351 protein-coding genes, 1 tRNA gene and 34 pseudogenes (1 of these 386 running past the window's edge) are annotated in these 461373 nt (G+C 59.0%); 185 read left to right on the top strand and 201 right to left on the bottom strand.

What is annotated here, in order from left to right:
• Positions 1-99: 99 nt before the first annotated feature.
• From ACA058_RS15560 to ACA058_RS15545, 4 genes are all read left to right on the top strand, one after another.
• The gene (locus ACA058_RS15560; RefSeq protein ID WP_497634778.1) at positions 100-2265 is read left to right on the top strand and encodes a methyl-accepting chemotaxis protein; all 2166 of its coding nucleotides are present in this window, start codon (positions 100-102) and stop codon (positions 2263-2265) included.
• A gap of 134 nt (positions 2266-2399) precedes the next feature.
• Positions 2400-3221, top strand: a complete 822-nt coding sequence (locus tag ACA058_RS15555; protein ID WP_497634777.1) for an ABC transporter substrate-binding protein — start codon at positions 2400-2402, stop codon at positions 3219-3221.
• The gene (locus tag ACA058_RS15550) at positions 3218-4063 is read left to right on the top strand and encodes an amino acid ABC transporter permease (protein ID WP_497634776.1); all 846 of its coding nucleotides are present in this window, start codon (positions 3218-3220) and stop codon (positions 4061-4063) included. Before ACA058_RS15555 ends, ACA058_RS15550 begins: the two co-directional genes overlap by 4 nt.
• A gap of 32 nt (positions 4064-4095) precedes the next feature.
• Positions 4096-5469 carry an LLM class flavin-dependent oxidoreductase gene (locus ACA058_RS15545; protein ID WP_497634775.1) on the top strand — a complete coding sequence of 458 codons (1374 nt, stop codon included), beginning with the start codon at positions 4096-4098 and terminating at the stop codon, positions 5467-5469.
• Between the two features lie 23 nt (positions 5470-5492).
• On the opposite strand, the gene ACA058_RS15540 is transcribed toward ACA058_RS15545, so the two are convergent.
• The 6 genes from ACA058_RS15540 to ACA058_RS15515 all read right to left on the bottom strand — a co-directional run bounded on the left by ACA058_RS15540 (position 5493) and on the right by ACA058_RS15515 (position 12061).
• Positions 5493-6281 (bottom strand): SDR family oxidoreductase, encoded by a 789-nt coding sequence (locus ACA058_RS15540; RefSeq protein ID WP_497634774.1) that lies wholly within the window; start codon positions 6279-6281, stop codon positions 5493-5495.
• A gap of 46 nt (positions 6282-6327) precedes the next feature.
• Positions 6328-7875, bottom strand: coding sequence for an amino acid ABC transporter permease/ATP-binding protein (locus ACA058_RS15535; protein WP_497634773.1), 1548 nt, complete (start codon positions 7873-7875; stop codon positions 6328-6330).
• A 61-nt stretch (positions 7876-7936) separates the two neighbouring features.
• Positions 7937-8731 carry an ABC transporter substrate-binding protein gene (locus ACA058_RS15530; protein ID WP_497634772.1) on the bottom strand — a complete coding sequence of 265 codons (795 nt, stop codon included), beginning with the start codon at positions 8729-8731 and terminating at the stop codon, positions 7937-7939.
• A gap of 48 nt (positions 8732-8779) precedes the next feature.
• The gene (locus tag ACA058_RS15525) at positions 8780-9850 is read right to left on the bottom strand and encodes an isopenicillin N synthase family dioxygenase (RefSeq protein WP_497634771.1); all 1071 of its coding nucleotides are present in this window, start codon (positions 9848-9850) and stop codon (positions 8780-8782) included.
• A 14-nt stretch (positions 9851-9864) separates the two neighbouring features.
• Positions 9865-10716: a sugar phosphate isomerase/epimerase family protein gene (locus ACA058_RS15520; protein ID WP_497634770.1), complete on the bottom strand. Its 852-nt coding sequence runs from the start codon at positions 10714-10716 to the stop codon at positions 9865-9867.
• A gap of 253 nt (positions 10717-10969) precedes the next feature.
• The gene (locus ACA058_RS15515; protein WP_497634769.1) at positions 10970-12061 is read right to left on the bottom strand and encodes a site-specific integrase; all 1092 of its coding nucleotides are present in this window, start codon (positions 12059-12061) and stop codon (positions 10970-10972) included.
• A 78-nt stretch (positions 12062-12139) separates the two neighbouring features.
• Here ACA058_RS15515 and ACA058_RS15510 point away from each other — a divergent pair, with 78 nt between their 5' ends.
• The 3 genes from ACA058_RS15510 to ACA058_RS15500 all read left to right on the top strand — a co-directional run bounded on the left by ACA058_RS15510 (position 12140) and on the right by ACA058_RS15500 (position 13887).
• Entirely contained in the window at positions 12140-13018 is an 879-nt protein-coding gene (locus tag ACA058_RS15510; RefSeq protein ID WP_497634768.1) for a DNA-binding protein, read from the top strand.
• A 321-nt stretch (positions 13019-13339) separates the two neighbouring features.
• Positions 13340-13612: a CopG family ribbon-helix-helix protein gene (locus ACA058_RS15505; protein ID WP_497634767.1), complete on the top strand. Its 273-nt coding sequence runs from the start codon at positions 13340-13342 to the stop codon at positions 13610-13612.
• Positions 13612-13887 carry a type II toxin-antitoxin system RelE/ParE family toxin gene (locus ACA058_RS15500; protein ID WP_497634766.1) on the top strand — a complete coding sequence of 92 codons (276 nt, stop codon included), beginning with the start codon at positions 13612-13614 and terminating at the stop codon, positions 13885-13887. The genes ACA058_RS15505 and ACA058_RS15500 overlap by 1 nt, the downstream gene beginning before the upstream one ends.
• Before the next feature lie 122 nt (positions 13888-14009).
• On the opposite strand, the gene ACA058_RS15495 is transcribed toward ACA058_RS15500, so the two are convergent.
• From ACA058_RS15495 to ACA058_RS15475, 5 genes are all read right to left on the bottom strand, one after another.
• The gene (locus tag ACA058_RS15495) at positions 14010-15482 is read right to left on the bottom strand and encodes a sensor histidine kinase (RefSeq protein WP_497634765.1); all 1473 of its coding nucleotides are present in this window, start codon (positions 15480-15482) and stop codon (positions 14010-14012) included.
• A 345-nt stretch (positions 15483-15827) separates the two neighbouring features.
• Positions 15828-18935, bottom strand: coding sequence for an Ig-like domain-containing protein (locus tag ACA058_RS15490; protein ID WP_497634764.1), 3108 nt, complete (start codon positions 18933-18935; stop codon positions 15828-15830).
• Positions 18936-19370: 435 nt separating this feature from the next.
• Positions 19371-20699, bottom strand: coding sequence for a TolC family outer membrane protein (locus ACA058_RS15485; protein WP_497634763.1), 1329 nt, complete (start codon positions 20697-20699; stop codon positions 19371-19373).
• Position 20700: 1 nt separating this feature from the next.
• Entirely contained in the window at positions 20701-22041 is a 1341-nt protein-coding gene (locus ACA058_RS15480) for an HlyD family type I secretion periplasmic adaptor subunit (protein WP_497634762.1), read from the bottom strand.
• Positions 22042-22047: 6 nt separating this feature from the next.
• Positions 22048-23784: a type I secretion system permease/ATPase gene (locus tag ACA058_RS15475; protein ID WP_497634761.1), complete on the bottom strand. Its 1737-nt coding sequence runs from the start codon at positions 23782-23784 to the stop codon at positions 22048-22050.
• A 678-nt stretch (positions 23785-24462) separates the two neighbouring features.
• Between ACA058_RS15475 and ACA058_RS15470 the strand changes: the two genes are divergently transcribed.
• Entirely contained in the window at positions 24463-36354 is an 11892-nt protein-coding gene (locus ACA058_RS15470) for a peroxidase family protein (RefSeq protein WP_497639838.1), read from the top strand.
• Between the two features lie 318 nt (positions 36355-36672).
• Here ACA058_RS15470 and ACA058_RS15465 read toward each other — a convergent pair whose 3' ends face one another.
• From ACA058_RS15465 to ACA058_RS15455, 3 genes and pseudogenes are all read right to left on the bottom strand, one after another.
• Positions 36673-37488, bottom strand: coding sequence for a DUF1206 domain-containing protein (locus ACA058_RS15465; RefSeq protein WP_497639837.1), 816 nt, complete (start codon positions 37486-37488; stop codon positions 36673-36675).
• Between the two features lie 104 nt (positions 37489-37592).
• A pseudogene (locus ACA058_RS15460) lies at positions 37593-37718 on the bottom strand (chromosome partitioning protein); the annotation flags it as partial.
• Positions 37719-37860: 142 nt separating this feature from the next.
• Positions 37861-38466 carry a class I SAM-dependent DNA methyltransferase gene (locus ACA058_RS15455; RefSeq protein WP_497639836.1) on the bottom strand — a complete coding sequence of 202 codons (606 nt, stop codon included), beginning with the start codon at positions 38464-38466 and terminating at the stop codon, positions 37861-37863.
• Between the two features lie 253 nt (positions 38467-38719).
• Between ACA058_RS15455 and ACA058_RS15450 the strand changes: the two genes are divergently transcribed.
• Complete coding sequence (locus tag ACA058_RS15450; protein ID WP_497639835.1) at positions 38720-39865, top strand: ATP-binding protein; 1146 nt, start codon at positions 38720-38722, stop codon at positions 39863-39865.
• Positions 39866-40249: 384 nt separating this feature from the next.
• On the opposite strand, the gene ACA058_RS15445 is transcribed toward ACA058_RS15450, so the two are convergent.
• From ACA058_RS15445 to ACA058_RS15435, 3 genes are all read right to left on the bottom strand, one after another.
• On the bottom strand, positions 40250-40867 hold the full coding sequence (locus tag ACA058_RS15445; RefSeq protein ID WP_497639834.1) for a dTMP kinase: 618 nt from the start codon (positions 40865-40867) through the stop codon (positions 40250-40252).
• Positions 40868-41091: 224 nt separating this feature from the next.
• Positions 41092-42311, bottom strand: a protein-coding gene (locus ACA058_RS15440) for an IS3 family transposase (RefSeq protein WP_497635861.1) whose coding sequence is annotated in 2 segments (ribosomal slippage) — positions 41092-41966 and positions 41966-42311 — 1221 coding nt in all. Because the reading frame shifts where the segments join, the coding sequence is not laid out codon by codon here.
• Positions 42312-42613: 302 nt separating this feature from the next.
• Positions 42614-43516, bottom strand: coding sequence for a LysR family transcriptional regulator (locus tag ACA058_RS15435; protein WP_497639833.1), 903 nt, complete (start codon positions 43514-43516; stop codon positions 42614-42616).
• Between the two features lie 166 nt (positions 43517-43682).
• Here ACA058_RS15435 and ACA058_RS15430 point away from each other — a divergent pair, with 166 nt between their 5' ends.
• The 5 genes from ACA058_RS15430 (at position 43683) to ACA058_RS15410 (ending at position 47145) form a co-directional block, all read left to right on the top strand.
• Entirely contained in the window at positions 43683-43880 is a 198-nt protein-coding gene (locus ACA058_RS15430; protein WP_497639832.1) for a tautomerase family protein, read from the top strand.
• An 84-nt stretch (positions 43881-43964) separates the two neighbouring features.
• A complete protein-coding gene (locus ACA058_RS15425) occupies positions 43965-44318 on the top strand; it encodes a putative quinol monooxygenase (protein WP_497639831.1) in 354 nt (117 codons plus the stop codon).
• A gap of 70 nt (positions 44319-44388) precedes the next feature.
• Positions 44389-45003 (top strand): nitroreductase family protein, encoded by a 615-nt coding sequence (locus ACA058_RS15420; protein ID WP_497639830.1) that lies wholly within the window; start codon positions 44389-44391, stop codon positions 45001-45003.
• Between the two features lie 90 nt (positions 45004-45093).
• Complete coding sequence (locus ACA058_RS15415) at positions 45094-46152, top strand: MFS transporter (protein ID WP_497639829.1); 1059 nt, start codon at positions 45094-45096, stop codon at positions 46150-46152.
• Between the two features lie 39 nt (positions 46153-46191).
• Positions 46192-47145, top strand: a complete 954-nt coding sequence (locus ACA058_RS15410) for an alpha/beta fold hydrolase (RefSeq protein ID WP_497639828.1) — start codon at positions 46192-46194, stop codon at positions 47143-47145.
• Between the two features lie 27 nt (positions 47146-47172).
• Here the strand turns inward: ACA058_RS15410 and ACA058_RS15405 are convergent, their stop codons facing one another.
• Positions 47173-48072, bottom strand: a complete 900-nt coding sequence (locus tag ACA058_RS15405; protein ID WP_497639827.1) for a LysR family transcriptional regulator — start codon at positions 48070-48072, stop codon at positions 47173-47175.
• 112 nt (positions 48073-48184) lie between these two features.
• Between ACA058_RS15405 and ACA058_RS15400 the strand changes: the two genes are divergently transcribed.
• Genes ACA058_RS15400 through ACA058_RS15390 form a run of 3 tightly spaced genes read left to right on the top strand, consistent with a single transcriptional unit; the run spans position 48185 to position 50109 of the window.
• A complete protein-coding gene (locus ACA058_RS15400; protein WP_497639826.1) occupies positions 48185-49027 on the top strand; it encodes a DODA-type extradiol aromatic ring-opening family dioxygenase in 843 nt (280 codons plus the stop codon).
• The gene (locus tag ACA058_RS15395) at positions 49020-49691 is read left to right on the top strand and encodes an alpha/beta hydrolase (protein ID WP_497639825.1); all 672 of its coding nucleotides are present in this window, start codon (positions 49020-49022) and stop codon (positions 49689-49691) included. Before ACA058_RS15400 ends, ACA058_RS15395 begins: the two co-directional genes overlap by 8 nt.
• 16 nt (positions 49692-49707) lie before the next feature.
• The gene (locus ACA058_RS15390; protein WP_497639824.1) at positions 49708-50109 is read left to right on the top strand and encodes a DoxX family protein; all 402 of its coding nucleotides are present in this window, start codon (positions 49708-49710) and stop codon (positions 50107-50109) included.
• Between the two features lie 77 nt (positions 50110-50186).
• On the opposite strand, the gene ACA058_RS15385 is transcribed toward ACA058_RS15390, so the two are convergent.
• Positions 50187-51068: a LysR family transcriptional regulator gene (locus tag ACA058_RS15385; RefSeq protein ID WP_497639823.1), complete on the bottom strand. Its 882-nt coding sequence runs from the start codon at positions 51066-51068 to the stop codon at positions 50187-50189.
• Between the two features lie 158 nt (positions 51069-51226).
• On the opposite strand from ACA058_RS15385, the gene ACA058_RS15380 reads away from it, so the two are divergent.
• From ACA058_RS15380 to ACA058_RS15365, 4 genes are read left to right on the top strand one after another with little or no spacing between them, the layout of a single operon-like run.
• Complete coding sequence (locus tag ACA058_RS15380) at positions 51227-52243, top strand: LLM class oxidoreductase (protein WP_497639822.1); 1017 nt, start codon at positions 51227-51229, stop codon at positions 52241-52243.
• Positions 52240-53040 carry a sugar phosphate isomerase/epimerase family protein gene (locus ACA058_RS15375; protein ID WP_497639821.1) on the top strand — a complete coding sequence of 267 codons (801 nt, stop codon included), beginning with the start codon at positions 52240-52242 and terminating at the stop codon, positions 53038-53040. The genes ACA058_RS15380 and ACA058_RS15375 overlap by 4 nt, the downstream gene beginning before the upstream one ends.
• 14 nt (positions 53041-53054) lie before the next feature.
• Positions 53055-53861: a sugar phosphate isomerase/epimerase family protein gene (locus ACA058_RS15370; RefSeq protein WP_497639820.1), complete on the top strand. Its 807-nt coding sequence runs from the start codon at positions 53055-53057 to the stop codon at positions 53859-53861.
• 44 nt (positions 53862-53905) lie between these two features.
• Complete coding sequence (locus ACA058_RS15365) at positions 53906-54889, top strand: LLM class flavin-dependent oxidoreductase (protein WP_497639819.1); 984 nt, start codon at positions 53906-53908, stop codon at positions 54887-54889.
• A gap of 68 nt (positions 54890-54957) precedes the next feature.
• Here ACA058_RS15365 and ACA058_RS15360 read toward each other — a convergent pair whose 3' ends face one another.
• From ACA058_RS15360 to ACA058_RS15340, 5 genes and pseudogenes are all read right to left on the bottom strand, one after another.
• Positions 54958-56409, bottom strand: a complete 1452-nt coding sequence (locus ACA058_RS15360; RefSeq protein ID WP_497639818.1) for an aldehyde dehydrogenase — start codon at positions 56407-56409, stop codon at positions 54958-54960.
• A gap of 26 nt (positions 56410-56435) precedes the next feature.
• Positions 56436-57581, bottom strand: a complete 1146-nt coding sequence (locus tag ACA058_RS15355; protein WP_497639817.1) for an NAD(P)-dependent alcohol dehydrogenase — start codon at positions 57579-57581, stop codon at positions 56436-56438.
• A 48-nt stretch (positions 57582-57629) separates the two neighbouring features.
• Positions 57630-58568 carry a catechol 1,2-dioxygenase gene (gene catA / locus ACA058_RS15350; RefSeq protein ID WP_497639816.1) on the bottom strand — a complete coding sequence of 313 codons (939 nt, stop codon included), beginning with the start codon at positions 58566-58568 and terminating at the stop codon, positions 57630-57632.
• An 80-nt stretch (positions 58569-58648) separates the two neighbouring features.
• Positions 58649-59932, bottom strand: coding sequence for a salicylate 1-monooxygenase (salA, locus tag ACA058_RS15345; protein ID WP_497639815.1), 1284 nt, complete (start codon positions 59930-59932; stop codon positions 58649-58651).
• Between the two features lie 176 nt (positions 59933-60108).
• Positions 60109-61449 (bottom strand): annotated as a pseudogene (locus tag ACA058_RS15340) (MFS transporter).
• 333 nt (positions 61450-61782) lie between these two features.
• Between ACA058_RS15340 and ACA058_RS15335 the strand changes: the two are divergent.
• Positions 61783-62685 (top strand): LysR family transcriptional regulator, encoded by a 903-nt coding sequence (locus ACA058_RS15335; protein WP_497639814.1) that lies wholly within the window; start codon positions 61783-61785, stop codon positions 62683-62685.
• An 89-nt stretch (positions 62686-62774) separates the two neighbouring features.
• Positions 62775-63062, top strand: coding sequence for an oxidoreductase (locus ACA058_RS15330; protein ID WP_497639813.1), 288 nt, complete (start codon positions 62775-62777; stop codon positions 63060-63062).
• A gap of 67 nt (positions 63063-63129) precedes the next feature.
• Here ACA058_RS15330 and istB read toward each other — a convergent pair whose 3' ends face one another.
• Together istB and istA are read right to left on the bottom strand one after the other, a co-directional pair.
• Entirely contained in the window at positions 63130-63885 is a 756-nt protein-coding gene (gene istB / locus ACA058_RS15325; RefSeq protein ID WP_024264899.1) for an IS21-like element ISPsy14 family helper ATPase IstB, read from the bottom strand.
• 20 nt (positions 63886-63905) lie between these two features.
• Positions 63906-65420, bottom strand: a complete 1515-nt coding sequence (istA, locus tag ACA058_RS15320; RefSeq protein ID WP_497637134.1) for an IS21 family transposase — start codon at positions 65418-65420, stop codon at positions 63906-63908.
• 94 nt (positions 65421-65514) lie between these two features.
• Between istA and ACA058_RS15315 the strand changes: the two genes are divergently transcribed.
• From ACA058_RS15315 to ACA058_RS15275, 9 genes are all read left to right on the top strand, one after another.
• The gene (locus ACA058_RS15315) at positions 65515-67296 is read left to right on the top strand and encodes an oxidoreductase (protein WP_497639812.1); all 1782 of its coding nucleotides are present in this window, start codon (positions 65515-65517) and stop codon (positions 67294-67296) included.
• Entirely contained in the window at positions 67293-67835 is a 543-nt protein-coding gene (locus ACA058_RS15310; RefSeq protein WP_497639811.1) for a VOC family protein, read from the top strand. Before ACA058_RS15315 ends, ACA058_RS15310 begins: the two co-directional genes overlap by 4 nt.
• A 157-nt stretch (positions 67836-67992) precedes the next feature.
• On the top strand, positions 67993-68919 hold the full coding sequence (locus tag ACA058_RS15305; RefSeq protein WP_497639810.1) for a helix-turn-helix domain-containing protein: 927 nt from the start codon (positions 67993-67995) through the stop codon (positions 68917-68919).
• A 40-nt stretch (positions 68920-68959) separates the two neighbouring features.
• Positions 68960-69883 (top strand): LysR family transcriptional regulator, encoded by a 924-nt coding sequence (locus tag ACA058_RS15300; RefSeq protein WP_497639809.1) that lies wholly within the window; start codon positions 68960-68962, stop codon positions 69881-69883.
• Positions 69884-70210: 327 nt separating this feature from the next.
• A complete protein-coding gene (locus ACA058_RS15295; protein ID WP_497639940.1) occupies positions 70211-71500 on the top strand; it encodes an MFS transporter in 1290 nt (429 codons plus the stop codon).
• Positions 71501-71504: 4 nt separating this feature from the next.
• Positions 71505-72677, top strand: a complete 1173-nt coding sequence (locus ACA058_RS15290) for a M20 aminoacylase family protein (RefSeq protein ID WP_497639808.1) — start codon at positions 71505-71507, stop codon at positions 72675-72677.
• Positions 72678-72890: 213 nt separating this feature from the next.
• Entirely contained in the window at positions 72891-74231 is a 1341-nt protein-coding gene (locus ACA058_RS15285; RefSeq protein WP_497639807.1) for an OprD family outer membrane porin, read from the top strand.
• Positions 74232-74542: 311 nt separating this feature from the next.
• A complete protein-coding gene (locus ACA058_RS15280; protein WP_497639806.1) occupies positions 74543-75334 on the top strand; it encodes a site-specific integrase in 792 nt (263 codons plus the stop codon).
• Positions 75335-75798: 464 nt separating this feature from the next.
• A protein-coding gene (locus ACA058_RS15275) for an IS3 family transposase (protein WP_497635861.1) occupies positions 75799-77018 on the top strand; the annotation gives its coding sequence in 2 pieces (ribosomal slippage) (positions 75799-76144 and positions 76144-77018; 1221 coding nt in all).
• On the opposite strand, the gene ACA058_RS15270 is transcribed toward ACA058_RS15275, so the two are convergent.
• Positions 77010-77549, bottom strand: a complete 540-nt coding sequence (locus ACA058_RS15270; protein ID WP_497639805.1) for a DUF4209 domain-containing protein — start codon at positions 77547-77549, stop codon at positions 77010-77012. The two genes, ACA058_RS15275 and ACA058_RS15270, sit on opposite strands and share 9 nt — an antisense overlap.
• Positions 77550-77797: 248 nt before the next feature.
• Here ACA058_RS15270 and ACA058_RS15265 point away from each other — a divergent pair, with 248 nt between their 5' ends.
• Positions 77798-78040 (top strand): AbrB/MazE/SpoVT family DNA-binding domain-containing protein, encoded by a 243-nt coding sequence (locus ACA058_RS15265; protein ID WP_497639804.1) that lies wholly within the window; start codon positions 77798-77800, stop codon positions 78038-78040.
• A gap of 127 nt (positions 78041-78167) precedes the next feature.
• Here ACA058_RS15265 and ACA058_RS15260 read toward each other — a convergent pair whose 3' ends face one another.
• Positions 78168-78443 (bottom strand): antitoxin Xre/MbcA/ParS toxin-binding domain-containing protein, encoded by a 276-nt coding sequence (locus ACA058_RS15260; RefSeq protein ID WP_497639939.1) that lies wholly within the window; start codon positions 78441-78443, stop codon positions 78168-78170.
• A gap of 199 nt (positions 78444-78642) precedes the next feature.
• On the opposite strand from ACA058_RS15260, the gene ACA058_RS15255 reads away from it, so the two are divergent.
• Positions 78643-79101 carry a hemerythrin domain-containing protein gene (locus ACA058_RS15255; protein WP_497639803.1) on the top strand — a complete coding sequence of 153 codons (459 nt, stop codon included), beginning with the start codon at positions 78643-78645 and terminating at the stop codon, positions 79099-79101.
• Positions 79102-79306: 205 nt separating this feature from the next.
• On the opposite strand, the gene ACA058_RS15250 is transcribed toward ACA058_RS15255, so the two are convergent.
• A complete protein-coding gene (locus ACA058_RS15250) occupies positions 79307-79495 on the bottom strand; it encodes a DUF1289 domain-containing protein (protein WP_497639938.1) in 189 nt (62 codons plus the stop codon).
• A gap of 101 nt (positions 79496-79596) precedes the next feature.
• On the opposite strand from ACA058_RS15250, the gene ACA058_RS15245 reads away from it, so the two are divergent.
• A protein-coding gene (locus tag ACA058_RS15245; RefSeq protein WP_497639802.1) for an IS3 family transposase occupies positions 79597-80759 on the top strand; the annotation gives its coding sequence in 2 pieces (ribosomal slippage) (positions 79597-79852 and positions 79852-80759; 1164 coding nt in all).
• Between the two features lie 331 nt (positions 80760-81090).
• Here ACA058_RS15245 and ACA058_RS15240 read toward each other — a convergent pair.
• The 4 genes and pseudogenes from ACA058_RS15240 to ACA058_RS15225 form a co-directional block, all read right to left on the bottom strand.
• Positions 81091-82218, bottom strand: coding sequence for a methyl-accepting chemotaxis protein (locus ACA058_RS15240; RefSeq protein WP_497639937.1), 1128 nt, complete (start codon positions 82216-82218; stop codon positions 81091-81093).
• 120 nt (positions 82219-82338) lie between these two features.
• Positions 82339-82668, bottom strand: a pseudogene (locus ACA058_RS15235) (PAS domain-containing protein); the annotation flags it as partial.
• A 46-nt stretch (positions 82669-82714) separates the two neighbouring features.
• The gene (locus ACA058_RS15230; protein ID WP_497639801.1) at positions 82715-84934 is read right to left on the bottom strand and encodes an EAL domain-containing protein; all 2220 of its coding nucleotides are present in this window, start codon (positions 84932-84934) and stop codon (positions 82715-82717) included.
• Between the two features lie 170 nt (positions 84935-85104).
• Entirely contained in the window at positions 85105-85416 is a 312-nt protein-coding gene (locus tag ACA058_RS15225) for a hypothetical protein (protein ID WP_497639800.1), read from the bottom strand.
• A 306-nt stretch (positions 85417-85722) separates the two neighbouring features.
• On the opposite strand from ACA058_RS15225, the gene ACA058_RS15220 reads away from it, so the two are divergent.
• From ACA058_RS15220 to ACA058_RS15205, 4 genes and pseudogenes are all read left to right on the top strand, one after another.
• A complete protein-coding gene (locus ACA058_RS15220; protein ID WP_497639799.1) occupies positions 85723-85968 on the top strand; it encodes a hypothetical protein in 246 nt (81 codons plus the stop codon).
• 332 nt (positions 85969-86300) lie between these two features.
• Complete coding sequence (locus tag ACA058_RS15215) at positions 86301-86462, top strand: hypothetical protein (RefSeq protein WP_497639798.1); 162 nt, start codon at positions 86301-86303, stop codon at positions 86460-86462.
• Positions 86450-86683: pseudogene (locus tag ACA058_RS15210) on the top strand (sunset domain-containing protein); the annotation flags it as partial. The gene ACA058_RS15215 and the pseudogene ACA058_RS15210, both read left to right, overlap by 13 nt.
• Positions 86684-86875: 192 nt before the next feature.
• On the top strand, positions 86876-87157 hold the full coding sequence (locus tag ACA058_RS15205; protein ID WP_497639797.1) for a hypothetical protein: 282 nt from the start codon (positions 86876-86878) through the stop codon (positions 87155-87157).
• 184 nt (positions 87158-87341) lie between these two features.
• Here ACA058_RS15205 and ACA058_RS15200 read toward each other — a convergent pair.
• The 9 genes and pseudogenes from ACA058_RS15200 to ACA058_RS15160 form a co-directional block, all read right to left on the bottom strand.
• Positions 87342-87536, bottom strand: a pseudogene (locus ACA058_RS15200) (diguanylate cyclase domain-containing protein); the annotation flags it as partial.
• 78 nt (positions 87537-87614) lie between these two features.
• Positions 87615-87803, bottom strand: a pseudogene (locus ACA058_RS15195) (antitoxin Xre-like helix-turn-helix domain-containing protein); the annotation flags it as partial.
• Between the two features lie 263 nt (positions 87804-88066).
• A complete protein-coding gene (locus ACA058_RS15190; RefSeq protein WP_497639796.1) occupies positions 88067-89368 on the bottom strand; it encodes an MSMEG_0569 family flavin-dependent oxidoreductase in 1302 nt (433 codons plus the stop codon).
• Between the two features lie 48 nt (positions 89369-89416).
• Entirely contained in the window at positions 89417-89752 is a 336-nt protein-coding gene (locus tag ACA058_RS15185; RefSeq protein WP_497639795.1) for an MSMEG_0570 family nitrogen starvation response protein, read from the bottom strand.
• A gap of 1 nt (position 89753) precedes the next feature.
• On the bottom strand, positions 89754-90785 hold the full coding sequence (locus tag ACA058_RS15180) for a sll0787 family AIR synthase-like protein (RefSeq protein ID WP_497639794.1): 1032 nt from the start codon (positions 90783-90785) through the stop codon (positions 89754-89756).
• On the bottom strand, positions 90778-91338 hold the full coding sequence (locus ACA058_RS15175) for an MSMEG_0567/Sll0786 family nitrogen starvation N-acetyltransferase (RefSeq protein ID WP_497639793.1): 561 nt from the start codon (positions 91336-91338) through the stop codon (positions 90778-90780). Before ACA058_RS15175 ends, ACA058_RS15180 begins: the two co-directional genes overlap by 8 nt.
• Positions 91339-91352: 14 nt before the next feature.
• The gene (locus ACA058_RS15170) at positions 91353-92435 is read right to left on the bottom strand and encodes an MSMEG_0568 family radical SAM protein (RefSeq protein WP_497639792.1); all 1083 of its coding nucleotides are present in this window, start codon (positions 92433-92435) and stop codon (positions 91353-91355) included.
• The gene (locus tag ACA058_RS15165) at positions 92422-93399 is read right to left on the bottom strand and encodes a Nit6803 family nitrilase (protein ID WP_497639791.1); all 978 of its coding nucleotides are present in this window, start codon (positions 93397-93399) and stop codon (positions 92422-92424) included. The genes ACA058_RS15170 and ACA058_RS15165 overlap by 14 nt, the downstream gene beginning before the upstream one ends.
• Positions 93400-93538: 139 nt before the next feature.
• On the bottom strand, positions 93539-94021 hold the full coding sequence (locus tag ACA058_RS15160; protein ID WP_075944565.1) for an MSMEG_0572/Sll0783 family nitrogen starvation response protein: 483 nt from the start codon (positions 94019-94021) through the stop codon (positions 93539-93541).
• A 242-nt stretch (positions 94022-94263) separates the two neighbouring features.
• Between ACA058_RS15160 and ACA058_RS15155 the strand changes: the two genes are divergently transcribed.
• Positions 94264-96156 (top strand): sigma 54-interacting transcriptional regulator, encoded by a 1893-nt coding sequence (locus tag ACA058_RS15155; RefSeq protein ID WP_497639790.1) that lies wholly within the window; start codon positions 94264-94266, stop codon positions 96154-96156.
• Positions 96157-96346: 190 nt separating this feature from the next.
• Here ACA058_RS15155 and ACA058_RS15150 read toward each other — a convergent pair whose 3' ends face one another.
• The 6 genes from ACA058_RS15150 to ACA058_RS15125 all read right to left on the bottom strand — a co-directional run bounded on the left by ACA058_RS15150 (position 96347) and on the right by ACA058_RS15125 (position 102044).
• Positions 96347-97231: a universal stress protein gene (locus ACA058_RS15150; protein ID WP_497639789.1), complete on the bottom strand. Its 885-nt coding sequence runs from the start codon at positions 97229-97231 to the stop codon at positions 96347-96349.
• 95 nt (positions 97232-97326) lie between these two features.
• On the bottom strand, positions 97327-98232 hold the full coding sequence (locus tag ACA058_RS15145) for a universal stress protein (RefSeq protein ID WP_497639788.1): 906 nt from the start codon (positions 98230-98232) through the stop codon (positions 97327-97329).
• A 144-nt stretch (positions 98233-98376) separates the two neighbouring features.
• Positions 98377-99300, bottom strand: coding sequence for a universal stress protein (locus ACA058_RS15140; RefSeq protein ID WP_497639787.1), 924 nt, complete (start codon positions 99298-99300; stop codon positions 98377-98379).
• 104 nt (positions 99301-99404) lie between these two features.
• Positions 99405-100592 (bottom strand): MgtC/SapB family protein, encoded by a 1188-nt coding sequence (locus ACA058_RS15135; protein WP_497639785.1) that lies wholly within the window; start codon positions 100590-100592, stop codon positions 99405-99407.
• A gap of 95 nt (positions 100593-100687) precedes the next feature.
• Positions 100688-100930: a hypothetical protein gene (locus ACA058_RS15130; protein ID WP_497639784.1), complete on the bottom strand. Its 243-nt coding sequence runs from the start codon at positions 100928-100930 to the stop codon at positions 100688-100690.
• A gap of 40 nt (positions 100931-100970) precedes the next feature.
• Entirely contained in the window at positions 100971-102044 is a 1074-nt protein-coding gene (locus tag ACA058_RS15125; protein ID WP_497639783.1) for an NAD(P)-dependent alcohol dehydrogenase, read from the bottom strand.
• Between the two features lie 275 nt (positions 102045-102319).
• Between ACA058_RS15125 and ACA058_RS15120 the strand changes: the two genes are divergently transcribed.
• Positions 102320-103240: a universal stress protein gene (locus tag ACA058_RS15120; protein ID WP_497639782.1), complete on the top strand. Its 921-nt coding sequence runs from the start codon at positions 102320-102322 to the stop codon at positions 103238-103240.
• 179 nt (positions 103241-103419) lie between these two features.
• Here ACA058_RS15120 and ACA058_RS15115 read toward each other — a convergent pair.
• Both ACA058_RS15115 and ACA058_RS15110 read right to left on the bottom strand, forming a co-directional pair.
• Positions 103420-104060 (bottom strand): annotated as a pseudogene (locus tag ACA058_RS15115) (dTMP kinase).
• A gap of 301 nt (positions 104061-104361) precedes the next feature.
• Positions 104362-104862: an Lrp/AsnC family transcriptional regulator gene (locus tag ACA058_RS15110; RefSeq protein WP_497639781.1), complete on the bottom strand. Its 501-nt coding sequence runs from the start codon at positions 104860-104862 to the stop codon at positions 104362-104364.
• 119 nt (positions 104863-104981) lie between these two features.
• Between ACA058_RS15110 and ACA058_RS15105 the strand changes: the two genes are divergently transcribed.
• From ACA058_RS15105 to ACA058_RS15095, 3 genes are all read left to right on the top strand, one after another.
• Positions 104982-106016: a histone deacetylase family protein gene (locus ACA058_RS15105; protein WP_497639780.1), complete on the top strand. Its 1035-nt coding sequence runs from the start codon at positions 104982-104984 to the stop codon at positions 106014-106016.
• A 50-nt stretch (positions 106017-106066) separates the two neighbouring features.
• Positions 106067-107122 carry an ornithine cyclodeaminase gene (ocd, locus tag ACA058_RS15100; protein WP_497639779.1) on the top strand — a complete coding sequence of 352 codons (1056 nt, stop codon included), beginning with the start codon at positions 106067-106069 and terminating at the stop codon, positions 107120-107122.
• 174 nt (positions 107123-107296) lie between these two features.
• The gene (locus ACA058_RS15095; RefSeq protein WP_497639778.1) at positions 107297-108712 is read left to right on the top strand and encodes an amino acid permease; all 1416 of its coding nucleotides are present in this window, start codon (positions 107297-107299) and stop codon (positions 108710-108712) included.
• Positions 108713-108882: 170 nt separating this feature from the next.
• On the opposite strand, the gene ACA058_RS15090 is transcribed toward ACA058_RS15095, so the two are convergent.
• Positions 108883-109956 carry an NAD(P)-dependent alcohol dehydrogenase gene (locus ACA058_RS15090; RefSeq protein ID WP_497639777.1) on the bottom strand — a complete coding sequence of 358 codons (1074 nt, stop codon included), beginning with the start codon at positions 109954-109956 and terminating at the stop codon, positions 108883-108885.
• A 172-nt stretch (positions 109957-110128) separates the two neighbouring features.
• Positions 110129-110350, bottom strand: a pseudogene (locus ACA058_RS15085) (hypothetical protein); the annotation flags it as partial.
• 191 nt (positions 110351-110541) lie between these two features.
• Here ACA058_RS15085 and ACA058_RS15080 point away from each other — a divergent pair.
• Both ACA058_RS15080 and ACA058_RS15075 read left to right on the top strand, forming a co-directional pair.
• Positions 110542-111072: pseudogene (locus ACA058_RS15080) on the top strand (NADP-dependent oxidoreductase); the annotation flags it as partial.
• Positions 111073-111309: 237 nt separating this feature from the next.
• Positions 111310-111927: a DJ-1/PfpI family protein gene (locus tag ACA058_RS15075; RefSeq protein ID WP_497639936.1), complete on the top strand. Its 618-nt coding sequence runs from the start codon at positions 111310-111312 to the stop codon at positions 111925-111927.
• 74 nt (positions 111928-112001) lie between these two features.
• Here the strand turns inward: ACA058_RS15075 and ACA058_RS15070 are convergent.
• Together ACA058_RS15070 and ACA058_RS15065 are read right to left on the bottom strand one after the other, a co-directional pair.
• A pseudogene (locus tag ACA058_RS15070) lies at positions 112002-112328 on the bottom strand (FAD-binding protein); the annotation flags it as partial.
• Positions 112329-112549: 221 nt separating this feature from the next.
• A complete protein-coding gene (locus ACA058_RS15065; protein ID WP_497639776.1) occupies positions 112550-113701 on the bottom strand; it encodes an iron-containing alcohol dehydrogenase in 1152 nt (383 codons plus the stop codon).
• 294 nt (positions 113702-113995) lie between these two features.
• Between ACA058_RS15065 and ACA058_RS15060 the strand changes: the two genes are divergently transcribed.
• Together ACA058_RS15060 and ACA058_RS15055 are read left to right on the top strand one after the other, a co-directional pair.
• Positions 113996-115555 (top strand): acetolactate synthase large subunit, encoded by a 1560-nt coding sequence (locus ACA058_RS15060; protein ID WP_497639775.1) that lies wholly within the window; start codon positions 113996-113998, stop codon positions 115553-115555.
• A 57-nt stretch (positions 115556-115612) separates the two neighbouring features.
• Complete coding sequence (locus ACA058_RS15055; RefSeq protein WP_497639774.1) at positions 115613-116941, top strand: MFS transporter; 1329 nt, start codon at positions 115613-115615, stop codon at positions 116939-116941.
• 105 nt (positions 116942-117046) lie between these two features.
• Here the strand turns inward: ACA058_RS15055 and ACA058_RS15050 are convergent, their stop codons facing one another.
• Positions 117047-118162: an alpha/beta hydrolase family protein gene (locus tag ACA058_RS15050; RefSeq protein WP_497639773.1), complete on the bottom strand. Its 1116-nt coding sequence runs from the start codon at positions 118160-118162 to the stop codon at positions 117047-117049.
• 305 nt (positions 118163-118467) lie between these two features.
• Between ACA058_RS15050 and ACA058_RS15045 the strand changes: the two genes are divergently transcribed.
• Complete coding sequence (locus tag ACA058_RS15045; protein ID WP_497639772.1) at positions 118468-119991, top strand: wax ester/triacylglycerol synthase family O-acyltransferase; 1524 nt, start codon at positions 118468-118470, stop codon at positions 119989-119991.
• A gap of 733 nt (positions 119992-120724) precedes the next feature.
• Here the strand turns inward: ACA058_RS15045 and ACA058_RS15040 are convergent.
• The 6 genes from ACA058_RS15040 to ACA058_RS15015 all read right to left on the bottom strand — a co-directional run bounded on the left by ACA058_RS15040 (position 120725) and on the right by ACA058_RS15015 (position 125940).
• Complete coding sequence (locus ACA058_RS15040; protein WP_497639771.1) at positions 120725-122296, bottom strand: class I adenylate-forming enzyme family protein; 1572 nt, start codon at positions 122294-122296, stop codon at positions 120725-120727.
• A complete protein-coding gene (locus ACA058_RS15035) occupies positions 122238-122894 on the bottom strand; it encodes a DUF2889 domain-containing protein (RefSeq protein ID WP_497639770.1) in 657 nt (218 codons plus the stop codon). Before ACA058_RS15035 ends, ACA058_RS15040 begins: the two co-directional genes overlap by 59 nt.
• Positions 122895-122942: 48 nt before the next feature.
• On the bottom strand, positions 122943-123770 hold the full coding sequence (locus ACA058_RS15030) for an SDR family NAD(P)-dependent oxidoreductase (protein WP_497639769.1): 828 nt from the start codon (positions 123768-123770) through the stop codon (positions 122943-122945).
• Between the two features lie 26 nt (positions 123771-123796).
• On the bottom strand, positions 123797-124216 hold the full coding sequence (locus ACA058_RS15025; protein ID WP_497639935.1) for a MaoC/PaaZ C-terminal domain-containing protein: 420 nt from the start codon (positions 124214-124216) through the stop codon (positions 123797-123799).
• A gap of 25 nt (positions 124217-124241) precedes the next feature.
• A complete protein-coding gene (locus ACA058_RS15020; protein WP_497639768.1) occupies positions 124242-124682 on the bottom strand; it encodes a MaoC family dehydratase N-terminal domain-containing protein in 441 nt (146 codons plus the stop codon).
• A 70-nt stretch (positions 124683-124752) separates the two neighbouring features.
• Positions 124753-125940 (bottom strand): lipid-transfer protein, encoded by a 1188-nt coding sequence (locus tag ACA058_RS15015; protein ID WP_497639767.1) that lies wholly within the window; start codon positions 125938-125940, stop codon positions 124753-124755.
• A 324-nt stretch (positions 125941-126264) separates the two neighbouring features.
• On the opposite strand from ACA058_RS15015, the pseudogene ACA058_RS15010 reads away from it, so the two are divergent.
• A pseudogene (locus ACA058_RS15010) lies at positions 126265-127989 on the top strand (DUF1302 domain-containing protein); the annotation flags it as partial.
• A 6-nt stretch (positions 127990-127995) separates the two neighbouring features.
• Here ACA058_RS15010 and ACA058_RS15005 read toward each other — a convergent pair.
• Together ACA058_RS15005 and ACA058_RS15000 are read right to left on the bottom strand one after the other, a co-directional pair.
• Positions 127996-128163, bottom strand: a pseudogene (locus ACA058_RS15005) (DUF1329 domain-containing protein); the annotation flags it as partial.
• Positions 128164-128214: 51 nt separating this feature from the next.
• Positions 128215-128733 (bottom strand): annotated as a pseudogene (locus ACA058_RS15000) (AraC family transcriptional regulator ligand-binding domain-containing protein); the annotation flags it as partial.
• Positions 128734-128953: 220 nt separating this feature from the next.
• Here ACA058_RS15000 and ACA058_RS14995 point away from each other — a divergent pair.
• The 5 genes from ACA058_RS14995 to ACA058_RS14975 all read left to right on the top strand — a co-directional run bounded on the left by ACA058_RS14995 (position 128954) and on the right by ACA058_RS14975 (position 136742).
• A complete protein-coding gene (locus ACA058_RS14995; protein WP_497639766.1) occupies positions 128954-130396 on the top strand; it encodes an arylsulfatase in 1443 nt (480 codons plus the stop codon).
• Between the two features lie 257 nt (positions 130397-130653).
• Positions 130654-132456, top strand: coding sequence for an acyl-CoA dehydrogenase (locus ACA058_RS14990; RefSeq protein WP_497639765.1), 1803 nt, complete (start codon positions 130654-130656; stop codon positions 132454-132456).
• 144 nt (positions 132457-132600) lie between these two features.
• A complete protein-coding gene (locus ACA058_RS14985) occupies positions 132601-134712 on the top strand; it encodes a 3-hydroxyacyl-CoA dehydrogenase NAD-binding domain-containing protein (RefSeq protein ID WP_497639764.1) in 2112 nt (703 codons plus the stop codon).
• A 69-nt stretch (positions 134713-134781) separates the two neighbouring features.
• Complete coding sequence (locus ACA058_RS14980; protein ID WP_497639763.1) at positions 134782-135966, top strand: acetyl-CoA C-acyltransferase; 1185 nt, start codon at positions 134782-134784, stop codon at positions 135964-135966.
• Complete coding sequence (locus tag ACA058_RS14975; RefSeq protein ID WP_497639762.1) at positions 135966-136742, top strand: SDR family NAD(P)-dependent oxidoreductase; 777 nt, start codon at positions 135966-135968, stop codon at positions 136740-136742. The genes ACA058_RS14980 and ACA058_RS14975 overlap by 1 nt, the downstream gene beginning before the upstream one ends.
• 268 nt (positions 136743-137010) lie before the next feature.
• On the opposite strand, the gene ACA058_RS14970 is transcribed toward ACA058_RS14975, so the two are convergent.
• Positions 137011-137874 (bottom strand): MBL fold metallo-hydrolase, encoded by an 864-nt coding sequence (locus tag ACA058_RS14970; RefSeq protein WP_497639761.1) that lies wholly within the window; start codon positions 137872-137874, stop codon positions 137011-137013.
• A 203-nt stretch (positions 137875-138077) separates the two neighbouring features.
• Between ACA058_RS14970 and ACA058_RS14965 the strand changes: the two are divergent.
• Positions 138078-138253 (top strand): annotated as a pseudogene (locus tag ACA058_RS14965) (inorganic phosphate transporter); the annotation flags it as partial.
• A 61-nt stretch (positions 138254-138314) separates the two neighbouring features.
• Here the strand turns inward: ACA058_RS14965 and ACA058_RS14960 are convergent.
• Entirely contained in the window at positions 138315-138779 is a 465-nt protein-coding gene (locus tag ACA058_RS14960; RefSeq protein ID WP_497639760.1) for an arsenate reductase ArsC, read from the bottom strand.
• A gap of 99 nt (positions 138780-138878) precedes the next feature.
• Positions 138879-139145: a ParA family protein gene (locus ACA058_RS14955; RefSeq protein ID WP_497639759.1), complete on the bottom strand. Its 267-nt coding sequence runs from the start codon at positions 139143-139145 to the stop codon at positions 138879-138881.
• Between the two features lie 143 nt (positions 139146-139288).
• Between ACA058_RS14955 and ACA058_RS14950 the strand changes: the two genes are divergently transcribed.
• A complete protein-coding gene (locus tag ACA058_RS14950; RefSeq protein WP_497639758.1) occupies positions 139289-141022 on the top strand; it encodes an AMP-binding protein in 1734 nt (577 codons plus the stop codon).
• A gap of 14 nt (positions 141023-141036) precedes the next feature.
• On the opposite strand, the gene ACA058_RS14945 is transcribed toward ACA058_RS14950, so the two are convergent.
• The 8 genes from ACA058_RS14945 to ACA058_RS14910 all read right to left on the bottom strand — a co-directional run bounded on the left by ACA058_RS14945 (position 141037) and on the right by ACA058_RS14910 (position 148624).
• A complete protein-coding gene (locus ACA058_RS14945; RefSeq protein ID WP_497639757.1) occupies positions 141037-141681 on the bottom strand; it encodes a Crp/Fnr family transcriptional regulator in 645 nt (214 codons plus the stop codon).
• A gap of 234 nt (positions 141682-141915) precedes the next feature.
• Positions 141916-142950 (bottom strand): branched-chain amino acid ABC transporter permease, encoded by a 1035-nt coding sequence (locus ACA058_RS14940; RefSeq protein ID WP_497639756.1) that lies wholly within the window; start codon positions 142948-142950, stop codon positions 141916-141918.
• Positions 142950-143813, bottom strand: coding sequence for a branched-chain amino acid ABC transporter permease (locus tag ACA058_RS14935; RefSeq protein ID WP_497639755.1), 864 nt, complete (start codon positions 143811-143813; stop codon positions 142950-142952). Before ACA058_RS14935 ends, ACA058_RS14940 begins: the two co-directional genes overlap by 1 nt.
• A 2-nt stretch (positions 143814-143815) precedes the next feature.
• Entirely contained in the window at positions 143816-144508 is a 693-nt protein-coding gene (locus ACA058_RS14930; protein WP_497639934.1) for an ABC transporter ATP-binding protein, read from the bottom strand.
• A gap of 21 nt (positions 144509-144529) precedes the next feature.
• Positions 144530-145255, bottom strand: a complete 726-nt coding sequence (locus ACA058_RS14925; protein ID WP_497639754.1) for an ABC transporter ATP-binding protein — start codon at positions 145253-145255, stop codon at positions 144530-144532.
• A gap of 25 nt (positions 145256-145280) precedes the next feature.
• The gene (locus ACA058_RS14920; protein ID WP_497639753.1) at positions 145281-146591 is read right to left on the bottom strand and encodes an ABC transporter substrate-binding protein; all 1311 of its coding nucleotides are present in this window, start codon (positions 146589-146591) and stop codon (positions 145281-145283) included.
• 105 nt (positions 146592-146696) lie between these two features.
• Complete coding sequence (locus ACA058_RS14915; protein WP_497639752.1) at positions 146697-148043, bottom strand: outer membrane beta-barrel protein; 1347 nt, start codon at positions 148041-148043, stop codon at positions 146697-146699.
• A gap of 332 nt (positions 148044-148375) precedes the next feature.
• Entirely contained in the window at positions 148376-148624 is a 249-nt protein-coding gene (locus ACA058_RS14910; RefSeq protein ID WP_497639751.1) for a twin-arginine translocation signal domain-containing protein, read from the bottom strand.
• A gap of 548 nt (positions 148625-149172) precedes the next feature.
• On the opposite strand from ACA058_RS14910, the gene ACA058_RS14905 reads away from it, so the two are divergent.
• The gene (locus tag ACA058_RS14905; RefSeq protein ID WP_497639750.1) at positions 149173-149577 is read left to right on the top strand and encodes a helix-turn-helix transcriptional regulator; all 405 of its coding nucleotides are present in this window, start codon (positions 149173-149175) and stop codon (positions 149575-149577) included.
• Between the two features lie 96 nt (positions 149578-149673).
• On the opposite strand, the gene ACA058_RS14900 is transcribed toward ACA058_RS14905, so the two are convergent.
• The 4 genes from ACA058_RS14900 to ACA058_RS14885 form a co-directional block, all read right to left on the bottom strand.
• Entirely contained in the window at positions 149674-150621 is a 948-nt protein-coding gene (locus ACA058_RS14900) for an AraC family transcriptional regulator (RefSeq protein ID WP_497639749.1), read from the bottom strand.
• Between the two features lie 134 nt (positions 150622-150755).
• Entirely contained in the window at positions 150756-151319 is a 564-nt protein-coding gene (locus ACA058_RS14895) for a cysteine hydrolase family protein (RefSeq protein WP_497639748.1), read from the bottom strand.
• A 220-nt stretch (positions 151320-151539) separates the two neighbouring features.
• Positions 151540-152160, bottom strand: a complete 621-nt coding sequence (locus tag ACA058_RS14890; protein WP_497639747.1) for a cysteine hydrolase family protein — start codon at positions 152158-152160, stop codon at positions 151540-151542.
• Positions 152161-152201: 41 nt separating this feature from the next.
• Entirely contained in the window at positions 152202-152942 is a 741-nt protein-coding gene (locus tag ACA058_RS14885; RefSeq protein WP_497639746.1) for a hypothetical protein, read from the bottom strand.
• Between the two features lie 497 nt (positions 152943-153439).
• Between ACA058_RS14885 and ACA058_RS14880 the strand changes: the two genes are divergently transcribed.
• On the top strand, positions 153440-154762 hold the full coding sequence (locus tag ACA058_RS14880) for a DUF1329 domain-containing protein (RefSeq protein ID WP_497639745.1): 1323 nt from the start codon (positions 153440-153442) through the stop codon (positions 154760-154762).
• Positions 154763-154807: 45 nt separating this feature from the next.
• Here ACA058_RS14880 and ACA058_RS14875 read toward each other — a convergent pair whose 3' ends face one another.
• Positions 154808-155437 carry a dihydrofolate reductase family protein gene (locus ACA058_RS14875; protein WP_497639744.1) on the bottom strand — a complete coding sequence of 210 codons (630 nt, stop codon included), beginning with the start codon at positions 155435-155437 and terminating at the stop codon, positions 154808-154810.
• Positions 155438-155635: 198 nt separating this feature from the next.
• Here ACA058_RS14875 and yghU point away from each other — a divergent pair.
• Together yghU and ACA058_RS14865 are read left to right on the top strand one after the other, a co-directional pair.
• Positions 155636-156477, top strand: a pseudogene (gene yghU, locus ACA058_RS14870) (glutathione-dependent disulfide-bond oxidoreductase).
• 192 nt (positions 156478-156669) lie between these two features.
• Positions 156670-157095 (top strand): potassium channel family protein, encoded by a 426-nt coding sequence (locus ACA058_RS14865; RefSeq protein ID WP_497639743.1) that lies wholly within the window; start codon positions 156670-156672, stop codon positions 157093-157095.
• 29 nt (positions 157096-157124) lie between these two features.
• Here the strand turns inward: ACA058_RS14865 and ACA058_RS14860 are convergent, their stop codons facing one another.
• From ACA058_RS14860 to ACA058_RS14850, 3 genes are read right to left on the bottom strand one after another with little or no spacing between them, the layout of a single operon-like run.
• Positions 157125-158885, bottom strand: a complete 1761-nt coding sequence (locus ACA058_RS14860; protein ID WP_497639742.1) for a SulP family inorganic anion transporter — start codon at positions 158883-158885, stop codon at positions 157125-157127.
• A gap of 48 nt (positions 158886-158933) precedes the next feature.
• The gene (gene ppk2 / locus ACA058_RS14855) at positions 158934-159755 is read right to left on the bottom strand and encodes a polyphosphate kinase 2 (RefSeq protein ID WP_497639741.1); all 822 of its coding nucleotides are present in this window, start codon (positions 159753-159755) and stop codon (positions 158934-158936) included.
• A 57-nt stretch (positions 159756-159812) separates the two neighbouring features.
• Complete coding sequence (locus tag ACA058_RS14850; RefSeq protein ID WP_497639933.1) at positions 159813-160475, bottom strand: hypothetical protein; 663 nt, start codon at positions 160473-160475, stop codon at positions 159813-159815.
• A 207-nt stretch (positions 160476-160682) separates the two neighbouring features.
• On the opposite strand from ACA058_RS14850, the gene ACA058_RS14845 reads away from it, so the two are divergent.
• On the top strand, positions 160683-161957 hold the full coding sequence (locus tag ACA058_RS14845; RefSeq protein ID WP_497639740.1) for a peptidase MATCAP family protein: 1275 nt from the start codon (positions 160683-160685) through the stop codon (positions 161955-161957).
• Between the two features lie 361 nt (positions 161958-162318).
• Here ACA058_RS14845 and ACA058_RS14840 read toward each other — a convergent pair whose 3' ends face one another.
• Together ACA058_RS14840 and ACA058_RS14835 are read right to left on the bottom strand one after the other, a co-directional pair.
• Positions 162319-164124 carry a sulfatase family protein gene (locus tag ACA058_RS14840; protein ID WP_497639739.1) on the bottom strand — a complete coding sequence of 602 codons (1806 nt, stop codon included), beginning with the start codon at positions 164122-164124 and terminating at the stop codon, positions 162319-162321.
• 271 nt (positions 164125-164395) lie between these two features.
• Positions 164396-164947, bottom strand: a pseudogene (locus ACA058_RS14835) (DUF3422 family protein); the annotation flags it as partial.
• Between the two features lie 359 nt (positions 164948-165306).
• On the opposite strand from ACA058_RS14835, the gene ACA058_RS14830 reads away from it, so the two are divergent.
• The 3 genes from ACA058_RS14830 to ACA058_RS14820 all read left to right on the top strand — a co-directional run bounded on the left by ACA058_RS14830 (position 165307) and on the right by ACA058_RS14820 (position 168191).
• Entirely contained in the window at positions 165307-166887 is a 1581-nt protein-coding gene (locus ACA058_RS14830; protein WP_497639738.1) for a sensor domain-containing diguanylate cyclase, read from the top strand.
• A gap of 143 nt (positions 166888-167030) precedes the next feature.
• Positions 167031-167474, top strand: coding sequence for a hypothetical protein (locus ACA058_RS14825; protein ID WP_497639737.1), 444 nt, complete (start codon positions 167031-167033; stop codon positions 167472-167474).
• Between the two features lie 132 nt (positions 167475-167606).
• Positions 167607-168191, top strand: coding sequence for a hypothetical protein (locus ACA058_RS14820; RefSeq protein ID WP_497639736.1), 585 nt, complete (start codon positions 167607-167609; stop codon positions 168189-168191).
• A gap of 58 nt (positions 168192-168249) precedes the next feature.
• On the opposite strand, the gene ACA058_RS14815 is transcribed toward ACA058_RS14820, so the two are convergent.
• Both ACA058_RS14815 and ACA058_RS14810 read right to left on the bottom strand, forming a co-directional pair.
• Positions 168250-169341 carry an AI-2E family transporter gene (locus ACA058_RS14815; RefSeq protein ID WP_497639735.1) on the bottom strand — a complete coding sequence of 364 codons (1092 nt, stop codon included), beginning with the start codon at positions 169339-169341 and terminating at the stop codon, positions 168250-168252.
• Positions 169342-169419: 78 nt separating this feature from the next.
• A pseudogene (locus ACA058_RS14810) lies at positions 169420-169791 on the bottom strand (response regulator transcription factor); the annotation flags it as partial.
• 1 nt (position 169792) lies between these two features.
• Between ACA058_RS14810 and ACA058_RS14805 the strand changes: the two are divergent.
• Positions 169793-170179, top strand: a pseudogene (locus ACA058_RS14805) (OprD family outer membrane porin); the annotation flags it as partial.
• Positions 170180-170324: 145 nt separating this feature from the next.
• Here ACA058_RS14805 and ACA058_RS14800 read toward each other — a convergent pair.
• A complete protein-coding gene (locus tag ACA058_RS14800) occupies positions 170325-171593 on the bottom strand; it encodes an IS110 family RNA-guided transposase (protein ID WP_497635127.1) in 1269 nt (422 codons plus the stop codon).
• 662 nt (positions 171594-172255) lie between these two features.
• Between ACA058_RS14800 and phaR the strand changes: the two genes are divergently transcribed.
• Positions 172256-172771: a polyhydroxyalkanoate synthesis repressor PhaR gene (phaR, locus tag ACA058_RS14795; protein WP_497639734.1), complete on the top strand. Its 516-nt coding sequence runs from the start codon at positions 172256-172258 to the stop codon at positions 172769-172771.
• Between the two features lie 35 nt (positions 172772-172806).
• On the opposite strand, the gene phaP is transcribed toward phaR, so the two are convergent.
• Positions 172807-173400, bottom strand: coding sequence for a TIGR01841 family phasin (gene phaP, locus ACA058_RS14790; protein WP_497639733.1), 594 nt, complete (start codon positions 173398-173400; stop codon positions 172807-172809).
• 140 nt (positions 173401-173540) lie between these two features.
• Positions 173541-174563, bottom strand: a complete 1023-nt coding sequence (locus ACA058_RS14785) for an AraC family transcriptional regulator (protein WP_497639732.1) — start codon at positions 174561-174563, stop codon at positions 173541-173543.
• Between the two features lie 341 nt (positions 174564-174904).
• Between ACA058_RS14785 and ACA058_RS14780 the strand changes: the two are divergent.
• Positions 174905-175683, top strand: a pseudogene (locus tag ACA058_RS14780) (alpha/beta fold hydrolase); the annotation flags it as partial.
• A gap of 179 nt (positions 175684-175862) precedes the next feature.
• Here the strand turns inward: ACA058_RS14780 and ACA058_RS14775 are convergent.
• The 7 genes from ACA058_RS14775 to fdnG all read right to left on the bottom strand — a co-directional run bounded on the left by ACA058_RS14775 (position 175863) and on the right by fdnG (position 184920).
• Positions 175863-175958: transfer RNA gene (locus tag ACA058_RS14775), tRNA-Sec, on the bottom strand.
• A gap of 6 nt (positions 175959-175964) precedes the next feature.
• Positions 175965-177872, bottom strand: coding sequence for a selenocysteine-specific translation elongation factor (selB, locus tag ACA058_RS14770; protein ID WP_497639731.1), 1908 nt, complete (start codon positions 177870-177872; stop codon positions 175965-175967).
• Between the two features lies 1 nt (position 177873).
• Positions 177874-179292: an L-seryl-tRNA(Sec) selenium transferase gene (gene selA / locus ACA058_RS14765; protein WP_497639730.1), complete on the bottom strand. Its 1419-nt coding sequence runs from the start codon at positions 179290-179292 to the stop codon at positions 177874-177876.
• Positions 179293-179337: 45 nt separating this feature from the next.
• Entirely contained in the window at positions 179338-180264 is a 927-nt protein-coding gene (gene fdhE / locus ACA058_RS14760) for a formate dehydrogenase accessory protein FdhE (protein WP_497639729.1), read from the bottom strand.
• Positions 180265-180268: 4 nt separating this feature from the next.
• Positions 180269-180922, bottom strand: a complete 654-nt coding sequence (locus ACA058_RS14755) for a formate dehydrogenase subunit gamma (protein WP_497639728.1) — start codon at positions 180920-180922, stop codon at positions 180269-180271.
• Positions 180919-181854 (bottom strand): formate dehydrogenase subunit beta, encoded by a 936-nt coding sequence (gene fdxH / locus ACA058_RS14750; RefSeq protein WP_497639727.1) that lies wholly within the window; start codon positions 181852-181854, stop codon positions 180919-180921. The genes ACA058_RS14755 and fdxH overlap by 4 nt, the downstream gene beginning before the upstream one ends.
• Positions 181855-184920: a formate dehydrogenase-N subunit alpha gene (gene fdnG, locus ACA058_RS14745; RefSeq protein ID WP_497639726.1), complete on the bottom strand. Its 3066-nt coding sequence runs from the start codon at positions 184918-184920 to the stop codon at positions 181855-181857.
• Positions 184921-185227: 307 nt separating this feature from the next.
• Between fdnG and ACA058_RS14740 the strand changes: the two genes are divergently transcribed.
• Positions 185228-186382 carry a MalY/PatB family protein gene (locus tag ACA058_RS14740; protein ID WP_497639725.1) on the top strand — a complete coding sequence of 385 codons (1155 nt, stop codon included), beginning with the start codon at positions 185228-185230 and terminating at the stop codon, positions 186380-186382.
• Positions 186383-186401: 19 nt separating this feature from the next.
• Here ACA058_RS14740 and ACA058_RS14735 read toward each other — a convergent pair.
• The 9 genes and pseudogenes from ACA058_RS14735 to ACA058_RS14695 form a co-directional block, all read right to left on the bottom strand.
• Positions 186402-186536: pseudogene (locus ACA058_RS14735) on the bottom strand (IS110 family transposase); the annotation flags it as partial.
• Positions 186537-186718: 182 nt separating this feature from the next.
• Positions 186719-187822 carry a DegT/DnrJ/EryC1/StrS family aminotransferase gene (locus tag ACA058_RS14730; RefSeq protein ID WP_497639724.1) on the bottom strand — a complete coding sequence of 368 codons (1104 nt, stop codon included), beginning with the start codon at positions 187820-187822 and terminating at the stop codon, positions 186719-186721.
• Positions 187806-189047, bottom strand: coding sequence for an MFS transporter (locus ACA058_RS14725; RefSeq protein WP_497639723.1), 1242 nt, complete (start codon positions 189045-189047; stop codon positions 187806-187808). Before ACA058_RS14725 ends, ACA058_RS14730 begins: the two co-directional genes overlap by 17 nt.
• Positions 189044-191308, bottom strand: a complete 2265-nt coding sequence (locus ACA058_RS14720; protein WP_497639722.1) for a glycosyl hydrolase family 65 domain-containing protein — start codon at positions 191306-191308, stop codon at positions 189044-189046. Before ACA058_RS14720 ends, ACA058_RS14725 begins: the two co-directional genes overlap by 4 nt.
• Positions 191302-192351 carry an NAD-dependent epimerase/dehydratase family protein gene (locus ACA058_RS14715; RefSeq protein WP_497639721.1) on the bottom strand — a complete coding sequence of 350 codons (1050 nt, stop codon included), beginning with the start codon at positions 192349-192351 and terminating at the stop codon, positions 191302-191304. The genes ACA058_RS14720 and ACA058_RS14715 overlap by 7 nt, the downstream gene beginning before the upstream one ends.
• 20 nt (positions 192352-192371) lie before the next feature.
• The gene (locus tag ACA058_RS14710; protein ID WP_497639720.1) at positions 192372-193022 is read right to left on the bottom strand and encodes an HAD family hydrolase; all 651 of its coding nucleotides are present in this window, start codon (positions 193020-193022) and stop codon (positions 192372-192374) included.
• Between the two features lie 3 nt (positions 193023-193025).
• Entirely contained in the window at positions 193026-193520 is a 495-nt protein-coding gene (locus ACA058_RS14705; protein ID WP_497639719.1) for an adenylyltransferase/cytidyltransferase family protein, read from the bottom strand.
• Between the two features lie 7 nt (positions 193521-193527).
• Complete coding sequence (locus ACA058_RS14700; RefSeq protein WP_497639718.1) at positions 193528-194031, bottom strand: GNAT family N-acetyltransferase; 504 nt, start codon at positions 194029-194031, stop codon at positions 193528-193530.
• Between the two features lie 35 nt (positions 194032-194066).
• Positions 194067-195335, bottom strand: coding sequence for an aspartate aminotransferase family protein (locus ACA058_RS14695; RefSeq protein WP_497639717.1), 1269 nt, complete (start codon positions 195333-195335; stop codon positions 194067-194069).
• A gap of 1280 nt (positions 195336-196615) precedes the next feature.
• Here ACA058_RS14695 and efeU point away from each other — a divergent pair.
• The 4 genes from efeU to efeO (ACA058_RS14675) all read left to right on the top strand — a co-directional run bounded on the left by efeU (position 196616) and on the right by efeO (ACA058_RS14675) (position 200917).
• Positions 196616-197461: an iron uptake transporter permease EfeU gene (gene efeU / locus ACA058_RS14690; protein ID WP_497639716.1), complete on the top strand. Its 846-nt coding sequence runs from the start codon at positions 196616-196618 to the stop codon at positions 197459-197461.
• 102 nt (positions 197462-197563) lie between these two features.
• Entirely contained in the window at positions 197564-198748 is a 1185-nt protein-coding gene (gene efeO, locus ACA058_RS14685; protein ID WP_497639715.1) for an iron uptake system protein EfeO, read from the top strand.
• Between the two features lie 18 nt (positions 198749-198766).
• Complete coding sequence (gene efeB, locus ACA058_RS14680) at positions 198767-200065, top strand: iron uptake transporter deferrochelatase/peroxidase subunit (protein WP_497639714.1); 1299 nt, start codon at positions 198767-198769, stop codon at positions 200063-200065.
• Between the two features lie 27 nt (positions 200066-200092).
• Positions 200093-200917: an iron uptake system protein EfeO gene (efeO, locus tag ACA058_RS14675; RefSeq protein ID WP_497639713.1), complete on the top strand. Its 825-nt coding sequence runs from the start codon at positions 200093-200095 to the stop codon at positions 200915-200917.
• 140 nt (positions 200918-201057) lie between these two features.
• On the opposite strand, the gene pssA is transcribed toward efeO (ACA058_RS14675), so the two are convergent.
• A complete protein-coding gene (gene pssA / locus ACA058_RS14670) occupies positions 201058-202401 on the bottom strand; it encodes a CDP-diacylglycerol--serine O-phosphatidyltransferase (protein WP_497639712.1) in 1344 nt (447 codons plus the stop codon).
• Between the two features lie 237 nt (positions 202402-202638).
• Between pssA and ACA058_RS14665 the strand changes: the two genes are divergently transcribed.
• Positions 202639-203202: a TetR/AcrR family transcriptional regulator gene (locus ACA058_RS14665; RefSeq protein WP_497639932.1), complete on the top strand. Its 564-nt coding sequence runs from the start codon at positions 202639-202641 to the stop codon at positions 203200-203202.
• A 56-nt stretch (positions 203203-203258) separates the two neighbouring features.
• Positions 203259-203735, top strand: coding sequence for a nuclear transport factor 2 family protein (locus ACA058_RS14660; protein ID WP_497639711.1), 477 nt, complete (start codon positions 203259-203261; stop codon positions 203733-203735).
• Between the two features lie 71 nt (positions 203736-203806).
• On the opposite strand, the pseudogene ACA058_RS14655 reads toward ACA058_RS14660, so the two are convergent.
• Positions 203807-204309, bottom strand: a pseudogene (locus ACA058_RS14655) (LLM class flavin-dependent oxidoreductase); the annotation flags it as partial.
• Positions 204310-204604: 295 nt separating this feature from the next.
• Between ACA058_RS14655 and ACA058_RS14650 the strand changes: the two are divergent.
• The gene (locus ACA058_RS14650) at positions 204605-205384 is read left to right on the top strand and encodes a TSUP family transporter (protein ID WP_497639710.1); all 780 of its coding nucleotides are present in this window, start codon (positions 204605-204607) and stop codon (positions 205382-205384) included.
• Here ACA058_RS14650 and nudC read toward each other — a convergent pair.
• Together nudC and ACA058_RS14640 are read right to left on the bottom strand one after the other, a co-directional pair.
• The gene (gene nudC / locus ACA058_RS14645; RefSeq protein ID WP_497639709.1) at positions 205352-206182 is read right to left on the bottom strand and encodes an NAD(+) diphosphatase; all 831 of its coding nucleotides are present in this window, start codon (positions 206180-206182) and stop codon (positions 205352-205354) included. The genes ACA058_RS14650 and nudC overlap by 33 nt on opposite strands.
• A gap of 7 nt (positions 206183-206189) precedes the next feature.
• Complete coding sequence (locus ACA058_RS14640) at positions 206190-207002, bottom strand: crotonase/enoyl-CoA hydratase family protein (RefSeq protein ID WP_497639708.1); 813 nt, start codon at positions 207000-207002, stop codon at positions 206190-206192.
• 556 nt (positions 207003-207558) lie between these two features.
• Between ACA058_RS14640 and glgA the strand changes: the two genes are divergently transcribed.
• The 8 genes from glgA to ACA058_RS14600 all read left to right on the top strand — a co-directional run bounded on the left by glgA (position 207559) and on the right by ACA058_RS14600 (position 221012).
• The gene (gene glgA, locus ACA058_RS14635) at positions 207559-209145 is read left to right on the top strand and encodes a glycogen synthase GlgA (RefSeq protein ID WP_497639707.1); all 1587 of its coding nucleotides are present in this window, start codon (positions 207559-207561) and stop codon (positions 209143-209145) included.
• Between the two features lie 12 nt (positions 209146-209157).
• Positions 209158-210954, top strand: coding sequence for a malto-oligosyltrehalose trehalohydrolase (treZ, locus tag ACA058_RS14630; protein ID WP_497639706.1), 1797 nt, complete (start codon positions 209158-209160; stop codon positions 210952-210954).
• Positions 210951-213029 (top strand): 4-alpha-glucanotransferase, encoded by a 2079-nt coding sequence (gene malQ, locus ACA058_RS14625; protein WP_497639705.1) that lies wholly within the window; start codon positions 210951-210953, stop codon positions 213027-213029. The genes treZ and malQ overlap by 4 nt, the downstream gene beginning before the upstream one ends.
• On the top strand, positions 213026-215800 hold the full coding sequence (locus ACA058_RS14620) for a malto-oligosyltrehalose synthase (protein WP_497639704.1): 2775 nt from the start codon (positions 213026-213028) through the stop codon (positions 215798-215800). Before malQ ends, ACA058_RS14620 begins: the two co-directional genes overlap by 4 nt.
• A 21-nt stretch (positions 215801-215821) precedes the next feature.
• Positions 215822-216145: a DUF2934 domain-containing protein gene (locus tag ACA058_RS14615; RefSeq protein WP_497639703.1), complete on the top strand. Its 324-nt coding sequence runs from the start codon at positions 215822-215824 to the stop codon at positions 216143-216145.
• A 116-nt stretch (positions 216146-216261) separates the two neighbouring features.
• Entirely contained in the window at positions 216262-218421 is a 2160-nt protein-coding gene (glgX, locus tag ACA058_RS14610; protein WP_497639702.1) for a glycogen debranching protein GlgX, read from the top strand.
• Between the two features lie 198 nt (positions 218422-218619).
• Complete coding sequence (locus ACA058_RS14605; RefSeq protein ID WP_497639701.1) at positions 218620-219378, top strand: PIG-L deacetylase family protein; 759 nt, start codon at positions 218620-218622, stop codon at positions 219376-219378.
• A 123-nt stretch (positions 219379-219501) separates the two neighbouring features.
• Positions 219502-221012 (top strand): IS3 family transposase gene (locus ACA058_RS14600; RefSeq protein ID WP_497639700.1). Its coding sequence is split into 2 segments (ribosomal slippage): positions 219502-219922 and positions 219922-221012, totalling 1512 coding nucleotides; the frame shifts between segments, so codons are not numbered across the junction.
• 451 nt (positions 221013-221463) lie between these two features.
• On the opposite strand, the gene ACA058_RS14595 is transcribed toward ACA058_RS14600, so the two are convergent.
• Positions 221464-222732, bottom strand: a complete 1269-nt coding sequence (locus ACA058_RS14595) for an IS110 family RNA-guided transposase (protein ID WP_497635127.1) — start codon at positions 222730-222732, stop codon at positions 221464-221466.
• Between the two features lie 531 nt (positions 222733-223263).
• On the opposite strand from ACA058_RS14595, the gene ACA058_RS14590 reads away from it, so the two are divergent.
• The 5 genes from ACA058_RS14590 to ACA058_RS14570 all read left to right on the top strand — a co-directional run bounded on the left by ACA058_RS14590 (position 223264) and on the right by ACA058_RS14570 (position 231149).
• Positions 223264-224289 carry an IS110 family RNA-guided transposase gene (locus ACA058_RS14590; protein ID WP_497634895.1) on the top strand — a complete coding sequence of 342 codons (1026 nt, stop codon included), beginning with the start codon at positions 223264-223266 and terminating at the stop codon, positions 224287-224289.
• A gap of 583 nt (positions 224290-224872) precedes the next feature.
• A protein-coding gene (locus ACA058_RS14585; RefSeq protein ID WP_497639699.1) for an IS3 family transposase occupies positions 224873-226092 on the top strand; the annotation gives its coding sequence in 2 pieces (ribosomal slippage) (positions 224873-225218 and positions 225218-226092; 1221 coding nt in all).
• Positions 226093-226157: 65 nt separating this feature from the next.
• The gene (locus ACA058_RS14580) at positions 226158-226922 is read left to right on the top strand and encodes an endonuclease/exonuclease/phosphatase family protein (protein WP_497639698.1); all 765 of its coding nucleotides are present in this window, start codon (positions 226158-226160) and stop codon (positions 226920-226922) included.
• Positions 226923-227151: 229 nt separating this feature from the next.
• On the top strand, positions 227152-229770 hold the full coding sequence (locus tag ACA058_RS14575) for an autotransporter family protein (RefSeq protein ID WP_497639697.1): 2619 nt from the start codon (positions 227152-227154) through the stop codon (positions 229768-229770).
• A gap of 311 nt (positions 229771-230081) precedes the next feature.
• Positions 230082-231149 carry an autotransporter domain-containing protein gene (locus ACA058_RS14570; protein WP_497639695.1) on the top strand — a complete coding sequence of 356 codons (1068 nt, stop codon included), beginning with the start codon at positions 230082-230084 and terminating at the stop codon, positions 231147-231149.
• A gap of 84 nt (positions 231150-231233) precedes the next feature.
• Here ACA058_RS14570 and glgB read toward each other — a convergent pair whose 3' ends face one another.
• From glgB to ACA058_RS14555, 3 genes are all read right to left on the bottom strand, one after another.
• Positions 231234-233468 carry a 1,4-alpha-glucan branching protein GlgB gene (glgB, locus tag ACA058_RS14565; protein WP_497639694.1) on the bottom strand — a complete coding sequence of 745 codons (2235 nt, stop codon included), beginning with the start codon at positions 233466-233468 and terminating at the stop codon, positions 231234-231236.
• A gap of 2 nt (positions 233469-233470) precedes the next feature.
• Positions 233471-236812 (bottom strand): maltose alpha-D-glucosyltransferase, encoded by a 3342-nt coding sequence (treS, locus tag ACA058_RS14560; RefSeq protein ID WP_497639693.1) that lies wholly within the window; start codon positions 236810-236812, stop codon positions 233471-233473.
• Between the two features lie 146 nt (positions 236813-236958).
• Entirely contained in the window at positions 236959-238953 is a 1995-nt protein-coding gene (locus ACA058_RS14555) for an alpha-1,4-glucan--maltose-1-phosphate maltosyltransferase (protein ID WP_497639692.1), read from the bottom strand.
• Between the two features lie 204 nt (positions 238954-239157).
• On the opposite strand from ACA058_RS14555, the gene ACA058_RS14550 reads away from it, so the two are divergent.
• Positions 239158-239325, top strand: coding sequence for a hypothetical protein (locus ACA058_RS14550; protein WP_162837839.1), 168 nt, complete (start codon positions 239158-239160; stop codon positions 239323-239325).
• 529 nt (positions 239326-239854) lie between these two features.
• Here the strand turns inward: ACA058_RS14550 and ACA058_RS14545 are convergent.
• Entirely contained in the window at positions 239855-240364 is a 510-nt protein-coding gene (locus tag ACA058_RS14545; protein WP_497639691.1) for an MgtC/SapB family protein, read from the bottom strand.
• Between the two features lie 135 nt (positions 240365-240499).
• Between ACA058_RS14545 and ACA058_RS14540 the strand changes: the two genes are divergently transcribed.
• From ACA058_RS14540 to mapR, 3 genes are all read left to right on the top strand, one after another.
• Positions 240500-240733, top strand: a complete 234-nt coding sequence (locus tag ACA058_RS14540) for a DUF3203 family protein (protein WP_497639689.1) — start codon at positions 240500-240502, stop codon at positions 240731-240733.
• 195 nt (positions 240734-240928) lie between these two features.
• The gene (ccoG, locus tag ACA058_RS14535; RefSeq protein ID WP_497639688.1) at positions 240929-242359 is read left to right on the top strand and encodes a cytochrome c oxidase accessory protein CcoG; all 1431 of its coding nucleotides are present in this window, start codon (positions 240929-240931) and stop codon (positions 242357-242359) included.
• Positions 242360-242491: 132 nt separating this feature from the next.
• The gene (mapR, locus tag ACA058_RS14530) at positions 242492-243901 is read left to right on the top strand and encodes a GntR family transcriptional regulator MpaR (protein ID WP_497639687.1); all 1410 of its coding nucleotides are present in this window, start codon (positions 242492-242494) and stop codon (positions 243899-243901) included.
• A gap of 123 nt (positions 243902-244024) precedes the next feature.
• Here mapR and ACA058_RS14525 read toward each other — a convergent pair whose 3' ends face one another.
• From ACA058_RS14525 to ACA058_RS14490, 8 genes are all read right to left on the bottom strand, one after another.
• Positions 244025-244771: an SDR family oxidoreductase gene (locus ACA058_RS14525; protein ID WP_497639686.1), complete on the bottom strand. Its 747-nt coding sequence runs from the start codon at positions 244769-244771 to the stop codon at positions 244025-244027.
• A gap of 91 nt (positions 244772-244862) precedes the next feature.
• On the bottom strand, positions 244863-246944 hold the full coding sequence (locus tag ACA058_RS14520) for a putative bifunctional diguanylate cyclase/phosphodiesterase (RefSeq protein WP_497639685.1): 2082 nt from the start codon (positions 246942-246944) through the stop codon (positions 244863-244865).
• A gap of 285 nt (positions 246945-247229) precedes the next feature.
• On the bottom strand, positions 247230-248711 hold the full coding sequence (locus tag ACA058_RS14515; RefSeq protein WP_497639684.1) for an efflux transporter outer membrane subunit: 1482 nt from the start codon (positions 248709-248711) through the stop codon (positions 247230-247232).
• Positions 248708-251815, bottom strand: a complete 3108-nt coding sequence (locus ACA058_RS14510) for an efflux RND transporter permease subunit (RefSeq protein ID WP_497639683.1) — start codon at positions 251813-251815, stop codon at positions 248708-248710. The genes ACA058_RS14515 and ACA058_RS14510 overlap by 4 nt, the downstream gene beginning before the upstream one ends.
• The gene (locus tag ACA058_RS14505; RefSeq protein ID WP_497639682.1) at positions 251812-254916 is read right to left on the bottom strand and encodes an MdtB/MuxB family multidrug efflux RND transporter permease subunit; all 3105 of its coding nucleotides are present in this window, start codon (positions 254914-254916) and stop codon (positions 251812-251814) included. Before ACA058_RS14505 ends, ACA058_RS14510 begins: the two co-directional genes overlap by 4 nt.
• Positions 254913-256229, bottom strand: coding sequence for an MdtA/MuxA family multidrug efflux RND transporter periplasmic adaptor subunit (locus tag ACA058_RS14500; protein WP_497639681.1), 1317 nt, complete (start codon positions 256227-256229; stop codon positions 254913-254915). Before ACA058_RS14500 ends, ACA058_RS14505 begins: the two co-directional genes overlap by 4 nt.
• Before the next feature lie 178 nt (positions 256230-256407).
• Entirely contained in the window at positions 256408-256908 is a 501-nt protein-coding gene (gene tpx, locus ACA058_RS14495) for a thiol peroxidase (RefSeq protein ID WP_056855499.1), read from the bottom strand.
• Positions 256909-257122: 214 nt separating this feature from the next.
• Positions 257123-258382, bottom strand: a complete 1260-nt coding sequence (locus ACA058_RS14490; RefSeq protein WP_497635083.1) for an IS256 family transposase — start codon at positions 258380-258382, stop codon at positions 257123-257125.
• Between the two features lie 236 nt (positions 258383-258618).
• Between ACA058_RS14490 and ACA058_RS14485 the strand changes: the two genes are divergently transcribed.
• From ACA058_RS14485 to ACA058_RS14430, 12 genes and pseudogenes are all read left to right on the top strand, one after another.
• Complete coding sequence (locus ACA058_RS14485; RefSeq protein ID WP_497639680.1) at positions 258619-259044, top strand: YciI family protein; 426 nt, start codon at positions 258619-258621, stop codon at positions 259042-259044.
• Between the two features lie 174 nt (positions 259045-259218).
• Positions 259219-260262 carry an RHS repeat-associated core domain-containing protein gene (locus ACA058_RS14480; protein ID WP_497639679.1) on the top strand — a complete coding sequence of 348 codons (1044 nt, stop codon included), beginning with the start codon at positions 259219-259221 and terminating at the stop codon, positions 260260-260262.
• Positions 260263-260639: 377 nt separating this feature from the next.
• A complete protein-coding gene (locus ACA058_RS14475) occupies positions 260640-260918 on the top strand; it encodes a DUF6124 family protein (protein WP_497639677.1) in 279 nt (92 codons plus the stop codon).
• A gap of 286 nt (positions 260919-261204) precedes the next feature.
• Positions 261205-261996, top strand: coding sequence for a hypothetical protein (locus ACA058_RS14470; RefSeq protein ID WP_497639676.1), 792 nt, complete (start codon positions 261205-261207; stop codon positions 261994-261996).
• 12 nt (positions 261997-262008) lie between these two features.
• Positions 262009-263460, top strand: a complete 1452-nt coding sequence (locus ACA058_RS14465) for a DUF1254 domain-containing protein (RefSeq protein ID WP_497639675.1) — start codon at positions 262009-262011, stop codon at positions 263458-263460.
• A gap of 3 nt (positions 263461-263463) precedes the next feature.
• Positions 263464-263574: pseudogene (locus tag ACA058_RS14460) on the top strand (DUF1214 domain-containing protein); the annotation flags it as partial.
• Between the two features lie 12 nt (positions 263575-263586).
• On the top strand, positions 263587-264534 hold the full coding sequence (locus ACA058_RS14455; protein ID WP_497639674.1) for a SphA family protein: 948 nt from the start codon (positions 263587-263589) through the stop codon (positions 264532-264534).
• Between the two features lie 8 nt (positions 264535-264542).
• Positions 264543-265523: an AAA family ATPase gene (locus ACA058_RS14450; RefSeq protein WP_497639673.1), complete on the top strand. Its 981-nt coding sequence runs from the start codon at positions 264543-264545 to the stop codon at positions 265521-265523.
• Entirely contained in the window at positions 265523-266467 is a 945-nt protein-coding gene (locus tag ACA058_RS14445) for a DUF58 domain-containing protein (RefSeq protein ID WP_497639672.1), read from the top strand. Before ACA058_RS14450 ends, ACA058_RS14445 begins: the two co-directional genes overlap by 1 nt.
• Positions 266464-267048: a DUF4381 domain-containing protein gene (locus ACA058_RS14440; protein ID WP_497639671.1), complete on the top strand. Its 585-nt coding sequence runs from the start codon at positions 266464-266466 to the stop codon at positions 267046-267048. The genes ACA058_RS14445 and ACA058_RS14440 overlap by 4 nt, the downstream gene beginning before the upstream one ends.
• Positions 267035-268027: pseudogene (locus tag ACA058_RS14435) on the top strand (vWA domain-containing protein). The gene ACA058_RS14440 and the pseudogene ACA058_RS14435 overlap by 14 nt, the downstream one beginning before the upstream one ends.
• A 1-nt stretch (position 268028) precedes the next feature.
• Positions 268029-269609, top strand: a complete 1581-nt coding sequence (locus ACA058_RS14430; RefSeq protein ID WP_497639670.1) for a VWA domain-containing protein — start codon at positions 268029-268031, stop codon at positions 269607-269609.
• Between the two features lie 163 nt (positions 269610-269772).
• Here ACA058_RS14430 and ltrA read toward each other — a convergent pair whose 3' ends face one another.
• Positions 269773-270999 (bottom strand): group II intron reverse transcriptase/maturase, encoded by a 1227-nt coding sequence (gene ltrA, locus ACA058_RS14425; protein WP_497639669.1) that lies wholly within the window; start codon positions 270997-270999, stop codon positions 269773-269775.
• Here ltrA and ACA058_RS14420 point away from each other — a divergent pair.
• The 6 genes from ACA058_RS14420 (at position 270989) to ACA058_RS14395 (ending at position 282251) form a co-directional block, all read left to right on the top strand.
• The gene (locus ACA058_RS14420; RefSeq protein WP_497635083.1) at positions 270989-272248 is read left to right on the top strand and encodes an IS256 family transposase; all 1260 of its coding nucleotides are present in this window, start codon (positions 270989-270991) and stop codon (positions 272246-272248) included. The genes ltrA and ACA058_RS14420 overlap by 11 nt on opposite strands.
• Before the next feature lie 658 nt (positions 272249-272906).
• A complete protein-coding gene (locus ACA058_RS14415; protein ID WP_497639931.1) occupies positions 272907-274277 on the top strand; it encodes a BatD family protein in 1371 nt (456 codons plus the stop codon).
• Entirely contained in the window at positions 274274-275302 is a 1029-nt protein-coding gene (locus ACA058_RS14410; RefSeq protein WP_497639668.1) for an HAD family hydrolase, read from the top strand. Before ACA058_RS14415 ends, ACA058_RS14410 begins: the two co-directional genes overlap by 4 nt.
• 69 nt (positions 275303-275371) lie before the next feature.
• Positions 275372-276958, top strand: coding sequence for an arylsulfatase (locus ACA058_RS14405; RefSeq protein WP_497639667.1), 1587 nt, complete (start codon positions 275372-275374; stop codon positions 276956-276958).
• 190 nt (positions 276959-277148) lie between these two features.
• Positions 277149-279662 (top strand): fused MFS/spermidine synthase, encoded by a 2514-nt coding sequence (locus tag ACA058_RS14400; protein ID WP_497639666.1) that lies wholly within the window; start codon positions 277149-277151, stop codon positions 279660-279662.
• 228 nt (positions 279663-279890) lie between these two features.
• Complete coding sequence (locus ACA058_RS14395; RefSeq protein ID WP_497639665.1) at positions 279891-282251, top strand: tetratricopeptide repeat protein; 2361 nt, start codon at positions 279891-279893, stop codon at positions 282249-282251.
• 115 nt (positions 282252-282366) lie between these two features.
• Here the strand turns inward: ACA058_RS14395 and ACA058_RS14390 are convergent.
• From ACA058_RS14390 to ACA058_RS14380, 3 genes and pseudogenes are all read right to left on the bottom strand, one after another.
• Positions 282367-282603: pseudogene (locus tag ACA058_RS14390) on the bottom strand (DUF934 domain-containing protein); the annotation flags it as partial.
• Positions 282601-283376, bottom strand: a pseudogene (gene nirA / locus ACA058_RS14385) (nitrite reductase NirA); the annotation flags it as partial. The pseudogenes ACA058_RS14390 and nirA, both read right to left, overlap by 3 nt.
• A 473-nt stretch (positions 283377-283849) precedes the next feature.
• On the bottom strand, positions 283850-284701 hold the full coding sequence (locus ACA058_RS14380; protein ID WP_497639664.1) for a hypothetical protein: 852 nt from the start codon (positions 284699-284701) through the stop codon (positions 283850-283852).
• A 310-nt stretch (positions 284702-285011) separates the two neighbouring features.
• Here ACA058_RS14380 and ACA058_RS14375 point away from each other — a divergent pair, with 310 nt between their 5' ends.
• Positions 285012-287546 carry a phosphatidylinositol-specific phospholipase C domain-containing protein gene (locus tag ACA058_RS14375; protein WP_497639663.1) on the top strand — a complete coding sequence of 845 codons (2535 nt, stop codon included), beginning with the start codon at positions 285012-285014 and terminating at the stop codon, positions 287544-287546.
• 117 nt (positions 287547-287663) lie between these two features.
• Here the strand turns inward: ACA058_RS14375 and ACA058_RS14370 are convergent, their stop codons facing one another.
• The 4 genes from ACA058_RS14370 to ACA058_RS14355 form a co-directional block, all read right to left on the bottom strand.
• Positions 287664-288158 carry a hypothetical protein gene (locus tag ACA058_RS14370; RefSeq protein ID WP_497639662.1) on the bottom strand — a complete coding sequence of 165 codons (495 nt, stop codon included), beginning with the start codon at positions 288156-288158 and terminating at the stop codon, positions 287664-287666.
• 145 nt (positions 288159-288303) lie between these two features.
• Positions 288304-288825 carry a GNAT family N-acetyltransferase gene (locus ACA058_RS14365; RefSeq protein ID WP_497639661.1) on the bottom strand — a complete coding sequence of 174 codons (522 nt, stop codon included), beginning with the start codon at positions 288823-288825 and terminating at the stop codon, positions 288304-288306.
• Between the two features lie 163 nt (positions 288826-288988).
• Complete coding sequence (locus ACA058_RS14360; protein ID WP_497639660.1) at positions 288989-289966, bottom strand: LysR substrate-binding domain-containing protein; 978 nt, start codon at positions 289964-289966, stop codon at positions 288989-288991.
• 73 nt (positions 289967-290039) lie between these two features.
• On the bottom strand, positions 290040-290480 hold the full coding sequence (locus ACA058_RS14355) for a carboxymuconolactone decarboxylase family protein (protein WP_497639659.1): 441 nt from the start codon (positions 290478-290480) through the stop codon (positions 290040-290042).
• Between the two features lie 205 nt (positions 290481-290685).
• On the opposite strand from ACA058_RS14355, the gene pdxR reads away from it, so the two are divergent.
• From pdxR to ACA058_RS14340, 3 genes are all read left to right on the top strand, one after another.
• Positions 290686-292119 (top strand): MocR-like pyridoxine biosynthesis transcription factor PdxR, encoded by a 1434-nt coding sequence (gene pdxR, locus ACA058_RS14350; protein WP_497639658.1) that lies wholly within the window; start codon positions 290686-290688, stop codon positions 292117-292119.
• Between the two features lie 123 nt (positions 292120-292242).
• Positions 292243-292536 carry an antibiotic biosynthesis monooxygenase family protein gene (locus ACA058_RS14345; protein ID WP_497639657.1) on the top strand — a complete coding sequence of 98 codons (294 nt, stop codon included), beginning with the start codon at positions 292243-292245 and terminating at the stop codon, positions 292534-292536.
• A 359-nt stretch (positions 292537-292895) separates the two neighbouring features.
• On the top strand, positions 292896-293606 hold the full coding sequence (locus ACA058_RS14340; protein WP_497639656.1) for an ATPase: 711 nt from the start codon (positions 292896-292898) through the stop codon (positions 293604-293606).
• Positions 293607-293775: 169 nt separating this feature from the next.
• Here the strand turns inward: ACA058_RS14340 and ACA058_RS14335 are convergent, their stop codons facing one another.
• A complete protein-coding gene (locus ACA058_RS14335; RefSeq protein ID WP_497639655.1) occupies positions 293776-298665 on the bottom strand; it encodes an NAD-glutamate dehydrogenase in 4890 nt (1629 codons plus the stop codon).
• Between the two features lie 517 nt (positions 298666-299182).
• On the opposite strand from ACA058_RS14335, the gene ACA058_RS14330 reads away from it, so the two are divergent.
• The 7 genes from ACA058_RS14330 to ACA058_RS14300 all read left to right on the top strand — a co-directional run bounded on the left by ACA058_RS14330 (position 299183) and on the right by ACA058_RS14300 (position 306684).
• Positions 299183-299536, top strand: coding sequence for a hypothetical protein (locus ACA058_RS14330; protein ID WP_497639654.1), 354 nt, complete (start codon positions 299183-299185; stop codon positions 299534-299536).
• A 296-nt stretch (positions 299537-299832) separates the two neighbouring features.
• Positions 299833-300792 carry an AAA family ATPase gene (locus ACA058_RS14325; RefSeq protein ID WP_008150800.1) on the top strand — a complete coding sequence of 320 codons (960 nt, stop codon included), beginning with the start codon at positions 299833-299835 and terminating at the stop codon, positions 300790-300792.
• Between the two features lie 5 nt (positions 300793-300797).
• A complete protein-coding gene (locus tag ACA058_RS14320; protein WP_497639653.1) occupies positions 300798-301742 on the top strand; it encodes a DUF58 domain-containing protein in 945 nt (314 codons plus the stop codon).
• A complete protein-coding gene (locus ACA058_RS14315; RefSeq protein WP_497639652.1) occupies positions 301739-302233 on the top strand; it encodes a DUF4381 domain-containing protein in 495 nt (164 codons plus the stop codon). Before ACA058_RS14320 ends, ACA058_RS14315 begins: the two co-directional genes overlap by 4 nt.
• Positions 302226-303305, top strand: coding sequence for a vWA domain-containing protein (locus ACA058_RS14310; RefSeq protein WP_497639651.1), 1080 nt, complete (start codon positions 302226-302228; stop codon positions 303303-303305). The genes ACA058_RS14315 and ACA058_RS14310 overlap by 8 nt, the downstream gene beginning before the upstream one ends.
• Positions 303302-305035 (top strand): VWA domain-containing protein, encoded by a 1734-nt coding sequence (locus ACA058_RS14305; protein ID WP_497639650.1) that lies wholly within the window; start codon positions 303302-303304, stop codon positions 305033-305035. Before ACA058_RS14310 ends, ACA058_RS14305 begins: the two co-directional genes overlap by 4 nt.
• Positions 305032-306684, top strand: coding sequence for a BatD family protein (locus tag ACA058_RS14300; protein ID WP_497639649.1), 1653 nt, complete (start codon positions 305032-305034; stop codon positions 306682-306684). Before ACA058_RS14305 ends, ACA058_RS14300 begins: the two co-directional genes overlap by 4 nt.
• 141 nt (positions 306685-306825) lie before the next feature.
• Here ACA058_RS14300 and ACA058_RS14295 read toward each other — a convergent pair whose 3' ends face one another.
• Positions 306826-308181, bottom strand: coding sequence for a lytic polysaccharide monooxygenase (locus tag ACA058_RS14295; protein ID WP_497639648.1), 1356 nt, complete (start codon positions 308179-308181; stop codon positions 306826-306828).
• Positions 308182-308515: 334 nt separating this feature from the next.
• On the opposite strand from ACA058_RS14295, the gene ACA058_RS14290 reads away from it, so the two are divergent.
• Genes ACA058_RS14290 through ACA058_RS14280 form a run of 3 tightly spaced genes read left to right on the top strand, consistent with a single transcriptional unit; the run spans position 308516 to position 313991 of the window.
• A complete protein-coding gene (locus ACA058_RS14290) occupies positions 308516-309760 on the top strand; it encodes an exonuclease SbcCD subunit D C-terminal domain-containing protein (protein ID WP_497639646.1) in 1245 nt (414 codons plus the stop codon).
• Positions 309757-313398, top strand: coding sequence for an AAA family ATPase (locus tag ACA058_RS14285; RefSeq protein ID WP_497639645.1), 3642 nt, complete (start codon positions 309757-309759; stop codon positions 313396-313398). The genes ACA058_RS14290 and ACA058_RS14285 overlap by 4 nt, the downstream gene beginning before the upstream one ends.
• Positions 313395-313991 carry a glutathione S-transferase gene (locus tag ACA058_RS14280; protein WP_497639644.1) on the top strand — a complete coding sequence of 199 codons (597 nt, stop codon included), beginning with the start codon at positions 313395-313397 and terminating at the stop codon, positions 313989-313991. Before ACA058_RS14285 ends, ACA058_RS14280 begins: the two co-directional genes overlap by 4 nt.
• Before the next feature lie 125 nt (positions 313992-314116).
• On the opposite strand, the gene ACA058_RS14275 is transcribed toward ACA058_RS14280, so the two are convergent.
• From ACA058_RS14275 to ACA058_RS14235, 9 genes are all read right to left on the bottom strand, one after another.
• Positions 314117-314374 carry a hypothetical protein gene (locus tag ACA058_RS14275; protein WP_497639643.1) on the bottom strand — a complete coding sequence of 86 codons (258 nt, stop codon included), beginning with the start codon at positions 314372-314374 and terminating at the stop codon, positions 314117-314119.
• On the bottom strand, positions 314371-314583 hold the full coding sequence (locus ACA058_RS14270) for a hypothetical protein (protein WP_497639642.1): 213 nt from the start codon (positions 314581-314583) through the stop codon (positions 314371-314373). The genes ACA058_RS14275 and ACA058_RS14270 overlap by 4 nt, the downstream gene beginning before the upstream one ends.
• A gap of 115 nt (positions 314584-314698) precedes the next feature.
• Entirely contained in the window at positions 314699-314824 is a 126-nt protein-coding gene (locus tag ACA058_RS14265; RefSeq protein WP_497639641.1) for a hypothetical protein, read from the bottom strand.
• 210 nt (positions 314825-315034) lie between these two features.
• Positions 315035-315214, bottom strand: coding sequence for a hypothetical protein (locus ACA058_RS14260; RefSeq protein WP_007941320.1), 180 nt, complete (start codon positions 315212-315214; stop codon positions 315035-315037).
• A 156-nt stretch (positions 315215-315370) separates the two neighbouring features.
• On the bottom strand, positions 315371-316540 hold the full coding sequence (locus tag ACA058_RS14255) for a lactonase family protein (protein WP_497639640.1): 1170 nt from the start codon (positions 316538-316540) through the stop codon (positions 315371-315373).
• Positions 316533-316871: a DUF5629 family protein gene (locus ACA058_RS14250; protein WP_497639639.1), complete on the bottom strand. Its 339-nt coding sequence runs from the start codon at positions 316869-316871 to the stop codon at positions 316533-316535. Before ACA058_RS14250 ends, ACA058_RS14255 begins: the two co-directional genes overlap by 8 nt.
• 124 nt (positions 316872-316995) lie before the next feature.
• A complete protein-coding gene (locus tag ACA058_RS14245) occupies positions 316996-318576 on the bottom strand; it encodes an aldehyde dehydrogenase (NADP(+)) (protein ID WP_497639638.1) in 1581 nt (526 codons plus the stop codon).
• Between the two features lie 10 nt (positions 318577-318586).
• Positions 318587-319579: an AraD1 family protein gene (araD1, locus tag ACA058_RS14240; protein ID WP_497639636.1), complete on the bottom strand. Its 993-nt coding sequence runs from the start codon at positions 319577-319579 to the stop codon at positions 318587-318589.
• A gap of 142 nt (positions 319580-319721) precedes the next feature.
• Positions 319722-321044 (bottom strand): MFS transporter, encoded by a 1323-nt coding sequence (locus tag ACA058_RS14235; protein ID WP_497639635.1) that lies wholly within the window; start codon positions 321042-321044, stop codon positions 319722-319724.
• Positions 321045-321237: 193 nt separating this feature from the next.
• On the opposite strand from ACA058_RS14235, the gene ACA058_RS14230 reads away from it, so the two are divergent.
• The 3 genes from ACA058_RS14230 (at position 321238) to ACA058_RS14220 (ending at position 328773) form a co-directional block, all read left to right on the top strand.
• Positions 321238-322974 (top strand): IlvD/Edd family dehydratase, encoded by a 1737-nt coding sequence (locus ACA058_RS14230; RefSeq protein ID WP_497639634.1) that lies wholly within the window; start codon positions 321238-321240, stop codon positions 322972-322974.
• A 205-nt stretch (positions 322975-323179) separates the two neighbouring features.
• A complete protein-coding gene (locus tag ACA058_RS14225) occupies positions 323180-323899 on the top strand; it encodes a FadR/GntR family transcriptional regulator (RefSeq protein ID WP_020799307.1) in 720 nt (239 codons plus the stop codon).
• Between the two features lie 176 nt (positions 323900-324075).
• Positions 324076-328773 (top strand): dermonecrotic toxin domain-containing protein, encoded by a 4698-nt coding sequence (locus ACA058_RS14220; RefSeq protein WP_497639633.1) that lies wholly within the window; start codon positions 324076-324078, stop codon positions 328771-328773.
• A 63-nt stretch (positions 328774-328836) separates the two neighbouring features.
• On the opposite strand, the gene ACA058_RS14215 is transcribed toward ACA058_RS14220, so the two are convergent.
• The 8 genes from ACA058_RS14215 to ACA058_RS14180 all read right to left on the bottom strand — a co-directional run bounded on the left by ACA058_RS14215 (position 328837) and on the right by ACA058_RS14180 (position 339923).
• Complete coding sequence (locus tag ACA058_RS14215) at positions 328837-331221, bottom strand: efflux RND transporter permease subunit (RefSeq protein WP_497639632.1); 2385 nt, start codon at positions 331219-331221, stop codon at positions 328837-328839.
• Positions 331222-331249: 28 nt separating this feature from the next.
• Positions 331250-332302, bottom strand: a complete 1053-nt coding sequence (locus ACA058_RS14210) for a WD40/YVTN/BNR-like repeat-containing protein (RefSeq protein ID WP_497639631.1) — start codon at positions 332300-332302, stop codon at positions 331250-331252.
• A 1103-nt stretch (positions 332303-333405) separates the two neighbouring features.
• Positions 333406-336063 carry an aminopeptidase N gene (pepN, locus tag ACA058_RS14205; RefSeq protein ID WP_497639630.1) on the bottom strand — a complete coding sequence of 886 codons (2658 nt, stop codon included), beginning with the start codon at positions 336061-336063 and terminating at the stop codon, positions 333406-333408.
• Between the two features lie 10 nt (positions 336064-336073).
• Positions 336074-336904: a DUF2797 domain-containing protein gene (locus tag ACA058_RS14200; protein WP_497639629.1), complete on the bottom strand. Its 831-nt coding sequence runs from the start codon at positions 336902-336904 to the stop codon at positions 336074-336076.
• Entirely contained in the window at positions 336901-337161 is a 261-nt protein-coding gene (locus ACA058_RS14195) for a YeaC family protein (protein WP_497639628.1), read from the bottom strand. Before ACA058_RS14195 ends, ACA058_RS14200 begins: the two co-directional genes overlap by 4 nt.
• A 34-nt stretch (positions 337162-337195) precedes the next feature.
• Positions 337196-338065, bottom strand: a complete 870-nt coding sequence (locus ACA058_RS14190; RefSeq protein ID WP_497639627.1) for a rhomboid family intramembrane serine protease — start codon at positions 338063-338065, stop codon at positions 337196-337198.
• The gene (locus tag ACA058_RS14185; protein ID WP_497639626.1) at positions 338062-339033 is read right to left on the bottom strand and encodes a metallophosphoesterase; all 972 of its coding nucleotides are present in this window, start codon (positions 339031-339033) and stop codon (positions 338062-338064) included. The genes ACA058_RS14190 and ACA058_RS14185 overlap by 4 nt, the downstream gene beginning before the upstream one ends.
• Positions 339033-339923 (bottom strand): NAD(+) kinase, encoded by an 891-nt coding sequence (locus ACA058_RS14180; protein WP_007944594.1) that lies wholly within the window; start codon positions 339921-339923, stop codon positions 339033-339035. The genes ACA058_RS14185 and ACA058_RS14180 overlap by 1 nt, the downstream gene beginning before the upstream one ends.
• Positions 339924-340038: 115 nt before the next feature.
• On the opposite strand from ACA058_RS14180, the gene ACA058_RS14175 reads away from it, so the two are divergent.
• Positions 340039-340992, top strand: a complete 954-nt coding sequence (locus tag ACA058_RS14175; protein ID WP_497639625.1) for a DUF1853 family protein — start codon at positions 340039-340041, stop codon at positions 340990-340992.
• Between the two features lie 183 nt (positions 340993-341175).
• Here the strand turns inward: ACA058_RS14175 and ACA058_RS14170 are convergent, their stop codons facing one another.
• Positions 341176-341736 carry an NADPH-dependent FMN reductase gene (locus ACA058_RS14170; protein WP_497639624.1) on the bottom strand — a complete coding sequence of 187 codons (561 nt, stop codon included), beginning with the start codon at positions 341734-341736 and terminating at the stop codon, positions 341176-341178.
• 182 nt (positions 341737-341918) lie between these two features.
• On the opposite strand from ACA058_RS14170, the gene ACA058_RS14165 reads away from it, so the two are divergent.
• Complete coding sequence (locus ACA058_RS14165; RefSeq protein ID WP_497639623.1) at positions 341919-342155, top strand: hypothetical protein; 237 nt, start codon at positions 341919-341921, stop codon at positions 342153-342155.
• Between the two features lie 88 nt (positions 342156-342243).
• On the top strand, positions 342244-343137 hold the full coding sequence (locus tag ACA058_RS14160; protein WP_497639622.1) for a LysR substrate-binding domain-containing protein: 894 nt from the start codon (positions 342244-342246) through the stop codon (positions 343135-343137).
• Here the strand turns inward: ACA058_RS14160 and ACA058_RS14155 are convergent.
• From ACA058_RS14155 to ACA058_RS14135, 5 genes are all read right to left on the bottom strand, one after another.
• Positions 343103-343717 carry a GNAT family N-acetyltransferase gene (locus tag ACA058_RS14155; protein ID WP_497639621.1) on the bottom strand — a complete coding sequence of 205 codons (615 nt, stop codon included), beginning with the start codon at positions 343715-343717 and terminating at the stop codon, positions 343103-343105. The genes ACA058_RS14160 and ACA058_RS14155 overlap by 35 nt on opposite strands.
• A 14-nt stretch (positions 343718-343731) precedes the next feature.
• Positions 343732-345987: an Orn/Lys/Arg family decarboxylase gene (locus ACA058_RS14150; protein ID WP_497639620.1), complete on the bottom strand. Its 2256-nt coding sequence runs from the start codon at positions 345985-345987 to the stop codon at positions 343732-343734.
• 230 nt (positions 345988-346217) lie between these two features.
• Entirely contained in the window at positions 346218-346976 is a 759-nt protein-coding gene (gene dnaQ / locus ACA058_RS14145) for a DNA polymerase III subunit epsilon (protein WP_497639619.1), read from the bottom strand.
• Between the two features lie 214 nt (positions 346977-347190).
• The gene (gene rnhA, locus ACA058_RS14140; protein ID WP_008062270.1) at positions 347191-347643 is read right to left on the bottom strand and encodes a ribonuclease HI; all 453 of its coding nucleotides are present in this window, start codon (positions 347641-347643) and stop codon (positions 347191-347193) included.
• An 89-nt stretch (positions 347644-347732) separates the two neighbouring features.
• Complete coding sequence (locus tag ACA058_RS14135) at positions 347733-348491, bottom strand: class I SAM-dependent methyltransferase (RefSeq protein ID WP_008062271.1); 759 nt, start codon at positions 348489-348491, stop codon at positions 347733-347735.
• Positions 348492-348556: 65 nt separating this feature from the next.
• Between ACA058_RS14135 and gloB the strand changes: the two genes are divergently transcribed.
• From gloB to fabI, 8 genes are all read left to right on the top strand, one after another.
• A complete protein-coding gene (gene gloB, locus ACA058_RS14130; RefSeq protein ID WP_497639618.1) occupies positions 348557-349324 on the top strand; it encodes a hydroxyacylglutathione hydrolase in 768 nt (255 codons plus the stop codon).
• Positions 349325-349423: 99 nt separating this feature from the next.
• Positions 349424-350866: a transglycosylase SLT domain-containing protein gene (locus tag ACA058_RS14125; RefSeq protein WP_497639617.1), complete on the top strand. Its 1443-nt coding sequence runs from the start codon at positions 349424-349426 to the stop codon at positions 350864-350866.
• 239 nt (positions 350867-351105) lie between these two features.
• Positions 351106-352920: an extracellular solute-binding protein gene (locus tag ACA058_RS14120; RefSeq protein WP_497639930.1), complete on the top strand. Its 1815-nt coding sequence runs from the start codon at positions 351106-351108 to the stop codon at positions 352918-352920.
• Entirely contained in the window at positions 352917-354758 is a 1842-nt protein-coding gene (locus tag ACA058_RS14115) for an extracellular solute-binding protein (RefSeq protein ID WP_497639616.1), read from the top strand. The genes ACA058_RS14120 and ACA058_RS14115 overlap by 4 nt, the downstream gene beginning before the upstream one ends.
• A 4-nt stretch (positions 354759-354762) precedes the next feature.
• Positions 354763-355836: a microcin C ABC transporter permease YejB gene (locus ACA058_RS14110; protein WP_034146535.1), complete on the top strand. Its 1074-nt coding sequence runs from the start codon at positions 354763-354765 to the stop codon at positions 355834-355836.
• A 1-nt stretch (position 355837) separates the two neighbouring features.
• Entirely contained in the window at positions 355838-356857 is a 1020-nt protein-coding gene (locus ACA058_RS14105; RefSeq protein ID WP_497639615.1) for an ABC transporter permease, read from the top strand.
• A 1-nt stretch (position 356858) separates the two neighbouring features.
• Positions 356859-358466, top strand: coding sequence for an ABC transporter ATP-binding protein (locus tag ACA058_RS14100; protein WP_497639614.1), 1608 nt, complete (start codon positions 356859-356861; stop codon positions 358464-358466).
• 23 nt (positions 358467-358489) lie between these two features.
• Positions 358490-359284 (top strand): enoyl-ACP reductase FabI, encoded by a 795-nt coding sequence (gene fabI, locus ACA058_RS14095; protein WP_034146538.1) that lies wholly within the window; start codon positions 358490-358492, stop codon positions 359282-359284.
• A 124-nt stretch (positions 359285-359408) separates the two neighbouring features.
• Here fabI and ACA058_RS14090 read toward each other — a convergent pair whose 3' ends face one another.
• The 6 genes and pseudogenes from ACA058_RS14090 to ACA058_RS14065 all read right to left on the bottom strand — a co-directional run bounded on the left by ACA058_RS14090 (position 359409) and on the right by ACA058_RS14065 (position 365739).
• A complete protein-coding gene (locus ACA058_RS14090; RefSeq protein WP_497639613.1) occupies positions 359409-359981 on the bottom strand; it encodes a GGDEF domain-containing protein in 573 nt (190 codons plus the stop codon).
• A gap of 59 nt (positions 359982-360040) precedes the next feature.
• The gene (locus tag ACA058_RS14085; RefSeq protein WP_497639612.1) at positions 360041-360637 is read right to left on the bottom strand and encodes a hypothetical protein; all 597 of its coding nucleotides are present in this window, start codon (positions 360635-360637) and stop codon (positions 360041-360043) included.
• Position 360638: 1 nt separating this feature from the next.
• Positions 360639-362807, bottom strand: a complete 2169-nt coding sequence (locus ACA058_RS14080) for a xanthine dehydrogenase family protein molybdopterin-binding subunit (protein ID WP_497639611.1) — start codon at positions 362805-362807, stop codon at positions 360639-360641.
• Between the two features lie 5 nt (positions 362808-362812).
• Positions 362813-363268, bottom strand: a complete 456-nt coding sequence (locus ACA058_RS14075; protein ID WP_497639610.1) for a (2Fe-2S)-binding protein — start codon at positions 363266-363268, stop codon at positions 362813-362815.
• Positions 363269-364337: 1069 nt separating this feature from the next.
• Positions 364338-365491 (bottom strand): annotated as a pseudogene (locus tag ACA058_RS14070) (NnrS family protein).
• Positions 365491-365739 (bottom strand): transmembrane sensor/regulator PpyR, encoded by a 249-nt coding sequence (locus ACA058_RS14065; RefSeq protein WP_497639609.1) that lies wholly within the window; start codon positions 365737-365739, stop codon positions 365491-365493. Before ACA058_RS14065 ends, ACA058_RS14070 begins: the two are co-directional and overlap by 1 nt.
• Before the next feature lie 265 nt (positions 365740-366004).
• Here ACA058_RS14065 and ACA058_RS14060 point away from each other — a divergent pair, with 265 nt between their 5' ends.
• The gene (locus ACA058_RS14060) at positions 366005-366508 is read left to right on the top strand and encodes a VOC family protein (RefSeq protein WP_497639608.1); all 504 of its coding nucleotides are present in this window, start codon (positions 366005-366007) and stop codon (positions 366506-366508) included.
• A gap of 33 nt (positions 366509-366541) precedes the next feature.
• Positions 366542-367375 (top strand): AraC family transcriptional regulator, encoded by an 834-nt coding sequence (locus ACA058_RS14055; protein ID WP_497639607.1) that lies wholly within the window; start codon positions 366542-366544, stop codon positions 367373-367375.
• 236 nt (positions 367376-367611) lie between these two features.
• Here ACA058_RS14055 and ACA058_RS14050 read toward each other — a convergent pair whose 3' ends face one another.
• Positions 367612-368199 carry a LysE family translocator gene (locus ACA058_RS14050; RefSeq protein WP_497639606.1) on the bottom strand — a complete coding sequence of 196 codons (588 nt, stop codon included), beginning with the start codon at positions 368197-368199 and terminating at the stop codon, positions 367612-367614.
• A gap of 89 nt (positions 368200-368288) precedes the next feature.
• Positions 368289-369620: an aminotransferase-like domain-containing protein gene (locus ACA058_RS14045; protein ID WP_497639605.1), complete on the bottom strand. Its 1332-nt coding sequence runs from the start codon at positions 369618-369620 to the stop codon at positions 368289-368291.
• A gap of 128 nt (positions 369621-369748) precedes the next feature.
• Here ACA058_RS14045 and ACA058_RS14040 point away from each other — a divergent pair.
• From ACA058_RS14040 to ACA058_RS14020, 5 genes and pseudogenes are all read left to right on the top strand, one after another.
• Positions 369749-370009 (top strand): annotated as a pseudogene (locus ACA058_RS14040) (EamA family transporter); the annotation flags it as partial.
• 90 nt (positions 370010-370099) lie between these two features.
• Positions 370100-370720, top strand: a complete 621-nt coding sequence (locus ACA058_RS14035) for a LysE family translocator (protein ID WP_497639604.1) — start codon at positions 370100-370102, stop codon at positions 370718-370720.
• A 122-nt stretch (positions 370721-370842) separates the two neighbouring features.
• Positions 370843-371925 (top strand): bifunctional transcriptional activator/DNA repair enzyme AdaA, encoded by a 1083-nt coding sequence (locus ACA058_RS14030; protein ID WP_497639603.1) that lies wholly within the window; start codon positions 370843-370845, stop codon positions 371923-371925.
• Positions 371926-371955: 30 nt separating this feature from the next.
• Positions 371956-372768 (top strand): isocitrate lyase/PEP mutase family protein, encoded by an 813-nt coding sequence (locus ACA058_RS14025; protein ID WP_497639602.1) that lies wholly within the window; start codon positions 371956-371958, stop codon positions 372766-372768.
• 4 nt (positions 372769-372772) lie between these two features.
• Positions 372773-373390, top strand: a complete 618-nt coding sequence (locus tag ACA058_RS14020) for a DNA-3-methyladenine glycosylase family protein (protein ID WP_497639601.1) — start codon at positions 372773-372775, stop codon at positions 373388-373390.
• A gap of 141 nt (positions 373391-373531) precedes the next feature.
• Here ACA058_RS14020 and ACA058_RS14015 read toward each other — a convergent pair whose 3' ends face one another.
• The 3 genes from ACA058_RS14015 to ACA058_RS14005 form a co-directional block, all read right to left on the bottom strand.
• The gene (locus ACA058_RS14015) at positions 373532-374629 is read right to left on the bottom strand and encodes an extracellular solute-binding protein (protein WP_497639600.1); all 1098 of its coding nucleotides are present in this window, start codon (positions 374627-374629) and stop codon (positions 373532-373534) included.
• A 2-nt stretch (positions 374630-374631) separates the two neighbouring features.
• On the bottom strand, positions 374632-375756 hold the full coding sequence (aguA, locus tag ACA058_RS14010; protein WP_497639599.1) for an agmatine deiminase: 1125 nt from the start codon (positions 375754-375756) through the stop codon (positions 374632-374634).
• A gap of 100 nt (positions 375757-375856) precedes the next feature.
• Positions 375857-376741, bottom strand: coding sequence for a LysR substrate-binding domain-containing protein (locus ACA058_RS14005; RefSeq protein ID WP_497639598.1), 885 nt, complete (start codon positions 376739-376741; stop codon positions 375857-375859).
• A gap of 207 nt (positions 376742-376948) precedes the next feature.
• Here ACA058_RS14005 and ACA058_RS14000 point away from each other — a divergent pair, with 207 nt between their 5' ends.
• The gene (locus ACA058_RS14000) at positions 376949-377437 is read left to right on the top strand and encodes a GFA family protein (protein ID WP_497639597.1); all 489 of its coding nucleotides are present in this window, start codon (positions 376949-376951) and stop codon (positions 377435-377437) included.
• Here ACA058_RS14000 and ACA058_RS13995 read toward each other — a convergent pair.
• Positions 377434-378048: a MiaE family protein gene (locus ACA058_RS13995; RefSeq protein ID WP_497639596.1), complete on the bottom strand. Its 615-nt coding sequence runs from the start codon at positions 378046-378048 to the stop codon at positions 377434-377436. The two genes, ACA058_RS14000 and ACA058_RS13995, sit on opposite strands and share 4 nt — an antisense overlap.
• Before the next feature lie 170 nt (positions 378049-378218).
• Here ACA058_RS13995 and uspL point away from each other — a divergent pair, with 170 nt between their 5' ends.
• Positions 378219-379082 carry a universal stress protein UspL gene (gene uspL, locus ACA058_RS13990; RefSeq protein WP_497639595.1) on the top strand — a complete coding sequence of 288 codons (864 nt, stop codon included), beginning with the start codon at positions 378219-378221 and terminating at the stop codon, positions 379080-379082.
• Positions 379083-379181: 99 nt separating this feature from the next.
• Here uspL and ACA058_RS13985 read toward each other — a convergent pair whose 3' ends face one another.
• Positions 379182-379652: a DUF1289 domain-containing protein gene (locus tag ACA058_RS13985; protein WP_497639594.1), complete on the bottom strand. Its 471-nt coding sequence runs from the start codon at positions 379650-379652 to the stop codon at positions 379182-379184.
• A gap of 407 nt (positions 379653-380059) precedes the next feature.
• On the opposite strand from ACA058_RS13985, the gene acnB reads away from it, so the two are divergent.
• The gene (gene acnB / locus ACA058_RS13980) at positions 380060-382660 is read left to right on the top strand and encodes a bifunctional aconitate hydratase 2/2-methylisocitrate dehydratase (RefSeq protein WP_497639929.1); all 2601 of its coding nucleotides are present in this window, start codon (positions 380060-380062) and stop codon (positions 382658-382660) included.
• 124 nt (positions 382661-382784) lie between these two features.
• Here the strand turns inward: acnB and ACA058_RS13975 are convergent, their stop codons facing one another.
• A complete protein-coding gene (locus ACA058_RS13975) occupies positions 382785-384437 on the bottom strand; it encodes a SulP family inorganic anion transporter (RefSeq protein WP_497639593.1) in 1653 nt (550 codons plus the stop codon).
• Positions 384438-384616: 179 nt separating this feature from the next.
• Complete coding sequence (locus ACA058_RS13970) at positions 384617-385897, bottom strand: serine/threonine transporter (RefSeq protein WP_497639592.1); 1281 nt, start codon at positions 385895-385897, stop codon at positions 384617-384619.
• A 333-nt stretch (positions 385898-386230) separates the two neighbouring features.
• Here ACA058_RS13970 and ACA058_RS13965 point away from each other — a divergent pair, with 333 nt between their 5' ends.
• The 5 genes from ACA058_RS13965 to ACA058_RS13945 all read left to right on the top strand — a co-directional run bounded on the left by ACA058_RS13965 (position 386231) and on the right by ACA058_RS13945 (position 390387).
• The gene (locus ACA058_RS13965; protein WP_497639591.1) at positions 386231-386614 is read left to right on the top strand and encodes a tautomerase family protein; all 384 of its coding nucleotides are present in this window, start codon (positions 386231-386233) and stop codon (positions 386612-386614) included.
• A gap of 29 nt (positions 386615-386643) precedes the next feature.
• Positions 386644-387240: a TetR/AcrR family transcriptional regulator gene (locus tag ACA058_RS13960; RefSeq protein WP_497639590.1), complete on the top strand. Its 597-nt coding sequence runs from the start codon at positions 386644-386646 to the stop codon at positions 387238-387240.
• 158 nt (positions 387241-387398) lie between these two features.
• On the top strand, positions 387399-388364 hold the full coding sequence (locus ACA058_RS13955; RefSeq protein WP_497639589.1) for a 2-hydroxyacid dehydrogenase: 966 nt from the start codon (positions 387399-387401) through the stop codon (positions 388362-388364).
• 143 nt (positions 388365-388507) lie between these two features.
• Positions 388508-389575: a phosphotransferase family protein gene (locus tag ACA058_RS13950; RefSeq protein ID WP_497639588.1), complete on the top strand. Its 1068-nt coding sequence runs from the start codon at positions 388508-388510 to the stop codon at positions 389573-389575.
• Positions 389576-389619: 44 nt separating this feature from the next.
• Positions 389620-390387 (top strand): SDR family oxidoreductase, encoded by a 768-nt coding sequence (locus ACA058_RS13945; RefSeq protein WP_103393686.1) that lies wholly within the window; start codon positions 389620-389622, stop codon positions 390385-390387.
• A gap of 235 nt (positions 390388-390622) precedes the next feature.
• Here the strand turns inward: ACA058_RS13945 and ACA058_RS13940 are convergent, their stop codons facing one another.
• The gene (locus ACA058_RS13940; RefSeq protein WP_497639587.1) at positions 390623-390982 is read right to left on the bottom strand and encodes a hypothetical protein; all 360 of its coding nucleotides are present in this window, start codon (positions 390980-390982) and stop codon (positions 390623-390625) included.
• A gap of 144 nt (positions 390983-391126) precedes the next feature.
• Here ACA058_RS13940 and ACA058_RS13935 point away from each other — a divergent pair.
• Positions 391127-392679 (top strand): IS3 family transposase gene (locus ACA058_RS13935; RefSeq protein ID WP_497635176.1). Its coding sequence is split into 2 segments (ribosomal slippage): positions 391127-391589 and positions 391589-392679, totalling 1554 coding nucleotides; the frame shifts between segments, so codons are not numbered across the junction.
• Here ACA058_RS13935 and ACA058_RS13930 read toward each other — a convergent pair.
• The 5 genes from ACA058_RS13930 to ACA058_RS13910 form a co-directional block, all read right to left on the bottom strand.
• Positions 392680-393654, bottom strand: a complete 975-nt coding sequence (locus ACA058_RS13930) for a hypothetical protein (RefSeq protein ID WP_497639586.1) — start codon at positions 393652-393654, stop codon at positions 392680-392682. It abuts the gene before it with no gap.
• A gap of 709 nt (positions 393655-394363) precedes the next feature.
• Positions 394364-394615 (bottom strand): DUF1652 domain-containing protein, encoded by a 252-nt coding sequence (locus ACA058_RS13925; RefSeq protein WP_497639585.1) that lies wholly within the window; start codon positions 394613-394615, stop codon positions 394364-394366.
• 181 nt (positions 394616-394796) lie between these two features.
• A complete protein-coding gene (locus ACA058_RS13920) occupies positions 394797-396293 on the bottom strand; it encodes a helix-turn-helix transcriptional regulator (RefSeq protein ID WP_497639584.1) in 1497 nt (498 codons plus the stop codon).
• Between the two features lie 118 nt (positions 396294-396411).
• Positions 396412-397683 carry a Zn-dependent hydrolase gene (locus ACA058_RS13915; RefSeq protein WP_497639583.1) on the bottom strand — a complete coding sequence of 424 codons (1272 nt, stop codon included), beginning with the start codon at positions 397681-397683 and terminating at the stop codon, positions 396412-396414.
• 142 nt (positions 397684-397825) lie between these two features.
• Positions 397826-399310 (bottom strand): NCS1 family nucleobase:cation symporter-1, encoded by a 1485-nt coding sequence (locus tag ACA058_RS13910; RefSeq protein ID WP_497639582.1) that lies wholly within the window; start codon positions 399308-399310, stop codon positions 397826-397828.
• Between the two features lie 541 nt (positions 399311-399851).
• On the opposite strand from ACA058_RS13910, the gene hydA reads away from it, so the two are divergent.
• The 4 genes from hydA to ACA058_RS13890 all read left to right on the top strand — a co-directional run bounded on the left by hydA (position 399852) and on the right by ACA058_RS13890 (position 405478).
• Complete coding sequence (gene hydA, locus ACA058_RS13905; protein WP_497639581.1) at positions 399852-401291, top strand: dihydropyrimidinase; 1440 nt, start codon at positions 399852-399854, stop codon at positions 401289-401291.
• A 182-nt stretch (positions 401292-401473) separates the two neighbouring features.
• On the top strand, positions 401474-402841 hold the full coding sequence (locus ACA058_RS13900) for an NAD(P)-dependent oxidoreductase (RefSeq protein WP_497639580.1): 1368 nt from the start codon (positions 401474-401476) through the stop codon (positions 402839-402841).
• Entirely contained in the window at positions 402842-404116 is a 1275-nt protein-coding gene (gene preA / locus ACA058_RS13895) for an NAD-dependent dihydropyrimidine dehydrogenase subunit PreA (protein ID WP_497639579.1), read from the top strand.
• Between the two features lie 264 nt (positions 404117-404380).
• Positions 404381-405478 (top strand): RHS repeat-associated core domain-containing protein, encoded by a 1098-nt coding sequence (locus ACA058_RS13890; protein ID WP_497639578.1) that lies wholly within the window; start codon positions 404381-404383, stop codon positions 405476-405478.
• Positions 405479-405529: 51 nt separating this feature from the next.
• Here ACA058_RS13890 and ACA058_RS13885 read toward each other — a convergent pair whose 3' ends face one another.
• A complete protein-coding gene (locus ACA058_RS13885; RefSeq protein WP_008059330.1) occupies positions 405530-406150 on the bottom strand; it encodes a TetR/AcrR family transcriptional regulator in 621 nt (206 codons plus the stop codon).
• A gap of 138 nt (positions 406151-406288) precedes the next feature.
• Here ACA058_RS13885 and copC point away from each other — a divergent pair, with 138 nt between their 5' ends.
• From copC to ACA058_RS13865, 4 genes and pseudogenes are all read left to right on the top strand, one after another.
• Complete coding sequence (gene copC, locus ACA058_RS13880) at positions 406289-406651, top strand: copper homeostasis periplasmic binding protein CopC (RefSeq protein ID WP_497639577.1); 363 nt, start codon at positions 406289-406291, stop codon at positions 406649-406651.
• A 3-nt stretch (positions 406652-406654) separates the two neighbouring features.
• A pseudogene (locus ACA058_RS13875) lies at positions 406655-406843 on the top strand (copper homeostasis membrane protein CopD); the annotation flags it as partial.
• Positions 406829-407005: pseudogene (locus ACA058_RS13870) on the top strand (TRAP transporter large permease subunit); the annotation flags it as partial. The pseudogenes ACA058_RS13875 and ACA058_RS13870, both read left to right, overlap by 15 nt.
• Positions 407006-407085: 80 nt before the next feature.
• Positions 407086-407949 (top strand): aldose 1-epimerase, encoded by an 864-nt coding sequence (locus tag ACA058_RS13865; protein WP_497639576.1) that lies wholly within the window; start codon positions 407086-407088, stop codon positions 407947-407949.
• Between the two features lie 100 nt (positions 407950-408049).
• On the opposite strand, the gene ACA058_RS13860 is transcribed toward ACA058_RS13865, so the two are convergent.
• Entirely contained in the window at positions 408050-408856 is an 807-nt protein-coding gene (locus ACA058_RS13860; RefSeq protein WP_497639928.1) for a sulfite exporter TauE/SafE family protein, read from the bottom strand.
• 151 nt (positions 408857-409007) lie between these two features.
• Between ACA058_RS13860 and ACA058_RS13855 the strand changes: the two genes are divergently transcribed.
• Positions 409008-409871, top strand: coding sequence for an MBL fold metallo-hydrolase (locus ACA058_RS13855; protein WP_497639575.1), 864 nt, complete (start codon positions 409008-409010; stop codon positions 409869-409871).
• Positions 409872-410001: 130 nt separating this feature from the next.
• Here ACA058_RS13855 and bkdR read toward each other — a convergent pair whose 3' ends face one another.
• A complete protein-coding gene (gene bkdR, locus ACA058_RS13850; protein WP_008059350.1) occupies positions 410002-410490 on the bottom strand; it encodes a Bkd operon transcriptional regulator BkdR in 489 nt (162 codons plus the stop codon).
• 185 nt (positions 410491-410675) lie between these two features.
• Here bkdR and ACA058_RS13845 point away from each other — a divergent pair, with 185 nt between their 5' ends.
• The 5 genes from ACA058_RS13845 to ACA058_RS13825 all read left to right on the top strand — a co-directional run bounded on the left by ACA058_RS13845 (position 410676) and on the right by ACA058_RS13825 (position 416892).
• Positions 410676-411911: a 3-methyl-2-oxobutanoate dehydrogenase (2-methylpropanoyl-transferring) subunit alpha gene (locus ACA058_RS13845; protein ID WP_497639574.1), complete on the top strand. Its 1236-nt coding sequence runs from the start codon at positions 410676-410678 to the stop codon at positions 411909-411911.
• Position 411912: 1 nt separating this feature from the next.
• Positions 411913-412971 carry an alpha-ketoacid dehydrogenase subunit beta gene (locus ACA058_RS13840; RefSeq protein WP_497639573.1) on the top strand — a complete coding sequence of 353 codons (1059 nt, stop codon included), beginning with the start codon at positions 411913-411915 and terminating at the stop codon, positions 412969-412971.
• Positions 412972-414255 carry a dihydrolipoamide acetyltransferase family protein gene (locus tag ACA058_RS13835; protein WP_497639572.1) on the top strand — a complete coding sequence of 428 codons (1284 nt, stop codon included), beginning with the start codon at positions 412972-412974 and terminating at the stop codon, positions 414253-414255.
• Positions 414256-414258: 3 nt separating this feature from the next.
• A complete protein-coding gene (gene lpdA / locus ACA058_RS13830; protein ID WP_497639571.1) occupies positions 414259-415641 on the top strand; it encodes a dihydrolipoyl dehydrogenase in 1383 nt (460 codons plus the stop codon).
• 231 nt (positions 415642-415872) lie between these two features.
• Entirely contained in the window at positions 415873-416892 is a 1020-nt protein-coding gene (locus ACA058_RS13825; protein ID WP_497639570.1) for a branched-chain amino acid aminotransferase, read from the top strand.
• A 90-nt stretch (positions 416893-416982) separates the two neighbouring features.
• Here the strand turns inward: ACA058_RS13825 and ACA058_RS13820 are convergent, their stop codons facing one another.
• Entirely contained in the window at positions 416983-417321 is a 339-nt protein-coding gene (locus tag ACA058_RS13820) for an FKBP-type peptidyl-prolyl cis-trans isomerase (protein ID WP_497639569.1), read from the bottom strand.
• A 144-nt stretch (positions 417322-417465) separates the two neighbouring features.
• Between ACA058_RS13820 and ACA058_RS13815 the strand changes: the two genes are divergently transcribed.
• The 4 genes from ACA058_RS13815 to ACA058_RS13800 all read left to right on the top strand — a co-directional run bounded on the left by ACA058_RS13815 (position 417466) and on the right by ACA058_RS13800 (position 421906).
• Complete coding sequence (locus ACA058_RS13815; RefSeq protein ID WP_497639568.1) at positions 417466-418521, top strand: M4 family metallopeptidase; 1056 nt, start codon at positions 417466-417468, stop codon at positions 418519-418521.
• Positions 418518-418841 (top strand): protealysin inhibitor emfourin, encoded by a 324-nt coding sequence (locus ACA058_RS13810; protein ID WP_497639567.1) that lies wholly within the window; start codon positions 418518-418520, stop codon positions 418839-418841. Before ACA058_RS13815 ends, ACA058_RS13810 begins: the two co-directional genes overlap by 4 nt.
• Positions 418842-418945: 104 nt before the next feature.
• Positions 418946-420754 (top strand): monovalent cation:proton antiporter-2 (CPA2) family protein, encoded by a 1809-nt coding sequence (locus tag ACA058_RS13805; RefSeq protein ID WP_497639566.1) that lies wholly within the window; start codon positions 418946-418948, stop codon positions 420752-420754.
• A gap of 51 nt (positions 420755-420805) precedes the next feature.
• The gene (locus ACA058_RS13800) at positions 420806-421906 is read left to right on the top strand and encodes a DNA alkylation repair protein (RefSeq protein ID WP_497639565.1); all 1101 of its coding nucleotides are present in this window, start codon (positions 420806-420808) and stop codon (positions 421904-421906) included.
• Positions 421907-422049: 143 nt separating this feature from the next.
• On the opposite strand, the gene ACA058_RS13795 is transcribed toward ACA058_RS13800, so the two are convergent.
• Positions 422050-422955 (bottom strand): LysR family transcriptional regulator, encoded by a 906-nt coding sequence (locus ACA058_RS13795; RefSeq protein WP_497639564.1) that lies wholly within the window; start codon positions 422953-422955, stop codon positions 422050-422052.
• Between the two features lie 121 nt (positions 422956-423076).
• On the opposite strand from ACA058_RS13795, the gene ACA058_RS13790 reads away from it, so the two are divergent.
• Both ACA058_RS13790 and ACA058_RS13785 read left to right on the top strand, forming a co-directional pair.
• The gene (locus ACA058_RS13790) at positions 423077-424771 is read left to right on the top strand and encodes a GMC family oxidoreductase (RefSeq protein ID WP_497639563.1); all 1695 of its coding nucleotides are present in this window, start codon (positions 423077-423079) and stop codon (positions 424769-424771) included.
• A gap of 175 nt (positions 424772-424946) precedes the next feature.
• Positions 424947-426569, top strand: a complete 1623-nt coding sequence (locus tag ACA058_RS13785; protein ID WP_497639562.1) for an MFS transporter — start codon at positions 424947-424949, stop codon at positions 426567-426569.
• A gap of 202 nt (positions 426570-426771) precedes the next feature.
• Here the strand turns inward: ACA058_RS13785 and ACA058_RS13780 are convergent, their stop codons facing one another.
• Positions 426772-428040: an IS110 family RNA-guided transposase gene (locus ACA058_RS13780; protein WP_497635127.1), complete on the bottom strand. Its 1269-nt coding sequence runs from the start codon at positions 428038-428040 to the stop codon at positions 426772-426774.
• A 551-nt stretch (positions 428041-428591) separates the two neighbouring features.
• Between ACA058_RS13780 and ACA058_RS13775 the strand changes: the two genes are divergently transcribed.
• Entirely contained in the window at positions 428592-429617 is a 1026-nt protein-coding gene (locus tag ACA058_RS13775; protein WP_497634895.1) for an IS110 family RNA-guided transposase, read from the top strand.
• Between the two features lie 398 nt (positions 429618-430015).
• Here the strand turns inward: ACA058_RS13775 and ACA058_RS13770 are convergent, their stop codons facing one another.
• A complete protein-coding gene (locus tag ACA058_RS13770) occupies positions 430016-430384 on the bottom strand; it encodes a DUF427 domain-containing protein (RefSeq protein WP_008059726.1) in 369 nt (122 codons plus the stop codon).
• A gap of 255 nt (positions 430385-430639) precedes the next feature.
• Here ACA058_RS13770 and ACA058_RS13765 point away from each other — a divergent pair, with 255 nt between their 5' ends.
• Positions 430640-432568 (top strand): DNA topoisomerase III, encoded by a 1929-nt coding sequence (locus ACA058_RS13765; RefSeq protein WP_497639561.1) that lies wholly within the window; start codon positions 430640-430642, stop codon positions 432566-432568.
• Between the two features lie 48 nt (positions 432569-432616).
• Here the strand turns inward: ACA058_RS13765 and rimI are convergent, their stop codons facing one another.
• A complete protein-coding gene (gene rimI / locus ACA058_RS13760) occupies positions 432617-433750 on the bottom strand; it encodes a ribosomal protein S18-alanine N-acetyltransferase (RefSeq protein ID WP_497639560.1) in 1134 nt (377 codons plus the stop codon).
• 92 nt (positions 433751-433842) lie between these two features.
• On the opposite strand from rimI, the gene ACA058_RS13755 reads away from it, so the two are divergent.
• Both ACA058_RS13755 and ACA058_RS13750 read left to right on the top strand, forming a co-directional pair.
• Positions 433843-435429: a RimK family ATP-grasp domain-containing protein gene (locus tag ACA058_RS13755; protein ID WP_497639559.1), complete on the top strand. Its 1587-nt coding sequence runs from the start codon at positions 433843-433845 to the stop codon at positions 435427-435429.
• A 66-nt stretch (positions 435430-435495) separates the two neighbouring features.
• The gene (locus ACA058_RS13750) at positions 435496-436446 is read left to right on the top strand and encodes a magnesium transporter CorA family protein (protein ID WP_497639558.1); all 951 of its coding nucleotides are present in this window, start codon (positions 435496-435498) and stop codon (positions 436444-436446) included.
• A 74-nt stretch (positions 436447-436520) separates the two neighbouring features.
• On the opposite strand, the gene ACA058_RS13745 is transcribed toward ACA058_RS13750, so the two are convergent.
• Positions 436521-438422 carry a potassium transporter Kup gene (locus ACA058_RS13745; protein ID WP_497639557.1) on the bottom strand — a complete coding sequence of 634 codons (1902 nt, stop codon included), beginning with the start codon at positions 438420-438422 and terminating at the stop codon, positions 436521-436523.
• A gap of 420 nt (positions 438423-438842) precedes the next feature.
• Here ACA058_RS13745 and ACA058_RS13740 point away from each other — a divergent pair, with 420 nt between their 5' ends.
• A complete protein-coding gene (locus tag ACA058_RS13740; protein WP_497639556.1) occupies positions 438843-439403 on the top strand; it encodes a lipid-binding SYLF domain-containing protein in 561 nt (186 codons plus the stop codon).
• Between the two features lie 175 nt (positions 439404-439578).
• Positions 439579-440064 carry an adenosine-specific kinase gene (locus ACA058_RS13735; RefSeq protein ID WP_497639555.1) on the top strand — a complete coding sequence of 162 codons (486 nt, stop codon included), beginning with the start codon at positions 439579-439581 and terminating at the stop codon, positions 440062-440064.
• Positions 440065-440141: 77 nt separating this feature from the next.
• On the opposite strand, the gene ACA058_RS13730 is transcribed toward ACA058_RS13735, so the two are convergent.
• The 3 genes and pseudogenes from ACA058_RS13730 to ACA058_RS13720 form a co-directional block, all read right to left on the bottom strand.
• A complete protein-coding gene (locus ACA058_RS13730) occupies positions 440142-441044 on the bottom strand; it encodes a universal stress protein (protein ID WP_497639554.1) in 903 nt (300 codons plus the stop codon).
• 275 nt (positions 441045-441319) lie between these two features.
• Positions 441320-442024, bottom strand: a complete 705-nt coding sequence (locus tag ACA058_RS13725; RefSeq protein ID WP_497639927.1) for a methyl-accepting chemotaxis protein — start codon at positions 442022-442024, stop codon at positions 441320-441322.
• 201 nt (positions 442025-442225) lie between these two features.
• Positions 442226-443107: pseudogene (locus ACA058_RS13720) on the bottom strand (methyl-accepting chemotaxis protein); the annotation flags it as partial.
• Between the two features lie 561 nt (positions 443108-443668).
• Here ACA058_RS13720 and ACA058_RS13715 point away from each other — a divergent pair.
• Complete coding sequence (locus ACA058_RS13715; protein WP_497639553.1) at positions 443669-445351, top strand: SulP family inorganic anion transporter; 1683 nt, start codon at positions 443669-443671, stop codon at positions 445349-445351.
• Positions 445352-445403: 52 nt separating this feature from the next.
• Here the strand turns inward: ACA058_RS13715 and ACA058_RS13710 are convergent, their stop codons facing one another.
• The 4 genes and pseudogenes from ACA058_RS13710 to ACA058_RS13695 form a co-directional block, all read right to left on the bottom strand.
• Entirely contained in the window at positions 445404-445844 is a 441-nt protein-coding gene (locus ACA058_RS13710) for a potassium channel family protein (protein WP_497639552.1), read from the bottom strand.
• A 354-nt stretch (positions 445845-446198) separates the two neighbouring features.
• Positions 446199-446561, bottom strand: a complete 363-nt coding sequence (locus tag ACA058_RS13705; protein WP_497639551.1) for a DUF5064 family protein — start codon at positions 446559-446561, stop codon at positions 446199-446201.
• A 66-nt stretch (positions 446562-446627) separates the two neighbouring features.
• Positions 446628-446777, bottom strand: a pseudogene (locus tag ACA058_RS13700) (carbamate kinase); the annotation flags it as partial.
• A 375-nt stretch (positions 446778-447152) separates the two neighbouring features.
• A complete protein-coding gene (locus ACA058_RS13695) occupies positions 447153-448583 on the bottom strand; it encodes an IS1182 family transposase (protein ID WP_497639107.1) in 1431 nt (476 codons plus the stop codon).
• Between the two features lie 360 nt (positions 448584-448943).
• Here ACA058_RS13695 and ACA058_RS13690 point away from each other — a divergent pair, with 360 nt between their 5' ends.
• Positions 448944-449924 carry an NAD-dependent epimerase/dehydratase family protein gene (locus ACA058_RS13690; protein ID WP_497639550.1) on the top strand — a complete coding sequence of 327 codons (981 nt, stop codon included), beginning with the start codon at positions 448944-448946 and terminating at the stop codon, positions 449922-449924.
• Here the strand turns inward: ACA058_RS13690 and ACA058_RS13685 are convergent.
• Both ACA058_RS13685 and ACA058_RS13680 read right to left on the bottom strand, forming a co-directional pair.
• A complete protein-coding gene (locus ACA058_RS13685; RefSeq protein WP_497639549.1) occupies positions 449890-450303 on the bottom strand; it encodes a MerR family transcriptional regulator in 414 nt (137 codons plus the stop codon). The genes ACA058_RS13690 and ACA058_RS13685 overlap by 35 nt on opposite strands.
• A gap of 282 nt (positions 450304-450585) precedes the next feature.
• Positions 450586-450903: a hypothetical protein gene (locus ACA058_RS13680; RefSeq protein ID WP_497639548.1), complete on the bottom strand. Its 318-nt coding sequence runs from the start codon at positions 450901-450903 to the stop codon at positions 450586-450588.
• A gap of 145 nt (positions 450904-451048) precedes the next feature.
• Here ACA058_RS13680 and ACA058_RS13675 point away from each other — a divergent pair.
• Positions 451049-452310, top strand: a pseudogene (locus ACA058_RS13675) (transposase); the annotation flags it as partial.
• A gap of 211 nt (positions 452311-452521) precedes the next feature.
• On the opposite strand, the pseudogene ACA058_RS13670 reads toward ACA058_RS13675, so the two are convergent.
• Together ACA058_RS13670 and ACA058_RS13665 are read right to left on the bottom strand one after the other, a co-directional pair.
• Positions 452522-452692: pseudogene (locus ACA058_RS13670) on the bottom strand (AraC family transcriptional regulator N-terminal domain-containing protein); the annotation flags it as partial.
• A gap of 668 nt (positions 452693-453360) precedes the next feature.
• A complete protein-coding gene (locus ACA058_RS13665) occupies positions 453361-453555 on the bottom strand; it encodes a hypothetical protein (RefSeq protein WP_497639547.1) in 195 nt (64 codons plus the stop codon).
• 86 nt (positions 453556-453641) lie between these two features.
• Between ACA058_RS13665 and ACA058_RS13660 the strand changes: the two are divergent.
• A pseudogene (locus tag ACA058_RS13660) lies at positions 453642-454114 on the top strand (DNA cytosine methyltransferase); the annotation flags it as partial.
• Between the two features lie 644 nt (positions 454115-454758).
• Here the strand turns inward: ACA058_RS13660 and ACA058_RS13655 are convergent.
• The 5 genes from ACA058_RS13655 to ACA058_RS13635 all read right to left on the bottom strand — a co-directional run.
• Positions 454759-455205 (bottom strand): hypothetical protein, encoded by a 447-nt coding sequence (locus ACA058_RS13655; protein WP_497639546.1) that lies wholly within the window; start codon positions 455203-455205, stop codon positions 454759-454761.
• A gap of 582 nt (positions 455206-455787) precedes the next feature.
• Positions 455788-456360 (bottom strand): hypothetical protein, encoded by a 573-nt coding sequence (locus ACA058_RS13650; RefSeq protein WP_497639545.1) that lies wholly within the window; start codon positions 456358-456360, stop codon positions 455788-455790.
• 390 nt (positions 456361-456750) lie between these two features.
• Positions 456751-457611 (bottom strand): 4Fe-4S dicluster domain-containing protein, encoded by an 861-nt coding sequence (locus ACA058_RS13645; protein ID WP_497639544.1) that lies wholly within the window; start codon positions 457609-457611, stop codon positions 456751-456753.
• Positions 457604-460603 carry a molybdopterin-dependent oxidoreductase gene (locus ACA058_RS13640; protein ID WP_497639543.1) on the bottom strand — a complete coding sequence of 1000 codons (3000 nt, stop codon included), beginning with the start codon at positions 460601-460603 and terminating at the stop codon, positions 457604-457606. The genes ACA058_RS13645 and ACA058_RS13640 overlap by 8 nt, the downstream gene beginning before the upstream one ends.
• Before the next feature lie 134 nt (positions 460604-460737).
• Positions 460738-461373: the 3' portion of a VOC family protein gene (locus ACA058_RS13635; protein ID WP_497639542.1), read on the bottom strand. Its footprint extends 279 nt past the window's final position; only the last 636 of its 915 coding nucleotides appear in the window; the start codon falls outside the window, past its right edge; it ends in the stop codon at positions 460738-460740.

Raw genomic sequence — 461373 nt, 5'->3', positions numbered from 1 at the left:
TTCCTTCTTACCTCTCCACAAGAATTGATTAGCGTGCTCACTAGTTGGCCTGGTATTTGCTATCCAATTGCCATCTGAATGTCGCAGTGGATGAAGTGAATGTCGCTATCAAGTAATTTCATGCCGTTGTCCGCCAGCGAAAAACGCTGGCTACCCTGGTTCGGCAAGACTGGAAAAATCAGGATGGGCTGGTCGTGCTGGCTCAATCAGTCGGCTTATCCGGTGCTCGAAAAAACCTTCGAAGCCATCGCTGAAACCCGGGCGCAGTTGCTTCAGAACTGGACGCGCGAGCAGTGGGAACACCTGGCGGAACTGGCGGAAAACCTGGGTCGTGATTTCGCCAACCTCGACAGCACTTCGTTGATGGACAAGCTCAGCCAGGCAGAAGATTTCTCGGAGTTGTTTGTCGTTGACGCCAGCGGCAGTGTCATCGTTTCGACCTGGAGTGGACGCGGCAAAACCCGGCTGGAGCAAACCCGCGCATTGGCAGAAGGATTGAAGGCGCCGTTTCTCCATGGCCCTTACAGCGATCCACTGACCTTGCAGATCGGGCCCTCGTCTTCGCGCTTCCACGACGAAGTCACGCTGATGTTCTATCAGCCCCTGAGGGTTGATGGAAAAGTCCTGGGCTGCCTCTGCGGTCGCGTGCCCAACGATGTATTGGGCGATCTCATCCAGCGTGAGGCCGGGCACATTTTTGCCGAGTCGGGTGACAACTATCTGTTCATGGCGCAATCACGTTTTGATCCCGCCATCGAGCCCGGAACCGCATTGTCACGTTCACGTTTCGAGGACGGCACGTTCACCCACGGTGAAAATCTGAAAAGTGGCGTACATACGCCTTGGAAGACCGTACAGATCCAGCGACACACCGAACTGGAGCTGCGCTTCACCGACCCGGCGACGCAACAACTGCACCCCGGCGTACGCGAGACCATCCGCGCCGGCTCCAACCTGTTCGTGACGTATCCCGGTTACTCGGACTACCGGCACATTCCAGTGGTGGGCAAGGGCGTTACCTTCCAATTGCCAGGTTCACCTGACCGCTGGGGCATGATGTGTGAGGCCGATCTGGAGGAAGTCTACCGCCGGCGTTCGCTCAGCCATGGGTTGATGAAACCTTACATCGCAACCATGACCGGACTGTTTGCCTGCAATTTCATGGTCCAGCATTACAGTGGCCTGGCCCAGGGCGTGATCGACAGCGTCGAGGTGGTAAGCATGTTATGCGCCACGCTCCTGTTCAGCCAGCTCGGGCCCAAACGTCTCGCAGCAAGGTTGAACGAGATGACGAGCGTGATCAGGACCATCGCCGAAGGCGAGGGCAACCTGCGTCAGCGCCTGGACATCAAGCGCATGGCCAACGATGAGACCGGCGACATGGGGCGCTGGATCAACAGTTTCATCGACCACCTGGACTCGGTTGTCGGGCAAGTGGTGAAGGCCAGCAGCAACGTCGGCACCACCAATCAAATGATGCTGGGCCGCAGCCAGGAGGCCAGTATCACTTCCACCGAGGTGGCCGAAGCGGTGCATCACATGATGATTATCGTCGAAGACCAACTGGGCGAGATCCAGCAGGCCTCTGCCAGTGCCGAACAAATGAAACAGGCGATGGATGAAGTGGTCACCCGCGCCCGTGAGCAATTTCTCGCCGTGCAGGAAGGGACGCAATCGATTCGGGATGTGGTCGAGCGTTCTACTTCGAGCGTGCAGTTGCTCGACAGCAGGATGACTCAGATCGGCAAGATCACCGGCCTGATCAGCGACATCACCAACCAGACCAATCTGCTGGCGCTCAACGCCGCTATCGAGGCCGCACGCGCGGGTGAACATGGGCGAGGCTTTGCGGTGGTCGCCGACGAGGTACGCAGTCTCGCCTCACGCACATCGCGCGCTGCCGACGACATTCGGCAGATGGTCGGAGGCTTGCAGAACGAAACGCAAAAAGCCGTCAGCTTCATGGAGGAGGGCGTCAAGGACGTCGATAACAGCCTGCGCCTGGCCGAAGATGCCTCTTCGGAAAACGTGCAGTTGCATCAAGCGGTAGAAAGCATGTTCGCGATCATTCAGCAGCTCAACAGGCGTAGCCTCGACTGCGGCAAGACGATCAAGAAGGTCGATCACTGCTCCACGGAAATGCGCCAGACCGTAGTAGTGCTGCAAAACAGTGCCGAAACAGTCAGGCTCAATGCCAATAAACTGCAGAAGCTGGTGGGGCAGTTCGAGGTGAGCAGCAACATCGAGCGAGTGGCGGTCGCTTGAGTCCGTAGGACAGTGCCTGCGGGAATGATTTGATATAGCTTGAAACGAGTTTGTTATTCCATAAAACAAGTACTAACGTATTTTATATTGCGTTTTAATCTAATCAGTTTTTGAATTGATTGGAGTATTTGCCTTTGAAAACCAGAGCATTTTTACCCCTTGGCCTGGCATTGCTGGCTACGTGCCCAGCAGCTTTTGCAGGTGCCACCCTTGATCGCGTGACGCAAAAAGGCGAGTTGACCGGCGTCCTGATGGAGAGCTATCCGCCGTTCTCTTTTCTCAACGAGCAAAACCAGCTGGACGGGTTTGACGTGGATGTGGCCAAGGCGGTTGCACAACGCCTTGGAGTGAAACTCAAGCTGGAAACACCGTCTTGGGATGTCATCGCTGCCGGTCGCTGGAGCGGACGCTATGACATCTGCGTGTGCTCGATGACCCCGAGCAAGGCCCGCGCCGAAGTGTTCGATTTCCCTGTCGAGTATTACCAGTCGCCTGCGGTGATCGTGGTGCACGCCAAGGACAACGACATCACGGCGGGCAAAGACTTGTCTGGCAAAAAAGTCGGTGTGATCAGCGCCTCGACTTATGAAGCCTACTTGAACAAGGATCTGGTGATCGAGGGCGCCGAGGACGAGCCTTTGAGTTTTCCTTTCGATAATGTCCAGGTGGCGCCATACGACAATGAAACCGTGGCCTTCCAGGACCTGGCACTGGGTACTGGCGTGCGCCTTGACGCCATGGTCACCAACCTCATCACGGCCCGCGAGCGTATTGCCCAGGATCCTCGCTTCAAGATTGCCGGCGACGCGCTGTATGCCGAACCGAATGTCGTGGCGATTGAAAAGGGCGATGCGCAATGGAATGCCAAGGTTACCGAGGTCATGACTCAACTGAAGACTGACGGTACGTTGAGCAAAATTTCGCAGAAGTGGATCGGTGCCGACATCAGCCAATGACAGCCCTGAACCCATACCCAGCCAAAGCGACGGTGGCAGCCAAAACCGAGAAGCGTCGTTTTCACCCGCTATTTGGATTTCGCACGCGCCTGTATCTGACCTGGGCGGCGCTGTTCGGATTGTGCGTCATGTTTTTCATGAGCTTCGATCTGAAGTTCTCGATCATTCTGGAGAAATGGCCAAATCTGGTCGGGCTGCACCTGGGGCCAAACGGTTTCCTGCAAGGTGCCGCGCTGACGTTGTTTCTATGCTTCTGTTCGATCTGGTTTTCATTGCTCTTGGGCTTTGTGACGGCGCTTGCGCGACTGTCACGCAGCGCAGTGGCTTTCGGTATTGCCAGTTTCTATGCGTCTTTTTTTCGCGGAACTCCGCTGCTGATCCAGATCCTGCTGATCTATCTGGGCATGCCGCAGCTGGGCGTTGTGCCTGGCGCCATCAGCGCCGGGATCATTGCGCTTTCGCTTAATTATGGGGCTTACCTTAGCGAGATTTTTCGTGCCGGGATCCTGGCTGTAGCACCCGGTCAACGCGAAGCGGCGATGGCATTGGGCCTCAGGCCGGCGGCGACATTTGTGCACATCATCTTGCCGCAAGCGATGCGCACGATCATTCCACCGACCACCAGTCAGTTCATTTCAATGCTCAAGGATTCATCGCTGATTTCGGTGATGGGCGTGTGGGAAGTCATGTTTCTGGCGCAGTCCTATGGGCGGTCTTCTTATCGCTACATCGAAATGCTCACCACCGCAGCCGTCATCTATTGGCTGTTGTCCATCGGACTTGAATTGATACAGCACCGCCTTGAGCGCCACTACGGCAAGGGTTTCAAGAATCAGCGCTGATTCGCCCCGTTACTCACTTTCTAGGAACCACGATGTCCGATCCAAAACCTCTTCTGTTTGCGCTCTATGAGCAAGCCAGCGTGGGCTGTGGCGGTGCGCCAAGCCTTTGGACGCACCCGGCTGACGAACGACTGTCGATCAATTCCCTGGGCTATTGGTCGAACCTGGCGCGCATTGCCGACCAGGCGCACCTCGACATGCTGTTTTTTGGTGATGTCCTGGGTTTCTACGACGTGTTTGGCGGCAACGCTGATGCGGCGATGAAATGGGCCGTGGAAGCACCGGCCAATGACCCGCTGATGATCATTCCTGCATTGGCGGCAGTCACGCAAAACCTGGCCTTTGGCGTCACGGTGACCACCAGCTACGAACATCCCTTTACCCATGCCCGACGCTTCAGCACGCTCGATCACCTCACCAATGGCCGAGTCGGCTGGAACATCGTCACTTCATACCTGTCCAGCGCCGCCCGCAACTTCGGCCTGGAGCAGATGATCAAGCACGATGATCGTTATGAGCGCGCCGAAGAGTTTCTTGATGTCGCCTACAAACTCTGGGAGGGCAGTTGGGCCGACGACGCCGTGGTCGCGGACAAGGCGCGCCAGCTCTATGCCCGGGGCGAGCGCGTGCGACCTATCAATCATGCGGGAGAGCATTACCGGGTGGCCGGGCCGCACCTGACCTCGCCATCGCCACAACGCACGCCTTTGTTGATTCAGGCGGGATGGTCGGGGCGCGGTCGGGAGTTCGCGGCCAAACACGCTGAGCTGATCTTCATTGCCAAGTCCAACCCGCAGGAAATTCGTCTGGGGCTGGAGGAAATCTGGGCCAAGGCCCAGGCCCGTGGTCGTCAGCGTGAGGATGTAAAGTCGCTGACGGTGCTGCGTATCGTCACTGCGAAAACAGAAATCGAAGCTCAGCGCAAATATGACGAACTGCAAAGCAACTATCACTTGCAGGCACAACTAGTCAGTTATGCGGGTGACACCGGCATCGATATCGGCCGCTACGCCGACAGTGAGGCACTTTCCACTCACACCGAGGGCATGACCTCCTACGTGATGCATCCCGATGGCAGTGGCAAACCCTTGACCGCAGGTGACGTCAAACAGCGTTTTGCCAAGGTTACCCGAGGCAGCGATCTTATCCTGGTGGGCACGCCACAACAGGTGGCCGAGCGCATCGAGGAGCATGCCCGAATCTCCGGCACCAGCGGCTACATGCTGAACCCGTTGATCAGCCCCGGCAGTCTTGAGGACTTCGTCGTACTGGTCATCCCCGAGCTGCAAAAGCGTGGGCTATACCGCACCCAGCCGCAAAGCGGTACCTTCCGTTCGCGGTTGCGCGCCGACGGTTCAAGTCATTTGCCAGCCTCGGCTTATGGGGCCTCGTTCCGTTTTGACTGAGCCTTCAATTGTGCCTTCCGTGTTTATTGGCTGGAGCGAATGGCCCCTCCATCAATCAACAGATTCTGTCCGGTCAGGTAGCCCGCATGACTGCTGCAGACGAAGGCGCAAAGCGCACCGAACTCTTCGGGTGAGCCGAAGCGTTTGGCAGGAATTTCGCTACGGCATTCGCCGAGGAATGCCTCACTGTCCTGCCCCAACTCTTCGGCAGCGGCGACCAGGTTGTCTCGCAGTCGATCGGTGTCGAATGAGCCCGGTTGCAGGTTGTTGATCGTCACATTGCGACTGGCAATGTTTTCTTGCCGGGCAAGCCCTGCGATAAACCCCGTCAGACCACTGCGGGCGCCATTTGACAGACCCAGGCTTTCGATAGGCGACTTCACGGCACTCGACGTGATGTTGATGATTCGGCCAAATCCGCGTGTCGCCATACCGTCTACCGTTACCTTGATCAACTCGATAGGGGTGAGCATGTTGGCATCCAGCGCCTTGAGCCAGGCGTCGCGGTTCCATTCGCGGAAATCCCCGGGAGGAGGGCCTCCAGCGTTGTTGATCAAAATATCGAAATGCTCATGGGCTGCGAGGGCTGCCGCACGCCCCTCAGGTGTTGAAATGTCTCCGGCGACGGCGATGACAGTCACTTCAGGATTTATCGCTCTGAGCTGACGGGCTGTTTCATTCAGCGTCTGTTCGCCTCGGGCAGTGATCACCACGTTCACGCCTTCGCTGACGAGTGCCTGTGCGCAGGCTTTTCCCAGACCTTTGCTGGCAGCGCACACCAGCGCCCAGCGTCCTGCTATTCCAAGATTCATGCGGGTTTTCCTGAAAGAAAAAAGCTCAAAGAAAATGGCTGCCTATTCATGCATGATTCACCGTTGCAGACAGGTGTGGCGATCGGGCAGCGATTCCCATAAAGCGCCGCACTCTCTCTCCTTCGGCATCGCACAGTATGGTTTCAGGTGCGGCATCGAGTTGAACATTGCCGTTCTCCATGAAGACCACCCTATCGGAGATCGACATGGCAAAGTCCATTTCGTGGGTCACGATCAGCATGGTCATGCCTTCCTTGGCCAGGTCGCGGATCACGTTCAGTACGTCATTGACCAGTTCCGGGTCGAGGGCCGAGGTCGGCTCGTCGAACAGCATGATCTGTGGCTCCATTGCCAGGGCCCGAGCGATCGCCACGCGCTGTTGCTGCCCGCCGGAAAGCTGGTGCGGGTACTTGTGGGCATGGGCCAGCAGGCCGACCTTGTCGAGTAGCGCATAAGCACGATGTTCACTCAGCTCGCCCGGCTGGCCGTGGTAACGCGGTGCCAGTGTGACGTTGTCGAGAATGGTGCGGTGCGGGAACAGGTTGAAGTTCTGGAACACCATGCCGATGTGTCGCACGCCTTTGCGCAGGCGGGCGCTGTTGGGTTTGTCCGACGCTTCGATGAATTTTTCGCCGAACAACAGAATGTCGCCGGTATCGATGCTTTCCAGGCCGTTGACGGTGCGGATCAGCGAAGTCTTGCCGGAGCCAGATGGCCCGATGATCGAGACCACCTGGCCGTACTCGACATTCAGGTCGATACCCAGCAGTACTTTGTGCGTGCCGTAGCTCTTCTGGATGTTCTTCAGTTGCAGGATGGGTGTCGCGTTGTTGCCGGCTGCTTTGCGCGCACTGTCGGGCAAGGCTTCGGCGCAGGCCTTGAACTTGGCCACGGCGGCGTCATCGAGGGTGTGCGGCTTGCGAAAGTTCAGGTCCAGGTAGCGCTCCAGACGCTGCAGGAAAAAGCCGAAGACGGTGACGATCAACACGTAGTAGACGCCTACCGCCGCGAGGGTTTCCATGACCAGGAAGTTGGTGGCATAGAGGCGTTGGCCGACCGTGAGGATTTCGGTCAGGGAGATGACCGAGACCAGCGACGTCAGCTTGACCACCGTGATGTATTCATTGATCAACGTAGGCAGCGAGATACGGAAAGCCTGGGGGATCACGATCAAGCGCTGCATACCGAGCAGGCCGACACCCAGCGCGCGCCCGGCTTCCTTTTGGCCTTTGGCCACGGAGATCAGTCCACCACGGTGGATTTCCGCCATGTACGCCGCTTCCGTGACCACCAGGGCGAACAAGCCGGAGTAGAAGGGGTTGGACAGGATCGGTCCGCTACCGGGAAACAATTGCGGCAAGTTGTAGACGAAGACCACCAGCACCAGCAACGGGATGCTGCGGAAGAACCAGATGTAGACCGCCGCAGGAATGCGCAGCAAAGGCGACTGGGACAGTTTGGCCGTGGCCAGGACAAAGCCCAGCAGCATACCGATGAACCAGGCCAGGGCACTGAGCTGGACCACGGTGACGCAAGCATTCCAGAAGTCTGGCAGGGAGAACAGGGAGAAGAAATACGACCAATCGAATTGCATGGGCACCTCGATCTGCCGCCCCCGTGCAGGGGAGGCAGATGCAGACTACAAGGACAGGTTCTTAGTTTGCGGTCGGTTCTTCCAGGCCATATTTCTTGAGAATAGCGGCGTACTCACCGCTCTTTTTGGCCTCTTCGAAGGCCTTTTGCACGGCCTGGAAAGTTTCGTCGTTACCTTTCTTGACGAAGATGCCCAGGGTTTGTTGATAAATCGGGTGCTCGGTGGTGATCACTACCCGGCCATTGGTCTTTTGGGCGATCATTTTTGCGGCGCCGGCGATTTCAACCTGGGCCTGGATGTTCCTGGACAACAGGGCCTGGGTCACTTCGGGCGCCGAGGGGTATTCGCTGACGGTGATGGCGCCTTTGTTGTTGGGCACGCAGTAGTCATCGGACAGCTTCCTGAATTCCTTGACCCAGGTAGTGCCCTGTTCCAGGCCCAGTTTCAACCCGCACAGATCTTCAGGCTTTTTCGCATTGATCTCGCTGCCCTTGGGCACCATGACCGCGGCACCGGTGTTGGCATAGGCGATGGTCTGGGCCTGAGTCTGGCGCTCCGGCGTGATGTACATGCCGGAAATGATCGCGTCGTACTTGCCGGAGTTCAAGCCAAGGATCAGGCTCGGGAACTTGGTGTCGACGAACTCCACCTTGGCATTCATGTGCTTGGCCAGTGCCGCTGCCAGTTCGGGATCCGAACCCACCACGTTTTTGTCCTTGTCATAGGACTCGAAAGGCGGGTAAGTGATTTCCATGCCGACCTTGAACGTGTCTGTCGCGGCCATGCTCACCGAGGCACCGAGCATGCCGGCTGCCAATACAGCCAGGCGCAACGGGGTTTTTTTATTGTTTATCATTTTTTTTACTGACTCCGGCGTAGGTAGGGGTGTAGCTGAAAACTTCAATCAGGACGGTTGAGCCTGATTTTTCAGATGTCCGAAACTGGCGGGCTTGCGTGCCTTGCCTGGCAGTTGAACTTCCCCGTTGGCCACCCTCTGGCGCAGATACTGATAGGTCTGCAGCGCCTGGCCATACATGTGTTCGCCGATCGTGATTTCTTCGTAGTCATTGCCTGCCTGGGCGAACCCGGGCAGCGGTTTGATCTGGGTGTGATAGTCGCAGGCATAAAACAGTGGGAAGGAATAACGCTCCTCCTTCACGCTGCGCACCCGGTGCGCAGTGGCAACGAATGCGCCTGCCGTCATCACTTCCAGCATGTCGCCGATGTTGACCACAAAGGCATCGGCAATCGGTGGTGCATCGATCCATTGTCCAAGGTTGTTCATCACCTCAAGGCCTGGTTTGTCGGCCAGGAGGATGGTGAAGCACTCGTAATCAGTATGGGCACCAAGACCCGGTGCGTCATGGGCGGCACCGTCGAAGGGGTAGTGGATCAGGCGCAGCTTTGACGGCGGACGGGTGACCAGGCTGTCGAAATAGTTTTCCTCAAGGCCAAGGGTCAGGGCAAAGCCGCCGAACAGGTGCCGGCCCAAAGCGAAGATCGCTTCATAGTAGGCCTGCACCGACGCCTTGAAACCTGCCAGCTGCGGCCAGTCGTTGGGCCCCAGCAGCGGGGTGTTGGCCAACACCAGCGGGTCATCGGCCGGGACTTCGAAGCCGACGTCGAAGGCCTCCTTGTGGTCCGGCTTGCCTTTGGAATAGACCTCTTCACCTTCGGGTACAAAGCCCTTGTGGGTTTGCGAGGTGCCGATGTAGTGCCGCATCTTGGTGTCGAAGGGCTGGTCGAAAAAATCCTTGGCCGCCTTGCGCAGGTTGGCGATCAGTTGCGGGTCGATACCGTGATCGGTGATATAGAGGAATCCGACTTCGCTGGCGGCGCGCCCCAACTGTTCGGCCACGGCCAGGCGGTGTTCCAGTTCAAAGCTGAAAAGACCGGCGATGTTGACCACCGGGATGCTATTGAAGTTGGCTTTGTGTGTGTCAGTGCTGGCGCTGTTGTTTTTATTGTCAGGCATGACGCATCGGCTCCCTAAGGATTGCTTGAGTGGTGGAAACGCTCGAAGTGTTCGCGCTCGGTCTGGCCCATCCACACGTTCAATGACCACAGGTCGGCCACCGGGACATTGGTGAAGGGCAAATGATGCAGGTAGCCGTCGGCGCCGAATTCCGGGGTCAGGGTGCTGACCTGGTAACCGCGGGCTTGCTGCGAGCGCCAGATGCTTTCCCAGTGCTGCTGATGGAAGGCCAGTTCTTTTGCATATTCGGGAGCCGCCGGGTGGGGAACTTGCGGGCCCTGGTCATAGCCGACCCGGGCCTGGATATGGTGAACCCGCTCGATGAAGGCGCTCAGGTCATCGGCCGGGTCATTCAACAGACGCTCGCAAGTCACTACCCAATGGCTGATGTCACTGGTGAACAACAGGTCGGGCAGTTGCCGGATCAATTCCAGGGTCAGCCAGGGGTTGAACAGCGACCGCGAGCGGTGGGTTTCGAAACTGCAGACCTGACCATGCTTGCGCGCCAGTTCAATTGCCTGACCGAAGAACTCCACTTGTTGCGGCATGGACCAGCGATCATTGCCCGCCAGCACGTTGACAAAGCGTGGGCCGAGCTCGGCGGCCCAGGCAAGTTTCCGGTCGAGGTCATTGAGATGAACGGCAGGGGACGCCGACTGGTCCGGCAGCACATCGTACGCGGTGAAGACTGTGCTGATATAACCCAGGCGATTGGCCTGGAGAAAGGCGGCGAACTCAGCCCTTTCACGGGCGTCCAGCGGTAGACGCGCTTCCATTCCATCAAAGCCTGCGTGCAGAAGCTCTTCAAGCGCCTGGGCCTTGCTGGCGGTGTATCCCCACAGCGTGCGGAAAATTTCCAGCTTCATCGGTGATCCTCGGCTAGTTCGCTGTGGAGCCGATGTTAGGCATAGCCGGCGGCGTGGAAGAATCGGAAAATTCAAATCAATACTTCAGACTTTTATAAACGAATAGCTAGCTACTTATCGTGCTTTCCAAGCGGGGTTTTAGGGGCAAATAGGCGTCTATGTTGGGCATTAGCGAGAGGTGCCACTGTTACGGCATCATTTTGAAGAGTCCCAAGCTACTCTGGACGCTGATGGCCTGTTTTTGGCCCGGCGTTCACGACTCGCCATCCCCGAGCAGTGACGTGGCTCGGCTGCTCAACAGCGAACCCGCCTGGAAGTAACCCATCACGGTGGTCACGCTGCGGTGTTCGGTCATGGCCATGACTTCGCCGAGCGGCACTCCCTGACGCCCGGCTTCAGTGACAAAACCTGAGCGTAAACTGTGCGCAGCCCAATCCCCATCCAGTCCGGCCAATTGTGCTCGGCGCTGGACAATGCGTGCCACCTGATCAGCCGATAAGCCTGCAGTCCCGACCTTGCCGCCTTTATACATCCGCCGAAACAACGGGCCCGACTCTGCCGGCGCAGCCTTCAGCCAAGCTGTCAGCGCCTGCGCCGCGGGGCCGCGCAGTGGTTTCTCACGGCGCACGCCGCCGGTGTCGGTCTTGGTCGCGCCCAGGGCATACAGCCAGGTGTCGGCATCCAGTTGGCGCACATCGCCCACTTGCAGGCCCACCACTTCCGAGCGGCGCCGTCCGCCACCGCTCCAGGCGAGCAGGAGCAGGGCGCGGTCGCGAACGCCGCGCGCGCCATCGGTGCACGTGGCGAGCAGTGCCTGCAACGGTTCCAGCACGATCGCGTTTTTCTTGCGCACCGAGATGCCCTGGCGTGACTGGGCCTTGCGCGCCTCGCGCAACAGGGTCTTCAACGCCGACGCTTCGGTCGGACTGTCCCAACCATTGATCCGGTGCCATTTGCCCAGTACAGCCAGGCGGTGACTGACCGTGTTGTACGCCAAGGCTCCGGGTTTGCTTTTGATCCGCGCCTTGACCAATACGGCGTCGATGCTGGGCGGTAACAAGTGCGCCCAGCCGCCGTCTGCCAGCGGACGGGCCAGATGATCGAGTATGAATTGAATCGCCACCGCCGGCGGCATCGTGGCATCGCCGAGCGCCTGGCCGTAACGCAACTGCAGCCAGGCCGACCAGTAGGTCAGGGCGCTGCGGTAGCTGCGTACTGTATTCGCCGCGGTGCCGGCAGCGAGAAAGGCCGCCGCCGCTTCCTGCGCGTTGATCGCGAGGGAGTGCGGGTTTAGCGGGGTTTCGTCCACCAAAGGTAATTGATCTGTAATATTTAATACGTTCAACGTATGATAATTCCAATATTCAAAATATAACGTCGGATAATCTTTCATTATCAGACCTAATATACCCGGAGGTGAGCCATGGCAGTAGGAGTACCGGAAAACGAGGTGTTTGCCGCTGCGGATGCGGTTTTGGCCCGTGGTGAGCGGCCAACAGTGGAACGTGTGCGCCTGGAGCTCGGTCGGGGCAGTCCGGCACGGGTTGGCGGCTTGCTCGATCAATGGTGGTCGCGTCTGGCTGAGCGCTTGAATGGCGAAACACGTCTGCCGGCACTGCCGGGCGAGGTGTCGCAGGCTTTTGTCGCGGTGTGGCAGCAGGCCATCTATCTCGCACAGGGCGTCGCCGAACAGACCTTGGCGGAACAGCGTGAGGTGCTGGCTACCGAGCGCGATCGAATGGCGGAGGTCGAAGACCAAGCGCGTCAGGACCTGGCAAAGGGCCGCCAACAGGTGGCAGAAGCCGCGGCCGGCCGTCAGGCTGTCGAGTTGCGTTTAACTGATCTGGAATTGCTGTTATCCCAGCGCCAGATGCAGATCGAGGATTTGCAGCATCAGCGTGATGTCTTGATGCGCGAGCGCGCTGAGGCCCAGCAGCAAAATCTGACGTTACAGGAAGGCCTGCAAGAGCTGCGGCTCAAGGCCGAGCAGGAGCGCGTCGCGCAGGAGAGCTACGTTCGCGGAGTCGAAGATCGTGCGCATCGAGAGGTGGACCGCGCGCGGGAGGAGGGCAAGGCAATGTCGACCCAGCTCAAAGAGGCCGGTCGGCACGTCGAGCAGTTGCAACGGCGGCAGGAGTCGATCCAGATCGAGCTCAGTCAAACCCAGCAACGTGCCGCGGCGCAGCAGGCCCGTGCTGAAACGCTGGAGCAACAATTGACGCAGGTGCGAAAGGTTCCAGCCGTCAAGCGTAAGCCGCGGAGTCGCAAACCCACGGCGTCGAAGAGCGTCCCCTCATTATGATGTCGGTGTCAGCAGTGAATGTCGCGCGAAGGGCATCACGCTACCAAGGGTATGTCGCCCCGTGAGCGCGGACATGCTTGTGGCCCAGATTGACAGCGGCACTTGACCCCGGTTTGTTATTCATTATGATTAGCTATGGTTCATATTGCAGCATAGTGGCGCAGAGCGAATCACCAAGGACAGACCAATGAACCACTCCAGCTCATTGATTCTCCAGGATGCCGACCAGCGCAGTTCGGCGTGGAAGTGTGCTACCAACTAAAAGAGGGAAGCGCGGCCAACCCTTTTCAAGAAGATATAACGATCAGGAACCACCCCATCATGGCAACCACCGCAAAAACCCGATCTGTCACGGCTCATGTCCCTGAGCAACTGGCCCAAAAGGTCGATTTGATGGCAGAACGTCTGGAACGCTCCAAAAACTGGATCGTCAAGCAGGCTCTGTCCGCCTGGATAGAACAGGAAGAAGAGCGTAGTCGCCTGACTCGCGAAGCCCTGGCCGATGTTGACGCCGGTCGCGTGATTGACCACCAGGCTGTCCAGGCCTGGGCTGATAGCCTCAGCACCGATACTCCGTTGCCGGTGCCGCGCTGATGGAGTTGAAGTGGACAAGCAAGGCACTTTCCGACATTACCCGGTTGTACGAGTTTCTGGCGACGGTGAATCAGCCTGCCGCTGCACAAACAGTGCAGCAACTCACGGCTGCACCGATCACACTGCTGACCAACCCGCGCATTGGCGAACGCCTGGAAGAGTTCGAGCCAAGGGATGTGCGCCGAATTCAGATTGGCCATTACGAGATGCGTTACGAGATAGTGGATTCCACGATCTACCTGCTGCGCCTGTGGCACACCCGTGAAGATCGATAGGGCTGGATAACACATCAACCTGGCAGGCCTACAACAGGTCGAAAAACCTTAACGTACGATTTTCCAAAATCTGTAGGCTCCCCTCATATGGCCTCCACGGATCTGCGAGAGCTGCGCGAAGGCTAGCGCAACCCACTGGCTCTTCTTTCCACGACTCTGAAACTCAAGTGCATTGATGTTCCCTGGTCTTCGTGGTGGGTCAGAACGGCTTCTCCACCAAAACTTTCCATGATCTGTTTCACCATGATCAGTCCTATACCCAGCTTGCCTTGCTTGGTGGTGTAGAAGGTCTTGAACGCCATCATTTCCTGTTGTCGTGACGTCCCTTGCGCGGTGTCAGCAATGATCAGATGCAGCCATTGATGACTGTCATCCACACTCGCCTGGATGGTTAGCTTCCCGCCGCCCGGCATTGCCTCGATGGCATTGGCGATGACGCTATTAAGAATTTGCGACAGCAAAAGTGGATTACTGATGATCCGAGGGGTGGGCTCATTGTTGAACTCGACCTGGATTTTTGATTGAGCCAGTTGCGCGCTGAAACCGGCCAACGTGGCCTGTACCAGAATCATCGGTTCCACCATTTGCGCTTCTCCATGGATCGGTCGCAAGCACAGCAACAATTCATGCACCCACTGCGACATCCGATCCACTTGGCTGACAATATCGTCGATATTCTTCTTGGCGGGTTGGCCGTCCATTTCGTTTGCCAATTCAGCGCTGGAGCGGATGCAGGCCAAGGGATTACGCAGACTATGAGAGACTGCCGTGGACATCTCGACCAGGCCAACGTAGGTCTTGTTGGCGACGAGCTGGGCCTCCTGTGATGCCAGCTGAATCGATGCTCGTCGAACAATCCAATACAGCCCGAAGTAAAGGAGCAGCCCACCCACTGCGGTAGACAACCAGATTATCCAATGGCCGCGATTGAGGCGTTCGATCAGATCGGCGGGCTCCTTGTAAATCTCCACCACCGCCAGAGTATTCCCCAGATCATCTACCAGGGGGATGTAGCTTTCGATGAAGAACATTTTGGGGGCGAACAAAAATTGCTGTTCGGGCCGGCGTTCATCAGCATTGCTGTATTTGGTGGAAACCCGGTCTTTCGAGCTGAATGCCGCTTCAAGCGCCTTATCGTTGAGAAAGCGTTGTCCAATAAGCTGCGCATTGGTCGACCACATCACTGTCCGAAGAGGGGAGTAGATGCTGATCAGGAGTGAGTCCGGGAGGTGCGAAAGGTGGTCGAGGAACTCGGAGCGGGCACGGTGCCTGTTCTGCGCCATTTCTTGCGACAGCATTCCATATTGGGTGGCTGCCAAGACGTCGCCCATCCGCATCCCGTCCAAACCGTGGTGGCGTATCTCACCCTTGGCGATGGTCTGGATAAATTGTGCTGATAACAGGGCGTCGCGCTCCAGGCTCTCGATGACCAGGAAACGGGTCGACACTGACCCCAACCCGACAGCTATCACGCTGATCAGTATGAAGCTGACGATCGAAAACCACCGCAGGAGGTCAGACGGTTTTGTCGGCGCAATTGGGTCGGCTACTCCCCCTGGAGGTAGGGGGCTGAAAGAAGATGAAGTTAGTTGCATGGGGAGTGTCCTATGCATGCTGCTTATGCAGTTCTAGCTACTCGAACCACTCAATGAATCCTGGATGATTACCGAGCATTCTCTGTGCCAAGAATTCAAGACGTACATAACGTTATTCAGGCAGTCAGTAATCGTACTGTTTAGTGCTTGAGACGGAGAAAAATTGAATTTTTCCGGCATTCGTCAGCGCGGAAGAACACGCATGCCTGGGGAAATACCGCCAACACTGGGGACAATTCCCATGTGATGGGGAAGGCAATGGCGTCATGGAGGGTTAGCTAATTCTACATTGCAAAGGATGACCACCGTCGGGCTCGGGCCGACGGTGGTCGTTACTGACATTTGTCAGCGGGTTGCTGGTTTCGATACTGCCACGGACACCGTCGCTGCTGGCGACTCCGCGCCCTTGGTATCGCGGGCTTGATAGGTAAAGGTCGCGGTGAACGGCGCGGCGACTGTGGTCGGTGGTGTGTAGCTCACACGTAAGCCGTCAGTGCTGACCGTGCCCTTGCCGGAGTCCGGTTGCGCAAGACCTGCAACTTTAAGCGGCACATGACCGTCCGGGTCGGTGTCGTTGGCCAACACGTTGATGGTCACCGGCTGGCCGTTGTTGCTGATGGCGCTGTCGGGTTTGGCGATCGGTTTTTTATTCTCGATTACATCGTCGCCATCTTTAGCGCCAGTGCGGAAGGTCGGCAGCGCCGCAGAGTTCACGTAGGTAACGCCGTCCCAGCCGGGCAGGGGTGTTGGCATCAACTGGAACTGGCCGGGCTTCTCAATGTCCCAGCGCAGCAACATTGATGTGTCCTCGTGCTGGGTGTTGTGGCAGTGCTCCAGGTAGGTCCCGGCGAATTCGCGGAAGCGGATGGCTATTTCCACGTCCACCGAACTGTCGATGCCTTCACCGATGCGATAGACGTCCTTGCGCGCCCACTTTTCCCATTCCGGCGGTGCCTTGCCGTCGCGGTTGAGGACAATGCCTTCTTCGAAATGTACGTGCACCGGGTGGTGCCAGCCGTTGCCGCCGTTCTTGATTTTCCACACTTCCAGGGTACCGTCGCCGCTGTAGCCGCCATCGGTCGGGCCGTTGGCCAGTTGCGGGGCGGCGCTGAGCCGGCGCGGGTCCATGCTGTAGCCGAAGCCGCCGTCAGTCTTGATGGTCCACGGTTCTTCGTCGGTGCCGTCGGAACGGCCGAAAATGAACTCGCGATGCCGCGCCAGTTTAAGTTTGGCCTGGACCGCTGGATCATCACGGTTGAGGGTCAGCGGGATCATGGTTTTACCGGCCGCCTTGCCCGGTTTGGCGGGTTCATAGTCGGCCGGGTTCATGCTCACGTCCTGGCCGGAATAAGGCTGCACGATCATTTGCATGAACTTGCCCACCACCGGGTCGCCATTGTCCCATTCCAACCCTTTGCTGCCCAGCTTGAGCACCGCCTTGTACTTCCCGGACAGTACATCGGCCAGGCTCAGCGGTGTATTCTCCGGACCCTTGCCGTTCTGGTGCTCCATCAGGTTGACGAAGTACAGCTTGTCGCCCGTCTTGATCCCGTTTTTTGCGAAGTTGACGATGATGTCGAAACGCTCGGCGATGCCCTGGGTGGGCAGGATGGCGTTGTGGTCCTGTGTATCGCCGTCGCCATCGAGGTCCATGCTGCCGTCGAACGGTACGGCGTGCTCCATGAGGTTGCCGTCGTTGCCGATCAGGTGGAACGGCACGCGGGTATAAGACAGGCGGGAACCGGAAGGCCCTGGGAATTCACCACCGGTGCCGGCGATTTCACGCACCAGCGCGATCCTGAAGTAGCGCGACACCGAGCCATTGAGAATGCGGAAACGATAACTGCGCGCCCGCACTTTCAGGCGCGGTTGGTACTGCCAGTTGACCAGGATCTGATCGCCGAGGAAGCCATCGGTGTTGAACGGGTTGAACCACAGCTGACCGTTCTTGTCCCAGGCCTTGTCGGCCAGCATCAGGTTGACGTCATAGTCGCGGTTGCCCCAGGGCAGCGCCGAACCGCTCGGCAGGCGCAGGTTGACGCCGTCTTGCAGCGCTTCGTTGCCACGGTCCAGGGCGCTGTAGTAGTTCATCATCACCGCGTTGCCCTTGTAGACGTTCTGTGCGGTGAAATCGAGCATGTGGTCGTGGAACCAGTGGGTGCTCATGGTTTCGCGCCAGTCGCCACGGATTTTGATGGTGCCGTTGTTGCAGGTCTTCAGCCCCGGGCTGGCGTCGTTGACGAACAGCGTCTCGCCGGGGGCGCAAGGGAACGCCGCGCGCGGATCTTCAGCCTTGGTGTTGATGGTGTCGTAACCGGCCAGTTGCATTGGCCAGCGATAGTCGTAGTACTGCCCCGGAAAGAAAAACGCATTGGTATAGCCGTCGCTTTCGGCCGGGGTGTGACCGTTGTGTTCATGGGTACTGAGGGTGTGCAGGCCGAAACCCATATTGGCCGCCGGGTCGATCGGCAGGGCGTTGTAGTGACGCATCAGCACCGGTTGGCCGTAACGCACCATCAGCAGCTTTGTCGGAAAGGTGCCGTCGAAGGTCCATAGCGCCTTGTGGTTCTGAATCGGCATGTTGGGGTGAAAACGGATGTCGATGCCTTTGGTCGTGCCCGTCGTGGCCGGGATGTCCGAGGTCTGGTAGTAGAGCCCGCCAGGCCCGAACTCACCGACGGCGTAGTTGTGCAACTGTCGGCGGTCACGCATGCCGCCGTTGAGTCTGGCGCCGGCTTGCGCGGTTTTGAAGGCGACCTGCGGGTAGAACTCGTTCCAGCGTTGATGCGACCAACCCTTTCCTGGCGGACGACCCTCAGCCGGCGAACCTACCGGATGGCGGTTGAGGAAGGCTTCGATCTGCGATTTCCAAGGGTTGCGATCCAGCACGTTGGAGTACTGCGACGGAAACGGGTAAAGCCCGGGCTGGCGCATAAAGGCTTCCAGTGCCGCCTTCGACGGGCCGCTGCGAGCGATGCTGTCCGGGTCCTGCTGCGGCGCCGGGCCGGCAAGGGGCACAGGGAATGTCAGCGGCGGTGCCGGAAGGGTCGGGTCGAGTTTTTCCGTACCGAATTCTTCGAGCAACAGCAATTGCTGGGTGAAGGGCTGGGCTCCGAACAACGGACTGGGTTTGCCGTTAGTGGGGATTTTGAATGATGTCTGCAGACTTGGCGGTAACACGTTGTCGGCGCGTGGGGTGTTGCGGTCGCCATACACGCCGTTGGGCAGGGCAATCGCGCCCTGGTTGGCCGCCGGCATTGTTTTGATGGCTTGCAGTGCGGCCGCCGGGTCGGCCGCAGGATTGGTATACGCCGAGGGGTCCGTCGGCGGCGGCTGGCTGACATCGTCGAGCGGCGCGGCATTGGCGGTGGTCAGGGTGAGGAGCATTGCACAGGGCAGGCTGGACCTGCGCAACAAGTCGATGGAATGGCATGGTGGTGTGTCGCGTTTCATTTTTCACCCCTCGCGTGATGCCCCGCCGTCTCCAAGTCCGGGACGATAGTTGTGCGGGTAGTAGGGGTGGAGCAACTAACGAGCCACTACAGCAGGGCGAAGTAAAAGTTCAAATTAATTAACAAGTTGTTAAGAGTGTTGAAAATGGCAGAAACGGTAGTGGGGGATATTCCTCTAATTCGGTGAAAAATTCCCCGCGGAGTGGGTGTAGTTCCTCAGTTATGGTGATAGTAGTAGCCCTGTTTCAACAACCGTTTTTGCTAGGCCCTCCGTCCCATAAGGAGAGGGCCTTATTGAGGCGGCGAATGGAAAAATTGAATCGAGCATCAATCATTAGCTGGTCGCAAGCCGGATTTTGGTAAATATGAATAGAAGTTGCCCCGGTGTGGCGCGCCGGTCAGCCATCATGTGGCTCGACCGGCCGGCAGGAGCAAGTTAGTTGGCTACCAGCAGCTCCGGGCCGAGGTAGTTGTTGATCTGGTCGATATCGTCGTCACCCAGACTACCCACCGAAGAGGCCAGGCGCAGGCGCGACATCAAATAGCGCAACTTGGCCTCGAACAGATCGTGGCGCGCAACGAAGAGTAGCTCTTCGGCGTTGAGGACGTCCGAGTTTGTGCTGGTGCCCCCCTCTTTGAAGCCCTTGCGTGTCGAACTCAGTGAGCGCTCGTTGGACGCTACTGCCTTCTCCAGCGCGCGAACACGTTTGGCGCCACTCTGTACACCGTTATATTCACGGGTGGTTCCGGAGATGACCTCCTGGCGTGTGGCGTCGAGTTCGTCCTGGGCCTTGTAGCTATTGGCGCTGGCCTGGCGTGTCAGCGCGCTGACGCCTCCACCGCTGAACAGCGGGACATTGACTTCCAGCCCGATAGAGCTGTAGCGGTTGCGTTGATTCAACTCGGAGATTGACTGGCTATCGCCCGCCGTGTAGCCGGCGACAAAATCCAGAGTTGGCCAGTGGCCAGCCCTGGCGCGCTTCACTTCTTCTTCGGCGAGGTTGCTGCTATGACGGCGCGCAAGGATCAGCGGGCTATCGGCCTGGGCTTTGACCAGCCAGTCCTGCAAGTTGCTCGGTAGCAGCGGTGGTGTATCGAAGCCCGGCTGCAAGGTGGTCAGTGATTCGGGAGGTTCACCAATATATTCCTCCAGCTTGCGGCGCGCGTTGACCAAGTTGTCCTGCGCCTCGATCAGTTCGGCCTCGGCGAGGTCGCGGCGAGCGACCGACTCGTCGATGTCGGTGACGGTGCCGGCCCCCAGCTCCATGCGCCGTTTCGCCGAGGCGAGTTGCTCATCGAAGGCGCTCAGCTTGGACTTGGCCAGGATGATGGTTTCGCTTGCCAGGAGCACGTCGAAATAGCTTTCGGCCAGGCGCACCGCGGCGTCCTGACTCTTGGCATCGAACACCGCGACGCTGTAGTCGGCACGCTGCTTACCCTGGCGGTACTCGGCCATCTTCTGTTTGTTGAACAGTGGCTGGCGCAGGCGCACGTTAGCGCCCTTGGAGTCGTAGTCGAGATCCCTGTCGATGCTGTTCTGACGTTGGGTGCCATTGACCTTGTTGTCGTAGGCCGAGGCATTGATCTGCGGTAGCAGGCCGGCCATGCCGATGGCGCGGTTTTCCTCGCCGGCCGCTTTTTCATGCACGGCGGCGCGGTAAACAGGACCTTGGTACTGCAACAGATCCCAGGCTTGTTTGAGGTCCATGGCGCTGGCCGGCAGAGACAGCCCCAGCAGGCAGAAGAATATGCAATGACGGTCCATTTCATTGTTCCTTGAAGGAGCTGTCCACACGCTCGAGCATCGGTTTGAGTAGATAGCTCATCAAGTTGCGCTCGCCGGTCTTGATGGTGACGCTGGCGGGCATACCGGGGCGAATGTGATTGCTGCCAAGCAGGCTCATGCCATCGGGCGTGACTTCCACCTGAGCCAGATAGAACGGTTGCTTGCTTTCCTCGTCGAGCAGACGGTCGGCGGAGATAGTCTTCACGCGGCCGGGAATGTTTGGCGTCTGGGCATGGTTGAAGGCCGGGAAGGCAATGTCCACGGGCAGGCCGGGGACCATCTTGTCGATGGCTTGCACGGGAATCATCGCGTCGACCTGCAGCGGTTCGTTGACCGGAACGATTTCCATGATCTTGAAGCCGGGCTGAATGATTCCCCCGACTGTGGCAATGCTCAGGGACTGGACCATGCCATCGATGGGCGACCGAATCACCGTGTGGGTCACTTCATAGTCCAGCGCGCGCAAGCGGTCGGCCAGGGTGGTGTTTTCCTTGGCGGTGTCAGTCAGCTGCGATTCGACTTCCTTCAAGTAATCGTGCTGGCGCTGCAGGATGCGCAACTTGATTTCGGTGGCCTGGCTACGCACACGAGCGATATTGTTGAGGTTCTCGGCCTGGCCGGCAGAAAGGTCGGCATTGCTGCGTTCCAGCTCAAGCAAGCGGTTGCGCGGCACATAGCCTTCGGCCGCCAGAACGCGGGTGCCTTGCAGTTCCTGGTTGAGGAAGTTGATTTGCGAGGCGCGGGCGCTTAAGACCTGCTGCAGGCCCTTGAGCTGCACCGTCGACGCCGCCAGGTTTTCCTGCAGGATGCTGATTTCACCCGCGAGACCGGCGCGCCGGGTGTCCAGCAGGCGCTGTTGCAGGTCCATGGCGGCCACCAGGCGGGGGTCATTCCCGAAGCGCTTGAGCAACTCGGGATCGAAGCTCACCACATCGCGGGCGTCACGTTCCGCTTCCAGGCGGTTTTCCACAGTCTTGCTGACGATGTATTGGGCGCCAACCGCACCCTGTTCGGCAGCGGCACGCAACGAGTCGAGGCGGACCACCTCCTGGCCTTTTGTCACCACATCGCCTTCGCGAACGAGAATGGCCTCCACGGTACCGCCGCTGAGATGCTGCACGGCTTTGCGATTGCTGGTGACTTTGACCGTGCCTGTCGCTACCACGCCGGCATCCAGCGGTGCCAGCCAGGACCACAGGAGGAAGCCGCCGAAGCCGGCGAGCACCAGCCACACGCCCCAACGCGCGGGTTTACCGACGTCCAGGTCTATTACGCTCCTGGGATCGGCTTGAATCATCTCGGTGTGTTGGCTCATTTGCATGATCGGTCACTCCCGTGCTTTGACGGAGGCCAGCGGGGTCGGCGCGCCTGCAGGCATCACACTGGCCTTGCGCAGCGCTGCGAATACTTCATCGCGCGTGCCGAGCATCTGCACGCCGCCGTCACGCAGCATCAGCACCTTGTCGACGGCGCAGAGTACGTTGGGACGGTGGGAAATCAGAATGACGGTGGCACCGCGGCCCTTGAGTTCGGCCAGGGCATCGACCAGGGCCTTTTCGCCGACGTCGTCGAGGTTGGCGTTCGGCTCATCCAGCACGATCAGATTGGGCTCGCCATACAGCGCGCGGGCCAAGGCAATGCGTTGCTTCTGACCACCAGACAGCGGGCTGCCATCGGTGCCCAGGCGAGTGTCGTAACCCTGCGCAAAACGCAGGATCATCTCGTGCACGCCAGTGATCTTGGCGGCGCGAATGACCGCGTCGCTGTCCACTTCGCCAAAGCGCGCAATGTTGTCGGCGATGCTGCCCTCGAACAGCTCCACGTCCTGTGGCAGGTAGCCGAGCCAGGGGCCAAGTTCGCCCTTGTTCCAAGTGAATATGTCCGCGCCGTCCAGGCGCACCTTGCCGGCCTGCGCCGGCCAGACGCCAACCAGCAGGCGGGCGAGGGTGGATTTGCCCGAGGCGGACGGGCCGATAACGCCAAGGCTTTCGCCGGGGACAAGACTGAAGCTCACCCCGCGCAGAATCGTGTTGTTGGTACCGGGGGCACCGGCATACACATTCTCCACCGCCAGCATGCCCAGCGGCCGCTGCAGTGACATGCTCGGTGGCCGGCGCGGATAGTCGTTCAGCATCTCGTTCAACCGGCCCCAGGCCGAACGGCAGCCAATCAGCTGCTTCCACGACGCGATGACCTGTTCCACCGGAGCCAGCGCGCGGCCAGTGAGGATCGAGCAGGCAATCATCATCCCCGGGGTGATCTTGCCTTCGATCGCCAGCAGCGCGCCGGCGCCGAGGATCAGCGACTGCAAAGTGATACGCACGAAGCGTCCGGTGCTGCTGATGATGGCGGCGCGGTCGGAGGCCAGGGTCTGCATTTCCAGTATGCGCAAATGGCTTTGGTACCAGCGCTTGCTGATTGACGGCAGCATGCCCATGGCCTCGATGACCTCGGCGTTGCGCAGGTTATTGTTGGCGTAAGTGGCGGAGGAGAGGGCGGCCTGATTGGCTTCGGCCAGCGGCTTCTGCGTTGCCTTTTCGGTGAGATAAGCCAGGCCCACCAGGATCAGCGAACCGATCAGCGTGAGTAGTCCCAGCAGCGGGTGGATCAGATAGGCGACCAGCAGGTAGATCGGCGTCCACGGCGCGTCGAAGAAAGCGAACAGGGAATTGCCGGTGAGGAACTGACGAACCTGCGCGAGATCTTGCAGGGCCTGGGCCGGATTGCCTCCGGCGCGGCTCAGGTTGCGCTCGAAGGCGGCGGTGAAGATGCGCCGGTTGAGGTCCATATCGAGGCAGTTGCCGACCCGGATCAGTACGCGGGTGCGGACCATTTCCAGCGTGGACATCAGCAAGAACAGCCCTATCACCAGCAAGGTCAGCATCGTCAATGTTGTGACGTTGCGACTGACCAAGGCCCGATCATAGACCTGCAGCATGTACACCGCTGGCGTCAACATCATGACGTTGATAACGCCACTGAACGCTGCCAGCGAGTAAAAACTGCGGCGCAGGCGAAAGATCGTGTCGGCCAGTTCTGAGCGGGTGCTCGACTGCTTTTGCATTTGATCCTCCCTCACCGAAAAGCCGGTTGCCCTTGCGGCGCACCAGCTGCCAGTAAATGTAATTGACTATCAAGTAGATGTAGTTCCCCAAGTAACTTGTCGACGCAAGCTGTAGTTCTCTCGGCGATTCACATGCAGCAGCGTAGGTGGCGTTTGTTTCTCTAGCGATACAGTTTTAAATAACATTTCGCTCTATTAGTGCTTAACATTGCCTATATATCGTTCAAGAACAGCTAGTTGGCAGGTCAAATGCCGGTCGTCTGTTTTTGCGGCGTAATATTGACAGTTTTTTGCTATGGAACTTTAGTCATGTTGGGAGATCGCCCGGCCGAAGCCAGCCAACACTTTGGCAATGCAAGGCACGGTGATTGTCCTGAAGGAGCAAACATGTCGATCATTTCGTTCTTTTGCACGGAGCTGTTCAGGAAGTTCGCTTCGACTTCCCGATTCCATGGCCCACCCCCGGCTCGGGATCGCTCTGCCTAATCGCTCAGCGAGCAATTCATTGCGCGAATTCCAGGCGCGCATTTTCGGGCGCCGGGTGACGGCTTTGCCTAACCCACGCCTGCTCTCGCCATACAACTGAACCAATGAACTACGCAAGCCAGCACCTGACTGGGCGTGGGAGGATTCTTTCGTCCCGTGCCTTTCCCCCAGAGAGATCGAGGACAATAGAAAATGGCCAATTTCAACAAGTCGGACCTGGAATTCATACTCAAGCAAATCTTCATCGCAGAAGCGCATGCCAATGGCGCCAGCCTCAGTGATTTGCTACCTAACAGTCAGGTGCCATTCGGTCTGCGAACCGTCGATGGCAGCTACAACAACCTTGTCGCCGGGCAAAGCGAGTTTGGCGCCGCGGACAATTCCTTCCTGCGCCTGCTCGATGCCCAGTATCGAGCGGCATACGCCGGGGCAGGGACGGTGGTCGACTCGCAGCCACGGACCATCAGTAACCTGATCGTCGACCAGACCGCCAATAACCCGGCCGCGGTTGCGGCGAACGGCGGGGCCACCCCGGTGATCAGTCCCGGGCTGGATGGCGTGTTCGGCACGGCAGACGACAAGGAAGTGTTTTTCATCCCCAACCAGTCGCCGGACGTCGGTCTGACCGCCAGCTTCAACTCGTGGATGACCTTCTTCGGCCAGTTCTTCGACCACGGCCTCGACCTGGTCACCAAGAGCAGTACCGACTTCGTGTTTATTCCGCTGCAGCCGGACGATCCATTGTACGTACTGGACAGCCCGACCAACTTCATGGTGCTGTCACGTGCAGTGAGTACCGCTGGCGCGGACGGAATAGTCGGCACTGCCGATGATGGCCAGACCAACACCACCTCGCCGTTCGTAGACCAGAGCCAAACCTACAGCTCGCACCCCTCGCATCAGGTGTTCCTGCGCGAGTACGCCCTCAACGCGGCAGGCGACCCTGTGGCAACGGGGCGCCTGATTACCAACCGCGATCTCGGCGCCGATGGCAAGTTCGGCACGTCCGATGATGGCGACGGCACAAATGGCGGCATGGCGACCTGGGCAGTGGTCAAGGCCCAGGCCCGTGACATTCTCGGCATCAACCTGACCGATGCCGATGTGCACAGCGTGCCGCTGCTGGCAACCGATGCGTATGGCAACTTCATCCGGGGGCCGAGCGGCATGCCGCAGGTGGTGATGCGCTTCAGTAACGGTGTCGACGGTATCGGCGGGACGGCCGATGACGTCACGCAACTGGTCGAAGGCAACCGGGGTGCTCCGATCAGCTTGGCCAACGCCGTGAGCGCCGGGCATGGCTTCCTCGACGACATCGCCCACAATGCCGCGCCGGTCGTCGTCGGCGGGGTTCTGCAGGCAGATGCCGATACCGCTACCGGCAATGCGCAGGACGTTGGCGCGGGCGGCAACAACCTGACCTATGACAACGAACTGCTCGACGCCCACTACATTGCCGGCGACGGCCGGGTGAACGAGAACATCGGCCTGACCTCCGTGCACCACGTGTTCCACTCCGAGCACAACCGCCTGGTCCAGCAAACCAAGGACACCCTCCTTGCCGCTGGCGACCTGGCCTTCCTCAATGAGTGGCTGCTGGACGACGTGACAGCGATACCGACTACACCTGCCGGGATCGCGGCGTTGGTGTGGGACGGCGAACGCTTGTTCCAGGCCGCCAAGTTCGGCACCGAGATGCAGTACCAGCACCTGGTGTTCGAGGAGTTCGGGCGGACCATTCAACCGCAGATCGACGAATTCCTTGCACCCAACGGGTATGACACCTCGATCAACCCGGCAATCCTCGCCGAGTTCGCCCACGTGGTGTACCGCTTCGGTCACTCGATGCTGACCGAAACCGTCGATCGCTTCGACCCCGAGTTCAATCCGCTCCTCACTGACCCGAACAACCCGGACTCGCAACTCGGGCTGATCGCGGCCTTCCTCAACCCGCTGGCGTTCGCCGGCAGCGGGGCGACTTCGGACGAAGCGGCAGGGGCGATCATTCGTGGTGTGACCCGCCAGGTCGGCAACGAGATCGACGAGTTCGTCACCGAAGCGTTGCGCAACAATCTGCTCGGTCTGCCGCTCGATTTGCCGGCCCTGAACCTGGCGCGCGGTCGCGAAACTGGCATCCCCACGTTGAATGAAGCGCGCCGTGAGTTCTACACATCAACCGGCGACAGCCAGCTCAAGCCCTACATCAGTTGGGCCGACTTCGCCGATCACCTCAAGCACCCCGAGTCGTTGATCAACTTCATCGCGGCCTATGGCACGCATGAATCAATTACGTCGGTGACCACGCTGGCAGAGAAACGCGCTGCAGCCTTGTCGCTGGTATTCGGTGGTACGGGTTCGCCGGATGACCGCCTGGACTTCCTCAATAGCACCGGCGCCTATGCCAACCTGACGCTGGCCGGCAAGGATGGGCGGCTGGGGACTGCCGACGACCTGACGGGTGTTACGGTCACAGGCCTCGACGACATAGACTTCTGGGTCGGTGGCCTCGCCGAGCAGAAGATGCCCTTCGGCGGCATGCTCGGCTCGACGTTCAACTTCGTGTTTGAAACCCAGATGGAGGCGTTGCAGAACGGCGACCGCTTCTACTATCTGTCGCGCGTCGCGGGCCTGAACTTCGGCGCCGAGTTGGAGAACAACTCATTTGCCAAGCTGATCATGCTCAACACCGATGTCACTCACCTGTCGAACACCGTGTTCCTGACGCCGACGTTCACCCTCGAAGTGACCAAGGCCAATCAGTTCACCAACCTTGGCGTGGATGGCAAAGCCGATCCAACGGGCGGCATCATGATCAACGGCGTGGAAATCGTGCCGCTGGTGATCCGCAACAACCCCGACACCGTAGACCTGGACAGTAACTATCTGCAGTACACCGGTGAAGACCATGTCGTCCTTGGCGGCACCGCCGGCAATGACATCATCATCTCGGGTGACGGCGATGACACCCTCTACGGCGACGGCGGCAACGACCGCCTCGAAGGCGGCGCCGGCAACGATGCGGTGCTGGGCGGCGCGGGCGATGACATCATCACCGACTCCTTCGGCGACAACCGTCTGGAAGGTAATGCCGGTAACGACGTGATCATCGCCGGTAGCATGCTGGCTGGCGGCAACCTGATCCTGGGGGGCGATGGCCAGGACTTCATTGTCACTACTGAAGACATCAGCACCACCTTCGGCGGCCAGGGTGACGATTTCATCCTCGGCGCCAAGACCAACCTGCCAGCTATCGGCAACGAAGGCGATGACTGGATCGAGAAAGGCACCCAGGACGGCGCGCCTGGCGATAACAACTCGCCGTTGCTCAATGACGATGTGATCGGCAACGACATCTTTGTCGGTGGTGGTGGCTTCGACGAAATGATCGGCGAGGGTGGCGATGACATCTTTGTCGGCAGCGATGCCCAGGACAATATGGACGGCATGTCCGGTTTCGACTGGGTAACCCACAAAAATGACCGGGTCGGCGTGACCGTTGACCTGACCATGGCTGCGCTGGCGCAGCCACACGGCAACGGACCCAACCAGAACAACGGGCCGTTCAATCCGGTCGGCGCCTCGCCGGCCTCGATCCTCGACCGTTTTGCCGAGGTCGAAGGCTTGTCCGGTTCGCAATTCGGCGATGTGCTCAAGGGCGATAATATTGATGCGGTCACTATCGTCGACCACGGTGGCACCACGGGCAGTGCGCTGACCAATGTGGCGTTGATCCGCGGACTGGAGCAGTTTCTGGCCGATGCCGGTTTGCCCACTACCGGCTTTGCCACGGGCAACATCATCCTGGGCGGCAATGGCAGCGACCTGATCGAGGGTCGCGGTGGCGATGATCTGATCGATGGCGACAAATGGCTCAACGTCAGGATTGCGGTGTATGACGCCGGTGACGTCAATCATACCGGCCCCGAGATCGCCACCTTCGACAGCATGGTCGATATGATCCCGTTCATGCTCGACGGCACCTATAACCCGGGTCAGCTCAAGGCCGTGCGGGAAATCCTGCCCGGCACCTCTACGGGCGGGGCGGCCTTCGACACCGCCATTTTCTCCGGGCTCCAGTCCGAGTATGTGGTGACGCTTGACACCCGTGGCACGGCCAGTGTGGCGGATGATGTCTGGACGGTGACCGATACCGAAGTGGGTCGCGACGGCACCGATACCTTGCTGCATATCGAACGCCTGCAGTTCGCCGATTCCCAGCGAGTGCTGGTGCAGGGGCTGAATGCCCAACCGCTGGGCAGACCGACCCTCACCGATGGCAACGGCGGCGCGATAACGGTGGGCGACACGCTGAGTGTCAGCATGGCCGGGGTGCGCGATGCCAACAACGTCGCGGTGGGCAATCTCCAGGGTTTTATCACTAACGCCTCGGTGTCCTACTACTGGCAGTTCGAGTCAGACCCAGGTAGCGGTGTTTTCGAGGACATCATCCTGTTGCCGGCCGGCGACCTGGCGTTCCAGAGTGCCGATGGCACCGCCTTCAAGGTTTCGCCTGACCTCGCCGGGTTGTCGTTGCGTGTCAAGGCGATCTACCAGGATGCTCATGGCACGACTGAGGTGCTGTTCTCGCAGCCGACTGCCGCGGTGGTTCCCGGCGCGCCGGTTGTGCCAACCACACCGGCACCTGTCGTCGATGCCACGGCCGGTGGCGAAGGCCTTCACATGGTCCGCTCCGACCTCAACTTCATCCTTGATCAGATCAAGATTGCCGAGGCTGACGCGTCCGGTCAGGACATCCTTTCGCTAATCCCGAATATCCGCGCGCCGTTGGGCCTGCGTACGGTCGACGGGTCGAACAACAACCTGATGAACCTCAACGGCATCAACAACACTCAATATGGTGCTGCCGATAACGTCTTTCCGCGGGTGACCGATCCGGTCTTCAATCCGGCGGAAGGTGTTCCTGCCGGTTTCTTCGGCCCCGGCTCGCCGGCTATTCCGGGATCGTCGTATCAGCAAACCAGCGGCTTTGTGTTTGACTCGCAGCCGCGCACCATCAGTAATCTGATCGTCGACCAGACGTCGAACAACCCGGCGGCCTATGCCACGGCTTACGACCCGGGGGCGGACGGTGTGCTCAACTTCGGCGCGGAGGATAACGACGACGTGCTCAAGGATGGCGTACGGATCGTCGCCAGCCCCGGCATGGATGGTCAGTTCGGTACGGGCGACGACCACGATGTGTACCTGTTCGAGAACACCACCGCGGATGCGGGGTTGTCCGCGCCGTTCAACGCCTGGATGACCTTCTTCGGGCAGTTCTTCGATCATGGTCTCGACCTGCTCACCAAAGGCGGTTCGGGCACCATCTTCATCCCGCTGCAACCGGATGATCCGCTGTATGTGCCAGGCGGCAACACCAACTTCATGGTGCTGACCCGCGCGACCAACCAGCCAGGGGCGGATGGCGTTCTCGGCACGGCCGACGACGTCCGTGAGCACACAAATACCACCTCGCCGTTCGTGGACCAGAACCAGACCTATAGCTCGCACCCCTCGCACCAGGTTTTCCTGCGCGGTTATGAGCTTACCGACAACGGCCCCATAGCGACCGGCAGGCTGATCACTAACCGTGACCTGGGGGGGGATGGCAAGTTTGGCACCACAGACGACACCGAAATCGGTGGCATGGCCACCTGGAAGGTGGTCAAGGCGCAGGCCAACGACATCCTGGGTATTCGTCTAACCGATGCCGACGTCAATAGCGGCCCGCTGTTGGCGACCGACGCCTATGGCAATTTCATCAAGGGCCCGAACGGCTTCCCGATGGTCGTGATGAAGGGGGCTGACGGTCTGGGCGGCACGGCTGATGACGTTCTGGTCGAAGGCAATCCGCTTGATCCGGTCGACCTGACCAACGCTGTGCGCACCGGTCACCAGTTCCTCGCCGACATTGCCCACAATGCAGTGCCGGTGTTCAGCGGTGGCGTGCTCGTTCCTGATACGGATGCCCTGACTGGCAATTCAGTGCCGGTCAATCCGCAAACCGGGGCCAACCGGGCCTACGACAACGAGTTGCTGGATGCGCACTACATCGCCGGCGACGGCCGGGTCAACGAGAACATCGGCCTGACCGCGGTGCATGCGATCTTCCACGCCGAGCACAATCGGCTGGTCGCGCAGACCATGGACACGGTGCTCGATGCGGCTGACGTGGCCTTTCTCAACGAGTGGCTGCTCACTCCGGTGAGCGCGTTGCCAGCCAACCAGGCTGAGATCGATGCGCTGGTGTGGAATGGCGAGCGCTTGTTCCAGGCTGCCAAGTTCGGCACCGAGATGCAGTATCAGCACCTGGTGTTCGAGGAGTTTGCGCGGACCATCCAGCCCAACATCGACCTGTTCTTCGCACCGACCCAAGTCTATGACGTCGACCTCGATGCCTCGATCGTCGCCGAGTTCGCCCACACCGTGTACCGGTTTGGCCACTCGATGCTGACCGAGACTGTCGATCGCTATGACGTCAATTTCAACGTGGTTGGCGATCCGAACAGCGCTGATCCCGATCAGCAACTCGGTTTGATCGCGGCGTTCCTGAACCCGATGGCGTACGCCGCCAGTGGCGTGACGCCTGAGGATGCGACCGCTGCGATCATTCGCGGGGTGACTCGGCAAGCCGGTAACGAAATCGACGAGTTCGTTACCGAGGCGCTGCGCAATAACCTGCTCGGCCTGCCGCTCGACCTGCCGGCGATCAACATCGCCCGTGGCCGCGACGTGGGGATTCCCTCACTCAACGCGATCCGCCGCGACATCTACAGTCAGACCGGCGATACCCAACTCAAGCCGTACACCAGCTGGGTCGACCTGGTGCAGCACCTCAAACATCCGGAGTCGTTGATCAACTTCATCGCGGCCTATGGCACGCATAGCACGATTACCTCAGCAACCACTTTAGAAGCCAAGCGCGCCGCGGCGATGTTACTCGTATTTGGCGATGGTGGTGTTAACGAGCCCGCCGACCGTCTGGCCTTCCTCAACGGCACCGGCACGTGGGCCAACGTGACGCGGGCCGGCAAGGATGGGGAACTGGGGACTGCCGACGATCTAAGAGGCGTGACTATCACGGGCGTCGATGCCATCGACCTGTGGATCGGCGGCCTGGCCGAAGAGAAAACCCCGTTCGGCGGCATGCTCGGCTCGACCTTCAATTTCGTGTTCGAGAACCAGTTGGAAAAACTGCAGGACGGCGACCGCTTCTATTACCTGGAGCGTACCGCTGGCCTGTCGATGAATGCGGAACTTGAAAGCAACTCGTTCGCCAAGCTGATCATGGCCAACACCTCGGCCACGCACTTGCCAGGCCTGGTGTTTTCGGACCCGGGGTTCTATCTGGAAGTGGACAACTCCAAGCAGTACAACGATGGCCTGGGCAACGCCGATCCGCTTGACGACAACAATCACCAGGTGGTGTTCCGCGACAACCCGCTGACGGCGGGGCCGGACAGCAACTACATCCGGTACTCGGGTGAAGAGCACATCGTGCTGGGCGGTACCAACAGTGCAGACATCCTCATAGCGAGTGAAGGCGATGACACCGTATGGGGTGACGGCGGCAACGACCGCATCGAAGGCGGTGACGGCAACGACCAACTGCGTGGTGGCGCCGGCGACGACATCATCACTGACGCCGGCGGCGACGATAACATCCAGGGTGGCGACGGCAACGACGTGCTGCACGGTGGCAACGGCGTCAACCTGATCATTGGCGGGTTCGGCAATGACTTCATCGTGACCGGTGAGGATGCTTCCGAAGCCATTGGTGGCCAGGGCAACGACTTCATCCTGGGCAGCAAAGCCAACGAACAGGACATGGGTAACGAAGGCGACGACTGGATCGAGAAGGGCACCTCCGACGGTGCGCCTGGAGATAACTTCGACCCGCTGGGCAACGACCCGATCATCGGCAACGATGTGTTCATTGGTGGTGGCGAGAACGACAAGTTCAACGGTGAAGGCGGCGACGACATCATGGTCGGCAGTCTCGGCTTCGGTGATCGCTATATCGGCGGCTCCGGCTATGACTGGGCGACCTTCAAGGGGCTCGCCCAGGGCGTGAGCATCGATATGAGCGACCGCTTTTTCGATGTACCGCTGGTACCGGGTTCGGGGGCCTCGGCGCTGGTGCGTTTCGACATCATGGAAGGTCTGTCGGGTTCATCGCACGGTGACTTCCTGCGCGGCGATAACGAAGATGCAACATCGCTACCCGGTGCGGGGGCAACCGGCAGTGTGCTGACCAACATCAACCTGATCGACGGCCTGGCGGATGTGCTGCCGTCCGGAGCGACGTTCTTCGACGGCGGCAACATCATCCTCGGAGGCAGCGGCAGCGACCTGATTGAAGGTCGCGGTGGTGACGACATCATCGATGGTGACAAGTGGCTGAACGTACGCATCAGCGTACGGGCGAATGCTGATGGCACTGGCCCGGAAATCGCCACGTTCGACAACATGGAGTCGATGGTGCCGTTCATGCTGAACGGTACTTACAACCCGGGTCAGTTGATCATCAAGCGGGAGATTCTGACCGGCAATGACAGCTTCGACACCGCGTTGTTCTCCGGTAATTCGACGGAATACATCATCGCTGTCGAGGGCAATACTGTCATCGTGACCGACCTGGTGGCGGGGCGTGATGGCGTCGATCGCCTGACAGGCATCGAGCGTCTGCAGTTCTCTGACCTGGCGCAGTCTTCCAATGTTGGCACCGCCTTGAACGAGGGTCCATCGGGTCATCTGGCGATCCTCGATGATACTACCGGTCTGCGTGACGATACGCCCGTGGCCGGCCAGTTGCTGCGCGTCAGCGGTCGGTCGGTACACGATGCGGACAACGTAAGTGGGGTCAATCCGACCGGCGCGGTAACCGGTGCAGTGGCTTACTACTGGCAGGTGGAAAACATTCCTGGCACAGGCATCTATGAAGACATCACCGTTGTCGCCGCCGGCGAAGCTTCGCGGGCGACCGGCACCACCTACCGGGTGGCGGACGATGTAGCGGGCCTGAACATCCGCGTCCGGGCTGTGTATCAGGATGCCAAGGGTACGCTGGAGATCGTCGACTCGGCGGGGAACAGCGCACCGACCGTAGGGCCGACCGTTATCGGGATTTTGGCGCAGAACCAGGTGTTGACCGCTGACCCGTCGAGCATCATCGATGCTGATGGTCTCAGCAATCCGCAGTTCACCTATCAGTGGCAGGCGACCAACGGGGTCAGCTTCGTCAACATCGCCGGAGCCACCGGGAGCACGTTTACGCTGACTCAGGATCAGGTCGGCGATCAGGTGCGCGTGGTGGTCAGTTACGTGGATGGCTTCGGCGTGGCCGAGAGCGTGGCGTCCGACCCTTCGGACCCGGTGGCCAACGTTAACGATGCACCGACAGGCGCGTTGCTGATCAGCGATACGACACCGGAACAAGGGCAGGTGCTGAGCGCGCTCACGGCCGGGATTGCCGATGTGGATGGGCTGGGCTCCTTCAGCTACCAATGGCAGCAAGGTACCGGCGCTTCCTTTACCGACATCAACGGCGCGACCGCTGCGACTTTCACCCCTGGTGGGGCGCAGGGCAATCTGCAACTGCGGGTGATTGTGCGCTACACCGATGGCTTCGGCACGCTGGAGTCGGTGACCTCTGCGGCGACGGCGGCGGTACCGCCTGGCGTGGTGCTTACGGGGGACGCTGCGGCGAACATCCTCACGGGCGGCACGGGTGACGATGTGCTGAATGGCCTGGGCGGGAACGATACACTCAATGGCCTGGGCGGTGCTGACCTGTTGTTGGGCGGCACTGGCAATGACATTCTCAACGGCGGAGCCGACAACGACGTCCTCAATGGCGAGGACGGCAACGACACCCTCAACGGTGGATCCGGCGCGGATGTCATGAATGGCGGTGCCGGCAACGACACCTTTGTGGTCGACAACGTCGGTGACACCGTCATCGAGGCGGTGGGTGGCGGTACCGATCTGGTGCAAACCACTCTGGCCAGCTACGTGCTCGGTGCCAACGTGGAGAACCTGACCTATACCGGTGCCGCTAACTTCACCGGTACCGGTAATGCCCTGGCCAACACCCTCACCGGCGGAGTCGGTAACGACGTCCTCAATGGCGGGGACGGCAACGACATCCTCAACGGTGGGCTCGGCGCGGATGCCATGAATGGCGGTGCCGGCAACGACACCTTTGTGGTCGACAACGTCGGTGACACCGCCACGGAGGCGGTGGGTGGTGGTACCGATCTGGTGCAAACCACTCTGACCAGCTACGTGCTGGGTGCCAACGTCGAGAACCTGACCTATACCGGTGCCGGTAACTTCACCGGTACCGGTAATGCGCTGGACAACACCATCACCGGCGGGGTCGGCAACGACGTCCTCAGTGGCGGTGCCGGCAACGACACCCTCAACGGCGGGCTCGGCGCGGATGCCATGAATGGCGGTGCCGGCAACGACACCTTTGTGGTCGACAACGTCGGTGACACCGTCACCGAGGCGGTGGGTGGTGGTACCGACCTGGTGCAAACCAGTCTGGCGAACTACCTGCTCGCTGCCAACGTCGAGAACCTGACCTATACCGGTGCCGGTAATTTCACCGGTACCGGTAATGCGTTGGCCAACACTATCACCGGCGGGGGCGGTAACGACGTCCTCAATGGCGGTGCGGGTGCTGACCAGTTGGTGGGGGGAGCCGGCAACGACACCTACGTCGTCGATGCAGTCGCGGACGTGGTGGTCGAGGGGGCGGGTGGCGGTACGGATACCGTACAGACGTCGCTGGCCAGCTACACCCTGGGTGCCAACGTCGAGAACCTGACCTATCTCGGCGCCGTTAACTTCACCGGTACCGGTAATACCCTGGCCAACACCATCACCGGCGGGGTCGGTAGCGACGTTCTCAATGGCGGGGACGGCAATGACACCCTCAACGGTGGGCTCGGCGCGGATGCCATGAATGGCGGTGCCGGCAACGACACCTTTGTGGTCGACAACGTCGGTGACACTGTCACCGAGGCGCTGGGTGGTGGTACCGATCTGGTGCAGACCAGTCTGGCCAGCTACCTGCTCGGAGCCAACGTCGAGAACCTGACCTATACCGGTGCCGGTAACTTCACCGGTACCGGTAATGCGCTGGCCAACACCATCACCGGCGGGGGCGGTAATGACGTCCTCAATGGCGGCGCGGGTGCTGACCGGTTGGTGGGTGGAGCCGGCAACGACACCTACGTCGTCGATGTTGCCGCGGACGTGGTGGTCGAGGTGGCAGGTGGCGGTACGGATACCGTACAGACGGCGCTGGCCAGCTACACGCTGGATGCTAATGTCGAGAATCTGACCTACACCGGAGTTGGCAACTTCGTTGGCAACGGCAACGGGTCGAACAACGTCATCACCGCAGGGGCAGGTAATGACACCCTCAGTGGTGAGAGCGGCGATGACATCCTCACCGGCAACGGCGGTAACGACACGCTCAATGGCGACCTCGGTAACGACCAACTGTTGGGTGGGATTGGCACGGATACCCTGAACGGCGGCACTGGCGATGACAGCCTCGATGGCGGTGACGGGGGCGATGTAATGAATGGTGAAGCAGGCAACGATTCGCTGCTGGGCGGGCTGGGTAATGACAGCCTCGATGGCGGTACCGGCAACGATTTGCTGCAGGGTGGCGATGGCAACGACACGTTGCTCGGTGGTATCGGTAACGACACTTTGTTGGGTGGCATCGGCAATGACTTTATCGATGGCGGTACTGGCAACGACACGGTCACAGGCGGTGCCGGCAACGACATGATGGTTGCCAGTATTGGCAACGATGTCTTCCTGTTCGCAGCGGGCTTTGGGACCGATCAGATCATCAGCTTCGATGCCAACGCGGCGGGAGGCCAGGATCGGCTCGATATTTCCGCGTTCAACATCACTGCTGCAACCTTTGCCGGCAGCGTCACTGTCGCCGATGTCGGTGCGGATACCTTGGTCAGCTTCGGAGGAGCTGACACCATCCGCCTGGTAGGTGTGGCCGACGCAACAACCGTGACTGCCACAGACTTCATTCTGGCTACTTGAGGTCCTGATCGGTATTGTCGCAGGGAGCATGGACAGAGGAGGGGAGGACAATGGATGTCCTCCCTTTTTTTATAAGCCTGGCCGTTGGTTCGGACTTGGTTTTCGGCTTGCGTGCCGTAATCCATGGCCCGCCGTGGGGAGGTTCCTTTCAGCTGTAATTGGTTATGAACTCACACTGCGTGATGGGCCATATTGGCCGGCAAAGTGATGGCAATAATGATTCAGATAAGGAGCTTGCTGACATGGCCCATTCTCTATTCTGACGTTAGTGGGGCTCGCTATTTTCGACCAGCCTTGGCGGTGACTCGTATTACGCGACTATGATCTCGGTAACCCAGGCACATCCATGTTTATTTTGCGCCAAGCGGCTTCGGAAAAGCTGTAAGCCGAAAAGGCGATCAGCCCCAAAGCCATCACGATCAAAATCAAACCTCCAACTGGTAGATTTTGGAGAGCATCAAGGGCCTCCTTCATGCCCGGTGGATCAACTGCATGATAACGGGAGCCGCTGATCGCCAGCAGCAGCGCTATCTCGATAAACACCACTCCTCGGGCTATGAGCCCGAAACGTGCCACCGGACGTACGTAGCGAATCACGTCCTCATCAGCCTCAAAATACTTCTCGAACGACGCCTTCCATCCCTTGATGATGTGTGCAACACCAACGCCTAATGGGACGAGCGCCATGAGGTAGACCAACACGTTTGAGTGATCCCAAGACAAAAGATGTGCAAGCAAATCCTTTGTGTCCCCACCTCCGGAAATGCCGGAGCTCCTGATACCGCTAATGAGTAGGCCCAATGCAAAAAACGCTAGAGCGCCGTTGACCAAACCTCCCGCGAACAAACCTGCACGAATCACCAACCCCTTGAGTTTCGTACCGTGATGATCGACGTCGCGAATTGCTTGCAAGATTCGCCACCCTGCGAAGGCGAGTAGTCCCGCCACGACTAGCCCAACCAGGACATAACCGAATGGCTGGCTTAACAACGCCTCCAGGCTCTTGTGACTGTCCTTGGGTTTTGTAGCGTCTTGCGCCGCTAGCAGAGCAAAGATACCTATGATCAGATAAAGAACGCCACGAGCGGCATATCCGCCTCGAGCGAGCACGACAAGGGTGTGTTGCGCGGACATTGGATTTATTCCCAAGATTCATACAGGAGCAGACCTATGGATTCGGGAGGGGTTCGATAAAGGTCGAAGTCTTCAGTAACTCAGAATGGTCACTCAGGCGTCTTTCGTGTAAAGCAGTTGGCAGAAACCATCATTTCAACAGTTTCAATCTGGCGTATTAGCTCCATCAGTCGAAGGTCACGAAATACATCCTGCGATACCAACCGTACCTTGAGCATCTCAGGCCTTTCAAAGCAGCGCGTAGCAATCGCCGTAGAGAAGGCAGGGGATTGGGACTGCCATTTTTGTGCTCGGTTTGATAGCTCAACTAAATAGCCGTTTAGTTGAGCTATAAGAATTATCTATATAAGTGCGCAGGGCAGCGTGACGTTTCTATCCGAAAACAGCCAGCCAAATCGTGTGTCCACCACAATCCGGATCCTCCGTTGTTTGCTCAACGACACTGAAACCATGGAATTTGAGCAACGTGGCATATTCATCGTGGTCCAGGCTGGCGTGATACAGCGTTTCACCCTCGAAGGTGCCCAACGCAATGCCATGGGCCGTTCCACTGGTAAACATCAATGCAGCACCAGGTTGGGCATGGGCCTGGAAAATCGGGAACATCCGACGCTGATCCTCAGGCGTCAGGTGAAAGAAACTGTCCCACGCCAAAATGCCAGCGTAACGCTGATCAAGCGACAACTGGCGCATATCGGCAACACGCCAATCGTGCTGCGGATAACGTTGCTGACACAAGCTGATCATCGCCATGGACGAATCAATCCCACACACAGTATGTCCCGCGTCGATCAAGTAACCGGCCATGGGGTCGGCGCAACCACAGCCGATATCGAGGACATGACCATCGGCAACAGGCATGGCCTGACGAAAACGATCCAGCCATGATTGCTCGACCAGGCGCCGCGAGCGAAGTCGATCCCATGCTTGAGCGTGGCGCTCGTAGAGGTCGATGATCTGGTGGGCTGCTTCATGCATGGGAGATGATCCAGGGTAATGTGGTCGGGGGATGTTGCGGTAATGCTGAAACTGTTTTTGTTGTACTACTTAATTATTCATATGCCAGCTTGAGTGGAACGATCAGGGCTGGATCATCAAGAACAGGGTGGGACAACCTTTATTTATCGCTGACAAATGGGCGAAGTGGACGTCGTCATCGCTTCCATTTTTAGCAATTATGCGCAATTATGCGTATATTCCTAATTTATGAATTCCGGCATAAAGACCCATAATGACCCCAGAAACCAAGGACACGCTGCTCTTCCCTCGCACCCACCTTGCCGAAGGAATCCTGGCCACGTTCGAGTCGCGTCTGCAGAATGCTGCGACTATATTCGCACCTCGGCGCAAGGGCAAAACCACTTTCCTCATTAACGACCTGATACCGATTGCCAAGGCGCACGGCTTTATCGTTGCCACGGCAGACCTGTGGTTTGACAAGGCGCACCCTGAGCGGGTGATTGCTGGTGCGTTGTATGAAGCCATTCACGGTGCCGGGTTCTTGCGACGCAACTGGCTGAAGCTTATGCGACCGGGGTCTCTCGTCCAGTCCGTGGAGGCAGGTGCCGGTGCCGACGGCGTGACAGTGAAGGCCGAGTTGGCGAAGGAGGGAGGTTTGAATTTGATCGAGCTGTTTGAGCGGTTCCGGATACTCGGTAATGGAAAGGCGCTGCTGATCATCGACGAGGTGCAGCACCTGGCGAGCAAGAAGGAATTCGAGGATCTGACCGCTACGCTCCGTTCGTTACTTCAGCAGGCGCACGGTGAGGTGTTTGCTGTGTTCACCGGGTCCTCTCAGGACGGTTTACATCGCATGTTTCGCCGCACCAAAGCACCGTTCTACCAGTTCAGTCACGAGATCCAATTTCCTAACCTTGGCTTGGAGTTTGTGCAGCATCTGGGCCAGCGGTTCCTGGAAATCACCGGAAGGGAGTGGGACGTCAATTCTGCTTTCGAGCGTTTTGCTGCCCGGGGGTACATGCCAAAGTACATTCGCGACGTGTTCCTGCTGTGCCTCACAGAGGGACTTAGCGTGCGAGATGCAGACCATCGTGCTTGGGGCACAATGACGGACGAAGGCAACTTCGAGAATCTGATCTTGGAGATGTCTCCTCTGGATTTCACTGTCCTTGTCGGGCTTGTGAGGGGCATCTCGGTATTCTCTGCCGAGGGCCGAGAGTGGATCGGCAGCGAGATGCCCGGTGGCAATGTACCCAGCGCCGCGACCGTTCAGACTGCATTGAAGCGCCTGCAACGCCGCGACCTGGTTGGGAACCTTGGGCATGGTGAGTGGGCGATTGAGGACATCGCCATGGAAAGTTACTTGCGTCGGAATTTCGTTGAGATTGACCCTCAACTCGGCACCGATGGCAATTGATTGGCCATCGGCCCGCCGGTCATAGGTGTCGCCAGCGGCTGCCTCCATTATCTGGTAGTAGCGCCCGATAGAGGCACTTGCCGCGGTTAGATCGTTAAGGCCACATTTGAGCCTCTCACGTACCTACATGTCTGAGGATGCAGGGAGTACCGCATCCGAGAGTGACAACTCGTAGCCGAAATGACATTGCTGTTCGGAATTTCCGGTGTCGCTCGGAACCAGAGCCCCTCAGGCCCGTATAGGACGGTTCGCATAATGTATATTATGTTAAATCACGTATTGCTCTATAGCTGCGCATGGGCCCTGTCCGTTTCCCTAGCGTGGGCTTTCCTCTTGGTATACATCTCAAGCAATCGACATCAAGACCGGCGCAACGAACTTCACCTACTGGCATCGAAGGACTCTATAGATCTCAGAAATCACCTGCATCGTTGCGTCTTCGATCGTTCCTTCATTACGGCATAAAGCCCAGCCGTGATCTGCAATCGCTCGCTCGAACGCCTTGGTACAAGCGACATGTTCTTCCAGCTTATGGATCACAGTACTGCTCAGCCCACGCCGTCGTGCGGCTGCCCTCGCCCATGAAATATCAGGAGCGGTGACAACCCCGACATGCAGGTCTGGCACTCGGACGTTTCGATCAATGTTCAACTGTAGAATCTCTGCAAACGGGACTATCCGGCGGAACGCGGCATCAGACGGGTACCAGCGATCGATCAAGATGATGCTGCCTGGTGGCTGCTTAGCCAGCACGTGCCGGGAAATCCAGGTACGGCTTTCAGCAAGGCGCTCACAAACCCTCAACTCCAAATCCCGTGTGGGATTTCTGACGAGTTTGTTAACGAGGGCCATTGTTTCACCCCTATAGGGATCGCTTTTACTCTCGCAAAGTCGGATCACCTTTTTGTTGTCTGCCCTCAGTACTTTCGTAACGGCCTCCAACAGTGTGGTTTTGCCGGTTCCCTTGGGCCCATCTAGAGAAACAAACAGCGGACGATTCATTCTTCAAACAACGATTGATATACGGTTTTTTTTTGCCCGGTTCGTTCGCTGGAACCGCTTGGCGCGACTACGCGAATCGAGTGGAGGGCCCTTATGAGCAGACATAGATGAACACTCTAACCTGGTTTCTGGTTAACGGGTCTCAAAATCCAGGGTTACAGCCGCTTATGAACATCGGTCATCGCCCTGGACTTGCCCCTACAAAACCGGACACCAACTCCCTGTTAAATTGATGCTGCCGCCAATCGCCTGAACTCCCTCGGTGAGCGATAGTTCAAGGCGCTGTGCGGATGCTGCTCGTTGTAGTGTTCGAAGGCAATGGCCAGGTTACGCAGCGCGGTTTCTCGATCCGGCTTGGGCATGTGCGCCACGTAGTCACGCTTGATCGTCTTCACGAAGCTCTCGGCCATACCGTTGCTCTGCGGGCTGCGCACTGGCGTGGTCACCGGTTGCAAGCCGATCTGCCGTGCAAACAGGCGCGTCTGTTCGGCGGTGTAGGCCGAGCCGTTGTCGCTTAGCCATTGCACCGGCGTGGCGGGCAGTTGATCACCGAAGCGCTTCTCCACGCTTTCCAGCATTAAGTCGCGGATATCATCGCCGCTGTACCCGGTCGGGCTCGCGACCCAGCCGATGGCCTCGCGGTCACAGCAGTCCAAGGCAAAGGTCACGCTCAGTTTGGCGCCGTCCTCGCAGCGGAACTCAAAGCCGTCCGAGCACCAACGTGTATCGCTGGTTTGCACCGCAATACGGCCTTCGTGCCGCCGCGGCACGCCGGGCTGTTTGAGTCGACGCTCCAGCAGCAAGTTGTGATCACGCATGACCCGGTAAACCCGCTTCACGTTGATCGCCGGCAGCGACTGGGTTTCACGTTCCCGACGCAGTAATCCCCAGACACGACGGTAGCCATAGCTGGGCAGTTCGCTGACCTGTTGCTGGATTTCAACCACCAGATCAGCGTCATCCACAGGTCTGCTTCGCCGTATTTTGGGCGATGCCGATTGTTTGATTCGAACCGTTAGTTGCGAGCGCGCCACACCGAGACATTCGCTGACCAGCTTCACTGGTCGTCCCCCGGCAACAAGGGTGAGTGCGCAATCCATTTTCGCGACCGGGCGATCTCCACGGCCTCTTTGAGGATTTCTGCTTCCATCGTTTTCTTGCCCAGCATCCGTTGCAGTTCACGGATCTGCTTGAGCGCATCGCTCAGCTCGGAGGCAGGCACCACGGCTTCGCCAGCACTGACCGCCGACAGGCTGCCGTCCTGGTAAAGCTTGCGCCACTGGAACAGCTGGTTGGCATTGATGCCGTTGCGCCGAGCCACCACCGAAACGCTTTGCCCTGGCTCAAGACTCTCGCGAACCATGGCCAGTTTTTGCTCTGGGCTCCAGCGGCGCCGCCGCTCCTGGCCCAAAAGCTCCCCACTCTTATCATTGCTGTTAGTCATAAACATAACCGTTTGCCTATCCCTTATCGTAAGGGGGAAACGGTGTCCTGTCTTTCATGGGGCTCGTTCACGCCCATAAGTTAAATCATGTACATGGAATCCTTACACACTCACTGCATGATCCTTGCGACGCCGCCCCTGTTGATCATCCGCGTGTGGCATGGCAGCCCGCGGGTGTTGCGCGCGAGCCTGTCTACCCGCGTCACTGTCACCAAATCACCGGCGCGAAGGTGATCGAGCAGCCTGAGTGAGGCCTACAATACGAACGCCCGGCGCTCTGCACCTCAACTTGTCAGTCTTGATCAATGCCAATGCGCACATAGCTTGACCAACTCATCGACCACATACCTGACTTTCGGCCGCAGATGAGACACCTTTGGCCACACGGCATGCACATCGACAGCTTCGGGTTCATACACTTGCAGAACCTCCACCAGCCTGCCCGCCTGGATATCGTCCTGGAACAGGCTGCGTGGCATCTGGCACAGACCGGCGCCGGCGACCGCCGCGAGAATCATGGCTTCCCCGTCGCCAATCTGATGGGTAGAGGGTGGTGCGTAACGTACGGTCTGCCCCACCTGCATGACCCGCCACGACAGCGGCTGGCCGCGTCGATGCCCGACAATGCAACGGTGCTGGCTCAGGTCTTCCAGAGTCTGTGGGACGCCAAAGCGCGTCAGATAGTCAGGGGCGGCACAAATGGCCCAGCGTTGTCGGGTAAGCCGCCGCGCCACCAGACCGCTAGTGTCTTGCAGTTCTCCAAAGCGAACCAGCAAATCGATGCCCTCCTCGAAGGGATCAACCAAGTGGTCGGAGAACGTCAGGTTCAGTTGCAAAGCCGGGTACTTGTTGGCGATCTCGAACAACAATGGGGCCACGACCCGACGCCCGAATGCCACTGGAATGTCGACTCGCAAGCGTCCGGAGGGCTCACCACCACCGGGACCCAACCCGCTCTCTGCGGCCCCAATTTCTTCAAGGGCGGTAGAACACGCCACGAAATACGCCTCACCATCCGCGGTCAGGGAAATGCGCCGCGTCGTGCGATGAAACAACTGTGTGCCCAAGCGTTCTTCCAGGCGCGCAATGGCTTTTCCGACGGCGGATTTTGACACCCCGAGGCGCTCGGCAGCCTGGGTGAAGCTGATCGAACGCGCCGCCACGACGAAGGTGATGACGCCTTGAAACGATTCGATAGGTACCATGCCGATTCGCCAATTGTAGAGTTTTGATCTACCCAGATTATAGTTTTAGGTCGTTTATCGCCAGAAGACTCAACAGTAAGATGGGCTCCCGCAATGCAACGGTGCAGATTGTGATCGCACGTCGCGCACCTCCTCCCGATCATCAATGCCCAAAAAGGACATCATCATGCCCGTCGTACGTGTGAGCTGGTTCGAAGGTAAAGAACATGCGCAAAAAGCCGCTGTTGCCGCCGACATCACCGAAAGTATCGTTAAACACACCGGTACGGATGCCAATTACATCTACGTCATTTTCGAGGAGGTGGCGGCTTCGGATTGGGCTGGCGCCGGCAAGCTGTTCGGGGATGCACCCGAGAAGTCCTGACCCCATCAGTATCGAATGCATCGGCTTTGCCAGCGATGCATCCTCTACCGGCTTTTCAGGAAGCCTCTGACGTGAGGGCTACTCATGCACCCATATATCTCCTGCTTGTTCTCCCTCGCTGTAAAACCCGAGGCGTTTGGAGAGTTCAAGGCGCTGATCTCGAACATCGTGGCAGCCACGCGCACCGAGCCCGGCACGCTGGTTTACGAATACAGCGTCAACGAGGACAACAGCACCGTTCACATCCTTGAACGCTATGACGCCGATGCCATCGTCAGTCACGTAGACACCACCTTCGCACCGTTCGGCAAACGTTTCCTCGAGCTGTGCACCGTTACCAGTCTGGTGGTCTACGGCACCCCGGATGTAGAAGTCCGCAAACGCCTGGACCCGTTCGACGCGGTCTACATGACCCCTTTCGACGGCTTCAGTCGCTAAGTTCATTGATTGCGCAGGCCAACCACAACACCGGTTCTGCGCGCTTCCCCTTTCCCGCACAGAGATCACCATGTCTAGTATTACTGAAGTTATTAAGTCCCGAATTTCCGCTAACAGTTACGACACTGAACGTGAGTTGACGGATCAACAGGTTACCGACCTGATCGATCTGGCTACGCACGCTCCCTCCGCCTTCAACCTGCAAAACTGGAAGTTCCTGGCCGTTCGCAGCAGCGAAGCAAAGGCGCGGTTGCTGCCACTGGCCTACGGCCAACAGAAAGTCATGGATGCCGCCGTGACCTTTATTGTCTGTGGCACCCTCAATCCCCATGAATCCCTGCCTTCTGCCCTGAAGCCGACACTGGATGCCGGCATCATTGACCAGGCGATCTACGACATGTGGCTGGGCGCCGCCCAAGGCATGTACCAGCAAAACCCGCAGTTGCAACGCGACGAGGCGATTCGTTCAGGCTCACTGGCCGCCATGACCCTGATGCTCGCCGCCAAAGGGCAAGGCCTTGTTTCGACACCCATGATCGGGTTCGACCCGTCGGCGGTGGCGCAAGCGTTCGGTTTGGCCGCAGAGGAGATCCCGGTGATGTTGATCACCGTTGGCTACCCTGGCTCGGCCAACTGGCCGCAAAAGCCTCGTAAAGCTGTCAACGACGTTTTGCAGTTCGTGTAAGCAGTGCTGCCAGCGATAGTCAGGCACTACCTGGCTTCGCTGGCCGTTGCTGATCGACTCGCGACCACAACTTGCCTGGACCGTAAACCAGTGACCGCTGAATCCATCTCACCCGCTTCGTTACGCGCGATTTTGACCGCCGCCTGCTTGGGGTTTCTTGTCGTTCAACTTGACGTCAGCGTCGTTAACGTCGGCCTGGGCGCCCTCAAGAGCGCGTTCGGCACCGACCTCACAGGCCTGCAGTGGGTCATAAACAGCTACGCGCTGCCTTTTTCTGCCTTGCTTATCCTGGGTGGGGCATGGGGCGACAAATGGGGGGCAAAAGCCGTGTTTGCAGCCGGCTTCGCTCTCTTTACGCTCTCCTCCATTGGCTGTGGTCTCGCCGCCAGCATGAGCACGCTAATCACCATGCGTATCGTGCAGGGGATCGGCGCGGCTTTTCTGATACCTACATCACTTACCCTGATTCGTGTGTCATTTCATGACCCCGATGCACGTCGCGCTGCTGTTGCGCTCTGGGGCGCCTGTGGGGGCATCGCCTTGGCCGCCGGCCCCGTGATCGGTGGACTGATGATCGAGTACTTCGGTTGGCGAAGCGTATTTCTGCTGAATATTCCGATCGGCCTGTTGGCTGTCGGGCTGATCCTGCGTTACGCCCCCGCCTCCCCTCGGGTCGATAAGCACGTCGATATTCCAGGGCAGATCCTTTCAACGATGCTCTCATCAAAGTTCGCCCGGCGGTTCAGTGCCACTCGTATTATCACGGCGGGTTTCACGGTTCAGATCGTCGGATTCATCGCGCTCTTGCAAACCACTTCCAATAGTTCGCTCTGGTTGCTCAATGGTGCGTTGATGCTGGTGGGAATTGGCAGCGCCATGTCCGTACCGTTCATTACCAACTCGATGCTGTCCTCGGTCACACAGCATGACGCGGGCATCGCCTCCGGTCTTATGGCCTCTGCCCGGCAATTGGGTGGCGTGATAGGTGTTGCTTTCTTCGGCACGATGATTGCCCATGCGGATAAAGCCGTTTTTTCTGCCGGGTTATCTAACGCGATGCTGTTTTCAGCGTTGGTCCTGGCAATCTGCATCGCCGTAAACCTGTACGTAAACGCCGGTATGGATGAGAGTCGCACCCATGCGCCCTGAACCAACTGAGCCATTTCTTCAACTGGATGGGATTGCACTGTGAAATACCCACTGAACAATCAATCGCTGCTCTCGTTGCTCGGCGAAGACTTTCACTTCCCCCATGAAATCCCTGGTCAACCGGTTCGGGTTTCTGACTTTGAAGGCCTGAAGCTCAACAGCTTTGTCACCAGCGACGGGGTCAACCTCGCCTATTGGGAAGCAGGTACGGGCACGCCGTTGATTTTCATCCCGGGCTGGTCAGCCAACGGCGCGTTGTATTTCCATTTCATACACATCCTCAGCCAGCATTATCACGTGTACGTGCTGGATGTCAGAAACCAGGGGCTCTCGGAAAAGGTGGCCTTTGGCAACCGGATTTCCCGATATGCCATGGACGTGAAACAGTTTGCAGAACACCTGGGCGTGTCCCAGGCCAATTACTGCGGTTGGTCGATGGGCGCGTCGATCCTGTGGGCCTATATCGACCTGTTCGGTACACAAGGCATGCGCACGCTGAGCATCATTGACCAGGCACCCTCGGTTTATTGTCATGCGGACTGGACCGAACAGGAGCGACTGCAAGCCGGGGCGTTCACCACCTCGCCAGAGCTTATGATTGCGTCCTACGCCAGGGGGGCGCCCACCAACCAACTGATCAGCGCGACTCGGGTGCTGGAACGGGCCATGGCCCTGGACTCACCCTGGTTTCACAACGCAATCAGCCTGGCTCAGGCCGTTGTAGAGGACGACATGGCGTTTATGGCGCGCGTGCTGTTCGATCACGTCACCAACGATTGGCGGGATGTCATCCAGACGAAGATTGATGTTCCAACCGCCATTTTCACCGGCGAGTACAGCGACTGGCTGGACAGCCAACGCTGGATGCATTCGGTCATCGCGGAATCTGCACTGCATGTGTACACAAAGCCCGAACAGGGCGACCACTTCCTGGCATTGAAGAACCCGGAAAAGTTCGCGATCGACCTGCGCGGCTTTCTGGATCAGTGCTGAGTCAGTGCCTGTCCGGAGAAATCCTCTCTACTGCTCCCATTGAGGATGGGCAAATCGCTCAGCGAGAAAATTGATCAGCACCCGGACCTTGGTCGCCAAGTGCTTGCGGGTGGGATAGACCACGTAGATACCCAGTTCGACGGATTGGTACTCAGGCAGGATCTCAACCAGGTCCCCCGTCCGTAAATCCTCGGCCACCATGAAGCTGGGTTGCAAGGCAATGCCGCCCCCCGCCAGGGCGATACTGCGACAGGTATCGCCATTGTTGCAGCGAACAATCGAACGGGTGCGCACACTTTCACTGCCCTCAGGGCCCATGAACTGCCAGTCATTGCCGCTGGCGAAGTTGGTATATGCAAGCACTCCGTGCTCTGCCAGGTCAGCCAAGGTGCGCACTTGGGGGTGGCTTGCCAGATAATCGGGTGAAGCACACAGGCACATCCGCGTGCCCGCCAGTCTGCGCCCTATCAGTGAAGAGCTTTCCATGCGAGCAATACGTACAGCGGCATCGAAGCCCTCCTCCACCAGATCCACCAGTCGGTCGTTCAAACTGATGTCCAACTCGATGTTGGGGTAGGCCTTCATGAAGTCACCCCATAGCGGCGCCAGGTGCTGCACACCGAAACTGACCGGTGCATTCACCCTCAAAACGCCACTGGGTTCCGGAGCGGTGGACGATACGGCCTCTTCGGCCTGATCCATGAGCGCCAGGACTTCACGCGCCTGGTGGTAAAACTGTCGCCCCTCCTCCGTCAACGAAAGCCTTCGGGTCGTGCGCTGCAGAAGCCGCGCACCCAGGCGCTCTTCAAGGCCGCTCACGTAGCGCGAAATGGCCGCCTTCGACATTCCCAGGGGTTCGGCCGCTCCGACAAAGCTGCCTTTGTCGACCACGGTGCAGAAGACCTGCATCTCCAACGCTCTGTCCATCATTGTCTCGATAAGTGGAACGGTTAGTCACATTTGGCCTTATTTATCTCACCAGCTCAATCTATAAACTGAGCCCACGAAACGCACATCAAACCAGTGAGGAGCATTCACTTTGAACACGTCGTTCCCCCTGTTGTTTGTGTCCCATGGTGCTCCGATGTTTGCAATCGAGCCTGGACTGGCGGGTCAACGTCTCGCTGAAGTCGGTCGCGAACTGCCGCGACCTGAAGCCATCGTCATCCTCTCCCCGCACTGGATGACCCGCGGCGAAATCAGCGTTACGGCGAGCACCGCCCCCGAAACCATTCACGATTTCGGGGGATTTCCAGACGCTTTGTACCAGTTGCGCTACCCGGCACCGGGCGCTCCGGCCCTCGCCGCTCATATCGTGGGTCTGCTGCAAAATGCGGGATGGAAGTCCCGGCTTGACGCCCGTCGAGGTCTGGACCACGGCGCCTGGGTGCCTTTGCTGTATCTGGCCCCTGAAGCCGACATACCCGTCGTTCAGGTATCGATGCCTGCCGGCCTCGACACCTACCAGGCCTGGAAATTGGGCAAAGCCCTCACGCCACTGCGCGATATGAACGTGTTGATCGTGGCTTCGGGAAGCCTGACCCATAACTTGTATGAGTTTCGGGGGGCGGCCAGCCATGGGGCTGACTACGTCAAAGCGTTTGCTGCCTGGACAGCCAAAAACCTGCAGGCAGGGAACACCGATTTACTTCTGAACTATATGCAGCACGCACCTTCTGCCAAACGTGCCCACCCGACTGACGAGCATTTTCTACCGTTGCTCATCGCCCTTGGCGCGGCCGGCGAACACTATGAAACGCGTGTCCTGGAAGGCGGCGTGAGCTACGGGGTTCTGGCGATGGACAGCTACCTGTTTTCCTCCAAGCACAAGGATGGATCTGAATCCATTCAACTCAGTCAAGGCGTAACAGACCATGGGTGACATGACATTTTCTGAAGCGGCCCGCGAGCCGCAAACGGGCCTGTTTTTCCGCAAAGGGTGCAGCACTTCGGCGCCCAAGGGCCGCCTGCTTTTACTGCATGGTGTCGGTTCAAACGAAGCGAATCTCGCCTCATTGGCCGCATCACTGCCCGAAGAACTGGAAGTGATTCTGCTGCGCGGTCCACTGCAGGTTGGCCCACAAGGCTACGCCTGGTATCAGGTGAACTTCACCAGCAACGGCCCTTCGTTCAATCAGGAGCAAGCTGAGTCCAGCCGGCACCTGCTGCAGCGTTTCATCGAAGCGCTGCCCAAGCTGCCGACCGTGATCGCCGGCTTCAGCCAGGGCGGCATCATGAGTGCAAGCCTTGGCGTTACCGAGCCCGAGCTGATTGCCGGTTTCGCCATTTTGAGCGGCCGAATGCTGCGTGAACTTGATCCTCGAATCGCTTCCACCGACCGGCTCAACTCCGTCCGCGCGTTCATCGCCCATGGTCATCAGGACAACATCCTGCCAGTGGCTTGGGCAAAAGAAGCGGACGCCCGGCTGGATCGAATCGGCGTCGTCCACGAAACGCACCTCTACGACATGGCCCACGAGATCGTCGCTGAAGAACTGGCGGATTTCTCGTTATGGCTGACCCACACGCTGTCACTCTCCAGGTAAACAAAGGAACTGCACCATGATCGATTCACGCACCGCGCCGTACGCCGCACTCGTTATGCGCCTGGCCCTCGGCATCATGTTCATTGCTCACGGCCTGACCAAAGTGGTTGTGTTCACCCCCGCAGGCACCGCAGGTTTTTTTGAATCCATTGGTTTCCCCGGCTTCCTGGCGTACCCGGTCATGGCCTTTGAAGTCATCGGCGGTTTGATGCTGGTGCTAGGTGTCTACGCACGCTGGGTGGCCGCTCTGGCGGTGGTTCAACTGTTCGTGGCCGCGACCGTCCATTTCGGCAATGGCTGGAGCTTCACCAACGCTAATGGCGGCTGGGAATATCCTGTCTACCTGGCGGCGACAGCACTGGTCGTCGCGTTGCTGGGGGATGGCGCCATGGCGACAAAAGCCTCCAGCAAAGCGTAAGTGACTGCTGGCTCAACATCTGCCGACGCCCTGCCCCCAGCGCGTCGGCAGTTTGCGTTTGGCTCAACCGCAGGGAATCAAGTCAGCCGCGATGTCATGAAGCTGACGAAGGCCTTTATCTTGGGCAATGGCTGGCGACTGGCTGGCCAGAGAATGGCAAAGGTGCGGTGGTCGCGAACGTAGCGATCCAGCACCGGCACCAATCGTCCGTCAGCGATGGCGTCCTCGACAAAAAAATCAGGCAGGCAAGCGATCCCCTGACCCGCCTCAGCCATCGCCAGCAACGGTTCAATCGCGTTGGCAGTCGCCGACTGTCCCGGTTCAACACTGGCCTGCCCCTTTTTGACCACCAAGGGCCAGGCGTCGAGTTTACCGCTGGTGGGGAATCGGTAACGCAGGCAGGCATGGCCGGATAGTTCCGATGGCCGTGAAGGCACGCCCCGTAGTGCCAGATAGTCTGGCGACGCCACCAGGCGATGACTGTAGCCGTTGAGCTTGCGCATCATTAGCCGCGAGTCTTCAACCTCACCGATACGCATCACGGCATCAAAACCCTCCTCGATGACGTTGACCAACCGATCACTGAACTCCAGCTCCAACTCCACTTCGGGATAGGCCTGCTGAAACGCAATCAAGTGCGGCATCAACCTCATCCCCAGCTGTGGCAAACCGAGGCGCAACTTCCCCTGGGGTTTACCGGCCGCCTGGGTGAGCTCGCGCTTGGCAACCTCGTACTCGGCAAAAATTCGATGGCAACGTTCCAGGAACAGGCTGCCCTCGGACGTCAGGGTGATGGCGCGCGTGGAGCGGTGAAACAGCCTGACTCCCAGCTCTTCCTCCAGCCGGGCAACCGCCTTGCCAACGGCCGATGAAGACACCCCGGTCCTGCGTCCGGCTTCGGTAAAGCTGCGCGTTTGCGCTGCATGAACGAACGCGTTGAGCGCTCCAAAATGATCCATGGCCACCTCAGTCTATTTGAGCCTTTTATTCGTAAATGATCGGAATTTCATCCTGTTTTTCTTTCCAATCATACAACTTATAGTCACCGCCATTGTGACTTCTCCCCGCTCTATCGCACCGCGAAGTTACCTTCATCCGACTAGACGAGAGACCTCGAATGACTTCGATGCCTTGCCCCTATGGACTTGCGCCAGAGCTCAGGCAACACCCCGGCTTCGCGCGCGTTTTCCAACCAGGCCATTTGACCTTCGGTTTTATTGCGCCGCTGGAAAGCTATCCCGATAGTCCGGGCCCGACCCTGCAGGATCACGCGCGATTAGCTCAAAAGGTTGACGAAGCGGGGTTTTCCGCCATCTGGCTACGGGACGTGCCCTTTTACGATCCGAACTTCGGTGACGTGGGTCAGATCCTTGATCCGCTGGTCTATGCTGGCTTCCTCGCCGCCGTGACCACGCAGATAGCCATCGGTACTGCCGGCATTGTCCTGCCCCTGCGCGATCCGTTGATCGTGGCCAAGCAGGCCGCGAGCATCGATCAGTTGCTTGGGGGACGATTCATTCTGGGCCTGGCCACAGGCGATCGGCCCGTGGAATACCCCGCCTTCGGACTCGACTTCAGTAACCGCGCCGAGCGTTTCCGTGACGCGTTGGCAATCATTCGCGCCGCCTCGGAAACACACTGGGCCGTGCACCCTTCGCGATTTTATGGCCAGTTGAATGGTGAGATTGACCTCGTTCCCAAACCAGTGGGCTCACGTATGCCAACCATTATCGTTGGCCAGGCGGGTCAGTCGCTGGAGTGGGTTGGTGAGAACAGTGACGGCATCCTTTCCTACATTTCCAATCCTGTCCTGATTCCCCAGATCATCGAACGGTGGCGTGCAGCCTGTGGCGACAACGTCTACAAGCCCTATGGCTACGGCACTCTGTTCGACCTCGACCGAGATCCAAACCATCCTCTGCAGGCTGGGCGCGTGCTGCGTGCCGGGCGGAACGCGCTGATCGAACACTGGAAACGTCAACAGGATCAGGGCGTCGGTCACGTTGCCCTGCACTTCAAACCTCAGCGACGCCACGCCTCGGAAGTCATCGACGAACTGGGCGAATACCTCTTGCCGCACTTTCCAAGTGCGTCCTTACCCGCCAACCCACTGACAGTGCAGACCCACTCATGAATCGTCCTTTGCATCATATGGATTTCATTTTCCAGACGGCCCTGGGGACCTATCCCCTGGCGGCGCAGTGCGAGATGCTCGCCGAACTCGGCTATCAGGGGCTGACGATGTCTGCCTGGAGCAAGGACCTGAAGTCGATCCCTCAGGTCAAACCCACCTGGGGCCTGGACGTCGGTGCGGTCTACCTGATCTATCGCAGGGGCCTGGAATCCTTTGTGACCAACCTGTTCGAGACCATCGAAGGCTGCACCACCATCGAACTGGCCCTGCATTCCGGCGACGAAGTCACGAACTTTGACCGCCAGATGCTCGAGCGCCTGCTGCCGATCTGCGAGCGCCGAGGCCTTGAGATCAGCCTGTACCCGCACGCCCGCTACGGTATGCAGACGACCACCGAGGCAGTGGCCCTTTGCAGGGAGTTCAACCATCCGCGCCTCAACATCGTGTTCAACGGCTATCACTGGTACGCGACTGAAGAGCAGGCCCTGGAGCAGCGCCTTGATGCGATGTGGCCTTGGCTGAAACAGGTGAACATTGCCGGCACTCGGCGCTCCCCGCTCGGCTGGGGCGGCCTGGCGACCATCGAACCGCTCGATGAGGGGGAAATGGACAACTTCGTGTTGTTGGGCGCGCTCGAACGGCGTGGCTTTGACGGACGGTTTGGCGTGCTCGGTTGGGAAAGCATGGGCGGCGATGTCTACGGCAACCTGCGCCGCTCGGTCACCGCCTTCCGGTCCATGGAACAACGGTTGGCTGCCCACCCTGAGTGGTCTGTCCTGACCGATTCGCCTCATTGAGCCAGGAGATCATCATGGCTCATCGCATTCATGCACTCGATTCCTTCTTCTACTCGTCGATGGGCGTATACGCCTTTCAGACACAGTGTGAAATGTTGGCCGAGATCGGCTACGACGGCATTACTGTAGCTGCCTGGGGTGGCACACCACTGACTGACCTTAGCCTGCTGCCCAGCGTCCGGGAAAACCATGGCCTGTACATCGAGGGCCTTTACCTGGTGCTTCATGAGGGGCGCAACGACGCCCTGATAAGGCGCATCGTCGAAACCGTCGAGGGTGTAGAGCTGATCGAACTGGCGATACAGACCTCCGTCAATGGCGCCCAAGCCATTCTGCGGTTCATCGAGTCGCTGCTGCCCATTGCCGAACGGCGCGGACTACGGATCGCCTTGTACCCGCATCTTCATCATGTCACCCAGACCACCGAGCAAGTCGTGCAGATTTGCGAGCTCTTCGCTCACCCACGCCTGGGGGCCTCGTTCAATGGCTATCACTGGTACGCCAGCCAGGAAGGCGAACTGGAAAAGCGTCTTGGCGCGATGAAACCCTGGCTGATGCAAGTGGTGACCTCTGGCAGTGCACTTTCGCAGCTGGGCTGGGGCGGCGTGGCAACCATGGAGCCGGTCGACCGCGGTGAGATGGACAACTTCGCCTTGATCGCCGCGCTGAATCGCATCGGTTATACCGGCAGCCTTGGCGTGCTCGGCTGGGATTACGGGGGGGACATTTACCTCAAGCTCCAGCGCTGCCTGGCAACGCTACGGGAAATCGATCAACGCCTGGAACGTCATCCGTCCTGGTCGAATTTCCCGCTGAAGTAGCGGATGGCCGCGTCACAGAACTCAACTCAAAAACGGAACATGCAATGACAGCCCTTTCTGTGCTTGACCTCATGATGATCGGCGAAGGCAAAACCTTTGCCAACACGCTGGATGACGCCGTCTCCCTGGCGCGACACGTGGAAGCCCATGGCTACAAACGCTACTGGATCGCCGAGCACCACGACCTGCCGGGGATTGCCTCTTCGGCGACCACCGTGCTCATCCAGCATCTCGCTGCGGCCACCCGCACCCTGCGAGTCGGTTCTGGTGGAATCATGCTGCCCAACCACTCCCCTCTGATCGTGGCGGAGCAGTTCGGGACACTGGATACCTTGTTTCCAGGCCGTATCGATTTAGGCATTGGCCGGGCGCCCGGATCAGCAGGACTGGCTATTCGCGCCATGCGCGGTGACGCCTCCGAGCGCGACTTCGCGCAAGACATCGAGCAATTGACGGACTACCTGGCGGACAACGGAAACCAGCTGGTTCGTGCAATACCCGAGACGCATGACGTGCCGCTATGGCTGCTGGGTTCGAGCCTCAATAGCGCTGATCTCGCGGCAACAATGGGGCTTCCTTACGCATTCGCTTCACATTTCGCGCCTCGATTCCTGATGCAAGCCATCACGCACTACCGCACTTCGTTCCGGCCGTCGGCCTTGCTGGACCGCCCCTATGTCATCGCTGGCGCCAATGTCTTCGCGGCCCCGTCGCGCGCCGAAGCCGATTACCTGGCGAGTTCGCACCGCCATTGGGTAGCCAATTTGTACGCGGGCAAAGCAGGTGCGCTGCCGCGCCCGCAAGAGGGTTTCATGGAAAGGCTTGCCGACGTGGATCGCCACAATCTGGCTCAAGCCATGTCTTGCACTGCAGTAGGCGACAAAGATGATGTTGGAAGTTGGCTGCGCCAGTTCATCGCGACCACCGAGGCGGACGAGGTCATAATCGATGCAAGAATTTACGACCCCGACGCGCGCTGCCGCTCCTATCAACTGGCTGCCGAATCCATCGCCGACCTGCTTGACTGAGGACCCTAGTCATCTGTTGCGTGTGTGACCCACAGAAAAAACCGGCGCGTTACGCGCCGGTTTCAAACCTAGAATGGATAAGGCTGGTTGGAGGGTTCAACCGTGACCCACTTGACCTCGGTAAACTCCTCGATGACGGCACTGCCATCGAAGCGGCCGTAACCGCTCTTCTTCATTCCACCGTACGGAGCCTGCGGTTCGTTTTGCACGGTGGCGCCATTGATGTGCACGCAGCCGGCATCCAGTCGGCCGGCCAACTCCAATGCCCGTGTGACATCGCGACTGAATATTGAGGACGAAAGACCGTAGGCGGTGTCGTTGGCCACCTGCAGCGCCTGCTCGGCGCCTTTCACCCGGACGATCGTTGTCACCGGGCCAAAGGTCTCTTCGTCGTAGATCGACATCTCACGGGTCACCCGATCGACCAGTGTAGGGCCCATCAAGGCATTTTCCGCCATGCCGCCAGCCACGATGTCAGCACCCTTGCCAATGGCGTCGTCGAGTAAATGGTTGATCCGTTGGACCGAGCCTTGGCCGATCATCGGGCCAATCACGCAGCTTGGAGTCGTAGATGGCACGCCCGTTTCCAGCGACCGTACACGTTCTGCGAAACGGGAAACGAATTGGTCGGCAACCGCTTCATCGACCACGAAACGCTCGGTCGACATGCAGATTTGTCCCTGATAAAGGAATGCTCCGAAAACGGCGGCGTTGACTGCCCCGTCGATATCCGCGTCATCCAGAACGATGAAAGGGGCTTTGCCACCCAGCTCCAGGAGGCAGCGTTTGAGATGACTGGCACAGGTCTGGGCAATCATGCGGCCGACCTTGGTTGAGCCGGTGAAATTCACTCGACGCACAACGTCATGCGCTACCAACGCTTCAGTCACGGCAGAGGCGTCCTCGGGAGCGCTGATTAGAAAGTTCAACACCCCCGCCGGCAGACCGGCATCGTAAAACGCTTCGGCCAGCAACGCGTGCGTTCGTGGGCTGCTTTCCGAACCCTTGAAAATCACCGTGTTGCCACACGCCAGTGGGTAGGCAATAGCGCGTGCGCCAAGGATGACCGGACCATTCCAGGGCACGATGCTCAGTACCGCGCCCACCGGTTGGCGCAACGTCATCGACAGTGCGCCTGGCTTGTCGGTAGGAATGGTTTCGCCTTTGATTTGTGTGGTCAGGGCCGCGGCTTCACGCAGCAGGTTGGCCGATGCGCCCACGTTGAATTGTGCCCACAGTTGCGAAGCGCCGATCTCTTCGGCCATGACCGAGCAGAACTGGGCCATTTTCGATTCCAGGGCATCGGCAGCCGCCAGCAGAATGCGCCGGCGCTCGGTAGGGCCGGTTCTGGACCACGTCCGAAAAGCGCGCTGGGAAGATTCGGCGGCACGGATGGCGTCCTCGACGCTGCAGGCTGCACCTACGCTCACGGTTGAGGCGCTGAGCGGATCGACACGCTGGAAGGTCTTGCCATTGGAGGCGTCGAGTTTTTGATTGTCTATTACGAGTTGAACGGTCATTGCGGGTTCCTTTGGAATCGAAATAGTCAGACCGAAGCAGGGGCTGGCATGCGAAGAATCGGTTTGATGGTGACACCGCGCTCGCTATCGGCCATCGCCTGGTTAACCTCTTCGAACTCGTAAAACTTGCAAATCTTGTCGAAGGGGAATCGGCCCTGCAGATAGAGATCAACCAGCTTCGGAATAAAGGCATTGGCAACGACATCGCCCTGGACGATGCCCATGATCCGTTTGCCGGGAATCATCACGTCATTGATATTGAAGGCCACCTCGGTGCCGACTTTGGTTGCGCCAACGATGCCACAGGTGCCAAGCGTGGTGAGTGCGTCGATCGCCTGGCGTAGAACCTCGGAACGACCGGAGCACTCAAGGCTGTAGTTGACCCCACCCTGGGTGATAGCCTGAATACGTTGAACCGGTTCTTCTTCGCGGCTGTTGATGACATGGGTGGCCCCCAGTTCGCGCGCCAGTTCCAGCCGACTCGGTGTGACGTCCACAGCAATGATGGTCGTAGCGCCTGCGACCTTTGCAGCCATTACCGCAGCCAGGCCGACCGCGCCCGCGCCAAAGGCGGCGAAGCTTGATCCGGCCTCAACCTTGAGTGCATTGAGAACCGATCCCGCGCCAGTCTGGATGCCGCAACCCAGAGGCCCCAACAGTTCCAGAGGCGCCTGCTTGGCGACTTTGACCACGTTGCGCTCATTGGCGATCGTGTAAGTGGAAAATGAGGATTGGCCGAAGAAATGGTCATGGATGGCGTGGTCGTTGCCACAAGCGCAAGCAGAGGTACTGCCATCGAGTCGGCCGCCACCGAAGTTCAGCGGGTGCATGTGCGTACAGTGGGCCGGGTGGCCCGTTTCGCAAGGCAGGCAAAGGCCGCATGACATGTACGTCATCACCACGTGATCGCCCGGTTGTACCGTGGTGACTGCAGAACCGACCGCATCCACGACACCCGCACCTTCATGGCCGAGGATGATCGGCAGTGGTGTAGGAAACAGCTGGTCTCGCACCACCATGTCCGTGTGGCAGACGCCTGTGGCGACCACACGGACGCGCACTTCGGTAGGTCGAGGAGCCTCGAGCAGGGCATCCTCAATCTGTAATGGGGCTCCGGAGGTGCGCAGCACTGCGGCGCGGATGTTCAGCGATTGTGCATCGGTCCGGGACATCGTTGTCTCCTTGAAGTGGTTCGTCAAAGCCGAGAAAACATCGGTTTGTCAGGCAGACTGCAACGCTCGCGGGCGTTGGCTGCGATGGGTTGCTTCTTCGCTCGCGGCCGGACGCAGGCTGAAATTGAACGTCATCTCGGCAAAGCGCCCTGCCACGCCCATGGATGCGGCCCGTGCCTCGTCATCGACGAAACTGACTTCGCCAATCAGTCCATCGCGTGTCGCGTAGGCGAAGTCGTCCCACAGGTACTTGTCATTCGACAGGTTGATCTGCGTGGTCAGATGTTCATGCCCCGGGGCAGAAATGAAGAAGTGGATATGCGCTGGTCGCTGCCCGTGACGGCCCAACTGATCGAGGCATTCCTGAGTAGGGCCGGTTGGATCGCAACCGTACCCTGAAGGCACGATGCTGCGAGCCCGATAGCAACCATTGGCGTCCGTGAGAATCCGGCGACGCAAGTTGTATTCCGACTGGCTCTTGTCGAAGTATGAGTAGTTGCCTTGGGTATTGGCTTGCCACAAGTCCACGGTGGCTCCGGCGATTGGCTGACCGTTCAAGTCGGTTACGCGTCCCTCCAGGAACATCACCGTTGCGATACCGTCCTCGCTCCCGTCGTCCATGCGAGTCTGGTACTCGCTCAGCGGAGCCCCTGCTACATACAGCGGGCCTTCAATCGTCCGTGGCGTGCCGCCGGTCCGGCCCGCTTCGGCGTCTCTGGCATCCGCCAGCAAATCAAGGAAATGTTCGATACCGAGTCCGGCGACCAGCAGACCTGCTTCGTTTCTGGCACCCAAACGGTTGACGTAGTCCACCGCACCCCAGAATTCATCGTCACTGATCTGCAAATCCTCGATCACTCGGGCGACTTCCTGCAGCAAACGTAAAACGATCTGCTTGCGGCGTGGATCGCCTTCGCTGTTGTCCAGTCCCGAGGCTTCTCGGAAGAATTGCTGCAATTGCGGCAGTTGAGAAATTTTTACTGTCATCTTGACTCACCTGATCTTATTGGTATTGCCGAACGAAGAGAGCCGCTGGATGCTCCCTTCGTGCTTGTCGGTTCAAATCATTAGGCGAGTGCGCGCCAACCCAACTGGGCGCGAGCCTCTTGAAGGTCGGACTGCATATCGTGATTCCACAACCAGTCGAACCGCTCTGCGAGGGTCTTGCCCAGCAGTTTTTCGTCACCGGCTACAGCTGGATCACGCATTTCATACAGCTCCCCGGCTTCCCAGGAAGTACGCTGCACACGGCAGGCACGTGGACGACGGATGGCGTCGTAAGCCGCAAGCACCGCTTGTGGCTGGCTGTCCAGAACCTGCGGATCGGCCAGCAGTCGCGCCAGGAGCCAGGCGTCTTCCAACCCCTGGCCCGCGCCAGCGCCCTGGTGCGGCAACATGGCGTGCGCGGCATCGCCGATCAGCCCCACGCGGCCGTGCACGTAGCCTGGCAACTCATCGAGCTCATGCAGCGCCCAAAGAGTGGGTGCCGGAATGCATTCGAGCAGCACCCGAGCAGCGTCTCCCCAATGATTGAAGGCAGAGAGCATTTCTTCCTGGCTGGCATTGCGTACCCACGGAGCATCGCTTGGCCAGGTTGGATCAGGGCGACTGCGATCGGAAATAAAGGCCACTACGTTGATGAGGCGGCCTTGTTTGACCGGGAATGTAAGGATATGTGCATCAAGCCCCAGGTACATCTGCGGGACATCGATCAAGTGCTCATCGACACCCCGAGCCCGGTACGCCGCACGCAACTGTTCGCTGTCGATCATCCCGCGGTAGGCGCAGGTACCACTGAAACGTGGCGCCACCAGGGGTTGGCCAAGACCGTTGAGAACATGATCACGAATTGAAGACTTGATACCGTCCGCGGCGATCAACAGGTCGCAGCGATGCTCAGTGCCATCGGTGAACAGTACACGAGCCTGTTCGGCATCCTGCTCCACGCTGAGGGCGCGCTTGCCAAACTGGGCGATCCCTTCGGGCAACTGGCTGGCAAGGGCGTCGAGGAAGTCGGCACGGTGAACAGAAGACTGCCCTACCCCTTCAGCCAGGCTGGCGCCCAGATAACCGGCATCTTCACCCCGGCGCCATTCGAACCAGATGTCCTGCCAGGGATCCTGGGTCTGGTCGGCAATCTTGCGGTAGGGTTCGGCAATACCCAGGCCCGCGATGGCACGGACAGCGTTGGCGCCGAACGAGACACCCGCTCCGACCTCGCCAAAGGCAGGAGCCGCTTCGAACAACTGCACGTTCAGGTGGGAATGACGGCACAGGTCCAGGGCCAGGGCCACGCCGGCAATACCGCCGCCAACAATGCCGATTTGCAGTTTGGATTGAGAAGTACGCATAGCAAGTTACCCGTGAGGCTGATTGTTATTGGTGTAACCAAATCATCGCCAACCGAGCGCTATTGATAAATACCGCAACTCCCATACACACCATCATGGGTGTGAATATTACTCTCGCGCACGAGCAACCATTGGCCAGACGAGCCCCTCCGTGGGCTCGCCTGTTTCGGCCATCGTTACTGCGACACGGTTTGACTGGATGAAGCAGCCTGACGGCTTGAAGCGTTCTGAATGAGAAAGACCAGAATAGCGATGGCCCCTATCAGTCCTGGTACTGCGAAGATGAGAAAGCTCGCCTGCAGCGGCAGCGATGAAGCGTGCAGTGCGCCGCCCAGCAAAGGGCCGATGATGGCTCCGGTGCGGCCGATGCCCATCGCCCAACCAAGCCCTGTGGACCGTATGTGCGCGGGGTAATACTGCACCGTGCAGGCATTGGCCAGGATCTGCGTGCCAATGGTGCACGCCCCTGCGATGGCAATGAGCAAATAAAGTACCGGCAACGGCGCTTTGAGCGCCAATAGGCTCAGGGCTAATGCTCCACAACTGAAAAACGCGAACAAGACCTTGGCGATACCAATACGGTCCCCCAGCCAGCCACCGGCTACTGCGCCAATAATCGCGCCGAGGTTTAGCGCCAGCAGAAACGCCAGGCTGGAGTTCAATCCATAGCCTGCGGCAGTCATGAGTTTTGGCAGCCAGGAGCTCAGCGCGTAAACCATCAGCAAACAACAGAAAAACGCCAGCCACAGCATGAAGGTGTTCACCTTGCGCCCGTCCTAGAACAGCTGTGCAATTGACACTGTCGTGCCTTTGGCGACCATCTGGTTCAACTGGTCATTTGCAGTGGGCACGTAAGATGGCTCGGCTTGTGCCAATAGATTTTGAGCCTTCACGGACTGCCCGGTGCGCAGCAGAAAATCCATCGATTCCGGCAATTGACGTATTAAAAAAGGCAAGGCCAACAGAGGAATCAGCGCTACATAGAACACGGCTTGCCATCCCCATTGCGGGATCAGCACCATGCCCAGGGTCGCCGAAAGCATTCCGCCTAACGAGTAACCGCTGAACATGATCGCGACCAAGGTGCTGCGAGATTTCTTCGGCGCGTACTCGTTCATCAACGCCACAACATTGGGCATCACCCCGCCGATCCCAAGACCGGCGATGAACCGGCACAACGCAAACGCCTCGGGGCTTTGTGCCAGGCCGTTGATCGCAGTGACCCCACTGAAGATCGCGACACACATCATGATGGTTTTGCGTCGACCTATACGATCCGACAATGAACCGAAAAACAACGCCCCCAGCATCATGCCCACCAGCGCGCAACTGCCCAGCGCACCAGCTTGCAGCGAACTGAGGCCCCACTCGGACATCAATGAGGGCAGCACGACCCCATAGATGACCAGATCATAACCGTCGAAAATAATGATGAGCGCGCACCAGAACAGCACGCGCGCATGGAAGGTATTGAAACGTGCCCCGTCAATCAGGGCTGACACATCTATCGTACGCATGGCATCGCTCTTTTTGTCATTGTTATAGAGCCGGAGGATCTAGCGCCTCCGGAAATTGCGAGCTGCCCAATGGACGCGGAGCGTTTAGAACCGGGCATGGATTCGATCATGGGCAAACCAACAACCGGGATAAATGCAGCCAGGCGAATACACATTATTTCGAGCGTGAATAAAGCTCGAGTCTGAGCAAAAGCCCCGAATATCTCTCAATGGACGCGATGGTAGGCGCTTGTTAGGCTTGGGACCCTTGCAGCGGCGAATTTAGAGCGGTTCAGACCCAATAACGGGCAAAGATCTATCGCCCTCATGAGCACGCAATCTGCACGAGGCGTTATGGAATTACGTGAGCTTGACCTCAATCTTCTTCTGGTATTCAACCAACTGCTGATTGACCGCCGGGTATCGACCGCGGCGGATAATCTCGATCTGACCCAGCCCGCTGTCAGCAACGCATTGAAACGCCTGCGTGTCGCCTTGAACGACGAACTTTTCGTGCGCACTTATCAGGGAATGGAGCCCACGCCTTATGCCCGGCAGTTGTCCGAACCAGTCGCACTGGCCATTCAGACCTTACGCGATGCACTGAGCCGACAGGACACGTTCGACCCGCTCAACAGCAATCGCAGATTTACCATGGCAATGACCGATATTGGTGAAATCTACTTCATGCCGCGGCTGATGGACGCGCTGGCTGAACGCGCTCCGGGGTGCTCGATCAGCACACTGCGCAACACTTCCGATACCCTGGCCGAAGGTTTGCAGAACGGTGCGATCGACCTCGCCGTTGGTTTACTACCACACCTGCAAGCCGGATTTTTTCAGCAACGCCTGTTTCACCATCGCTATGTTTGCATGTGCCGTAAGGACCACCCCGCTACCAGGGAACCGTTAACGCTTGAGCGTTTTTGCAGTTATGAGCACGTTCGCGTCGTAGCGGCGAACACGGGGCACGGCGAAGTCGATACGTTTCTGGCGCGGGCAGGTATAGAGCGAAACATACGTCTTGAGGTCCCCCATTTCGTTGCAGTTGGCCACATCCTTCAACGCACCAACTTAGTGGCAACAGTGCCTGAGCGATTCGCCAGCAGTTGCGAACAACCCTTTGGCCTCGCGGTTCTACCGACGCCTGTAGAGCTGCCGAACATCGAAATCAACCTGTTCTGGCACGCACGCTATAATAAAGACCCCGCCAATCGTTGGCTTCGCCAGCTGATGTTTGAGTTGTTTTCGGATTAAGCCACCTGAGCGAATACCGCTTCGACGCCAAAGCAGGATTCTTCAACGCCTCGACATGAATGTTCAATACTCATGCCGGCGCTCATTCCATGCTTGAACCTCAAAACAAAAAAAATAATGAGGAGATGGCAATGGCACACCCAGACATCCGTAACCTTGTGATTTCAGACGGCCCTGCCGCGGCGCTCTACCAGCCCGGGCGGATCGGCACCTTGCAGTTGCGCAACCGCTTCGTGCAAGCACCGATCTTCACTCAGTTCGCCAGCACCTTCGGTGAGGTTGACGATAAGCTCATCGAATACCATCGGGCCCGCGCCCGAGGAGGCGTTGGTCTCATCATTGCGGATTCCACGCCATCCGGCCACCCAGCCCACTAACATCCGGCCACCTGTTCCACGATCATCCGGCCGGGCAGTCGGAGCGCAGCGACGCAGGTTTGCATTGTTAGTCTGAAGTCTCTGTCGCCGTCAATTTCGTTGCGCGTCTGCGCATCGATTCGCCCTTCAGTTCGATCCGATAAGCGTTGTGCACCAGCCGGTCGAGGATCGCATCGCCCAAGGTCGGATCGCCGATCAGCGCGTGCCATTTGTCCACTGGCATCTGGCTGGTCACTAGCGTCGAGCGGTTACCGTAGCGGTCGTCCAGCAGTTCAAGCATGTCGCGCCGTTGCGCAGCGGTAAACGGCGCCAGGCCCCAGTCGTCCAGGATCAGCAAGTCAGTCTTGGCATAACCCGCCATCAGTTTCGCGAAGCGGCCGTCGCCGTGGGCCAGGCCTAGTTCTTCCATCAAGCGCGGCAAGCGCAGATAACGCACGCTGTAACCGTCGCGGCAGGCCTTATGAGCCAGCGCGCAGGCGAGCCAGGTTTTGCCTACGCCAGTTGGGCCGCCGATGATCAGGTTCAGACCATCGCGCAGCCACTGGCCGCTGCCCAGTTGCAGGATCAAGGCCTTGTCCAAGCCACGCGGACTGCGATAGTCAATGTCTTCCAGGCAGGCGTTATGGCGCAGTCGGGCCGCCTTGAGGCGAGTAGTCAGGCGGGCGTCTTCGCGCTCGGTCAGCTCGCGATCGACCATCAGACCGAGGCGTTCGTCGAAGCTGAGATCGTTGATGTCAGGCGTTGCGTGTTGTTCGCCAAGGGCCTTGATCATGCCGTGCAGGCGCAGGGTTTGCAGCTTGTCGAGTGTCGGGTTGGGCAGCATTTTGGTGCTCCTTTTTCAGGTCAGTGGTAGTAGCCAGGGCCGCGCAGGTTGATGTGTTCTTCAGGCAGTAACGGCAGGTTTTGCTGGGCCAGCGGCAGCCGTTCCAGCCCTTGGCGCAGGATCGATTCCAGGCTTTTGTAGCTGCACGCGCCCAGTGCCAGTGCTCGCTGGCAAGCGGCTTCCAGCCGCTCTTCGCCGTGCTGTTTGCTCAGGCGCAGGATCCCCAGGCAGGCGCGGAAGCCGTGCTGCGGATGGATCCGGCGTTCGAGGATGTAGGCGATGACACCAGCGGTGTTCGGCCCGGTCTGCTCAGCCCAGTGGATCAGTCGCTGCGGCGTCCATTCGGCATGTTCGCGGTGACTTTTGGGCATGTGCTCGGTTTGGGTGGTGTGGCGGCCTTTGTGCGGTGAGCGCAGATGGCTGGCTACCCGCTGGTTGGCGTGGAAGCACTCGACAGTCCTAGCGGTTAGCCGCACTTCGAGTTGGTGCTTCACCAGCTGGTATGGCACCGAGTAGTAATGACCATCGACCTCGACGTGGTAGTCGATGTGCACCCGCACCTTTTTCCATTCGGCGTAGACATACGGATGTTCTGGTAGCGGTTGCAGTGCGGGTTGGTCGATGGTCTCGAAGGCTGAGCGCCGTGAGCCGGGCAGCTTCTTGAAGGGCTTCTGATTGAGGCGATCGAGCAGCAGCGCGATGGCTGTGTTGAGTTCGCCCAAGGAGAAGAACTGGCGGTTGCGCAGCACCGCCAGGATCCAGCGCTCGACTACCTGTACGCCGACTTCAACCTTGGCTTTGTCCTTGGGTTTACGCGAGCGCGCGGGCAGCACAGCTACGCCGTAATGCTCGGCGAGATCGCGGTAACTGGGGTTGATATCCGGCTCATAGCGATGCGCCTTGGTGACGCCGCTGCGCAGATTGTCCGGTACCAGGATCTGCGATGTACCGCCGAGAAAGGCGAAGCAGCGCACGTGCGAGCCCAGCCAGTCGGGCAGTTTCTGCGACCAGGTGGCCTCGGCGAAGGTGTAGCTGGACGCGCCGAGGACGGCGACGAAGATCTGCGTTTGGCGGATCTCGCCGGTTCGCCGATCAATGACTGGCACGGTCTGGCCGGCGTAGTCGACAAACAGCTTTTCGCCGGCGCGATGTTCCTGGCGCATGACCACATCGATCTTCGCGGCCCAGAGGCGGTAGTGCTCGCAGAACCAGCTGTACTGGAAGCCTTGCGGGTGGGTGAGCCGATACTCTTGCCAAAGCAGGGCCAGGGTGACGCCGGGGCGACGTAACTCGGCATGGACATGAGCCCAGTCCGGCATCGGGCGTTGGTCGCTGGGAACATCGGGCGGAGGCGGAAAAAGGCGCCGTTGCAACTCAACGTCGCTCAAAGCACACGGCCAAATCAGCCCGCTGGCAGCAAAGCGATTGAGGTACTCACCGATGGTCGCGCGACCCACTTGCAAGCTGACAGCGATCTGGCGAGCAGACAGGCCGACCTCGAATTTGAGACGTAGCACTTCCTTAATTTTACGCATGGATAACCGCTCCACGACGACCTCTCTGCTTCGATAAAAGAGGTCGATGGTAGTGAATTAATCCTGCGTTGCTGCCTGCCTTATGAGTGGCCGGATGGCCGTGGAATGGGTGGCCGGATCATCGTGGAATCAGTGGCCGGATGTTCATGGAATAGATGGCCGGATGCCCGTGGAATCCGCACTCATCATCACCGAAAACACTTCTATTGATTGGGAAGTCGGGCGCACCGCGGGTCACCCGATGCGAATTGACCACGACAGATTTATTGGCGCACTCAGCAATCTGGTCGACGCGGTCCACGGTGAAGGCGCGAAGATAGCGGTGCAACTGCACCACACCGGGCGCCAGAACTCCCAGAGCAATACGGAGCGTAACGAACCGCCGCTGGCGCCGACAGCCGGCATCACCAGCGCGTTCGGCACCCCACCGCGGGCAATTGAAGAACATGAAATTCCAGGGCTGATCGACAAGTATGTCCAGGGTGCCCGGCGCGCGGTGGCCGCTGGCTTTGATGCCGTTGAGCTGCACGGTGCACATGGTTACTTACTCGGCCAGTTTCTCTCGCCTTACACAAACAAGCGCACTGACCGCTGGGGCGGATCCCTCGAAAACCGTGCTCGTTTCGCGCTCGAAGTCGTGCGTGGGATCCGCGAGCAGGTCGGTGCGGATTTCCCGATTCTGTATCGGCTCAGCGTGATGGAGCCTTACGAGGGCGGTCTCTCACTGGACGATGGCCTGGCCTTTTGCGAAATGCTCGAGCCTTACGTTGACGCTCTGGATGTCAGTGCCGGGAACTACGACACTGCGATGACGTTGCTGCCCATGGTCCCGCCAGGATCATTAGTGAATTATGCCAAGCTCGTGAAAAAGCGTGTCTCGATCCCGGTGATCGGTGTCGGTCGTCTCACCTGGCTGTTCGATGAGATGGCGCAAGCAGTGTCTGACGGCGAACTCGACTTTGTGGCCTTGGGTCGATCGGGTCTGGCGGACCCCGAAACAGTCAACAAGACACGGCGCGGGCAACCGCAAAGCGTCCGCCGCTGCCTGGCGGTCAACGAGTGCATCTCACGGTGGATGTTCAACGGCAAAGGCACCCAGTGCGTAATCAATCCGACCCTCGGACAGGAACGTCGCGCGAGTGACGCTCGCCGGCCTGCTTCCACACAGCAGCGCGTATTGATCGTCGGCGGCGGACCGGCCGGGTGTGAAGCCGCGATACTGGCTGCCGAGCGCGGACATAGCGTGCGGTTGGTCGAGAGAGCGGATCGCATCGGCGGCCAGCTCCATGCGTGGGCAGCCGCGAGCCCGTTTCGCATGGAGGTCAAGAACATGATCCAGTTTTACGAGAGCGAACTCGAACGCCTGGGCGTCGACGTGCAACTCAATACCGATGCGGCTGAATTGGACTTGACCCCGTGGGACACCGTACTGCTTGCGACAGGTACCGTTGCGCAGGATCGGGGCCCGGATGTTGCCGACATGCTGGCAAGCGCGGATTTGCCCGTGGCTGATGAGGTCACCGTATTTGGTGAAACCGAGACTGCAATGTTCGCTGCCCTGTGGCTGGCGGAGCAAGGCAAAAAGGTCAGCCTTGTTTCACCCGCGGAGAGCGTGGGTATCGATACCAATGATATGCAGCGCGAGCATCTTGCCGGCCTTCTCAAGAATCTGGACGTAACGATCAACACAGCAGCAAAGGTACCTGATGATGGATACGTGGTAATGGCGACTGCCCGCGCGCCTTCAACGGTTCTGGAAGAGTCCGTCGATGACATTCGCGTCCACAGCATCGGAACAAGGTCGCGTGGTGGGCGGATGTATGAGGCGACCCAATCCGGTTTCTGGGCGGCGGCGAAAATAGGAGAGTTGTCATGAATGTTCGTGCAATCGAACACGTAGGCATTACCGTTCCCGATATGGAAGCGGCAACCCGATTCTTCGTCGATGCCTTTGGTGCCGAGAAGCTTTACGACATGCTCGACGCGCCCTTGGGAGGGCCTGAGGTAGAAGCGGGACTCGGCATTCCACCCGGTGCTGTGATTACCTCAATCCGAATGCTTCGTCTGGGCAATGGCCCCAACCTGGAGCTGTTTTCTTACACTGGCGTCCAGCAGTTGCAGCCCGTCGTACCGAGCGACTTTGGTATCCAGCACATCTGCATCTACGTTGACGATATCGATGCCGCCGCCAATCGCCTCGAGAAAGCCGGTGGCATTCTGCTCAGCCGCCCCGGCGACCTCCCGGGCGGTGACGAAGGACCAGGTAATCGCTACGTTTACACCCGCACGCCTTGGGGAAGCACTATTGAATTAGTGACTTACCCCTCGGCGCAGGCCTACGAGCGTCACACTCACCTGCGCCGCTGGAGACCGGGTTTGACCGAGCCGAGCGGTCACGAAACCCAGGTGAAGTAGGAAAAGGCTTGCCAGACGATCGGGTGCAAATCCCCCGATCGATGGCAGGCCTGTTATGCGTACAAACCTGAAGGATGTGATAGTTTTTGAATGTCACAAAAACTGCCAAGTGCTGATAAAAAACTCCACTGCCAATACCAATAAAAAGGGAGTTGAGATGAGTGCCATCCTTTTAACGCCAGAAAAAATGCTGGACGTAATCCCTGGTGAAGTCACGATCAAGGGTACCGTCGAGACTGCACCCGATAACGGCATGTCGATTCGGGGCTACCGCTTTGACAAAACCGAAGTCCGCATCCCGTGTATGCGCGACTACGAGTTGGTGAGATGGAAATCAGGGACATCCAATCTGGGTTTCCATGATGGCAAGCATTGGCAAAAATGGTCGGTTGGTGATAACGACGTGACCATTTTGACCCGAGGCGAATCATCCAGGTGGTACTGGATGAATGAAATCGAGGTCAGTCATATCTACATTTCGCAAGCGATGATGGCCAAAGTCGCCAATGAAGTCTTTCAACAGGATGTTGACCGTGTTTTTGTCGACCATTGCCCCATCGTTAACGACGCGACGCTCTCCAGGCTCATGGCTGCCTATGAAATCGAATGCCTGAGCGGTGAACCGGGCAGCAGCATCTTCGCCCAGACGCTGGAAATACAGATGTGCATTCATCTGCTGCGCCAGTATGTGCGGTGTGACCTCAGAGACAACGATCAAGCGTCTCGCCTGACAAACCTCAAACGCGACCAGCTTCAGCAATACATCGACTCACACCTGTCCTGCTCGATTACCGTCAAAGACATGGCTGCCATCGTTGATCTGAGCCCGTCGTACTTTGTACGGGTGTTCGGGGCTGTGTACGGGGTCTCGCCCCATCAGTACGTTCAGTCGCGCCGCTTAAAAAAAGCTGAGCGGATCCTGTCTACGGTGCGTGATGTTCCGTTGAAAGCGGTCGCCATGGACTGCGGGTTCTCGGACCAGAGCCACATGACCCGACTGTTCCAGGAAAAACTGTCCATGACACCCAAGCAGTATCGCGAGAAAAACGTTTCCAGGCTTTTTTGCTCCTCGGCCTTGCAGTAACGTGCAGCACCTTCGTCGCACTGCAAGGACCTGTCCGTAAGTGAAACTCCATCAAATCAAGGCACTGGTAGCTATCCACCAAACCGGAAGCATCAGTGAAGCCTCCCAAGTACTGCATGTCACTCAGCCAGCCATCAGCCGATCAATCAAGGACCTGGAGAGCGAACTGGGCCTGGCTCTGCTGCAGCGCTCTCACAGGGGAATGTCGCTCACCGATGAAGGCCGCCGCATCATTCGACATGCACAGTTGACCGTCGAGAGCATGCGACGCCTGCAACTGGAGGCGGAAAACATCAGGGATATGCAGGTCGGAGAGGTCACCGTCGGTGTCACTTCCCTGACATCTGTGCTCAAGGGGCTGGGAGAATGCATCGCTGGGTACCAAACGAAGAATCCGCGCGTTCGCATCCGCCTGGTTGACCTTCGTCCCAACCAGATGCTGCAGCGCCTGCGGGACGGTACGCTGGATTTCGCTATTACCTCGCAGCAGCATACGCAGAGACTTAACCTGGATTGGGAAGCTTTGAGCCGCATCCAGGGGGTGGTGGTCTGTCGAAAAAACAATCCTCTGCGCCACTCGCGCTCACTGCGTCAGTTGCAGTTTGCAAACTGGATCAGCCTCGATGCCATCGACGATCACTCGTCTCAGTTCTATCAAATGTTCGAAGACAACGAGATCCCTCCACCGCAGCGGATCACCGAGTGTTCATCGGTATTGCTGGCGCTTGATCTATTGCACCACGCCGATGCATTCATGACGCTCAGCGAAGCCGGAATGGAAAATACGCTACCCAAGGGGCTCAATGAAGACCTGATACAGGTCAAGATCGAAGAAATCATCCCTGAGTACCCCATCTATCTGGTGTGTATTGATCGCAACGCTCTGACAACGACGGCTCGCGACCTTTACTACGCGATCAAGGGCGTGATCTCAGTGATTCATTCGATGGACTCTTCGCGCTAACGCGGACGACAAACTTAAGAAATACACAACGATATGCCCAATGGTTAAGTTTGGCTCGTTTCCAGGGGCCAGCGACCATAGCCTCGCGATTATTGGTCTGAAACCATGCAGCTGCCCGCTCCGCAGCCTGCGGCGACGACCGAGTCTCTGTCATCAAACAGGTCGTGTGATCGATAATCGGGCAATATCGCACCGAATTGACACCCCGTTGAGCTTGGGCGGCCAAGCATCATAACTAACGGTTAATCATCGAAGAAAAGCGCAAGTGCGCAGTGGCAGTGTTTGCCGGATATTCGGGCAACAACAAAACTGTCACAGGAAAAATCGATGACTACTCTGCAAGCGCCCCCTCTCCCCTGCACCGCTGCTCCACCCGTGAACGGTTCCAGGAAAGCCACAGTTGCTTGCGCTCTAGGCAATGCCCTGGAGATGTATGACTTCACGATTTACAGTTTCTTCGCGGTCGTGATCGCAAAGAATTTCTTTCCTGCACAGTCGGCAACGGCATCGCTACTGATGTCTTTAGCCACCTTCGGCGTGGGTTTCCTCATGCGCCCGGTGGGTGCTGTGGTGATTGGGCGCTTCGCCGATCGCCGTGGCCGCAAAGCGGCGTTGAGCCTCACAATCAGCCTGATGACAGTCGGCACTGCGATGATTGCCTTCGCGCCGTCGTATCAGGACATTGGCTTGTTCGGCACGTTGATGCTGGTGGCTGGCCGCCTCATGCAGGGCTTTTCTGCGGGAGGTGAAGTCGGGACCGCGTCGGTGTATCTGATGGAGTCCAGTGCTACGGCAAACCGCTGTCGTAACGTCAGTTGGCAGGCAGCCAGCCAAGGCTACGCGGCCATGGTCGGTGCCGGACTTGGTTTACTGCTAAACAACACGTTGAGTGCCGAGGACCTTGAAAACTGGGGCTGGCGCATCCCCTTTTTACTGGGGCTGCTGATCGGACCGCTAGGTTGGTACATCCGTCGCTTCCTGCCTGAAACCCACGAGGCCCAACCGACCAAACGCGACGGTCGGCTGCGCGATCACATCGACCTGCGCCACACCCTGCTGGCGATCGGCCTGATGGCCAGCGCTACCATTGGCATATACCTGTTCATTTTCTACATGCCCGCCTACCTGACGGTCACCCTGGGCTACCCGCAACGTAGTGCCTTGGTTATCGCCTGTGTAGCAAGTGCCTGCCTGGCTGTCATCACGCCACTGGCCGGGCGCTTTGCCGATCGCCATGGCCTGCGCAAGAAGCTGCTGGTCTGGACGATAACCCTGCCCGTGCTACTGGCGTGGCCAGCCTTCTACTTGCTCAGCTTGAGCACCAATTTGTTTGTGGCGATGTTCGTTATCGCGATTCTGGTGCTGCCTGGCTGCATCGGTTCGGGGGCCTTCTTCGCCTTGATCATGGAAGCCTTTCCGAGAAATCGCCGCGCGCTGGGCACCGCCGTGAGCTACAGCTTCGGCGTCACCTTGTTCGGCGGTTTCTCCCCGTTGATCGCTACGTGGCTCACGGCGGCCCTGGATACCCCCCAGGCGCCAGCTCTGTACCTGCTCGCCGGCGGCGCCATCAGTTTGGCTTGCCTGGCTGTATTCCCCGAAAATCCTGGTCGGGAGTGACCTGATGAATGCATTGACTCAAACCGTGGGCGAACTAGACCTGGATGCTTTTATCCAGCTGCGCCGGGAAATCCACCAGAACCCTGAACTGGGCGCGCATACCCCGCTGACCGCCGAGTTGGTGGCCAGCAAGCTCGAAAGCTGGGGCTACGAAGTCCATCGCGGTATCGGCGGACATGGCGTGGTCGGCGTACTGCGTCGAGGCAGCGGCACTCGCCGCTTGGGCCTGCGTGCCGACATGGATGCCCTGCCAATGCAGGAGAAAAACCGCTTCGACCACGCCAGCCGGATCGAGGGCCGCATGCACGCCTGCGGCCACGACGGCCACACTGCCATCCTGCTGGCAGCCGCGTGGCGAATCGCTCAGTCGTCCGACTTCAATGGCACGCTTAACCTGATTTTCCAACCTGACGAGGAAGGTCTGAGCGGCGCCAAGGCCATGATGGACGACGGTCTTTTCAAACGTTTTCCTTGTGACGCGATCTTTGCCTTGCACAACTTGCCGGGAATACCGCTGGGCACCGCTGTGGTCCAGGCCGGTCCGACCATGGCCTCTTCGGAATGCGTGCGTGTGTTGATCAAAGGTCGCGGCGGTCATGGCGCAATGCCCGAACGCGCTGTCGATCCGATACCGGTGCTGGCCAGCATTATCAACGCGATCCAGACAGTGAAGTCGCGCAATCTCTGCGTTGATGAACACGCAGTGATCAGCATCGGTATGGTCGAAGCTGGCAGTGTCTACAACATCATTCCCGACACGGCATCGATGTTGATCAGCGTGCGTACTGACACAGCGCAGACCGAAGGCAAAATCAATCAGCGCCTGGCGGAAATCGTCCAGGGCCATGAATACACATTCGGCGTCAAAATCGAGCTTGAAACCACGCAACTGGCGCCAGCATTAGTCAATACGGCGTGGGAAACAGAGATGCTTCGTCAGAGCCTGACGCCGCTGTTCAAGCCGGGCCAATTGTTGCCGAACGCGGCGAAGATCATGGCGACAGAAGATTTCGCCTGGATGCTGACCGAAGTGCCCGGCTGCTACTTCTTTCTGGGTAACGGGGAAGGCGAGTTTCATGGCTGCTCAGTGCATAACCCCCACTACGACTTCAATGACGAGCTGATTGGCATCGGCTCCGACTGCTGGCTGAAACTTGTGAAGGATTATCTCAACTGAGGTCGCAGGCTTGGGTTCACATCTTCATCGATGTTTGATGACTTCAGAGTGTTCGAGGCGCTGAACCGGCACCCCAATATCTGAACGACCACCATCAGGCCCCTGCGGCCTGATGGGCAAGTCGGGCCAAGCCCTGCCCGCGCAAAAACTCCATAACGATGACTCGGCGACTTACTTTCTTATCTGCCCTAAAAACAACAACAGGCAAAGTCTATGTACCGCACAGGTAATTTGGCGTTATTCACCGTCGGCTCGCTGGCGGCCGCAGTTTGTACTTCCCAGGTCCATGCCCAGGAACAAGGTTTTCTGCAAGACAGTTCACTGACGCTCAATACCCGTCAGTGGTACTCACACGAGTTCGGCCACAAGGCCACTTATTTCAAACTGCAAACGCCCGACGGGGTCCGCAAGCTGCGTGACCGTACCGCCTGGCTGGAAGGCATCAGGCTCGACTTCGTTTCCGGTTTTACTGGAGGACCGGTAAAGTTTGGGTTGGATCTTTCGACCTTCTCGGCAGTGGCGCTGGAACGCAGCCGAAAAGCGGCGGCAGGCGGCAGTAATCGACTGTTGGTGACCCAGGACGGCGATGTGGTCGATGACTGGAGCAAACTCGGTATCGCGGCGCTGAAGTTCAAAGTTGCCAACACACTGCTCAAGGTTGGTAGGCAGCAAGTCAGGACACCGATGATGTCCTACACCGACACCCGTACATTGCCTTCAACGTTCAATGGTGTGTCTCTGGAAAGTCATGACGTCGAAGGTTTAACGACCAAGTCTGGCTACTTCGACAAGGGCTCGCCGCGTACCGGGGCCGGAAGCCAGGATTTGAGTCCCACTTACGGTTCGCCCCTGGTCACCAGTGACTTCAACGCTTACGCCGGCGCCGACTATGTGTCGAGCGCTGGCTGGCGCAGCAGCGTTTATGTCTCTCGCTTCGACGATATCTGGGATCGCGAGTATTTAGGCCTGGGCAAGAAAACCAGCTGGGGACCGGTTAACGTCGATGTGCAACTGGATGCCTATAACACCCGGTCAAGTGGTCGCGAAATTGCCGGCAAAATCGACCAGCAGGCCTACGGCCTGAGTATCACGCCCCAATGGCGCAACCACTCGCTGAAGATCGGCCTGCAGCAAATCAAGGGTGACGAATATTTCGATTATCCCGCCGAGTCCAACGCCATCAGCCTGCCCAATACCATGATGTCCTTTTATAACGGCCCCAATGAACGCTCGATCGGGGTGATCTACAGCAACGATCTGGTCGCTTACAGCCTACCTGGTCTGAAGACTACGCTCTGGTACATCAAGGGCATGGGCATCGACGGCAGCCATTACGACGGTGGCCCGAACGGCATCTACAACTCGGTACTCAAGCAGCGGGGGGAAAGCCACTATGAAGTGGGCGCCAATGCCAGCTACACAGTGCAATCGGGCACCTTCAGGAACATCAGCCTGATCACCAGTTATTCCTCGCACCGTGCCAGTGAATATCAACTGGAAGGCAATGTTGATGAGTTCAGATTGATCGTCAACGTGCCGGTCAAGTTGTTCTAGGCTAACAGGCGGCCTGTTGGCCCGATGAAACGGTGAAATGACCGCAAGGTGCACAACCGGCCCCGCGGCGCATTCACTTGGCGGTTTATTCGACGTATTCGAACTCGGCCTTTCGCCTTTGTCGGGACAATGGGCCTGGTCGTTTGCCTGGATGTCTCGATACACCTCCAACAGCACGCCTGCTATGGCCTCAATTGGTTCCTAATCCAAAATGGAAGCGTTTTACTCAGCGCGCGCCTAAACAAAACCGGACGCTGGTTGAAGATGCTGATGAGAGTCGGTCGGCGGACTATCATTCATCGAAAGGTAGCATGAGCAATGTATTCAAGGTCGCTAATGGATTTTACGAGTATTTATTCGAAGAAGAACTCGCCAGCTCCAACCCATTTCGTAAGGTCACAAAAAAAGGACAGTACAATTCATCCCAACAGGAGTCCAACTCTTCCCGCGCGCTAACACCCTTGCAATGGGATTACGTGATTGATACGGCGGAAGCAATGGCTGCGGCTGAGCCTGTAAAATACGAACGCACTCTATTCATACTCCTCACGATGTTCAGCATGTACCTACGTATATCGGACTTAGTTGGGCGTTCCAATTGGCAGCCCACGATGGGTTACTTTCGCCTGGATGCCGATGGAAACTGGTGGTTCCACGTGGTGGGCAAAGGAAACAAGTCCGGCAAGATTGCAGTACGGGATGAGTACGTGGAGAAGTACTTAAAGAGCTATCGCACGTTCACTGGGTTGAGCCCATTGCCGAGCTACCAGGAGAAGACGCCGCTTCTGAAAACGATGAGTGGCCGCGCAGGCCTCTCTGACCGGCAAGTACGCGCCCTCCTCCAAGCTGTGTTCGACAACGCGCTGGTACGCATGCGCGATGAAGGACGCGAGCCCTACGAAATGGATAGCCTGCGGGTGGCATCGTCTCATTGGCTTCGCCATACCTCGGCGACGTTCGACGCGCCGTTCAGAAACGCCGAGGATCTCCAGTACGACCTGCGCCACTCGAACCTGGCAACGACTCAGAACACCTATTATCACTCGCATGATCAAGAGTGGGCACTGTCCGTGAAGCGATTGGGGACGCGGGATAGAGGTTAATGTTTACGGCGGTTAAATCGAAGGAGTACAAATGTACTCCTTCGTCTCATTCACCGTCACTCAACGGCTGAAGCTTCGGTCAGTGAAAAGGCATCTCGACGGCGATACAACTACCACTGGAGGAGGCGCTACAGGCCCTAACGCCACCACCCGCAGCTCCGAGCCCTGCTTTCGAGCTTGAGTCAGGGCGGTCGGCTGGTCTGCAAGGCCTGGTGAGTGGGCTGATTGCGCGAACAATAGGTCAAGGATATCGCCTGCTGGCCATGCCCTCAACGCACTGCATGCCTGTTAAGAGGCACCTGGCCCCAGTTCGACAGTTGCTGCAACGTCACCATCTGCAGTGCCCGCCTGTGCCTCAGCCGCGGCTTTACGGTGTTGTGCCGACTGCGCCCAGTGAACGAGCCCCATGAAAGACAGGACACCGTTTCCCCCTTACGATAAGGGATAGGCAAACGGTTATGTTTATGACTAACAGCAATGATAAGAGTGGGGAGCTTTTGGGCCAGGAGCGGCGGCGCCGCTGGAGCCCAGAGCAAAAACTGGCCATGGTTCGCGAGAGTCTTGAGCCAGGGCAAAGCGTTTCGGTGGTGGCTCGGCGCAACGGCATCAATGCCAACCAGCTGTTCCAGTGGCGCAAGCTTTACCAGGACGGCAGCCTGTCGGCGGTCAGTGCTGGCGAAGCCGTGGTGCCTGCCTCCGAGCTGAGCGATGCGCTCAAGCAGATCCGTGAACTGCAACGGATGCTGGGCAAGAAAACGATGGAAGCAGAAATCCTCAAAGAGGCCGTGGAGATCGCCCGGTCGCGAAAATGGATTGCGCACTCACCCTTGTTGCCGGGGGACGACCAGTGAAGCTGGTCAGCGAATGTCTCGGTGTGGCGCGCTCGCAACTAACGGTTCGAATCAAACAATCGGCATCGCCCAAAATACGGCGAAGCAGACCTGTGGATGACGCTGATCTGGTGGTTGAAATCCAGCAACAGGTCAGCGAACTGCCCAGCTATGGCTACCGTCGTGTCTGGGGATTACTGCGTCGGGAACGTGAAACCCAGTCGCTGCCGGCGATCAACGTGAAGCGGGTTTACCGGGTCATGCGTGATCACAACTTGCTGCTGGAGCGTCGACTCAAACAGCCCGGCGTGCCGCGGCGGCACGAAGGCCGTATTGCGGTGCAAACCAGCGATACACGTTGGTGCTCGGACGGCTTTGAGTTCCGCTGCGAGGACGGCGCCAAACTGAGCGTGACCTTTGCCTTGGACTGCTGTGACCGCGAGGCCATCGGCTGGGTCGCGAGCCCGACCGGGTACAGCGGCGATGATATCCGCGACTTAATGCTGGAAAGCGTGGAGAAGCGCTTCGGTGATCAACTGCCCGCCACGCCGGTGCAATGGCTAAGCGACAACGGCTCGGCCTACACCGCCGAACAGACGCGCCTGTTTGCACGGCAGATCGGCTTGCAACCGGTGACCACGCCAGTGCGCAGCCCGCAGAGCAACGGTATGGCCGAGAGCTTCGTGAAGACGATCAAGCGTGACTACGTGGCGCACATGCCCAAGCCGGATCGAGAAACCGCGCTGCGTAACCTGGCCATTGCCTTCGAACACTACAACGAGCAGCATCCGCACAGCGCCTTGAACTATCGCTCACCGAGGGAGTTCAGGCGATTGGCGGCAGCATCAATTTAACAGGGAGTTGGTGTCCGGTTTTGTAGGGGCAAGTCCACCCAGTACACCATCGCTACCCACTTGAACATGACACCAAGCGTAAACGGCATCCGCCGAGTAGAAATCGTTGTCGTCCATCAGGCCATGAGCGAATGCGTTGCGCAGGTTGGGCCCAAATGCGCTGCAGAACAGCGCTTTCATCTCGAACACGATATCGGCACCAAACACCGCATCAACTCCCTCGACGTCCAGGAGTGTGCTCAGCCCGTTTTCGTTCTCGATACCCTCCAGGTCGGTATTTGATGTTTTCAGCCCTGCACCCTTCAGGTGGAATCGGACGATGTTCTCAAGCTGTGGGATGAGGAAATGCACCGCCATGCCGAAATCACCCATGATCCCCCAATACAGCCCCTTACCGACCATGAGTGCTCGTTCTGGTGGCACCAAGGCCGATGCCTTGGCGAGCTCGACCAGATCCTGTTCCTTGTAGCAGTGCTCCCGTTGCAAAATGCTCAGTGCCGGCAGGACTCTTGTGACACAGCGAATCCTCATAGGTGGCGACCGGGAACGGCTCACGCGCTCGAGGCGTGATCATAGCCGCTATCCCTTACCGCGGCGCATTGTGTACCGCCTGATACCACGGCATAGCCAATGAGCTCTGGCAGCGCGACGGAGCTGATCCTGTCGACCTATTGAGTGCCTCGGAGCGAGAACAGCGCTCGAAGAGCTCCTCGCCGCACTCTAAGCCTGTACGCAAAAGCACGTTACCATTGCTGATTCAAAAGCAACGGAGACCACACGTGAGTAAGCCACCTATGAAAATCATCATCGAAGAATGGGACGGCGACGGCGCAATTCGAATTCCCGATGAGGCTCTGCAGGAGCTCGAGCTTGATGTCGGCGACTCGCTGTATTTGATAGAGGAGTTTGTCGGCAATACGCGCTGCCTAGTCCTATCAAAAAAGCCTCAGATCGTGGATCGCATAGACGAACGCACTGAAGCCTGGGATAGCGGACAACATCGCAACGCCTGGGAGAAATGAGGCCGCCGCGATTCGCTTGCGACATTCGCCTAAGGCATGAGCAGGCTGGGTCGAGCCGGGCTTAAGCCAGAAGGAGCGATACGCAAGGTAGCTTTAGCTTCGCAGCCCACAAGTTTCCTATCGAATCTCACACGAGAACTCCTCTCTCGAGCCGGCCGATAAGGTCGAGCACAGCGTTCGTCTCCACCCTCGTCCTCATCATATCCAGTGGACGAATCCCATCAAGCCCTCGATTTGATGAGTTCATCCATCTGACTGCAGCGGCTACATCGTTTTCGAATAGATAAAGGGCATTCTCAAAGACGGCTACCAATGCAACCAAACGGTCGCTTTCTACAGTGTTGAACCGCCTTGCTTTCGCTCTGCGCGACAACGTTGTGGGCGACACACAAATAGCCTTCACTTGATATTTTTTCTTCAAGGGCGGCAAATTCTCGGGGGTGAGCTCTGTGCTCGCCTATACTAAAAATGTAAATCATGCTGGTGAGCTCGCTTGGCAAAGCATTGATAAATATGAAAATTTAAAGGTTTGGGTTGCCTTGGAGGTTGTTGGTTAACCAATATTTCTCTGTGATGGTTTGGTGTCGTGACGAGGTTTTGATATGAACGTCTTGTTGAAAGAGCTTCAGGCCTATCATCATGAGGTGGCTATAAAAATCACTCAGATCAAAGAGTTGCTGAGGAAGATGAGGCATGAATCCGATGGTGCTGATGACTGCAAGCAGTTGTTCAAGATGCTGGAAGCCATGCATGGTGATGCAGAACGACACCACCATGAAAATGAAGAGCTTATTCGGCTGGCTTTGCTAGCGACTGAGGCACCGATCCACCAACGGGTCAAGGATATCGAGCGAGATCATCAAGCATTTGGGCGCATTGCTGGACAGTTGAAGATGTTGGAGGACACAACTCAGGAAACGAGAGTAATTGCTGACACTATCGATGACTTCATCAAAAAATATTTCGATCATATGGACTCGGAGGAAAATATTTTCTTTCCGGTGGCTGATAAGTGGCTGTCAGACGAGCAGTGGCAGGAAATAAAGCGTCAATGGCATTAATTGGAGCTCACCGTACACATTCAAAATTTAGCTACTACTTAGTCCGCGACCTAACAAAGTTATTATGTGGGTACCAAGTACCCCCCCCCAACTTCATTGACCCACCGGCGTGTCCGTATATCGACTGTTCTTCGTTGTAAGTCCCTTCGCGTTGACTCCTGTATTGACGACATAAAGTTCCAAGACTGTTTACGAACAGCCACATTTAGCACCACATTGCGTTTCGCTCGGCACACGCGTCATTAAGAGAGCTCGCACGCTGCATGGCGGCCATCTTTTCCGGGCGCCTCATGCGCTTCCATTTTTTGATGTCTTCCTTGGTGCGGCCGCTCAGGCATAGTTCGCTATTCAGTTGGCAAACGGAAATACAGGGGTTTTCGATATCCTTGGCCAGACTTCAACTCCCAGCAATGTTGGCGCCAACGCCGAATTGTAGTGGTCTAATGAAACCGGACACCCATTTAGGCGAGAATGCTCGCCAGATCGAGGTGTCAGATGACCAAACAACGCCGTTCCTTTTCTGCTGAATTCAAACGCGAGGCTGCCGACCTCGTGCTCAAGCAAAACTATAGCTACATCGAAGCTAGCCGTTCACTCGGCGTCGGCGAGTCGGCCCTGCGCCGCTGGGTCGATCAGGTTCAGCAGGAGCGCCAAGGCGTCACTCCGCAGAGCAAAGCGCTGACCCCAGAACAGCAGAAAATCCAGGAGCTGGAAGCCCGGATCGCCCGCCTTGAACGGGAAAAATCGATATTAAAAAAGGCTACCGCGCTCTTGATGTCGGAAGATCACGAGCGTACGCGCTGATCAATCAGCTGAGCGTCCATGAGCCGATTGATTGGCTGTGCAAGGTGTTTGAAGTCCCCCGTTCGTGCTACTACGCCCAGCGCCATAGGCGCCGAACGCCGGATGTCGAACGGCTTCGGTTGAGCAGCCGGGTGAGCGAGCTGTTCTCGCAAAGTCGCAGTGCTGCGGGCAGCCGCAGCATCCTGTCACTGATGCGTGACGACGGTGAGCAGCTCGGTCGATTCAAAGTGCGCAGCCTGATGCGCGAGCTTGATCTCGTCAGTAAACAACCCGGATCACATGCCTATAAACGAGCGACGGTTGAACGGTTGGATATCCCCAACATCTTGAATCGGGAGTTCGATGTTCCGGCACCCAACCAGGTGTGGTGCGGTGACATCACCTACATCTGGGCCCAGGGGAAATGGCATTACTTGGCTGTCGTGCTGGATCTTTGCACGCGCCGGGTGGTGGGCTGGGCGTTGTCGGAAAAGCCGGACTCCGATCTGGTTATTAAGGCGCTGGATATGGCTTACGAGCAACGAGGAAGACCTCAGGGACTGCTGTTTCACTCGGATCAAGGGTCGCAGTATGCGAGTCGTTTATTTCGCCAGCGGCTGTGGCGTTATCGCATGCGCCAAAGCATGAGTCGCCGGGGGAATTGCTGGGACAACGCGCCAATGGAGCGCGTGTTCCGCAGCTTGAAAACGGAATGGATACCGACCACGGGTTACAGAACGACTCAAGAGGCTCAGCGCGATATCAGCCACTTCTTGATGCATCGGTACAACTGGGTTCGACCCCATCAATTCAACGATGGGCTGGCGCCAGCTCGGGCCGAAGAAAAACTTAACGTCGTGTCCGGGATTAGTTGACCACTACAGATTGACCTACGTGCCGACGCAAGACTGACCCAACTCCAATCGGCAGAAATCCAGCTCAGGAAATGGTTCGCTAGGTATCGGACTGGGTCAGTGGCATCTCGGTGACTGGATCAATTCGGTGTCGGCGCCGACAAGCTGTTCTCATGAAGGAACGACCAGTTGGCATCACTGGCTTTTTGTCCGCTGCCACAGATCGTAAAGCGCAGATAGACACCGCTCAGATGCCGGTGGCGGGAAAACATCGACACTTGGCTATCCAGTCCTATGTAGTGGTCTTTGCGGTGGGTGGTTATCAGCCAACTCTGACCCGTCATTCATTACGTTAACGTCCCCAGAACTGCGCCGCCAGCAGTTGAAGGCGCTCGGCCAGTTTGGCGACATGGGCAGCAGTCGTGCGGCTCTGGCTACTGGCAAGCACGTTACTTTGGGTGGCTTGGCTGATACCTTTCAGGTTGCACTGGATACTGTCACCCACCGCGCTCTGCTCTTCCACGGCGGCGGCTATTTGCACACTCATGTCGCTGATTTCACCGACTCGTTGAGTGATTCCATCCAGCGCCCGGGCGGCAAACAGCGCCTGCTCAACACTGGATTCGGCCTTGCTGTGGCTGCGCTGCATCGCGACTACGGCGTCACCAGTCGAGCGCCGTAAAGTATCGATGGTTCCCTGAATTTCTGCGGTGGATTGCTGGGTGCGCGAAGCCAGCCCGCGCACCTCGTCGGCGACCACGGCGAAACCGCGCCCAGCCTCGCCGGCGCGAGCGGCCTCGATAGCGGCGTTGAGGGCGAGCAGGTTTGTCTGTTCAGCGATGCTTTGGATTACCTCGAGTACGCGGTTGATTTCTTGGCTATGTTGTTCCAATTGGTAAATCGCCGCGCCGGTCTGTTGCACCTCGATGGCGAGGCTGTCGATGTGCTGGCGGGTTTGCTCGACCAGTTGTCGACCTCGGTCGGTTTCTTGATTGGCCAAGCTCGCGGCGCTGGCGGTGAGCTGAGCGTTGCGCGCCACTTCCTGCACACTGCTGGCCATCTGGGTTATGGCGCTGGCCACCTGGGCAGTTTCCCCTTGCTGTTGTAGGGTAGCGCAGTTGTTGTTGTCCACTGCGGCGACGAGCTCTTCGGCTTCTTTGTTCAACTGACGGGCCGAGTCGGCAATGCGGCCGACGACGGCCCGCGTCTCAGCTTCGAGCATTTGCAGGGTGAAATCGATCTGTCCAAATTGGTCGCGGCGGCCGCTGTATAACATTTGGCTTAGCGGGTTATCGGCGATATTTTTAGCCTTTCGGGCAAGGGCGTCGAGGGGGCGCAGGCTGGAGAACAGCAGGCCGCCGAGCAAAAGGCTGAATAGCGACGCAGCGATGGCCGCATGGTTCCAAGAGAGGGCGCCCACCAAGCCTAAGGCGGTAAAGCCGAGTAGGTTCAGTCCAGTGCTAGCAAGTACTAAGCGCATGCCGACGGACAGTCGTGACGGACGCAGGCAGTGTGTTTTTTTACCGCTGCGCAACTGTGCATAGAGAAGTTCGGCGGCGTCTACAAGTGCTTTCGGTGGGCGCGTGCGAACCGATTGGTATTCCATTATTTCACCATTGCGCTGCATGGGCGTGGCGTAGGCGCTAACCCAGTAGTGGTCACCATTCTTACAGCGATTTTTTACAAGGCCCATCCACGAGCGTCCGGCCTTGAGGGTCTGCCACAGGTGTGCGAAGGCTTCTGGCGGCATATCCGGGTGACGCACGATATTGTGATTGACCCCAAGCAACTCGGCCTCACTGAAACCGCTGATGTTGATGAAATCCGGATTGACGTATGTGATGGCGCCCTTGGGATTGGTTGTTGAAAGAATGTTCGCATTGACGCTGAACTCGACAGCACGACCACTGACCGGAAGATTGATTTTCATTGTTTGCCTCCTGAGCTGATGGATAACCGCTGGGTGCCTACCGTGCTTACAGCAATGGACACCCAAGCCCCTCGAAACAGTCTTCTCCGCTGAACAACCGTTGCATCTGCGCAGCAGGTCTTGGTCGGCTAAACCAGTAGCCTTGGGCGTAGTGGCAGCCTTCACTGACCACAAAGTTGAGTTGTGCTGGGCTCTCGATGCCCTCGGCCACGACTTCTAGGCCAAGACTACGGCCGAGGCCGATGATCGCCTGGCTGATCGCGCTCTGTTTGTTGTCGTACGGGATGCCGCCGATGAAACTTTTATCCAGCTTGAGGATGTGCAATGGAAAGCGTGTGAGATAACCAAGCGAGGAGTAACCGGTACCAAAATCGTCCAGCGCCAACAAAACGCCAAGGCTGGCTAATTCGTTCAGACAGGCCAATGTGTCCAGGTCGTGATGCATCAGTTGGCTTTCAGTAATTTCCAGGATCAGGCTGGCAGGCGGTAGGCCGCTTTCTTGCAGGATGTCTATAAGACGGAGGGTGAAGTCGGCCTGCTGCAACTGGAGGCTGGAGATGTTCACCGAACAGCGCAGATGGTCATGTCCGGCCAGCTGCCAGAGGCGGGTCTGCTGGCAGGCTTGGCGCAATACCCATTCGCCGACGCGGATGATTTCCCCCGACTCTTCCAGCGCCGGGATGAACTCCAGTGGTGAGATCAAGCGTTCACCATGGCGCCACCGTAACAGCGCTTCGACCCCAGACATTAGGGGCGCCCCCTGGTCAAGACGATAGATCGGTTGGTAATGCAGTTCGAATTCATTGTGTTGCAGCGCCTGGCCCAGAGCGGACTCCAGTTCCAGATGGTGCTGTGCGGTGTCTTGCAACGCTTCGCTGTAGTGGGCGAACCGCGCCTTGCCGGCAGACTTGGCTCTGTAGAGGGCAAGGTCGGCGGCCTGCAAGACATCCAGCGCTTTACCGTTATCATGCAATGGGGCGATGCCGATGCTGGCACTGACCACCAGGGTACGACCGTCCATGTGCAGCGGTTGATGCAGGTTGTCGAGAATGCGTTGGGATATTTGCTCGGCGTCGCGGTCGCAGGTGAGATCATGAAGCAATACGATGAATTCATCTCCACCGAAGCGGAATAACTGATCGCTGGGGCGCAGAGCGCCTCTCAAGCGCTGTGCCACTTCTACCAGCACGCGATCACCGACGTTGTGACCGAGGCTATCGTTGATCAACTTGAAGCGGTCGAGGTCGATGAACAGCAGCGCCTCGTGAGCACCTCCCTTGCGCTGTTTCATGAAGGTTTTCTGCATTTGCTCATCAAGGCGCATACGGTTGGCCAGGCCGGTCAGCGGGTCATGGTGAGCGGCATGTTTGAGGCGCTGCTCGGCATCCTTGCGTGCACTGATATCGGACTGTGAGCCAGCCATGCGTAGCTGGCCTGGTGTCGTGACTTCCGCTACCCCTCGCACCAGTACCCAAATATAGCCACCGTTGTTTTGGCGAATGCGATACTCGTGGTGAACAGAAGATGTCTGCCCTTGTATATGGGCATCGATGGCCTGGCGAAAATCCGGTAGGTCGTCCGGATGCACGCGACCGAACCAACTGGCGCTGCTATCGCCGATGCTATCGCGGCTGAGGCAGAGCATGCTGGCCCAGCGCTCTGAAACGTACAGTCGATCCTGATCGACATGCCAATCCCAGATTCCGTCGTTGGCACCGCGTAGCGCACGGGCGAAGCGAGCCTCACTATCCTCCAGAGCCTTGTGCTGGGCCGCACTGTAGGTATCGATGGCCAAGGTCATGTCGAAGAACACCGCCTTCAACAGACTTGAATAGAGAGTGGCGTTTTGGCTTTCGCCGAACACGCTTTTAAGCATGTCGTCGAGGTAGAGACGGTAGCTGCCGAGATACCACTTCAACTCCAGGCCGACTTGTTGGTGAATCACACCGATGCGCAGGCGGCCGTTGACGTAGGTATCATTGTAGGGGCCGCCCCACAAACACTGGTAATACTCGGCCTGGCTGTGCTTCAAACGGGCGGTGACCTCCGGCGCACGAAGTAAGGCAGATGGCGTGGAGAATTTCGCCAAGTGACGGTACAAATGATCGACAAAAGCCTGCTGAGCTGGGGCCATGTGCTGAGCTGCTGCACCGAGTCGTTTGGCATCTTCGGCACTCCAGTCGAGAAAGCGAAAGCGTTCGACAATTTCCTCCTCATCGAGACGAATACGCCTGAGCAACTCCTCCAGATCTTTTTTCACCTTCATTCGCACACCTCGGTGTTTGTAAAGATTCCTTTCTGCTGACAAAAAAAAACGCCGTGACAACGAGTTCTGGTCAAGAACTGATGTCACGACGCTTCGTCTTTCAGGCCAATTATCCTGCTCGGCAAAGCCGGTTCCCGCGTTGGGCGGAACCTAATGATGGCATTTCTACATCATTTCGGATTGTCTGACAATCTATCCAGCAACGTTACTAATCGCCGCCGTAGCAGCCCCAGTTCGCGAGATTTGAAGGCGTGTCGAGTCTGCTCCAAAACCTCGGTAGCATCCAACAACGCAGCATGTACCAGCCCAGCCGACCCCAATTGTGCTTCACCGAGCCAGCGGCAAATCGGCACGGCACTACAATTACTCGGAGCGCTCAGCACCTCGCAATCTGGTGCTATATGAACCAACAATTGGCGCAATTGATCGGCTAGTTCTAGGTCGTTGCAAATAATTCGGGTTGTCTGGTTGGACTTGGTCATCAAACTGCATCCCCACAAGGTTGATGTACTGTTTACAACACCGTCCGTGGCGTTTTATTGATGCAAATCAATGTTGAAACCGATCCTATGGATACGTGTTGTTGATCGCTCGTTATCATGTCCCAGCGCCGAGTCGCCTTGGTCGACTGATACCCGATGCCTTGGCGGCCCGGGGTTGTTTTTCTATGTGCTGGTCTCCAAATTGTCGATCACTTGCCGTTGTATCGGCAGTCCGAGATTTACGCCCGTGAGGGCGCGGATCTGGAGCGCTAAACCCTGGCCGACTGGGTTCGCCAGAGCAGTCAATTGCTCAGACCGCTGATCAGCACCCTTGATCGCCATGTCATGAGCGGCCATAAAATTCATGCTGACTACACGCCAATTGGCGTGCTCACATCGGGCCACGATAAAACCAAACCGCTCGCTTGTGGACGTACGTGCTTGACGAACGGCCAGCGGGTTACGGATCGCAGGGAGCAACAAGCACGGCGAGTGATCTGTTGCTTTTATGGTGCGCCGACAGCCATTTTGAAAAGACCATGTCCCAGTTAAGGATTGAAACGTGCAGGTCAGCCAGGTGATGCCCGGGACGCGATAATGCGCAGGGTGAGTAGGGCCGCGCAGGTTAGTGGTGCAGAGCAAGTTCTGAAAATCAACTGCGGAATTGCTGCGCCGCGTAACCCATCGCTATCAAAGCTGCGTGCAACACGACAGTGAGTCAAATCCTTTGAAAATTTCCGAGAACCTATGGCATCACTCTTGCCTTCTGAAAAATCACATCAGCAGGATTCGCTCCTGCAAGGCAAAGGCGCCTGAACCCGCTGCGGATATTTTGCAGAGGCTTCAGGCGTTTTTTTTGGCTTCCGCATTGGAGATTCAGACACATGAAGTGGCTCACCTACCCTGCGTTCTTGTTGCTGCGTGAACTGGGCATTATCGGCATGATCCGCACGCTGTTAGCGATTAGCCTAGCAGGCGGCGTCCTGGCCGCTGCGACGCTGCCAACCGGGCCACTGTGGGCGGTGTTGGCCTACCTGATGGGGTAGTTAGCGCCCTCCCTGCTAATCCCCCGAAGGCCGGAGTCCAGCCAACCTTGGCGAGTGCGACCGGAGTAGGTTCGATCATTGGCAACCGAAAGAGCCAGGTCTATCACCTTTCGATGGGGTGCCCTGGGTATGGTCAGGTGTCTGAAAAAAATCAGATCTCCTTCACGTCAGAATCTGAGGCCCAGGCAGCGGGATATCGAAAGGCAGGCAACTGCAAATAGTTGCTGCTTGTTGAAAGTCGGCCTTGCGAAACCGAGCCGGCCCCCAACATTAGACTGAGACATGCGTCCTGTTTTTGCTATTTTCATACTTGATAACTTCATTCACCGCAGGCGGTTGCAGCTAAGGCTTGGACGCCCCCCTCTTTCACAATCCAATGAGCCAACCGCTGACTGCCAACCAGGAGTAACAAATTGCTGACCCGTCCCGACAAAAACGCGCTACGTGCGATGCTGGAATCGCAAGTCCAACAAAAACTACAGCACGACCCAAACGCTGTAACGACTTATGCAGCCAAGCCTGTACCAGAGCGCAAACCGTACACCAGCAAACCCACGGTTCAAGACAAGGCCTTTCACAAAGAGCTCGAACAGATGCGTGCCGATGCTGAAGCTGGAGTGTTACATACGCCTAAGCGCGAGTCTGAGGACGGAAACGCTCCTAGCCTTAGACTTGATGATTACCCGGGCCTGTAAAAAGTGCTGCTGAGAATCTACCGGCGGGAACAGCTTGCCGGCTGATGGAGTGTCGGCCACATTCACCACATCAGCCATCACTGCACACCACAGCTTAGTTATGGCTGCCATGCGGAATGAACGCGAATCAAATCGCCATATCCTGTGGGGCTATGTGATTGCAGCTAGAGCCCGAACGCAAGTTTCAGTTCACTCGGTTGCGCCCGCTGCGCTTGGCTAGATAGAGCGCATCATCGGCACGAGTCAGAAGGCTTTCCACATCGTCACCCGCTTTGGTGAGGGCGACACCAAAGGACGCGGTTACAGTGTCTAGCACCTCATCCGTGCCACGAACCTTGATCCGCAAAGCGGCGATCGTGCGTTCAGCCCAAGTGCGGGCGACCTCATCCACGTTCTCGCATGCCGAGATCATTCTCGAACAGTGAATAGGCTGCATCCAGGACGCCAACAAGCTGACCAAACGATCACTTTCCATGGTGTTTAATCGCCCCGCTGCTGCCCTTCTGGAAAGTGTCGACGGTGAAATGCACAAGGATTGGCGAAGGCGGCTCTCTGGGATATCCAGAATGACTGCCAGCCGTTTATAGAATGCGATAGGCAACCCTTGGAGAACCCACTGTTGCAGCTGCGCACCGCGTGGAAGCATGCCCATCATTGCCCACACGTTGTCGGGAACGATACTGACTGGGTCGTACTCCTTGATGGAAAGACTCATGAGCAGAACGTACCTCTGGGAAATGGAATAGAGGGTGCCGGCCGATTTTGTTCACGGTGAACGACACAGCCCCGCAGCGTTGTGGAAAAGAGCTCACTAGACATCACCTTTCAGGCTGAGCGCTCAGCCGAGACAGGACAGACAAATACCTGCTTTGCGAACAGTCTGTCCTGCTCATCAGTTTTCGCGGGGTATCACCTCGATACAACGCGCCTAGCTTTGATCGAGCGCTCAATATTCAAGGCACTGATGTGATCCACCAGGAACTGCGCATCCTTTGCAACGCCGGAAAAACGACCGGAACCCCAAGTGTATAACCAAGGCAATCCAAGGAAATACAAACCAGGTTGCGTTGTAATTCCTCGTTGATGCCCCGGGTGTCCGCGACCATTGAAGACAGGGGCTTCTACCCAAGTAAAGTCGGGGCTGAATCCGATGCACCAGATGATGCTGGTGATGCCTTCGGCATCAAGATCCAGTTCGCTGCGCTCTGATTCTGGTACCCAGGTTGGCTCGTAAGGCTCGCCGACTGGAGCATCAATCCCCTGTTGCTCAATGTACTTGTCGATAGACGCGTTGATCCGGTTGTAGACCGCATCCGCATTGTCGAGGCTCTCTCTCAGGTTGTGGGCGAACTGCAGGCGATTGCCCTGCATGCCATCGAGTCGACCAAGCAACTCCATGCCATCGCGAGCAAAGTTACGAAGATCAATGTCACGCCCGCCATCACGCCCCGTGACGTAGTGGTTGGTGTTATCGCGCACGCCTTCACGCAATGGATGAGTGTCGACGCCGATCTCGTAGTACCCCATCTCGGCTAGCCAATCGACCACGTCCTTGCCACGATAAAATCGTGCACAACGCGGTGCATCACCGACCGCCAAATAGACCTTACGACCGGCCAGATGCAAGTCTTCGGCGATTTGTGCTCCAGACTGCCCGGAGCCGACCACCAACACATTGCCAGCGGGCAAAGCTTGTGGATTGCGATATTGCTCGGAGTGAAGCTGATGAATACCCGCCGGCAAGCGTTCGGCCAGACGCGGAATGATTGGCGTATGATAACCACCCGACGCGACAATCACCTGATCGGCACTGAACTCGCCTTGTGAGGTGTGCACTTCGAAACCACCTGCGGTACGTGGAACCACGCGCTGCACAGTAACGCCCTCGCGTGCTGGAGCATTTACCGATTGGACGAAGCCGGCCAGATACTGATTGATCTCGTCCTTTTTCATAAAGCCATGTGGATCACTGCCCTTGAACTCTTCGCTGTAGGTGTAACCCGGCAGTGCACATTGCCAATTGGGCGTCACCAGGCTGAAGGCATCCCAGCGCTGATTGCGCCAAGTGTGGGTTAGGCTGTGCTTTTCCAGTACCAGGTGATCGATACCCTGCTGTTGCAGGTAGTAGCTGGCGGATAACCCGGTCTGCCCGCCGCCTACGACGATCACGCTGTGGTGTGGAGGTTTGATGGAAGTGGGGTGACTGCTCATGGGAACTCCGGTACTGGATGGCATAAGGGTTAAGTGAAAGGCGAATGGTCAGAAGGAACTCCAGCCTGCGCGGTTTACCTGGCCAGCGCCTTCGGTGCGCATACTGATAATGTCCACTTGCCCGGCAGTGTCAGGCGGTGCTTCGAGATAACTGGCTTGGCCCTTGAGCGAGCTCAAGGTGTCCATGGCAGAACTGCAGTAAAAACCCTTGACCTGCTTGACTCGCTCCGAGGCGTTATTCAATGCGTCCTCGATGCGCTGTAGAAAGTCCGGCAACGAGTAACAGGCCCCCTCCTCCAGGTATTGGTAAATCACGGTCGAAGGCGAATAGCCGGTCGCTTCCTTGCCATTGGGCCAGCGAATTTTGAAATTGACGGCGGGCATGTCAGTGCTCCTGTTGATGACGGTGTAAAGGGCTCAGGTCGAGATCGGGATAGCTGAAACCGGTGAATGCCTGATCGCGTAGGCTCCAAAAATCGCAGCGCTGTGTATCGAGCGCTATGTTCAGTACACCGCTGTCATTGACGTGACCAATGCGCTCGCAACGCACGCCTTCGAAGGCGAAGGCAGACTGCACGTGAGACCAGTCACGCTCATCGAGGGTCAGCAAAAAGCCGTAGCTGGGAAAGACCTGCAACCAACGCGCGAGGTCTGTATCCGGCGGACATGGCAACGTGCTCAAATCGATGGTTGCGCCGCAGCCGGTGGTCTCCAGCAACATCAGTAAGCTACCCAGCACTCCGGCATTGCTGATGTCTTTAGCCGTCAGAAGCAGCTCGGCTTCGGCCAAGCGCGGCAACACGTCGAGCTTGCTACGTAACCGCTCAGCCGGCACGCCTTCGAAAGCCTTCCAATAGGTGCTGTCGGCGTGCCAACAACCTTCAAGATCTACCGCCATGGCGATGACCTGTCCGGGAGCAACATGTAGTGTCGACAACAGTTTCTGTGCAACTCCGGTAATCGCCACCGCCAGCGCTGTCGGATGTCCTGGCGCCAAGCTGGTGTGCCCACCGGCTAGCAATAATCCGTAGGCTTCGCAGGCCGCACGAATTCCCGCTAACAGAGGCTGTGCGGCGGTGCAGTCGTGATGCCAGTAAGCGTTGACTATCGCAGTAGCCCGCCCGCCCATCGCCGTGATATCGCTGACATTGGCCATGACGGCTGACCATCCGGCAAACCAAGGTTCCGACTCAACGAACGCCGGCAACATCCCTTCGATGGCCAGCAACTGGAAATGATCGCCGCAGGCAATCGCTGCGGTGTCGTCGCCAGCCAAGGCGTAAAGCTGTGCGCGAGTCAGGGGTTGCTGTGCACGGCCAATGACCGTTGCCGGTTGCTGGATCGCCTGTTTCGAGCGCATCGCCGGGGTGGTGCGCAAGGTGTCGAGCAACGCCGACAAATCAAGTTCTTCAGCCATGACGTGGCACCTTCACCGTACGCAGCGAGACCTGACGCGGCATCAAGGGATAGCTCGATAAGTCCGCTTGCATCAGGCAATGGGGCTGGCCAAGCAGCTGCATATGCTCAAGGGTTCGCCAGCGCAGGCTATGGAAGTAGGTTTCGTTTTGCGCCTGCACCGTAGCGCGAAACATTTCGCAGCCTAGATCCTTGGCCCGGGATACAGCTTCGTTGACCAGCGCCTTACCAATCATGCTGTGACGCCGATACGCCGGAGCCACACACAAGCGCCCGCCAAACCACTGGCCCGGCTCGGGTTGATAGATACGCACGGCGCCCACCACCTGATCGGCGATCCCGCAATTTCCGGCAAGCGCGACAATCGCTACGGCCTGGAAATCATGGCTGTCCTTGTCCTGTGCCAGCAGTTGTTGCTCGTCAGAAAACACCGCACGTCGCAGGGCGAAGTACGCCTGTTTCTCCCAGTTTTCGCTGGTGGGCTTGACCAGTAACTCACCCGCGCGAAACGGTTCAAAGGTGCTGTCGACCAAAGCAAAGGCGAGATTGGGCATGGAAGTACTCCGGCTTATTCGTAGCTTTTCAGGGCCGAGCACGCACCGCATTTGGCGCAACCGGCGTTGATCTGATCCGAGTGCAAACCGTGACGACGCAGGCTTGTACCGATCTGCGGATAAAGTCGGGCCATCATTGCGCTGTCGGGCTTCGGGTGATGGGCCAGTGGGGTGCCGTCGATGGGTACAAACGGCACTACGAAGGGGTACACACCGAGTGCGCACAGGCGTTCGCTCATCTCGCTGATCGCAGCTTCGCTGTCCCCCAGGCCAGCGAGAATGTAGGTGCTGACCTGGCCCCGGCCGAAGACCTCCACCGCCGCACTGAAGGCTTCGAAGTAGCGACTAAGGGGGACTTCGGCCTTACCGGGCATGATCCGTAGGCGCACTTCATCAGTGACCGCCTCCAAGTGCATCCCCAGTGATACCACGCCGCTGTCGGCCAGACGCTGGAACCAGCGATCGTCGTCCGGCGGCTCGCACTGGGCCTGAACCGGGAGATTGACGGCGGTCGTTACCGCTGCGGCAGACTCGCACAATATCGCTGCACCACGATCCGGGGTCTGCGGCGTGCCGGTGGTCATCACCATGTGTTTGACGCCATCGAGCTCGACTGCCGCTTTTGCTACTTCAGCCAATTGCTGGGGACGTTTGCGGGCAATGGTTTTGCCGGCCGCAAGCGACTGTCCTATGGCGCAAAATTGGCAGGACGTTGAGCGATCATTGAAGCGAATGCAGTGCTGCAACACTGTGGTCGCAAGGACATCGCGACTGTGCAGCGTGGCGATTTTCCAGTAAGGAATGCCGTCGGCCGTACTCAGACCATAGAACCTCGGAACACCTGGCATCTGCACCTGGCCGACCTGCAAGCCTTCACGAAAAATCAAAGCCTGGCTGCCATCGGCGTTTGGTTGCGCCTGATAGGGCGAATATTGCGAGGCCTGATTGAGGATCGGCACCATCATGGTTCGATTGCCGAAGCTCAGTGCCTTGTGGTCTGACGGCCCCGCTCCACCTTGACGAGACAAACCGTTCTGCGCCGCCGGCCATCGCACGCCATGGCATTGCAGCTCGGCCAGCAGCTCATTGGTTTGCATGATCGAGCTCCTCGGCAACTGCCGGTGCGAGATGCGCACTACGGTCATGTACATGCGCGGTGGGCGTGCGGTCGATCAGCAGACTGAGCAGTTCCGGACGGCTGTAATGCCCGACCGAATCCATCATGCGTTTACGCTTATCAATCAGTGCCAGATCGAGATCGGCAATCACCACCCCCTCGCCTGTGCGCAGCGGCTCACCGATTAATTTGCCTTCCGGAGAAACGATCGCGGTAAAACAACCACCGGAGATTGGGCCCAGCCCACAACCGGTCTCCTGCATGATCTGCCCCTGCTGATCCGCATCCAGCCAAGCGGTAGCGTTGACCACGAAACAGCCCGACTCCAAGGCGTGATGACGTATAGTGACTTCAATCTGTTCGGCAAAAATGTCGCCCACCAACGACCCTGGAAACATCGCGGCATGTATCTGCTCGCCGTCTGCCATCAAGGCGTAGCGAGCCAGCGGGTTGTAATGCTCCCAGCAAGCAAGTGAACCGATGCGACCCACGGCGCTGTTGATGGCGCGCAGACCCGAACCGTCGCCTTGCCCCCAGACCATGCGCTCGTGGTAGGTCGGGGTAATTTTGCGGCGGTGCTGAATCAAACTGCCGTCGGAATCGAACAGCAATTGGGCGTTGTAGATGGTGCCGCCATCGCGCTCATTGACGCCGATGGAGACCACCATGCCAGCTTGCTTGCAGGCCTCGCCAATTGCATGCGTGGCGGCGGATGGCACCGTGACGGATTGATCCAGTAACTTGAGGTGTTGTGCGCCCATGGCAAATGCCGGTTGCACGAACGAAAAATAGGGGTAATAAGGCACCACCGTTTCCGGGAATACTGCGAACTGCACGCCTTGTCGACCGAGGGCAATGATCTGTTGGCAGACTTTGTCTACGGTGCATTCGCGGCTGTAAAGCACCGGGCTGATCTGTACGGCGGCTGCGCAAATGATGGCCATGATGAGTCCTTGTTGTGGGGTGATTTGAAGAAACAAACCTGTGGGAGCCGGCTTGCCGGCGATGGGGGTTGGCCAGGTGAATTACTGTTGACCGATCCGTTACCATCGCCGGGCAGGCAGGCTCCCTACGGGATATAAATCAGGCAGTCCAGGTATCAATGATCATTGCGCCTTCGCGGCGCATTAGTAGGCGCAAGTCCATCACGTCGAGCGGATTGATTGGGCGGATACCTTCAATCAGGGCTTTTTCGGTTTGGCCGTACAACGCTTGCAAGGCGAAACGACAGGCGTAGACCTCACCACCCTCTTCCATGAACTGCATAAGCTGCTTGTTCACGGCCAGGTGACCAGGGAACGCTTCGGCTCCCAGCGTCGGGAACCCGCGCTGCACACCCAGTTGCACGCCTGGCCCGTATAGCAGGATTTTGGTTTCAAACCCTTTGCGCAGCAGTCGTTTGGCCTGAAGCATGTTGACCAATCCAATTGAGCCCTCAAAGGCGATGGTGTGAAAGGTGATCAGGACTTTCTCGCCGGGCTCGGCCTTGATGTCTTCGAAGACTTTCTCTTCGTAATTGACCAGGAAGTCGCCGTCTTTGTAATGGGGGATGTCCACGGTTGGCATAGTGTCGCTCTCCAGTTTCTTCGTGCTTGAACGCCAGCCGTTGTTGGCTGCCGGGTTGCAGGAGATAGAGCGAACGTCGTGCCAGAAAACAAACAATAATTTTTCTGCCTGGCAAGTGCCTGATTACATTGAAGATGCTGATCTGATCCGGCTTTTTATAATGGATCTGATGCTATCGGCCAATTACGTACTCCCGTAGAAATACGAATATTCGTAGAACCAAACCACGAGATTTCGTAGCCATGACTAAATCAGACTCCCTCAATGGCTGGGCCGACCTGGCTTATTCGTCCCGGCACATGGTGTTCGAACATTGCGCGGAAGCCATTGCACTGCTCAATCCGTTTGCCGATCGGCTGGGCGACCTCAACATTGCCACCTGCAAATTGCTCGGCTACCCCCGCCAGGAGTTGCTGGAATTGCCGGTGAGCAAGTTGTTTGGCCATCAGCTCGCGGATCTGATTGTGTTTACCCAGGCCGTGATGGATAAGGGTCGTGGCTGGAGCGATGAGTTGAGCTGCAACTGCAAGAGCGGCGAGCGCATCGAGCTGGAAATCTCTGCCACCACCTTGCAGATTAAGGGCGAGCAACAGCTCATTCTGGTGATGCGGGAGCTCAGTCACGAGAAGTACCAGCGTGACCAGGCACACACCGAACGCACGATGCGCGGTGGGCTGATCGAGTGGCGCAATATCCTCAATCTTTTTGAGGAAACCGAACGCGATAACAAGCTACTGCTGAGTTCCGTGGGCGACGGTATCTACAGCATCAACAGCGAAGGGCTGGCTACATTCGTCAATCCGGCCGGGGCACGCATGCTGGGGTGGGAAGCCCAGGACATGATTGGCAAAAACATTCACCGCATTCACCACCACACCCACGCGGACGGCAGTCACTACCCAGTCGAAGAATGCCCGATTTACAAAGCCGTGCGCGATGGCGTAGTCCACGAGGGACGTCAGGAAATGTTCTGGCGCCGTGACGGCAGTTCCTTTCCAGTGGAATTTACTAGCACTCCTGTGATTTCCGATGGTCGCATCGTCGGCGCCGTTGTGGTTTTTCGCGACATCACCGATCGACGCACCACTGAAAATCAGCTACAAAGCGCCCTTGAAGAACTCAAGATGCTCAAAGATCGGCTCGAAGAACAAAATGCGTACCTGCAGGAAGAAATTCATATTGAACACAACTTTCGTGAAATCGTTGGCCAGAGTGAGCCGATCAAAAAAATCATCAAGCAAATCGACGTTGTTGCCCCCACTGATGCCAGCGTGCTGATCAATGGTGAGTCTGGTACTGGCAAAGAACTGATTGCCCGCGCCATCCACCAGGCCAGCCGTCGCAATGCCAACCCGTTGATCCGGGTTAATTGCGCAGCAATCCCTGCGGAATTGTTCGAGAGTGAGTTCTTCGGACATATTCGTGGCGCCTTTACCGGTGCAGTTCGGGATCGCGCCGGTCGTTTTGAACTGGCCGACGGCGGCACCCTGTTCCTCGACGAAATCGGCGAAATCCCCTTGGAATTGCAGAGCAAACTGCTTCGGGTTTTGCAGGAAGGCCAGTTCGAGCGAATCGGGGAAGAACGCACCCGGAAGGTCGATGTACGGATCATCGCCGCGACGAATCGCGATCTGCGTCAGGAGGTCGCCGCAAAGCATTTCCGTGAGGATCTGTACTTCCGACTCAACGTTTTTCCTATCAAGTCTCCTGCGCTATGTGAACGCCCGATTGATATTGCACCTCTAGCCGCTCACTTTCTCAAGCAAATCGGCAAACGTCTGAACATGCCGGGAAGGCGCCTACGCAACAGAGATATCGAGCGATTGCAACGCTATTCGTGGCCGGGCAATATTCGCGAACTGCAAAATGTCATCGAGCGCGCGTTGATCACGTCGATTGGAGCGGATTTAAACCTGGATTTACCGGATGAGTCGGGCGAGCAGAATTGCCCTTCTCCCGACATTGCTGGCCAGACCATATTTACTGATGCACAAATGCGCGAACTAGAGCGCAGCAATATGCAAGCCGCACTGGCCCTGGCAAAAGGCAAGCTTTTCGGTAAAGGAGGCGCCGCTGAAATCCTGGGAATCAAACCTACGACACTTGCCTCCCGACTCAAGCGATTGGATCTCTAAGAAGAGAACAACATTGACTCACCCGCCAGGGAGCGCATCTGCCGAAGTCATCTTGTCCGGTAGCAGTTACTGATTTAACTGGCGCACTGCCCTGCCATGTTGGTAGTTCAATGTCCCGCGTTCTTGCCCTGCACAGGCAACCTCAAGTACTTGACAGGCCTGTTGAAGCATCTGGCCCGGCACATTCGATCTATACCGCCAGAACGCAGCATGGCACCTGATAAAGAATGTGCTCGGTCGTGCTGCCCAGAAGCTTGTCCACCCCATGGCACTGTACTCTGCCCATCACGATCACATCCACGTTGTGCTCATTGGCAAACTCACTCAACGCCGTGACCGGATTTCCCTCAACGAAATGTCGATGGTCCGAGGGCACCCCGAATCGATCTGCCAACCCAAGGAAAGACGTTTCCAGGTCCCGGCGGAGCGCTTTGGTCAGGTCAGCGAGCGTCAGGCCACCCATGTCGGCAAGAAAAGCGGCCGAGATATCGCAGGCGTACAGCAAATGCAGCTCGGCATTGCACTGCATGGCAAGACTGCAAGCCTGCTTGATAATTCGCTCATTCAGCTCGCTGTTGGCTGACTCGATATCCGACACTTCGACTGCCGCTACAACCTTGCGGGGTAAAACGAATCCGCTCCCGCCCACCAGGTAAACTGGTACCGGGCAGTGACGTAGCAAGTGCCAGTCCAACGGGGTGAAGAAGGCCCGTTTCAGCGCGGACTCATGCTGAACCTCCTTGATCAACAAGTCGGGCTGCATGTCTGTGACGTGATCAATGATGTCTTGCTTCAGGTCCTCAGCCCAAGCCACCTCGGTGGTGACCTCGATCCCTCGACCTCGCAAATTCCCGGCCTGAGCCTTGAGCCAGTCGCGATGGTCCTGCAAGTAGCGCTCCCGAGCCAGTTCTCGATCGCCTTCTTCAAGCAGCGATAACCATTTGAACGAGGGGATCAGCGCCGCTATATGCAAACTCGCGCCGCTTGCCTTGGCCAGCGCTGCCGCATGATTCATGGCCGGGGAATGGCGCAAGGCCGGGTTGATGATCAGTAACAGACTTTGATACTGGCTCATGATAAATCTCCAGTGGGTTGGATATTCGATGCAAGCCGCCGCTGTAGACGTCCGCTATTTGCCACCAATGTCCATTGCCTTCCTCGGCCTGGAGGTCATGCCCGCGACCTGACTGCCAGAAGACTGCCTGGCACTGAGTACAGCGCTCGCTCCGTGTTGCTACCGATCAGCCGATCGACCCCCGCCCGGTGCACGGTGCCCATCACCACGACATCGGCCAGGTATTGCTCGACAAACTCACTGATTACCGGCACTGGCAATCCCATGACGAAATGCCGGCGCTCCGGTGGTACGCCGTAGCGCTCTGCCAGTGTGATGAACGCCTGGTGCAAGGATTGACGCAGCTCCTCTATGAAGTCTACACCCCACCCGCCCCCGGCCAATGGTGCATCGCCGTTGAATGCGGGTGATAAATCATAGGCGTATAGCAGGTGTAACGGCGCATCGCATTGCAGGGCCAGGGCGTTGGCGGTCTGGATGATGGTGTCGTTCAAACCGCTGATCTGTGTTGAGGGATCGAACGGATCCACTGCCGCCACGATTCGGTGCGGCAAGCTGTAACGCGCGTGGTTGACCAGATGCACGGGGATCGGGCATTCACGCAACAGGTGACAGTCAAGCGGGGTAATGAACACTCGCTTGAGCACAGGTTCAAGGGTTACGTCCTTGATCAACAGGTCGGGCTTCAAATCTTCGACCGTCTTCAGAATGTCCAGCAGCGGATGGGTGGTAAAGACGACTTTGACCGTCACTTCCAGCCCCAGCTCGCTGAGCCGATCGAACTCTTCGGCCTCCCAGCGACGGTAGCGATGCAAATAGCGCTGATGCTCCGCATCGTCGAGTTTTTCTTGCCATAAATGAACCACAGGCGCCGGTTCGACATAGGCCCTCACATCCAGGACAGCCCCGGCTGCCTTGGCCAATGCGGCGGCACGCAGTTGGGCAGGAGACTGATGCAGGGTTTGGTCAGCGATCAGCAGAAAACGTTGATATTGACCCATCACACACCTCCGTTCGACTCCGGCCATCGAGTGCCGGCATGTTTCAAGACTGCGCTCGTTCACTCTGCGCAGTTTGATTTACATCAATCACACGCAAACCAATGCCGCCGGCACAGCTGTCTGATCCAGATCCGATTCAAGCCCTCAGGATTGCAGCATTCTTCCGGGCTTTATCGCCAGCAAACTGCACGGCGCCCGATGCAGGAGTTGCTCGGCCGTGGTTCCCAGTAACTTGCTCATGCCCTTGTGCTGCACCGTGCCCATGACAATGATATCGGTGTGATGCTCGCCGACATAATCACAAATACCAGGCACGGGTGAACCCTCTATGTAGTGACGACGCTCTGGTGGTACGCCGTGGCGTTCAGCGATGGCGGCAAATGCCTCATGCTGGGCCGATCCCAACATTTCATAGATCCCGGTGGCCAGCGGCAATGCGCCAAAGCCCATGTCCTGGACGTATACCGCTGTCCAGTCATAGACATGCAGCAGCTCGAGACTGGCATCACAGACGGTGGCCAGTTTCGCCGCGGCGTCGATGATCTGGTCGTTGAACACGCGGTCCTGATCTTCATCGCGCAACACATCGATGATGGCCAGTACGTTGCGTGGCCGGGCATTCAGCGGCGTAGTCACCAGGTGCACCGGCACGGGACAATCGCGCAGCAGCTGCCAATCCAGCGGTGTGAAAAACACGCGCTTGAACGCCGGTTCTTCCTGGGCGTCCTTGATGATCAGTGCCAGCTCAATCTCATTGATGAAGTGAAGGATCTCCTCGTACGGATGCTGCACCCACACGACCTCGGTGGTGACCTCTACGCCATGCTTGCTCATCAAGTCGGCCTGATCCGCGAGCCATTGCCGATGGGTTTGCAGATAGCCGTCCCGGGCCAGGCTGAATTGTTGCGCAGCGAACAGCCCCGCCACCGCCAAGGCCTGTGAATAGTCGAACGCGACAATGTGCAACGGCAAATGCATCGCCAGCGCCAATGCCGCGGCACGGTCGAATGCCGGGGTTCGGGTCATGGCTGAGGGAGCGATCAAGAGTAACCGTTGAGTCTGCGACATGGGGCACCTCGGCGCGCGGCCATTTCAATTCAGTGGTAGAGCCACAGATTGATTGCTCCCTGTTCCCACCACTTGATTTTTGTCAATTACGTACGCGTTGTTCGTCAGTGCAGCCCCATGCCCGCCCACATCGCCAGGGTCAGCAAAACCTGGCCCGGGATCACGTAGGCGGCGAACCGCCGCCCGCCGCTGATCCACGCCACCACGCATTTACTGATGGAGTTGCTGCTGATCGCGATAAGCACAGGTCCGACAATGGCATCGAAAGGCAACTGACCGGACTTGGCCAGGGTGGCAATCGACGCCGTTGAAGCGTGCGCATCGGCAAAACCACTGAGCGTGGCTGTCAGCATCACCCCCACCTGGCCGAAATGACTGAGCATCACAGACGAAACAAAGGTGATGCCGGTCATGGTCAATGTGACGATCAAGGCCAGTTTGAGGTTGAACGCACCGCCGACCTTGATCGGCTGGTTGGCCCCGCTCGCCGGCCCGACGAACATCAGGCACAAGCCATATAACGCTGCCGCGACAGCGCCAGCTGTCAGGGGCCCCCACATGTGACGTAGCAAACCGGTATCGACCGCCCCCAGGATCAGGCCGACCTGAGTGACGGTAGCCATATTGGAAAGAACCGCGGCCGCGGCAATGACCTTCATTTTCTCGGGCTGCCGGGCGACGAGGTGGCCCATGGCGGCAATCGTCACGGTGCTGGAGGCAAACCCGGAGGCAATGGCGCTTATCGCATAACCGTACCGGGTGCCCAGGGTCCGAACTGCAATATGCCCAATGGCCCCCACCGCCATCAGCAGTACCGTCAGGCTGCAAATAGTGCGCAGATTGATCGCAGCGTAAGGGCCGATAAAGCGGTCCGGCGCCAAGGGCAGCACGACCAGCGCAGCAGTCAGCAGGATCAGTCCGTCACCCAACTCCGCTTCGGTCAATTGACTATGGGCAAAGTAATGCAGCTTCTTTCGATAGGCCAGCAGCCCTACTATCACCACGCCTATGGCAATCGCGAGCTCGGGGCTCGTGCCACAAAACGCCCCCAGTACCAACACCGCAAACAACGCCACCTCGCTGGTCACACCGGGGTCGTCGCTCAGGCTTCGCCAATATGCAACGGTGACGAGCACGCCCAGTGCGATGGCAATGATGCCTACCAGCAGGCTGCCACCGACCTGCATCGTCACATATCCCAACAACGCGGTAATCGCGTAGGTCCGTAAACCGGCACAAGCGCGGGTCTCCCCCTGCCCCTTGTGCCGTTCGCGTTCAAGACCGATGAGCATGCCAATCCCCAGCGCCGCAGCTGCACCTGCCAGCCGATGGTTTCGTTCATTGGGTTGTCATCTGCTTGAGTTGCGCCTCGCTCCGGCCCACATCGTTACTCCACGAGGTCGGCGCAGATCTGTTTGCCATTGGGGTAAGCAGTATGTCGGTAAGGTATCCATCTTGTGTCGTCTGCCGGGCCTGCGCTACCTGGCCAGACATGTGGCGCTTCGATACGTGCCTTGAGTTGGCCAACGAAGGCCTCAGCTTCTCCCAGACTGTTGAAGTTCACTTTCAAGGCGTCCATGCACACGACCCAGCAATGGCTTGCCGGTTTCTCCGTGATATCAATGTTCATAGAGTCCTCCTTACTGCTTCGAGAATCAGCGCGCACCGCCTCACGGCGTAATAGCGACCTTCATCACACCGTCTCGTTGGTGAGCAAACAATTCATAGGCCGCTTCAATATCATCGAGTTTGAAACGGTGGGTTACCAGCGGCGACAGGTCCACGCCTCCGCTCTGCACCACCGCCATCAAGCGCCTCATGCGCTCCTTGCCGCCCGGGCACAGGGTGGTGACAATGCTGTAGTCCCCCAACCCTGCAGCAAAGGCATCAAGGGGAATGCGCAGATCGCTGGAGTAGACGCCGAGGCTCGATAGTCGCCCCCCCGGACGCAGTACGCGCAGGGCGGATTCGAAAGTGCCTTGGGTGCCCAGTGCCTCGATGGACACATCGACACCACGGCCATCGGTCAGCGCCATGATCTGCTCGACCACGTTGCCGTCCTTGAAGTTGACGACATGGGTCGCGCCCAATTGTCGAGCAACGCTCATCCGCTCGGCAACGGCATCCACGCCAATGATCGTTGTCGCACCTTTGAGCCGTGCACCCGCCACCGCGCAGAGGCCGATGGGACCCAGGGCAAACACGGCAACGGTATCGCCGATATGCACCTCGCCGCGCTCTGCCCCGGAAAACCCGGTGGACATGATGTCCGGGCACATCAATACCTGCTCGTCACTGAGCCCGTCAGGAATCGGGCACAAATTGGCAAGGGCGTCCGGTACCAGCACGTACTCGGCCTGGCAGCCGTCAATGGTGTTGCCGAACTTCCAGCCGCCGGTAGCGCGAAAGCCATGGCGGGTGTCTGGTCCATCCTGGGAACCACAGCCACATAAACAAGCGTAACTTTGCCCGCTGGGCGTGATGGCACCGGCAATCACCCGCTGCCCCTCGACAAAACCACGCACCTGCGACCCCAGTCGCTCAATGACGCCCACTGGCTCGTGGCCCACGGTCAGCCCTCTGGCTACCGGATACTCACCGCGCAGGATGTGCACGTCGGTACCGCAGATGGTCGTGGTGGTGATACGGATCAATGCATCCAGCGGTCCGACTTCAGGCACGGGCTTGTCTTCCAACACGATCCGATTCTTTTCAACGAAAACAGCCGCTCTCATGGTTGCCATGGTGCTCCCTCATTTACCGTACGTAAGCCAACGTTCAGCACGAGCCCACAGACTGCGCCGGTGAGACGGACGAAAGATTGATCATGGTCAACAATTTCGTCACTGGCCGACGCACGGACAACCGCATGTCGGGCAACATCATCCTTCCCTCCTCCATTTGACAAAGATCAAACCCGTTGCCCCGGACAGGGGCAGGCTAAATACAAGGTTTCAGTGCCCAATCACGCCGCAACCATTGGGGCAAACCGTTGCGCGACACCTACCGGAGATTTGTCATGTCGGATCAATCACGTTTCATGCTGGTCGTCTCGCCGCTCATGCAAAACAGCCCTGCCTTCGACCGGGCCGCCGCACTGGCCAAGGCTTCGGATGCAGCGCTGCACATCGTCGCGTTCGACTATCTTGAAGGCCTGGCGACTGCCGCAATGGTCAACGAACAGGCGCTGGAACAGATGCGCCTGGGCTATGTCGAGCGCCATCGCCAATGGCTCGAAGACCAGGCCCGCCCCATGCGCAAGATCGGTGTGCACGTCACCACTGAAGTGGTCTGGGTGGAAAGGCCCTTGGAGGAAATCCTCATTCACCTCAGGGAACAGCCGATGACCGTGTTGATCAAGGCGCTGGAGCACGAATCCCGGCTGTCACGCCTGATGTTTACCCCACTGGATATCCACTTGCTGCGTGAATGCCCGGTGCCGCTGCATTTTGTCAGCCATATGCACCACGCATTGCCGCGCAGGATCGTCGCCGCTATCGACCCTTTTCATCGTGATGGCCAATACGAAGGCTTCAACGACAGGATTTTGCGCGAGGCAGCAAAACTGGCCACCACCTGCAACGCCGAGCTCGATGTGATCTACGCCCATGATCTTTCATCCATCAGCGCAGACGAGTTCGGTTTCAGCAATGGCTCGGCGTTTTTCTCCTCTGGTAAAGCCAAGACCCTGTTCGACGCGCAGGCGGACGCATTCCGGGATCTTTCTGAACGCAATGCAATCCCGCCGGAGCGCCAGCACATGATCATGGGCAATCCGGTCAAGGTGCTTTCCAGCTATGCGGGGGCTTATGACACTGATGTCATCGTCATGGGGCGCGTCGGTCACCGCGCCATGGAGCGGTTAGTCGGTAGCACCGTGGAACATCTGCTGTACAAACTGCCATGCAGCGTGTGGGTGGTTTCGCCAGAAGACATTTGAACGATGGATACTCGCCTGTCAAAAGAAATAGGAGGACACCTCCTCTGGTTTCGGGCCGGGTAAAGGCGTGATGAGCGGTATGAAAGTGCCCTTGCGGTTTCATCGGTATAGCAGTTCACAATCGCGAGGGCGGCCAAAACCGCGCCTATCCGATACGGAGCAATTCATTGATTTTTTTCTTAACCCGCCATTCCGACCGGGTCGGATGAGCATCGAAGGACTCTATAGATCTCAGAAATCACCTGCATCGTTGCGTCTTCGATCGTTCCTTCATTTCGGCATAAAACCCAGCCGTGATCTGCAATGCGCGCTCGAACGCCTTGGTACAAGCGACATGTTCTTCCAGCTTATGGATCACAGTGCTGCTCAGCCAGCGCCGTCGTGCCGCTGCCCTCGCTCATGAAACATCAGGGGCGGTGACAACCCCGACATGCAGGTCTGGCACTCGGACGTTTCGATCAATGTTCAACTGTAGAATCTCTGCAAACGGGAGTATCCGGCGGAACGCGGCATCAGACGGGTACCAGCGATCGATCAAGATGATGCTGCCTGGTGGCTGTTTAGCCAGCACGTGCTGGGAAATCCAGGTACGGCTTTCAGCAAGGCGCTCACAAACCCTCAACTCCAAATCCCGTGTGGGATTTCTGACGAGTTTGTTAACGAGGGCCATTGTTTCACCCCTATAGGGATCGCTTTTACTCTCGCAAAGTCGGATCACTTTGTTGTTGTCTGCCCTCAGTACTTTCGTAACGGCCTCCAACAGTGTGGTTTTGCCGGTTCCCTTGGGCCCATCTAGAGAAACAAACAGCGGACGATTCATTCTTCAAACAACGATTGATATACGGTTTTTTTTGCCCGGTTCGTTCGCTGAAACCGCTTGGCGCGACTACGCGAATCGAGTGGAGGGCCCTTATGAGCAGACATAGATGAACACTCTAACCTGGTTCCTGGCTAACGGGTCTCAAAATCCAGGGTTAGAGCCGCTTATAAACATCGGTCATCGCCCATATGTTAAATCATGTATCTGGAATCCCACACCGTCACCGCATGGATGGGATCAATAGAATTGCGCAAGTACAATTTTGCCTAAGCCCTGAAAAGTCGTCCTGCCCCCTGTCCTCTCATTCCTTGCTCAACTTGGGTATCGCAATTCGGCTACTGGTCTTGACCTCGCGTAAAGCCAGACTGGACTGAATGGACGCGATACCCACCTGACGCCTCAGCACCTGTTCGATAAAGTCACTGTAGCTATCAAGATCCTCTGCCAACACTTGCAGCACGTAATCGGAATCACCGGTGATCTTGTAACAGGACAACACTTCGGGCAATTGCGCGATCACTGCTTCGAAAGCGTCCGGAGCATGATCGGCGTGGGTTGAAAAGCGGATGTGCACGAACGCCATGATATCCAGCCCCAACATGCGTCGATCGAGGTTGGCCTGATAGCCCTTGATTACACCCGCTTCCTCCATTCTTTTACGCCGTCGCCAGCAAGGCGTCAGGCTTAACGACAGGCGCTCACTGAGCTCGGCGTTGGAAATACTCGCATCGTCCTGCAGCAACGCAAGAATAGCCAGGTCGGTTTCGTCGAGACTGATGCGTTTGGATAATTTTTTCTGCATTACGCAATTCCTGAGTAAAAACGCCCGAAGAATCTAGCAAGCCGCAAACAGAAAGCAAAGAAATAGCATCCCGACCAGAACAGAATATTTGCACTGGCTCACATTAACGGATGCGCAGAATGTTTACAGTCTTCAGTGATTCCCATCGATTGCACCACGGTACAGAATTGAAAGACGGCGTGCTCAAGCCCTCGTTCGAACAACCCAGCCGGGCCGATACCGTCCATAACCGCGTCAAGCAAGTAGGCCTTGGCCAGGTCGTCGAACCTCGCGCGTTTGACCGCTCTTGTTACGTCAACGCGCACAGTGAGCGCTATGTCAGCTTTCTGGAAAGTGCATGGTCGCAATGGTGCGCAACCGGACGTACCCACGATGCCCTGCCACTGGTATGGCCAGTGCGCGATCTGGCCAACGAGCAGGTGCCAACGTTCATCGATGGCAAGCTCGGTTTCTTCGCCATGGACGCCGGCTCCCCGATTACCGCGACCACATGGCAAGCCGTAAAGACTAGCGCAGACATAGCCCTCACCGGCCTGGCGCTGATCGATGAAGGTCATGACAGTGCATTTGCCCTGTGCCGTCCGCCCGGCCATCACGCAGCACGAGAATACATGGGCGGCTATTGCTATCTCAACAACGCCGCCATTGCCGCTCAACAGGCCATTACCCGAGGCGCCAAACGTGTCGCGGTACTGGACGTCGACTTCCATCATGGCAACGGCACCCAAAACATCTTCTACGGGCGCAGTGACGTCATGTTTGTCTCGCTGCACGGCGAACCCACGGTGTCTTATCCGTACTACTCAGGCTTCAGTCACGAAGTCGGCGCCGGCTACGGCGAAGGTTACAACCTCAACTACCCATTGCCCAAAAACACTACCTGGGAAAGCTACCGCAACGCCCTGCTCCATGCCTGCAAAAAACTTGAGCAATTCGCCCCTGAAGTGCTGGTTATTTCACTCGGCGTGGACACGTTCAAGGACGACCCCATCAGCCACTTCCTGCTGGAAAGCGAAGATTTCATCGGCATCGGCGAGCTGATAGCGGGTGTGGGCTGTCCCACCCTGTTCGTGATGGAAGGCGGCTATATGGTCGATGAAATCGGAATCAATGCAGTCAACGTGCTGCATGGTTTCGAGAGCAAACGCGCCTGAGCCATCCCCTGCCCCACAACGTTGTTACTACTGAACCGGAGAATAAAAACATGACTCTTTTTATAGACGTCGATCATGCCGCACGCTTGTTCGCCAAGGTGGGAATCCGCCGGGCAATTCGCGAAATGGCAGATTACATCGAAGCCGACTATTCGCGTTGGGCGCAGTTTGATAAGTCGCCGCGCACCGCAAATCATTCGAACGACGGTGTGATCGAGTTGATGCCGACCGATGATGGCCAACAGTATTCTTTCAAATACGTGAATGGCCACCCGGACAATGGTCAAAGGAACTTGCTGACAGTCATGGCTTTCGGTGTTCTGGCCGATGTCCACAGCGGCTATCCAACGCTGCTCAGTGAACTGACGCTGACCACAGCCGTGCGCACCGCCGCGACCTCTGCCTTGGTCGCGAAATCCCTGGCGCGCCCAGATGCAAACGTCATGGCAATCATCGGCAATGGCGCCCAGAGCGAATTTCAGGCCCTCGCCTTCCATGAAATGCTGTCCATCAAGGAACTACGCATTTTTGATATCGATCGTGACGCCTCGCTTAAGTTAAAACACAACCTGTCCGCATTCCCGGATATTGAGGTGATCCTGGCCAGCTCGGTACAGGAAGCGGTCAAGGGCGCGCACATCGTCACCACAGTCACCGCAGACAAAGCCTATGCAACGATTCTGACGCCCGAAATGATCGAACCCGGCATGCATATCAATGCCGTCGGCGGTGACTGTCCGGGGAAAACCGAGCTCCACGCGCAGATTCTGCGCAATGCCCGAGTCATCGTTGAATTTGAACCTCAGACCCGAATTGAAGGCGATATTCAACAACTGGAGGCCGACTTTCCTGTCGTCGAGTTCTTCCGGATTGTTCTGGGCGAAGTACCGGGGCGCGAGAACGACGCACAGGTCACCGTTTTCGATTCGGTTGGCTTTGCCCTCGAAGACTTTTCGTCATTGCGCTACGTGCACGACCTGGCGCGCGAGCATGCCATCGGTGAGCGCATCCACCTGGTGCCGACGCCGGCCAACATAAAAAACCTCTACCAACTGCTCGAACAGCCGCTGGCCATCGCTCCCTCGCGCCTGCGCACAGTCTGCTGATAGCCCAAAGGTGATGCCCCAGAGCATGGAGCCAAGGGGCCCCGCACCTTGCTCGCAGACGAGAAACCCTGCCACCTGCAAACAAGCAACGTCAGTAGCCGTGACGTCTCTAACAAGAACCTAGACATCCACTTTCTGCCAAAACTCAAAAACATAAAATCAAGAGGTTTTGTAATGAAAACGACTCCGTCCGGGCTGCCTGAACAGCCCGCGCTGCAGCGCACCCTCAGCAATCGTCACATTCAGTTAATGGCCATGGGAGGAGCCATCGGAACGGGCCTGTTCATGGGCTCCGGGAAGATCATCGCCCTCTCCGGCACGTCGATCATCCTCATCTACATGATCATCGGCCTGTTCGTCTACTTCGTCATGCGCGCCATGGGCGAACTGTTGCTCTCCAACTTGAACTTCAAAAGCTTCGCCGATTTTGCCGGTGCCTACCTTGGCCCGCGAGCGGCATTTTTTCTCGGCTGGTCGTACTGGCTAAGCTGGAGTGTCGCGGTTGTCGGCGATGCAGTAGTAGTCGGTGGGTTCTTTCAATACTGGTTCCCTGATTTGCCCGCCTGGATACCGGCCATCGGCATGCTAATGACGCTGTTCGCCTTGAACGTACTGACTGTCAGGCTTTTCGGTGAGGTGGAGTTCTGGTTCGCGATCATCAAGATCATTGCCGTCGTCACTTTGATTGGCGTCAGCATGGTGCTGATTGCCAGCTCGTTTGTATCGCCCAATGGCGTCACCGCATCCCTGAACCACTTGCTGGATAAACAGGCAGCGTTCCCCAACGGCCTTTTCGGTTTCTTTGCCGGTTTCCAGATGGCAATTTTCTCCTTCGCGGGCACCGAGTTGATCGGCACCGCCGCCGCCGAAACCCGTTCCCCCGAGAAGACCCTGCCTAAAGCCATCAACTCGATTCCGCTAAGAATCATCCTGTTTTATGTACTGGCACTGGCCTGCATTATTGCAGTGACTTCCTGGCAACAGGTTTCACCCAACAAGAGCCCATTCGTCGAACTGTTCCTGGTCGCAGGGTTTCCCGCAGCAGCAGGTATCGTCAACTTTGTGGTGCTGACGTCTGCCGCCTCATCGGCCAACAGTGGCGTATTTTCATCCAGCCGCATGCTGTTTGGACTGGCCAGTCACGACAATGCACCAAGGATTTTCCAGCGCTTGTCGGGCAATAGCGTACCTCTGCTAAGTTTGGCATTCACCACGCTGTTGATGCTGGTGGGGATACTGTTGCTGTTCATCGTTCCGGAAGTCATGACAGCGTTCACCATCGTCTCCACCGTGTCCGCGATCCTGGTGATTTTCACTTGGTCGACCATTCTGGCTTCTTACATCGCGTACCGCAAAACGCGACCCGACTTACACGCGAAATCTCGTTACAAGATGCCTGGAGGCCTACCGATGGCGTGGCTCTCTCTGGCATTCCTTGCCTTCGTGCTATCGTTACTTGCCCTTCGGCCAGATACCCGGCTTGCGCTTTGCGTGATGCCCGCATGGTTCATCTGGCTGGCGATCGCCTACCAACTCTCGCATTTCAGGAAGAGGAACTTGGTTAACCTTACAGCGAGATCCAATAACTGAAATCTGCGCCGTTCGCTTCAGGGCATGGTCAACGTACTCTGTCAAAGATCCTGCTTTATTTACAAACTGATAGTGCTGATAGCGACCGACCGGCCACTATCAGCCCTGGAAGTCACGCCGCTGTCCAGGCACCCGGCATCCATTGCCTGACGGGCAAGACGCAGCAGCTTTCAAGGCGTTATCGCAACCTTCATCACTCCATCGCGTTGGTGAGAAAAAAGCTCATACGCCGCTTCGATGTCATCCAGCTTGTAGCGATGAGTCACCAGCGGCGACAAGTCGACCCCGCCACTTTCCACCACCGCCATCAAGCGCCGCATGCGTTCTTTGCCTCCGGGGCACAATGTCGTGATGATGCTGTAGTCCCCCAGACCGGCAGCGAAAGCGTCGAGTGGAATTCGCAGGTCACTGGAGTAAACCCCCAGGCTGGAAAGCCGACCACCCGGACGCAAAATCCGTAGTGCCGATTCAAACGTTCCCTGGGTGCCCAAAGCTTCGATGGACACATCGACACCACGCCCATCGGTCAGGGCCATGATCTGTTCAACCACGTCACCGTCCTTGAAATTGACCACATGGGTAGCGCCCAGTTGTTTGGCGACGCTCATGCGTTCGGCGACTGCATCGACGCCGATAATCATGGTGGCGCCTTTAAGGCGTGCACCGGCCACCGCGCACAGCCCGATTGGCCCCAGGGCGAACACCGCGACGGTATCGCCGATTTCCACCCCGCCTCGCTCGGCTCCGGAAAATCCGGTGGACATGATGTCCGGGCACATCAGCACTTGTTCGTCAGAAAGACCGTCCGGTATCGGACATAGATTAGCCGACGCATCCGGCACCAATACGTATTCAGCCTGGCAACCATCAATGATATTGCCGAACTTCCAGCCACCGGTGGCCCGAAAGCCGTGCCGGGTATCCGTGCCATCCTGTGAACCACAGCCGCACAGGCAGGCGTAACTCTGTCCACTGGGGGTAATCGCGCCGGCGATCACCCGCTGGCCTTCGACAAAACCGCGCACCTGCGAACCGATCCGCTCGATGATGCCGACCGGTTCATGACCGACTGTCAGGCCCTTGGCTACAGGGTATTCGCCACGCAGGATATGCACGTCGGTACCACAGATCGTGGTGGTCGTGATGCGAACCAGAGCATCAAGCGGCCCGACTTCGGGGATAGGTTTGTCGTCGAGCACTATCCGGTTTTTTTCGACGAATATTGCGGCTTTCATGGTGGCCATGGTGATCCCTCCTGATCAGTGCTGCGATTGAGTTCAGCACGAAAACCGGACTCTGCCGGATTGCCTGATCAAAGGCGGCGGCGCTGCAGCAAACGCTCAAGCGCTTCAAACTCGGTCGGTTTCATGATCCTGTCTCCATTGATGAAAGCTGATACCAGGAACGAGCCATCACCTAATTGCCCGCAACCATGTAGGTGTTCCCCTGCCGTTCGCTAATTGGCGACAACGCCAATGACGCTTTTATCTCTGCGTGGCAGACCTCGAGTATTTCATCAGCGAGGGATGAATCATCTGGGCAGGCGCGCGACAACATGACCGCACCGATTGCATGCGCCAGCATGTCGATCATTTTTGCTCGCACGCCTTCCTGCGGCGCGTCTTGACCTGCCTTGTACAGCCGAACGCTATCAGGTCGAGGCGTGATCATCGTGTCACAGGCGCTGGCGGGCAGTTCTCGATGTATAAGCGCCTGTAATACACAGTCTCACCTGGATGCCCAACGACGTGTTCCGCTCGTTGTACCGGGGCACGCAACGATATGCGCATCCCGCCATTCCCATTTGTAGCTATGAGAGCTGAATCATCATGAAGGCATTTTTTATCGATCGCTACGGCAAGAATAATGGACGTATTGGCGAGTTGCCCGACCCTGAAGTCGGTATTCACGACGTTCTGGTTCAAGTGCATGCCACCAGCGTCAACGTACTGGATTCGAAAATCAGTAAAGGCGAATTCAAACTGATCTTGCCGTATTCATTTCCCTTGGTATTGGGCAATGACCTGGCCGGCGTCGTGGTGCGTGTGGGCTCTGGTGTGCGGCAATTCAAGCCAGGTGACGAAGTCTATGCGCGCCCTCCCGAGGAGCGCATGGGTACCTTCGCCGAGCTTATCGCGGTGAAGGAAAATGCTCTCGCACTGAAACCCGAAAATATCAGCATGGACGAAGCCGCCTCCCTTCCTTTGGTAGCTCTGACGGCCTGGCAGGTGCTGGTGGAAACAGCCAGATTGAAGAAAGGGCAGAAGGTCTTTATCCACGCCGGTTCCGGTGGCGTCGGCACCATCGCCATCCAGCTTACCAAGTATCTGGGCGCCTTTGTTGCGACAACCACCAGTACAAACACGAACGAGGAAGAGCCAAAGGTAAGGTAATCATTAAGCTCATATGACTCCATAACCGGCCAGGTTACTTTTTAAACCTTGTATCTGGCATTTCTTACGGAATGTATCCATTACAATTTTTTGATTGTCATGATCTTCAGCCATAGCATGGATTTGCGCCATCGGTTTGGGGAGCGCCATCGACTTCACATGGATCTGCCTGATGCCTGGTCCATCCAAGAGGAAGAAGCCATCATGCACATCGCAATCTTGACCTTTGAAGGCTACAACGAACTCGACTCGCTGATTGCCCTGGGCATTTTGAATCGAATCAAGAAGCCAGACTGGCGTGTCTCAATTGCCAGCCCAACTGACAGAGTTCGCTCCATGAACGGGGTTGTCATCGAATCCCACGTGTCCCTGCGAGAAGCGAGTGAGGCTGACGCCGTCATCGTTGGCAGTGGCAGGCAAACCCGGGAGGTGGTCGCCGATCCTGCGCTCATGGCGCAGTTGCAGCTTGATCCTGGCCGGCAACTCCTGGGTGCCCAATGCTCCGGGACTTTGATCCTGGCAAAACTCGGGTTGCTCAAAGACGTCCCCGCTTGCACCGATTTGACGACGAAACCCTGGGTTCAGGAAGCAGGGATCGACGTCCTCAATCAGGCTTTTTTTGCCAATGGCAACATCGCTACCGCGGGTGGCTGTCTCGCATCCCAATACTTGGCCACCTGGATTATCGCAAGGCTGGAAGGCATCGATGCCGCGCAAAGCGCGCTCCACTACGTCGCGCCGGTCGGCGAGAAAGAAGACTACGTTTCCCGCGCCATGCGCAATATCACCCCTTATTTGCCATCTGAAAAAATCGCCGTCTAACCCAGATGTATCAAAGGAAAATTCGGCGGACAAAGCCCGCTCGGTGAGCGGGCTTCAATTTACGTCGTGGAAAATCAAGCCAGTCGCTCAAACTCCGGCACGGCTTCGAACAAATCCGCCACCAGTCCATAATCCGCGACCTGGAAGATCGGCGCTTCTTCGTCCTTGTTGATCGCCACGATCACTTTGGAATCCTTCATCCCGGCCAGGTGCTGGATCGCGCCGGAGATACCGACGGCAATGTACAGCTGCGGCGCCACGATCTTGCCGGTCTGCCCCACTTGCATGTCGTTGGCGACAAAACCTGCATCGACCGCCGCGCGCGAAGCGCCGACACCCGCGCCGAGTTTGTCGGCCAGGGCGTACAGGTGCTTGAAGTTGTTACCGTGCTGCCGGCTCCTGCGCAAAACACCTTGCCTTCAACCTGCAAAACCACGACCCGGCACTGGAACAGTTCTTCGAGGTATTGCGGGGTATCGGCCACACGGCAACGAAGTCATGGCAACAGGTGGTCGATCTCGGCCTGCCCGGTGCCCTGATGGGCAGCGGTGACCGATGGCACGGGGCATGTGGCCAGGCCTGGCCTCAGGAACATGCCAGTTGCCATCCAGTACATTGCTGCTCATAGCACCTCCCGGTAAATAGCCTGAACGTCAGCCAGACGTACCGTGCGCGGGTTGTTGCCAAGCAGGCGCGATTGCTTCATCGCATCCTCTGCCAAGGTCTGGATATCGGCCTCGCCGATACCCACGTCGCGCAAACGGGTTGGCAATTTCAGCTCACCGGCCAGGGCGCCCAGATGATCGGCCAGGGCGCGTGCTCGCTGCTGTTCGCTTCCAGTGACGTTCGGCAGCACGATCCCGGCCAACTGTGCGTAGAGCGGCGCCGCCACCTCCAGGTTGAAGCGCATCACCGGTCCCAGCACCAAAGCGTTGGACACTCCGTGCGGCACATGGAAACGCGCGCCGATCGGGTAGGCCAGTGCGTGCACCGCAGCCACCGGCGAATTGGCAAAGGCCATCCCGGCCAGGCACGCACCCAGCAACATGTTTTCCCGGGCCGCCAGGTCAGCACCATCGCGGCAGGCTTGATAAAGACTGCCGCAGAGCAGGCGCAATGCATCCCGGGCGAGGCAGTCGGAGATTGGATTTTTCAGGTGGCGACTGGTGTAGGCCTCAACCGCATGGACCATGGCATCAATACCGGTCGCGGCAGTGATATGCGCTGGCAATCCCAGCGTCAGCTCGGCATCCAGCACCGCCAGATCTGGCAGCAGGGTTGGCGAGATAACGACGTTCTTCTCACCGGCACCGGTGGTGACCACCGAGACTGCGGTCACCTCGGAGCCGGTGCCAGCGGTGGTCGGCACCAGGATTAGCGGCAGGCGTGCGCCCTTGCTCTGGTTAATACCATAGATCTGCGCCAGTTCTTCGCCGCCGCGCAACAGTAGCGCAGCCAGCTTGGCGGCATCCAGCGAACTGCCGCCGCCGAGACCGATCACGCAATCCGCACCACAGGCCCTGCCCGCTGCAACCGCAGCAAGGATCACCGATTCCGGCGGGTCGGCCAGTACCTCGGCAAATACCCGGAACGGGACGCCCGCTGCGGTAAAACCGGCCAGCACCGGATCGAGCAGCCCGGCTGCCATGACGCCCGCGTCGGTCACCAGCAGCACGGAGCTGGCGCCCAGGTTCAGCACCTGCGTGGCAAGACGGCTGGCGGCACCGCGCTCAATGATGATCGAGCGGGTGGTATTGAATGCCATCGATAGCATCGGAAGGGATCTCCAAGTGGTGGTTTTGACGACCTCCGCTTGTCTGGCATGAGGCTCCAGGCCAATACCGTAGAGGCCCGCTTTCACGCCCCACCCCCTCCTTCCGAGTGGGTGCCACGTTATCCGGAGGCGTCGCCGATCTTCTTCCAACCACAAACAAATATTTATTTATTTTCAGTTGGTTAGACTCCAAAAATCCGCTGCTCGATTCCGGAAGGAGCGCGCCCGTCCGATCCCTATACTCGCCGTGCGAACAACCTCGCCTACAACAACAAGTCCAAGAGGAAAAACACGATGAGCATCGGTTCCGCGCCAATCAATGGTGCTGAAAGCCTGGTACGCACGCTACTGGAATGTGGAGTGGATACTTGCTTCGCCAATCCCGGGACCAGCGAAATGCACTTTGTTGCCGCGCTCGACCGCGTTCCCGGCATGCGCTGCGTGCTGGGCCTGTTCGAAGGCGTCGTAACCGGAGCGGCGGATGGCTATGCGCGCATCGCCGGCAAGCCTGCGGCCACGCTGCTGCACTGCGGCCCCGGCCTGGCGAACGGCCTGGCCAATCTACACAACGCGCGACGAGCGAACTCGCCGGTCATCAACATCATCGGCGACCACGCCACCCACCACCGCCAGTACGACACGCCACTGACCGCCGACGTCGAAGGTTGGGCACGTCCCGTGTCGGTCTGGACGCGAACCGCCACCGAGGCGGGCGCAGTCGGTGCCGCCGCAGCGGCGGCAATCCAGGCAGCCTGTACCGCACCGGGCGGCGTCGCCAGCCTGATCCTGCCCTCTGATGTGAGCTGGGACGCAGGAGGCCAGGTCGTCGCGGCATTGCCGGCGATACCCGCGCCACGCGTATCCCCTGATGTGCTGCTGAATGTCGCCCGCACCTTGCGTGGCGGCCGGCCTTGCCTGTTGCTGCTGGCCGGTCGCGCCCTGGCAGAGGATGCACTGGCTGATGCCCACCGGATCGCAGCGGCGACGGGCGCGCAGTTGCTGTGTTCCGTGCAAAACGCGCGCATACCCCGTGGGCGCGGTCGCTTCGAGATCGAGCGTATACCCTACTTCGGTGACGCCGCCCGCGCCCGGCTTGCCGGCATTGCCAACATCATCCTGGTCGGAGCCCCGGCGCCCGCGAACTTTTTCGCCTATCCGGGCAAGCCATCGCGGCCCTATCCAGACGATGCCACGGTCCACGTGCTGGCGCGTCCGGAGGAAGACCTGGCTGACGTCCTGCGGCGCCTGGCCGAAGAACTGCAAGCGGCGCCGCTTGCACTTCCCGAGGCAGCGCCTGAAGTCCTGCTCGGAAGCGGCCCGCTGGGTTCGGCAGCCGTCGCCCGGTCGCTGAGTGTCCTGCTGCCGGAACATGCCATCGTGGTCGACGAGGCCGCCACCTTCGGTCATGCGTTCTACCCCGGTACCCGGCATGCCGCACCGCATGACTGGCTGCAGAACACCGGCGGCGCCATCGGTCACGGCCTTCCGATGGCCCTCGGTGCCGCGGTCGCCGCTCCCGAGCGACGGGTGATTGCCCTGCAGGCCGACGGTTCCGGCATGTATACGCCGCAGGCACTGTGGACCATGGCCCGCGAGCGACTCGACGTCACCGTGGTCATCCTCGCCAATCGCAAGTACGCCATTCTCCAGCTCGAGCTGGCCAGCGTCGGCGCCACGGCCGGTGCCACCGCCATGAGCATGCTCGATCTCGGCAATCCGGATCTCGACTGGGTGCAGATCGCTACGGGCATGGGTGTAGAAGCAGCAAGGGCCGACAACATGGAGCGTTTCAACGAACTGTTCGCCATGGCCAACCGCCGACCGGGGCCGTTCTTGATCGAGCTCGTAGTGTGAAGAAAAACAGTCACTCTCCCAATAACAACAAGCGGACCACCCGCGTCGGAGCGACACATGAATGACACCCTTTCACAATATCCGGACACCGCCATTGCGCACCCTGTCACGAGACGCGTCTACGCCAAGGTGCTGTGGCGGTTGATGCCCTTTCTGATGCTGGCCTTCATCGTCAATGCCATCGACCGGATAAACCTGTCTTTCGCCAAGCTGCGCATGGCCGAGGACGTTTTGCTGAGCGACGCCGCCTACGGTATCGGCGCAGGGATCTTCTACCTCGGCTATATCCTCTTCGAGATCCCCAGCAACCTGTACATGCAACGAGTCGGCGCTCGCCGCACACTGACCCGCATCATGCTGCTGTGGGGCATGGTCACCGTGGCGACGGCCTTCGTCACCACGGCCAATCAACTGATCGCCGCACGATTCCTGCTGGGCGTGGCGGAGGCCGGGTTCTTCCCCGGGATAATCCTGTACATGACTTACTGGTTGCCGGCGTCCCTGCGCGGGCGGGTCACTGCGGGGTTGTTGATGTCGGGAATGGTCGCCGGGATCATCTGCGGACCGCTGTCTGGCGTGATCATGGCCCACCTGGATGGCTGGCTGGGCTTCAAGGACTGGCAAGTGCTGTTCATTCTGACCGGCGCACCCACCATTCTTCTGGGCATCTTCGGCTGGTTTTGGCTGACTGACCGTCCCGAGCAGTCCAGCTGGCTGACCGATGAAGAAAAGCGCCAAATCACCCAGGAAATTTCCAGTGAGCCGGGCATCGTAAGCAGTCACTTCGGCGGCGTGTTGCGCGACCCTCGAATGTACATCGCGGGACTTGTGTACTTCTGCATCTACAGCGGTTCAAACACCGTGACCTACTGGATTCCGACGCTGATCCGTGGCTTCGGCCTGGAGGACCTGAAACTGATCGGCATGCTGGCCGCCCTGCCCTTTATCGTCGCCCTGTGTGCCATGTACCTGCTGGGGCGCAGTTCCGACCGGCATATGGAACGCCGCTGGCATTTGGGGCTGACCATGCTGGTGGGTGCGAGCAGCTTTGCCCTGCTCGGCCTGGTGCACGGCAATGTGGTGCTGTCGATCTTTCTCATGAGCCTGGGCTCCGCGGCTGCGCTGTCGGCCATCCCGCTGTTCTGGACGATCCCGCCAGCCCTGCTGAATAAGGCGGGTGCGGCAGGTGGCATTGCGATCATCAGCAGCCTGGGCAACTTTGCCGGCGTGCTGAGCCAGGCCGCTGTCGGGGCGATCAAGTCCGCCACCGGCAGTCTTTACCTGGCGTTCGATGTGATGGCAGTGGTGATGGTGCTTGGGGCGGTGGTTTTGGTGGTAGGGATTCCGGCTCACTGCCTTATGGATCGGCGAGATTCGGGGGCATAACCCGATACCCTGTAGGAGCGAGCCTGCTCGCGATGAATTTGAAGACGCCGCGTTCATTCAGGAATCCCGCGTTTTTGTTAACGTCCATCGCGAGCATGCTCGCTCCTACAAGGAGCCAGAATATCGATCCATCAATTGGCCCATGCGTGCCAGATAATCACCCCGGCCCAGGTGCAGGATGTGGTTCCCCGGAAACCAGTGCAGCTCACTGCCCGGCCAGTGCTGGTGCAGCAGCCGCAGGTGTCGTGGCATGGTGACCCGGTCTCCCGCGCCGCCGATGATCAGCATGCGCTCGCCGTCCAGGCACGGGGCGTAGGTCAGCGGGTTGTGCACGGCTAACAATCCGCGCATTTCGGCCACGCCAATGCCCTGGCTGCGCATCAGCCGGGAAAGCAGCAACCCCGTGGGCTGCCACTCAAGGAACACATCGACCGGGCTGACCGCGGGCACGATCGGCACGCACCAGGCCAGGCGCTCGTCAACGGCCGCCAGCAGCGCCGCGGTGTATCCGCCGAGGGAAATGCCCGTCACACCGATCTGCCGGGCACCGCGCCCCTGTAGATAATTGATGAACACCCGCAGGTCGTGGATCGCATGAAGCGGCGCCTCGTTAAAGGCCACTAGCCCACTGCCGAACAGTCCCTGACCGCTGAACCAGTTGCCAGGTTCGGCGCGCAGGCCGTGGTGCGGATAGGTGAATAGCAGGATGTCGTAGCCGCGCCGATAGAAACCGGCCAGCGACAGGGCGTGGGCATTGAGCCAGTGCGGGTCGGCGGCGAAACCATGGATGACGATCAGCGTCGGTCGCGGCCGGTCGCCATGGCACCAGTACTGGGCATGGGCGTACGCGTTGCGCTGCATGGCCTCGAACTGCGCACGGGCGAACGGATTGAGCGGTTTGAACGGGCTTGCGAAACGCAACTGCAGACGGCGGATATCCTTACCGGGCAACTCGCGCTCCGAAATCACGATGTCGTTCGGCGGTGGCAAGAATACTCGCGATGCGTCTGCGGCGCGCGCCAGCGGTTCGTAGAAGCGCAGTGCCTCGAACTCGCGCTGCAGACGGCCAGGCTTGGATAGCGTCGCCAGAGCGCTCGCCGCTACCGTAGCCGACAGGGAGGTACGCATTACCCGCTCGATCGCGGCGGTGCCATGGATCTTCAGGCGGTGTCGGGCATCCAGTTCGGTGCCATCGGCCTGGCGCCAGAAGTCTTCGGACAAACGCTCCCACCAGGGACTGCGTCCTGCGTCACTCGCGCACTGCTCTTCACTCAACACGAAAAACCCTCTGTGGCCAAGAATCCTGTGCGCACTCCGGCGGCGCGCACAGGACCCTCCGATAGCTTCCAGAATAAAGACCGCGCCGGCCGCGCACGCCCCCCCATTTGCAGGGGGACGGGTCATCGGTATATCGACGAATCTGCCACACATCGACCTTCGTCGCATAGACGGGGCCCGGACGAGCTTATTGATCAGCTCTCGGGATTCAGCCAGTTCACATCCACCACCTAGCGAGAGCCTCAACGATGAGCAAACTGAGCGGGCAAGATGCCCTGTTCCTGAAAGTCGATCGTCCGCATGCCGCGTCGCACTGCACCATGATCTACATCTATGATCAGTCTACAGTAGAGGGGCAACGCCTCGGTTTTCGGGAGATCGTTAACCATATCTCCGAGCGCCTCGACGTCTCGCCAGTGTTCAAGCGCAAGATCGTCCAGGTTCCCTTCGGTCTTGGCTATCCCTATTGGGTGGAAGACGACCTGTTCGACATCGACTTCCACGTTCGCCATTTCGCGCTGCCCAAACCGGGCGACTGGCGCCAGTTCTGCATCATGGTGTCGCGCATCCATGCCCGCTCGGTGGATCTTTCCCGGGCGCCCTGGGAGATGTACGTGATCGAGGGCCTGGACAATATCGAGGGCATCCCCAAGGGCAGCTTCGCCATCCTCACCAAGTCACACCATGCCGCGATGGATGGCGCCGCCGCAGCAGAGCTGACCTGGGCTTTGCACGATCTGGCCGGCGCGCAGGGCAAGCCCTTTGCAGTGGTTGATAAAAAGCCCGCGGCGGCGAGTTTGCCGCGCCGATGGGGCCCGCTGGACACGGTCAGCCGCATGCTGACCGACAACATCACGGCCTCCGCCCGCATGGCCATGCCGCTGGCCCGCGTGCTGCCCAAACTCACTGTGGCCAGCCTGCGCAAAGTGGCTCGTTCCGTACTGAGTTCCGAAGGTGGCGCACCGCGCACCCGTTTCAACAGCAACGTCACATCCGGTCGGGTCTGGGATTCGGTCACCCTCGATCTGGGCGTAGTGAAACAGATCAAGAACCTGGTGCCCGGGGCGACGGTCAACGATGCGGTACTGGCCATGGTCGGCGGGGCGATGCGTCGCTACCTGATTGCGAAAGATGAACTGCCGGAGAAGTCGTTGGTGACCCTGGCACCGGTCAACACCCGCCAGGGCAATGAATCCGTCGCCGCCGGCAACACCGTGTCGATGCTCACCTTCCCCCTGCGCACGGACATTGAGGATCCGGTCGCCCGCCTGGAGGCGTTGCAGACGGCTACCTCGCAATCCAAGGCGATCCAGAACGCGGTCGGCGCGAACGACCTGACCAATCTGCAGAAATTCGCGCCCCCCGCCACCCTGGGGCTCGCCGGCCGCCTCGCGACGCTGATGGGCATGGGCGGCAAGGGCCCGGTGGTGCTGCACAATTGCATGGTGACCAACGTCCCTGGCCCTAATGTGCCGCTCTACATGCTCGGCGCCAAGCTGGTGTACTGGTGCGGTGTTGGTCCGCTGGTCGACGGCCTGTCGTTGATCTGGAACCCCACCAGCTATTGCGGAAAAATGTTCATCTCACTGACCAGTTCACCGAACGTCGTTCCCGACCCAGACTTCCTCGCGCAGTGCTTGAAGGATTCCTACGAGGAAATGAAGGCAGTGGCGATCCAGGCAACCAAGGCCGAGCCAGCCAAGGCTGCGAAAGACAGGCGCGTAGCCCGAAAACCTGCCGCGCAGAAGGTCGATAACAAGCAAGCGCTCTAGAAGCAGCTGTAAGGTTTGATCGTTCCCACGCATGTGGGAACAAAGCTTGCTCGCGAGGCGTCAGGTCACTCACCTTTCTGTCGAATGTGCCACCGCAATCGCGAGCAGGCTCACTCCTACAGTGATTCTGCGTTGCAGCACAAATCGAGTGAACAACCTTGACCCTGTGGGAGCGGGCTTGCTTGCGATCGCGTCAGGTCAGTCAGCCCGATGCCGGATGTGCCAACGCCATCGCGGGCAAGCCCGGCTCCCACAGGAATTTTCGGTGAATACGAAAATGGCGTTCGCTCAGAATTACTGTAGGAGCAAAGCTTGCTCGCGAAGGGGCCGTGTCAGTCGACATCAATGGTGGATGCCATACCGCCTTCGCGAGCAAGCCCGCTCCCACTTAGATCGCAGACAGGCATCGTAACCAGGTCGGCTACCAGGCCGCCTCGCTTTTGTTCTGCTTTTGATCTTCTTGCCCCATCGGAAGGCCGAGTGGAGGTTCTGCGCAGTGGGCAACCCGGCATGGATGCCGGGTTAGCCGCGCACGACCATGGATGGCCGATCGCGGCGGGCCCTGTAGGAGGGAGCATGCTCGCGAAAAACCTGAGAGCACCGCGGGGTGTCAGGCTCCCCGCGTCATCGTTGACCTCCATCGCGAGCATGCTCGCTCCTACAGGCTTTTCCAAGTAACTCGCTGTAAGAGCGAAACCGTCAGCAGCCGTTACCGCAGCAATGGATATGTACATCAGGAAATCAGCCGCCCCTGGCCCTTCCAGTACTTGTCACGCACCTGCCGGCGCAGCACCTTGCCGACCGGGCTGATCGGCAGCTCGCTGACCAGCACCAGCGACTTGGGCGCCTTGAAACGTCCCAGCCGTTCCTTGACGTGCTCGATCAGCTCCTCCAGCGATGGTTGCGTGCCAACCCTCGCCACCACCTCGGCATGCACCGCCTCGCCCCATTGCGCGTGGGGGATACCGACCACAGCCGACAGCGCCACGTCCGGATGGGCATTGAGCGCCGCCTCCACCTCGACCGCATAGACATTGAAGCCACCGGTGATAATCATGTCTTTCTTGCGATCGACGATGAACAAATACCCCAGCTCGTCGATGTAACCCAGGTCACCCGACTTCCAGAAGCCATCGGCGAACTCGGCCGCGGTCGCTTCGGGATTGCCATGGTAGCCGCCGATGGTGGCCCGACTGCGCAGCCACACCTCGCCAGTGCCACCGGCGGCGACTTCTTCGCCGCGCTCGTCGACGATCATCAGCTCGACACCTGGCGCCACCCGGCCCGCCGAAGCGAGTCGGCCATCCTCGCTGGCCAGGAGGTGGTCGACCTTGCCCAGCGTGGCCACCGGCTGCAGGCACTCGGTGGCACCGTAGATCTGCAGGAAGATGTTGCCAAAGCGTCGTTGCAGCTGCGAGAGCCTGCTCGGGCTCATCGGTGCCGCGCCGTAGTAGACAGTTTGCAGACTGGACAAGTCATGATCGCTGGCTGCCGGAAGATCAAGCAGACGATACAACAGGGTCGGCACCAGCGAACCGACCGTGACCCGTTCGGCCTCGATGTTGCGGCACCATTGGGCGAGATCCGGCGCGTTCTGGGTGAGTGTGCAACCGCCACGGAACAACGTTGCCAACAGGCTCAATCCTGAACCATGGCTGATCGGCGCCATGTGCAACAAGCGGGTGCCTGCATCGAATGCCTGCTCGCTCTCGGCATAAAAGGCGTCACGGCAGGCCAGCCAGTTGTCCATGGTGTACTGCGCGCACTTGCTCTTGCCGGTGGTGCCGCCGGTGAAGCGGTAGACCAGGATGTCCTCGCGCGGATCACTCTGCGCGCCGGGATCGTGGTCGCCGATGCCCTCCAGCAATTCATCGAAACCGTACAGCCCTTCGCGAGTGACGGCCGGCGGGTCCATGCAGACCACAGTGATGCCGGCGGCGTGCAGCCAGTCGAAGTAACGATCAAGCAGCAGGTTCTCCAGGAACACAACCTTGGGTCGCAGCAGCTCGACCTGGGCCATGTGCTCGACCTGCGAGTCACGGAAGTTGGTGTAAGCCACGGCCGCCTCGCCCTTGAGCGCGGTCCAGGTGTGCAGCAGCGACAGGTTGTCGTTTTCCAGGATGCACAGGTAGACGTCACCGCGCCTCAGCTGTAGCCGCTCGCGCATCATGTTGACGATCCGGTTGGTCAGCTGGTGCAGCCCGGCGAAGCTATAGCGACGTTGGCGCTCGATGTTGACCAGTGCCTCATGATCGCCGTAACGAATGGCGAGCTGGGCGAACGTACGTGCGAAGTTCATCTTCATTGGAGGCCTCATTCTTGTTGTGGGCCGAAGCGTCATCGCCAGGCCTCCACTCATTGACGCGGCGTGCGGCATCGCCATCGGGGTGGTAGGCATGGCAGGTGCCGATCACCCAGTGATCCGGCATCTTGAAATCCGGATCAACAGCGGCGCGCTGGCGCAGGCGTTTTTGCATCACGGGGGCCAAGGTCTGGATGGCAGTGGTTGCCATCGGGCCAAGCATTTCGGTGAGATGGGTACAGCCCTTCAATCCGCCGACGCGCTCGGCTACCCGCTGCTTGAAGCCGGCGCCGATGCGCAGCCCCACCAACGCCGCGTAGGCTCGGTTGACATGGCTGCACACGGGCGTAGGCGCCTGCTCGGAAATGGCTTTGAGCTGGCGGATTTCCATGTTCTGGTCGATGGTCATGGTGATGCGCATGTAATGCAGCACACCATCGGAGGGAATCGTTGCGTAAGCGAACTCGGTGTCGACGCCCTTGGTATCGAGCAGGCATCCTTCGATATCGAAAAGGCCGTCATCGCGCTCATAACCGGTGCAGACCACCTTGCGGGTGTGCAGCAGGCGTCGTTTGGGGTTACCGGAAATTGGCACTGTCATGGCCATGCACTCCAGGATGGCGGAGCGCCGAAACGCCCCGCCCGGTTCTCAGACGTTGCCCAGACCACCGCCGCAGACCAGCACCTGGCCGCTGACGTAATCCGACTCCGGGATGCAGAACAGATACACGGCGCCGGCAGCCTCTTCGGTATTGCCCGGACGACCCAGCGGAATCATGCTCTTGGACTGCTCGACAATGGCAGGACTGATGCCCACCTTGATCTCGCGACCTTCGATGTTGATGAAGCGCGGATCGCCTTCCACCGGCTGCGTCTGACGGGTCTCGATATGACCGAAGGCAACGGCGTTGACGTTGACCTTCATGCGTCCCCACTCCTTGGCCAGGCACTTGGTCATGCCCAGCACGCCGGCCTTGGCCGTGGAGTAGTTGACCTGACCCGGGTTGCCGCCAGCGGACGTCGACGCGATGTTGACCACCTTGCGATTGACCACGCGACCTTCGGCGGCCTCTTTCTTGGCCATGGCGCTGATGATCGGCTGGGCAGCGCGCAGGATGCGGAACGGCGCGGTGATGTGGCAGTCGATGATCGCGTACCACTGCTCATCGCTCATCTTCTGGATCACGTTGTCCCAGGTGTAGCCGGCGTTGTTGACGATGATGTCGATAGCGCCGTAGTTGTCGACCGCGGTCTTGACGAAGCGATCAGCGAAATCGGCCGCCGTGACGCTGCCGACACAAGCGACGGCTTCACCGCCAAGGGCACGGATTTCAGCAACCACTTCTTCAGCAGGGCCAGCGTCCAGGTCATTGACCACGACGCGCGCGCCGTCACCGGCCAGTTTCAGGGCGACACTGCGCCCGATGCCACGACCGGAACCGGTGACCAGAGCGACTTTGCCTTCGAGTTTTTTCATGGGGATATTCCTTGTTCTTGTTGGATTCAGGTGAGTGCCACGGTGGCTTCGCCGACCAGTTTCTCGTCGCCGTATTGATTGACGCAGCGAATCGCCAGGCGCACGCGTCGTTCGCCATCGACCTCGATCAGGTCAATGACCTTGCCGTGGCAGGTGGGGATGTGACCGAGTTGGGTGATGCCGGTGAATCGCACCGCCAGGCTGCGGATCTGCTGCTGCGGTACCCAGGCGGTGAGCAAGCGGCCGAGGTAGGCCACCGAGAGCATGCCGTGAGCGAAGACATCGGGCTGGCGGGACTTACGGGCGAAGTCCAGGTCGATGTGCACCTGGTTGTGATCACCCGAGGCCCCCGCATATAACGCCAGCGTCGTGCGATTGATGGCAGGTAGAATCAGCGGTGGCAGCTCGAAGCCGATCTGCACGTCTCGCAACTGAGAGGGGTTCATGGGGGATTGATTCATGACGGGCTCCTCAGCGCTGTACGAGTGATGAGCGGATATCAGCGATGTGCTGACCTTCCTGGTTGGTGACGCGGGTCTGTTGCACCACGAAGGTCAGAGCCCCGCCTTTCTTCTCGTAGACATCCACCACCCGGGTATCGAAGGTGAGCACGTCGCCGGCATAGGCCAGGCCGTGATAGTCGAAACCCTGCTCGGCATGCAGGATGCGCCCCAGGTCGAAGCCGAAAATGTCCTGGACGATATGGTCGCTGTCACGCCCTTCGGCTTCCAGGCACATCAGGAAACTGGGCGGTACCGGCAATGACCGGTGCCCCGCTTGCCTGGCAGCATTTTCATCGGTGTACACCGGGTCGGTTTCGCCGATGGCCTTGGCGAAAAAGCGCAGGCGGCCCTTTTCAACTTCGCAAGTGGTCACGCCCAATGAGCGGCCGATCAGACTCTTGTCTGGCATGTCAGGCAGTCCTGTCAGTCAGTCGTGTCAGTCAAAGAAAGGGCGCGCCCGCCATGGGCGCGCCGTGTCATCAGTTGCGACCGAAGAGGGTCACGATCCCGGCGCCGCCCAGGCCCAGGTTGTGCTGCAAGGCATGCTGGATATTTTCCACCTGGCGCTTGTCGGCGGTGCCGCGCAGCTGATGGGTCAGCTCGTAGCATTGGGCCAGACCGGTGGCGCCCAGTGGGTGACCTTTGGACAGCAGGCCGCCGGACGGGTTGATCACCACTTGACCGCCGTAAGTGTTGTCGCCATCCATCACGAATTTTTCGGCGCCGCCTTCCGGACAGAAACCCAGGCCTTCGTAGGTCAGCAGTTCGTTATGGGCGAAGCAGTCGTGCAGCTCGCAGATGCGGATGTCTTCGGGACCGACGCCGGCTTTTTCGTACACTTCTGTCGAAGCCTGACGGGTCATGCCAACGCCGACGATGCTGATCAGCGACCGTGGCTCGAAGGCTTCCGGCTGGTCGGTCACCAGGGACTGGGCCAGGATGCAGACATCGGTACGCAGGCCGTGTTGCTTGGCGAAGCGTTCGGAAACCAGGATGGTTGCAGCACCGCCGCAGGTCGGCGGGCACGCCATCAGGCGGGTCATGACGCCGGGGAAAATCACCTGGTCGGCCATGACTTCTTCGGTAGTCAGCACCTTCTTGAACACCGACAACGGGTTGTTGGCGCCATGGCGGCTGGCCTTGGCGCGAATGGCGGCGAAGGTTTCCATCTTCGTGCCGTATTTCTCCATGTGCTCTTTACCCGCGCCGCCGAAGAATTTCAGGGCGTCCGGCATTTCACGGCCTTCAGGGAAGATCGCGTCGGCCACTTCATGGCCCTTGCCGTAGGTGATCGGGCGATCAAGCCAATGGGCTTTCAGGGCACCGGGTTGCATCTGCTCGAAGCCGAAAGCCAGGGCGCAATCCACGGCGCCGCTTTCCACCGCCTGGCGTGCCAGGTAGAGCGCGGAAGAACCACTGCCGCAGTTGTTGTTGACGTTGATCACCGGAATCCCGGTCAGCCCCACTTCATAAAGCGCCGACTGGCCGCTGGTGGAGTCGCCATACACATAACCGGCGTACGCCTGCTGCACCTTGCGGTAGTCCAGGCCGGCATCCTGCAGTGCCTGGCGAATGGCTTGTGCACCCATTTCGATATAGGTACCGCTCTGGCCGGGCTTGGCAAACGGGATCATGCCGACGCCGGCAACAATTACTTTCTGGGACATCACTTTCTCCAAGGTCAGTTATCAAGGCCTGTGCTGCACGCTCCAGCCAGGGGCGAGCGCAGCAAACCGTCGAACGATGGTCACGTACACCGCACGCCCTCATACCCCCTCCGGTGGAGGGGGCTTAACGGCCATGCACAAGGCAATCGGGGGGCGCGACAAATGGAGGGGGATCCCCCCCCACTGGAGGGGGAGGCGCGAAAGGCGCTGGCGTTAGCGTTACGTGGCGGTACACCAGAACAACAAGATCAGAGGGGTAACCAACACGTGACTTTCGCAAGACATAAGAGCTCCCGACGCCAGTGGTCCACCACCACTTTACCCATCGAATTGCGCCCTCACCTGCTGGCCTTGGCCGTGGGCATTGGGTCGTGCGCCAGTGCCAACGCCGTCGACTTCCAGATCGGCGAAATCGAAGGTCAGTTCGATTCGTCCCTTTCCGTCGGTTCCAGCTGGGCCGTACGCGGGCCGGATCCAAAATTCATCAACGCCGCCAACACCCTTGGCCTGCGTGGTGAATCGGCCACTCGCACGGCGGATGACAACCGGCAGAACTTCAAGAAGGGCGAAACCTTCTCGAAGATCTTCAAGGGCGTGCATGACCTTGAACTGAAGTACGGCGACAGCGGCGTCTTCGTGCGCGGCAAGTATTGGTATGACTTCGAACTGAAGGACGAACACCGTCTGTTCTACGACATCGACGACAGTGGTCGTGAGGATCTGGCCAAGTCTTCCGGCGCCGAATTCCTCGACGCCTTCGTCTATCACAACTACAACCTGGGTGAGCTGCCGGGCAACGTGCGCCTGGGTAAACAGGTGGTGAGCTGGGGCGAGAGCACCTTCATCGGCAACTCGATCAACAGCATCAACCCGGTCGACGTCGCCGCACTGCGTCGCCCCGGCGCCGAAGTGAAGGAAGGCCTGATCCCGGTCAACATGCTTTACGTGTCCCAGGGCCTGGCGGAGAACCTCACCGTCGAGGGCTTCTATCAGCTCCAATGGGCCAATTCGGTGGTCGATAACTGCGGCACCTTCTTCGGTTCCGATCCCCTGCCCCAAGGCTGCAACGATCGCCTGGTGTTCGCCGGCCCCGACCTCGCCCCAGGCGAAGCCAGAAACACCGCGACCGCCGCGCAGATTCTTAGCGGGCGCGTGGTAGACGACGTCTACATGCCGCGCGTCAAGGACAACGATCCGCGCGATAGTGGCCAATACGGCATCGCCTTGCGCTGGTTCGCCCCCGACCTGCACGACACCGAGTTCGGCTTCTATGCCATGAACTACCACAGCCGCAACCCTTACCTGAGCTTCAAGCAAACCACCGTCGCGCCGATCACGGCTGCCCAGGTGGGCGCCCTGCCCCCCGCTGCACGGGCACTTGGCGTGGCCCAGAACCAGTTCGACCGGGTACGTGCCGCGCGGTACTTCGTCGATTATCCAGAGGACATCCGTCTTTACGGGCTGAGCTTCCAGACCACGCTGGGCGAGACCTCTGTCGGTGGCGAGCTGAGCTACCGCCCCAACATGCCGCTGCAAATCAACACCGCCGACCTGAACCTGGCAGCGATTCAATCCACCGATACCAACTTCAGTACCCAGACCTCACCGGTCTTTACCTCCGGCGAAACCGCGCAATCCCTGGGCGGTGACCTGCCTGGCTACAAACGGATGCCGGTGATGCAGGCGCAGGTGACGGCCACGCAGTTCTTCGATCAGGTCCTGGGCGCCAGCCGCCTGACCCTGGTAGGCGAAGTCGGATACAACCGCATCAATGGTCTGGGCTCGGCGGATGGCACCGATATCCGTTTCGGCCGTAGCCCGGTGTTCGGCGCCGGTGAATTCCCCGGTACCCAGAATGCGAGCGTCTGCGCCACCGCGACCAACCCGCAAAAGGAGTGCAACAGCCACGGCTTCTACACCACCGATTCCTGGGGTTATCGGATGCGCGCCAAGCTGGACTACACCAACGTCATCGCCGGCATCAACCTCTCGCCGAACCTGGCCTGGTCCCATGACGTGGACGGATGGGGCCCGAACTTCGAGGAAGGTGTATTGCGGGAAGCTGTTCTGGTCATGAGTCTCGACAATGGTGTAGTCACCATTGACCTGCGGTACTGCCTGCACCGACCAGCGCTCGACGTTCTCACCGCGGAAACGGGTCACGTAGTTCCAGTAAACCTCGACGCCATTCTTGGGGATCGGGAAGGCGTAGTAACGCGAGTTTGGTTGATCAAAGCGTACCGGACACTCGAACGCCTGCCGATGCAACGTGATGTCTGCCGGTTGCGAATGGACAAAGTCGACCCGCACCGGCGAAAACCGCCCCACCGTGTACGCTCTCAATCGGGTGAACAGCACGGCCAGTGCGTATTCGGCATCCTGGCGGCGCTCGGTAATGCTGGGATCGGTCACGCGATAGCACATCTCCAGCAGATTGCCGCGCAACTGCCAGGTCAGCTCATTGGCCTGGGCGTGAACCACCATATAGCGACTGCCGAAATCCAGCATCGCGCGCACGGTCGGAGCGCTGCGTGCGGCATGCCCGAATCCCCCCAGCAGGCTATTTCCAGGTGTCCCTTCGAACAGGCCAAGCCCCAGGCGCAAGCCGAGATCGGGATCCGATTGCGCCGCAGTGATCTCCAGCAAAGCGTTGTACTGACTCAGCGGAATCACCGCGTCGGGACGCTCGAGCACTTCAGAAGACAGCCCTGCCAAACCCAGATACGGCCGGAACAAGTCGGCGTGATGCGGCAGCAAGGCTTCGGCGTAAACGGTGTAGTTCAAGCGGGACATCTTCGCTGCGCTCCTGGGGTTGCTCATCCACACCTGCATGGCCGGATGTGGGTCGTCAGCGACAATGCCATGATACGGCACAGATTGCACTGGCCTCGCAGCGCGTCCGGGCTCTGCCTCAAATGGCACACAAAGGCAAAACATTGGCACAGACAGGCAAGCGCAAAAAAGATGCAGGCATGACTGTGCTGCATATTTCTGCCGTCGCATTGGAGCTCCGATGAAAACCCGATTGCCCTGCCTGTTGTTGAGCCTGTTGCTAAGCCTCCCCTGCCTGGCCCAGCCCGCAAAACCCAACATCGTCCTGATCCTGATCGACAACCTCGGCTACGGGGAACTGGGCTCCTATGGCGGTGGGATTTTGCGCGGCGCCGAGACGCCACGCATCGATCAACTCGCCGCCGAGGGTGTGCGCCTGACCAACTTCAACGTCGAGCCCCAGTGCACGCCGTCACGTTCGGCGTTGATGACCGGCCGCTTTCCGATTCGCTCGGGGACTTCACGAGTAGCGAGTGGCGGCGCAGCGGATGGCCTGACGCTGTGGGAGGTCACACTGGCCGAATTGCTTTCCGGGCGCGGCTACGCCACCGGCATCTGGGGCAAGTGGCACTTGGGCAGCAGCGATGCGCGCCTGCCCACGCAACAGGGCTTCGATGAGTTCTATGGCGTGCCACGCACCTACGACGAAGCCATGTGGAGTCATGCCGACGACACCAATAGTCTGTGGCCGGCAATGGGCAGCAAGCAAGGCTGGGACGAGAACCTGGTACCGGCTCAATCCATCTACGAAGTCCGCCGGGATGAAGCACCGCGCAAGGTCAAGAAACTCGACCTCGCCAGTCGTCGCACGCTGGACGAGGAAATTGCCGATCGGGCAACGACATTTATCAAGCGCAATGCCGAAGCTGGCAAACCGTTCTTCGCCTTCGTCTCATTCTCTCTGATGCACATGCCCACCCAACCGAACCCGGCCTTCGCCGGCAAAACCGGGAATGGGTCCTGGGCAGACGCGCTGGCAGAGATGGATTTTCGCACGGGACAGCTTCTCGATGCCCTGAAGCAGGCTGGCGTCGCCGACAACACCTTGGTGATTTTCGCCAGTGACAACGGCGGCGAAGCTGTCCTGCCGTGGGTTGGCGCCAATGGCCCTTGGCGCGGCACCTACTTCACTGCCATGGAAGCGTCGCTGCGAGCGCCTTTCATCCTGCGCTGGCCGGGTCAGACGCCGTCCGGAAAAGTCAGCAACGAGATCGTCCATATCGTCGACCTGTACACCACGCTCGCCCACGTCGGCGGCGCGCAAATACCCACGGATCGTGCGGTAGATGGCGTGGATCAATCGGCCTTTCTCACCGGCAAACAGCAAAACTCGAATCGCGAAGGCTTCCCGGCCTACGTCACCGACCGGCTGTCGGCAGTCAAATGGCGCAACTGGAAGCTGCATTTCTTTCTACAGGACAGCATGTTCGATCCTGCTCTGCCGCTCTCGGCTCCGCGCTTGTACAACCTGCTGACCGACCTGCGCGAGGAGCAGAACGTGATCATCGAGAATTCCTGGGCGCTGCATCCGATGATGCGCATCGTGAGCGACTTCAAGGCCAGCCTCAAACAGTACCCGCCCATTGAGCCAGGTACGCCTGACCCGTACACCCCGCCAAAGTAATCATCACTGCGCCATCGATTGCCGGCTTGCCGGCGATGGCGTTGGTTCAGTCGATGCACCTGTCGACAGATCCACCGCCATCGCTGGCAAGTCGGGTCGCCGCATCGCAGGTTCTACAGGGCCCTTGCGCAGCATGTGCTCCGGCCTCCCCCAAAGGAGGGGGTAAATGCCCGGAGCACCTCTCTATCGTGGTCGCTTGTAACGGGCCACGAATCCTCCCATGGCCCCCCACTCGACACTGTCTGACGAGAGATGCCATGACTGACCTGCTGCTCAACGAGCGCGAATTGCGCTTCCAGCTTTACGAGCTGCTCGAGACCGAGGCGTTGCTGCAACGCCCGCGCTACGCCGAACATGATCGCGGCGTGTTCGACGCCTCTCTCACCACCGCCCGCCAGATCGCCGCTGAGCTGTTCGCCCCGCACAACCACAAGGGCGATGCCAACGAGCCGACCTTCGATGGCGAGCGCATTCACATGATTCCCGAGACCAAGGCCGCGTGGGATGCCTTTGCCCAGGCCGGCTTCCTGGCTGCGCACCACGATTTTGCCGATGGCGGCCTGCAACTGCCGGAAGTGGTGCTGCGCGCCTGCATGGCTTATTTCAATGCGGCCAACATCTCCACGGTTGCCTATTCCTTCTTGAGCATCGGCGCGACCAATCTGCTGAAGGCCTTTGCCAGTCCGGCGCTGCGCGAGTGTTTCCTGGCGCCCATGCTCGATGGTCGCTTCAGCGGCACCATGGCCCTCACTGAACCCGGCCAGGGTTCCGCGCTGGGCGACCTGCGCACCCTGGCACGCCCAGCCGAAAACGGCACTTACCGAATCTTCGGCCAGAAGATGTTCATCTCCGGTGGCGACCACGAACTGACCGATAACATCGTGCACATGGTGTTGGCGCGGATCGAAGGGGCGCCGGCCGGTACCAAGGGCATTTCGCTGTTTCTGGTGCCCAAGTTCCTGGTGAATGCCGATGGCAGCGTCGGTGCGCGCAACGACGTGGCCCTCGCCGGCCTGCTGCACAAGATGGGCAATCGCAACACCACATCCACCGTGCTCAGTTTCGGCGAACACGACGGTGCCGTGGGTTATCTGATCGGCGGGGCCCATCAGGGGCTGAGCTACATGTTCAAGATGATGAACGAGGCCCGTATCGGCGTCGGTCTGGGGGCCGCCAGTCTCGCCTATCAAAGCTACATTCACGCCCTGGACTACGCGCGTCAGCGTCCGCAGGGGCGCCTTCCCGGGCACAAGAATCCGGCAGCGCCCCAGGTGCGTATCGTCGAACATGCCGATGTGCGCAGGATGCTGCTGCAACAGAAGGTCTATGCCGAGGGCAGTCTGGCGCTGTGTCTGTACGCCAGCAGCCTCGTGGAAGATGCTCACACCGCCGCCACTTCGCTTGCGCGCAGCAACGCCGCCGAACTGCTCGACGTGCTGACGCCGGTGGTCAAGACCTGGCCTTCGCGCTACGGCCTGCTTGCGTCCGAGATTGGCGTTCAGGTCCTTGGCGGCGCCGGCTATACCCGCGAATACCCGCTGGAACAGTACTACCGCGACAACCGCCTGAACCCGATCCATGAAGGCACCGAAGGTATCCAGGCGATTGACCTGTTGGGTCGCAAACTGGGGCCGCGCGGGGGTGACGGTTATCGACTGTTCACCGCCGAAGTGCTTGCCACCCTGCTTGACGCCAACAGCGACGCGCACTGCGCGCCGCTCGCGGCACGGCTGGCCGAGGCATTGAGCATCCTCGAGCAAGTCACCGCCAGCCTGCAAGCACAAGTGGCGGCCGATGCCAATCTGGGCATGGCCAATGCCACGCCCTATCTGGATCTGTTTGGACGCGTGGTGGTCGGCTGGATCTGGTTGCGTCAGGCGTTGCTGGCCAGCCGGGCCCTGGGTTCGGGCGCCAGCGGAAGCGATACCGATTTCTATCAAGGCAAGTTGCAAGCCGCGCACTACTTCATGACCTGGGAACTGGCATCGCTGGAATCCCAGGGGCGTCTGCTCACCGATGCCAACCATGTCGCCTACTACATGCAGGACAGCTGGTTCTAACGCCCCCCCTGTAGGAGCGAGCATGCTCGCGATGGTCTTCAGGACGCCGCGTTCACCCAGGAACCCCGCGTTTTCGTTGACGACCATCGCGAGCATGCTCGCTCCTACAGAGGCCGTGATAACAATAAACTTCAGGAAAGCATCATGAACACACTGGTCACCTACCACGTCGAAGACAATCTCGCACTGATCGGCCTGGCATCAAAGCCCGTCAACGCCCTCGGGCAACCCTTGCGCGCGGCCATTCTCGAAGCCTGTGTCCGCGCCGCCAGCGATCCGTCGGTATCGGCGATCATTCTGCACGGAGAAAACGGCTTGTTCTGCGCCGGTGCCGATATCAGCGAATTCGGCCTCGACGCCTCCTTTGCGGCCCCCTCTTTGCCCGACCTGCTGATGCGCCTGACCGAGATCGACAAGCCACTGATTGCCAGCATCGACCGTTTCGCCCTCGGTGGCGGACTGGAACTGGTGCTGGCCTGCGGTTACCGCATCAGCGCTGCCAACAGCCGTCTCGGCCTGCCGGAAATCAACCTGGGCCTGTTGCCCGGTGCGGGCGGGACCCAGCGTTTGCCCCGACTGATCGGGGCCGAACCGGCACTCGACATGATGATGTCCGGCCAGCCTGTCAGCGCCGGCCGTGCCCTTGATCTCGGTTTGATCGACCGCTTGCTCGGCGAAGGTGACTGCCTACTCGATGGCGCACGCACCTTCGCCCGTGAACTGATCCGCGAAGGCGCACAGGCGCGCCCAGCAGAACGTCACGCCAATCCGGCCGCCGCCCTGCCCGATGACTATTTCACTCGCTATCGCGCCAGCCACGAACCGCGCTGGAAAAACCGCCTGGCACCTCGACTGGTGCTGGCGGCGGTCGAATCGGCCTGCGTGCTGCCGCTGTACGCCGGACTGCAGCGCGAACTCGCCCTGTTCAAGGAAGCCGAAGCCTCGGCGCAATCCCAGGCCCTGCGTCATGTGTTTTTTGCCGAACGTGAGGCCGGCAAAGTGGCCGGTGTCAGCGCCGCCACAGCTCTGCGTCCGATCGCGAGGGTTGCGGTGATCGGCGCGGGCACCATGGGCGGTGGCATCGCCATGAACTTCGCCAACGTGGGCATTGCGGTCACGCTGCTGGAACTCAAGCCCGACGCGCTTGAGCGTGGGCTGGGGCAAATCCGCAACAGCTACGAGATCAGTCTGCAGCGCGGCAAGTTGAGCCAGGGCGAACTCGACCAGCGCATGGCCTTGCTGACCGGCACCCTCGACTATGCCGACATTGCCCAGTGCGACCTGGTGATCGAGGCGGTGTTTGAAAGCCTGCCGATCAAACAGCAGGTATTCCGCACCCTGGATGAGGTGTGCAAGCCAGGCGCCATTCTGGCTAGCAACACCTCCTCGCTCGATGTCGATCAGATCGCGGCGGTCACGCGTCGCCCGCAAGATGTCATCGGCCTGCACTTTTTCAGTCCGGCCAATGTGATGCGTTTGCTCGAAGTGGTTCGCGGCAAACTCACCGCGCCCGAGGTGCTGGCGACGACGCTGAAACTGGGCAAGACGATTGGAAAAATTCCGGTGGTGTCTGGCGTGTGCTTCGGCTTCATCGGCAATCGCATGCTCGAACCCTACTCCCGCGAGGCCCATCGCCTGGTATTGGAGGGCGCTGCTCCAGCGCAGATCGACCAGGTGCTGACTGACCTGGGCCTGGCCATGGGGGTGATGGCGATGCACGACCTGGCCGGGATCGACGTCAGCTTCCTGGTGCGCGAATCCCGTCGTGAAGCGATTGCCCATGATCCGAGCTATTGCCGGATCGCCGATGAGCTCAACGCCCTCGGTCGCTTCGGCCAGAAGACCAAGCGTGGCGCGTACATCTACGAGGGCCGCGAGCGCAAGGAAGACTTCGAGGTCATCACGCTGGCAGAACGCATCGCCGGTGAACTGGACATCCCGCGCCGGCCGATCACCACCGAGGAAATTCATGATCGCTGCCTGTTCATGCTGATCAATGAAGGCATCCAGTTGCTCGACGAAGGCATCGCCGAACGCGCGGGCGATATCGACCTGGTCTGGATCAACGGCTACGGCTTCCCGGCCTGGCTCGGCGGGCCGATGCACTATGCCGAGCAGATCGGCCTGGACAATGTGCTGGCCGGCATTCGCCATTATCGCAAGGCCCTCGGCGAGTACGGCGAGATGTGGTTCCACCCTGCCCCGTTGCTGGAGCGACTGGTCGCTGCCGGCAAGACCCGCATCGAACGAATCTGAATCTGACCTGACCTGACCTGACCGGCCTCATTAGTGGGGCCGAGTTTCCCATCGAACAGGAACAATGCAATGAAAGAAGCCGTAATCCTCTCCACCGCCCGCACGCCGATCGGCAAGGCGTTTCGCGGTGCCTTCAACGTCACCACTTCCCCGACCATGGCCAGTTTCGCGATTCGCGCCGCCGTCGAGCGCGCCGGTATCGAGGCCGGTGAAATCGAAGACCTGGTGATGGGCACCGGCATGCCCGCCGGCACTGCCGGATGGAACCTGGGGCGCATGAGCGCGTTGGCCGCGGGCCTGCCGCTGAGCGTCAGCGGCCAGACGTTAGACCGCCAGTGCGCTTCGGGCCTGATGGCTATCGCCACTGCTGCCAAACAGATCATGGTCGACGGCATGCAGGTGACCGTCGGCGCGGGCCAGGAACACATCAGCCTGGTGCAAAACCGTCATATGGAATGGGTCGGTAGCCAGCACGACGAAAGCGTCCTGCGCAACGTGCCCCGCGCCTACATGCCAATGCTGCAAACCGCCGAACTGGTCGCCAAGCGCTACGGGATCAGCCGCGAAGCGCAAGACCTCTACAGCCTGCAATCGCAACAGCGCACGGCCGCTGCGCAACGTGCAGGTTTGTTCAGCCACGAAATCGTGCCAGTCACGGTCACCAAACAGGTGGTGGACAAGGCCAGCGGTGTGGTCAGCCATGAACAGGTCAGCCTGAGTCTCGATGAAGGCAACCGCCCACAGACGATCCTTGAAGACCTGAGCAAACTCAAACCGGTGATCGAAGGTGGCTGTATCACCGCCGGCAACGCCAGCCAATTGTCCGATGGCGCCAGTGCCTGCGTGTTGATGGACGCGCGCCTGGCCGAACAGCGCAACCTGCAACCGCTGGGTTTGTATCGGGGCATCGCAGTGGCGGGTCTGGCGCCGGAAGAAATGGGCATTGGCCCGGTGCTGGCGGTGCCGAAACTGCTGAAGCAGCATGGGCTGAAAGTCGATGACATCGGGCTCTGGGAGCTCAACGAAGCCTTTGCCTGCCAGGTGATTTACTGCCGCGACAAACTGGGTATCGATAACGACAGGCTCAATGTCAACGGCGGCGCGATTTCCATCGGCCACCCGTATGGCATGAGCGGTTCGCGCATGGTCGGTCATGCCTTGCTGGAGGGTAAACGCCGTGGGGTTAAATACGTGGTAGTGACCATGTGCGTCGGTGGTGGCATGGGTGCAGCCGGCTTGTTCGAGGTGTTGTGATGGACGTTTTCAATAGTTTTTCTTTGGTGGGCAAGACGGTGTTGATCACCGGCGCGTCCAGCGGTATCGGTGCTCATCTGGCGCGCGTGGCCAGCGCTGCGGGTGCGCGCGTGGTGCTGGGCGCGCGGCGTGTCGAGCGCTTGCAGCAGCTCGCTAACGATATTCGCGAGGCCGGTGGCGAAGCGCTTGCCGTGGCTTTGGACGTTACGGATCGGGACAGTGTCGAAACCGCGTTTGATGCGGCCGAGGCTGCTTTCGGTGTGGTGAACGTGGTGCTTAACAATGCCGGTATCGGCAATGGCCAGCGAGTCTTGGAGATAAGCGAGGCCGATTGGCGCGCGATGCTGTCGACCAACCTCGATGGCGTATGGCGCGTTGCCCAGTGTGCGGCGCAACGTCTCGCAAAGGCGCAGCGGCCCGGCAGCATCGTCAACATCGCCTCGATGCTCGGCTTGCGCGTGGGTACCGGCTACAGCCACTACTGCGCGGCGAAGGCCGGCGTGGTGCAACTGAGTAAATCGCTGGCCCTGGAGCTGGCGCGCTACCAGATCCGCGTCAATGCGATTGCGCCGGGTTACTTCAAGACTGAAATGAACGACGCCTATTTCGACAGCGACAAAGGCCAGTCCTACATACGCGACACCGTACCCATGCGGCGACTGGGAAGCCTGCAGGAACTGGAAGGCCCGTTCCTGCTCCTGGCAAGCGAGGCCGGTGCCTTCATGACCGGTGCGGTGCTGGCTGTCGACGGTGGCCATCTGGTCGGCAGTTTGTAGGAGCGAGCTTGCTCGCGAAAAACTTCAGAACAACGAGGTGATTCAGGCTGCCCGCGTCATCGTTGACCACCATCGCGAGCAGGCTCGCTCCTACAAGGGATCTCTGGCGGCCGCAGATCTGGCGTTCGCTGAAGATCAAAACTGTAGGAGCGAGCTTGCTCGCGAAAAACTTGAGATCACCGATGGCATTCAGGCTGCCTGCGTCATCGTTGACCGCCATCGTCGGAACGCCGCCCGGAGCAAGCTCGCTCCTACAGGGGAGAACCGATCAAAACTCGAAACGGCTCAACGCTGCGTGCTGATCATACGGCTGGTAACGCGAATGCCGATCACGCGTGATCTTGATCATCGCGATCTCGGGATCACTGGAGAACACCAGACGACCACCACTGGCCACCAGGTGGTCCAGTAGCCGTTCTTTCTCGCCAACCAGACCTTCCGGATTGCGATCGTTGGCCGTCGTCACATCCAGGCGCAACCAGTGAGTACCGGGAATCAGGTCGCCGGCAAACACTACTGGCCCGCCCGGCATGGTGATTTCCGGGATCAATTGCCCGGGGGTGTAACCATCGCTGTAGTGGAACTGCCAGCCGTCGCCCAGCTTGTTGCATCGAGCACCATCGACCAGCACCAGGCGACTACTGCCTTCTAGCCTGCGCACGATCTGCCGGACGAACAAAGCGCGATCATGGGGATGGTTGTGAAGAGCACGGGACCAGTGGCGCTCGCCGGTAATGTAATGCGCAGCAGGAAACAGCAAGCGCGGTGTATTGCCGTCATCGATCGCTGCACTCAGTTCTGGAGACAGTTGCGCATGCAAGTGAGTCAGCACCACCGCGCTAATGTCGCCTTCAGCGAGACCCTGTTGCGCCAGGCTGTCCAGCAATCCCGATGGTTGTTTCTGGCAGCTACAGGTCCGTCGCAGCGGCGCAAGCAAGGCGCTGGCACCCGCCAGGACCAGGATATTTGTTCCCCCTTGCTGCACCAACAGGCCTCGCGAGGCAAGGTCCACCAGGTTGTCCTGGTCAGGTTTGATCCAGTCAGCCCACAACTGCCGCGGCGTATTGCCGAACATCACTCCACCATCAAGCTTGCGACTACTACCGGCCAGAGTGGATAAACAACGGTTCACAACAGACACCTCTTAGAATTCGCCCCACCTTTGCAGAACGTGCGGGTTTTATGAGGTCTGCAGGTTAATCCTCCTTCACGTCCTCGCCCCCCACCCGAGTGGAGTGGGTCGAGAGCGTTCCACGCTGAAACGTAATCACTCCAACAGACTAATTCTTCGACTCTACGGAGGGTGGTGTCCAGGAACCGTCCACGACTGCCGTCTATAGCCTGATGCAGGACATGCACGAAATTGCCACCGTGGTCACCACCTGGACACCGTTTCTTCTGCTGTGCGTGGCGCGGCTGATTGCATCGGGCTTTGAGTTCGGTTGCCGCCGAACTTCGCGCTAGCCTGGTCGGTTTTCTTCAACTTCCTATGGGGTGCTGCTGCCGTTGGGCGGAAGCTTAAATTTAAGGCTCATTAACACGAGACATTACGCTGAATACGTAAAGTGGAAGTCAAATCGGCTCATCACTTTCCGCAGAGGAGTGTGCTGAGAGCTTTGAGCCGCCCTTCCTGGTCTTCACCATTACGAACATCTTGATGCGGTCATGAATTTCCTGGAGTGCGTGACGAAAAGGCTCATGCCGCTCACTGGCCGTTGGGTCTTCAAAATTCCACACGATCATCTCGCCGGAGGTCGGCATTCGCAATGCTTCCTCGGAAGACTTGTCACACAGCGTGATGACGTAGTGAAACTCCTGCCCTTCAAACTCATCGATCGATTTGCTACGCAGACCTTTGGTCTCTATGCCTATGTGTTCGAGAGACTCCAGGGTTCGAGGATCAACCAGACCTGGCTCGACGCCTGCACTGAAAGCTTCGAAGTCTGATGAGTCGGAATGGCGAAGCAGCGCTTCGGCCAACACGGAACGGACATCATTTTTGGCGCAGACAAACAGAACCCGTAATTTGTCAGCCATTCCTCTCCTCCCCGCTCGAACAGTGATCAGAGAAACCGTCATTGTTCAGTTAAGCAGCGTTTTTGATCGCCCGACTTCGAGTCGATGGAATGTACTATTTCAAAATTTTTCAGCGCCCGCACCATCCGTGGGCATTGCGGTAGCGGCAGGCAGGTCAGATTGAGCAGAGCTGATCCAGTTTGCTTCCTCCAATACATTCAAGAGATCAACGAACTGGCCTGTCTCGCAATCAAATGGAATCAACACCGAATCGGCCGCGATGAGCGCACTAAACGCATAGAAATTCATAGCGGGTGGCGTATCGATGTAAACGCGGTCGTAGTCTTGGGCAACCTCGTCCAGTAGCCGGCGCAATTTGTTGATCATGAATTTCGCTTCCAGCACCAGAGGATATTCACGAGGTTTGGTACTTCCTTTCAACTCGCTGAGGTTCTCTTAACAATTGTTAATGCCCTCCCCCACACGACCTGCCCAAAATCCGCAAAAACTACAATGAGCAGGAGTCCACCATGTCCAAGCCTCCCATTAGTGCAAAAACCGTATACGAACTCCTCCAGATTTCGGCCAAGACTCATCCTGACAAGCTCGCATTGAGCTACATCAACAGCCTGACACCGCTTGATACGCAGCACTTCAGTTACACCGATCTTTTGTGCAACGTGAACCGTGCGGCACGACTGATCCTGGATCTCGCGGGCCGCCGCAAGCCTGTGGTTTCTCTGCTACTGGCAAACATTCCGCAGAGCCAGTACCTGCTCTGGGCCGCCGCCAGCGTTGGCATCGCCAACCCGCTCAACCCGCTGCTCAACGAGGATGCCCTGTACAACCTGATGCTAGAGGCGAAAACCGACTTGATCTTCGTGCTCGGCCCACTACCAGGCACTGATCTTTGGCAAAAGGCCCTCAGCGTAGCCCAGCGTTTGCCCCACAAGCCCAAGTGCGTATCCGTGATGGCGAAGGCTGGAGAGTACTGGTTTGATGAGTTACTCACGCTGTACCACGACTCGGAACTGGAGACCCCGTTGTTGCCGCGAGCCGATGACATCGCCGCTTACTTCCATACTGGCGGCACTACAGGGGTGCCTAAACTGGCCTGCCACACTCATGCCAATCAAGTTGCGGCAGCCCTCGCCTACGTGCGTTGCATGGCAACCAGCGCCAACGATGTTGCGCTTAATGGTCTGCCGATCTTCCACGTCGCCGGGGCCTTGGTAAACAGTTTGGGAGGATTCGCCAGTGGTTTGCAGATGTTGCTGCCAACGCTCGCAGGCTTCCGTAATCCCGAAGTGATCCGTCTGCACTGGCAATTGGTCGAGGCGTTTGGTATTACCATCAGCGGCGGTATCCCGACCTCGGTTGCGGCGATGCTTGAAGTGCCCCTTGATGGCCATGACATCAGCTCGCTGCGCTTTATGCTCTCTGGCGGCGCACCGGTGCCCGCAGCGCTTTGCGAACAAGTTCGTACGGTTACCGGGCTTAATCTGTACCAGGCCTACGGCATGACCGAATGCGCTGGCATCATTGCCCTGCCGAATCTTGAGCGACCTTCGATTCCAGGTAGTGCGGGACATGTCAGTGGTGAGGTGCAAGTGCGGATTGCCAATAGCGGTGAGATCTGCGTTCAAGGCCCGACGGTTTTCCCGGGTTACCTGGGACAGACTCCTGCCCCTTTTGAAGACGGCTGGCTACGCACTGGCGACTTGGGGCATATGGACGAGCTGGGCAACTTGTTCATCACCGGCCGCGCCAAGGATCTGATTATCCGCAGCGGCCACAATATCGACCCCGCTTTGATCGAGAGCTGCCTGGAGTCTCACCCAGCGGTGTCGCTAGCTGCAGCGGTAGGCATGCCCGATGAGTATGCTGGCGAGCTGCCAGTGGCTTTCGTGCAGTTGCATCATGGAAGCCATGTCAGCATTGACGATCTGCAGCTCCACGCCATCACGCACATCGCTGAGCGCCCTGCCTGCCCGAAGCGGATTTTCCTGGTTGAAGCCCTCCCAGTCACAGCAGTCGGAAAAATCTTCAAGCAACGCCTGCGGGAGCTCGCGGCGTCCTACGCCTTTAGCGAACGCATTGCGCCGCGTTGCGCAAAGCTCGTCGTCGAGGTAAACCATCAGGCCGATGGCAGTTTGCTCGTCAATCTCGACGCAGTGCCACTCGAACATATGAAGTGGTGCGCCGTACAAGCCGAGCGGCTGGACTTGCGCGTTCAGATGCCGAAGGGCGAAACCTGTGATTGATTATGACTACTGAATCAAGCGCCGAGCTTGGACTTGATCCGCGAAAATGACACCGGATCCATGCTCAGATAACTGGCCAGCTGGTACTGCGGTACCCGCTGCAGTAACCAAGCTTCGTGCTCTAGCAACCAGCGATAGCGCTCCTCACTGTTGCAGGTAAGGAGCAGCGCCTCACGGGATTCGTTGCGTAGCATGATTTCCCTGGTGGCCTTGTCGACAAACCCCTGCAACTGCGGGAAATGCTCACGCAGGCGGATTAGCGTATGCAGCGGCACAGCCACCAGCCAGCTGTGCTCCAGCGCCTCAATAGTGTAGGTGCAGGGTTGTTGCTTCAAGTAGGCGCTAAGCGAACCAATCACCTCTCCTTCATGGAAGAAAGCCTTATTGCGTTGCTTACCTTCTGGTGACGAATAGTAATAGCGGATCAGGCCGCAAAGGATTACAAAAAAGTGCGTAGGGGATTGGCCTGCGCGGATGATCGGCTGATCGCGAGTAAAGTACCGGAGTTCAAACACCTCCAGGAGATGCCCCCAGAGCTGCGGATCATTCACACCATACCGGTTGAAGACTGCCCTGAGCAGATCCAGTGCGTTTACATCTAGCGAGCTTTTCACAGTTAGCTTCACGCTCCCGGAGAGGTCATGGATTAAACCGCACATGTGAGATTCATTCTACGAGCCGAGTTACGGTTTCGACCAGCTTGTGACCTTCGTGTATCCCGTATCCTGTATCCCTTTCGCCAAACTCAATCATTAGTGTTTTCCCCGCCTTCGGAGGACACGGATACTCACCAACTACCGTCATTAGGATGCGCAACCGGGCCGCCTGACGTTCTTATAGGAATAGCGAGGTTAGCCTGTCGGCACCTCGCACTCCATATCCCTGACAACGTGCTACTTGCGGCTCTGGAGAGACAGCTGTCGTTGCATGGGGAAAACCTGCCAGCCCAGGCGTTCACTAATCAGGCCCCACACCCCTTGCGGAGCCTTGAGCATCATCACTACCGCGACCAAGCCCAGAATGATCATGTACACGGCGCCGAATTGGGCCAGGCATCCGCGCAACGCAAAATAGATCAGCGTGCCGATCAAAGGCCCCTCCAGGGTGCCGATGCCGCCGATGATAACAATGAAAATCACCACCGCCGTCCAGTCCTGCAGGTTGAATGCTGCATCCGGGGAAATCCTCAGCTTTTGTAGGAAGATCAGAGCCCCGACAACCCCGGTGCAACCGGCCGCCAGCACGTACACCATCAGCTTGGTTCGGAAGGTATTGACCCCCAGGCTGCCGGATGCAGCCTCCGAATCGCGGATCGAGGCCAAGGCCAGCCCCTGTCGCGACCGCAGCAAAAAGAACACCACTGCCATGGCACCGATAGCGATAGCCAGAGCGGTGAAGTAGATCAGCATCTCGCGCCCGTCCCGATCGTTGCCGATCTGTCGCACAATCGCTGCCGGCAGACTTTGCCCTGAACCTCCACCGAGACTGCTCATCTGCGCCAGTCCCAGGCGAAAGACTTCGGCCACGACCCAGGTGCCGATTGCAAAGTAGGCACCGCGCAGTCGAAACACGATCAACGCGGTGGGAATCGCCAGCAGTGCGACCAGCACGCCCGAGAGCAACACCGCGAACAAGGGCGGCACCCCCAGTTGCGTGGACAGCATGAACAATAGATAGCCGCCCAGGCCGACAAACGCTTGCTGCCCGACAGAGACCATGCCGGCGTAACCCGCCAACAGGTTCCACATTTGCGCCAGGGCCAGGTAATAGGCGAATTCCACCACCAGTCGCAGGCTTGCACGATCGGCCCAAAAAGGCGCGCTAATCAGTACCAGCACGCAGAGCCCCAGCAATGACAGCCCGACCTTGCTGCTGGTGGTCGTGCGTTGTACGCGCCAGGTAAGCGCAGGATTATTCAGGGCATTCATCAGTCGACACTCCGGGGAAACAGGCCACGCGGTCGCACGACCAGAATCAGCAGAAACACAAGGTGACCGGCAAGAATTTGCCAGCCGGGATCGATTTTTGCGCCCACCGCCTGGGCGATGCCGAGAATCACCCCGCCAGCGAGGGTGCCCCACAGGCTGCCGAGACCGCCGATGATCACCGCTTCAAACCCATACAACAGACGCGCCGGTCCCACGGTAGGGTCGAAGCTGGTACGAATCGCCAGAAACACCCCGGCGATCGACACCACTGCCATCGCCAGCGCCATGGCCAGACCGAAAATATGCGCGTTGTTGACGCCCATCAACCGTGCGGTCTGCTGGTCATCGGAGGTGGCTCGAAACGCCCGCCCCAATGCGGATTTGTAGAACAACAATTGCAGGCCACCGATAATCAGCAATGCGCTACCAAACACCATCAACGGCATGACGCCCACGCTCAGGCTACCGAAACCGACACTCGCGACTTCCAAATCACCCTGGGACAGCTTCTGACTGTCGGCGCTGAAGAACTCAAGCAGCACGTTCTGCACGATGATCGACAGGCCGAAGGTCACCAGCAACGGCGGCAGAATGTCCTGGCCGAGCGTTCGATTGAGCAGGCAGCGCTGCAGCAGGTAGCCAAAGCAGAACATCACCGGCACAACAATCATCAGGCTTGCCAGCGGACTGAAACCCAGGTGATTGACCACCACCAGCGCCAAGTACGATGCCAGCACGATGAAATCGCCATGGGCGATATTGACCAGGCGCATGATGCCGAACATCAGTGACAACCCCACCGCGAACATCGCGTAGAGTCCACCGAGCAACATGCCCTGAAGAAGCGTATTGAGCCATTCCATAACTAAACCCCGAAGTACGCGGCCTTGATTTGCGCTTTGTCGACGTCTCCAGGGCGGCCGGTCAGGGACACGCGCCCTTCCTGCAAGCAATAGAAACGGTCGCAGACACTTAGCGCCTGATTGATGTCCTGTTCGACGAGAATCACCGTGGTGCCGTCGGCCTTGATCGAGGGCAGCGCCGCGTAGATGTCCTTGATCGTTGTTGGTGCCAGGCCCAGGCTGATCTCGTCGCACAACAGCAAGTGCGGGTTGGCCATCAAGCCCCGGCCAATCGCAACCATTTGCTGCTGGCCGCCGGACAGCGCGGTTCCGGGACGCTTGCGCATTTTTTCCAGCACTGGAAACAGCTGATAGATCCGCGCCAAAGTCCAGGGGCCGGGCCGTTTGCTGTAGGCGCCAATCAGCAGATTTTCTTCGACCGTCAGCGACGCAAACAGCCTTCTGCCCTCCGGCACCAGAGCGATGCCACGCTCGATCACCTGGTTGGCCGCCAGGTCACCGATCGTCTGGCCCCTGAACGTGATGGCCCCCGGTCGGTTTTTGATCTGCCCCGCCAGCGAGCGCAGGAAAGTGGATTTTCCCGCGCCGTTGGAACCGATGATCGCCACCGTTTCACCCTGATCCAGTGTCAGGCTGATGTCGAAAAGTGCTTGAAAGTCGCCGTAGCCGGCGCAGAGTTTGTCGATGGACAGCAGGTTTGAATGCGTCGACATGGTTCAGCTCCCGATGCCCATGTAAATGTCCTGGACTCGCGGGTCGGCCATGACGCTGCGCGGCTCACCTTCGGCCAGTTTGGCGCCGAAGTTGATCACCGTCAGGCGACTGACCACCGCCAGCAAGGCGTGCACGATGTGTTCGATCCAAATGATGGCGACGCCGGCCTTGTGGATGCCCTGAATGGTTTCTACCAATGCCAGGCATTCCGGCTCGGTCAGCCCCCCGGCGATTTCATCGAGCAACAACAATCGAGGCTGGGTCGACAAGGCCCGGGCCATTTCCAGACGCTTGCGGTCGAGCAGGGTCAGCGAGCCGGCCAGGACGTTGGCCTTGCGCATCAAGCCCGTCAGTTCCAGCGTCTGCGCGCACCATTGGTTGGCTTCCTGGCCGCGCAACCGTGCGCCGAAGGTCGCGCCGACCAGCAAGTTCTCGAACACCGTCATTTTCACGAACGGATGCGGGATTTGATGGGAGCGACCAATGCCTTGTTGGCACCGCTTGAACACTGGCTCGCGAGTAACATTGCGTCCTTCGAAATAGATGGTGCCGCTGTCGGCCGCTACACCACCGGCAATCAGGTTGAACAGCGTGCTTTTACCCGCGCCGTTGGGGCCGATGATGCCCAAGGCTTCGCCCGGCTGCAGGGTCAGACTCATTGCGTCCGTGACCTTAACCGAGCCATAGCTTTTGTACACATCGTTCATTTGCAGAAGTGGCTGTTGCATGGTGCACCCGTGTCGGTTCGCGCTATCAATACCCAATGGCCTGCATTTCACCGCCCAGTGGAATAGTCGGAGCGTTGGCATTGTTGGTCACGACCAGGTCATATTTATTGTCATCGCCGAGGCGCCATTGGCCGCTGACCAAGGGCGTCTTAGCGACGTTTTTCACCGGCCCGCCGTTCCAGTTGATCGGCCCGACCACGGTGTTGAGGTTGGTCTTGAGCAATGCATCGCGCACAGCCTGAGAGTTACCGACTTCTTCTGTGCGCTGGAGGATATCCACCGCCAGTTCGAACAGGGCGTGCACAAAACCCAGCGGTTGCGTCCACTGCTTACCGGTGGCCTGAGTGAACCCCTGGGCGAGTTGCCCGGCGCTGGCGCCGGTCAATGACGAACTGAATGGGTGGGTGGGGCTCCACCAGATTTCGGTCGACAAGTTATTGCCGGCCTTGCCCAATGCTTCGACCGCCGTGGGAAACAGCAACGCCTTACCCACCGACACCGCTTTGGGCTTGAAGCCCTGCTGGCGAGCCTGAGTCCAGAACGTGGTCAGATCCGGAGGAATGACGACGCCTGTGACGATTTCGACATCAGCCTTTTTGAACGCAGCGATCTGTGCAGAGAAGTCATCGGTCAGGCTCTGAAACCGACCGGGGTCGACCAATTGGAAACCCTTTTGCGCCAGCACCGGTGGAAAACCGAGTTTCGGATCACCCCAGGCATTGCCGTCGCCATCATTGGGAAACAGGCCGCCGACCACCTTGTTCGACGGCATGGCGCCCCACATGGAGGAGTAAGTGCCGATCACATCCTCCAAGCCCCAAAAAAAGTGATACGTCCACTCAAAACCTTGGTCAGGCTTGCCACCCCGCGTAAAGAACCAAGGCTGCCAGGGCGCCACGGTGGAAATGCACGGGATCTCGTTGATTTCGCATTGGTCGGAAACGGGGTTGGTGGTTTCAGGTGTCGAAGACACCAGCATCAGGTCGACCTGATCAGACAGGATCAGCTCGCTCGCTACCTCCGCCGCGCGGTTGGGGTTGGATTGGCTGTCCTTGACGATGACTTCCAAGCGGTACGCCTTGCCGGCCACATTGATCGTGTTCTTCAGTGTTTGCTTGAGCGAGTCGATGATGTAGCTATCGGCCGCCGCAAAGGGCGCCAACGGCCCAGTCTGCGGACTGACGTAGCCGAGCTTGATCACCCGCTCACTGCCCAAGGCGAAGTTGAACGGCATGCTCGCCAGTGCCACACCACCGGCAGCCACGCCGGTACTGCGCAGGAAATCACGGCGCGAAAAGTCGCGACCAAACAGGTTTTTATCGTTGTTGTCTGTCATGTAGTACTCCGATGCGGCTGCATGCCGGCAAAGTCTGGGCGGACAAGGTCGCAACGTGAGGGCCAGGCATCACGCAGCGTCAGGTGCTATGCGCAAGTGGGCGGTTTAGAAAAAGAAACTGACGTCCAAGGACGCGACCAGCTGAGAATCTTTTTGCCCATCGGCATAAGCATCGCGACCGGGGCCAGAATGGATGTCGTAGCGCAATTCCGGGCGCAGGCGCACATTGGGGGTCGGCGTCCAGGCCAGGTTGGTAGTGACACCGTAAAAACTGCCCCACGTCGGATCGGGAATCCCGGTCTGCGAGTCGATGTTGGCCATCATCACGTGAACAGGAGCATCGGTGTAGAACCACTCGGCGCGACTGTTCCACATCAGGTTTTCGCTGATTCGGTGATACCAGTTGATGTCCGTGCCATACCAGGTGGCATCGTTTTTATTGGCGAACCCGGCGAAAGCGCCCTGCTCTTGCGTACCGTAGTTCAGCTCCAGCGCCACGCGGTTGTTCGGGTCTAGTACTTGCGACAGCGTCAGGTAAGATGCCAGGCGCTTGTAATCGTCATCCTTGGTGCCGGCTGGTAGCGGCGAGCCACAACTGCATTCGGCGAAGCTGTCGCCGGCGCCGTTACCGTAGATGTTTTCCCAGTCGATCCAAGTGCTGAAGTCCGCTGACCGCCAGCGTACGTTGGCGATGACATCCGGGTCATGGTTGGGGTCTTGCAGGTTGTTCCAGCCCTGCACCACACCTAACTCGAAGCCGAGCATGCTTTCCCCAGGCGCCGATGGGAGCTTGAACGAGTACAGCGCACCGGCATGCTTGGCAGGGCCATGCATGAAGGAATAGGTGTGTGAGTAGAAGTCACTGGGTGCCGGTGATGGCAAGGCGAAGCCGATTTCATTTTCCAGCGGCGTGTGGAAAATCCCGATCATCAAATCCGAACCGCCGAGCACCGGGAAGTAGAAGTCGACATACGCCTGAGCAACGGTTAACGCTTCGTCTTGCGCCTTGTTGTCGCGATTGGCACTCAAGTCTTCGTCCCAGCCATAAGTCTTGAAGAAGCGCGCATCCTTGCCGTACAACGCCGTGACGTTGAACCCCCAGTCAGCCTCTTGCGGCATCGGCCCGGGGAACGGCCCCACACGACCAATCACATTGCTCCTGGCTTTTTTCTCCACAGCCAGGGCGAATTGGTTGAGATTCACGCCTTCGTCGGTATTGAAAAAGCTTTGTTTGCTGACGTCATCCGTTCCGTTGTTGTTGTAGATCACACCTGCCTGGCCCCAACCGTAGATCTTGATGCCATGCTCACGCTCAAGGCTGTCGCCAAACACGCCGCGCACCAGCGAGCCCATCGGGTCGTCCGCTGCGTGAGCCATTGAGGGAATCAAAACGTCGGTACCTAGAACGGGGGCGAACAGGGTTGCTGCGCAAACCCATGCACGAATACTCATACCTGCCTTCCTTATTTTTATTAGGAGCCAACCCCCTGGAGGGCATAGTCCGGAAGCAAGGTATGACGTTGAAGTGTCAGTCTTGATGAGCCTTGGCTTGGGCTCCACCCGATCTTTGGCGGATCGTAGTGCTCGGCGTAATGAAGGCTACAAGCCCCCCACGAGACCAACAATTCCATTCTCGGCGACTTCAGTGTTTGCGTATTCAGAACAATCTGGCATGTCAAAGCTAAAAAGTTGCATCCCCGTCTGCGCACAGCCAATCATGCGCAGCAATTTGCTGGCTTGGGCTCGAATGGCCGGTGGCAACTCCAACGAACAAAACGGGACGCCTACTCCTTTCGTGACCAGCACATCACTTTCACAGAGTCATACAACTCGCGACTGATGGGGCAGTAGACATTTTCGAACAGCTGGCTCACATCCCGCACTCCTTGGGATGTATTTTTTGACGAACCCGTTTCAGCAGGTTGGGTAGCCGCCTGACTAAAGCTTGGAAGCAACGCACCGACAGCAACCACCGCCCCACCTTTAATGAGATTACGGCGGCTTTGATCAATATCGGGCTTTCGAGTTTTCATGTTGCCCTCGACCAAAAAATGAACTGCTCATAGGAAGCTACAAGCTCACTGAATGGCTGCTTACGAAACTCAATTTTCAAGGAGGCTTCTTCAAAGTCTCAGATGCATCGAGCTGCGGAATCTCAAAGCTAACCAGGTTCCACCGAGTGAGCTCTTCTTCAGGGTTGCGCCCCCCCCTTCAGGCAGATTCGCAAATGATTTCACCTGCCCGTAGACCACATCCAGCTCCGCCAACGGCAAACCAGCTGGTAACAGGGACAAAGCGAATACCACGTATAACGCGGCGCCTGCTCAATTCTGACACTCCCATCTCTGTGGGTTGGACTAACTATCAATGGTACTTTCTTGATGGTATAGGCCCAGCATGCACGCGTCGGACGGTGCCCAGCCACGTAAAATCGGCAAGATAAAAAATCACAAGAAACTTTTGGCTTTTTAAGGAACAAATCTAAGCGAATTTGCCTGTTTTACGTAGTGCAGCATTGAGGATGGCGCGAAGATAGTTCAATCAGAATCCAGGTAGGTTGCCAGATGAAATGGAAAATCCCATGGCTCCCCTCCATTCAAAGATCCCACCTCTAAATGAGCGTGTTGGCTGGCAACAATTGAAGCGTCAAGCCAACATCACCAAAGTTTTGGATGTACTGCAGCACTACGGTGACCAGCCAATTCGCCTGGAGGAACTTCGCAGCAAAGCAGGCGTGAGCGAGCGGACATTACGCTCAATATTCAAGGAGATATTTGGTGTCGGGCCCAATCGTTACATGATGATTCGCCGACTGCATATGGTTCGAGCAGCATTGTCGATTGCTAACACGAGCACAGAATCCGTCAGCCACATCGCATTACGATTCGGGTTTACCGACAGCGGTCGTATGGCCTCCCAATACCACACGCTGTTCGGTGAGTATCCGAGCAAAACCTTGATGAGAGCACGGGTGTTATCCACCTGACAAAAACAGGATTCTATGAATCCGTCCTGAATCGTTACCTATCAGCCCGGCATGAGCCGAATTAAACGACAACTCTAAAACGATGCCCAGTGCTGACTACGCATGACCCAACGCTTTCGCAGCTCTTAATGTCTGCGCTGGCAATACACCAAAATATTGGCGGTAGAGGCTCGCTAACCGGCCGACGTCCCAGACTCCAAATCGCGCGCAGATGCTGGTGATTGTATCCTCAGTGCCGGCGTGACGAATTGCATCGCGGATCGCATGTAAGCGTCGAATCATCAAATATCGATGAGGGCTCATCCCGAGATATTCGTTAAAGATGTTGCGAACGGTTCGTTCAGAAGCGCATGTAGCGTGACAGATATCTTCGATCTGGACGGATTGGATTTCCATCACCTCAACCAATCCTAATGCGCGCCTGAGTATCTCTTTATGATTGCGATTGTGCCGAGGGGAGATAACTAATGGGTCAACAGACATTAAAATGCGGAATACCACATCCATCACCTCCGAGCGCGCAGCAAGCTCCGTAGTTTCGCTGTGTAGAGCGTCAGGGGTATGGGCATCAATATGGAAAAGCCGGCGTGCCAGCCAGATCAGTGGGCCAGGGTTGCGCTGAACAGCACCGACAATATTGCGATGCAGCACCGCAAAATCGAATTCATCTTCGCGCACTGATGCCCAGCGCAACACTAATTCGCAGGACATTGCGACCGTCAGCCAACTCGCCGGACTCTTCGCGTTGATATGGAACATGGCGTTGGGCACCATCCACCCGATTCGTCGGCGGTTGAACGAATGGCCGTCGACCACCGTGGATTCGTGCCCTGTCAGTGGCACGAAAATATTGAAATAACCTGGCAGGCCGATTCCCGTGTACACCGTGCCGGCGCCCTCTCGGCCGGTCATCAATGCCACGCCGTTCAAGTCGACCACATTGAGTTGCCAGTCGCGCTGCTGCCGCGTGCGCAGCACGTATCGCCCCTGCACGCCATACAACGCTTCTTCGAACTCATCGAAATCCGAGCAGATCAGTTGCATCGACGCACCTCACTGATCCCGAACAGTAAAAAGAAGCCTCCGTGCCAGATCAGTCCAGGTCATCAGCGTAGTCCACAAAAGCGGCAGGCAAATGGACGGCTTCGGCCGTCCATCTGCCCAGCCTGTGTAACGGATCAACGGCTCAGGTACTCAGAGGTGGAAATGACCGGTGCGTAACCGAAGCTCAGCGCCGCCATAAACGCCGCATGCACGTGCTCAGCGGGAACCTTGACCCCGTTGAACTCAAGATCGAGCGTGGCGCAAGCGTCATGCAACACCGTGGTGGTATAACCAAAATCAACCGATGCGCGAGTCATGCCATCCACGCACATGTGACTCATGTTGCCGACGATAACGACCTCGTTGATCCCATGGCGGTCCAGGATGGATTTCAGTTCGGTCTCACGAAACGAATTGATGAAATGTTTGAGCACCACCGGCTCGTCATCACGGTTCTTCGCGCTGTCGTGTATCTGAGCGCCCTCGCTGCCAGGGCGGAAAAAGGGTGCATTTTCATCCTTGAATTCATGCCGGATATGTACCACGAGGTCTCCCCGCTCACGGAACCTGCCAATCACCCTTGCTGCTTGTGCAGCGGCGTCCTCGACGTGAGACAGCGACCACCTGCCGCCCGGAAAATAGTCGTTCTGGATATCAACGACCACCAACGCTTTTTTATTTGAGTCAGTACTGCTCATGACCACTCTCCCGATGACGTGACGCCAGATGGAGCGGGCTGACTCGATCAGGTGCCAAAGTCAGCCTGCGCGTTCAGAACGAGTTGTTGGTATCTTCACCTGTTGCAAAGAGCGTCAATGCCAGCGCTTTCGCAATACCTTCATATTGAGGTTGTCGATCACCGGCGCACCGGTACCATGGGTGAGTTTTTTATCGTTCATCAGGGTTACCTCTCAAGCATTAACCAAGCAATTCGAGAAGATCGCGAGTACTTACGATGACGTGCGCGTACGTAGGCCCATTGATGTCATGGGCGGCGATCATGGCCTCTTTGGAAAACGCTGCAGTGGCGTCCTTCACCAGCGTGACGTGATAACCCAGTTCCGCCGCAAACTTGCCGGTCGTTTCGATGCAGGTGTTAGCCAGCATGCCGACTATGATGACCGAATCGATTCCGTGCTGTTTGAGCTGAAAATCCAGATCCGTATTGGCAAATCCGCTGCCGCCCCAATGCTCCTGAACTACGACATCATTTGTCTGCGGCAGAAAATCCGGGTGCCACTCCCCTCCCCAGCTACCGACGGCGAACACCTGCGCTTTACCCGCGCCCAACTGATAAGGGCTTGGATGCTTCCATCCCTGGAAATCCTGTGGCGTGGCACGGTGATGCGGTACGTAGAAAATCTGAAGGCCCGCCTTGCGAACGGTCTCGACCACCCGGCGCAAATTATTCAGCGTGTCTACTTCGTCAGCCACCGCCTTAGCGAGACCTGCAAGCTTTCCACCATCGCTGAGAAAGTCGTTGTACGGATCCACTAACAACAAAGCGGTGCTTTTCTTGGGATAATTGACGTCACTCATTTACACCTCCCGACCACCGAAAAATCGGTGTGCGCTGCGACTCAGGGTTTGTCGTTGGCGTTCCAGGTGGCCGGCAAAGAAAGATCGCCCGACGCAACGTCCCAGACCGAACTGACGCACAGCAGAGGGTCGTGCAGATCAGCGTTGACCTTCAACCCTGCCGTGACACCGTCGTATTTGAAATTTTCAGGAAAACCGACAGCAGCCAACGGCACCTGGATCGTGACCGTGTCCTTGCCAACATTGAGCCCATAGCCTGGAGAGTCGATATAAAGCGGTACTCCGGGCCAGGTGGCTGGCATCTTAGGCTTCATGTCTTTGGGAATGTCGCGCACCTTCAGACCGCTTGGCCCACAACTGGCTTCTTTGCTCAAAACAACCCAATGGGAATGCCACAGGCCGCCATCGTTGTCCTTCTTGCCGTCGTTGTTTTCATCCAGTTGCGGAGTATCGTCGAAGTCCGGATGGGAAGTCAGTGCAAGCGCGAGGATGCCGGAGTTGGGCTCGAAGCCGACGGCATCGCTGTCCAGACTGGTTGGCCATACATAACTGTAAACATCAGAGCCCGCAAATTTGCCTGTAGGTGTTGGCGTGCTGCTACCCGCTGTACCGGCAACGACTTGTTGAAAGACAAGGTTATTGCCCTCGCGATAGATGTGCGTATGCACCAGGTCAAACGCGGCATCAACCTGGCTTCCGGCACTGTTAATCCCGCCAGGCTCATGCGCCAATAGTGGAATACTCATGACGGAAGATACGACCAAACACGATAGACGTTGCATGCCTACCCCCTGAGGGAATGAACAGCTCCTGGTCAATGGCTGAAGCAACGCCTTCCAAAAAAATGCAGACGACCATGGCATTGTTTTTTGCACTGATCTAAAAATTCTGCCGCGAGGTCATGATGCGAAAAATGTATTCGCAAGACTACGTAAAAACGGCAAATCGCTAAGCGAGCTGATCAAATGTTGCGAAATGTTCGCGAACCCGGATAGGAGGAAACTCCCGTTAGTTTGCAGGCAAAATCCGAGAGATGCGCACGGAGGCGCACTGACTGTACCTTTCGCAGGTTGCGCTGGTGGTGCGAGCTTACGCGCACCCTCGTCAACCCCTGGGTCTGTCATGAATAGCCAAGAAACTGTCGTCAAATGCGAAGCGCCGCCGAATCGCGGGCTCTTTAATGGAGGTACGAAAAAAGTCTCGGGCAATTGAGTCGACGGTTCCCACCGCGGCCTCTGAGTCACGAGTTGCCTGGTACGCCAGGCAGGAGAATAACAATATGCAATTCGTGAAAAGTCTTCTGGCCGCCATCCCCCTCATGGCGCTGGCCATCGATGCTCAAGCCTATGTATCGAACCAGGAAGCCGCCCGGCTGGGCACCAGCCTGACCTGGGTGGGTGCCGAAAAGGCCGGCAATGCCGACGGCTCCATTCCGCCCTACAGCGGTGGCCTGACCACTGCCCCCTCCAGTTTCAAGACCGGCGACAGCATGCGCCCGGATCCCTTTGCCCATGAAAAACCGCTGCTGGTAATTAACGGCAAGAACGTCGACTCGTACAAGGGCATGCTGACCGCCACCACCGTAGAGTTGGCCCGACGTTATCCCGGCTTTCGCGTCGACGTGTATCCGACCCACCGCACAGCCTCGCTGCCACAGGCGGTACTGGACAATAGCCGCAAGAATGCAACTAACGCCAGGTCCCTCGACGGCGGGATTGCCATCGACAATGTGTTGCCCGGGGTGCCGTTCCCGATTGCGCAATCAGGTGCCGAAGCGATGTGGAACTTCCTGCTGCGCTACCAAGGGGTCAACATCCACTCCAAGTACGACTCCTGGAGCGTCGACACGGCGGGCGTACCGAGCCTGGCTGTCACCGGCGAGGCATACGTGTCCTTCCCGATTTACGAGAACATGTCGAAACCGTTCAACAGCTCGGACATTTATTATCAATTGAAACTGTCCTACACCGGGCCCGCGCGCCGCGCCGGCGAGTCGATCATGCTCAAGAACGCCACCAATCCCACGGAGTTTCCTGGTCGTGCCTGGCAGTACATGCCGGCCCAGCGACGGGTTAAACAGATTTCGATCCTGGCCTACGACACACCCAACCCCGGCACCGCCCGTGCACTCGAGCTGTATGACTGGACGCTGGTCGGCAAGCAGGAAATGATCGTGCCCTACAACACCTACAAACTCACCTACGCCCGCGAAGCAAAATCGCTGACCACCCCCAATTTCATCGCCCCGGATTTCGTACGCTGGGAAAAACACCGGGTCTACGTCGTGGAGGGCAACCTCAAGGCCGGTGCCAAGCACATCTACCAGAAGCGCCGCTTTTACCTGGATGAAGACACCTGGGCCGCGGTGGCCTCCGATCAGTACGACACCAGTGGCCAGCTGTATCGTGGCTCCTTCGCATTCTTCAGCCAGAGCTATGACAAGCAAGTCCCGGATGCCACCCCTTTCATGACTTACGACCTGTCGCGTGGTACCTACAACATCAATGGCGTGGTAGGCCCCCATGGCGGCATCCGCTACATCGAGCCGCTATCGACGGCGCAGTGGGTGCCGGAATCCATGGCGGGGACCGGTATTCGCTAGGTCCCCCGACGGCTCGTTCTAACTGACGAGCCGTTTTCTTTACGATCATTGCTGTTCAACTTCGTCGAACGATCCCGTGCGCACCTCACCGCTGCGCACGTAACGGCTGATCAACACACCGCCAGGGGTACTGGTCGAGTGCTCCAGCGTGAAGGTCGAGGCTTGTGCGTTGTCATCGAACAGGCGCTTGCCGTGCCCGAGGACGACGGGAAAAGTCATCAGCCGAAGCTCGTCCACCAACCCCGCTGCCAGCAGTTGGCGCACCAGATCGGCGCTGCCCTGCGTTAACAGGTGGGCGCCGTCCTGTTGCTTGAGCGCGCGTATTGCGTCGACAACGTTTCCCTGCAGTGCATGACTGTTGTGCCAATCAAGCGTATCGGGTCGATGGGTGGCCACATGTTTGGGCACCTTGTTGAACAGATCAGCGATGTAGTTGTGCGCCCCGGCGTTTATCCGCGGCCAGTACGCCGCGAATATGTCGTAGGTGCGACGCCCCAGCAGCAACTCGAATGGCTGCGAGAACAGATCCCGTGTGGCCTGGCCGGAGCGCTCGTCGGCGTAGGGCACAATCCAGCCACCGAAGCGGAATTCGCCGCTGGTGTCTTCATCAGGCCCGCCGGGTGCTTGTATGACGCCGTCCAGGCTAATGAAAGCGGCAACGATGAGCTTGCGCATATGCTTCTCCTGATTGTTCCTCGTGACAGTTCTCGTACAGGGGACTACGACCCCAATGCACTCCCTGACGAATAGTCGAACGGGACTCTGCGAAATCGACAGCAGTTGCTCGTATCGCTCGCGCGACATACTGTTTTAACCCAACGCGATCGCAAGCGGTCAACGTCATCACTGCAAACAAACCATGGGGTCCATCTCGTGAGCAAAGCGTCTTATGTTCCGCCCAAGGTCTGGAAAAACAATGCGCCGTCTGGCGGCCAGTTCGCCAGCATCAACCGCCCTGTTGCCGGCCCGACCCATGACAAGACGCTGCCGACGGGCAAGCACCCGTTGCAGTTGTATTCGCTGGCCACGCCCAATGGCGTGAAGGTGACCATCCTGCTTGAGGAGCTGTTGGCGCTTGGGCATACCGACGCCGAGCACGACGCCTGGCTGATCCGCATCAGCGAGGGTGAACAGTTTTCCAGCGGCTTTGTCGAGATCAACCCGAACTCGAAGATCCCGGCGCTGCTGGACCGCAGCGTGGAGCCGCCGATCCGCGTCTTCGAATCCGGTTCGATCCTGCTCTACCTGGCGGAAAAATTCGGCGCCTTCCTCCCCACCGATCCCGCAGGCCGCACCGAAACCCTGAACTGGCTGTTCTGGCAAATGGGTTCGGCACCCTACCTGGGCGGCGGCTTCGGGCATTTCTACGCCTGCGCGCCAGAGAAGCTCGAATACCCGATCAACCGCTTTGCGATGGAGGCCAAGCGTCAGCTGGATGTCCTCGACCGCCGCCTTGCGCAAAGCCCCTACCTGGCCGGCGACCGCTATACCATCGTTTCGATATCGCGGTCTGGCCCTGGTACGGCCAGTTGGTGCGGGACAACGTGTACTCGGCTGCCGAGTTTCTATCGGCACATCAATACACCCATGTGCAGCGCTGGGCGGAAGAAATCGCCAAGCGGCCTGCGGTCATCCGGGGCCAACGCGTCAACCGGACGTGGGGGGATGAGGCAAGCCAGGTGCCTGAACGGCATCAGGCTGCTGATTTGGGCTGAAGAACGGGATTCGTCCGGCGCTATCAACGTCGAACGAGTTCGCAGGGAGCATCCACCTCAAGAGGCAATTGAGCGAACCTTGGTACCGACAGGTCGAGCAGGGCTGAACAGCAAGCCCCAAGCAAACACCACCCCAAGGATGACGCCGCCAGCGGCCAACAGTTACTGAAAGAAAACCTGCGGAGGTTCGCCATGCTGGCAGTCACGTTGATCAATACACTGGTGGTCATCATCGTCGTGGTGATCCACTACGAATGCCTGTTACGTCTGAATGATTGGCTGCCGCGGCTCAAACTCTGGACCCGTTTCCGGATTGTCGTCGGGGTGTTCGGCGCCCTGCTGGCCCACGCGTTGGAAGTCTGGTGCTTCGCGCTGGTCTATTACCTGATGGTGCGCTCCGGCGAATGGGGCGGCCTGACAGGCAACTTCGATGGTTCGCTGCTGGACTGTGTCTATTTTTCCTTCACTACCTACACAACAATCGGTTTCGGCGATATTTCGCCCGTGGGCAAGCTCAAGTACCTGACCGGCCTGCAAGCGTTGACCGGTCTGGTACTCATTAGCTGGACCGCATCGTTTCTATTTCTCGAAATGCAGAAATACTGGAAGAGCAAATAGCAAGCGCAATCCTCCTTCCAACCCACCAACTATTCCACGGGATGAACCGCCAGATAGCTGCCGACTGCATCGTCTATCGTGGGAAAAAACGCTGATTCGCCAAGCCTTGCGAAAAGCCCGAAACGCTTGAGTTTGTCCTTGACCGGGTCCTTCATCTCCGCCACGCACAACTTGATACCCGACGCGTGCAGGGTGTCGTCCAGCTCTGCCAACATGTCGGCAGAGGTCACGTCGACACTGGTGACCGGTTCCGCAGCCACGACCAACCAGCGCACCGGCGTGGGCGATGCCGCCACGGCGTTCAGCACGCGTTCGTTGAACAGTTCGGCGTTGGCAAAAAACAACGGCGCATCCCAGCGAAACAGGACCAGGCCGGGGATCAGGCTAGCGTGCGGATAACGCTGGATATCGTGGTAGCCCTTGACCCCCTCGGCTTGCCCCAGCACTGCGGAGTACGGCCGCCAGCCATCCCACAGAAATTCGATGACGGCGATCACGATGGCAAGGCCGATACCCTCGATCGCACCGAACACGGCGACGCCAATGGTGCAGGCGATCGACAGCCAGAACTCCCAGCGCTGGATACGATAAATGCGGCGCAGGTCGGTGACTTCAATCAGGCCGATGGCCGATGCAATCACCACGGCTGCCAGTGCGCTGTTGGGCAAATTCTGCAGCAGGTTGGGCGCCACCATCAGCAACACGGCCACCGCCAGTGCGCCAACCACGCCGGTCAACTGGGTCTTGGCGCCGGCGGCTTCGGCCACGGGCGTGCGTGAAGAACTGCTGCTGATGGGAAAACCCTGGAAAAAACCCGCCGCCAGATTGGCGAAGCCGAGCCCGGCCATCTCCTGGTTCGGGTTGACATAGGTACGGGTTCGCGCCGCGTAGACCCGCGAGAGCACGCTGGTGTCGGCGAACGAGACAAGGGCGACGGCGCAACCGCCGATGATGACCGGGACAATGTCGGCGCGGGTGATCCAGGGGATCGCGAACGCCGGCAAACCTTGAGGAAGCGCACCGAGGACCGACACACCCGCGCCCGTGGCAAGGTCCAGCACACCCACGGCGACGGTCGCACCTGCCACGGCGATCAGGATGCCCGGGATACGCTTGTTGCCTTTGAGTAGCAGGATCACCGCCAGGGTGGCGGCGCCCACCATGAAGGTGGTCCAGTTGGTCCTGCCTTCGATCACCCCGGTGGCGATGGCCCACAGGTTTCTGACCGGACCGTCGGACTCGATCGAAAAACCGAAGATTTTCGGCAATTGGCTGATCAATACCGTCACGGCGATCCCGTTCATGTAGCCGTAGCGGATCGGTTTGGACAGCAGCTCGGTGATGAAGCCCAGGCGTGCGATGCCGGCCAGGATGCACACGGCTCCCGACACGATTGCCATCATCCCCGCCAGGGCGACGGCGCGATGGGGGTCGCCACCCGACAGTGGCAGGACGACGGCGAGGATCACGGCGGCCAGAGAGGAATCCGGCCCCAGCACCAGGATCCGGCTGGGTCCGAACAGGGCATAAGCGAGTAGCGGAACGATGGTCGCGTACAGGCCATAGATGCCGGGTACGCCTGACGCCACGGCGTAGGCGATGCCGACGGGCACCAGCATCGTGGTGAGCACCAGACCGGCCATGATGTCGTGGCGCAACCAGGCCATCCGGTAATCGCGCAGCGTTCGAAGCCCGGGCAGCCAACGGCTCCAGCCGTTATCTGCGCCGGTATCGCGACGTGCAATTCGACCCGGTTCCGGGGTGGGCGGCGAAGCATCCGAATGGCTCATGGGACTGTGGCCCTTTAATGTCCGGCGCAGATCTGCTTAAGGTGCCCGTCAGAATTTTTCGGGAATCCGCCGCAGCGGATAATCCGGTTCGCGATAACCGCCGGGCTTCTGCCGCTTGGGCAAAACCACCTTCTCACGCGCGACATCCTCATAGGGAACGCGACTGAGCAAATCAGAGATGATGTTCAGGCGCGCTCGCCGTTTGTCGTTGGAGTTGGCCACCAGCCAGGGGGCGTGCTCGGTGTCGGTCGCCTGGAACATGTCGTCACGCGCCCGTGAATAGTCATACCAGCGGCTGTATGACTTGAGGTCCATGGGGGTCAGTTTCCAGATTTTGCGCCCATCCTTGATGCGCGCTTCGAGCCGGCGGGTCTGTTCCTCTGGGCTGACTTCCAGCCAGTACTTGAGCAGGATAATGCCCGAGTCGACAATCGCCCGCTCCACGTTGGGTGCCGTTTGCAGAAACCCGGCAACCTGTTCTTTGCTGCAGAACCCCATCACCCGCTCCACGCCCGCCCGGTTGTACCAACTGCGATCAAAGATCACCACCTCGCCGGCTGCCGGCAGGTGCGGCAGGTAGCGTTGCAGATACATCTGGCTTTTTTCCCGATCAGTCGGTGCCGGTAGCGCCACCACGCGAAAGACCCGCGGGCTTACGCGCTCGGTAAGCGCCTTGATCGTCCCGCCCTTGCCGGCGCCGTCGCGCCCCTCGAAGACAATGCAGATCTTGATGCCCTTGGCTTTTACCCACTCCTGCAATTTGACCAGCTCGACGTGCAGCAGGCGCAGTTGCTCAAGGTAATCCTTGTTCTTCAGTTTCAGGCTTTGCGCGGGATAACCCTTAGCGGCTTTCTTTTTGTCCTTTGCCATGACCAAGACCTCAGCAAAACAGGTTGTCGACAGGTAAACAATGTCATTGCTGGCTGTTCAGCCACCAAGCGCGATGATCGCGACGATCAGTACAGCACCAGTGACCGCCATCGCAACACCACCCACCCAGGGTTTTGCGCCGGCATATCGCGCAAGTATCCAACCGGCGATGAACAGCACCACCAGCCCGACCAGGTTGGACAGGCGTACTGCAAGCGCTGTCTGATCGAGTAACAAAAACGGCACCACGAGGGGAAATGTCGAAGACACCACCAACAGGAAAACCCCGATCGCGCCCCTGATGTCGTCCCAGACGAGACGCGGCTGTACCGACGTATTGGCATATTTGATCAAGCGCAGACGCAGTGACTCCAGTTCTTCGGGGCCGGCCGCCGCGACGAGACGCGGTGGCAGTGCATCGGCAATCAGCGCTTGTCCGGTCGCCGCATCCGCTTCGCCGCTCAGGGCTGCGCACAGCGTACGTTTGCGCGTGCGCTCGATCAGGGTGCGCAGTAAATACATCACCGCGTCGGCAAGTCCCCAAGCCAGGTTGCACCCCAGCGCGGCGAACATCATCGTGCGTTCCGCCTCCTGACCAGCCGACGCCACGCTGATGGTTCCAGTGAAGGTCATTGCCATGAGCAGGCCAAAGATCACTTCCGTCACACGATCGACCGGATCAAGTACGCGAGCCCGCTTTTGCTCTGCTGTGCCTTGCATGTTGTCATCCTCGCACGGCCGCGTCAGCGTGAGGCCCATGGAGACAGGCAAAGACACCGGTCTTTTATCTCAGGGCGGTTTCAACAAATTTTCAGTGTAGTTTGAAAAGCTTTTTTCGCTGCCGATTCAAACTTGACCCGTCGCACCGCGACGCCTCGACAGCGACTAAGCTTTAACGAATGAACCTGATTTCTCAAGGAGATGTGCGTGAGCAGCGCTCCCCTGTCCGAACTCGATGCCGCTCTGCCCGGTCTGGTGCGCAAGATCCGCGTGCTGGATGCCCTGGCCTGGCCAGATGGGGTCGAGGAAGCTTTCCTGGCGCGTTGGCGCGCCGGGCAAGCCGAATTGCCCAGGGTCGAGTTGTGCCCGCGTGATCACAGCGCCGACATTGGCGCGCTCGAAGCCTTTATCGGCCGCTGCGATGAGGGGCATCCGGCCGGGCGCCACCTGGCCATGACAGCGCGCAGCTATGCCACGGCCGGGCGCATGCTCGGTGCCATTGGCACACCCGCCTTTACTCAGTATTCGTCAGCGCTGTACCGCCGTCCGGACTTCTACTACCCCAACCTGAACCTGAGCATGCTGGACGCGGCAAACTTCTTCCTCAAGACCACCGACGCCCTGCTGGGTGGTGCGCGAATCCCACCGAGCCCGGCCGAGATCCCGGCCGAAGCCTTCGCTGCCTGGATGCAACCGGAACTTGACCGCTTCTTTGGCCCGGGCCGGATCACGGTGGTGCTCGATCCGACCCTGGCCGCCAAGGCTATCGCCGGGGCGAGCCGCATCCGCCTGCGGGCCAGCGCCCTGTTTTCCGAACTGGACAAAAACCAACTGCTGCAGCACGAGGCTTTCGTGCATGTCGCCACGGCGCAGAACGGCGCGCGGCAATCGAACCTCAAGAGCCTTGGCCTGGGCGCGCCGCGTACCACCCAGACTCAGGAAGGTATCGCCACCCTGGCCGAGCTGTTCACCGGCAGCATGGACATCAACCGCCTGCGTCGCCTCGCCTTGCGCGTGCTCGCGGTGCAACAGGCGCTGGATGGGGCCGATTTCATCCAGGTGTTCGAAGGCTTTCTCGCTGCCGGCCAGACCCAGGAGGAATCCTTCCGTTCAACCCAACGGGTGTTCCGCGGCGCCGATCTGCGCGGCGGTTCGGCGTTCACCAAGGATGCGGCCTACCTGACCGGTTTGCTCGGCGTGCACACCCTGCTGCGCATCGCGATCCGGGATAACCGACCGGAACTGGTCGGCTATCTGTTCGCCGGGCGTCTGAGCCTTGGGGACACGGTACGCCTGGCCCCGCTCTTCGAATCCGGCTGGCTCCAGGGACCGGTTCATCTGCCGGCCTGGGCCGCGGATCTGCGTCTGCTCGCCGCCAACCTGGCCTTCTCGGCTTTTATCTCCCGGATCAAACTGGATGTGCTCGACCTGGACGTGCTCATGGCCTTCGCCGATGAGCATGAAACAGATGCCAGCGCCTAGGCGAACCTGCAAGCCCATTGAAAAAGTGCAATGCCTGCGTTCGGCCATCGTGGTTTAACGCGGCGCCTGGATCAAAAGCCAAAGCGAGGCGCCCTTAAAGCCGACCTGACTTTGGCAAATACCCCCAATTCCCTGTGGGAGCGAGCCTGCTCGCGAAGGACGTTAACGATAACGCGTACTGTCTGGATGATCGCGTTGTCTGGGCGTTTTTCGCGAGCAGGCTCGCTCCCACAGGGGATCGCGGATCAGCCGCCAGCTCCCTCAGGAGCTTCACTCGCAGCAATGAATATGTACACCCGCAAGAAAATGGCCGCAGTTACGCGACCAGTCTCAAGACGGCATCTACAGGGGATCGAAAATCTCAAGGCGCCATCGTCTGCGCTGTCACTTCCCATCCCGCATCGATGCCGCCGGGGAGCATCTGTCCACGGTCCTCGCCGACCTCGGTTTCGATCAGTCGATTGAGTTTCTCGTTCATGGCCATGACAAGTTCGCGATTCTGCTTGTCACCCATCCCGAGGTTGTTCATCTCCAGTGGATCGACTTGAAGGTCGTACACCTCTACGTCGTTGGACCGGTAGATATCTTCCAGGGTTTTTGGCTGGTTGTGCTCCTTGGGCGAGAAATAACGGGCGAACACGTAGCGCCCATCATAGACCGAGCGCACTGCCCCACGCTTCTTCATGTCCGGGACAATGCCTGCACTCTTGAGCTGGTCCTGTTTGCCTCCCTGTCGGACGTAGTCCATGGCCTTGTTGAGAAAGTCGCCATCCATGTAGGCAAACATGTTGTAGTTGAACAGCGCGCCCTCCCTGACGGCATTGAACTCGGCCTTGTGCGGAGCAGCCAGCAAACCGGATAGATCCTTGCCGGGGAGTCCTTTTACGATGCTCGCCCGCTTCTCAGGCGTTGTACCGGTCAATCCGACAAGTGTCGGTGCGATGTCGACGTGCGAAGTCACGGCCCGACACTCCCTGCCGCCCGCATAGGCTGGGTGGACGATGAGAAGTGGAACGTTATTTTGTTCTCGGTACGCCACCGCGCCTTTGGCGTGGAGCTGATGTGCGCCGTCCATATCACCGTGGTCCGCGGTGAGAACAATGATCGTCCGGTCGCTCAGCCCCGAAGCGTCAAGTTCAGCAAGTAGCGCAGCGATATTGCGGTCGACGTCGCGCAGGCAATTCAAGTAGTAGTTATGCCGCCGACGCCAGCGAGCTTCTTCGCTCGGAATGGAACCTACCAGAGCGTCATGCGAGCGCAGAAAATCGCGGTGCGCGGGTGGACGACCGGGCGCGTCAAGCGGCTGCACATGATTTGGCGCAAGCTTGAAATCCCACTGCTGGTCATACAGTGGATCGACCGGATCGCGCGCCACGTGCATGATGCCGCGCTTGGCCTGGATCACGGTGCCTGGGCCATCGGTATCGTAGTACATCACATCATGCGGGTTCACCAGGTTTACCGCGAGCAACCAGGGTTTGCCTTGTGCTGCCAACTCGCGCCCCCTGCCTCGCAGCCAACTACTGCCCATGGCGGTGATGATGCCGTCGTGGAGGTATCCGCCCTGGGTGTGGGCGATGATGTCGCCGATGCCGAAGTAATCAGAGAAGCCGTAGGCCTCCATTTCCTTGGTGAAAATCTTTGTGGGCGTGTCGACCTGATTGGCTGTCTCGAACTCCTTGGTCAGATGCCATTTGCCTTTGTAGGCGGTGTAATAACCCGCCGCACGCAACATGTCCCCGATGGTTGGAATCTCGGTCGACATGCTTTCGATCCATGGGAAGTTGGTGTTATCGAACATCCTTGTATGCTGGATGTGTTGGCCGGTGTAGAGCACCGAACGCGATGGCGTGCACACACAGGAACCGATGCGGTGGTTGACGAAGGTCGTGCCCTGTTTCATCAACCGCTCATGCGCGGGCAGGCTGTAGCCGGCTGGTAATTCACCTGGACGGAAAAAGCGCTCTTGATCAGTCAGAATGAACAGGATGTTGTAAGGACCAGGCGCTCGCGCCTTGTCACTGACAGCTTGGGCGGGAGCGCTCAAGGTAGAAACCTCGCTACTTCCAGCAGGACTCACGCCAAGACCCACCGCCACGGCCCCTAAACCTGTGATGCGCAGCACCTCGCGCCGAGTGAGGACGTTTGCGGTCTGATCGCGTGCCATAGTCTTGGTCTCCGTGATTCGGGATTCCCGAGCGCAACAATCGGCAAAGTAACATTAGCAGCGAATATTGATGTCGGCAAAGTCTCCCTGACTCTCTGCCGCCAAGGGTGTGCTTTCTTGCGTCAGAGATGAGCGTGAAGACGAAGCAGGGAGTGAGCAATGGTTTCGTCGCCTCAGTGCTCTTTGACTTTTTTGATACGAAGCACGATCAACGCAAGAATGCCGACCGCGAGGGGTGCCATGGCCAACATGGCCTCGCGCGGGGTCAGCGCGACGCCGAGCAGGTGCAGCCCCTGGGTTTGAAGCGGCGTTCGATAAACACGCCAAGGCGCTGGCAATCACCTACGTGACTTTCTCGCAATTCACCCAGGCGCTCGTACACCAATTGAGCATAGGCCTGGGTGGCACTGAAGCGGTGGCGGGTTTTCGCGGTGCTGCTGACTACCTGGGCAGAAAGGTTGGAGATATCCGCAAGCAGGGCTTTAGCATTGCTGCCGTCGGGGCCGGCGTTGCGTTCGGAGAGGGTGACCAGGGTCTTGTCAAAAACATCAAGCTGCGCGCTCAAGTCTTTGGCCATGGTCAAGGATAACGAGGACATCATCCGGTAGGTCTCGATTTCCAGAAGGCGGCGTATCATCCGTACGCATTCAGGCGCCGGTTGACGCGCCGTCCAGGACAGCTCATCGCAGGAGGAAGTGACCACCAGGGTCAGGGTGAAAAACTCGGCATGGCGCTCCCATTTCAGCGCGTGGCCATCGAGCTGGGTAATGCCCTGGGCGGCATTCAGATCGAGGGAGGCAAGGCAGCAATCTTGCAGAAATGTATTGCACACCTGTTCGTAAATGCCAGGTCTTTCAGGGCATGATCGACTGCTATTGTGAGTGGGACAGGTTGATGCCCCCCACGAGTCACTACCGCAGAGGAAGATTGATTCTGCGAGCGGATTGCGGAACGCAAGTGCGTATCAAGGTGTCATTTGTACTAGACACCCCGGTGTCGCAACCCCTTGAGATACAGAGGTGGTCTTCATGAACAATATTATCTACATCGTTGGTGCCGTAGTGATCGTCCTGGTGATTCTGTCATTTGTCGGTCTTGTCTAGTCCAGACTGCCCTTCGGCGAGCCTGGGCAGCTGAAGATGGCGAGCGGCATGTGCGGATCGCTCGAAAAAGGAGATGTTGATGCCCGGACGCAAGCAGCCACCGCCCATGGTTGATGGCAGCGTTGAAACTGTGTCTGCGAAAACCGTGCGAGCTGGAGCTGTTTTCCGACTCACCGTGAGCTTCATGCTGGTGGTGATCCTGGCGTTTCTCGCGGTTGAGGGTTGGCGGACGTGGCGTGATTATCGGTCAGCCTTCGCCTCTGCCCGCGACTCCGTGACGAACCTGGCGCGAGCCACGGCGCAGCACGCCGAAGATGCCATTCGGCAAGTGGATGTACTGACCGCCGCGCTCGGTGAACGGGTGGAAGGCGACGGATTGCAGAACATCAACGTCGCGCGCATTCACAAACTGTTGGTTCAGCAATCGAAAATCATGCCGCAGCTGCACGGCCTGTTCATCTACGGCCCCGACGGGCAATGGATCGTGACGGACAAGGAGGTCACGCCGGAGCCCGCCAATAACGCCGACCGCGATTACTTCCAGTATCACCGCACGCACGACGATAAAAACGTGCGCATCGGCGAGGTGGTCAAGAGTAGATCCACCAACGATCTGATCATCCCCATCTCTCGCCGCTTGAACAATCCGGATGGAACCTTCGCCGGCGTTCTCCTTGGGACGATCAAAGTCAGCTACTTCGTTGACTACTACGGCGACTTCAAGATCGATGACAAGGGCGCCCTGGTGCTGGCCATGCGCAACGGAACCATCCTGGTGCGGCGTCCCTTCATCGCATCCGTGGTGGGTAAAAGCCTGGCGGACAGCGAGATTTTCAAGCGCTATCTACCCAATGCCAGCCAAGGCGTCGCCGAAGTCAAAGCCATCGTGGACGACACCGAACGCCTGTACGGCTACAGGGCGTTGACCACCTACCCTCTGGTGGTGGAAGCCGGGCTTTCCCGTGAATCCATCACCGCACCCTGGCGCCGTGACCTACTGAAAACAGGATGGGTGCTGGTGGTTCTGATCGGGGTGCTCGCGGTGTTCGGACTCATCGTCTTGAGTCAGTTGCGCCAGAGAATGGTGACGGAAAGAAAGTTGCGTCACGCACACCAGGCCATGCGCGACATGGCGTTGACCGACAGCCTGACTGGCCTGGGCAATCGTCGACGCCTGGATACTGCGCTGCTGGAGGAGATTCGCCTGGCGGCGCGCCAAGGATCTACGCTGTCACTGATCATGCTCGATGTCGATTACTTCAAACGCTACAACGACAGTTATGGGCACGCTGCCGGCGATGATTGCCTGGGCGCGGTAGGGGCAGCGATCCAGCGGGCGGTCAAACGACCAGGGGATCTTGCCGTCAGGTACGGTGGCGAGGAATTTACAGTGCTGCTTCCCAACACTGATGGCGCTGGCGCAGCACAGGTCGCCGAAGAGATTCTGCAAGCCATTCGAGCACTGGGCATCGAGCATTGCGCACATCCCTTGGGCAGGGTCACGGCCAGTGCGGGCATCACCACAAGCTGCCCGAGCTTCGAGGACGTGACGCCGGCCACCTTGATCAAAGCCGCTGACGCCCTGCTCTATGTGGCAAAACAACAAGGACGAAATCGCTGGTGCTGCGCCAACGAGACAAGCGAAAGTCATCCACTGTAAGTGCGAGCTTTCTCCTGCAAATCCTTTCTAACGAACTGGACGGACCTTGAGTGCCACTCAGTCTGCTACGCTTTTCATTCCCCGAATGGATTCGGGCAATCACTGCCAAAGGCTGTTTTGTTGGCCACTTGAGGGGATGGAATGTGAAAGGCCAATTACTGGGGGTCGCTGCAACGATCGTCGTCATCGGTACCGCTGTCTATGGATTGAACACCTGGGAAGCGCTCCAGAGTCAGCGCCAGGAAGCGGTCTGTACGTTAGCGCGCCAGCACCTCAAGGATCTGGAAGTACAGGCGCGGGCCTTGGCCGCCGGGTTGTCGGTCGAGGCCTATGCCGAAGCCGAAAAGGCCGAAGCCGGCAAACTGGTTTCGGCGCTGGATACTGCAAAGAACGAAGCCGAGGTCGATGCCGTGATCGATCAGCATTCTGCCGCCATCGAAGCGCAGATCCATGCTGAAGATGCGGAGGTCAAGTCCCGGGGCGAGCAAAAATTCCTCGGTCAGGAACGCAAGGAACAGAAAATCACCACCGATATAAAACAGGAAATCCAACGTGCCGAGAAGGCCGTTGCCGATGACTGTGAATAGTCTGGCCAGTGCAATTTTTTAAATGCGCATGCTTCTCAAAGTGACTAACGCGTTCTAGACTCCACTACTGGCAGGTTCATTAAAGCTGCGCGTCCCTGACATAAATCCAATAAAAACCAGGAAAATCCAGCCTTGAAAACTTCAACTATCGGCGTTGTGGGGAGTCTGCTGGTCTCGGGCGCGGTTGCAGCCACAGGGATTGGTCCTGTCCTCGATCTAGATTTCACCAGAACCGCCATTGAAACCCTTAAAAAACGCGGGATCGACGACGCGTGCATCGTGGCCGCCCCAAGCCCTGAAACGTTCACCTACTGCCGGGAAGGATCTTCGACACTCTGGCAGTACCAGACCCTGGACCTGTTGCAACAGGCCAGGCTGCACAATGAAGGAACACGGGCTTCGCCGGATCATGGGCAAATCACTGTCGCGCAAGTCGATAGCGCTGCCTGCGATATAGAGCGCCCGGTGCCGGTGGATGAACTGACAACCTTTGCAGCCATTGTCCTCAGCCTGGCGAGCCTGTTCCTGTTGATAGGTTTTCGATATACCTATCTGGCAATCATGCGCGGACACTATCAACCGGTTGCGTATCCGGCCCCCCGCCCACAGCGCATGACCAGCCCCCTGTCAGCGCACCCCTCGACCATAAAGGCGCTGGGAGCCTTCGGGATCGCCGCAGCGTTGGCCCTGGTCTACTGCGGCTACCTCGGGTTCTGAACCAGGAACCCGCCAAATACAGGCCGGTCCCTGTACGGTCGTTCCTGTGGATGAGGCGCTACAGCCTTTCCTCCACCGCCGGCGGCGGATCCTGCACCCACTGCCAGAACAACTGATAACCGACCGCCAGCACCACCGGACCGATGAACAAGCCAAGGATGCCGCCGGTGACCATCCCGCCCAGGGCTCCGATCAATATTACCGGCATCGGCACGTCGACGCCGCGCCCCAGCAACAATGGCTTGAGCACATTGTCCACCAGGCCCGCGACGAAGACGTAGATGGAGAAGACGATGGTCACGGTGCTGGCCCCTTCGGTAGCGATGACATAAGCAATGACCGGTATTGTCACCAACGTCGCCGGAAGCTGCATGATGCCCAACAGCAGCACCGCCAATGCCAGCAGCCCGGCACCGGGCACACCCTTGAACACGAACCCGAGCCCCACCAGCAGCATCTGGATGAACGCGATGCCGACCACCCCGAGCGCCACAGCGCGGATGGTTGCGGTACACAAGGCGGCCACCTGGGGGCCTTTCACCGGTCCGTTGATCCGCGAGGCGATCTGCACCGCGGCGCGGCTACCCGCTTCGCCGTAGGCCATGAAGATCCCGGCAATGATCAGCGCGACAATGAACATCAGCAAACCCATGCCGACACCGGCCACCTTGCCCAGCAACGTCAGGCTGACGTCTTTGATCTGCGGTATGTACTTCGCCGTCAGGCCAGGCAGGTCGGTGGCTGCCTGCAGCCATAGCGCCGACAATTGTTTACCCACCAGTGGCCATGTGGCGACGGAATCGGCCGGTGGCGGAATGCGGATGCCTTCGTCCCGGACCACAGTCATGGCGTTTTCGACCGAGTCGGCAATCGAGGTGCCCATCAGGTAGATCGGGACCATGAGGATGACGACGGCCACCAGCACGATCAGCGTCGAAATGCGCCCTTCTTTTCGCCCCAGCGGGCCCCGGAGCCGCTCTTGCAATGGGTAAAGGGTGATCGCCAGGATGATCGACCACAACATCAGGTCGCGAAACGGACGGAAGATCTCGAAGCAGAACAGCACCAGAACGACAATCAGTCCAGCGCGGATCAGCACATCGAGCAGTCCGCGGGACAATGCTTTCGTTGAGAGCGATGTGGGCACCATGATGTCTCCTGGCAGTTCAGTGCGAAGGTAGGGAATCTAGTTAGCCCAGCATAGACGCTCATTACACGACATGAAGGATCAACGCAGCTTCAGTGGATCAACCATGTTCGCCGCGATAGCCATGCCCACCAGGTCCGGCAATGTGCTGGCCTGCATGCGTTTCATGACGCGAGAGCGGTACAGATCGACGGTTTTTGCACTGACGCCCAGTTGCTCGGCGATTTCGCGGGTGGTGTACCCCTGAACCAATGGCAGCATGACGTCGCGCTCTCTGGGCGTCAGTGTGAGCAAACGGGCCTGCAACGCCTCCTGGCCCTGATTGCCAGAGCGATGAGCTGCGCAATTGCGAAGCGCTTGTTGCACGCTGTCCAGCAGCAACTGCTCGTTGTATGGCTTCTCGATGAAATCATGAGCACCGGCCTTGAACGCGCGGACAACGATTGGCACATCGGGTTACCAAGGCATGAGCGGCGACACCGGTTTTGCCTACGTCAACGGCAGCGACGCGTTCCTGGTGAATTTCGTGCAGATCGGCGACTTCGCCAGCAAGGACGAAAAATCCTGGCAGGCACGCTACGACTACAACTTCGCGGCCATCGGCGTGCCTGGCCTGACCTTCATGACCCGCTACATCCGCGGCGACAACATTGACCTGGGCAGCAACCGTCCCGAGGGCAAGGAATGGGAGCGCGATACCGACATTGGCTATGTCGTTCAAAGCGGTGCGTTGAAAAACGTCGGCGTGAAATGGCGTAACGCGACGGTTCGCTCGACCCACTTTGGCAGCGACCTGGATGAAAACCGTTTGATCGTCAGCTATACATTGCCGATCTGGTAAGCCGAAGATCAAAAGATCGCAGCCTGCGGCAGCTCCTACAGGGGAATGCGTACTGCTGCCGACCAGGCCGGCCGGTAGGCCGCCTCGCTTTGGCTTCTGATTTGGCTGTTGATTTTCTTGCCCCCTCACGCCCTGAGCCTGTCCGTCAACCTGTGACTACCTCCATCGGCGCCTCTACCAACGTTGATCCGCGCCGCGTTAAAGCCTGCAAGTAAGCCATTTCGTCATAGACGGTGCCGTTTTTCCAGCAGCGATAGACGATTCTGATCCACTTGAAAGCAAGTGCTCTCAGGGTCGCCTGGTATGAGCAGCCTTTAGCCCGCTGCTGCCGATAATAAGCCTCGGCCCACGTTGATTGAGTGATGCTGTGAGCGGCCCATTCGACAAAGGTCTGACGCAAGAAGGTTGAGCATTGGTAGCGCCAATACACGACTTTCTTCTTTCCGCTACGCTCGGTAACGGGTGCGATTCCGGCATATCGCTGCATCGCATTGGCGTCGCTAAATCGATCACGCTGTTCACCAAAAGCCACCATCAGGCGCGGCGCAAGATGTTGGCCGGCGCCAGGGAGTGCCTTAAAGATCGGGTAATCGGCCAAGGTGCTGGCCGTTTCTTCGATCTCGCGATCAAAATCCTTGATGGTGGAAAGGAGCCCTTTAAGTTGCGACGCCAAGGCTGTTGCGTACAACTGCGAAGGACGTATTACCCCCGGGTCCTGTGTCAAAGGCATCGCTTGGGTGATGATTTCCCAGCGCGTTTGATTGAGTTGAGCGTGACGAGCGTTGTGCTCATTAAAGAACTTGAGAAAAGTACTCTGGCGAGAACGCTTGATGTGCTCAAGCGTGGGCCAGCGCATCAGAAAGTCACAGAACACCACGGTGTCATGACTGCTAAACAGCTCCAGGGCCAATGGATAATACTGTTTGAGCGTACAGATCAAGCGGTTGCTGACCTTCACTCGCTCATCAACCAGTGCACGTCGATGTTCTGTCAGGCTGGCCAAAATACGCATGGCCGGGCTTTGCGGCATCAGCTGCGCAAACCGTTGGGGATAGGTGAGCAACAACTCAAGCGCCCATTGAGCATCGGTCGGATCATCCTTGGCACCGCTGCGGACAAAGGTTTTACGGTGTTTGGCCAAGGTGCTCGGATTGATTGGAAACAGGCAAAAGAACTCGTACTTTTGCAGGGCCGCCACCAACGGGCCCTTGTTGAGCTCAAGAGCAATCGCGATCGGAGCGCCGTAGCGCTCAAACAACGATTTCGCCCAACGATCAATCGATTGGGGTGTGTGGTCGATGACAGAGAAGTGCCGCCGGGTTTCCCCCGCGACCTGCAAACACACGTCATGCTTGGTATCTGCCCAATCTATTCCGACATAAGCAGTGAATTTCTGAGACAGGAGCGTTTGCATCAACAACCTCCACAGGCGCTAAAGTACATGCAGGAACATGCATGCTTACGTCCAGCGAAAGCGATATAGAGAGCCGTGTCGGGCTTTCCCTGAGTATTCGTTAGAGGGCGCAAGCGCACCTGTGGGCTCGAAGGTGAGGAGGTAATCATCGCGTGCTTGAGAGGCATATTCGTAGCCCACGGGTGCATGCTCCTTCCCTTGATTAAAACTGACTTCCAGACACCGAAGTATGGAAGAGGAAAGGAACGGACAACCTATATCGAGAGGCCGAGTGGAGGTTCTGCGCAGTGGGCAAACCGGCATGGATGGCGGCGGGCCCACGGAGCAGGACCGGAGCGAGGGCATGCCGAGCCACAGCGAGGCACCGAACGCCAGGGGCAAGAGCCCTTGGTTACTTGGGGCTCTTCCAAGTGACCCGCTGTAAGAGCGGAACCATAGGTGGCCGTTACCGCAGGAATGGATATGTACTCGGTCAACATATAATAGGTCGGATGTCAGGGCGCCTTCGCCTCCTACAAGGTAACGTGTGCATTTGAAGATACACGCTCATCCTGGAGCTGCCGCAGGCTGCGATCTTTTGATTCTGCCTTACCCCCAATCCGCGGCGGTGACCATAGTAGGTTAAGATGCCTGCAAACCAGGCACGCCACGAGACACCCCGCATGACAGACCGGAAAACGCCCCGCCTGATCAAGAAGTACCCCAATCGCCGACTCTATGACACGCACACTAGCAGTCACCTGACCCTCGCGGACATACGCCAGCTGGTCGTCGATAAAGTTGAGTTTCAGGTGGTGGACGCCAAGAGTGGCGAAGACCTGACCCGCAGTATCCTGCTGCAAGTCATTCTGGAAGCCGAAAGCGGCGGTGAGCCGATTTTCACCAGCGAAATGCTGATGGGGATTATCCAGTTCTACGGTCCTTATCAGGGCGTACTCGGCAGCTACCTCGACAAAAGCATTCAGACCGTGATCGACATCCAGTCGCAGACCGGCGCGCAATCGTCCGAAGCCTGGAGCACATTCATGCGCCAGCAGACGCCTGTGATGCAGGACCTGATGCGCCAGTACGTCGACCAGTCCAAGGCGCTTTACCTGAATACGCAGAACATGTTCGGCCTGTTTGGCGCCAAGCCGAATACCGATGGCGCAAACAAAAAAAATGGCGATGGGGAATAAACCCATCGCCATCGGTGCAACGGTACTGATTTGACTTACTTGTTACCGTTGGTTGCCTTGGCATTTGCTTGCGGGGCAGCTTTTGCGACAGCGTCCGCTGCTGCAGCGGTTGCGGCGTCGGTTGTGGCATTAAAGCTACCCTGAGCGGCCTCTGTCGCCTGTTTGGCGGTTTTTTGCGCGCTTTCAAACACGGTACCGGCATTCGCCAGGGCCGATTTGAATGCTGCCACCACTGGCTCGGAACCGGCCGGTGCGTTCTTGCTGATCTCTTCTACAAAATCCTGGACCTGCTGAGTGCCCGCCTCGACCTGACGCGACGTCAGTTGGGCGATGTCCGACTGGGTGCCCACGATCAATGCTTGCACCTGACGGTTGTACTCGGCCAGGCGTTCAGTCTGTGCGTTCGGCTGGCTGAAAGAAGCCTGCAAATCGGCGAAGCCCTGGGGATCGCGGACGGCCAGCAGTTTGCGCACACCTTCGAATTGCTCTTCGGTGGATTCACGCAGTGCCTTGAACTGCAACTGGCTCAGCTGCTCAACGCTGGCGAAGACTTTGCCGCTGATGTGCTGCAAAAGATCGAGGTTGGCTTTCTGAACGGTTTGCAGTTTTTCCGAATTGAAAAAAGACATGCTTGAACTCCTGGTACTGAACGGCCCGAAGGGGCCTGAAGACGCGACAGCGATCCGGCAATCATCGCGATAGGCTTTATATTGCAGTGCACAAAAGTGTTTGGCAACACTTGTTTTGTGCAGCGCAAAATAAACCTTACCTACGCAATTACACATGACTCATCGGCACGGTATTGGCCGGGGGTCATGCCGAACCAGCGGCTGCACGCCTTGTTGAAACTGCTGTGATCATGAAAACCAAGGAGATAGGCCACATTCTTCATGTTGAAGTGAGAATGGCGCAGGTAGAAGTCGGCCAATTCTCGACGTACAGCGTTCTGCACGTCCTTGAATTGCGTGCCGTCCTTTTCCAGTGCCCGCTGCAGCGTCCGCTTGCTGATGTTCATCGCGCTGGCGATCGACTCCATGTCGCATTGTCCCTGGCCATGGCTCAAGCGCTCTGTGATCAATGCGCGAATTCTGCCGACAATGGAAAAACCGAACAGCAGATCCAGTTGCGCCTCGGCAAAGCTGTCATGCAGCACCGCCAGCGCCTCGTTGGCCATGCTCAGCGGCCGGAGGATCTCCTGGCCGTCAAACAGAATACTGTCGTAGGGCGAGCCGAATTGCAGGTCGCAACCAAACAAGCGTCGATGCTCCGACGTGTCCGCAGGTTCCGGATAGCTGAATTCCACACTCAGGGGGTGCGGCAGCTTGCCGTCGCCGAGCCAACGGCAAAAACCCAGCAGAGACGCCAGCCCCGCATCGACATACTGGCGTGGCTTGATGGAGCCCGATTGTTGGTGATCGAGCGAGGCCAAGCGGAAATGCTGCTGCTCGGGGACAAAAAACAGGCTGAACCCGGTGCCGATCAACGGACTGAAGCGCACCAGGCGTTCCAGTGCCAGTTTCAGATTGAGGCTCGACATCATCGTGTAGCCGACGATCTGAAACGTGCCCGGATGGAAATGCCCGTAGGCCTTGAGGCCGAGGTCCGGATCCCCTCCGGCCTGCGCGGCCAGTTGCCACAAGCGATAGATCACCCTTCGCTCGCACAGCGCTCCGGGCGTATTGGCGAGCCCCAGGTCCAACCCGGCTTCCCGGCACAGACTGGCGACATCCAGTCCTTGTGCCGAGAGTGTATTGACCAGTACGTTGGCATAGCCTGAACTCATTCTAAACATGGCGTCCTCGATGACGATTGGAACCGGACATCCTGTCCGGAGCCACGACTGATTTGCGGGTGAGTAAATACTGAGTGTCCGCTCAATTTGAAGTATTGACACAAGTTTAGGTAATCAGTGTTTTTCCCTGCATCCGACCGGTGACCGGGCGTGGCACCGTTGGACACCGGACAGTCACCTCCCAACACTTCCGCAACGTCCGCCGATGCCCAACACTGCCCTTCTTGCAACGCAAAACCTGGCTGGCGTCCGATGAATCGGGCTACATCACCGGTGCCGACCTCCGGCGCCGTAGGTTTTTTTCTGACCGGTTTTCCTGTGCGGGCAAGGAGTTCCATGGCTCTGCGCTGGCGGTCCTGGCGGCTCGTGGCGACACGGAAATCGCCAGCGTAAGCCTATTGACCACTTTCCTCGATTGCCTCGACACCGGCCCCATCGATATCTTCGTCGACGAACAATCGTGGCCTACCGCGAACGTACCATCGGCGGTATCGGCGGCCCCATCGGCCTGTTCAAGGGCGAGGACATGGGCAATACTTTTTCGCTGCTGCGTCCGAACGATTTGTGGTGGAACTGCAACGTCGACAAATACCTCAAGGGCCAGAAACCGAACGCGCTGGACCAGCTGTTCTGGAACAACAACAGCACCGACCTGCCGGGGCCGATGTACTGCTGGTATCTGCGCCACACCTATTTGCAAAATGACCTGAAATCCGGCGAGCTGGACTGCTGCGGGGTGAAACTCGACCTGCGCGCCATCGATGCGCCGGCCTACATTCTCGCCACCCATGACGACCACATCGTGCCCTGGAGAAGCGCTTACGCCAGCACCGGCTTGCTCAGCGGCACCAAACGTTTCGTACTCGGCGCCTCGGGGCATATCGCCGGGGTGATCAATCCACCCGCCAGGGAAAAACGCAATTACTGGACCAACGACCACCTGACGCAAGACCCGGACACCTGGTTCAACGATGCCGAGCAGCATCCTGGCAGTTGGTGGAATGACTGGTTCAACTGGCTGGCCGAGCATGCCGGAGCGCGCGAAGCATCGGTGCTGCACGCCGGCAATGCCCAATATCCGGTGCTGGAGCCGGCACCGGGGCGTTATGTGATGCAATGAGTAGCGAGGGCAATCTGCGGAGCCGCGGTGCCAGCGACTGATCGTTCCCATGCTCCGCGTGGGAATGCATCCCGTGACGCTCCGCGTCACTAGTGCGCAGGACTCAAGTCTTGCGGTGCCAGTGGAACGCGGAGCGTCCCCGGCGGCATTCCCACGCGGAGCATGGGAACGATCCAAAGTGGCGGAAGGTAGCCGGAGTCGAACCTGCCCGGGAACGGATGCCGTCCCCAACCGGGTTTGAAGCCCGGCCGCGCCACCGGGCGCGATTACCTTCCTTGAAGTCAATGATGGGTTGGCCGGGCCAGTGCATTGTCCTGGCGGATGTGGCGCTTGTCCCCAAAGCGCCGGGTCAGGCCAAGCCGGTCGAAGTATTCGAGAATCTGGATACTGCGCTTGCGCCCCAGTCCCACCGCATCGCGAAACGCCGACACCTGGATCACCGGGTCATCATCGGCCAGTTGCATCAGCATAGCCGCCAGACGCCGGATCATCGCGTCGCTGTAAAACAGGTCGCGGACCACTTGATGCAGCAGCCCCAACCGGGCCATTTTGCGCAGCAGCAAGCGCACCGTGGCTTCATCACGACCCAAATCGCGCACCCAGGGTGGATCAAACCCGGCCGCGTCGAACTGCGGCTGCAACTGTTGCCACAGGGCTTCGTCGTCTGCACTCAAGCGCACTTGATGAGTGGGCAAATGCAGCCACGGCCCGCTCGCGGTGATGACACCTTCGGCCAGCAATTCGTCGAGCAGGCTGATGAAGGACGGGCGATCGAGTGCCGTCCCGCTGAATCGACGCAGGCGATCGCGGTCCGGGCCCATTTGATCCGGCTCCAGTTGGTGAAAGCGCGCCAGATGTTCCAGCAACTCCGCTTTCAAGGCCTGCCAGCGGGCAGCGCTGAACAACTGCGGACTCTGCCGCGTTTCGATCAACCGCACGTCATCCGGCAACAGCCAGTTTGCACGCGGATGGTTGAACTGGCGTTCCAGACGTTGCGGATCAAGTCCGGTGTCACTGTTGGCCAGCAACATCGGCATGACGTCTTCCAGGCTTGTGGTCGTCACCAGCGCCTGTAACTGCGCCAATCGCTCAGGACTGCGACGGTGTCGGGTCGGTGCGAACGGATCAATCACTCGACCGCCGCCGAGGGTCCGTTGCGCGCTCTGCTCACGCAAGATCAGCGGATCGCCCTTCACAGCCTGCACCGGCGCATTGAGCAGGATCTGCGCGAACATCCGCTCACCCGGCGCCAGACTGGAACCCTCCAGCAGGGCCACGCGCCCGGTTACGTCTTGCGTGCCGATATGCACATGCACCGGCTGAAAATGCTCGAAGGCGCGAGGCTCGCCGGGCAACAACTTCAGGTCGATATCCAGACGCTGAGTGGGTGCGTACAGCCACTGCGCCGACAGCCACTGTCCGCGATGAATCTGCTCCAACGCCAGGCGTTCCGCGCTCAGGTTCAACGCAACGCGCTGCCCTGCTGGCGCGCATTCGGCGGCTTGATTCTGCGCATGCAGGCCACGCACCCGCACGGGTTTGCCGAGGGGACCGAGCAGCAGCGTATCGCCCACCACAACCTGGCCGGATAGCGCCGTGCCGGTGACGACGATCCCCGCGCCGGCGACGCTGAATGCCCGATCAATCGCCAGGCGAAAACCACCACTGAGGCTTCGTTGCAGCACCTCACGCTGCGCAACCAGCAAGGCCTGGCGCAGGGTGTCGATGCCCTGCCCGGTCACGCTCGACATCGCAATCAACGGTGCATCGGCATAGGGCCCGGGCGCCAGTAAGGATTCGATTTGCTCGCGCACCACTTGCACCCGGGATGATTCGACCCGGTCGCATTTACTGATCGCCACGAGTGCTCGGGGAATGCCCAGCAACTCGACGATGGCCAGGTGTTCCCGGGTCTGCGGCATCACGCCGTCGTCGGCGGCCACCACCAGCAGCACCAGGTCGATGCCCTGTGCACCGGCGAGCATGTTGTGGGTGAAGCGTTCATGACCGGGTACGTCGATGAAACCGGTGAGGGCCGCACCCGGTTCCAGCGCGGTGTAGAGATAGCCGAGGTCGATGGTCATGCCGCGTTCGCGCTCTTCCCGGCGCCGATCACCGGCCTGCCCGGTCAAGGCCTCAAGCAATGCGGTCTTGCCGTGGTCGATGTGCCCGGCGGTGCCGACAATCACCTTACGTCACCTGCAAATGATCGAGTTGCGCCAGCCATGCCGGTTCGTCGTCCAGTTGCCGCAGGTCGAGCCACAAGGCGTCGTCGTCGATGCGCCCGAGCACCGGGATCGGCAAGTCTCGCAGCGCATCTTCGAGCCCATGCAGGCTTCGCCCGCGCAGACGTTTAGAGGTTAGCGGTCGCAGGCATAACGCGGCACTGGGCAAGCGCGCCACCGGTTGGCTGCCGCTGCCGATCATGCCCAGCGCGAACTCCGCGCTGACGCGCCAGCCATCGCCCAGCACCCGGGCCAGTGAAGGTTGCAGACGCTCGACCTGGGCGAAGATGTCGGCCTGGGGGCGGGTCAGCAGACGCAGACTTGGAAGGCGTTCGGCCAAGCGTTCGGGATTGCGGTACAGCCCCAGCACCGCTTCGAGCGCCGCCAGGGTAAGCTTGTCGACCCGCAGCGCCCGTTTCAGCGGGTTCTTCTTGATCCGTGCAATCTGTTCCTTGCGGCCGACAATCAACCCGGCCTGTGGACCTCCCAGCAATTTGTCGCCGCTGAAGGTAACGATGTCCGCGCCATCGAGCAGGGCCTGGCGCACCGTCGGTTCGGCCGGCAAGCCCCAACGGGTCAAGTCCAGCAGGCTGCCGCTGCCGAGGTCTTCGAGCAGCGGCAAGTCATGTTGATGTGCCAGGCGCGCCAGCTCGTCGGTCGGCACCCGGGTGGTGAAACCCTCGATGCTGTAGTTGCTCGCATGCACCCGCATGATCAAGCCGCTGCGCGGGCCGATGGCGGCTTCGTAGTCGCGGGCATGGGTGCGGTTGGTGGTGCCGACCTCGACGAGTTTGACCCCGGCGCGCGCCATGATGTCGGGAATGCGAAAGGCGCCGCCGATTTCGATCAGTTCGCCTCGGGAGATAATGCCTTCCTTGCGTGCGCCCAGGCTGTTGAGGGTCAGCAGCACCGCGGCGGCATTGTTGTTGACCACGGTCACCGCTTCGGCGCCGGTCAGCTCGCGGATCAGGCCCTCGATCAGATCGTCGCGGTCGCCGCGCTTGCCGCTGTGCAGGTCGAATTCCAGATTCAACGGATAGCGCGCGGCCATTTGCACGGCGTCGATGGCTTCCTCCGGCAACAAGGCGCGCCCCAGATTGGTGTGCAGTACCGTGCCGGTGAGATTGAACACCCGGCGCACGTGGCTGCGATGCTGGCTGGCCAGACGCTCGCCCGCCCTGCCCGCCAGCACTGGCGGGGTGAGTTCGACCTCGTTGAGTTGCCCCACCAGAACAGATTGGCGCAAGTCATCGAGCAACTGGCGCAGGCTGGCGAGCAAGGCGTCGCGCCCATAGCGTTCGGCCAGCGGCTGGCAGGCCGGATGGCGTAGCAGGCTGTCGACCGAAGGTAGTCGCAAGGCTTGGCTGGTGGATCGGACAGACATCAGGCGCTCCCGCAAACGTTGACCGCCTGAGTGTAGACCTTCGCTTCAGTCGCCCCCGGGTGCCAGCAACAGATTGGGCGCAGGGCGCTGAAAGCCTTCCTGTTCCAGGCGCATGTCGAGGATCAGGCTGCTCAGGTCGGCGGACAACGCTTCGCCCTCGGCGTCGCATTCGAGATACAGCTGCTTCAGATAACTGTGACAACCCGGGCAGGTTTCCGCGCGCAACGGCGCCATGTCCGCGGCGTAGCGGTCGCTGTCGAGACTGACGTATTGCAAGCCTTTGCTCTGCTCGCAATACACGCATTTGACCCGCACCACATGCCATTCGCAGGCACACAGCGAGCACACCAGATAGCGCAAGCCGTTGTATTTGCCGCGATGGCGGATCACTCCGGCCATGGCGGGTGAACCGCATGCCGGGCACTGGTTGAGGCTGTTGCCGGGTTTCAAGGCGAGGTCTTTGGTACTCAGCAGCCAATGGCTCCACGCGACTTGCAAGGCCGCACCCAGAAATGGCACCAGCGACGCCGGCAGCAAGGCGAATTGCCCGCTGACCAAGGCAATCGCCCACGCCTTGAGCTGCCCGACGTCGGCATCACGCAGGGTTGCCACGGCTTTTTCCACCGCGGGTTGTGCCGGTGGCAGATAGAGCTGCAACAGCGCTTGCAGATACGCCAGCCACGCATCCTCGCGCACCAGACTGTCGGCGGCGAACGGTGGCAGACCGTGATCCAGGCACAGCTGGATGCGCTGCGGGTCCGGCGATGCCGCCTCGGGTGGACCGTCCAGCAGTCGTTGCTGCACGTTGCACAACCCCGCGACCAGGCGCAGGTAATCGGCCAACGGATGCCCCTCGGCAAGGCGCTCCAGGCGCAGCGCACGCAAGGTAAACAGGTTAGGCGGTGGCAAGTGCAGAAACGGCGGCGATGTCGCCGCCGCTTCAATCTGTCCCGGCTCCAGGAGGGTGGCCAAAGCGTTATCCTTTTTTGTTCAGCGGCGGGTCGGGACGCTCGTCGCGGGTCACTTCGCGGTACCAGAGCTCGTGGTGTTTCTTCGCCCAGGCACGGCTGACCCAGCCGTGCAGCATGGCGCTGACCGAGCCCTTGATCCAGATGCCGGCGTAGATGTGCACGATGATGCTCAGGATCAGCACGAAACCGGCCAACGCGTGCAGCAGCATCGCCCAGCGAATGCTGGTAATGCCGAAATACGCGCTGAAGTAAGCGCGCCAGATCACCAGCCCGCTGAACAGCAGCACCAGCATGCACAGCAGTAAAGTCCAGAACAGCAGCTTCTGCCCGGGATTGTATTTGCCGATGGCCGGCACGCCCTCTTCCTGGTTTTTCATCACCCGGTCGATGCGCCGCAGCCACAGTCGATCATTGCTGATAAAGATATTGGCGCGCCAAAAACTCAGCACCAGGCCGAAGAAAAACACGAACATCAGCACGCCCATGAACGGGTGCAGGATACGTGTCCACGGCCCGCCACCGAACAGGTTGCTCAGCCAGAACAGCGCTGGGTGGAACAACGCCAGCCCCGATAACCCCGCCATCAGGAACAGAATCGCCACCAGCCAGTGGTTGGTGCGCTGGTTGCTGGTGTAGCGCAGGATCGTCTTGTTGCTCATGGCCTGCCCTCCCCGCGTGGATCGTAGGTATGCACTGCCGGATCGACCTGGTGTACCGAAGTGTCCGGCGGGTCCGGATGCTCATCCTCTTCGACCACTTGTGGCCCGACGCGCACGTAATGGAAGAACCCGGCCAGTACCGCCGCGCCCATGGCCAGCAGTGCCAAGGGTTTGCTGACACCCTTCCACAGACTCACCAACGGGCTGATGACCGGATCGCTCGGCAGGCCGGCGTACAGCCTAGGCGTGTCGGCGTGGTGCAACACGTACATCACGTGAGTACCACCGACACCGGCAGGGTCGTACAGACCGGCGTTGTCGAAGCCACGACTCTTGAGGTCGACGATGCGTTCGGCGGCATGCTCCTTCATGTCCTGCTTGGAGCCAAACACGATGGCCCCGGTCGGACAGGTTTTCACGCAGGCAGGTTCCAGCCCCACCGCCACCCGATCCGAGCACAAGGTACATTTGTAGGCCTTGTGGTCCTTTTGCGAGATGCGCGGAATGTTGAACGGGCAACCGGTGATGCAGTAACCACAGCCGATGCAGTGATCCTGATTGAAATCGACGATGCCGTTGGCGTGCTTGATGATCGCCCCGGGACTGGGGCACGCCGCCAGGCAACCGGGTTCGGCGCAGTGCATGCAGCCGTCCTTGCGGATCAGCCATTCCAGGTTGCCGGCGTCGGTTTCGTGCTCGGTGAAACGCATCAAGGTCCAGGTTTCTGCGGTCAGGTCCTGCGGGTTGTCGTAGGTGCCGAGGTTGTGGCCGACGTCGTCACGCAGTTCGTTCCATTCCGAGCAGGCGACCTGGCAGGCCTTGCAGCCAATGCACTTGGTAGTGTCGATCAGCTTGGCAACTTCCTCCAGGTTGCGTACCGATGACGGCACGGTGGTGGTGGCCGAGCGGGCAATGATGTCTTGGCTGGCCATTTAGACTTTCTCCACGTTGACCAGGAATGACTTGGATTCCGGGGTCTGGGTGTTGCCATCGCCGAGGAACGGCACCAGGGTGTTGGTCAGGTAGCCGTGGCGCGTGAGCCCGGTGAACCCCCAGTGCAACGGGATTCCGATTTGGTGCACAATCTGATTGTTGACCTGCAACGGACGAATCCGCTTGGTCACCACGGCCACCGCCTCGATGAAGCCGCGCTTGCTGCCGACCCGCACCCGGTCGCCGGCGACGATGCCTAATTCCTTGGCCAGCACTTCGCCGATCTCGACGAACTGCTCGGGCTGGGTAATTGCGTTGAGCTTGCAGTGCTTGCTCCAGAAGTGGAAATGCTCGGTCAGCCGGTAACTGGTGGCGGCATAGGGGTAATCCTTGGCCACACCCAGGGAGTCCCATACCGAATCGAATATCCGCGCCGCCGGATTGCTGGTGGCTTTCTTGTTCTGCGGGTGCAGCGGATTGATGCCGATCGGCGTCTCGAACGGCTCGTAGTGCTCGGGGAATGGCCCTTCGTTCATCTTGTCGACGGCGAAGAACCGCGCCACGCCTTCGGGGTTCATGATGAACGGATTCATCCCCGCTTCCGGCGCCACGTCAGCCTTGTAGTCCGGCACATCGGTGCCGGCCCAGGCTTTGCCGTTCCACCACACCAGGCGCTTTTTCTCGTCCCAGGGTTTGCCTTGCGGGTCGGCCGAGGCGCGGTTATAGAGAATCCGCCGGTTCGCCGGCCAGGCCCAGGCCCAGCCCTGGTGCTGGTGCATGCCATACGGGTCGTTGTTGTCGCGCCGGGCCATCTGGTTGCCCGTTTCGGTCCAGCTGCCGCAGAAAATCCAGCACCCGGACGCCGTGCTGCCGTCGTCCTTGAGCTGGCCAAAACCGGCCAGTTGCGCATTGCCCTTGATGACCGCCCCCGTGGCGTCGGTGAAGTCGGTGATGGCGTAGCCGTTGACCTCCTTGGCCAGTTCTTCCGGTGACGGTTCGTCAGGCACCTTGTACGGCCACGACAGTTTGAGCAGCGGGTCGGGATAGGCGCCGCCCTCGGCCTGATAGCGCTGACGCAGGCGCAGGAACAGCTCGCTCATGATGCGTATGTCGGTGTACGCCTCCCCAGGGCCGTCGGCTCCCTTCCAGTGCCATTGCAACCAGCGACTGCTGTTGACCAGCGAGCCGTCTTCCTCAGCAAAACAGGTGGTGGGCAGGCGAATCACTTCGGTCTGGATGTCGGCGCTGTTGACGTCGTTATACGGCCCGACCTTTTGCCAGAACTCCGAGGTTTCGGTGGCCAGCGGGTCCATCACCACCAGCCATTTGAGCTTGGCTAGCGCGGCCATCACGCGGTTTTTATCCGGCAACGCCGCAATGGGGTTGAAGCCCTGGCAAAAATAGCCGTTGACCTTGCCCTGGCCCATCAGGTCGAACACCTTGAGGATGTCGTAGTTGGGGATGTCCAGTTTCGGCAGATAGTCGAAGGCCCAGTTGTTTTCCAGCGTGGCATTGGCCCCGTACCAGGCTTTCATCAGGCTGACGTGGAATTTGCCGTAGTTCTGCCAGTAGGACAGTTGCCCCGGCCGCAGCGGGTTTTGCGTGCGCTTGACGATGTAGGCGTTGTAGTCCTGCTCGGCATCGCCGGGCAGCGTCAGGTAGCCCGGCAGCGAGTTGGACAGCAGGCCCAGGTCGGTCAGCCCCTGGATATTGGAGTGCCCGCGCAAGGCATTCACGCCCCCGCCCGGCATGCCGACGTTGCCCAGCAACAGTTGCACCATCGCTGCGCTGCGGATGATCTGCGCGCCAATCGAGTGCTGGGTCCAACCCAATGCATAGAGGATGGTCATGGTCTTGCCCGGTTGCGAGCAAGTGGCGATTTCCTCCCAGATTTTCTGCATGGCATCGACCGGCATGCCGCAAATCTGGCTCGCCAGTTCGATGTTGTAGCGGCTGTAATGCTGCTTCATCAGTTGATACACGCAGCGTGGGTCATGCAGGCTCGGGTCGGTTTTGACGAAGCCGTCTTCACCCAAGTCGTAGCCCCAGCCGGACTTGTCGGTGTACGCACGCTTGTCCACGTCGTAGCCGCTGAAAATCCCGTCCTCGAAGCCATACCCGGCTTTGACGAGGAACGACACGTCGGTGTAGTTGCGCACGTATTCGTGCTGGATCTTGTCCTCGGTCAGCAGATAATTGATCAGCCCGCCCATGAAGGCGATGTCGGTACCGGTGCGGATCGGCGCGTAATAATCGGCCACCGAGGCAGTCCGGGTGAATCGCGGATCGACCACGATCAACCGCGCCTTGTTGTGCGCCTTGGCTTCGGTCACCCACTTGAAGCCACAGGGATGCGCTTCCGCTGCGTTGCCACCCATTACCAGAACCAGATTCGCATTGGCGATATCGGTCCAGTGATTGGTCATGGCACCACGGCCGTACGTCGGGGCAAGACTTGCCACCGTCGGGCCGTGTCAGACACGCGCCTGGTTATCGAACCCCAGCATGCCGAGACTGCGCACCACCTTGTGGGTGATGTAGCCCGCTTCGTTGGACGCCGCCGATGCCGCGAGGAAGCCGGTGGTCAGCCAGCGGTTCACCGTCTGGCCCTGGTCGTTCTTCTCGATGAAGTTGGCGTCGCGGTCGGCCTTCATCAGGTCGGCGATGCGATCGAGCGCTTCATCCCAGGAGATTCGCGCCCACTCGCTGCTTCCGGGCTTGCGCATCTGCGGGTATTGCAGGCGGCCGGGGCTGTGAATGAAGTCCAGCAGGCCTGCGCCTTTGGGGCACAGGGTGCCGCGGTTGACCGGATGGTCGGCGTCACCTTCGATGTGGATGATATTTTGCGCGACATTCTTGGCCTCATCGCCCTGGCTGTACATGATCAACCCACAACCGACCGAGCAATACGGGCAGGTGTTACGGGTTTCATGGGTGTGGGCGAGCTTGAAATGGCGCACCTGCTCGGCGAAAGCGGCAGTCGGGGCCATGCCCAACGCGCCCAGGCTCGAGCCTGCAAGGCCGATACCGGCGACCTTGAAGAACTGACGACGGCTGAGGTCCATCGTGCACTCCTTATCAGGTGGAAATCCGCTGCGTTGCCGGACTTTTCTGGACAATCACGGTTGCGGCAGCGTGGCCACCGACATTTGAATTTTAGACAAGGCTGTCGAATTCGTGATGAATCCCGACCGTCGGAACTGGCCCGCCCTTATCCTGTGGGAGCGAGCCTGCTCGCGATGGACTAAAGAACGGCGCGTTTAGCCAGTAGACCCGCGTCATCGTTAACGACCATCGCGAGCAGGCTCGCTCCTACAATGATTGGCGCTTATCATGGCCGCCATGATTAACCGGCCTTTACGAGATTTGCGCATGACTTTCGATTTTGATCAGGTGTTCGACCGCCACGGCACTGGCAGCACCAAGTGGAGCCGCTACCCGGCCGACGTGCTGCCGATGTGGGTCGCCGACATGGATTTCGCCGCGCCGCCGATGATCATCCAGGCCCTGCAAAAGCGCCTGGAACACCCGTTGCTCGGCTACAGCGTGGCCAAGGAAGATTTGCGCGAAGCCATTGTTGCCGATTTGTGGAACAAGTACGCCTGGCGCGTCGAGCCGCAAGAGCTGATCTTCCTGCCCGGCGTCGAGTCGGGCTTCAACATGGCGCTCAAGGCGCTGGTACAGCCGGCACAGAATGTGGTCGTGCAAGTCCCAAACTATCCGCCCCTGCGTCACGCGCCCGGTCATTGGGGCCTGAACAAGGTCGAGCTGAACTTCGACCCGCAGCCTGACGGCACTTACGCCACCCCACTGGCGACCTTGAACGCGTCCCTGCAAGGGGGCGGCGCGCTGCTGCTGAGCAACCCGCACAACCCGTTGGGCAAAGCCTTCGCCCGGGATGAACTGCAGACCATTGCCGACATCTGCCTGGCAAACGAGGCCTGGATCATTTCCGACGAGATCCACGCCGAACTGTGCTTTGACGGCCGCCAGCACCTGCCGATGGCGTCCCTGAGCCCGCGAATCGCCCAGCGCACCATCACGCTGATGTCGGCCAGCAAGGCCTACAACATCGCCGGCCTGAAAACCTCGTTCATGATCATCCAGGACCGCCACCTGCGCGAGAAGGTCAATCATGCCCGTTGCGGCATGGTCGACAGCGTCAATCCGCTGGGCATGGAAGCCACACGCGTCGCCTACAGCGAAGCCGCACCCTGGCTGGCCGGGCTGAAGGACTACCTGCAAGGCAACCGCGATTACCTGGTCGACGCCGTGCGCAGCCGTTTGCCAGGCATCACGATGAATGTGCCGCAAAGCACCTACCTGGCCTGGCTCGATTGCACAGCGCTGGGGCTGGATAACCCGCAACAGTTCTTCCTCGAACAAGCCAAGGTGGGCTTGAGCCCTGGCCTGGATTTTGGCGATGACTGCCAACAGTTCGTGCGCCTGAACTTCGGCTGCCCGCGGTCGTTGCTGGAGGAAGGGATTGCGCGCATGGAGCGCAGTTTGCGTCACCGTAACGGCTGACCCGCATCTGTAGAAAATTCTATGTTTGGGGGCCCTCCCCAAGCATAGAATTTTGCTTGTATTCGCTTTGATTTTTCATCATCGCTAACATCACTCTGGCCAACTTGCGCGCAAGGATAATCAGAGCTTGAGCGTCTTTCAGACCCCGGGCCAAGTCGCGCCAATAGCCCCCGAATTGCCCAGGCAAATTCAAAGCTTTTCAACAGAGGCATTCCGCAGCGATAACCGGCGCACACCGCGATTCCCTGGCTCCCGAGTACTGACCTGTCCTGCAGAGCTCTAGCCGTTGTACCTGTGTGGACGCAACGTATTTCACACTGAGCGCGCCCGCAAATGTCATTGCTTCTCCAAGAGCTCAAAGCGTTTTATTGTGCTTACAACCTTTTCAACGTCACTGTCTGTCAAATGATGGTGACAAGGAAGAGTGAGCATTTCTCGGGAAAGGCGCTCGGTATTGGGCAAAACAACCGGAGATTGGCTCTTCAACCAAGCTTCTTGCCAATGAATAGGCGTCGGATAATGAATAGCCGCTTGGATACCATTTTCGGCAAGGAATGTCAGTAACCTGTCTCGTTGCTTCGACTGCACTACATAGTGGTAATAGGACGCGCCAGGTTTACCACCGCCAAGGTCGACGGCCGTCGCACTCCTGCTAAGGGCCGTATCATAGAAAGCAGCGATTTCCACTCTTCGTTTCAACCATTGGTCCAGATATTGGACTTTGATGTTGAGAGCTGACGCCTGGAGTGAATCGAGGCGCGAATTTATTCCGAATAGCACGGATTCATTACGCGTTTCCAACCCGTGATTACGTGCCTTCCTGGCGTATTCGGCAATTTCCGAACGGGTCGTCACCAGCATCCCACCATCTCCCAAGCCACCGAGTGTCTTTAGTGGATGCATGGAGAAGGCTGATGCATCGCCCCGAGTGCCCACTTGGTCCCCGTCGAGAGTAGTGCCGATAGCCTGGGCGCAGTCTTCGATTACCGCCACACCGCGAGAACGACACAAGTCCATTATCACGTCGATGTTCAATGGACGTCCACGCAGGTAAACAGGTATCACTGCTTTCGTCCGGGCATTCATGAGAGGTTCGATGGTATGGACGTTGATGAGTTCGTCATCGCCCACATCTGCTAGAACGGGTTTAGCACCGGCGGCAACTATTGCCCCAACCGTCGCGACAAACGTATTAGCGCAGGTGATGACTTCATCGCCCGGCCCTACTCCAAGAGCCCGCAGCGCGAGGAACAAGGCGTCAGTGCCTGAGTTGAGGGATATAGCATGGGCCCCATTACAGCGCTTGGACATCCATGCTTCAAACTTTACTACTTCCTCGCCCAGTACAAAGTCACCCGTCAACAAAAGCTCCTGCCAACGCTGAAGAATCTGGACTGAAAGATCTTGGGCCTGCTCTAGCACATTATTGCACTTGATCATTTTGAGCACTCCTTGGCATGAACTTAAAGGCCACCAGAACAATTAACAGTGTGCCTACGGCGCTGACGATTGCCGTGAGGGAGAGGGTGTGGGAGTAACCAACCAGCCCGCCGACAATTCCGCTTCCAATATAAATGAAGGGGTGCAGCCCACTGGTAAAGAACGTATCGACTGCGACCACTTTGCCAAGGTCCTTCTCGGGAGACAGTGTCTGCATCGCGGTGGCCCATCCCGTTAACCAGGCCGCTTCGACGATGCCCACGCAGGTCGCCCCCAGTATCGCCATCCAGGACGAGCTTCCCATGCCGAGAAGAGCCATCGCGCCAGCCAGAAGTAAGCCGCAGGCCACGGCTAGACTGATCAGTCGCTCATGGCCGCAAGCAAGAACCGTGATGATAGATCCAATGCACGCGCCGAATCCCGATGCGGCCAGACACAGTCCCCACATTTCCTGGCTAAAGCGATCACTGATGGCATAGGGGGCGACGACAAGAAAAATCGGGAAGCACAGTACGTTCACCACGAGCGTGGCCGCGAAACCCAACGAAAGCATGGAGTTGCCAGTAATAACGGAAATGCCACTGACCGCGTCTCGGATCGACATCCCCTCCTCGAATTCACGGGGCTCCACATCAGGCAACATCACCGTAAAAATGGCGGCACAAAAGAATGTCAGACCATCGATCAATATGCCCCAGACCGGGTCCCAGAAAATAATGAACACACCCAGCGTCGCGGGAAACAGCACAGCGACCAGATTATCGACGAAGTTCATCGCACCATTGCCGGCAACCAGTGCTTGCTTGGGCAGCAGATTGACGAGCAGCACTTGGGCACACGGACGGGATACTCCGATGCCGATACCAAATGTCAGATAAGCAAAAATCAGGCACCACCAGGGCGCACCAGAGACGATCAGCGCCACCGCGACGAGTTGCGCAATACCCCTTGCCGTATCGGTGTAAATCAAAACCTGTTTTGGCGACTTTCGATCCGCCAGCAAACCTCCGGCAAAGGCCCCGATCACGGTTCCTACCCCGACTGCCGCCATGACAAAACCGAATACTTCTACTCCGAATCCTGTCCGAAGAAGCGCTATCGGCAGCGCCGCCAGACAAATAGCATCGCCGGCCATCGAGAGGCTTTGCCCGATAAGCAACTTACGAAAAGAAGAGACGTTTAGCGCATCGGTATAAGGTGAAAAGCGATCGGCAATGGAGATCATAAGTAAATGTCCCTGAGGCCTATGCTTGCGTCCTGGTTTAAGTGCGTATCGAGCTTCATCCCCCCTTTCCTTACTTCCAGCTCTCCTCGACCATGGATCGAGACCTTAAGCCGCTGCCCACGAAAGTAAAGAGTGAAGCTGTATGAGTCCCAATGGGAAGGTAACTGGGGTCGAAAGGACAATCGCCCCTCATTGACATCAAGTCCGGCCAATCCTTCGACAAGTCCTTGCCAAGCGCCGGCATAGGCGGAAAGATGCAATCCGTTGCTGTAATCGGCCACGGGGGTGAAGTCTAGGTTGTAGCGACTCGCTCGTAGCACGAAATCGGCACTAGTTTCCGTCTCGCCCAAATGCGCCGCAACTACTGCATGGGGGCCATAGCTTAGCGAAGACTCGTGCACTGTTCGCGGTTCATAATAGTTAAACGCAGTGCGCTTAACTAAGTCTGAAAATTCCTCGGGAAATAGTGACATGAGTAAAACGATGTCCGCTTGCTTTATCAAACGTGAACCGAAATTTTGCAAATTTTCGGCCTTTTCCCGTTCAGCGTCGTCGACAAACTGAGGGCCATGTTTTTTATTCATTCTGAGGCAAGTGTCCGGCAGGGAAGCATATCCCTCAAACTCCTCAGGGATCGAAACACCCTCGACCATCATCCAGGGCAGGTAGACCTTATCCGCCAGGGTGTGCCACCACTCGATTTCTGCCGCCAGCACCGGTGGGAAACCACAACGCCCTACCAACGAGAGCGCAAGTCTGATGCACCATTTGAGCATATAGTTGGTAAAGAAACTGTTATCCACATGGTAATGGTATTCGTCTGGCCCCATCACCGACTTCAGGACATAGGCTTGCTTTTCCTCCGACCAGTTGAAAGCTGACGCCGCGAACCTCGCACTTTCAACAATTATTTGATATCCCCGTGACTCCATATACGTATCATCACCGGTCGCCCTCCAGTATTTATTCAGTGCATAGCAAACATCCGCCGAGATGTGCAGCACCTCCTTTCCACTCCATTCTCGTCTTAATTCCGGATCGGGGTAGGCCAACACGTAATGTGGCCCGTTCTCGGTGCCCATGTCGTTGGATGCTTCAGGATAACGAACCCCGGCGAAGCCATTGATCTGGGCGAACAATCGTGCCTCCTCTATGAAATCGTGGCGATAGTTGATCAAAGCTTTTGCGATCTCGGGTTCGTTCCAGATCCAGAAAATACACTTATGCAGTTCAGTATCAAAGAAAGTGGCACCAGAATGATAAGTACTAGTTAGTCCTCGTGCCGGTGATATCACACCTTTGCCATCGTTCTTTGAACCGACACCATGTTGCAAGAGTTGAAAAACGGCATATTTTATACCGAGTTCTGCAGGACTGCCTCTTGCGTTGATGATGACATCATGGTCATCCCAAAGCGTATTCCACCTGTCCTCGTGTGCGCTTTGGATGCTAGCCAAGTCGGTTTCGGAGGAAAAACACGCAGCAATCGAATTCAGCTGATCTAGTGTTAGTTTCCAGCACACGGAAAGTTGCTGATGGCCAATGGTCGAAAAATCAAAGGTTATCGAGGCGACGCAGCCACCTTCCTGTTCATTCCAGTAAATAAAAGAACTGGCGACCGGATGGGATCTTACGAAGCGAAGGTTATAGCCCAGTCGCTGTTCTCGCGTCTCCACTATTACACTTAAATCTCCGCCGTCGCAGAAACTCTGTTTAATATCGTAGTAACGGGTAGTCAACCAAGCGGAGGCACCCAGGTACTCATTCAGTGCCGAGTCGTCTATGCCAAAGTCCAACCGCACCCGATGGGGTTTTCCCCGGCCGTCGACCCGACACAATCCTATGTAGGTCGAAACTGCGGTGTCAGCGGGCACCTCAATGAATTGCCTTACCGTCAGTTCGTATTCGACGCCCCCTACGTGCATCCGTTCGGTACTAGTGACGGTTGCCTTGTCGAGCGACAATACAACAGTCGAAGCGCCCTGCATTTGACGGGCGCGCTCGCCTGTATCGACATCATAGAGTCGGATAATCCTCGGCGCCGGCAGTGAGACTATCTCCCGTGAAACTCCGATTCCGGCAGCATAAATACCCCCTACCAACAACTGCGTTCGTTTCGTTCGCACTGATGAGTTGGGTATGTAGGGACGCACCCCCATATGAGCATTGGCCAGTGTTGCCAGGCAGGCTACAAAGGCGGAAGAACTCGAACTGATCTCGACGATCTTCTCTGCCTGTTTTCCATAAGAAATGGTTAGCATGACGAGGTTTCTCCGCAAGGCTTGAAGGACCAATCGTTGTGCTGCATATTTCGAACATTGTGGTAGCGTGTGTCCGAGAGCACATCACCACTGTCTATGAATTTTCCCGACTGCCATTGCTCGCATATCTCCAGGACGGCATCCCGGATCGAATAGACGAACTCGAAGCCGAGTTGCTGCTGGACCCGGCGCGAATCCAAGCGGTATGAGCGAGCATCATCACTGGCGGTGGTGGTGATCGGTATTTTTGTCGAAAAGTATTTGTCGACGATATCTTTTACTTGGTTTGCGATATCGGTGACCGTATGGTTTTCGTAACCGACGTTGATGGCCTGTCCACTAATTGAACTCAGGGACTCTCGTTGGACGAGCATCGTATAGAGTCGGGTGAGATCGCCGATATGGACATTTGGCCGGTATTGGCTGCCTCCGTACACGGTGATTTCGCCGCGCGCAAGCGCGCTGACAGTCAGGATATTTACTGTAAGGTCAAGCCGTTGTCGAGGCGACCACCCGCAGACCGTGGCTGCTCTAACGGCCACTGTCTGGAAGGTTGAATCGGTCAAGTCGAAGAGTATCTTTTCCCCTTGCGCCTTGAATCGATTGTAGTCAGTGATCGGAAGGCAGGCTTGGTTCTCATCGACAAAAGGTTCTGCATTGATCCCGTACACACTCGCAGAAGAAGCATAAATAAAACGCTGGCAACCCAAGAGCTTAGCACTGCCCATTATATGGGGTAGGCAATCGATATTAATTGACTGGCCCAGTTCAGGAGCTGAATTGAAACTCGGGTCATTGGCCACTGCGGCAAGATGGATAACGGTACTGGCGCCCTGCAACGCCTTCTCCAAGACGGGTTTGTCACGCACATCACCCTTGATGAATTCCAGACGAGGGTGGCCTATGAGCAGCTCAAGCCCATTGCAGAAGAACAGTGCATCCAAGACCCTGACTCGATAACCCGCTGCCAGCAGCTTGGGAACCAGTCTAGATCCAATGTAGCCCGCTCCGCCTGTTACAAGAACAATCGATGCATTACTCATATCTATTCCTCCCAGGGTTATTATTGCGGCAACGTAAATTCATCGAGTGATGAAAGTACCGAGACACGAGGATCGTTTGCCCTGGGCTCAGCTCGGTTGCGCCGAATCTGCCAGGCATGGACTCCAAGACCGCACGCGAGATCAGCAGCGTATGGACTATCGTCGATAAGATGAACATCCATTGCAGCCCATGTGCCGATCAACTGCCTTAACAACTCGCCTCGATTCTGATTGGCGGATTGCTGAAAAATTGTCTTGGGTTGTTTTAGTGAGAATGCCGACTGGTGCAAGGCAATATCGAACAAATCAGGGGCGTTTTGCGAAGCCGTATAAAAGATGACTGTCTGCCGGGCGTCGTCAATACGTCGTAGTAGGCGCAATGCATCACTGAAAAGTTCGGTGCCCCCGCACAGACGTTGAAATTCGTTCTGTTTGGAGTCGGCTAACTCACAAGCACTCAATGAGAGGAGCGCGCCATTGCATTGAACGTCTCGCATCAACTCCAAGAGACGTGAAGCGCCTTCAATTCGGGGACGCCCAGCAATGTGATCAATGTACTCTTCATGTGTTAGTTTTGTGCCGCCAAATTTGACGACGGTATTACGCCAGGCCTCGAAATGCGGCGTATTGAGCACTGTACCATCTAGGTCCATTAAAATGAGAGTTGACATTGTTCAGTCTCCCTGCTGAATATTTTTGGACATGACTAATCGCGCAATCCGCGAGGTCGAGTCGAGCACCCCGTTGTCGGTCAGGACCATAAGTCCTCCCGCGCTTTCAACAAGCATTCGTTCTGCCTGTAGCCTTACGTCAGAACCGTCGCTGTAATCAGCCCCTTTGAAGTACATATCAGGCCGCAAGGCCTTGATCATGTATTCGGCTGTCGGCATATTGCTGACAATTACATGATCGCAATAGCGGATGGAGGCAATAAACTCAGCTCGTTTGCAGTCAGGAAAAACCGGTCGATCCGGCCCTTTATTGACAAAACTGTCAGCAGTAATTGATACGAATAAGCGGTCTACCATAGCTCGGGCCCGCTTGAGGTGATAAACATGTCCGGGATGGACTATGTCAAAGCAGCCGTGGCAAAGCCCAACGACGAGACCATTGCTACGGCAATCACTCACGACCTCCTGCAACTCTTCGATGTTATTTAAAACGCCCATGATAGTTTCATTTCCTTGATGTGAGAAATTTCGCCATTATGTTCAAGTGCTCGTAGTCACCCCAATAGTCGGGAATTCTCCCAACTATCTGAAAGCCGTTACTTAGATGAAACTGATAGGCCGCCCGCTCCTTATCTATATTTCCGATATCCAGGCATAAATAGCTTTTACCACGCTCATAAGCATATTTTTCGATTTTCAGATATAACATCGAAGCAATCCCATGGCGCCGATAGTCTCTATCAACGATCAACCAGTCTGCCCAGAGTACCTGCCGGGATGGAATTGGGCCGTCCGCACAACCCATGGTCCCGACAATTAGTCCATCCACAATCGCGACCAAACGAATTCCTTCATGATCAGAATTCATGAGTTCTCTGGAAAACTGGACGTGTGCAGACTTTGTTAGATCCTCTAACGAAGCGATTTGAGTAACCAGGCTCAATAACTCTGGCATGTCGGATTCATTAAAAGGACGGATATAAATACTGTTATTATATTCACTTCCCATGAAACCTTAACCTCTTCAATGCGGAATCCAGGCGCTCACACGCATCCTCGATCATCTTGGGAGTATGGGCAGCCGATAAAGTCACGGGCTCTGGACAAAAACCAAGAGGCATTAGAAATGCCGTACAGATGGTATTCCTTGGACAGAAGGTAAAATAATTTTCTAGCGAACTCTACAGGATAGAACTGTTCTATTTCTTTCATTGTCCGAGGGCGCTCGTAGGCACCAATATGAACGCCGATCCTTCCACCATAACTGTCGAGGTAGCAGGGTATTCGGTGCTTGTTGAAAATATCCCTCAAACCATTTTTTAGTCGAGACTCCAATGCGGCGACATATCGAAATACAGCACCGTCCGCTAAGTGCTCGATAACTGCGAGAGCAGCTGACACCGAGAGATAACGCCCGGTATTGGTACCGCTAATCTGAACAGGCCCTCGGGGCGCGATGATGTCCATGTACTCGGCTCTACCGGCAATTCCGGCGATCGGCATGCCGCATCCAAACGCTTTACCATATGTCGCAATGTCCGGTATGACATCGAAGTCTTTCTGAGCCCCGCCGAGGTTGGCACGAAACCCGGTCAACACTTCATCAAAGATCAGTAAAGCGCCATGTTGACTAGTAAGTGCCCGTAATTCCTGTAGAAACCCATCGTCCGGTCTTATGCAACCAATATTCAAGGACACGGGTTCGAGAATAACAGCTGCTACATTATCCTTGTGTCGTTCAAACGCTATCTGTACGGCAGTTAAATCGTTCCATGGTATTGGAACAGTTAGAATGCCGTATTCCTCTGGAATTCCGACGGTCCCTGATAGACGCTCCAACTCCCCGCTGTCCAGCACTTGACCCGAGCGTGGAGAAGAATCGACATTCCAAGTCAAAGAGTCATTAAGCCCATGGAAGTGCCCCTCAAACTTTAAAATTATAAGTTTGCCAGTTACGGCGCGGGCTATGCGAGTGGCATACATAGTGGCTTCAAGGCCAGAATTGACTAATCGTAATTTCTCTGCGCACGGCACAACAGAGCAAAATTTTTCGCTCAGCAGCCTATGCTTTTCCGTTTCGTACTGTTGAAGAAAGCCTTGCGACATAGAGCGAATTATAGAATCTTTGATAATAGCGCTATCGTGCCCTAAAAGGCACGAACCCCACCCCATTATATAATCATCATGCCACTCTCCGCTGGCGAGTTGAATCCGTGCGCCAGAGGAGTTCTGAATGTGTACTGGGCCGACAACCGACAGATGATTCCAGCCTGACAACACATTTCCTACACTCGTTTCTCTTGGATATTTCATTTCTTCATATCTCCTTCGCGTCGAAAAGGTAAATGAGCAATGAAGTCTGAGTCACCACCATTTATTGGTGGCGCCCCTGCAAACCGGAACGCAATCGCCATCTATAAAATGATCTTTTTATTACAGGATCGCTGTAGCCAGGGACTTTTGTATCAATCAAAACGGCGAGCGACTCCTCTGCATTTTTTTGCATGATGCGATTCAGTCAGACTAGAAATCCGCTTCTATGGCGCAACATGACCCATCCCATTCAAGATGCGTTTTTTGCGTTTCTGTTACGTATTACGGCATCCTCGGCATCTGCGATTGGAATACATTTTCATCATGATCAGACCGTTCAGATTGTGCGATGCCCGCATTCCACCAACCCTGCAAGTCGCTTTCATCGCCGCCTTAAAATCTTCCACTTCATAGCAATACTTAAGAATAAGCTCCGCATTCGAGACAATTTTGGGCATTTGCTTATTATGCTCGTGCGGTTTTATTTTACAATTGAACGACGCCATGAAACTTCCCATACGAATGTGGTCTTTTTCCTACGTGATAGTGGGACAAAACTCTGAAATTTTACGGACGCGTTGCAGCTTTCGATTTTGTTACGCTGTTTCAATAGCTTGGGATGTTTAAAGGATTTCGACAAATCCTGTGTTTTTGTGCACTTTTTTCAAGCGGGTGCTCGCTCGCTAATTACGGCGGGTAGTGCCTGGCAACGTCGAACAGAGTTCACGACGAGTCGTCGTGGCGGTATTGACGTTATTGAAGACGCCTTCAATGGCAAACCCGCGCACAGATATGTGATCAACTCACGCACTCGCCAACCCCACCTGGTTTTCACAGACGTGTAGGCGGTTGTCTATAGAGCAACAGCGCTACCCGAAGCCGGGTGGCAGCATTTTCCAACCAAGGAGTTTTGTCGGGGATGGAGTGGAGCTCGTCAGCGCCGTCGGCTTTAGAGAGGTACTTTTAATGGTGACAGCGACCAAGGCAGCGGACAAGATTGTCGCGGGCGTGGCGGCCGGTGGATCGGTCAAACCTGCCTGACCTGAATCGGTAAGTAACCCGGTTGGGAGCGGGCGGTGCTGCGATCCGACTTGCCCGCGCATGATGTTTGTCCGATAAGACGCCTTCGTCGGCAAGCAACGGAGCCGTTCAAAAGCCCGAAGGCGAGACATCTTCAAGATTGTTCAGCTTAGGTTCAGGTAATTGTCAATCAATCCCATATGGGAATGAGTGTCATTATGTTACAACTTAGCACCCTATCTAATTCCCCACGGTGCTGAATGCTCGTCCCTTTTCTGATCATGCTGCGCGAAGGCATTGAAGCCGCGTTGATCGTTGGCATTATCGCCAGTTACCTCAAGCAGACCGGCCGTGGCCAATGGATGCCCGGGGTGTGGGTCGGGGTTTTCCTCGCCGCCGCCCTCGCGCTCTTGGTGGGCGGTGGCCTGGAATTGGTCAGCGCCGAGTTTCCGCAGAAGCAACAGGAACTGTTTGAAGGCGTGGTCGGCCTGGTGGCGGTCGGCATTCTCAGTTCCATGGTGTTCTGGATGCGCAAAGTCGCGCGTTCGATCAAGCACTCGCTGCACGTTTCCCTCGATAACGCACTTGCCGGGTCCAGGCACCAGTTGATTGCGCTGATCGCCATGGTGTTTTTCGCCGTGGCCCGCGAAGGTCTGGAAACGGTGTTCTTCCTGCTCGCAGTGTTCCAGCAAAGCGCAGGCCCGGCGGCACCGTTGGGTGCCCTTCTCGGTCTGGTGCTGGCCATCGTCGTCGGCTTCCTGATCTACGGCGGCAGCATGCGTCTCAATCTCGGCGCGTTTTTCCGCTGGACCGGTCTGTTCATCCTGGTGGTGGCGGCGGGAATCCTTGCCAACTCGGTGCAGGCGCTGCATGAAGCCGGGCTCTGGAATCACTTGCAGACCGTGCTCTTTGACTTCAGCGCCACGCTGCCAATAGACGGCCCGCTGGGTTCGGTGCTGGCCGGAATGTTCGGTTACCAGGACGCTCCGACCGTCAGCACCCTCGGCGCCTACCTGATTTATCTACTGGTGGCTCTGGCGATGTTCTTCTACCCGGCCCAGAGCTTCTGTAGGAGCGAGCATGCTCGCGATGGTCGTCAACGATAACGCGTAAATCCAGATGCCCAACGGCGCCCTTTGCTTTTTCGCGAGCATGCTCGCTCCTACAGGGTTAGCCCATTCATCCGCTTCCAGTCAGTAAGGGCAACCATGCCAGATCAAACCCCACCCCGAGCCTTGCGCTGGGCCGTAGCCGGTTCAGTGATCGTAATGATCGCCGCCGGCGGCCTGTTCTACTATGCCGCGCAAATGGCCGCGACCAAGCGCCAGGCCAACCATGACCAGGTGCTGGTGACCATCGCCTCCCACAGCTGTGAGCCGAACGCCCTGACGGTGCCGGCTGGACGCGCCAGTTTTCGTATCGTCAACCGCTCTGATCGCGCCGTCGAATGGGAAATTCTTGATGGCGTACTGGTGATCGAGGAACGAGAAAACATCGCGCCCGGGCTGAGCCAGGTGATCAACGCCAACCTGTTGCCCGGCGATTACACGATCACCTGCGGCTTGCTGAGCAACCCACGCGGCACACTGCACGTCACCCCGACGGCGGCGTCCGATGCCGCCGCCAAGGCCCAACCTGCCATGCTGGCTTTTGTGGGACCGCTGTCGGAGTACCGCGTATACCTGAGCAGCCAGGGCTCGGCGCTGATCAAGGCGGTTACTGCCCTTGAGCAAGCCATCGAAGCCAGCGATCTGCCCCAGGCGCAGGCGATGTACCTACCGGCTCGCGCCGCTTATCAGCGCGTGGCGCCCGCCGCTCAACGCCTGGCGCAACTGGACAACGCGATCAACGCCCGTGCCGACTACTTCGAAAAACGCGAACAGGACCCGGGGTTCGTTGGCTTCCATCGCATCGAATATGCGTTGTTCCAACAACGCAACCTCGACGGCCTGGCACCGGTTGCCCAACGCCTGCTGACAGACGTTAGCGCCCTCAAGCAACAGTTACTGGCCCAGTCGCTGGCGCCGGAGCAACTGGTGAACATCATGGTGCGCAATCTCGACAACATCGCCCAAGTGCGCGCCAGCAGTGGCGAAGAAGAGCGCTACAGCCACAGCGACCTCAACGGCTTCGCCGGCAACCTTGACGCCAGCCGCAAGGTCGTCGAGCTACTGCGCCCATTGCTGACCAAGTCCGCCACGCCTCTGCTGGCGAAAATCGACAGGGCTCTTGCCGACCTCGATGCCGAACTCGCCTGTTTCAAGGTCGACGCCGGTTATGCCAGCTACGACAGCGTCAGCGCCGAGCAACGCCAACAGATTGCCGAGAAGGCCAAGGCACTGGCCTCCGCACTCGATGGCATCGATCCCGCCCTTGGCCTTTCCGGCCTGTAAGCAGAAGACGACTTTCAAATGAACGATTCAGAGCAATTCAACCATCAGCGCCGCCGGGTACTGATGGGCATGGGCGCCGCCGGTGTCGCACTGGCCGGTTCGGCATTGAGCTGCCCGGCCATGGCCGCCAGCCCCGCGCAGGTGACCGAGGCGCCGAGTAGCGACCGCACCGAAGACCGTCATGAATTCCATGGCAAACACCAGAGCGGCATCGTCACGCCACGCCCGGCGTCCGGCATGCTGGTAGCGTTTGATGTACTGGCCAGCGATCGCGAGGACCTGGAGCGGCTGTTTCGCACCCTCAACGAACGCATCGCGTTCTTGATGAAGGGCGGTCCGGTGATTCAGGTCGATCCAAAACTGCCACCGGTGGATTCGGGAATTCTGGGGCCGGTGGTCACTCCAGATAACCTGACCATCACCGTGTCAGTGGGCGAATCGCTGTTCGACGAGCGCTTCGGCCTGAGCGACGTCAAACCCAAGCGTTTGATCCGCATGGTCGGCTTCCCCAACGATGCGCTGGATGCCGATTGCTGCCACGGCGACCTGAGCCTGCAGTTCTGCGCCAACACTACCGATACCAACATCCATGCCCTGCGCGACATCGTGAAAAACCTGCCGGACTTGCTCCTGGTGCGCTGGAAGCAGGAAGGCAGCGTGCCGCCCCAGGCCCCGGCCAAACCCGGCGTACCGGCACAGAGCGCACGCAACTTTCTGGGTTTTCGCGACGGTTCGGCCAACCCCGACTCGAGCGATGGCAAAGCCATGAACAGCATCGTCTGGGTCCAGCCCGGCAACGACGAACCGGCCTGGGCAGCCAACGGCAGCTATCAGGCCGTGCGGATCATCCGCAACTTCGTCGAGCGCTGGGATCGCACTCCGCTGCAGGAGCAGGAAAGCATATTCGGCCGGGTCAAAAGTACCGGGGCGCCCATGGGTGGCCAGCATGAAACCGAAGTTCCGGACTACACCAGAGACCCGCAAGGCAAGCTGACCAAGCTCGACGCACATATCCGCCTGGCCAACCCGCGCACCGCCGCGACCCAGGCCAACCTGATCCTGCGCCGGCCATTCAACTACTCCAACGGTGTGAACAAGAACGGGCAACTCGACATGGGGTTGCTCTTCATCTGTTACCAGGCCGACCTGGAGAAAGGCTTCATCACCGTGCAAACCCGACTCAACGGCGAACCGCTGGAGGAATACCTCAAGCCGGTCGGCGGCGGGTACTTCTTCAGCCTGCCGGGTGTGACGGGCGACCAGGATTTCATTGGCCGCTCGCTGCTTGAAGCCACTCAACCCAAAACAACAGCCTGACCACCACACCCCAGACGGAACCGCCCCATGAAAAAGTCGCCACTTGCGTTATTGCTGACCCTAGGCATGCTCAACACCCCGCTTGCGGCATTGGCGGCAACGGCGCCGCTGGAACTGGTGCAGCCGATTTCGGACTACAAGATCTATGTCACCGAACAACTGGATGAACTGGCCAGTCACACCCGGCAATTCACCGAGGCGGTGAAAAAAGGTGACCTGGCGACGGCGAAAAAACTCTACGCCCCGACTCGCGTCTACTACGAGTCGATCGAACCGATCGCCGAGTTGTTCAGTGACCTGGATGCATCGATCGACTCCCGGGTCGATGACCACGAACAAGGCGTGACGGCCGAAGACTTCACCGGTTTTCACCGCATCGAGTACTCACTGTTCTCGCAAAACAGCACCCAAGGCCTGGGTGAACTCGCCGATGGCTTGAACAAGGACGTCGAAGACCTGCAAACCCGCGTCGCCGGCCTGACCTTCCCGCCGGAAAAAGTCGTCGGCGGTGCCGCGGACCTGCTTGAAGAAGTAGCAGCGACAAAGATCTCCGGTGAGGAAGACCGCTACAGCCACACCGACCTCTATGACTTTCAGGGCAATATCGACGGGGCAAAAAAAATCGTCGACCTGTTCCGTGCGCAGATCGAGAAACAGGACGCGGCGTTCGTTGCCAAGGTCGATAAAAACTTCGCCACGGTGAATACCATCCTGGCCAAGTACAAAACTCAGGGCGGCGGTTTCGAGACCTACGACAAGGTGAAGGAAAACGATCGCAAGGCGCTGGTCGGGCCGGTGAATACCCTGGCTGAAGATTTGTCGACGCTGCGGGGCAAGCTTGGGTTGAACTGAGTAATGTAGCGGCCGAACGGGCCTCATCGCGAGCAAGCTCGCTCCCACAGGTTTCTGAGTCGAAGCACAATTACGTGATCGACCTTAAACCCTGTGGGAGCGAGCTTGCTCGCGATGCGTCAGCGGCCGCGCTACAGTTTTTAAAGGATGCGGTAGAGCAACCGCTCAATCCTCACCCTGCTCACCCGCTTGAGAAATTTCGCCACCCCCGCCGGGTAATCCGGCAGGGTTTGCAGGTCCTGATATCGCTCGATGCGCCGGGTGTGCTGGAAAATCTGCGCAAGCTCGGTGCGGCGCGGTTCCAGCAGTTCGTTGTGCGGATCATCGATCAGCAAGGCGTTTTCCAGGTCGAGACGAAACGCCCGCGGGTTGAGGTTGTTGCCGGTCAGCAAGGTGTAGCGCTTATCGACCCACATGCCCTTGAGGTGATAGGTGTTGTCGCCGTCCTTCCACAGGTGCAGGTTCAACTGGCCGCTGTCGATGTTGCGCTGATGGCGCTTGGCGAAGCGGCGCAGGCTGATCTCATAGAGATACGGCAGGGCCGAGATCACCTTGAACGGTTCGCTCGGCGGAATGTAGAAATCGTTGGCGGTCTTGTCACCGACCACGATGTCGATCTTCACACCCCTGGCCAGCGCCCGGTTGATTTCCCGGGTCACGGCCAAGGGCAGGTTGAAGTACGGCGTACAGATGGTCAGCTGCTGCCGGGCGCAGCCGATCAGCTCGCCGATCACCCGGCTCAATGGGTTGTTCTTGCCTACGCCCAGTAACGGGCTGACCGAAAGGCCACCCTTGTCCGTAGTGCCCTCGGTAGTGTCGTAGGCCGCGTGCTTGAGACGGCTACGCAGGTCGCCGATGTCGTTGCGCAGGCTGCGGGTGGTCGGCAGGTTCGGCAGGTCCAGGCGATGCACCGCCTTGGAAGCGACCAGGCCGTGTTGCACCAGGTGATGCATCGAGTCGGCCAGGGCGCGGTTGTGCAGCAGGTGGTAACGGTCGTAGCGGTACTTGTCGAACTGGTGCAGGTAGACGTTGTTCAGGCTCGCACCGCTGTAGATCACGCAGTCATCGATGACAAACCCCTTCAAGTGCAGCACGCCAAACAGCTCGCGGGTCTGCACGGGCACGCCATACACCGGCACGACGCTTTCGTGGGTGCGGGTCATTTCCTGATACCAGGCCGAGTTGCCCGGCTGCTTGCCGGCACCGATCAGCCCGCGCTGGGCGCGCAGCCAGTCAACGACCACCGCCACGTCCAGTTCCGGACGCGCCAGCTTGGCCGCGTGCAAGGCATCGAGAATTTCCTGGCCGGCCTCATCCTGTTGCAGGTACAGCGCAACGATATAGATGCGCTGGGTGGCGCTGGCGATTTTTTCCAGCAGGCAACGACGGAACTCGGCGGCGCCAGAGAGGATGGTGACGGCATCGGCGGTCAGCGGGAAACTGCGCAGTCTGGGCAGCAGGGAGCGTTTGAAAAGCGACGGCATAGGGCTCGCAATGGGTCGAATCCGAAGAACCCGAGAGCTTACACCATGGATGGGTTTGGGTCTTCCCACCACACTGATCGTTCCCACGCTCTGCGTGGGAATGCCGCCATGGACGCTCTGCGTCCGCCGTTGATGTGACGCAGAGCGTCACGGGATGCATTCCCACGCAGAGCGTGGGAACGATCAGGAAAAAACAATTACTTGACCAAGGAGAACGCTCGTTCTACTGTTCGCCTCATGAACGAAATAACCAGCAACGACACACGCGACATCATTCTGGATGTCACCGAAAAGTTGATCTACAAAAGTGGCATTGCCGCCACCGGCATGGATCTTTTGGTGAAAACCGCCGGCGTCTCCAGAAAAAGTATCTATCGCTACTTCGCCAACAAGGAGGAGCTGACCGTCGCCGCCCTGCAACGCCGGGACCGACGCTGGATGCACTGGTACAGAAGCGAAGTCGGACAGGCACAAACACCGGCGGAGCGTATTCTCAACCTCTTTACCGTGCTCACGTCCTGGTTCGCCTCCGATGGCTTTCGCGGCTGCGCGTTCATTAACACCAGCGGTGAAACCGGCGATCCGCAGGATCCGGTTCGCCTGGTCGCCAGGGACCATAAACAGAAGCTGCTCGACTACGTGTGCGAGCTGTGTACCGAATATGGCGCTGAAGATCCGCAGACGCTGGCCAAGCAGCTGCTGATCCTGATCGACGGGGCCATCACCGTCGCACTTGTCATGGGTGACCTCGGTGCAGCCGATAATGCGCAATGCATGGCGCGGAAGTTATTGGACCTGTAACTACTTGATTAAGACCGACAACTTGCTTGAACGTTAATTTACCTGGGAGACATGAAATGTCTAACGCCGAAGTTCGTCCGCCATTGCCGCCATTTACCCGTGAGTCAGCCATCGAGAAAGTTCGCCTGGCCGAAGATGGCTGGAACTCCCGCGATCCGGAACGTGTTTCGCTGGCCTACACCCTGGACACCAAATGGCGAAACCGCGCCGAGTTCGCCAACAACCGTGAAGAAGCCAAGGGCTTCCTGACACGCAAATGGGCCAAGGAACTGGATTATCGCCTGATCAAGGAACTCTGGGCGTTTACCGATAACCGCATCGCCGTGCGTTATGCCTATGAATGGCACGACGATTCCGGCAACTGGTTCCGCTCCTACGGCAATGAAAACTGGGAGTTCAACGAGGACGGCCTGATGGCCCGGCGCTTCGCCAGCATCAACGATATGCCGATCAAGGAAAGCGAGCGCAAGTTCCATTGGCCGCTGGGCCGTCGTCCTGACGATCATCCGAGCCTGTCGGACCTCGGTCTGTAATCCAGCACTGATCGTTCCCACGCTCTGCGTGGGAACGATCAGTCGTGTTCAGGCGACCGCGGTTTGCGCTTTCACCTGCGCTCAGCTTCTAGCTCCCGCACCAACGGCAACACCCGCTTGCCGAAATACTCCACTTCTTCCTGAAAGTGCAGGAACCCCGCCAGTACAGGTCCACACCCACCGCTTTCAATGCGACGATGCGTTCGGCGATCTGTTGCGGCGTACCGATCAGGTTGGTCTTGAAGCCGTCGTTGTACTGCACCAGATCTTCGAACGTCGACTTGGCCCAATTGCCCTCGCCTTCGGGTGACGCCCTGGCCGCCTGTTTCGCCGCATCGCCAAAGGCATTCACCGCGTCCGGATCGGCCTGATCGATGATCTGCGCCAGCACCGCTCGCGCCTCTTCTTCGGTGTCACGGGCGATGACAAACGCGTTCACCTCGACTTTCACCGAATGATTGTTCGCGGCTGCCTTGGCCCGGATATCGTCGACTTGCGCCTTGATGCCTTCCGGGGTATTGCCGTTGGTGAAGTACCAGTCCGAAACACGCGCGGCCATGTCACGCGCTGCTCTTACAATCGTTCATGTACTTCTGAGGCAATTTGCTGCTGCGCTGTTGGTACAGCAACAGTTTAAGCGAAATTCATAACCACACGTCCCCGCAAATCCTGGCTGAACAGGCCAAGTGATGTAGCGCCTGGAAGGATGCCATCGCGAGCAAGCTTTGCTCCTACAGGTTCACCACGCACCTGTAGGAGCAAAGCTTGCTCGAGATGGCGCCGGACAGGTCGCCGCAAAGGCTGGATATGGGTAAGATACCGCCCCTTCCCCGCAGCCCTTTCTGCGACCCGCCGATTAAGCCGATTCCATGCCTTTCGAACTCAGCGTTGACCTCACCACCCTGGCCATCCTGGCCATTGTCGCTTTCATTGCCGGTTTCATCGACGCCATCGCCGGCGGCGGCGGCCTGTTGACCACGCCGGCCTTGCTGACCGCTGGCCTGCCGCCGCACCTGGTGCTGGGCACCAACAAGCTCAGTTCGACCTTTGGCTCGGCCACTGCCAGCTTCACTTTTTACCGCCGCAAGTTGTTCCACCCCAGGCAGTGGACGCACGCCATCGTCGGCACCCTGGTCGGCGCGCTGACCGGTGCGGTGGTCGCTCACTACCTGCCAGCCGAATGGTTGAACAAGATGCTGCCGGTGATCGTGTTTGCCTGTGGCCTCTATCTATTGTTCGGTGGAACGCCGAAAGCGCCGCTGGACAGCGACGCACCGATCAGGAAAAAGTGGCAATCGACCCAAGGCTTCAGCCTCGGTTTCTACGATGGCGTGGCCGGTCCCGGCACCGGTGCGTTCTGGACCGTCAGCAGCCTGCTGATGTACCCGATCGATCTGGTGAAGGCCAGCGGCGTGGCGCGCAGCATGAACTTCGTCAGCAACATTGCGGCGCTGTCGGTGTTCGTGTTTTCCGGGCAAGTGGACTGGATCATCGGCCTGAGCATGGGCTTGTCGGTGATGGTCGGGGCCTTCTTCGGCGCTCGCACCGCCATCAGCGGCGGCGCGAAGTTCATTCGGCCGGTGTTCATCACCGTGGTGCTGGGCCTGACCGTCCGGTTAGCCTGGCAACACTGGTTCAGCGTGGCCTAAGCGCCGGGCCACGTAGACGTCGATCAGGTAACGGGCGATCGAGCGTGAGGCCGGCAACGGCGGCAGCTCGTGTACATTGAACCACTGGGCGTCTTCGATCTCGTCCTCCTGGCAGACAATTTCGCCACCGGCGTATTCGGCATGGAAGCCGAGCATCATCGAGTGCGGGAACGGCCAGCACTGGCTGCCCAGGTACTGGATGTTCTTCACTTCAATCTGCACTTCTTCACGCACCTCGCGAATCAGGCAATCCTCCGCCGATTCGCCAGGTTCGGCAAACCCCGCCAACGTGCTGTAGACCCCGGCGACAAAGCGTGGCGAGCGTGCCAGCAGCACCTCATCGCCACGGGTCACCAGCACGATCATGCTCGGGGAAATCCGCGGATAGCTGCGCAAATCACACGGCTGGCAATACATCGCCCGCTCGCGCGGCACCTGGGTCATGGCCTGGCCGCAGTTGCCGCAAAAACGGTGCTCGCGGGCCCAGGTGCCGATCTGCGCGGCGTAGCCCAGGACCTTGAACACTGTGTGATCGCCCTCAAGCATGAACGCGCGCAAGCCTTTCCAGGTGCAGCCCGGCACATCGCTGTGGGCGCGTAACTCCAGCAGATAGACGGGTTCGCCATCCAGATGGCCGATGCCGTGCTCTGCAAGTATCGCCAGGTCCTGGCGCTTGAGCCATTCGCGCGGGAACAATGCGCCGTTGTCATCAAACAAAAAACCTTCGGGGCTGCGCGCTACCGCCCAGCCGCCGGGTTGGTCGATGTCCAGTACTGCCGTGGTCCAGCGTGGAGTCATTTTTCAATCAATCCAGAAATTCGGGTTTCTGTTTGCTCATATGGGCTGCCATGGCCACGCGCAGATCGGTGGATTGCAGCATGGCGGCGTTCCAGGTGGCGACGTATTCCAGGCCGTCGTCGATGCGATGATCGCGCATGTAGCTGATCATCTCCTTGGTGCCAGTTATGGCAATCGGCGACTTGCTCGCAATCTCCCGGGCAATGCCCATGACGCCGTCGAGCAGGCCGGCGGTGTCGCTGTAAACGCGATTGACCAGACCCATGCCCCGTGCTTCTTCGGCGCCGAAAGTGCGACCAGTGTAAGCCAGTTCACGCAGCATGCCGTCACCGATGATCCGCGGCAAGCGTTGCAGCGTACCGACGTCGGCGGCCATGCCAATGTCGATCTCCTTGATCGAGAATTGTGCGTCTTCGGCGGCATAACGCATGTCGCAAGCGGCGATCAGGTCGATGGCACCGCCCAGGCAATAACCCTGGATGGCCGCGAGCACCGGCTTGCGGCATTTGTCGACCGCATTGAAGGAAGCCTGCAGATTGAGGATCTTGCGGCGCAGCAAGCGCGCATTGCGTCCGACGTCCTTGCCCAGCTCATTGGCGACGCCGGCCAGCATCATCAGGTCGATGCCGGAGGAGAAATGCTTTCCAGCGCCACTGAGCACCACTACCCGAACTTCGTCGGTGTCGTCGATCCACTGGAAGATCTCGATGATCTCGGTCCAGAAGGCAGCATTCATCGAGTTGATTTTGTCCGGGCGATTGATCTGCACATGGGCGATCTTATCCACCAGTTCGACGCTGAACGCTGTGTACTGAGACATGCTAGTGATCCTTTACCGGGCAAAAGAAGCCCGAACTATAACAAGGCAGCCAGGCAGGCGGTAAGGCAGTGGTTCGGCCAAAAGCGGGACCTTTGAGCGCACCACAACAGTGCGCATGCGCCGCAACGCTACGCACATTTATGTGACTGCCAAGTGACTTGTCAGGGCCAAAGTGCAAAAAGCACCTGCACTTCGTCGGTGCGTTCGCACCGGTATCCGGCACGTTCGTACCTAAATGAACCGATTGTCGAACAATTTGCCATTAGGGCTTTACCGCTCTAAGTTCTGGCCTAGACTGATTTTCGCGGGGGGGGACCGGTCGGTCACAAAGTGGAAAAAAAGTCGAAACTTTTGCCACGCATGGCCGGTCGAGTGAAAGGTAGGTGCGTTGCGACTGGTGCAATCCTTGCAATGGCTAATTCACCCATTCTGCTTCAGTGCATTTGGGGAGCGCTTGCTCGCCGATGCATAGCGCTTTTGCGCCCGGCCACACCCACTGGCCAAGAAACACCGTTTGCCAGACCTAAGAATTAGATCAACAACACGGGAGATTCATATGATTAGTGCGGCTTTGGATGTTCAGGGAGAGCTGGCTCATCAACAGGTCGGCGAATCGAGCGCCGTGACTGCTCCCAATGCTCAACCGATCAGCGTTACCGGTACCCGGACGCTGGTACCGGTGGCCAGTCAGAATCCCAACAAGAAGAAAGTGTTGTTCGTCACCTCCGAGATCGCCGACCTTGTGAAAACCGGCGGCCTGGGCGACGTTTCCGCCGCGCTGCCACGGGCCATGGCGCATCTGCACGATGTGCGTGTACTGATCCCTGGTTATCCGCAAGTGATGCACAGTGAAAATCCGATTCACATCATCGGTGAACTCGGCGGTCACGCGGCGCTCCCGCCGTGCAAGATCGGGCGCATGGACATGCCTGATGGTCTGGTCATTTATGTGTTGATCTGCCCTGAGCTCTACGAGCGCGAAGGCTCGCCGTACGGCGCCAACAACGGCCGCGACTGGCCGGACAACCATATTCGTTTCGCCCGCCTGGGTCTGGCGGCCGCCGATATCGCTGCCAACCTCGCACAAATCCACTGGTGCCCGGACCTGGTGCACGCCCATGACTGGCCGGCTGGCCTGGCCCCTGCCTATATGCACTGGCGCGGTCAGCGCACGCCGACCCTGTTCACCATTCATAACCTGGCGTACCAGGGCGTGACGAGCCTGGGGTCTTGCCCTGAGCTGGGCATTCCCCAACACGCCTTGCAACAGGAGGGCATGGAGTTTTACGGCAAGATGTCGTTCCTCAAGGCCGGCATGGCCTATTCGAGCCACATCACCACCGTCAGCGCGACCTACGCCCAGGAAATCACCACCCCGGACTTCGGCTGCGGTCTCGACGGCTTTCTTGCCGCCAAGACCCAGCAAGGCCTGCTCAGCGGCATTCCCAACGGCATCGACGAAAGCTGGGATGCAGCCACCGACCCGCACCTGTTCTGCCCCTTCAAAATCGGCGACTGGGACGGCAAGGCGGTCAACGCCGCCCATGTCCGCCAGTTGTTCGGCCTGCAAGACAGCGAAGGTCCGCTATTCGCCGTGGTCTCGCGCCTGGTTTATCAGAAAGGCCTGGACCTGACCGAAGCGGTCTCCGAATACATCGTCAAATCCGGCGGCCAGATCGCAATCATCGGCCGTGGCGAGCCGGAAGAAGAGCAAGCCATGCGCGAACTGGCCCTGCGTTTTCCCGGGCAGATCGGTGTGCGCATCGGCTTCAACGAAACCGATGCCCGGCGGATGTTCGCTGGCAGTGATTTCCTGTTGATGCCGTCGCGCTATGAACCTTGCGGCCTGAGCCAGATGTACGCCCAGCGCTTCGGTTCGTTGCCGGTGGCGCGCAATACCGGCGGTCTGGCGGACACCATTGAAGACGGCGTGACCGGCTTCCTGTTCGATGAATCCACAGTGGAAAGTTATCAGCAAGCCCTGAGCCGCGCGTTCAAGGTCTTCGCCTTCCCTGACCTGCTGCACGCCATGCGCTGCCGCGCGATGGCGGCACCGTTCAACTGGTGCAAGGCGGTCGAACCCTACGCCGAACTCTACGAGCAGCTTGTGGGCAAAGCTTTGGGGAAATCGCACAAACAGTAAGAGGCTTTTGAAATGCCGTTACGGACCCTTGAGACCTGGCCCCACGGCGCAATCAAACTGGACCCGCAAAACACGCGATTCGCGTTGTGGGCACCCGATGCGTTCTACGTCAGTGTCGAACTGGAAAATGGACAGTCCTTGCCGTTGCTGCCTCAGGCCGACGGCTGGTTCGTGATCAACACCCGCTGCCCGGCGGGTACGCGATACCGCTACAACATCGATGGCGAACTGGAGGTGCCCGACCCGGCCTCCCGCGCCCAGGCCGGGGACATTGACCAGCACAGCGTGGTGGTCGACCCGTTGGCCTACCCATGGCGGCACAGCACCTGGCTGGGACGCCCGTGGAACGAAGCGGTGATCTACGAGCTGCACGTCGGTGCCCTCGGCGGCTTCCTGGCCGTCGAGCAACACCTGGCGCATCTGGTGGAACTGGGGGTCACCGCGATCGAGTTGATGCCGATCGCGCAGTTTCCCGGCGATCGCAATTGGGGCTACGACGGGGTGCTGCTCTATGCACCCCAGGCCTCCTATGGTTCTCCCGAACAACTCAAGCACCTGATCGACACCGCCCATGGCCTTGGCCTGGCGGTGATTCTCGACGTGGTTTACAACCACTTCGGGCCGGATGGCAATTACCTGCATCGCTACGCCAAGGGGTTCTTCCGCGAAGACCGGCACACGCCTTGGGGAGCGGCCATCGACTTCCGTCGACGCGAGGTGCGCGACTTCTTCATCGACAACGCCTTGATGTGGTTGCTGGAGTACCGTTTTGACGGCTTGCGCCTGGACGCGGTGCATGCCATTGAAGACCCGGATTTTCTCCAGGAACTGGCCCAGCGGGTGCGCGAGCAGACCGAGCCGTCGCGTCATGTGTGGCTGATGGTGGAAAACGAACATAACCAGGCCAGCCTGCTCGAACAGGGCTTTGACGCACAGTGGAACGATGACGGCCATAACGCCTTGCACGTGCTGCTGACCGGCGAGACCGATGCCTATTACGCCGACTATGCAAAAAATCCCACCGAACAATTGGCCCGCTGCCTGAGCCAGGGCTTCGTGTTCCAAGGCCACCTCAACCGCCATGGCGAACCGCGCGGCGAGCCCAGTGGGCATTTGCCACCCAGCGCGTTCGTGCTGTTTTTGCAGAATCACGACCAGATCGGCAACCGCGCCTTTGGCGAGCGTCTGCATCAACTGGCCAACCCCGACGCATTAAAAGCGGCGACGGCGCTGTTGCTGCTGTCGCCGATGATCCCCCTGATGTTCATGGGCGACGAGTTTGCCGCCGAACAACCGTTCCTGTTTTTCACCAGCCATCACGGCGAACTGGCACGGTTGGTGCGCGAAGGACGGCGCAATGAATTTGCCGCGTTCAGCGCGTTTGCCGACCCGCATAAACGTGAACAGATTCCCGATCCCAACGCACCACAGACGTTCGAGGCTTCCCGCCCCACCCTGACACTCACTGATCCTTCGGCGGTCCATGACCTCTATCGCCAACTATTGCAGATCCGTCACCGACACATCATCCCCCATTTGCCCGGAACCCAGGCGCTGCACGCCGAGGTGCTGGGCAACGGTGCGGTGAGTGCGTCTTGGCGCCTGGGCGATGGCAGTCAATTGCGCATCGACCTCAACCTCAGCGACACGCCAGTACGCCACACACCACCGGTCAATGCTTGCTTGCTGTTCGAACACCCGCCCGGGGCTGGCCAACAGCTGGATCAGGGCACCTTGCCCCCGTATTGCGCGCTTGTCAGCCTCACGGCCGCGGCCCCTTTGCTACCCCTTGATGGAGAGCGCCAATGAGTGATGCGCAACTGGAAATCCTCGCCAGCCGCGCCGGCCTGGCGGTCGACTGGATCGACGCCAATGGTCGCCCGCAAAAAGTCGCGCCTTCGGTGCTGCGCAACGTCCTCACCGGACTCGGCCACCCGGCCGGCAGCGCCCAGGAAATCGACGCCAGCCTGCTCCAATTGCAACAGGTACAACAAACCCGACACCTGCCGCCGCTGATCACCGCCGATTTCGGCGTCGGTCTCAACCTGGCGCACTTTTTCGAGCCGCTGACACCCTGCGAGATCCATCTCGAAGATGGCTCGCAACTCAGTCTCAAACTGGATGCCGAGGCCGTTTTGCCGGGGCTGATTCCAGTCGGTTACCAACACGTCGACATCGATGGACAAAGCTTTACCCTGGCCGTGGCCCCCGCCCGCTGCTACAGCGTGGGCGATGCGGTGGACAGCCCGATCCCGCGCACCTGGGGCCTGAGCGTGCAACTGTACGCCTTGCGCCGTGCCGGCGATGGCGGTTTTGGCGACACACAGGCCTTGGAAGACTTGGCCCGAGTAGCGGGCGAACGCGGCGCCGAAGCACTGGCGATCAGTCCGCTGCATGCAATGTTCGCCAATGACACCCGTCGCTACAGCCCGTATTCACCCTCCAGCCGTTTGTTTCTCAACAGCCTGTATTGCGCGCCGGGGGCGATTCTCGGTGAGCGCGCGATGCGCACCGCTATCGATGCCACTGGCCTGGCTGCCGAACTCAAGCACCTGCAAGAGCTGCCATTGATCGACTGGCCCACCGCCGCCGAAGCCAAGCATCGACTGCTGCAAGCGCTGTACGAAGGCTTCGTGCAGGGCGAACATCCGCTGCACGCCGACTTCAGCAGTTATCGCCATGCCGGGGGTGAAGCGCTGGAAAATCATTGCCGCTTCGAAGCCATTCAAGAGGCCCGCGCCGCCCAAGGCGAAAGCCTCGATTGGCGTGAATGGCCGGAGCAGTGGCGCAACCCGCGCAGCGCCGCCCTGGCCGAATTCGCCGAAGAAAATTCCGGCCGCATCGGCTTCTTCGCCTTCTGCCAGTGGCTGATTACCCGCTGCCTGGAGCGCGCGCAAGCCGCCGCCCGCAGCAGCGGCATGGGCATTGGCCTGATTGCCGACCTGGCCGTCGGTGCCGATGGCGGCGGCAGCCAGGCCTGGAGTCGCCAGGATGAATTGCTCGCCTCCCTCACCGTTGGCGCGCCGCCGGACATTCTCAACCGCACCGGTCAGGGTTGGGGGATTTCCGCGTTTTCCCCCGAGGGCCTGGTGCGCAACGGCTTCCGCGCTTTCATCGAAATGCTCCGCGCCAACTTCGCCCATGCCGGTGGCCTGCGAATCGACCATATCATGGGCCTGCAACGCTTGTGGGTGATCCCCAATGGCGCACCGCCCGCCGATGGCGCATATTTGTATTACCCGCTTGACGACTTGCTGCGACTGCTGAGCCTCGAGTCCCATCGCCACCAGGCCATCGTCCTCGGCGAAGACCTGGGCACGGTGTCGGACGGTCTGCGGGAAAAACTCAGCGCACGCTCGATCCTCGGTATGCGAGTGTTGCTGTTCGAACAGGACAACACTCACTTCAAACCGATCCTCGACTGGCCGGACAACGCCCTGGCCACTACCAGCACCCACGACCTGCCCACCCTCAATGGCTGGTGGCATGGCCGCGATATCGACTGGAACGCCCGCCTCGGCCTGGTCGATGCCAGCGCTGAAATCGAGTGGCGCCAGCATCGCGAGCGCGAGCGCGAAGGCCTGCGCCGGACCTTGAGCCAGGACCCGCAGAACTTTCGCGAAGAGTCCCATGAAACCGATCAGGTGCTCGACGCCAGTGTGCGCTTCCTCGGCCACACCCGCGCGCCGCTGGTACTGCTGCCGCTGGAAGATGCGCTGGGTATCGAACAGCAGGCCAACCTGCCCGGCACCATTGATACACACCCCAACTGGTCCCGTCGTTTGCCCGGTAACAGTGACGCTTTGCTCGATGGCCCGGACGCCGCCCGGCGCCTGGAACTGCTCGCCTGTGCACGACTTCAGGCGGCCGAGCGTGACCAATGAAGCAAGTCACTATGGAGCCGCTACGGGCCACCCTGCGGCTGCAATTTCATAAAGACTTCACCCTCGACGATGCCGTGCCGCTGGTACCCTACTTCGCCCGTCTCGGCATCAGCCATGTCTACGCCTCGCCGCTGCTGAGCGCCCGCGCCGGATCCATGCATGGCTATGACGTGGTGGACCCGACCACCGTCAACCCGGAACTGGGCGGTGAACCGGCGTTGCGCCGCTTGGTCAGCGCGCTGCGCGGTCAGAACATGGGGTTGATCCTCGATATCGTCTCCAACCACATGGCGGTCGGCGGTAACGACAATCCCTGGTGGCTGGACTTGCTCGAGTGGGGACGCCTGAGCCCGTACGGCGAGTTCTTCGATATTCAGTGGCACTCGCCCGATCCCTTGATGGAAGGCCAGTTGCTGTTGCCGTTCCTTGGCAGCGACTACGGCATCGCCTTGCAGGACGGCACCCTGGCGCTGCGTTTCAATGCGCAGCGCGGTGCGTTTCATGTCGAGCATTACGATCATCACTTTCCGATATGCCCCAGCCATTACGGCGAACTGCTCAAGGCAGATGCCGAGCCGCTCAAATTACGGGCGGACCGGTTCAGCACCTTGAGTTATCAGACGGATGCCCACAGCCTGGCAATTGCGTTAAAAGAGGAGTTGCGCGAACTGGCCAGCGATCCCGCGATGCTGCAGGCCATTGAACAAAACCTGAAAGCTTACGACTCGCAGACCAGCGAAGGTTTTCAACGCTTGCACAACTTGCTGGAACGCCAGAGTTACCGCCTCGCCAGTTGGCGCACCGCCGCGGACGACATCAACTGGCGGCGTTTTTTCGACATCAACGAGCTGGGTGGTTTGCGGGTAGAGCGCCCAGCGGTGTTCGAGGCGACCCACGCGAAGATTTTCCAGTTGGTGGCGCAAGGGCTGGTCGACGGGTTGCGCATCGACCACATCGACGGCCTCGCCGACCCACGGGGCTACTGCCGCAAACTGCGGCGGCGCGTCGACAGCCTGGCACCGGGCCGGCACCTGCCGATCTTTGTGGAAAAAATCCTTGGCGAAGGCGAAACCCTGCACCGCAACTGGTCGGTGGATGGCACCACTGGCTACGAATTCATGAACCAGTTGTCGCTGCTGCAACACGATCCCGACGGTCAACACACCTTGGGCGAACTCTGGCACCGGTACAGCGATCGCCCGGCTGACTTTCGTCAGGAAGCACAACTGGCGCGCCAGCAGATTCTCAATGGATCGCTCGCCGGGGATTTCGAAAGTGTGGCCCAGGCTTTGTTGCAAGTGGCCCGGGATGACCTGATGACCCGCGACTTGACGCTCGGTGCGATCCGTCGAGCGTTGCAGGAACTGATCGTGCATTTCTCGGTGTATCGCACCTACATCGGCGCCCTTGGTCGTTCGACCCAGGACGATGTGTTTTTCCAGCAAGCCATGGAAGGCGCCCGACAAACCCTTGGCGAAGCCGACTGGCCAGTGCTCGAGTGCCTGGCCGGTTGGCTGGGTGGCGAGGCCTGGCGAAAACGCCCGGCTGGCCGCCTGCGCAAACGGCTCAAGCATGCCTGCGTGCGCTTTCAACAGCTGACTTCACCTGCCGCTGCGAAGGCCGTGGAAGACACTGCGTTCTATCGCTCGGCGGTGTTGCTGTCGCGCAATGACGTCGGCTTCAGCACCGAGCAATTCAGTGCCCCGGTGGCCGATTTTCATGCGGCTTGCCTCAAGCGCCTGGAACTGTTTCCTGACAACCTGCTCGCCACCGCGACCCACGATCACAAGCGTGGCGAGGATACGCGCGCGCGCCTGGCAGTCTTGAGTGAACGCAGTAAATGGTACGTCGAACAGATCGGCCTTTGGCGCGCCCTCGCCCGCCCCTTGCGCGACGACGATCAGATGCCGTCGGCCGGCGATGAGTTGATTCTCTATCAGGCACTCCTGGGCAGCTGGCCGCTGGACCTGCGCGCTGATGACCAACCGGCCCTGGAAGACTACGCGCAACGCATTAGCCAATGGCAACGCAAAGCCCTGCGCGAAGCCAAGCTGCAGAGCAGCTGGAGCACGCCAAACGAAGTTTACGAACAAGCCAGCGAAAGCTTTACCAGGCGCCTGCTGCTGAGCCCGGAAGGTGATCTGCTGCGCACCGCCCTCGCCAAGGTAGCCCGGACGATTGCCTTGCCTGGCGCTCTCAACGGATTGGCGCAAACCTTGCTGCGCATGACCGTACCGGGAGTGCCGGACCTCTATCAGGGCAACGACTTCTGGGACTTCACGCTGGTCGATCCGGACAACCGCCGGCCGGTGGATTACGCCAGCCGCCAACAGGCCTTGCAGCAAGCGTTGGATTTGCCTGATCTGTTGGAGCACTGGCGCGACGGGCGCATCAAGCAAGCCTTGATTGCGCGGACTTTAAACTTGCGTGCCGAGCACGCCGAGTTGTTTCGACGCGGGACTTACCAGCCCCTCGAAGTCATCGGCAGTCAGGCCCATCGGGTGCTGGGATTTGTTCGCGAATGGGAGGGTCATCGCGCCATCGTCATCGTGCCGATCCGTTGCGCGCCACTGCTGGAAAACAGTGCCGTGCCTCACGTGGACGCGCCGCGGTGGGGCGACACCCGGATTAATCTGCCGTTCACGACCGCCGACGATAATCTGAAGGGATTATTTTCCAGCGTCACAGTCACAAAAAACAGGGAGCTGATGATCAGCGCCGCGCTGGGGCATTTCCCGGTCAATCTCTTTATCCAAACTACCCACACTTGAGTTCAGTTCAGGAGCAATGCGATGAGTAACGACGATAAACGCATCCGCGAGTTTGCCTATCAGATCTGGGAATCTGAAGGCAAGCCAGAGGGCCAGGAAGCACGGCACTGGGAGATGGCGCGCAAACTGGCTGAAGCCGAAGCCCTGGCGCCGAAAAAGCCGGCAAAAGCGGCGACGAGTAAAACAGCCGTCAGTAAAAGCGGTGACAGCAAGCTCAATGGCAAGGCCGCTGCGCCAAAATCCAAGGCCAAAGCCAAGCCGGCTGCTGCCTCTACAGTGATATCGCCCGGGGAAAAAGCCGTCGAGAAGAAACCTCGCGCAGCGCGAAAACCGCCAGCCGTCTAAGCTGTTATACCGTTGTCCTGAAATCTTCAGTGGCGAGTCCGCTCGCCACCGAGGGGTGTGCTCGCCCGCGAAATAAGTACTGAGCCACGTCACTGTCCGCCGTTGCTGGAGCACATATGACCCATCCAAAGAAAGACACGCCGCCTCCCCGTGCCGAACCCTCGCGCATCCGTGAAGGCCTGCCTTTTCCGCTGGGTGCAACCTGGGATGGTCTGGGGGTCAATTTCGCCCTGTTCTCCGCCAACGCCACCCGGGTCGAACTGTGCATTTTCGATGATGCCGGCGAAGTGGAACTCGAACGCATCGAACTGCCGGAATACACCGACGAGATTTACCACGGCTACCTGCCCGACGCCCATCCGGGGCTGATCTACGGCTACCGCGTGTACGGCCCGTACGACCCGGCCAACGGCCATCGCTTCAACCCCAACAAGCTGTTGATCGACCCCTACGCCAAACAACTGGTCGGTCGGTTGAAATGGTCCGAGGCCTTGTTCGGCTACACCATTGGCCACCCCGACGCCGACCTCAGTTTCGACAAACGCGACAGCGCGCCCTTCGTGCCAAAATGCAAGGTGATCGATCCGGCGCATACCTGGGGCCACGATCACCGGGACAGCGTGCCATGGGACAAAACGATCATCTATGAAACCCACGTGCGCGGTTTCAGCATGCGTCACCCCGCCGTTCCCGAAAACCTGCGAGGGACCTTTGCCGGGCTGATGGTCGACGAAGTGCTGGAGCACATCCGCAAGCTGGGCGTGTCGACCGTCGAGCTGCTGCCGATCCACGCCTTTGTCAACGACCAGCACCTGCTGCACAAAGGCATGACCAATTACTGGGGCTACAACAGCATTGCGTTCTTCGCCCCCGACCCGCGTTACCTGGCCAGCGGCAAGATCGCTGAGTTCAAGGAAATGGTCGCGCACCTGCACGAAGCCAACCTGGAAGTGATCCTCGACGTGGTCTACAACCACACCGCCGAGGGCAACGAACAAGGCCCGACCCTGTCCATGCGCGGTATCGACAACGCTTCATATTACCGCTTGAGGCCTGAGGACAAACGCTTCTACATCAACGACTCCGGCACCGGCAACACCCTGGACCTGAGCCACCCGTGCGTGTTGCAGATGGTCACCGACTCCCTGCGCTACTGGGCTTCGGAAATGCATGTGGACGGCTTCCGCTTCGACTTGGCGACCATTCTGGGGCGTTATCACGACGGTTTCGACGAGCGTCACAGTTTCCTCGTGGCCTGCCGCCAGGACCCGGTACTGCGTCAGGTCAAGCTGATCTCCGAGCCATGGGATTGCGGGCCCGGCGGTTATCAGGTCGGCCGCTTTCCTCCGGGCTGGGTGGAATGGAACGACAAGTTTCGCGACACCGCGCGCGCGTTCTGGAAAGGCGACGATGGCCAACTGGCGGACTTCGCCAGTCGCATGACCGCTTCCGGCGAGATGTTCAACCAGCGGGGTCGGCGGCCTTATTCATCGCTGAATTTCATCACCGCCCACGACGGTTTCACCCTCAATGACCTGGTGTCGTACAACGACAAGCACAACGAAGCCAACGACGAGAACAATCAGGACGGCAGCAATAACAACCTGTCATGGAACCATGGCGTCGAAGGTCCCACCGACGACCCGCAAATCAACGAACTGCGCCAGCGACAGATGCGCAATTTCTTTGCCACCTTGCTGCTGGCCCAGGGTACGCCGATGCTGGTGGCCGGCGATGAATTCGCCCGGACACAGGACGGCAACAATAATGCCTACTGCCAGGACAGCGAAATCGGCTGGGTCAACTGGGACCTGAGCGAAGACGGCAAGGCCCTGCTCAAGTTCGTCAAGCGCCTGATCAAGTTGCGCCTGACCTATCCCATCCTGCGCCGTGGGCGCTTCCTGGTGGGCAACTACAACGAGGACATCGGCGTCAAGGATGTCACCTGGCTGGCGCCGGATGGCAGCGAAATGACCACCAAGCACTGGCACGATGCGCACAATCGCTGCCTGGGCATGTTGCTCGACGGGCGCGCCCAGGAAACCGGGATCCGCCGCAAAGGGGCGGACGCCACGTTGTTGCTGGTGGTCAACGCCCATCACGATATCGTCAACTTCCACCTGCCGGAGGTACCCGACGGCGGTTTCTGGACGTGCCTGATCGACACCAATCAACCGTCCATACGCGGCCAGGAACGCTTCGATTTCGGTCGCGAGTACTCGGTCACCGGGCGTTCGTTGCTGTTGTTCGAACTGCAACGTGAGGAAGAGGAGTAAAAACAGCGAGGCCGGCGCGATGGAAAATTTGTGTCATGCGTGCACATCCGGCGCGACGAATACCGATACATGAGCAATACTCGATGCGCGGCTGTCCAGGGTCCGGAGCGCCGCGCTTCGCTATCAACCCGCCCTCACGGCTGCTGCCGCGCTTGCGTAGCGCACAACTGAAGGCGAACGGAACAAGGACGTAACGCCATGAAATCTGTGTTCGTCAGTGACAGCAGCATTGCAGAACAAATCTGGAACAGCGCCCCGCAATTGGCCAATATTCCGGTCATTGGTACTCAGTCCCTTCTCCCCCCTGGTGCCCGCGCCGTGGTGATCGCCCCTCATCCCGGCGACGAAGTGGTGACCTGCGGTGGTCTTCTGCAGTTACTCAGCGCCACGGGACACCCCTTGCAATTAATCTCGGTGACCGACGGCAGCGCCAGCCATGCGGGGTCGCAACAGTGGTCGGAGAAACGCCTGAGCGTGTTTCGCTCCCAGGAAAGTGTCGAGGCCTTGCGCCGGCTCGGGCTGCCGATGCACAGCCTGAAATGGATACGCGGAGGCTTTACCGACCACACCCTGGCGGAGCATGAACAGGCGCTCACGCAATTCATCGCCCGTTATCTACGGCCGGGCGATGTGGTGTTCAGCACCTGGTGCGAGGATGGCAACAGCGACCATGACGCCGTCGGCCGCGCCAGCGCCAATGCCGCCACCATCGCCGGTGCCGTCTTCACCGAAATACCGGTCTGGGCCTGGCACTGGCCAACGCGCGATAGCGCCCTGATCCCCTGGCATCGGGCGCGCAAAGTACGCCTGGATACCTGGACGGTGGCGCGCAAAAGCCACGCCACCCATGCCTACGCCAGTCAACTCGATGGTGAACCGGCCATCGGAATTGCGCCACGGTTGCCGCGGGTGTTGCTGGAGCGGATGCGTTTGCCTTATGAGATTGTGTTTGTCTGAAAGGCCCCCCCGGTGTCAGGATAGTTGTCGCCTCTCCGATTTTTCCTGAAAAAGCATATCGGGGGCGGAAAGAGACTGGTCGTTCCGTACTATTCACCTGAACGCAGAGCCGCATTACTCAAGATGCTGCTTCCCCCGCTGAACCTGTCGATGGCCGAGGTTTCCCGGCGCGAAGGGGTCAGCGAAATGTCTTTGTCCAACTGGCGCAAGCAGCTCAGTTCTGAAGGAAGTGCAGTGTCCGAAAACAAGCCGTTCACCGAGAACTGGTCAGCCGAAACCAAGTTTGCTGTCGTCCTTGAAGCCGCCGGTTTGTCCGAGATCGACCTGGGCGAGTATTGCCGCCGCAAAGGCCTTTACCCCGAGCAAATCACTGCCTGGCGACAAGCCTTCATCACCGGCCAGAAATCGGACAAGGCCCAGCAAAAAGAAGATCGGGAGCAGTCTCGCAAAGATAAGAAACGCATCCAGGAACTTGAGCGCGAACTGCGCCGCAAAGACAAGGCGCTCGCTGAAACAGCTGCGTTGTTGGTGCTGCGAAAAAAGCTCAACGACTACTGGGGGACCGACAACGAGGACAACTGACGTCTTTGCCAGAACGGCAGTTACTCGTTGGCTGGCTGAGCAACGCGGTCGTGGCGGGAGCCAGAAAAATCAGGGCCTGCCGGGAAATCGGACTATCGCTGCGGACCTTGCAGCGGTGGACTGAAACAGACGTTATCCAGGCTGATGCCCGAACGACTGCCACACGGCCAACGCCGCGAAATGCGCTGAGCGAGGCTGAGCGACAGACCATTGTGACGCTGTGCAACAGCCCGGAGTACGCCCACCTGCCGCCGAGCCAGATTGTGCCGCGCCTGGCCGATCAAGGGCGCTATCTGGCGTCGGAGGCAACGTTTTATCGCGTCTTGCGAGCGACGGGTCAACAGCAACATCGAGGCCGTAGTCAGCGCCCCAGGCGGCACGCGGCCCCAACGACGCATGCGGCTGAAGCGCCCAATCAGGTGTGGTCATGGGACATCACGTATCTGCCGTCGCCGATACGCGGCCAGTATTACTACCTCTATCTGATCGAGGATATTTACAGCCGCAAGGCCGTGGGCTGGGAGGTCTACGACGCGGAAAGCGGCGAGAAAGCCGCCGTGCTGCTGCAACGCAGCGTGATCGGCGAGCAGTGTTTACACGAACCGCTGGTGCTGCACTCGGACAACGGAGCGCCGATGAAATCGGTGACGCTGTTGAGCAAGATGTACGAACTGGGCATCACGCCCTCGCGGGGCCGACCGCGGGTGAGCAACGACAATCCATACTCAGAGTCGTTGTTTAGAACGCTGAAATACTGCCCGCAATGGCCGCAGGATGGCTTTGCCAGTCTGGACGCCGCACGAGCTTGGGTGAGGGATTTCATGCGCTGGTACAACAACGAGCACCGGCATAGCCGAATCCGGTTCGTCACACCGGCTGAGCGGCATCGAGGACTGGACCATCAGGTCTTGGCCCGGCGACATGAGCTGTACGAACGAGCCAAGGAGAAAACGCCAGAACGGTGGTCGGGTCAGACACGTAACTGGGAGCCGATCGGCACCGTGTTGTTGAACCCCGATCGAGAGCAACAGGTCGAGAAAAGAGCGGCATAGTTAGACGGTTGATGCGACAACTACCTTGAAAAACGCCGGGACCAGGACGGCCTCCTGGCAGACTTGTGTTGTATTGGCGGAGTACATATCCATTGCTGCGGTAACGGCTACTAAAGGTTTTGCCCTTACGGCGGGTCACTTTTGGAAGAGCCTGTACGGACCGTACACATGGTTGACGGGTGTGCCCAGATCAAAAACAAAAGCGAGGCGGCCTGACAGCTGACCTTGTTTTGGCAGGCCCCCCCAATCCCCTGTGGGAGCGAGCCTGCTCGCGATGGACGTCAACGATAACGCGCCCTATCAGAATGATCGCGTTGTCTGGAGTTTTTCGCGAGCAGGCTCGCTCCCACAATTGGATCGCGGACAGACCTGGAGCCAGGTCGGCTATAAGGCCGCCTCGCATTGCTGTGGCTTTTGATTTTCTTGCCCCCTCACGCCCTGAGCCTGTCCGTCAACCTGTGACTACCTCCATCGGCGCCTCTACCAACGTTGATCCGCGCCGCGTTAAAGCCTGCAAGTAAGCCATTTCGTCATAGACGGTGCCGTTTTTCCAGCAGCGATAGACGATTCTGATCCACTTGAAAGCAAGTGCTCTCAGGGTCGCCTGGTATGAGCAGCCTTTAGCCCGCTGCTGCCGATAATAAGCCTCGGCCCACGTTGATTGAGTGATGCTGTGAGCGGCCCATTCGACAAAGGTCTGACGCAAGAAGGTTGAGCATTGGTAGCGCCAATACACGACTTTCTTCTTTCCGCTACGCTCGGTAACGGGTGCGATTCCGGCATATCGCTGCATCGCATTGGCGTCGCTAAATCGATCACGCTGTTCACCAAAAGCCACCATCAGGCGCGGCGCAAGATGTTGGCCGGCGCCAGGGAGTGCCTTAAAGATCGGGTAATCGGCCAAGGTGCTGGCCGTTTCTTCGATCTCGCGATCAAAATCCTTGATGGTGGAAAGGAGCCCTTTAAGTTGCGACGCCAAGGCTGTTGCGTACAACTGCGAAGGACGTATTACCCCCGGGTCCTGTGTCAAAGGCATCGCTTGGGTGATGATTTCCCAGCGCGTTTGATTGAGTTGAGCGTGACGAGCGTTGTGCTCATTAAAGAACTTGAGAAAAGTACTCTGGCGAGAACGCTTGATGTGCTCAAGCGTGGGCCAGCGCATCAGAAAGTCACAGAACACCACGGTGTCATGACTGCTAAACAGCTCCAGGGCCAATGGATAATACTGTTTGAGCGTACAGATCAAGCGGTTGCTGACCTTCACTCGCTCATCAACCAGTGCACGTCGATGTTCTGTCAGGCTGGCCAAAATACGCATGGCCGGGCTTTGCGGCATCAGCTGCGCAAACCGTTGGGGATAGGTGAGCAACAACTCAAGCGCCCATTGAGCATCGGTCGGATCATCCTTGGCACCGCTGCGGACAAAGGTTTTACGGTGTTTGGCCAAGGTGCTCGGATTGATTGGAAACAGGCAAAAGAACTCGTACTTTTGCAGGGCCGCCACCAACGGGCCCTTGTTGAGCTCAAGAGCAATCGCGATCGGAGCGCCGTAGCGCTCAAACAACGATTTCGCCCAACGATCAATCGATTGGGGTGTGTGGTCGATGACAGAGAAGTGCCGCCGGGTTTCCCCCGCGACCTGCAAACACACGTCATGCTTGGTATCTGCCCAATCTATTCCGACATAAGCAGTGAATTTCTGAGACAGGAGCGTTTGCATCAACAACCTCCACAGGCGCTAAAGTACATGCAGGAACATGCATGCTTACGTCCAGCGAAAGCGATATAGAGAGCCGTGTCGGGCTTTCCCTGAGTATTCGTTAGAGGGCGCAAGCGCACCTGTGGGCTCGAAGGTGAGGAGGTAATCATCGCGTGCTTGAGAGGCATATTCGTAGCCCACAGGTGCATGCTCCTTCCCTTGATTAAAACTGACTTCCAGACACCGAAGTATGGAAGAGGAAAGGAACGGACAACCTATATCGAGAGGCCGAGTGGAGGTTCTGCGCAGTGGGCAAACCGGCATGGATGCCGGTTTAGCCGCCGCCGGCCATGGATGGCCGATGGCGGCGGGCCCACGGAGCAGGACCGGAGCGAGGGCATGCCGAGCCACAGCGAGGCACCGAACGCCAGGGGCAAGAGCCCTTGGTTACTTGGGGCTCTTCCAAGTGACTCGCTAATGAAATGGCTACCCCCGCCGCCCCCTGCGATCGCCCACTAAGCTTTCGCAGGGGGCTCACCGGAGACTGTTGCCATGAACGAAATATCTATCGCCGCCATCGATTTGGGAAAACACACTTTTCACCTGCATGCGCAGGATGATCGTGGTCATGAAGTTTGCCGCAAAAAATTCACCCGGTCGGCACTCATGCAGTACCTGATGAATCTCCAACCCTGCACCGTCGTGATGGAAGCCTGTGGTGGCGCCCATTTCATGGCACAGGAGGTGGCCAAGCTTGGGCATATACCCAAGCTCATTGCCCCTCATCTCGTGCGCCCTTACGTGAAAAGCAACAAAAACGACTTCGCTGATGCCGAAGCGATTTGCGAGGCCGCTACTCGCCCAACGATGCGCTTTGTGCCGGTCAAAAACCAAGCCCAGCAAGCGCTGGCCATGCTCAACTCGACACGTGATGCGTTCATCAAGGACCGCACTGCGGCCGTCAATCGTATTCACGCCGCTCTTCTGGAGGTCGGCGTCAGCCTGGCCCCGAGCCTCAAATCGATTCGATCTCTTTCGGCGCTGCTTGAAGCGAGCTCAATGGCTCAGCCCTTCAAAAACACTCTGACGAGGCTGTATCAACACTTCAAGCATTTGGACGAGGAGATCAAATCGCTGGACAAGGATGTGGAGTGCCAGGCCGCTGAAGATGATCTGGCGACTCGTTTGATGACCATGCCGTGTGTCGGTCCGATCACCTCCACCGTCCTGGCTGCCGAATTGGGCGATGGCAAACAGTTCAAATGCGGCCGAGACTATTCAGCCTCGATCGGGCTGGTGCCCAAGCAGCATTCCACGGGCGGCAAAACCGTACTGCTGGGCATCAGCAAGCGCGGCGATCGCAACCAGCGACGCCTGCTTGTCCAGTGTGCCCGCGTTTACGTGAGGTATCTGGACCGCCAGAAAGGCTGGCTGGCGGACTGGGTCCGGCAGCTATTGGCCCACCATCACTCCAACCATGTGGTTTGCGCGCTGGCCAACAAGCTGGCGAGGATCGCCTGGGCGATTGCGGCACACCACACTGAATTCGATGCAGGGCCAAGCGCGATGAACGCCTGACCCTGCTGTCACCCGAGCATCACCCACCTGGTTTTGCGATGCTGGATAACTGATGACGTGAACGGCCAACCGGCCTGACGACAACCCTGGGCTTTTACACGGCTGAAAGGCCGTCTCGCTAATAAGGATCGTCGGGCATCGATTCTCATCGAGGCGCGGGGCTACACCCCCACTCAGACGCCGGATAGATGAAAGCAAGCCAACCACTCATCAAAAACAGTATTGCAGAAAAGGGGGTAACCATAGATGTAAAAGCGAAACCATAGGTGGCCGTTACCGCAGGAATGGATATGTACGCCTGAAAAAAACTCATCGTCCGTCAGGACGCCTTCGCCGGCAAGTCGGATCGCCGCACCGCTGGCTCCTACAGTATTTCACTCGCCGTAAGTGCGAAACCATAGGGGCCGTTACCGCAGAAATTGATATGTACGCGAAAGAGCTGAACTGCACGCTCCCCCATCAGTCGCATACATAAGCAACCCGGATTCAGAGGAGTGAAAGTGAGCAGTGACTTGAACGAGCCCCATGAAAGACAGGACACCGTTTCCCCCTTACGATAAGGGATAGGCAAACGGTTATGTTTATGACTAACAGCAATGATAAGAGTGGGGAGCTTTTGGGCCAGGAGCGGCGGCGCCGCTGGAGCCCAGAGCACAAACTGGCCATGGTTCGCGAGAGTCTTGAGCCAGGGCAAAGCGTTTCGGTGGTGGCTCGGCGCAACGGCATCAATGCCAACCAGCTGTTCCAGTGGCGCAAGCTTTACCAGGACGGCAGCCTGTCGGCGGTCAGTGCTGGCGAAGCCGTGGTGCCTGCCTCCGAGCTGAGCGATGCGCTCAAGCAGATCCGTGAACTGCAACGGATGCTGGGCAAGAAAACGATGGAAGCAGAAATCCTCAAAGAGGCCGTGGAGATCGCCCGGTCGCGAAAATGGATTGCGCACTCACCCTTGTTGCCGGGGGACGACCAGTGAAGCTGGTCAGCGAATGTCTCGGTGTGGCGCGCTCGCAACTAACGGTTCGAATCAAACAATCGGCATCGCCCAAAATACGGCGAAGCAGACCTGTGGATGACGCTGATCTGGTGGTTGAAATCCAGCAACAGGTCAGCGAACTGCCCAGCTATGGCTACCGTCGTGTCTGGGGATTACTGCGTCGGGAACGTGAAACCCAGTCGCTGCCGGCGATCAACGTGAAGCGGGTTTACCGGGTCATGCGTGATCACAACTTGCTGCTGGAGCGTCGACTCAAACAGCCCGGCGTGCCGCGGCGGCACGAAGGCCGTATTGCGGTGCAAACCAGCGATACACGTTGGTGCTCGGACGGCTTTGAGTTCCGCTGCGAGGACGGCGCCAAACTGAGCGTGACCTTTGCCTTGGACTGCTGTGACCGCGAGGCCATCGGCTGGGTCGCGAGCCCGACCGGGTACAGCGGCGATGATATCCGCGACTTAATGCTGGAAAGCGTGGAGAAGCGCTTCGGTGATCAACTGCCCGCCACGCCGGTGCAATGGCTAAGCGACAACGGCTCGGCCTACACCGCAGAACAGACGCGCCTGTTTGCACGGCAGATCGGCTTGCAACCGGTGACCACGCCAGTGCGCAGCCCGCAGAGCAACGGTATGGCCGAGAGCTTCGTGAAGACGATCAAGCGTGACTACGTGGCGCACATGCCCAAGCCGGATCGAGAAACGGCGCTGCGTAACCTGGCCATTGCCTTCGAACACTACAACGAGCAGCATCCGCACAGCGCCTTGAACTATCGCTCACCGAGGGAGTTCAGGCGATTGGCGGCAGCATCAATTTAACAGGGAGTTGGTGTCCGGTTTTGTAGGGGCAAGTCCATGACTCTAATCGGCAGGCAGCAGGATCAGTGCCGCTGAACAGCCCCCCGGTCATCCACCGCTTGCGCGTGCTGACAGTCAACACCCACAAAGGGTTTACCGCACTCAACAGGCGCTTCATCCTCCCGGAATTGCGTGATGCGGTACGCAGCACCTCAGCGGACCTGGTGTTCCTGCAGGAAGTCGTCGGTGAACACGAGCGCCATTCTTCGCGCTACAACGATTGGCCACAAACCTCGCAATACGAGTTCCTTGCCGACAGCATGTGGAGCGACTTCGCCTACGGGCGAAATGCGGTCTACCCCGACGGTCACCACGGCAATGCACTGCTGTCCAAATACCCGATCCGCGAATACCGCAACCTCGACGTCTCCATTACCGGCCCCGAACGCCGTGGGCTTTTGCATTGCGTGCTGGACGTACCGGGCCACGCCGAGGTCCATGCGATCTGCGTGCACCTGAGCCTGCTGGAGAGTCATCGCCAGTTGCAGTTGCAGTTGCTTTGCCAGTTGCTCGAATCCTTGCCTGATGACGCGCCCGTCATTATTGCCGGCGACTTCAACGACTGGCAGTTGCAGGGCAACGCCGCCCTCTCCCGCCGCGACTACTTGCACGAAGCCTTCGAACGCCACCATGGCCGTCCGGCAAAAACCTACCCGGCGCGGTTCCCGCTGCTACGCCTGGATCGGATCTACCTGCGCAATGCCAGTAGCCATGATCCGAAAATCCTCGGCCACAAGCCCTGGACGCACCTGTCAGATCATTTGCCTTTGGCGGTCGAAGTGCACCTGTAACGCGTCAGATTTTCTCTCTACCTGTCACTTATGACAGTAGATACACCCAAAAACACCTGCTACGGTGCTCCCGTCCGTTCGACTGACTCGTGTGGACAGGCCCCGTAGCCGTCGTTGCCTGAAGGGTTATTGCCTTCCTGATGATGTCTCGCAACTCGCGCTGCCGATGCACTTGATGCCTTGCCTTTCTTGCAAGACATCGGGTGTCGATTCCTACGCGGAGACGAGCATGAACCTTTGCAAAGCACTGCCCAACTATCGTTACAGCGCCTGTGCCATTTCACTCTGGCTATGCATGGGCTGGTCCCTGCCCAGCCACGCGGCTTGTACCCTTAACCCCACCGCCGGCAACGACAACTTCGTGTGCGACAGCGGCAACAGTGGGCCGCTGACTGATCTGGCGGGAAACAACACCCTGACCTTTCCCGCCAATGGCACCGGCACGATTACAGGCAATGTAACGTTCAGCGCCGGTAACGACACGGTGGTCATGAATTCTGGCGTCATTACCGGGATCGTCAATCAGGGAGACGGTGACGACACTTTCAGCATCAGTGCCGGTCAGGTCACCGGGGCTGTGAACCAGGGCAATGGCGTCGACACCTTTCTCATGAGAGGCGGGACCATCCAGTCGCTTGCCCAGGGCGACAGTCGCGACTTTTTCGAGATGATCGCGGGCACGATCATTGGCGCCTTCGAGGACGGTGACACCGCCAGGATGACCGGCGGCAGCATCGGCCGGGTCGACATGAAGCTCGATAACAATCTATTCCATCTGATTGGCGGGCAGATCTTCGGCAATCTCGTCACCGGGTTTGGTACTGACACCATCATCGTTTCCGGTGGCAGGATTGGTGGCAACATCAGTGTCAGCGGTGGCAACGACAGCATCACGGTGACCGGAGGCGAAATCGTCGGCGAGATCCGAGCCAGCGCGGGCAATGATACCTTGACCTGGGATGGCGGCGGGATCATCCGTTCGGCGATCCTGATGGACGATGGTAATGACCGGGCAACCCTGCGCAATCTCAGTGACAACATCCTGGCCCAGTCGCCGATCCTCAATGGTGGCAACGGCAACGATCTGCTGACCTTCGATAACACCACCGCAAGCGGAGCCGCTCGTTACGCCAACTGGGAAACCGTCAACCTGAGCAATGGCTCGCGATTCGACTTCGACGGCAATTTTGTCCTGGGTGACAGCGCCAGCGGCACCGGCGTGTTCAACATCGACAGCAGCAGTGTCGTGACCTCGACCCAGGGCAGCCTCGCCCCTTTCACCGCGGGCCAGCGTGCGACGCTGAACAACGCCGGCATCATCGACCTGGGCAGCGGCAATACCCGCACCAACGACACCCTGACGGTACAAGGCAACTATGCTGGCAACGGCGGCCAGCTATGGGTGCAAAGCGTCCTGGGCGATGACAGCTCCCCCAGTGACAAACTGGTGGTCAATGACGGCACCTTGACCGGCACCACGTCGATTACCGTCAATAACCTGGGTGGCACGGGCGCCGCTACCTTGCAAAACGGCATTCAGGTTGTCCAGGCTCAAGGCACGGCCATCAGCGACAGTGGTGCCTTTACGCTCAAAGCCCCGTTATCGGTCGGCGCCTTCGATTACTACCTGTTCAAGGGTGGCGTCACCGCCGGGAGCGAAAACAGCTGGTACCTGCGTTCGTCCATCGTCGCGCCCCCGTTGGTTGCAGCAGCGGTGCCTGCGGTACCCGATCCAGACCCGATTCCAAATCCCAATCCAACTCCAACTCCAAATCCAGCTCCAAATCCCGATCCAGCCTTGCCGCCCGTTCTGGTGCCGCTGGTAGCAGCACCGGTGGCGGCTGTCGGCACCCCGCCCTTGCCAGCGCCCGTTGCCGGTGCAGCGCCCATTCCCCTGTACCGTCAGGAAGTCCCGGTTTGGTCGGTGTTGCCACCAGCGGCCGTGCAGCTGGCCCTGTCGGCGCTCGGCACCTTCCATGATCGACAGGGTGATCAACGCCTGCTGAACGAAACCGGGGCCTTTGGCGCGGGCTGGGGCCGGGTCTACGGAAAAAACTTCGACCAGACCTGGGCCGGCACCGTCACGCCACGGCTCGACGGCTCGCTCAACGGGTTTCAGGTGGGCAACGATCTGTTCGCCTCGCAGACTTCCGGTGGGCAAAACCAGCGCACCGGCTTCTTCGGCGGCCATAGCCGCTTGAAGGGTGATGTCGACGGATTCAACCAGGGTTTCCAGGACAAACGCGCCGGCAAGGTCGAGTTGCAAGCCGATAGTCTCGGGCTCTACTGGACCCTGACCGACCCCAAGGGCTGGTATGTCGATACCGTGGCGATGTACACCTGGCTGAACGGCGACAGCCACTCCGACCGCGGCCTGAAAATCGACAACGACGGCCACGCCATGACCCTCTCGGTCGAGGCCGGCTACCCCATTGCAGTGGCAGACGATTGGGTGGTCGAACCCCAGGTGCAAGTCATTCATCAACAGGTTGATCTGAAGAGTCAGGACGACGGCATTTCAAAGGTGTCGTTCGATTCGGACGCTGCCTGGACCGGCCGCCTCGGCGCCCGGCTCAAGGGGCGCTACGAAGTCGCCGACCTGCCGCTGGAACCTTATCTGCGCGTCAACCTGTGGCACTCATTGTCGGGAACCGACAAAGTGACATTCGACGACAGCACCGAGATCAAAACCGAACAACGCTCCTCATCGGCAGATCTCGGCATCGGCGCCATCCTGACCCTTGCGCCCACTGTAACCGTGTACGCCAATGCGGATTACAGCAGCAATATCGACAGCAACCCATTGCGTGGAATGACCGCCAACCTGGCAATCAGGCTGAGCTGGTAAGTCTGAGCAAAGGCTCTAGCCCGCGAGTTTTTTGACGTTTTTTCCAATAAACAAGCACTTATGGATGCGTCGTAAATCAGTCACTTATATGATCTGAAATACCCCTACCATTTATCGGCCATTTTCTTGACGCAATGGCTGGGGTCCTCTTGACTTCACGGTACTACCCCGGAATCACCATCAGGACCAACCGTTAACCACCCGTGAAAACGGGCAGGAGTCGGCTTGCCCTAATTCATTCGGTGGCCCCTCACTCGGGGTAGGAGAGGCGCCAAAGCGAGATACCCCATGCGATTGCAAGGTAGACCTCCATGAAAACTTCACTCACCCCACAAGAGATCCGGATTAGTATTTGCACTGTTTCCAGCACACTGTTGTTATGTTCATCCATGGAAGTGCAGGCGTCCCCCGCCGAGGAAGAAACCACCCCCTGGTACCGCCAGGACATCCCGGCGCTCTCCTTGCCCGCGCTTGCCAGCACCTATCCCGGCCACTTCAGCCCAATTGCCGATACGCGCAGTTCAAGCCTGACGGTCGAAGACGCCGCCCCCGGGGCCTGGGATCAACTGTATGGCCAGGCCTCACGCCAGGCGCAAACCGACGCCCTGGCCCAGGGCTTTTCCATTCCCGGCTCCGGCGAACTGAAAAGCCCGGCGATCCTGACCCTGCAAAGCAATAACGGCCACACCCAACGGGTCGGCCTGATCGGCGGCACCGCCGAGTTCCACGGCACTGGCAACGGCTTGCTGACCAATCGCGCACAATCGGACCCGCACAACGACACCCTCAACTTGCAAGGGCAGAGCCTCGGCGCCTACTGGAGCCTGACCGGCCCACAAGGCTGGCACGTCGATCTGTCGGCCAGTGGTGGTCGAGTCAACGGTTTCAGTCGCAATGAACAAGGCACCCGACAAATCACCGAAGGCAGCGCGGTGACCCTCTCGGTCGAAGGCGGATTCCCGATCGGCATCAGTGAAAACTGGGTGGTCGAACCACAGGCGCAATTGATCAATCAGCGGATCACTCTGGATACGCCCTATGCGGGTTCGGGCAATGCCTCCTCCAGCGACCTCACCTCGTGGAGCGGCCGGGTCGGTGCAAAATTGAAAGGTAGCTACGACATCAACGGCCTGCCCGTCGAACCCTATGTGCGAACCAACTTGTGGCACACGGTGTACACCGGCAATACCGTAACCCTCGACCAGGTCGACAAGATCAGCAGCAGCCGAAACTCCTCGACGGTCGAACTGGGCTTGGGCTTGGTGGCCAGAGTGACGCCGGCCGTGAGCCTGTACGTCAGTGCCGACTACAGCAGCGATGTGGATGACAATGATTTGAATGGGTTGATCGGCAGCCTGGGCGTGCGCATGCGTTGGTGAAAGAAACTGCCGTGCCTGGCTCCAGGTCCCGATCTTCGCGGGCAAGTCTGATGATCCGACTTGCCCGCGAAGGTCGGCTTTGAATCAGCCCACCGGTCGCAACATCAACACCGCCAACGGCGGCAGATTCAGCACCAGCGACAACGCCTGCCCATGGCTCGGCGTTTCCTCGGCCGTTGCCCCGCCGCTATTGCCATAGTTAGACCCGGCATAAATCGACGAATCGCTGTTGAAGACCTCGCTCCACTGCCCGGCAAACGGCACGCCGACGCGATAAGCCTCACGTGGCACCGGCGTGAAGTTGGCGACCACCAATATCGGCTCGCCGTCCTTGCTCCAGCGCATCCAGGCGTAAACACTGTTGATCGCATCGTCGCCAATCAGCCACTGGAAGCCCTGCGGCACGTCGTCCTGTTCGTGCAGCGCCGGCACCTCGCGATACAGGCGATTGAGGTCGCCCACCAGCTTCTGAACACCTTTGTGCTCGGAGTACTGCAAAAGATACCAATCAAGCTGCTGGTCGTGGTTCCACTCGCGCCATTGGCCGAACTCACAGCCCATGAACAACAGTTTCTTGCCCGGATGGGTCCACATGAAACTCAGGTAGGCCCGCAGGTTGGCGAATTTCTGCCAGCGGTCGCCGGGCATCTTGTCGATCAGCGAGTGCTTGCCGTGCACCACTTCATCGTGGGAAATCGGCAGGATGAAACGTTCCGACCAGGCGTACACCAGACCGAAACTCAATTCGTTGTGGTGATGGGCGCGGTACACCGGGTCTTGCTGAATGTAATGCAGCGAATCGTGCATCCAGCCCATGTTCCATTTATAGGCGAAGCCCAGGCCACCCTGTTGCGTGCCCTGGCTGACGCCGGGCCAGGCGGTGGACTCTTCGGCGATCACCAGCGCCCCGGGGGCTTCCAGCGCCACGACGTCATTGAGGTGACGCAGGAAGTCGATGGCCTCGAGGTTCTCCCGGCCGCCATGGCGGTTGGGCACCCACTCGCCGGCCTTGCGCGAGTAGTCGCGGTACAGCATTGACGCCACCGCATCGACCCGCAGACCATCGACGTGGAAATGCTTGAGCCAGTGCAGCGCCGATGCCAGCATGTAGCCGTGCACTTCGGTGCGGCCCAGGTTGTAGATCAGGGTGTCCCAGTCCTGGTGGAAGCCTTCCTGAGGGTTGCCGTACTCGTACAGCGCGGTACCGTCGAACTGGGCCAGGCCATGGGTGTCGGTGGGGAAATGCGCCGGTACCCAGTCGAGGATCACGCCGATCCCCGCCAGGTGACAGTCATTGACGAAGGCGGCGAACTCGTCGCCCGTCCCGTAGCGGGCGCTGGTGGCGAATTGCGAAAGCAGTTGATACCCCCAGGACCCACCGAACGGGTGTTCCATGATCGGCATCAGCTCGATGTGGGTGAACCCCAGATCCTTCACATACGGAATCAGCCGCTCACCCAGCTCCGGCCAGGTGTATTGACGGGCCACTTCACCCAGGTCGTCCAGCTCGCACTGCCAGGAACCGGCGTGCAGTTCGTAGATCGACAACGGCGCCGTCGGGCGCTGGCGCTCGCCGCGAGACAGCATCCAGTCCTGATCCTGCCAGTCGATCCGCAGCGGCGGGGCAACTTTCGAAGCGGTGTCCGGTGGCAGGCTGGTGGCCAGCGCCATGGGGTCGGCCTTGAGTGGCAAGATTCCGTCGTTGCCGAGGATTTCGTATTTGTAGGCCTCCCCCGCTTGCAGGCGTGGAATGAACAGTTCCCAGACACCGGTGGGGTGGCGCAGGCGCATCGGATGACGACGACCGTCCCAGCCGTTGAAATCACCCACCACCGACACCCGCCTGGCGTTCGGTGCCCACACGGCGAACCGCACGCCATCGACACCGTCCACGGTCTTCAACTGTGCGCCCAGGGCGCTGCTCAGATCGCGGTGATTGCCTTCGGCGAACAGATACAAATCCATCTCACCGAGCAATGGGCCATAACTGTAGGGGTCTTCGGCAATTTGCTCGCCACCGGCCCAGCGGGTTCGCAACAGATACGGCTGTGCCCGGTCGAAATGCCCGACGAATAGCCCGGGGGTCTGGGTCGCTTCAAGGTTGCCCAGTTCGTCTCCCGACTCCTTGCCCACCACCTGCACGCTCAAGGCGCCCGGTAGATAGGCCCGGATGAATTGTCCGCCGTCACCATCGCCGTGGGGACCTAGAATGGCAAAGGGATCGCGATGCTCGGCACGCACCAGCGCATCGATATCCCGCGCCCTGAGTAGCAGCGCTTCACTGTGATGATGACCCTGTTCCTTGTTCGAGAAACTCATGACTACTCTCCACCAAGATCGGAAAAGGGTTTAAGCCCACTTAATAATCCATATAAACCGTGCAACGGCACGGGCAGCCAGGCGGGGCGATTTTCCGCCTCGTAGGCCACTTCATACGCCGCCTTCTCCAGACCGAACAATGCCAATGCGGCATCTTCGCCATCCGAATCTTGCCACGCATGGCCAAGCGTAGCTGCCGCCAGCCGATAAGCATGGATAAATGCCTGTTTTGCCTCACTCAAATAGCGATCGCCCACCCGCTGGCGAGCTACCTGGGCATGGGCTGTGTTATCAACGTTATGCACGTTGATGGTCATGGCCGCCGCATAGTCGAAGGAGCGCAGCACACCACTGACATCCTTGTACGGGCTGTGCTTGCCCCGTCGTTCCGGCAGTGGTCGCGCCGGTTCGCCTTCGAAGTCGATCAGGTACGCATCGCCCTTGATCACCAGCACCTGGCCGAGGTGCAAGTCACCATGTACGCGAATCCGCAGTCCACCCGCGGTCTTTTTGGCCAGCTCCTGGACATGGTCGAGAATGGCCTTTTTATGCTCCAGTAAACGGCTGACCAGGGTTTTGTCCGCCGGGTTCAGTTCATTTTGATGCTGCTTGAGCAACTTCAGCGCATGCTCGATTTGTGCCACAACATCCTTGGCCGTCGCCGACGCGTCCTTTGGCGTGGTGATGTGCGGATCAAAGTCAGGGTTTTCGCTCGAAGCCGCCAGCACCTGATGCATTTCACCCAGGCGCTGGCCGAGCATGGCGGCGAAATCCTTCAACTCGCCAAGCGCGTTGTAGTGCTGTTCCTGCTCGGACATGGCGTCCGCTAGTTCGTCGCGCAACGCCCGCTCAAGGTTGTTCTGGGTCCACTCCCAGGCATCGCCCTGATTACTCAAGTAACCCTGGGCGATCATCAGCAGGTTGTCTTCGCCCGCCGCATCGCGACGCACCACCGCGCCCAACAGCGGCGAGATATTGCCGAAGCCGGCAGCGGTCAGGTAGGCGCTCATTTCCAGTTCCGGGTGCACGCCCGATGCGACCTTGCGGATCAGTTTCAACACCAGGCTGTTGCCCACCACCACCGAACTGTTGGATTGCTCGGCGGACAAGTAACGCACATCCGACTCCGCCGTCAGGCCCAGTTTGGCCAGCTCGGCCGTGGGTTCGAAACGGATCTCGCCGCCATCCGAAGGCAACACCGTGTGGTTGTGCATGCCTTGCAACACCGCGCGGATAAAGTTTTCCAGGCTGAAAGCATCCGTGATCAAGCCGACCTGCGGGCCACGGCGCACACGCGACAGGGCCAATTGCTGGGGCAATGCCGCGCCGACCTGGTCTTCGGCAATGAAGCCGAACGGCAGTTGATAGCGGCTGGTCTGGCCGCCGCCGGTGACTTCGATTTCGCTCAACAACACCGGATGCTGCGCATCACCAAATCGCACACCGTAGGCTAGATTGATCTGTTCGATGGCCGCGTCCTTGCCGGCGAACCAGCGGCGGTTCTGCAGCCAGTTCGGCAGGATGCCCTGCTCCAGCGTGGCGCGCGATGGCGCTTCGAGCAGTTCTTCCATGCGTTTTTTCAGCACCAGCGTGGTGAAGTCCGGCAGGCTTTGCGCCGGTTCCACGTGCCAGCTCGGCATCTGGTTCTCTGCGGCGAGGCCGAACCAGTAGAAACCGTAGGGCGCCAGGGTCAGGAGGAAACTCAATTGGCCAATGGGTGGAAACGCGTTACCGCCAAGCATCTCCACCGGCACCATGCCGACGTACGCCGACAGGTCCAGCTCCACGGCTTGGGCGCTGCGCGAAACGTTGGCCACGCACAGAATGATTTCGTGCTTGCCGTCAGGCCCGGTGTATTCACGGGTATAGGCCAGCACTCGACGATTGCTCGGCGAGAGCATTTTCAAGGTGCCGCGGCCGAACGCCTTGGACTGCTTGCGCACCGTCAACATGCGCCGGGTCCAGTTCAACAGCGAATGCGGATCGCCGGCCTGTGTTTCGACATTGACCGACAGGTAGCCGTATTGCGGGTCCATGATCGGCGGCAGCACCAGGCTGGCAGGGTCGGCGCGGGAGAACCCGCCGTTGCGGTCGATCGACCACTGCATCGGCGTGCGCACACCGTCGCGATCGCCGAGGTAGATGTTGTCGCCCATGCCGATCTCGTCACCGTAGTACAAGGTCGGCGTGCCGGGCATCGACAGCAACAGGCTGTTGAGCAGCTCCACGCGCCGACGATCACGCTCCATCAGCGGCGCCAGACGCCGGCGAATCCCCAGGTTGATCCGCGCCCGACGGTCAGCCGCGTAGTAATTCCACAGGTAGTCACGTTCTCTGTCGGTGACCATCTCCAGCGTCAACTCATCGTGGTTGCGCAGGAAAATCGCCCATTGGCAATTGGCCGGGATCTCCGGGGTCTGGCGCAAGATGTCGGTGATCGGAAAACGATCTTCCTGGGCCAGCGCCATGTACATGCGCGGCATCAACGGGAAGTGAAACGCCATGTGGCATTCGTCGCCGTTCAGGCCTTTCTTATCGGTGTCGCCGAAATACAGTTGCGTGTCTTCCGGCCATTGATTGGCCTCGGCCAGCAGCATGCGGTCCGGGTAATGGGCGTCGATTTCGGCGCGGATCTGCTTGAGGACGTCGTGGGTTTCGGGCAGGTTCTCGTTATTGGTGCCGTCGCGCTCGATCAGGTACGGGATCGCGTCGAGGCGCAATCCGTCGATGCCCATGTCGAGCCAGTAGCGCATGACCGACAGCACCGCTTTCATGACCTGCGGGTTGTCGAAATTCAGATCGGGCTGGTGCGAGTAGAAGCGGTGCCAGAAGTATTGGCCGGCCACCGGGTCCCAGGTCCAGTTGGATTTTTCGGTGTCGAGAAAGATGATGCGCGTGCCGTCGTATTTTTGATCGTCATCGGACCACACATAGAAATCCCGCGCGGCCGAACCTTTCTTGGCCTTGCGTGCGCGCTGGAACCACGCGTGCTGATCCGAGGTGTGGTTGATGACCAGTTCGGTGATGACCCGCAAACCGCGTTTATGCGCCTCAGCGATGAACCGCTTGGCGTCGGCCATGGTACCGTAATCGCTGTGCACGCCGCGGTATTCGGCGATGTCATAGCCGTCGTCGCGACGCGGCGAGGGGTAGAACGGCAACAGCCAGATGGTGTTGACGCCGAGGTCGGCGATATAGTCGAGTTTGGCGATCAGGCCGTGAAAATCGCCGATTCCGTCGTTATTGGAATCGAAATAGGATTTGACGTGAACTTGATAAATGACCGCGTCCTTGTACCAGAGAGGGTCCTTGATGAAGGTGGCTGCCTTGGGTTTTTTCGCCATTTGAAACTCCTGTTGAATTCGAAAGAACGCCCTGACGCAGATCGTTCCCATGCGCAGCAAAGGAATGCCTCTAGGGACGCTCTGCGTCCAGTGACGCGGAGCATCACGGGCTGCATTCCCACGCGGAGCATGGGAACGATCATGTGCTAGGGGGTAATCCGCCAGATCCCGAACGGCTGTAGCGTCGGATCGATGCGCATGAACTGGTACTTGCCGTGCCAGGTCCAGCGATGGCCGTTCATCAAGTCTTCGCCCTGGGTGACGGCATCGTCCGGCAAGCCCATTTCCCACAACGGCAATTCAAAATTCGCCTCCTGAACGTTGTGCGGATCAAGGCTGACCGCCACCAGAATGAAATTGCTGCCGTCGGCGCTGCGCTTGCCGAAGTACAGGATGTTGTCGTTCCAGGCGTTATAGACCGTGAGGCCCAGATGCGTGTGCAGCGCCGGATTTTGCCGGCGGATGCGGTTGAGTTGGGCGATCTCGGCAATGATGTTGCCGGGTGCGTTGAAGTCCCTGGGTCGGATTTCGTACTTCTCGGAGTCGAGGTATTCTTCCTTGCCGGGAATCGCCGCGGACTCGCACAGTTCAAAGCCGGAGTACATGCCCCACAAACCCGAGCCCATCGTTGCCAGCGCTGCGCGAATCAGAAAACCGGGGCGACCGGATGCATGCAGGAACGCCGGGTTGATGTCCGGTGTATTGACGAAGAAATTCGGCCGGTAGCACTCGCGCCACGGCGACTCGTTGAGTTCGGTGAAATAGGTGGCCAGTTCCTGCTTGGTGTTGCGCCAGGTGAAGTACGTGTAGCTTTGGGAGTAACCGACCTTGCCCAGCCGCGCCATCATCGCCGGGGTGGTGAACGCCTCGGCGAGGAAAATCACGTCGGGGTACAGCGCCCGCACATCAGCGATGAGCCATTGCCAGAACGGCAACGGTTTGGTGTGCGGATTGTCGACGCGAAACAGCTTCACGCCCTCCAGCACCCAACCCACGACGATATCGCGTAACTCGACCCACAGGCTGGGAATCGCCTCGACGGCATAAAAGTCGACATTGACGATGTCCTGGTATTTTTTCGGCGGGTTCTCCGCGTACTTGATCGTGCCGTCCGGGCGCCAGTTGAACCAGCCCGGATGCTGCTGCAGCCAAGGATGGTCCTGAGAACACTGGATAGCGAAGTCGAGGGCGATTTCCAGTCCGTATTCCGCCGCTGCTGCCACCAGGCGGCGGAAGTCTTCGCGCGTGCCCAGTTGCGAGTGAATCGCCTCATGGCCGCCCTCTTCGCTGCCGATGGCATAGGGGCTGCCTGGATTGTCGGGGCCTGCGCTCAGGGAATTGTTCGGACCTTTGCGATAGCTGCGTCCGATCGGGTGGATCGGTGGGAAGTACAACACGTCGAAGCCCATGTCCTGGATCATCGGCAGCCGTGAATGCACATCGTTGAAAGTGCCGTGTCGCGCTGGATCGTCGGTGATCGAACGCGGGAACAGTTCATACCAACTGGCGAACTGCGCCAGCTCACGCTCGACATCGACCGGGTACTCGGGACTGAGGCTCAGGTAAGCGCGATGATCGGCCTGAGACATGAGCTCGGCACTGCGCTGGTGCAAAAACAGAGCGACCTGCTCGGTTTCCAGCAGCCCCGACAGTTCGTGGTGCAACGCGGCTAATTGCTCGCTCAGTTTTCCTTCCGCGCGTTCGGCGGCTTGCTGAACGTGAACGCGACCTTCTTGCAGTTCCAGGCTGACAGGAACGCCAGCGTTATGTTTTTTTTCCAGTTCATAGCGGAAACTGGCGAACTGATCGATCCAGGCCTCGATACAGAAGACATGGCGCCCCTGCTCTTGCACGCGAAACCGTCCCTGCCAGCCATTGTTGCCCAGCTCGGCCATGACCTCGCTGTGCCAGACCTCGTCGCCATCGGCCTGCCAGCGTATCCGCACCGCCAGCTTGTCGTGACCGTCGGCAAATACCTTGCTGGTCACCACCACATCCTGGCCTGCTACGGCCTTGACGGCGAACTGCCCGCCATCAAGGGTCGGCATAGTGTTTTCGATCACGATTCGCGGCAACAACAACGCCTGCGACAGCGGGATGTGCGGGTTGTAGCTCAATTCACCAGGTTTTTCAGCCGTCATTGAGCATCTCTCCTTACGCCCCAAGGACGCTCTCGTGTCTGATTGTCATCCACATCGGTCAGTCCCTCACCGAATGAACTCACTTAGGTTCCGAGCGACGGCCGTCGGCAAAAGTTCATCGGCAATTGTCTGAATCAAATCCTTTGCGCAGTGGTCAACCAACTTAAGCACGACTCACGCCATGTGCCACTGGAGGCAAGAAAGATGAACAATCCATTCCCGGCCGAAACCCCCGATCCGAACATCGATAACCCGGTGATACCACCCAGCGACCCGCAGCCTGTGCCCGAGCAGGAACCGCCGGGCAGCAACCCGCCACCCAGGGAAGAGCCACCAACGACGATGCCACCGGTGATTGTGACTCCTGAATGAAGACAGTTGATCGCTCCCCTGCCTCGCCGGGGGAACGATCGAAGGAAAAAACCGAATGACCTTTCCTGCGAGTGCGTAGGACCAGTCCTGAAGTGATTTTTTTTGCCACTGGGGCGATTTACGAGAATTTTCCCAGGGCTTTACATAGCGACTACGTCACCCACCTTGAGTACGGCCAGCTATGAACACTTTTTTTAACGTCAGCAGATTCACAGAAAGAGCAAGCGCATCGGAAAACGCGCTTATCCGTGAACCCATCGTCGACGGCTGGCCTCGCTTTGAAAATCCTCAACTACGAATTTCTCTGCTTCCATACCGAACGGAGTCCTCGAGAGGACGCTAGAAGTTCGATTCTCAAGGAGCTGGATAATTGTCGGCTGAATCGTGACTTCGACTATAGCCAGCATGAGATCCTCGAGCGACGAGCAACCCCTTGTAGGAGCGAGCATGCTCGCGATGGGCGTGAACGATAACGCTGGCAGCCTGACACCCCGAGGCGTTCTCTGGTTTTTCGCGAGCATGCTCGCTCCTACAGTTGGGCTTGGTCTTTGTCTTTATCCAGCATCTTCACGATTCTGGGCATCACACCGAGAATCACCAACGCCAAGAACGTACTCAACACCGCCGTCGCCTCCCTTCCCAACCCGGCAGACACGCCGATGGCGGCGGTCATCCACAAGCCGGCGGCGGTGGTCAGGCCTTTGACGTCGCCTTCATCGCCTTCCTGGTTTTTCAGGATGGTGCCGGCACAGAGGAAGCCGATCCCGGCGATCACCCCCTGAACGACCCGGCTCATGGCGTCGGCCTGGGAGCCGGACATTTGTGGCACCAGCACGAACAACGCCGCGCCCAGCGCCACCAGCATATGGGTGCGCACGCCCGCCGCCTTGCCCTTGTGCTCGCGCTCGAAACCGAGAATGCCGCCCAGCACCGCGGCCATCAACAGGCGCACGGTGATTCGGGTCAATTGCGAGGCATCGCCAATGTCGGCGAATTCGGCTTGCAGGGTCACCCAGACTTCATGCAACCAGGCGTTCATGGCGCTTTCCTTTGTCAGGAGTCTTGTAAAGGGTCATGGAGGATGGACCGCGTCGACCATTAATCAGTTGCACAGAACGATGGTGGGTGCCCATAGCCTAATGCTTCATCAGTCTTGAAAAACAAGGATCACGTCATGACCGTCCGCATCGAGAACGAGGCCTGCTTCTTTGTCACCGAAAACGGCGAGGAAATTCGCCTGTGTCCCGATGTGACCATCATTACTGACGAGGACAAAGCCATGTCGGCGGTCGACCTCGACGGCCAACGCGTCTACATCACCGAAGCAGAAGCCGACGCTTTGACCGTAGCAGGTGCGGTGGACGGTCGCCGGCATTTGAAGGCCACCGACAGTGATTCGGTGATTTGACTGACCCGGATCAACAAGGCCCGCAAGCCTCTGATATAGGCGCCCGGGTCCCGCCGCAACAGGTGCAACAACTTGTCGCAGGCAGGACTGCCGAGCGCATCTGATCCGGTTTTTAAAGCAATACCTGAGTCTGTTATGCAAACAGATCGCCGCTCATAGTGCTCCTGCCTGATGGAGGCTGATGAGCGAAAGACCATGAGCGATAGAATCCCCGTCCGAACCGTAGAAAGCGCCCCCTTAGTCAAGACTTTCGAGCCTTCGCGTCCAAAGATGAAGGCCAAGTCCAGCGACAACCTGATCCACACCCGTAGCTTCACCGGCCTGTTCCGTTCCCTGCGCATCAGCGGCGCGGGCTTTCTGTTTCTGTTGTTCTTCGGCACGGTGTGGTTGAACTGGGGTGGCCGCCAGGCGGTGCTTTGGGATCTTTCTGAAAGCAAATTCCACATTTTTAGCGCGACGTTCTGGCCGCAGGATTTCATCCTGCTCTCGGCGCTGCTGATCATTGCCGCGTTCGGCCTGTTCGCGATTACCGTGTTCGCCGGCCGGGTCTGGTGCGGCTACACCTGTCCGCAAAGTTCCTGGACCTGGATTTTCATGTGGTGCGAAAAGATCACCGAAGGCGAACGTAACCAGCGGATCAAACTGCAAGCGGCGCCCTGGGGGCTGAACAAATTGATGCGCCGCTCGGCCAAACACACCTTGTGGCTGGCCATCAGCCTGCTGACCGGTCTGACCTTCGTCGGCTATTTCACGCCGATCCGCCCGTTGGCCGAAGAACTGCTGACCCTGCACATGAACGGCGCCAGCCTGTTCTGGGTGCTGTTCTTCACCGGTGCCACCTACATCAACGCCGGCTGGCTGCGTGAGGCGGTGTGCATGCACATGTGTCCGTATGCGCGATTCCAGAGCGTGATGTTCGACAAGGATACCCTGACCATTTCCTACGACGTGGCCCGTGGCGAGAACCGCGGCCCGCGCAAGCGCGAGGTCAAGCCGGCCGAGGTCGGCCTGGGTGACTGCATCGATTGCCAGCTCTGCGTGCAGGTCTGCCCGACCGGCATCGACATTCGCGACGGCTTGCAGATGGAATGCATCGGTTGCGCGGCGTGCATCGACGCCTGTGATTCGATCATGGACAAGATGGGCTACGAGCGCGGGCTGATCAGCTATACCTCGGAGCGCCAGTTGCAAGGCGGCAAGACACACCTGTTGCGGCCACGATTGATTGGTTACACCGCCGTACTACTGGTGATGATCGTTGCGCTGGCCGTCGCGCTGATGGAGCGGCCGATGGTGTCGCTGGACGTGAGCAAGGACCGCGGCCTGTTCCGCGAGAACAGCCAGGGGCAGATCGAAAACATCTACAGCCTCAAGGTCATCAACAAGACCCAGCAACGCCAGGACTACCGCCTGACACTGGTTGATGGCGATGGCTTCCAGCTGCAGGGCAAGACCGAATTGAGCCTGGCGCCCGGTGAGATTGTCGATGTGCCGGTGTCGGTGGCGATGACGACCGAACGGCCGAGCAGCAGCTCGCAGAGCATCATCTTCAAGATCGTCGACAGCGATGAGCCGGGTATCTTTAGCGAGGCGAAGAGCCGGTTTGTTGCGCCGATGAATCGTTGAGCCTTTAAACTGCGGTGCTGCCATTCGCGAGCAGGCTCGCTCCCACAAGAACAACGCAATTCCTGTGGGAGCGAGCCTGATCGCGAAAGAAGACGACCCGGTCTACCAGAATGCAATCAATTCGGACCCAAGATGAAACGCTACGAAAAATTCGCCGACGACATCGCTGAACTGATCCGCACCGGCGTTCTCGGGCCCGGCCAGCGCGTGCCGTCGGTGCGCTACGCCAGCCAGACCTATGGGGTCAGCCCGTCCACGGTGTTCCAGGCGTATTACCTGCTTGAGCGTCGCGGTCTGATTCGCGCCCGACCGCGCTCCGGCTACTTCGTCAACGCCCATGCACCACGGCCGTTTTCCGAGCCGGTGATCAGCAGCCAGGTCAATGAATCCACCGAAGTCGACGTCAGCGAACTGGTGTTCTCGGTCCTCGAATCGATCAAGGACCCGAACACCGTAGCCTTCGGCTCGGCATTCCCCAGCCCGACCCTGTTTCCGCTGCAACGCCTGTCGCGATCGCTGGCCAGTGCCAGCCGCGAGATGGATCCGCGCATGGTGGTCACCGACATGTCGCCGGGTAACCCGCAACTGCGCCGGCAAATTGCCCTGCGCTACATGGTCGGCGGCTTGATGCTGCCCATGGAAGAGTTGCTGATCACCAACGGCGCGCTGGAAGCGCTGAACCTGTGCCTGCAAGCCGTGACGCAACCCGGCGACCTGGTGGCCATCGAAGCCCCGGCGTTCTACGCCTGCCTGCAAGTGCTGGAACGCTTGAAACTCAAGGCCGTGGAAATCCCCGTGCACCCGCGCGACGGCATCGACCTCGGCGTGCTCGCGCAAACCCTGGAACGCCACCCGATCAAGGCCTGCTGGTGCATGACCAGCTTCCAGAACCCCATGGGCGCGACCATGCCCGAAGCGAAAAAACGCGAACTGGTGCAATTGCTGCGCGTCCATCAGGTGCCGTTGATCGAAGACGATGTTTACGCCGAACTCTATTACGGTCAACAGGCGCCCAAACCTGCAAAGGCGTTCGATACCGAAGGATTGGTGATGCACTGTGGCTCTTTCGCCAAGAGCCTGGCTCCGGGTTACCGCATTGGTTGGGTGGCTGCCGGGCGTTATGCGCAGAAAATCGAACGCCTGAAACTGATGACGTCCCTTTGCGCGTCGATGCCCGCCCAGGCCGCGATTGCCGATTACCTGCAGCACGGCGGTTATGACCGTCATTTGCGCAGACTGCGTTATGCCCTGGAGGAACAGCAAAGCGCCATGCTGTCGGCCATTGCCCGCTATTTCCCGGCGCAAACCCGCGTCAGCCAACCAGCTGGCGGCTACTTCCTTTGGCTGGAATTACCCGAGCAGATGGATTCGTTGAAGTTGTTCCAGATGGCGCTGGCGCAGGGGATCAGCATTGCGCCGGGGCCGATTTTTTCGCCGACGCAGCGTTTCAGGAATTGCATTCGGTTGAATTATGGAAGCCCCTGGGATGAGGCGGCGGAGAAGGCGATGGAGACGTTGGGCCGGATTGTGCGGTCGTTCTGAAGTTTTTGTGTTGTTTGATAGACCGCTTTCGCGAGCAGGCTCGCTCCCACAGGGTTACGCGGTCACCTGTGGGAGCGAGCCTGCTCGCGAAGGGGTCCGATTCAACGATGCAAATCTGAAGCTCTAACGCCCGCCACCCAAATCAACAAAAGTCCCGGTTGCATAAGAAGCCTTGTCGGACAACAACCACACAATCGCCTCCGCCACTTCATCCGGCCGCCCGCCGCGTGCCATCGGAATCGCCGATTCCAGCTTGCTGATCCGATCCGGATCACCGCTCAGTGCATGGAAATCGGTGTAGATATAGCCCGGACGCACGGCGTTCACCCGAATCCCCTCACCCGCCACTTCCTTGGACAGGCCAATGGTGAAGGTGTCGAGCGCCCCCTTGGAGGCTGCGTAGTCGACGTACTCATTAGGTGAGCCCAATCGCGCGGCGACCGAGGATACGTTGACAATGCTGCCGCCCTGCCCGCCGTGTTTGGGCGACATGCGCAAGATGGCGTGTTTGGCGCAGAGTACTGGCGCCAACACATTGGTCTTGAGGATTTTGAGGATGCGGAATTCGGACATTTCGTCGACCCGGGATTTTTGCCCGACGGTGCCGGCGTTGTTCACCAGCGCCGTGACTCGACCCAGCTCGCTGTCCACCCGGTTGAACAAGGCGACGACTTCGTCTTCGATGCTGACGTCGGCGCGCACGGCGATGGCTTGGGCACCCAAGGCGCGGACCTGGTCCAGCACCGTTTGCGCCGCCTGTTCATCAGCCAGGTAGTTGATGCAGATCCGATAGCCTTGTTTAGCGGCCAACAGCGCAGTAGCGGCACCGATACCGCGACTTCCACCGGTGATGACGATGACTTTGTCCATGCAAACTTCCCTCTTTCAAGCCTATGCAGTCGGGGGGAAGAATAACCGCCATTGGCGGATTTTGCATGGGACCGTCATCGGTCCCGTCAGATCAAGCCAACGCCAATTGCTCGGAGCGGTGAATTTCTTTCATGAAGCGTTCGGCCGGCAACGGGTGCCCCAGCAGATAGCCCTGCAACGAATCGCAACCGAGCTGGGTCAGGAAGTCCTGCTGCGAGCCCGTTTCCACGCCTTCGGCGACGATCCGCAAGCCCAGTGCCTGGCCGAGGGCGACAATGGCTGAAACGATGGCGGCGTCATCGCTGTCACGTTCCAGGTCACGCACGAAACCACGGTCGATTTTCAGCTCGTTGGCTGGCAGGCGCTTGAGGTACATCAAGCTCGAGTAGCCGGTACCAAAGTCATCGATGGACAGGTCAACACCCATATCCGACAGCTCCTGCAGCACCGTCATACTTGCATCGGCATCGCTCATGGCCGTGGTCTCAGTGATTTCCAGGGTCAGGCTGTTGGCCGGCAAATGGTGGGTGGCCAGCGCCTTGGCGACGCTCTGCACCAGGCCTACGTGGCAGAACTGCAAGGCCGAGAGGTTAACCGCGATGCGCCAGTCGGTGTAGCCGAGCACATACCATTCGCGCATTTGGCGGCAGGCTTCGTTGAGGACCCATTCGCCGATGGGAATGATCAGCCCGGTCTTCTCCGCCAGCTCGATGAATTTGTCCGGCAGCAGCATGCCCTGGGTCGGATGCTCCCAGCGTAACAACGCTTCGGCCCCCAACGGACGGCCGTTGTTGGCATCGAATTTGGGCTGGTAGTGCAGGCTGAACTCGTTCTGGTCCACGGCATTGCGCAGGTCTTGCAGCAATTGCAGCTGCTTGCGCGCGTTGCTGTTCATCGAGGCATCGAAGAAGCTGTAACCGTTCTTGCCCGTACCCTTGGCGTGATACATCGCCGCATCGGCGTTCATCAGCAATTCCTGAGCGGTCTGGCCATTGCCCGGATACAGGGCGATGCCGACGCTGGCGGAGATCTGCAAATCATGTTCGGCCACCCGGAATGAACGGGCGATCAAGCTAACTTGTCGGGCTGCGAGGTTCATCGCGTCGTCCGGCTCGCTCAATTGCACCAGCAGCACGAACTCATCGCCTCCGATGCGCGCCAGGGTGTCCTGGCCACGCAAGTCTTCACGCAGGCGCAGGCTGACTTCACGCAGCAACTGGTCGCCCATATGGTGACCGAAGGCGTCATTGACCGGTTTGAAGCCATCGAGATCGATGAACATCAACGCCACACAACCACCCTCGGTGTCGACCCTGGACATCCCCTGATCGATGCGGTCGGCCAGCAACACCCGATTCGGCAGGCCGGTCAGCGTGTCGTGCAAGGCCAGTTGGGTCAGTTCGCGGTTGGCTTCGGTCAGCGACTGGGCAAGGTTGGAGGTTCGGGCTTCCAGGCGCGCATCGAGGATCGAGGTCAGCAAGGCGATGCTCAATACCGCCAGGGTGGTGATCAGTACCAGGTTATCGAGGCCGTTGCCGCTCAGACCGTTGACGGCTGCGCCGCAAAAACTGCCAGGGGGGAATTGCGCGGCGGCCATGCCGGTGTAGTGCATGCCGACGATGGCCATGCCCATGATCACCGCCGCGCCACCGCGGATCAGGCGTACATAAGGCGTGTGCTGGCGCAGGCGGAAGGCAATCCAGAGTGCAGCGCCGGAGGCGCCAACCGCAATGAACAACGATGCGCTGAACAGCGTCGGGTCGTAATCGATACCCGGCTGCATGCGCATGGCCGCCATGCCCGTGTAATGCATGGCACTGATCCCGGCGCCCATGACCAGCGCACCGAGCGCCAGCTGCCAGGCCGGTAACTGCGCGTGACTGACCAGCCACAGGGCGAAGCCGCACGACAGGATGCCGATCAACAGCGACAGCAAGGTGATGGAGAGGTCGTAACCCAGGTCGATGGGCAGCTTGAATGCGAGCATGCCGATGAAATGCATCGACCACACACCGACACCCATGGCAAACGCACCGCCAGCCGTCCAGCAATGCACCGCCCGGCCCTTGGCCGTGGCAATGCGCCCGGTCAGGTCAAGTGCGGTGTATGACGCGAGGATTGCCACACAGAGCGAAATGATGACCAGCGTTGGGGAATAACTACCGATGAGCATGGAGGTGTCTCGCAATCACCCCCGTACTGCTTCCATTCTCGGAGGTGTAAATGCGGCGATTGTACTGATTCCAAATGAGAACGCACTCACAAAATGAGCAAAAGGCCAGCAACTCGTTGAAACGCTTGTTTTAAGGTTTTACTTTAACTCCATCGAACCGAACTGGCACCTGTAGGAGCGAGCATGCGCGCGATGGTCGTTAACAATGACGCGGGCATCCAGACAATCCGCGTTATCGTTGACGACCATCGCGAGCATGCTCGCTCCTACAGTGAGGGTCGGTGATCAGTGGGTATCGCCCACCTGAAGTTGCCCATCCCAGCCACCGCCCAGTGCCGCAATCAACTGCACACTGGCGATCAAGCGGCTCTGCATCAGGTCCAGGGTGCTGCGTTCATTGCTCAATGCCGCGGCCTGGACCACCACCACATCCAGGTAGGCGATCACCCCCGCCTTGTACTGGTTCTGGGTCAGGCGCAACGACTCACGGGCCGCGTCCAGTGCCTGTTGTCGCACCACGGCTTCGTCTTGCAGCACCTTGAGCTGGACCAGATAGTTCTCCACCTCGCGGAAGCCGTCGAGTACGGTCTGGCGGTACTTGGCCACGGTTTCGTCGTAGGCCGCTTCGCTGCGGTCCACCTCTGCCGAACGCTGCCCACCGTCGAACAAGGTCATGGCCAGTTGCGGGCCGACCGACCAGAATCGATTCGGCAGGCTGAACAGGTCTTTCGACGTGCTGCTGCTGTAGCCACCGTTCAGACTCAGGGTCAGGTCCGGGTAATAAGCGGCCTTGGCCACGCCGATGTTGGCGTTGGCGGCGATGACTGAGCGTTCTGCCGAGGCAATGTCAGGGCGGCGTTCCAGCAATTGCGAAGGCAGGCTCAGTGGCACCTCTGGCAAGGCCGGGATGCTCTGCGTTTCCGCCAGGCTGAATTCGGCCGGTGGCAAGCCGATCAGCACGGCGATGGCGTTTTCGAACTGGGCGCGTTGCCAGATCAGATCGACCATGTCCGCCTCGGTGCCCTTGAGTTGCGTCTGGGCCTGGGCCACCGCGTCCTTGCCGGAAACCCCGGCGCGGTACTGGTTTTCGGTCATTTTCAGCGAGCGCTGGTAGGCCTCGACGGTCGCTTCCAATAAGCGTTTCTGCTCATCGATCACCCGCAATTGCAGGTAGTTCTGCACCAGTTCCGATTGCTGGCTCAGGCGCATCGCCGCCAGGTCGGCAAAACTCGCTTGGGCATTGGCGGTGTCGGCTTCAAGACCGCGGCGCAATTTGCCCCAGACATCCGCCTCCCAACTGACCCCCGCCTGGGCGGTGTAGGTGTCGCGAATACCGCTGGACGAACTGGTCAGGCTGGAACTGCTGCTGCCGGTGCCCTGGCTGGAGCGGTTTTTCCCCAGGGTCAGGTCCACCGTCGGAAAAAACACGCCCCGGGCGCTGCGAACCAAGGCCTGGGCCTGGCGGTACTGGGCTTCGGACTGGGCAACGGTCTGGTTGGCGCTGTTGAGTTTCTCGATCAAGCCATTGAGTTGCTGATCGCCGTACAGCTCCCACCACGCACCGCGGGTCAGGGAATCGCTCGGGTTGGCCTGACGCCAGCCGGCCGCTTCCTTGTACTGCGCAGGCTCTGCAGTTTGCGGTCGCTGGTAATCCGGGCCAATGGCGCAGGCACTGAGCATCGCCACGCACAGCGACAGGCTCAGCAACCGCGAGCCGCGGGCGCTGATCAGTGGTGTAGCCAGGTTGAACAGCGATGGGTCAGTCATAGCGGAGTTTCCAGAGCAGCATCGGTACGCACCCCGCGCCAGCGGTTGAAGCGATGGCGCAGTTTATCGAGATAGAGGTAGACCACCGGGGTGGTGTAAAGGGTCAGCACCTGGCTGAAGATCAGCCCGCCGATGATGGTCAGGCCCAGCGGCTGGCGCATTTCCGCTCCTTCAGCGCGGCTCAGCAACAGCGGCAAGGCGCCGAGGATCGCGGCCAGGGTGGTCATCAGGATCGGCCGCAAACGTTGCAGGCAGGCGTTGCGAATCGACTCCAGCGGTGCCATGCCCTGATGGCGCTCGAGCTGCAACGCCAGGTCGATCATCAGGATGGCGTTCTTCTTCACCACGCCGATCAGCAGGAACAGGCCGAGCAACGAGATCAGGCTGAACTCACCGCCCAGGGCATAAATCGAGAGCAATGCGCCGACACCCGCCGAAGGCAAGGTCGAGAGAATGGTCAGCGGATGAATGTAGCTTTCATACAGCACGCCCAGCACCAGGTACACCGCCACCAGCGCGCCAAGGATCATCCACGGCTGGCTCTTCTGGGTCGCGGCGAAGGCGTCGGCGGTGCCCGCCATTTTCGCGATGACGTCCTCCGGCAGGCCCACGGAGGCAATCGCCCGCTCGATGGCGGCGCTGCCCTGCTCCACGGTCACGCCTTCGGCCATGTCGAAGGCAATGCTTTCAGAGGCGAACTGGCCTTCATGGCTGACCCGATCGTCTGCCAGGCTGTTCTCGTAGTGGGCGATGGTCGACAGCGGGATCCGCGCGCCGTCCGCCGTGATCACCTGCACCTGCTGGAGCGTGATCGGGTCCTGGGCGTACTTCGGATTGACCTCCATCACCACCTGATACTGGTTGAGGCTGTCGTAGATGGTCGAAATCTGCCGCTGGGCGTAGGCGTTGTTGAGCACCGCCGTGACCATGTCCATGTCCACGCCCAGGCGCTTGGCCTGGTCGCGGTCGACGATCAGCGTCACCTGCTGGGCGCCCCGGCCTTCCCGGGCATCGATCGCGGTCAGTTCCGGCAGCGCCTTGAGTGCGGTCACCACTTTCGGATACCACTCGCGCAGCGCTCCCAGGTCACCGCTTTGCAGGATGTAGGAATACTGCGACGAGGTCTGTTCGCGGCCACCGCCAAACTGCAGGTCCTGGTCGGCCATCAGCATCAGTTGCGCGCCGGCGACCTTGGGCATTTCCTTGCGCAGGCGTTCGATGACTTTTTGCGCGGAAATACTGCGCTCCTTGATCGGTTTCAGGCGCACCAGCATGAACGCGTTGTTGGTGCCGTTGCTGCCACCGATGAAACCGGCGACGCTTTCCACCGCTTCGTCCTTGAGCACGGCGCGGCGAAAGATCTCCATTTTCGGCTGCATCACGGTGAACGACAGAGCGTCGTCGCCACGCACGAACCCGATCAACTGGCCGGTATCTTGCTGTGGAAGAAATGTTTTAGGAACAACAATATACAGCGCAATATTCACGCCGATTGTCACGAACAAGCTGAGCAGTGTCAGGCGCCGATGGCGCAGCACCCAATCGAGGCTGGTGGCGTATTTGCCGACCATCCATTCGTTGGCCCGCTGACTCCAGCACTGCAGGCGGTTTTCCTGGCCCGGCGTGTGCGGCTTGAGCCAGCGGGCACAGAGCATCGGCGTCAACGTCAGCGAGACCACCAGCGACACCACGATGGCCGCCGCCAGGGTAATAGAGAATTCGCGGAACAGGCTCTCGATGATCCCGCCCATGAACAGGATCGACAGGAACACCGCCACCAGCGAAACGTTCATCGACAGCAAGGTGAAGCCGACTTCCTGGGCGCCGAGGTACGCCGCCTTCATCGGTCGCACTCCCGCATCGATGTGCCGGGAGATGTTCTCCAGCACCACGATGGCATCGTCCACCACCAGCCCGGTGGCCAGGATCAACGCCATCAGCGACAGGTTGTTCAGCGAGAAACCGTAGAGGTACATCACGGCAAAGGTGCCGACCAGCGACACCGGCACCGCCAGGGTCGGGATCAGCGACGCGCGGAAGTTACCGAGGAACAGGAACACCACCAGGATCACCAGCGCCACGGCGACCAGCAAGGTCATTTCCGCTTCGTGCAGCGTGGCCTTGATCACCGGCGAGCGGTCCATGGCCAGGTTCAACTTGACGCTGGCCGGCAGCACGGCCTGCAACGCCGGCAACTGGGCCTTGATCTCATTGACTGTCTCGATGATATTGGCGCCGGCCTGGCGGTTGATCACCAGCAGTACCGCCGAATCGTCGTTGAAGAAACCGCTGTTGTAGCGGTCCTCGACGCCGTCGCTGACCTTGGCCACATCCTTGAGCCGCAGGGCTGCGCCGTCCGCGTAGTGGATGATCAGCGACTCGTAGTCCTTGGCTTTTTCCAGTTGATCGTTGGCCTGCACCTGCCACAGCCGCTGGCCGTCCTCCACCGAACCCTTGGGCCGGCGCACGTTGGCATTGGCAATGGTATTGCGCACATCATCCAGGGCCACGCCGTACTGGTTGAGCGCCTGGGGTTCGAGCTCGATGCGCACCGCTGGCAAGGAGCTGCCGCCGATCTGCACTTCGCCGACGCCCTGCACTTGCGACAGGCTCTGGGACAGGATGGTCGACGCCAGGTCATAGAGCTGGCCTTTTTCCAGCACGTCCGACGTCAGCGACAGCACCATGATCGGCGCCTGGGACGGGTTGACCTTCTTGTAGGTCGGCATGCTGCGCATCCCGCTGGGCAGCAGGTTGCGCGAGGCGTTGATCGCCGCCTGCACTTCCCTCGCCGCGCCGTTGATGTCGCGGTCCAGGTCGAATTGCAGGATGACCCGGGTCGAGCCCTGGCTGGAGCGGCTGCTCATGGTGTTGACTCCGGCGATGGCGCCGAAGGAACGCTCAAGCGGCGTGGCCACGGTGGAAGCCATGACTTCCGGGCTGGCGCCAGGCAGGCTGGCCTGGACCACAATCACCGGGAAGTCCATTTGCGGCAAGGGCGAGACCGGCAACAGGCCGAAGCTGACCCCGCCCAGCAACATTATCGCCAGGCTCAGCAGCATGGTCGCGACCGGGCGCTTGATGAAAGGTCCGGAGAGGTTCATGGCTGCTCTACCGCTTCCACTGGCTCAGGCTTGCGACCCCAGCGCCGACCCAGACGGTCGAAGTACAGGTAGATCACCGGCGTGGTGAACAGGGTCAGCACCTGACTCAACAGCAAGCCGCCGACCATCACCAGCCCCAGCGGTTGACGCAATTCCGCGCCGGAACCGGTGGCCAGCATCAATGGCACCGCGCCGAACAAGGCCGCCAGGGTGGTCATCAGGATCGGCCGGAAACGCAACAATGCCGCCTGATAGATCGCCGTTTCAGGGTCCATTCCCTGATTGCGTTCGGCGTCGAGGGCGAAGTCGATCATCATGATCGCGTTCTTCTTCACGATGCCGATCAGCAGGATGATGCCGATGATCGCGATCATCCCCAGGTCATTGCCACTGAGGATCAACGCCAGCAAGGCGCCGACCGCCGCCGAGGGCAAGGTCGAAAGAATGGTGATCGGGTGGATGTAGCTCTCGTAGAGCACGCCCAGCACGATGTACATGGTCACCACCGCCGCCAGAATCAGCAGCAAGGTGCTCGACAGCGACGCCTGGAACGCTTCGGCCGCGCCCTGGAACTGGGTCTGCACGCCGATCGGCATGCCGATGTCCTGCTGCACCTGCTCGATGATCTCTACCGCATGCCCCAGCGCCACGCCAGGGGCCAGGTTGAACGACATCATCACCGCCGGGAACTGGCCGATGTGGGTGATCGCCAGTTGCGCCTGGCGCTCTTCGATATGCGCCAGGCTCGACAGGCGCACCTGCCCGCCATCGGTGGTCTTGACGTGGATCTGGTCCAGCGCCTGCGGGCCGATCTTCTCGCCGGACTGCGATTGCAACACCACGCGGTATTGGCTGGCCTGGGTGTAGATGGTGGAAATTTGCCGCTGACCGAAGGCGTCGTACAGCGCGTCGGTGATGTTCGACACCGACACCCCGACCCGCGACGCGGCGTCGCGATCGATCACCAGATAGACCTGCAAGCCTTTATCCTGCAAGTCGCTGGCGACATCGGTCAGTTCCGGCCGCTGGGCCAGCGCTTCGACCAGACGTCCGCTCCACTGGCTGAGCAGCTCGGAATCCGGCGACGACATGCTGAACTGGTACTGCGTACGGCTGACCCGATCTTCGATGGTCAGGTCCTGCACCGGTTGCATGAACAGGCGAATGCCGACCAGTTTGTCCAGCTCCGGCTGCAAGCGAGCGATCACTTGCGTCGCGCTCAGGTCTCGGTTGCTGTGGGATTTGAGGTTGATCAGCAGTCGGCCGCTGTTGAGCGTCGAGTTGTCGCCATCGACGCCGATATAGGACGACAGGCTCTCGACCGCCGGGTCAGCCAGGATCACCTTGGCCAGTTCCTGCTGACGCTCGCTCATCGCTGCGAAGGAAATCGACTGCGGTGCCTCGGAAATGCCCTGGATCACCCCGGTATCCTGCACCGGGAAAAAGCCCTTGGGCACCACCATGTACAGCAACACCGTCAACGCCAGAGTGCCGATGGCCACCAGCAGCGTCAGGGGTTGATGTTTGAGAACCCACTTTAACTTGCGTCCGTAAGCCGCGATCATCCAATCAATTGCTGCGCCACTGGCCCGATAGAAACGGCCCTGTTCTTCTTCCTTTGGTTCACGTTTGAGCAACCGCGCGCACATCATCGGCGTCAGGGTCAGGGACACCACCAGGGAAATCAGGATCGCCACCGCCAGCGTGATGGCGAATTCGCGGAACAGCCGCCCCACCACGTCGGCCATGAACAGCAGCGGGATCAGCACGGCGATCAGCGACAGGGTCAGGGAGATCAGGGTGAAGCCGATCTGCTTAGCGCCCTTGAGCGCCGCGTTCAACGGACTGTCGCCCTCTTCAATGAATCGGGAAATGTTCTCCAGCATCACGATCGCATCGTCCACCACGAAGCCGGTTGCGATGGTCAGGGCCATCAGGGTCAGGTTGTTGACCGAAAAGCCCGCGAGGTACATCACGCCGAAGGTGCCGATCAGCGACAGCGGCACGGCCACCGACGGAATGATCGTGGCACTGGCCCGGCGCAGGAACAGGAAGGTGACCATCACCACCAGGGCGATGGCGATCAGCAGTTCGTGCTGTACGTCCGTGACCGAGGCGCGGATGGTCTGGGTGCGGTCGGTCAGCACCGTGACGTCAAGGCCGGCCGGCAGGTTGTCGGTGATGCTCGGCAGCAAGGCCTTGATCCGGTCTACCACTTCGATGACGTTGGCCCCGGGCTGACGCTGGATGTTCAGCAGCACCGCCTGGTTTTCGTTGGCCCATGCGGCCAGGCGCTCGTCTTCGGCACCGTCGACGATTTCCGCCACGTCCTTGAGCCGCAACGGCGCGCCATTGGCGTAGGCCAGGATCAGGTTGGCGTAGTCCTTGGGCGAGGTCAGTTGATCATTGGCATCGAGCATCGAGACCCGGGTCGGGCCGTCGAAGTTGCCCTTGGGCTGGTTGACGTTGGACGCACCAATCAGGGTGCGCACGTCCGCCAGGTTCAGGCCGTTGGCCGCCAGGGCTTCGGGGTTGACCTTGATCCGCACGGCCTGACGCTGGCCTCCGGCAATGCTGACCATGCCGACGCCGCTGATCTGGGCGATTTTCTGCGCCATGCGGGTGTCGACCAGGTCGTTGAGCTTGGGCAGCAGCATGGTTTTGGAGGTGATGGCCAGGGTCAGCACCGGCGTGTCGGCCGGGTTGACCTTGTTGTACACCGGCGGTGCCGGCAAATCCTTGGGCAACAGGTTGGTCGCGGCATTGATCGCGGCCTGCACCTGCTGTTCGGCGACGTCCATGTTGATGTCGAGGCTGAAACGCAGGGTCAACACGGAGGCGCCGCCGGAGCTGGTGGACGCCATCTGGGTCAGGCCGGGCATCTGCCCGAACTGGCGCTCGAGCGGCGCGGTCACGGCGCTGGTCATGACATCCGGGCTCGCGCCGGGATACAGGGTCATGACGCGAATAGTCGGGTAATCGACCTGAGGCAAGGCCGACACCGGCAGCAAGCGATAGGCGATCACGCCGGCCAGGATAATGGCCAGCATGCTCAGGGTAGTCGCTACCGGGCGAAGGATGAACAGCCGCGAGAGATTCATGCGCCGCCCTTTTTCGCCTTGTCCGCAGGCGCCGGCTCAGTGGTGTTGGTCGCCGATCCACCTTGCAGATGGCCAGCAGGACTGGTCGGCACTTGCTGCGGGTCGTTGACCACTTCCACGTCGCTGCCGTCTTTCAAGCGGTCGGTGCCCTCCAGTACCACGCGATCACCGGCGCTGAGGCCTTCGGTGACTACGGTGTTTTCGCCATCACTGGCGCCGATTTTCAACTGCCGAATCTTGACCTTCTTGTCGCCGTCCAGGGCATAGACGAACGTGCCGTTGGTGCCAAACTGGATCGCGGCCGATGGCGCAAGCACCACGCCTTTGAGGGTGTCCGCCAACAGGCGCACATTGACGAACTGATTGGGGAACAGCGCCTGGTCGCGGTTCTCGTAGCGCGCCTTGAATTTCAGGGTGCCGGTGGTGACGTCGATCTGGTTGTCCAGGCTCTGCAGAACGCCGGTGGCTTGCAGCTTGGTATCGCCGCGATCCCAGGCCTCGGCCGGAAGTTTGGCGCCGCTGCGATAGCGAGCCAGCACCACGTCGAGACTGTTTTCCGGCAGGGTGAAGGCGACGCTGATGGGCTGGGTCTGGGTGATGATCGCCAGCGCCGTGGTGTCGTTGGCCGCCACCAGGTTGCCGACGTCGAGCTGTCGCAGGCCGACGCGACCGGCGATTGGCGCACGGATTTTGGTGAACTCGAGATTGAGTTTGGCGTCGTTGACCGCCGCCTGATTGGTCTTGACCGTGCCCTGGAACTGACCGACCAGTGCTACGGCGGTGTCCAGGGTTTGCTTGGCGATACTGTCCTCGCGGTACAGGCCGGTATAACGCTCGACATCCACCTGGGCATTCTTCAACTGCGCCTGATTCTGCAGCAAGGTGCCTTCAGCCTGGAGCAAGGCGTTCTGGTAAGGACGTGGGTCAATTTCAGCCAGCAAATCGCCCGCCTTGACCATCTGCCCTTCCTCGAAAGAGATCTTGATCAGCTCGCCGCCGACGCGGCTGCGAACATTGATGGTGTTCAGCGCGGTCACCGTGCCCAGCGCCTTGTAGTACAGCGGGAAGTCACCCTTGACCGCCGACGCGACACGTACCGGAACCGGACCAGACGCGCCGCCGAAACCCGGACGCATCCCGCCCGCCTTGCCGGTGTGTCCGGCCACGGCTTTTTGTCCCGTGCCCTCTTTCGGCGCAGCGCTGCCGGGCCAGAATTTCCAGCACAGGGCGGCGATGACCAACAGGACAAGCAGGCCAAACAGCCAGCGACGAGGACTACGGGAAGCGGAGGATTGCATTGAGTGATCAACCATTGGGCGCGTGGGCTTGTTTTACATGAGGCTGAACGATAAGCACTGGCGGGTCTTAAGCAAAGCGCCTTTACCGGCAATTTACCTTCGGCTTACGTAACAGGAGATTTATCCAAGACACTGAAACACAAATGAAAACGGCCTGGACAGGGCCAGGCCGTTAACAATTGTAATGTTTTACTTATTTCAGAGCGGCGAGCGCTGCTTCGTAGTTCGGTTCTTCAGCGATTTCCTTGACCAGCTCGCTGTGCAACACGTTGTCGTTCTCGTCCAGAACCACCACGGCGCGGGCGGTCAGGCCTTTCAGCGGGCCGTCAGCGATGGCAACGCCGTAGTTCTCGATGAACTCGGCACCGCGCAGGGTCGACAGGTTCTGCACGTTTTCCAGGCCTTCGGCGCCGCAGAAGCGGGCCTGGGCGAACGGCAGGTCAGCGGAGATGCACAGCACCACGGTGTTGGCGACATCGTTGGCCTGGGCATTGAACTTGCGCACGGAAGTGGCGCAGGTCGGGGTGTCGACGCTTGGGAAGATGTTCAGCACTTTGCGCTTGCCGGCAAAGTCTTTCAGGGTGACGTCGGACAGATTGCCGGCAACCAGGGAAAAGGCTGGCGCCTTGGAACCGGCTTGAGGCAGTTGGCCGTTGACTTGAACCGGGTTGCCTTTAAGAGTGACTTGAGCCATGAACGGAGTCCTTCTGAACGTTGGTGTGAAGAATTTTGAAGAGGTCGAAGTTAACCACGAAATGGTCCGGTGACCTATGGGTGGATACAAATTGTCATGTGTCGGTGCACAAAAACGGCGCACGCCGCACTCCCCTGTAGGAGCTGCCGCAGGGAGAGTGTCAGATTTTTTGTGTGCGGGCCGGTAACAGCCTGCCGTAAGGCAGGCCTTCATTTCACCAAGTTGGCCTGATGAATCGATCTCCGTACAAAACCGCGAACTGATTCATTGCGTTCTTCCAGTCATGGGCCGGACTGCCCCAATTGGCGGTGATATTTTGCAGTGCCAGCCAGATCAGCTTTGTCGCCGCATCATCGGTTGGAAAATGTCCTCTTGTCTTGATGATCTTGCGCAACTGAGCATTGATGCTCTCGATGGCGTTGGTGGTGTAGATCACTTTTCGTATGGCTGGCGGGAAGATGAAAAACGGGATGACTCGGTCCCAGGCACGCCTCCAGGCAGCAGCCACCGTTGGATATTGTTTACCCCAAGGTCCAGATTCGAAGGCATCTAAAGCCTGCTCGGCAACTTCAGCGTTGAGTGCTTGATAAATCGGCTTCAGGGCTTTGGCCAGTTCGCGACGTTTATCCCAGGCCGCGTAATCAAGGCTGTTACGGATCAAGTGGACGATGCAGGTCTGCAGCGTCGTCTGAGGGAACACCGCACTCAAGGCTTCTGGCATGCCTTTGAGTCCGTCAGTGACAGCGATCAAAACGTCTTCGACGCCTCGAGTCTTGAGGTCATTGAAAACCTTCATCCAGAACTTGGCACCCTCGGTCGTTTCAATCCAGATGCCCAGAATATCTCGTGTACCGTCCGGCAATACGCCCAGGGCTAAGTAAATGGCCTTGTTGCGAACCACCCCCTCGTCACGGATTTTGACCCGCAGAGCATCGAAGAAAATGACTGGGTACATGGGTTCAAGTGGTCGCTGCTGCCAAGCACTGACCTCTTCCAGAACTGCATCGGTGACTGAGCTGATGAAGTCATGGGAGACATCTGTGCCGTATTGCTCCGATAGAAATGCACGAATCTCGCGCACGCTCATGCCGCGTGCATACATGGCAATAATCTTGTCATCGAAGCCGGTAAAGCGGCGCTCGTGCTTGGGGATCAGAATCGGAGCAAAGCTGCCATCGCGGTCTCTGGGGATGTCCAGGCGAAGCGGGCCGTCATCGGTCAGCACGGTCTTGCCGCTCTTACCATTACGCTGGTTGCTCGACTCCTCAGGGCGCTGCGCGCCCTGAGGGTAGCCAAGGTGGTGGCCGAGTTCGGCTCCCAAGGCTCGTTCAATCAGCGCCTTTTTGAACGCCATCGAAGCGTCCTGAATGGCTTCGGCACTCATCGGACCGTTCACGAACTGGTCGATCAGCTCTTTTGGAATGGATGGAAGGTCACGCTGGGCCTCGCGGGCCGGTTTCTTTTTGGTCGGCATACATGCACCTCTTCAACATGTTATGCCCGAACACAAAATTTATGACAGTCCCGGCGCAGGCTGCGATCTTTTGATCTTCGATGCCCCTTTCAAAAGCAACATCAAAAGATCGCAGCCTGCGGCAGCTCCTACAGGGATCGGTGGGGTATCCAGGAATTTGTTGCGGCACCGCTGTCGATTCAGCCGGCGATCATTCGACTATAAGTGAAGCATCCACATCCAGCGGAGACTACACCATGCGTTTCATGATCATCATCAAGGCCAGCCAGGACTCCGAAGCCGGCATCATGCCCAGCACCGAACTGCTGACCGCCATGGGCAACTACAACGAAGAACTGGCCAAGGCCGGCATCCTCCTCGCCGGCGAAGGCCTGCAGCCGAGCAGCAAAGGCGCCCGTGTGCGCTTCGCGGGCGACAAGCGCACGGTGATCGACGGCCCTTTCGCCGAAACCAAGGAATTGATCGCCGGTTACTGGCTATGGCAGGTGAAGTCCAAAGAAGAAGCCATCGAATGGGTCAAGCGCTGCCCCAACCCGATGCCGGGCACCGAAGCCGAGATCGAGATTCGTCAGGTGTTCGAGTTGGAGGATTTCGGCACGGAGCTAACGCCAGAGTTGCGTGAGCAGGAAGAGCGAGCGTTTGGGCAAGGGAAGAAGTGTTGAAATTGTAACTGCCAGCTCAAATCAACTGTATCGAGGGAGCAAGCTCCCGCGCCACAAAAAACATCGTCCACAGGGTTACGCCGCGAGAAGCAACCTATCAGTTCTGCTAGTAGACAGCTAAATCGCCGAGGATGAAGCTAAAGCCCTGCCCCAAAGGCTCCGGGAGTTCTTGCGATGCGCGAAATCATGCTTTGCCGTTACTCATACGATCCACTTGACCGGCTTGTCGGGACATTGCCGCTGACCGATAGCGTATCCAAGCGCTTTTACTGCAAGAACCTGCTGGTCACGGAGATTCAGGGCGCGTCGACGTACTCGATTTTCCAACACGAAGAACGACACCTAGCGCAGCAGCAGCGCGATGGCGAAGCGGTAAAGACCAGCTTGCTGGCAACCGATCAGCAACGCTCGGTGCTACTCGCCCTCAATCTGGATCGCCACCAACCCATTTCCTACTCCCCCTACGGACATCGCTCTGCTGACAGCGGTTTAATTAGCCTGCTTGGGTTCAATGGCGAGCGGCAGGACCCGGTAACTGGGTGTTATTTCTTGGGGAACGGTTATCGGATGTTCAATCCGGTATTGATGCGTTTTAACCGCCCGGACAGCTGGAGTCCTTTTGGGGATGGGGGGCTGAATCCCTATGCGTATTGTTTGGGCGACCCGATTAATCAAAGCGATCCGATGGGGCATAAGACGATTGCACAGATATTTCAAGCGCTAGTGCCACAATACCTAAAAAAAGGGACGGATTTCCTCGTTCAAAAAACGGTTTCAAAGGCGACCCGTTCTAGCGTTGACAGCGCGGCAAATCTCTCCGGGCAAACCGAAATAATTGCTACGAATAAAAGTAAGAAAATTGCCACAATGATAAGTGAAAGCGTTACATTAGAACGCACCTTAATACCAAAAAAAATCAAACCATTCACCTTATCAACCATAGATAACTCCACTGCGAAATTTATTGATCTAAAAAACAGTGGCTTGCCATTAGACGCTCAAGGCATACCCAAACCAATACGTCCTTTCAACGCAACCGATGCTTCTGGGCAAGAATATCTACGAACTGATTTTTTTGACGATGCAATAAGTTATTTTCATCATCAGGCTAACGGCACGGGAAGCGCGCAGCACAAAGAAATTATGGCGCGGAACGCAGGCATCGCATTCCTAAGAAGAGCGAAGTACATCCGAAAGTATGGACTCGACGACTATTGATTCCTCCGGGAGGATACCTGCGAGTAGCGGTAAAAGTGATGAGCAGTTTCAAAATGGAAGCTTCCGCGAGACTACAGCGCCTTGCAGCATTGCCTACAACTACGCCAGAATCCGCCGGCTTGTGCGCCTGGAGGGCCGTCGGTAACTTGATTCGCGTCACTGAACCTCAGTGATCGGGTTTAGTAGCCCGGCATGTTGCTTACGGTTGCATAGGTGTCATCCAGTCAGGCATTCGCCTGCATTTGATGGCGGTTGTGTGCATGGCATCTTTGGATGCGCCGGGTTTGGCAACGTACCGGTCTACTAACTTGCGCACAGCTGCCACCCTTTCGTTTAGTAGCGAATGGTTGCAGCCCTACTTGTAGAGGTACGTTGCCATGGTCCAATCGACACAAAATCCACCGGACACCGAGCCGGACGCCATCCCCGAATCCCCCCGTCAACCCAGCCACTTCTTCCTCATCGCCCCCGATATCGACAATCTCACCTTGCTGGAGTACGCGTGCGTGTCCCTGGCCTCGGCGAATATCATGACCAGTGATTTCGCAGCGACGCTGAAGGGGCCGCAGAGCCACACCCTGCTGGGGATTCAGCAGTCGATCATGCTGGGGGAGATGGCGGTGAATCGGGTGCTGGATAATCTTGACCCGCCTTAGCCACCACTTCCGCCTCGCCACAAAAAACGAAAAGCCCGCCATCGTGTTCATACCGATGGCGGGCCTTTCGTTTTCCAATCCCTTGATTTGCATTAACTTTTTAGTACACAAAAACATCGAAAAAGTTGTACAAAAAACCAAAGAATTAAACCCTTGGACTGGCTAACCCCCATTTAGCTGCTAGGTTCAAGAGACGTGTCCTACAGGCCTGATAGCAAAGAGACTACGTCGTAACGGCCGCCAAGTGCCGAGTTGTCCAAAGGAGCCACCAAGGAATCGGGGAATCATGCCAAACAAAATGGGGAACCACGCCTGTCTTTTAGTGGCTTCGCTTGCACCTTTCTTTTGCGCCCACGCGGACAACGCCGAGACCGCCAACAAAAGCAACAATCCGCTGAACTTCGCGCCAGGCATGAGCGCTCAGGACTACTACACCCCCAGGTACTACGACACCAATATCCACACCAATGACCTGCTGATACGCGGCACGCTGCCAATTGCGCCCAACGATTACATTGGCGTGCCGCAGTTAATACGTGCCACGGCACCGATCAGTACCCACCCGGACCCGAACAGTGGCTACAGCACCGGTGAAGGTGACCTGAACCTGTTCGATATTTTTCTGGTGAAGACCGAAGGCGTGCAGTTGGGCATCGGTCCGATGATAACCGCTCCTACTGCCGATCAGGGCGAACTCGGCACTGGCAAATGGCAAGGCGGTTTGGCCGCGGTCGCTATCGACTCTTCACCACGCGGCCTGTTGGGCGCGCTGGTTCAATACCAGAGTTCATTCGCCGGTGACCACGACCGGCCCAACGTCGAAAGCGCAACGATGCAGCCCTTCATCATCCATAACCTGGAAAAGGGCTGGTACCTGCGCTCCACCGGCATCTGGACTTTCGACCTGCAGAACGACACCCACTACATCCCACTCGGTTTGGGTGGCGGCAAAGTGTGGAAAGACGGGCCCAATATTCTCAACGCCTTCATCGAACCGCAATGGACCGTCGAGAAAAAAGGCGATGGCATGCCGCAATTCACGCTGTTCGTCGGCCTCAACGCCACCTTCGGTAAATAAGGAACTCCCCCTATGCACGGTGCCATTCGCGCAGCCGGTTTCAGCCTGATGACGATGTTCGTCAGTTGCGGGGTCGGTGCCCAGGAACTGGATACCCGGATCGGCCAGATAGCCATGGAAGGTGAGCTGCCGGCCCATGAATCCATCGCCAAACTCTATGCCGAACTGGATTTCCAGCAAGCCACCCAGAGTTACTTGTGGGCTTTGCCGCTGGTGTCTTACGCGCAATGGCAGGAAGAGTTCCGCGACAAGCTTGGTGCCCATAGTGGCGACCTGATGGTGCTCGACAGTTACGAAGACAAGCTCGGCGTCATCACCGCCAACGCCACCACGCCCTACATCCTTGGTTTCGTCGATCTCAATGAAACCGGTCCGCTGGTGATTGAGCTGCCTCCCGGCCCGACCGCAGGCGGTATTGGCGATTTCTGGCAACGCGCGATCATCGACATGGGCCAGACCGGCCCGGACAAAGGCAAGGGCGGCAAATACCTGGTGTTGCCACCAGGCGCCGAGCCACCGGCCGATGCTGGCAAGTATTACCTGGCCAAGTCGCAAACCATGAACGTGCTGGTCGGATTTCGCGTGCTCGATCCCGACCCGGCCAAGGGCAAGGCGTTGGTCGAGCAATTCAAGATGTACCCCTACGCCAAGCGCGCCGAACCTGGCCAGACCAAACTGCTCTCCCCCGGCGGCAAAGCCTGGTCCGGCACCCAGCCACGGGCAATGGCGTACTGGGAACGCTTGCACCAGATCATTCAGAAAGAACCGGTCAACGAACGTGATCGTTTTTACATGGCCATGCTTGCCAGCCTGGGCATCGAGAAGGACAAACCCTTCAACCCTGACGACAATCAACGCAAGGCCCTGGAGCAAGGTGCACAAATCGGCGAGCTGATCGCCAAGGCCAATACTTTCGCCAAGCGCTTCCCCGGCGCCCGGTACTGGCCGGACCGGCAGTGGGACACGGTGTTGAACATCACCGATCCTTCCCAGCGCGTTGCCTACTACGACCAATTGTGGGAACGCAGTGCCTGGTTCTACGAAGCAGTGACCAACACCAAAGGCATGGTTTCGAGAACTCCGGGGCTGGGCCAGACCTACCTCGGCGCCTATACCGATGCCAGGGGCAACTGGCTCGACGGCGCCAAGAGCTATCGCTTGCACGTCGGCGCCAACCCGCCAGCCAAGCAGTTCTGGTCGATGACCGTATACGACATCGACAGCCGCTGCCTGATCGACAACCCGCAGCGCAAGGCCGACCTGTCGTCGCGCCAGGATCTGCAAAAGAACGCTGATGGTTCGGTGGACCTGTACTTCGGTCCTACTGCGCCAAAAGGTTTCGAAGCTAACTGGGTGCAAACCCTGCCGGGCAAACACTGGTTCAGCTATTTCCGCCTGTATGCCCCGACCCTGGCCTATTTCGACAAGAGCTGGAAACTCGACGACATCACGGCCGTGGAATGACGCCCCAATGGGCCGTTCTATGGGGTGCTGCGCCTGTACCTGCCTAAACCGGAAGTTGCCAGCGGCCAATGGAAAATGCCGTTGCTGACACCCGTAAACCAACAAAACGAGTAAGTGGAGTCGTTCATGGTCAGGGCTTTTGTTGTACGTCCTTTGTTGGCCTTGTGCATGTTGGGCACCAGCCCGTTGTTACTGGCGGCAGAAGGCGGTGGCGGCCGGCCGATGACCGGCCTGCAGGTATTTTCGAATGCCGGGATCGTGCCCCCGGATCCGGGCTGGGCGGTGTCGTTGAGCACTTTCTGGTACGACGGCGATCTCAAGGGTAACGTCCAGGTGCCAATCGTTGGCGCCCTGAGTACCGGCCTGGACCTGAAAGTGTCCTACACCATGGCCAACTTCACCCATGTCTGGGATACCGGCAAGGGACGCTGGAACTACGCGTCTGCCATCGGCGTGCCGGTGCAGTACACCGACATTACCGCGAGCGTCACCGGCCCGCGCGGTAGAACCCTGGGCACCGAAGACACCGCAACCCAGTTTGCCGACATACTGGTGACGCCCATCGCCGCCGGCTACCATTTCGACGAGGTCAACCACCTCTCGCTCTCGCTGCCGATCTACGTGCCGACCGGCGCCTACAACGATGATCGCCTGGCCAATGCCGGCCAGAACAATTACACCTTCATGCCCACCGTGGCCTTCACCCACCTCTACAGTAAGGGCGGCGAGTTCACCGTGTCCGGGGGGCTTGAGTTCTACACCGAAAACGACGCCACGGATTACAAGAACGGCGACATCTTTACCCTTGATGCCCTGTGGACCCACGGCTTCGGCAACGGCTGGAACGCCGGTGTGGCGGCGGGCTACATCCAGCAGCTCACCGACGACAGCGGATCTGGCGCCAGCAGTGGCTTTCGCGGGCGTTCGGTGGGTGCCGGTCCGACGTTTGGCTGGCAGGGCAAATTCGCCGATGCCCAGGCCAATTTCAATGCTCGCTGGATCCCGGAGTTCGACACCAAGAACCGCCCCGAAGGCAACGGTTTTTCGATCAACCTTACGTTGGCGTTTTTCTAGGAGCAAGCATGAGCGCACTCAACGACCTCAACGCCCTTCAAGCCAGCATCGCCGAAGCGGTGCTGGGCCAGGACCAGGTGATTCGACAGATCCTCCTGGGCCTGCTGGCCAACGGTCACTTGCTGCTGGAAAGCCTGCCCGGCCTGGCCAAGACTCGTACGGTAAAAGCCCTGGCCAAGCACCTGGACGCGAAGATGAGCCGTATCCAGTTCACCCCGGATCTGTTGCCGTCCGACATTACCGGCGCCGAAGTGCTGCACCAGGTCGAAGGCAAAAACGAGATCCGCTTCCAGCCGGGGCCGCTGTTCGGCAACCTGATCCTGGCTGACGAAATCAACCGCGCCCCGGCCAAGGTCCAGGCCGCGTTGCTCGAAGCCATGGAAGAACGGCAGATCACCGTGGCCGGCAACAGCCGTGCGCTGCCGGAGCTGTTCATCGTGGTTGCGACGCAAAACCCGATTGAACAGGAAGGCACCTACCCGCTGCCGGAAGCGCAGATGGACCGGTTCCTGATGAAGGTGCTGCTGGATTATCCGAGCGCGGAAAACGAAAGCCAGGTGCTGCGCCTGTTGCGCGAGGAAGAACAGGCCCTCGGCGCCAAGACCGCCGCGGTGCAAGGCTTCGCCCTGGCCCAGGATGTGATTTTCGCCGCACGCAGGGAAGTCAGTGCGGTGCACGTGTCCCCGGCCATCGACCGCTACCTGATCGACCTGATCAACGCCACGCGCCACCCAGCCGACTACGACGCCGACCTCGGTCGCTGGATCGCCATCGGTGCCAGCCCGCGCGGCGGGATCGGCCTGGACCGTTGTGCCCGCGCCGATGCGTGGTTACAGGCCCAGGACTTCGTCTCGCCGGACAACGTGCGCGCCGTGCTGCACCCGGTGCTGCGCCATCGTCTGCAACTGAGCTATGACGCGGTGGCGGACGGCGTAACGGCCGATCAGGTGCTCGACCGTCTGCTCGACAAAGTCGCGATTCCCGCCTGATGTTTATGAAGAGTGTCGACGGCCTGGTCTACGTCTCTCTGGTGCAGTTGATGGCCCTGGAGTTCAAGGCGCGTGACCTGAGTTTTGCTGCCCGTCAGCCGCAAGGCAGCATCCTCGCCGGCAATCATGCGTCGCGCTTGCGTGGCCGTGGCCTGAATTTCGACGAGTTGCGCCGCTATCAACCAGGGGACGATTTGCATCACCTCGACTGGCGAGCGTCGCTGCGCACCGGCAAACCGGTGGTACGCACCTTCACCGAAGAGCGGGACCGTCCGGCGTTGATCCTGGTGGACCAACGCATGTCGATGTTTTTCGGCTCGCAACGCAGCTTCAAATCCGCCGTCGCCGCCGAACTCGGCGCCCTGGCGGCGTGGATGGTGTTCAACGCGGGAGATCGGGTCGGCGGGCTGGTGTTCAACGACCAACGCATCGACAGCATTGCCCCGCTGCGCAGTCGCAAACGTATCGAAGCGTTGTGCAGCCGCATCGCCCAACAGAACCAGGAACTGAATTCGGCCAACCCGGACGCCGAAGGCGAAGACCAGCTCGACAAAGTCTTGCAGCAGTGCCTGGCCGTGGCCGGCCACGATCATTTGATCTGCATCGTCAGCGACTTTGCCGGCGCCGGCGAGCGCACCTTGCAGCTGATGCGGCAGTTGGCGGCGCACAACGATGTGATCGCCATGCAGGTCTATGACCCATTGGCGCTTAACCTGCCCAAAAACGGCCGCCTGTTGATCACCCAAGGCCAGTTGCAGGTTGAACTGGCGGTGGAACGTCGTCAGGTGCACCAACCGTTGGGCGACTTTCTCAGCGGTCGGCTCAAGGATGTGGCCACGTTGCTGCGGCGCAGCCAGGTGCCGTTGATGATGTTCAGCACCGCCACCCAAGCGCACGAACAACTGCGAGCCGAGTTGGGCAAGCGCGCGGAAGCGCGGCGATGAACCCGAGTGTCCCGAGCATTGAGCAACTCAAGGAGATCTCACTGCCAGCGCCGGTCAGTTACGCGCCGCAGACCTGGGGCTGGTGGGTGTTGCTGGCGGTGTTTGTCGTGGCGGTTCTGCTGCTGAGTGCGCGGCGTTACCGGCAATGGCGGCGGGACCGTTATCGGCGTGAGGCGTTGGTGCGGTTGGCGCAGTTGCAAAAGCGCAGTGATGACCTGAATGCGTTGCGTGAATTGCCGGAATTGCTTAAGCGCGTAGCCCTCTCGATACCGAACACACACAGCCACTGTAGGAGCTGCCGAAGGCTGCGATCTTTTGGCGGCGGCAAGACCGCTGAAGATCAAAAGATCGCAGCCTTCGGCAGCTCCTACAGGGGAGTTGCTGTGGCGTTGGGTGGCGAGGATTGGCAGGCCTTTTTGCAGCGGCACAGTAAACAAGCCCTGCCCGCCAACTTCAGCCAACAACTGTCGCTGCTCGCTTATGCACCTGACGCGGTGTTGCGCGCCATGCCGAACGAGCAACGCCAGCAACTGTTCAACACCTGCAAACTCTGGGTGGAGCGTCATCATGTGGCAGCTTGATTACCCCTGGCTGTTGCTACTGCTGCCCTTGCCGTGGTTCGGTTATCGCTACCTGCCCGATTACCGTGAGGCACGCAGCGCCGTGCGCGTGCCGTTTTTCAGTGCCATGAGCCGCGCGGTCGGCCAGGCGCCGAGTCAGGCCGGCACGCGCACCAACCACTGGCAATTGCTGCTGAATCTGTTGGTGTGGGCACTGTTGCTGCTGGCGGCGGCCCGGCCGGTGTACGTGGAAAAACCCATCGAGCGCCAGCAACCGGTGCGCGACCTGATGCTGGCCATCGACATTTCCCAGTCCATGGAAACCACCGATTTCACCGACGCCAACGGCCAGAAGATCAATCGTCTGGCGGCGGTCAAGGAAGTCGTGCATGGCTTTATCGACAAGCGCAAAGAGGATCGCCTCGGCCTGATCGTGTTCGGCAGTGGCGCGTACCCGCAGGCGCCATTGACCCTCGATCACGCCAGTCTTTCGCTGTTGCTGGACGACAGCGGCATCGACATGGCCGGCCCGAACACGGCGATTGGCGATGCCATCGGCTTGAGCCTGAAACTGCTCGACCAGGCCCATGAGCAATAAAAAGTCGTCATCCTGCTCACCGACGGCAACGACACCAGCAGTGCGATCACCCCGGACCACGCGGCGCAAATGGCCGCGGCCAAAGGTGTGGTGATTCATACCATCGGCATCGGCGATCCTGATGCGTCCGGTGAGGCCAAGGTCAACTTGCAGGGCTTGCAGCAGATCGCCGCAGCCTCCGGTGGCAAGTTCTTCCGCGCCGAAGACCGCAATGCATTGGATCAGGTCTACAGCACCCTCGACAAGCTTACCCCGCATCAAGTGAAAACCCTCAGTCATCAGCCCAAACGAGACCTGTTCTGGTGGCCACTCGGAGCCGCGGTCGCCCTGCTTGCGCTCTACCACTTGTGCTCCATGCTGCGGACACGCTTGTCCATCGCTCGTCAGCGGCAGGAGGCTTGAGATGGACATCAACGTCAGCAACTTCCACTTCCTGCGCCCACTTTGGCTGTTGCTGCTGCCTTTTGCCGCACTGTTGCCACTGCTGTGGCGCCGCAGCCGCGACTTGCAGCGGCGTTTGCGCAGCAAAATCGCCGGGCACTTGCTGCCGCACTTGCTGATTACCCCCCGGGACCAGCAATGGCTACGCCCGGTGCATCTGGTCTGCGCGCTGTTGATGTTGGGTGCGGTTGCCGCCTCCGGACCGACCTGGGAACAGGATCGCCCGGATTTTCTGGAGAACCGTGCGCCGCTGATCATCGCCATTGACCTGTCGTCGTCGATGGACGCCAACGACGTGCAACCGAGTCGGCTGGAAGCGGCCAAGCACAAGCTGCATGACCTGATCCAGCGTCGTGCCGGCGCGCGCAATGCGCTGATTGCCTACGCTGGCAGCGCGCATCTGGTGTTGCCGCCGACTGACGATCCGGCCTTGCTCGACACCTTCATTCAGGCTTTGGGCACCGACCTGATCGGCAAACCGGGGAAAAATGTCGGGGCGGTGATCGATCAGGCCAAGCGCCTGCTGGCTGCGGAAAAAACCCCAGGCACCTTGTTGCTGATCTCCGACGGCGCCGACACCTCGGCCCTGGCGGGTCTGGATAAACAACTGGCCGACAGCGCGCTGCAAGTGCTGATCCTGGCGGTCGGTAGCGAGGACGGCGGGATCATCCCCGAAGCCAACGGTCAGCCACGCACCGACAGCAATGGTCGCCCGGCACTGGGCAGCTTCGATCAGGCAGCCCTCAAGCAGCTCGGATCAACGCTGGATGCGCCGCTGGGTAGCATGACGCTCAATGACGACGACCTGGATTGGGTCGAACTGCACGCCCAGCAGCATTTCCAGAGTGCCAGTGACGAACAGCGCGAGTTGCACTGGAAGGACGCCGGTTACTGGCTGTGCTGGCCGCTGTTGTTGATCGCGTTTTTCAGTGTACGCAAGGGCTGGAGCCTGAACTGGATGGCCGGTTTTCTACTGATCATCGGCATTGGGCTGCACCCTGCACCGGCGCAGGCGAACGCGCTGATCGACGCGTTTCTCACCCCGGACCAGCAAGGTCGCTGGGCCTTCGAACATGAACATTTCCCGCAGGCCGCTGCGCATTTCGTCGACCCGTACTGGAAAGGCATCGCCGCCTACAACGCCGCCGATTTCGACCTGGCCCTGGCGAGTTTTGCGCGGTTGCAAACGCCGCAGGCGTATTTCTACCTGGGCAACATTTACGTGCGCCGTTTCAAATTCGACGAGGCCATCGCGGCCTACACCCAGGCGCTGAAGTTGCAGCCGCTTTTCCCTGAAGCCACGGCCAACCTGGCTTTGTCCATCGCCTTGCAGAAAGACACCGAAAGCGCCGAACAAAATGCCCCCGAGGTCAAACCGGACGAAATCAAGATGGACAAGGCACCGGGCAAGGGTCAGAGCAAAGCAGTGGAGACCGAACAAGCGGCTTCGGATGAGCAGTGGTTGCAGAACCTGACGACATCGCCGGCGAAGTTTCTGAAGCAGAAGTTCAGTTTGCAGGATCAGGCGGGGGCGAAGCCATGATCAGTCTGAGAGACCGAGTCGCGGCTTTCGCGAGCAGGCTCGCTCCCACATTTAATCTGTGTGCACCGCAAATCCCCTGATTGGGTGGAGGCAACGGGCTTACGCCCGTTACCCCTCCCACACCACCGGACGTGCGGTTTTCCGCATCCGGCGGTTGAACAGCTCAGCGAGGTGCTGAGGCGAAGTCCTGCGGCGTCCACAGTCCCCAGCGACGCATCATGTTCAGACTCATCGCCTGCTGCATCACTGGGTGGCGCGCCGCTCGCCAGGCACCGTCGTGAAAACTTACTCGCGCGAGTTGCCGGCTTGCGATACCAAGCCCGCGCAGCTTGCGCATTCGTCCTTCACGGCTGTGCCAGCGTTGCCAGAAACATTTGCGCATGTGTCGGCGAGTCCATTGCGATAACCGCTTGAAGTCGTCCTTCACCCAGCGGAAGTATTCGTACCACCCCCGGATGTAACGGCCCCATTGAGCCACCAGCTCGGTGCTCGTCAGGCTTTGCCTGGCCGACCACAGCTCGCGGACTTTCTTGCGGTATTTCTTCACGGTCTTGCCAGACAGCTGGCCATTCCCTTGTTCGTCGATGTTGTAACCCAGGAAGTCGCGATCCCAAGGCCGCCCCGTGCCACTCTTGCTGGCACTCACTTTGAGCTTGAGGTGTTTCTCTATCCAAGCCGTCACACTGCCCAGCACGCGGTCCGCGCTGCGCTCGCTGGTGACATAGATCACCAAGTCATCAGCATAGCGACAGAAGCTTAGGCCTCGGGTCTCCAACTCTTTGTCCAGAGCATCCAGATAGAGGTTGGCAAGCAGCGGGCTTAGCGGCCCCCCTTGCGGAGTTCCGGCCGTCCTTTTGACCCGCTGACCGTCCAACAGCATATCCGCTCGAAGCGTCTGGCCGATGTACCGCATCAGCCGCTTGTCGCGGACATCCCTGGATATGAGGCTCATCAGCCTGTCGTGGCTGACCTGATCGAAGAAAGCTTCGATGTCGATATCCACAACCCAGGTCTTGCCTTCCAGGACAAAGGCCTTGGCGGCTCGTATGGCATCGAGATTGCTCCTGCCTGGCCGGAAGCCATAGCTGTGTTCGCTGAATTTGGCATCCCACAGCTGTGTCAGGTGCTGTTGAACCGATTGCTGGATCAGGCGATCCTGCGTATTCGGAATGCCCAACAGCCGCTCCCCGCCTTGCGGCTTGGGGATCCTGAGGCCTTTGATAGGGCCCGGTTTATAGGTCCCGTCCAGAAGTTTGCCCTTGATGGCCGGCCAGTGCGTTTGAAGGTGCGCGGTAAGCTCGTCGGTAGTGATTCCGTCGACCCCCGGGGGACTGTCATAAATTTTGTGTTCGGGCATAACATGTTGAAGAGGTGCATGTATGCCGACCAAAAAGAAACCGGCCCGCGAGGCCCAGCGTGACCTACCATCCATTCCAAAAGAGCTGATCGACCAGTTCGTGAACGGTCCGATGAGTGCCGAAGCCATTCAGGACGCTTCGATGGCGTTCAAAAAGGCGCTGATTGAACGAGCCTTGGGAGCCGAACTCGGCCACCACCTTGGCTACCCTCAGGGCGCGCAGCGCCCTGAGGAGTCGAGCAACCAGCGTAATGGTAAGAGCGGCAAGACCGTGCTGACCGATGACGGCCCGCTTCGCCTGGACATCCCCAGAGACCGCGATGGCAGCTTTGCTCCGATTCTGATCCCCAAGCACGAGCGCCGCTTTACCGGCTTCGATGACAAGATTATTGCCATGTATGCACGCGGCATGAGCGTGCGCGAGATTCGTGCATTTCTATCGGAGCAATACGGCACAGATGTCTCCCATGACTTCATCAGCTCAGTCACCGATGCAGTTCTGGAAGAGGTCAGTGCTTGGCAGCAGCGACCACTTGAACCCATGTACCCAGTCATTTTCTTCGATGCTCTGCGGGTCAAAATCCGTGACGAGGGGGTGGTTCGCAACAAGGCCATTTACTTAGCCCTGGGCGTATTGCCGGACGGTACACGAGATATTCTGGGCATCTGGATTGAAACGACCGAGGGTGCCAAGTTCTGGATGAAGGTTTTCAATGACCTCAAGACTCGAGGCGTCGAAGACGTTTTGATCGCTGTCACTGACGGACTCAAAGGCATGCCAGAAGCCTTGAGTGCGGTGTTCCCTCAGACGACGCTGCAGACCTGCATCGTCCACTTGATCCGTAACAGCCTTGATTACGCGGCCTGGGATAAACGTCGCGAACTGGCCAAAGCCCTGAAGCCGATTTATCAAGCACTCAACGCTGAAGTTGCCGAGCAGGCTTTAGATGCCTTCGAATCTGGACCTTGGGGTAAACAATATCCAACGGTGGCTGCTGCCTGGAGGCGTGCCTGGGACCGAGTCATCCCGTTTTTCATCTTCCCGCCAGCCATACGAAAAGTGATCTACACCACCAACGCCATCGAGAGCATCAATGCTCAGTTGCGCAAGATCATCAAGACAAGAGGACATTTTCCAACCGATGATGCGGCGACAAAGCTGATCTGGCTGGCACTGCAAAATATCACCGCCAATTGGGGCAGTCCGGCCCATGACTGGAAGAACGCAATGAATCAGTTCGCGGTTTTGTACGGAGATCGATTCATCAGGCCAACTTGGTGAAATGAAGGCCTGCCTTACGGCAGGCTGTTACCGGCCCGCACACAAAAAATCTGACACTCTCACCCCCGGCGCCCCTTTGTTCGCCCGGACCTTCTTGAGCGCTCGGTGCATATTCTCCTTTTCGACGATCGTTTCCATGCAGGTTTCGCTCAACACGTCTCTATTCCTGTTCCGTCTGCCTGCTGACTCGCCCCTTCCTTGCGCACGTTCGTCGAGGTCCACCCGACTTTCCCACGCAAGGCCATCCCGCTACGTGCCACATGGCATTTCCGGGTGCGGTTTCAAAAGGCTCTCGCTTTGTAGGCAGCAGTCTATGGTGAGTGTTTCTGTTCTTCAGCCCTTCGCTCCGGATCCATTACGACCTTTCTTCACTACTACGGCGTCTGCTGACTTCTCGCGGGCTACGCCCGCGAGATCTCCCCGGGTAAGGTGCCAAAACCTTCGGCTCGGGCCGCCAAGCTCTACCTGATGCGTCTTTCGGTGACCGTTGGATTTCGTGGCTCCCAGCACACTTATCGCCCGCATCCGGCCTCACTGCTTGTTCGTGTTCCTGCGGTCGCGCCTTTGCTACACGCTTCTTTCAGGCTGGCCTCGCGGCTTCCCCCTTGCGTTTCACTACAGTTCTCGTCACTCATTCTGGTCACCACTTTTCAGGTGACTGGTTTTGGCCCATGCCGGGCACACTGGGAGCGAGCCTGCTCGCGAAGGCGTCAGATCTTTCACTACAAAGCTTGGCACCTTGCTCATCGCCCTGATCAGCACAACCACCCTCGCCGCGGAACCCGAACTGCGCGTCCAGGCCAGCCTGCAACCCGCCGACACCGCCATGGTCGGCAGCCTCGTCGAATTGCGACTGGATGTGCTCACCGACACCTGGTTCACCAGCGCTCCCACCCTGCCCGACCTCAAATTGCCCGGTGCACTGGTGCTGCCCTCGGATGGCCACGCCGAACACCTGAACCAGACGCTCGACGGCAAATCCTTCAACGGCATGCGCTACCGCTACTTGATCACGCCAAACGTGGCCCAGACTTTCGATATTGCGCCGCTGACGGTACGGGTCACCCCGGGCCAGGCCACGACTGTGCTCAGTGCGCAAAGCCAACCGGTGCACTTCACGGCGACGCAACCGCCGGGGTTCAAACCCGGCGAGCCGGTATTGGTCGCCCAGGGGCTGCGGTTCAGCCAGCAGATCATCCAGTCGTCCACGCCGCTTAAAGTCGGCGACAGCCTCACCCGGCAGCTTAAGCTTGAGGCTGACGGCGCCCTGGCGATGTCACTGCCGACGCCGTCCTTGGGCGATGTCGCCGGCCTCAGCCGGTACCCGAAAAACCCGCAGGTCAGCACCCTGGATGATGGCCGCGGCAACTTCACCGGTGGCCAGCGCATCGACAGCGTGACCTACCGCATCGACACCCAGGGCCAGCACACCCTGCCGGCCATCGAACTGAAATGGTGGGACACCAGCAGCCAGCAGACACGCACTGCCCAAGTCCCCGCCGTGAGCTTCGACGCCGCTGCCAACAGCGCTTACAAACCGGTGTTCTCGATCACCGAAGACCTGAAAGAGCTCGGCCAGACCCATCGCCTGCACCTCTCGGGCTTTGCCTTTGGCTTGCTACTGCTGCTGTTGAGCGTGGTATTGCTCGCCTGGTTTGCTCGTCCATATGTCCATCGCGGCTACCTCGCCTGGGAGGTCCGCCGCCGTGCCCGCCATGCGGCGTGGCTGGAATCGTCCGACTACGCCTGGCGCCAGATCCCGGCGCAACTTGATGGCCAACCCGCGCAATTGAGCGCCCTGTACCTGTGGGCCCGGCGCAGCCGCAAGGGCCTGAAACTGACCGGTTTCGGGCCGCGTCTGCAAGCGTTCCTGCGCGCGTGCTACGGCCGGCAACCGACCAAAGATCAGGCACTGCACCAACTCAAGAAATCCTTGACTACGCTGCATAGTCAGGCCGAACACAACCAAGAATCAGTCGCTACCGCACTGCGGCCACTCAACCCCGTTCACGAGAAGGATTTCCCATGACGAACCCGATAGCGCACCGCCAATTCCACGGGTTAAAGCTGCTGCTGGCACTGGCCCTGAGCCTGCCATTGCTGGTCCAGGCCGCTGAACCACTGCCGTCATGGAATGACGGTCCGTCAAAAAAGAACATCATCGAGTTCGTACAAGCGGTGACTGATCAAAGCAGCAAGGACTTCGTCAAACCCGAGGACCGTATCGCCGTGTTCGATAACGACGGCACCTTGTGGAGCGAGCAGCCGATGTACTTCGAATTACTGTTCGCCCTGGAAGAGGTCAAGCGCACGGCGGCGCAGCACCCGGAATGGAAATCCACCCAGCCATTCCAGGCCGTGCTGGAAAACGACCACAAGGCGCTAGCCGCCAGCGGCCTCGACGGCATGATGAAAATCTTCGGTGCCACCCACACCGGCATGACCACCGAAGCCTTCGACGACTACGCCAAGACCTGGCTAACCCAGGCCCGCCACCCGAAAACCGGCAAGCCATACACCGAGATGATTTTCCAGCCGATGCTGGAAATGCTCGACTACCTGCGCAGCCAAGCCTTCAAGACCTACATCGTTTCCGGTGGCGACACCGGTTTCATGCGTGCCTTCGCCGAAAAGGTCTACGGCATCCCGCCCGAGCAGGTGATCGGCACCACATTCGTCACCTCGTTTGAGTACAAGGATGGCAAGGCGTCGATCCTGCGCACACCGAAACTGGCCCATAACGATGACGGGCCGGGCAAGCCAGTGAGCATTGACGCCGTGATCGGGCGCCGACCGATTCTCGCGTTCGGCAACTCCGACGGCGACCTGCAAATGCTGCAGTGGACCGCCGCCGGGCCGGGCAAACGTTTCATGGGGCTGGTGCATCACACCGACGCCAAACGTGAATGGGCCTATGACCGCCAGTCGCAGATCGGCCGTCTGGACAAGGCCCTGGACGAAGCAAAAACCCGTGGTTGGACCGTCGTCGACATGGCTGCCGAATGGCGCCGGATCTATCCGTTCGATGCCCCCACACCCGAGCAAGTGCAATAAAAAAACGTAACGCAGGACCGCAATAAACGTTTGTCGCACCGAGCGACGTAAGAAAAAGGAACAAGTCAGATGACTCGCATACGCAATTGGTTACCGAAACTCGCCTTGGTGGCGACCTCGGTAATGGCGATTTCGGCAACGGCCGCGGCCGCCGACAAACCCAATATCCTCGTGATCTTCGGCGATGACATCGGCCAGACCAATATCAGTGCCTATTCCATGGGCGTGGTTGGGTACAAGACTCCGAACATCGACCGGATTGCCAAGGAAGGTATGATGTTCACCGACTATTACGCGGAGAACAGCTGCACCGCCGGACGTTCGTCGTTCATTACCGGTCAGACGCCGTTGCGTACCGGATTGTCGAAAGTCGGTGCCCCCGGCGCTACGGTGGGCCTGCAAAAACGTGACATCACCATCGCTCAGGCGCTCAAGTCCCAGGGTTATGCCACCGGTCAATTCGGTAAAAACCACCTCGGCGACCGCGACGAATACCTGCCGACCAATCACGGTTTCGACGAATTCTTCGGCAATCTGTACCACCTCAATGCCGAGGAAGAACCGGAGCGCCCTTACTGGCCCAAGGACGACCCTGAGTTCCTCAAGTCTTATGCCCCGCGTGGCGTGATCCACAGCTTCGCCGACGGCAAGATCGAGGACACCGGCGCGTTGACCACCAAGCGCATGGAAACCATCGACGACGAAACTACCGCCGCTGCGCAAGCCTTCATCGAGAAACAGGCCAAGGCGGATAAACCGTTCTTTGTCTGGATGAACACCACGCGCATGCACTTGTTCACTCACGTACGCGACTCGATGAAGGGTCAGAGCGGCATGCCCGGCAACGAGTACGCGGACGGCATGCTTGAACATGACGGTGACGTCGGCAAACTGTTGAAAACCCTTGATGACCTGAAAATCACCGATAACACCATCGTCGTCTACACCACCGACAATGGCCCGAACCAGTTCTCCTGGCCGGACGCGGCGACCACGCCGTTTCGCAACGAAAAGAACTCCAACTGGGAAGGTGCCTACCGGGTGCCGGCCATCGTTCGTTGGCCGGGCAAGATCAAGGCCGGGGAAGTCTCGAACGAAATGTTCTCGGGCATGGACTGGTTCCCGACCCTGCTCGCGGCGGCGGGCGATGCCGATGTGAAAGAAAAACTGCTCAAAGGCTGGGCGCCTACCTCTGGCGGCAACAACTTCAAGGTGCATCTGGACGGTTACAACCAATTGCCCTACCTGACTGGCCAACAGCCTAAAGGCGAACGCAAGGAGTTCTACTACTTCAATGACGACGGCATGCTGGTGTCGATGCGCTTCGATAACTGGAAAGCGGTGTTCTGCGAACAGCGCGCGCCTGGCGGCTTCAAGGTCTGGAGCGAACCGTTCGTGTGTCTGCGGGTACCGAAGATTTTCAACCTGCGCATGGACCCGTATGAGCGTGCCGACATAGTTTCCGATCAGTATTACGATTGGCAAACCAAAAACGTCTATCTGGTAGCCCAGGCTACCGCCAAGGCAGCGGTGTTCCTGCAGACTTTCATCCAGTACCCGCCAAGCCAGAAACCGGCCAGCTTCAGTGTTGACCAGATCCGTGCGGCGGTGGACGCAAAAATTGCTGAAGAAATGAAGAAACAACCGGCACAGTAAGACCGCTTGACCGCCGCTCGCCTTCACCGGCGAGCGGCGATCGTTCCCACGCGCAGCAAAGGAATGCCTCAAGGGACGCTCCGCGTTCCAGCTCTCGAAAGGGACGCGGAGCGTCCCGGGCTGCATTCCCACGCAGAGCGTGGGAATGATCAACGGCTGTACTCGAATACTTTTTCAAGGCAACGAACCTATGTCCTCACGTGTCGCCAGCAAGTCGTCGGCCATACCTGCCCCGCATGTCGCCTCCCCGGCGCTGTTGATCCCCGCCCTGTTGCTGTTCGTCTCCGGCGCCGCCGCGCTGGTGTATCAGGTGCTATGGATCAAGCAGTTATCGCTGGTCGTCGGGGTCGAGGTGTACGCCATCACCACCGGGATCAGTGCGTTTTTTGCCGGTCTGGCGCTGGGCGGCTTGCTGTTCGGCCGCTGGGCGGATCGCATCCAGCAACCGGTCCTGTTGTATGCAGGGCTGGAAGTTTTGGTGGCCGTGCTCGGCGTCGGCGCGACCTTCGCCATGAGCCTCGCGGCCAGTCCGTTTGCCTGGCTGGAGCAGCACGTGGGGCTGCTGGCCTGGGTGTTGCCGTTTGCGTTGGTGGGCATTCCCGCGCTGCTGATGGGCGGCACGCTGCCGGTGCTGGTTCGCTCCCTGGCCGCCGACCCGCAGCAGCTGGGCAAGGCCGGTGGACACCTTTACGCGGCAAACACCGCCGGGGCCATCGCTGGCACCCTGCTCGCCGCGTTCGTGCTTATCGCCACCCTCGGCGTGCGCGGCAGTGCCCTGGCCGCCACGATGCTCAACCTGCTGGCCGCTGCGGGTGCCCTGTGGTTCCAGCGGCATCGTTCGCTACCCGCTGAAACCCCGGTCAAACACCACACAGACAAAGCACCAGATCGCCTGGCCCTGTGGCTGTATTCGATTGCCGGCGGCGTGGCCTTGGGTTACGAAGTGGTCTGGTCGCAATCCATCGTTCAATTCATGAGCACCCGCACCTACGCCTTCGCCGTGGTATTGGCGACGTACCTCACCGGGCTGTTTCTCGGTAGCGCCCTGCTCGCCCGTCGGGTCGATCGCCTACGCGATCCCTGGGGTATGTTTGGCTTGCTGATCGCCGGCGCCGGTTTGATCGCATTGCTGGAGATTGCCCTACTCGGACGCTGGCTGGTGCTCGCTCAAAGCGTGGCCGAAGCCTGGGTGCTGTCATTGGGTGCCAGTGAATTGCTGGGCATGAGCGCACGCTTCGCAGTGGCGGCGCTGAGCATCGTGTTCGTACCGACCGTGCTGCTCGGCGCGGCGTTTCCCGTTGCACTGCGCTTGAGCGTCGGGCGCGACCATATAGGGCGCAATGTCGGTGAGGTGGTGGCGTTCAATACCCTCGGCGGGATAGTCGGGGTGATGCTCTGCGGCTTTGTGCTGATCCCGCTGTTGGGCCTGGTTCGAACCCTTGGACTGCTGGCGATTATCGCTGCGGGGATTGGCTACTTTGCCGTCCGCAAGGGCCATGGCGTGAAGAAAGGTCGGCGTCAGGGTGTGATCGCAGTCGGCCTGATCTCGGTAACGCTGGCGCTACTGACCCCAGTGGACAAACTGGCCAGCCTGCTGCCCGGCGCGCGCAACGGCACGTTGGCGTTTTACGAGGAAGGACGCGGCGGCACCGTCGCCGTGGTCACCCAGGGCAAGGGCCAGAGGACGTTCCAGCGCTTGTACATCCAGGGTGTATCCAACACCGGCGACGCCATGCCTTCGCTGCGCTACATGCGGATTCAGGCGCTGCTGCCACTGTTGATCCACAACGGCGAACCACGCTCGGCGCTGGTGATCGGGTTTGGCACGGGCATCACGGCGGGCGCCTTGACGCGCTTTCCGGGCCTTGAACATCGCGTTGTCGCTGAACTGCTGCCATCGGTGGTCAAAGCCGCACCGTTGTTCAAGGGCAACTTCAATGCAGCATCCGATCCGGGTGTCGACGTGCGCCTGCGCGACGGTCGCCAGGAACTGCTGCGCAACCCGCAGCGCTATGACCTGATCACCCTCGAACCGCCACCACCCTCCGCGGCTGGCGTGGTCAATCTGTATTCCCGGGACTTCTATCAGTTAGCCGCCAGCCGTCTAGAGAAACAGGGCCTGGTCGCCCAATGGCTGCCGCTGCCCACGCAGAACATCGACGACTCGCGTTCGCTGGTGCGCAGCTTCCTCGATGTCTTCCCCTACGCCACGCTGTGGACCAGCGAGTTCCACGAGATGCTGCTGGTGGGTTCGCTGGAGCCTATCGAGCTGGACGCCGCGAAAATCACTCAACGCTTCCAGCAAGACAGTGTGCGCAGCACCTTGCAAGACGTCGGTATCGGCTCGGCCGCCGCACTGCTCGCGACCTGGGTGACCGATCGCGCCGGCCTGGAACGCTTCGCCGCTGATGCACCAGCGGTGACGGATGATCAGCCGCGAATCGAATACGCGCCGTGGGTTCGGGCCAAGGAAATCAGCCGCGTGCTGCCGGCCCTGCTGGACTTGCACCAACCGCCAGTGCTGGTGAACGCCGATCAAGGGTTTACCGAGCGAATGAACACCCATCGGCAACGCCTGATGCAGTTCTACCGGGCGAGCCTGCACGCCTATGACGGTGACCGGGATGCCTGGGCCAGGGATGTGCGCGAGGTGATGCGCGGGGATGGGGGGAATCCGTATTTTCGGTGGTTTGTCGGGGAGTGATCGGTTGTCTGTCAAACCGCTTTCGCGAGCAGGCTCGCTCCCACAGTGGATTGTGTTTGTAAACAAATTTTGTGTACGACACAGATCAACTGTGGGAGCGAGCTTGCTCGCGATGGGGCCATCAGCCTCACCGCATCCATCATTTGACAGACGCCGGCCATCCGGCAAAGCTGCACCGAGCTTGAACGCGCGCCTGACGGCAAACGCACCTGGACTACGGAAGTCGTAATGCCGAAACATAAAAATAAAGCAACAAACCCAAACCCTGATTCGCAACCGACCCTGATTCATCGATACCTGTTCTCCGTCACCATTGGCGTCTTGTTGCTGGCGGTCGCGGGCATCGGCTGGTTTCTGTTCAGCAGCCAACCGGCTCCCTCGACCTATGCGCCGGTCAACACACCTGTCTCTCAACCCGTCAGGCCGCAACCGCAACCCGTCGCCGTGGCGCCGGCGACAATGGTCGACGAACAGCAATGCCAGGGCTGCCACAGCGCCCAGGTCAAGGACTGGCAAGGCTCCCATCACCAATTGGCGATGCAGCAAGCCAATGCCGAGACCCTGCTCGGCGACTTCAACAACGTCACCTTCAAGGGCGAAAACGAAATCACCCGGTTCTCGCGCAAGGACGACGGATTCTGGGTCAACACCCCTGGCATCGACGGCAAGAACGCCGACTTCAAGGTCGCCTACACCTTTGGCATCGCACCGTTGCAGCAATACCTGATCGAGGTCGGCGAAGGTCGCTTGCAAGCCCTCGGCATCGCCTGGGATACCGAGAAGCACCGCTGGTTTCATCTCTATCCAGGCCAGGGTGTGACCTTCAAGGACCCGCTGCACTGGAGCAAGCCGAGCCAGAACGCCAATTTCATGTGCGTCGAGTGCCACACCACCGGGTACAAGCGCAATTTCGATACCGCGAAAAACACCTTCGACAGCCAGTGGAACAGCCTCGGCGTCGGCTGCCAGGCCTGCCACGGCCCGGCCTCCCATCATCTGCAATGGACGACGAAAAAAGGCGATCTGATCCATGCCGGTTTTGCCGTCGACCTCAAGGACAAAAACGCGACCGTCGAGATCGAAACCTGTGCCCGCTGCCACTCTCGCCGCGCCCCCTTGGGTGATGGTTTTACCGTGGGCAAGCGCCTGATGGACGACTACCTGCCAAGTGCCCTGACCCGCGAACTGTATGCGCTGGATGGCAAGATCAAGGATGAAGTGTTCGAACACGGTTCGTTCGCCCAGAGCAAAATGTTCGACAAGGGCGTGCGCTGCAGCAACTGCCATAACCCCCACAGCACCGAACTCAAGGCGCCGGGCAATGGCGTGTGCCTGCAATGCCACAACACGGCTGGCAAAACCTCCGTCGAAGGCGTCGACGGCAAAGGCCTGCAAGCGAAGAATTACGACTCCATCGAACACACCCGGCACACCATGGGCCAACCGGGCTCGCAATGCGTGGATTGCCACATGCCCGGCAAGTTCTACATGATCAATGACTTTCGGCATGATCACAGCTTCAGCATTCCCAACCCCGAGCGGGCGAAAAAGCTCGGTACGCCGGACGCCTGCCTGACCTGTCACCAGGGCAAGGCCGGCGACAAGGTTACCGAGCAGTTCAAGCTCTGGAACACGTCCACCGCCGCGCAGGCCCCGCGTTACGACGAAAGCCTGTGGCTGATTCGCAACGGTTTACCCGGTGCCGCGCAAGCCCTGTACGAGCAACTGCAACGCAGCAACCTGCCGGCGATTCAACGGGCGACCCTGCTTGCCGAGTTGCCGCTGTACCCTAGCGAACAGGCGCTGAAACTGGCCACCAAGGACTTGAGTAACCTGGCACCGCAAGTGCGTGAAAGCGCCGTGCGGGCGATCAGCGCGTTCCTGCCGCCACCCGAACGTGCGCCGCTGCTGAGGCCATTGCTGAGCGATCCGGTGAAGGCTGTGCGCATTGCCGCGGCCCGGGATTTGCTCAGCGTGGCACGTAATGGCTTGGGCACGGCTCAGGACAACTGGAACGCGGCCATCGCCGAGTACGAGAGCGTGCAAAAGAGCCTGGCCGAACGCGCCGAAGCCAACCTCAACCTGGCCATGCTGTATCAGGCCAGCGGCCGCAGTGGCGAAGTCGAAGGTTTGTTGCGCACATCACTCAAGCGCGACCCGGACTTCCACCCGGCGCTGGTGACACTGGTGCAATGGTTGGAAGCCAACGGTCAAGGTCAGGAAGCTCGAGCGCTTCTGGCGCAAAGCCTGAAGGAACACCCCGACGCCGCACTGCTGCAACACACCCAGGGCTTGTCGCTGGTGCGTGCCGGCAAATCCGAACAGGCCATGCCCTTCCTGCGCAAAGCCGCACAACTGGAACCGCAGAGCGCGCAATACGGCTATGTACTGGCCGTGGCCCTGCATGACAGCGGCAAGGTCGATGCCGCCTGCGAAGAGCTGGAAAGGCTGTTGAAAGTGCAGCCAGCCAACCGCAGTGCGCGGTTGGCGCTGATCCAGTACTACCTGGATAACGGCCAGGAACCGAAGGCTCAGGTGCTGTTGCAGGGCTGGAAGAAAATGAACATGGGGGATCCGGCGTTGAAGTGATCGTCGAGGCGCGGGAAAGTCAAAAGATCGCAGCCTTCGGCAGCTCCTACAGGGAAATGCGGATTCCTGTGTAGGAGCTGCCGCAGGCTGCGATCTTTTGATCTTGGGGACGCTGTTACCGCCGCCGAAACAACGGCCGCGGCTCAATCACCGACCGCCCATACAACACGCTCATTCCCGCCAGCCCCTTGAGCGCATCCTCGGCAGATTTGTCTTCACGCACCGCAAAGCTGTCGAATCCACATTGGCGCATATGACTGAGCTGATCGCGCAACACATCACCAACGGCACGCAACTCCCCGCTCCAGCCCAATCGAGTGCGTAGCAAATAGGCCTGGCTATAGGCTCGACCCAGGGCTTTCACCAGAATCTTGATCCGCAACTTGTACTTGTTGTCCCGCCGGCCATGGCGGTTATACACGCGCAACACCGCCTCGACGTATGACAGCAGGTGCTGCCACGGCAAGCCTTCGCGAATCTGCAAGCCAAGGATCGGCGTGCGCCCGAGGCCCCCACCCACGATCACCCGCAGCAGCATTTGTCCGTCGTCGCCAGGGTAAAGATAGAGGCCGATGTCATGCATCATGATTGCCGCGCGGTCCTGCTCGGCCGAACAGATGGCGATCTTGAACTTGCGTGGCAGGTAGAGGAATTCCGGGTTGATGGTCGACCACTGCCGCAGGATTTCCGCCAGCGGGCGCGGGTCGATCATTTCGTCGGCCGCGACCCCGGCAAAGGCTTCGGTGGTGATATTGCGCACGCAGTTGCCGGAGGTCTGGATGGCGTGCATGTGCACCTGGCCAGGCGTTCGAGGATGTCCGGCACCTGGGCCAGTTCGATCCAGTTGAACTGCATGTTCTGCCGCGTCGTGAAGTGGCCGTAGCCGCGATCGTAATCCCGGGCGATGCTCGCCAGCGTGCGCATCTGCCGGGCGCTCAGCGTGCCGTAGGGAATGGCGACGCGCAGCATGTACGCATGTTTTTGCATGTACAGGCCGTTTTGCAGGCGCAATGGCAGGAACTCTTCCTCGCTCAGTTCGCCCGCCATGAAGCGTTCGACCTGATCGCGAAACTGCGCAACACGCTCGAACACCAGTGCCCGGTCATAGTCGTCGTGCTGATACATGGGGCTACCTCATCAGGATTTGGCACAAAACCCTGTAGGAGCGAGCATGCTCCGGGCGGCGTTCCGATGAAGGACGTGAGGGCGCCACGTTCATTCAGGCAGCCCTCGTCATCTTTAACGACCATCGCGAGCATGCTCGCTCCTACAGGCTCGTTGTGAGGTAGTGACTATGGACGTACGCTTATTCGCATTGCAGATTCAGCTGATGGTGAAAATACCGTATCAGAGGAAGACCAGCAGGCTGGGGCGACTTTGGATCTGATCCCCACAAATCAATTTTTCCTTAGCCTAATGTACTTGCGTCCGTTGCACACCAGCCTGATCTCGTCTGCGAATGACCCGCAAGCAGCGTAAACACATTTATATGGCAGCGGTTAAAAGCATTAACGCAGTGTCGCCTGAAGTCGCAAAAAAGGGTGGATGAATTTCGACAGCTGATCAATTCCACCCTGAAAAGCTCTTGAGCTGGCCAGTTAGTAACGCATATCGAACTTACCCGTAAATTTCTTGCCTCCTATTGTCATGTAGAAAAACTTTCCTTCGAGTCTGTTATTGCTGGGCGTGTAGGTGGCTTCCACTGCGCCGCTCACACCTAGATACATATTGATTGGCCCATCATTTGAACCAATAATCAGGCCAGCCATCGCTTTGCCTTCATTATTTGGATAAATAGCGACGTCGTAGGTTTTACTTATACCGACTTCCATATTAGAGGGTAATGACAGCGCAAATGCATATTCACGACCATAGCCAGTTGTATTGAATCCATGAAACGCCAAACCAGCCCCAGGCCTATACGTTTCGAGCTCAACACGGTCCGCTTCAAACTCACGGGGCAGTACCGGATCAGGTAAGACAGCCGAAAAGACTCCTGTACTCATCGGAGCTTCGGTTACCATGCTAAATTCGCTTACATCAAATACGCCCTCAAATACCTCACCTTTAATGGCTTTAAAACCAAATTTAGCTTCCAGGCGCTGCGTGGCATGGGAGTATGTGAATTCGATAGAGCCCGAAGCACCCTCATAAGAGTGAAAGCCACCCTCCCCGGTAATGTAAATCAAATTCACACTGACAAGATTACTTTGTGGACCAATGGTCATCTTTGAAGCGGGCGTATCCAGGACACCATTGGGAATACCGAAACTGAAATAATAAGATCCTTCCGGACGTTCTTTTTTTGCGATCACCTGCAGTTTCGGACTGGATAGCCGCAGCTCGATGCTGTCAGACACTACATAACCTGGTGAAAATGGGAGCTCACAAGTCAACTGCCCATTACCTTTTGATATTTTCAGAAATTCATTTGAAAGTTCGATAAGCATTGTGTAACCCCTTGTGGTCGTGAGGATGAACCTGCGCACAGGGTTGTAGTTTCAAGAAATAAATAATCAATCACAACTGTCAAATCTGACAGGGGTTTATACGTTTTTACATCATCAGAGCGCGGCCTCATAACCAAACTCAATTTCGGTCGACTTGTTGTTGACAAAAAACTCCGAAAGGACGACTAAAATACCGGCGCTCAATATTAGCTTATGTTGTGGCATCTGTCACTAGCAGATCTGCTAGTGGCGCCGCGCGGTGAAACCGACTAATCATTGACCGCACTATTCACCCAGGAAGGACACTATCATGAGCGGCAACGAGCAAAATCCGGCAAAAACAACTGAACCCGTTCGCGCATCGTCCCCAAATAGCGCGAATGAACGCGCCGCACCTGCCGTCGACTACAGCCGATGGATGACTGATATCTGGTCGGAAATCGCCGACCTTAAAGTTCATCACACTTTATTACCGGCAACTCATAATGCCGGAGCTGACATGGAGCAACTCTGGGGATTTGAAGAACTATTCGCAGCTTGCCAGGACGACACTTTCAGCTATCAACTCCATAACGGCGCACGTGTCTTCGACCTTAGAATTGCCGACTATAGCTATAATAAACCTGTCGGACGCAATGGCTCAAAACTTGTCGAAGAGGTAGGATTCGAACATATGATAGTCACAGGACGCTACCTGCAAGATTGCGTGGAAACGATCAGGACATTTGCTGCAAACAACCCTAAGGAGCTGATTATACTTTCCATAGAATCGTACAAAACGGGCCAGGTCAACGACAGCATAGGCAGATGCCAACGTTATCTGGCTCCTCTCAACAATCTGTTGATACCGCCAAGCGCAAAAAATATGACATTAAAACAAATCAGCCAAATTCACCCCGGTCGAAGTGTGATTATTGCGACGCCTGATAGTCTTATGACAGCGAATTACTGGCCGGCATTCGGTAAAAAGTGGGCCGGCGTAGACTCAAGCTTGTCTAGACTGGTGGAATATACTGAAGAGCATTTTAAACATATCTTACAGGGCAACATAGCAGCCGCTCAATATCCTTGGATCTTCAATGCACACGCGCGCAATGCAAATGGCCCCCTACGCCTGACATCCAGCAGTGATTACTTCCGCAAGTTTTTCGACCCCACTCTAAATACAGGGATGTTAGCCAACATCGTCAATGTTGACTTTTTCAAGGGGACCGGTCTCGTTGACTTCTGCATTGACATCACCAAAAAACGCGCAAAGCAGTATCCATTTCCAACCCCACCAACAGGACTTTCTGCCGCTCAGATAGATATGACTGAGCAGGTAAGGCTCACTTGGAACGCGCCTACAGATGGCCAAGTACATTATTATGAAATTTCCGCGAACGGAGAAATCACAAAAACCCCGCACATCACCACAGGCATTTTGGAGACGGTTCCCCCTGGCAGTTACACCTATAAAGTTCGCGCGGTAGATGCGCTTGACAGGCGCTCCGACTATTCTTCAGAATTTATACTTCATGTTACAGATATTGCTCCGCCCAGCACGCCTGGAAAATTTAGGCCCTCAGATATCCGCATGACTTCCGTCAAGCTCACCTGGACACCATCCCATGATGTTAGTGGTATTAAAAGATACGAAATCAAGTGCAACGATGCAGTCCTTGATTACACTTCAGAGCTATTTTATTCATTACAGAATCTTGATCGCGCATCCGAATACCGTTTCGAGGTACGGGCCGAAGACAACGTCGGGTTTTATTCAAAACCCGCATCAATAACATTGGAACGGCGACCTGGACCACCTACTTTGCCATCGTTCACAATCGACGAACTTGAATGGTCACCCGGCAAGCATTTTGGAGTTTTAGAGTGGAAGGAAAGCTACTCCTCTAATTTGGATTATGACTATCAAGTAAAAATAACTCCCGGATCCGTTATATACATAGCCAAATCTGCTTTGGCGCACTGGATGCTCGTTGACGAGGGTACTGCCTACACCATTGAGATTCGTGCTCGCCTTAGAGGTGGTGAAGAGTTGTCTGATCCTCTCATCCACACCTTCACTGCTGACACCTCTGTTCCGGGAAAGCTCAGCAACCTAAACAGCATTATTACCTCCGAAACATCTGCGACATTGACTTGGGCAAAAGAAAACAACAACGGTGGGTATGCCGTTTCGATCAATGAAGGAGCACCAGCTTTCATTTCTCCCTCAAATTCCTTCACCACACACAAGATGATTCGTGGAGAGAATAATATCGGCGAAGTCTGGGCTGTAAGCCCGCTCGGTGTTCCCGGAGAGTCCAGCGCCATTATGCTCAGTGGAGGGCCAACCAGACCTGGTACACCGGAGGTCAGCAAACTTACCGCCACATCAGCAACGATTACCTGGACCCCTTCCGCTAGAGCTGCGGGCTATGAGATCTCTATAGAAAATTCCCCCCCGATTGTTATCAGCCAGCTCAGCCACACCTACACAGACTTGAAAGAAACAACCCCATACACAGTTAAAACCAGGGCAGTGGATAATGATGGACGTTTTTCTCCTCCGGTCTACGTGCAATTCACGACCAAGAAAGAGGACGCTTCTCCTCCTCTTCCGCCGACCAATCTTCACGTAACTTTCAATCAGAGCAAAATAGTGAAGCTCGCCTGGGATGCTCCGGAACCAGACTTGGCGGGGTATGTCATCACGGTGCTAGGAAAACCAAAAAACGTCAGTGAGACGAACTATACAATGTACAATATGGTTCCCGGTATCCCGTTTATCATCTCGGTCCAATCCAAGAATTACGCAACTCTTCTTTCAGAAAAGGTTTTCATAACCGTTATTCCGATCCTTTAGTCTCAGTTACGCCTAGGAAGACTGCAATTACCAGCCGGCTCAGCCCCTCCATGGAGGGGCTGAGTAGGTTGAAACCAGACCTCCTTAACTGTCAAAGGATTGATCGGAAACAGACTTTCAGCCTCGCTCCCGGGGGATCAAACTCTGCAGTTGCTGCGCTAAAAAGTTCGCATCAAACACGAAGATATCCGGGTCTTTCAAGCCATTGGTCTTGCGCCATTGCCAGCTGCTCGATGGTGGCAGGCACACCAGCGAAATGCTGCCGTATCGCGCGGCCGTCAGCCCCATCACGGCGAGTGAAATCTGCCCACCCGCGCCCATCACGTCTGGCACGAACTCCACGGGTTTGCCCGCGATCAAAATGCTCAGCTTTTCGGTCTTGTAGGTCGAGGTCTCGACGGGCACGCTTGGGCCCGAGGCGACGTACGCCTCGCGGCTCACCTCCAGCAAATTCGGCGCCAGGACCGGCTCCAGCCACTGCTGGATCTGATCGAACAACTCACCAATGTGCGTGACCCACTCGGCCGATTGCGTCTCAAACAGCTGCTTTTTGTGCGCTTCGCTTTCTGCGTAGTGACGAAGCATTTCGCCCAGTTGCCGTACGTCGTCCATTGCAGTGTTCCCTTGATTGAAGCGGTGCTGCGGATCTAGAGCATGGCAGATGCGCGCAGCCGACGTACGACTAAAAGCGCGAGCGGTATGGCTCAGTACCACGTGCACGCCAGGGCGGCGCTGGCGTTTGCCCTGGACGAATTCATCAAACGAAATTTGGCATGCGGCGCAGGCGCGCCATGCTCAAGGTATCGACGAATACGCCATCACGCACCGCGTAGTCGCGAAACAGCCCTTCGGTTTCGAAGCCGAATTTGCGGTACAGGCCGATAGCGGCTTCGTTGTCGGCATACACGCTCAGTTCGACCCGACGCAGGTTCATCCAGTTGTCGGCGATATCCAGCGCCGCTGCCAGCAGTTTCGAGCCCACGCCCTTGCCCTGCCAGGCTGGCGCCACGCCCATGCCGAAACTGCCGGCGTGACTGCGTCGGATACGTGAAAACTGTTCAAGGCCAAGCTCGCCGACCACGACGCCCTGATGCAGCGCGACCAGTTTGACCGAGCGTTCGTTGTCCGTTTCCAGGCGTTTGCGCCAGACTTCGACGGACTGAAATGGCATTTGCAGCACTTGACGGGTGACCGCTGGGTCGTTGTAGAGCGCGGTAACGCCGTCGAGGTGGGATTCGTTGAAGCGTTCGAGGGTGATGGCAGCGTCAGTGAGCGGCATGGGTGATTCATCCTTGATGCAGACATGGCCGGTCACTCTATAACGCATCCTTCATGAAAAAAAACCCCTGTAGGAGCGAGCATGCTCGCGATGGTCGTCAACGATGACGTGGGATGCCTGACACCCCGGGGTGTTCTCAGGTTCTTCGCGAGCATGCTCGCTCCTACAGGAACCAGTCCCGCCGCTCTTCGAAGGTGCTGAGGATCAACTCGACAATCGTCTGCACCTGCGGATCGCCCTGGGACTCGGCGTTAACCGCCAGCCACACCTGGCGTTGCATCGGCTGGCTGAACAGCCCCGACAAGCCGATCAAGCCGCGATCGAAGCGACTCATGTAGCCGGGCAACAGGCCGATGCAGGCGCTGCAACGGATCATCTCCAGCATCAGTTCATAGGAATGCAATTGCACAACCCCGGCCAGGCGCTGGTCGACCAGATCGTGCCATGGCCGAAAACTGTCGATCTGCCGATCATGCTGCCATTGCACCAGCATGAAGTCGGCCAGGTCATCGAGACTGTCCGGCCGCGAAGCGACCCGTGAATAGCGCTTGGCGATGTGGGGAACGTAGTCGAGTCGCGCCAGGCATCGTGGTTCGCTGACGGCGAAACTCGGTCCCGGCAGCGGCGATTCGGTACCCGCCAGCCACACCACGACATCGGCACTGATGGCCTGCAGGGACAATTCGCTGTCGAGGGTAATGATGTCCAGGCGCGCACTGGCATTGCGGCGCAGCAACGCCACAAGGTCGCGACCGAGGATGTCGTGCAGGATCGTCTCGGCAACGGCCAGCCGCACCAGGGGTTGCTCGATCACCGGCAGCTCGCGTTCATGCGCCAGGGCGGTTAGCTGCTTGTGTAGTTGCAGGCCGTCACGACTGAGCACCAGGCCGTTCTCCGAAGGGCTGAACAGCGAACACTGCAATTGCTTTTCCAGCTGCGCCAATTGCTTGCGCAACCGGGTTGCCTTGATGTTGAGGCGGCGGGCCGCCTGCATAAAGCAGCCGCAACGGGCGATGACGCTGAAGCACTGCGCCAGCAACGGATCGATCTGCGCCGCGCGAGTGCGCCAGGACGTGGTTTTATCGAAGGATGAGGGATATTGCGATACTGGCTGATCGCCGCTGGTTTCCATGAATGACATCGATGACTCCCTGTCGATCTTTCACTGGGAGCTCCATCCTGCGCATCGTCCATGAACGACGTGTGACAACCGCTCAGGCGCTGGGCGTCTGGCGGAAACTCACTGCCAGTCGATTCCAGCTGTTGATGGTGGTAACAGCGATGGTCAGGTCTACCAGTTCACTTTCGCTGAATTTCGCCCGGGCTTGCTCGTAGACAGCGTCCGGCACATGGTTCTCCGAAAGCAGTGTCACCGCCTCGGTCCAGGCCAGGGCGGCGCGCTCGCGCGGGTTGAAGAAGTTGCTGTCGCGCCACACCACGATGGAGTACAGACGGCGGTCGGTCTCGCCCAGGCGTCGGGCGTCTACCGAGTGCATGTCGGTGCAGAACGCACAGCCATTGAGCTGCGAGGCACGGATCTTGACCAAGTGCAGCAACGCCGGCTCGATGCTCAGGCTGCTGGTCAGGGCTTCCATGGCGATCATCGCTTTCATCGCCTTGGGCGAGGCGCTGTAGTAATCCAGGCGAGGGTTCATGGAGCGACCTCATGTAGCGATGATGTGCCCCCAAAGTAGTCGTTGTTAACGATGCGTTACAGATCCAATTGCGCGAATTATCCGTGGACCACCTGGCCCCAGACCAATTGGCGGTTTTTCCACCACACAACTACTGCACAAACGCCCGTTGAGGTTAATCTGGCGCGATGCACACGCGCCTCAATTGCCATGGAGCCTTGCCGGTATGGAACTACACGTTGTCATTAACGGACGCAAGGACCTGGCGGGGCAGTTGTACACACAACTGCGCAGCGCTATCGAATCGGGCCGCCTGGCAGCCGGGACGCAACTGCCACCCAGCCGCCTGCTGGCCGAGCAACTGGGCATTTCACGCAAGACCATTTCCGATACCTATGCCCAGCTGACCTATGAAAACTTCCTCACCGGGGTGATCGGTAAAGGCACCTACGTCAACGCTCGCACCTCTAAAATCGAGCACAAACAAAGCCATAGCGAGCTTGCCGGCTTCGAGGTGATCGAATCCTGGCGCAACCTGCCGGTGTTTCTGCGTCATCCGACGCTGGAAGGCTCGCTGCGTTATGACTTCATTGGCGGCGCCACCAGCAAAGGCCAGTTTCCCCAGGACGACTGGCGACGCTGTACGTCCCATGCCTTGCGCCAGATTGCCGGGTCCAAGGGCTTCTACAGCCTGCCCGAAGGCCTGCCGGCGCTGCGCAATGCCATCGCGCAGCACATCGCCTTTTCTCGCGGGGTCAATTGCCAGGATGAGGACGTGGTGGTGTGCAATGGTGCGCAACAGGCGCTGGATTTGATTTCACGAGTGCTGACACGTTCGGGCAGCCTCGTCGCCATGGAAGATCCCGGTTATCCGCCGGCGCGCCTGTTGTTCGGCACCCATGGCGCCACGGTGATTGGCGTCCCGGTGGACGCCGAAGGCATTGTGGTGGAGAAAATCCCCTTCGGAACGCGGCTGATCTACGTTACCCCATCGCACCAGTTTCCGCTGGGCATGCCCATGAGCCAAGAGCGCCGTGTCGCGCTGCTGGCACGAGCCCATGAACTGGGGGCGATCATCATCGAGGACGACTACGACAGCGAATTCCGTTATGAAGGCCGCCCCACGGACTCCCTGCAAAGCATGGACGAGCGCGGCATCGTCGCCTATGTCGGAACCTTCTCGAAAACCCTGCTGCCAGAGCTTCGCCTGGGTTACGCGATCCTGCCGCCAGCGATTCTCGAGGCGGTGGTGCGCGCCAAACAACTCACCGACCTGCACACCTCCACCCTGCCCCAGTGGGCGCTGGCCAAATTCATCGCCGAAGGCTGCCTGCTCAAGCACATTCGTCGCTGCCATGCCATGTATGCGGGCAGGCGTGAGCGGATCCTGGCGCGCATGGCCGGTGATCTCGCGCCTTGGCTTGAAGCGGTGCCGACCACGGTGGGTTTTCACATGGTGGTGCTGTGCAAGGTAGCGATCGACGTGCCACTGGTGATCGAGCTGGCGAAAAAAGTAGAAGTCGGACTCTATGCCATTGACAGTTTTTTCTACCAGCAAGCGCCCCAGGCCGGGTTTTTCCTTGGTTTTGGCGCTATCGAGACCCTGGACATCGACATCGCCCTGGACCGTCTCAGAGATATTTTGCAGCAGGTTGCCTGATGGATTGGTCTGCGATTTTATCCAGCGATTGGCTATTGGTGGTCCGGGGGTGCAGGCCTATCCTGCATAGGCGTTATCCCTCAATGAGCAGGATTCGTCCGGCCTGATTCAGGAGTGTGAGCAATGTCCTACAAAGTGATCAATACCGTAAAGGTGCAGGCTGTCGCCGGGCGCTCGGACGAACTGGGTAAGCAACTGCAAAAGATTGTCGATACCCTGCGCGAACTACCCGGCTGTGAATCCTATATGGTCGACCGCTGCCCTGAGGACAGTAATCGCTGGACTGTCAGCGCCCACTGGCAATCGGAAACGGCCATGCAATCGCATTTCAACAGTCCCCAGGTGCAAGGCTTCATCGACCTGATCGATTGCCAGCTGGCCAACGCCGTCGACTTCAACAGCTTTCCGATCAGATAAGACACGGTTAAAGATCGCAGTCCTTGGCAGCGCTTGCAGTGTATGGGTACCTCTGCAAACGTTACCGGGGACTGCGATCTTTTTCGTTTCAGCGCCGCGCATTGGTCCCCTGGCCTTCCCGGAAAACTGATCGTTAAACCCACAGCCATAAATAAAAACGTCCGAACTCTTGATTTGGGCGTTTTTATATCATCAGGCAATTAACCGCCCTCCGTTAAACCGAACAAAACTATTGGTCAATGGATAACTGCATGGTTTGGCTATTTCATTCATCGGCGCACGGTTTAGTCTGGAGTGACTGCCGACCCTATGCGGCAACTGTAACTTTCCGACCGAAGTTGTTTCACGGGAGAAACACCATGAAACTTGCGTTTGTCAGTACATTGACCATGACCGTTCTAATAACCGGATGCTCGATTCCCACGGCGCCTTCAGCGGTTACTCCGCTAGACGGTATGTTCACGCAACCGGTGGGTCGCAGCAGCGCAACGAGCATTCCCAACGGTAGGGATGTAACGCTTGGCATCGTGTACAGCCGCAATACCCAGGCCAACCGCGCCTACCTGCAAGACTACCGGGCTAATGCCGGCACCGGTTTCGGCCAGAGCCTGCTGGTGCAGTCGATTCATGACGCCTATGTGGCCACGTCAAAACCCGATCTGGCGGTGGACTGGGTCAAGGCCTCTCTAGACCGGCAATTTGGATCGGTAACGGTGTACCCGGACATGCGAAGCCTGCAGGCGGCAAAACCGGATGTCGTCGCCATCGTCGACAGCCGCAGTCAATTGATCACCTCGCGCAGTTCGGATGTCGAGGCGAATGTCAGTGTGGACTTCTACGATAAGAACCTGAGTTACATCGGAACTGCAAAAGGGCATGACGCGAAGGCGCTAAGTCCTGTGTGGGCGGACTTTAAACGCAGTGAAGAGATTGTCGCTGACATTAAAGAGCAACAGAATGTGCAAGTAAGGGCATTGCAGAAGTTTGACCAGTCGCTCAGTAATTTATTGACCAAGCCGACAGATAAGGTGTCGATGCTTGATAGTAATATGGGTCAGAAGTTGTATTGATCTCACTGCCCCCTTCGCGAGCAGGCTCGCTCCCACATTAGTTTTGTGTACGCCGCAAACCAATGTGGGAGCGAGCCTGCTCGCGAAGAGGCCCGTACAGACGCTACAAAACCCTCAGACAAAAAAGCCCCGCATCTCTCGATGCGGGGCGTTTTCATTCAACGCCTGATCAGGCCGCCGGTTCCAGCTCGACGCTGGCGTTGGCAGTGACAGGCACCACCGCTTGCCCGCTCAACGCCAGGTCCAGCAGTTCGCGGTTGGCCACCGCGTACATGGCGTAATCCGTACCGCTGGCGGCACGAATCTCCACCAGCATGGTGCGCCAGCGTTCGATCATGCTTACGTGCTGCGCCATCCACAGGGAGAGTCGTGTTTCCACGTCCTGGGTGCCATCGCCCTGTTGCAGGACCGAGATGGTGATCGCACGTTGTTGCCAGTCGACGTCATCACGGAACGCTTCACGGGCCAGGGCCTGCCAGTTGTTTTCCACCGGCAGGGCACTGATCTGTTGCAGGTACCAGGTGATGTCCAGCGCGCTGCCCACGGCGAAGTAGGCCTTGGCCACGTCCGCAGGGTCCTGGCCGGTCACGTCGGAGGCCTCGATGATCGGCAGCAGCGTGTACAGGTGCGAGGTGCCAGCCACCATGCGCGCCAGCAACTCCGGTACACCGGCTGCGACGTACGCCTGATAGCGGGACTGCCAATTCTCGCGGATCTCGCCACTGAGCAGTTCGTCGAGCTTGAGACCCAACTCCTTCAGGTGCGGACCGAAGTGCGCGACGTCACGGGCAGCGTTCTGCTCGTTGCGACGGGCACGCAGGAACCAGCGCGTGGCGCGACGGCCCAGGCGCATCAGCTCGTCCATCAGCTCCAGTTGCACGTCGGCGGACACCTGGTAGTCCAGGTTTTCAATCTGACGGAACCAGTGCGGGAGGTGGAAGATGTCACGCACGATTACGTAGGCACCGGCCACGTTCGCCGGGCTCATGCCGGTCGACTCTTTGAGTCGTTGCACGAAGGTGATGCCCATGTGGTTGACCAGATCGTTGGCGATCTGGGTGCTGACGATTTCGCGCTTCAGGCGGTGACGGCGCATGGCTTCGGAGAACTTGCTCACCAGGGTCGGCGGGAAAGCGGTTTCCATGTCGCGGGTCAGGTAGTCGTCGTCCGGCACCAGGGAGCCCAGCAACTGCTCCTTCAGGTCGATCTTGCTGTAGGAGATCAGCACCGACAGCTCGGCACGGGTCAGGCCATGGCCTGCCGCGACGCGCTCGTTGATCTGGTCTTCAGCCGGCAGGAACTCGATGGCGCGATCCAGCTTGCCGCGACCTTCCAGATCGTTCATCAGACGCTTGTATTCGGCAATCCGCGGCAAGGCACGACGAGCCGCCAGGGACAGTGCCTGGGTCTGCTTGTAGTTGTTGCCCAGCACCAGGCCACCGACTTCGTCGGTCATGCTCGCCAGCAACTGGTTGCGCTGCTTGTCGGTCATGTCGCCGGCCTGAACAACTTCGTTCAGCAGGATCTTGATGTTCACTTCGTGGTCGGAGCAGTCCACGCCACCGGCGTTGTCGATAAAGTCGGTGTTGGAACCGCCGCCGTTAAGGCCGAACTCCACGCGACCCAGCTGGGTCATGCCTAGGTTACCGCCCTCGCCCACCACCTTGCAGCGCAGTTCGTTGCCGTTCACGCGCAGTGCATCGTTGGCCTTGTCGCCAACATCGGCGTGGCTTTCGCTGCTGGCCTTGACGTACGTACCGATACCGCCGTTCCACAACAGGTCCACCGGTGCCTTGAGCAAGGCGTTCAGCAGTTCGGTCGGGGTCAGCTTGTCAGCCTTGATGTCGAAGCGTTCCTGCATCTGCGGGGAAATCGCAATGCTCTTCGCGCTACGGGAGAAGATGCCTCCGCCTTCGGACATGATGCTGGTGTCGTAATCCGACCAGGCCGAACGCGGCAGGTCGAACAGGCGCTGACGCTCGGCAAAGCTGCTGGCAGGCTCAGGGTTCGGGTCGATGAAGATGTGCAGGTGGTTGAACGCTGCGACCAGTTGCAGCTTGTCGGACATCAGCAAGCCGTTACCGAACACGTCACCGGCCATGTCGCCGACGCCGACCACGGTGATGCTGTCTTCCTGGACATTGATGCCGCGCTCGCGGAAGTGGCGTTGTACGCCGACCCACGCGCCCTTGGCGGTGATGCCCATTTTCTTGTGGTCGTAACCGGCCGAACCACCGGACGCAAACGCGTCACCCAGCCAGAAGCCGTAGTCGATGGCGATGCCGTTGGCGATGTCGGAGAAGGTCGCGGTGCCCTTGTCCGCGGCAACCACCAGGTACGGGTCATCGTGGTCATGACGCACGACGTTGGCCGGCGGAACCAGCGCGCCGTCCTTGAGGTTGTCGGTGATGTCCAACAGGCCGGAAATGAAGATGCGGTAGCAGGCGATGCCCTCGGCCGCGATCTCGTCCCGGCTGCCGCCCAGTGGCAGACGACGCGGCAGGAAGCCGCCCTTGGCACCCACCGGCACGATGACCGAGTTCTTCACTTGCTGGGCTTTTACCAGGCCCAGGACTTCGGTACGGAAGTCTTCTTCACGGTCCGACCAGCGCAGGCCACCACGAGCGACGTTGCCGAAGCGCAGGTGCACGCCTTCGACGCGTGGCGAGTAGACGAAAATTTCGAACTTCGGTACAGGCTTGGGCAGTTCAGGGATCAGGTGCGGGTTGAACTTGAAGCTGAAGTACGACTTGTTATGGCCGTTGGCGTCAGTCTGGTAGAAGTTGGTGCGCAGGGTGGCCTTGATCAGGTCCAGGTAGCGACGCAGGATGCGGTCTTCGTTCAATACCTGAACGTCGTCCAGAGCGGTCAGGATCGCGTGTTCCAGACGCTGTTCGAGATCGTCGCTGCTCAACTTGCGCGCCAGGTAGAAACGGGTCTTGAACAACCGGGTCAATTCGCGAGCGATGTCGGTGTGGTTGTTCAGGGTGCTGGCGATGTAGCCCAGGTCGAAGCCCAGACGAATCTGCTTCAGGTAGCGGGCGTAGGCACGCAACAGCGCCACGTCACGCCATGGCAGGCCGGCGGTCAGTACCAGGCGGTTGAACGCATCGTTCTCGGCATCGCCGCGCACGATGTGGACGAACGCGTCCTGCAGGGTGTCGTTGAGTTGCTGGATGTCCAGGTCCAGGCCTTCGGCTGCGGTGAAGGCGAAGTCGTGAATCCAGAACTCGCGGCCATTATTGTGACGCAGGCGGTACGGGAACTCACCCAGCACGCGCAGGCCGAGGTTTTCCAGGATCGGCAACACGTCGGACAGCGCCAGTGGCGTATCGGCGTGATACAGCTTGCAATGCAGCTCACGCTGACCCACCTGACCCAGTGGCTGATAGAAGCTCATCACCAGCGGATTTTTTTCGTTGAGGTTCAGCAGGTGCTGCATGTCGACCACAGCCGAATGGGCGGCGAAACGCTCGCGGTAACCGGCCGGGAAGCCTTTCGGGAAGTCGGCCAGCACGTTGGTGCCATGGGCTTCGCCGAAGGTTTCGACGGTCAGGGCCGAGTAATCGTCCTGCCAGCTGCGGCAGGCCTGGATTACTTCGTTTTCCAGTTGCTGCGGGTCGATGTCGAGGCGGTTTTTCGGGTCGACGCGCAAAATCAGTTGCACGCGGGCCAGCACGGACTCGGAGAAGAAGGTCCAGAACTCGCAATCCGAGGCTTTCAGGCGATCCATCAGCACTTGCTGGATCTTCTGTCGTACTTCGGTGGAGTAGATATCACGCGGCACGTAGGCCAGGCAGTAGCAGAAACGACCGTACGGGTCCTTGCGCAGGAACACGCGGATCTTGTTGCGTTCCTGGATCTGCACGATCGACATCACGGTGCTGAACAGCTCGTCGACCGGGGTCTGGAACAGATCGTCGCGGGGCAGTACTTCAAGCACCTGCGCCAGTTCCTTGCCCAGGTGAGCCTTGGACTGGAAGCCCGAACGGCGTTCGATTTCCGCGACCTTGCGGCGGATGTACGGGATGACCCGCACGCTCTCGCCATACACCGAGGAGGTGTACAGGCCCATGAAACGGCATTCCTTGATGACCTTGCCGTCGGCATCGATTTCACGGATCGACACGTAGTCCGGGTAAGCCGGACGGTGTACACGGCTTGGGTGCGCGGCCTTGGCGAACGACAGCAAGGTCGGTTCGCGCAGGTAGTTCACGGCGTAGTCTTCGATGCGCAGGTCATCGTAGCTCAGGCCGGCGCGCAGCAGCTTGGTCAGGCCAAGGAAGGAGTCCTTGTCATAGACGATGTGACCGCCATCGGCTTCATCGCTGACCACAAACTCTTCGTAGCCGAGGAAGGTGAAGTGGTTGCCCACCAGCCATTCCAGGAAACTCTTGATTTCGCTCTTTTCGTCGGCATCGACGGCGAACTGGCTGTTGTCCAGGTTGGTGAGGATTTCCTGGACCTTGGCTTTCATCGGTTCGAAATCAGTCACCGCGACGCGCACTTCGCCCAGCACCTGCTCCAGTTCCCGGGTCAGCACATTCAGTTCGGCGGTGTTGGCGCAACGGTCGATTTCCAGGTACATCAACGACTCTTGCAGCACGTCGTCGCCCTGGGTGCCTTTGGGCAGGATTTCCAGCAATTCGCCCTTGCTGCCACGACGCACGCTCAGCACCGTGGTTTGCAGGGTGTGGATGCTGTAGCCGCGGCGGTTCAGCTCGGTACGCACCGAGTCCACCAGGAACGGCAAGTCGTGGTGCAGCACTTCGACCGCGGTGTGGGTCGACTGCCAGCCGTGACGTTCGTAATCGGGGTTGTAAACGCGCACTTGCGGTTGCGCGTGATCGAAGCGCTCAAGCAGGCGCCACGCAGAAAGGGTACAGCCAGCGAGGTCAGACAACCGACGTTGGGTCAGTTCATCCAGGGAAATGATGCCGAAGAATTGTTCAGCGAACAGCGCCACTTGTGGCAGTGCCTGTTCACTGATGTGCTGCGCCAGTGCCGCTTGCAGTTGGTGCTGGAAGTCGGCTTTGCTGGCTGCGGTGAAGAACGCCATCTGTGGTACTCCGCTTGGGCTTGTTATTGATGGAAGCGTCGCGCGAAACACCCCTGTTCGGGGCTATGTTTCAAAGCTACCCGTCACCCTGTTCCTGATTCTCGGGCAGAGGAAACAGGGTGACAGGTGGGTGAAGCTGGACGAGACACTCGGGTCACATTCACCTTCCGTGAATGGGCATCTGCAAAAGCGACTGGGCTGCGGGCAACGCAATGCCTTTACGGGTGCTCATCCGTTGCGCAGCTTAACCAGTGCGGCAAGGCCCATGCTTGCGGTGCTGCGACATATTCGGTCAACGGTACGCTGCTCTTGGCAGGCGCATCGAACAACACTAGCAGCCGCACAGGAAAATGACGGTTTCCGCGCGGCTTTACGGGACTTCCGTACCAGAAATGACCGGTAACATCTTGGTCGTCCACAATACGTTCTCTGACACTCGAGCGAGCAGAAGTTCGCCGGGGCTGGCAGAATCAGCGCTTAATCGTCTTCACAACGCTCGTCGAGCCAGGAAATACCCATGCAAATGACCACCGCCCTCTTGATCGTCAACCCGTGCGATGACGAAGAAGACAACATGGCTATGCTCTGCTGCCACAGCGACAAGGGCGAAATGTTCCTGATGAGCCGTTACCCGGATGAAGACGAGCTGGAAATTACCCTGGATGGCGAGCCGTCGACGCTCGACGGCGTGAAAGTCACCCTCAGCCCTACCCTGCTGACGATCGAAATCGCTGCCGCGGATGCCGACGCGCTGAATGGGGATGATCTGCTGGAAATCACTCACAGCACTGATGCCAGTGATCTGGCTGAGGTGGAAGAGACCTTGCAGAACATTCTCAAGGGGACCGGCACATACATTAGTCAGCTCTGAAATTTCAGCGACTGAGCGGACGCCTTCGCGGGCAAGCCCGCTCCCACAGGGTTTTGAGGCGTTGCACAGACCGCATGCTTAACGTAGATACTGTGGGAGCGGGCTTGCCCGCGATGAGGTCCGAAAGACCAGCACCAATCGGTTTGCCCTACGAAATTCCAGCAGTTTTGCCAATCATCCCCCGCACTTTGCGCAAAATGCCGTTAGTCGCCGCCCCCCGCGATAGATTAAAGTAACGCCCCCAGCCCTGGCGTTATTCGAACGTCTTCGGTCACCCTTTCCAGGAACAGTCATCGATGGAACATCGTGAAGCGCTGCTCGCGCTGCGAACCTTTCTTTCAACGCAGATTCTCGGCCAGGAAAAACTCATCGAGCGCTTGCTCATCGCCCTGCTTGCCGACGGCCATATGCTGGTCGAGGGTGCCCCTGGCCTGGCCAAGACCAAGGCCATCAAGGAATTGGCCGAAGGCATCGAAGCGCAGTTCCATCGCATCCAGTTCACCCCCGACCTGTTGCCTGCCGACATCACCGGTACCGAGATCTACCGTCCGGAAACCGGCAGCTTCGTGTTCCAGCAAGGCCCGATCTTCCATAACCTGGTGCTGGCGGACGAAATCAACCGTGCCCCGGCCAAGGTTCAGTCGGCGCTGCTCGAAGCCATGGGTGAGCGTCAGGTCAGTGTCGGACGCAGCACCTATGAGCTGTCGCCGTTGTTTTTGGTGATGGCGACGCAAAACCCGATCGAGCAGGAAGGCACCTACCCGCTGCCCGAAGCGCAGCTGGACCGGTTCCTGATGCACGTGAAAATCGGTTTTCCGGACGCTGCTGTCGAACGCCGTATCCTGCAACAAGCCCGTGGCGAAGCCTTGAACGGCGAAACCAAGCCCGAACGTCGGGTCAGCCAGCAGGCGATCTTCGCCGCACGCAAGGAAATCCTCGGCCTGTATATGGCCGACGCCGTGGAGGAATACCTGGTGCAACTGGTCATGGCCACGCGCACCCCGGCCAAGTTCGATCCGGAAATGGCCGAATGGATCGCCTACGGCGCCAGCCCCCGCGGTTCGATCGCCCTGGATCGTTGCGCCCGGGCCCACGCCTGGCTGGCCGGTCGCGACTTCGTCAGCCCCGAAGACATCCAAGCGGTACTGTTCGATGTATTGCGCCACCGCATCATTCTTTCCTTTGAAGCCGAAGCCGCCGGTATCGACCAGGACCGGGTGGTCCAGCGGATTCTCGACGTCGTAGCCGTCGCTTGACCCCGATGAACGCCATCCTGCCGCCCGAACCGGGCATCCGTGTCAGCCTCGCCGAGTTGATCGAGATGCGCCATCGCGTGCGTGAAGTGCAGCTGTTTTCCACGCCGAGCCAGCGCAGCCCGCTGATTGGACTGCACCATTCCAAGCTGCGTGGCCGTGGCGTGGATTTCGATCAGGTGCGGGTCTATCAGGCCGGCGACGACGTGCGCAGCATCGACTGGCGCGTAACCGCCCGGACCCAGGAGCCACACACCAAGCTGTTTCACGAAGAACGTGAGCGGCCGATTTTCATCATGGTCGAGCAAAGCCGTCGCTTGTTTTTCGGCTCGGGGCTGATGTTCAAGTCGGTGCTGGCCGCCCAGGCCGCGAGCCTGATTGGCTGGGCCGCGCTGGGGCACAACGACCGGGTCGGCGGCCTGGTGTTCGGCGACAACGAGCATTACGAAATCAAGCCAAGGCGCAGCAAACAGAGCCTGCTGCAGTTGCTCAACCGCCTGGTACGGGTCAATCAGTCGCTGCACACCGAAAGCGAGCCTGATCGCGATGCGTTCGGCATTGCCTTGCGTCGCGCGCGCGAAGTGTTGCGGCCTGGCAGCCTGGCGATCGTGATTTGCGATGAGCGCGCCTTGTCCGACAGCGCAGAACAACAGCTGAGCCTGCTGTCGCGCCATTGCGACCTGTTGCTGCTGCCGGTGTCCGATCCGCTGGACCATGCCCTGCCCGCCGCCGGACTTTTGCGCTTCGCGCAACGTGGCGCACAGCTGGAACTCGACACGCTCAATTTCGACCTGCGCCAGACGTATCGCGCCCAGGCCGAAGCCCGCATCGCCCGTTGGGAGCTGCTGGCGCAAAAGCTCCGGGTGTTGATGATGCCGTTGAGCACGCAAAGTGAAATGGTCGAGCAACTGCGCGAATACCTCAACCCACAGAAGCCGGGAAAAGGTCGATGAACAGTCTCGATCAACTGCAGCCACTGATTTCTCCGCCCCCCGTGGGTTTCTGGCCGCCGGCCCCGGGATGGTGGTTGCTGCTGTTGTTGCTGCCGGCCATCGGCTTTGGCCTTTGGCAACTGCGGCGCCTGTTGCCTGGCAAGCAGCCGGTCGCGCCCGTCGAACAACCGCTGGACCCGGTGCGCGTGGCCGCACTGGCCGAACTGGCGCGCATGCCCAAACCTTACGATGGCGCGCCCGCCGGTGCCTGGCTGCAGCAGCTCAATGGCCTGCTCAAGCGCCTGTGCCGTAACCATTACCCCTACAGCCAGAGCCATACCCTCAATGGCCGTAAATGGCTGGCTTTTCTCGACAACCGCTGCCCCGCTGCCGGCCTGACCCGCTGGATGGTGCTGGTCGAAGGCGCCTACAAGCCCGAATGCAAGCTCGACGACAAGGCCATCGCCGGCTTGACCCAGGCAGTCGACACCTGGATTCGCAAACATGTTTGAATTCGCCTGGCCGTGGATCTTCGCGCTGCTGCCGCTGCCCTGGTTGATGCGTGTGCTGTTGCCGGTGGCCGACAGTGGCGAACCGGCACTCAAGGTCAGTTTCCTCAGTGACCTCGAAGGCCTGGCCCGGCGCCGCGCCCGCGCCAACTTGCCCGCCTGGCGCCAGCAGGCGCCGTTCCTGCTGATTTGGTTGCTGCTGCTGAGCGCCGCCGCGCGCCCGCAATGGCTCGGCGAACCGCTGCCGATTGCCGCCAGTGGTCGCGATCTGCTGGTGGCGGTGGATGTGTCCGGCTCGATGGACTTTCCCGATATGCAGTGGCAGGACGATGACGTCAGCCGCCTCACGCTGGTCCAGCATTTGCTCGGCGACTTCCTCGAAAGTCGCGACGGCGATCGGGTCGGCCTGATCCTGTTTGGCAGTCGGGCATACGTGCAGGCGCCCCTGACGTTTGACCGGCATACCGTGCGCGTCTGGCTCGACGAAGCGCGCATCGGCATCGCTGGCAAGAACACCGCCATCGGCGACGCCATCGGCCTGGCCGTCAAGCGCTTGCGGCAACGCCCGGCGCAAAGTCGCGTGCTGATCCTGGTGACCGATGGCGCCAACAACGGTGGCGAAATCGATCCGCTCACCGCCGCGCGCCTGGCAGCCAGGGAAGGGGTGAAAATCTACCCGATCGGCATCGGCGCCGACCCGGAACAAAGCGGCACACCGGGTTTCCTGGGGATCAATCCGAGCCTGGATCTTGACGAACCCACCTTGAAGGAGATCGCCGACGCCACCGGCGGCCAGTACTTCCGTGCCCACGATGGCAAGGAACTGCAATCGATCAAGGCCACCCTCGACCAACTGGAGCCTGTGACCCAGCAACCGACCCAGGCTCGTCCGGCCCAGGCGTTGTACCACTGGCCGCTGGCGCTGGCGTTGTGGCTGAGCATGCTGCTGGTGGTGCTCGAGCTGTGGCCGGACAACCCGCTGCAACGACTGTTTACCAGGGACCTGTTCTTGCAAACGCAATTGCCTGACTGGCGCCAGCGCCTCAAACGCCTGCGCCTGCGGAGGCGCCGATGAGCGCACTCTGGCCGTACTGGTTCCGCCCGTGGTGGCTGCTGTTACTGCCGCTGCTTGGCTGGTTGCTTTGGCAACTCTGGCATCGGCAGAAACGCGCCGGGCGCTGGCAGATGATCCTGCCACCGGCTTTTCATGCGGCGTTGCTCAGTGGCGGCAGCGGGCGTGAAAGCAAACTGCCGTGGGTCGCCTTGGGCGTGGCGTGGTTGATCACCGTCGTCGCATTGTTGGGACCGAGCTTTTCCCGCGTCGAACAGACCAGCCAGAAACCTGCCGATCCGCTGGTGGTGATCCTTGAGCTGACCCCGCAAATGCTCGCCACCGACGTTCAGCCAAACCGCCTGGAACAGGCCCGGCGCAAACTCTTCGACCTGCTGCAAAGCCGCAACGATGCACAGACTGCAATCGTTGTCTTCGCCGGCAGCGCCCACACCCTGGTGCCGTTGTCGGACGACCTGTCCACCAGCCGCAACCTGCTCGATACGCTCAAGCCGTCGTTGATGCCCGAAGCCGGCCATCGTGCCGACCTGGCGGTGGTCAAGGCCTTGGCATTGCTGGAACAGGCCGCACTGGGTGACGGCCGTATCCTGTTGATCGGCACCTCCCTGAGCGAGCCGGAGCGCCTGGGAATCAGCCGCGCCTTGAGCGGCAAATCGACGCAATTGCTGATGCTCGGCATCGGCACCGCCGAAGGCGCGCCCATTACCCAGGAAGATGGCAGCTTCCTCAAGGATGAACAGGGGGCGATTCTCGTGTCGCGCCTGGATGAACACGGGTTGAAATCCTTCGTCAATGATCTGGACGGACACTATCGCCATGCACGCCTGAGCGATGCCGACCTGCGCGCCCTCGGCCTGCTCGACGGGCCGCGCAACCTGCGCAACGACGGCCAGACCCTACGCCTCGACACTTGGGCCGACCAGGGTTACTGGCTGCTGTTGCCGCTGCTGTTGCTGGCCGCGTGCGCCGGTCGTCGCGGCTGGTTGTTCTGCCTGCCGCTGTTGCTGACGCTGCCGCAACCGGGATATGCCTTCGACTTCCAGGACCTGTGGCTGCGCCCCGACCAGCAGGGCCTGCACTTGCTCAAGCAGAAACGTCCGGCCGAGGCTGCGCAGCACTTCGAAGATCACCAGTGGCAAGGCGTTGCCCTCTACGAAGCCGGCGACTACAGTGGCGCCGCCCAGCGGTTCGCCGAAGGCAACGACGCCCATGCCCACTACAATCGTGGCAACGCCCTGGCCAGGAGTGGCGAGCTGGAGGCGGCACTGGATGCTTATGAACAGGCCCTCGAACGCCAACCGGATCTGCGCCCGGCACTGACCAACAAGACCTTGGTGGAAAACCTGCTCAAGCAGAAGGCCGCAGCGCCGGCCCCTGACAAAGCCACCAATGAGGCGACCAGCGATTCCGAGCAGCAAGCACCACCGAGTGACGCTGCGCAACCGTCGAAAACCGGTGAACCTGAAACGGCTGGCGAACAAACCCAAGCAACCACCGAGCCATCCGCCACGACACCCCCGCGCCCCGGCACCAATGAAGTCCCGGGCAGCGAACTGGGAGACGAACAGCACACCGTTGCACCCATGCGTCCGGCCAGTGACAGTATCGACGGCGAGCAGCAGCAGGCACTGGAGCAATGGCTAAGGCAGATCCCGGATGACCCGGGTGAATTGCTCAGACGCAAATTCTGGTACGAACAGCAACAACATCAGGATCAGGGAAAAACTCGATGACCCGCTTCACCGCCTTCATGCTTGCCTCGCTGCCCGCCTTGCTGCTCTGCGTCATGCAGACCCAGGCAGCCGAGCTGGTCGCCAGTGTCGACCGGGCTCGCCTGAACTCCGGCGAGACGATCGAACTGACCCTGGAATCCAACGACGTGACCCAGTTCGGCAAGCCCGACCTGACGCCACTGGAACCGCTGTTCGAAGTGCGTGGCACCCGCCAGGTCAACCAGTTGAACACGCTCAACGGCGACAACCTGGCCACCACCCGCTGGATCGTCACCCTGCTGCCATTGCACAACGGCACCGTAGTGATCCCAGCGCTCAAGCTGGGCGACGTCCAGAGCCAGCCGATCACCGTGCAAGTGATCGAGAGCGACCCCCAGGCGAACCCGGACAAACAGGCGCCGGTGTTTATCGACGCCAGCCTCGATCAAACCAGCGTGTACGTGCAGGCCCAGGCGATCCTGACTTTGCGCATCTACCATTCGGTGTCGCTGTACGACGACAGCAGCCTGCCGCCCTTGCAGATTCCCGACGCCCGCATCGAACAGCTGGGCGAGTCGCGCACCTACGAGAAAGACATCAACGGCATACGCCACGGCGTCATCGAGATGCGCTACGCGATCTACCCGCAACACAGCGGTGAGCTGATCATTCCGGCGCAGATATTCAATGCCGCGCTGGTGGACGCGCAGCCCGTCCAGGACGCCACCTCCCAGGCGCCGAAATCCGGCAAGCTGATGCGCGTCAGTTCCGGCGAAATCCTGTTGACGGTCAAGGCCAAGCCCATCACCTATCCCGCCGATCTGCCCTGGCTACCGGCTCGCAGTCTGACGGTGAGCGAAAGCTGGAACCCGGAACCGGATCGCGTTCAGGTCGGTGATTCGCTCACCCGCAGCCTGACGGTCAAGGCCGAAGGCCTGGCCAGTTCGCAACTGCCGCCACTGCCCGGTACCGAGGTCAGTGGCGTGCGGCGCTATCCCGATCAACCGGTGCTGGGTAACCAGAACAGCGAGCGAGGCCTGGTCGGCAGTCGCGAAGATCGCGAAGCGCTGGTGCCTTCGCGCAGCGGCGCCATAGAGTTGCCTTCGGTCGAGGTGGTCTGGTGGAACACCTTTGAAGATCATCTTGAGCACAGCAGCCTGCCCGCCCGGACCCTGCAGGTGGCCGCCAATCCCAGCCTGCTGGTCGACACCCCGGCCGGCACCCCGGCGCTCGACAGCAGTGCCAGCAACGAAACCCTCTGGCGCTGGAAACTCAGCAGCCTGATCCTGGCCTGCACCACCCTGCTGGGGTTCGGCCTCTGGTGGCGGGCGCGCTGGCAACCGGCGATCCTGCGTGCGACGCAAACCGGCCCGAGCCCACGTACCGTGCTCGACGACCTCAAGCGTGCCTGCCAGGCCAACGATTCCCACGCCACCCGCCAGGCGCTCGACGCCTGGGCCCGCCAGCAACCGGAAACCCTGGCCGACATGGCCGCCCGTTTCGTACCGCTGTCGGACGCCCTCGACGGCCTGAACGGCGCGCTGTACAGCGAAACCGGCCAGCACTGGCAAGGGGAAGATCTGTGGCGGGCGATTCGTACGATCCCGATGGCCGAACGGGTTCAGGACCCGGTCGGGGACAGTGGGTTGCCGCCGTTGTATCCGAAGTAAAATCAAAAGATCGTCCGACCGCGGCCCGAACCTGCGACACCGCCTACTGGTTATCCGCCGTATAGGAGTTGCCGCAGGTTCGGGCCGCGATCGGACGATCTTTAACGCCTTTCAGCCATTTACAATGACCCCGTCAACAGGTCAGACGTATTCTTTCCAAAGCACATTGTTACCCTCCCCAGGGGCCCAATCCGCTACATGTGCCGTATGCGCCTGAATGCAGGACCAGTTCTTTCCGGCGTGGCTCACCAGGTCATTTATTGCATACTGATCACCCAGTTTCCACGCTGGATATTCGCCACCTGCGCCTTGAGTGCTGACACTCAGGACATTACTGGGTGCCGACAACTTGCCGTTCAAGTCGCGCGCCTTCACAGAGTAGCGGTACTGTGTACTTGGCGTGAGGCCAGTGTCTTCGTAGGCGGTCTGACTGGCGCTCACGGATTTGATTTCAATACCGTCACGGTAGATCAGGTAATTCATGATTGGCGCCGTGCCCGTGGATTTCCCCCACATCAGCCTGATACTTCGTTCGGTCTCGCCCATGCTGTGCAAGTTAGTCGGAGCGGTGGGGCCTTCTCCACCTTCGGGCAAGGTGTGCACTTGAATTGGCCGGCTTCGCGCAGAAACTTTGCCCTGATCATCGACTGCGCAGATGTCATAGTTGTACTGAGTCTCAGCCACCACGCTGTTGTCGGCAAAAGTAAGATTCGGCGCCTCTACCTCCACTAAAAAGCCTCCGTTACGCCAAATACGGTAAGCGACAACCGGAGACGGACCAGTTGCTGCATTCCATTTCAACAGCACTTGCTTGTCAGTGACCTTTACAGCGGCCAGTCCGGTTGGTGTATCGGGAAGTTCTCCGCCCCCGTCGGGCGGCACAAAGTTCAGATCGATCACCTGATAAAAAGCCATTGAAGTATTGGCCACTTCCCAAACCGCCAGGCATACATGGTAGCCATTACGCTTGGGCAGGGGGACGCCATGGATGGTCGGTGACTCGGGCAACATTGCCTCACCATGAGCCCAATGCGGTTGCAGGTTGATTTGCACAGTGAAAAACGGCACTTCTTCAAACTGGCTGCGCGACAAGACCTTGTCAGGATCCCAACCTTCCTTCGTCATGAAATAGTTCCAGCGCCGAGTAGCGTGCTTTGCGCTGAAATGCCAGGAAATATCCAGCGTTTCACAACTTCGCACATCATGTTTTTGCCAGTGACTTCCAGGTTCATCCAGCCAGGCCCCGGTCTGTTGACCTGCACTGGCAATTTTTCCGTCCGCAGGCGGCGAAACGTTGGCGTCATCATCTTTGGCAAAAATATCCCTGAGTCCGCCGGTCGTCAGGGGAAAAAACTTGCCAGACTCGCGCTGATTCAAAGCCCCTTCGTCGAGTCTCTCCGCGAGCCATTCAAAATGTGCCCGTGAAGAGGGGGAAAAAACATGGCCATGACGCGGATTGTTGCTTCTACTGATAGTGTTCGGACGACGCTGTGACATTGTATTTCTCCATTAATCGTTGCAGCTTCGATAATCTTCGAATCACATGTAGCGCCCTAACCACTTCAGTCACTGCTCGACCGACCTCGCCTCCCTTCTATTGAAAGGCACACCCTGTCCCTTGCACTGTAAGGCTCCATGCTCAAATCCATTGAATACCCGCCTTGCCATAGCGCCTACTGACAGATCTGACAGTAGGGACAGACGGTCGCTGGTTTTCTGCACCGAATGCCGACGCGTGTTCTGCAACGACAGTCGTTTGCCAGTAAACTCCCTACCCTTTCGCCGCTGTCATTTGTCTTCGCGGCCATCACCTCATGTAGCGGAGTTGCCCTTGCGTCTGTTCCACACCTCCGACTGGCACCTCGGGCAGAACCTGCACGGCCAGGATCGCGATTTCGAGCACGGCTGTTTTCTGGACTGGCTGCTACGCCAGCTCAAACTGGATCAGCCGGATGTACTGCTGATCGCCGGCGACATCTTCGACACGGTCAACCCGCCGGTCAAAGCCCAGGAACGCCTCTACGACTTCATCGTCAGCGCCCAAGAGCAGCAACCGTTGCTGACCATCGTGATGATCGCCGGCAACCACGATTCCGGTTCACGGATCGAACTGCCCGCACCCTTGATGCGCCGCTTGCGCACCTATGCCCTGGGCCGGGTGCTGTGGCTGGATGACGGGCAACTGGACGCCGAACGCCTGTTGCTGCCACTGCCGGATGCCCATGGCGAAATTGCCGCCTGGTGCCTGGCCCTGCCGTTCCTGCGCCCGGCCGAAGTCACTGGCGCGCATTTGGGCGACAACTACCTGCGCGGCATCGGCCAGGTTCACGAATGGCTGATCGAAGCGGCCAATGCCAAGCGCCAGCCAGGTCAGGCGCTGATCGTCATCAGCCATGCGCACATGGTCGGCGGTTCGGTGTCGGAAGACTCCGAGCGCAGCCTGATCATCGGCAATGCCGAAGCCCTGCCCGCCAGCCTGTTCGGGCCGACCATCAGCTACGTCGCCCTGGGGCATTTGCACAAGCCACAGAAGGTCAACGGCGAGGAGCGCATTCGCTACAGCGGCTCGCCGATACCCTTGTCGTTCTCGGAGATCGGCTACCAGCATCAGATTCTCGACATCACACTCGACGGCGAGACCCTGGTCAGCGTCGCACCGAAACTGATCCCCCGCGCCGTGAATCTGCAACGTATCGGCCCTGCGCCCTTGGCGGACATCCTTGTGCAACTGGCCGACCTGCCCATCATCGACCTGTTGGCCGACTACCAGCGCCAGCCCTGGCTGGAAGTGCGGGTACGCCTGGACGAGCCGCAACCCGACTTGCGCCATCAAGTGGAAAGCGCCCTGCACGGCAAAGCCGTGCGCCTGGTGCGCATCGCCGCCGAATACGCTGGCAACGGCAGCCGCGAAGGCGCCGATGACGGCGCCGGGTTGATCGAGCTGGACCAGCTCACGCCCCATGAACTGTTCAGCCGCGCCTGGCATGACAACTACGGTAGCGAGGTCGATGAGCAAACCCTCAAGGACTTTGCCGAGCTGCTGCAAGACGTGCAGATGGAGGACGAACAGCCATGAAGATCCTCGCCATCCGCCTGAAAAACCTCGCCTCCCTGGCCGGTCCGTTTGAAATCGACTTCACCGCCGAACCCCTGGCCAGTGCCGGACTGTTCGCCATCACCGGCCCCACCGGCGCGGGCAAGAGCACCCTGCTCGACGCTTTGTGCCTGGCCCTGTTCGGCGCCGTGCCGCGCCTGAACAACACCGGCCGCGACGCCAAGGTGCCGGACGCCGATGGCGAAATCGGCACCGGCGACCCACGCACCCTGCTGCGTCGCGGCACCGGCGAAGGCTATGCCGAAGTGGATTTTGTCGGCGTCGATGGCAGGCGTTATCGCGCGCGCTGGGAAGCCAATCGCGCCCGGGAAAAGGCCGGTGGCAAGCTGCAAGCCAGTCGCCAGAGCCTGCGCGACCTCGATCAGGATCAACTGCTGGCCAGCCAGAAAGGTGAATACAAGACCCAGCTCGAGGCCGCACTGGGCCTGAATTTTGAACAGTTCACCCGAGCCGTGCTGCTGGCACAGAGCGAGTTCAGCGCCTTCCTCAAGGCCGATGACAACGACCGCAGCGAACTGCTGGAAAAACTCACCGACACGGCGCTCTACACCCGATTGGGCCGCAGGGCCTTCGACAAGACCAAAGAAGCCCGCGAAGGCCACAAATTGCTACAGGATCAGGCCAGCGGTGTGACGCCACTGGCGCCTGAGGCCCGCACCGAGCTCGACGAGCGTTTCCACGCCGCGCAACAGCAACTGAAATTGCAGCAGGCGCAGCTCAAGCAGCTTGAGCTTCAGGACGCCTGGCTTAAAGAACTGCGCCGTTTGCATGACGCGCAACTGGCCGCTGCCGAACAACTGCACAGCGCCCAACAAACCTGGGAAAGCCTGGCCGGCGAGCGCTTGAAGTTGACGCGCCTCGAACAGCTCGCCCCGCAACGGCATCAGTTCGCCCGCAAGGCCGAGGTCGATTCGTCACTCACGCCGTTGGCGCTACACATCGCCCGGCATACGCAGCAACATGGCGAACTTAGCGAGCGTCAGGCGCTACTGGAACAGCAACTGAGCGCCACCCGGATCGCGTTAAGCGAAGCGCAACAACGGCAAACCGAATGTGCTCCGTTGTTGCGTCAGGCGTTCGAGGAACAAAGCACCCTCGCCCGTCTGGCCAAGGACGCTGCCCTCAGCGCCGAAGCCAGGCAGATCGCCGATCAGGCCTGCACCCAGGGCCAGAGCGCAATTCAAACCTTGCACGAGCAACAGGCCCGGGCTGCCGAACACTTGCAGCGCATGGCTGCGGAGCTTGCCCAAAGCGCTCACCTGGCGCCGTTGAGCGATGCCTGGAATGCCTACCGTGATCGCCTGCAACAGCTGATGTTGATCGGCAATCGACTGAACAAGGGTCAGGCGGAACTTGCGAACATCGAACAAAACGCCGTGCGCACCGCGCAAGCGTTCACTGCGCAGAAACAGCAACTGGAGGTGCTGTTCAAAGAGGCCGGCGCCGAACCGGATGCCGTCGCCGAGCAGATCGGCATCCTCGGCAGTCTGTTGCAGGACAACCGCAAGCAACTGCGTGCCATCGAAGACCTGACGCGGCTGTGGGACAGCCAACAGGATCTGGACAAGCGCGGCGCCGAGTTGCAACAACGCCAGGTCGTGGCGCAACAGGAACGTGAGCGCCTGACTCAGGACGGGGTAAAGGCCAAGGCTGAACTCGCCGTCGCCGAGCAGACCCTGACCGTCACCCGCGAACTGCTGGAGCGCCAGCGCCTGGCCCGCAGCGCCAGTGTCGAGGAGCTGCGCGCGCAGTTGCGCGATGACCAACCCTGCCCGGTCTGCGGCAGCCATTCGCATCCTTATCATCAGCCCGAGGCCCTGTTGCAAAGCCTGGGTCGCCACGATGAAAGCGAACAGGCAGCTGCACAAAAAGCGGTCGATCAGCTCAAGGAAAAGCTCACCGAACTGCGTGCGGAAGTGGGCGGACTAATCGCCCAGCAAAAAGAACTGTTGCAACAGCAGGAACAACTTGCAACTGCGCAGCAAGCCCTTGCGCCAAGCCTTCAAGCGCATCCGTTGGCCACCACACTGCTGAATCAGGACGCCGCCAAACGCGGCGCTTGGCTCGGCCAGCAAAACAGTCAGTTGAACCACAGCATCACCCAGGACGAACAACGGCAAACCGCCCTGCTCACCCTGCAACAGGACGCTGCGCGTCTGACCCAGCAATTGCGCCACGCCGAAACCGCGCATCAGAGCGCGGCCCAGCAGCTGGACAATCAACAGCGTGAACTGAGCAACGACCGTCAGCGCCTGGACGAAGAACTCAGCGCGTTCGCCAGCCTGCTGCCAGCGGAAACCCTGGAAGCGCTTCGAATCGAGCCCGCCGCGACCTTCATGCAGCTTGACCGGCAGATCGCCGAGCGCCTGGCGCAACTCGATCAGCAAAAGGAAGAGCTGGCCGAACAGCAACAGCGTCAGCAGAACCTGGAGAAGGAACAGGATCGGCAGCAGACCCGAGTGCAGCAATTGCAAACCGCCGAGCAGCAGTTCAATGCGCTGGCCGAACAACAACAAGCGAGCCAGCACGCGCTCGGACAATTGCTCGGCTCGCACAGCAGCGCCGAGCAGTGGCAGCAGCAGCTTGAGCGGGAAGTGGAACAGGCGCGCAACGCCGAAACCACCACGGCCACGGAACTGCAAAACCTACTCACGCAATTGGTGCGAATCGCTGCCGAACTCAAGGCGCAGCAAGAGCGTTTGCAAACGCTGGAAAGCGAAAACCGCGAACTCAGCGGCAAAATCGCCGATTGGCGCGCCCGTCATCCGGAACTGGATGACGGTGGCCTTGAAGACCTGCTGCGGGTCGACGACGCCCATGTGAGCGAACTGCGACAACGCTTGCAGCACAGCGAAAAAGCCATCGAACAGGCCAATGTCCTGGTACAGGAACGCGACAAGCGTTTGCTCGATCACAAGGCACAGCACAACGGCAACCTGGATGAGGAACAACTCTCTACTGCGCTCACCGAGTTGCAAAACCAGTTCACCGTCAGCGAGCAGCTCTGTGCCGAGCTGCGTGCCGAACAGGCTGAGGATCAGCGCCGGCAGAACGCCAATCAGGCCCTCGCGCAACAGATCGCCGACGCCTACGCCGAGTACCAGCGCTGGGCTCGCCTGAACGCGCTGATCGGTTCGGCCACCGGCGACACCTTCCGCAAGATCGCCCAGGCCTACAACCTCGACCTGCTGGTGCACCACGCCAACGTGCAATTGCGCCAACTGGTGCGGCGCTACCGCCTCAAGCGCGGCGGCAGCATGCTGGGCTTACTGGTAATGGACACCGAGATGGGTGACGAACTGCGTTCAGTGCATTCATTGTCCGGTGGCGAGACCTTCCTGGTCTCGCTGGCCCTGGCGTTGGGGTTGGCATCGATGGCCTCGAGCACGCTGAAAATCGAATCGCTGTTCATCGACGAAGGTTTCGGCAGCCTCGATCCGGAGTCCCTGCAACTGGCCATGGACGCCCTCGACGGCCTGCAGGCCCAGGGGCGCAAGGTCGCGGTGATTTCCCATGTGCAGGAAATGCATGAGCGGATTCCGGTGCAGATCCAGGTCCGCCGCCAAGGCAACGGCTTGAGCACCCTGGAGGTGAAATGATCACGCTCTACTCGTTCCGCCGCTGCCCGTACGCCATGCGGGCACGCATGGCGTTGCGCTACAGCGAGGTGGCCGTGGAGAGTGTCGAAGTCAGCCTGAAGGCCAAACCCGCCGAGATGCTGGCGCTGTCGAGCAAAGGCACGGTGCCGGTGCTGAACGCAGACGGCCAGGTCATCGATGAAAGCCTGGAAATCATGCGCTGGGCCCTGGCGTGCAATGACCCACAGGACTGGCTGCTCAAGGATGATCCGCAAGGACAGCTCGCCATCGCGGCGTTGATCGAGGAGAACGATCAACGCTTCAAAGTGCATCTGAACCGCTACAAGTACGCCGAGCGCTATCCCGAACAGCCGATGGTATTTTACCGCGCCGAGGGCGAGGTGTTCCTGCGTAAGCTGGATGAGTTGCTGGACGGTCGCGATTATTTGCTGGCCGACCACCTAACTCTGGCCGACGTAGCGTTGATGCCGTTCATACGGCAATTCGCCCATGTCGACCGCGAGTGGTTCGCGCAGACGCCCTATCGACGGCTGCAGGACTGGTTGCAGCGATTTCTGGCGTCGGCGTTGTTCACATCAGTGATGGCCAAATAAAACACGGTCCCCTGTAGGAGCGAGCCTGCTCGCGAAAAACCCGAGGACGCCGCGGGGTATCAGGCACCCCGCGTAATCGTTGACGACCATCGCGAGCATGCTCGCTCCTACAGGGATTGGGGATTTCAGGCCAGCACTTCACACATACCGATGGCCGAGCAATCCACCTGGAACGGTCCAAAAAACACTTCATCGGGCGTGATCGGCGGGTTACCGGCCAGCATCCCCATGGCCTTGGCTATATCGATATTGCGCGCGATGTTGTGGTTGGCCTCGATGGCCCGTGCCACCCCGCCTATTGACCCTTGCCCGATCCCCAGCAGGGAAAATCCATTGGTAATGAATGCCAGGAAGGCGATAACCAAAAGTTTGCAACGGTTCATGCTCCGCCCACTCCCGCCAGTTCAGTCGAATCGACCATCGCCTGTTGCGCGCGATGTTCAAACTGGACGCCAGGGTGTGCGACATGAATAGGCGGTTCGACGGTTTGCTGCGACTGCGGCGAAAGACTGACAACCAGCACCATGACCAGGTAAAGACCGATAGCCACATAGGCGCCGTGTTTGGCAGAGGTGATGATCGTGCTGGTCATGATGAACTCCGTGGACATGTTTCAGAGTCCACAGAATCAATCAAAAAAGCACCGGTAACCAACGAGTCTGATTCATAGCAAATATCAACTTCGTTGATCATTAAGCCAGACTATCTCAGTCTTCAATAAAACTCATCATGCGCTCGCGGGCAGCGTCAGGTTCGCCGGGAATGGGCACGGCAGCGGACAGGATCGGGGTCGAATAGAGGAACAACAGCACCACGGCAAGACGCATCGTCATTTTGGCAATCCTTTTCTGGAGAAGGAGGAGTCAAAAAATCAGCGTCAAATTTAGAGGCATGGCCACCTGATATCAAGCATTACATGGACCGCAAAATGATATTGTCGTAAACGCGTTATGCAGGAGCGACATCACTTCAACGCCTTTCGCTGCCTGGGCTGCATTGGGCAAGTGACTTCGCTCCTGCATAAAGGCTGCAGGGCTGAAATTTCAGTGCTGGGCTTTGTGATCCAGCGCGGCGTAGAAGTTGGCACTCTGTTGCAGGTATTTCTGGGTGTAGCTCTGGGTGTGGGATTTCTTGTCGCTGATTTCAACGTTGGCGCTGGCTGGCAGGGCAACGGTAGCGGAAATGGCGGAAGCGGCGATTACGGAGAAGAGATTGAAGTTCATGCGGATGTTCCTCGAAGTCAGTTGGCTTGCTTGCCCGGTGGGGCCGTGAAGCAAACTTAACCCTCGACGGTTATCAGCTTGAAATGCTTTGTAGCACTTCCAGATATCACCCTCATTGATATAAGCATGCAGGCCCAATCACCCGGGGCCTGCGGCCTATTGACGCACCAGGAATTTCAAGTCGCTTGGCGCATCCATCGGCAGTTTTTGCACGGTTCTACCCAGCAAACCGCTCTGGGCATCGCGCTCGACGACGACAATCTGGTTGCTTTTCTGATTGGCGATCAGCAGGAACTTGCCACTCGGATCGAGGCTGAATTCCCGTGGATGATCGCCCTCTACCGTACGACGTTGCAGTTCCTTGAGATGGCCCGTCGCCGGGTCGATGGCGAACACCAGCAACTGGTTGGCTGTGCCACGGTTGCTGACATAGAGGAACTTGCCGTCCGTTGATGCATGCAATGCAGCGGCGGCCTTGTCCGAAACGGGCTGACCGGCAGCCAGATCGACCCTCTGGGTTTGCTCAAGCTTGCCGTCGCGGTAATCGAACACCGCCACTTGCGCGCTCATTTCCAGGGTCAGCCAGGCGTGCTTGCCATCGGCACTGAACAGCAAATGGCGCGGCCCGCTACCGGGCGGCAGTTGAATGAACGAGGGTGTGGCCGGGGTCAACGGCAAGTCAGGATTGGCCTTGGGGTCGAAGCGATAGACAAAAACCTTGTCTGCCCCCAGGTCGTTGGAAAACACGTACTTGCCATCAGGCGACGAGATCGTCGAATGCACATGCGCCGACATCTGCCGCTCGGGATTGACCCGACTGGCCGGATGGCTGCTCATCTGCACCACCGGTTTGAGCGTGCCATCGGCCGCCACCGGCAACACCGCCAGGGTGCCGCCCGGATCTTCAGCCACCGAGTAGTTGCTGACGAACAAATGGCTCGCATCGGTGCTCAGGCTCGAGTGCGTTGGCTCGTTACCCAGACTTTGCATCTGATTGATCAGGGTTAGCTCATGGGTCTTGGTGTCAATGGCATAACTGCTGACCCGCCCGACCGGATCGGTCTGTCCCGGGCCATTTTCGTTGACCACGAACAATCGCTGCTGATCCTTGGACAGGGTCAGCCAGGATGGGTTTTCACTTTTGATCACTTGCAGCGGCTTGGCGGCGATCTGCCCGCTCGCGCTGTCGAAGTTCAGGCGATAAATACCCTGGCTTTGGCCGGCAGTGTACGAACCCACGAGCAATTGATAGTCGTCGGCGGATGCCACCTGAACGCCCATTGCGCCGATGCTGCCGGCGATCAACAGCGGCCAGAATTTACGCATCCTGTTGATCATCGTCTTCGTTGTCACCGCTGATGACGTCGCCGAGGCACACCAGCCGGTGTTCACCGTCGTTATCGTTGATCAACCAGCTTTGCAGTGTGGTGTCGAAGGTCGCGGCCTGGATCTGTGCCGGGGTGAATTCCCAGTGCTTCGCGTCACGCCCGTCCATGACTTCGATATGCAAGTAATCGTCTTCATAGAGGGAAAACTCGAAGGCGTGGTAGCCGTCGATTTCCACCATCCCGCAGTGTTCGAGGGCGTTGAGCAAGGTATCGGTTGCAGCAGTCATGGCAGTCAATCTTTGAATGGGAAAGACGCAATGATAGCTCATTGCGCCACCGTCCAATGTGGGAGCGAGCCTGCTCGCGAATGCGGAGTGTCAGTCGACATATTCCTTGACTGTTCCGCCGTCTTCGCGAGCAGGCTCGCTCCCACAGGGATAATGTGCGTGACCGTTAGAGGGCCTTCCGCGACGGATTTCCATCCACCAGGCGCTGGATACCCAGCGGATTCGCATTCTTCAGCGCATCCGGCAGCAGGCTGTCCGGGTAGTTCTGGAAGCACACCGGGCGCAGGAAGCGGTCGATGGCCAGGGTGCCCACCGACGTGCCGCGCGCATCCGACGTCGCCGGATACGGCCCGCCATGGACCATCGAATCACAGACTTCCACGCCGGTTGGATAGCCATTGAGCAGGATCCGCCCGACCTTCTGCTCCAGCAACCCCGTCAGCTCGCTGAACTGCTCGAAGTCCGCCTGCTCGCCGATGATCGTCGCGGTCAATTGACCATGCAGACCGTTCAGCGCGGCGCTCAGTTGTGCCTGATCCGCCACTTCAACCACCACGGTGGTCGGGCCGAACACCTCCGCTTGCAGCACTTCATCACCCTCGATCAGCAAGCTGACATCGGCCTTGAACAGTTGCGGATGAGCCTGACGCCCTTGTTGCGGGTTACCCGCCAAGTGTTCGATACGAGGATGATCGAGGAGCTGTTGCAAGCCCTTTGCATAGCTGCCCAGGGTCCCGGCGTTGAGCATGGTCTGCGCCGGTTGATCGGCCATCATATCGGCCAGTAACTGGAGGAATGCAGTGAACTGCGGCGAACGGATGCCGATCACCAGGCCAGGGTTGGTGCAGAACTGACCGCAGCCTTGAACCACCGAAGCCGACAGGCCACGGGCGATGGTTTCCGTGCGCGTTTGCAGCGCCAGGGGCAGCACGATCACCGGGTTGATGCTCGACATCTCGGCAAACACCGGGATCGGTTGTGGGCGCGCCGCGGCCATGTCACACAGCGCGCGACCACCCTTGAGCGAACCGGTAAAGCCCACCGCTTGAATCGCCGGGTGCTTGACCAGCGTTTCGCCGACTCCGCCGCCGTAGATCATGTTGAACACGCCGGCCGGCATCGCGGTTTTTTGTGCCGCGCGGATGATCGCATCGGCCACCTGCTCGGCCGTGGCCATGTGACCACTGTGGGCCTTGAATACCACCGGGCATCCGGCGGCCAATGCCGACGCGGTGTCGCCGCCAGCGGTGGAGAACGCCAAGGGGAAGTTGCTGGCACCGAACACCGCCACCGGTCCGAGCCCGATACGGTATTGGCGCAGGTCGGGACGCGGCAAGGGTTGACGCTCAGGCAATGCCTGATCGATACGCGCACCGTAGAAATCACCGCGCCGTAGCACGTTCGCGAACTGGCGCATCTGCCCACTGGTGCGACCACGCTCACCGATAATCCGTGCGGCAGGCAACGCGGTTTCGCGGCACACCAGGGTGACGAATTCAGCACCCAGCGCATCCAGTTCATCGGCGATGGCATCGAGAAATTGTGCGCGACGCTCGGCACTCAAGCTGCGATAAGCCGGGTACGCTGCAGCGCCAGCCTTGGCGGCGGCATCGACTTCTTGCGGCGTGGCCTGAATGAAAGCATGGGGCAATGCCTCACCGGTTTCGGCGTCGACGCTGTGCAATTTCACGCTGCCCGACGCACTGCGCTGGCCGCCGATGTAGTTGTGACCAAGAATTCGGGTCATGCATGACTCCTTAAAGTGTGCCGACAGTACCGGGTTCGAAAGCCGCATCGACCGCAACGATGCCATTGATCAACGGCGCGCCGAATTCGCCCTGGCTGATCTCGAACACATCGCCCGGTTGCGTGCGAATGCCGTCAGCGAAGGACAGGGTCGCGGTCCCGAAGAAGTGAATGTGCACGTCCCCCGGACGCAGGAACTGGCTGTACTTGAAATGGTGGAACTCAAGGTTCGCCAGGCTGTGGCACATGTTGGCCTCGCCGCTAAGGAACTCGTTCTGCCACAGCACTTGACCATCGCGCAGGATGCGGCTGGTACCGGCCAGGTGTTGCGGCAGCTCGCCGACCCGCAGCTCCGGGCCATAGCTGCAACTGCGCAGCTTCGAGTGTGCCAGGTACAGGTAGTTCTTGCGCTCCATGACGTGATCGGAAAACTCGTTGCCGACTGCAAAACCGAGGCGATACGGCTTGCCGTCGTGACCGATGACATAGAGGCCGCTGAGTTCAGGCTCTTCACCGGCGTCTTCGGCAAACGGTGGCAACGGGAATGGCTGGCCGGGGCGAACAACGATGCTGCCGTCGCCCTTGTAGAACCATTCCGGCTGTACACCCGCCTGACCGGCTGCGGGTTTGCCGCTTTCCACGCCCCACTTGAAGATGCGCATGGTATCGGTCATTGCGGCTTCATCACCGGCCTGCTGGTGCATTTTGTCCCGGGCCGACGCGCTGCCCAGGTGAGTCAGGCCGGTGCCACTGACCAGCATGTGCGCCGGGTCCGGGTGATCCAGCGGTGGCAGAATGCGCAGTTGTGCCAGCAGCTCGGCGTAGTCGTGGCTGATGCCCAACCCCAGGCTCCGTACCTGTTGCTCAAGATTTACGCCCGCCTCGATCGCCGCCAGGGCCAAATCGCGAACCGTGCGTGCGTCCTGCACTTCACGCACCAATCCTTCCTCGACTACGCCTACGCGGCGTTCGCCGTTACTCAATTCGAACTGAACCAAACGCATGAAATTTCTCCTTTTTTTGAAGCAACGCTGTTCCCTGTGGGAGTGAGCCTGCTCGCGATAGCGGTGTATCAGTCACCTTAAATATTGAATGTGACGACCCCATCGCGAGCAGGCTCGCTCCCACAGTGGGTCTGTGGTTGTGTCAGGTACGGGTGGCACCACGCGCACTGGCGGCAAATACATCCGCCGGCAACACATGCTTGCGCTCCAACAGGCGATACACCACGCCGGTCAACACCAGGCCGAACAGCATCACGCAGGACAGGAAATACAGCCCCGACGCCAGGTTGCCGGTGTACTCCTTGAGCGCGCCGATCACGAACGGGCCGATGTAGCCGCCGAGGTTGCCCACCGAGTTGATCAGGGCAATCCCCGCCGCCGCACTCGCGCCGGCAAAGAAGCGACCGGGCAAGGTCCAGAAAATCGCCGTGCAGGAAAACAGTGCGAACGCCACCAGGGAAAGCGCCGCCAGTTGCAACACCGGCACCGAGAGCCAGGCGCTGAAGAACAAGCCGATGGCTCCCAACACGTACAGCACCGCCAAGTGGCCATAACGATCATTCAATCGATCGGAGCTGCGCGGGATGATCAGCAGACCGATGATCCCGAATACATAGGGCACCGATGACACGAACCCAGTCACCAGATCGCTGCCGCCAAACTGCTTGATCAGGGTCGGCAGCCACAGGCCCAGGCCATAGATGCTCAGGGTCACCGGCAGGTAGAACAGCGCCAGCAGCAACACGCGCTTGTCCTTGAGCGCGTGCAGCGGGTTGCCGTGACGGGTCTGGCCGTACTGCTCCAGGTCTTTCTTCAGCTCGCCACTGAGCCAGTCCTTTTCCGCCTGATCCATCCATTTCACTTGTTGCGGACCATCCGGCAACCAGCGCAGCACCGGCCAGGTCAGCAGGATCGCCGGGGTGCCGATGACGATGAACAGCCACTGCCAGCCATGCAGGCCAAGCACGCCGTCCATGCCCAGCAGACCGCCGGACACCGGCCCGGTGATCATCATCGCGATGGGTTGGGACAGGATGAACAGGCCCAGGATCTTGCCGCGATGGCGCACCGGGAACCACTGGGTGATGTAGTAGAGAACGCCCGGAAAGAACCCGGCTTCCGCCGCACCGAGCAGAAAGCGCATCAGGTAGAAGCTGTTCGGCCCCTGGACGAATGCCATGCCGATGGTAATGGCGCCCCAGGTGACCATGATCCGCGCGAACCAGCGCCGCGCGCCAAAACGGTCAAGCATCAGGTTGCTGGGGATCTCCAGGAGGAAATAGCCAATGAAGAACAGCCCTGCGCCTAGCCCGTACGCCGCATCACCGAGGCCGATGTCGGCGCCCATGTGCAATTTGGCGAACCCTACTGCGGAGCGATCCACATAGGCGATCAGGTACAGCAGGATCAGGAAGGGAATCAGTTTCAGTGTGATGCGACGTATCAGCCGCAGTTCCTGGCTCATGAGATCGGTCTCCGATTGTTGTTTTTATAGAACCTCGGGAGATGCCTCTCACGGCCAACCGTCAGGGCCATCCCTCCGCTTAAAACGACTATATAGTAATACTATTTAACCAACAACACTTCCAAACAGACCAATTTGCGCTTATGTTACGTCTCAACTCGAAGAATATAGTCATACAATAAGAGAATCGATCATGTCTGATAAGAAACCCACCCTGCGCTCCGCCCAATGGTTTGGCACCGCCGACAAGAACGGCTTCATGTACCGCAGCTGGATGAAGAATCAGGGCATCGCCGACCACCAGTTCCATGGCAAGCCGATCATCGGCATCTGCAACACCTGGTCGGAACTGACCCCGTGCAACGCGCATTTCCGCCAGATCGCGGAACACGTCAAGCGCGGAGTGATCGAGGCCGGGGGCTTCCCGGTGGAATTTCCGGTGTTCTCCAACGGTGAATCCAACCTGCGCCCGACCGCCATGCTGACCCGCAACCTGGCGAGCATGGACGTGGAAGAAGCCATTCGCGGCAACCCGATCGACGGCGTGGTACTGCTGACCGGTTGTGACAAGACCACCCCGGCGTTGCTAATGGGCGCGGCCAGTTGCGACGTGCCAGCGATCGTCGTCACCGGTGGGCCCATGCTCAACGGCAAGCACAAAGGCAAGGACATCGGCTCGGGCACCGTGGTCTGGCAACTCAGCGAACAGGTCAAGGCCGGTACCATCACCATTGATGACTTCCTTGCGGCCGAGGGCGGCATGTCCCGCTCGGCCGGTACCTGCAACACCATGGGCACCGCCTCGACCATGGCCTGCATGGCCGAAGCATTGGGCACCTCCCTGCCCCACAACGCGGCGATTCCCGCCGTCGATGCCCGCCGTTATGTGTTGGCGCACATGTCCGGCATGCGTGCCGTTGAGATGGTGCGCGAAGATTTGAAGCTGTCAAAGATCCTCACCAAGGAAGCCTTCGAAAACGCCATCCGGGTCAACGCCGCCATCGGCGGTTCGACCAACGCCGTGATTCACCTCAAGGCCATCGCCGGCCGCATCGGCGTGGAGCTGGACCTGGACGACTGGACCCGCATCGGTCGCGGCATGCCGACCATCGTCGACCTGCTACCGTCCGGGCGCTTCCTGATGGAAGAGTTCTACTACGCCGGCGGCTTGCCAGCGGTATTACGCCGCCTCGGCGAAGCCAACCTGATCCCGAACCCTAACGCCTTGACCGTCAACGGCAAATCCATCGGCGAGAACACCAGGGACGCGCCGATCTATGGCGAAGACGAAGTGATCCGCACCCTCGACAACCCGATCCGCGCCGACGGCGGGATCTGCGTATTGCGCGGCAACCTGGCGCCACTGGGCGCGGTGCTCAAGCCCTCCGCCGCCAGCGCAGCGCTGATGCAGCACCGGGGGCGTGCGGTGGTGTTCGAGAACTTCGACATGTACAAGGCGCGGATCAACGATCCGGAACTGGACGTGGATGCCAACTCGATCCTGGTCATGAAAAATTGCGGGCCGAAGGGTTATCCGGGCATGGCCGAAGTCGGCAACATGGGCTTGCCGGCCAAGCTGCTGGCCCAGGGCGTGACCGACATGGTGCGCATTTCCGATGCGCGCATGAGCGGTACCGCGTATGGCACCGTGGTGCTGCACGTGGCACCGGAAGCCGCTGCCGGCGGTCCGTTGGCGGCGGTGAAGGAAGGCGACTGGATCGAGCTCGACTGCGCCAGTGGCCGTCTGCATCTGGACATCCCGGATGCCGAACTGGCAGCGCGCATGGCTGACCTGCAACCACCACAACAATTGCTGGTGGGCGGGTATCGTCAGCTGTACATCGACCACGTCCTGCAGGCGGATCAAGGCTGCGACTTCGACTTCCTGGTTGGCTGCCGAGGGGCTGAAGTACCACGTCACTCTCACTAACCCCACCATCCTCCACCCTGATCGTTCCCACGCTCTGCGTGGGAATGCAGCCCGGGACGCTCTGCGTCCCATCCAGAGCCGAACGCGGAGCGTCCGTTGAGGCATTCCTTTGCTGCGCGTGGGAACGATCATCACCCACCTCAAGATTACGCCGCGCCTGTTATCATGCGCGGCATCTCCATCGCACAGGACCGCGCCGTTCCCCATGGATTACCGCAAACCCTCCGACCGCAAAAGCATGCACTCGCGCATCGTCCAGGAACTGGGCATGCAGATCGTCTCGGGACGTTTCCTGCCGGACGACAAACTGCCCGCCGAAGCCCTGCTCTGCGAGGAATATGCCGTCAGCCGGCCGGTGTTGCGCGAAGCCACCCGTGTCCTGGTCGCCAAGGGCCTGGTGTATTCCCGTCCGCGGGTCGGCACGGTGGTCAAGCCGCGCAAGGAATGGCACATGCTCGACCCGGACGTTCTGCATTGGCTGATGCAAAGCAGCCCGCAGAACCAGTTCTTTGACCTGCTGACCAGTGTGCGCAGCATCATCGAACCGGCCGCCGCCGCCCTCGCTGCGCAGTTCGCCACCGACGCAGACATCGCCGCCATTGGTGAAGCCTACCAACGCATGGAGGCCGCGCCGACACCCGAAGCCTTGCTGCAACCGGACCTGGATTTCCACAGCCGTATTGCCGACGCCACCCACAACGACTTGCTGGCCAACTTGTGCAATATGCTATCGGTGGCGATTGCCGAAGCGTTGAAGCATTCCAACCAGCGCCCGAACCTGCATGAACTGGCGTTGCCTCGGCACAAGGCGATTCTCACGGCGATTGAAAACCGCGATGCGCTGGGTGCTCGTCATGCGACGCTGGTGCAACTGGACGATGCGCGCAGTGCGCTGAATGTTGTGCTGGGCAGCGATCCGTCATAACCCCGGCGCAAAACTCAGGAAATAAAAAAGCCGCGACCCGGGTTGCGGCTTTTTCGTTTGTGACCTGAAGGCATCCCCTAGTCCATCGAATCGATCGATGTGCGGTATCCGGCTACCGCACATTCAAACTGGCCGCTCCTTATGTTGTGAAATTCACTCATGCAAAGGATTGCATCATGCCGACATCTGCCTCACCGCCCGCCCCTGCAGACTACACCGACATCATCGCGCGTGCGGTCCACACCCGATTCAACACCCGGCCGACATTACGCTCGCAAACCGCTCGCATGCTCAAGGACAGCATTCTGGAAAAATACCCGCAACTGACGTTCGACCCTGACCGAACCAAAGTTGCCCAGCCGATCCCGGATGGGGCCTGGCGGCTGACGCTGCTGCTGGACGTGGTGCTCGACTACCTGGCCAGCGGTGCATTCCCTGATCTTGGCGAGCAATTCGGTCGCCACTGCTTTTTGACCAACCGTGCTCCCGCACAACTCACAGTCGCCAACACGACATCGAACCTGCCCGACCTGCAAGTGATCGCGCAGGCCATTCGCGAACTACCCGACATTCTCTATATCGGCGCCCAGGAATCATTGACAGCCTGCTGGAACGAAAAAGACCAAACCGGCGTCAGCCGCTGGCGATGGCTGGGGGATCTGCTCGCCGGCGTGTTGAAAACATCCGCGACGCGCCTCGCGGCGAGCAATTCGGAACAGGCCGGGATTCTGTTGGAGTTGGCCCGCCAACCCGACAACCGGGAACGTCTTCAGCGACCTTGGGCCAAAGGTGCTATTGAAGCCTGCACGCTTCAACTCACGATGAGCAGAGGCAACGTGTCTGTCACGCTGCAGACGCCGGATATCCTGGTGATTTGCGGCGATACCCATTTGTTGTGCAGTGTGGCCGGCAACATCGAGTCGTTCCCGTCCCTGCAAGCCTTCAGTGCTGCATGGGACGCGCGGCTTCAGCAGGACTTCATGGCTGATTCCATTACCTGGAAACGTTTTGCACCGGACGGCAACATCTTTGATACCCAGGCGGCCCTGTTACTGAATCAGCAACTGCAAGACCTGAAGTCGCTCAAACTGCCTGCACGCCAAAACCTGGCTGACCTTGAACAACGTTTTGACGCGATCACCGATGTCGCCGCACGGTTTATCGGCAGCGACAATCACCTGACGCACCTTCAATCCCTGCTGGCTGAGACTCCCGAGTGGTTGCAGGGCGCGGGCAGCACTGATCGTATGGCGTGGCGCAAACACACGTTGTCGATGGCCAGTGTCAAACAGCAGACACAGGGGCGCTCGTTGCGCGACGACATCGTTGACCTTCGCACGTTCGCCAGAAATGCGCTGCATGAGCAAATGCTCAAAGACCAGCCTTTGGCGCCCGGCTACAAGTCCGACGAACTGGAACTGACCTTTCATGTGCCTGTCGGCGACTTGGGCAGTGGCTACCTCGAACCTGTCCAACTGTCATTGACCGATCTGGCGATCAAAAATCTCGCAGGCAAACCCAAAGGCCGGATGACCATCCGCCACACCGAGAACCAGCTGATTGAAGACTGGACCACCGAGGCCTATTTGCTGGATCTGGTGAGTCGGGTCGATGTTGGAAAACATTACCCCGAATACATCCAGGCGCAACTGCTTGGGAACAGTCCCGAGGCCAAGGAGCGTCTGCGACTCTTCGGTCTGGAACTGAGCATACATTTACCGCTGCGCGCCCTTGAGCACTCGATCAAAGGTGAGCACGGCTTCACCCTTTTGGGCTATCGATATGTCGATGCATTGTTCCAGCCGTTGGCTGCCGAACGGATCGTCGAGGAGCAGTCAATCGTCATCAGGCCCTTGGCGTTTCGACGCAAGGCCGGGGCCGCGTGTGATGTGGTCAGTAACATGTTCATCATCGAGCCGAAAGACCTGAAGGCGGGCGGCCCGCATATTCTTTACCGACCGCTGTACCCGGAACCCCTGCACCAATACCCCAGCCGTCAGGACTTGCTCAATGCCATTGCCCAAGCCGGCCCGTTGCAAACCAGTGTGCTGACCTGGCTGCCGGATCGCGCACGGCCAATCTACGACAACAACGGGTTCACCGAACCCCACATCGTCCACTTCCATGCCGGCGACGAATTCACACCGCCGCAAAAGCCGCAGCCGGCTATTCTGGTCGGCGACGAAGCGGCCGGTGAATGGCTCACCGCGCTGGACGATGGTCAATTGCTGGCCAGTCTGTTCGTCAGCAACGCACGCACACTGGTCGAACTGGCGGACCGGCAATCCGTGTCGAATGCCGAGAGCCGTTGGGCAATCATCCTTGAGGGTGGCTGGCTGGTGTTCAACAACGTGATTCTGCCGCTGTTACGCGGCCCTGCCATGGTGGTGGGCTGGATGCTGCAAATCGCCCACAGCCTGGTCAACGATCTTCCAGCGCTGGACAGTGATGACCCGAGCGCGCGGAACCAGGCATGGATCGATGCGCTGTTGAACATTGGCCTGCTGGTTCTGCATGTTGCCCGAGAGGAAGGGGCCCCGGCACTTTCCGACAGTGCTGCAACGGCAGTTCCTGATGCCCTCGCCTCCTTGCGTCGTCCTTCACAGACATTTTCATGGCCCACCGAATCGACCGTCACCCAGGACACTCCGGGCCTGCCCTCCGAGCCGCCGGGCAGTGGCAATACCCTGCTGGACTTCAACCTGTCGAACGCTCGCGATTCGGCATCGGCTCGGCTGTTCAACACGCTACGGGAGGTTCGGGTGCCATGGCCGACACCTCTGCCAGCGCCCATCACAGCCGGTGCCTTGAAAGGTTTGTACCTGATCGGCAACCAATGGCACGCCACCGTCGCCGGCCTGCTGTTTCGCGTCAATATCGTGCCCGGGTTCGGCGAGGTGTATCTGATCCACCCCGAGCATCCGGATCATCCGGGAATCAAGCTCAAGACCAATGGTGCTGGCCGTTGGAGTCTGGATCAAGGGCTGAAACTGCAGGGCGGCGGGCGCAATGCGCGAATCAACGCCCAGCGCGAAATGACTCGACAGCGCATCAGCCTGCTGGAACTGAATCGTCAGCAGTTCGTGGACCAGCAAGCTCGGGTGCAGAAGCGTGTCGACATTGCCGAGAACCTGATGCAGTTGAAAAGGAACGACTCCACCAGCACAGAGCTCGACCGTGCCACGTACAGGCAACGCTTCGTCGATGAGCTGGAGAAACAGACCGAAAGCTACGCCACGCTGCTGGCCGAGATCAGGGAGTTGAGCGAACTGACCAAGTCTGATCCAGATCCTGTGCAGTTGTGCAGTTTGTCGGAAAACCTCATCAACAATACTCGCAAACGGATCGTCATCACTGACTGGGAGCGCGAAGCTGTCGATCAAATGTATGAAGACTTGAGAGGTGGCATCAGGCATTTGCATGACGCAATAATCAGCGAAGGTGACGTGGTACTTGATCGCTACTTTCAACTCATGCGCAAAACCGCCGAAATCAACGAAACCATGATCAAGCTTCTTGAGCAAGTCGAGAGTCGACTGCAGGAGCTCAAGCAGGTCCCTCGCATGGGGATGGAGTACTGGAAGCGACTGACCGGCAACAGGCCCGAAGATGAAATAACGGCACTGCGAGTCAAGAGCTACCAGCTGAGTATCTTGCGTCTGCTCAGTCTCAAGGCCCTCGGAAGCAACACCATGGGTGTGCTCGAACACACCCTCAGCCCGCTGCTATTGCTGTCTCGCTCCCATGCCGAACTGCAAACGGAGCACGCCTACACCAACGGCGACCGGATTGCCGTACTGGAAAACCTGGTCGATCAGTACAACAAGGCACAGGACGGTCTGGAGACGATAAACATATTCAGCTCAGATGAAGTGCAGACACATCCCTTCAATCGTCTGCGCGAGCTTATTGATCAGTTGCGTGTCGATGCCGAGCAGCGTCTCGCGCAAGCACTTCAACTCGAGCCACAACCCGAGGAGCCGCCAGCTTCCGCATCTGCACCCAGGCCACCGGCCCAACACCCTCACCCATGGCACAGTCGCAAGCGGGTGATCAAAACCACCAAGGGCACGTTGATCGGCGATCTTCGCCAACGAGTTGCCAACCAGGGAGGGGACATCGTCGACATCAACAGCCCTTTCGAAGTAAAGCCACTGGCTTCATTTCACGAACACGAGCCCAATGTCTGGGTAGAAGTTGTCGATATCAGGCCCGTAACGCCCAAGGCCCCACGCCCCTATCAGCAGGTCAAGGGCGATGCTCGCAAGGCGTTGGCCGATGTCGATAAAAACGTGCAGAAGATCGACGGTTACGCGAAACGCGCCAGTTCTCCCAAGGAAATCGAAGAGCAATTGCAACGTGAGGCACAAAAACTGACCGGGTACGCCGATAGCCTGGAACAGCACGACAGCCCTCCCGCCAACCGTGATCCCGACGTTTCGCTAATTGACGGGCTTCGGGACAAGGCGCGCGTGCTCGACACCAAGGCCACCGAACTGCGCACCCGCATGACCCTCGCCAGACCACCCAGTAGCGAGGGCGTGGACTACCTGCTGCGACGCAATGCAATTTTTGCCCGCATCATCGGCAACCGGGTTCAGCTGAAAACCGGGCGGCGTGACTTCATGCAAGAGTACGTCTTATTGAATGAGGACAATCAACCCTGGTGGTACGCGCATTTTCACTATGCCACCGGGGAAGATGCCAAGGCCGACTACACCCAGGCCCATCTGAAAACCAGGGAACAACGCTTCGAGACCTATGAGTCGGCGATGGCCAAGGCCAAAGACCCGAAACAGAAAATCGACATTCATCATGGAATCATCAGCAAGGCGCTGGCGAGTGGCGTTTTTCTACCGTTACTACCACGCTGAGTTGTTCAATCGTCCATAAAAAAGCCGCAACCCAGGTTGCGGCTTTCTTGTTCTACCTGCGGTTTAGTGAGCGAACAACGAATTGCCCTTCTGCCCCGCCAGCTTCTCCGGCTTGATCAGGAACCGCGCCAGTGCCGGCAGCAGCCACAGCGCACCGAACATGTTCCACAGCAGCATGAAGGTCAGCATCAGGCCCATGTCGGCCTGGAACTTGATGGCCGAGAAGATCCAGGTGCACACGCCGATCGCCAGGCACAGGCCGGTGAACAGCACGGCCTTACCGGTGGATTTCAGCGTCTGGTAGTACGCCTCTTGCAACGGCAAGCCAGCACGCAGGAAGCTTTCCAGGCGGCTGTAGATGTAAATGCCGTAGTCCACGCCAATTCCCACACCCAGCGCTACGACCGGCAGGGTCGCGACTTTCACGCCGATGCCCATGAAGGCCATCAGGGCGTTGCCCAGCACCGACGTCAGCACCAGCGGCAGCACGATGCACAAGGTCGCCGCCCAGGAACGGAAGGTGATCATGCACATGACCGCGACGCAGATGTACACCAGGATCAGGATGGTCAGTTCGGACTTCTTGATCACTTCGTTGGTGGCCGCCTCGATCCCCGCGTTACCGGCTGCCAGGATGAACTCCAGGTTTTCGGTGTTGTTTTCCTTGGCGAACTCCTGCACCGCATGCACTGCACGATCCAGGGTTTCGGCCTTGTGATCGTTGAGGAACACCAGGACCGGTGCCAATGAACAGCTGTTGTTGTACAGGCCATCGGCGCGGGCGATGGAGTTGTTCAGCACGTCCGGATTACGCGACAGCGTCTCCCATTTCAGGTTGCCCTCGTTCATGCCCTTGATCATTTGCTTGGACACGGTGACCAGGGAAATCGCCGACTGCACGCCCTCGGTGTTCTGCATCTTCCACATCAGCTCGTCGATCGGCGCCATGGCTTCGTAGCGCGAGCAGCCTTCGGACTTGGTCTTGACCATCACCACCAACACGTCGGAACTGGTGGAGTAATTGCTGATGATGAAGTTGTTGTCCTTGTTGTAGCGCGAGTCTGGACGCAGTTCCGGAGCGCCCTGATCCAGGTCACCGATTTTCAGGTTCTGGCTGTACCAGAGACCACCGCCAAAGGCGACCAGCGCCAGGAGAATGGAAACCGGTGCAACCTTCGCGCTGGCAAAGTTCGACAGCAGGCGCCAGAACGGGTGCTCGCGAGTCGCATCCTTCTTGCTGCGGGCCACGGCGCGCTTGCTGATGCCGACGTAGGAAATCGCCACCGGCAACAGGATCAGGTTGGTGAACACGATCACTGCCACACCGATGGAAGCACCGATGGCCAGCTCGCGGATCACACCGATATCGATGATCAGCAGCGTGATGAAGCCCACCGCATCGGCGAGGATCGCGATCATCCCCGGCAGGAACAGTTGGCGGAACGTGCGTCGCGCCGCAGTCAGGGCGTTTTCCGCCTCGCTGGATTGCAGGGCAATGCCGTTGATCTTTTGCACGCCGTGGGAAATACCGATGGCGAAGATCAGGAACGGTACCAGCATCGAGTACGGATCGAGCCCGAAGCCGAAAAAGTGCATCAACCCCAGCTGCCATACCACCGCCACCAGCGTCGTGCTCAACACGGCGACGGTACTGCGCAGGCAGTTGGTGAACCACAGCAAGAGAATCAGGGTGATGACGAAGGCAATTCCGAAAAACATCACCACCATCACCAGGCCGTCGATCAGGTCGCCGACTTTCTTGGCGAAACCGACGATGTGGATCTTCACGTTGGGATTCTGTTTCTCAAACTTGTCGCGGATCTTTTCTTCCAGCTCGTGGGAGAACTTGCGATAGTCCAGCGCCAGCAACTTGCCCTGGTCCTGTGGGTCCGGATAGGACTCCAGCAGCGGGATGTCGACGATGCTCGACTTGAAGTCGTTGGCCACCAGCCGCCCGACCTGCCCGGACTTGAGCACGTTGTTACGCAACAGGTCGAGACTTTGCTGGGAGCCGTTGTAGCTCTGCGGGATCACTTCACCGCCAGCAAAGCCCTCCTCCGTCACTTCGGTCCAGCGTACGCTAGGGCTCCACAGCGACTTGAGGCCGGATCGGTCAACGCCAGAGATGTAGAACACCTCGTCGTTGATCTGCCGCAACGTCTCCATGTACTCCTTGGAGAAGATGTCGCCGTCGGTGGCTTCCACGGAAATCCGTACGGTGTTGCCCAGGTTCGCCAGATCGTTGCGGTGCTCCATCATCTTTTGAATGAACGGATGCTCGAGCGGGATCATTTTTTCGAAGCTGGTGGACGGGCGGATAAGCGTTGCCTGCCAGAACAGGAAAACACTGACCAACAGACAGATGAAGATTACTGCCGGGCGGTTATTGAAGATCAGGCGTTCAAGAAACGTCGCCTTGTCCTGATGATGTGTGCTTAAGGAATTCATAGCTGCGCCTTCTTATTATTAACCTGGCTCATTTGCCCAGCTCAGCGCCGTTTGGCGAAGTGGCGCGAACGCCGCCCTGTCCAGCCAGAATCAGATTGCCGTTCCCCGCGGCGACTACCGATGAGAGCGAGATACGATCCCGACGGTTGAAGACGCTGAAGGTTTCACCGTTGTCGCTGCTGCTGATCACCGAACCGCCGTTGCCGACGATCACGATGGAACCATCATCGAGCAATGTACCGCCGGACAGACCGAATTCCAGGTCACCGCGTTCAGCCTTGAGCTCGACCTGTTCCCAGGTGCTGCCGAAATCCGTGGAGCGGTAAAGATTGCCGCGCAGGCCATACGCCAACAGCGTGTTGGCTTGCGCAGTGCCGATCACACCGAACAGCGAACCCTCATACGGACCTTCGAGTTTTTCCCAGGTCTGGCCCCAATCGGCCGAGCGGAACATGCTGCCCTGCTCGCCAACGATAAACAGGCCGGCATCCTTGACTGCGGTGATGGCGTTGAGGTGGAACTGGTCTTCGTTGTCCAGGCGATCGCTGACGTCTTCCCAGTTTTTCCCGCCGTCGGTGGTTGCCATCAACGCACCATAGGCGCCCACGGCAAAGCCGCTGTTGGCATCCTGGAACCAGACGTCGAGCAGCGGCGATTCGCGTTTCAGATCTTCGAATTGCTTGGTCCAGGTGATACCGCCGTCCTCACTGGCGAGGATCTGCGCGTCATGACCAACGGCCCAGCCGTGTTTGTCATCGACAAAGAACACCGAGGTCAGCAGCTGCCGGGTTGGCACCTTGGCCTGGGTCCAGGTCGAACCCTGGTCATCGGAATACAGAATGTGCCCGCGATCCCCGACCGCCACCAGGCGCTTGCCGGCGTGCACGACATCGAGAACCAGGCTTTTGCTGGCCTTGGCCGATTCAACGGAATAAACGACGTCGGATGCCAGCGCGTCAGCGGCCAGCACCGGTGCCGACCACACGGCACAGCCCAACAGCGAGAGCGCTGTAGCCAGCAACGCGAACTTGCGCAATGCCGGCGGGCGGCAGATACCCACACCCATGACAGGCTCACTCATAGACCTTCCCCCTTTATTATTGTTAGGTCGTTCAACCTTTCAGGGCGCCGAAAGGGGTATTCGCGGGATGACCTGTTTAAAGCATAGTCCTGAAACCCGCAATCCAGAGCCCCTTCGGAAGCTGGCTTATCCTATAGAGGTTTTTGAAGGGCTGACAATCGGCGGCACGTTATGTTTTGTTAACCGGAGGGGGATGTGGTTTTTCTGAATGATTGGGTATTAGGTGGGGTGATTGCGGGGTTGGCGGTTGGTGGTTGGTGTACATATCCGTTTCTTCGGTAACGGCCACTTAGGGTTTCGCTTTTACAGCGAGTCACTTGGAAGAGCCCCAAGTAACCAAGGGCTCTTGCCCCTGGCGTTCGGTGCCTCGCTAGGGCTCGGCATGCCCTCGCTCCGGTCCTGCTCCGTGGGCCCGCCGCGATGGGGCAAGAAAATCAAAAGCCAAAGCAACAACAAAAGCGAGGCGGCCTGACAGCCGACCTGATTGCAGGTCTGTCCGCGATCCAATTGTGGGAGCGAGCCGGCTCCGGGCGGCGTTCCGACGATGAACGTCCAGACAACGCGTGCATCCAGACAGCCAACGTTATCGTTGACGTCCATCGCGAGCAGGCTCGCTCCTACAGGGGGACGAGTGCATCCACAAAAATCAGGTCGGCTGACAAGCTGCCATCGCAGGCAACCCTTGCTCCAACAAAAACAGTTTGGCGCACACCCGCTCCTCACCACTCATCAGGCCGAGCGTTAGCTCGCCTTCAGCTTTTGATTTTGATCCACCCGCCCCTTCGGGAGGCTGAGCGGAGGTGTTCATCCGGGGAGTGGCGCGCAGCGCCGTTCGACGCAGTCGAACACGCTGCATGTAGGTGCAGCGAAGCCAACCGGAGGGCAGTGTCCCCGAATGGATACCGGAGCGAAGGAACCCCGAGCCCCAGCGAGGGGCCGGACGCTGGGGCAAGACTTTTTGGTTCCTTTTGTGGCGTTTGACAAAAGGGACTCGCCGTAAGGGTGAAACCATAAGTCGCCGTTACCGCAGCAATGGATATGTACTCAATCAACCAAGAACCTGGTCGGCCCAAAGGCCGCCAAGTCCAAGACCAAACCGAGGATCAAGCCAGACTCTTGCTGACCACCTCAAACACATCACTCGACAATTGCCCCGAAGCCCGAATCCGCTCCAGCTCCCCTTTCATCAACGCCTGTCGCGCATCATCGTACTTGCGCCAGCGCGTCAAAGGCGCCAACTGCCGGGAAGCAATCTGCGGATTGAAGCCGTTCAACTCGATCACCAGATCCGCCAGGAAGCGATACCCGGATCCATCCGCCGCATGGAAGTTGATCAGGTTCTGCCCGGCGAACGCGCCGATAAGTGCCCGCACCTTGTTCGGGTTCTTGATGTTGAACGCCGGGTGCTGCATCAATGCCTTGACCCGATCCAGACCACCCGGCAGCACACTGCCGGCCTGGACGCTGAACCACTGATCCATGACCAACGGGTTGTCCTTGAAGTGCTCGGCGAAGCTGGCCAGGGCCTTGGCTTTCTGCTGTTCGAACGGCGAGTTGACCAACACGGCGAGCGCGGTCAGGCGTTCGGTCATGTTGTCGCAGGCATCGAACTGTTCCAGCGTCGCTGCCAGCACTTCGGGTTTGCCGCTGAGCATCAGGTACGACAGCGCGATGTTTTGCAATGCACGACGGGCGAAATGCTCGGCTTCGGCCACGTACGAGGTCTGCTTCGACAGGTCGCGGTTGGCCTGGTAACGCAGCCACAAACCTTCGAACAACGCATCGGCCAGTTGCCTGCGGGCAAACTCGCGGGCGGTGTGAATCGCCTCGACATCGGCCACTTCGCTGATTTCAGTCAGGTACGCTTCGCTTGGTAGCGACAGCATTTCGGCGACCATCGCCTGATCGAGCGTCTCGTCGGACAGCACGGTAAGCAAGGCCGAAACCAGACGCTGATCCAGCACCAGCGCTTCGCCCTTCTGCTGCTGGGCGATCAGTTCCTGCAGCACCTGCACCGACAGTTGCTGACCGGCATCCCAACGATTGAAGCCGTCGCTGTCGTGCTGCATCAGGAACATCAATTGGTCGCGGTTGTACGGGAAACTCAGTTTCACCGGGGCCGAGAAACCACGCAGCAACGAAGGCAGCGGCTGTGCAGCGATGTCGACGAAGGTGAACGTCTGCTCGGCTTCAGTCACCGAGATCACTCGAGAAGTACCTTGCGCCGACGCTTCACCGGCAAGACGCAGGGCAACTTCACCGCCCTTGCTATCGAGCAGACCGAGTTCGACCGGAATCACGAACGGCAGTTTTTCAACCTTGTCCGGGGTTGGCGGGCAGCTCTGGCGGAAGGTCAGGCTGTAGGTTTTCGCCGCCGCGTCAAAGGACTCGCTCACCGCCAAACGAGGTGTACCCGCCTGGCTGTACCAGCGCTTGAACTGGGTCAGGTCGACGCCATTGGCATCTTCCATGGCCTTGATGAAGTCATCGCAGGTCACGGCCTGGCCGTCATGGCGCTCGAAATACAGGTCGCTGCCTTTACGGAAGCCTTCGGCGCCGAGCAGGGTGTGGATCATGCCGACCACTTCCGAACCCTTTTCGTACACGGTCAGGGTGTAGAAGTTGGAGATCTCGATGAAGCTGTCCGGACGTACCGCGTGAGCCATGGGACCTGCGTCTTCGGCAAACTGGTGCGTACGCAGGTAGGCGACGTCCTGGATGCGCTTGACCGTCGCCGAGTTCATGTCGGCGGAGAAGCCGGAATCGCGGAACACGGTGAAACCTTCCTTGAGCGACAACTGGAACCAGTCGCGGCAGGTCACGCGGTTGCCCGACCAGTTATGGAAGTATTCGTGGGCAACGATGGCCTCGACCCGCTGGTGCGCGGCGTCGGTGGCGGTTTCGGCCTTCGCCAGCACGGCGCTGGAGTTGAAGATGTTGAGCCCCTTGTTCTCCATGGCGCCCATGTTGAAGTCGTTCACGGCAACGATCATGAAGATGTCCAGGTCGTACTCGCGACCGTAGACCTCTTCATCCCAGCGCATGGACTTCTTCAGGCTGTTCATGGCGTGCTGGCACTTGTCGATGTTTTCCGGCTCGACGTAAATGCGCAGCGCCACCGTGCGCTCGGTCATGGTGGTGAAGGTGTCTTCGACGCACCACAGGTCGCCGGCCACCAGGGCGAACAGGTACGCCGGCTTCTTGAACGGGTCTTCCCAGGTCGCCCAGTGCCGGCCTTCTTCGCCGGGACCCGAGGCAATCGGGTTACCGTTGGACAGCAGCACCGGATAGCTGTGCTGCTCGGCGACGACCGTGGTGGTGAACGTGCTCATCACGTCCGGGCGGTCGAGGTAATAGGTGATCTTGCGAAAGCCTTCGGCCTCGCACTGGGTGCAGAACATCGTGCCGGATTTGTACAGGCCTTCCAGCGCGGTGTTGGTTTCCGGGTGGATCCTGACGCTGGTATCGACCGTGAACGTGGTGCTGGTCGGCTGCAGGGTCAAATGATTCTCGGTCAGTTGGTAGTCAGCGATGCCCAGCTCACGGTCGGCCAGGGTCACCGACAGCAATTCCAGCTGCTGACCATCCAGCACCAGCGGCGGCAAACCCGGGCCGCGCTCGGGGTTGCGGCGCATCACCAGTTGCGCATGGACCAGGCTATGGTCCTCGAACAACTCGAAGGTCAGGTGCGTTTCGTCAATCAGGTACTCGGGCGCCTGATAGTCCTTGAGGTAGATCATCTTCGGTTGTTCGGTGCGCATGCTGGAGTCCTTAACTATGCACGGCGAGCTGATAAGCCGTGTATTTACGAATGTTGATCACGCCGGTATCGAAGATCAGGTATTGGCCCTTGATCCCCATCAGCGTGCCTTCGGCAATCGGATTCTTGTCCAGGTTGAAGCTGACGATTTTCGCCGGATACTGCTCGACCGGAAAGCGGATTTCGAGCGGTTCGACGTCGGCAATCGTCTGGATCGCTTGTAGGCCGAATCGTTCCTGCAAACCTTGCAGGCCCTCGGCGCAACTGTCGAACAACTGGTCACGGATCTGCGGCAAATCCACCGACACCGCGTCACCCTTGAGCAAGGCACGCCAATTGGTCTTGTCGGCGACCTGACTGCGCAACAGGTCTTCGACGAAGCCTGATTGCTGGCGAGTCGCGACACGCATGATCGGCAACGCCTGGCTGGCGCCCTGGTCGATCCAGCGGGTCGGCAACTGGGTGGCGCGGGTAATCCCGACTTTCACCCCGGAGGAATTCGACAGGTACACAATGTGATCAGTCATGCAGAACGTCTGGCCCCACTCCGGTTCCCGGCAGGTGCCGGCGTCGAAATGGCAGCGTTCCGGGCTCATGATGCACACGTCACACTGGGCCAGTTTGGTCATGCACGGGTAGCAGTAACCCTGGCTGAAACTGGTTTTGGTCTTGCGTCCGCAATGGGTGCAGTGGATCGCCCCCAGGTATTCCAGGCGCACCGTGGTGCCGATCAACGGATTGACCGGAACCTCGACGTCGCCCAGGCGAAATGCGTATTGCACGTTCGGCCCGTCCAGGCGCGCCGACATTTTACTGATTGCACCGCGGCCAATCTCGATCAATGGATGGCATCCGACTTGAACAGGATATTGGGCACTTGAATCGACTTGGAGCTGCATTCCTGCGGCCCCATGTAGCCAGTACGCTCGTCTTCGGGCAAGTTCTTGTTTTCCCAGGCGATCATCGCTTGCAACGAAAGTTCGCGTTGTTCAGCGGTGAGCTTGCCACCGTCAGACCATTTACCGATCTCCACCGCCAGTTTCAGGCTCTGGTAGATATCCGGGGTGATGTTCTTGATCATTTCGTTAAAAGAGGACATTGGGTCTCCGCGCTCTTTGAATCACATAACAGTTTTAGGCGGCCAGTTTACGGCGGTTGTACAAACCACCCAACAAACCGGTCAAGCATCCGACGAGCAACCCGCCGACGTGGGCCGCGTTGGCAATTTCTCCGAAGCCAATCATCGAGACCAACCCGGACAGGCACAACAGCAGCCATATCAGCATCATCGCCAACACCCCACGGGGCAGGCGATAGGCGCTGTTCGGCGACAGAATCTGAAAAATCCAGCAGTGCCCGAGCAGGCCGTACAGCACCCCGGACAACCCGCCGAACAGGGTCGGGCCGCTGAAAACAAACTGGGCATAGTTGGACACGAGGCTGAACAACAGAGTCAGGCCGATGAGGTTGACACTGCCCTGGCGTGACTCGATACGTCGCCCCAGCTCCCAATACCACATGCCGTTCATGGCCAGGTGCAGGAAGCCGAAGTGAATCAGCATCGGTGTCACCAGGCGCCACCACTGCCCCGCCGCCAAGCTGTCGGCCAATGGCACGAAATGGATGTACTCGCCGACCACGCGAAAATCGAGAAACGTCAGCCAGCGCAGGGTGCTCAGGTTATCGCCCAGCAGCGTCAGCGCGCCGACGACCAGGCTCAGCAACAGCACCATTGCCGTGGCTTTGCCATGGCGAAGCTGCTCGGCGAAGTTCGGCCGGCGAATTGGCTGCGCCTCCGGAATGTCGAGTTTCTGATCCGGATCGCCCTCGGGAAAGCGTTCGTACAACACGCGCACGTCGTCGCTGATGTTCGCCGGCACCCACAGCACCTGCTCGCCCGCTTCCTCGCTGACCCGATGCGGCACCTGCATGCGTTGCAGCAATTTGACGAACCCGCTCAAATCCACCGCCAGCGGCAGGCGCAAGACTGCGACCCTGCTCATTGCAACACCTCCGGTCGCTCGACATCGACCCAGACAAACTTGTGCGGATCGAGCCGGGTTTCCTGGTCCAGCCGATAGGCCACCAGTTTTCCGTAGAGCACCGCACTGTAATCCAGGCACGCCAGGTTCGGACGAATCGGTGCCGGTTTGCCGCTGCGCCAGTAATGGCCGACGAACAGCAACGGCTCGTCAATGCCGTAGCGCAACAAGGTGTTTTTCTCGGTTGACGACAGTGGCGTTTGGGCCACCGGGTCGGGCAAGGCGTCTGGCTGGAACACGATGTCTCCGTAGGTTTGCGGGTCGTCTTCCCAGAATTTCGTGCGAAAGAACGAGCGTGTCAGACCATCCCCGCTGGTCATGGTCAAGCCGTGGGGCAGGCGCATGTCGGTGCCACGCAGCAGCCGGTCGAACACGGTGCAGGCGAAACTGCCGGGCATGGCCGAAGCCTGGAGGAAGTGCTCGTCGACGCAGCCGTTGGGGAACAATGCCCGCAGCGGTTCGATCAACCCGGCGTCCCAACAGGCATGCACCACCCGGAAACGTCCAGCATCGACGAACAGCGGCAGTTCATAGAACCACTGCTGGAAGTCATGCCAGTCCGCCGGATGGTTTTCGAACTGGGTCAGGGTCTCGTGCAGCAGGCGCGCATGGCGCGGGGTGTGTTCGCGTACGAACTGCTTGCCGCTGCCAGGCAGTGCCGGGGTGCCCCAGCCCAGGGCGTTGAACTCATGGTTACCCATGATGCACAGCGCCTGGCCGGCCTCGACCATGTCGTGGACGATGTGCAGCGCCTCGCGAATCCGTGGTCCGCGGTCAATGATGTCGCCGACGAACACCGCCATGCGCGAGGCATGGCGCCAGACGCCAGCTTGCTTGTGATAACCGAGCCGGTCGAGCAAGTGCTCAAGGGTCAGAGCGCAACCGTGCACGTCACCGATCAGGTCGTAGCTACGCGCGGGATCGAGCATCAGTCGCCTCCACCACCCAACCTGCTGCCCCAGCCGAGCTTGGTCCGGCACACTTCATAGTAGTTGTGGTCGAGCGGGTGGATCAGCCGCAACTTCTGGGCTTTCTTGCTGATGGTGATGGTGTCGCCGGGCGCACAGGTGAAGTGGTTCTGCCCGTCACACGAGACTTGCGGGTAAATCTGCATATCCTTGGACACGACGATTTTCAGCTCACTGTTGCCATCGACCACAATCGGCCTGCCTGACAAGGTATGGGGGTACATCGGCACAATCACAATAGCGTCGAGCTTGGGATGCATGATCGGTCCCCCGGCAGAGAGCGCATAGGCCGTGGAGCCGGTGGGTGTGGCGACGATCAGGCCGTCGGCCTTCTGGCTGCAGACGAACTGGCCGTCGATGTACAGTTCGAACTCGATCATGCGTGTCGATTTGCCGGGGTGCAGCACCACATCGTTCAGTGCATCGCCCTGGCCAATGGCTTCGGCGTGGCGGCGGACTTCAGCTTGTAACAGGAAGCGGTTTTCCACCAGATAGTGGCCATCAAGCACTTCGGCGACCTTGATTTCCAGTTCATCGGGGCGGATGTCGGTGAGAAACCCCAGGCTGCCCCGGTTGATGCCGAGCACCGGAATATTGTGTTTGGCCAGCGCACGGGCCGCGCCAAGCAGACTGCCATCACCGCCCACCACAATGACCATGTCACAGACTTCACCGAGCATTTTGCGCGACGAGGTTTGCAAACCGTGGCCCGGCAGGACTTCGGCAATGGTGTCTTCGAGGATCACGTGCAGGTGACGATCGAGCAGAAAACGTTTCAGTCGGCGGACGGTATCCAGCACCTGGGAACTGCCCAGGCGACCGATGATGCCGATATTGCGAAATTGCTCCATGGGGCTCCTAACGAAGGGCAGCGACGGTGAAAAGCAGGATTATGGGCGAAAGCGCGACATAGACAAAATCCTTTCAGCCTCAAGGTGTACTCCCGATTCGGGCTATGCTCGCAAGATGATCCTATTTCCAGATTTGCTGCAGTTACCCCACCAGTTGCGCCACCCCGAAGTGCGCGACCTGGCGTGGGTCATCCTCGCCCCGCCGATGCTCAGCGCCACGCCGTGGCCGCAACGTCATCCGCTGGCCGGCAGCGACTGGGTGCAAGCCCCGGAACACCTGGAACACTGGCTGCGAAAACTCGACCGGGACAGCTACGGTTTGTTGCACTGGCTGGCCCAGGCCCGCACCCGACGCCTGGGTCTGTATTATGAACGTCTTTGGCAGTTCGCCGTGCAGCATGCGCCCGGTATCGAGTTGATGGCCGCCAACATGCCGATCCGCCGCGAAGGTCACACCCTGGGCGAGCTTGACATGCTGCTGCGCGATCGCGACGGCGTGCATCACCTGGAACTGGCGATCAAGCTTTACCTCGGCCCGCAGAACGGCGATGGCCACGACACCGCGCAGTGGCTCGGTCCGGGTTGCCACGATCGGCTGGACCGCAAACTGGCCCACCTGAGCCAGCATCAATTGCCGATTTCCGCGCGTCCGGAGAGTCGCGAAGTGCTGGCGGCCCTGGATATCCGCCAGTTCAGCGCGCATTTGTGGCTGGGTGGTTATTTGCTCTATCCATGGCCGGGGCTGGCTGCATCGCCCAGTGGCGCACATCCACAGCACTTGCGTGGACGCTGGCTGCATCAAAAGGACTGGACGGAGTTTTTCGCGCAGAGTCCGCCCGGCCGCTGGCAACCCCTCCCCCGCCATGCCTGGCTGGCACCGGCGCACTACCCCGCGGAGCAGACCTGGGGCGCTGAACAGTTGAAGGCCTGGCTGAGCGATCTGGAGCCTCTGGCGCCAGCGCAATTGCTGGTGCGCCTGACGGAAAATGCTCACGGCGACTGGGAGGAAGCGGAACGGTTGTTTCTGGTGGCGGATCTTTGGCCGAATGTGCCGGGGCAAGGTTCCTAAAAGATCGTCCGAACGCGGCCCGAGCCTTCGGACGATCTTTTGATCTTGACCTTAAATGCACAACCGAATCACATGCCCCTCAACCGGCGCGACCTTCCTGCGGCGGCGCAAACCGCCGCATGGTTGTCGGAAATGGAAACAATGATCTGTAGCCGACTGGCCAACGGTTCGTAATCCGAAGCATCAAAGCTTTTTGTGCTGTTCGACCCACTTCCCGTAGGCATCGATGAACTTCTGCAAGAACGGCCTGACTGATTCGGACAGGTTGCCCGCCTCGTCGAACGCGGAACCGGCGCCACTCAGGTAAGCCTCCGGCTGCTGCATCAACGGCACATCGAGAAACACCATGGACTGGCGCAAGTGGTGGTTCGCACCGAATCCACCCACCGCACCCGGCGAAACACTGATCACCGCACCTGGTTTGCCACTCCAGGCACTCTTGCCATAGGGGCGCGAACCAACGTCGATGGCGTTTTTCATCGGAGCAGGCACCGAACGGTTGTATTCCGGGGTAACGAACAGCACTGCGTCGGATGTACTGACTTGTTGTCGGAAACTACTGTAGGCTGCCGGCGGTGAGGCACCATCGATGTCTTCGTTGTAGAGTGGCAGATCACCGATTTCGACGATGCGGAGCTTAAGGTTGGCCGGCGCCAAATCCGCCAGCGCGAGGGCGACCTTGCGGTTGATCGATGCTTTACGCAGGCTGCCGACCACTACGGCGACGTTATAGACATTGCTCATGGAAGACGCTCGATTGTCCGTGGGAGGAGCCTGTAGTTATAGATGATCAGGCGACGGTCCAACCAGTGAACACAGGTATATCTGCGTCCTGATTATTTTTTTTACGTAGAAAAACTTACCGTGCTCGGTGGCGGTCTATCCAACCGCACATTGAGTGATTTATCTCCAGAGGTTTTAAGCAGATGGCAGCAGTACTCGTCGGTCAGTTCCATGCAAGAGACGCGGAAGGCCGCATTTATTCCGTACATGAGTTCCAGGAATCCACCCCGCCGGCAGACGGCTTCGCAGGCGCGACGCCCGTCACCACGTACAAGCTGGCCATTGGCGATCGCGTGAACAAGCTCGATGAAAACGAATTCATGCTGGTGCAATCGGGCGTGACCATCATCCGTGAACCGGTAACGAACATCGTTTCATAACCGATCGTTATGAGCAGAAGTCATATGCGCAGACTTGGGTTAGGATTCAGTCACTGACTCCTTCACCTGCTGAACATGGACTTCACGCATGCGCTTACGCCATATCGAAGTGATCCAGGCGCTCCTGCAGACCGGTCACCTGGGCACCGCCGCCGAATGGCTGCAGTTGCCGGTGGCCGAAGTCGAACGCATTTTGCGCGACGCCGAGGATCAGTTGGGTTTCATGCTGTTCTCCAGCGTTCGCGGACGCTTGCAGGCCACGCGTGAGGCGCGGGAGTTGCAGGTCGAAATCACCCGCGTCTACGATGCGCTCGAACCGGTGCAGCGCCTGGCGAGCAGCCTCCGGCAATACCTGGCTGCGCCGTTACGCATCATCTGCACCCCGCCCCTGGCCCAGCAATTGTTGCCGCAAAGCATCGCAGCGCTGCGCCGACGCCTGCCCGACGCGCCTTGTACACTCCTGAGCCAACCCACCCGCGAGATCGTCCGAAGCCTGCTGCTGCGTGAAAGCGATCTGGGCCTGAGCCTGCATGATCCCGATCACGCCGATATTCATTGTCAGCCAATCGCCCAAGGCAAGCTGCAGCTGCTCGCCCCCCACGGCTGGCTGCAACCCAAGCAGAAGTACATCTCGCTGCAGGAACTGGCCGGTCAGGCGATGGTGGGCCTTGAAGGCCATGACCCACTCAGCCCGGCGCTTGAAAACAAACTGCATGCGCTGCGGCCGGCGCCAGTCATACAGACCCGGGTGCAAACTCACCAGATGATGCGCAGCATGGTCGAGGCCGGTGAAGGCTTGGCCATTGTCGACCCCTTCACCGCCCTCGGCGCCAAATCGACCGGGATCGATGCCTGCCCGCTGGCACCGGCCGTGCCGGTCACTCTCTACGCCCTGACGCTGAAGAACGGCGAGCCCTCGCCTGCGCTTCAGGCTTTGCTGGCGATCATCACGGAACATGCCGCGGCGATGTTGGCGAACTGATTGGATTTTCCAGCGGGTTGTCGAACAATCGGTACCAGAACAGCGCCACTTCGGCGGTATTGGGGTCAATACCCCGATACCGCAGATGGTCGATGCCGCCGATCACGTAGCCGCAACGCTCGTAAAGCCGACAGGCTCCCAGGTTGTTGTTCTGGGTTTCCAGCATGACGCCGGGCAGTTTCTTCTTGCGACTCCAGAACTGCGCCACATCCAGCAACGCCTTGGCCACACCGTGTCGCCTGGCCGGTGCATGCACCGCCAACTCATCGATATGGGCAAAACCGTTCCAGTTGGTGCTGATCACCAGGTGACCAACAGGTTCGTCATCCAGGTACGCCATGAAAATCGCACTGTCGGCGGCATCGCGAAAGCTGCTGAACTCTTCCGGATCGATGCCATAGCACTTGCGATAAGGGGTGATTGGCGTGACTCGCCACTGCTCCACCGGCTGGCCTATTTCGGCAGCACCGTAGGCGGCGACTTCAAAACTGAAATTACTGCCCCATATATAAGCGGCAAAGCCCTCGTCGGCCACGCGCACCGACAGCCCTGGGTAATTTGGATTCATGACCGGTTGCATACTGGGAAAGGTCCTCATTCCTTGATGCAATCGACGGTGTAGTGCCGTCCATTGCCCTCGTCTTCGTGTTGCAATCCGTGCACATCAGCGACGAAACCCGGGAAGCTGCTGTCGAACGTGCGAGCAAATGCCAGGTAGTCGATGATCGAGCGGGTCGCCTCGGTAAAACGTTCGCCGGGCATGATCAACGGAATGCCCGGCGGGTACGGCACCAGCATTACGGCAGCGATACGCCCGTCGAGCGCATCGATCGACACCGCTTCGACTTCGCCACGCACCAGATGATCATAGGCGTGCGCCGGCTTCATGGCGATTTGCGGGAGTACCGTGTACATCCGCTTGAGATGTTTGGCCGTGGCATTACTGCGATAACAGGCGTGCAACTGATCGCACAGGTCACGCAAGCCCATGCCCTGATAGCGCTCGCAGTGCTGCTGAGCCACGCAAGGCAGGCAGCTGGCCAGATTGACGTTGGCGTCGTAGCTGCGCTTGAACTCCAGTAACTCGGTCAACAGCGTGCTCCACTTGCCCTTGGTGATGCCCATCGAGAACAATACCAGGAACGAATACAGCCCGGTCTTTTCGACCACCAACCCGCGTTCCCAGAGAAACTTGCTGACCACGGCCGCGGGGATTCCGCGCTCGCTGAGCGCGCCGCCTGCGGTCAGGCCCGGCATCACCAGGCTGACCTTGATCGGATCGAGCAAGACATAATCGTCGCTCACCTCGCCAAAGCCGTGCCAATCATCCCCCGGTTGCAACAGCCAGTCCTTGGTCACAACCCGGTCGATGCCTTCCACCGACGGCGGCTGCCAGATGGAAAACCACCAATCGTCGGCGGCGATATGCTGACGCAGATTGGCCAGCGCCCGACGAAAGCTCAGGGCTTCGTCGAACATTTCCTGCAACAGCGAACGCCCGGCCCCGCCCTCCATCATCGCCGACGCCACATCCAGCGAAGCGATGATGCCGTACTGCGGCGACGTGGAGATGTGCATCATGAAAGCTTCGTTGAAACGATCGCGGTCCAGCTGCCGGGCGCCCCCGTCCTGCACATGAATCATCGACGCCTGGCTGAAAGCCGCCAGCAGTTTGTGCGTGGAATGGGTGGTGAACACCAGCGGACTGTCTTCACCGCGAGACGTGCCCATGCCGTAGCGCCCGGCAAAAAACTCATGGAACGCCGCGTAGGCGTACCAGGCCTCGTCAAAGTGCAAGACCTCGACACTGTTGCCCAACTGCTGCTTGATCAGCTCGGCGTTGTAGCAAAGGCCGTCGTACGTCGAATTGGTCACCACTGCCAGCTTGACCTTCGGCGCCCGGCCCTTGGTCAACGGACTGGCGTCGATCTTGGCCTGGATCGATTCGCGGCTGAACTCACTCAGCGGAATCGGCCCGATGATCCCCAGTTCATTGCGTTCCGGGCATAGGTACAACGGGATGGCACCGGTCATGATGATCGAGTGCAACACCGATTTGTGGCAATTGCGGTCCACCAGCACCAGATCGTCGCGAGCGACCATGGAGTGCCAGACAATCTTGTTCGCCGTCGAGGTGCCGTTGATCACGAAGAAGGTGTGATCGGCGCCAAAGTTACGAGCCGCACGCGCCTCCGCCTCTGCCAGGGGCCCGGTGTGATCCAGTAGCGAGCCAAGTTCCGGTACCGAGACCGACAAATCCGAACGCAGGGTGTTTTCCCCGAAAAACTGGTGGAACGCCTGCCCCACCGGGCTCTTGTGATACGCCACCCCACCACCGTGACCGGGTGTGTGCCAGGAATAGTTGGAGTCGGCGGTGTGTTGCACCAGCGCCTTGAAGAACGGCGGCAGCAGGCCATCCAGATACTTGCGCGCGGCCCGCGCCACCTGGCGTGCGAGGAACGGCACGGTGTCTTCGAACAGGTAGAGAATGCCGCGCAACTGATTGAGCTCGGCCATGGCATCGGCGGGTGCGTTTTCCAGAGTCACTTGCTCGCCCAGGGCGAAGATGGGCAGATCCGGCGCGCGCACTCGCGCCAGCCCGATCAACTCGGCCATATTCTGTAACAAATGCGAATGGGCACTGGCGTCTTCCGCCGCAATCAGCATGCACGAGAGGCCGTGATGAGTCGAAGCGACCAGCCGGCCTTCGGTGTAATCCATCGCCGAGACGATACTGAAACCTTCCTGCTCCAGTTCCCGGGCGATACCCCGCACGCGATCGCCGGCGACGGTGTCGGCCTTGATGTCGCGATGGACGATCAGGACCGGGAATTTCAGATCTTTATACATGGGGCTCAGTGTCCTGAGGCGACAGGCCAGAGACTGCCAATCACCTCAGGGTAGAGGGTTGGAGTGGTTGTGGCGAGTGCGACGCCCCAAATTGGGTCAGTCAGCGCACGGATTTGTGACCACTGATTGCGAACTGTAGGAGCATGGCTTGCCCGCGATAGCGTCCGTAAAATCGCCATCGCGGGCAAGTCGGATCGCCGCACCGCATGCTCCTACAGATCCATGGTGCCTCAGGCCTGCGCCTTGGCTTCGGCCAATTGCAACCACAGCGCTGGCCCGCCGGCGGATTTGCTGATGATTTCCAGGCGTGCCATGTGCTGGGCCAGATCTTCTTCACTGGCGCGAATGATGCGCGTTGGCTGGCGGTCGGCCGGAAGGCGGCGGATTTCAGTGGCGGAGTTGTCCGCGCCCTCGCCGGAGCCATTGCCGTCCGACGCATTGCCCGCCAGGGACAGGCTGGTCTGGCCACCAGTCATGGTCAGGTAGACGTCGGCCAGGATCTCGGAGTCGAGCAAGGCGCCGTGCAGCTCACGGCCGGAGTTGTCGACGCCATAGCGCTTGCACAAGGCATCGAGGCTGTTGCGCTGCCCCGGGTGACGTTCCCGGGCCATAATCAAGGTGTCGAGGATCGAGCAGTGTTGCGTGATGTCCGCACGATCGTGCTGGCCCATCAGGGCAAATTCGTTGTTGATGAAGCCAACGTCGAACGCCGCGTTATGGATGATCAGCTGCGCACCCTTGATGAACTCGAAGAACTCTTCGGCCACCTCGGCGAAACGCGGCTTGCCCACCAGGAACTCGTTGGTGATGCCGTGGACGCCGATGGCGCCTTCGTCACTCTCGCGATCCGGTTGCAGATAAACGTGAAAATGCCGGCCGGTCAGGCGCCGACCGATCAACTCGACACAACCGATTTCGATAATCCGGTGGCCGTCGGTCACCGGCATGCCGGTGGTTTCGGTATCGAGTACAACGGATCTGGTGGCCATCTAGTGCTCAGCTCTCAACGGGTCATTCGTGCAAAAAACGGCGATGTTAACACGCTTGCCGGGGTCTTTCAGGTACACCGTGTCGCGCCCATCGCGAGCAGGCTCGCTCCCACATTTGATCTCCTTGAGCGCAAATCTTGAGTTCACCTGCGATCCAGTGTGGGAGCGAGCCTGCTCGCGATGGCCGCGACGCGGTGTGTCGTTGGCGTCAGAATCAAGCCTGCTTGAACCCGCGCACTTCATCCACGCCACGATTGGCCAGTTGGTCGGCTCGTTCGTTGCCGTGATGGCCAATGTGTCCGCGCACCCATTTCCAGGTGACGTTATGGCGATTGACCTGCTCGTCGAGCAGTTTCCACAGGTCGGCGTTTTTGACCGGCTCTTTCGCTGCGGTTTTCCAGCCGCGTTTTTTCCAGTTGGCCATCCACTCGTTGATGCCTTTCATTACGTACTGGGAGTCGGTCACCAGCAACACATCGCACGAACGCTTGAGTTCTTCCAGGCCGCGAATCGCGCCCATCAGTTCCATGCGGTTGTTGGTGGTGTTGGCTTCGCCGCCCCAAAGTTCTTTCTCGACCCCCTTGCACACCAGCAATGCGCCCCAGCCGCCAGGGCCAGGGTTGCCCTTGCAGGCGCCATCGGTGAAGAGTTCTACGCTATCGCTCATGCCAATCTATCCAGAAAATGCAGTGGCCCGCCAATCGAAGATCGACGACGTCCAGGACCGGGGTAACCCCGGCCGGAAAAAAGGAGGTATCACGGTTCGATGTTGCGACGATTGACCTTGGCCATCGGCAACGGGATCAGCTTGCCCATCGGCTCGCGGCGCTCCTGACGGACCGGCCGCAGGCCTACCACGATCTTGCGCGCCACCAATAAATAGAAGCCGCCACCGGACAATTGCCAGTCGCCGGCCTTGCGCTCCCAACCGGCCAGACGGGTCTGCCAGGTGGGCGAAGCCAGCGGCGGACGGTAGCACCCGAAGCGGCGTTTCTCCAGCGCGAAGCCCAGCAGGTTCAGCCAGTCAGCCACCCGCGACGGGGAAATGCAGCGGGCCTTACGCAACCCGTCATGGGCAAACACATGACGCAGCCCCCAAGTGCTCCAGGGGTTGATGCCGACAATCAGCAAATGCCCGCCGGGCCGCACGCTGCTCGCCGCCTCCCGCAGCAAACCGTGGGGCGACAGGCAGAAATCCAGCCCATGCTGCAGCACCACCACATCGGCGGCATGTTCACTCAACGGCCAGGCCTGTTCCTCGCAGACGATCTCGACCCCGGGCAACGGCGCACCCAGGCGCACGTTGCGCTGCACCTGTGGCGCCGACGGCGGGGTCTGGGCCGACGGCCCGTAATGCACCAGGTAGCCACCGAAGAAACGCCCCAACTCGTCTTCGAGCATGCGCCGTTCTTCATCCAGCAGGAATTGCCCAAGGGGGCCGGACAGCCAGTCACGTGCCGCGCTGATCAACGCCAGCCAGTCAGGATCAGCCTGAGCGAACGCTTTATCGGTCATTGCATTCTCCAACGCGCCAGGAAGTTCTAAGATGCGCCATTGTTTTCCGCTTGGCGAATCCGACCATGATACAGATCACTGCCCTGCCCGCCTTCACCGACAACTACATCTGGTTGTTACAAGATCCCCGCACCCGGCGCTGTGCGGTGGTCGATCCGGGCGATGCCGCGCCAGTACTGGCCTGGCTCAAGGACAATCCGCAATGGATCTTGAGCGATATTCTGATCACTCACCACCATCATGACCATGTCGGCGGTGTCGAACAGCTCAAGAAAGCGACGGACGCGACCGTCTACGGTCCGGCCAGCGAAAACATTCCGGCGCGGGACGTGGCCGTCAAGGACAACGATCGCATCAGCGTGCTGGGCCATGACTTCGATATCATCGCAGTTCCCGGCCATACCCTGGGGCACATCGCCTATTATCACCCTGGCTTGCTGTTTTGTGGCGACACCCTCTTCGCCGCCGGATGCGGGCGTCTGTTCGAAGGCACACCCAAGCAAATGTACAGCTCGCTGTCGCGCCTCGCCGCCCTGCCCGAGCAAACGCAGGTCTACTGCACCCATGAATACACCCTGAGCAATCTGCGCTTCGCTGCCGCTGTCGAACCCGGCAACGCCGACACCCTCGAACGCCTGGCCAGCGTGACCCGTCAACGGGAGGCCGGGGTCATGACGTTGCCGTCCACGGTAGCCCTGGAAAAACGTACTAATCCGTTTTTGCGTACCGGCGAAACATCCGTTAAAGAAAAAGCGGATGAACGGACCGGCACCGATAACTCCGCGCCCGATATGGTTTTTGCTGCGCTAAGGACTTGGAAAGATACGTTCTGAACAGTTTGCACGATGGTCCAAAATCTCTGAAAGGTTGACCGCAGAGGGCGTGCTTTCTAGAATCGCCCGACATTTTTGCCCGGAACTTACTTCCAGCCAATGTCGTCATCAATACGCAAAGCCATCAATTCGGACGCACTGACCCGCCTGGCGCAAGCCATAGCGGTGGCTGTGTCCGCGACATTGGCGGGCTGTTCCAGTCATGTGCCGCAGACCGATGCGGCACACGCACCGAATATTGCCGCGCGCGCCAAGCAGAAACCCGTCTTCCTCACCGAAAAGCCCACCCCGCAGATACCGCAGGATGTCTGGGAGCGCATGCGCCAGGGCTTCCAGCTGCAGGACGGCGTGGGCGTCAACCCGCGCATCGAGCAACAGCGACTGTGGTTCGCCAGCAATCCGTCCTTCCTCGAAAACGCCGGCGACCGCGGCAGCCTGTACATCCACTACATCGTCGAGCGCCTTGAAGAACGCAACATGCCGCTGGAGCTGGCGCTGCTGCCAGTGATTGAAAGCGCTTACAACCCGATGGCCTACTCCCGGGCCAATGCAGTGGGCTTGTGGCAATTCATTCCCTCCACCGGGCGCTACTTCAACCTGCGCCAGACCCGTTTCTATGATGGCCGTCGTGACATAACCGCCTCGACCACGGCAGCCATGGACTACCTGACCCGCCTGCACGACATGTTCAACGGCGACTGGCTGCTGGCCCTGGCCGCCTACAACGCCGGCGAAGGCACGGTTAGCCGCGCCATCGAGCGCAATGAAAGACTCGGCCTGCCAACCGACTACTGGAACCTGCCGCTGCCCGCCGAGACCCAGGCCTATGTGCCGAAGTTGCTGGCACTCTCGCAAGTGGTAATGGCGCCGGATGCCTACGGTGTGAACCTCAACCCGATCGCCAACGAACCGTATTTCCAGGTCGTCGAAATCAACCAGCGCATGGACCTGTCCAAGGTCGCCGCGGTGGCCAACATCGACGAAGACGAGCTGTTCCAGCTCAACCCCGCCTTCAAGCAACGCACCACCATCGACGGCCCGCAGCACTTGCTGGTACCCACTTCAAAGGCACAGCTGCTGACCACCAGCCTGCAGACCATGCGGCCGGAAGAGTTGATCAGCAAGAAGCAGCTCAAGCCGGTTTTCGAAGGCGCAGACGATACCCAACTGGCGGGCGTCAAACGTAATTATCGGGTCAAGCGCGGCGACAACCTGGGCTCCATTGCCAAAGCCAACAATGTCGACGTCAAGGACCTGCAACGCTGGAACAAGTTGAGCGGCAAGAACCTCAAGCCTGGCCAGACGCTGGTCATGCAAGACACCAGCAAGCGCAACTCGGGGCGCATCAACACCGTGGTCGCGGCCAGCGCCAAGACCAAAGCCGGGAAGTCGCAATCCCAGTACAAGGTGCAGCAAGGCGATTCGCTATACATGGTAGCCAAGCGCTTCAACGTTGAAATGCAGCACCTCAAGCGCTGGAATCCGCGTGTCGGCCAGGCGCTCAAGCCGGGGCAGGTGTTGACGGTTTCCAATCCGCACTAAAAATGAGCCCCTGATTTTCAGGGGCTTTTTTTTCGCGAAATGTAGGAGCGAGCATGCTCGCGAAAAACCAGAGCGCGCCGCTGGGAACCTGGTTTTACGCGTAATCGTTCACGACCATCGCGAGCAAGCTCGGCTCCTACAAGCCCGCGTCTTTTTCCTGTCCATACAAGCTGTTACTGTACGATCCACAAAGCCCAAGCCGCCTGGATCGGATCTCTGACTTGAAGCGTCCCCTCCTCCTGCTCCTGATCAGCCTGGCCTTGAGCTCCACCGCAAGCGCGACGATCGGCGAAAGCCACGGTTATGCGCAGTTCGGCACGCTCAAGTACCCGGCCAGATTTACCCACTTCGACTGGGTCAATCCGCAAGCGCCCAAGGGCGGTACGTTGCGGGTCATGGCATTTGGCACCTTCGATACGCTCAACCCCTACACCTTCAAGGGCACCAGCCCGGTGACCACGCCGAACTTCCTGCAATACGGCATCAACGAGCTGAACGAACCGCTGATGGTCGGCACCGGCCAATACGCGCCGTCCGGTGACGAGCCGACCTCCAGTTATGGCCTGATCGCCCAATCGGTGGAATACAGCGAGGACCGCAGCTGGGTAGTCTTCAACCTGCGCCCCGAAGCACGCTTCCACGACGGCACGCCGATCACCGCCTACGACGTGGCATTCTCCTTCCGCCTGCTGCTCAAGGAAGGTCATCCGCAATACCGCACCAACCTGCAGGAAGTGTTGCGGGTCGACATCCTCAACCCGCAGCGCATTCGTTTCGTCTTCAAGCGTGCCGGCAATCCCTTGCTGATCCTGCGCCTGGGGGAGTTGCCGGTGTTGCCGCAGCATTACTGGAAAGGTCGCGACTTCAAGGCGACCACCTTCGAGCCGCCGCTGGGCAGCGGGCCGTATCGCATCACCTCGGTCACGCCGGGGCGCCAGATCGTGTTCGAACGGGTCAAGGACTACTGGGGCAAGGACCTGCCGGTCAATCGCGGCAAGTACAACGTCGATCGCATGGAGGTCGAGTTCTACCGTGACAGCGACGTGGCGTTCGAAGCGTTCAAGGCAGGCGAGTTCGACATCTATATCGAACACCAGGCGAAGAACTGGGCCACCGGCTACAACTTCCCGGCGATCCGTCGCGGCGACGTGATCAAGGTTCAAATCCCGCACCAGATCCCGACCCAGACCCAAGGCCTGTTCATGAACAGCCGCCGCCAGACGTTCGCCCAGGACAGGGTTCGTGAAGCACTGGGCCTGATGTTCGACTTCGAGTGGACCAACCGCACGTTGTTCAGCGGTGCCTATAAACGCGCCATGAGTTACTACCCCAACAGCGAATTCTCCGCCAGCGGGCTGCCGGTTGGCCATGAATGGCTGTTACTCAAGCCGTATCGCGAGCAATTGCCAGCCAGGCTGTTCACCGAGCCTTTCAGCCTGCCGCAGACCCAGGGCCAAGGCATTCCCCGGGAAACCATGCGCAAGGCCTTGGCCCTGCTTGCCGAGGCCGGCTGGAAGCTCAACGGCCAGCGCCTGCAGAACGCGGCCGGGCAACCGTTGCGCCTGGAGCTCCTGCTGGTCAACCCGAACCTGGAACGCATCCTTCAACCCTATGTCGAGAACCTCGCCAGCATCGGCATCGACGCCAAGCTGCGCACGGTCGATCGCGCGCAGTATAAGCAGCGCCTCGATCAGTTCGATTTCGACATGATCCTGATGACCCTCAACCAGACCCTCAGCCCGGGCCTTGAGCAATGGCAGTACTTTCATTCCAGCCAGGCCGCGGTCAAGGGCAGCAAGAACTACGCAGGCATTGCCAATCCGGTGGTGGACCACCTGCTCGAACAATTGCTCGCCGCCAAGACCCGCGATGAACAAGTCGCCGCCAGCAAGGCACTGGACCGCGCGTTGCTGTGGCAGCACTACATCATTCCCAACTGGTACCTCAATTATCACCGCCTGGCCTACCGCAACCGGTTCGCCTTCGTCACGACGCCGCCCTACACCCTGGGCCTGAGCGCGTGGTGGCTGAAATCTTCGGAGAAAGATCGATGAAACCCGCAAGCGCCCTGTTCCTGCAGGCCAGCGCCCTATTGTTCGCAGGGTGGGCCTTCGCCGCCCCGCAACACGCCCTGACCCTGTACAACGAACCGCCGAAATACCCGGCCGACTTCAAACACTTCGATTACGTCGACCCGGACGCCCCCAAGGGCGGAAAATTCCGTCAGGCCGGGTTCGGAGGTTTCGACAGCCTCAACCCCTTTATCAGCAAGGGCGTGTCGGCCAACGACATAGACCTGATCTACGACACCCTGGCCCGACAGAGCCTGGATGAACCTTTTACGGAATATGGCCTGATCGCCGGCAAGATCGAAAAAGCCCCGAACAACGACTGGGTGCGTTTCTATCTGCGGCCCGAAGCGCGTTTCCATGATGGTCATCCAGTGCGCGCCGAAGACGTGGTGTTCAGCTTCCAGACGCTGGTCAAGGATGGTGCACCGATGTTTCGCGGCTACTACAGCGACGTCGAAGACGTGGTCGCCGAAGATCCGCTTACCGTGCTGTTCAAGTTCAAGCACAGCAACAACCGCGAATTGCCGTTGATCCTTGGCCAGTTACCGGTGCTACCCAAGCACTGGTGGGCGAGCCGCGACTTCAACAAGGGCAACCTGGAAGTCCCGCTGGGCAGCGGCCCGTACAAGGTCACCGAAGTGAAGGCCGGGCGCTCGGTGCGCTATGAGCGGGTCAAGGACTACTGGGGCAAGGACTTGCCGATCAACCGCGGCTTCTACAACTTCGACGTAATGACCACCGACTACTACCGCGACAACACCGTAGCGCTGGAAGCCCTGAAGGCCGGGCAGTTCGATTACTGGCTGGAGATGACCGCGAAGAACTGGGCAAACGCCTACAACATCCCGGCAGTTACCGAAGGCAGGCTGATCAAGGAACAGATCCCCAACGGCAATCCCACCGGCATGCAAGGCTTCGTGTTCAATCTGCGTCGCCCGCTGTTCCAGGACGTGCGTGTGCGCGAGGCCCTGACCCTGCTGCTGGATTTCGAATGGACCAACAAGCAGTTGTTCAACGGTGCTTACGCAAGAACCCGCAGTTATTTCGAGAACTCGGAAATGGCCGCCACCGGCTTGCCGGATGCCGATCAGTTGGCAATCCTCGATCCGTTTCGCGGCAAGATTCCCGAGCAGGTGTTCAGCGAGGCGTTCCAGAACCCCATGACCGACGCCAGCGGCATGATCCGCACCCAGCAACGCAAGGCCTATCAACTGCTGCAAGAGGCCGGCTGGCGCATCGTCGATGACAAAATGGTCGACGCCACGGGCAAACCGGTGAGCATCGAATTCCTGCTGGCCCAGACCGAATTCGAACGGGTGCTGCTGCCGTTCAAGCGTAACCTGAGTGACCTCGGTATCGAACTGGTGATCCGCCGGGTGGACGTTTCGCAATACGTCAACCGCGTGCGCTCGCGGGACTTCGACATGATCGTCGGCAGTTTCCCGCAGTCCAACTCGCCGGGCAACGAACAGCGCGAGTTCTGGATGACCGCGGCCGCCGACAAACCCGGCAGCCGCAATTCCATGGGCCTGAAAGACCCGGTGGTTGACCAGTTGGTCGAACAACTGATCAACGCCGACTCACGCCGAAGCCTGGTGGCCCACGCCCGCGCACTGGACCGTGTGCTGCAATGGGGCTATTACGTGATCCCCAACTGGCACATCAAGACCTGGCGTGTGGCTTACTGGAACCATATCGGCCACCCCAAGGTCTCGCCTAAATATGACATCGGCATCAACACCTGGTGGATCAAGCCCGATGCGAAACCGGCCATAGAGATCGAAACCAAATTGCAAGCCGACCCTGCGGGCACGGAGTAATCAGATGCTGGCGTATATTTTTCGGCGACTGCTGCTGATCATCCCGACACTGTTCGGCATTTTGCTGATCAACTTCGTGATCATTCAGGCAGCCCCCGGTGGACCGGTGGAACAGATGATCGCCAAGCTCGAAGGCTTCGAAGGCGCCACCAGCCGCATCGCCGGCGGCGGCGCCGAGGTGTCGGTGGCAGGCTCCGCCTATCGTGGCGCACAAGGCCTGGACCCGGCGCTGATCAAGGAAATCGAGCACATGTACGGCTTCGACAAGTCGGCGCCGGAACGCTTGTGGATCATGGTCAAGAACTATGCGTCCCTGGATTTCGGCGACAGCTTCTTCCGCGACGCCAAGGTCATCGACCTGATCAAGGAAAAGATGCCGGTGTCGATCTCCCTCGGGCTGTGGAGCACCCTGATCATGTACCTGGTGTCGATCCCGCTGGGGATCGCCAAGGCCACGCGGCACGGAAGCCACTTCGACGTCTGGACCAGTTCGGCGATCATCGTCGGCTACGCGATCCCGGCGTTCCTGTTCGCCATCCTGCTGATCGTGGTGTTTGCCGGCGGCAGTTACCTGGACTGGTTCCCGTTGCGCGGGCTGACCTCGAATAACTTCGACGAATTGAGCATGGGCGGCAAGATCCTCGACTACTTCTGGCACCTGGCGCTTCCCGTGACCGCATTGGTGATCGGCAACTTCGCGACCATGACCCTGCTGACCAAAAACAGCTTCCTCGATGAAATCAACAAGCAGTACGTGGTCACCGCCAAGGCCAAGGGCCTGACCAATCACCGCGTGCTGTATGGCCATGTGTTTCGCAACGCCATGCTGCTGGTGATCGCCGGTTTCCCCTCGGCGTTCATCGGCATCTTCTTCACCGGCTCGTTGCTGGTGGAGGTGATCTTCTCCCTCGACGGCCTCGGCCTGATGAGTTTCGAGGCGGCGATCAACCGCGATTACCCGGTGGTCTTCGGCACCCTGTTCATCTTCACCCTGCTGGGGCTGGTGGTGAAGCTGATCGGCGACCTTACCTACACCTTTGTCGATCCGCGCATCGACTTCGAAAGCCGGGAGCATTGAGATGAACCTGTCCCCTCTCAATCGCCGGCGCTTCGAACTGTTCAAGGCCAACAAACGTGGCTGGTGGTCATTGTGGCTGTTCCTGATCCTGTTCGGCGCCAGCCTCGGTGCCGAGCTGATCGCCAACGACAAGCCGCTGGTGGTGCACTACGACAACGGCTGGTACTTCCCGGCGCTCAAGCGCTATCCCGAGACCACCTTCGGCGGCGAGTTCCCGCTGGAAGCCAACTACAAGAGTCCGTACATCCGCGAACTGCTCAAGGCCAAGGACGCCTGGGTGCTGTGGGCGCCGATACCCTACAGCTATCAGAGCATCAATTACGACCTGAAAGTCCCGGCACCTGCGCCACCGTCGACCGATAATCTTCTGGGCACCGATGATCAGGGCCGCGATGTGCTGGCCCGGGTGATCTACGGTTTCCGCATTTCCGTGTTGTTCGCCCTGACGCTGACCTTATTCAGCTCGCTTATCGGTGTGATCGCGGGCGCGCTGCAGGGTTTCTACGGGGGCTGGGTGGATCTGGCCGGGCAGCGCTTCCTGGAGATCTGGTCCGGGTTGCCGGTGCTGTATCTGCTAATCATCCTCGCCAGCTTCGTCCAGCCGAACTTCTGGTGGCTGCTGGGGATCATGCTGCTGTTTTCCTGGATGAGCCTGGTGGACGTAGTGCGCGCTGAGTTCCTGCGTGGGCGTAACCTTGAATACGTACGTGCGGCCCGGGCATTGGGCATGCAGAATGGCGCGATCATGTTCCGCCACATCCTGCCCAACGCCATGGTCTCGACCATGACCTTCATGCCGTTCATCCTGACCGGCGCCATTGGCACCCTGACCGCCCTGGACTTCCTCGGCTTTGGCTTGCCGGCCGGCAGCCCGTCACTGGGTGAGTTGGTGGCCCAGGGCAAATCCAACCTGCAAGCGCCCTGGCTGGGCATGAGCGCGTTTGCGGTGCTGGCGTTGATGTTGAGTTTGCTGGTGTTCATCGGCGAGTCCGCTCGCGATGCCTTCGACCCGAGGAAGTGAAATGAATCAGGACAATCTGATCGAAGTGCGCGACCTGGCCGTCGAATTTATCGTTGGCGAGCGCATTCAACGGGTGGTCGAAGGCGTGAGCTTCGATATCAAGCGTGGCGAAACCCTGGCGCTGGTGGGTGAAAGCGGTTCCGGTAAATCGGTGACGGCGCATTCGATCCTGCGCCTGCTGCCCTACCCGCTCGCCCGGCACCCGTCGGGGACCATCGAGTATTCCGGACAGAACCTGCTGAGCCTGAAAGAGAAAACCATCCGCCACATCCGCGGCAACCGGATCGCGATGATCTTCCAGGAGCCGATGACCTCGCTCAACCCGCTGCACTCGATCGAGAAGCAGATCAACGAGGTGTTGGGCATCCACAAGGGTTTGGTCGGCAAAGTCGCGACCAAACGCACCCTGGAGCTGCTGGAAATGGTCGGCATTCCTGAGCCGCAAAAGCGTCTCAAGGCCCTGCCCCACGAGTTATCCGGCGGTCAGCGCCAGCGGGTGATGATCGCCATGGCCCTGGCCAACGAGCCGGAACTGCTGATTGCCGACGAGCCAACCACCGCGCTGGACGTGACCGTTCAGCTGAAAATCCTCGAATTGCTCAAGCAATTGCAGGCCCGTCTGGGCATGGCTTTGTTGCTGATCAGCCACGATTTGAACCTGGTGAAAAGAATTGCGCATCGCGTATGTGTCATGCAGCGCGGTTGCATCGTCGAACAGGCATCGTGTGAAGAATTGTTCCGCGCGCCGCAGCACCCGTACACTCGGGAACTGCTGGCAGCGGAGCCCAGCGGCAACCCGGCGACCAACGTGATTGGCCCGCCATTGCTTGCGGTCGAGGACCTGAAAGTCTGGTTCCCGATCAAGAAAGGCTTGCTGAAAAAGACCGTGGATTACGTCAAGGCGGTAGACGGCATCAATTTCAGCCTGCTCCAGGGCCAGACCCTGGGGATTGTGGGAGAAAGCGGTTCCGGCAAGTCGACGCTGGGCCTGGCGATCTTGCGGTTGATCGGCAGCAAAGGCGGCATCCGTTTTGAAGGCAAGCAGCTAGACTGCCTGACGCAGCAACAGGTCCGGCCGCTTCGACGGGAAATGCAGGTGGTGTTCCAGGACCCCTTCGGTAGCCTGAGCCCACGGATGAGCGTAAGCCAGATCGTCGGCGAAGGCCTGCGGATCCACAAGATGGGCACCGTGGCCGAACAGGAACAAGCGATAATTGCGGCACTCAAGGAGGTAGGTCTGGACCCGGAAACCCGGCACCGCTACCCCCACGAATTTTCCGGCGGGCAACGGCAGAGAATCGCCATTGCCCGGGCTTTAGTGCTAAAACCGGCGTTGATTCTGCTGGACGAGCCGACTTCGGCCCTCGACCGCACCGTGCAACGCCAAGTGGTCGAGCTTTTACGATCACTGCAAAGCAAGTACAACCTGACGTATCTGTTTATCAGCCATGACCTGGCTGTCGTCAAAGCGCTGAGCCACCAACTGATGGTGGTCAAGCATGGACAAGTGGTCGAACAGGGGGACGCGCAAAGCATTTTTGCCGCCCCCCAACATCCGTATACACAGCAGTTGCTGGAAGCCGCTTTCTTGGCTCCAGCCACTGCGTAATAACCTGAAAAGAGGAGCAACACATGGGTTTTCTCGCCGGTAAGCGCGTACTGATCGTCGGTGTCGCCAGCAAGCTGTCCATCGCATCCGGCATCGCTGCCGCCATGCATCGCGAGGGCGCTGAGCTTGCCTTCACTTATCAGAACGACAAACTCAAGGGTCGTGTCGAAGAGTTCGCACAAGGCTGGGGCTCGAGCCCTGAGCTGTGCTTCCCGTGCGACGTGGCCAGCGATGCGGAAATCGCCAAGGTCTTCGAAGAGCTGAGCAAGAAGTGGGACGGCCTGGACTGCATCGTGCACTCCGTGGGCTTCGCCCCGGGCGACCAACTGGACGGCGACTTCACCGAAGCCACCACCCGTGAAGGTTTCCGCATCGCTCACGACATCAGCGCCTACAGCTTCGTGGCCCTGGCCAAGGCTGGCCGCGAAATGATGAAAGGCCGCAACGGCAGCCTGCTGACCCTGTCGTACCTGGGCGCCGAGCGCACCATGCCGAACTACAACGTGATGGGTATGGCCAAGGCTTCCCTGGAAGCCGGCGTACGTTACCTGGCCGGTTCCCTGGGCCCGGACGGTACTCGCGTGAACTGCGTATCGGCAGGCCCGATCCGCACCCTCGCCGCTTCCGGCATCAAGAATTTCCGCAAGATGCTGGCCGCCAACGAAGCGCAAACCCCGCTGCGTCGCAACGTCACCATCGACGAAGTCGGCAATGCCGGCGCCTTCCTGTGCTCGGACCTGGCTTCTGGTATCAGCGGCGAAATCATGTATGTGGACGGTGGTTTCAACACCACGGCCATGGGCAACATCGAAGAGTGATCTTCGGTTAGCCATAAAAACCCGCCTCGATAGGCGGGTTTTTTATGGCTGCGATTTCATGGATTACGCAAATCAATGTGGGAGCGAGCCTGCTCGCGAAGAGGCCCGCAAATACAACACTAAACTAACGGCTCAACGCTTTTTCAGCCTCAACCAGCAGCTCTTCAGCCGAGCCTTGAAGCGCAGGATCGTATTCAATCTGCCCGATACTGAAACCAATCTGATACCCGCGATTCGCCGTGGTATTACGCTCATCGAGCATTTCGTCGAGTCGCGCCTTGATCGCCGTGATATCCACGCCACACGAGCCCGTCAGCAAGGCAACGAAGGTGGCGCCTTCCAGCCGGCCGATCACATCGTTTTCCCGGAAGCCGATGCGCAACATATCGGCAAAGGTTTTCAGCGCGTTGTCACCTTCCGCGCGCCCAAACAGATAGTTGACGCGCTTGAAGTCATCCAGATTGAAAAACAGCAGCGTCGCGGGCCTGTCCAGTTGCATGCAGGCCTCCAGCCCCAATTGAGCCAGAGCTATAAAGCCGTGCCGGTTGGGCAGCAGCGTCAACTCATCCATGCTCGCCATCTGCACCCCGATCAGCTCTTGCTCGGCTTTACGGGCAAGATCGCGCAAAAGCTCGCGCTCCTGTTGTGGCTTCCCTGCACATACGCCTGTCTTGTGCGGTTTGCCTGGAATCAGCATCACATACTCCAACGGAGGGTATGTTCTTTAGAGGCCTCTATACCGGTTTGACTCCGTGTTCATTGACCGATGGTCAAGTCCCCCAGCACCGGGCAAGGCCCTCCTGCCTCAGCCCAGCGCTTGAACTGGCTGACAAAAATGTCGTGAGGGACCGGCACCGGTGCGCGATTGCCACCTGGATTCCAGCCCCAAAGCACCAGCTTGTCTTCGCTGACGTGCTTGATCAGCGCCGCGAAATCGCGGTCACCGTTGCTCGCGCGGTCCTTGATCATGCTGCACAACATGTTCGGTGGCAGGCCGATCCAGGCCATCTTGTGCGCCGCCGGCGGCAGGCTCCAATGCGGTGCACCCGGCGGTGCATTGGCGCCGTAACTGGCCGGAGGATTGGCTTGCGCATGGCAACTGGCGCAGGGCAAACCCGGCGCTCCTTTGCCGTCCATGCCGCGCACGACGTTCATCGCGTGGGGAATTGCGGCGTCGAACTGCAAGGGCGAATCACCAGGAATGTGGCAGTTCTGGCAGCGGGGGCTTTGGAACACCTGGCGAACCGTGTCGAACGCTTTCACCGCCTCCTTGTCATCGGCGAACAGCTCTGTTGCATAGACAAAAAGGCAAATCAGTATCACCGCGCCGAGCAACCAATGGTGTCGTTTCATCTCACACCCCCGACAGTTGCAACGGCAGCTCACGCAGGCGTTGCCCGGTCAGGGCGTACACCGCGTTTGCCACTGCCGGCGCCGTGGGGGGCACACCGGCCTCGCCGATGCCGCCGGGTTTCTCACTGCTGGGCAGGATATGCACTTCGACCACCGGCATCTCATTGAGCCGCAGCACCTGGTAATCGTGGTAGTTGGACTGCACCACCTTGCCGTCCTTGATCGTCAGTTTGCTGTGCAAGGTGAAGCCCAGGCCGAAGGCGATGCACGACTCCATTTGCGCCGCGATGCTCTGCGGATTGACCGCAATCCCGCAGTCCACTGCACACACCACCCGATGTACACGAATCGCCAGGTTGTCCTGGGACACTTCGGCGACCTGCGCCACGTAGCTGCCACATGACTCATGCACCGCCACGCCCAAGGCATGGCCGTCCGGCAGCGGCGCCTTCCAGTTGGCCTTCTCCACCGCCAGGTTCAATACGCCAAGATGCCGTGGATGCGCCTTGAGCAAGGTCCGTCGATACTCCACCGGGTCCTGGCTTGCCGCCGCGGCCAGTTCGTCGATCAGCGATTCCATGACGAAGGCGGTGTGGGAATGCCCCACCGAACGCAGCCACAACACGCTGATGCCGGTCTGTGGCGAGTGCAGATCTACCTGATGATTGGCCATCCCCACCAGATAAGGACTGTCCGCCACGCCTTCGACGGACGTCTTGTCGATGCCGTTCTTGACCCTGGGGGCTTCGAGCGAGGTGCCGGCCATGATCGACTGTCCGACCAGCACATGCTTCCACGCCAGCGGCAGGTTATCGGCGCCGAGGCCGACTCGCGCCTGATGCAGGAACGCCGAACGATAATAGCCGCCACGGATGTCGTCCTCCCGCGCCCACACGGTTTTCACCGGCCCGCCCGCGGCTTTGGCAACCTGGACCGCTTCGGCGACAAAGTCCGAGGTCGGGTTGGCTCGCCGCCCGAAACCACCGCCGAGGAACTCGGTGTGGATCTCGACTTGCTCGGGTTTGAGCCCGGTGATTTTGCCGGCGATTATCTGATCCAGGGTCTGGCACTGCGTACCGGTCCAGATCTCGCATTTGTCCTGGGTGATGCTCACGGTGCAGTTGAGTGGCTCCATTGGCGCGTGGGCCAGGTAGGGCACGCTGTACTCGACGTCCACGATCTTGGACGCTGAGGCCAGCGCAGCCTGGGTATCGCCGGCCTGGCTGGCGAGCAGCCCGGGGGTGGCAGCGAGCTTGCGAAAATCCTCGAGCAATTGCTCACTGTCGAGTCCTGTGTTCGGCCCCAGGTCCCACTCGACGTGCAGCGCATCACGCCCCAGTTTCGCCGCCCAGTAGTGATCGGCGATCACCGCCACGCCAGTCGGCACCTGCACCACTTTGTGAACCCCGGGTATTGCCAGCGCCTCGGCGCCTTCAAAGGATATGACGCTGCCACCGAACACCGGCGAACGCGCGACCATCGCGGTCATCAGGCCGTCGAACTGCACGTCCATGCCGAATTTGGCACGTCCGGTGATTTTCTCCGGCGTATCCAGGCGCTTAGTGGGTTTGCCGATGATTTTCCAGTCCTTGGCCTCCTTGAGCTTGATCGACGCAGGGTCCGGCACCGGTAGCTTGCCGGCGTCATCGGCCAGTTCGCCGTAGGTGGCGTGCTGGTCGCCGGCAATCACCACACCCGACTCAGTGCGAATCCCCGAGGGCGCGACGTTGAAGCGCTTGGCCGCGGCCTCGACCAGCAGCAATCGCGCCGCCGCACCGGCCTGACGGTAGCGGTCGAACTCCATCCAGGTCGAGGTCGAGCCGCCGGTGATCTGCATGCCGCCGAACCCGGCCAGACCGTAATCGGCCGCCGAAGCCGGCGAGTGCTCGACGCGGATTTTCGACCAGTCGGCGTCCAGTTCTTCGGCGATCAGCATGGTCAACCCGGTCCAGATGCCCTGGCCCATTTCCGAATGGCCGAGCAACACGGTGACGCTGTTGTCATTGCCGATGCGCAGGAAGGCATTGGGTGCGACCACGCTGCCCTGGTTTTCCGCGCCCTGGGCAAAGCGATGGGCCCCGGCGATGACAAACGCCACCACCAGCCCGCCGCCCAGCACGGCACTGCCCTTGAGAAAACCCCTACGCGACAGCGGATCGATGCTGTTCATGGCCATCAAGCCAATTGGGCGGCGCGTTTGACCGCGGCGCGGATTCTTGGATAGGTGCCGCAACGACAGATATTGCCCGACAACGCCTGGTCGATGTCGCTGTCAGTCGGTTGCGGGATCATTGCCAACAAGGCCGCCGCCGACATGATCTGCCCGGACTGGCAGTAGCCGCACTGGACCACATCGAGTTCGGCCCAGGCTTGTTGCACCGGGTGCGAACCGTCGGTAGACAGGCCTTCGATGGTGAGGATTTTCTGCCCATGGGCCACGGCCGTGGCAGGTGTGATGCACGAGCGCAAAGGTGCACCGTCGATGTGCACGGTACAGGCGCCACACTGGGCCATGCCGCAGCCGAACTTGGTGCCGGTCAGGTGCGCGACATCGCGCAGCACCCAGAGCAGCGGCATGTCCGCGGGGACATCCAGTTCCTGGTCCTTGCCATTGATATTGAGGGTCAGCATTGCGAAGGTCCTCAGACTCAAGGTGTTCTGAAGTTGGCGCCGCTGTGGCGATCGAGAACCTACGCGCGCCTTTGGGTTATCCCTACAGCTAAGCGCAAATTACCCGGCAGGCCGAGGTGTATCGACCACCGGTCACAAAAGCTGCCTGCCTTGCCCGCGATGGCGGCCTGACAGCCGACCTGTTGTTTGTTGACGGAGTACATATCCATTGCTGCGGTAACGGCCACTTATGGTTTCGCCCTTACGGCGAGTCCCTTTTTCAAAACAAACGCCAAAAAGGAACCAAAAGGCTCTTGCCCCACCACTCGGTACCTCGCTGTGGCTCGGCATGCCCTCTCTCCGGCAATACTCCGTGGGTCGCCGCGATGGGCCATCCATGGCCCAGCGCGGCTAAACCGGCGTCCTGCCGGTTTAGCCACTGCGCAATGCCTGCGTTCGGCCATCGTGGTTTAACGGGGCGCCCAAAATCTAAAGCCAAAGCGAGGCGGCCTGACAGCCGACCTGACTTTTACGGCTGTACCTGATCCCCTGTGGGAGCGAGCCTGCTCGCGATGGTCGCCAACGATAACGCGCCCTGTCTCGATGAACACGTTGTCTGGACATTTTTCGTCGGAACGCCGCCCGGAGCCGGCTCGCTCCTACAATGGGATCGCGGGCAGACCTGCAATCAGGTCGGCTATAAGGCCGCCTCGCTTTGGCTGTTGCTCTGCTTTGGCTTTTGATTTTCTTGCCCCATCGAGAGGCCGAGTGGAGGTTCTGCGCAGTGGGCAACCCGGCATGGATGCCGGGTTAGCCGCGCTGGGCCAAGGATGGCCCATCGCGGCGGGCTCTGTAGGAGCGAGCATGCTCGCGAAAAACCTGAGAGCACCGCGGGGTGTCAGGCTCCCCGCGTCATCGTTGACCTCCATCGCGAGCATGCTCGCTCCTACAGGCTTTTCCAAGTGACTCGCTGTAAAAGCGAAACCATAGGTGGGCGTTACCGCAGCAATGGATATGTACGCGGTCAACAACATCCAGATCGGCTGTCAGGCCGCCTTCCCGGCAATGCCGCGACCCGACAAGCCCGCTCCTACACCCTGGGCTTGAACAAAACCCCGGTATAACCAAGCAAAACAGCCCAAGCGCAGCACACCAAAGCAACGCCGACAACCCCAGCCCCAGCCCGGAAAACGGCACCAGCAACACCCGCGCCACGCCTGCGATCAACACCAGGACAAATCCCACAATGATGGCTTTCGACGGCTGCAGCGCCCGCCCGGTATGCCCCAGGCTGACCCGGGCAATCATCGCCAGAATCAACCCGCCAATGCCGCCCACCGCCAGCGAATGAGTGGCCAGGCTCTGTTGCGGCATCAGGCCGACGTGCCACAGCCCCATGGCAAACACCGCCACCACCAGCCAGGCGTAAGACAGATACAGCGACCACAAAAGCGGCACACTCCACATACCCCGGGCATGCCAATGCCACAACCGCAGCAGGTGCAAAACGCCGATCAAGACAAACAACGCCGCCAGCCAGACCCTGGGCACGTCGTGCAAACCGAGGGCAAATGTCAGCGCAGCAAACAAGCCACTCACCATCAGAACCCGCGTCGGCCACGGGTTGGCCGCCGGTAAAGCCGGGCGATTCAAGCCGCGCTGGATGAAGAAAGGAATCACTCGCCCGCCGATCACGCTCATCAGCGCCGCCACAAGCCACAGGGCAGCCAGCACGCCACGGCGTTGCAGACCCACATCGTCGGTCGAGAGCCCCCACAGCGTCATGGCCTGACACCCCGCCAGCAGCGTGACCATCAGCAGAATCGGATAATTATCGCGCTTGCCAGCGGTCACCAGGTCGCGGCCCAGCACCCCGGCCAGCAGCGGCAGGAAAGGCAGTTGCAACAGCAGTAGCGCACCAGGAGCAATCGGCAGCAACCAGGCCAGTCGAGCCAGCAACCAGACCAGCACCAGCCCGATCAGCGGCCAACCGTTGAGCCCGGGGCGGCCGGTCCAGTTCGGCACCGCCGTCAGCAGGAACCCGGCGATGATCGCCGCGGCGAATCCGAAGGGCATTTCGTGCCGATGCCAGGCAAGCATGCCTCCTACCGGTTGCGCACCGGGCAATCGGCCGTACAACCACAGGGCCCAGATCGCCACCGCCAATGCGGCAAACGCGGCACCCGCGAGAAAAAACGGGCGAAAACCGAGACTGAAGACGGGAGCGGCGGCCAGTTTGCGCATCAGGCCAGCGCCGCGAGATGAGGTTTGCTCAACCGGTGTTGGGCCAGCAGGCGCATGACGTAACCGATTTTCAGCAGGGTCGGCCCGACGATAGTCATGGCGTGCAACGACACCAGCGCCACGATCGACAGATAACCGGCATAGAGGTAAGCGCCGTAGATGCCTGCCAGCAGCATCGCCAGGCCGACGCCGAGCACACGGCTGGAAAGGTGCAGAACATTCTGAGGATTGCTGAAGAAATGGAACATTTTCCGTACTCCTGTAGCCGTTCAGTTGTACGTGGGATGTATCAAGTCTCGTGCCAGATAGTTAGCCCTTACAAATCAGGCACGTGAGGAAGTACGTGTCATAACGACTCGTCGCAGAAATAGTCGGTATGACTCGTGACGTAGTCATATCGACCGCACTCTGTAGGAACTCCTTACACACTCGGCGATCTACGGCACGGCCAGACCCGCGGAGGCTAGCTACGCTGATAGTCCAGCATGCAAAAACCTGCCAAGGAGACGCGCCATGCTTCACGTGCAAAAACTCACGCCCTGCCTGTGGTTCGATGGTCAGGCCGAAGAGGCCGCAAAGTTCTACTGTGCGATCTTCGATCATTCGAAAATCACAGCCATCACTCACTACGGCGAGGCCGGACAGGAGTTCCATGGCCGGGAAGTCGGTTCGGTCATGACGGTCAGCTTCGAACTCGACGGGCAGACTTTTACCGGCCTCAACGGTGGCCCGAACTTCACCTTCAGCGAAGCGATCTCGTTCCAGGTCAACTGCCAGACCCAGGAAGAAGTCGACCACTTCTGGGGACGCCTGTCCGCCGGCGGGCCGGTCGAGGCACAGCAATGCGGCTGGCTCAAGGACAAATTCGGCGTGTCCTGGCAGATCGTCCCGGTGGCGATGATGGAAATGATCAAAGACCCCGACACGGCGAAATCCCAGCGCGCGATGCTGGCGATGATGCACATGAAAAAACTCGATATCGCCGAGCTGAAACGAGCCTTTGACGGCGAGAGCTAATACACTCAGGCGCGGATCTGCCAAGGATTGACCATGAAGCTCGCAAAGACCAGGGACGCCGACAAGGCCCCGCGCTTCTGGCGCGATGACGCCCTGCCCTTCATCGAAGCCCGCTCCATCGCCGACGGGCGCGAGGTCTGTTACACCCGGCATGCCCACGAGCACTTTTCCATCGGAGCGATCACCGCCGGGCGTAGCACCTATGTCCATGAGCAATCGAACTTCGAGGTCTGTGCCGGCACCGTCGTGCTGATGAACCCCGGTGATGTCCATGCCTGCAATCCGATCGATGATCAACCCTGGTCGTACCTGATGCTGTATGTCGACACCCCGTGGCTCACCAATTTGCAGCATCAGCTTGGGTTCAGCAACGATCTGGCGTTTCGCCGGTTTGCGGTCACCCATACCGCGGAACGTGGACTGTTCGTTGGCTTGCAGGCGTTGTATCAGGTACTGGTCGATCAGCAGCAAGACGTGTTGCGCAAACACAGCGCGGCCGTGGAGTTTTTCACCGAGGTGCAGCTACGCCTGAACCCGGCCGAACAACCACTGCGCGAGCCCAACTTCAAGCTCGAGCGCGCCGCCGACTTCATCCGCGAGCACTGCACGCAACTGCTCAAGCTCGAAGATATCTGCGAAGCGGCGCAGTTGTCGCCGTCCTACCTGATCCGCGCGTTCAAACAGCATTACGGCATGACGCCCCACGCTTTCCTGGTCAACCGACGCATCCAGTTCGCCCGGGATCAACTGCGCAATGGCAAGCTGATTGCCGATGTGGCGCTGGAAGCCGGGTTTGCCGATCAGGCGCATTTCCAGCGGGCGTTCAAGCAGCATCTGGCGGCAACGCCAGGGCAGTATCGCGGTTGAACTCGCTCACTGTGTGCGCAGAGCTTTTGTGGCGAGGGGATTTTTGTGGCGAGGGGATATATCCCCGTTCGGCGGCGAAGCCGTCGCAGTATCAGCAAGCACGGTTTACCAGAAAGAATGCATAGGGCCGCTTCGCAGCCCAACGGGGATGAATCCCCTCACCACAAAAATCCCCTCGCCACAAAAGCCCCCTCGCCACAGGTTTTCCCTCGCTTCAAAATCGGTTGAACCAGTGTCTATGGCAACACCAGATAAACGGCACTCACCGCCAATAACAACGCCATGCCCCGATTGAACAAGCGCATGCCCGCCGGATTGTTCAAGTAGCCGCGCAAGAACGTCCCGGCGTAGGCCCAGCAACCGACCGACAGGTAGCAAATCACCAGGTACACCGCCGCAAATTGCCACACCAGACGGGCCTCGCCATCGGCGACGAACGCGCCCATGCCGGCCACGCAGGCCAGCCAGGCTTTCGGGTTGAGCCATTGCATGACCGCGCCGTAGAGCATCGACGGCGCGCGGCCCGAGTCCTTGGCCTCCAGCTGCCCGTTGTCGGCGGCCAGTTTGTACGCCATGTACAACAGGAACGCCACCCCGGCCCACTGCACCACTTGCGTCATTGCCGGCCACAACTGCAATAGCTCATGCAAGCCCAACCCCATCAGTACCAGCAGCAACACGAATCCCAGCGTCGCCCCGGCCACATGCCGCTGACTGGCGCGAAAGCCGAAGCGCGCTCCCGAACCCAGCGCCACGATATTCACCGGCCCCGGCGTGATTGAAGCTGCCAACGCAAACGCCGCCATGGACATGATCAAACTCATCGCACACCTGCTCAGTCAATTGAACCAGGCGTCAATGTAAGGAGGCCTGTGGTGCGCGTATTGAAGAAAACTGCCCAAAGAGGTGCCCGCTATGAGTAATAGTCGACCACCCTCTTCACCTTCACCAACGCCTGGCGTAGCGCGACCATGTCCACCGAGCCCAGCGCAAGGCGTATCGCGTGCGGGACATGATGGGTAATCGCAAAGGGTTCGGCGGGCGACACCGACACCTGCTCGCGCATCAACGCCATGGCGATCTGGTCGGCCCGGGCGTCCTCGGCCAAGGGCAACCAGATGAAATACGACGACGGATGGCTGATGGTCTTCAGCCCCGCCAGCACCTCACGGGCCAAGGTTTGCCGGGCCTGCGCGTCCGCGCGCTTTTGCGCCTCGAGTTTGCTGACAGTGCCGTCGTCGAGCCAGGCCGTGGCAATGGCCGTCATTACCCCGGGGGTGTTCCAGGTGGTCGCCATGATGGTGCGTTCAAATCCGCCAATCCATTGCGCCGGCGCGGCGACAAAACCGACGCGCAACCCGGTGGCGACATTCTTGGATAAGCCGCTGACGTACACCGTTCTTTCCGGCGCCATTTCAGCCAGGGGTGGCGGTACGTCTTCAGCCAGGAAAGCGTAGGCCGCGTCCTCGATGATCGTCAGGTCATACCGGCGTGCAATCGCCACCAGCTGCTTGCGCTGATCGGCGTCCATCACCCAACCCAGCGGATTGTGCAGGGTCGGCATCGAGTACACGGCTCGCACTGATCGAGTGCGGCACAGCTTGTCCAGGGCAGGCAGATCAGGCCCCTTGTCCGTGACGGGAATGGGCAACACTTCAAGATGCAGCGTTTCAGCCAGCGTCTTGAAGCCCGGATAGGTCAAGGCGTCCGCGGCAATCACATCGCCGGGCTTGAGCAAGGTCATCATCACCACCGCCAGGCCGTGCTGGGCGCCGCTGACGATCAGCACCTGTTCGGCCGACACGTTCAGGCCGCGCTCGCCCAGATGACGCGCGAACGAAGCTCGTTCATGCAGGCGCCCGGCGTGGGGCTGGTAACGCAGGAGGGACTCCAGGTCACCGGACAATGCGAGCTGGCGCAGGGCGTTGCGCAACAGATCAGCCTGACCTGGCAATGATGGGTAGTTGAAGTTGAGGTCGATCATCCCGGCTGCCACCACCGACTGCGAAATGCCCTGGCCCGGCGGCAACGAGGTCTCCCGGACAAAAGTCCCGCGCCCGGTTTCGCCACTGACCAGGCCCATGCCCTCAAGCTCGGCATACACCCGGCTGGCGGTGACCAGCGCCAAACCGTGCTCAGTGGCCAGTTGCCGATGGGTCGGCAAGCGAGTACCGGGGGGCAAACGCCCCGAGCGGATGTCAGCGGCAAAGGCGTCAACCAGCGTTTTGTAGCGGGATCGAGGCATGTCGAGATATATCCATGACAATTTTTTGATTGTATCGATAGTCAGCCATAGGATGGGTTTCGTGCAATCAATCAATGAACGTGAGCCTGATGGAACGGACTTCTAACCTGCAAAACCATGCGCTGGACAGCAGCGCCAGCATCAGTACACCGGCCTGGTTCAGCTTGGGCTACGTGTCGCTGTTCAGCATGCTGATCGGCTTTGTGTTCTGGTATCGCGGACTGGCGCAAGGGGGCATTGCCGCCGTAGGACAACTGCAATTGTTGCAACCATTTTTCGGCCTGGCACTGGCCGCTACCTTGCTGCATGAACACGTCAGCCTGGGCATGCTCGGCGTCACCGTAGCGGTGATCCTGTGTGTGGCCGGAGCGAAAAAGTTCGCGCGTTAGCCACTGGTACGCTTCCTGCGTCCATGACTGTATGGGTCAAGCCCCTGGGCAGCTGTGATAAAAATACGGCTCCTGCTGTTGGAGCCGATCATGGACCTCAACACCCTCACCCTCTTCCTTCCGGCCTGCTTCGCCCTGAATATGGCGCCAGGCCCGAACAATCTGCTGTCGGTCAGCAATTCGACCCGCTATGGCTACCGCACTGCGTGCCTGGCCGGTATTGGCCGTTTGCTCGCCTTCGCCGCCATGATCGCCCTCGCCTCGGCCGGTCTGGCGGTGGTGCTGCAAACCTCGGAATTGTTGTTCCACGGGATCAAGATTCTCGGTGCGGCGTACCTGTTTTATCTCGCCTGGCAATTGTGGCGTGCCAACCCCGGCATGGAAACCGCGGCGAGCGCCGCGCCGGTGGGGATGCTGGCGTTGGCCCGGCAAGAGTTTCTGGTGGCGGCCGGCAACCCGAAGGCGATCCTGATCTTCACCGCGTTCCTGCCACAATTCGTCGACTCGACCCACGCCATCGCACCGCAGTTCGCGGTGTTGGGCGCACTGTTCCTGATCCTGGAATGGATCGCCATCGGCGCCTACGCTTACATGGGCCTGCACATGCGCCGCTGGTTTGCCAAACCTTCGGGCAAACGGATGTTCAATCGCTGCTGCGCGGGGTTGTTGTCGGTGGCGGCTTCAGTGTTGCTGATGGCGCGTCGGGCCTGAACAAACTGAGAAAGATCAACAGATCGCAGCCTGCGGCAGCTCCTACCGGTCATCTCAACGAACCGGAATTCTCTGTCGAATTTCCGGTGGAGCCTGTCCCTGCCCCGTTCTATGCTGCGCCAATGAACCTACAAAACACGCCACTACCGCCCCACGCCGAGATGGTTCGCGCCATGCTCGAACGAGACACCGCCTACGAGGGGGTGTTTTTTACCGCGGTCAAAACCACCGGTATTTTCTGCCGTCCTGGTTGTACCGCACGCAGCCCGAAACCTGCGAATGTCGAGTTCTTCGCCCACGCCGATGAGTGTCTGGCGGCGGGGTACCGCGCTTGCCTGCGTTGCAAACCCATGGACGCCGCCGCGATTGCGCCGCACTGGGTGCAGCAGTTGCTTAAGGCAGTGGACGCCGATCCCGAGCAGCGCTGGACCGACGCCCAGTTACTGGCCGAAGGCATCGAGCCGCTGAAACTGCGCCGCTGGTTCAAGCAGCATTTCGGCATGACCTTTCATGCCTGGCTACGCACCCGGCGCCTGGGCATGGCCTTGGGCGGGATCAAGCAGGGGGATTCCATCGACAACGCCGCGTACGACTCCGGTTACGAATCCCTCAGCGGCTTTCGCGATGCGTTCCAGAAGTCTTTCCACATTACACCGGGCCGCGCCGCCAACAGCGAGCCGCTGCTTTTCACCCGCTTGACCACGCCGCTGGGGCCGATGATCGCCATGGCCGAACGACGCGGACTGGTGTTACTGGAGTTCCTCGACCAGCCCAGCTTGACCCGGGAAGTACAAGCGCTGCAAAACCGTTTTGGTTACGCCGTGGCGCCGGGGCATAACGGGCATTTGCAGCAAATCGAAGACCAACTGACCGGGTATTTCGCCGGCGAGCGTACTGAATTCAGCGTTGCCCTGCACATGCCCGGTAGCGAATTTTCCCGTCAGGTATGGGCCGAACTGGCAAACATCCCCTATGGCCAGACCACCACCTACGGCGCGATCGCTGCCCGCCTTGGCAAAACCGGCGCCAGTCGGGCGGTGGGCTTGGCCAACGGTCGCAACCGCCTCTCGATTGTGCTGCCCTGCCACCGTGTGATCGGTGCTGATGGTTCGCTGACGGGCTACGCTGGAGGCCAACCGCGCAAAGCGTTTTTGCTCAGACTGGAAAACGCGGCGGTGCAGATCACCCAACAACTCGCGTTCTGATCCCACCCATTTCAAAAGGAAGGCATCTCGATGGACAGGCTTGATGATCAACTTCATAAGCTGCATCACAACGGTCTGCTGATCCTCACCAACGTCGCCGACGCTGCCGGGGCGCGGCTGGTGGAGCAACTGGGCAACAAGGCCGTGGCTACCAGCAGTGCGGCAGTGGCCTGGGTCCATGGTTACCCGGACGGCAACACCCTGCCCCTTGAGCGACTGGTATCGACGGTCGAATCCATCGCCCGGGTGATTTCGGTGCCGTTGACCGTGGATATCGAGGCTGGCTACTCCGACGACCTGGCACGGGTTGCTGAAGTGGTGGATGCGGTCATCGCCGCCGGTGCGGTCGGGATCAATATCGAGGACGGCGCCGCGCCGCCTGAATTGCTCGTGTACAAGATTGAAATCGCGCGCCAGGTTGCCGATCGCCGCAACGTGAACCTGTTTATCAATGCACGCACCGATGTGTACCTCAGGAGCCTGGTCCCCGCCGAAGATCGCGTGGCGGAAACCCTTAGGCGCGCCGCGTTGTACCAAGCGGCGGGTGCCAACGGTTTGTTCGCGGCTGGCGTTACATCAGAGTACGAGATCGCGGCGCTGTGCCGGGGCACCACGCTGCCACTCAATGTCCTCGGTTTCCCCGGTCTGCCGTCGCTGCAAGAGTTGCAAACACTTGGCGTGCGCCGCTTGAGCGCCGGCTCCGGCATCGCCGAGTTCCTCTATGGTGCCATGGCCGCACTGGCAAAAAACTTTCTGCAGACCGGCAAACTCGACAGCCATGACCTCAAGGCGTTCACCTATGCCGAAGTCAACGCGTTGCTCAAACCGCCGGGGAAAGCCTGAGCCCATGCCGGACGACTACTTACCCGCCACCGAGTTTCTAGCGTCCCTTGATGGGGATTGGCATCGGCACATCGCTGCCATCGGCCCGTGCCTGCATCAACCTCACGCGGCCCGCGATCCCTATGAATCACTGGTGCGGGCGATTGCCTACCAGCAACTCCACGCCAAGGCCGGGGATGCAATTGTCGGCCGGTTGCTGGCGCTGTACCCATCGGTGGCGTTTCCGCAGCCTGAGCAGATTGTGGCGACAGATTTTGATCGACTGCGCAGTTGCGGCTTTTCCGCCAGCAAGATTGCCACCATTCAAGGCATCGCCCAGGCTGCACTGGACGGCGTGGTGCCGGATTACGCCACGGCGCTGGCCATGGACGACGAAGCACTGATAGAACGCCTGATCACCCTGCGCGGTGTGGGGCGCTGGACCGTCGAAATGCTATTGATCTACAGCCTTGAGCGGCCGGACATTTTGCCGGCCGATGACTTTGGCGTGCGCGAGGGCTATCGACGGCTCAAGGGGCTGGAGGTGCAGCCGACGCGCAAGCAGATGATTGAGATCGGGTTGGCGTGGAGCCCGTATCGGACTGTGGCTGCGTGGTATTTGTGGCGGGTGCCTGGCAGGTAGACCGTGGTGAGGGGATTTAGCGAATCGTCGCACCGCCCCGTTGGGCAGCGAAGCGGCCCCAAAAAAAGGGACTGCTGCGCAGTCCAACGGGGATAAATCCCCTCGCCACAGGTTTGCTTTCAGCTTGACTGGCCAAGCCTGTCACAACCCCGACTTCAACCGCGTAAACGCCCGGATCAAAGCCCGGTTGAACGCCTTGCCATTGTCATTCTTGCTGTACAACGAAGCCCGCACCGCCTGCGCCGGATAGGTCCCCGGATCATTGCGAATCGCCGGGTCGATCAAGGTATCCGCCGCCGTGATCGCATTGGCATAGTGGATGGTGTCGGTGATCGGCGCGATCACTTCAGGCGTCATCAGGTAATCCATCAATGCCAGCCCCGCCTCGGGATGCGGGGCGTCCTTGGGAATGACCATGGCATCGAACCAGATCAATGTGCCCTCTTTCGGTATCCGGTACTGCAACGAAAACGGCTTTCCAGCCGCTTCTGCCTGACCTGCCGCGATGGCCACGTTACCGTTCCACGACATCGCCACACAGGTATTGCCGTTGGCCAGGTCGCTGATGTTCAGGTCGTTGTCGAAGTAGCGAATGTACGGGCGAATCTTCGCCAGTTGCTGTTCGGCAAGTTTCAGGTCATCGAGGTTCTGGCGATTGATGTCCAGCCCCATGTATTTCATCACCGCCGCGAACACTTCGTTAGGGTCGTTGAGCAGGCTGACCCCGCAATCGGCGAATTTCGACACCACCGCCGGATCGAACAGCATTGCCCAACTGTCCGTTGGCGCATCGGGCAGGCGCTGCTTGACCGCCTCTTCCTGATAACCCACGCCGGTGGTGCCCCAGGCGTAGATCCCGGCGTAACGGTTGCCCGGATCGAACACCGCCATGTGCTGGCGGAACTCTTCGCCGACACCGGCAAAGTGCGGTATCTGCTGCTTGTCGACGGTCTGAATGGCGCCGCTCTGGATCGCCCGGGACAAATGCTGCCCCGCCGTCAGCACCAGGTCATAGCCGCTGCGACCGGTCAGCAGTTTGGTCTCGACGGTTTCCAGGGAATCGAAGTGATCGGCGACGACATGGATACCGGTTTTTTTCTCGAAATTGGTCAGGGTGTCCGGGGCCAGGTACTCGCCCCAGATATACAGATTCACCACCGGTTTGGCGGTGTCGGCGGCCTGCACACACAGGGGTGCAAGCACCAGCAATATAGCTTGAGTCAGTTTGTGCAGGCCCATGTTCAAACTCCCTTTTTGTTGCAGGCAGCGCCAGCGTACTGCGGCATGGTGATGCACGCGACGTTGCCGCCACCGAGGAGAATTTCCCGGGAGTTTTCGATGCCGACGATCTTGTGCTGCGGGAACAGTTCGGCGAGGGTCGCCAGCGCCACCTGATCATTGCGATCGCCAAACAGCGGCACCACGATCGAGGTGTTACCAGCGTAGTAATTGATATACGACGCGCAGATTTTCGTTCCAGCCTGACGGGTATGCGTGCTGTCCTGTTGATCCAGACCCTCGGCCTCTTCAGCGGTCCATTCCAGCACATCCGGTTGTGGCAGCTTGTGCACGATCAACTCGCGACCACGGCTGTCGCGGGTACTGCGCAGGATTTCGTAGGCCTCCTGATAGATCTCCCACTGCGGGTCGTCGCGATTGTCGGTCCATTGCAGCACCACCTCGCCGGGGCGCACGAAGCACGCCAGATCATCGACGTGGCCGTCGGTTTCGTCGAACTTGCAGCCCCGTGGCAGCCAGATGACTTGCTCGGCGCCCAGATAATCGGTCAAGCGGCGAGTGACTTCGTCCTTGCCCAGATGCTGGTTGCGGTTACGGTTGAGCAGGCATTGTTCGGTAGTCAGGATGCTGCCCTCGCCGTCGCTCTGGATGCCGCCCAGTTCGGCAATCAATGGCGCGCGATAGCGGTCGAAGCGTTCGATTTCGAGGATTTTGCTGGCGATCTGGTCGTCCTTGTCCCACGGGTAGTACAAGCCGCCGTCGAGGCCACCGTAGGCGTTGAACTCGAAGTCGACGCCGCGCACTTCGCCGCTCTGGTCATTGACTACAAAGCACGGCCCGCTGTCGCGGAACCAGGTGTCGTTGCAGGTCATCTCCACCACCCGCACTTGCGGCGGCAACTGGCGGCGAGCGGTGGCAAATTGCGCGGCCGAGGCGCAGACGGTGACCGGTTCGCTTTGGGAGATAGCGGTGACGATCTGCACCCAGACTTTCTGCGCAGGCTTGGCGCCATTGCGCCAGACGTCGGTGCGCTCAGGCCAGCCGAGCCAGCAGCCGGACTTGGTATCGAATTCGCCGGGCAAACGGAAACCGTCGAGTTTGGGAGTGGAATCGAGCAAACGTGCCATGGGCAGACCTCATCAGCGGGGATTGGAATGACCACAGGCTAAGGTCGCGGGCGCCCTCCTCGCCAACGATGATTATTTCGGAACACTTGAATTCAACTCATCAATCGACTAGCTGATTGTTGAACCATTCGAGCATCTGCGCCACGGCGGGCCGCTCCAGGCGAACCCGCTCGCACACCAGCGCGTATTGCCCCAATGCCGTCATGCTTGAGGTGAATGGCCGGACCAGGCGACCGCTGAGCAAATCTTCCTGGGCGGTCAGGTTATCGCCCATGGCCACGCCCTGCCCTTGGGCCGCGGCTTCCAGGGCCAACCCGGCGTGGGCGAAATACAGTTGCCGTTCGGGGCGCTGATCACCGGCATGGCTGGTGAGCCAGGCGGTCCAGGTCTTGCCGTCCTGATCGTCATGCAGCAAGCAGTGGCGGGCCAGGTCCTTGGGTGTTTTCAGCGTGCCTTGGTTGAACAGGCCGGGACTGCACACTGGGAAGAACTGAAGCGCCGGCAATGGCCGGACGAAATACGCACTGCTGTCCACTGGACCGGTGCCATAGGTGATCGCCAGGTCGATGTCCTCTCCCGGCGCTGTGGCGTCGATGGGTTGTTCGTAGAGGTGCAGGGTGATGTGCGGATAACGCGCGTAGAAATCCGAGAGGCGACTCATCAACCACTTTTGCGCGAGCTCGGCGGTGACCGCCAGGCGCAACACCGCCAAGGACGATGGGTCGCGTAGTTCGTCGCAGGCATCGCCAATCAGTTCGAAGGCTTGTTGCAGGCTTTGCATCAGGCGACCGGCGGCCATGGTCGGGCGAATCTGCCGGCCTTCGCGCACGAACAACGACACGCCAAGCTGTTCTTCCAACTGGCGGATCTGGTGGCTGACGGCACTGTCGGTGACGCACAACTCCGCCGCCGCCCGGCCGAAATGAGCGTGACGGGCGGCGCATTCGAAGGTTCTGAGGGCTGCCAGGGAGGGTAGTCGTCGCATCGGGTCAGGTCCGGGTTTCGAGGCGCCCATGCTGACCCGGTGGAATGTGGGCGTCCAGTGGGACCGCGTTTTCGTTCTTCGCGAGCAGGCTCGCTCCCACAGGGAATTCATTTCACATGTGGGAGCGAGCCTACTCGCGAAGGCGTCGGCAATCGCGCCACATATCTTCTAGGCTGAACCGAATCACTTCAGCCTGCGGAGACCACCATGCAACTCGAAGGCTCCTGCCATTGCGGCGCGGTGTTGTTCAACCTGACCAGCGCCCACCCCTACCCCTATCAACGCTGCTACTGCTCGATCTGCCGCAAGACCCAGGGCGGTGGCGGTTATGCGATCAACATTGCCGGTGACGCCAATAGCCTCAAAGTGCGCGGGCGCAAGAACATCGCGATTTACCATGCACTGCTCAAGGGCGAAGGCGAAAAGCGCGCCCATCGCAGCAGCGCCGAGCGGCATTTCTGTTCGCTGTGCGGCTCGGGTTTATGGCTGTTCAGCCCCGAATGGCCGGAACTGATCCACCCATTCGCCTCGGCCATCGACACGCTGCTGCCGGTGCCGCCGCAGCACACGCATTTGCTGCTGGACTCCAAGGCCCCCTGGGTCGAGGCCGAAATGAAGCCTGGCGATAAACAGTTTGAGGGTTATCCCGAAGAATCGATCGCCGAGTGGCATGAACGCCTGGGTTTGAGCCGTTAAAGCAAAGATCCTACAGGCACACCGCTATGGAACCGAAACTCCACATCCGGCGATTCAATCAATTCCTGCTCGGCGGCCCGCACCTTGTCGATCACCTGAGCGATGTCCTTGGCGTCACCGTACTGGTAAGCCAGCTTCAGGTAACCCTGGAAGTGCCGGGCCTCGCTTTTGAGCAAGCCGAAGTAGAATTTGCCCAGTTCTTCGTCCAGATGCGGTACCAAAGCCTCGAAACGCTCACAACTGCGGGCCTCGATGAACGCGCCGACCACCAACGTATCCACCAGTTTTACCGGTTCGTGACTGCGTACCACTTTGCGCAGCCCCGAGGCGTAACGCCCGGCAGACAACTGACGCAACTCGATCTTGCGTTTTTTCATCAGGCGCATGACCTGCTCGTGGTGCACCAGCTCTTCCCGGGCCAGACGCGACATCATGTTGATCAAATCGACGTGGGAGTGATATTTGGCAATCAGGCTAAGCGCCGTGCTGGCCGCCTTGAACTCGCAATTCTTGTGGTCGATCAGCAAGGTGTCCTGATCGGCCAAAGCGGCCTGAACCCAGCCATCCGGAGTGCGGCAGCCGAGGAACTCGTGAATTTCGGGAAGGATCATGGGGCTCACGGAAAAAAGGATATAGATAGGTATAAAACGAAGGGCGCCGATTATACCGGCCCGCCCGCAGACCACCAGTCACACCGTTGATATGCATCAAGTCGCCGAATGCCGCACAGGAACTATAGTTGTGCAACGCCGTGCTTTTTCATTTTCAGGAGATCCCGATCATGCAAGCCATTCGCAGCATTCTGGTGGTCATCGACCCCGAGCATTCGGAAAGCCTGGCGCTCAAACGAGCCAAACTGATCGCCGGCGTAACCCAGGCGCACCTGCACCTGCTGGTCTGTGACCGTAAGCACGACCACAGCGCCATGCTGGGAGTCCTGAAGGCTGCCCTGCTGCAAGACGGATACAGCGTCACTACCGAGCAGGCCTGGAATGAAAGCCTGCACGAAACCATCGTCGACGTGCAGCAGGCCGAAGGCTGCGGGCTGGTAATTAAACAGCATTTCCCCGACAGTTCGCTGAAAAAGGCCCTGCTGACCCCATTGGACTGGAAACTGCTGCGGCACTGCCCTACCCCGGTGCTGTTGGTGAAAACTGCAGGCTCCTGGAAGGACAAAGTGATCCTGGCGGCCGTCGACGTAGGCAATACGGAAAGTGAACACCGCCATTTGCACAACACCATCATCGATTACGGTTATGACATTGCCAGCCTGGCCAAGGCGCATCTGCATGTGATCAGTGCTCATCCGTCGCCCATGCTGTCGGCGGCCGACCCTACATTGCAGCTCAGCGAAACCATCGAGGCGCGCTATCGCGAACAGTGCAAGTCGTTCCAGGCCGAGTTCGACATCGACAACGAACACCTGCACATCGCCGAGGGCCCGGCGGATGTGCTGATTCCGTTCATGGTGCACAAACTGCAGGCGGCCGTGACAGTGATCGGCACCGTGGCGCGTAGCGGATTATCGGGGACGTTGATCGGCAATACCGCGGAAGTGGTGCTCGATGCGGTGGAGAGCGATGTGCTGGTGCTCAAACCCCGTGAGGTTGAGGATCATCTGGAGGAGCTGGCGGTAAAGCATTGAGATTAGTAGTGCCAGGTAATTCGCCATCGCGGGCAAGCCTTGCTCCTACAGACGGTGAAAATCTGTAGGAGCAAGGCTTGCCCGCGATGCTTTTAGGGTCTAGCCGCCAAACGCGTCCTTGAGGAACCCCGGCGCAATGTAGCGCTGGTAATGCGCCTCGGAGAGCAGGAAAAATTCCCGATCGATGGCATCGCGCAGTTCCGGCAGGTTCCAGTCGCGAAATTCCGGCAGCAGCACCATCCCGTAGGCTTGCAGATTGTTGATGACCCGCGCGCCCCGGGCGATCAACTGGTAGGCCCAGCAATACTCGGACTGATGCGGCACGAAGCGGATCTTGCGCTGCTCCAGTTGCGTTTGCAGCAGCGCCGGATCGAAAATTTCCACCTTGGCGGCCATCACCTGGGACAACAACTGCTCAAGACGCAGCCACACCGCGCGTTTTTCTTCCTCGTTGTAGCCGTTCCAGTGAATTACTTCGTGGTGGAAGCGCTTGCAGCCACGGCACACCAAATCACCGTAAACAGTGGAGCAAAGGCCGACGCAGGGGGTCTTGATGGTCTGATTGGGCATAGGTAGGCAAACGCGAAAAAGCAAAACAGGACGGCATGTTAGCCCTTTGTCTAACATTGATCACCCCTCAAAGTTTCAGGAGCCAACTTACCTTTAATTTTTTTTTGCCGTAGAATCAGCCTGCCTTTTTAGGCGCCAATGTCCGTTAGAAGCTGTTTTCAAAGCGTCACGAGCACAGTCGTTCCTTCAGAGCGGTGTTGGCGAAGGGTTTTTCCAGCGGGGAAAAGCCTTACGCCAACCCTCATCAGCTCCCGTTCTGCAGGCGTAAAACTTTGAAAGCAGCTTCTGTAAGGAATTGTCGGTAATTCTGGCTAAGTGGCCCACAACGCCATGCAGCGCATGAGTACGGCAATTTCGGGATGAGCGTCCCGGACACCCATTTGGGACCACTGATGAGGGTAATAACTGTGCTTGAAGCCTACCGCAAACATATCGAAGAGCGCGCAGCACTGGGTATCGTTCCCCAGCCGCTAAACGCCGAACAAACTGCAGGCCTGGTCGAGCTGCTGAAGAATCCCCCGGCTGGCGAAGAAGCATTCCTCGTTGACCTGATCACCAATCGCGTTCCGCCAGGCGTGGACGAAGCAGCCTATGTCAAGGCCGGTTTCCTGTCTGCCATCGCCAAAGGCGAAGCCAAATCCCCCCTGATCGACAAGAAGCGCGCTGTTGAGCTGCTCGGCACCATGCAGGGCGGCTACAACATCGTGACCCTGGTCAACCTGCTTGACGACGCCGAGCTGGCGCCAGTAGCTGCCGAAGAACTCAAGCACACCCTGCTGATGTTCGACGCTTTCCACGACGTCGCGGAAAAAGCCAAGAACGGCAACGTTCACGCTCAAGGCGTGCTGCAGTCCTGGGCTGACGGCGAGTGGTTCAAGAACCGCCCGACCCTGGCCGACAAGATCAGCCTGCGCGTGTTCAAGGTGACTGGCGAGACCAACACCGACGACCTGTCCCCTGCTCCTGATGCCTGGTCCCGCCCGGACATCCCGCTGCACGCCCTGGCCATGCTGAAAATGGCTCGCGACGGCATCGTGCCGGACGCACAAGGCGTCACCGGCCCGATGAAGCAGATCGAAGAAATGCGCAACGCCGGCTTCCCTATCGCTTACGTCGGTGACGTGGTTGGTACCGGTTCTTCGCGTAAATCGGCGACCAACTCGGTACTGTGGTTCTTCGGCGACGACGTTCCCTTTGTTCCGAACAAGCGTGCCGGCGGTTTCTGCTTCGGCAGCAAGATCGCTCCAATCTTCTACAACACCATGGAAGATGCCGGCGCACTGCCAATCGAATTCGACGTATCCAACATGCACATGGGCGACGTGATCGACCTGTACCCGCATGCTGGCAAAGTCTGCAAGCACGGCACCGACGAAGTCCTGACCACCTTCGAAATGAAGACTCCGGTCCTGTTGGACGAAGTTCGCGCCGGCGGCCGTATTCCGCTGATCATCGGCCGTGGCCTGACCGAGAAGGCTCGCGCCGAACTGGGTCTGCCACCGTTCGACCTGTTCAAGAAGCCTGAAGCACCAGCTGAAAGCACCAAGGGTTTCACCCTGGCGCAGAAAATGGTCGGCAAGGCTTGCGGCGTAGTCGGTGTGCGTCCTGGCACCTACTGCGAACCGAAAATGACCACCGTGGGTTCTCAGGACACCACCGGTCCAATGACCCGTGACGAACTGAAAGACCTGGCGTGCCTGGGCTTCTCGGCCGACCTGGTCATGCAGTCGTTCTGCCACACCGCGGCTTATCCAAAGCCGATCGACGTGACCACCCACCACACCCTGCCTGACTTCATCATGACCCGCGGCGGCGTTTCCCTGCGTCCGGGCGACGGCATCATCCACTCGTGGCTGAACCGCATGCTGCTGCCAGACACCGTGGGTACCGGTGGTGACTCGCACACCCGTTTCCCGATGGGCATTTCGTTCCCGGCCGGTTCCGGTCTGGTCGCGTTCGCCGCAGCCACCGGCGTCATGCCGCTGGACATGCCGGAATCGATCCTGGTGCGCTTCAAAGGCAAGATGCAACCGGGCGTCACTCTGCGTGACCTGGTTCACGCCATTCCTTACTTCGCCATCCAGAAAGGTCTGTTGACCGTCGAGAAGAAAGGCAAGAAAAACGCCTTCTCCGGCCGCATCCTGGAAATCGAAGGCCTGGACAACCTGAGCATCGAACAGGCTTTCGAACTGTCCGACGCCTCGGCCGAGCGTTCGGCTGCCGGTTGCACCATCAAACTGTCCAAAGACTCGATCACCGAGTACCTGCAGTCCAACATTACCCTGCTGCGCTGGATGATCGGCGAAGGCTACGGCGATGTACGTACTCTGGAACGTCGCGCGCAAGCGATGGAAGCATGGATCGCCAATCCTGAGCTGATGGAAGCCGATGCCGACGCCGAATACGCCGAAGTCATCGAAATCGACCTGGCCGAGATCAACGAGCCTGTACTTTGCGCACCGAACGATCCGGACGACGCCCGTCTGCTGTCCAGCGTTGCTGGCGAGAAGATCGACGAAGTGTTCATCGGTTCGTGCATGACCAACATCGGTCACTTCCGTGCTGCCGGTAAATTGCTGGAACAGGTCAAGGGTCAGCTGCCAACCCGTCTGTGGCTGTCGCCGCCGACCAAGATGGACGCTCACCAACTGACCGAAGAAGGCTACTACGGCATCTACGGCAAGGCTGGCGCACGCATGGAAATGCCGGGCTGCTCGCTGTGCATGGGTAACCAGGCACGTGTAGAGCCGAATTCGACTGTAGTGTCGACTTCGACCCGTAACTTCCCGAACCGCCTGGGTGACGGCGCAAACGTCTACCTGGCTTCGGCTGAGCTGGCGTCCGTGGCTTCCATCCTGGGTCGCCTGCCGACCGTCGAGGAGTACATGGAATACGCTGGCAAGATCGACAGCATGGCGGCCGATGTCTACCGCTACCTGTCCTTCGACCAGATTGCCGAGTTCCGTGAAGCTGCTGCGAACGCCAACATCCCGGTCGTTCAAGCCTAACGTTGCAACGCAATGAAAAACGCCGCCCATCGTGAGATGGGCGGCGTTTTTTTATGCCTGTAAAACTGTTCCTGACTGTTCCTGACTGTTCCGGCCTCATCGCGGGCAAGTACATTCAATAGAGTCATGTGTTCAACTTGAGGGCCTGCTGCACCGCACCATCCACACTCAACCCGCTCAGGACCACCCCGGTGGCCTGCACCTGCGGCAACGTCGCCAACGCCGTTTGCGCACTGTCCTTGAGACGAGCCAGTATCAGGCGCTTGCCGTCCTGATGCACCCGCTCAAAAAACTCCTGCAACGCCTCGATGCTGGTGCCATCCAGGTCGGGGGATTCCTCAAGACTGAGAATCACCGAATGAACAGGCACTTGTGAGTGCCGGATCAGACGCAAGGCGCCCCCAAGAATCCGCTCGACGTTGGCAAAGAACAACGCTTCACCCGGCCGGACAATCAACACGCCTGGCACTGTTTGCGCCGCAGGATGGCGTTGCAGGTCGACAAAGTCGTGACCGCCATCAACGCGCCCGAGAATCTGAACATCCGCCGCCGACATCTGCTTGAGCATCAGCAACACACTGATCGCCACCGCCACCAGCAAGCCGTCCAGCACCCCCAGCACCAACACCGCACCCACGGCGCAGATCACCAGCAAACGGTCATGGCGCCAGATGAAATACCGTCCCAGCGGTTGCAGGCTCAAGCCACGTCCCAGGGCATGGATGACGATGGCAGCGAGTATCGGTTCCGGGGTCAGGGCGATGTAGGGCAGCACTGTCAGGACAATGACCAACACCACCAGCGCTGCCACGATACCGGCCAGGCGCGAAGTGGCACCTGCCGCCTCATTGGCCGAGGTGGCCGAATACCCCGCTCCCGCCGGCATGCCGTGGAACAGAGCGGACAACAGGTTGGACGCCCCCAGCGCCAGCAGGTCGCGGTTCGAGGTCACGCGATCACCGTGCTTGAGCGCATAGGCACTGATCGAGCCATACGACTCCGCGTACAGAATCATCACCATGGCAAACGCCAATTCACCCAGATGCAACCAGTCGGAGAACGGCAGTACCGGCAACTTCGGCACCTCCAGGCTCAGGTCGATCACGCCGATCAGCTTCACGCCATAGGCCGGAAGGTTCAGCCACTGCCCTGCCGCGATGCCAATCACCACCACCAACAAACCACCTGGCAGGCGCCGAAACCGCGCGAACAGCCATAACAGGATCAATGCCACGGCACCGACCGCCGCCGCGACCCAGTTCCATTGCGGCAGCTGCTCCAGCAATTGCGGCAGAAACCGCACCAGGTTGGCCTCGGTCAGGTGCACGCCGACCACGCTGGCGACCTGCTTGAGAATGATGGTTAGCGCCAGACCAAAGGCAAAGCCGCGCAACACCGGTTTGGCGATAAACGACGTCACGCTGCCGAGCTTGAACAGCCCGGCCAGCAGGAAAAATGCCCCGGTCACCAACACCAGCCCGATGGCCAGGGTCGAGCGCAGTTGCGGGTCGCCATTGGCCAGGGTGGCGGTCGCGGCGGCCAGCACGGCGGCAGAGGATGAAGTAGCCGAGACAATGGCGAAGCGGCTGGTGCCCAACAGGCCGTAGCACAGCAAACCGGCGAACAAGGCGATCACCCCGGCCTGGGGCGCCAGTGCCGCGATGCTTGAATAAGCAACCGCCTCGGGCAACAGCAAGCCGGCAATCGACAAACCTGCCAGCAGGTCCTGCCAACGATTGGGTGGTTTGGTGGGGCTTTGGGACGAGGCGCTCGACAATCCGATGTCTCCAGACGAAAAAAAGCCGCTGCGCGCATTACGCGCAGCGGCCACTGTAGCTGAAAATCAAAAGATCGCAGCCTGCGGCAGCTCCTACACAGGCCGCGAACTGGCGCGATGCATCAGTCAACCCGATCTCTGTAGGAGCTGCCGCAGACTGCGATCTCTTGATCTTTACGTCAGGCAGTCAGCGAGTAGACCAACGCCGTAATCGCCACCAGGCCCACCGCCGTCACGAAGACGTTGGACGCCTGACCGCGATAGCGCGCCATCGCCGGCACCTTGCGAATCGCGTACATCGGCATCAGGAACAGGATCGCCGCGATCACCGGGCCACCCAGGGTTTCAATCATGCCGAGGATGCTCGGGTTCAGTGTCGCGACGATCCAGCACACCACCAGCATGAACGCGGCGGTCATGCGGTCCAGGGTCTTGGCGGACGGACGCTTGCCGCTCTTGACGATCAGACCCTTGAGGCCCTCGCTGGCGCCGATGTAGTGCCCCAGGAACGACTTGGAAATGGCCACGAAGGCAATCAACGGCGCCGCAAAGGCGATGGTCGGATTGCTGAAGTGGTTGGCCAGGTACGACAGGATCGACAGGTTCTGCGCCTTGGCTTCAGCCAGTTGCGCTGGAGACAGGGTCAGCACGCAACTGAAAACGAAGAACAGCACCATCACCACCATCAGCAGGTGGGCGCGGGACAGGATCTGCGAGCTGCGCTCCTCGGCGTGCTCGCCGTAGCGACGCTTCTGGTCCACGGCGAACGCAGAAATGATCGGCGAGTGGTTGAACGAGAACACCATCACCGGAATCGCCAGCCACAGGGTGTGCAGCAACGCCGATGGCGCGGGCACGCTGCTGGCGGTAGTCAGGATGCCGCCGTTCCAGTGGGGAACCAGGTACACCGCCAGAAACAGCAGGGCGACGATGAACGGGTAGACCATCAGGCTCATGGCCTTGACGATCAGTTGCTCACCACAACGCACCACCGCCAGCAGGCCGAGGATCAGCACCAGCGACAGCACGGCGCGCGGTGGCGGCATGATGTGCAGTTGATGTTCAAGGAAACTGCCCACGGTGTTGGTCAGGGCCACGCTGTAAATCAGCAGGATCGGGAAAATGGCGAAGAAGTACAGCAAGGTGATCAGCGCACCGGCCTTGATGCCGAAATGTTCCTCCACCACTTCGGTGATGTCCGCGCCTTCACGGCCGGACAGCACAAAACGGGTCAGCCCGCGGTGTGCGTAGAACGTCATCGGGAACGCCAGCACCGCAAGGACCAGCAGCGGCCAGAAGCCGCCCAGACCCGCGTTGATCGGTAAAAACAGGGTTCCCGCGCCAATCGCCGTGCCGAACAGGCCCAGCATCCAGGTGGTGTCCTGGCGATTCCAGCTCGAAAGGGTTGCGGGTGTCGCTGCTACAAAGCGTTCGTTAACGCTATTGGCCTGATCATTCATCCGGTGGGATCTCCACATTCCGGTCACTTGCCACCCGGCCAGAACGCGTCGGAATACCCGACAGGCAGCGCCCTGGCCGAAACAGGGGCGCGATTCTGGAGGATTAGTGAACAGAAGCAAAGACTTAGGTGAGGAACGTTGGTACCAACTGGGAAATTTCCAGCAATGCATAACCCTGTGGGAGCGAACTTGTGGCGAGGGGATTTATCCCCTCGCCACACAGGCTCGCACACATGGATTTGCATCGTTTCATCGGCAAACGCCGAGCCGCACTTGATAAAGGACGTCCATCATGTATTTTTTAAGGACCTGACAACCTTCTGGAGTCATCCCATGCCACTGGTTCGCGTCGATCTCAAGAAACAGCAGGACCCCACCTACGCCAAACGCATCGGCCAACTGATCTACGCCGCCCTGCGCAGCGCGATTGGCGTGCCGGAAAACGATAACTTCCAGATCCTCGCCGAACACGACGAACAGCATTTCATCTTCGATCCGCAATACCTGGGCATCCAGCGCACCGACAACCTGGTGGTCATCCAGATCACACTGAGCGAAGGCCGAACCCTGGAGCAGAAAAAGCTGCTCTATCAAACCATCGTCGAAAACCTCAACACGCAACTGGCCGTGCGCCTGGAGGACGTTTTCATTAATCTGGTGGAAGTGAAGAAAGAGAACTGGTCGTTCGGCAATGGCGTTGCCCAATACGCACTCTGATAGCCAACTTATTGACCTGTGAGCCGCCCATGCCCCGCGTTTCCCGCAAACAAGCCGACCTCAACCGCGAAATCATCGTCGAAGCCGCCACACGTTTGTTTCGAGAACGCGGCCTGCACGGAATCAGCGTCGTTGACGTGATGGCGGCGGCGGGCCTGACCCATGGCGGCTTCTATGGCCACTTCGAATCCAAGGAAGCACTGGCCAGGGAGGCCAGCGAGCGGGCATTCAAAGAGGTGGGTGCGCGATGGCGCGAACGGATCACCACAGGCGATGACAAAGCGGCGGCGCGGCGGGCATTGATTGAGCCTTACCTGTCGGTCTACAGCCGCGACAACCCCGGTGAAAGCTGCCCGGTGGTGGCCTTTGCCGGCGACATGTGCCACGAGCGCGCTGACAGCGGCTTGCGCGAGCCGTTCATGGCCGGACTGAACCGGCTGCTCGATGCCCTGGGCGAACTGATGGACTCGGACGATGCCGGTGAGAATCGGCAGCAGGCGCTGGTGCAATATTCGCTGATGGTTGGCGCGCTGACACTGGCACGGGCCACCCGGGGCGACGCCCTGTCGAAGGAAATCCTCGAGGCGGCCCAGACCTTTCTGACAGAGCCTCCTGCGACGGCCTGAACATTCGGTGCATCAAAAAAGATCGCAGGCTGCGCCAGCTCCTACACTGAGGTGCACGGCTACGAAGACGGGTGCTTGGAAGATTGCCAAAAACTCCCGCAGCCAGCACTCTCGACCGACGTTCGAGCTCGACTTTACGCTGCCCACAGGAGCAAAGCATGCCTGCAACCGTTCTGGTACTCGTTGAAACCATCAATGATTACTTGCCCATTCTCGAACATCAGGGCTTTCACCTGATCCTGGCGCCCACGCCCGCCGAGCGCGCCGAGGCCATTACCCGACACAGCGGCCAGATCGATGCCGTCCTGACCCGTGGCCCGCTCGGCCTCTACGCCGATGAAATCGCCGCCCTGCCCAACCTCAAGATCATCTGCGTAATTGGCGCAGGCTTCGAACAGGTCGACCTGCAAGCCTCCGCCGACCGGGGTATCACCGTCACCAATGGCGCCGGGGTCAACGCCTCCTCGGTGGCGGACCATGCCATGTCGTTGCTGCTGTCGCTGGTGCGCGACATCCCCCGCTGCGATGCCGCCGTACGCCGGGGTGAATGGCCAAAAATCATGCGCCCTTCCCTGGCCGGCAAGCGCCTGGGCATTCTCGGCCTCGGCGCGGTCGGCATCGCCATCGCCAAACGTGCCTCCCTGGGCTTCGACATGAGCGTGAGCTACCACAACCGCCAGCACCGCAGCGATGTGCCCTACAAGTTCTGCTCGACGCCCACCGAACTGGCCCGAGCCTCGGACTTCCTGATCGTCGCCACCCCGGGGGGCCTGGGCACCAAGCACCTGATCAACCGACAAGTGCTCGAGGCCCTCGGGCCCAACGGCTTTTTCGTCAACATCGCCCGTGCCAGCGTGGTTGTTACCGCCGACCTGATCACCGCGCTCGAGCAACGGCGGATCGCCGGGGCAGCGCTGGATGTCTTCGATGCCGAGCCCAAGGTACCGGATGCCCTCAAGGCCCTGGCGAACGTCATCCTGAGCCCGCATGTGGCCGGACTCTCCCCCGAGGCCACCCAAGGCACCGTGGAACTGGTGGGCCGCAACCTGGTGGCGTTTTTTTCCGGCCAGCCTGTGCTGACCCCCATCGAGCTGCCGCTAGCCGTCACGCAGGCCGTCCAGTAAGGCAATTCAAACAGGTGTATCAAAAGCAATGATTGCCCGGCAACACGCTCACCTATAAGGGCCGTCCGAGGTTGTGGGTGCCGGGTGCGCGCATTAGATTAGCCAATAGTTTCAGGCCTCCAGAATAAGCAGAAGGGATAAGCATGGCGCTTACTGATCAATCCACCCGCACCCGCACCGGCGAAGAACTCGATGCCAGCCTGATCGATCCATACCTCAAGGCCCACATTCCGGGCTTGAGCGGCCTGCCACGGATCAGCCAGTTTCCGGGCGGTGCGTCAAACCTCACCTATTTGCTGGAATACCCCGAACAGGAGTTCGTCCTGCGTCGGCCGCCGTTCGGTCACAAGGCCAAGTCCGCCCATGACATGGGCCGCGAATTTCGCATCCTCAATCAACTGCGCGACGGTTTTCCGTATTGCCCGAAGGCCTACGTGCACTGCACCGATGAATCGGTGATCGGCGCCGAGTTCTATGTGATGGAGCGGGTCAACGGCATCATCCTGCGTTCCGAACTGCCGCCGGAGCTGGGGCTGGACGCAGCGAAAACCGAAGCCCTGTGCAAGAGCTTCATCGACAAGTTCGTCGAGCTGCACCGTGTCGACTACAACGCCTATGGCCTGGGCGACCTCGGCAAACCCGAAGGCTACGTGGCGCGGCAGATCAAAGGCTGGAGCGATCGCTACGAGAAAGCCCTGACCCCCGACGCGCCGCAGTGGGAAGCGGTTAAAGCCTGGCTCAACGACAAGATGCCGGCCGATCACCCGACCTCCAGCATCGTGCACAACGACTACCGCTTCGACAACGTCATCCTTGACCCGAACAACCCGATGCAGATCATCGGCGTGCTCGATTGGGAACTGACCACCCTGGGCGACCCGCTGATGGACCTGGGCAACACCCTCGCCTACTGGATCGAAGCCAGTGATCCGGCACCGGTACAGCTGATGCGCCGTCAGCCCAGCCACGCACCGGGCATGTTGACCCGTCGCGAATTCGTTGACTATTACGCCCAGCGTTCAGGCATCGAAATCGACAATTTCGACTTCTACTACACCTACGGCCTGTTCCGCCTGGCCGGTATCGTGCAGCAGATCTACTACCGCTTCTACCATGGCCAGACCCAGGACAAACGCTTCGCGCAGTTCATTCACATGAACAAACTGCTGGAGCAGATGAGCTTGCAGGTCATCCAGAAATCCAGCCTTTGATTACGCCCCTGGCCCAATAACAAGACTTTTCATAAGGGAATCCCATGTCCAAGACTCAGTTGTTCGACCTCGACGGCAAGATCGCTTTCGTCTCCGGCGCCAGCCGCGGCATCGGTGAAGCCATCGCCAAACTGCTGGCCCAGCAAGGCGCCCACGTGATCGTGTCGAGCCGTAAACTCGACGGCTGCCAGCACGTGGCCGACGCGATCATCGCCGCCGGTGGCAAAGCCACCGCCATCGCCTGCCACATCGGCGAGATGGAACAGATCAGCCAGGTCTTCGCCGGCATCAAGGAACAGTTCGGGCGCCTGGACATCCTGGTCAACAACGCCGCGACCAACCCGCAATTCTGCAACGTCCTGGACACCGACCTCAGTGCCTTCCAGAAAACCGTCGACGTCAATATCCGCGGCTACTTCTTCATGTCGGTGGAAGCCGGCAAGCTGATGCGCGAAAACGGCGGCGGCAGCATCATCAACGTCGCGTCGATCAACGGCGTGTCGCCGGGCATATTCCAAGGCATCTATTCGGTGACCAAGGCGGCGGTGATCAACATGACCAAGGTATTCGCCAAGGAATGCGCGCAGTTCGGCATCCGCTGCAACGCCCTGCTGCCGGGCCTGACCGACACCAAGTTTGCTTCGGCGCTGGTGAAGAACGAGGCCATTTTGAATACCGCGCTGCAGCAGATTCCGCTCAAGCGTGTGGCAGACCCAAGTGAGATGGCGGGGGCGGTGTTGTATCTGGCGAGTGATGCTTCCAGTTATACGACTGGGGTTTCGCTGAATGTGGATGGGGGGTTTTTGTCTTGATTTGAGGGTCGGCAACGTAATGCATGCACCCGGTAATCGACGCTGAAAGGTTAATGAAAGGAGCTCCGAATGAGCGGAGCTCCCTGGAACTTGCTGCGCATTACTTGCAGGGGATTCAGCTTGCGGGAATAAGCTTTACCCGTAATCGAATCATGGAGACGCGACCTGTTGTTTCGGTCTTTTTTGCCAAAAACCAAAGAAGACGTTCCTCTTTAGGAGAATGCTTGAACCGGATCTAAAAGAGTTTCGAAAGATCCTCCCCCCCCAAACTGAAAATCGGCAGCTCGAGCGCCTTATCCATGCCCTGGCCGGTCAGGCTAAGTTGAAACTTTCCAAATCCCTGTACTGCGGTCAAGAGCCATCCATAGTTAGAAGTTTGCGGTAGATCAAAGCCAGGTTCACACTTCAGGTCTCCAGGGTTGAACCCCTCCAGGCCAGCACAATGCAGCTGTAGTGCATGCCCCTCCAATGGACTACCTTCTTTGAGCCTTAGCGTAAGAAAATAGGTGATACCATGAACGAACTTCATACCCTCAACAGGTGATTTACCGTCAATAAGGACATCAACCTCATCTTCCAGGTTGAGTGAAAGCACTTTGCCATTACCAAAACCATTGCCATGACTGATACCTGCTCCAAACCGGATAAATATCTCTGAGTGGAACCCCCGGTGTCAGGATAGTTGTCGCCTCTCCGATTTTTCCTGAAAAAGCATATCGGGGGCGGAAAGAGACTGGTCGTGCCGTACTATTCACCTGAACGCAGAGCCGCATTACTCAAGATGCTGCTTCCCCCGCTGAACCTGTCGATGGCCGAGGTTTCCCGGCGCGAAGGGGTCAGCGAAATGTCTTTGTCCAACTGGCGCAAGCAGCTCAGTTCTGAAGGAAGTGCAGTGTCCGAAAACAAGCCGTTCACCGAGAACTGGTCAGCCGAAACCAAGTTTGCTGTCGTCCTTGAAGCCGCCGGTTTGTCCGAGATCGACCTGGGCGAGTATTGCCGCCGCAAAGGCCTTTACCCCGAGCAAATCACTGCCTGGCGACAAGCCTTCATCACCGGCCAGAAATCGGACAAGGCCCAGCAAAAAGAAGATCGGGAGCAGTCTCGCAAAGATAAGAAACGCATCCAGGAACTTGAGCGCGAACTGCGCCGCAAAGACAAGGCGCTCGCTGAAACAGCTGCGTTGTTGGTGCTGCGAAAAAAGCTCAACGACTACTGGGGGACCGACAACGAGGACAACTGACGTCTTTGCCAGAACGGCAGTTACTCGTTGGCTGGCTGAGCAACGCGGTCGTGGCGGGAGCCAGAAAAATCAGGGCCTGCCGGGAAATCGGACTATCGCTGCGGACCTTGCAGCGGTGGACTGAAACAGACGTTATCCAGGCTGATGCCCGAACGACTGCCACACGGCCAACGCCGCGAAATGCGCTGAGCGAGGCTGAGCGACAGACCATTGTGACGCTGTGCAACAGCCCGGAGTACGCCCACCTGCCGCCGAGCCAGATTGTGCCGCGCCTGGCCGATCAAGGGCGCTATCTGGCGTCGGAGGCAACGTTTTATCGCGTCTTGCGAGCGACGGGTCAACAGCAACATCGAGGCCGTAGTCAGCGCCCCAGGCGGCACGCGGCCCCAACGACGCATGCGGCTGAAGCGCCCAATCAGGTGTGGTCATGGGACATCACGTATCTGCCGTCGCCGATACGCGGCCAGTATTACTACCTCTATCTGATCGAGGATATTTACAGCCGCAAGGCCGTGGGCTGGGAGGTCTACGACGCGGAAAGCGGCGAGAAAGCCGCCGTGCTGCTGCAACGCAGCGTGATCGGCGAGCAGTGTTTACACGAACCGCTGGTGCTGCACTCGGACAACGGAGCGCCGATGAAATCGGTGACGCTGTTGAGCAAGATGTACGAACTGGGCATCACGCCCTCGCGGGGCCGACCGCGGGTGAGCAACGACAATCCATACTCAGAGTCGTTGTTTAGAACGCTGAAATACTGCCCGCAATGGCCGCAGGATGGCTTTGCCAGTCTGGACGCCGCACGAGCTTGGGTGAGGGATTTCATGCGCTGGTACAACAACGAGCACCGGCATAGCCGAATCCGGTTCGTCACACCGGCTGAGCGGCATCGAGGACTGGACCATCAGGTCTTGGCCCGGCGACATGAGCTGTACGAACGAGCCAAGGAGAAAACGCCAGAACGGTGGTCGGGTCAGACACGTAACTGGGAGCCGATCGGCACCGTGTTGTTGAACCCCGATCGAGAGCAACAGGTCGAGAAAAGAGCGGCATAGTTAGACGGTTGATGCGACAACTACCTTGAAAAACGCCGGGAATGTGCCACTCTTGGTGTTGGCCTGTACCACCCATTCATGGGTGCTGGATGTGGTCACCACCAGGTTGCTTTGATCCAATCCGCTTCTCGGTTTGACAAACAGGCTAATCGGACTGCCCTTTAACGGACTTTTCTCATAGAAGGTCAATCCGAAGTTATGAGGTACATCCCTGAACAACACGGTCTCCGTCGAATATGGTGTGCCGTCTACAAGTAATTCTTTCACTTCTTCCATTATGTCTAACGATATCACTTTTCCGGGCAGCGTGGCGCCAGTAATAAAGCCTCTCCCCGTGAAATCAAGCTCGAAGGTACCACTCTTATTGGCGCCCTTACACACCCACGTGTTCGGCTCGGTCAACGTCACCTCAAGGTCACCGTCGTTTAATCCGGTGAGCGGGGTTGCCTTCATGCGTAACGGGTAGTGCATCAAGGGGCTGCCCTGCTTGTAAACCAAACTGATACGTCGAGGTAACCCATTAAAAGGGGTCCTGACCATCACAATTCCTCCCACCACGCCGGGCGGAAAAGCAACATCGTCCACCAAAATACTCACCACTTCGTCAAGGAGATTTGCCGCCATCACCAGGCATGGAAGATTCCAGGGGAGATCGATATCCGGACTCGCAAGAACCAACGCCACTTGCCCACGCTGTTCCGCACCCAGCGTAATCTGCCAGTTGAATTTGCCATCGACTTGATTAACGGGACTTCCGAAATCCGGAGAAGCTTTAATGTCCAGACCGCCATCATTCGCCAACTTCAAACGCAGGCCCCTCGGAATTGCGGAAGGAAGTTCGACTGTTACAAGATTTTTTTCCCCATGGTGGAAGACAATATACTCTCCTTCCGGAATCTCATTACCGTTGATGAACAATCTGGCTTGTTCCCAGCCGTCTGGCTTCGCTGATACAGATTTTATTTCGTCGTTCATGGCAGTTTCTCGAAGATGGAAATGGCCGAGCGACTATCGCGAAAAAATGGTTATTATGTAACTGTCACATCTGACAGGTACATAGAACATATTGAAGTAAAAACAGATGGCGGGGCGAATTTTCTTTCGAGTGATGTTTCATTTATACAACCTAGGTATCGTTGAATGTGGATGGCGGATTTCCTGTCCTGAAGCAACAAGCTCGGCACCTGAAATTGCTTTTTGCAGGAGTCCGAAAACACCGCCATCCTGTATGAGCCGCCTTGCGGGCGATCAACACGACGCGGTCGGTCAGACACACCGCCATCGCCAGCAAGCTCGCTCCTCCAGGATTTGCGTTTTGCCGGATTTTTACTGTGTGACGCACCGCGTCACGGTGGTTTCGCGCGTCACCTGCCCTTCCGCCCGCACTTCGCCCATCACCTGGGTGTTATCCGAGGTCTGACAGGTCGTTTCAGGTGGAGGTGGTGGCGCAGCAGGTGGTGGTGGCGGCGGACTGGAACAGCCACCGAGAATCACGGCACAGAGTGCAACAGGGGTGAAAACGCGTTTCCCAAGACTTTTCATAGGATGACCCGCGAAAAAGGATGTACACATTTGTGTGACAACAGAACACCGCCGGAAAGTTCACGGCGTGGCTGCAGAAAAATCACTTTTGTACTTTTTTCTCGTGTATTCAGTCGTCCGGGCATGGCAAACCTGGCAATTCCTACACTACCGGGTCCGGGCGTTGCAGGCTGTTGCTTTCTAGTTCATATCGCAGTTCTTCGATGAGAGCGGCCACCGATTCGGGGGACTGCAGCATGGCCACATTCAACCCGCTGACCACCAGATCGACTTGTCCTGACACGGGGTGGTAGAGCTTGATGGTCAACGAATGATCGCCAGTGAAATTGCACTCACAGGCCAGCGGCGAAAGGGTCCGCTCTAGCTGCATGCGCAGCTGGGACACGTGAATCATCGCGATAGCCCGCTGCAGTAAGCAACTGAGTTGGTAGTGCGTTCGTCGTGCATGGCTGTTCCTTTAGCGACCAAGGGCGGACGAGTGATCCGAAAACGTCATTCGCCCGCTTTTAGCCTAAGGCTTGCCACCTGCCTGCCAGAACGTGATTTTGCACCCCATTGAGTAGTGCATTTGCACCTTACCGTTGACCCTTGGGGCGCCATGCGCTGGAAAACAACCCCCGCTCGCGCGCCCAGACAATCGCCTCGCTGCGGCTATGCACATCGAGTTTGGAATACACCGTCGCGACATGGTTGCGCACGGTGTTCGTTGCCAGTTTCAGGCGCGCGGCGATTTCCTTGTCCGCCAGGCCTTCACAGATCAATTCCAGCACATCGCGCTCCCTGGCGGTCAGGTCGGTAAAGGATACGCTGGGCAACTGCGGCGAGTTGACGTTCTTCACGTTGGCGAGTTTTTCGATCAGCGTGCGACTGAACCATGAGGCATCCTTCATCACCTCTTCAATGGCCGCCACCAACTCAAGCTCAGTGCGTTTGCGTTCGGTGATGTCCATCATTACCAGCAAGTAGCAAGGGCTGCCCTGGATGTTCACGGTGTCGACGGAAACGGCGCAATCGATCAGTTCGCTATCTTTCCTGCGCAGACGTACGTCAACGCGGTCCAGACTTGCGGTTTTCTCCAGGGCGGTGAAGAGCCGTGTCCGTGCCCCTTTGTCATGGAAGAAGTCGATCTCGGCGATGGTTTTGCCGAACACCTCTTCGCTGGTGTATGCGAGGGTATCGAGGAACGCGTCATTCACATCCATCACTACCTGATCGCTGGCGCTGCACACCATGGTCGGCACCGGAGTCAGGCGAAAGGCCTTGGCAAACCGCTCCTCACTCTGGCGCAGGGCAACTTCGACCTTGTGCCGGGGTTCCATGTCGACGAAGGAAAACAGCATGCAGGCTTCGTCATGGAGCTCAAGGGGCTGGCCCGCGACGATCACCTGTTTGTTGCCGCCTGCGGGCAACTGCAGCTCGGCTTGCATCTGAGGAATGGTTGTTCCGTCGCGCAAGCACTGTTTCGCCAGGTCCTTGTTTTCGGCCTGTGCCAGCACATCCAGTTCATAGGTTGAACTGCCGATCACTTGATCACGGGCGTAACCGGTCATCTCGAGGAAGCCCGGATTGACCTTGATATAACGCAAATCGCTGAGACGGCAGATCACCGCTGGCGCCGGGTTGGCAGCGAATATTTTTTCGAATCGCTGCTCGGCGCTGGCCCAGTCGGTGACATCGTCCATGATCAACACTAGGGACTCCGGCTCGCCGTGGCTGTCGGTCACCACCAGGCTGCGCACGCGATGGACCCAGGTGTGTTCTTCGTCATGCACTGGGGTCAATTCGACCAACACATCGCTGAAAGTCTCACCGCGCGCGGCACGACTGATCGGGTAGTTGGCGACCGGGACCAGGTGATTGTTGCGATAGCGCAAGGCGAAACGCCGCGCATACTCCTTGGCGTCGGCCCCCAGCTCGCCGATCCGCTTCACGCCGTGCATGGCCAGCGCGGCGTCATTGGCCCAGACGATCGTCTGGTCCAGCTCCAGTAGAATTACCCCGTCGGACAGGCCGGTGATGATCTGCTGCAACTGCCGGCGACTTGTTTCGGTGGTCAGGACGTCCTGGCTCATTGGATCTCCCCGGGGGCGACGGCATTCTGTGAAGATGTCGACCGCGGGGCTACGTGATAGTGCGACAAAAACGCCCTCGCTCCCACAGAGAGAGTGGGGGCAATCCTTATGCAGCTAATTACCCCTTCGCAATCGCCGCCGAAGCCGCCAGCATCGCGCGCAACAGCACCGCACATCCGGCCGCCAGGTCATCCGGGGCGGCATTCTCGATTTCGTTGTGGCTGATGCCGCCTTCGCACGGCACGAAGATCATCCCGGCCGGGCCGAGTTCGGCGAGGAAGATCGCGTCGTGCCCTGCTCCGCTGACGATGTCCATGTGCGACAGGCCAAGCCCTTGCGCTGCGCCACGTACCGCTTCGACGCAGCCCTTGTCGAAGTACAGAGGAGGGAAATCTGCCGTCGGGGTGAGCTCGAAGGTCAGGCCATGCTCGTCGCAGGTGGTTTCGATGACTTCGCGCACTTCAGCGATCATCGAGTCCAGTCGCGCCGGTTCCAGGTGACGGAAGTCCAGGGTCATGCGCACTTCGCCCGGGATGACGTTGCGCGAGCCGGGGTAGGCTTGCAGACAACCGACGGTGCCACAGGCATGCGGTTGGTGGCCGAGGGCCGCGCGGTTGACGGCGCCGACGATCACCGCGGCACCGACCAGGGCGTCCTTGCGCAGGTGCATCGGCGTGGGGCCTGCGTGGGCTTCGACGCCGCGCAGTTTCAGGTCGAACCACTTCTGCCCAAGGGCGCCCATTACCACGCCAATGGTTTTGCGTTCGTCTTCGAGAATCGGCCCTTGCTCGATGTGGGCTTCGAAGTAGGCACCCACGGCGTGGCCGCTGACTTTGCGGGTTCCCGCGTAACCAATGGCGTTGAGCGCTTCGCCTACCGTCACGCCCTCGGCGTCGACCTTGTCCAGGGTTTCTTCCAGGGTGAACTTCTCGGCGAATACGCCGGAGCCCATCATGCACGGAGCGAAACGCGAGCCTTCTTCGTTGGTCCACACCACCACTTCCAGCGGTGCTTCGGTCTCGATGCCCAGGTCATTGAGGGTGCGCAGCACTTCGACGCCGGCCAGCACACCGAAGCAGCCATCGAACTTGCCGCCAGTGGGCTGGGTGTCGATGTGGCTGCCGGTCATCACCGGTGGCAGGTCCGGATTGCGTCCGGGACGGCGGGCGAAAATATTGCCGACGGCGTCGATGCTGACAGTGCAGCCGGCATCGATGCACCATTTGACGAAGGTGTCCCGGGCCTGGCGATCGAGGTCGGTCAGGGCCAGGCGACAAACACCGCCCTTGACCGTGGCGCCGAGTTTGGCCAGTTCCATGAGCGACCGCCACAGACGGTCGCGGTTGATGTGCTGATGGGTGGACTGCAGAACGTCTACGGCCGCGTTCATGGTGATCTCCTCTGGCTGTTCTTATGGTTTCTCTCAGGCATTTTTTTTGCTGTGTTCGAGGCCCTCTTCGCGAGCAGGCTCGCTCCCACATGGGATTGCATTCCAAATGTGGGAGCGAGCCTGCTCGCGAAGGGGCCATCCCTCACACCGCAGACTTCGCCACGGATGGACTCGGACGCATCGCGCACAGCCCGTAGTAAATCAACCCGCCAAGGGCCGAGCCGGTGAACCAGCCATAGCTGTAGAACCAGCTGAACACGTCGCTGCCCAGGGACAGCAGCGTCAACACCACCGGCACCCCGAAGGCGAGAAAACCGTTCCAGTTCCACGCCGGATACACGTCGTCGCGGTAAAGGCCCGCCAGATCCAGCTGCTGTTTCTTGATCAGGAAATAGTCCACCACCATGATCCCGGCAATCGGCCCCAGCAGGCTGGAATAGCCGAGCAACCAGTTGGAATAGACCGTTTCCAGGCTGAGGTCGGAAACGATCAGGCCGAGCTTTTTCAGCAGTTCATGGGCCATCAGCGCCAGCCCGACCAGCCCGGTGAGTATCACCGCCTTGGTCCGGTTGATCGACTTGGGGGCGATGTTCTGGAAGTCGTTGGTCGGCGAAACGATGTTGGCTGCGGTGTTGGTCGACAGCGTGGCGATGATGATCAGCGCCATGGCCAGTGCCACCCAGACCGGACTCTGGATATGGCCGATCAGGGTCACCGGGTCGGATACTGTCACGCCCACCAGCTTCACCGAGGCGGCGGTCATCACCACACCCAGGGAGGCAAACAGGAACATGGTCAGTGGCAGGCCGATGATTTGCCCGACAATCTGGTCTTTCTGGCTTTTCGCGTAGCGGCTGAAGTCGGGGATGTTCAGCGACAGCGTGGCCCAGAACCCGACCATCGCGGTCAGCCCGGCCGCGAAGTAACTGGCCACGCCCGCGCCTTCGGGACGCTTGGGCGGGATCGCCAGCAGCTCGGTCATCGACACATTGGGCATGGCCCACACCAACAACCCGACCCCCACCAGCACCAACAGCGGTGCCGAGAGGGTTTCCAGCCATTTGATCGACTCGGCGCCGCGAATCACCACCCACAGGTTCAGCGCCCAGAACACCATGAAACCTATGACCTCGCCGGTGCCGCCCAGGGATTTCCAGCCCTCGAACACCGAGCCAAGGAACAGGTGAATCGCCAGGCCACCGAACATCGTCTGGATGCCGAACCAGCCACAGGCCACCAGGGCGCGGATCAGGCACGGGATGTTGGAACCGAAGATGCCGAAGGACGAGCGCAGCAACACTGGAAACGGGATGCCGTACTTGGTGCCGGGAAAGGCGTTGAGTGTCAGCGGGATCAAGACAATGATGTTGGCACACAGAATCGCCAGCAGCGCTTCACCGACACTCAGACCGAAGTACGCCGTCAGCACCCCGCCCAAGGTATAGGTCGGCACGCAAATCGCCATGCCGACCCACAACGCCGTGATGTGCCATTTGTTCCAGGTTCGTTCGCGCACCTTGGTCGGTGCAATATCGTGGTTGTAACGGGGACTGTCGAGGACATCGCTGCCGGCTTCCAGCTCGAACAAGCCGTCGCGCTCGTTCACTTGCGATCTGATCTGTTGCATGGCCGCTCCACTGTTCTTTGAGTTATTTTTTGCTCATCAGGGGCTGGCGGCTTCAATAAACGTGCCGGTTGCCCCGCTTGCGCATCGGGCAGTTCCATAAACACTCTGTAATCAACTGATTTTTATCAGTTTTACTGGGTCGTCCTCGGTTATTTGTCATGCCACTCAGGCCGAATGCCAGCCAAGTTGTCCGAACAGTCAGGACTCAATCTGGTGCATCCATCTTTTTTCAAAGTCGCGCATCAACCATAGACCATCCTCAAACGGCTGATTTCACATAAGAAATCTTGACCATATTTGGATCCTGTCAAGTGCGTCAAAATGGTGAGAGGCCTCACCATTTTGGTGATTTGAGTTTTATTTAGTTATTTATCAACGAGTTAAAAAAGTCATAAGCTTATAAAAAATATTCTTGCTCATTCCCATAACTCAGACTAGCTTTTATTCCTGACAGCGCTGACAGGAATACACCGGTTGACGCTGGCGTCATATAAAACATTTAGAACCGGCATCAGTCGGTCATGCCTGCGAGGAGCTCGGAATGTCTCTGTTGATCCGTGGCGCTACCGTTATTACCCATGATGAAAGTTATCGCGCCGATGTGTATTGCGCAGACGGCGTAATCAAAGCCATCGGCGAAGACCTCGACGTTCCCGCAGGTGCCGAGATACTCGATGGCAGCGGTCAGTACCTGATGCCCGGCGGCATCGACCCCCACACCCACATGCAACTGCCCTTCATGGGCACCGTGGCCAGCGAAGATTTTTTCAGTGGCACGGCGGCGGGTCTTGCCGGTGGCACTACGTCAATTATCGATTTCGTGATTCCCAACCCGCAGCAGTCCTTGATGGAAGCCTTTCATCAGTGGCGCGGATGGGCCGAGAAGTCGGCGTCCGATTACGGCTTCCACGTCGCCATTACCTGGTGGAGCGAACAGGTTCGCGAAGAAATGGCCGAGTTGGTGATTCATCACGGGGTCAACAGCTTCAAGCATTTCATGGCCTACAAGAACGCAATCATGGCGGCGGATGACACCCTGGTGGCGAGTTTCGAGCGCTGCCTGGAACTGGGCGCGGTGCCCACCGTTCACGCGGAAAACGGTGAGCTGGTGTATCACCTGCAACGCAAACTCATGGCCCAGGGCATGACCGGGCCAGAGGCGCATCCACTGTCGCGCCCCTCGCAGGTGGAAGGCGAGGCCGCGAGCCGCGCCATCCGCATTGCCGAAACCCTCGGCACGCCGTTGTACCTGGTCCACGTCTCGACCAAGGAAGCCCTCGACGAAATCACCTACGCCCGGGCCAAAGGCCAACCGGTCTACGGCGAAGTGCTGGCCGGGCATCTACTGCTGGACGACAGCGTCTACCGGCACCCGGACTGGCAGACCGCCGCCGGTTACGTGATGAGCCCACCGTTCCGTCCTCGCGGTCATCAAGAAGCCCTCTGGCACGGTTTGCAGGCGGGTAACCTGCACACCACCGCCACCGATCACTGCTGCTTTTGCGCCGAGCAGAAAGCCGCCGGCAAGGACGACTTCAGCAAAATCCCCAACGGCACCGCCGGCATCGAAGACCGCATGGCCGTGTTGTGGGATGAAGGCGTGAACACCGGGCGCTTTTCGATGCAGCAATTCGTCGCGCTCACCTCCACCAACACGGCAAAGATCTTCAACCTCTACCCACGCAAAGGCGCGATCCGCGTCGGTGCCGATGCCGACCTGGTGCTGTGGGACCCGCAAGGTACGCGAACGATTTCCGCCAAGACCCATCACCAGCAGGTCGACTTCAATATTTTCGAAGGCAAGACCGTGCGCGGTGTACCGAGCCACACCATCAGCCAGGGCCGCGTGGTCTGGGCCGATGGCGATTTGCGGGCTGAGCGCGGTGCCGGGCGGTACATCGAACGGCCGGCGTACCCAGCGGTATTTGATTTGCTGAGCAAGCGGGCTGAGTTCAATCAGCCGGTTGCGGTGAAACGCTGAAATCGAGGCCTTCGGCCATCGCTACAGTTTAAAAGATCGTTCCCTCGCTCTGCGTGGGAATGCAGCCCGGGACGCTCTGCGTCCCATTGGAACGCGGAGCGTCCCTTGAGGCATTCCCACGCAGAGCGTGGGAACGATCAGCCCGACAGAGGCAGCACCTCAATTACCGTGAGGCCAACACCGTGATCAAGACCCTGACCCACCTTCCGCTTCCCTACGAGAACGCGGCCACCCTCGCCGGCCATTTCACCGACCTGGCGCCGCCACTCAACGATCGCCAGGCCCACCTGGAAGCTTCCCGCTGCCTGTATTGCTACGACGCACCCTGCGTGAATGCCTGCCCGAGCGAAATCGATATTCCCTCGTTCATCCGCAACATTCACCAGGACAACGTGCAGGGTGCGGCGCAGAAAATCCTCTCCGCCAACATCCTCGGTGGCAGTTGCGCCCGGGTCTGCCCGACCGAGATTCTTTGCCAGCAAGCCTGTGTGCGCAACAACGCCCATGAATGCGCGCCAGTGATGATCGGCCTGTTGCAACGTTATGCCGTGGACAATGCGCACTTCCACGAGCACCCGTTCGCGCGCAGTGCCGCCAGCGGCAAGCGCATCGCCGTGGTCGGTGCCGGGCCCGCCGGCTTGTCCTGCGCCCACCGCAGTGCGATGCACGGCCATGACGTGGTGATTTTCGAGGCCCGGGAAAAGGCCGGCGGCCTGAATGAATACGGGATCGCCAAATACAAACTGGTGGACGACTACGCACAGAAGGAGCTGGATTTCCTGCTGGAAATCGGCGGGATCGAAATCCGCCACGGGCACAAGCTCGGGGAAAACCTCAGCCTCAGCGACCTGCATCAACAATTCGACGCCGTGTTCCTCGGCCTCGGCCTGGCGGCCAGCAAACAGCTTGGTCTACTGCATGAAGACGCGCCCGGTCTGGTGGCCGCCACCGACTACATCCGCGAACTGCGCCAGGCCGATGACCTGAGCCAGTTACCGCTGGCCGACCACTGCATCGTGCTCGGCGCCGGTAACACCGCCATCGACATGGCCGTGCAAATGGCGCGTCTTGGGGCGCACGACGTCAACCTCGTGTACCGCCGTGGCGTGGAAGACATGGGTGCCACCCATCATGAACAAGACATCGCCAAAGCCAATCAGGTGCGCCTGTTGACCTGGGCACAGCCCGAGGAAGTTCTGCTCGACGAATTGGGCAACGTGCGCGGCATGCGCTTCGCTCGCACACATCTGGTTGAAGGTCGCCTGCAAACCACCGGCGAATACTTTGAATTGGCCGCAGATGCAATCTTCAAAGCCATCGGCCAAAGCTTCGATTCCAGCGCCCTCGCCGATCCTTTAGCCCGAGAACTCAAGCGTCAGGGCGATCGCATACAGGTGGACGAACACCTGCGCACCAGCATCCCCGGCGTGTATGCCGGCGGCGACTGCACCAGCCTCGACCAGGATCTCACCGTGCAGGCGGTGCAGCACGGCAAACGCGCCGCCGAGGCGATCAACGCTCAACTGATGCTCAACGTGGAGGCTGCGTAAATGGCCGATCTGTCGATTGTCTTCGCTGGCATCAAGTCCCCCAACCCGTTCTGGCTGGCCTCCGCGCCGCCGACCGACAAGGCCTACAACGTGGTCCGCGCCTTCGAGGCCGGCTGGGGCGGCGTCGTCTGGAAAACCCTCGGGGAAGACCCGGCGGCGGTCAACGTTTCGTCGCGCTATTCGGCGCACTTCGGTGCCAACCGTGAAGTGCTGGGCTTCAACAACATCGAACTGATCACCGATCGTTCGCTGGAAATCAACCTGCGGGAAATCACCCAGGTCAAAAAGGACTGGCCGGACCGAGCGCTGATCGTGTCGCTGATGGTGCCCTGCGTCGAAGAATCATGGAAACACATCCTGCCGCTGGTGGAGGCCACGGGGGCCGACGGCATCGAGCTGAACTTCGGTTGTCCCCACGGCATGCCCGAGCGCGGCATGGGCGCGGCGGTCGGTCAGGTGCCGGAATACGTCGAGCAGGTCACCCGCTGGTGCAAGACGTATTGTTCGCTGCCGGTGATCGTCAAGCTGACGCCGAACATCACCGACATCCGCGTGGCTGCCCGCGCGGCTCACCGTGGCGGCGCGGATGCGGTGTCGTTGATCAATACGATCAACTCGATCACCAGCGTCAACCTGGAACGCATGGTTGCCAATCCCATTGTCGGCAGCCAAAGCACCCATGGCGGCTATTGCGGCTCGGCGGTCAAGCCGATCGCCTTGAACATGGTCGCCGAAATCGCCCGCGACCCGCAGACCCAAGGCCTGCCGATCAGCGGCATTGGCGGCATCGGCAACTGGCGCGATGCCGCCGAATTCATTGCGCTGGGCAGCGGTTCGGTGCAGGTGTGCACGGCGGCGATGCTGCATGGCTTCCGGATAGTCGAGGAGATGAAGGACGGCCTGTCGCGCTGGATGGACACTCAGGGCTACGCCAGCATTTCAGAGTTTTCCGGGCGCGCAGTGGGCAACACCACGGACTGGAAGTACCTGGATATCAACTATCAGGTGATTGCGAAAATCGACCAGCAAGCGTGTATCGGTTGCGGTCGCTGCCACATCGCTTGTGAAGATACCTCGCACCAGGCGGTAGCCAGCGTCAAGCAGGCGGACGGCACGCATAAGTATCAAGTGATCGATGATGAGTGCGTGGGCTGCAACCTGTGCCAAATCACCTGCCCGGTACAGGACTGCATCGAGATGGTGCCGATGGAGAACGGCAAGCCGTTTCTGGACTGGAATCATGATCCGCGCAATCCGTATCACGTTGCTTCCTGAAATCAGCGGCGCCTGAACTGACGCTATCGCGGGCAAGTCGAATCGTCGCACCGCCGCTCCCACAGGTTTCTCTGGTGCACACGGGATTTGTGTACGACATGAATCTACTGTGGGAGCGAGCTTGCTCCGGGCGGCGTTCCGACGATGACGCCAGCAGCTACAGCGCCAACCTCAAAGCCTTACACCTATCAGTTCTGCTAGTAGACGCCACTCGAAATATCTTCGAAGCTCACACACAGTCAATTCGCCAGTGTGGATCTCGATATGTCGGACTCATCATTGAAAATTCTTCGCCGCTATCAATACGACCCTCTCGACCGTCTCACGGGCGTCGGACTACTGGCGGGTGACAGCACGCAGCGTTTCTACCAGGAGAACCACCTGATTACCGAGCTGGGACAGCAGATGCAACGAACAATCCTGCGCCATGAAGCTCAACCGTTGGCGCAGCAACAAAGTGCAGCCGGTGTGACCGAAACCACGCTGTTGGCAACCGACCAGGCACATTCGCTGCTGAAAACGGTCTCACCGATGAATCCGCAGCAATTTGCGTATGCCGCCTACGGTAATCATCCAGCCGAAAGTGGATTAAGTCGCTTGATCGGGTTTAACGGAGAATGTCCTGAAGCTATAACGGGTCACTATCCACTCGGACAAGGCAATCGTTTTTTTAATCCTGTACTGATGCGCTTCAACAGCCCGGATGAATTAGGCCCTTTTGATAAGGAGGCGGGGCTTAATACGTATGCTTATTGCAAAGGAGATCCAATTAATTTTTATGACCCAACCGGAAATAATGGCCTCTTCCGTCTTTGGGACGCACCTATAAAAGCATCAAGCATCGCCAAATACTCGCTATATAAAACTCGTCGAACAGCCAGCAGTATCAGCCGATCAAGTCCGTCAGGCAACCCAATTCTGAACAGTATGCTGAATAGACGAATCAGCAATGCACGGCCTTCAACGCCCAGTACGTCAGCGTCAACTTCTCAGCTCGCCGCTCAACCAAGACCCAGCACTTCAACGCTTGCTTCTCAAGAACGTCCGTTTCTACATCCTCTTAGCGAAACCAAAACAAATATGCCTAAGGCCAAGACTCCGTCGCCCAGCGGGCAACGCTATCAAGAACTATTAGACGATGCGCGGAGATATGACAGATATAAAACTAACAATCCAAACTTCACACCAACTGTCGATGACGAACTATCAAACAAGTGGGACCGTTACAACACCCAAGCTTCAAAATCCGAAAGGACGACGCCCAAGCTAACTATCACAAAAGCAAAACATGGTCTCAGAAGGACAGAGCTTGAAATCAAACAACATAACATCAGAAAAATAGATGGCAATACTAACACCTGATAAATCCGCACCTCGCCGAGCTTGGAGCCATAAGATTCGTATGTGATGTTACTATGGCTCCAACCCAATCCCCCGCAATATCACACTCGTCACCGTCTGCACCGCCCGTTCGAACTGCATATCCGACAACGGTTGGTGATCATTCAAAATATTCACCTGATGATCAAAGTCGGCGTAGTGCTGGGTTGAGGCCCAGATCATGTACAGCAGGCTTGAAGGTTCCACCGGCAGGATGCGGCCATCGTCCACCCACTGGCGGATCTTCGCTTCTTTCATCTTGGCCCAGTCGTACAGGCTCGCGTCCAGTGTCACACCCAATGTCGGCGCACCGTGGATGATTTCGTTGGCCCAGACTTTCGAGCCGTAGGGCCGGCTGCGCGAGTGGTTCATCTTGGCGCGGATGTAGCTGCTGAGCACCACGCGGGGGTCATCGAACATCTCGAAGCACAGCGCGTCCTGCTTCCACACTTCCAGCAGGTCGAACAGCACGGCACTGTACAGTTCGGTCTTGGTGCTGAAGTAGTAATGCAGGTTGGAGCGCGGCAGTTGCACTTCGGCAGCGATGTCGGCCATGGCGGTGCTGCCAAAGCCTTTTTCGGCGAAGACCTTCTCGGCCCCCAGCAGAATTTTCTCGACGTTACTGCGACGAATCTCGATCTTGTGATTGCCCATGAGGGCTCCCTGACAACAACATTAAACAAGACTAGCATCCGCTCTACCTCGCGGCGACAGGGCACAGGCAAACTTCGTGCAACCGGCCTTGCGCGGCTAGACTGACCCTCACTTGGAACCGCCGCTGAGGAACTCACCATGCGCTTCAAGAACACCCTGACCGCCGCCCTGTTCGCCTCGCTTTTCTGCGCCTCATCCGTGTTCGCTCACGCCCATCTGAAAAGCCAGATGCCCGCCGCCGGTAGCACCGTCAGCGCCCCTTCGGAATTGAGCCTGACTTTTTCCGAAGGTGTCGAAGCCGACTTCTGCAAAGTCACGATCAGCCACGACGGTGACGACATCCTGGTAAAAAGCCTGGTCACTCAAGGCCCTGATAAAAAGACCCTGATTGTCACTCCGGCTGTCCCCTTGACCGAAGGAGACTACAAAATCGAGTGGCATGTCGTGTCGGTCGATACCCACAAAAGCGAAGGCGCTTACGCGTTCAAGGTTGGCCAGTAATACATGGCGAACGCGATGGTGCTGTGCCGCTTCCTGCATTTCAGCATGGTGCTGATGTTGTTCGGGGCGTGGGTGTTCAGGCCGCTGCTGTTGGGGCGTGAAACAGCACTGGATCAGCCGCTGGCACGCGTCAGCCAGTGGCTGGCAGCCGTGGCGCTGGCCAGCGGTATCGGCTGGATCGGCTTGATCACACCGCCGGTGGGCGCGGTACTCTTCGTGGGGTCGGCCGTGGGTAAAGTCAGCATCGAATCAACCGTCAAGGCCCTGCTGCCGTTCTACGGCGTGCTGTTCCTGGTGCTGATGGCCGTGACCTACATTCCTGCGCTGTCGCTGTGGTTGCCGCATTTGGTGTTGCAAACCTTTAAAAGATCGCAGCCTTGTAGGAGCTGCCGCGGGCTGCGATCTTTTCAATCATTCAACGCAGAACGAAAAACATGACGCTGCTCGAACTCGAAGACGAATTCACCCACCTCACCCTCGCCCCCGAACTCGGCGGCAGCATCGTCAATTGGACCGTGCGCAGCACTGGCCAGCCGTTGTTACGACACGCCGATGAGCACCCCTTGAACATCGGTCTTCCCGGCAAACTTGGCTGCTTCCCTTTGGTCCCGTGGTCAAACCGCATTGCCGAAGGGGGGTTCGACTGCCCGGACGGCTGGCTGGCCTTGGCGCCCAACAGCCTCAGCGATCCGTTACCGATTCACGGCAGCGCCTGGCAGCAGCCGTGGCAGGTGGTTTCCACAACGGCTGACGAAGTGGTGCTGCAACTCGATAGCGCCGAGCCTTTTGCCTATTGCGCCCGTCAACGTTTCCATCTGAGCGCAGGCAAGCTGAGCATCGAACTGAGCGTCACCCATCTGGCCGAACACGCGGCCTGGCATGGCCTGGGACTGCACCCGTATTTTCCGCGCAGTGCCAACACAAGATTGCAGGCCGCGGCTGGACAGGTATGGTTCTGCGATGAGAAAAAATTGCCGACGCAACTGAGTACATTACCTGTCGAATGGGATTTCCAGCAGCCCAAGGCGCTGCCCCAGACACTGGTCGACAACGGTTTCAGCAACTGGGATGGCCACTGCCTGATCCAACAACCCGACCTCGGTTACGAGCTGGAGTGCCAGGCCTCCGGCAGCGATTACTACCTGCTCTACTGCCCGATAGGGTTGGCGTTTTTCTGCATCGAACCGGTCAGCCACCCGGTCAATGCGCACCACTTGCCCGGTCGGCCAGGGTTGCGTTTGCTGGAGCAAGGTCAATCGGCAGAGTTGACGTTCAGCCTGCAATATCGCCCCTTGTAGGAGCGAGCATGCTCGCGATGAACCCGAGAACGCCGCGGGGTGTCAGGCTTCCCGCGTTATCGTTGACGTCCATCGCGAGCATGCTCGCTCCTACAAGAATTCAGCGACCTGCCCGCAATAGCATGTAGGCGGAGACTACCAGGCAGACGCTGGCAAATCCCACCTGCAATGCCCGCGCCGGCACCCGTGCGCAGAGCTTTCGGCCCATGATCATGCCGACGATACTGGCGACGATGAAGGCAACACCCAAGCCGTCGATGCGCACCCCGGCATGCAATGCGCCGATCACACCGGTGGCCGAGATCAGGCTGATGACCATCAGGGACGTGGCGATGATGCCACGCATCTGCACGTCGGTCAGCTGCTTGAAGGCCGGCACAATCAGAAAGCCGCCGCCCACGCCCAGCAAACCCGAGACCACACCGGTCACCGCACCGAGGGCCGCGAGGGTCGCGGTGCATTTGGCAGTCCAGGAAAAGCGCCCGGTCTGCTGATCGAGCATGCAGTTTTTCTGGCCCCAGTTGGCATGGCCGTGGTCGCTCGGCCCCTCCTCCTTGCGCTCGCGACGCAACATCCGCGCAGCCACCATGACCATCAGCAGGCTGAACAGAATCATCAGGACTTTTTCCGGCAGCCGATGGGCGAAGTAGATGCCCAGCGGGGAAAAAATCGCACCCAGCAAGGCAATCAACAGCGCCGCGCGATAGCGCACCAGGCCATGGCGCAATCCATCGATGGCACCGACCGCCGCCGCGCTGCCCACCGCGAACAGTGCGACGGGCGCCGCCGTGGTCATGCTCCATCCCAGCCCCAACACCAGCGCCGGCACCGCAAGAATGCCGCCCCCGGCCCCGGTCAACCCGAGCACCAATCCCATGACCACACCAAAAAAACTCGCCAGCAACATATAACGCTCGTAATCCATGACATACGCCGGGAACGCCCGGTATCGATTGAGTGACAGGATAGAGCACACAAGTTTTTTTCATTAACAGAATTTGTCAGCGCGAGGAGAATGAAACTAACCTCATCGCTTCTCCACGAAAGAACCAACCTCCATGCCCGCCTTGATTGAAGCCTTTTTTGACGACGCCTCGTCCACCTACAGTTACGTGATTTACGAAGCCGATGGTGGGCAGTGCGCGATCGTCGATCCAGTGCTGGACTACAACCCCGCCGCCGGCCGAACCACTACCGTACAGGCCGAACGGATCATCTCCTTCGTGCGCGAACACCAGTTGCAGGTGCAATGGCTGCTGGAAACCCACGCCCACGCCGATCACCTGTCCGCCGCGCCTTACCTGCGGCGGGAGCTGGGCGGCAAGATCGCCATCGGCCAGTCGATCTGCAAGGTCCAGGGCGTGTTCAAGACCCTGTTCAACCTTGAGCCGGAATTTTGTATCGACGGTTCACAGTTCGATCACCTGTTCGCCCCGGACGAGTCATTTCGCATCGGCAACCTCAAGGCCACTGCCCTGCATGTGCCTGGCCATACTCCGGCGGACATGGCTTACCTGATCGACAGTGACGTGATCCTGGTCGGCGATACCCTGTTCATGCCGGACGTCGGCACCGCCCGCTGCGACTTTCCCGGCGGCGACGCCCATCAGATGTTCACCTCGATCCACAAGCTGCTGGCCTTCCCCGCCAGCGTGCGCCTCTACGTCTGCCACGACTACCCGCCCGAGGGCCGTGAACCGTACTGCATGACCACCGTCGGCGAACAACGAAAAAGCAACATCCACGTGCGCGACGGCATCGACGAGGCCGCATTCGTCGATATGCGCACCCGACGCGATGCCACGCTGGGCATGCCGACGCTGCTGCTGCCGGCGATACAGGTCAATGTGCGGGCTGGAAATTTGCCGCCGGCGGAGGACAATGGCGTGGTCTACCTGAAGATCCCCCTGAACAAGTTCTAAAACGACACCCCTCCCTCTGTAGGAGCGAGCATGCTCGCGATGATCGTCAACGATAACGCTGGAAGCTTGACACCCCGCGATAGCCTGACGTCCATCGCGAGCATGCTCGCTCCTACAGGGGTTGGGTAACTCAGGTGCCTAAGGTCAGGCCATTGGCCGGCAACGGCAGCGCCGTCTTGTACCTCACCTGCTTGAGCGCAAAGCTCGACCGGATGTTCGCCACCCCCGGCACTTTGGTCAGAAAGTCCATCATGAAGCGTTCCAGCGACTGAATGGTCGGCACCAGTACGCGGATCAGGTAATCCGGATCGCCGGCCATCAGGTAACACTCCATCACTTCCGGGCGATCGGAAATCGCCTCTTCGAAATGCTGCAACGCCTCCTCCACCTGTTTCTCCAGGCTGACATGAATGAACACATTGACGTGCAGCCCCAGCAAATCGGCATCCAGCAGGGTTACCTGCTCACGAATCAAGCCCAGTTCCTCCATCGCCTTGACCCGGTTGAAACACGGCGTCGGCGACAGGTTGACCGAGCGTGCCAGGTCGGCGTTGGTGATGCGTGCGTTCTCCTGAAGGCTGTTGAGAATGCCTATATCGGTACGGTCTAGTTTGCGCATGAGACAAAAACACCTGCTTTTTATGTTTATGCAGATTTTTTATCTGTAAATGATCTTGAGCGCAACGAAACAGAGAGAAATATTCTTCTTGGCCGGGCCTATGATTGTTGTAGGACAAGATTTCTTCCACAGAACGAAATCTGTCAGCTCACTACAAGAAATTCACAAGATCGAGCGTAGAAGCCATGACACAAGCGTATGAACCGCTGCGCCTGCACGTTCCCGAACCCTCGGGCCGCCCCGGCTGCAAAACCGACTTCTCCTACCTGCATCTGACCGATGCCGGCACGGTGCGCAAACCCCCCATCGACGTTGAACCGGCTGACACGGCCGACCTGGCCCGTGGCCTGATTCGCGTGCTCGACGACCAGGGCAATGCCCTGGGCCCGTGGGCCGAAGGCGTGCCGGTGGAGATCCTGCGCAAAGGCATGCGCGCCATGCTCAAGACGCGGATCTATGACAACCGCATGGTGGTCGCCCAGCGTCAGAAAAAAATGTCGTTCTACATGCAGAGCCTTGGCGAAGAAGCCATCGGCAGCGCCCAGGCCCTGGCCTTGAACATCGACGACATGTGCTTCCCGACCTACCGCCAGCAAAGCATCCTGATGGCCCGTGAGGTGCCGCTGGTGGACCTGATCTGCCAACTGCTGTCCAACGAGCGCGATCCGCTCAAGGGACGTCAGTTGCCGATCATGTACTCGGTGAAAGAGGCCGGTTTCTTTACCATCTCCGGCAACCTCGCCACCCAATTCGTCCAGGCCGTAGGCTGGGCCATGGCTTCGGCGATCAAGGGCGACACCAAAATTGCCTCGGCCTGGATCGGCGACGGCGCCACCGCCGAATCGGACTTCCACACCGCCCTGACCTTTGCCCACGTATACCGCGCGCCGGTGATCCTCAACGTGGTCAACAACCAGTGGGCCATCTCCACCTTCCAGGCGATTGCCGGTGGTGAAGCCACCACCTTCGCCGGGCGTGGCGTCGGTTGCGGCATCGCCTCGCTGCGAGTCGACGGCAACGATTTCTACGCGGTCTACGCCGCTTCCGCCTGGGCCGCTGAACGCGCGCGCCGCAACCTCGGTCCGACCATGATTGAATGGGTCACCTACCGCGCCGGCCCGCATTCCACCTCGGACGATCCATCCAAATACCGTCCTGCCGACGACTGGAGCCACTTCCCGTTGGGCGATCCGATCGCGCGCCTCAAGCAGCACCTGATCAAGAGCGGCCACTGGTCCGAAGAAGAACACACCACCGTCAGCGCCGAACTTGAAGCCGAAGTGATCGCCGCACAAAAGCAGGCCGAACAGTACGGCACCCTCGCCGGTGGCCAGATTCCAAGCGCCGCGACCATGTTCGAAGACGTCTACAAAGAGATGCCGGAGCACTTGAAGCGCCAGCGTCAAGAGTTGGGGATCTGACATGAACGATCACAACAACAAAATCGAGTTGGAAACCGCCATGACCACGACCACCATGACCATGATCCAGGCCCTGCGCTCGGCCATGGATGTGATGCTTGAGCGTGACGACAACGTCGTGGTGTTCGGCCAGGACGTCGGTTACTTCGGCGGCGTGTTCCGCTGCACCGAAGGCCTGCAGACCAAGTACGGCACCTCCCGCGTGTTCGACGCGCCGATCTCCGAAAGCGGCATCGTCGGCGTGGCCGTGGGCATGGGCGCCTACGGCCTGCGTCCGGTGGCCGAGATCCAGTTCGCCGACTATGTGTACCCGGCGTCCGACCAGATCATTTCCGAAGCCGCGCGCCTGCGTTATCGCTCGGCCGGCGAATTCACCGCACCGATGACCCTGCGCATGCCGTGTGGCGGTGGCATCTACGGTGGCCAGACCCACAGCCAGAGCATCGAGGCGATGTTCACCCAGGTGTGCGGCCTGCGCACCGTCATGCCGTCCAACCCCTACGACGCCAAGGGCCTGCTGATCGCCTCCATCGAAAACGATGACCCGGTGATCTTCCTCGAGCCCAAGCGCCTGTACAACGGCCCGTTCGACGGCCATCACGACCGCCCGGTGACCCCGTGGTCGAAACACCCGGCCGCGCAAGTGCCGGACGGCTACTACACCGTGCCGCTGGACGTCGCCGCCATCACCCGTCCGGGCAAGGACGTGACCATCCTGACCTACGGCACCACCGTGTATGTGTCGCAAGTGGCCGCTGAAGAAACCGGCATCGATGCCGAGGTCATCGACCTGCGCAGCCTGTGGCCACTGGACCTGGAGACCATCGTCAAGTCGGTGAAGAAAACCGGCCGTTGCGTCGTGGTTCACGAAGCCACCCGCACCTGCGGTTTCGGCGCCGAACTGGTGTCGCTGGTGCAAGAACACTGCTTCCACCACCTGGAAGCGCCAATCGAACGCGTCACCGGTTGGGACACCCCCTACCCGCACGCGCAAGAGTGGGCGTATTTCCCTGGGCCGTCCCGTGTGGGCGCGGCTCTGAAACGGGTCATGGAGGTCTGAATGGGCACGCACGTCATTAAAATGCCGGACATTGGCGAAGGCATTGCAGAAGTTGAATTGTCACAGTGGCACGTCAAGGTCGGCGACATGGTCGTCGAGGATCAGCTGCTGGCCGATGTCATGACCGATAAGGCAATGGTGGATATTCCATCGCCGGTGCATGGCAAGGTCATTGCCCTTGGCGGCCAGCCAGGTGAAGTGATGGCGGTCGGCAGTGTGCTGATCAGCATTGAAGTCGAAGGCGCGGGCAACGTTAAGGAGTCGGCGCAACCGGCACCTGTGAAAGAAGCGCCAGTCGCAGCGCCGAAAGTCGAAACCGCAATGAAATCAGCAGCGGAAATCAGACCGGTCGCTGCCCCAGCACCGAAAGCTGCCGTATGCCAGGGCCCGATGGTCGCCCGCGAAGCCGATGAGCGTCCCCTGGCCTCCCCGGCCGTGCGCAAGCATGCGCTGGACCTCGGTATCCAGTTGCGTCTGGTGCGCGGCAGCGGGCCGGCCGGTCGGGTGCTGCACGAAGACCTCGATGCCTATCTGGCCCAGGGTCAGTCGAATGCGTCGACCGTCAGCAGCGCTTACGCCCAGCGCAACGACGAAGAACAGATCCCGGTGATCGGCATGCGCCGCAAGATCGCCCAGCGCATGCAGGACGCCACGCAACGCGCGGCTCACTTCAGCTATGTTGAAGAAATCGACGTCACTGCCGTGGAAGAACTGCGTGCGCACCTCAACGAAAAACACGGTGCCACCCGCGGCAAGCTGACCTTGCTGCCGTTCCTGGTCCGTGCCCTGGTCGTCGCCCTGCGTGATTTCCCGCAGATCAACGCCCGCTACGATGACGAAGCCCAGCTCATCACCCGCTTGGGCGCGGTGCATGTTGGCATCGCCACCCAGGCGGATATCGGTTTGATGGTGCCAGTGGTTCGTCACGCTGAAGCCCGTAGCTTGTGGGACAGCGCTCAGGAAATCTCCCGTCTGGCCACTGCCGCCCGTAACGGCAAGGCCAGTCGCGATGAACTGTCCGGCTCGTCCATCACCCTGACCAGCCTCGGCGCGTTGGGCGGCATCGTCAGCACACCGGTGCTGAACCTGCCGGAAGTGGCGATCATCGGCGTGAACAAAATCGTCGAACGGCCGATGGTGATCAAAGGCCAGATCGTGATCCGCAAGATGATGAACCTCTCCAGCTCCTTCGATCACCGCGTGGTCGATGGCATGGACGCGGCGCAATTCATCCAGGCCGTCCGTGGCTTGCTCGAACAACCCGCTACCTTGTTTGTGGAGTAAGTCATGCAAACTTTGAATACCACTCTGCTGATCATCGGCGGCGGCCCTGGCGGTTATGTGACCGCGATCCGTGCCGGCCAGCTGGGCATTCCAACCATTCTGGTGGAAGGCCAATCCCTGGGCGGCACTTGCCTGAACATCGGCTGCATTCCGTCCAAGGCCCTGATTCACGTGGCTGAACAGTTCCACCAGACGCAACAGCACAACCAGCATTCTGCTCTGGGCATCAGCGTTTCGGCGCCGACCCTGGACATCGGCAAAAGCGTGGAATGGAAGGACGGCATCGTCGACCGCCTGACCACGGGTGTCGCGGCTCTGCTGAAAAAGAACAAGGTCCAGGTCGTTCAAGGCTGGGCCAAGGTGGTTGATGGCAAAACCGTCGACGTCGGCGACACGCGCATTCAGTGCGAGCACCTGGTGCTGGCCACTGGATCCAAAAGCGTGAACTTGCCGATGCTGCCGATTGGCGGGCCGATCATCTCCTCCACCGAAGCCTTGGCGCCGACGTCCGTGCCCAAACGCCTGATCGTGGTGGGCGGCGGCTATATCGGCCTGGAGCTGGGGATTGCCTATCGCAAGCTCGGTGCCGAAGTCAGCGTGGTCGAAGCCCAGGAACGCATCCTGCCGGCCTACGATGCCGAACTGACCCAACCCGTGCACGACGAACTGAAAAAACTCGGCGTGAAGCTTTACTTGAAGCATAGCGTGCAAGGCTTTGATTCATCTGCAAATACTCTGCAGGTAAGCGACCCTGATGGCGGCACCCTGAACCTGGAAACCGATCAGGTACTGGTGGCCGTTGGTCGCAAGCCCAACACCCAGGGCTGGAACCTTGAAGCGCTGAATCTTGCGATGAACGGCGCGTCGATCAAGATCGACAACCGCTGCCAGACCAGCATGCGCAATGTGTATGCCATCGGCGACCTCAGTGGCGAACCGATGCTCGCTCACCGAGCCATGGCTCAGGGCGAGATGGTGGCCGAACTGATCAGCGGCAAGAGCCGCGAGTTCAACCCCACCGCCATCGCCGCCGTTTGCTTTACCGATCCGGAACTGGTTGTGGTCGGCAAGACCCCGGACGAAGCCAAGGCGGCTGGCCTGGACTGCATCGTGTCGAACTTCCCGTTCGCCGCCAACGGCCGGGCAATGACACTGGAGTCCAAAAGTGGCTTCGTGCGCGTGGTCGCTCGTCGGGATAATCATGTGATTGTTGGCTGGCAGGCGGTGGGGGTCGGCGTATCCGAATTGTCCACGGCGTTCGCGCAAAGCCTGGAAATGGGCGCGCGGCTGGAAGACATCGGCGGCACTATCCATGCGCATCCGACGCTGGGCGAGGCGGTGCAGGAGGCGGCGTTGCGGGCCTTGGGCCATGCGTTGCACCTCTAAACCCTACGCTGGATCGTTCCACGCTCTGCGTGGGAATGCATCCCGGGACGCTCCGCGTCCCAAAGCGGACGCAGAGCGTCCATTGAGGCATTCCCACGCGGAGCGTGGGAACGATCAAAGGGGCGAATTCCGGGCTGCGATTTCGGCCCGGAATGAAGTATTGTTGTGCCCATCCAGAAAACGTCAGAAACATTGAACCGTTTCGGCGGTTGTTAAGTGATAGAGGGTGTCATGGGTAACGAGAGCATCAATTGGGACAAGCTGGGTTTTGACTACATCAAGACCGACAAGCGCTATCTGTCGCACTGGCGTAATGGCGAGTGGGACACAGGCACCTTAACCTCTGACAATGTGCTGCACATCAGCGAAGGCTCCACGGCCCTTCACTATGGCCAGCAATGCTTCGAGGGCCTGAAGGCCTACCGTTGCAAGGACGGTTCGATCAACCTGTTCCGCCCGGACCAGAACGCCGCACGCATGCAACGCAGCTGCGCGCGCCTGCTGATGCCGCAGGTGTCCACCGAACAGTTCATCGAAGCGTGCAAGGAAGTGGTGCGCGCCAACGAGCGTTTCATCCCGCCTTACGGCACCGGCGGCGCGCTGTACCTGCGTCCGTTCGTGATCGGCGTGGGTGACAACATCGGCGTGCGTACCGCACCCGAGTTCATCTTCTCGATTTTCTGCATTCCGGTCGGCGCCTACTTCAAGGGCGGCCTCACCCCGCACAACTTCCAGATCTCCAGCTACGACCGCGCGGCCCCGCAAGGCACCGGCGCAGCCAAGGTCGGCGGCAACTATGCGGCCAGCCTGATGCCGGGTTCCAAGGCCAAGAAAGCCCACTTCGCCGACGCTATCTACCTTGATCCGATGACCCACACCAAGATCGAGGAAGTCGGTTCGGCCAACTTCTTCGGGATCACCCACGACAACAAGTTCGTGACCCCGAACTCGCCGTCGGTGCTGCCGGGCATCACCCGCCTGTCGCTGATCGAGCTGGCCAAATCGCGCCTGGGCCTGGAAGTGATCGAAGGTGACGTGTTCATCGACAAACTGGCGGACTTCAAGGAAGCCGGCGCTTGCGGTACTGCAGCCGTGATCACGCCAATCGGCGGCATCGACTACAACGACCACCTGCACGTGTTCCACAGCGAAACCGAAGTCGGCCCGATCACCCAGAAGCTCTACAAAGAGCTGACCGGCGTGCAAACCGGCGACATCGAAGCGCCAGCGGGCTGGATCGTCAAGGTTTGACCTGACGCCCCTCTGCAATAAAAATCGCCGCCCTCAAATTCGAAGGCGGCGATTTTTTTTGCCCGGGCGGCAGGCCTGACAGCACCCGCATCAATCATCCCGCGTCAGCACTTCCAGCAACTCGATCTCGAATATCAGGTTCGAATTCGGCGTGATCTTGCCCATCGTGCGCTCGCCATAGGCAAGGTGCGCCGGGACCAGCAATTTGCGCTTGCCACCGACCCGCATGCCCATCAGGCCCTGGTCCCAGCCCTTGATCACCCGCCCGGTGCCGATCACGCACTGGAACGGTTTGCCTCGACTGTAGGAAGAGTCGAATTCGCTACCGTCCTCCAGCCAGCCGCGGTACTGGGTGGTGATCAGCGCGCCTTTGACGGCGGCCTTGCCGTCACCCGGCTCAAGATCAATGATTTGCAGTTCGTCGTTCATGTTCTTAACTCATCTACAGTGCCCTGGACTTGCGGGCGCGGACGGAGGTTTTCGCAGAATCCGCTGCCGATGGCAACCCGCGGAACCGAACGCCCCTGCGCCGCTCACAAAAGTATCGTCTTCGCGATAAGAAAGGATGCTCTGATGACCGACCTGCGCAGTTTCATTCCGCCGTACATTCTGCATCGTATCGTCGCGCATGGTTCTGAACGCCAGCGTTCCAGCGCGATGAGCACGCTGGTTCATGTGCGTACCCTGTGGCACCCGCCTGGCCCACCGGTACGCTCTGCTGCCGCCGCGATCCTGCCGCCCCCCGGCAAACCTGGCCAGGCGCAGCGCAGCGTGCATGATGCCCAGGGCAAAATGCTCTTGCCCGGCATGCCGGTGCGCCTTGAAGGGCAGGCACCGAGCGGTGACCCGGCGGTCGATGAAGCCTTTGACGCACTGGGGGCCAGCTACGATTTCTTCTGGAAGGTGTTGGGCCGTGACTCCATCGACAATAAAGGTTTCGCCCTGATCGGCAGCGTGCATTATGGCCAAGACTATGAAAACGCCTTCTGGAACGGCTCGCAGATGGTCTTCGGTGACGGCGATGGCGAAATCTTCCAGCGCTTCACACGCTCGCTGGACGTGGTCGGGCACGAACTGACCCACGGCGTGGTCGAGAGCGAAGCGGGCCTGTTGTATGCCGACCAGTCCGGGGCGTTGAATGAATCGCTGTCGGATGTGTTTGGCGTCCTGACCAAGCAATATCTTCTGGGGCACACCGCCGACCAGGCGGACTGGCTGATCGGCGCGGACTTGCTGACACCGCGCATCAAGGGCATCGGCTTGCGCTCGATGGCCCACCCGGGCACCGCCTACGACGACCCGCTGCTCGGCAAGGACCCGCAACCAGATCACATGCGCAAATTCGTGATCACCCAAGAGGACAATGGCGGCGTGCACATCAATTCAGGCATTCCCAATCGGGCGTTTTATCTGGCAGCCAAGGCCTTGGGCGGATTTGCCTGGGAAAAAGCCGGGCTCATCTGGTACGACGCACTCTGCGACAAGCGCTTGAGCCGCGAGGCTTCATTCAGTGCCTTTGCAAAACTGACCGTCGAGCATGCACGGCGGCGCTTCACCGCCAATGAAGCCCGGTCGGTGCAGCATGGCTGGTCTGAAGTGGGTGTCAATCTGACGCGGGAGGAACCATGAAAACCCTGCCAACACTGGACGACCGCTCGGTTGTGCGCCTCTCTCGCCAGGGCGGCTTCGCAGCTATCCAGGCCATGACGCGCCCCCGGGAGATCGAATTCGCTCAGTGCAATATCGAGCAGCGCTCGCGCATTTGTGTGCTGCTTGAAGGTTGCCTGCCCCTGGCCAGCTCGGCCACAGGCGGGGGCGACCAGCGCTTTTACCAGATCGAGCTGCGCTACCGCGAAGGCGAGCAGGACGACCAGATGGTGTTGAAAGTGCCGGAAAACCAGGCCCCCGATGAGCTGGTGCAGCTCTGGGAAATAGGTGAGTTGTTGTAGCGGCGCGGCATTGCCCGCTCGATAGCAGTTCGCGCGATAGCCTTGAACCAAGACCAGCCTTTATCCTTGTCGACCCGCCGTACCGAGTTGATGGAGTTTTTCTCATGCCCCATGAAGGCAGTCTGTTGCAAGCCGCAGTCGTGTTTCTGCTCGCGGCCGTGCTCACCGTTCCCCTGGCCAAGCGCCTGCAATTGGGCGCGGTGCTGGGTTATCTGTTTGCCGGGGTGATCATCGGCCCCTCGGGGCTGGGCCTGATCGGCAATACGGAAAGTGTCGCGCACATCTCGGAACTCGGCGTGGTGTTGCTGCTGTTCATCATCGGTCTGGAGTTGTCGCCACGACGGTTGTGGGTGATGCGCAAGGCGGTGTTCGGCGTCGGCCTGGCGCAAGTACTGCTGACCGGGGCGCTGCTGGGCGTGTTGGCGCTGTATGTCTTCGGGCAACCCCTGAACACCTCGATCGTGCTGGGCCTGGGACTGGCCCTGTCGTCCACCGCGTTCGGTCTGCAAAGCCTGGCCGAACGCAAGGAGCTGACCAGCCCTCACGGGCGCCTGGCGTTCGCGATCCTGCTGTTTCAGGACATCGCCGCGATTCCGCTGATAGCCATGGTGCCGCTGCTGGCAGGCAGCGATCAAAACCTCAGCGCGGCCGACGATGTGAACCAGGGTCTGCGCGTGCTGATCAGCATCGCCATTGTGGTGGTCGGCGGGCGCTACCTGCTGCGCCCGGTGTTCCGCGTGGTCGCCAAGAGCGGCTTGCCGGAAGTGTCCACCGCGACCGCGTTGCTGGTGGTGATGGGCACCGCCTGGCTGATGGACCTGGCCGGTATTTCGATGGCCCTCGGTGCATTTCTTGCCGGCCTGCTGCTGGCGGACTCCGAATATCGGCACGAACTGGAAGCGCAGATCGAACCCTTCAAGGGCCTGCTGCTGGGGCTGTTTTTCATGAGCGTCGGCATGGGCGCCAACCTGAGTCTGCTACTGAGCGAGCCCATCGTGGTGCTGGGGCTGACCGTGCTGCTGATTGCCGTCAAGCTGCCGTTGCTGTTTGTCGTGGGCCGACTGGCCGGCGGTTTGAACAAGATCAGCGCCATTCGCCTTGGCATCGTACTGGCGGCCGGTGGTGAATTTGCCTTTGTGGTGTTCAAGATCGGCCGTGATCATGGCTTGTTCGATCCGCGCCTGTACGACTTGCTGGTGCTGGCGATCACCCTGTCGATGGCATTGACGCCACTGCTGCTGCTGTTGTGCGCTCGACTGGTCAGCCCGAAGGTGCAACCGTTGGCGGTGCCGGAGCAATTTCGCGAGATCGACGCCGATGAACCCCGTGTGGTGATCGCCGGCATGGGCCGTATGGGGCAGATCGTCGCGCGTATCCTGCGGGCACAGAACATCAAGTTCGTGGCCCTCGACACCTCGGTGGAAACCATCGAACTGTCGCGCAGCTTCGGCGGCGTGCCGGTGTACTACGGCGACCCGATGCGTCCGGAAATCCTCAGCGCGGCCAAGGTCGGGGATGCCGAATTCTTCGTCATCGCCACCGACGACCCGGACACCAACATCAAGACTGCCGAACTGGTGCACAAGCTCTATCCGCACATCAAGATCATTGCCCGCGCGCGCAACCGCCAGCATGTGCATCGACTGGTGGACCTGGGTGCCCACGCGGTGCGCGAAACCTTTTACTCCAGCCTGGAAATGAGCCGGCAGACCTTGATCGGCCTGGGACTGACCCAGGCCCAGGCCGATGCCCGGATCAAGCGTTTCAAGCATCACGACGAGCAGGTGCTCGAAGCCCAGCATGCGATTTACGACGACGCGGTGAAGGTCAAGCAGACGGCGCAGGAAGCGCGGGCGGAACTGGCACGGTTGTTCGAGTCGGACCAGTTGGAAGAGCAAGCGAAGAACGGTTGAGGTGAATGTTCAGACCTCTTCGCGGTAAACCACAATCACACGGACCACACCATGGCTGGCGACACATCCTCCCCTGCTCTCAAGGAAATCTTCAACGCCGAACGCCTGCGGCACATCGCCACCGAGATGACGGCGGTATACCCCGGCTTCGATGCGAAGGGCTTCCTGAAACTGGCCAACAATGGTCTGGCCGAGTTGTCGGTGATGCAGCGCCTGGCCCGAGTCAGCGAATCCCTGCACGCGGTACTGCCGCTGGGTTATGAAGCGTCGCTGGAGGTATTGCGCGCCCTCGCCCCTCGCCTCAACAGCAGCTTTGTCAGCATGTGCCTGCCGCATTACGTGGCGACATATGGCGCGGATCGGTTCGACCTGTCGATGGAAGCGCTCAAGTACTTCACCGCGTTCGGCTCCTCGGAATTCGCCATCCGCCATTTCCTGCGCGGCGATATGCAACGCTCGCTGCAGCTGATGCATGACTGGTCGCTGGACGCCAACGAGCATGTCCGGCGCCTCGCCAGCGAAGGTTGCCGGCCGCGCCTGCCGTGGTCGTTTCGCCTGGAGCAGGTCCAGGCCGACCCGCAACTGGCCGCCGGGATCCTCGACAACCTCAAGGCCGACACCAGCCTTTATGTGCGCAAGTCCGTGGCCAACCACCTCAACGACATCACCAAGGACCATTCCGAGTGGGTGCTGGACCTCATTGAGGGCTGGTCGCTGGACAACCCGCACACCGCGTGGATCGCCAGGCACGCCCTGCGCAACCTGATCAAACAGGGCAACATGCGTGCCCTGGCGATCATTGGCGCAGGCGGCAAGCCTGAGGTTCAGATCATCGATGTGCAGGTCAATCCGCCGGTGATCGGGCTCGGCGAAAAAATCACCCTGTCCTTTGCGGTCAAATCCACGGTACAAGACAGCCAGCGCCTGGTGATCGATTACGCCATCGACTACGTCAAGGCCAACGGCAGCACCTCGGCCAAGGTCTTCAAGCTCAAGGCCCTGACGCTGCCGGGCAACGCCACACACTCCATCGCCCGCGGCCAGCACATCAAGGAACTCACCACCCGCAGGCATTACGCGGGCAAGCATGCAGTGCATGTGCTGGTGAATGGCGAGCGGCTGGCCAGTACGGCGTTCGAAATATTGGCCTGAGACGCGGAAGCGCCAAAAACTTGGGCGACATTGACCTTGTAGGAGCGAGCATGCTCGCGAAAAACCTGAAAGCACCACGGGGTGTCAGGCTCCCCGCATCATCGTTGACCTCCATCGCGAGCATGCTCGCTCCTACAGAGTTTTTACCAACCGTGAGGGGGATTGGGACCCAGCAACAAGTCCTGTTCACGCTCACACAACTCCACCACGTAATCCCACATCACCCGCAGCCGCACCGACTTGTGCAGCTCGCGGCGGGTGCTGATCCAGTAGCTGCGCAGGATGCTCTCTTGCGGGAACAACGGCACCAGCGCGGGATCGGCACTGGCCATGTAACACGGCAGGACGGCGATGCCCAGGCCAGCGCGCGCGGCCTGTTGCTGGGCGATGACGCTGGTACTGTGGAACACCACCTGCGGGTTGCGGCAGAAGCTGTTGAGGAACATCAGTTCCTGGCTGAACAGCAAGTCGTCGACGTAGCCAATCCAGGCATGCCGCCCGAGATCTTCACGAGTGCCCAGCGCCGGCGAACGGTCGAGGTAGTCCTGGCTGGCGTAGAGCGCCAGGCGATAGTCCGTCAGTTTACGCGTGACCAGCATGTCGGCGGCCGGGCGTTCCAGGTGGATGCTGATTTCCGCCTCGCGGTTGAGGATGCTGACGAAGCGCGGCACCGCCACCAGCTCCACTTCCAGCCCTGGGTAACGCTCGAACAGGCCGTTCATGCGGCTGGCGAGGAACATGATGCCCAGCCCTTCCGTCACCCCCACCCGGATCTTGCCCAGCGGTGCGGTGGATTGGGTGATTTCTTCTTGTGCCAGCAGCGCGACGTTCTCCATCGCCTCGGCGTGCTTGAGCAATGCTTCGCCAGCCGGTGTCAGCTCGTAACCCTGGGCATGCTGCACGAACAGTGCGGTGCCCAGGCTCTTTTCAACGGCCTCGATGTGCCGCGCCACGGTGGCATGGGTGGTGTTCAAACGGCGCGCGGCGGTGAGCAAACGCCCGCTACGCTGTAGCTCGAGAAAGAACCGCAGGTCATTCCAGTCGAACATCGTCCATCCTTAGGTCAGCGTTGTTTAAAAACGAACAGCAGCTGGGTAAAAACTAACATTCTTTTAACGAAAGCTAACAACTAGGATGGACCACGACAAGAACAACAAAGCGAGGTCAGGGATGCACGCTTCCCTTGATGAATACGACTACATCGTGGTCGGGGCCGGTCCGGCCGGTTGTTTGCTGGCCAACCGCCTGTCGGCCAACCCACAACACCGCGTGCTGCTGCTCGAAGCCGGCGGTCGCGACAACTACGCCTGGATTCACATCCCGGTGGGCTACCTGTTCTGCATCGGCAACCCGCGTACCGACTGGTGCTTCAAAACCGAGGCGCAACCGGGCCTGCAGGGTCGTACCCTGAGTTACCCGCGCGGCAAAGTCCTGGGCGGCTGCTCGTCGATCAACGGCATGATCTACATGCGCGGACAAGCCGGCGATTACGATGGCTGGGCGGCCGACGGCAACCCCGGCTGGCGCTGGCAAGACGTGCTGCCGTTGTTCAAGAAGAGCGAAAACCATTTTGCCGGCGAATCAACCTTTCACGGCGCCAGCGGTGATTGGCGGGTTGAACGCCAGCGCCTGTCCTGGCCGATTCTCGATGCCTTCCGCAGCGCCGCCGAACAAAGCGGCATCGCCAGCATCGACGACTTCAACCAGGGCGACAACGAAGGCTGTGGCTATTTCCAGGTCAACCAGAAGGCTGGCATCCGCTGGAATGCGGCCAAAGCGTTCCTCAAGCCGATCCGCCAGCGCCCCAACCTGACGGTGCTGACCGGTGTCGAGGTCGACCGCGTGCTGCTGGAAAACGCTCGCGTGTCGGCGGTCAGCGCCCGTTGGCAAGGCCAGGCCAAGACCTTCAAGGCGCGCAAGGAGATCGTCCTGTGCGCCGGCTCCGTCGGCTCACCGAGCATCCTGCAGCGTTCCGGCATCGGCCCTCGCCCGTTATTGAAGCGCCTGGGCATTGGCGTCGTCCATGAACTACCAGGCGTCGGCGGCAACCTGCAGGACCACCTGCAACTGCGCCTGATCTACAAACTGGAAAATGCCCGCACACTGAACCAGATCGCCGGCAGCCTGTGGGGCAAGATGGGGATGGGCCTACGTTATCTGTATGACCGCAGTGGTCCGTTGTCGATGGCGCCGAGTCAGCTGGGGGCATTCGCCCGCTCCGGGCCGGAGCAGACTTCGGCGAATCTGGAGTACCACGTGCAACCGCTGTCGCTGGAGCGTTTCGGTGAGCCACTGCATGCATTCCCGGCGTTTACCGCGTCGGTCTGCGACTTGCGTCCGCAAAGCCGTGGCCGGGTGGAAATCCGTTCCACCGACCCGCAGCAAGCACCCCTGATCCAGCCCAACTATCTAAGCCATCCCGAAGACTTGCGCGTTGCCGCCGATGCCATTCGCCTGACCCGGCGCATCGTCGCCGCGCCGGCCTTGAAGGCGTTCAAACCGGTCGAGTATCTACCCGGCGACAGTCTGCAAAGCGAAGAACAGCTGCATGAAGCCGCCGCGCGGATCGGCACCACCATCTTCCATCCCGTCGGCACCTGCCGGATGGGCAACGACGCGGACGCGGTGGTCGATGCCGAACTGCGTGTGCACGGCATCCCCGGCCTGCGCATCGCCGACGCCTCGATCATGCCGCGCATCACCTCGGGTAATACCTGCTCGCCTACGCTGATGATCGCCGAGAAAGCCGCAGAACTGATCCTCAATCCCGTTGCAAACACTAACCCTGTAGAAGCGGGCCTTTGTGGCGAGGGGATTTATCCCCGCTGGGCTGCGGAGCAGCCCCAAAACGAGCATTCACGTTAGATCAGTTACACCGCATGCAACGCATTTACGACTGCTACGCAGCCGAACGGGGCGGTGCGACGCTTCGCTGAATCCCCTCGCCACAAAAGCTCGCTCCCACAAGGGATCTGCATCTGATTCACGGACACGCAACACCAGTGGAACAACAAAAACAATCACTGTGAGGGATATCGATATGTCAGAACACGTTCAGTCCCTGGAAGCCGTGCGCAGCGCGGGCACCAGCCAGGAAACCCAGAAAGTCATCTTCGCCTCGTCGCTCGGGACGGTCTTCGAGTGGTATGACTTTTTCCTCTACGGCGCCCTCGCGGCGGTGATCAGCAAGCAGTTCTTCGCCGGGGTCAACGACACCACGGCGTTCATCTTTGCCTTGATGGCGTTTGCCGCCGGCTTCATTGTCAGGCCGTTCGGCGCCCTGGTGTTCGGCCGGCTGGGGGACATGATCGGGCGCAAATACACCTTCCTCGCCACCATCGTGCTCATGGGCCTGGCAACCTTCTGTGTCGGGTTGCTTCCCAATTACGCGAGCATCGGTATTGCCGCGCCGATCATCCTCGTGGTGCTGCGCATGCTCCAGGGCCTGGCGCTGGGTGGGGAATACGGCGGTGCCGCGACCTACGTGGCAGAGCACGCGCCGATCGGCAAGCGCGGTTTCCACACCAGCTGGATCCAGTCCACCGCCACCCTTGGGCTGTTGCTGTCGCTGCTGGTGGTACTCGGTTGCCGGTATTTCACGGGCGATCAGTTCGAAGTCTGGGGCTGGCGCATTCCGTTCCTGTTTTCGATCGTTCTGCTGGGCATCTCGGCCTGGATTCGCCTGAGCCTGCACGAGTCGCCTGCGTTCGTGAAGATGAAAGAGGAAGGCAAACTCAGCAAGTCGCCGATCCGCGATTCCTTCGGCAAGTGGGAAAACCTCAAGGTGGTACTGATCGCTCTGTTCAGCATCAACGCCGGGCAAGCGGTGACCTTCTACGCTGCGCAGTTCTATGTGCTGTTCTTCCTCACCCAGTTCCTGAAAATGGACCCCGCCGTGGCCAACGGCTTGCTGATCGTCAGTGTGACCATCGGTGCACCCTTCTTCATTTTCTTCGGCTGGCTGTCGGACAAGGTCGGGCGTAAACCAGTGCTGATGCTTGGCCTGCTGCTCGCCACTGCGTTGTACTTCCCGATCTTCAAGACCCTGGCCCACTACGCCAACCCGGCCATTGACCAGGCCAGCCGCCAGGCGCCGATTACCGTGCTCGCGGACCCGGCCACCTGCACCTTCCAGTTCGACCCGGTGGGCAAGGCGAAATTCGACAGCCCATGCGACAAGGTCAAGACCTTCCTGGTCAAGCAGGGCCTGCCGTACCAGAGCGCAGCGGCCCCGGCCGGAAGCGGTGTGCAGGTCAGCGTCGGTGACGTGAAGATTGACGGTTTCGACGAAGCGGCCCTGCGTGGCGCGGTGACCCTGGCGGGTTACCCGCAACAGGCCGACATGCAGCAGATCAACAAACCGATGATCGTGGCCCTGATCGTCGCGCTGATCATCATCTCCGCCATGTGCTACGGCCCGCTGGCGGCGCTGATGGTCGAACTGTTCCCTACCCGCATCCGCTACACCTCGATGTCCCTGCCCTACCACATCGGCAATGGCTGGTTCGGCGGGTTCCTGCCGACGGTGTCATTTGCCCTGGTGGTCTACACCGGGGACATCTTCTACGGGCTGTGGTACCCGGTGGTGATCACCGGGGTGAGCCTGGTGGTGGGGATGCTGTGTCTGCGTGAGACACGTAACGTCGACCTGGATAAAAACTGACGAAAACCAATGAGCCTTCGCCTGTAGGAGTCCGGCTTGCCGGCGAAGGCGTCCTTGAACATTGCGCTGGTCTTTCGGGAGCCTTCGCCGGCAAGCCGGGCTCCTACGGGGGGCATGCGTACGGCTTCCGATCAGGCCGGCCGGTCGGCCGCCTCGCTTTTGCTTTTGATTTTCATGCCCCCTCACGCCCTGAGCCTGTCCGTCAACCTGTGACTACCTCCATCGGCGCCTCTACCAACGTTGATCCGCGCCGCGTTAAAGCCTGCAAGTAAGCCATTTCGTCATAGACGGTGCCGTTTTTCCAGCAGCGATAGACGATTCTGATCCACTTGAAAGCAAGTGCTCTCAGGGTCGCCTGGTATGAGCAGCCTTTAGCCCGCTGCTGCCGATAATAAGCCTCGGCCCACGTTGATTGAGTGATGCTGTGAGCGGCCCATTCGACAAAGGTCTGACGCAAGAAGGTTGAGCATTGGTAGCGCCAATACACGACTTTCTTCTTTCCGCTACGCTCGGTAACGGGTGCGATTCCGGCATATCGCTGCATCGCATTGGCGTCGCTAAATCGATCACGCTGTTCACCAAAAGCCACCATCAGGCGCGGCGCAAGATGTTGGCCGGCGCCAGGGAGTGCCTTAAAGATCGGGTAATCGGCCAAGGTGCTGGCCGTTTCTTCGATCTCGCGATCAAAATCCTTGATGGTGGAAAGGAGCCCTTTGAGTTGCGACGCCAAGGCTGTTGCGTACAACTGCGAAGGACGTATTACCCCCGGGTCCTGTGTCAAAGGCATCGCTTGGGTGATGATTTCCCAGCGCGTTTGATTGAGTTGAGCGTGACGAGCGTTGTGCTCATTAAAGAACTTGAGAAAAGTACTCTGGCGAGAACGCTTGATGTGCTCAAGCGTGGGCCAGCGCATCAGAAAGTCACAGAACACCACGGTGTCATGACTGCTAAACAGCTCCAGGGCCAATGGATAATACTGTTTGAGCGTACAGATCAAGCGGTTGCTGACCTTCACTCGCTCATCAACCAGTGCACGTCGATGTTCTGTCAGGCTGGCCAAAATACGCATGGCCGGGCTTTGCGGCATCAGCTGCGCAAACCGTTGGGGATAGGTGAGCAACAACTCAAGCGCCCATTGAGCATCGGTCGGATCATCCTTGGCACCGCTGCGGACAAAGGTTTTACGGTGTTTGGCCAAGGTGCTCGGATTGATTGGAAACAGGCAAAAGAACTCGTACTTTTGCAGGGCCGCCACCAACGGGCCCTTGTTGAGCTCAAGAGCAATCGCGATCGGAGCGCCGTAGCGCTCAAACAACGATTTCGCCCAACGATCAATCGATTGGGGTGTGTGGTCGATGACAGAGAAGTGCCGCCGGGTTTCCCCCGCGACCTGCAAACACACGTCATGCTTGGTATCTGCCCAATCTATTCCGACATAAGCAGTGAATTTCTGAGACAGGAGCGTTTGCATCAACAACCTCCACAGGCGCTAAAGTACATGCAGGAACATGCATGCTTACGTCCAGCGAAAGCGATATAGAGAGCCGTGTCGGGCTTTCCCTGAGTATTCGTTAGAGGGCGCAAGCGCACCTGTGGGCTCGAAGGTGAGGAGGTAATCATCGCGTGCTTGAGAGGCATATTCGTAGCCCACAGGTGCATGCTCCTTCCCTTGATTAAAACTGACTTCCAGACACCGAAGTATGGAAGAGGAAAGGAACGGACAACCTATATCGAGAGGCCGAGTGGAGGTTCTGCGCAGTGGGTAAATCGGCATGGATGCCGGTTTAGCCGCGCTGGGCCAAGGATGGCCCATCGCGGCGGGCCCTGTAGGAGCGAGCATGCTCGCGAAAAACCTGAGAGCACTGCGGGGTGTCAGGCTCCCCGCGCCATCGTTGACCTCCATCGCGAGCATGCTCGCTCCTACAGGCTCGTCCAAGTGACTCGCTAATGAAATGGCTACCCCCGCCGCCCCCTGCGATCGCCCACTAAGCTTTCGCAGGGGGCTCACCGGAGACTGTTGCCATGAACGAAATATCTATCGCCGCCATCGATTTGGGAAAACACACTTTTCACCTGCATGCGCAGGATGATCGTGGTCATGAAGTTTGCCGCAAAAAATTCACCCGGTCGGCACTCATGCAGTACCTGATGAATCTCCAACCCTGCACCGTCGTGATGGAAGCCTGTGGTGGCGCCCATTTCATGGCACAGGAGGTGGCCAAGCTTGGGCATATACCCAAGCTCATTGCCCCTCATCTCGTGCGCCCTTACGTGAAAAGCAACAAAAACGACTTCGCTGATGCCGAAGCGATTTGCGAGGCCGCTACTCGCCCAACGATGCGCTTTGTGCCGGTCAAAAACCAAGCCCAGCAAGCGCTGGCCATGCTCAACTCGACACGTGATGCGTTCATCAAGGACCGCACTGCGGCCGTCAATCGTATTCACGCCGCTCTTCTGGAGGTCGGCGTCAGCCTGGCCCCGAGCCTCAAATCGATTCGATCTCTTTCGGCGCTGCTTGAAGCGAGCTCAATGGCTCAGCCCTTCAAAAACACTCTGACGAGGCTGTATCAACACTTCAAGCATTTGGACGAGGAGATCAAATCGCTGGACAAGGATGTGGAGTGCCAGGCCGCTGAAGATGATCTGGCGACTCGTTTGATGACCATGCCGTGTGTCGGTCCGATCACCTCCACCGTCCTGGCTGCCGAATTGGGCGATGGCAAACAGTTCAAATGCGGCCGAGACTATTCAGCCTCGATCGGGCTGGTGCCCAAGCAGCATTCCACGGGCGGCAAAACCGTACTGCTGGGCATCAGCAAGCGCGGCGATCGCAACCAGCGACGCCTGCTTGTCCAGTGTGCCCGCGTTTACGTGAGGTATCTGGACCGCCAGAAAGGCTGGCTGGCGGACTGGGTCCGGCAGCTATTGGCCCACCATCACTCCAACCATGTGGTTTGCGCGCTGGCCAACAAGCTGGCGAGGATCGCCTGGGCGATTGCGGCACACCACACTGAATTCGATGCAGGGCCAAGCGCGATGAACGCCTGACCCTGCTGTCACCCGAGCATCACCCACCTGGTTTTGCGATGCTGGATAACTGATGACGTGAACGGCCAACCGGCCTGACGACAACCCTGGGCTTTTACACGGCTGAAAGGCCGTCTCGCTAATAAGGATCGTCGGGCATCGATTCTCATCGAGGCGCGGGGCTACACCCCCACTCAGACGCCGGATAGATGAAAGCAAGCCAACCACTCATCAAAAACAGTATTGCAGAAAAGGGGGTAACCATAGATGTAAAAGCGAAACCATAAGTGGCCGTTACCGCAGCAATGGATATGTACTCCGTCAACAAACAGGCGGCCTGACAGCCGACCCTACAGGACAGCTATTGCAGGAGCCGACGTGCCAACAAATTCGTCGATACCCCCTCACAAGCATATCCATCACTCATCGATATCGATCAACTCAAACGTCACCTGATCCGGATAGAACGCTACGTAGTCTTGAATCTGCCTGACAGACACCTTGGGATTTTCGTAGCTCCAGACCGCATTGGCGCCTTCATGTCCCGGTACCTGCAAACTGAAATAACTGGCATCGCCCTTGTACGGGCAATAGCTGGTGTGGTCGGTGCGGGCGTAGTACTTTTCGTCGATGTCCTCCCGCGGCACGTAGTACACCGGAGGATAATTGGCCTCCAGCAACACCAGCGCACGAGCGGACGCTGCCACCTGAAATCCGTGAAACTTCACCAGCAGGCAGCCGGGCTGCTCAGCGATGGTGATGACAGGGCTGGGACCGGAGCTTTTCATGGAATTGGCACCTCATGACGGTGATGGACATGTAATAGCTGGGCTTGCCGGCAAGGGGGCTGCACAACGCCCCGGAAATCTCGGTTTATCAGGTATAACCCAAGTTCCAGGTCTGCGACGACTTCGCAGCCGAACGGATTCACCGGGTTGCGGAAACACGCGCAACGTTTTGACTGTACATCCATACAGATAAAGATTGCTCTCGCGCCCGACTCACGCCATCCTGTGCACGGACATTGATCGACGATGGTGGTTATGCGGCTGTACCTCTGTGAAAAACCTTCCCAGGCCAAAGACATTGCGGCCGTGCTCGGCGCGCGGCGGCGCGGTGACGGCTGCTGGCTGGGAACGGACGTCACGGTGACCTGGTGCATCGGCCACCTGCTGGAAACCGCTCCCCCGGATGCCTATGACGCGCGCTACAAGCGCTGGGTACTGGCGGACCTGCCGATCATTCCCGAGAAGTGGAAAATGACCGTCAAGCCGCGCACGGCCAGCCAATACAAGGTGGTCAAGCGCCTGCTCGGTGAAGCATCCGACCTGGTCATTGCCACGGACGCCGACCGTGAGGGTGAAATGATCGCCAGGGAACTGGTGGAACATTGCCGCTATCGCGGTCCGATCCAGCGGTTGTGGCTGTCGGCGCTGGACGATGCCTCGATCCGCAAGGCCCTCGGCGCACTCAAGCCCGGCGCGCAGACATTCAGCCTCTATCATTCGGCACTGGGGCGCTCCCGGGCCGACTGGCTGATCGGCATGAACATGAGCCGACTGTTCACGTTGCTGGGACGTAAATCCGGTTATCAGGGCGTGTTACCGGTCGGCCGGGTGCAGACACCTACCTTGCGCCTGGTGGTGGATCGCGACCGCAGCATTGCCGCCTTCGTGCCCGTGCCCTACTGGGCTGTCGAGGTGCAGTTGCTGCACGACGGCACCGCCTTCACGGCACAATGGCGAGCCGCTTCCGAAGTGTGCGACGACCAGGATCGCTGCCTGAATCAGGCGCTGGCCCAACGAGCGGCAGCGGCCATGCTCGCCGCCGCAAGCGCCAGGGTCATCAAGCTGCGCACCGAGCGGATGCGCGAAGTGGCGCCGCTGCCGTTCGACCTTGGCACCTTGCAGGAGGTCTGCTCGAAAAAGCTCGGGCTCGGCGCCCAGGAAACCCTCGACATCGCCCAGGCCCTCTACGAAACCCACAAGGTCATCACCTACCCGCGCAGCGACTGCGGCTACCTGCCCGTCAGCCAGCACAGCGAAGCACCGGGCATTCTGGCGGCGCTACGCCAGGCCGACCCGGCACTGAACGCCTTGCACGACCACCTGGAACCCCAGCGTCGCTCACGGGCCTGGAACGATGCCAAGGTCAGCGCGCACCACGGCATCATCCCCACCGCCGCGGCGAAAAACCTCGATCGACTGGTGGGCAAGCAGCGAGCGGTCTACACCTTGATCCGCGCCCGTTACCTGGCGCAGTTCCTGCCCAATCACGAGTTCGACCGCACCCAGGCCGACTTTGATTGCGCCGGCGAGGCCTTGCGTGCCGTTGGCAAGCAAATCGTCGAACCCGGCTGGAAACGCGCCCTTCCCGAAGCCCTTGCGCCCGCCAAGGGCCGCGAGGCACCCGCCCCGCAAACCCTGCCCAACTTCAGGGAAGGAATTGATTGCGCAGTGGCCGACGTGCAACTCAAGGACCTCTGGACGCAACCGCCCAAACCCTTCACCGAGGGCGACCTGATCAAGGCCATGAAGAACGTCGCCAAACTGGTGGATGATCCATTGCTCAAGCAAAAGCTCAAGGACACCACCGGCATAGGCACCGAAGCGACGCGGGCCTCTATCATCCAGGGCCTGCTCGACCGTGGCTACCTGATCAAGAACGGCAAGGCGCTTGCTGCAACCCCGGCCGCTTTCAGCCTGATCGATGCGGTACCGCGCGCCATTGCCGACCCGGGCACCACGGCCATCTGGGAGCAGGCCCTGGACATGGTGCAGAGCGGGGAAATGAGCCTGGACGAGTTCGTCACCAAGCAGGCTGCCTGGATGAGCAAGCAAGTCAGCCGTTGCGCCGGCCTGAGCCTGACCATCAGCGGTCCGGCCAGCCCTGCCGGACGCGGTGCAGCGCCGTGGAAAAACAAACGCAAGCCTGCAAGCGCCAGCAAACGCCGGGCAAAAACGCCCCCGTAGGAACCGGCTTGCTGGCGATCTCGTAGAGTCACGGCATACCTGGTTCCATTAATTGCTGGAGGCAGTTGGCACTGCGCTGCTGGATTGCTCGCGTGCGTAAAGCGTCACAGAGGCGCGCAGCTTATTGCCGCCGAAAGCACACATCTTATCGAACGCCTTGTGACTGACGGGAAGATGCTGGCAGTCGAGTGCCTGACGGTGCTGACTGTGATCAATGTCCGGGTCATGCAGGTAGACGAAGTCTTCATCGTAGTCAGTGACAATGACCCAGTGCGGGGCTTTCGAGCGAGTCAGACGGTAGCTACTAATCAGCACCAAGGGTTGACCACCACCCTTCAGCGTGAGAGACAGATCGAGCTGATTGCTGCTGACTTGCTCCACATCACTGTGCTGAAGTTCCGTACAGAAATCTTCGTGTACCAGGCGCATCACCTCCTTTTTATGTTCGTCGCGCACGCCGTCGAGAAATAGCGGCCCTGCGATGTTCACTTGCAGGCGTACACGAAACCCTCGGCGCCAGGCCGCCAGTGCCAACCCTTGGGGACTGCAACCGCCGTGTCCCGAAGTCATGAATACCGTCGTGGCTTCACGCCAGATTTGCAGTTCGTCCCGACGCTCGATTAAACGATCGGGTTGCAATGCCCTCATGGCCATCAAGAGGCAAGCCGGGCCGCAGGTAAATTCAGTGGTCTGTTGGTAATAGGGCACTTGGAATTCGCGGCTTTCCCGATGTTGCACAATGCGCTTCTCCAAACGCAGCGCATGGACATGGTCTTCGTAGTAGTTGTGGACCACAGCGAAGCGTCGGTATCCATTGCGTTCATAAAGACTGATAGCGACAGGATTATCCGGCCGGACTTCCAGTCGCAGGTAGGCGCAATCGTGTGTGCGAGCACAATCTTCCGCCTGATCCAATAGCTGTTTTCCAAGGCCGAGGCCACGACTGTGGGTGGCGATGGCGATTGAGTACAGACGCGCCAGGGAGGTACCACGGTGAAACAGGACCAGGCAGTAGCCCATCAGCTGACTCCCAGCTTGCGCAACGATCAGGCTGGCATGGGCTCGACTGATCATCCACTGAAAACTGCGCGGGGTCAGTCGATCAGAGGTAAAGCACTGGTTTTCCAGTTCCAGCAGAGACTTCAGATCATCGTGTGTAGCTTTGCGAAATAACAGGCTCATAGACCCACCGTAAAAGTTGCGTAACGAAACGAGACTTTTTAAAAGTATCGTGCTTAATAGATAAGGACTTGTTCTCCAACGGACCTTTTCATATGTCAGCGGTACAGGGTGGTTTGCGCGAAGTATCAGAGCAAAATCGGTTAACGGCAATATCAAACCTGACTTATTTACCGGAGACACCAGGAAAATCCAGCCAGGTGATTATTATTGTTGAACGAAAAGAAGATTGGGCCTCTTACTTCCCTTCGGAGGATGTGATGAGTGCGCAGGAATACCTAGAGCAGCCTCTTGAGATCGAAGCCGGCAAGCGCGTTCAGGTTATTAACCTGTGCCGAAGCTACAAGTATCTCGGGCACGGGTATTACTGTTCACTGCTGGCAGAAGCACGGGGCCATAGAGTTATTCCGTCCGTGCGCACCATCAGCGAACTTACCAAAAAATCTCTGTATGGCTTGGCACTGGATGACCTCGGCAAAACATTAGACAAAGCACTGAACAACCATATTTACAGTAATACCGAAGGATTCACACTCACCCTGTACTTCGGTAAAACCAACCTTGACCCATTACAGGATCTGGCACGGCAAATTTTTGAAATTTTCCCATGTCCGATCCTCTTGGTAGAGTTCCGTAAAAGCAATAGTTGGCGCATTGAGGGAATAAAGTCCGGTATCTTGCAAAAGTTGCGCGAAGACCAGGAGGATCAGTTTGCCAACTCGCTGGACAGTTTCAGCCGCAAGATCTGGCGAATGCCGCGTTCACCACGCGTGGCTCGCTACGACCTGGCCATATTGCATGACCCGCAAGAAGCGCTGCCGCCCTCCAACGCCAAGGCACTGGAGAGTTTTATCCGGGTCGGCAAAAGCCTGGGTATTGATGTCGATCTGATCGAAAAGAAAGACTATTCACGAATCGCCGAGTATGACGCCCTGCTGATTCGAGAAACCACCAGCGTGGATAACCATACCTACCGCTTCGCCAAGAAGGCGGAAAGCGAAGGTCTGGTGGTGATGGACGATCCCACTTCAATCCTGCGCTGTACCAACAAGGTGTACCTGACTGATCTACTCAAAAGCCATCAATTGGGTATGCCGGCAACCGAGATTCTCTACAAGGAACGACCGCAAGACTTCGAGCGAGTCGGTGAACGCCTGGGTTTTCCATTAGTGCTGAAGATTCCCGATGGTTGTTTTTCCCGTGGCGTGATCAAGGTCGAAAGCCAACAAGCACTGCTGCAAGCCACCTCTGAGTTATTCGAACACTCGGTGCTGTTGCTGGCTCAGGAGTTCTTTTACACCGAGTACGACTGGCGTATCGGCGTGCTCAACCGCAAGCCGATTTTCGCCTGCCAGTACTTCATGTCCAAAGGTCACTGGCAGATCTACAATCACAAAGCCCAGGGCCAGGACATTAATGGCGAATGCCGGACCCTGGCGGTCCACGAGGCACCGCGAGCGGTGGTCGAACTCGCGGTGAAGACCGCCAACCTCATTGGTGATGGCTTGTACGGCGTCGACTTGAAGCAGTCCGGTGATAAGGTGGTGGTGATCGAGGTCAACGACAACCCGAACATGGACGCCGGCATCGAAGACGCTTACTTGCAGGACGATTTGTATTCGCTGGTGCTGGAAGAATTCGTCCGGCGCCTGGAACTCAAACGTCGCGGCCAGGCGTGGTGAATGCTTGATCCGACTCGCATCCTGCAAGACACTGACTACCCCATTCGATAACGCCAGAGGTCAGATGTGATCAAGAGTTTTCAACTCGCCAATGGGTCGCTGGTGTCGGTTGAATACCTCAATGCCGACGTGATGTTGTTCAGCAATCCCGATATCGCAGAACGGGATCTACTGCGCAGCGATTTCAAACTGGACGATCACGCGTTGGCTTCGGCACTGGATCCTGACGAAGTCTCACGCATCGAATTCCACCCGGACAACCTGTTCCTGATCTGGAAGCGTCCGGAAAGTTACTCGGGCGGAGAAAGCCTGGCCTTTGAGGTCTCGTCTTTCGGCTTGTTGTTCTCTAAAACACGCTTGCTGGTCATCGCGACCGACGATTCCCAGTTGAGCGGACTGGGGGAGCGGCACCCTTTGCACACGCCGCTGGATGTGCTGCTGGACATGCTGTTCAACAACCTCCATCACTACCTGGGCCACCTCAAGGTGATCAAGATGGTGGCTCGTGAGTTGCAGCAGAAGTTCAACTCCTCGATGGAGAATCGACATCTGATCCAGATGTTCAACCTCAGCGAAAGCCTGATCTATTACATCAACGCGATCCACAGCAATGGCGCTGTCCTGACCCGGCTGCGCAACCATGCGGAAAAAGAACACTTCAGCGTCGAGGCGATCGCGCTTATCGACGACCTGATCATCGAGAACACCCAGTGCAACAAACAGGCGGAAATCTACTCAAGGGTATTTGCCGGCTTGATCGATGCACGCGGCAATTTGATGAACAACACCATGAACAACCTGCTGCGCAAACTGACGCTGATCAATGTGGTGTTCCTGCCTCTCAACCTGATAGCCAGCATTGGCGGCATGTCCGAGTTCAGCATGATGACCTCAGCCGTCCCCTGGTGGGTCGCCTATCCACTTTTTCTCACGGGAATGCTGGTTGCCGGGGGACTGATGGTCGTCGCGCTCAAGCGTCTGACGCGTGGTTCATCCAGCATGAATGGCCCGCATTAAACGCTTGAGGTGCTGCACAGGCAGCGTGGCAGCTTCGACCTGCTCACGCTCCCGCCTGGATACTTGATGACTCGTTACATCTCGACCTGTGTGCCCAGTTCTATCACCCGATTCAGCGGCAACTTGAAGTATTTCAAGTTGCTGTTGGCGTTCTTGAGCAAAAACGCGAACAGGCTTTCTCGCCAACGGGCCATACCGAAGCGTTTGGTTGGGATCACGGTCTCTCGGCTTAGGAAATAGGTGGTGCGCATCGGACTGAAATCCAGCTCAGCCAAGTGACAGAGACTCAGGGCCAGAGGGACATCCGGCTCCTCGATAAAACCAAAATGCAGACTGACCCGGAAGAAGCCTTCACCATAGGCTTCAACCTCGAACCGCCGTTCAGCACTCACGCGTGGGCTGTCTTCAGACACTACGGTGAGCAATACCACTTGCTCATGCAAAACCTGGTTATGCAGCAGGTTGTGCAACAGCGCATGAGGAACAGCATCGGCCCTGGCCGTCAGAAACACCGCCGTGCCTTGTACGCGATGGGGAGGTTGAGTACGGATGCTGCCGATGAATAGCGGTAGAGGAAGCGCGGTTTCATCCAACCGCTCAACAATAATCTTCCTGCCCCGCTTCCAGGTCGTCATCAAAATGAACAGACCAATGCCTGCAATCACCGGGAACGCACCGCCCTGAAAAATCTTTGGTGCATTGGCCGCGAAATACAGACCGTCTACCAGCAAAAATCCGAGCAGCATCGGGACGGCCAACCAGCGCGGCGTTTTCCATAGGAGCAGGACGACAGCCGAGGACAAGATTGTTGTGATCAGCATGGTCCCCGTCACAGCGACGCCATAAGCGGCGGCCAAAGCACTGGACGACTCGAAACCAATCACCAGCAGCACGACACCAACCATCAACGCCCAGTTAACCGTACCGATGTAGATCTGTCCCTGCTCCTGGCTGGAGGTGTGCTGGATAAACATGCGAGGGACGTAACCCAGCTGGATGGCCTGGCGAGTCAGGGAGAAAGCACCCGAGATAACGGCTTGAGAAGCGATGATGGTGGCCAGTGTGGAGAGCGCGACCATCGGCAACAGTGCCCATTCAGGCGCGAGCAGATAGAACGGGTTGCGCACAGTCTCAGGGTTTCCCAGGATCAAGGCGCCTTGGCCAAAGTAGTTGAGCACCAAACCGGGCAACACGAGAATGAACCAGGCACGAGAAATCGGCTTGCGTCCAAAATGCCCCATGTCGGCATACAGCGCTTCCGCCCCGGTCAATGCCAACACGACAGCGCCCAGGATCGCGACCCCCATTCCCGGATGAACCACGAAAAACTGCACTGCCCAAGCAGGGTTAAGCGCTTGCAGCACTTCGGGGCGCTGCAAAATACCGTAGATCCCAAGCGCCCCTAACACCACAAACCACAGCACCATGACCGGACCAAACAGGATGCCGATTCGAGCCGTGCCATGTTTCTGTATCAAGAACAGTGCCACCAACACGATCACTGACAACGGCACAACCCAGTGCTCGATTCCGTCAAACGCCAGCTGAAGTCCCTCAACCGCAGAAAGCACCGAAATCGCCGGGGTGATCATGCTGTCCCCGTAAAAAAGTGCCGCACCGAACAGGCCGAGCAGTACCAGAACCTTGCTCATGTAGGGATAAGGTGCTGCCGCGCGGCGGGCTAACGCCGTCAACGCCATGATGCCACCTTCACCCTGGTTGCTGGCACGCAGGATGAACAGAACGTATTTGATCGAGACCACCCAGATCAGTGACCAAAAGATCAACGACAGAATGCCAAGTACGCCATCGTGATTTACCTGCACGCCGTAGTGGCCGGAAAATACTTCCTTCAGCGTGTAGAGGGGGCTGGTGCCGATGTCCCCATATACCACGCCGACAGCGGCGACGAGCAAGCCCGCTCCTGACGTTTTGGAGTGGTCGTCTTCGTGTGCACCGGTCGCTGTTTCACTCAAGGGTCGCTTCTCTCAAATTGCGGGGTGGATATGCATACCATCCTTGGGCACTACGGTTTTCCAGGGCCATTGATAGTGCCAGGCACATGGACGATCTAAAATCGCGGCCAGTATCGTTGCGAGTAGAAATACCTACCGTAAAAAAAGCGTAAAAATATTTCGGCGGATACGACCTTTACCCATTCAGGTCAGTCATCGCGCACAAGCGAACGCTGACGCTGAACGCGGCCATCACTCAGTGGTCACAACAAGTGATGGCATCGCAACTGATCACTGGCCCTGGGCCTGCTTCATTCAGCAGCGACGCTTGCAATTCACACATTTCAGGGTGCGCCGGATAACGTTCAGTGGGTTCAGGTCCTGTCTGACACAGGCGCTGACTGCTGCTGCCATCCAATGCTCCCTAGTCGGAGTACGCAAATGACTCAATCAATACGGTTCTTCCTGACGGTCTTGCTCGCGGTTGCATCATTGGCATCGGCCAGTCTCCTGAACACTGCAGGAGCCGCCACCGCCGAGGATCTGAATGCCGACTCCCGGCAAGCGTTGCAAACGCTCTACAAGACCAATCCATTTTCCGAAAGCATCTCGCAAAAAGCCAAGGCCATACTGGTCTTCCCGAAAATCATCAAGGCCGGCCTGGTATTCGGCGGCAGCTACGGCGAAGGCGTTTTGATGAAGGGCACGAAAGTAACGGACTATTACAACTCTGTCAGCGGATCCTGGGGGTTACAGGCCGGCGCGCAGTCATATGGCTATGTGGTTTTTCTGATGACCGACAAAGCGTTGAAATACATCACTGAAACCAAAGGTTGGGAAATCGGTGTAGGGCCAACGGTGGTTGTGGTGGATGAAGGTGTTGCCAAGAACTTGTCCAGCTCGACGCTGAAAGACGACGCGTACGCGTTCATCTTCGACCAGCAAGGATTGATGGCCGGGATCAGCATAGAAGGCACGAAGATTTCCCTGATCAAACGTTAAAACCGGCAATGCAGTTGATCGTCGGGCGAGTGATGGCGGGACGTAATCGCCAAGGCCATGACAATCTCTTTTTTGGTCGATTTCTGTAGAAGTAACAGGCAGGAATCGGCCAAAAAAGCCGTGCTTGGACTGTTGCCAGTCTCTGCTGGCAACATCGTGAAAGGAGGCGTTTGAGATGCAACTCATCACGCTGAAAATCGAAAAGCCGGATGAAACGAACTTCATTTTGGGTCAGACGCACTTCATTAAGTCCGTCGAGGACATCCACGAAGCGTTGGTAAATACCGTGCCAGGTATCCAGTTTGGCGTGGCCTTTTGCGAAGCCTCTGGCAAATGCCTGGTGCGTTGGTCTGGCACCGATACCTCAATGATTGAACTTGCACAGAAAAATGCGAAAGCCATAGCCGCAGGCCATAGCTTCATCATTTTCCTGGGAGACGGTTTCTATCCGCTGAACGTGTTGAACACCATCAAATTGGTTCCAGAGGTGTGCCGTATTTTTTGTGCGACAGCCAATCCGACTGAAGTGATTCTCGCCGAGACGGAACAAGGGCGAGCAATCCTGGGCGTAGTGGATGGTTTCTGTGCCACTGACGTTGAAGGCGACGAAGACATCCTGTGGCGCAAGAACCTGTTGCGGCAGATTGGCTACAAGCTGTGAATTGCAGAACGCGCATTTCCGTATCCCGCCTCCGTAGCTGAGGTGCTATTTGCGAAGTCCTTTGACAGCGAATCCATTCACTGATCCGCAGAACCCGTCACGGCAAAAATGTTGCAGGGCACTTTATACAGGACATGCTCCGTCGTACTGCCCACCCATTTGCCCAGTCCCTTGCGATGCGCATTTCCCATGACGATCACATCGGCCCGGTGATGCGCTGCAAAGTCGGCCAGCGCTTTGCCAGGTGGCCCTTCAATGAAGTGTTGTCGCTCAGTGGGCACACCGTAGTGGTCGGCTAACGCTATAAACGTCTTTTGCAGTGACTTGCGCACTTCGCTGTTGAAACCTGGCATCGTCACTGCGCCAGCGCCTGCGTCGGATATATGTGTCTGCGATAGATCGTAGGCATGCAGCAGATGCAGTTCCGCGCTGCATTGCATTGCCAATCCGTTCGCCGCCTCGATGATGCGGTCGTTGATGCCAGTGATCTGCGTCTCGGGTTGTGACGGATCGACTGCTGCCACTACCACCCGCGGAAGTGGACACCTGACTTCACTGACCAGATGCACAGCCACCGGACACTCGCGCAACAGGTGCCAATCCAGAGGCGTAATGAAAACGCGTTTTAGCGCTGACTCGTGTTGCACGTCCTTGATAACCAGATCCGGCTGCATTTCTGCCACGTGCAGAAGTATTTCTTGCAGCGCGGTTCGCGTAACCAGCACTTCGGTACTCACCTTGACCCCGCGCTCGCGGAATAGGTCGGCCTCATCCTTCAACCATTTTTCGTTCTCTTGCTGACAGGCTTCACGAAAACGTGCACCAGCGCTCTTCAACCCCAGGAGGTTGGAGTCTTCGATAAACACCGTAATGTGCAGCGCTGCGCCAGTAGCTTCGGCAATGGCGACAGCTCGCTCCAACGCCGGGGTGTGACGCATGGCTGGACCGGCAATCAGAAAGAGTCGTTGATATTGGCTCATGTAACACCTCCAGTCGTTCCGGGATATCTAGCTCCCCCCAGCGCTCTCGCGTATCACACCACCGACGATTTACTATCGCCTCAACTGTCAATATACGCCTGGATTCGATCAATAGAGTAGCGACCATCCAGCGATGGTCGCCTCCCCTTGGCTACTGATGCGCTTTAACCGGCCCCTGATAATAAGGCAGCCTGTCAATTCGTGGTTTATAGGCGCCCGTGGCTACATCCCCCATCAAAGAGGCGTCATAACTGAAGCCTCGCTCGATCGCTTCATCAGACTTTGAAATGGCTGACCATCACTTGCAACTGGTTGCCCAGCCGTGCCAGCGCGACGCTGGAGGCGGCGGTTTCGTCGCTGGCGGCAGCGGTCTGTTCGGAGACGTCGCGCACATTGATAATGCTGCGGCTAATCTCGTCAGCCACGGTGCTTTGTTGCTCGGCTGCGGCCGCGATCTGCTGATTCATCGATTGGATGTTCGATACGGTACGGGTGATGTTTCCCAGTGAGACACCGGCCTTGCGAGTCAGCGCCACGCTGCTGTCGGTCAGGCTGCGGCTGTTGCTCATGATGCGGGCCACCTGCTCGGTGCCACTCTGCAAACCGGCGACCAGCCCTTCGATTTCCTCGGTGGACTTCTGGGTGCGCTGGGCCAGGTCGCGAACTTCGTCGGCGACCACGGCAAAACCGCGACCGGCCTCACCGGCACGGGCGGCTTCGATGGCGGCGTTGAGGGCCAACAGGTTGGTCTGCTCGGCCACGGCCTTGATCACGTCCATGACACTACCGATTTTGTTGCTTTCCTGCTGCAGGAGGGTCATAGCCTCGGTAGAGCGCACCACTTCCTCAGCCAGGCGTTCGATCTGCACAATCGCTTCCCCCACGACTTTGTTGCCTTCGCGAGCCTCGCCATCGGCCGTCGCGGCGGCTTGCGAGGCCTGATCGGCGTTGCGCGTAACGTCCTGCACGGTGGCGGTCATTTCATGCATGGCAGTAGCGACCTGATCGGTCTCGATTTTCTGGTTGTTGACCCCGACGCTGGTTTGTTCGGTAACGGCCGACAGCTCTTGCGCAGCGCTGGCGATCTGGGTCACGCCGTCGCGAACACCGCCGATGAGGTTGCGCAGGGTCTCGCTCATGTGCTGGATACCTTGTTGCAGCACGCCCAGCTCATCGCGGCGGGTGACCACCAGGTTCTGGGTGAGGTCGCCAGCAGCAATGCGTTCGACGACGCCGAGGGTTTCGCGGAGCGGACGGGTAATCTGGCGAGTGATGATGACGGCAGCCAGGATGCCAAACAGCAAGGCCAACAAAGTGCTGCCCAACAGCAGCGTGCGAGTCTGGGCGATTTCACTGTCGCGGCTGTCCAGTTGTATCTGGTAAAGGCCGTCGCTGCGGGTCCATAAATCGAGCCCCTGGTCGACCAGTTCTTTGCTCGCCAGGGTAACGACGTTGCTAGCGGTTTTGTAGGCGTGCAAGGCAGTGCGGTAGTTGCCCAAGGCACTTTCGAACTGACGCAATGCGTCCTGCTGGGTAGCACTGACGTACTCACTAAGCTGTTTCAGGCCGTCAATCGCCTCATTCAGTTGCCTGATAGCCTTCTGCTCAGTCTGCGGAGTACTGTTCGCGGTGTAAGCGCTGACTTCGAAACGGGTCAGCAGAAACTGTTCCTTGACGCGGCTAATGGTCTGAAAACGTTCGAAACGGTCAGCGTCGCCAAGAGGTAATTGCAGCACGCCACTGTGGATCGCCGTGATCTGCTTGCCGGCTGCGTCGGCATTATCACTTATGGCCTGACGTGCGTTATTTGCGTTGCGATACGCGTCGCGCATTTTATTCAGCGATTGCTGGAAGTTGCTGATAATGGCCGCTTGTTCTTTGAGCAGCTTGAGATTCTCCGGGCGAGTGAACGCTTTGATCAGTTTTTGCTGCTGGGCGATGAACGCATCCAGGTTGGTCTGCACGTTCTGGGCGGCGCCTTCATCGCCATTGGACAGTAGGTATTGCAGACGGGACTCGCGTACTTTGCTCAGCAACGTATTCAACTGGGTGATATCGCCCATTCGGTTACTGCGCCACACCAAGTTGTCCACGCTGGTCCAGCCGGCCAGGGCCAGGACGGTGGTTAAGGTCAGAACCAGGCCGAAGCCCAGGCCCAGCTTGAGGTTGACGCTAAGATTACCGAAAAAATTACTCATTTCTATTCCTCGCAGGGCACTCTGCTCTTAGTGTGTACGGGCATCTGGAAGCCTGTCCTAGGCTCAGGTCGTGATGCCTCATAGCCATTATCGATAGAATATGTGACTGCTTAAACGTTTCTCGTAAGTTTTTTGTTGACTTTTCTGCATCATTTCGGTGCAAAACTTTCGATAGGTATTCCACCTGGCAAATAGGTACGTGGATTGCCGAAGTGAGTTGGACACACGCCGGCTACCTTTCTGTACAAGAGAACCTCTCGTCCTCTGATAGAAATTCGCTGATGTGTGCCTTAGTCTGTTGGCGCCGACGATGAGTTGACCCAGTCTGATTCCACGCGGAGGATGCGCTCAAGCGCAGAAGGGAAAGGGAAAGGGAAAGGGAATCTTTCGGTATTTTCAGCAGATGAACCAGCCGAGGGAGGCAGTGTGGAACCGCATCTGAAGACTTCGAAGCCAGCGCACTCCGACACCGCTCCACTTCGCCTCGACATAGTATCGGGGCTCACGGCTGCCGCGGTCGTACTGCCCAAGGCAATGGCCTACGCGACTGTCGCGGGTTTGCCTGTTGCCGTCGGTCTGTATACGGCCTTCGTCCCGATGCTGATCTACGCACTCCTTGGAACATCGCGCGTACTCAGTGTCAGCTCCACTGCTACGCTGGCGATCCTGGCCGGTGCGCAGATCGGCTTGGCCGTACCGGACGGCGACCCAGGGAAGCTGATCACGGCAAGTGCAACGCTAACCGTGTTGGTTGGCGCGATGCTGCTCCTGGCGCGAATAATACGCCTGGGATTTCTCGCAAACTTCATTTCCTCCCCGGTGTTGAGCGGCTTCAAAGCGGGGGTCGGGTTTGTCATCGTGCTGGACCAGGTGCCAAAACTCCTCGGTATCCACATCGCAAAACAAAGTTTTTTTGTCGACTTCCTCAACATAGTGCATCACGTGCCGGAGAGTTCCCTGATCACGCTCGCGGTAGCGGCGGCGGCGTTCCTGATGCTCATCGCGATGGAGCGCCTGTGGGCACATTCGCCGGCGCCATTGATTGTGGTCGGGGGCAGCATCGCCGCCTCATGGTACTTCGGCTTGCAGGCCCTGGGAGCTTCGACGGTCGGCGTGATCCCACAAGGGTTACCGTCATTTACGTTGCCTGATCTCGCGTTGATCAAGCAGATGGTACCGGGTGCGCTCGGGATCGCGCTGATGAGTTTTACCGAATCGATTGCGGCGGGGCGCGCTTTTTTCCGGCCCGGCGATCCCCCCATCGATGCGAACCGCGAGCTGATCGCCACCGGTCTCGGTAACCTCGGGGGTGCTCTGCTCGGCGCGATGCCTGCCGGTGGCGGTACCTCACAGACGGCCGTTGTACGCGCCACCGGAGGGCAGTCTCAGGTGGTCTCGATCGTCACTGCTGGCGCGGCTTTTGCCACTATGTTGCTGCTCTCCGGACTACTCGGGTTTCTACCTCACGCCACGCTGGCCGCTATCGTCATCTACTACTCGGTCGGACTGATTCAGCCGCGAGAGTTCCTGGCTATTCGCAAGGTGCGTCCAATGGAGTTCCACTGGGCGCTCGTAGCCATGGTGGGTGTCCTTTTGTTTGGCACGCTTCAGGGGATCACTGTGGCGATCGTCGTATCGTTGCTCAGTCTGGCCTACCAGACTGCCCATCCGCACGTGTTCGTCCTTGGGCGCAAGCGTGGCACCGACGTGCTCCGCCCCTTGTCAGAGGAACACCCAAATGACGAGACTTTTGAGGGATTGATGATTGTACGACCGGAGGGACGCCTGTTTTTTCTCAACGCTGACTATGTGAAGGAACAGATTATCGCACTGGAGAGACAGTATCAGCCGCGTGTGGTTGTCTGGGACATGAGTGCGGTGTCCGACATCGAATACTCGGCACTGCAGGCGCTCATAGAGGGCGAGAAAAGCTTGGCCGAGCTAGGCACCAGTCTCTGGCTGGCGGGGTTGAATCCCGGCGTACTTGAGATGGTGCGACGCGCCGGGTTCGACGAGAAGCTTGGAAGCGAACGTATGCTGTTCAATGCCCAAACAGCAATTGAGCGCTATCTATCACAGAACCCAACCCAGGTGAGCGCCGCGCAGTAGCTCTTGTGTTGGACGCGCATTTCCCGTTAGAAGCGAGCCTCGGGCAGACGCTCTAGGACTTGTGGTCGTCGATATTCGAGTGGAAAAACTGATACATATGATTGACCACAGCGACGAAGACTCCCGTGGATAAGCCGCACATGAGAATGCCGGTCAAGCCCTCCATCAACCCGAACTGACGCCAGGGTTTCGCCAGCACCACGTCACCGTAACCAATCGTCGCATAGGTCACTCCAGAGAAGTAAAACGCCGTTTCGAGATCGGGCAGACACCCCTGCCACACATAGAATGCCCCCCAGATCGAGATCGCCAACAAATGCAGCAGAATCATGTAGCAGGCAACCCACACCAACCGCGTGCTAATGACCCCTACATGCGTCATCAGAACATTTCCCCTGTAGTCCAGAAACCTGAGCATCAAGGCCAAACCGACTGCATGCAAGACCACGGTAACGGCCGCCAGCCCCCATGCGAAAAAGATGCTTGAATACATCAGTGCTCCTCTAGGATGTCACCCCGACAGGCCGAGATCCTGTCCCGGGGTTGTATGTGCCGCACGCGGCCTTTCCGGAAACTGGTTTTACCTGGTTCAACCCCTAAGCTCCGCGTCTATCCGGTCGGAGTATGCGGCCTCAGTCAGGGCCAAAAAATCCCGCACGGTCTGGCAGCGTAAGAGTTGGAAAAATGCCATTAAATCATGTTCAAAGGTGTCTTCCTTAAACACTCTGGCAGCAAGGTGACTTGAGTTCGAGCCACGCCCTCAATGAATTGCTTCATGATTGTCCCGGTTACTTCATAGCGCAGTTGAGCCTGGCAAACGCACTCAACCTCAAACCCGCCAGATGGCTTATTCCAGATGCTCTGGTTTGACCGTGTCCCCAGACTTCATATCCAGCTGCGCCCGCACGTCTTCGAACATCGCATCGTAGTCCTCGTGCATCGAACCGATGCTACTGAGCGCCTTGGGGATGCCGTACTTCTCCGCGATTTTCGTGACGTTGCTGGCGAAGTTGTAAGCCTGATCCTTTGGCAGGAAGAATGTTTCTTTTAGCTCCTTGCCCTGAATGCTGCCGTGCATCGTAAACAGCATGCCTTTACCTTCCTTGGGATCTTGGCTGACTTCATAGTCGACGCACACGTTGTAACTGACATCATCCTTGTTCAGCGCGTGGCGCTCGAAGTGCATGTGACCGGGCTTGAACGTAGCCATTGTTGTCTCTCCTTCAAAGGGTATTGAATCAGGACGGACCTCACGCCTGCCCCCCAGAGTTTCTTTCTATCGCCAGCTAATGCCAAGCGTCGCCGTACTGATACGGGTGTCGGCCCTGCCCTGGACGATCGCTTCGATGTCCGAGAGTGAACCTATCACCGCGACCTTGCTAGTATGGCGGGCGAACTCACAGGCGGCCTGGACCTTTGGTCCCATTTATCAGGCCGACGGGAATGCACCACGATGGCAAGTCCATTTGTTTAAAGTGTTCGACTTTGGCGAGGGTAACGCGGGGCATAAAGGAAAAACAATTGGGTCAGTGGTCGCATTCTCGTACCAGGGTGAAAGTGAAGGTCTGCTTCTGGCCGAATTCTACCTCTCGCCACCGTCAGCTAAGGCTCGATTGCAGCCCTTGCAGACAGGCAGCTATCGGCCCAGAGTGTGTAAAAACGCGCGGATGCACTGTCGGCGCGCAGCGCCGACGGTTGTTAGTTGAGTAATTGCTCGCAACAAGTCCTGCGGATCGTCACTAGGGCCTGGGAGCCCCCAGCGCCGCTTCTACCTTGCTGGGTGGCCAAAATACAGACCTCTTCAGGCCGACAGCGCCTTCATTAAACCGCTGGTACCGAGAATTTTCATGACCCGCTTCAAGTTGTAGGCGAGGACGTTCAAGCTCATCTCCGCACTTACTCCGTTCAGCTTTCGTGTTAGGAAATGCGTGGCGCCCATCCATTGTTTGAGTGTCCCGAAGGGATGCTCGACCGTACGCTTACGGACTCGCATCATGTCCGGCGCGTTGCTCAGTCTGTTCTGCATTTCCTCCAGTATGGCTTCATGCTCCCAGCGTCGAACCCGCCGTTCCGTGCTCGGTGTGCACTGCGGTTTCATTGCGCAGCCCCTGCATTTCGAACTCCAGTAACGGTGCAGCGTCAGGCCTTTTTCAACGTTGGTATAGCGCCAGATCAGTGCTTCTCCAGCCGGGCAAATGTATTCGTTTTTTGCCGCGTCATAGATGAAGGCATCGTTATTGAAACGCCCGTCCGCTTTGGCTCCAGAGGTCATCGGCTTGGGCACATAGGCAGTGATGCCTGCATCGTGACAAGCCAGGATCTCTTCGCTTTTGAAGTAACCTCGATCAGCCACTACCGACAACGTTTCTGACGCCATAGCCTCGCGGGCCTGCTTGGCCATCGAGCTGAGTTGATCGCGGTCGGAACCGACGTTGGTAACCTCATGTGCAACGATCAAATGGTGCTGCGTATCGACTGCTGTCTGCACGTTGTAACCGACGATTCCAGTGCCGCGAGTCATCATGGAACGGGCGTCTGGATCGGTCAGTGAGACCTGTTTATCCGGCGATTCGTTGAGCTGAGTTTCAATGACCTGTAACTCTTTCATCTGAGCTTTGAGCTTGTCGATTTTCTCTTGCAGACGAGCAGCCTTGGGCTGAGCGATCGAAGGTTCTTGCCGATCGGCTTCGTCGAGCGCAGTCAGGTACCGATTGATACTCGATTCAATTTCTTCCATCCGCCGCTTCAGCTTGGCGCTGGTGAAATTGCGGTCGCGGTTGTTGACGGCCTTGAATTTACTGCCGTCGATGGCGACCAGATTTTCTCCGAACAGTCCCAACTGCTGGCACAGCACAACGAATTGGCGGCAGACGCCTCGGATGGCCTTGCTGTTGTCTTTTCGGAAGTTGGCGATGGTCTTGAAATCGGGCATCAAACGTCCGGTCAGCCACATCAGCTCGACGTTGCGTTGGGCCTCTCGTTCAAGACGCCGGCTCGATGGGATGCGGTTCAGATAGCCGTAGATGTAGATCTTCAGCAGGATCGCGGGATGGTAAGCCGGCCGGCCAGTATCAGCCGGTATGGCGCCTTCGAAACCCAGTTTGACCAGGTCGAGTTCGTCGACAAAGACGTCGACTACGCGCACCGGATTGGTATCCGTGACGTAATCGTCGAGGCTCTCCGGAAGGAAGGTTACTTGGCCTCGATGTTCACCTTGGATAAAGCGCTTCATGGGCGATCCCTGCGATGAAATCCTCAGAAATCATAGCAAGGGTTTGCGAAAGCGTTTTTACACACTCTGGGCCAGAAGCAGTCGGTCGGATATGTTTAGAAAAATCGGGGGGATTCGAGTCCTGTAAGTTTAACGAGGATAATGGTGGATCAGTCTCAGTGCTTGATCACTCCCCCACCTAATCAGCATCAATATCGTGGCCTTTCCCCTATTGTTCAATTGGGATCTTCCAAGAGACGGTGAAGCCCTTTGCTGTCGCCTAAGACGGGGCCTGACTCCAGCGCTTGACTCTGTCCCTTAGGGCAACCCGCACCATGCTTTATCTGATTAAAGTACCGCCGTCAGCGGATAAGGAAATCTATGAGTACGCTATCAATGGTCACCGGCGCCAATGGGCATCTGGGCAACACCTTGGTCCGGGCGCTGCTCGCCCGAGGGCAACAAGTACGCGCAGGGGTCCGTGACCCGGAACGAAGCACTGCCCTGAACGGGCTCGACTGCCAGGTGGTACGCACCGAACTGCAGGACCCTGACTCACTGCGCCGGACCCTGCAAGGGGTGGACGTGCTGTACCAGGTAGCGGCAGTGTTCAAGCACTGGGCGAGGAACCCACAGGCCGAGATCGTCGACGTCAACGTACAAGGTACGCGTAATGTACTGCGGGCCGCCGCAGAGGCCGGGGTCCGGCGTGTGGTCTATGTCAGCTCCGTGGCAGCGGTTGGACACAACGGCCAGCGTCTAAATGAAAACAGCTGGAACAACGATCAGCAAAACCCGTACTACCTCTCAAAAGTCCTCTCTGAACGCGCCGCTTGGGACACCGCCCAGGCCTATGACCTGCCAATGGTCGCAGTGTTGCCCTCGGCAATCATCGGCCCTCATGCCACGCGGCATACCGAAACTATGGGATTTCTTGCGGCCGTGCTGGCGCGCAATCTGGTGCTGGACCCGAATTTTTATTTTAACTTTGTCGATGTGCGCGACGTGGCCGATGGCCTGATCCGCGCTGCTGAACAAGGCCGCCCCGGCCAGCGCTACATATTAGCCAATCAGCGGGCTTCATCACTGGCTGAGGTGATCGAGGCGCTCAACACGCTTTGCCCCGGCTATCGTCTACCGCGCCGAGCACCCAAAGTCTTGCTGTTGCTGATCGCCTGGCTGCAAGAACAGCGGGCACGATACACCGGTCGACCAGCCGAATTGCTGCTCAGCCAGGTGCAGATGTTTTATGGAGCGCACCAGGTTTACTGCATCGACAAGGCCATCAATGAGCTGGACTACCAGCCGCGCTCGCCGCAGAGCGCCCTCAAGCAGGCGTTTGCGCACCTGTTGGCGCGCTGATACTGGACGCAACGCCCGGCACCGACGTGGGGGCGAATTTCTGGTTGATCTGTTGTTGCAGCTCCGTGAGGTGCTGCTCCCGATTCTGCAAGGCGAGGATCTGCGCCTGCAACTCCAGGCGCTTGGCCTCGATGCCCTGATTGGCCAGCGCCAGGGGAAACGGTGCCTGATGTTGCTTGGCTGCCAGCAGCTCGCTCATCTCTCCCAGTTTGAACCCCACCGCCTGGGCTGTGCGGATCATCTGCACCAGCGTCAAGTGATGGGCCGTGTACAGCCGATAACTACCATGGCGCTGTGGGGTCAGCAGGCCCAGTTGCTCATACAAACGAATGGCTTTAGGAGTACATCCCGACAACTTGGCAAGTTCACCTATGTACATATTCCGCCCTCTCCCTCACCCAGATTCGGCCCCCAGTTTACTGAGTTCAGCCGGAAGTTGCCTTGGTGCACCCGGTGTTCATACAGTTTCCGTCAGTGTCACCGACTTGTAAGGAAAGAGCGATTTGGTTTCCATCCATGTATTGGCCACTCCCGGCCGATTTTGACGGCCTTCTCCGGCAGCTTGGGTCGATTGCTGCCTGTTGCCAATACCGTTGGCAGTGGCGGACATCGCGATGCTCAGTTCATGCGCTTAGTCGCTACTACTGCCTAATCACAGCACTCAGTCGTGCTCACACTTGACCTCCTTCTTGTACTCATCTCGCTTGGCTTCGATCTTGACCTTGCAACCACGCTCCCAGAATTCGTCTTTCCACTCGCCGCGACGCCAATGGGCGCCGTGGCCATTTGGACATTTAATTTCTTCCTTGTATTCATCGTCTTTGGATTCGACTTTGACATTGCATGGCCCGTCTCTGTACTCGTCCTTCCATTCGCCACTCTCCCGTCCACCTCGCCAATGATCCGCTAATGCTGGCGTCAACGTGACTGATCCAATCGCGGCCACCACCCACATACCAAGTACGGATCTCACGCTCATCTCACTACCTCTGCAATAAAGGACACCATGCGGCAGGCCAGACTTTTCCGAATCACCCCGTACCAGCGTCTTGTTCGTAATGTTGTGCCCGCACTGATACGACAACGATCTGCGGCCGATTTCTCCTTTAGCGAGAAGAAACAGCGACCTGAGCGACCTGCGCCATCACCTCGCCGATTTCTATAGCCCGAATGGGCGTCCGTCGATTGATCCCGAACTAATGATCCGCATGCTGATCGTGGGCTATTGCTACGGTATTCGCTCAGAACGGCGGTTGTGCGAAGAGGCCCATCTGAACCTGGCGTATCGCTGGTTCTGTCGGTTGAGCCTTGAAGATGAAGCCCCAACCACTCGACCTTTTCCAAGAATCGACACGGCCGTTTTCGGGACAGTGATCTATTTCGCTGGTTGTTTAATGAAGTGCTGCGTCGCTGCATGGACGCAGGCCTGGTCAAAGGCGAAGGATTTGCCGTGGACGCCAGCATCATCAAAGCGGATGCGAGTCGGCAGCGCGGCGTACCGGGTGATGAACCGGTCAACTGGAGCGATCCGTCCCTGAGCACCCGCGCCGTGCGTGAGTACCTTGAGGCACTCGATGAGGAGGCTTTGGCCGAAACGCTACCAAAGAGACTATCGCTGACGGATCCTCAAGCCCGCTGGACCGCAGCTCCAGGTGGCCCAGCTACGCTTACTCCACGAATTATCTGATTGATACCGAGCACTGCGTCATCGTGGATGTGGAACCCACACCGGCTCATCGCACGGCCGAGGTCGAGAGTACCAAGACCATGATTGACCGTGTCGAAGCGCAGTTCGATATCAAGCCGGAACACCTGATTGGCGACACTGCTTACGGCACCGCGCCGATGCTGGCCTGGATGGTGGAGGAAAAAGACATCGAACCGCACGTGCCGGTGTGGGACAAAACCGAGCGCAAGAACGACAGTTTTTCGAGCAACGATTTCCACTGGAATGAAGGCTGAGGAATACCGCTGTCCGGCCGGCAATGCATTACGTAACGAATGGCGAGCCTTCAAGAACAAGCGTTCGCACGTCACCAAAGCCAACACCATCATCTTCCGATCCCGGCAGACCGACTGCGTTGCCTGTCCGATGAAAGCCAAGTGCTGCCCGAACACTGCGTTCCGAAAAATCGCTCGCAGCGTCCATGAAGCCGCGCGTGATGTGGCTCGGCGCATTGCAGCAACGCCGGCGTATCAGCGCTCTCGCCACGAACGTAAAAAGGTCGAAATGTTGTTTGCCCACCTCAAGCGCATACTGAAATTGGATCGCCTGCGGCTACGAGGCATGAGTGGCGCGACTGATGAATTCACGCTGGCCGCCGCGGTGCAGAACCTGCGACGGTTGGCCAAATTTAAATCTCAAGGGCTACCAGTCACGGGATAGGTGTGTCTGCACTAAGCAAAAAACCTCAAACTAACCCAATAACAGAGCAGCAAAGGTCAACGAAGAACCGAAAAACCACTCAATGTGGTGAGTAGGTTCTCCAATGGTGGTCGTGCCTGAGTTCAGGCCAGCTGAAAATCCGACTTTTTCAACAGAATCGGTCGTCTGCAGCCCTTCACGACAGGCAGAAATCGGTCACCAGCGCCCGCTACACATCCGCTTGCGGGCCTCGCGACGCAACGAACAACAACTCGCGCACGCGTGAAGGCCCCATGATCTGCGCCTCCAGCGGATCGTGCAGACAACGCAACAGTCGCTCCACGCAACCGCGCATGCCGTCGTCGAGCACCACCGACGTCATCGACACCGGCGTTTGCGCTGCTGTGGCTCAATGTTTTTGGACCATGATGTAGGAGCGTCGAATTAAGGAAGCATCATGGGATATAGGGTTGTTAGCGCTGAGGAAAAGCGGAGGTCATTTGCTTGGTCGTGGAGATGAATTACTCCGTACCTAAAGCCTGTGAGCTTACCGGGGTGGGCCCTACAGCTCTGCGCCGTTGGGTTGGCCGCTGGCGCCGGGATGAGAATTGGGATTTAGATACAACTCTGGACTGGTGAGCCCAGGTGCATGTACGCCCGAGGCAGGCGCGCAGCTATCAGCCATCACGCTGAATCCATCTGGTTGCCAGTTCGATACCGCGGCGCCTAGCCTCGCCAAATGTGCTCCAAGTGCCTATTTCCTCGCCGAGTTTTATCGGCTTCTCCCCGTCATTCAGCAAAATAACGATCCCGATGGGGGCTGAGTTCGTAGGCTCGTCCCAAAGGAAATCGATCGTCGCCCGCTCCCCATTGGGATGGACGTAATCCACCGGTCCTTGTCCGATCAGTTCCCAAACACATATCGATCTCCCTGAGTCCCGGATCTGGGCCTTCAAGCAATAGACTACAAACTCGAATCACGCCACCCTCACCTATTGCGCTGAACGCCGAGGCAAGGTGCTGCTAACGTTTACCGCTCGCACCATTTCGTAGCCAGCCCAATCCCACGCCTCATTGCTTCTCGAAGCTTTTCCAGGGCCAGCTTTCTTTGGCTAGCAGGATATCGTCACCACCGGATCGTTCCCAAACACGAATTCCAATCGACGCCGGGTTATCCGGTTTTCCCCAGATGAAATCAATCTTCGCTCTTTTTCCGTTTGGGTGGACGTAATCCACAGGATAAGGCCTCTCTACCAATAAGCTCATTCCGACCTCTTTGTTATACGGCCCTGCGCCGAGATATCAACCAATAGGCCACAAACTCGAATCACGCCAGCCGGCGAGGATCCAGCATGGAAATCACTTACGGATCGATCTGCTCAGGCATGAGGCTGCGACCATGGCTTGGCACCCGCTCGGCATGCGCGCCACCTGATTCGCCGAGATCGAGCCATTCCCCAGCGCGGTGCTGGACTACCTCACCACACCAAACCTTGGCGACATGACCCGCCTCGCCGCCCTGGTGTTGGCTGGCAAGATCGCGGCTCCGGATGTGCTGGTCGGCGGGACACCGTGCCAGGCCTTTAGTGTCGCCGGCATGCGCCAAGGTCTTCTCGATCCCCGCGGCGCCCTCACCATCAAATACGTGGAGCTTGCAGATGCAACTGGCTATGTTCGAACCAGTCGCGGTGAGCCCGAAGTCGTTGTCGTCTGGAAAAACGTACCCGGCGTCCTCAGCGATAAAGGGAACGCCTTCGGATGCTTTCTTGGCGCGCTTGCTGGGGAAGACTGCGAACTGCAGCCTTCAGGGAAAAGGTGGCCGGATGGCGTGGAATGCGTACCCGAATCGCAAACAACCCATGCCGGCGATCGCGGCGTGGAACAGCTTGTCGAGCATACCGCTCCTCACCTTCCCGCCCAATAAGCACCAGATCGCCCACAGCACTATAAGGTCGCAGGCGTTGGAGTTGATAAAAAATCCCCGCTCACTGGCGCGTTGATGGCTCGGTGCTACCGTTCAAGTCTGTTCAACAAAAAACGGTGCGCGAAAAATGCTGAGATCACGATTGGTTGAATCCGGACTTTACGAAGCAGAGAGCAAATCTGGACAGCGTTATACGATTGTGGCGGAAACTCGTCAACTCAGTTTCAACACTAATGAGTCAACTTCGACTTCGTGGCACAACGGCCCGATTTATTACCGCACCTTGGATCATAAGCCAGTTTTTTGGGTGAGCAATCAAGAGTTCACGATCGTACATACGGGTGAAATTGTTACGCGACTTTAAATCTGCCGTCTTGCGAGGGGTCTTCGTGACCACCTCGCTGCGCTCCAGTAGCCCAGCATTGAGCGCTACCGCCCAAAAACGAAAAAAACCGCCGCAGTGGCCGGATTTTGAAATAACGGTGCAAGTTGCCGAAAGCAAAAATACTAACCATGACGAAATGGTGCCGTCAGCCGAGCGGAGGTCAATCCTTGTAAATCAAAACAAAATCTTCAGCGGCAACAGACTCGCCCCGGCCTAAAAAAACCACTGGAACTCCCTGGAAAGTCCCTCTGAAAAAATCGGCACTGGTCGTGATCACCTCCGTCGCTGGCTGCGACCATATCTGCAACTGAACTACTTTCTTACCCTCAAGCGCTGACTGAGATAGAGCGCACAATATTCTTTCTTTCATGCTGCCTCCTTCATTAGATAGATCACCGCTGCAATAGGGATTAGCACCATCCGGTCGATATCCTCGCAGCACTCGAAGCATAGCTGGATAAATCCCTCCCAGAAGCACCGAAAATGCGCTAGGGGTCTGAATTACAGGCTGTAGCGGCTTAAGACTCATCGGCGAGCCGGAACTGAATTCTATCGGCGCGCCAGGCGTATTTACTTCATCGACCGGCACACCGGTGAGATCCGCCAAACGCAGATCTTCGTCGCCGTCCTCGGTGCGTCTAGCTACACCTTTGCAGAGGCAAGCTGGTCGCAGCAACTGCCCATTTGAACAGTCATGATAGGCAGAAATCGGCCAAAATCAGTCACTCAGATGCCACAATTCAGCCGAGTTCGTATAAGCCAACGAAACCTCTAGCATCGGTTTTTGCCCAGGTTGCAGTTCCTACCTCGTACAGCCGCTATCATTTCCGACAGTTTTAGCCTTCGTGAAACCGTTCTTGATCAGCGCGGGTGCGGTGCTCGCATACCTTCAGCGAGTGTTTCCCCCGAGGGGCGATGTGCAGTGGTTTAATAAACCGCCCCCCTTCAAAAAGCCAAGCCTTACGCCTTCGGCAACCTTCAAATAGTTTGGGTAGAGGCCAACTGATTTTTTTACACAGTCTCGGCCAGTAGGGCGGTTCGAGTGGCAGCGGCGCCGGGACGGGAGCTGGTTCAAGCGGTGGCGGTGGCGGTGCCGGTGGCGGCAGCGGCAGCGGCAGCGGCAGCGGCAGCGGACAATGACCACCATGGCTCGACAAACTCCAGACGACCGGCTGCACGTTATTGATAGCTACCCCGGCACCGAGGTTTTTTGCGCAGCCACACTCCCCGCCCTACCGGCGACTGCAAGTGCCACGCAACAAGCCAGTAACGAGAATGCGGCGAATGCGCCCATCACATGTAGATAAGGCAATACGTGATTCCAGGCTCGAGCCACCCCCAGGAAAGCGGCGAATAGCCAACCGCTCATGGAAAGCGCACCCAATAAGGCGAGCCGCGTGCGACCTGCACTGCGCAGTGCGACGAATGGAGCCTTTTGCAGCAGCGGGAAGCCGACTCGATGCAATAACGCACCGTTCAGGCCAAGCAGCGCGACGACAGTCACCTTGGCCCAGAGTTTCTGATTGAGCAGATACGCGTCGCCTTCATTGAGATAACCCTGAAGCACCAGCAACAGTCCGCTTGCCCAAAGGGCCAGCAGTGCGAGGGTGACGATCCTCTGAGTTTCATCAAGGTACTCAAGCCTCGCCTGGTCCAGTATTTCCTTGCGCCAACTCCAAAGCTTGTGATCCGCCTGCAACACCCTCCCCAGGGCAATACACGTAGCGAGCAGATGACCGTATACGAGAAGCATTTTGAGCATTGCCTTGACCTTATTATTGTTTTGGCGCTGCGTTCCCTGCTTCGCGGAATTGAAAGCGAATGATACAAATTTGCAAATGCATTTTCAAAATGAGCATTCACTCAAAGGTGTTGGTACCGACCGCGATACAGCTGTCGTCACACGTAGAGGCGACCATTCCTGTGGCGGATGAATGTCGCCGGTCGGCAACCACCACAACACTGTTGTTCGAATGCAGGTCTCTGCCGTCCCGGTCAATCTTGACTCGAAGGTTCGGAATTGGATCGTGTAATTTAGCCGTCTGTTGAAAAGCCAGAGCCCGTTTGGCTCTGGCAGATAGAAAGCCCTCCTCTTCAAGCCAGTCCGAGCCCAAGCCGATACGTGGACTCGACCTCAAACAAAACAAGCTTTTCAGCTAATGCAATTCTGCTGGCTGGTCACCAACAGGATCTCTCCAAGATAGATGCTTTCGTCGAGCTCGCAGTCGCGTTCCGCCAACTCCATGCCGTGGCGAACTTCGATGCGATAGCCGCCGCTTTTCTTGGCCAGGCCGCCGAAGCGGAAGTCGCCAAAGGCATCGCTGTACGTAACCGCAATGCTTTTGCCGCCCTGAATGAGCGAGATTTCGGCGCCGGCGACGCAATCGACCACGCCGTCAACACGCGCGCTAATGCTGCCACCGATAAAGCAGGTGTCCCAGCGCTCCAGCCCCCGGTAATAGACCCTCGGCTTCGCGTTCAGCTTGGGTAGCAGCACCTGCAGCCCTTCGTCGCGCGCCTTCGCCTGCATTGCCTTGTCGTCGAGCTTCACCGCTTCAAACACGTCCGTCGGACAAACCTGCTCGCAGCGCGGGCCTTTCCAGCCGCCGTCGAGCAGATGGGCGTCAAAGATCCAGGTTTGAGGTAGCTGCTGCTCCTCGTTCCAGACGATAGCCTTGTATGGGCAGGAGCGAACGATGTCCTTGCGGCCTTTAGCCTTCACCGGATCAATTACGACGATGCCATCAGCACGCTTCTTGATCGCGTCGCCGCCTACCTTCATGCACGGCGCAGCGTCGCAGTGGTTGCACATCACCGGCAGATAGGTCGTCTCAACCATCGGAGCCGCCCCCTGGACCCGCCGCAGGATGCGGATTGGCGCCTCACTGTCGAGGGAAGCCGGCGCCGCGTAGCCCGGATAGTCGTTGCCAACGTGCTCGTCCCGCTCGGCGAGCACGCAGTTGTAGCAATTCTCGCAACGCCCGACGCTGACGATCAGATTCCACTTACTCATGGGCAACTCCTGCTTCGGCACGGCTGCGTTTGAAGGTTTCGGCACCTTGCCATTTCTCGATCTGAACCAGGCATGAATTCGGACTCATGCTGCTGGTCCCCTGGGTCTGCGGCCGATCCGGGGTGAGGATGTTCATACAGCCGCCGATTTCCACCGTTTCGCCGGCCACTTCCACCATCTGGAACTCCGCGCTGGCCTCGTAGGACTTCACCACTCCCGGAACCACCAGGGCCGAGACGTCGGCGGCACAGATCACCACCCCGCGATCGTTGTAAACCTTAACCAGGTCACGCTGCGAAATGCCGCGGGCAGCCGCATCGGCAGGGCTGATGCGCAGCAGCCAGAAATCGTGACCGGCAATGCGAGCACGATGGTCCTGCACCCGACTGGTAACACTATTCTTGCCGTCGCTCGACGTGTGGAAGCTGTAGCGCGAATGGGTGGCAATCATTTGCAGCGGATACTTGGCGACCAACTCGGTTGTCCCTAGTCCTTCCCAGGAGGGGATGTAACGGTTTAGCGCCGGCCGGTCGGGATTGTCCTGGGTGTGGCGCTTGAGGATTTCGGGAACGAACTCCAGCTTGCCGCTGGGCGTCTGCAAACCCTTGCCGAATTCCTCCGACCACTGGGATGGCAGCGGATGCGGCTCCGGCACGTCTTTCGGACGCTCTTCGGCGAACCAGCGCATGTCGACTGCCGGGCGCAGTTCGGGCTTTTCCGCCGGGACGACGTAATAGCCCTTGCGGCAGAAGTCGGCCCACGAAATATGATCCGGCAGGTCGGATGAGTCGAAGACCCGTTTGGCCCAGTCGAGCTCGCTGCAACCCTCGGTGAATACCCCGCCCAAGTTCAGGCGTTCGAGGATGGCCGTGAAGATGTCGTAGTCCGAGCGAGACTCGCCGAGCGGCTCAATGCACTTGTGCTGCATCGTCATGACGCGATGATTGACCAGGGTGTAGCCATGGTGGGCATAGCCGCCTGAGTTGCACCATTCGCCGATGTCCCAGCGCTCCAGCTGGGTGCAGGCCGGCAAGATGATGTCGGCGAACTGAGCCTCTCCCTCCATCCAGATCGACTGGTTCACGACGAACTCGATGCTGTCGTGGCGGTAGGCATCGATCCAGCGCCCGGAGCGGGTGACCGTACTGAGGGATGAGCCGCCGTAGCGGTAGATCATATGGATGGGCGAATAACCCGGCATCGGATAGGTGAAGGGCGCGAATTGCGCCTCCTGGGACATGCCGTCCCACAGATAGCCAGTAGCGTGGCCGTCGATGATCGCGTCGGGCAGTTGCTGGCGCGGCACCATCTGCTTGACCGGGTTCATGGTCAGAATGTGCGGCATACGCTGATAATTGTTCACGGCGTTGCCGGTCCACATCAGGTCGCCGGATATCCCGCCGTCGGCATAGCCGGGGAAGTAGAAATGATGGTCCACCGGCGTACCAACCTGCAGGCAGCCGAAATTGACGCCGGGTTTTCCCCAGCCCTGCATACCCATCATCATGATCATGCAGCGCGCCCACTGCTGCCCGGTTGCACCGCGACAGGCGCCGCCGAAGCCATTCCCGGTCATGCCGGTCGCCAGATAGACTTTCCGGTTGCCCCACTTGCGGGCCAGGGCACGCGCGTCCTTGGCCGGCACGCCGGTTTCCCCTTCTTGCCATTCAGGCGTCTTGGGGATGCCGTCGGTATCGCCCAACAGATAGGCTTTCCACTCGTCGAAGCCGGTCGTGCGGGTGGCGACGTAATCCTTGTCGTACAGGCCTTCAACGGCCCACACGTACATGATCGCAGTGGCCAGCGCGGCATCGGTCTGCGGCCGGATCGGAATCCAGCGCCCGCCGAGGAGCTGCGCCGTCGGGTTGTTGTGCGGATCGATATGGACGAACTCGATGCCGAGTTCCTTGGCCCACAAGCGGCGTGGCGTGCCCTCGAAACCGGCATAGGCGCCGTTGGTGCTCTCCGGATCGCAGGACCAGAAGACCATCATCTCGGCTTCCTTGAGGCAGTCCTCGATACCACCGTAGCCGGCCGGCACGCCGATCCGCATGGAATTGCCGAAATGGTGCATGGCGCCCCAGTACCAGCCCTCCCAGCTGTCCGGGTTGGCGGCGACACGGGTGAAGCCGATCAGGTTGGCGAAGCGCGTCAGCGAACTGAGGTAATAGCCGACATTGCCCCACTGGTGGTGGGACGACATCGGGAAGGTGATCGAGCCGGGCCCGTGAACGCGCTTCTGCCGGTTTATTTCCTTGGCGACGATAGTCAGCGCCTCGTCCCAGCTGATGGGCACGTAGGACGACTTGCCCCGGTTCTGCGGATTGCGCTCACCGTCGGGGTCGAAATCGACCCGCTTCATCGGTTGGAGAATGCGCTTTTCCGAGTAGACCAGAGACTTCAGTGACAGGGCGTGCGGCGCTACCAGCGCGCGGCGTTTGGGCCGGAAGGTCTTGCCCCGCGCCTGCAGTTCCCAGCTCGGCGCATCCTTGTCGTCCAGTTCGAGCGGCGTGACGCGCTGGATCCGCCCGCCCTTGACATAGACGAACAGCGGGCCGCCATTGGTGCAGGTGGTGTAGCGGCGTGTACCGTCGCGCATCGGCAGCCCCATCTCCAGACCGATCGTCTGGCTCATGCTGAGCGTCTGCGTGAACCACACAACCAGATGGTCCGGACCTTTGGCGATGACCTTGAAATTCTTGGCCGCATGGACGATCTCGCCCATGTCCGGATTGGGCATCATGAATTTCAGCGCTGTCGGCAGGTCCTTGAACAGGATGCTGACATCGGCCTGCGCCGCTGTGCCGGCGCGCGTCGTCACCTTGCCGCCTTTGAATTGCAGGAAGCGGCCGATGCTGCCGTCCTGCAGTCCCATATAGGCGGTGCAATTCTTCTGCTTGAGCCGGGCGCGGAATTGCGGATGTTTGCGGGCGGTGAAGCCGATTACCTTCGGCAAGGCGAAAAGGATTGTTTTTAGAAGTATTTTTTTCATTCAGGTTGGCACCGGTGTTGGAAATTTTTGAGGTGCTCCAGCGGAACGACGTCTCGGATTCAGTAGCGGTGGGGGAAGCCGTCCGATTTGCGTACCGACTTCCCCCACCCAGGATTAACGTTCTTGCGATGAGCTCACAGGCCGGGGAAGGCCGGCCCCCATTGAAGTAGGGTGTCGCGGCCGAACGAGCAGAGCTGTGTCGGCGTGTCCTCGTTGACCATGTCGCCGTCGGAAAAATGCTCCACATGGAATCCGGCCGGATCAGTCCAGTAGTCGAAGATCTGGCTGCCGTGGAAGTGGCGGCCGATGCCCCATCGGTGCTTGTACCCCTTGTCCTGCATCAGCATGTGCCCTATGCCGACATCGTCAAAGTCGCGGCATTCGAAGGAGGCATGGTCCAGGCCCGCTGCCTTCGCCCCGACGATCGCCAGGGTGTGGTGGTCGGTCCATTCCAGCCCCTTGTCCAAGTGCATGAAGGCGGCCAGCACGTTGGTCTCGTTGCCGTCGTGGATCAGCTCGGAGGGTTTCATACCGAGGTTCTTGCCGTACCACTCGATCAGTTGCTGGGGCGCCGGCGAGAAGACGGCCAAGTGACCAAGCCTCTGCACGTTCGAAGGGCCGTACACGGGGCGCTGGTAGCGGCCGAGCCGGTTCTTCCCATGCGCATCGTTCCAGGCGATGGGGGCGCAGCCGCAAGGCAAGGGCTGAAGGCGCCGGGCGCCAAAAACAAACTCCAGCCGACGGCCGTCCGGGTCGGTCGTATGGAAATA

This window comes from Pseudomonas sp. LBUM1649 (genome assembly GCF_059716155.1).
This window is presented reverse-complemented; position numbering and strand designations above follow the sequence as displayed.

What these genes read in the sequence shown, in the direction of transcription:
- ACA058_RS15140 (WP_497639787.1), bottom strand. Translation starts at nt 99,300, where the DNA reads ATGTCGCAGACTCAACGGTTACTCTTGATCGCTCCCTCAGCCATGACC.
- lpdA (WP_497639571.1), top strand. Translation starts at nt 414,259, where the DNA reads ATGCAAACTTTGAATACCACTCTGCTGATCATCGGCGGCGGCCCTGGC.
- ACA058_RS15370 (WP_497639820.1), top strand. Translation starts at nt 53,055, where the DNA reads ATGGCTCATCGCATTCATGCACTCGATTCCTTCTTCTACTCGTCGATG.
- istB (WP_024264899.1), bottom strand. Translation starts at nt 63,885, where the DNA reads ATGCTGCCCAACCCGACACTCGACAAGCTGCAAACCCTGCGCCTGCAC.
- ACA058_RS14470 (WP_497639676.1), top strand. Translation starts at nt 261,205, where the DNA reads ATGCCAAACAAAATGGGGAACCACGCCTGTCTTTTAGTGGCTTCGCTT.
- ACA058_RS14060 (WP_497639608.1), top strand. Translation starts at nt 366,005, where the DNA reads ATGCTTCACGTGCAAAAACTCACGCCCTGCCTGTGGTTCGATGGTCAG.
- istA (WP_497637134.1), bottom strand. Translation starts at nt 65,420, where the DNA reads ATGCGTAAAATTAAGGAAGTGCTACGTCTCAAATTCGAGGTCGGCCTG.
- ACA058_RS13835 (WP_497639572.1), top strand. Translation starts at nt 412,972, where the DNA reads ATGGGCACGCACGTCATTAAAATGCCGGACATTGGCGAAGGCATTGCA.
- ACA058_RS14275 (WP_497639643.1), bottom strand. Translation starts at nt 314,374, where the DNA reads ATGAACCGTTGCAAACTTTTGGTTATCGCCTTCCTGGCATTCATTACC.
- ACA058_RS14185 (WP_497639626.1), bottom strand. Translation starts at nt 339,033, where the DNA reads ATGCTCGATCCCGCGCGTAGCTACGACCTGATCGGTGACGTGCACGGT.
- ACA058_RS15375 (WP_497639821.1), top strand. Translation starts at nt 52,240, where the DNA reads ATGAATCGTCCTTTGCATCATATGGATTTCATTTTCCAGACGGCCCTG.
- ACA058_RS14935 (WP_497639755.1), bottom strand. Translation starts at nt 143,813, where the DNA reads ATGGAATGGCTCAATACGCTTCTTCAGGGCATGTTGCTCGGTGGACTC.
- ACA058_RS14165 (WP_497639623.1), top strand. Translation starts at nt 341,919, where the DNA reads ATGGCAGCAGTACTCGTCGGTCAGTTCCATGCAAGAGACGCGGAAGGC.
- ACA058_RS15255 (WP_497639803.1), top strand. Translation starts at nt 78,643, where the DNA reads ATGAACGTCTTGTTGAAAGAGCTTCAGGCCTATCATCATGAGGTGGCT.
- ACA058_RS13735 (WP_497639555.1), top strand. Translation starts at nt 439,579, where the DNA reads ATGCAACTCATCACGCTGAAAATCGAAAAGCCGGATGAAACGAACTTC.
- ACA058_RS14295 (WP_497639648.1), bottom strand. Translation starts at nt 308,181, where the DNA reads ATGTCACAGCGTCGTCCGAACACTATCAGTAGAAGCAACAATCCGCGT.
- ACA058_RS14815 (WP_497639735.1), bottom strand. Translation starts at nt 169,341, where the DNA reads ATGGTGCCCACATCGCTCTCAACGAAAGCATTGTCCCGCGGACTGCTC.
- ACA058_RS15545 (WP_497634775.1), top strand. Translation starts at nt 4,096, where the DNA reads ATGTCCGATCCAAAACCTCTTCTGTTTGCGCTCTATGAGCAAGCCAGC.
- ACA058_RS15500 (WP_497634766.1), top strand. Translation starts at nt 13,612, where the DNA reads ATGGAGTTGAAGTGGACAAGCAAGGCACTTTCCGACATTACCCGGTTG.
- ACA058_RS14575 (WP_497639697.1), top strand. Translation starts at nt 227,152, where the DNA reads ATGAACCTTTGCAAAGCACTGCCCAACTATCGTTACAGCGCCTGTGCC.
- ACA058_RS14900 (WP_497639749.1), bottom strand. Translation starts at nt 150,621, where the DNA reads ATGCAACTGATCTGCTCGGATTTCGATGAGTTCGAAGAAGCGTTGTAT.
- ACA058_RS14700 (WP_497639718.1), bottom strand. Translation starts at nt 194,031, where the DNA reads ATGGGAAGTGAATATAATAACAGTATTTATATCCGTCCTTTTAATGAA.
- ACA058_RS15455 (WP_497639836.1), bottom strand. Translation starts at nt 38,466, where the DNA reads ATGCATGAAGCAGCCCACCAGATCATCGACCTCTACGAGCGCCACGCT.
- ACA058_RS14255 (WP_497639640.1), bottom strand. Translation starts at nt 316,540, where the DNA reads ATGCGTAAATTCTGGCCGCTGTTGATCGCCGGCAGCATCGGCGCAATG.
- malQ (WP_497639705.1), top strand. Translation starts at nt 210,951, where the DNA reads ATGAGTGATGCGCAACTGGAAATCCTCGCCAGCCGCGCCGGCCTGGCG.
- ACA058_RS14605 (WP_497639701.1), top strand. Translation starts at nt 218,620, where the DNA reads ATGAAATCTGTGTTCGTCAGTGACAGCAGCATTGCAGAACAAATCTGG.
- ACA058_RS14515 (WP_497639684.1), bottom strand. Translation starts at nt 248,711, where the DNA reads ATGACTGACCCATCGCTGTTCAACCTGGCTACACCACTGATCAGCGCC.
- ACA058_RS14615 (WP_497639703.1), top strand. Translation starts at nt 215,822, where the DNA reads ATGAGTAACGACGATAAACGCATCCGCGAGTTTGCCTATCAGATCTGG.
- ACA058_RS15540 (WP_497634774.1), bottom strand. Translation starts at nt 6,281, where the DNA reads ATGAATCTTGGAATAGCAGGACGCTGGGCGCTGGTGTGCGCTGCCAGC.
- uspL (WP_497639595.1), top strand. Translation starts at nt 378,219, where the DNA reads ATGCAAGCCATTCGCAGCATTCTGGTGGTCATCGACCCCGAGCATTCG.
- ACA058_RS15550 (WP_497634776.1), top strand. Translation starts at nt 3,218, where the DNA reads ATGACAGCCCTGAACCCATACCCAGCCAAAGCGACGGTGGCAGCCAAA.
- ACA058_RS14865 (WP_497639743.1), top strand. Translation starts at nt 156,670, where the DNA reads ATGCTGGCAGTCACGTTGATCAATACACTGGTGGTCATCATCGTCGTG.
- ACA058_RS14755 (WP_497639728.1), bottom strand. Translation starts at nt 180,922, where the DNA reads ATGAGCAACAAGACGATCCTGCGCTACACCAGCAACCAGCGCACCAAC.
- ACA058_RS14890 (WP_497639747.1), bottom strand. Translation starts at nt 152,160, where the DNA reads ATGAGTGACGTCAATTATCCCAAGAAAAGCACCGCTTTGTTGTTAGTG.
- ACA058_RS15380 (WP_497639822.1), top strand. Translation starts at nt 51,227, where the DNA reads ATGACTTCGATGCCTTGCCCCTATGGACTTGCGCCAGAGCTCAGGCAA.
- ACA058_RS14310 (WP_497639651.1), top strand. Translation starts at nt 302,226, where the DNA reads ATGTTTGAATTCGCCTGGCCGTGGATCTTCGCGCTGCTGCCGCTGCCC.
- ACA058_RS15105 (WP_497639780.1), top strand. Translation starts at nt 104,982, where the DNA reads ATGTTTACAGTCTTCAGTGATTCCCATCGATTGCACCACGGTACAGAA.
- ACA058_RS15150 (WP_497639789.1), bottom strand. Translation starts at nt 97,231, where the DNA reads ATGAGCCAGTATCAAAGTCTGTTACTGATCATCAACCCGGCCTTGCGC.
- ACA058_RS15025 (WP_497639935.1), bottom strand. Translation starts at nt 124,216, where the DNA reads ATGAACCCCTCTCAGTTGCGAGACGTGCAGATCGGCTTCGAGCTGCCA.
- glgX (WP_497639702.1), top strand. Translation starts at nt 216,262, where the DNA reads ATGACCCATCCAAAGAAAGACACGCCGCCTCCCCGTGCCGAACCCTCG.
- ACA058_RS13865 (WP_497639576.1), top strand. Translation starts at nt 407,086, where the DNA reads ATGACGCTGCTCGAACTCGAAGACGAATTCACCCACCTCACCCTCGCC.
- ACA058_RS14720 (WP_497639722.1), bottom strand. Translation starts at nt 191,308, where the DNA reads ATGCTAACCATTTCTTATGGAAAACAGGCAGAGAAGATCGTCGAGATC.
- fabI (WP_034146538.1), top strand. Translation starts at nt 358,490, where the DNA reads ATGGGTTTTCTCGCCGGTAAGCGCGTACTGATCGTCGGTGTCGCCAGC.
- ACA058_RS14155 (WP_497639621.1), bottom strand. Translation starts at nt 343,717, where the DNA reads ATGCAACCGGTCATGAATCCAAATTACCCAGGGCTGTCGGTGCGCGTG.
- ACA058_RS14330 (WP_497639654.1), top strand. Translation starts at nt 299,183, where the DNA reads ATGCAAATGACCACCGCCCTCTTGATCGTCAACCCGTGCGATGACGAA.
- ACA058_RS13945 (WP_103393686.1), top strand. Translation starts at nt 389,620, where the DNA reads ATGTCCAAGACTCAGTTGTTCGACCTCGACGGCAAGATCGCTTTCGTC.
- ACA058_RS14725 (WP_497639723.1), bottom strand. Translation starts at nt 189,047, where the DNA reads ATGATCTCCATTGCCGATCGCTTTTCACCTTATACCGATGCGCTAAAC.
- ACA058_RS13640 (WP_497639543.1), bottom strand. Translation starts at nt 460,603, where the DNA reads ATGAAAAAAATACTTCTAAAAACAATCCTTTTCGCCTTGCCGAAGGTA.
- ACA058_RS15510 (WP_497634768.1), top strand. Translation starts at nt 12,140, where the DNA reads ATGGCAGTAGGAGTACCGGAAAACGAGGTGTTTGCCGCTGCGGATGCG.
- ACA058_RS13685 (WP_497639549.1), bottom strand. Translation starts at nt 450,303, where the DNA reads ATGTACATAGGTGAACTTGCCAAGTTGTCGGGATGTACTCCTAAAGCC.
- ACA058_RS14065 (WP_497639609.1), bottom strand. Translation starts at nt 365,739, where the DNA reads ATGTTCCATTTCTTCAGCAATCCTCAGAATGTTCTGCACCTTTCCAGC.
- ACA058_RS14440 (WP_497639671.1), top strand. Translation starts at nt 266,464, where the DNA reads ATGAACCCGAGTGTCCCGAGCATTGAGCAACTCAAGGAGATCTCACTG.
- ACA058_RS15365 (WP_497639819.1), top strand. Translation starts at nt 53,906, where the DNA reads ATGACAGCCCTTTCTGTGCTTGACCTCATGATGATCGGCGAAGGCAAA.
- ACA058_RS15310 (WP_497639811.1), top strand. Translation starts at nt 67,293, where the DNA reads ATGAATGTTCGTGCAATCGAACACGTAGGCATTACCGTTCCCGATATG.
- ACA058_RS13785 (WP_497639562.1), top strand. Translation starts at nt 424,947, where the DNA reads ATGTCAGAACACGTTCAGTCCCTGGAAGCCGTGCGCAGCGCGGGCACC.
- ACA058_RS15305 (WP_497639810.1), top strand. Translation starts at nt 67,993, where the DNA reads ATGAGTGCCATCCTTTTAACGCCAGAAAAAATGCTGGACGTAATCCCT.
- ACA058_RS15525 (WP_497634771.1), bottom strand. Translation starts at nt 9,850, where the DNA reads ATGCCTGACAATAAAAACAACAGCGCCAGCACTGACACACACAAAGCC.
- ACA058_RS15270 (WP_497639805.1), bottom strand. Translation starts at nt 77,549, where the DNA reads ATGAGGATTCGCTGTGTCACAAGAGTCCTGCCGGCACTGAGCATTTTG.
- efeB (WP_497639714.1), top strand. Translation starts at nt 198,767, where the DNA reads ATGAACGATTCAGAGCAATTCAACCATCAGCGCCGCCGGGTACTGATG.
- ACA058_RS13915 (WP_497639583.1), bottom strand. Translation starts at nt 397,683, where the DNA reads ATGAACGCGGCCGTAGACGTTCTGCAGTCCACCCATCAGCACATCAAC.
- ACA058_RS13705 (WP_497639551.1), bottom strand. Translation starts at nt 446,561, where the DNA reads ATGGCTACGTTCAAGCCCGGTCACATGCACTTCGAGCGCCACGCGCTG.
- ACA058_RS14265 (WP_497639641.1), bottom strand. Translation starts at nt 314,824, where the DNA reads ATGACGATGCGTCTTGCCGTGGTGCTGTTGTTCCTCTATTCGACCCCG.
- ACA058_RS14320 (WP_497639653.1), top strand. Translation starts at nt 300,798, where the DNA reads ATGAACGCCATCCTGCCGCCCGAACCGGGCATCCGTGTCAGCCTCGCC.
- ACA058_RS14450 (WP_497639673.1), top strand. Translation starts at nt 264,543, where the DNA reads ATGAGCGCACTCAACGACCTCAACGCCCTTCAAGCCAGCATCGCCGAA.
- araD1 (WP_497639636.1), bottom strand. Translation starts at nt 319,579, where the DNA reads ATGCGTTTGGTTCAGTTCGAATTGAGTAACGGCGAACGCCGCGTAGGC.
- ACA058_RS15475 (WP_497634761.1), bottom strand. Translation starts at nt 23,784, where the DNA reads ATGCAAAAGCAGTCGAGCACCCGCTCAGAACTGGCCGACACGATCTTT.
- ACA058_RS15355 (WP_497639817.1), bottom strand. Translation starts at nt 57,581, where the DNA reads ATGTCCCGGACCGATGCACAATCGCTGAACATCCGCGCCGCAGTGCTG.
- ACA058_RS14480 (WP_497639679.1), top strand. Translation starts at nt 259,219, where the DNA reads ATGCGCGAAATCATGCTTTGCCGTTACTCATACGATCCACTTGACCGG.
- ACA058_RS14190 (WP_497639627.1), bottom strand. Translation starts at nt 338,065, where the DNA reads ATGAGCAGGGTCGCAGTCTTGCGCCTGCCGCTGGCGGTGGATTTGAGC.
- ACA058_RS14550 (WP_162837839.1), top strand. Translation starts at nt 239,158, where the DNA reads ATGAACAATCCATTCCCGGCCGAAACCCCCGATCCGAACATCGATAAC.
- ACA058_RS14025 (WP_497639602.1), top strand. Translation starts at nt 371,956, where the DNA reads ATGGACAGGCTTGATGATCAACTTCATAAGCTGCATCACAACGGTCTG.
- ACA058_RS13950 (WP_497639588.1), top strand. Translation starts at nt 388,508, where the DNA reads ATGGCGCTTACTGATCAATCCACCCGCACCCGCACCGGCGAAGAACTC.
- ACA058_RS14510 (WP_497639683.1), bottom strand. Translation starts at nt 251,815, where the DNA reads ATGAACCTCTCCGGACCTTTCATCAAGCGCCCGGTCGCGACCATGCTG.
- ACA058_RS15055 (WP_497639774.1), top strand. Translation starts at nt 115,613, where the DNA reads ATGAATGACACCCTTTCACAATATCCGGACACCGCCATTGCGCACCCT.
- ACA058_RS14960 (WP_497639760.1), bottom strand. Translation starts at nt 138,779, where the DNA reads ATGGCTGACAAATTACGGGTTCTGTTTGTCTGCGCCAAAAATGATGTC.
- ACA058_RS14170 (WP_497639624.1), bottom strand. Translation starts at nt 341,736, where the DNA reads ATGAGCAATGTCTATAACGTCGCCGTAGTGGTCGGCAGCCTGCGTAAA.
- ACA058_RS14360 (WP_497639660.1), bottom strand. Translation starts at nt 289,966, where the DNA reads ATGTCATTCATGGAAACCAGCGGCGATCAGCCAGTATCGCAATATCCC.
- ACA058_RS13930 (WP_497639586.1), bottom strand. Translation starts at nt 393,654, where the DNA reads ATGAACGACGAAATAAAATCTGTATCAGCGAAGCCAGACGGCTGGGAA.
- ACA058_RS14880 (WP_497639745.1), top strand. Translation starts at nt 153,440, where the DNA reads ATGCAATTCGTGAAAAGTCTTCTGGCCGCCATCCCCCTCATGGCGCTG.
- ACA058_RS15155 (WP_497639790.1), top strand. Translation starts at nt 94,264, where the DNA reads ATGACTAAATCAGACTCCCTCAATGGCTGGGCCGACCTGGCTTATTCG.
- ACA058_RS14695 (WP_497639717.1), bottom strand. Translation starts at nt 195,335, where the DNA reads ATGAAATATCCAAGAGAAACGAGTGTAGGAAATGTGTTGTCAGGCTGG.
- ACA058_RS13780 (WP_497635127.1), bottom strand. Translation starts at nt 428,040, where the DNA reads ATGCAAACGCTCCTGTCTCAGAAATTCACTGCTTATGTCGGAATAGAT.
- ACA058_RS14500 (WP_497639681.1), bottom strand. Translation starts at nt 256,229, where the DNA reads ATGGTTGATCACTCAATGCAATCCTCCGCTTCCCGTAGTCCTCGTCGC.
- ACA058_RS14235 (WP_497639635.1), bottom strand. Translation starts at nt 321,044, where the DNA reads ATGAGCCAGGAACTGCGGCTGATACGTCGCATCACACTGAAACTGATT.
- ACA058_RS13985 (WP_497639594.1), bottom strand. Translation starts at nt 379,652, where the DNA reads ATGCCCAATCAGACCATCAAGACCCCCTGCGTCGGCCTTTGCTCCACT.
- ACA058_RS14915 (WP_497639752.1), bottom strand. Translation starts at nt 148,043, where the DNA reads ATGAGTATTCGTGCATGGGTTTGCGCAGCAACCCTGTTCGCCCCCGTT.
- ACA058_RS13970 (WP_497639592.1), bottom strand. Translation starts at nt 385,897, where the DNA reads ATGAATGATCAGGCCAATAGCGTTAACGAACGCTTTGTAGCAGCGACA.
- ACA058_RS14110 (WP_034146535.1), top strand. Translation starts at nt 354,763, where the DNA reads ATGCTGGCGTATATTTTTCGGCGACTGCTGCTGATCATCCCGACACTG.
- ACA058_RS14305 (WP_497639650.1), top strand. Translation starts at nt 303,302, where the DNA reads ATGAGCGCACTCTGGCCGTACTGGTTCCGCCCGTGGTGGCTGCTGTTA.
- ACA058_RS14375 (WP_497639663.1), top strand. Translation starts at nt 285,012, where the DNA reads ATGAGCGGCAACGAGCAAAATCCGGCAAAAACAACTGAACCCGTTCGC.
- ACA058_RS15520 (WP_497634770.1), bottom strand. Translation starts at nt 10,716, where the DNA reads ATGAAGCTGGAAATTTTCCGCACGCTGTGGGGATACACCGCCAGCAAG.
- ACA058_RS13910 (WP_497639582.1), bottom strand. Translation starts at nt 399,310, where the DNA reads ATGCAACAGATCAGATCGCAAGTGAACGAGCGCGACGGCTTGTTCGAG.
- dnaQ (WP_497639619.1), bottom strand. Translation starts at nt 346,976, where the DNA reads ATGGCCACCAGATCCGTTGTACTCGATACCGAAACCACCGGCATGCCG.
- ACA058_RS15075 (WP_497639936.1), top strand. Translation starts at nt 111,310, where the DNA reads ATGCACATCGCAATCTTGACCTTTGAAGGCTACAACGAACTCGACTCG.
- ACA058_RS14380 (WP_497639664.1), bottom strand. Translation starts at nt 284,701, where the DNA reads ATGCTTATCGAACTTTCAAATGAATTTCTGAAAATATCAAAAGGTAAT.
- ACA058_RS14430 (WP_497639670.1), top strand. Translation starts at nt 268,029, where the DNA reads ATGGACATCAACGTCAGCAACTTCCACTTCCTGCGCCCACTTTGGCTG.
- ACA058_RS14950 (WP_497639758.1), top strand. Translation starts at nt 139,289, where the DNA reads ATGTCCAAGCCTCCCATTAGTGCAAAAACCGTATACGAACTCCTCCAG.
- ACA058_RS15480 (WP_497634762.1), bottom strand. Translation starts at nt 22,041, where the DNA reads ATGCAAATGAGCCAACACACCGAGATGATTCAAGCCGATCCCAGGAGC.
- ACA058_RS14475 (WP_497639677.1), top strand. Translation starts at nt 260,640, where the DNA reads ATGGTCCAATCGACACAAAATCCACCGGACACCGAGCCGGACGCCATC.
- ACA058_RS14830 (WP_497639738.1), top strand. Translation starts at nt 165,307, where the DNA reads ATGCCCGGACGCAAGCAGCCACCGCCCATGGTTGATGGCAGCGTTGAA.
- efeO (WP_497639713.1), top strand. Translation starts at nt 200,093, where the DNA reads ATGAAAAAGTCGCCACTTGCGTTATTGCTGACCCTAGGCATGCTCAAC.
- ocd (WP_497639779.1), top strand. Translation starts at nt 106,067, where the DNA reads ATGACTCTTTTTATAGACGTCGATCATGCCGCACGCTTGTTCGCCAAG.
- ACA058_RS15225 (WP_497639800.1), bottom strand. Translation starts at nt 85,416, where the DNA reads ATGACCAAGTCCAACCAGACAACCCGAATTATTTGCAACGACCTAGAA.
- ACA058_RS14910 (WP_497639751.1), bottom strand. Translation starts at nt 148,624, where the DNA reads ATGAAAACTCGAAAGCCCGATATTGATCAAAGCCGCCGTAATCTCATT.
- ACA058_RS14220 (WP_497639633.1), top strand. Translation starts at nt 324,076, where the DNA reads ATGCCGACATCTGCCTCACCGCCCGCCCCTGCAGACTACACCGACATC.
- ACA058_RS14180 (WP_007944594.1), bottom strand. Translation starts at nt 339,923, where the DNA reads ATGGAGCAATTTCGCAATATCGGCATCATCGGTCGCCTGGGCAGTTCC.
- ACA058_RS15230 (WP_497639801.1), bottom strand. Translation starts at nt 84,934, where the DNA reads ATGAAGGTGAAAAAAGATCTGGAGGAGTTGCTCAGGCGTATTCGTCTC.
- ACA058_RS13645 (WP_497639544.1), bottom strand. Translation starts at nt 457,611, where the DNA reads ATGAGTAAGTGGAATCTGATCGTCAGCGTCGGGCGTTGCGAGAATTGC.
- ACA058_RS15560 (WP_497634778.1), top strand. Translation starts at nt 100, where the DNA reads ATGTCGCTATCAAGTAATTTCATGCCGTTGTCCGCCAGCGAAAAACGC.
- ACA058_RS14920 (WP_497639753.1), bottom strand. Translation starts at nt 146,591, where the DNA reads ATGACAGACAACAACGATAAAAACCTGTTTGGTCGCGACTTTTCGCGC.
- ACA058_RS14400 (WP_497639666.1), top strand. Translation starts at nt 277,149, where the DNA reads ATGTCCTCACGTGTCGCCAGCAAGTCGTCGGCCATACCTGCCCCGCAT.
- ACA058_RS14595 (WP_497635127.1), bottom strand. Translation starts at nt 222,732, where the DNA reads ATGCAAACGCTCCTGTCTCAGAAATTCACTGCTTATGTCGGAATAGAT.
- ACA058_RS14945 (WP_497639757.1), bottom strand. Translation starts at nt 141,681, where the DNA reads ATGTGCGGTTTAATCCATGACCTCTCCGGGAGCGTGAAGCTAACTGTG.
- ACA058_RS14620 (WP_497639704.1), top strand. Translation starts at nt 213,026, where the DNA reads ATGAAGCAAGTCACTATGGAGCCGCTACGGGCCACCCTGCGGCTGCAA.
- pepN (WP_497639630.1), bottom strand. Translation starts at nt 336,063, where the DNA reads ATGCGCACCGAACAACCGAAGATGATCTACCTCAAGGACTATCAGGCG.
- ACA058_RS15090 (WP_497639777.1), bottom strand. Translation starts at nt 109,956, where the DNA reads ATGGCCACCATGAAAGCCGCAATATTCGTCGAAAAAAACCGGATAGTG.
- ACA058_RS13710 (WP_497639552.1), bottom strand. Translation starts at nt 445,844, where the DNA reads ATGTATTCAAGCATCTTTTTCGCATGGGGGCTGGCGGCCGTTACCGTG.
- ACA058_RS15390 (WP_497639824.1), top strand. Translation starts at nt 49,708, where the DNA reads ATGATCGATTCACGCACCGCGCCGTACGCCGCACTCGTTATGCGCCTG.
- ACA058_RS13650 (WP_497639545.1), bottom strand. Translation starts at nt 456,360, where the DNA reads ATGCTCAAAATGCTTCTCGTATACGGTCATCTGCTCGCTACGTGTATT.
- ACA058_RS14135 (WP_008062271.1), bottom strand. Translation starts at nt 348,491, where the DNA reads ATGACCGATAAAGCGTTCGCTCAGGCTGATCCTGACTGGCTGGCGTTG.
- ACA058_RS14885 (WP_497639746.1), bottom strand. Translation starts at nt 152,942, where the DNA reads ATGCAACGTCTATCGTGTTTGGTCGTATCTTCCGTCATGAGTATTCCA.
- ACA058_RS14445 (WP_497639672.1), top strand. Translation starts at nt 265,523, where the DNA reads ATGTTTATGAAGAGTGTCGACGGCCTGGTCTACGTCTCTCTGGTGCAG.
- pdxR (WP_497639658.1), top strand. Translation starts at nt 290,686, where the DNA reads ATGGAACTACACGTTGTCATTAACGGACGCAAGGACCTGGCGGGGCAG.
- catA (WP_497639816.1), bottom strand. Translation starts at nt 58,568, where the DNA reads ATGACAGTAAAAATTTCTCAACTGCCGCAATTGCAGCAATTCTTCCGA.
- ACA058_RS14740 (WP_497639725.1), top strand. Translation starts at nt 185,228, where the DNA reads ATGACTTTCGATTTTGATCAGGTGTTCGACCGCCACGGCACTGGCAGC.
- ACA058_RS14020 (WP_497639601.1), top strand. Translation starts at nt 372,773, where the DNA reads ATGCCGGACGACTACTTACCCGCCACCGAGTTTCTAGCGTCCCTTGAT.
- ACA058_RS13860 (WP_497639928.1), bottom strand. Translation starts at nt 408,856, where the DNA reads ATGTTGCTGGCGAGTTTTTTTGGTGTGGTCATGGGATTGGTGCTCGGG.
- ACA058_RS15215 (WP_497639798.1), top strand. Translation starts at nt 86,301, where the DNA reads ATGAAGTGGCTCACCTACCCTGCGTTCTTGTTGCTGCGTGAACTGGGC.
- ACA058_RS15190 (WP_497639796.1), bottom strand. Translation starts at nt 89,368, where the DNA reads ATGAGCAGTCACCCCACTTCCATCAAACCTCCACACCACAGCGTGATC.
- ACA058_RS14345 (WP_497639657.1), top strand. Translation starts at nt 292,243, where the DNA reads ATGTCCTACAAAGTGATCAATACCGTAAAGGTGCAGGCTGTCGCCGGG.
- ACA058_RS14260 (WP_007941320.1), bottom strand. Translation starts at nt 315,214, where the DNA reads ATGAACTTCAATCTCTTCTCCGTAATCGCCGCTTCCGCCATTTCCGCT.
- ACA058_RS13800 (WP_497639565.1), top strand. Translation starts at nt 420,806, where the DNA reads ATGGCTGGCGACACATCCTCCCCTGCTCTCAAGGAAATCTTCAACGCC.
- ACA058_RS14105 (WP_497639615.1), top strand. Translation starts at nt 355,838, where the DNA reads ATGAACCTGTCCCCTCTCAATCGCCGGCGCTTCGAACTGTTCAAGGCC.
- ACA058_RS13775 (WP_497634895.1), top strand. Translation starts at nt 428,592, where the DNA reads ATGAACGAAATATCTATCGCCGCCATCGATTTGGGAAAACACACTTTT.
- ACA058_RS15495 (WP_497634765.1), bottom strand. Translation starts at nt 15,482, where the DNA reads ATGCAACTAACTTCATCTTCTTTCAGCCCCCTACCTCCAGGGGGAGTA.
- ACA058_RS14115 (WP_497639616.1), top strand. Translation starts at nt 352,917, where the DNA reads ATGAAACCCGCAAGCGCCCTGTTCCTGCAGGCCAGCGCCCTATTGTTC.
- ACA058_RS14455 (WP_497639674.1), top strand. Translation starts at nt 263,587, where the DNA reads ATGGTCAGGGCTTTTGTTGTACGTCCTTTGTTGGCCTTGTGCATGTTG.
- ACA058_RS15405 (WP_497639827.1), bottom strand. Translation starts at nt 48,072, where the DNA reads ATGGACAGAGCGTTGGAGATGCAGGTCTTCTGCACCGTGGTCGACAAA.
- hydA (WP_497639581.1), top strand. Translation starts at nt 399,852, where the DNA reads ATGTCTCTGTTGATCCGTGGCGCTACCGTTATTACCCATGATGAAAGT.
- ACA058_RS13890 (WP_497639578.1), top strand. Translation starts at nt 404,381, where the DNA reads ATGTCGGACTCATCATTGAAAATTCTTCGCCGCTATCAATACGACCCT.
- ACA058_RS14100 (WP_497639614.1), top strand. Translation starts at nt 356,859, where the DNA reads ATGAATCAGGACAATCTGATCGAAGTGCGCGACCTGGCCGTCGAATTT.
- preA (WP_497639579.1), top strand. Translation starts at nt 402,842, where the DNA reads ATGGCCGATCTGTCGATTGTCTTCGCTGGCATCAAGTCCCCCAACCCG.
- ACA058_RS15175 (WP_497639793.1), bottom strand. Translation starts at nt 91,338, where the DNA reads ATGCCCAATCTCGCCTTTGCTTTGGTCGACAGCACCTTTGAACCGTTT.
- ACA058_RS15165 (WP_497639791.1), bottom strand. Translation starts at nt 93,399, where the DNA reads ATGGCCATCATTTGCGCAGCCGCCGTACAGATCAGCCCGGTGCTTTAC.
- ACA058_RS14325 (WP_008150800.1), top strand. Translation starts at nt 299,833, where the DNA reads ATGGAACATCGTGAAGCGCTGCTCGCGCTGCGAACCTTTCTTTCAACG.
- ACA058_RS14005 (WP_497639598.1), bottom strand. Translation starts at nt 376,741, where the DNA reads ATGCGACGACTACCCTCCCTGGCAGCCCTCAGAACCTTCGAATGCGCC.
- ACA058_RS14075 (WP_497639610.1), bottom strand. Translation starts at nt 363,268, where the DNA reads ATGCTGACCCTCAATATCAATGGCAAGGACCAGGAACTGGATGTCCCC.
- ACA058_RS14785 (WP_497639732.1), bottom strand. Translation starts at nt 174,563, where the DNA reads ATGTTTAGAATGAGTTCAGGCTATGCCAACGTACTGGTCAATACACTC.
- ACA058_RS13855 (WP_497639575.1), top strand. Translation starts at nt 409,008, where the DNA reads ATGCCCGCCTTGATTGAAGCCTTTTTTGACGACGCCTCGTCCACCTAC.
- ACA058_RS14540 (WP_497639689.1), top strand. Translation starts at nt 240,500, where the DNA reads ATGACCGTCCGCATCGAGAACGAGGCCTGCTTCTTTGTCACCGAAAAC.
- ACA058_RS14665 (WP_497639932.1), top strand. Translation starts at nt 202,639, where the DNA reads ATGAACGAAATAACCAGCAACGACACACGCGACATCATTCTGGATGTC.
- ACA058_RS14860 (WP_497639742.1), bottom strand. Translation starts at nt 158,885, where the DNA reads ATGAGCCATTCGGATGCTTCGCCGCCCACCCCGGAACCGGGTCGAATT.
- ACA058_RS14355 (WP_497639659.1), bottom strand. Translation starts at nt 290,480, where the DNA reads ATGAACCCTCGCCTGGATTACTACAGCGCCTCGCCCAAGGCGATGAAA.
- ACA058_RS15395 (WP_497639825.1), top strand. Translation starts at nt 49,020, where the DNA reads ATGGGTGACATGACATTTTCTGAAGCGGCCCGCGAGCCGCAAACGGGC.
- ACA058_RS14125 (WP_497639617.1), top strand. Translation starts at nt 349,424, where the DNA reads ATGTCGTCATCAATACGCAAAGCCATCAATTCGGACGCACTGACCCGC.
- salA (WP_497639815.1), bottom strand. Translation starts at nt 59,932, where the DNA reads ATGCGTACTTCTCAATCCAAACTGCAAATCGGCATTGTTGGCGGCGGT.
- ACA058_RS14660 (WP_497639711.1), top strand. Translation starts at nt 203,259, where the DNA reads ATGTCTAACGCCGAAGTTCGTCCGCCATTGCCGCCATTTACCCGTGAG.
- ACA058_RS15445 (WP_497639834.1), bottom strand. Translation starts at nt 40,867, where the DNA reads ATGAATCGTCCGCTGTTTGTTTCTCTAGATGGGCCCAAGGGAACCGGC.
- ACA058_RS14895 (WP_497639748.1), bottom strand. Translation starts at nt 151,319, where the DNA reads ATGAGCAGTACTGACTCAAATAAAAAAGCGTTGGTGGTCGTTGATATC.
- ACA058_RS13955 (WP_497639589.1), top strand. Translation starts at nt 387,399, where the DNA reads ATGCCTGCAACCGTTCTGGTACTCGTTGAAACCATCAATGATTACTTG.
- ACA058_RS13725 (WP_497639927.1), bottom strand. Translation starts at nt 442,024, where the DNA reads ATGACCGCCACCGTGCAGGACGTTACGCGCAACGCCGATCAGGCCTCG.
- ACA058_RS14570 (WP_497639695.1), top strand. Translation starts at nt 230,082, where the DNA reads ATGAAAACTTCACTCACCCCACAAGAGATCCGGATTAGTATTTGCACT.
- rimI (WP_497639560.1), bottom strand. Translation starts at nt 433,750, where the DNA reads ATGAGCCTGTTATTTCGCAAAGCTACACACGATGATCTGAAGTCTCTG.
- ACA058_RS14150 (WP_497639620.1), bottom strand. Translation starts at nt 345,987, where the DNA reads ATGTATAAAGATCTGAAATTCCCGGTCCTGATCGTCCATCGCGACATC.
- ACA058_RS14590 (WP_497634895.1), top strand. Translation starts at nt 223,264, where the DNA reads ATGAACGAAATATCTATCGCCGCCATCGATTTGGGAAAACACACTTTT.
- ACA058_RS15485 (WP_497634763.1), bottom strand. Translation starts at nt 20,699, where the DNA reads ATGGACCGTCATTGCATATTCTTCTGCCTGCTGGGGCTGTCTCTGCCG.
- ACA058_RS14485 (WP_497639680.1), top strand. Translation starts at nt 258,619, where the DNA reads ATGCGTTTCATGATCATCATCAAGGCCAGCCAGGACTCCGAAGCCGGC.
- ACA058_RS13755 (WP_497639559.1), top strand. Translation starts at nt 433,843, where the DNA reads ATGTCAGCGGTACAGGGTGGTTTGCGCGAAGTATCAGAGCAAAATCGG.
- ACA058_RS14175 (WP_497639625.1), top strand. Translation starts at nt 340,039, where the DNA reads ATGATCCTATTTCCAGATTTGCTGCAGTTACCCCACCAGTTGCGCCAC.
- ACA058_RS14300 (WP_497639649.1), top strand. Translation starts at nt 305,032, where the DNA reads ATGACCCGCTTCACCGCCTTCATGCTTGCCTCGCTGCCCGCCTTGCTG.
- ACA058_RS14365 (WP_497639661.1), bottom strand. Translation starts at nt 288,825, where the DNA reads ATGCCGCTCACTGACGCTGCCATCACCCTCGAACGCTTCAACGAATCC.
- ACA058_RS14270 (WP_497639642.1), bottom strand. Translation starts at nt 314,583, where the DNA reads ATGACCAGCACGATCATCACCTCTGCCAAACACGGCGCCTATGTGGCT.
- ACA058_RS14045 (WP_497639605.1), bottom strand. Translation starts at nt 369,620, where the DNA reads ATGCCTCGATCCCGCTACAAAACGCTGGTTGACGCCTTTGCCGCTGAC.
- ACA058_RS14715 (WP_497639721.1), bottom strand. Translation starts at nt 192,351, where the DNA reads ATGAGTAATGCATCGATTGTTCTTGTAACAGGCGGAGCGGGCTACATT.
- ACA058_RS13840 (WP_497639573.1), top strand. Translation starts at nt 411,913, where the DNA reads ATGAACGATCACAACAACAAAATCGAGTTGGAAACCGCCATGACCACG.
- ACA058_RS14990 (WP_497639765.1), top strand. Translation starts at nt 130,654, where the DNA reads ATGACTGACCTGCTGCTCAACGAGCGCGAATTGCGCTTCCAGCTTTAC.
- ACA058_RS13820 (WP_497639569.1), bottom strand. Translation starts at nt 417,321, where the DNA reads ATGAACGACGAACTGCAAATCATTGATCTTGAGCCGGGTGACGGCAAG.
- ACA058_RS14705 (WP_497639719.1), bottom strand. Translation starts at nt 193,520, where the DNA reads ATGGGCGTTTTAAATAACATCGAAGAGTTGCAGGAGGTCGTGAGTGAT.
- ACA058_RS13765 (WP_497639561.1), top strand. Translation starts at nt 430,640, where the DNA reads ATGCGGCTGTACCTCTGTGAAAAACCTTCCCAGGCCAAAGACATTGCG.
- ACA058_RS15430 (WP_497639832.1), top strand. Translation starts at nt 43,683, where the DNA reads ATGCCCGTCGTACGTGTGAGCTGGTTCGAAGGTAAAGAACATGCGCAA.
- ACA058_RS15065 (WP_497639776.1), bottom strand. Translation starts at nt 113,701, where the DNA reads ATGCTATCGATGGCATTCAATACCACCCGCTCGATCATCATTGAGCGC.
- glgA (WP_497639707.1), top strand. Translation starts at nt 207,559, where the DNA reads ATGATTAGTGCGGCTTTGGATGTTCAGGGAGAGCTGGCTCATCAACAG.
- ACA058_RS14995 (WP_497639766.1), top strand. Translation starts at nt 128,954, where the DNA reads ATGAAAACCCGATTGCCCTGCCTGTTGTTGAGCCTGTTGCTAAGCCTC.
- ACA058_RS14420 (WP_497635083.1), top strand. Translation starts at nt 270,989, where the DNA reads ATGCCGACCAAAAAGAAACCGGCCCGCGAGGCCCAGCGTGACCTACCA.
- ACA058_RS15465 (WP_497639837.1), bottom strand. Translation starts at nt 37,488, where the DNA reads ATGTCCGCGCAACACACCCTTGTCGTGCTCGCTCGAGGCGGATATGCC.
- treS (WP_497639693.1), bottom strand. Translation starts at nt 236,812, where the DNA reads ATGGCGAAAAAACCCAAGGCAGCCACCTTCATCAAGGACCCTCTCTGG.
- ACA058_RS14905 (WP_497639750.1), top strand. Translation starts at nt 149,173, where the DNA reads ATGGCTCCCCTCCATTCAAAGATCCCACCTCTAAATGAGCGTGTTGGC.
- glgB (WP_497639694.1), bottom strand. Translation starts at nt 233,468, where the DNA reads ATGAGTTTCTCGAACAAGGAACAGGGTCATCATCACAGTGAAGCGCTG.
- ACA058_RS14410 (WP_497639668.1), top strand. Translation starts at nt 274,274, where the DNA reads ATGACGAACCCGATAGCGCACCGCCAATTCCACGGGTTAAAGCTGCTG.
- ACA058_RS14210 (WP_497639631.1), bottom strand. Translation starts at nt 332,302, where the DNA reads ATGAGTGAGCCTGTCATGGGTGTGGGTATCTGCCGCCCGCCGGCATTG.
- ACA058_RS14315 (WP_497639652.1), top strand. Translation starts at nt 301,739, where the DNA reads ATGAACAGTCTCGATCAACTGCAGCCACTGATTTCTCCGCCCCCCGTG.
- ACA058_RS15045 (WP_497639772.1), top strand. Translation starts at nt 118,468, where the DNA reads ATGAGCAAACTGAGCGGGCAAGATGCCCTGTTCCTGAAAGTCGATCGT.
- ACA058_RS15035 (WP_497639770.1), bottom strand. Translation starts at nt 122,894, where the DNA reads ATGACAGTGCCAATTTCCGGTAACCCCAAACGACGCCTGCTGCACACC.
- mapR (WP_497639687.1), top strand. Translation starts at nt 242,492, where the DNA reads ATGAAACGCTACGAAAAATTCGCCGACGACATCGCTGAACTGATCCGC.
- nudC (WP_497639709.1), bottom strand. Translation starts at nt 206,182, where the DNA reads ATGACTCCACGCTGGACCACGGCAGTACTGGACATCGACCAACCCGGC.
- ACA058_RS15280 (WP_497639806.1), top strand. Translation starts at nt 74,543, where the DNA reads ATGAGCAATGTATTCAAGGTCGCTAATGGATTTTACGAGTATTTATTC.
- ACA058_RS14340 (WP_497639656.1), top strand. Translation starts at nt 292,896, where the DNA reads ATGAAACTTGCGTTTGTCAGTACATTGACCATGACCGTTCTAATAACC.
- ACA058_RS14015 (WP_497639600.1), bottom strand. Translation starts at nt 374,629, where the DNA reads ATGGGCCTGCACAAACTGACTCAAGCTATATTGCTGGTGCTTGCACCC.
- ACA058_RS15120 (WP_497639782.1), top strand. Translation starts at nt 102,320, where the DNA reads ATGTCGGATCAATCACGTTTCATGCTGGTCGTCTCGCCGCTCATGCAA.
- ACA058_RS15505 (WP_497634767.1), top strand. Translation starts at nt 13,340, where the DNA reads ATGGCAACCACCGCAAAAACCCGATCTGTCACGGCTCATGTCCCTGAG.
- ACA058_RS13810 (WP_497639567.1), top strand. Translation starts at nt 418,518, where the DNA reads ATGAAAACCCTGCCAACACTGGACGACCGCTCGGTTGTGCGCCTCTCT.
- ACA058_RS15040 (WP_497639771.1), bottom strand. Translation starts at nt 122,296, where the DNA reads ATGAAGATGAACTTCGCACGTACGTTCGCCCAGCTCGCCATTCGTTAC.
- ACA058_RS14555 (WP_497639692.1), bottom strand. Translation starts at nt 238,953, where the DNA reads ATGACGGCTGAAAAACCTGGTGAATTGAGCTACAACCCGCACATCCCG.
- ACA058_RS14505 (WP_497639682.1), bottom strand. Translation starts at nt 254,916, where the DNA reads ATGAATCTCTCGCGGCTGTTCATCCTTCGCCCGGTAGCGACTACCCTG.
- ACA058_RS14335 (WP_497639655.1), bottom strand. Translation starts at nt 298,665, where the DNA reads ATGGCGTTCTTCACCGCAGCCAGCAAAGCCGACTTCCAGCACCAACTG.
- ACA058_RS13920 (WP_497639584.1), bottom strand. Translation starts at nt 396,293, where the DNA reads ATGAGCCAGGACGTCCTGACCACCGAAACAAGTCGCCGGCAGTTGCAG.
- efeO (WP_497639715.1), top strand. Translation starts at nt 197,564, where the DNA reads ATGCCAGATCAAACCCCACCCCGAGCCTTGCGCTGGGCCGTAGCCGGT.
- ACA058_RS15020 (WP_497639768.1), bottom strand. Translation starts at nt 124,682, where the DNA reads ATGCCAGACAAGAGTCTGATCGGCCGCTCATTGGGCGTGACCACTTGC.
- ACA058_RS14975 (WP_497639762.1), top strand. Translation starts at nt 135,966, where the DNA reads ATGGACGTTTTCAATAGTTTTTCTTTGGTGGGCAAGACGGTGTTGATC.
- ACA058_RS15335 (WP_497639814.1), top strand. Translation starts at nt 61,783, where the DNA reads ATGGAATTACGTGAGCTTGACCTCAATCTTCTTCTGGTATTCAACCAA.
- ACA058_RS15125 (WP_497639783.1), bottom strand. Translation starts at nt 102,044, where the DNA reads ATGGCAACCATGAGAGCGGCTGTTTTCGTTGAAAAGAATCGGATCGTG.
- ACA058_RS15385 (WP_497639823.1), bottom strand. Translation starts at nt 51,068, where the DNA reads ATGGATCATTTTGGAGCGCTCAACGCGTTCGTTCATGCAGCGCAAACG.
- ccoG (WP_497639688.1), top strand. Translation starts at nt 240,929, where the DNA reads ATGAGCGATAGAATCCCCGTCCGAACCGTAGAAAGCGCCCCCTTAGTC.
- ACA058_RS15285 (WP_497639807.1), top strand. Translation starts at nt 72,891, where the DNA reads ATGTACCGCACAGGTAATTTGGCGTTATTCACCGTCGGCTCGCTGGCG.
- rnhA (WP_008062270.1), bottom strand. Translation starts at nt 347,643, where the DNA reads ATGAGCGATAGCGTAGAACTCTTCACCGATGGCGCCTGCAAGGGCAAC.
- ACA058_RS14800 (WP_497635127.1), bottom strand. Translation starts at nt 171,593, where the DNA reads ATGCAAACGCTCCTGTCTCAGAAATTCACTGCTTATGTCGGAATAGAT.
- ACA058_RS14080 (WP_497639611.1), bottom strand. Translation starts at nt 362,807, where the DNA reads ATGAACAGCATCGATCCGCTGTCGCGTAGGGGTTTTCTCAAGGGCAGT.
- ACA058_RS14250 (WP_497639639.1), bottom strand. Translation starts at nt 316,871, where the DNA reads ATGAGCTATCATTGCGTCTTTCCCATTCAAAGATTGACTGCCATGACT.
- phaR (WP_497639734.1), top strand. Translation starts at nt 172,256, where the DNA reads ATGACAGACCGGAAAACGCCCCGCCTGATCAAGAAGTACCCCAATCGC.
- ACA058_RS15330 (WP_497639813.1), top strand. Translation starts at nt 62,775, where the DNA reads ATGCTTGAACCTCAAAACAAAAAAAATAATGAGGAGATGGCAATGGCA.
- ACA058_RS14280 (WP_497639644.1), top strand. Translation starts at nt 313,395, where the DNA reads ATGATCACGCTCTACTCGTTCCGCCGCTGCCCGTACGCCATGCGGGCA.
- aguA (WP_497639599.1), bottom strand. Translation starts at nt 375,756, where the DNA reads ATGGCACGTTTGCTCGATTCCACTCCCAAACTCGACGGTTTCCGTTTG.
- ACA058_RS13825 (WP_497639570.1), top strand. Translation starts at nt 415,873, where the DNA reads ATGGGTAACGAGAGCATCAATTGGGACAAGCTGGGTTTTGACTACATC.
- ACA058_RS14710 (WP_497639720.1), bottom strand. Translation starts at nt 193,022, where the DNA reads ATGTCAACTCTCATTTTAATGGACCTAGATGGTACAGTGCTCAATACG.
- ACA058_RS14925 (WP_497639754.1), bottom strand. Translation starts at nt 145,255, where the DNA reads ATGCAACAGCCACTTCTGCAAATGAACGATGTGTACAAAAGCTATGGC.
- ACA058_RS13795 (WP_497639564.1), bottom strand. Translation starts at nt 422,955, where the DNA reads ATGTTCGACTGGAATGACCTGCGGTTCTTTCTCGAGCTACAGCGTAGC.
- selA (WP_497639730.1), bottom strand. Translation starts at nt 179,292, where the DNA reads ATGTCTGTCCGATCCACCAGCCAAGCCTTGCGACTACCTTCGGTCGAC.
- ACA058_RS14465 (WP_497639675.1), top strand. Translation starts at nt 262,009, where the DNA reads ATGCACGGTGCCATTCGCGCAGCCGGTTTCAGCCTGATGACGATGTTC.
- ACA058_RS15095 (WP_497639778.1), top strand. Translation starts at nt 107,297, where the DNA reads ATGAAAACGACTCCGTCCGGGCTGCCTGAACAGCCCGCGCTGCAGCGC.
- ACA058_RS15530 (WP_497634772.1), bottom strand. Translation starts at nt 8,731, where the DNA reads ATGATAAACAATAAAAAAACCCCGTTGCGCCTGGCTGTATTGGCAGCC.
- ACA058_RS14875 (WP_497639744.1), bottom strand. Translation starts at nt 155,437, where the DNA reads ATGCGCAAGCTCATCGTTGCCGCTTTCATTAGCCTGGACGGCGTCATA.
- ACA058_RS15295 (WP_497639940.1), top strand. Translation starts at nt 70,211, where the DNA reads ATGACTACTCTGCAAGCGCCCCCTCTCCCCTGCACCGCTGCTCCACCC.
- ACA058_RS14840 (WP_497639739.1), bottom strand. Translation starts at nt 164,124, where the DNA reads ATGGCACGCGATCAGACCGCAAACGTCCTCACTCGGCGCGAGGTGCTG.
- ACA058_RS13680 (WP_497639548.1), bottom strand. Translation starts at nt 450,903, where the DNA reads ATGAGCGTGAGATCCGTACTTGGTATGTGGGTGGTGGCCGCGATTGGA.
- ACA058_RS14160 (WP_497639622.1), top strand. Translation starts at nt 342,244, where the DNA reads ATGCGCTTACGCCATATCGAAGTGATCCAGGCGCTCCTGCAGACCGGT.
- ACA058_RS14730 (WP_497639724.1), bottom strand. Translation starts at nt 187,822, where the DNA reads ATGATCAAGTGCAATAATGTGCTAGAGCAGGCCCAAGATCTTTCAGTC.
- ACA058_RS14195 (WP_497639628.1), bottom strand. Translation starts at nt 337,161, where the DNA reads ATGTCCTCTTTTAACGAAATGATCAAGAACATCACCCCGGATATCTAC.
- ACA058_RS14085 (WP_497639612.1), bottom strand. Translation starts at nt 360,637, where the DNA reads ATGAAACGACACCATTGGTTGCTCGGCGCGGTGATACTGATTTGCCTT.
- ACA058_RS14985 (WP_497639764.1), top strand. Translation starts at nt 132,601, where the DNA reads ATGAACACACTGGTCACCTACCACGTCGAAGACAATCTCGCACTGATC.
- ACA058_RS15315 (WP_497639812.1), top strand. Translation starts at nt 65,515, where the DNA reads ATGGCCGTGGAATGGGTGGCCGGATCATCGTGGAATCAGTGGCCGGAT.
- ppk2 (WP_497639741.1), bottom strand. Translation starts at nt 159,755, where the DNA reads ATGGCAAAGGACAAAAAGAAAGCCGCTAAGGGTTATCCCGCGCAAAGC.
- ACA058_RS14245 (WP_497639638.1), bottom strand. Translation starts at nt 318,576, where the DNA reads ATGACCCGAATTCTTGGTCACAACTACATCGGCGGCCAGCGCAGTGCG.
- ACA058_RS15135 (WP_497639785.1), bottom strand. Translation starts at nt 100,592, where the DNA reads ATGCTCATCGGTCTTGAACGCGAACGGCACAAGGGGCAGGGGGAGACC.
- ACA058_RS15060 (WP_497639775.1), top strand. Translation starts at nt 113,996, where the DNA reads ATGAGCATCGGTTCCGCGCCAATCAATGGTGCTGAAAGCCTGGTACGC.
- ACA058_RS14490 (WP_497635083.1), bottom strand. Translation starts at nt 258,382, where the DNA reads ATGCCGACCAAAAAGAAACCGGCCCGCGAGGCCCAGCGTGACCTTCCA.
- ACA058_RS14395 (WP_497639665.1), top strand. Translation starts at nt 279,891, where the DNA reads ATGCCGAAACATAAAAATAAAGCAACAAACCCAAACCCTGATTCGCAA.
- fdxH (WP_497639727.1), bottom strand. Translation starts at nt 181,854, where the DNA reads ATGGCCAGCCAAGACATCATTGCCCGCTCGGCCACCACCACCGTGCCG.
- ACA058_RS13995 (WP_497639596.1), bottom strand. Translation starts at nt 378,048, where the DNA reads ATGATCCTTCCCGAAATTCACGAGTTCCTCGGCTGCCGCACTCCGGAT.
- ACA058_RS15015 (WP_497639767.1), bottom strand. Translation starts at nt 125,940, where the DNA reads ATGTCCCAGAAAGTAATTGTTGCCGGCGTCGGCATGATCCCGTTTGCC.
- tpx (WP_056855499.1), bottom strand. Translation starts at nt 256,908, where the DNA reads ATGGCTCAAGTCACTCTTAAAGGCAACCCGGTTCAAGTCAACGGCCAA.
- ACA058_RS15470 (WP_497639838.1), top strand. Translation starts at nt 24,463, where the DNA reads ATGGCCAATTTCAACAAGTCGGACCTGGAATTCATACTCAAGCAAATC.
- ACA058_RS13885 (WP_008059330.1), bottom strand. Translation starts at nt 406,150, where the DNA reads ATGGGCAATCACAAGATCGAGATTCGTCGCAGTAACGTCGAGAAAATT.
- ACA058_RS15490 (WP_497634764.1), bottom strand. Translation starts at nt 18,935, where the DNA reads ATGAAACGCGACACACCACCATGCCATTCCATCGACTTGTTGCGCAGG.
- ACA058_RS15290 (WP_497639808.1), top strand. Translation starts at nt 71,505, where the DNA reads ATGAATGCATTGACTCAAACCGTGGGCGAACTAGACCTGGATGCTTTT.
- ACA058_RS14650 (WP_497639710.1), top strand. Translation starts at nt 204,605, where the DNA reads ATGCCTTTCGAACTCAGCGTTGACCTCACCACCCTGGCCATCCTGGCC.
- ACA058_RS13770 (WP_008059726.1), bottom strand. Translation starts at nt 430,384, where the DNA reads ATGAAAAGCTCCGGTCCCAGCCCTGTCATCACCATCGCTGAGCAGCCC.
- ACA058_RS14285 (WP_497639645.1), top strand. Translation starts at nt 309,757, where the DNA reads ATGAAGATCCTCGCCATCCGCCTGAAAAACCTCGCCTCCCTGGCCGGT.
- ACA058_RS14030 (WP_497639603.1), top strand. Translation starts at nt 370,843, where the DNA reads ATGAACCTACAAAACACGCCACTACCGCCCCACGCCGAGATGGTTCGC.
- ACA058_RS14090 (WP_497639613.1), bottom strand. Translation starts at nt 359,981, where the DNA reads ATGCTGATTCCAGGCAAACCGCACAAGACAGGCGTATGTGCAGGGAAG.
- ACA058_RS14215 (WP_497639632.1), bottom strand. Translation starts at nt 331,221, where the DNA reads ATGAATTCCTTAAGCACACATCATCAGGACAAGGCGACGTTTCTTGAA.
- ACA058_RS14545 (WP_497639691.1), bottom strand. Translation starts at nt 240,364, where the DNA reads ATGAACGCCTGGTTGCATGAAGTCTGGGTGACCCTGCAAGCCGAATTC.
- ACA058_RS13965 (WP_497639591.1), top strand. Translation starts at nt 386,231, where the DNA reads ATGCCACTGGTTCGCGTCGATCTCAAGAAACAGCAGGACCCCACCTAC.
- ACA058_RS14035 (WP_497639604.1), top strand. Translation starts at nt 370,100, where the DNA reads ATGGACCTCAACACCCTCACCCTCTTCCTTCCGGCCTGCTTCGCCCTG.
- gloB (WP_497639618.1), top strand. Translation starts at nt 348,557, where the DNA reads ATGATACAGATCACTGCCCTGCCCGCCTTCACCGACAACTACATCTGG.
- ACA058_RS14940 (WP_497639756.1), bottom strand. Translation starts at nt 142,950, where the DNA reads ATGAATGCCCTGAATAATCCTGCGCTTACCTGGCGCGTACAACGCACG.
- ACA058_RS13665 (WP_497639547.1), bottom strand. Translation starts at nt 453,555, where the DNA reads ATGAGCTTATTGGTAGAGAGGCCTTATCCTGTGGATTACGTCCACCCA.
- ACA058_RS14405 (WP_497639667.1), top strand. Translation starts at nt 275,372, where the DNA reads ATGACTCGCATACGCAATTGGTTACCGAAACTCGCCTTGGTGGCGACC.
- ACA058_RS14955 (WP_497639759.1), bottom strand. Translation starts at nt 139,145, where the DNA reads ATGATCAACAAATTGCGCCGGCTACTGGACGAGGTTGCCCAAGACTAC.
- ACA058_RS15110 (WP_497639781.1), bottom strand. Translation starts at nt 104,862, where the DNA reads ATGCAGAAAAAATTATCCAAACGCATCAGTCTCGACGAAACCGACCTG.
- ACA058_RS14000 (WP_497639597.1), top strand. Translation starts at nt 376,949, where the DNA reads ATGCAACTCGAAGGCTCCTGCCATTGCGGCGCGGTGTTGTTCAACCTG.
- ACA058_RS15160 (WP_075944565.1), bottom strand. Translation starts at nt 94,021, where the DNA reads ATGCCAACCGTGGACATCCCCCATTACAAAGACGGCGACTTCCTGGTC.
- ACA058_RS13925 (WP_497639585.1), bottom strand. Translation starts at nt 394,615, where the DNA reads ATGATTCACGTGTCCCAGCTGCGCATGCAGCTAGAGCGGACCCTTTCG.
- ACA058_RS13815 (WP_497639568.1), top strand. Translation starts at nt 417,466, where the DNA reads ATGACCGACCTGCGCAGTTTCATTCCGCCGTACATTCTGCATCGTATC.
- ACA058_RS14850 (WP_497639933.1), bottom strand. Translation starts at nt 160,475, where the DNA reads ATGCAAGGCACAGCAGAGCAAAAGCGGGCTCGCGTACTTGATCCGGTC.
- ACA058_RS15535 (WP_497634773.1), bottom strand. Translation starts at nt 7,875, where the DNA reads ATGCAATTCGATTGGTCGTATTTCTTCTCCCTGTTCTCCCTGCCAGAC.
- ACA058_RS15425 (WP_497639831.1), top strand. Translation starts at nt 43,965, where the DNA reads ATGCACCCATATATCTCCTGCTTGTTCTCCCTCGCTGTAAAACCCGAG.
- ACA058_RS14640 (WP_497639708.1), bottom strand. Translation starts at nt 207,002, where the DNA reads ATGTCTCAGTACACAGCGTTCAGCGTCGAACTGGTGGATAAGATCGCC.
- ACA058_RS15435 (WP_497639833.1), bottom strand. Translation starts at nt 43,516, where the DNA reads ATGGTACCTATCGAATCGTTTCAAGGCGTCATCACCTTCGTCGTGGCG.
- ACA058_RS13690 (WP_497639550.1), top strand. Translation starts at nt 448,944, where the DNA reads ATGAGTACGCTATCAATGGTCACCGGCGCCAATGGGCATCTGGGCAAC.
- ACA058_RS15420 (WP_497639830.1), top strand. Translation starts at nt 44,389, where the DNA reads ATGTCTAGTATTACTGAAGTTATTAAGTCCCGAATTTCCGCTAACAGT.
- ACA058_RS15180 (WP_497639794.1), bottom strand. Translation starts at nt 90,785, where the DNA reads ATGGCTGAAGAACTTGATTTGTCGGCGTTGCTCGACACCTTGCGCACC.
- ACA058_RS14225 (WP_020799307.1), top strand. Translation starts at nt 323,180, where the DNA reads ATGGATTACCGCAAACCCTCCGACCGCAAAAGCATGCACTCGCGCATC.
- ACA058_RS15240 (WP_497639937.1), bottom strand. Translation starts at nt 82,218, where the DNA reads ATGCGCTTAGTACTTGCTAGCACTGGACTGAACCTACTCGGCTTTACC.
- bkdR (WP_008059350.1), bottom strand. Translation starts at nt 410,490, where the DNA reads ATGCGCAAACTAGACCGTACCGATATAGGCATTCTCAACAGCCTTCAG.
- phaP (WP_497639733.1), bottom strand. Translation starts at nt 173,400, where the DNA reads ATGTCTTTTTTCAATTCGGAAAAACTGCAAACCGTTCAGAAAGCCAAC.
- copC (WP_497639577.1), top strand. Translation starts at nt 406,289, where the DNA reads ATGCGCTTCAAGAACACCCTGACCGCCGCCCTGTTCGCCTCGCTTTTC.
- ACA058_RS13790 (WP_497639563.1), top strand. Translation starts at nt 423,077, where the DNA reads ATGCACGCTTCCCTTGATGAATACGACTACATCGTGGTCGGGGCCGGT.
- pssA (WP_497639712.1), bottom strand. Translation starts at nt 202,401, where the DNA reads ATGCCGTCGCTTTTCAAACGCTCCCTGCTGCCCAGACTGCGCAGTTTC.
- ACA058_RS15185 (WP_497639795.1), bottom strand. Translation starts at nt 89,752, where the DNA reads ATGCCCGCCGTCAATTTCAAAATTCGCTGGCCCAATGGCAAGGAAGCG.
- ACA058_RS14050 (WP_497639606.1), bottom strand. Translation starts at nt 368,199, where the DNA reads ATGAGTTTGATCATGTCCATGGCGGCGTTTGCGTTGGCAGCTTCAATC.
- ACA058_RS14230 (WP_497639634.1), top strand. Translation starts at nt 321,238, where the DNA reads ATGTCTGATAAGAAACCCACCCTGCGCTCCGCCCAATGGTTTGGCACC.
- ACA058_RS13805 (WP_497639566.1), top strand. Translation starts at nt 418,946, where the DNA reads ATGCCCCATGAAGGCAGTCTGTTGCAAGCCGCAGTCGTGTTTCTGCTC.
- ACA058_RS15360 (WP_497639818.1), bottom strand. Translation starts at nt 56,409, where the DNA reads ATGACCGTTCAACTCGTAATAGACAATCAAAAACTCGACGCCTCCAAT.
- ACA058_RS15450 (WP_497639835.1), top strand. Translation starts at nt 38,720, where the DNA reads ATGACCCCAGAAACCAAGGACACGCTGCTCTTCCCTCGCACCCACCTT.
- efeU (WP_497639716.1), top strand. Translation starts at nt 196,616, where the DNA reads ATGCTCGTCCCTTTTCTGATCATGCTGCGCGAAGGCATTGAAGCCGCG.
- ACA058_RS14980 (WP_497639763.1), top strand. Translation starts at nt 134,782, where the DNA reads ATGAAAGAAGCCGTAATCCTCTCCACCGCCCGCACGCCGATCGGCAAG.
- ACA058_RS15145 (WP_497639788.1), bottom strand. Translation starts at nt 98,232, where the DNA reads ATGGGTCAATATCAACGTTTTCTGCTGATCGCTGACCAAACCCTGCAT.
- ACA058_RS14520 (WP_497639685.1), bottom strand. Translation starts at nt 246,944, where the DNA reads ATGCTCATCGGTAGTTATTCCCCAACGCTGGTCATCATTTCGCTCTGT.
- ACA058_RS14055 (WP_497639607.1), top strand. Translation starts at nt 366,542, where the DNA reads ATGAAGCTCGCAAAGACCAGGGACGCCGACAAGGCCCCGCGCTTCTGG.
- ACA058_RS15030 (WP_497639769.1), bottom strand. Translation starts at nt 123,770, where the DNA reads ATGAAAAAACTCGAAGGCAAAGTCGCTCTGGTCACCGGTTCCGGTCGT.
- ACA058_RS14525 (WP_497639686.1), bottom strand. Translation starts at nt 244,771, where the DNA reads ATGGACAAAGTCATCGTCATCACCGGTGGAAGTCGCGGTATCGGTGCC.
- ACA058_RS13740 (WP_497639556.1), top strand. Translation starts at nt 438,843, where the DNA reads ATGACTCAATCAATACGGTTCTTCCTGACGGTCTTGCTCGCGGTTGCA.
- treZ (WP_497639706.1), top strand. Translation starts at nt 209,158, where the DNA reads ATGCCGTTACGGACCCTTGAGACCTGGCCCCACGGCGCAATCAAACTG.
- ACA058_RS13695 (WP_497639107.1), bottom strand. Translation starts at nt 448,583, where the DNA reads ATGAAGCGCTTTATCCAAGGTGAACATCGAGGCCAAGTAACCTTCCTT.
- ACA058_RS13960 (WP_497639590.1), top strand. Translation starts at nt 386,644, where the DNA reads ATGCCCCGCGTTTCCCGCAAACAAGCCGACCTCAACCGCGAAATCATC.
- ACA058_RS14370 (WP_497639662.1), bottom strand. Translation starts at nt 288,158, where the DNA reads ATGGACGACGTACGGCAACTGGGCGAAATGCTTCGTCACTACGCAGAA.
- ACA058_RS15130 (WP_497639784.1), bottom strand. Translation starts at nt 100,930, where the DNA reads ATGAACATTGATATCACGGAGAAACCGGCAAGCCATTGCTGGGTCGTG.
- ACA058_RS13845 (WP_497639574.1), top strand. Translation starts at nt 410,676, where the DNA reads ATGACACAAGCGTATGAACCGCTGCGCCTGCACGTTCCCGAACCCTCG.
- ACA058_RS13730 (WP_497639554.1), bottom strand. Translation starts at nt 441,044, where the DNA reads ATGAGCCAATATCAACGACTCTTTCTGATTGCCGGTCCAGCCATGCGT.
- ACA058_RS15170 (WP_497639792.1), bottom strand. Translation starts at nt 92,435, where the DNA reads ATGCAAACCAATGAGCTGCTGGCCGAGCTGCAATGCCATGGCGTGCGA.